General features: G+C 66.6%; 404 protein-coding genes, 2 tRNA genes, 3 rRNA genes, 4 pseudogenes and 2 riboswitches (2 of these 415 only partly in view). Of the genes and pseudogenes, 221 read left to right on the top strand and 192 right to left on the bottom strand.

The genetic code is table 11. The features are described 5' to 3' along the window. The 5 genes from AC3B6A_RS14220 to AC3B6A_RS14200 all read left to right on the top strand — a co-directional run. Positions 1-850, top strand: the 3' portion of a protein-coding gene (locus AC3B6A_RS14220; protein ID WP_488397856.1) for a beta-keto acid cleavage family enzyme. It extends 203 nt beyond the left edge of the window; 850 of the gene's 1,053 nt are visible here — the last part of the coding sequence; the start codon falls outside the window, past its left edge; the stop codon is at positions 848-850. A 90-nt stretch (positions 851-940) separates the two neighbouring features. Further along, positions 941-2,230, top strand: coding sequence for an MFS transporter (locus tag AC3B6A_RS14215; protein ID WP_488397855.1), 1,290 nt, complete (start codon positions 941-943; stop codon positions 2,228-2,230). After that, entirely contained in the window at positions 2,227-2,889 is a 663-nt protein-coding gene (locus AC3B6A_RS14210; RefSeq protein WP_488397854.1) for a DsbA family protein, read from the top strand. The genes AC3B6A_RS14215 and AC3B6A_RS14210 overlap by 4 nt, the downstream gene beginning before the upstream one ends. Continuing rightward, a complete protein-coding gene (locus tag AC3B6A_RS14205) occupies positions 2,886-3,221 on the top strand; it encodes a Rieske (2Fe-2S) protein (protein WP_488397853.1) in 336 nt (111 codons plus the stop codon). Before AC3B6A_RS14210 ends, AC3B6A_RS14205 begins: the two co-directional genes overlap by 4 nt. After that, positions 3,218-4,228, top strand: a complete 1,011-nt coding sequence (locus AC3B6A_RS14200; RefSeq protein WP_488397852.1) for a YeiH family protein — start codon at positions 3,218-3,220, stop codon at positions 4,226-4,228. The genes AC3B6A_RS14205 and AC3B6A_RS14200 overlap by 4 nt, the downstream gene beginning before the upstream one ends. A gap of 1,236 nt (positions 4,229-5,464) precedes the next feature. Here AC3B6A_RS14200 and AC3B6A_RS14195 read toward each other — a convergent pair. Beyond that, positions 5,465-6,469 carry an AraC family transcriptional regulator gene (locus tag AC3B6A_RS14195; protein WP_488403601.1) on the bottom strand — a complete coding sequence of 335 codons (1,005 nt, stop codon included), beginning with the start codon at positions 6,467-6,469 and terminating at the stop codon, positions 5,465-5,467. A gap of 359 nt (positions 6,470-6,828) precedes the next feature. Between AC3B6A_RS14195 and AC3B6A_RS14190 the strand changes: the two genes are divergently transcribed. From AC3B6A_RS14190 to AC3B6A_RS14170, 5 genes are all read left to right on the top strand, one after another. Continuing rightward, positions 6,829-7,392, top strand: coding sequence for an RBBP9/YdeN family alpha/beta hydrolase (locus AC3B6A_RS14190; RefSeq protein ID WP_488397851.1), 564 nt, complete (start codon positions 6,829-6,831; stop codon positions 7,390-7,392). A gap of 133 nt (positions 7,393-7,525) precedes the next feature. Further along, the gene (locus AC3B6A_RS14185) at positions 7,526-9,373 is read left to right on the top strand and encodes a DUF1302 domain-containing protein (RefSeq protein WP_488397850.1); all 1,848 of its coding nucleotides are present in this window, start codon (positions 7,526-7,528) and stop codon (positions 9,371-9,373) included. Positions 9,374-9,414: 41 nt separating this feature from the next. Beyond that, positions 9,415-10,773 carry a DUF1329 domain-containing protein gene (locus AC3B6A_RS14180; RefSeq protein ID WP_488397849.1) on the top strand — a complete coding sequence of 453 codons (1,359 nt, stop codon included), beginning with the start codon at positions 9,415-9,417 and terminating at the stop codon, positions 10,771-10,773. A gap of 72 nt (positions 10,774-10,845) precedes the next feature. Next, a complete protein-coding gene (locus AC3B6A_RS14175) occupies positions 10,846-11,898 on the top strand; it encodes a WD40/YVTN/BNR-like repeat-containing protein (RefSeq protein ID WP_488397848.1) in 1,053 nt (350 codons plus the stop codon). 47 nt (positions 11,899-11,945) lie between these two features. Next, a complete protein-coding gene (locus AC3B6A_RS14170; protein WP_488397847.1) occupies positions 11,946-14,381 on the top strand; it encodes an efflux RND transporter permease subunit in 2,436 nt (811 codons plus the stop codon). Positions 14,382-14,740: 359 nt separating this feature from the next. Here the strand turns inward: AC3B6A_RS14170 and AC3B6A_RS14165 are convergent, their stop codons facing one another. Continuing rightward, entirely contained in the window at positions 14,741-15,610 is an 870-nt protein-coding gene (locus AC3B6A_RS14165; protein WP_488397846.1) for a LysR substrate-binding domain-containing protein, read from the bottom strand. A gap of 155 nt (positions 15,611-15,765) precedes the next feature. On the opposite strand from AC3B6A_RS14165, the gene AC3B6A_RS14160 reads away from it, so the two are divergent. From AC3B6A_RS14160 to AC3B6A_RS14135, 6 genes are all read left to right on the top strand, one after another. Continuing rightward, positions 15,766-16,845: an ABC transporter ATP-binding protein gene (locus tag AC3B6A_RS14160; protein WP_488397845.1), complete on the top strand. Its 1,080-nt coding sequence runs from the start codon at positions 15,766-15,768 to the stop codon at positions 16,843-16,845. Between the two features lie 38 nt (positions 16,846-16,883). Next, the gene (locus AC3B6A_RS14155; RefSeq protein WP_488397844.1) at positions 16,884-18,002 is read left to right on the top strand and encodes an ABC transporter substrate-binding protein; all 1,119 of its coding nucleotides are present in this window, start codon (positions 16,884-16,886) and stop codon (positions 18,000-18,002) included. 1 nt (position 18,003) lies between these two features. Continuing rightward, complete coding sequence (locus AC3B6A_RS14150) at positions 18,004-18,855, top strand: ABC transporter permease (RefSeq protein WP_488397843.1); 852 nt, start codon at positions 18,004-18,006, stop codon at positions 18,853-18,855. Next, positions 18,852-19,691 (top strand): ABC transporter permease, encoded by an 840-nt coding sequence (locus tag AC3B6A_RS14145; RefSeq protein WP_488397842.1) that lies wholly within the window; start codon positions 18,852-18,854, stop codon positions 19,689-19,691. The genes AC3B6A_RS14150 and AC3B6A_RS14145 overlap by 4 nt, the downstream gene beginning before the upstream one ends. A 75-nt stretch (positions 19,692-19,766) precedes the next feature. Continuing rightward, positions 19,767-20,918 (top strand): M24 family metallopeptidase, encoded by a 1,152-nt coding sequence (locus AC3B6A_RS14140; RefSeq protein WP_488397841.1) that lies wholly within the window; start codon positions 19,767-19,769, stop codon positions 20,916-20,918. A gap of 26 nt (positions 20,919-20,944) precedes the next feature. Next, positions 20,945-22,039 carry an arginase family protein gene (locus tag AC3B6A_RS14135; protein ID WP_488397840.1) on the top strand — a complete coding sequence of 365 codons (1,095 nt, stop codon included), beginning with the start codon at positions 20,945-20,947 and terminating at the stop codon, positions 22,037-22,039. Positions 22,040-22,182: 143 nt separating this feature from the next. Here the strand turns inward: AC3B6A_RS14135 and AC3B6A_RS14130 are convergent, their stop codons facing one another. Beyond that, positions 22,183-22,971 (bottom strand): lytic transglycosylase domain-containing protein, encoded by a 789-nt coding sequence (locus AC3B6A_RS14130; RefSeq protein WP_488397839.1) that lies wholly within the window; start codon positions 22,969-22,971, stop codon positions 22,183-22,185. A 217-nt stretch (positions 22,972-23,188) separates the two neighbouring features. Between AC3B6A_RS14130 and AC3B6A_RS14125 the strand changes: the two genes are divergently transcribed. Continuing rightward, a complete protein-coding gene (locus tag AC3B6A_RS14125; protein WP_488397838.1) occupies positions 23,189-23,347 on the top strand; it encodes a hypothetical protein in 159 nt (52 codons plus the stop codon). 147 nt (positions 23,348-23,494) lie between these two features. Here AC3B6A_RS14125 and AC3B6A_RS14120 read toward each other — a convergent pair whose 3' ends face one another. The 5 genes from AC3B6A_RS14120 to AC3B6A_RS14100 form a co-directional block, all read right to left on the bottom strand. After that, the gene (locus tag AC3B6A_RS14120) at positions 23,495-24,397 is read right to left on the bottom strand and encodes a DMT family transporter (protein WP_488397837.1); all 903 of its coding nucleotides are present in this window, start codon (positions 24,395-24,397) and stop codon (positions 23,495-23,497) included. 232 nt (positions 24,398-24,629) lie between these two features. Then, entirely contained in the window at positions 24,630-25,304 is a 675-nt protein-coding gene (locus tag AC3B6A_RS14115) for a polysaccharide lyase family 7 protein (protein WP_488397836.1), read from the bottom strand. A 149-nt stretch (positions 25,305-25,453) separates the two neighbouring features. Further along, the gene (locus AC3B6A_RS14110; protein WP_207887598.1) at positions 25,454-25,633 is read right to left on the bottom strand and encodes a hypothetical protein; all 180 of its coding nucleotides are present in this window, start codon (positions 25,631-25,633) and stop codon (positions 25,454-25,456) included. Between the two features lie 162 nt (positions 25,634-25,795). Next, on the bottom strand, positions 25,796-26,209 hold the full coding sequence (locus AC3B6A_RS14105) for a hypothetical protein (protein ID WP_488397835.1): 414 nt from the start codon (positions 26,207-26,209) through the stop codon (positions 25,796-25,798). Between the two features lie 339 nt (positions 26,210-26,548). Then, the gene (locus AC3B6A_RS14100) at positions 26,549-28,342 is read right to left on the bottom strand and encodes an acyl-CoA dehydrogenase (RefSeq protein WP_488397834.1); all 1,794 of its coding nucleotides are present in this window, start codon (positions 28,340-28,342) and stop codon (positions 26,549-26,551) included. A gap of 237 nt (positions 28,343-28,579) precedes the next feature. On the opposite strand from AC3B6A_RS14100, the gene AC3B6A_RS14095 reads away from it, so the two are divergent. Beyond that, a complete protein-coding gene (locus AC3B6A_RS14095) occupies positions 28,580-29,353 on the top strand; it encodes an ABC transporter ATP-binding protein (protein ID WP_488397833.1) in 774 nt (257 codons plus the stop codon). A gap of 408 nt (positions 29,354-29,761) precedes the next feature. Continuing rightward, positions 29,762-30,592, top strand: coding sequence for an oxidoreductase (locus AC3B6A_RS14090; RefSeq protein ID WP_488397832.1), 831 nt, complete (start codon positions 29,762-29,764; stop codon positions 30,590-30,592). A gap of 31 nt (positions 30,593-30,623) precedes the next feature. Here AC3B6A_RS14090 and AC3B6A_RS14085 read toward each other — a convergent pair whose 3' ends face one another. From AC3B6A_RS14085 to AC3B6A_RS14015, 15 genes are all read right to left on the bottom strand, one after another. Then, a complete protein-coding gene (locus tag AC3B6A_RS14085; RefSeq protein ID WP_488397831.1) occupies positions 30,624-31,532 on the bottom strand; it encodes a LysR family transcriptional regulator in 909 nt (302 codons plus the stop codon). 64 nt (positions 31,533-31,596) lie between these two features. Beyond that, positions 31,597-33,222, bottom strand: coding sequence for an alpha/beta hydrolase family protein (locus AC3B6A_RS14080; protein ID WP_488397830.1), 1,626 nt, complete (start codon positions 33,220-33,222; stop codon positions 31,597-31,599). 108 nt (positions 33,223-33,330) lie between these two features. After that, positions 33,331-33,522: a hypothetical protein gene (locus tag AC3B6A_RS14075; RefSeq protein ID WP_488397829.1), complete on the bottom strand. Its 192-nt coding sequence runs from the start codon at positions 33,520-33,522 to the stop codon at positions 33,331-33,333. Next, a complete protein-coding gene (locus AC3B6A_RS14070) occupies positions 33,519-34,670 on the bottom strand; it encodes a PepSY-associated TM helix domain-containing protein (RefSeq protein ID WP_488397828.1) in 1,152 nt (383 codons plus the stop codon). The genes AC3B6A_RS14075 and AC3B6A_RS14070 overlap by 4 nt, the downstream gene beginning before the upstream one ends. Before the next feature lie 18 nt (positions 34,671-34,688). Next, complete coding sequence (locus tag AC3B6A_RS14065) at positions 34,689-37,091, bottom strand: TonB-dependent siderophore receptor (RefSeq protein ID WP_488397827.1); 2,403 nt, start codon at positions 37,089-37,091, stop codon at positions 34,689-34,691. Positions 37,092-37,205: 114 nt separating this feature from the next. Then, on the bottom strand, positions 37,206-38,144 hold the full coding sequence (locus AC3B6A_RS14060) for a FecR domain-containing protein (RefSeq protein WP_488397826.1): 939 nt from the start codon (positions 38,142-38,144) through the stop codon (positions 37,206-37,208). Then, complete coding sequence (locus AC3B6A_RS14055; protein WP_488397825.1) at positions 38,141-38,647, bottom strand: sigma-70 family RNA polymerase sigma factor; 507 nt, start codon at positions 38,645-38,647, stop codon at positions 38,141-38,143. Before AC3B6A_RS14055 ends, AC3B6A_RS14060 begins: the two co-directional genes overlap by 4 nt. Before the next feature lie 152 nt (positions 38,648-38,799). Continuing rightward, positions 38,800-40,416 (bottom strand): gamma-glutamyltransferase family protein, encoded by a 1,617-nt coding sequence (locus AC3B6A_RS14050; RefSeq protein ID WP_488397824.1) that lies wholly within the window; start codon positions 40,414-40,416, stop codon positions 38,800-38,802. A 17-nt stretch (positions 40,417-40,433) separates the two neighbouring features. Further along, positions 40,434-41,522: a polyamine ABC transporter substrate-binding protein gene (locus AC3B6A_RS14045; protein WP_488397823.1), complete on the bottom strand. Its 1,089-nt coding sequence runs from the start codon at positions 41,520-41,522 to the stop codon at positions 40,434-40,436. Positions 41,523-41,538: 16 nt separating this feature from the next. Then, positions 41,539-42,318, bottom strand: coding sequence for an amino acid ABC transporter ATP-binding protein (locus AC3B6A_RS14040; RefSeq protein WP_488397822.1), 780 nt, complete (start codon positions 42,316-42,318; stop codon positions 41,539-41,541). Position 42,319: 1 nt separating this feature from the next. Then, positions 42,320-43,087, bottom strand: a complete 768-nt coding sequence (locus AC3B6A_RS14035; protein ID WP_488397821.1) for an amino acid ABC transporter permease — start codon at positions 43,085-43,087, stop codon at positions 42,320-42,322. Beyond that, positions 43,084-43,926, bottom strand: a complete 843-nt coding sequence (locus AC3B6A_RS14030; RefSeq protein ID WP_488397820.1) for an ABC transporter substrate-binding protein — start codon at positions 43,924-43,926, stop codon at positions 43,084-43,086. Before AC3B6A_RS14030 ends, AC3B6A_RS14035 begins: the two co-directional genes overlap by 4 nt. 33 nt (positions 43,927-43,959) lie before the next feature. After that, positions 43,960-44,766 (bottom strand): ABC transporter substrate-binding protein, encoded by an 807-nt coding sequence (locus AC3B6A_RS14025; RefSeq protein ID WP_488397819.1) that lies wholly within the window; start codon positions 44,764-44,766, stop codon positions 43,960-43,962. Positions 44,767-44,849: 83 nt separating this feature from the next. Further along, entirely contained in the window at positions 44,850-45,515 is a 666-nt protein-coding gene (locus AC3B6A_RS14020; protein WP_488397818.1) for a GntR family transcriptional regulator, read from the bottom strand. Between the two features lie 697 nt (positions 45,516-46,212). Then, complete coding sequence (locus tag AC3B6A_RS14015; RefSeq protein WP_488397817.1) at positions 46,213-48,924, bottom strand: cation-transporting P-type ATPase; 2,712 nt, start codon at positions 48,922-48,924, stop codon at positions 46,213-46,215. 65 nt (positions 48,925-48,989) lie between these two features. Here AC3B6A_RS14015 and AC3B6A_RS14010 point away from each other — a divergent pair, with 65 nt between their 5' ends. Further along, positions 48,990-49,178, top strand: coding sequence for a hypothetical protein (locus AC3B6A_RS14010; RefSeq protein WP_488397816.1), 189 nt, complete (start codon positions 48,990-48,992; stop codon positions 49,176-49,178). A gap of 489 nt (positions 49,179-49,667) precedes the next feature. Then, the gene (gene katG / locus AC3B6A_RS14005) at positions 49,668-51,854 is read left to right on the top strand and encodes a catalase/peroxidase HPI (RefSeq protein ID WP_488397815.1); all 2,187 of its coding nucleotides are present in this window, start codon (positions 49,668-49,670) and stop codon (positions 51,852-51,854) included. Between the two features lie 76 nt (positions 51,855-51,930). On the opposite strand, the gene AC3B6A_RS14000 is transcribed toward katG, so the two are convergent. Both AC3B6A_RS14000 and pdxR read right to left on the bottom strand, forming a co-directional pair. Then, positions 51,931-52,416, bottom strand: coding sequence for a BRO-N domain-containing protein (locus tag AC3B6A_RS14000; protein ID WP_488397814.1), 486 nt, complete (start codon positions 52,414-52,416; stop codon positions 51,931-51,933). 358 nt (positions 52,417-52,774) lie between these two features. Further along, on the bottom strand, positions 52,775-54,274 hold the full coding sequence (pdxR, locus tag AC3B6A_RS13995; protein ID WP_488397813.1) for a MocR-like pyridoxine biosynthesis transcription factor PdxR: 1,500 nt from the start codon (positions 54,272-54,274) through the stop codon (positions 52,775-52,777). Positions 54,275-54,411: 137 nt separating this feature from the next. Here pdxR and AC3B6A_RS13990 point away from each other — a divergent pair, with 137 nt between their 5' ends. Next, a complete protein-coding gene (locus tag AC3B6A_RS13990; protein ID WP_488397812.1) occupies positions 54,412-55,614 on the top strand; it encodes an NAD(P)/FAD-dependent oxidoreductase in 1,203 nt (400 codons plus the stop codon). Between the two features lie 29 nt (positions 55,615-55,643). Here AC3B6A_RS13990 and AC3B6A_RS13985 read toward each other — a convergent pair whose 3' ends face one another. Next, positions 55,644-56,660 (bottom strand): DNA-binding protein, encoded by a 1,017-nt coding sequence (locus AC3B6A_RS13985; protein WP_488397811.1) that lies wholly within the window; start codon positions 56,658-56,660, stop codon positions 55,644-55,646. A 181-nt stretch (positions 56,661-56,841) separates the two neighbouring features. Between AC3B6A_RS13985 and AC3B6A_RS13980 the strand changes: the two genes are divergently transcribed. The 3 genes from AC3B6A_RS13980 (at position 56,842) to AC3B6A_RS13970 (ending at position 58,920) form a co-directional block, all read left to right on the top strand. Continuing rightward, entirely contained in the window at positions 56,842-57,768 is a 927-nt protein-coding gene (locus AC3B6A_RS13980) for a site-specific integrase (protein ID WP_488397810.1), read from the top strand. A 261-nt stretch (positions 57,769-58,029) separates the two neighbouring features. Next, positions 58,030-58,266 carry a hypothetical protein gene (locus AC3B6A_RS13975; protein ID WP_488397801.1) on the top strand — a complete coding sequence of 79 codons (237 nt, stop codon included), beginning with the start codon at positions 58,030-58,032 and terminating at the stop codon, positions 58,264-58,266. 321 nt (positions 58,267-58,587) lie between these two features. Next, the gene (locus AC3B6A_RS13970) at positions 58,588-58,920 is read left to right on the top strand and encodes a hypothetical protein (RefSeq protein ID WP_488397800.1); all 333 of its coding nucleotides are present in this window, start codon (positions 58,588-58,590) and stop codon (positions 58,918-58,920) included. Between the two features lie 524 nt (positions 58,921-59,444). Here the strand turns inward: AC3B6A_RS13970 and AC3B6A_RS13965 are convergent. Continuing rightward, positions 59,445-59,615 (bottom strand): hypothetical protein, encoded by a 171-nt coding sequence (locus AC3B6A_RS13965; RefSeq protein WP_488397809.1) that lies wholly within the window; start codon positions 59,613-59,615, stop codon positions 59,445-59,447. Positions 59,616-59,688: 73 nt separating this feature from the next. Further along, positions 59,689-59,868 carry a hypothetical protein gene (locus tag AC3B6A_RS13960; RefSeq protein WP_488397808.1) on the bottom strand — a complete coding sequence of 60 codons (180 nt, stop codon included), beginning with the start codon at positions 59,866-59,868 and terminating at the stop codon, positions 59,689-59,691. A 135-nt stretch (positions 59,869-60,003) separates the two neighbouring features. On the opposite strand from AC3B6A_RS13960, the gene AC3B6A_RS13955 reads away from it, so the two are divergent. The 11 genes from AC3B6A_RS13955 (at position 60,004) to AC3B6A_RS13905 (ending at position 66,613) form a co-directional block, all read left to right on the top strand. Continuing rightward, entirely contained in the window at positions 60,004-61,248 is a 1,245-nt protein-coding gene (locus AC3B6A_RS13955) for a phage/plasmid replication domain-containing protein (protein WP_488397798.1), read from the top strand. Between the two features lies 1 nt (position 61,249). Beyond that, positions 61,250-61,483 (top strand): hypothetical protein, encoded by a 234-nt coding sequence (locus AC3B6A_RS13950; protein ID WP_488397797.1) that lies wholly within the window; start codon positions 61,250-61,252, stop codon positions 61,481-61,483. After that, positions 61,483-61,722, top strand: a complete 240-nt coding sequence (locus AC3B6A_RS13945; RefSeq protein ID WP_488397796.1) for a hypothetical protein — start codon at positions 61,483-61,485, stop codon at positions 61,720-61,722. The genes AC3B6A_RS13950 and AC3B6A_RS13945 overlap by 1 nt, the downstream gene beginning before the upstream one ends. A 32-nt stretch (positions 61,723-61,754) precedes the next feature. Beyond that, positions 61,755-62,042, top strand: coding sequence for a single-stranded DNA-binding protein (locus AC3B6A_RS13940; protein WP_488397807.1), 288 nt, complete (start codon positions 61,755-61,757; stop codon positions 62,040-62,042). A gap of 133 nt (positions 62,043-62,175) precedes the next feature. Further along, positions 62,176-62,379 carry a hypothetical protein gene (locus AC3B6A_RS13935; RefSeq protein WP_488397806.1) on the top strand — a complete coding sequence of 68 codons (204 nt, stop codon included), beginning with the start codon at positions 62,176-62,178 and terminating at the stop codon, positions 62,377-62,379. 13 nt (positions 62,380-62,392) lie between these two features. Further along, a complete protein-coding gene (locus AC3B6A_RS13930) occupies positions 62,393-62,599 on the top strand; it encodes a major capsid protein (protein ID WP_488397805.1) in 207 nt (68 codons plus the stop codon). 137 nt (positions 62,600-62,736) lie between these two features. Then, positions 62,737-64,053: a virulence factor TspB C-terminal domain-related protein gene (locus tag AC3B6A_RS13925; RefSeq protein ID WP_488397804.1), complete on the top strand. Its 1,317-nt coding sequence runs from the start codon at positions 62,737-62,739 to the stop codon at positions 64,051-64,053. A 1-nt stretch (position 64,054) separates the two neighbouring features. Further along, a complete protein-coding gene (locus AC3B6A_RS13920) occupies positions 64,055-64,363 on the top strand; it encodes a DUF2523 domain-containing protein (RefSeq protein WP_488397803.1) in 309 nt (102 codons plus the stop codon). 2 nt (positions 64,364-64,365) lie between these two features. Continuing rightward, positions 64,366-65,562 (top strand): zonular occludens toxin domain-containing protein, encoded by a 1,197-nt coding sequence (locus AC3B6A_RS13915; protein WP_488397802.1) that lies wholly within the window; start codon positions 64,366-64,368, stop codon positions 65,560-65,562. Positions 65,563-65,722: 160 nt separating this feature from the next. Further along, positions 65,723-65,959, top strand: coding sequence for a hypothetical protein (locus AC3B6A_RS13910; protein WP_488397801.1), 237 nt, complete (start codon positions 65,723-65,725; stop codon positions 65,957-65,959). Between the two features lie 321 nt (positions 65,960-66,280). Beyond that, complete coding sequence (locus AC3B6A_RS13905) at positions 66,281-66,613, top strand: hypothetical protein (protein WP_488397800.1); 333 nt, start codon at positions 66,281-66,283, stop codon at positions 66,611-66,613. A 524-nt stretch (positions 66,614-67,137) separates the two neighbouring features. On the opposite strand, the gene AC3B6A_RS13900 is transcribed toward AC3B6A_RS13905, so the two are convergent. Beyond that, positions 67,138-67,560 carry a hypothetical protein gene (locus AC3B6A_RS13900; protein ID WP_488397799.1) on the bottom strand — a complete coding sequence of 141 codons (423 nt, stop codon included), beginning with the start codon at positions 67,558-67,560 and terminating at the stop codon, positions 67,138-67,140. A gap of 135 nt (positions 67,561-67,695) precedes the next feature. Between AC3B6A_RS13900 and AC3B6A_RS13895 the strand changes: the two genes are divergently transcribed. From AC3B6A_RS13895 to AC3B6A_RS13845, 11 genes are all read left to right on the top strand, one after another. Further along, positions 67,696-68,940, top strand: coding sequence for a phage/plasmid replication domain-containing protein (locus tag AC3B6A_RS13895; RefSeq protein WP_488397798.1), 1,245 nt, complete (start codon positions 67,696-67,698; stop codon positions 68,938-68,940). Between the two features lies 1 nt (position 68,941). Further along, on the top strand, positions 68,942-69,175 hold the full coding sequence (locus tag AC3B6A_RS13890) for a hypothetical protein (protein ID WP_488397797.1): 234 nt from the start codon (positions 68,942-68,944) through the stop codon (positions 69,173-69,175). Further along, a complete protein-coding gene (locus AC3B6A_RS13885) occupies positions 69,175-69,414 on the top strand; it encodes a hypothetical protein (protein ID WP_488397796.1) in 240 nt (79 codons plus the stop codon). Before AC3B6A_RS13890 ends, AC3B6A_RS13885 begins: the two co-directional genes overlap by 1 nt. Before the next feature lie 32 nt (positions 69,415-69,446). Beyond that, the gene (locus AC3B6A_RS13880) at positions 69,447-69,734 is read left to right on the top strand and encodes a single-stranded DNA-binding protein (protein WP_488397807.1); all 288 of its coding nucleotides are present in this window, start codon (positions 69,447-69,449) and stop codon (positions 69,732-69,734) included. A gap of 133 nt (positions 69,735-69,867) precedes the next feature. Continuing rightward, positions 69,868-70,071 carry a hypothetical protein gene (locus tag AC3B6A_RS13875; RefSeq protein ID WP_488397806.1) on the top strand — a complete coding sequence of 68 codons (204 nt, stop codon included), beginning with the start codon at positions 69,868-69,870 and terminating at the stop codon, positions 70,069-70,071. A gap of 13 nt (positions 70,072-70,084) precedes the next feature. Beyond that, on the top strand, positions 70,085-70,291 hold the full coding sequence (locus tag AC3B6A_RS13870; RefSeq protein ID WP_488397805.1) for a major capsid protein: 207 nt from the start codon (positions 70,085-70,087) through the stop codon (positions 70,289-70,291). 137 nt (positions 70,292-70,428) lie between these two features. Beyond that, positions 70,429-71,745, top strand: a complete 1,317-nt coding sequence (locus AC3B6A_RS13865) for a virulence factor TspB C-terminal domain-related protein (protein ID WP_488397804.1) — start codon at positions 70,429-70,431, stop codon at positions 71,743-71,745. 1 nt (position 71,746) lies between these two features. Next, on the top strand, positions 71,747-72,055 hold the full coding sequence (locus tag AC3B6A_RS13860; RefSeq protein WP_488397803.1) for a DUF2523 domain-containing protein: 309 nt from the start codon (positions 71,747-71,749) through the stop codon (positions 72,053-72,055). Between the two features lie 2 nt (positions 72,056-72,057). Then, positions 72,058-73,254, top strand: a complete 1,197-nt coding sequence (locus AC3B6A_RS13855; RefSeq protein WP_488397802.1) for a zonular occludens toxin domain-containing protein — start codon at positions 72,058-72,060, stop codon at positions 73,252-73,254. Between the two features lie 160 nt (positions 73,255-73,414). After that, positions 73,415-73,651, top strand: a complete 237-nt coding sequence (locus AC3B6A_RS13850) for a hypothetical protein (protein WP_488397801.1) — start codon at positions 73,415-73,417, stop codon at positions 73,649-73,651. Between the two features lie 321 nt (positions 73,652-73,972). Next, the gene (locus AC3B6A_RS13845) at positions 73,973-74,305 is read left to right on the top strand and encodes a hypothetical protein (protein WP_488397800.1); all 333 of its coding nucleotides are present in this window, start codon (positions 73,973-73,975) and stop codon (positions 74,303-74,305) included. A 524-nt stretch (positions 74,306-74,829) separates the two neighbouring features. Here AC3B6A_RS13845 and AC3B6A_RS13840 read toward each other — a convergent pair. Together AC3B6A_RS13840 and AC3B6A_RS13835 are read right to left on the bottom strand one after the other, a co-directional pair. Continuing rightward, the gene (locus AC3B6A_RS13840; protein WP_488397809.1) at positions 74,830-75,000 is read right to left on the bottom strand and encodes a hypothetical protein; all 171 of its coding nucleotides are present in this window, start codon (positions 74,998-75,000) and stop codon (positions 74,830-74,832) included. Positions 75,001-75,073: 73 nt separating this feature from the next. Further along, the gene (locus AC3B6A_RS13835; protein WP_488397808.1) at positions 75,074-75,253 is read right to left on the bottom strand and encodes a hypothetical protein; all 180 of its coding nucleotides are present in this window, start codon (positions 75,251-75,253) and stop codon (positions 75,074-75,076) included. A 135-nt stretch (positions 75,254-75,388) separates the two neighbouring features. Here AC3B6A_RS13835 and AC3B6A_RS13830 point away from each other — a divergent pair, with 135 nt between their 5' ends. The 11 genes from AC3B6A_RS13830 to AC3B6A_RS13780 all read left to right on the top strand — a co-directional run bounded on the left by AC3B6A_RS13830 (position 75,389) and on the right by AC3B6A_RS13780 (position 81,998). Continuing rightward, positions 75,389-76,633 carry a phage/plasmid replication domain-containing protein gene (locus AC3B6A_RS13830; RefSeq protein ID WP_488397798.1) on the top strand — a complete coding sequence of 415 codons (1,245 nt, stop codon included), beginning with the start codon at positions 75,389-75,391 and terminating at the stop codon, positions 76,631-76,633. 1 nt (position 76,634) lies between these two features. Further along, positions 76,635-76,868: a hypothetical protein gene (locus AC3B6A_RS13825; RefSeq protein ID WP_488397797.1), complete on the top strand. Its 234-nt coding sequence runs from the start codon at positions 76,635-76,637 to the stop codon at positions 76,866-76,868. After that, complete coding sequence (locus tag AC3B6A_RS13820; protein WP_488397796.1) at positions 76,868-77,107, top strand: hypothetical protein; 240 nt, start codon at positions 76,868-76,870, stop codon at positions 77,105-77,107. The genes AC3B6A_RS13825 and AC3B6A_RS13820 overlap by 1 nt, the downstream gene beginning before the upstream one ends. 32 nt (positions 77,108-77,139) lie before the next feature. After that, the gene (locus AC3B6A_RS13815) at positions 77,140-77,427 is read left to right on the top strand and encodes a single-stranded DNA-binding protein (RefSeq protein WP_488397807.1); all 288 of its coding nucleotides are present in this window, start codon (positions 77,140-77,142) and stop codon (positions 77,425-77,427) included. 133 nt (positions 77,428-77,560) lie between these two features. Further along, positions 77,561-77,764 (top strand): hypothetical protein, encoded by a 204-nt coding sequence (locus AC3B6A_RS13810; protein ID WP_488397806.1) that lies wholly within the window; start codon positions 77,561-77,563, stop codon positions 77,762-77,764. 13 nt (positions 77,765-77,777) lie between these two features. After that, positions 77,778-77,984 (top strand): major capsid protein, encoded by a 207-nt coding sequence (locus tag AC3B6A_RS13805; protein ID WP_488397805.1) that lies wholly within the window; start codon positions 77,778-77,780, stop codon positions 77,982-77,984. 137 nt (positions 77,985-78,121) lie between these two features. Next, entirely contained in the window at positions 78,122-79,438 is a 1,317-nt protein-coding gene (locus tag AC3B6A_RS13800) for a virulence factor TspB C-terminal domain-related protein (RefSeq protein ID WP_488397804.1), read from the top strand. 1 nt (position 79,439) lies between these two features. Beyond that, entirely contained in the window at positions 79,440-79,748 is a 309-nt protein-coding gene (locus AC3B6A_RS13795; RefSeq protein WP_488397803.1) for a DUF2523 domain-containing protein, read from the top strand. 2 nt (positions 79,749-79,750) lie between these two features. Further along, the gene (locus AC3B6A_RS13790) at positions 79,751-80,947 is read left to right on the top strand and encodes a zonular occludens toxin domain-containing protein (protein WP_488397802.1); all 1,197 of its coding nucleotides are present in this window, start codon (positions 79,751-79,753) and stop codon (positions 80,945-80,947) included. Positions 80,948-81,107: 160 nt separating this feature from the next. Continuing rightward, positions 81,108-81,344, top strand: a complete 237-nt coding sequence (locus AC3B6A_RS13785; RefSeq protein ID WP_488397801.1) for a hypothetical protein — start codon at positions 81,108-81,110, stop codon at positions 81,342-81,344. Between the two features lie 321 nt (positions 81,345-81,665). Next, positions 81,666-81,998, top strand: coding sequence for a hypothetical protein (locus AC3B6A_RS13780; RefSeq protein WP_488397800.1), 333 nt, complete (start codon positions 81,666-81,668; stop codon positions 81,996-81,998). Positions 81,999-82,522: 524 nt separating this feature from the next. On the opposite strand, the gene AC3B6A_RS13775 is transcribed toward AC3B6A_RS13780, so the two are convergent. Both AC3B6A_RS13775 and AC3B6A_RS13770 read right to left on the bottom strand, forming a co-directional pair. Beyond that, positions 82,523-82,693: a hypothetical protein gene (locus tag AC3B6A_RS13775; protein WP_488397809.1), complete on the bottom strand. Its 171-nt coding sequence runs from the start codon at positions 82,691-82,693 to the stop codon at positions 82,523-82,525. Between the two features lie 73 nt (positions 82,694-82,766). After that, a complete protein-coding gene (locus AC3B6A_RS13770) occupies positions 82,767-82,946 on the bottom strand; it encodes a hypothetical protein (RefSeq protein ID WP_488397808.1) in 180 nt (59 codons plus the stop codon). 135 nt (positions 82,947-83,081) lie between these two features. On the opposite strand from AC3B6A_RS13770, the gene AC3B6A_RS13765 reads away from it, so the two are divergent. The 9 genes from AC3B6A_RS13765 to AC3B6A_RS13725 all read left to right on the top strand — a co-directional run bounded on the left by AC3B6A_RS13765 (position 83,082) and on the right by AC3B6A_RS13725 (position 88,640). Beyond that, the gene (locus tag AC3B6A_RS13765) at positions 83,082-84,326 is read left to right on the top strand and encodes a phage/plasmid replication domain-containing protein (RefSeq protein WP_488397798.1); all 1,245 of its coding nucleotides are present in this window, start codon (positions 83,082-83,084) and stop codon (positions 84,324-84,326) included. A 1-nt stretch (position 84,327) separates the two neighbouring features. After that, entirely contained in the window at positions 84,328-84,561 is a 234-nt protein-coding gene (locus AC3B6A_RS13760) for a hypothetical protein (RefSeq protein ID WP_488397797.1), read from the top strand. Continuing rightward, positions 84,561-84,800 (top strand): hypothetical protein, encoded by a 240-nt coding sequence (locus AC3B6A_RS13755; RefSeq protein ID WP_488397796.1) that lies wholly within the window; start codon positions 84,561-84,563, stop codon positions 84,798-84,800. Before AC3B6A_RS13760 ends, AC3B6A_RS13755 begins: the two co-directional genes overlap by 1 nt. 32 nt (positions 84,801-84,832) lie before the next feature. Further along, positions 84,833-85,120: a single-stranded DNA-binding protein gene (locus tag AC3B6A_RS13750; protein WP_488397807.1), complete on the top strand. Its 288-nt coding sequence runs from the start codon at positions 84,833-84,835 to the stop codon at positions 85,118-85,120. Between the two features lie 133 nt (positions 85,121-85,253). Continuing rightward, complete coding sequence (locus tag AC3B6A_RS13745; protein WP_488397806.1) at positions 85,254-85,457, top strand: hypothetical protein; 204 nt, start codon at positions 85,254-85,256, stop codon at positions 85,455-85,457. A gap of 13 nt (positions 85,458-85,470) precedes the next feature. Beyond that, positions 85,471-85,677 (top strand): major capsid protein, encoded by a 207-nt coding sequence (locus tag AC3B6A_RS13740; protein WP_488397805.1) that lies wholly within the window; start codon positions 85,471-85,473, stop codon positions 85,675-85,677. A gap of 137 nt (positions 85,678-85,814) precedes the next feature. After that, the gene (locus AC3B6A_RS13735) at positions 85,815-87,131 is read left to right on the top strand and encodes a virulence factor TspB C-terminal domain-related protein (protein WP_488397804.1); all 1,317 of its coding nucleotides are present in this window, start codon (positions 85,815-85,817) and stop codon (positions 87,129-87,131) included. Between the two features lies 1 nt (position 87,132). Then, positions 87,133-87,441 carry a DUF2523 domain-containing protein gene (locus tag AC3B6A_RS13730; RefSeq protein ID WP_488397803.1) on the top strand — a complete coding sequence of 103 codons (309 nt, stop codon included), beginning with the start codon at positions 87,133-87,135 and terminating at the stop codon, positions 87,439-87,441. Positions 87,442-87,443: 2 nt separating this feature from the next. Further along, positions 87,444-88,640 (top strand): zonular occludens toxin domain-containing protein, encoded by a 1,197-nt coding sequence (locus tag AC3B6A_RS13725; RefSeq protein ID WP_488397802.1) that lies wholly within the window; start codon positions 87,444-87,446, stop codon positions 88,638-88,640. A 626-nt stretch (positions 88,641-89,266) separates the two neighbouring features. Here AC3B6A_RS13725 and AC3B6A_RS13720 read toward each other — a convergent pair. From AC3B6A_RS13720 to AC3B6A_RS13705, 4 genes are all read right to left on the bottom strand, one after another. Then, positions 89,267-90,721 (bottom strand): NAD-dependent succinate-semialdehyde dehydrogenase, encoded by a 1,455-nt coding sequence (locus tag AC3B6A_RS13720; RefSeq protein ID WP_488403476.1) that lies wholly within the window; start codon positions 90,719-90,721, stop codon positions 89,267-89,269. 45 nt (positions 90,722-90,766) lie between these two features. Next, positions 90,767-92,050 carry a 4-aminobutyrate--2-oxoglutarate transaminase gene (gabT, locus tag AC3B6A_RS13715; protein WP_488403474.1) on the bottom strand — a complete coding sequence of 428 codons (1,284 nt, stop codon included), beginning with the start codon at positions 92,048-92,050 and terminating at the stop codon, positions 90,767-90,769. Between the two features lie 162 nt (positions 92,051-92,212). Further along, the gene (locus AC3B6A_RS13710; RefSeq protein WP_488403473.1) at positions 92,213-93,781 is read right to left on the bottom strand and encodes a PucR family transcriptional regulator ligand-binding domain-containing protein; all 1,569 of its coding nucleotides are present in this window, start codon (positions 93,779-93,781) and stop codon (positions 92,213-92,215) included. A gap of 268 nt (positions 93,782-94,049) precedes the next feature. Beyond that, entirely contained in the window at positions 94,050-95,084 is a 1,035-nt protein-coding gene (locus tag AC3B6A_RS13705; RefSeq protein ID WP_488403471.1) for an ABC transporter substrate-binding protein, read from the bottom strand. Positions 95,085-95,525: 441 nt separating this feature from the next. Between AC3B6A_RS13705 and AC3B6A_RS13700 the strand changes: the two genes are divergently transcribed. From AC3B6A_RS13700 to AC3B6A_RS13680, 5 genes are all read left to right on the top strand, one after another. Beyond that, on the top strand, positions 95,526-96,854 hold the full coding sequence (locus AC3B6A_RS13700) for a purine-cytosine permease family protein (protein WP_488403470.1): 1,329 nt from the start codon (positions 95,526-95,528) through the stop codon (positions 96,852-96,854). Positions 96,855-96,918: 64 nt separating this feature from the next. Then, positions 96,919-98,094: a porin gene (locus AC3B6A_RS13695; RefSeq protein WP_488403469.1), complete on the top strand. Its 1,176-nt coding sequence runs from the start codon at positions 96,919-96,921 to the stop codon at positions 98,092-98,094. A gap of 219 nt (positions 98,095-98,313) precedes the next feature. Further along, the gene (capB, locus tag AC3B6A_RS13690) at positions 98,314-99,993 is read left to right on the top strand and encodes a caprolactamase subunit beta (RefSeq protein WP_488403599.1); all 1,680 of its coding nucleotides are present in this window, start codon (positions 98,314-98,316) and stop codon (positions 99,991-99,993) included. Positions 99,994-100,006: 13 nt separating this feature from the next. Next, on the top strand, positions 100,007-102,091 hold the full coding sequence (gene capA, locus AC3B6A_RS13685) for a caprolactamase subunit alpha (protein ID WP_488403467.1): 2,085 nt from the start codon (positions 100,007-100,009) through the stop codon (positions 102,089-102,091). A gap of 146 nt (positions 102,092-102,237) precedes the next feature. After that, positions 102,238-103,194, top strand: a complete 957-nt coding sequence (locus tag AC3B6A_RS13680) for an AraC-like ligand-binding domain-containing protein (RefSeq protein ID WP_488403465.1) — start codon at positions 102,238-102,240, stop codon at positions 103,192-103,194. Between the two features lie 143 nt (positions 103,195-103,337). On the opposite strand, the gene AC3B6A_RS13675 is transcribed toward AC3B6A_RS13680, so the two are convergent. Next, a complete protein-coding gene (locus AC3B6A_RS13675; RefSeq protein WP_488403463.1) occupies positions 103,338-104,222 on the bottom strand; it encodes a LysR family transcriptional regulator in 885 nt (294 codons plus the stop codon). Between the two features lie 143 nt (positions 104,223-104,365). Here AC3B6A_RS13675 and AC3B6A_RS13670 point away from each other — a divergent pair, with 143 nt between their 5' ends. Further along, positions 104,366-105,925, top strand: coding sequence for an MFS transporter (locus AC3B6A_RS13670; RefSeq protein WP_488403461.1), 1,560 nt, complete (start codon positions 104,366-104,368; stop codon positions 105,923-105,925). A 105-nt stretch (positions 105,926-106,030) separates the two neighbouring features. Here the strand turns inward: AC3B6A_RS13670 and AC3B6A_RS13665 are convergent, their stop codons facing one another. The 8 genes and pseudogenes from AC3B6A_RS13665 to AC3B6A_RS13630 all read right to left on the bottom strand — a co-directional run bounded on the left by AC3B6A_RS13665 (position 106,031) and on the right by AC3B6A_RS13630 (position 113,249). After that, the gene (locus AC3B6A_RS13665; RefSeq protein ID WP_488403459.1) at positions 106,031-107,014 is read right to left on the bottom strand and encodes a 2-hydroxyacid dehydrogenase; all 984 of its coding nucleotides are present in this window, start codon (positions 107,012-107,014) and stop codon (positions 106,031-106,033) included. An 11-nt stretch (positions 107,015-107,025) separates the two neighbouring features. Beyond that, positions 107,026-108,318 (bottom strand): MFS transporter, encoded by a 1,293-nt coding sequence (locus AC3B6A_RS13660; RefSeq protein WP_488403458.1) that lies wholly within the window; start codon positions 108,316-108,318, stop codon positions 107,026-107,028. 66 nt (positions 108,319-108,384) lie between these two features. Then, complete coding sequence (locus tag AC3B6A_RS13655; RefSeq protein ID WP_488403456.1) at positions 108,385-109,335, bottom strand: sugar kinase; 951 nt, start codon at positions 109,333-109,335, stop codon at positions 108,385-108,387. Further along, positions 109,328-110,107, bottom strand: coding sequence for a sugar phosphate isomerase/epimerase family protein (locus AC3B6A_RS13650; protein ID WP_488403454.1), 780 nt, complete (start codon positions 110,105-110,107; stop codon positions 109,328-109,330). The genes AC3B6A_RS13655 and AC3B6A_RS13650 overlap by 8 nt, the downstream gene beginning before the upstream one ends. 63 nt (positions 110,108-110,170) lie before the next feature. Beyond that, entirely contained in the window at positions 110,171-111,193 is a 1,023-nt protein-coding gene (locus AC3B6A_RS13645; RefSeq protein ID WP_488403453.1) for a LacI family DNA-binding transcriptional regulator, read from the bottom strand. Positions 111,194-111,337: 144 nt separating this feature from the next. Next, a pseudogene (locus AC3B6A_RS13640) lies at positions 111,338-111,568 on the bottom strand (outer membrane beta-barrel protein); the annotation flags it as partial. 106 nt (positions 111,569-111,674) lie between these two features. Next, positions 111,675-112,238, bottom strand: coding sequence for an antibiotic biosynthesis monooxygenase (locus tag AC3B6A_RS13635; RefSeq protein WP_488403452.1), 564 nt, complete (start codon positions 112,236-112,238; stop codon positions 111,675-111,677). Positions 112,239-112,358: 120 nt separating this feature from the next. Beyond that, positions 112,359-113,249 (bottom strand): AraC family transcriptional regulator, encoded by an 891-nt coding sequence (locus AC3B6A_RS13630; RefSeq protein ID WP_488403450.1) that lies wholly within the window; start codon positions 113,247-113,249, stop codon positions 112,359-112,361. A gap of 244 nt (positions 113,250-113,493) precedes the next feature. On the opposite strand from AC3B6A_RS13630, the gene AC3B6A_RS13625 reads away from it, so the two are divergent. The 9 genes from AC3B6A_RS13625 to AC3B6A_RS13585 all read left to right on the top strand — a co-directional run bounded on the left by AC3B6A_RS13625 (position 113,494) and on the right by AC3B6A_RS13585 (position 123,286). Then, positions 113,494-114,414, top strand: a complete 921-nt coding sequence (locus tag AC3B6A_RS13625; protein ID WP_488403448.1) for a LysR family transcriptional regulator — start codon at positions 113,494-113,496, stop codon at positions 114,412-114,414. Positions 114,415-114,535: 121 nt separating this feature from the next. After that, complete coding sequence (locus tag AC3B6A_RS13620) at positions 114,536-115,189, top strand: hydrolase (RefSeq protein WP_488403447.1); 654 nt, start codon at positions 114,536-114,538, stop codon at positions 115,187-115,189. 112 nt (positions 115,190-115,301) lie between these two features. After that, on the top strand, positions 115,302-115,862 hold the full coding sequence (locus AC3B6A_RS13615) for an antibiotic biosynthesis monooxygenase (RefSeq protein ID WP_488403445.1): 561 nt from the start codon (positions 115,302-115,304) through the stop codon (positions 115,860-115,862). Between the two features lie 155 nt (positions 115,863-116,017). Continuing rightward, entirely contained in the window at positions 116,018-117,856 is a 1,839-nt protein-coding gene (locus AC3B6A_RS13610) for an amidohydrolase (protein WP_488403444.1), read from the top strand. A 70-nt stretch (positions 117,857-117,926) separates the two neighbouring features. Beyond that, positions 117,927-119,195: an OprD family porin gene (locus AC3B6A_RS13605; RefSeq protein WP_488403597.1), complete on the top strand. Its 1,269-nt coding sequence runs from the start codon at positions 117,927-117,929 to the stop codon at positions 119,193-119,195. Positions 119,196-119,348: 153 nt separating this feature from the next. Then, positions 119,349-119,768, top strand: a complete 420-nt coding sequence (locus AC3B6A_RS13600) for a DoxX family protein (RefSeq protein WP_488403442.1) — start codon at positions 119,349-119,351, stop codon at positions 119,766-119,768. A 484-nt stretch (positions 119,769-120,252) separates the two neighbouring features. Further along, on the top strand, positions 120,253-121,566 hold the full coding sequence (locus tag AC3B6A_RS13595; RefSeq protein WP_488403441.1) for an MFS transporter: 1,314 nt from the start codon (positions 120,253-120,255) through the stop codon (positions 121,564-121,566). Positions 121,567-121,590: 24 nt separating this feature from the next. Continuing rightward, positions 121,591-122,343: a maleate cis-trans isomerase family protein gene (locus AC3B6A_RS13590; protein WP_488403439.1), complete on the top strand. Its 753-nt coding sequence runs from the start codon at positions 121,591-121,593 to the stop codon at positions 122,341-122,343. A 58-nt stretch (positions 122,344-122,401) separates the two neighbouring features. Next, positions 122,402-123,286, top strand: coding sequence for a LysR family transcriptional regulator (locus AC3B6A_RS13585; protein WP_488403437.1), 885 nt, complete (start codon positions 122,402-122,404; stop codon positions 123,284-123,286). On the opposite strand, the gene AC3B6A_RS13580 is transcribed toward AC3B6A_RS13585, so the two are convergent. From AC3B6A_RS13580 to AC3B6A_RS13550, 7 genes are all read right to left on the bottom strand, one after another. Further along, the gene (locus tag AC3B6A_RS13580; RefSeq protein ID WP_488403436.1) at positions 123,207-124,523 is read right to left on the bottom strand and encodes a GlxA family transcriptional regulator; all 1,317 of its coding nucleotides are present in this window, start codon (positions 124,521-124,523) and stop codon (positions 123,207-123,209) included. The genes AC3B6A_RS13585 and AC3B6A_RS13580 overlap by 80 nt on opposite strands. Positions 124,524-124,531: 8 nt before the next feature. Then, positions 124,532-125,878, bottom strand: a complete 1,347-nt coding sequence (locus AC3B6A_RS13575; RefSeq protein WP_488403435.1) for an MmgE/PrpD family protein — start codon at positions 125,876-125,878, stop codon at positions 124,532-124,534. 51 nt (positions 125,879-125,929) lie between these two features. Next, entirely contained in the window at positions 125,930-126,952 is a 1,023-nt protein-coding gene (gene proX, locus AC3B6A_RS13570; RefSeq protein WP_488403434.1) for a glycine betaine/L-proline ABC transporter substrate-binding protein ProX, read from the bottom strand. 60 nt (positions 126,953-127,012) lie between these two features. Continuing rightward, positions 127,013-127,960 carry a glycine betaine/L-proline ABC transporter permease ProW gene (gene proW, locus AC3B6A_RS13565; protein ID WP_488403432.1) on the bottom strand — a complete coding sequence of 316 codons (948 nt, stop codon included), beginning with the start codon at positions 127,958-127,960 and terminating at the stop codon, positions 127,013-127,015. A 71-nt stretch (positions 127,961-128,031) separates the two neighbouring features. Further along, positions 128,032-129,195 (bottom strand): quaternary amine ABC transporter ATP-binding protein, encoded by a 1,164-nt coding sequence (locus AC3B6A_RS13560; RefSeq protein ID WP_488403430.1) that lies wholly within the window; start codon positions 129,193-129,195, stop codon positions 128,032-128,034. A 247-nt stretch (positions 129,196-129,442) separates the two neighbouring features. After that, positions 129,443-130,369 carry a DMT family transporter gene (locus AC3B6A_RS13555; RefSeq protein ID WP_488403428.1) on the bottom strand — a complete coding sequence of 309 codons (927 nt, stop codon included), beginning with the start codon at positions 130,367-130,369 and terminating at the stop codon, positions 129,443-129,445. Between the two features lie 96 nt (positions 130,370-130,465). Beyond that, positions 130,466-131,677 (bottom strand): aromatic ring-hydroxylating oxygenase subunit alpha, encoded by a 1,212-nt coding sequence (locus AC3B6A_RS13550; protein WP_488403427.1) that lies wholly within the window; start codon positions 131,675-131,677, stop codon positions 130,466-130,468. 212 nt (positions 131,678-131,889) lie between these two features. On the opposite strand from AC3B6A_RS13550, the gene AC3B6A_RS13545 reads away from it, so the two are divergent. Then, a complete protein-coding gene (locus AC3B6A_RS13545; RefSeq protein ID WP_488403425.1) occupies positions 131,890-132,840 on the top strand; it encodes a LysR substrate-binding domain-containing protein in 951 nt (316 codons plus the stop codon). Positions 132,841-132,876: 36 nt separating this feature from the next. Here AC3B6A_RS13545 and souR read toward each other — a convergent pair whose 3' ends face one another. Then, positions 132,877-133,899 (bottom strand): transcriptional regulator SouR, encoded by a 1,023-nt coding sequence (gene souR, locus AC3B6A_RS13540; RefSeq protein WP_488403423.1) that lies wholly within the window; start codon positions 133,897-133,899, stop codon positions 132,877-132,879. 608 nt (positions 133,900-134,507) lie between these two features. Here souR and AC3B6A_RS13535 point away from each other — a divergent pair. The 3 genes from AC3B6A_RS13535 to AC3B6A_RS13525 all read left to right on the top strand — a co-directional run bounded on the left by AC3B6A_RS13535 (position 134,508) and on the right by AC3B6A_RS13525 (position 138,309). Continuing rightward, a complete protein-coding gene (locus AC3B6A_RS13535) occupies positions 134,508-135,827 on the top strand; it encodes an NAD(P)/FAD-dependent oxidoreductase (RefSeq protein WP_488403421.1) in 1,320 nt (439 codons plus the stop codon). Positions 135,828-135,900: 73 nt separating this feature from the next. Continuing rightward, positions 135,901-136,800 (top strand): dihydrodipicolinate synthase family protein, encoded by a 900-nt coding sequence (locus tag AC3B6A_RS13530; RefSeq protein ID WP_488403420.1) that lies wholly within the window; start codon positions 135,901-135,903, stop codon positions 136,798-136,800. Positions 136,801-136,818: 18 nt separating this feature from the next. Beyond that, positions 136,819-138,309, top strand: a complete 1,491-nt coding sequence (locus tag AC3B6A_RS13525) for an aldehyde dehydrogenase (protein WP_488403418.1) — start codon at positions 136,819-136,821, stop codon at positions 138,307-138,309. Between the two features lie 63 nt (positions 138,310-138,372). Here AC3B6A_RS13525 and AC3B6A_RS13520 read toward each other — a convergent pair whose 3' ends face one another. The 4 genes from AC3B6A_RS13520 to AC3B6A_RS13505 all read right to left on the bottom strand — a co-directional run bounded on the left by AC3B6A_RS13520 (position 138,373) and on the right by AC3B6A_RS13505 (position 144,014). Then, entirely contained in the window at positions 138,373-140,550 is a 2,178-nt protein-coding gene (locus AC3B6A_RS13520) for a xanthine dehydrogenase family protein molybdopterin-binding subunit (RefSeq protein WP_488403416.1), read from the bottom strand. Then, positions 140,547-141,032 (bottom strand): (2Fe-2S)-binding protein, encoded by a 486-nt coding sequence (locus AC3B6A_RS13515; protein WP_488403414.1) that lies wholly within the window; start codon positions 141,030-141,032, stop codon positions 140,547-140,549. The genes AC3B6A_RS13520 and AC3B6A_RS13515 overlap by 4 nt, the downstream gene beginning before the upstream one ends. Positions 141,033-141,312: 280 nt before the next feature. Beyond that, positions 141,313-142,884, bottom strand: a complete 1,572-nt coding sequence (locus AC3B6A_RS13510) for a GGDEF domain-containing protein (protein ID WP_488403412.1) — start codon at positions 142,882-142,884, stop codon at positions 141,313-141,315. A 353-nt stretch (positions 142,885-143,237) separates the two neighbouring features. Further along, positions 143,238-144,014, bottom strand: a complete 777-nt coding sequence (locus tag AC3B6A_RS13505) for an MBL fold metallo-hydrolase (RefSeq protein WP_488403595.1) — start codon at positions 144,012-144,014, stop codon at positions 143,238-143,240. Between the two features lie 91 nt (positions 144,015-144,105). Here AC3B6A_RS13505 and AC3B6A_RS13500 point away from each other — a divergent pair, with 91 nt between their 5' ends. Further along, the gene (locus AC3B6A_RS13500; RefSeq protein WP_488403410.1) at positions 144,106-145,074 is read left to right on the top strand and encodes a GlxA family transcriptional regulator; all 969 of its coding nucleotides are present in this window, start codon (positions 144,106-144,108) and stop codon (positions 145,072-145,074) included. 71 nt (positions 145,075-145,145) lie between these two features. Here AC3B6A_RS13500 and AC3B6A_RS13495 read toward each other — a convergent pair whose 3' ends face one another. From AC3B6A_RS13495 to AC3B6A_RS13470, 6 genes and pseudogenes are all read right to left on the bottom strand, one after another. Continuing rightward, positions 145,146-145,934: a methyl-accepting chemotaxis protein gene (locus tag AC3B6A_RS13495; RefSeq protein ID WP_488403593.1), complete on the bottom strand. Its 789-nt coding sequence runs from the start codon at positions 145,932-145,934 to the stop codon at positions 145,146-145,148. A 114-nt stretch (positions 145,935-146,048) separates the two neighbouring features. Then, positions 146,049-147,020: pseudogene (locus tag AC3B6A_RS13490) on the bottom strand (cache domain-containing protein); the annotation flags it as partial. Between the two features lie 179 nt (positions 147,021-147,199). Continuing rightward, positions 147,200-148,117 carry a 5-oxoprolinase subunit C family protein gene (locus AC3B6A_RS13485; RefSeq protein ID WP_488403408.1) on the bottom strand — a complete coding sequence of 306 codons (918 nt, stop codon included), beginning with the start codon at positions 148,115-148,117 and terminating at the stop codon, positions 147,200-147,202. Beyond that, complete coding sequence (locus AC3B6A_RS13480; RefSeq protein ID WP_488403407.1) at positions 148,114-148,827, bottom strand: 5-oxoprolinase subunit B family protein; 714 nt, start codon at positions 148,825-148,827, stop codon at positions 148,114-148,116. Before AC3B6A_RS13480 ends, AC3B6A_RS13485 begins: the two co-directional genes overlap by 4 nt. Continuing rightward, positions 148,824-149,567 (bottom strand): 5-oxoprolinase subunit PxpA, encoded by a 744-nt coding sequence (locus AC3B6A_RS13475; protein ID WP_488403406.1) that lies wholly within the window; start codon positions 149,565-149,567, stop codon positions 148,824-148,826. Before AC3B6A_RS13475 ends, AC3B6A_RS13480 begins: the two co-directional genes overlap by 4 nt. A gap of 25 nt (positions 149,568-149,592) precedes the next feature. Then, positions 149,593-150,834 (bottom strand): OprD family porin, encoded by a 1,242-nt coding sequence (locus AC3B6A_RS13470; RefSeq protein ID WP_488403405.1) that lies wholly within the window; start codon positions 150,832-150,834, stop codon positions 149,593-149,595. Positions 150,835-151,129: 295 nt separating this feature from the next. Between AC3B6A_RS13470 and AC3B6A_RS13465 the strand changes: the two genes are divergently transcribed. Continuing rightward, the gene (locus tag AC3B6A_RS13465; RefSeq protein ID WP_488403403.1) at positions 151,130-152,089 is read left to right on the top strand and encodes a LysR family transcriptional regulator; all 960 of its coding nucleotides are present in this window, start codon (positions 151,130-151,132) and stop codon (positions 152,087-152,089) included. Between the two features lie 55 nt (positions 152,090-152,144). On the opposite strand, the gene AC3B6A_RS13460 is transcribed toward AC3B6A_RS13465, so the two are convergent. Together AC3B6A_RS13460 and AC3B6A_RS13455 are read right to left on the bottom strand one after the other, a co-directional pair. Continuing rightward, positions 152,145-153,095 (bottom strand): DUF979 domain-containing protein, encoded by a 951-nt coding sequence (locus tag AC3B6A_RS13460; RefSeq protein WP_488403402.1) that lies wholly within the window; start codon positions 153,093-153,095, stop codon positions 152,145-152,147. Positions 153,096-153,099: 4 nt separating this feature from the next. Then, the gene (locus AC3B6A_RS13455; protein WP_488403401.1) at positions 153,100-153,837 is read right to left on the bottom strand and encodes a DUF969 domain-containing protein; all 738 of its coding nucleotides are present in this window, start codon (positions 153,835-153,837) and stop codon (positions 153,100-153,102) included. Between the two features lie 395 nt (positions 153,838-154,232). Here AC3B6A_RS13455 and AC3B6A_RS13450 point away from each other — a divergent pair, with 395 nt between their 5' ends. The 7 genes from AC3B6A_RS13450 to AC3B6A_RS13420 all read left to right on the top strand — a co-directional run bounded on the left by AC3B6A_RS13450 (position 154,233) and on the right by AC3B6A_RS13420 (position 162,048). After that, positions 154,233-155,189 carry an AraC family transcriptional regulator gene (locus tag AC3B6A_RS13450; RefSeq protein WP_488403400.1) on the top strand — a complete coding sequence of 319 codons (957 nt, stop codon included), beginning with the start codon at positions 154,233-154,235 and terminating at the stop codon, positions 155,187-155,189. Positions 155,190-155,342: 153 nt separating this feature from the next. Further along, on the top strand, positions 155,343-155,960 hold the full coding sequence (locus tag AC3B6A_RS13445) for a nitroreductase family protein (RefSeq protein ID WP_488403399.1): 618 nt from the start codon (positions 155,343-155,345) through the stop codon (positions 155,958-155,960). A gap of 176 nt (positions 155,961-156,136) precedes the next feature. Beyond that, the gene (locus tag AC3B6A_RS13440; RefSeq protein ID WP_488403398.1) at positions 156,137-156,682 is read left to right on the top strand and encodes a carboxymuconolactone decarboxylase family protein; all 546 of its coding nucleotides are present in this window, start codon (positions 156,137-156,139) and stop codon (positions 156,680-156,682) included. A 296-nt stretch (positions 156,683-156,978) separates the two neighbouring features. Next, positions 156,979-157,455 (top strand): 2,4'-dihydroxyacetophenone dioxygenase family protein, encoded by a 477-nt coding sequence (locus tag AC3B6A_RS13435; RefSeq protein WP_488403396.1) that lies wholly within the window; start codon positions 156,979-156,981, stop codon positions 157,453-157,455. Positions 157,456-157,697: 242 nt separating this feature from the next. After that, complete coding sequence (locus AC3B6A_RS13430; RefSeq protein WP_488403395.1) at positions 157,698-159,899, top strand: arylsulfatase; 2,202 nt, start codon at positions 157,698-157,700, stop codon at positions 159,897-159,899. Positions 159,900-159,945: 46 nt separating this feature from the next. Next, the gene (locus tag AC3B6A_RS13425; RefSeq protein WP_488403393.1) at positions 159,946-160,779 is read left to right on the top strand and encodes an SDR family NAD(P)-dependent oxidoreductase; all 834 of its coding nucleotides are present in this window, start codon (positions 159,946-159,948) and stop codon (positions 160,777-160,779) included. Positions 160,780-160,788: 9 nt separating this feature from the next. Next, positions 160,789-162,048: an anaerobic sulfatase maturase gene (locus AC3B6A_RS13420; RefSeq protein ID WP_488403391.1), complete on the top strand. Its 1,260-nt coding sequence runs from the start codon at positions 160,789-160,791 to the stop codon at positions 162,046-162,048. Positions 162,049-162,254: 206 nt separating this feature from the next. Here the strand turns inward: AC3B6A_RS13420 and AC3B6A_RS13415 are convergent, their stop codons facing one another. From AC3B6A_RS13415 to AC3B6A_RS13345, 15 genes are all read right to left on the bottom strand, one after another. Continuing rightward, on the bottom strand, positions 162,255-164,642 hold the full coding sequence (locus AC3B6A_RS13415) for an efflux RND transporter permease subunit (protein ID WP_488403390.1): 2,388 nt from the start codon (positions 164,640-164,642) through the stop codon (positions 162,255-162,257). A 24-nt stretch (positions 164,643-164,666) separates the two neighbouring features. After that, on the bottom strand, positions 164,667-165,743 hold the full coding sequence (locus AC3B6A_RS13410; RefSeq protein ID WP_488403389.1) for a WD40/YVTN/BNR-like repeat-containing protein: 1,077 nt from the start codon (positions 165,741-165,743) through the stop codon (positions 164,667-164,669). Between the two features lie 63 nt (positions 165,744-165,806). Next, on the bottom strand, positions 165,807-167,171 hold the full coding sequence (locus AC3B6A_RS13405; protein WP_488403387.1) for a DUF1329 domain-containing protein: 1,365 nt from the start codon (positions 167,169-167,171) through the stop codon (positions 165,807-165,809). A 23-nt stretch (positions 167,172-167,194) separates the two neighbouring features. Further along, positions 167,195-169,003, bottom strand: a complete 1,809-nt coding sequence (locus AC3B6A_RS13400; RefSeq protein ID WP_488403385.1) for a DUF1302 domain-containing protein — start codon at positions 169,001-169,003, stop codon at positions 167,195-167,197. Positions 169,004-169,045: 42 nt separating this feature from the next. Further along, complete coding sequence (locus tag AC3B6A_RS13395) at positions 169,046-170,122, bottom strand: thiolase C-terminal domain-containing protein (RefSeq protein WP_488403384.1); 1,077 nt, start codon at positions 170,120-170,122, stop codon at positions 169,046-169,048. A 248-nt stretch (positions 170,123-170,370) separates the two neighbouring features. Continuing rightward, positions 170,371-173,025 carry a helix-turn-helix transcriptional regulator gene (locus tag AC3B6A_RS13390; protein WP_488403382.1) on the bottom strand — a complete coding sequence of 885 codons (2,655 nt, stop codon included), beginning with the start codon at positions 173,023-173,025 and terminating at the stop codon, positions 170,371-170,373. 91 nt (positions 173,026-173,116) lie between these two features. Continuing rightward, positions 173,117-174,754, bottom strand: coding sequence for a 3-(methylthio)propionyl-CoA ligase (locus AC3B6A_RS13385; protein WP_488403381.1), 1,638 nt, complete (start codon positions 174,752-174,754; stop codon positions 173,117-173,119). Between the two features lie 245 nt (positions 174,755-174,999). Beyond that, complete coding sequence (locus AC3B6A_RS13380) at positions 175,000-176,409, bottom strand: DUF1254 domain-containing protein (RefSeq protein ID WP_488403380.1); 1,410 nt, start codon at positions 176,407-176,409, stop codon at positions 175,000-175,002. A 132-nt stretch (positions 176,410-176,541) separates the two neighbouring features. Continuing rightward, positions 176,542-177,204 (bottom strand): DUF3313 domain-containing protein, encoded by a 663-nt coding sequence (locus AC3B6A_RS13375; RefSeq protein WP_488403379.1) that lies wholly within the window; start codon positions 177,202-177,204, stop codon positions 176,542-176,544. Between the two features lie 53 nt (positions 177,205-177,257). Further along, a complete protein-coding gene (locus AC3B6A_RS13370; protein WP_488403378.1) occupies positions 177,258-178,514 on the bottom strand; it encodes an OmpP1/FadL family transporter in 1,257 nt (418 codons plus the stop codon). A gap of 258 nt (positions 178,515-178,772) precedes the next feature. Further along, positions 178,773-179,321 (bottom strand): PqiC family protein, encoded by a 549-nt coding sequence (locus AC3B6A_RS13365; RefSeq protein ID WP_488403376.1) that lies wholly within the window; start codon positions 179,319-179,321, stop codon positions 178,773-178,775. A 28-nt stretch (positions 179,322-179,349) separates the two neighbouring features. After that, positions 179,350-180,990 carry a PqiB family protein gene (locus tag AC3B6A_RS13360; protein WP_488403374.1) on the bottom strand — a complete coding sequence of 547 codons (1,641 nt, stop codon included), beginning with the start codon at positions 180,988-180,990 and terminating at the stop codon, positions 179,350-179,352. Beyond that, complete coding sequence (locus AC3B6A_RS13355) at positions 180,971-181,618, bottom strand: paraquat-inducible protein A (RefSeq protein WP_488403372.1); 648 nt, start codon at positions 181,616-181,618, stop codon at positions 180,971-180,973. Before AC3B6A_RS13355 ends, AC3B6A_RS13360 begins: the two co-directional genes overlap by 20 nt. Continuing rightward, on the bottom strand, positions 181,615-182,211 hold the full coding sequence (locus AC3B6A_RS13350) for a paraquat-inducible protein A (protein WP_488403371.1): 597 nt from the start codon (positions 182,209-182,211) through the stop codon (positions 181,615-181,617). Before AC3B6A_RS13350 ends, AC3B6A_RS13355 begins: the two co-directional genes overlap by 4 nt. Positions 182,212-182,409: 198 nt before the next feature. Then, positions 182,410-182,865, bottom strand: a complete 456-nt coding sequence (locus tag AC3B6A_RS13345; protein ID WP_488403369.1) for an outer membrane lipoprotein — start codon at positions 182,863-182,865, stop codon at positions 182,410-182,412. Positions 182,866-183,201: 336 nt separating this feature from the next. Between AC3B6A_RS13345 and AC3B6A_RS13340 the strand changes: the two genes are divergently transcribed. Continuing rightward, positions 183,202-184,257 (top strand): AraC family transcriptional regulator, encoded by a 1,056-nt coding sequence (locus AC3B6A_RS13340; protein WP_488403367.1) that lies wholly within the window; start codon positions 183,202-183,204, stop codon positions 184,255-184,257. Positions 184,258-184,350: 93 nt separating this feature from the next. Here AC3B6A_RS13340 and AC3B6A_RS13335 read toward each other — a convergent pair whose 3' ends face one another. Further along, entirely contained in the window at positions 184,351-184,812 is a 462-nt protein-coding gene (locus tag AC3B6A_RS13335; protein ID WP_488403366.1) for an RES family NAD+ phosphorylase, read from the bottom strand. After that, entirely contained in the window at positions 184,812-185,270 is a 459-nt protein-coding gene (locus AC3B6A_RS13330) for an Xre family toxin-antitoxin system antitoxin (RefSeq protein WP_488403364.1), read from the bottom strand. Before AC3B6A_RS13330 ends, AC3B6A_RS13335 begins: the two co-directional genes overlap by 1 nt. 403 nt (positions 185,271-185,673) lie before the next feature. Further along, positions 185,674-185,775: riboswitch (guanidine-I (ykkC/yxkD leader) on the top strand. Between the two features lie 44 nt (positions 185,776-185,819). Here AC3B6A_RS13330 and AC3B6A_RS13325 point away from each other — a divergent pair. The 17 genes from AC3B6A_RS13325 (at position 185,820) to atzF (ending at position 204,504) form a co-directional block, all read left to right on the top strand. Further along, positions 185,820-186,827: an ABC transporter substrate-binding protein gene (locus AC3B6A_RS13325; protein ID WP_488403362.1), complete on the top strand. Its 1,008-nt coding sequence runs from the start codon at positions 185,820-185,822 to the stop codon at positions 186,825-186,827. 54 nt (positions 186,828-186,881) lie between these two features. Further along, positions 186,882-187,898 (top strand): fatty acid desaturase family protein, encoded by a 1,017-nt coding sequence (locus AC3B6A_RS13320; protein WP_488403360.1) that lies wholly within the window; start codon positions 186,882-186,884, stop codon positions 187,896-187,898. 2 nt (positions 187,899-187,900) lie between these two features. Further along, complete coding sequence (locus AC3B6A_RS13315) at positions 187,901-188,674, top strand: SDR family NAD(P)-dependent oxidoreductase (protein ID WP_488403358.1); 774 nt, start codon at positions 187,901-187,903, stop codon at positions 188,672-188,674. Beyond that, positions 188,674-189,423 (top strand): SDR family NAD(P)-dependent oxidoreductase, encoded by a 750-nt coding sequence (locus tag AC3B6A_RS13310; protein ID WP_488403356.1) that lies wholly within the window; start codon positions 188,674-188,676, stop codon positions 189,421-189,423. The genes AC3B6A_RS13315 and AC3B6A_RS13310 overlap by 1 nt, the downstream gene beginning before the upstream one ends. Then, positions 189,423-190,298, top strand: coding sequence for a DMT family transporter (locus AC3B6A_RS13305; protein ID WP_488403355.1), 876 nt, complete (start codon positions 189,423-189,425; stop codon positions 190,296-190,298). Before AC3B6A_RS13310 ends, AC3B6A_RS13305 begins: the two co-directional genes overlap by 1 nt. Continuing rightward, positions 190,295-191,074, top strand: coding sequence for a creatininase (locus AC3B6A_RS13300; protein ID WP_488403353.1), 780 nt, complete (start codon positions 190,295-190,297; stop codon positions 191,072-191,074). Before AC3B6A_RS13305 ends, AC3B6A_RS13300 begins: the two co-directional genes overlap by 4 nt. Positions 191,075-191,097: 23 nt before the next feature. After that, the gene (locus tag AC3B6A_RS13295) at positions 191,098-191,709 is read left to right on the top strand and encodes a cysteine hydrolase family protein (protein ID WP_488403591.1); all 612 of its coding nucleotides are present in this window, start codon (positions 191,098-191,100) and stop codon (positions 191,707-191,709) included. Then, positions 191,697-192,461, top strand: a complete 765-nt coding sequence (locus tag AC3B6A_RS13290; protein ID WP_488403352.1) for a hypothetical protein — start codon at positions 191,697-191,699, stop codon at positions 192,459-192,461. The genes AC3B6A_RS13295 and AC3B6A_RS13290 overlap by 13 nt, the downstream gene beginning before the upstream one ends. Next, positions 192,458-193,288, top strand: coding sequence for an ABC transporter permease (locus tag AC3B6A_RS13285; RefSeq protein ID WP_488403351.1), 831 nt, complete (start codon positions 192,458-192,460; stop codon positions 193,286-193,288). Before AC3B6A_RS13290 ends, AC3B6A_RS13285 begins: the two co-directional genes overlap by 4 nt. Before the next feature lie 5 nt (positions 193,289-193,293). Then, entirely contained in the window at positions 193,294-194,139 is an 846-nt protein-coding gene (locus AC3B6A_RS13280) for an ABC transporter ATP-binding protein (RefSeq protein WP_488403349.1), read from the top strand. Between the two features lie 207 nt (positions 194,140-194,346). Continuing rightward, positions 194,347-194,445, top strand: a riboswitch (guanidine-I (ykkC/yxkD leader). A gap of 58 nt (positions 194,446-194,503) precedes the next feature. Next, positions 194,504-195,568 carry a putative urea ABC transporter substrate-binding protein gene (locus tag AC3B6A_RS13275; RefSeq protein ID WP_488403347.1) on the top strand — a complete coding sequence of 355 codons (1,065 nt, stop codon included), beginning with the start codon at positions 194,504-194,506 and terminating at the stop codon, positions 195,566-195,568. Positions 195,569-195,697: 129 nt separating this feature from the next. Next, entirely contained in the window at positions 195,698-196,513 is an 816-nt protein-coding gene (locus AC3B6A_RS13270) for an ABC transporter permease (protein ID WP_488403345.1), read from the top strand. Further along, complete coding sequence (locus tag AC3B6A_RS13265; protein WP_488403344.1) at positions 196,510-197,313, top strand: ABC transporter ATP-binding protein; 804 nt, start codon at positions 196,510-196,512, stop codon at positions 197,311-197,313. Before AC3B6A_RS13270 ends, AC3B6A_RS13265 begins: the two co-directional genes overlap by 4 nt. A 10-nt stretch (positions 197,314-197,323) precedes the next feature. Then, complete coding sequence (locus AC3B6A_RS13260; protein WP_488403342.1) at positions 197,324-198,043, top strand: urea amidolyase associated protein UAAP1; 720 nt, start codon at positions 197,324-197,326, stop codon at positions 198,041-198,043. A gap of 11 nt (positions 198,044-198,054) precedes the next feature. Further along, positions 198,055-198,690 (top strand): urea amidolyase associated protein UAAP2, encoded by a 636-nt coding sequence (locus tag AC3B6A_RS13255; protein WP_488403341.1) that lies wholly within the window; start codon positions 198,055-198,057, stop codon positions 198,688-198,690. Between the two features lie 261 nt (positions 198,691-198,951). Beyond that, on the top strand, positions 198,952-202,620 hold the full coding sequence (gene uca, locus AC3B6A_RS13250; RefSeq protein ID WP_488403340.1) for an urea carboxylase: 3,669 nt from the start codon (positions 198,952-198,954) through the stop codon (positions 202,618-202,620). A 75-nt stretch (positions 202,621-202,695) separates the two neighbouring features. Then, a complete protein-coding gene (gene atzF / locus AC3B6A_RS13245; RefSeq protein WP_488403339.1) occupies positions 202,696-204,504 on the top strand; it encodes an allophanate hydrolase in 1,809 nt (602 codons plus the stop codon). 213 nt (positions 204,505-204,717) lie between these two features. On the opposite strand, the gene AC3B6A_RS13240 is transcribed toward atzF, so the two are convergent. From AC3B6A_RS13240 to AC3B6A_RS13205, 8 genes are all read right to left on the bottom strand, one after another. After that, positions 204,718-205,980, bottom strand: a complete 1,263-nt coding sequence (locus AC3B6A_RS13240; protein ID WP_488403338.1) for an OprD family porin — start codon at positions 205,978-205,980, stop codon at positions 204,718-204,720. 462 nt (positions 205,981-206,442) lie between these two features. Next, positions 206,443-207,261, bottom strand: coding sequence for an HpcH/HpaI aldolase/citrate lyase family protein (locus AC3B6A_RS13235; protein ID WP_488403336.1), 819 nt, complete (start codon positions 207,259-207,261; stop codon positions 206,443-206,445). 10 nt (positions 207,262-207,271) lie between these two features. Beyond that, positions 207,272-208,099 (bottom strand): HTD2 family dehydratase, encoded by an 828-nt coding sequence (locus AC3B6A_RS13230; RefSeq protein ID WP_488403335.1) that lies wholly within the window; start codon positions 208,097-208,099, stop codon positions 207,272-207,274. A gap of 24 nt (positions 208,100-208,123) precedes the next feature. Beyond that, positions 208,124-209,068 carry an electron transfer flavoprotein subunit alpha/FixB family protein gene (locus AC3B6A_RS13225; RefSeq protein WP_488403334.1) on the bottom strand — a complete coding sequence of 315 codons (945 nt, stop codon included), beginning with the start codon at positions 209,066-209,068 and terminating at the stop codon, positions 208,124-208,126. Further along, positions 209,068-209,832, bottom strand: coding sequence for an electron transfer flavoprotein subunit beta/FixA family protein (locus tag AC3B6A_RS13220; protein WP_488403332.1), 765 nt, complete (start codon positions 209,830-209,832; stop codon positions 209,068-209,070). The genes AC3B6A_RS13225 and AC3B6A_RS13220 overlap by 1 nt, the downstream gene beginning before the upstream one ends. 42 nt (positions 209,833-209,874) lie before the next feature. Then, a complete protein-coding gene (locus AC3B6A_RS13215) occupies positions 209,875-211,077 on the bottom strand; it encodes a CaiB/BaiF CoA transferase family protein (RefSeq protein ID WP_488403331.1) in 1,203 nt (400 codons plus the stop codon). A 16-nt stretch (positions 211,078-211,093) separates the two neighbouring features. Beyond that, positions 211,094-212,257, bottom strand: coding sequence for an acyl-CoA dehydrogenase family protein (locus AC3B6A_RS13210; protein ID WP_488403329.1), 1,164 nt, complete (start codon positions 212,255-212,257; stop codon positions 211,094-211,096). 230 nt (positions 212,258-212,487) lie between these two features. Further along, a complete protein-coding gene (locus tag AC3B6A_RS13205) occupies positions 212,488-213,840 on the bottom strand; it encodes an MFS family transporter (RefSeq protein WP_488403589.1) in 1,353 nt (450 codons plus the stop codon). A 420-nt stretch (positions 213,841-214,260) separates the two neighbouring features. On the opposite strand from AC3B6A_RS13205, the gene AC3B6A_RS13200 reads away from it, so the two are divergent. Beyond that, positions 214,261-215,184, top strand: a complete 924-nt coding sequence (locus tag AC3B6A_RS13200) for a LysR family transcriptional regulator (RefSeq protein ID WP_488403328.1) — start codon at positions 214,261-214,263, stop codon at positions 215,182-215,184. A gap of 27 nt (positions 215,185-215,211) precedes the next feature. Here the strand turns inward: AC3B6A_RS13200 and AC3B6A_RS13195 are convergent, their stop codons facing one another. Both AC3B6A_RS13195 and AC3B6A_RS13190 read right to left on the bottom strand, forming a co-directional pair. Continuing rightward, a complete protein-coding gene (locus tag AC3B6A_RS13195; protein ID WP_488403327.1) occupies positions 215,212-216,438 on the bottom strand; it encodes a type II toxin-antitoxin system HipA family toxin in 1,227 nt (408 codons plus the stop codon). Beyond that, positions 216,438-216,761, bottom strand: coding sequence for a helix-turn-helix domain-containing protein (locus AC3B6A_RS13190; protein ID WP_488403325.1), 324 nt, complete (start codon positions 216,759-216,761; stop codon positions 216,438-216,440). The genes AC3B6A_RS13195 and AC3B6A_RS13190 overlap by 1 nt, the downstream gene beginning before the upstream one ends. Positions 216,762-217,157: 396 nt before the next feature. Here AC3B6A_RS13190 and AC3B6A_RS13185 point away from each other — a divergent pair, with 396 nt between their 5' ends. Further along, positions 217,158-217,319 (top strand): hypothetical protein, encoded by a 162-nt coding sequence (locus tag AC3B6A_RS13185; RefSeq protein WP_488403323.1) that lies wholly within the window; start codon positions 217,158-217,160, stop codon positions 217,317-217,319. Between the two features lie 101 nt (positions 217,320-217,420). Here AC3B6A_RS13185 and AC3B6A_RS13180 read toward each other — a convergent pair whose 3' ends face one another. From AC3B6A_RS13180 to AC3B6A_RS13170, 3 genes are all read right to left on the bottom strand, one after another. Then, positions 217,421-218,461 (bottom strand): cytochrome-c peroxidase, encoded by a 1,041-nt coding sequence (locus AC3B6A_RS13180; RefSeq protein ID WP_488403322.1) that lies wholly within the window; start codon positions 218,459-218,461, stop codon positions 217,421-217,423. Positions 218,462-218,826: 365 nt separating this feature from the next. Beyond that, positions 218,827-219,636 (bottom strand): diheme cytochrome c, encoded by an 810-nt coding sequence (locus AC3B6A_RS13175; RefSeq protein ID WP_488403320.1) that lies wholly within the window; start codon positions 219,634-219,636, stop codon positions 218,827-218,829. A 14-nt stretch (positions 219,637-219,650) separates the two neighbouring features. Further along, the gene (locus AC3B6A_RS13170) at positions 219,651-220,064 is read right to left on the bottom strand and encodes a DUF1924 domain-containing protein (RefSeq protein ID WP_488403319.1); all 414 of its coding nucleotides are present in this window, start codon (positions 220,062-220,064) and stop codon (positions 219,651-219,653) included. 138 nt (positions 220,065-220,202) lie between these two features. Between AC3B6A_RS13170 and AC3B6A_RS13165 the strand changes: the two genes are divergently transcribed. Beyond that, a complete protein-coding gene (locus tag AC3B6A_RS13165) occupies positions 220,203-221,708 on the top strand; it encodes a 2Fe-2S iron-sulfur cluster-binding protein (protein WP_488403317.1) in 1,506 nt (501 codons plus the stop codon). 113 nt (positions 221,709-221,821) lie between these two features. Here AC3B6A_RS13165 and AC3B6A_RS13160 read toward each other — a convergent pair whose 3' ends face one another. The 7 genes from AC3B6A_RS13160 to AC3B6A_RS13130 form a co-directional block, all read right to left on the bottom strand. Further along, entirely contained in the window at positions 221,822-223,021 is a 1,200-nt protein-coding gene (locus AC3B6A_RS13160; protein WP_488403315.1) for a porin, read from the bottom strand. Positions 223,022-223,318: 297 nt separating this feature from the next. Continuing rightward, positions 223,319-225,580, bottom strand: coding sequence for a pyrroloquinoline quinone biosynthesis protein PqqF (gene pqqF / locus AC3B6A_RS13155; RefSeq protein WP_488403313.1), 2,262 nt, complete (start codon positions 225,578-225,580; stop codon positions 223,319-223,321). Positions 225,581-225,689: 109 nt separating this feature from the next. Continuing rightward, complete coding sequence (locus tag AC3B6A_RS13150; protein WP_488403311.1) at positions 225,690-229,640, bottom strand: response regulator; 3,951 nt, start codon at positions 229,638-229,640, stop codon at positions 225,690-225,692. Between the two features lie 44 nt (positions 229,641-229,684). Further along, entirely contained in the window at positions 229,685-230,818 is a 1,134-nt protein-coding gene (locus tag AC3B6A_RS13145) for an HD-GYP domain-containing protein (RefSeq protein ID WP_488403310.1), read from the bottom strand. 167 nt (positions 230,819-230,985) lie between these two features. Further along, positions 230,986-231,402 carry an SRPBCC family protein gene (locus AC3B6A_RS13140; protein WP_488403308.1) on the bottom strand — a complete coding sequence of 139 codons (417 nt, stop codon included), beginning with the start codon at positions 231,400-231,402 and terminating at the stop codon, positions 230,986-230,988. Positions 231,403-231,485: 83 nt separating this feature from the next. Beyond that, entirely contained in the window at positions 231,486-232,496 is a 1,011-nt protein-coding gene (locus AC3B6A_RS13135; protein WP_488403306.1) for an aldo/keto reductase, read from the bottom strand. Between the two features lie 152 nt (positions 232,497-232,648). Beyond that, positions 232,649-233,545 carry a LysR family transcriptional regulator gene (locus AC3B6A_RS13130; protein WP_488403304.1) on the bottom strand — a complete coding sequence of 299 codons (897 nt, stop codon included), beginning with the start codon at positions 233,543-233,545 and terminating at the stop codon, positions 232,649-232,651. Positions 233,546-233,670: 125 nt separating this feature from the next. On the opposite strand from AC3B6A_RS13130, the gene AC3B6A_RS13125 reads away from it, so the two are divergent. Beyond that, positions 233,671-234,462 carry an SDR family NAD(P)-dependent oxidoreductase gene (locus AC3B6A_RS13125; RefSeq protein WP_488403303.1) on the top strand — a complete coding sequence of 264 codons (792 nt, stop codon included), beginning with the start codon at positions 233,671-233,673 and terminating at the stop codon, positions 234,460-234,462. A gap of 187 nt (positions 234,463-234,649) precedes the next feature. Here AC3B6A_RS13125 and AC3B6A_RS13120 read toward each other — a convergent pair whose 3' ends face one another. The 6 genes from AC3B6A_RS13120 to dkgB (AC3B6A_RS13095) are packed head-to-tail and all read right to left on the bottom strand — an operon-like array spanning position 234,650 to position 240,034. After that, a complete protein-coding gene (locus AC3B6A_RS13120) occupies positions 234,650-235,834 on the bottom strand; it encodes an MFS transporter (protein ID WP_488403301.1) in 1,185 nt (394 codons plus the stop codon). Beyond that, positions 235,831-236,196 carry a MoaF-related domain-containing protein gene (locus AC3B6A_RS13115; RefSeq protein ID WP_488403299.1) on the bottom strand — a complete coding sequence of 122 codons (366 nt, stop codon included), beginning with the start codon at positions 236,194-236,196 and terminating at the stop codon, positions 235,831-235,833. Before AC3B6A_RS13115 ends, AC3B6A_RS13120 begins: the two co-directional genes overlap by 4 nt. After that, positions 236,193-237,131, bottom strand: coding sequence for a cyclase family protein (locus AC3B6A_RS13110; protein ID WP_488403297.1), 939 nt, complete (start codon positions 237,129-237,131; stop codon positions 236,193-236,195). Before AC3B6A_RS13110 ends, AC3B6A_RS13115 begins: the two co-directional genes overlap by 4 nt. Before the next feature lie 20 nt (positions 237,132-237,151). Then, entirely contained in the window at positions 237,152-238,264 is a 1,113-nt protein-coding gene (locus tag AC3B6A_RS13105) for an alkene reductase (RefSeq protein ID WP_488403295.1), read from the bottom strand. Next, positions 238,257-239,225, bottom strand: a complete 969-nt coding sequence (locus tag AC3B6A_RS13100; protein ID WP_488403294.1) for a TIGR03571 family LLM class oxidoreductase — start codon at positions 239,223-239,225, stop codon at positions 238,257-238,259. The genes AC3B6A_RS13105 and AC3B6A_RS13100 overlap by 8 nt, the downstream gene beginning before the upstream one ends. Before the next feature lie 5 nt (positions 239,226-239,230). Further along, positions 239,231-240,034 carry a 2,5-didehydrogluconate reductase DkgB gene (gene dkgB, locus AC3B6A_RS13095; protein ID WP_488403292.1) on the bottom strand — a complete coding sequence of 268 codons (804 nt, stop codon included), beginning with the start codon at positions 240,032-240,034 and terminating at the stop codon, positions 239,231-239,233. Positions 240,035-240,357: 323 nt separating this feature from the next. Here dkgB (AC3B6A_RS13095) and AC3B6A_RS13090 point away from each other — a divergent pair, with 323 nt between their 5' ends. Continuing rightward, the gene (locus AC3B6A_RS13090) at positions 240,358-240,993 is read left to right on the top strand and encodes a hypothetical protein (protein WP_488403291.1); all 636 of its coding nucleotides are present in this window, start codon (positions 240,358-240,360) and stop codon (positions 240,991-240,993) included. A gap of 13 nt (positions 240,994-241,006) precedes the next feature. Beyond that, entirely contained in the window at positions 241,007-241,636 is a 630-nt protein-coding gene (locus AC3B6A_RS13085; protein WP_488403290.1) for a helix-turn-helix transcriptional regulator, read from the top strand. 5 nt (positions 241,637-241,641) lie between these two features. Here the strand turns inward: AC3B6A_RS13085 and AC3B6A_RS13080 are convergent, their stop codons facing one another. Both AC3B6A_RS13080 and AC3B6A_RS13075 read right to left on the bottom strand, forming a co-directional pair. Then, the gene (locus AC3B6A_RS13080; RefSeq protein ID WP_488403289.1) at positions 241,642-242,034 is read right to left on the bottom strand and encodes a GFA family protein; all 393 of its coding nucleotides are present in this window, start codon (positions 242,032-242,034) and stop codon (positions 241,642-241,644) included. 146 nt (positions 242,035-242,180) lie between these two features. Continuing rightward, entirely contained in the window at positions 242,181-242,975 is a 795-nt protein-coding gene (locus AC3B6A_RS13075; protein WP_488403287.1) for an SDR family NAD(P)-dependent oxidoreductase, read from the bottom strand. Positions 242,976-243,078: 103 nt separating this feature from the next. Here AC3B6A_RS13075 and AC3B6A_RS13070 point away from each other — a divergent pair, with 103 nt between their 5' ends. Next, a complete protein-coding gene (locus AC3B6A_RS13070; protein WP_488403285.1) occupies positions 243,079-244,029 on the top strand; it encodes a GlxA family transcriptional regulator in 951 nt (316 codons plus the stop codon). Positions 244,030-244,033: 4 nt separating this feature from the next. Here AC3B6A_RS13070 and AC3B6A_RS13065 read toward each other — a convergent pair whose 3' ends face one another. Next, positions 244,034-244,378, bottom strand: coding sequence for a cupin domain-containing protein (locus AC3B6A_RS13065; RefSeq protein ID WP_488403284.1), 345 nt, complete (start codon positions 244,376-244,378; stop codon positions 244,034-244,036). A 462-nt stretch (positions 244,379-244,840) separates the two neighbouring features. Between AC3B6A_RS13065 and AC3B6A_RS13060 the strand changes: the two genes are divergently transcribed. The 8 genes from AC3B6A_RS13060 to AC3B6A_RS13025 all read left to right on the top strand — a co-directional run bounded on the left by AC3B6A_RS13060 (position 244,841) and on the right by AC3B6A_RS13025 (position 253,584). After that, positions 244,841-245,644 carry an inositol monophosphatase family protein gene (locus AC3B6A_RS13060; protein ID WP_488403283.1) on the top strand — a complete coding sequence of 268 codons (804 nt, stop codon included), beginning with the start codon at positions 244,841-244,843 and terminating at the stop codon, positions 245,642-245,644. Beyond that, complete coding sequence (uhpC, locus tag AC3B6A_RS13055) at positions 245,625-247,019, top strand: MFS transporter family glucose-6-phosphate receptor UhpC (RefSeq protein WP_488403282.1); 1,395 nt, start codon at positions 245,625-245,627, stop codon at positions 247,017-247,019. The genes AC3B6A_RS13060 and uhpC overlap by 20 nt, the downstream gene beginning before the upstream one ends. Positions 247,020-247,488: 469 nt before the next feature. Next, entirely contained in the window at positions 247,489-248,133 is a 645-nt protein-coding gene (locus AC3B6A_RS13050; protein ID WP_488403280.1) for a DUF3313 domain-containing protein, read from the top strand. A gap of 93 nt (positions 248,134-248,226) precedes the next feature. Beyond that, complete coding sequence (locus tag AC3B6A_RS13045) at positions 248,227-248,751, top strand: hypothetical protein (RefSeq protein WP_488403279.1); 525 nt, start codon at positions 248,227-248,229, stop codon at positions 248,749-248,751. Between the two features lie 35 nt (positions 248,752-248,786). Next, the gene (locus tag AC3B6A_RS13040) at positions 248,787-249,890 is read left to right on the top strand and encodes an AI-2E family transporter (RefSeq protein WP_488403278.1); all 1,104 of its coding nucleotides are present in this window, start codon (positions 248,787-248,789) and stop codon (positions 249,888-249,890) included. A gap of 13 nt (positions 249,891-249,903) precedes the next feature. After that, positions 249,904-251,439 (top strand): efflux transporter outer membrane subunit, encoded by a 1,536-nt coding sequence (locus tag AC3B6A_RS13035; protein ID WP_488403276.1) that lies wholly within the window; start codon positions 249,904-249,906, stop codon positions 251,437-251,439. After that, positions 251,436-252,560: an HlyD family secretion protein gene (locus tag AC3B6A_RS13030; RefSeq protein WP_488403275.1), complete on the top strand. Its 1,125-nt coding sequence runs from the start codon at positions 251,436-251,438 to the stop codon at positions 252,558-252,560. The genes AC3B6A_RS13035 and AC3B6A_RS13030 overlap by 4 nt, the downstream gene beginning before the upstream one ends. A gap of 4 nt (positions 252,561-252,564) precedes the next feature. Then, entirely contained in the window at positions 252,565-253,584 is a 1,020-nt protein-coding gene (locus tag AC3B6A_RS13025) for a DUF2955 domain-containing protein (RefSeq protein WP_488403588.1), read from the top strand. Here AC3B6A_RS13025 and AC3B6A_RS13020 read toward each other — a convergent pair. Continuing rightward, entirely contained in the window at positions 253,568-255,313 is a 1,746-nt protein-coding gene (locus AC3B6A_RS13020; protein WP_488403274.1) for a SulP family inorganic anion transporter, read from the bottom strand. The two genes, AC3B6A_RS13025 and AC3B6A_RS13020, sit on opposite strands and share 17 nt — an antisense overlap. Before the next feature lie 327 nt (positions 255,314-255,640). Between AC3B6A_RS13020 and AC3B6A_RS13015 the strand changes: the two genes are divergently transcribed. Continuing rightward, positions 255,641-256,402: a hypothetical protein gene (locus tag AC3B6A_RS13015; RefSeq protein WP_488403272.1), complete on the top strand. Its 762-nt coding sequence runs from the start codon at positions 255,641-255,643 to the stop codon at positions 256,400-256,402. A 109-nt stretch (positions 256,403-256,511) separates the two neighbouring features. On the opposite strand, the gene AC3B6A_RS13010 is transcribed toward AC3B6A_RS13015, so the two are convergent. Next, on the bottom strand, positions 256,512-256,889 hold the full coding sequence (locus AC3B6A_RS13010) for a DUF167 domain-containing protein (RefSeq protein WP_488403271.1): 378 nt from the start codon (positions 256,887-256,889) through the stop codon (positions 256,512-256,514). Positions 256,890-257,502: 613 nt separating this feature from the next. On the opposite strand from AC3B6A_RS13010, the gene AC3B6A_RS13005 reads away from it, so the two are divergent. The 5 genes from AC3B6A_RS13005 (at position 257,503) to AC3B6A_RS12985 (ending at position 262,890) form a co-directional block, all read left to right on the top strand. Beyond that, on the top strand, positions 257,503-258,021 hold the full coding sequence (locus AC3B6A_RS13005) for an RNA polymerase sigma factor (RefSeq protein WP_488403269.1): 519 nt from the start codon (positions 257,503-257,505) through the stop codon (positions 258,019-258,021). Next, on the top strand, positions 258,018-258,977 hold the full coding sequence (locus AC3B6A_RS13000; protein ID WP_488403267.1) for a FecR domain-containing protein: 960 nt from the start codon (positions 258,018-258,020) through the stop codon (positions 258,975-258,977). Before AC3B6A_RS13005 ends, AC3B6A_RS13000 begins: the two co-directional genes overlap by 4 nt. A 173-nt stretch (positions 258,978-259,150) precedes the next feature. Then, a complete protein-coding gene (locus AC3B6A_RS12995) occupies positions 259,151-261,529 on the top strand; it encodes a TonB-dependent siderophore receptor (protein ID WP_488403266.1) in 2,379 nt (792 codons plus the stop codon). 60 nt (positions 261,530-261,589) lie between these two features. Then, complete coding sequence (locus AC3B6A_RS12990) at positions 261,590-262,720, top strand: PepSY-associated TM helix domain-containing protein (protein ID WP_488403264.1); 1,131 nt, start codon at positions 261,590-261,592, stop codon at positions 262,718-262,720. Further along, positions 262,717-262,890: a hypothetical protein gene (locus AC3B6A_RS12985; RefSeq protein WP_488403262.1), complete on the top strand. Its 174-nt coding sequence runs from the start codon at positions 262,717-262,719 to the stop codon at positions 262,888-262,890. The genes AC3B6A_RS12990 and AC3B6A_RS12985 overlap by 4 nt, the downstream gene beginning before the upstream one ends. A 141-nt stretch (positions 262,891-263,031) precedes the next feature. Here the strand turns inward: AC3B6A_RS12985 and AC3B6A_RS12980 are convergent, their stop codons facing one another. The 3 genes from AC3B6A_RS12980 to AC3B6A_RS12970 all read right to left on the bottom strand — a co-directional run bounded on the left by AC3B6A_RS12980 (position 263,032) and on the right by AC3B6A_RS12970 (position 265,460). Further along, positions 263,032-263,451 carry a group II truncated hemoglobin gene (locus AC3B6A_RS12980; protein WP_488403260.1) on the bottom strand — a complete coding sequence of 140 codons (420 nt, stop codon included), beginning with the start codon at positions 263,449-263,451 and terminating at the stop codon, positions 263,032-263,034. 299 nt (positions 263,452-263,750) lie between these two features. Further along, the gene (locus tag AC3B6A_RS12975) at positions 263,751-264,260 is read right to left on the bottom strand and encodes a ProQ/FinO family protein (RefSeq protein ID WP_488403258.1); all 510 of its coding nucleotides are present in this window, start codon (positions 264,258-264,260) and stop codon (positions 263,751-263,753) included. A 270-nt stretch (positions 264,261-264,530) separates the two neighbouring features. After that, entirely contained in the window at positions 264,531-265,460 is a 930-nt protein-coding gene (locus AC3B6A_RS12970) for a malate dehydrogenase (protein WP_488403257.1), read from the bottom strand. A 527-nt stretch (positions 265,461-265,987) separates the two neighbouring features. Between AC3B6A_RS12970 and AC3B6A_RS12965 the strand changes: the two genes are divergently transcribed. The 5 genes from AC3B6A_RS12965 (at position 265,988) to AC3B6A_RS12945 (ending at position 271,744) form a co-directional block, all read left to right on the top strand. Further along, positions 265,988-266,974 (top strand): alpha/beta hydrolase, encoded by a 987-nt coding sequence (locus AC3B6A_RS12965; protein ID WP_488403255.1) that lies wholly within the window; start codon positions 265,988-265,990, stop codon positions 266,972-266,974. Positions 266,975-267,160: 186 nt separating this feature from the next. Further along, positions 267,161-268,072, top strand: a complete 912-nt coding sequence (locus AC3B6A_RS12960; protein WP_488403253.1) for a LysR family transcriptional regulator — start codon at positions 267,161-267,163, stop codon at positions 268,070-268,072. A 122-nt stretch (positions 268,073-268,194) separates the two neighbouring features. Beyond that, a complete protein-coding gene (locus AC3B6A_RS12955) occupies positions 268,195-269,388 on the top strand; it encodes a CaiB/BaiF CoA transferase family protein (protein ID WP_488403252.1) in 1,194 nt (397 codons plus the stop codon). Then, positions 269,385-270,323, top strand: coding sequence for a hydroxymethylglutaryl-CoA lyase (locus AC3B6A_RS12950; protein WP_488403250.1), 939 nt, complete (start codon positions 269,385-269,387; stop codon positions 270,321-270,323). Before AC3B6A_RS12955 ends, AC3B6A_RS12950 begins: the two co-directional genes overlap by 4 nt. 89 nt (positions 270,324-270,412) lie before the next feature. Then, positions 270,413-271,744, top strand: coding sequence for an MFS transporter (locus tag AC3B6A_RS12945; RefSeq protein ID WP_488403248.1), 1,332 nt, complete (start codon positions 270,413-270,415; stop codon positions 271,742-271,744). A 73-nt stretch (positions 271,745-271,817) separates the two neighbouring features. Here AC3B6A_RS12945 and AC3B6A_RS12940 read toward each other — a convergent pair whose 3' ends face one another. From AC3B6A_RS12940 to AC3B6A_RS12905, 8 genes and pseudogenes are all read right to left on the bottom strand, one after another. Beyond that, positions 271,818-272,270: a DUF411 domain-containing protein gene (locus tag AC3B6A_RS12940; RefSeq protein ID WP_488403247.1), complete on the bottom strand. Its 453-nt coding sequence runs from the start codon at positions 272,268-272,270 to the stop codon at positions 271,818-271,820. A 14-nt stretch (positions 272,271-272,284) separates the two neighbouring features. Continuing rightward, positions 272,285-272,557: a heavy-metal-associated domain-containing protein gene (locus tag AC3B6A_RS12935; RefSeq protein WP_488403246.1), complete on the bottom strand. Its 273-nt coding sequence runs from the start codon at positions 272,555-272,557 to the stop codon at positions 272,285-272,287. A gap of 94 nt (positions 272,558-272,651) precedes the next feature. Then, positions 272,652-274,931 (bottom strand): heavy metal translocating P-type ATPase, encoded by a 2,280-nt coding sequence (locus AC3B6A_RS12930; protein ID WP_488403586.1) that lies wholly within the window; start codon positions 274,929-274,931, stop codon positions 272,652-272,654. Positions 274,932-275,012: 81 nt separating this feature from the next. Then, entirely contained in the window at positions 275,013-275,261 is a 249-nt protein-coding gene (locus AC3B6A_RS12925; protein WP_488403244.1) for a DUF2933 domain-containing protein, read from the bottom strand. A 78-nt stretch (positions 275,262-275,339) separates the two neighbouring features. Next, positions 275,340-275,786, bottom strand: coding sequence for a hypothetical protein (locus AC3B6A_RS12920; protein ID WP_488403243.1), 447 nt, complete (start codon positions 275,784-275,786; stop codon positions 275,340-275,342). 105 nt (positions 275,787-275,891) lie between these two features. Then, positions 275,892-276,284 (bottom strand): hypothetical protein, encoded by a 393-nt coding sequence (locus AC3B6A_RS12915; protein ID WP_488403241.1) that lies wholly within the window; start codon positions 276,282-276,284, stop codon positions 275,892-275,894. A 253-nt stretch (positions 276,285-276,537) separates the two neighbouring features. Further along, positions 276,538-276,870, bottom strand: a complete 333-nt coding sequence (locus AC3B6A_RS12910; RefSeq protein WP_488403585.1) for a CZB domain-containing protein — start codon at positions 276,868-276,870, stop codon at positions 276,538-276,540. 96 nt (positions 276,871-276,966) lie between these two features. Then, a pseudogene (locus AC3B6A_RS12905) lies at positions 276,967-277,632 on the bottom strand (methyl-accepting chemotaxis protein); the annotation flags it as partial. Positions 277,633-278,053: 421 nt separating this feature from the next. Between AC3B6A_RS12905 and AC3B6A_RS12900 the strand changes: the two are divergent. From AC3B6A_RS12900 to AC3B6A_RS12865, 8 genes are all read left to right on the top strand, one after another. Continuing rightward, positions 278,054-278,413: a c-type cytochrome gene (locus AC3B6A_RS12900; protein ID WP_488403239.1), complete on the top strand. Its 360-nt coding sequence runs from the start codon at positions 278,054-278,056 to the stop codon at positions 278,411-278,413. Positions 278,414-278,429: 16 nt separating this feature from the next. Then, positions 278,430-279,824 carry an FAD-linked oxidoreductase, L-gulonolactone oxidase family gene (locus AC3B6A_RS12895; protein WP_488403237.1) on the top strand — a complete coding sequence of 465 codons (1,395 nt, stop codon included), beginning with the start codon at positions 278,430-278,432 and terminating at the stop codon, positions 279,822-279,824. Between the two features lie 81 nt (positions 279,825-279,905). Then, positions 279,906-281,114 carry a DSD1 family PLP-dependent enzyme gene (locus tag AC3B6A_RS12890; RefSeq protein WP_488403583.1) on the top strand — a complete coding sequence of 403 codons (1,209 nt, stop codon included), beginning with the start codon at positions 279,906-279,908 and terminating at the stop codon, positions 281,112-281,114. A 238-nt stretch (positions 281,115-281,352) separates the two neighbouring features. Beyond that, complete coding sequence (locus tag AC3B6A_RS12885) at positions 281,353-282,396, top strand: AraC family transcriptional regulator (protein WP_488403235.1); 1,044 nt, start codon at positions 281,353-281,355, stop codon at positions 282,394-282,396. A 130-nt stretch (positions 282,397-282,526) separates the two neighbouring features. Continuing rightward, entirely contained in the window at positions 282,527-283,087 is a 561-nt protein-coding gene (locus AC3B6A_RS12880; protein WP_488403233.1) for an RNA polymerase sigma factor, read from the top strand. After that, positions 283,080-283,508 carry an anti-sigma factor family protein gene (locus tag AC3B6A_RS12875; RefSeq protein ID WP_488403231.1) on the top strand — a complete coding sequence of 143 codons (429 nt, stop codon included), beginning with the start codon at positions 283,080-283,082 and terminating at the stop codon, positions 283,506-283,508. Before AC3B6A_RS12880 ends, AC3B6A_RS12875 begins: the two co-directional genes overlap by 8 nt. Then, the gene (locus AC3B6A_RS12870; RefSeq protein WP_488403229.1) at positions 283,505-283,951 is read left to right on the top strand and encodes a periplasmic heavy metal sensor; all 447 of its coding nucleotides are present in this window, start codon (positions 283,505-283,507) and stop codon (positions 283,949-283,951) included. Before AC3B6A_RS12875 ends, AC3B6A_RS12870 begins: the two co-directional genes overlap by 4 nt. Positions 283,952-284,037: 86 nt before the next feature. Continuing rightward, positions 284,038-284,511, top strand: a complete 474-nt coding sequence (locus tag AC3B6A_RS12865; protein ID WP_488403228.1) for a hypothetical protein — start codon at positions 284,038-284,040, stop codon at positions 284,509-284,511. Between the two features lie 60 nt (positions 284,512-284,571). Here the strand turns inward: AC3B6A_RS12865 and AC3B6A_RS12860 are convergent, their stop codons facing one another. From AC3B6A_RS12860 to AC3B6A_RS12850, 3 genes are read right to left on the bottom strand one after another with little or no spacing between them, the layout of a single operon-like run. Continuing rightward, the gene (locus AC3B6A_RS12860) at positions 284,572-285,828 is read right to left on the bottom strand and encodes a flavin monoamine oxidase family protein (RefSeq protein WP_488403226.1); all 1,257 of its coding nucleotides are present in this window, start codon (positions 285,826-285,828) and stop codon (positions 284,572-284,574) included. A gap of 42 nt (positions 285,829-285,870) precedes the next feature. Continuing rightward, on the bottom strand, positions 285,871-286,629 hold the full coding sequence (locus AC3B6A_RS12855; RefSeq protein WP_488403224.1) for an SDR family NAD(P)-dependent oxidoreductase: 759 nt from the start codon (positions 286,627-286,629) through the stop codon (positions 285,871-285,873). A gap of 13 nt (positions 286,630-286,642) precedes the next feature. Further along, positions 286,643-287,422, bottom strand: a complete 780-nt coding sequence (locus tag AC3B6A_RS12850) for an SDR family NAD(P)-dependent oxidoreductase (protein ID WP_488403223.1) — start codon at positions 287,420-287,422, stop codon at positions 286,643-286,645. A 200-nt stretch (positions 287,423-287,622) separates the two neighbouring features. On the opposite strand from AC3B6A_RS12850, the gene AC3B6A_RS12845 reads away from it, so the two are divergent. Next, positions 287,623-288,528 carry a LysR family transcriptional regulator gene (locus AC3B6A_RS12845; RefSeq protein WP_488403221.1) on the top strand — a complete coding sequence of 302 codons (906 nt, stop codon included), beginning with the start codon at positions 287,623-287,625 and terminating at the stop codon, positions 288,526-288,528. A gap of 60 nt (positions 288,529-288,588) precedes the next feature. On the opposite strand, the gene AC3B6A_RS12840 is transcribed toward AC3B6A_RS12845, so the two are convergent. Both AC3B6A_RS12840 and potE read right to left on the bottom strand, forming a co-directional pair. Continuing rightward, positions 288,589-289,482: an amino acid ABC transporter substrate-binding protein gene (locus tag AC3B6A_RS12840; RefSeq protein WP_488403219.1), complete on the bottom strand. Its 894-nt coding sequence runs from the start codon at positions 289,480-289,482 to the stop codon at positions 288,589-288,591. Further along, positions 289,479-290,816, bottom strand: a complete 1,338-nt coding sequence (gene potE / locus AC3B6A_RS12835; protein ID WP_488403582.1) for a putrescine-ornithine antiporter — start codon at positions 290,814-290,816, stop codon at positions 289,479-289,481. The genes AC3B6A_RS12840 and potE overlap by 4 nt, the downstream gene beginning before the upstream one ends. Before the next feature lie 262 nt (positions 290,817-291,078). On the opposite strand from potE, the gene AC3B6A_RS12830 reads away from it, so the two are divergent. Further along, positions 291,079-291,252: a hypothetical protein gene (locus AC3B6A_RS12830; protein ID WP_488403217.1), complete on the top strand. Its 174-nt coding sequence runs from the start codon at positions 291,079-291,081 to the stop codon at positions 291,250-291,252. Between the two features lie 77 nt (positions 291,253-291,329). Here the strand turns inward: AC3B6A_RS12830 and AC3B6A_RS12825 are convergent, their stop codons facing one another. From AC3B6A_RS12825 to AC3B6A_RS12815, 3 genes are all read right to left on the bottom strand, one after another. Next, entirely contained in the window at positions 291,330-292,115 is a 786-nt protein-coding gene (locus AC3B6A_RS12825; RefSeq protein ID WP_488403215.1) for a CHAD domain-containing protein, read from the bottom strand. A gap of 151 nt (positions 292,116-292,266) precedes the next feature. Beyond that, the gene (locus AC3B6A_RS12820; RefSeq protein ID WP_488403213.1) at positions 292,267-292,617 is read right to left on the bottom strand and encodes a DUF3147 family protein; all 351 of its coding nucleotides are present in this window, start codon (positions 292,615-292,617) and stop codon (positions 292,267-292,269) included. Between the two features lie 108 nt (positions 292,618-292,725). Then, entirely contained in the window at positions 292,726-294,231 is a 1,506-nt protein-coding gene (locus AC3B6A_RS12815) for a hypothetical protein (protein WP_488403211.1), read from the bottom strand. Between the two features lie 293 nt (positions 294,232-294,524). On the opposite strand from AC3B6A_RS12815, the gene AC3B6A_RS12810 reads away from it, so the two are divergent. The 3 genes from AC3B6A_RS12810 (at position 294,525) to AC3B6A_RS12800 (ending at position 297,684) form a co-directional block, all read left to right on the top strand. Beyond that, on the top strand, positions 294,525-294,989 hold the full coding sequence (locus tag AC3B6A_RS12810) for a winged helix-turn-helix transcriptional regulator (RefSeq protein WP_488403209.1): 465 nt from the start codon (positions 294,525-294,527) through the stop codon (positions 294,987-294,989). An 11-nt stretch (positions 294,990-295,000) separates the two neighbouring features. Next, on the top strand, positions 295,001-296,125 hold the full coding sequence (locus AC3B6A_RS12805) for an HlyD family secretion protein (protein WP_488403208.1): 1,125 nt from the start codon (positions 295,001-295,003) through the stop codon (positions 296,123-296,125). A 71-nt stretch (positions 296,126-296,196) separates the two neighbouring features. Next, positions 296,197-297,684: a DHA2 family efflux MFS transporter permease subunit gene (locus AC3B6A_RS12800; protein ID WP_488403581.1), complete on the top strand. Its 1,488-nt coding sequence runs from the start codon at positions 296,197-296,199 to the stop codon at positions 297,682-297,684. A gap of 169 nt (positions 297,685-297,853) precedes the next feature. Here AC3B6A_RS12800 and AC3B6A_RS12795 read toward each other — a convergent pair whose 3' ends face one another. Both AC3B6A_RS12795 and AC3B6A_RS12790 read right to left on the bottom strand, forming a co-directional pair. Beyond that, positions 297,854-298,738 carry a Dyp-type peroxidase gene (locus AC3B6A_RS12795; RefSeq protein ID WP_488403206.1) on the bottom strand — a complete coding sequence of 295 codons (885 nt, stop codon included), beginning with the start codon at positions 298,736-298,738 and terminating at the stop codon, positions 297,854-297,856. 77 nt (positions 298,739-298,815) lie between these two features. Next, entirely contained in the window at positions 298,816-299,394 is a 579-nt protein-coding gene (locus AC3B6A_RS12790) for a DedA family protein (RefSeq protein ID WP_488403204.1), read from the bottom strand. 382 nt (positions 299,395-299,776) lie between these two features. Between AC3B6A_RS12790 and AC3B6A_RS12785 the strand changes: the two genes are divergently transcribed. From AC3B6A_RS12785 to AC3B6A_RS12760, 6 genes and pseudogenes are all read left to right on the top strand, one after another. Beyond that, complete coding sequence (locus tag AC3B6A_RS12785; protein ID WP_488403203.1) at positions 299,777-301,237, top strand: high affinity choline transporter 1; 1,461 nt, start codon at positions 299,777-299,779, stop codon at positions 301,235-301,237. Positions 301,238-301,551: 314 nt separating this feature from the next. Then, positions 301,552-301,884 carry a DUF1508 domain-containing protein gene (locus AC3B6A_RS12780; protein ID WP_488403201.1) on the top strand — a complete coding sequence of 111 codons (333 nt, stop codon included), beginning with the start codon at positions 301,552-301,554 and terminating at the stop codon, positions 301,882-301,884. A 287-nt stretch (positions 301,885-302,171) separates the two neighbouring features. After that, positions 302,172-303,304: pseudogene (locus AC3B6A_RS12775) on the top strand (IS3 family transposase). A 795-nt stretch (positions 303,305-304,099) separates the two neighbouring features. After that, on the top strand, positions 304,100-305,299 hold the full coding sequence (locus AC3B6A_RS12770; protein WP_488403199.1) for an MFS transporter: 1,200 nt from the start codon (positions 304,100-304,102) through the stop codon (positions 305,297-305,299). A 19-nt stretch (positions 305,300-305,318) separates the two neighbouring features. Further along, positions 305,319-306,122, top strand: coding sequence for a 2,5-didehydrogluconate reductase DkgB (gene dkgB, locus AC3B6A_RS12765; RefSeq protein WP_488403197.1), 804 nt, complete (start codon positions 305,319-305,321; stop codon positions 306,120-306,122). Between the two features lie 505 nt (positions 306,123-306,627). Then, positions 306,628-307,410, top strand: coding sequence for an SDR family oxidoreductase (locus tag AC3B6A_RS12760; RefSeq protein WP_488403195.1), 783 nt, complete (start codon positions 306,628-306,630; stop codon positions 307,408-307,410). Positions 307,411-307,666: 256 nt separating this feature from the next. On the opposite strand, the gene AC3B6A_RS12755 is transcribed toward AC3B6A_RS12760, so the two are convergent. After that, the gene (locus AC3B6A_RS12755; protein ID WP_488403194.1) at positions 307,667-307,861 is read right to left on the bottom strand and encodes a hypothetical protein; all 195 of its coding nucleotides are present in this window, start codon (positions 307,859-307,861) and stop codon (positions 307,667-307,669) included. Positions 307,862-307,941: 80 nt separating this feature from the next. Here AC3B6A_RS12755 and AC3B6A_RS12750 point away from each other — a divergent pair, with 80 nt between their 5' ends. The 7 genes from AC3B6A_RS12750 to AC3B6A_RS12720 all read left to right on the top strand — a co-directional run bounded on the left by AC3B6A_RS12750 (position 307,942) and on the right by AC3B6A_RS12720 (position 315,753). Further along, entirely contained in the window at positions 307,942-308,847 is a 906-nt protein-coding gene (locus tag AC3B6A_RS12750; RefSeq protein ID WP_488403192.1) for a LysR substrate-binding domain-containing protein, read from the top strand. A gap of 104 nt (positions 308,848-308,951) precedes the next feature. Next, a complete protein-coding gene (locus AC3B6A_RS12745; RefSeq protein WP_488403190.1) occupies positions 308,952-311,117 on the top strand; it encodes an FUSC family protein in 2,166 nt (721 codons plus the stop codon). Beyond that, complete coding sequence (locus tag AC3B6A_RS12740; RefSeq protein WP_488403189.1) at positions 311,107-311,313, top strand: DUF1656 domain-containing protein; 207 nt, start codon at positions 311,107-311,109, stop codon at positions 311,311-311,313. Before AC3B6A_RS12745 ends, AC3B6A_RS12740 begins: the two co-directional genes overlap by 11 nt. A gap of 1 nt (position 311,314) precedes the next feature. Beyond that, positions 311,315-312,280, top strand: a complete 966-nt coding sequence (locus AC3B6A_RS12735) for an HlyD family secretion protein (RefSeq protein ID WP_488403187.1) — start codon at positions 311,315-311,317, stop codon at positions 312,278-312,280. Between the two features lie 62 nt (positions 312,281-312,342). After that, positions 312,343-312,987: a lipopolysaccharide core heptose(II)-phosphate phosphatase PmrG gene (gene pmrG / locus AC3B6A_RS12730; RefSeq protein ID WP_488403185.1), complete on the top strand. Its 645-nt coding sequence runs from the start codon at positions 312,343-312,345 to the stop codon at positions 312,985-312,987. 61 nt (positions 312,988-313,048) lie between these two features. Beyond that, positions 313,049-314,509, top strand: a complete 1,461-nt coding sequence (locus AC3B6A_RS12725) for a mechanosensitive ion channel domain-containing protein (protein ID WP_488403183.1) — start codon at positions 313,049-313,051, stop codon at positions 314,507-314,509. Between the two features lie 494 nt (positions 314,510-315,003). Continuing rightward, positions 315,004-315,753, top strand: a complete 750-nt coding sequence (locus AC3B6A_RS12720) for a class I SAM-dependent methyltransferase (protein WP_488403182.1) — start codon at positions 315,004-315,006, stop codon at positions 315,751-315,753. 111 nt (positions 315,754-315,864) lie between these two features. Here AC3B6A_RS12720 and AC3B6A_RS12715 read toward each other — a convergent pair whose 3' ends face one another. Both AC3B6A_RS12715 and AC3B6A_RS12710 read right to left on the bottom strand, forming a co-directional pair. After that, positions 315,865-316,497 (bottom strand): response regulator transcription factor, encoded by a 633-nt coding sequence (locus AC3B6A_RS12715; RefSeq protein WP_488403180.1) that lies wholly within the window; start codon positions 316,495-316,497, stop codon positions 315,865-315,867. Between the two features lie 11 nt (positions 316,498-316,508). Further along, the gene (locus AC3B6A_RS12710) at positions 316,509-318,767 is read right to left on the bottom strand and encodes a PAS domain-containing sensor histidine kinase (protein ID WP_488403178.1); all 2,259 of its coding nucleotides are present in this window, start codon (positions 318,765-318,767) and stop codon (positions 316,509-316,511) included. Positions 318,768-318,971: 204 nt separating this feature from the next. On the opposite strand from AC3B6A_RS12710, the gene AC3B6A_RS12705 reads away from it, so the two are divergent. Further along, positions 318,972-320,594, top strand: coding sequence for an acyl-CoA synthetase (locus AC3B6A_RS12705; protein WP_488403177.1), 1,623 nt, complete (start codon positions 318,972-318,974; stop codon positions 320,592-320,594). 196 nt (positions 320,595-320,790) lie between these two features. After that, the gene (locus AC3B6A_RS12700; RefSeq protein ID WP_488403175.1) at positions 320,791-321,414 is read left to right on the top strand and encodes a class I SAM-dependent DNA methyltransferase; all 624 of its coding nucleotides are present in this window, start codon (positions 320,791-320,793) and stop codon (positions 321,412-321,414) included. 210 nt (positions 321,415-321,624) lie between these two features. On the opposite strand, the gene AC3B6A_RS12695 is transcribed toward AC3B6A_RS12700, so the two are convergent. The 4 genes from AC3B6A_RS12695 to AC3B6A_RS12680 all read right to left on the bottom strand — a co-directional run bounded on the left by AC3B6A_RS12695 (position 321,625) and on the right by AC3B6A_RS12680 (position 325,955). Beyond that, a complete protein-coding gene (locus AC3B6A_RS12695; RefSeq protein ID WP_488403174.1) occupies positions 321,625-323,064 on the bottom strand; it encodes a short-chain fatty acid transporter in 1,440 nt (479 codons plus the stop codon). 202 nt (positions 323,065-323,266) lie between these two features. Further along, the gene (locus tag AC3B6A_RS12690; protein WP_488403173.1) at positions 323,267-324,448 is read right to left on the bottom strand and encodes an acetyl-CoA C-acetyltransferase; all 1,182 of its coding nucleotides are present in this window, start codon (positions 324,446-324,448) and stop codon (positions 323,267-323,269) included. 125 nt (positions 324,449-324,573) lie between these two features. Beyond that, positions 324,574-325,230 carry a CoA transferase subunit B gene (locus AC3B6A_RS12685; protein WP_488403172.1) on the bottom strand — a complete coding sequence of 219 codons (657 nt, stop codon included), beginning with the start codon at positions 325,228-325,230 and terminating at the stop codon, positions 324,574-324,576. Positions 325,231-325,256: 26 nt separating this feature from the next. Then, positions 325,257-325,955: a CoA transferase subunit A gene (locus tag AC3B6A_RS12680; RefSeq protein ID WP_488403170.1), complete on the bottom strand. Its 699-nt coding sequence runs from the start codon at positions 325,953-325,955 to the stop codon at positions 325,257-325,259. 152 nt (positions 325,956-326,107) lie between these two features. Here AC3B6A_RS12680 and AC3B6A_RS12675 point away from each other — a divergent pair, with 152 nt between their 5' ends. Then, the gene (locus AC3B6A_RS12675) at positions 326,108-327,010 is read left to right on the top strand and encodes a LysR family transcriptional regulator (RefSeq protein WP_488403168.1); all 903 of its coding nucleotides are present in this window, start codon (positions 326,108-326,110) and stop codon (positions 327,008-327,010) included. Between the two features lie 138 nt (positions 327,011-327,148). Here the strand turns inward: AC3B6A_RS12675 and AC3B6A_RS12670 are convergent, their stop codons facing one another. Then, entirely contained in the window at positions 327,149-328,180 is a 1,032-nt protein-coding gene (locus tag AC3B6A_RS12670; RefSeq protein WP_488403167.1) for an ABC transporter substrate-binding protein, read from the bottom strand. 83 nt (positions 328,181-328,263) lie between these two features. Next, a complete protein-coding gene (locus AC3B6A_RS12665) occupies positions 328,264-329,037 on the bottom strand; it encodes a class II aldolase/adducin family protein (protein ID WP_488403166.1) in 774 nt (257 codons plus the stop codon). A 169-nt stretch (positions 329,038-329,206) separates the two neighbouring features. Here AC3B6A_RS12665 and AC3B6A_RS12660 point away from each other — a divergent pair, with 169 nt between their 5' ends. Next, positions 329,207-330,604 (top strand): aminotransferase-like domain-containing protein, encoded by a 1,398-nt coding sequence (locus AC3B6A_RS12660; protein WP_488403164.1) that lies wholly within the window; start codon positions 329,207-329,209, stop codon positions 330,602-330,604. A 389-nt stretch (positions 330,605-330,993) separates the two neighbouring features. On the opposite strand, the gene codA is transcribed toward AC3B6A_RS12660, so the two are convergent. After that, the gene (codA, locus tag AC3B6A_RS12655; RefSeq protein WP_488403162.1) at positions 330,994-332,235 is read right to left on the bottom strand and encodes a cytosine deaminase; all 1,242 of its coding nucleotides are present in this window, start codon (positions 332,233-332,235) and stop codon (positions 330,994-330,996) included. A gap of 206 nt (positions 332,236-332,441) precedes the next feature. Between codA and AC3B6A_RS12650 the strand changes: the two genes are divergently transcribed. Continuing rightward, the gene (locus AC3B6A_RS12650) at positions 332,442-333,413 is read left to right on the top strand and encodes a GlxA family transcriptional regulator (protein ID WP_488403161.1); all 972 of its coding nucleotides are present in this window, start codon (positions 332,442-332,444) and stop codon (positions 333,411-333,413) included. A 586-nt stretch (positions 333,414-333,999) separates the two neighbouring features. Here AC3B6A_RS12650 and AC3B6A_RS12645 read toward each other — a convergent pair. Continuing rightward, positions 334,000-334,461 (bottom strand): Lrp/AsnC family transcriptional regulator, encoded by a 462-nt coding sequence (locus tag AC3B6A_RS12645; RefSeq protein WP_488403160.1) that lies wholly within the window; start codon positions 334,459-334,461, stop codon positions 334,000-334,002. Positions 334,462-334,735: 274 nt separating this feature from the next. Here AC3B6A_RS12645 and AC3B6A_RS12640 point away from each other — a divergent pair, with 274 nt between their 5' ends. Genes AC3B6A_RS12640 through lpdA form a run of 4 tightly spaced genes read left to right on the top strand, consistent with a single transcriptional unit; the run spans position 334,736 to position 339,722 of the window. Further along, positions 334,736-335,968, top strand: a complete 1,233-nt coding sequence (locus AC3B6A_RS12640) for a 3-methyl-2-oxobutanoate dehydrogenase (2-methylpropanoyl-transferring) subunit alpha (protein WP_488403158.1) — start codon at positions 334,736-334,738, stop codon at positions 335,966-335,968. Continuing rightward, positions 335,965-337,017: an alpha-ketoacid dehydrogenase subunit beta gene (locus AC3B6A_RS12635; protein WP_488403156.1), complete on the top strand. Its 1,053-nt coding sequence runs from the start codon at positions 335,965-335,967 to the stop codon at positions 337,015-337,017. The genes AC3B6A_RS12640 and AC3B6A_RS12635 overlap by 4 nt, the downstream gene beginning before the upstream one ends. Further along, complete coding sequence (locus AC3B6A_RS12630) at positions 337,018-338,301, top strand: dihydrolipoamide acetyltransferase family protein (protein ID WP_488403155.1); 1,284 nt, start codon at positions 337,018-337,020, stop codon at positions 338,299-338,301. 14 nt (positions 338,302-338,315) lie between these two features. Further along, a complete protein-coding gene (lpdA, locus tag AC3B6A_RS12625) occupies positions 338,316-339,722 on the top strand; it encodes a dihydrolipoyl dehydrogenase (RefSeq protein ID WP_488403154.1) in 1,407 nt (468 codons plus the stop codon). 55 nt (positions 339,723-339,777) lie between these two features. Here lpdA and AC3B6A_RS12620 read toward each other — a convergent pair whose 3' ends face one another. Together AC3B6A_RS12620 and AC3B6A_RS12615 are read right to left on the bottom strand one after the other, a co-directional pair. Then, positions 339,778-340,197, bottom strand: coding sequence for a cupin domain-containing protein (locus AC3B6A_RS12620; protein WP_488403152.1), 420 nt, complete (start codon positions 340,195-340,197; stop codon positions 339,778-339,780). Between the two features lie 207 nt (positions 340,198-340,404). After that, entirely contained in the window at positions 340,405-341,625 is a 1,221-nt protein-coding gene (locus tag AC3B6A_RS12615; RefSeq protein WP_488403150.1) for a PilT/PilU family type 4a pilus ATPase, read from the bottom strand. Between the two features lie 189 nt (positions 341,626-341,814). Here AC3B6A_RS12615 and AC3B6A_RS12610 point away from each other — a divergent pair, with 189 nt between their 5' ends. The 4 genes from AC3B6A_RS12610 to AC3B6A_RS12595 all read left to right on the top strand — a co-directional run bounded on the left by AC3B6A_RS12610 (position 341,815) and on the right by AC3B6A_RS12595 (position 344,525). Further along, complete coding sequence (locus tag AC3B6A_RS12610; protein WP_488403149.1) at positions 341,815-342,093, top strand: peptidylprolyl isomerase; 279 nt, start codon at positions 341,815-341,817, stop codon at positions 342,091-342,093. Between the two features lie 7 nt (positions 342,094-342,100). Continuing rightward, positions 342,101-342,466 carry an MmcQ/YjbR family DNA-binding protein gene (locus tag AC3B6A_RS12605; RefSeq protein WP_488403147.1) on the top strand — a complete coding sequence of 122 codons (366 nt, stop codon included), beginning with the start codon at positions 342,101-342,103 and terminating at the stop codon, positions 342,464-342,466. Continuing rightward, entirely contained in the window at positions 342,463-343,017 is a 555-nt protein-coding gene (locus tag AC3B6A_RS12600) for a putative glycolipid-binding domain-containing protein (RefSeq protein WP_488403146.1), read from the top strand. The genes AC3B6A_RS12605 and AC3B6A_RS12600 overlap by 4 nt, the downstream gene beginning before the upstream one ends. A gap of 326 nt (positions 343,018-343,343) precedes the next feature. Continuing rightward, on the top strand, positions 343,344-344,525 hold the full coding sequence (locus AC3B6A_RS12595; protein ID WP_488403144.1) for an MFS transporter: 1,182 nt from the start codon (positions 343,344-343,346) through the stop codon (positions 344,523-344,525). On the opposite strand, the gene AC3B6A_RS12590 is transcribed toward AC3B6A_RS12595, so the two are convergent. Next, the gene (locus tag AC3B6A_RS12590; RefSeq protein ID WP_488403142.1) at positions 344,522-346,171 is read right to left on the bottom strand and encodes a phosphoethanolamine transferase; all 1,650 of its coding nucleotides are present in this window, start codon (positions 346,169-346,171) and stop codon (positions 344,522-344,524) included. The two genes, AC3B6A_RS12595 and AC3B6A_RS12590, sit on opposite strands and share 4 nt — an antisense overlap. 369 nt (positions 346,172-346,540) lie before the next feature. Between AC3B6A_RS12590 and AC3B6A_RS12585 the strand changes: the two genes are divergently transcribed. Further along, entirely contained in the window at positions 346,541-347,818 is a 1,278-nt protein-coding gene (locus AC3B6A_RS12585; protein ID WP_488403140.1) for an OprD family porin, read from the top strand. A 58-nt stretch (positions 347,819-347,876) separates the two neighbouring features. On the opposite strand, the gene AC3B6A_RS12580 is transcribed toward AC3B6A_RS12585, so the two are convergent. Both AC3B6A_RS12580 and AC3B6A_RS12575 read right to left on the bottom strand, forming a co-directional pair. After that, positions 347,877-348,161: a hypothetical protein gene (locus tag AC3B6A_RS12580; RefSeq protein WP_488403138.1), complete on the bottom strand. Its 285-nt coding sequence runs from the start codon at positions 348,159-348,161 to the stop codon at positions 347,877-347,879. Between the two features lie 155 nt (positions 348,162-348,316). Continuing rightward, positions 348,317-349,267, bottom strand: coding sequence for a phospholipase D family protein (locus AC3B6A_RS12575; RefSeq protein ID WP_488403136.1), 951 nt, complete (start codon positions 349,265-349,267; stop codon positions 348,317-348,319). 238 nt (positions 349,268-349,505) lie between these two features. Here AC3B6A_RS12575 and AC3B6A_RS12570 point away from each other — a divergent pair, with 238 nt between their 5' ends. After that, positions 349,506-351,095, top strand: coding sequence for an ABC-F family ATPase (locus tag AC3B6A_RS12570; protein ID WP_488403135.1), 1,590 nt, complete (start codon positions 349,506-349,508; stop codon positions 351,093-351,095). A 162-nt stretch (positions 351,096-351,257) separates the two neighbouring features. On the opposite strand, the gene AC3B6A_RS12565 is transcribed toward AC3B6A_RS12570, so the two are convergent. Beyond that, on the bottom strand, positions 351,258-352,271 hold the full coding sequence (locus AC3B6A_RS12565; RefSeq protein WP_488403133.1) for an alpha/beta hydrolase family protein: 1,014 nt from the start codon (positions 352,269-352,271) through the stop codon (positions 351,258-351,260). A gap of 197 nt (positions 352,272-352,468) precedes the next feature. After that, on the bottom strand, positions 352,469-353,077 hold the full coding sequence (locus AC3B6A_RS12560) for an FMN-dependent NADH-azoreductase (protein WP_488403131.1): 609 nt from the start codon (positions 353,075-353,077) through the stop codon (positions 352,469-352,471). A gap of 134 nt (positions 353,078-353,211) precedes the next feature. On the opposite strand from AC3B6A_RS12560, the gene AC3B6A_RS12555 reads away from it, so the two are divergent. After that, complete coding sequence (locus AC3B6A_RS12555) at positions 353,212-354,117, top strand: LysR substrate-binding domain-containing protein (RefSeq protein ID WP_488403130.1); 906 nt, start codon at positions 353,212-353,214, stop codon at positions 354,115-354,117. Here AC3B6A_RS12555 and AC3B6A_RS12550 read toward each other — a convergent pair. After that, positions 354,112-354,822 carry a DUF1294 domain-containing protein gene (locus AC3B6A_RS12550; protein ID WP_488403129.1) on the bottom strand — a complete coding sequence of 237 codons (711 nt, stop codon included), beginning with the start codon at positions 354,820-354,822 and terminating at the stop codon, positions 354,112-354,114. The two genes, AC3B6A_RS12555 and AC3B6A_RS12550, sit on opposite strands and share 6 nt — an antisense overlap. 12 nt (positions 354,823-354,834) lie before the next feature. Next, a complete protein-coding gene (locus AC3B6A_RS12545; protein ID WP_488403128.1) occupies positions 354,835-355,665 on the bottom strand; it encodes an undecaprenyl-diphosphate phosphatase in 831 nt (276 codons plus the stop codon). A gap of 630 nt (positions 355,666-356,295) precedes the next feature. Here AC3B6A_RS12545 and AC3B6A_RS12540 point away from each other — a divergent pair. Beyond that, a complete protein-coding gene (locus tag AC3B6A_RS12540) occupies positions 356,296-356,703 on the top strand; it encodes a hypothetical protein (protein ID WP_488403127.1) in 408 nt (135 codons plus the stop codon). Between the two features lie 173 nt (positions 356,704-356,876). Here the strand turns inward: AC3B6A_RS12540 and AC3B6A_RS12535 are convergent, their stop codons facing one another. Next, the gene (locus AC3B6A_RS12535; RefSeq protein WP_488403125.1) at positions 356,877-358,211 is read right to left on the bottom strand and encodes a sigma-54 dependent transcriptional regulator; all 1,335 of its coding nucleotides are present in this window, start codon (positions 358,209-358,211) and stop codon (positions 356,877-356,879) included. A gap of 131 nt (positions 358,212-358,342) precedes the next feature. After that, positions 358,343-359,833, bottom strand: a complete 1,491-nt coding sequence (locus AC3B6A_RS12530; protein WP_488403124.1) for a RimK family ATP-grasp domain-containing protein — start codon at positions 359,831-359,833, stop codon at positions 358,343-358,345. A gap of 151 nt (positions 359,834-359,984) precedes the next feature. Between AC3B6A_RS12530 and AC3B6A_RS12525 the strand changes: the two genes are divergently transcribed. Next, complete coding sequence (locus tag AC3B6A_RS12525; protein ID WP_488403122.1) at positions 359,985-361,079, top strand: GNAT family N-acetyltransferase/peptidase C39 family protein; 1,095 nt, start codon at positions 359,985-359,987, stop codon at positions 361,077-361,079. A gap of 506 nt (positions 361,080-361,585) precedes the next feature. Here AC3B6A_RS12525 and AC3B6A_RS12520 read toward each other — a convergent pair. Then, the gene (locus AC3B6A_RS12520) at positions 361,586-362,020 is read right to left on the bottom strand and encodes a carboxymuconolactone decarboxylase family protein (RefSeq protein ID WP_488403120.1); all 435 of its coding nucleotides are present in this window, start codon (positions 362,018-362,020) and stop codon (positions 361,586-361,588) included. A 267-nt stretch (positions 362,021-362,287) separates the two neighbouring features. After that, positions 362,288-362,716, bottom strand: coding sequence for an Lrp/AsnC family transcriptional regulator (locus tag AC3B6A_RS12515; protein ID WP_488403119.1), 429 nt, complete (start codon positions 362,714-362,716; stop codon positions 362,288-362,290). Between the two features lie 224 nt (positions 362,717-362,940). Between AC3B6A_RS12515 and AC3B6A_RS12510 the strand changes: the two genes are divergently transcribed. Together AC3B6A_RS12510 and AC3B6A_RS12505 are read left to right on the top strand one after the other, a co-directional pair. Next, complete coding sequence (locus tag AC3B6A_RS12510; protein WP_488403117.1) at positions 362,941-364,623, top strand: flavin monoamine oxidase family protein; 1,683 nt, start codon at positions 362,941-362,943, stop codon at positions 364,621-364,623. A gap of 173 nt (positions 364,624-364,796) precedes the next feature. Further along, positions 364,797-365,585 carry a carbon-nitrogen hydrolase family protein gene (locus tag AC3B6A_RS12505; protein WP_488403115.1) on the top strand — a complete coding sequence of 263 codons (789 nt, stop codon included), beginning with the start codon at positions 364,797-364,799 and terminating at the stop codon, positions 365,583-365,585. Positions 365,586-366,608: 1,023 nt separating this feature from the next. Here the strand turns inward: AC3B6A_RS12505 and fusA are convergent. Further along, entirely contained in the window at positions 366,609-368,717 is a 2,109-nt protein-coding gene (gene fusA / locus AC3B6A_RS12500) for an elongation factor G (RefSeq protein WP_488403113.1), read from the bottom strand. A gap of 669 nt (positions 368,718-369,386) precedes the next feature. Between fusA and AC3B6A_RS12495 the strand changes: the two genes are divergently transcribed. From AC3B6A_RS12495 to AC3B6A_RS12485, 3 genes are all read left to right on the top strand, one after another. Next, positions 369,387-370,046: a DsbA family oxidoreductase gene (locus tag AC3B6A_RS12495; protein WP_488403112.1), complete on the top strand. Its 660-nt coding sequence runs from the start codon at positions 369,387-369,389 to the stop codon at positions 370,044-370,046. Positions 370,047-370,247: 201 nt separating this feature from the next. After that, entirely contained in the window at positions 370,248-370,883 is a 636-nt protein-coding gene (locus AC3B6A_RS12490) for a DUF1326 domain-containing protein (protein ID WP_488403110.1), read from the top strand. A gap of 68 nt (positions 370,884-370,951) precedes the next feature. After that, positions 370,952-371,683, top strand: a complete 732-nt coding sequence (locus tag AC3B6A_RS12485; protein WP_488403108.1) for a DUF2182 domain-containing protein — start codon at positions 370,952-370,954, stop codon at positions 371,681-371,683. Between the two features lie 123 nt (positions 371,684-371,806). Here AC3B6A_RS12485 and AC3B6A_RS12480 read toward each other — a convergent pair whose 3' ends face one another. From AC3B6A_RS12480 to AC3B6A_RS12450, 7 genes are all read right to left on the bottom strand, one after another. Next, complete coding sequence (locus AC3B6A_RS12480) at positions 371,807-372,142, bottom strand: ribonuclease E inhibitor RraB (protein WP_152223940.1); 336 nt, start codon at positions 372,140-372,142, stop codon at positions 371,807-371,809. Between the two features lie 304 nt (positions 372,143-372,446). Next, positions 372,447-374,693 carry a xanthine dehydrogenase family protein molybdopterin-binding subunit gene (locus AC3B6A_RS12475; protein WP_488403106.1) on the bottom strand — a complete coding sequence of 749 codons (2,247 nt, stop codon included), beginning with the start codon at positions 374,691-374,693 and terminating at the stop codon, positions 372,447-372,449. Positions 374,694-374,704: 11 nt separating this feature from the next. Then, on the bottom strand, positions 374,705-375,163 hold the full coding sequence (locus tag AC3B6A_RS12470; protein WP_488403105.1) for a (2Fe-2S)-binding protein: 459 nt from the start codon (positions 375,161-375,163) through the stop codon (positions 374,705-374,707). A 171-nt stretch (positions 375,164-375,334) separates the two neighbouring features. Then, positions 375,335-378,118 carry a magnesium-translocating P-type ATPase gene (mgtA, locus tag AC3B6A_RS12465; RefSeq protein ID WP_488403103.1) on the bottom strand — a complete coding sequence of 928 codons (2,784 nt, stop codon included), beginning with the start codon at positions 378,116-378,118 and terminating at the stop codon, positions 375,335-375,337. A gap of 96 nt (positions 378,119-378,214) precedes the next feature. Next, positions 378,215-381,880: a translocation/assembly module TamB domain-containing protein gene (locus AC3B6A_RS12460; RefSeq protein ID WP_488403580.1), complete on the bottom strand. Its 3,666-nt coding sequence runs from the start codon at positions 381,878-381,880 to the stop codon at positions 378,215-378,217. Between the two features lie 14 nt (positions 381,881-381,894). Beyond that, positions 381,895-383,625: an autotransporter assembly complex protein TamA gene (locus AC3B6A_RS12455; RefSeq protein WP_488403102.1), complete on the bottom strand. Its 1,731-nt coding sequence runs from the start codon at positions 383,623-383,625 to the stop codon at positions 381,895-381,897. Positions 383,626-383,693: 68 nt separating this feature from the next. Further along, entirely contained in the window at positions 383,694-384,341 is a 648-nt protein-coding gene (locus tag AC3B6A_RS12450) for a GNAT family N-acetyltransferase (protein ID WP_488403100.1), read from the bottom strand. Positions 384,342-384,470: 129 nt separating this feature from the next. On the opposite strand from AC3B6A_RS12450, the gene xthA reads away from it, so the two are divergent. The 6 genes from xthA (at position 384,471) to AC3B6A_RS12420 (ending at position 390,889) form a co-directional block, all read left to right on the top strand. Beyond that, complete coding sequence (xthA, locus tag AC3B6A_RS12445) at positions 384,471-385,283, top strand: exodeoxyribonuclease III (RefSeq protein ID WP_488403099.1); 813 nt, start codon at positions 384,471-384,473, stop codon at positions 385,281-385,283. Between the two features lie 234 nt (positions 385,284-385,517). Further along, positions 385,518-386,900, top strand: a complete 1,383-nt coding sequence (locus tag AC3B6A_RS12440) for a substrate-binding domain-containing protein (protein WP_488403097.1) — start codon at positions 385,518-385,520, stop codon at positions 386,898-386,900. A 246-nt stretch (positions 386,901-387,146) separates the two neighbouring features. Then, positions 387,147-388,190, top strand: a complete 1,044-nt coding sequence (locus AC3B6A_RS12435) for a TerC family protein (RefSeq protein ID WP_488403095.1) — start codon at positions 387,147-387,149, stop codon at positions 388,188-388,190. Between the two features lie 316 nt (positions 388,191-388,506). Next, a complete protein-coding gene (locus AC3B6A_RS12430) occupies positions 388,507-389,355 on the top strand; it encodes a TauD/TfdA dioxygenase family protein (RefSeq protein ID WP_488403094.1) in 849 nt (282 codons plus the stop codon). Between the two features lie 51 nt (positions 389,356-389,406). After that, positions 389,407-390,462 (top strand): beta-keto acid cleavage family enzyme, encoded by a 1,056-nt coding sequence (locus tag AC3B6A_RS12425; protein WP_488403093.1) that lies wholly within the window; start codon positions 389,407-389,409, stop codon positions 390,460-390,462. A 238-nt stretch (positions 390,463-390,700) separates the two neighbouring features. Further along, positions 390,701-390,889, top strand: coding sequence for a hypothetical protein (locus AC3B6A_RS12420; protein WP_488403092.1), 189 nt, complete (start codon positions 390,701-390,703; stop codon positions 390,887-390,889). A gap of 144 nt (positions 390,890-391,033) precedes the next feature. Here AC3B6A_RS12420 and AC3B6A_RS12415 read toward each other — a convergent pair whose 3' ends face one another. After that, complete coding sequence (locus tag AC3B6A_RS12415; RefSeq protein ID WP_488403090.1) at positions 391,034-392,263, bottom strand: acyl-CoA dehydrogenase; 1,230 nt, start codon at positions 392,261-392,263, stop codon at positions 391,034-391,036. Between the two features lie 169 nt (positions 392,264-392,432). On the opposite strand from AC3B6A_RS12415, the gene AC3B6A_RS12410 reads away from it, so the two are divergent. The 7 genes from AC3B6A_RS12410 (at position 392,433) to AC3B6A_RS12380 (ending at position 400,069) form a co-directional block, all read left to right on the top strand. Further along, a complete protein-coding gene (locus AC3B6A_RS12410) occupies positions 392,433-393,365 on the top strand; it encodes a LysR family transcriptional regulator (protein WP_488403089.1) in 933 nt (310 codons plus the stop codon). Between the two features lie 418 nt (positions 393,366-393,783). Beyond that, entirely contained in the window at positions 393,784-394,266 is a 483-nt protein-coding gene (locus AC3B6A_RS12405; protein WP_488403087.1) for a formate dehydrogenase subunit gamma, read from the top strand. Beyond that, positions 394,260-395,819 carry a formate dehydrogenase beta subunit gene (locus AC3B6A_RS12400; RefSeq protein WP_488403086.1) on the top strand — a complete coding sequence of 520 codons (1,560 nt, stop codon included), beginning with the start codon at positions 394,260-394,262 and terminating at the stop codon, positions 395,817-395,819. Before AC3B6A_RS12405 ends, AC3B6A_RS12400 begins: the two co-directional genes overlap by 7 nt. Then, positions 395,816-398,728, top strand: a complete 2,913-nt coding sequence (gene fdhF, locus AC3B6A_RS12395; RefSeq protein ID WP_488403084.1) for a formate dehydrogenase subunit alpha — start codon at positions 395,816-395,818, stop codon at positions 398,726-398,728. Before AC3B6A_RS12400 ends, fdhF begins: the two co-directional genes overlap by 4 nt. Beyond that, positions 398,725-398,946: a formate dehydrogenase subunit delta gene (locus AC3B6A_RS12390; RefSeq protein ID WP_488403083.1), complete on the top strand. Its 222-nt coding sequence runs from the start codon at positions 398,725-398,727 to the stop codon at positions 398,944-398,946. The genes fdhF and AC3B6A_RS12390 overlap by 4 nt, the downstream gene beginning before the upstream one ends. A gap of 146 nt (positions 398,947-399,092) precedes the next feature. Beyond that, positions 399,093-399,317, top strand: coding sequence for a hypothetical protein (locus AC3B6A_RS12385; RefSeq protein WP_488403082.1), 225 nt, complete (start codon positions 399,093-399,095; stop codon positions 399,315-399,317). A gap of 50 nt (positions 399,318-399,367) precedes the next feature. Then, entirely contained in the window at positions 399,368-400,069 is a 702-nt protein-coding gene (locus AC3B6A_RS12380; protein ID WP_488403081.1) for a YoaK family protein, read from the top strand. 64 nt (positions 400,070-400,133) lie between these two features. On the opposite strand, the gene tssA is transcribed toward AC3B6A_RS12380, so the two are convergent. The 5 genes from tssA to AC3B6A_RS12355 are packed head-to-tail and all read right to left on the bottom strand — an operon-like array spanning position 400,134 to position 407,636. Further along, entirely contained in the window at positions 400,134-401,192 is a 1,059-nt protein-coding gene (gene tssA / locus AC3B6A_RS12375; RefSeq protein WP_488403079.1) for a type VI secretion system protein TssA, read from the bottom strand. After that, positions 401,189-405,013, bottom strand: coding sequence for a type VI secretion protein IcmF/TssM N-terminal domain-containing protein (locus AC3B6A_RS12370; RefSeq protein ID WP_488403078.1), 3,825 nt, complete (start codon positions 405,011-405,013; stop codon positions 401,189-401,191). Before AC3B6A_RS12370 ends, tssA begins: the two co-directional genes overlap by 4 nt. Then, a complete protein-coding gene (locus AC3B6A_RS12365; protein WP_488403076.1) occupies positions 405,010-405,780 on the bottom strand; it encodes a DotU family type IV/VI secretion system protein in 771 nt (256 codons plus the stop codon). The genes AC3B6A_RS12370 and AC3B6A_RS12365 overlap by 4 nt, the downstream gene beginning before the upstream one ends. 15 nt (positions 405,781-405,795) lie before the next feature. Beyond that, positions 405,796-407,124 (bottom strand): type VI secretion system baseplate subunit TssK, encoded by a 1,329-nt coding sequence (gene tssK / locus AC3B6A_RS12360; protein ID WP_488403074.1) that lies wholly within the window; start codon positions 407,122-407,124, stop codon positions 405,796-405,798. 56 nt (positions 407,125-407,180) lie between these two features. Beyond that, on the bottom strand, positions 407,181-407,636 hold the full coding sequence (locus AC3B6A_RS12355; protein ID WP_488403072.1) for a type VI secretion protein: 456 nt from the start codon (positions 407,634-407,636) through the stop codon (positions 407,181-407,183). 224 nt (positions 407,637-407,860) lie between these two features. Here AC3B6A_RS12355 and tssB point away from each other — a divergent pair, with 224 nt between their 5' ends. From tssB to AC3B6A_RS12300, 11 genes are all read left to right on the top strand, one after another. Continuing rightward, entirely contained in the window at positions 407,861-408,427 is a 567-nt protein-coding gene (tssB, locus tag AC3B6A_RS12350; RefSeq protein ID WP_488403071.1) for a type VI secretion system contractile sheath small subunit, read from the top strand. A gap of 25 nt (positions 408,428-408,452) precedes the next feature. Next, positions 408,453-409,940: a type VI secretion system contractile sheath large subunit gene (gene tssC, locus AC3B6A_RS12345; protein WP_488403069.1), complete on the top strand. Its 1,488-nt coding sequence runs from the start codon at positions 408,453-408,455 to the stop codon at positions 409,938-409,940. Between the two features lie 73 nt (positions 409,941-410,013). Then, the gene (locus tag AC3B6A_RS12340) at positions 410,014-410,511 is read left to right on the top strand and encodes an Hcp family type VI secretion system effector (RefSeq protein WP_488403068.1); all 498 of its coding nucleotides are present in this window, start codon (positions 410,014-410,016) and stop codon (positions 410,509-410,511) included. A gap of 12 nt (positions 410,512-410,523) precedes the next feature. Next, positions 410,524-410,952 carry a type VI secretion system baseplate subunit TssE gene (gene tssE / locus AC3B6A_RS12335; RefSeq protein ID WP_488403067.1) on the top strand — a complete coding sequence of 143 codons (429 nt, stop codon included), beginning with the start codon at positions 410,524-410,526 and terminating at the stop codon, positions 410,950-410,952. Beyond that, positions 410,936-412,762, top strand: a complete 1,827-nt coding sequence (tssF, locus tag AC3B6A_RS12330) for a type VI secretion system baseplate subunit TssF (protein ID WP_488403066.1) — start codon at positions 410,936-410,938, stop codon at positions 412,760-412,762. Before tssE ends, tssF begins: the two co-directional genes overlap by 17 nt. Beyond that, positions 412,726-413,739 (top strand): type VI secretion system baseplate subunit TssG, encoded by a 1,014-nt coding sequence (gene tssG, locus AC3B6A_RS12325; protein ID WP_488403064.1) that lies wholly within the window; start codon positions 412,726-412,728, stop codon positions 413,737-413,739. Before tssF ends, tssG begins: the two co-directional genes overlap by 37 nt. After that, the gene (gene tssH, locus AC3B6A_RS12320) at positions 413,739-416,288 is read left to right on the top strand and encodes a type VI secretion system ATPase TssH (protein WP_488403063.1); all 2,550 of its coding nucleotides are present in this window, start codon (positions 413,739-413,741) and stop codon (positions 416,286-416,288) included. Before tssG ends, tssH begins: the two co-directional genes overlap by 1 nt. A 26-nt stretch (positions 416,289-416,314) precedes the next feature. Beyond that, entirely contained in the window at positions 416,315-416,770 is a 456-nt protein-coding gene (locus AC3B6A_RS12315; protein ID WP_488403061.1) for a putative adhesin, read from the top strand. 29 nt (positions 416,771-416,799) lie between these two features. Next, positions 416,800-417,468, top strand: a complete 669-nt coding sequence (locus tag AC3B6A_RS12310) for an endonuclease/exonuclease/phosphatase family protein (RefSeq protein WP_488403060.1) — start codon at positions 416,800-416,802, stop codon at positions 417,466-417,468. 93 nt (positions 417,469-417,561) lie between these two features. Beyond that, complete coding sequence (locus AC3B6A_RS12305; RefSeq protein ID WP_488403058.1) at positions 417,562-419,568, top strand: type VI secretion system Vgr family protein; 2,007 nt, start codon at positions 417,562-417,564, stop codon at positions 419,566-419,568. Positions 419,569-419,578: 10 nt separating this feature from the next. Continuing rightward, positions 419,579-420,124 carry a toxin-antitoxin system YwqK family antitoxin gene (locus AC3B6A_RS12300; RefSeq protein ID WP_488403057.1) on the top strand — a complete coding sequence of 182 codons (546 nt, stop codon included), beginning with the start codon at positions 419,579-419,581 and terminating at the stop codon, positions 420,122-420,124. 6 nt (positions 420,125-420,130) lie between these two features. Here AC3B6A_RS12300 and AC3B6A_RS12295 read toward each other — a convergent pair whose 3' ends face one another. Next, complete coding sequence (locus AC3B6A_RS12295) at positions 420,131-420,526, bottom strand: DUF4280 domain-containing protein (RefSeq protein WP_488403055.1); 396 nt, start codon at positions 420,524-420,526, stop codon at positions 420,131-420,133. Positions 420,527-420,642: 116 nt separating this feature from the next. After that, on the bottom strand, positions 420,643-421,659 hold the full coding sequence (locus AC3B6A_RS12290) for an AraC family transcriptional regulator (protein WP_488403579.1): 1,017 nt from the start codon (positions 421,657-421,659) through the stop codon (positions 420,643-420,645). A gap of 135 nt (positions 421,660-421,794) precedes the next feature. Between AC3B6A_RS12290 and bktB the strand changes: the two genes are divergently transcribed. From bktB to AC3B6A_RS12260, 6 genes are all read left to right on the top strand, one after another. Next, the gene (gene bktB, locus AC3B6A_RS12285; protein WP_488403054.1) at positions 421,795-422,979 is read left to right on the top strand and encodes a beta-ketothiolase BktB; all 1,185 of its coding nucleotides are present in this window, start codon (positions 421,795-421,797) and stop codon (positions 422,977-422,979) included. A 91-nt stretch (positions 422,980-423,070) separates the two neighbouring features. Further along, the gene (locus AC3B6A_RS12280) at positions 423,071-423,676 is read left to right on the top strand and encodes a TetR/AcrR family transcriptional regulator (RefSeq protein WP_488403053.1); all 606 of its coding nucleotides are present in this window, start codon (positions 423,071-423,073) and stop codon (positions 423,674-423,676) included. Further along, positions 423,673-425,445 (top strand): acyl-CoA dehydrogenase C-terminal domain-containing protein, encoded by a 1,773-nt coding sequence (locus AC3B6A_RS12275; protein ID WP_488403051.1) that lies wholly within the window; start codon positions 423,673-423,675, stop codon positions 425,443-425,445. The genes AC3B6A_RS12280 and AC3B6A_RS12275 overlap by 4 nt, the downstream gene beginning before the upstream one ends. A gap of 358 nt (positions 425,446-425,803) precedes the next feature. Continuing rightward, complete coding sequence (locus AC3B6A_RS12270; RefSeq protein ID WP_488403049.1) at positions 425,804-426,475, top strand: DUF3313 domain-containing protein; 672 nt, start codon at positions 425,804-425,806, stop codon at positions 426,473-426,475. A gap of 117 nt (positions 426,476-426,592) precedes the next feature. Further along, the gene (locus AC3B6A_RS12265; RefSeq protein WP_488403047.1) at positions 426,593-427,003 is read left to right on the top strand and encodes a hypothetical protein; all 411 of its coding nucleotides are present in this window, start codon (positions 426,593-426,595) and stop codon (positions 427,001-427,003) included. A 61-nt stretch (positions 427,004-427,064) separates the two neighbouring features. Further along, positions 427,065-427,445: a YkvA family protein gene (locus tag AC3B6A_RS12260; protein WP_488403046.1), complete on the top strand. Its 381-nt coding sequence runs from the start codon at positions 427,065-427,067 to the stop codon at positions 427,443-427,445. 1 nt (position 427,446) lies between these two features. On the opposite strand, the gene rloA3 is transcribed toward AC3B6A_RS12260, so the two are convergent. After that, positions 427,447-427,953 (bottom strand): retropepsin-like aspartic peptidase RloA3, encoded by a 507-nt coding sequence (rloA3, locus tag AC3B6A_RS12255; RefSeq protein WP_488403045.1) that lies wholly within the window; start codon positions 427,951-427,953, stop codon positions 427,447-427,449. A 252-nt stretch (positions 427,954-428,205) separates the two neighbouring features. Here rloA3 and AC3B6A_RS12250 point away from each other — a divergent pair, with 252 nt between their 5' ends. The 3 genes from AC3B6A_RS12250 to AC3B6A_RS12240 are packed head-to-tail and all read left to right on the top strand — an operon-like array spanning position 428,206 to position 432,004. Next, positions 428,206-429,564, top strand: coding sequence for a glutamine synthetase family protein (locus AC3B6A_RS12250; protein ID WP_488403043.1), 1,359 nt, complete (start codon positions 428,206-428,208; stop codon positions 429,562-429,564). Between the two features lie 44 nt (positions 429,565-429,608). After that, positions 429,609-430,694, top strand: a complete 1,086-nt coding sequence (locus tag AC3B6A_RS12245) for a polyamine ABC transporter substrate-binding protein (RefSeq protein ID WP_488403041.1) — start codon at positions 429,609-429,611, stop codon at positions 430,692-430,694. A 14-nt stretch (positions 430,695-430,708) separates the two neighbouring features. After that, positions 430,709-432,004 (top strand): NAD(P)/FAD-dependent oxidoreductase, encoded by a 1,296-nt coding sequence (locus tag AC3B6A_RS12240; RefSeq protein WP_488403040.1) that lies wholly within the window; start codon positions 430,709-430,711, stop codon positions 432,002-432,004. Positions 432,005-432,051: 47 nt separating this feature from the next. Here the strand turns inward: AC3B6A_RS12240 and AC3B6A_RS12235 are convergent, their stop codons facing one another. The 16 genes from AC3B6A_RS12235 to AC3B6A_RS12160 all read right to left on the bottom strand — a co-directional run. Further along, entirely contained in the window at positions 432,052-432,954 is a 903-nt protein-coding gene (locus AC3B6A_RS12235) for a helix-turn-helix domain-containing protein (RefSeq protein ID WP_488403038.1), read from the bottom strand. Between the two features lie 315 nt (positions 432,955-433,269). Next, positions 433,270-434,745 (bottom strand): TolC family protein, encoded by a 1,476-nt coding sequence (locus AC3B6A_RS12230; RefSeq protein ID WP_488403037.1) that lies wholly within the window; start codon positions 434,743-434,745, stop codon positions 433,270-433,272. Positions 434,746-434,822: 77 nt separating this feature from the next. Beyond that, positions 434,823-443,063 (bottom strand): DUF4347 domain-containing protein, encoded by an 8,241-nt coding sequence (locus AC3B6A_RS12225; protein WP_488403036.1) that lies wholly within the window; start codon positions 443,061-443,063, stop codon positions 434,823-434,825. Positions 443,064-443,159: 96 nt separating this feature from the next. Further along, entirely contained in the window at positions 443,160-443,771 is a 612-nt protein-coding gene (locus AC3B6A_RS12220; protein WP_488403035.1) for a phage tail protein, read from the bottom strand. Positions 443,772-443,846: 75 nt separating this feature from the next. After that, entirely contained in the window at positions 443,847-444,158 is a 312-nt protein-coding gene (locus AC3B6A_RS12215) for a DUF6916 family protein (protein ID WP_488403034.1), read from the bottom strand. Next, positions 444,155-444,658 carry a GNAT family N-acetyltransferase gene (locus AC3B6A_RS12210; RefSeq protein WP_488403032.1) on the bottom strand — a complete coding sequence of 168 codons (504 nt, stop codon included), beginning with the start codon at positions 444,656-444,658 and terminating at the stop codon, positions 444,155-444,157. Before AC3B6A_RS12210 ends, AC3B6A_RS12215 begins: the two co-directional genes overlap by 4 nt. A 139-nt stretch (positions 444,659-444,797) precedes the next feature. Further along, positions 444,798-445,799, bottom strand: coding sequence for a sulfotransferase family protein (locus tag AC3B6A_RS12205; RefSeq protein ID WP_488403031.1), 1,002 nt, complete (start codon positions 445,797-445,799; stop codon positions 444,798-444,800). Beyond that, a complete protein-coding gene (locus AC3B6A_RS12200) occupies positions 445,787-446,587 on the bottom strand; it encodes an aspartyl/asparaginyl beta-hydroxylase domain-containing protein (RefSeq protein WP_488403030.1) in 801 nt (266 codons plus the stop codon). Before AC3B6A_RS12200 ends, AC3B6A_RS12205 begins: the two co-directional genes overlap by 13 nt. 26 nt (positions 446,588-446,613) lie before the next feature. Next, positions 446,614-448,710 (bottom strand): site-2 protease family protein, encoded by a 2,097-nt coding sequence (locus tag AC3B6A_RS12195; RefSeq protein WP_488403578.1) that lies wholly within the window; start codon positions 448,708-448,710, stop codon positions 446,614-446,616. Then, positions 448,710-450,029 carry an efflux RND transporter periplasmic adaptor subunit gene (locus AC3B6A_RS12190; RefSeq protein WP_488403029.1) on the bottom strand — a complete coding sequence of 440 codons (1,320 nt, stop codon included), beginning with the start codon at positions 450,027-450,029 and terminating at the stop codon, positions 448,710-448,712. The genes AC3B6A_RS12195 and AC3B6A_RS12190 overlap by 1 nt, the downstream gene beginning before the upstream one ends. Beyond that, positions 450,026-450,808, bottom strand: a complete 783-nt coding sequence (locus tag AC3B6A_RS12185; RefSeq protein WP_488403028.1) for an efflux RND transporter periplasmic adaptor subunit — start codon at positions 450,806-450,808, stop codon at positions 450,026-450,028. Before AC3B6A_RS12185 ends, AC3B6A_RS12190 begins: the two co-directional genes overlap by 4 nt. Before the next feature lie 256 nt (positions 450,809-451,064). Beyond that, positions 451,065-451,180: ribosomal RNA gene (rrf, locus tag AC3B6A_RS12180) — 5S ribosomal RNA — on the bottom strand. Positions 451,181-451,311: 131 nt separating this feature from the next. Next, a 23S ribosomal RNA gene (locus AC3B6A_RS12175) occupies positions 451,312-454,202 on the bottom strand. 234 nt (positions 454,203-454,436) lie between these two features. Beyond that, positions 454,437-454,512 (bottom strand) — tRNA-Ala (locus AC3B6A_RS12170). 27 nt (positions 454,513-454,539) lie between these two features. Then, positions 454,540-454,616: transfer RNA gene (locus AC3B6A_RS12165), tRNA-Ile, on the bottom strand. A 64-nt stretch (positions 454,617-454,680) separates the two neighbouring features. Continuing rightward, positions 454,681-454,692, bottom strand: a 16S ribosomal RNA gene (locus AC3B6A_RS12160); it runs 1,524 nt beyond the window's last position. The 16S, 23S and 5S rRNA genes sit together here with 2 tRNA genes alongside, the layout of an rRNA operon.

Genomic DNA, 454,692 nt, shown 5'->3' with positions numbered 1-454,692 from the left:
GGGCTCCAAGCGCCTGTCCAAGTTCAACGAGCTGATCGCCGGCGTGCGCGAAGCGGTGCCGGACATGATCATCCAGGTCGGCGGCTCGATCTCCTTCGCCCCGGAAAGCGATGGCGAAGCGGCCAAGTGGCTGTCCGACGACACCCGCCACATGCTCGCCGAGCTGACTCCGAAGCCGGACCAGGTGACGGTGGCGATCAACACCACCCAGATGAACATCATGGAGCTGCTCTATCCGGAATACCTGAAAGGTACTTCCCTGGAGAACCCGCTGTACCAGGCGGCCTACAGCGAGATGACCGTGCCGGCCGGTCCGGCCTGGGTCGAGGAGCACCTCAAGCGCCTGCAGGCGGCGAACATCCAGCCGCACTTCCAGCTCACCGGCATGCACGCCCTGGAAACCCTCGAACGCCTGGTGCGCAAGGGCGTCTACCGCGGCCCGCTGAACCTGACCTGGATCGGCATCGGCGGCGGCTTCGACGGCCCCAACCCGTTCAACTTCATGAACTTCGTGCACCGCGCGCCGGACGGCGCCACCGTCACCGCCGAGTCGCTGCTGAAGAACGTCCTGCCGTTCAACATGATGGCGATGGCCATGGGCCTGCACCCGCGCTGCGGCATCGAGGACACTATCATTGGCCAGGGCGGCCAGCGCATGACCTCGGTGGAGCAGATCCAGCAGTGCGTGCGCGTCGCCCACGAGCTGGGCCGCGAGGTCGCCAGCGGCAAGGAAGCGCGCGCCATCTACAAGATCGGCGTGCAGTACGACAGCGTCGAGGAAACCCTGCGCATGAACGGCATGGCGCCCAACCGCCAGCCGGGCCAGAAGTCCGTCCCGCTTCGCGCGTGACAGGCTCCAGTGCGGGTTCTGCCAGTAACCCGCACTGGCTTTTATCCCAGAACAACAAGAATCCAATGACCCGCCTGGAGATCTAGCGCCATGGCCATCCACTCCGTCGCCCTGGGCGACATTCCCGCCACCGAGCCCAGCGTGCCGCGCCGTTATGCCTGGGTGGTCTTCGCCCTGACCTTCGGCCTGCTGATTTCCGACTACATGTCGCGCCAGGTGCTCAACGCGGTGTTCCCGCTGCTCAAGGTCGAATGGGCCCTGAGCGACGCGCAGCTCGGCCTGCTCAGCGGCATCGTCGCGGTGATGGTCGGCCTGCTGACCTTCCCCCTGTCGCTGCTCGCCGACCGCTGGGGCCGGGTGCGCAGCCTGTCGCTGATGGCCATGCTGTGGAGCCTGGCGACCCTGGGCTGCGCCGTGGCGCAGAGCTTCCCGCAGATGTTCGCCGCGCGCTTCTTCGTCGGCGTCGGCGAGGCCGCCTACGGCAGCGTCGGCATTGCCGTGGTGATCTCGGTGTTCCCCGCGCACCTGCGTGCCACCCTGACCGGCGCCTTCATGGCCGGCGGCATGTTCGGCTCGGTGCTCGGCATGGGCCTGGGTGGCATGCTCGCGGCGCACCTGGGCTGGCGCTCGGCCTTCGCCGGCATGGCGCTGTTCGGCCTGGCGCTGGCGCTGCTCTACCCGCTGGTGGTGAGCGAGAAGCGCATCGCCCCGGTGGCCGCCGCGCAAGCACGGCGCGGGGCCGGCGGGCGCTCGCTGCGCAGCCTGTTCGGCAGCCGCTCGGTGATCGCCGCCTACCTGGGCAGCGGCCTGCAGCTGTTCGTCGCCGCCGCCGTGATGGTGTGGATTCCCAGCTACCTGAACCGCTACTACCACCTGGACACCGGCAAGGCCGGGCTGATCTCGGCGCTGATCGTGCTGGTCGGCGGCAGCGGCATGGTGCTCTGCGGCATCCTCTGCGACCGCCTGGGCCGCGCCAACCCGCCGCGCAAGATCGTCCTCGCCATCGGCTTCTGCCTGACCAGCTGCCTGCTGCTGTCGGTGGCCTTCCACCTGCCGCCGGGCACCGTGCAGCTGAGCCTGATCGCCCTCGGCATGCTGGTCGCCGCCGGCACCTCCGGGCCGTCCGGCGCCATGGTCGCCAACCTGACCGCGCCGGCCGTGCACGGCACCGCCTTCGCCACCCTGACCCTGGCCAACAACCTGCTCGGCCTGGCCCCCGGCCCGCTGCTCACCGGCGTGCTGGCCGACGCCCTGGGGCTGGACCGCGCCTTCCAGATCGTGCCGCTGCTGAGTATCCTCGCCGCGCTGGTCTTCCTCTACGCCCGCCGCCATTACCACAGCGACATCCGCCGGCTGAACGGCGAAGGGGAGGGCGCATGATGCCGACGCTGAACCTCGACATGACCTTCGACTTCATCTGCCCCTGGTGCCTGATCGGCAAGCGCAACCTCGACGTCGCGCTGCGCCTGCTGGCCCGGCAGCGTCCGGAGCTGAACGTGCGGGTCAACTGGCTGGGGCTGCAGCTGCTGCCCCAGGTGCCGCTGGAGGGCGAGCCCTTCGCCGAGTTCTACCAGCGCCGCCTGGGCGGCAAGCGCGCGGTGCGCGCGCGGCAGAAGGAAGTCCACGGCGCCGCGCTGCAGGCCGGGGTGCAGATCGATTTCGAGCGCATCCGCAGCATGCCCAACACCACCTACGCCCACCGCGTGTTCCAGCGCGCCGCCCAGCTGGGCACCCAGTCGCAGCTGGAGCGCCTGCTGGAGCTGCTGTTCCGCGCGCACTTCCAGCTCGGCGAGGACATCGGCCAGCGCGACACCCTGCGCCGCCTGCTGCGCGCCTGCGACTACCTGCCGGATGAGTTCGAGGAGGCGCTGGCCGACGGCGCGCGCGCCTTCATCGGCCGCCGCGTGGGCCTGGCGGACTCCAGCGTGCCGCTGTTCCTCGTCGACGGCCGCGCCTTCGCCCTCGGCGGACAGAGCCCGGAGCAGCTGCTCGCGGCGCTGTACCGGGTCCTCGACCGGCAGGAGGCGCTGTCGGCATGAGTCGCGCGTTGCACATCCCGAGCGAACGGCTGCCCGCCCGCGGCGGCCGCAGCCTGATCCACCACGAGCAGGGCATCGTCCTGCTGTTCGACGTCGAGGGCTGCCTGTACGCCATCGACGACCGCTGCCCGCACGCCGGGGCCTCGCTGTTCGGCGGCCGCCTGGACGGCCGCTGGCTGCAATGCCCGGCGCACGGGCTGAAATTCGACCTGGACACGGGTTGCCCGGCCGGCATCAAGGGCTTCGGCGTGCGCCGCTACCCCATCGAGTGGCGCGCCGACCAGTGCTTCCTGCTGCTCGACGAGCCGACCGCCGAAGGAGTTCCCGCATGAGCGCCGCCGCCATTTCCGCACTCGGCAGCCGCAGCCGCACCCTGCTGCCGGGGCTGCTGGTCAGTGCCATGGTCGCCGCCGCGGCGACCTTCCTCTCCGAACACTACGGCGCGCCGGTGATGCTGTTCGCCCTGCTGCTGGGGCTGGCGCTGAACTTCCTCGCCACCGACAGCGTGTGCAAGGCCGGCATCGAGTTCACCGCCCGCGAGGTGCTGCGCCTGGGCGTGGCGCTGCTGGGCATCCGCATCACCTTCGGGCAGATCGCCGAGCTCGGCTGGCAGCCGGTGGTGATGGTGGTGGTGCTGGTCAGCGTGACCATCCTGGTGTCCATCGCCGCCGCCCGCGCCATGGGCTTCAACTTCCTCTTCGGCCTGCTCACCGGCGGCGCCACGGCCATTTGCGGCGCCTCGGCGGCGCTGGCCCTGGCGGCGGCGCTGCCGGCGCACACGCAGAAGGAGAAGGCCACGCTGTTCACCGTGCTCGGCGTTTCGGCGCTGTCGACCCTGGCGATGATCCTCTACCCGATGATCGTCCACGCGCTGGGCCTGCCGCCGTTGCAGGCGGGCATCTTCCTCGGCGGCACGATCCACGACGTGGCGCAGGTGGTCGGCGCCGGCTACAGCATCTCGCCGGAGGTTGGCGACAGCGCCACGGTGGTCAAGCTGATGCGCGTGGCCATGCTGCTGCCGGTGATCCTCTGCGCGGCGATGATCACCCGCGCCCGCGGCGTCGAGCCGGGCGACAAGCGTCCGCCGCTGCTGCCGTGGTTCGCCGTGGGCTTCGTGCTGCTGGCGGCGGTGAACAGCACCGGCTTCCTCGCGCCGCTGGTGCAGCAGGGCGGCAGCAAGCTGTCGCAATGGTGCCTGGTGATCGCCATCGCCGCGCTGGGCATGAAGACCCAGCTGCGTGCGCTGGCCACGGTGGGGATCAAGCCGATCCTGCTGATGGTGGGGGAGACGGTGTTCCTGGCGGGGCTGGTGCTGGGGATGTTGCGGCTGGCGGGTTGATCGGGCCCGCTCCAGCGCGAGGCTTTTCGTAGGAGCGGACCTTGTCCGCGAAGCCCCGCCATCGCACCGATGCTGCCGGATGAACACCTGTAGGAGCGAGCTTGCTCGCGAACCCGCCTGACGCCGGCCTTGCCGGCGGATCTCCTACAGGGTGTACCGCTTTGCTTTCGTAGGAGCGGAGCTTCTCCGCGATGCTTTTGGCTTTTGTTTGGGCTGGGGTGTTTCTGCGCCGCTTCGGCGTGTGCTGGGACTTCTTGTTTCGCCCCCTCGGGCGACCTACTTTGGCAAACGACCCAAAGTAGGCAAAGGTCTGTGCCCCATCATCCGGCCCCGGCTTCGCCGGGGTTCCCTCGCTCCATCGGAGTTTCAGGGGCCCGCGTTGACGGGCCATCCCTGGCCCGACAACGCTCTCGCGGCATCCATGCCGCTCAACCCCTGAAACTCCGATTCCGCTCGGCCTCCTGAAGGGGCGCTCCGGCGCGCGCGGAGATTCCTCTGGAAGTCTTCAAAAGCCAAATCCCAAAGCACAGCGCGCCCGGGATTTGCTCGTGTAGGAGCGGACCTTGTCCGCGAAGCTCTTTAGCGGGGCTGATCGCGGACGAAGTCCGCTCCTACGGTGGGATCGGCTTTCGTAGGAGAGACGGGGGCGCCTAGCCTCCGTCCGCGATGCTCTTGCAGGGTGAATAACGCGCAGCGTTATCCACCTGATGGGTATCGCTTCGCTCCACGCCATCCTACGAAGAGCGATCCTTCAGCCGCAGCTCTGCCTGTCACACCGAAACATCCGGCACGCGCAGAGTCCCGTCAGGAGGCCGAGTGGAGGTATTGCGCAGAGGGGCGAGCGGCATGGATGCCGCGAGAGGCGTAAAGGGCCAGGGACGGCCCTTGTACGCCGACCCTCGGAGCAATACCGGAAGGAGGGCAGTCTGAGCGAAGCGAAGACCCGGATGCCGGGACGGGCCCTTTTGGTTCCTTTTGGGGCCCCAAAAGGGACTCGCCCGGGAGGGCGAAACAAGAAGTTCCAGTACACGCCGAAGCGGCGCGGAAACACCGATCATAAAGCCCTGTAGGGTGGACATCGCTTTTCATGTCCACCATCGGCGTCCAGCCTGGGCTCCATGGTGGATGTAAACAGCGACGTCCACCCTACGCACTGGCCCTTGTCCGCGATCCGCCGGCAGGGCCGGCGTCAGGCGGGTTCGCGAGCAAGCTCGCTCCTACAGGGGGCGTGCGTCGTCACTCGGTTTCCCGCCCGATATGCTCGCGCCGCCAGGCCGCCGGCGACATGCCGTACTGCATGGTGAACCAGCGGGTGAAGGAGCTGGGCATCCCGTAGCCGAGCAGGTCGGCGATGCGCCCGAGCGAGTAGCGCGGGTTCTCCATGTAGCGCAGCACCAGCTCGCGGCGCACTTCGTTGATCAGGTCGGAGAAGGTCACGCCGTTCTCCTCCAGGCGGCGCTGCAGGGTGCGCACGTTCAGGCCCAGCGACTGGGCGATCTGCTCGATGGTCGCGCGGCCCATCGGCAGCAGCAGGTAGATGGCCTTGCGCACCTCGTTCAGGGTGCTGCCTTCGGTGGCGCCGGGCAGCGACTCGACGAAGCTGCGCGCGTGGCGGGCCATGGCCGGGTCGGCCATGGGGTTGGCCGCGTCGAGGTCGGTCGCGGGGATCACGATGCCGTTGAACTCGCTGCCGAACTCGACCTTGCAGCCGAACAGGCGCCGGTGCACCTGCAGGTCCGCCGGCGCGTCGTGGCTGAAGTTGACGCTGATCGGCCGCCAGTGCGGGCCGAGGAGGGCGGCGCAGAGGCGGTAGAGGGTGCCGATGGCCAGCTCGATGCCCTGGCGCATGGGCATCGGCGGCACGGTGATGATTTCCTCGCGCAGGATCGCTGTCTTGCCTTCCTGGTCGATGTACAGGGCCAGCGACTCGTTGATCATGTGGCGGTACTGGACGATGGTGTCGATCGCCTCGCGCAGGGTCGCCTGGTGGCTGATCAGCAGGCTGATCACGCCGAAGTCGGCGAGCTGGCGGGATTCGGCCATGCGCAGGCCGAAGGTCTCGCAGCCGCTGGCGCGGGCCGATTCCTCCAGCAGGCTGATCACCGGGGTGATCGGCACGCGCTGCTCGGGGTGTTCCAGCATGGACAGGGTCAGGCCCGCCCGGCTGAACTGCTGCTGGGGGTTGAGGCCGAGGTGGCGGGCCACCTCCAGGTAGTTGGTCAGTGCCGCAATACGAACCATTGGGGTCATACCGGTCGCCTTCTTGTTCTTGTGTGGCTGCGTCGCGCCGGCGGGTGCCTGTCACGAAATGACAGGTTCAACACCCTTGCCAGCACGCGTTTGGCTTGGTCGATGACGACAGATTCTATCGGTGAGTTCAATAAAGCGTGTACGAACTTTCGTATATCGGCCAGCGCCGTTGGGCGTCATCGCGCCGCCCTGGCTCGCGCGCTGCGTGGGATATGGCCCGGGCGCGGGGTGGCGGATGGCGTCGCCCCTGTCATCAATTGCGAAGTGCCTGACGTTCTATGCAAAGCAGCGCCGCCGCCCTGCCTCTACTGTCTGCTCCAACGAGTTCGAAACAGTTGCAAGGTGACCCGGTGAAACACAACGAATCCACCACCGTCCTCATCGTTCCCGGTCTGCGCGACCACGTGGCCGAACACTGGCAGACCCATCTCCAGGCCCGTCTGCCGAAGGCGCGCAGCGTGCCGCCGCTGACCGGCGACAAGCTCGACCTCGATGCCCGCGTCGCCGCGATCCAGCACGAGCTGGCGCAGATCGACGGCCCGGTGATCCTGGTCGCCCACAGCGCCGGCGTGCTGATGGTGGCCCACTGGGCGGCCCGCCACGACCGGCCGATCAAGGGCGCGCTGCTGGTGACGCCGCCGGATGTCGAGGCGCAGTGGCCGGACAACTATCCGAGCGCGCAGAGCCTCGCCGAGCGCGGCTGGACGCCCCTGCCACGGCAGCCGCTGCCGTTCCCCTGCCTGGTGGCCTCCAGCGACAACGATCCGCTGGCCACCCCGCAGGCGGTGCAGCGCCTGGCCAACACCTGGGGCGCGAGCCTGGTGGAGCTGGGCCGCGTCGGCCACATGAACCCCGCTTCCGGATTCGGCGACTGGCCGGAGGCGGATGCCCTGATCCAGATGCTGGATCGCTGATCCCCGATGCAAGTTCGCACCTCGGCGCCTGGCGCCGGGGCAGGCACGCGCATGCCCTGAAAGCGGCGCGGGCGAAGGCCGCGGGACGGGCCTGGATGGCGTCCCGACCACAACAAGAAAACGGAGCACACGAATGCACTACCAGAGCACCCCACCGCGGCGCCTGCGCCGCTGCCTGCTGGCCACCGCGATTCTCGGCGCCTTCGGCGGTACCGCCGCCCAGGCGTTCGAGCTGGACACCGGCAACCCGGACATCTCGGTCCGCTTCGACAACACCGTCAAGCTCAGCTACGGGCAGCGGGTGGAAGCGGCCAACAGCAAGATCGCCGGTACCGCCAACACCAACGACGGTGATCGCAACTTCTCTTCCGGCAGCCCGGTGACCCAGCGCTTCGACCTGCTCAGCGAACTGGACTTCGTCTACCGCGACAGCATGGGCTTCCGCCTCAGCGCCGCCGGTTGGTACGACCACGCCTACGACGACGTCGGCGCCGCCAACCCGTTCCCCGGCCAGAAGGGCAACGCCGGCCACCTGGTCACCGCCAGCGGCGCCGTGCTCGCGCCGCCCGGCGCGCAGCCGCAGACCCACGGCCTGAGCAACTTCGCCGACCGCTACTACAACGGCCCGTCGGGCGAGCTGCTCGACGCCTTCGTCTTCGCCAGCCACCAGGTCGGCGACGACATGCAGCTCAGCGGCAAGCTCGGCCGCCACACCATCTACTGGGGCGAGACCCTGTTCAGCGCCGCCAACGGCATCAACTACGGCCAGTCGGCCCTGGACCTGGGCAAGCTGTACAACGTGCCCGGCACCGAGGCGAAAGAGCTGTTCATGCCGCGCAACCAGGTCTCCGCCTCGCTGACGGTGAACCCGGAGCTGACCCTGGCCGCGCAGTACTTCCTCGAATTCGAGAACTCGCGTTTCCCCGAAGGCGGCACCTACATGGGCCCCTACGACATGCTCAACGACGGCGGCAACGTGTTCTGGCTGCCGCTGCCGGCGCTCAACGCCTTCTACGGCGCGCCGCGCGGCCACGACCGCAAGCCGGACAACTCCGGCGACTACGGCGTGATGGCCAAGTGGAGCCCGGAATGGCTCGACGGCACCCTCGGCTTCTACTACCGCAACACCTCCGACACCCTGCCGGCGGTGCTGGTGGATGCGCCGAACATGCACAAGCCCGGCCTCGCCGGCCTGCAGGGGATGAACTACTTCACCGCCTACGCCGACGACATCGACATCTACGGCATCAGCCTGTCGAAGGAGATCGGCGGGGTGAGCGTCGGCATGGACCTGAACTACCGCGAGAACATGCCGCTGGCGAGCAACTTCACCACCGTTAACCCGACCCTCTACGCGGCGGCGCAGCACGGCCTGATCAACGGCGCCAACCTGATCGGCGAGCTGCCCAGCGACGGCGACACGGGCCTGGCCCGCGGCAAGACTTTCCACGTGGTGCTCAACGGCCTGGTGACCTTCGGCGCCACCCCGCTGTGGGACGCCTCGTCGCTGGCGCTGGAGGGCACCCTGACCCACCTGATCGACGTCACCGAGGGCGAGCAGACCTTCAAGGGCGACTCCAGCTACCACGGCGTGGACAAGGTCACCACCAATGCCTACGCCATGTCCGCCAACTTCACCCCGACCTGGTACCAGGCCTTCCCCGGCGTCGACCTGTCCATGCCGCTGGCCTACAACGTCGGCCTCAACGGCAACTCGGCGGTGCAGCTGGGCGGCAACGAGGATGCCGGCAGCTACTCGGTCGGCATGGCCGCGGACTTCCACCAGAAGTATCGCGTCGACCTGAAGTACGTCGACGCCTTCGGTCCCTTCGACACCTGCGGCAGCGGCCACGACAACAACACCCCCGGGGCCAACGGGCAGTACCAGTGCATCCCCGGGCAGATCACCTCGCAAGGCGGCCTCGCGCCCCTGCTGAAGGACCGCGGCATGGTGACCGCTTCCTTCAAGGCGACTTTCTGATTTCACCCCAGGCTCCCTACCCGGAGCAGGAGAAACACAGCATGAACTTCAAGCCTACCCTGATCGCCACGGCCCTCGGCCTGGCCCTGTGTGGCGCGGCCCAGGCCGCGGTTTCCCCGCAGGATGCCGCCCAGCTGGGCAGCACCCTGACCCTGGTCGGCGCCGAGAAGGCCGCCAGCAGCGACGGTTCTATTCCCGCCTACGCCGGTGGCCTGACCAGCGCCCCGGCCGGTTTCAAGGCCGGCGACAGCATGCGCCCGGACCCGTTCGCCAGCGACAAGCCGCTGCTGGTGATCGACGGCAAGAACGTCGAGCAGTACAAGAACCAGCTGAGCGCCACCACCATCGAGCTGGCCAAGCGTTATCCGACCTTCCGCGTCGACGTCTACCCGACCCACCGCAGCGCCGCGCTGCCGGAGACGGTGCTGGAGAACAGCCGGAAGAACGCCGTCACCGCCCAGTCCCTGGAAGGCGGCACCGCCATCGACAACGCGCTGCCGGGCGTGCCGTTCCCGATCCCGCAGAGCGGCGCCGAGGCCATGTGGAACTTCCTGCTGCGCTACCAGGGGGTGAACATCAAGGCCAAGTACGACTCCTGGAACGTCGACGCCTCGGGCAGCGCCAACCTCGCCACCACCGGCCAGGCCTTCATCAACTATCCGGTGTACGAAGACCTCACCCAGCCGGTGAAGGGCTCCGAGGTCTACTACCAGATGAAGCTGTACTACAGCGGCCCGGCGCGCCGCGCCGGCGAGGCGATGATGCTCAAGGACGCCGCCAACCCGCTGCAGCAGCCGCGCCGCGCCTGGCAGTACCTGCCCGGCCAGCGCCGCGTGAAGCTGGCGCCGAATCTGGCCTACGACACCCCGAACCCGGGCATGGCCGGCGCCGGCACCTACGACGACGTGTTCGTCTTCAACGGCGCGCTGGACCGCTACGACTGGAAGCTGGTGGGCAAGCAGGAACTGATCGTGCCCTACAACACCTACCGCCTGACCTACGCCAGCGACATCAAGCCGGTGGTCACGCCCAACCACCTGTCGCCTGACTACGTGCGCTGGGAGAAACACCGCGTGTGGGTGGTCGAGGGCACGCTCAAGCCCGGTGCGCGGCACATCTACGCCAAGCGCCGCTTCTACCTCGACGAGGACAGCTGGGTGGCCGTGGCCTCCGACCAGTACGACGCGCGCGGCCAGCTCTATCGCGGCTCCTTCGCCTTCCTCAGCCAGAGCTACGACAAGCAGATTCCGGACGCCACCCCGTTCATGATCTACGACCTGACCGCCGGCTCGTACAACATCAACGGCGTCGTCGGCCCGTACGGCGGCATCAGCTACATCGATCCGCTGGCCAAGACCCAGTGGTCCCCCGAGGCCCTGGCCGGCAGCGGCATCCGCTGACGGTGGGCGCTCGCGCCCTTTGATGAAAGCGGCGGCCCGGCCGGGCCGCCGCTGCCTTGCGAGGAAAGCTCCATGCAGATCCCCTTCAAGCGCCTGCTGCTGCTCGGCGCCTTGATGCTGGCGGGCAGCGTCGAGGCCGGCGAGTACGTCGACGTGCTCGACCTGCCGGCGGCCCACAGCGAAGTCCCCGGCCGCGCGCCGCTGCTGGCGATCACCCGAGCCGGTGAGCGCCTGGTCAGCGTCGGCGCGCGCGGCCACATCCTGTATTCCGAAGACGGCGGCACCAGCTGGCGCCAGGCCGAGGTGCCGGTCAGCTCCGACCTCACCGCCGTGCGCTTCCCCACGCCGCAGGACGGCTGGGCCGTGGGCCACGACGGCGTGGTCCTGCACAGCGCCGACGGCGGCCTGCACTGGCAGCGCCAGCTCGACGGCCGGCAGATCGGCCAGCTGATGCTCGACTACTACGCCGCGCACCCGCAGCCGGACAGCGACACCTGGCTGGACCAGGCCGAGCGGCTGAAGGAGGAGGGCGCCGACAAGCCCTTCCTCGACCTGTGGTTCCGCGACGCCCGGGAAGGCTTCGTCGTCGGCGCCTTCAACCTGATCCTGCACACCACCGATGGCGGGCGCAGCTGGGAGCCGTGGCTGCACCGCATCGACAATCCCCAGTCGCTGCACCTGACCGCCATCGCGGCGAGCGGCGACGACCTGTTCATCGTCGGCGAGCAGGGCCTGCTGCTGCGCCTGGACCGCCAGCGGGAGCGCTTCGTCGCGCTGCAATCGCCCTACGCCGGCAGCTTCTTCGGCGTGGTCGCGCGGCCCGGCCTGGTGTTCGCCTACGGCCTGCGCGGCCACGCGGTGCGCAGCGTCGACGGCGGCACGCAGTGGAGCGCGGTGGACACCCGCCTGCCGGTCAGCCTCACCGCCGCCAGCTTCGACGCCCAGGGCCGCCTGTACCTGTTCAGCCAGGCCGGACAGGGCCTGGTCAGCCGCGACGACGGCGCCAGCTTCACCCCGCTGGAGCTGGCCGAACGCCTGCCCGTCAGCGGCGCCGTGGCCGGCTCCGGCCGGCTGCTGCTGGTGGGTGCCCGCGGCGTGCGCGAGAACGCCATGCCGGCGCGCTGAGCGCGCCGGCTGACAGAACATAAGAACAAGAGAAAAGAGACAGCCTCATGGTCGACCTCAAGCAAGGCGAAATGCCCGTAGTCCGCGAACTGCGGGACTTCGACATCCACAGCGGCAATCTGCTGGAGCGCCTGGTATTCAACAACCGCGCGCTGTTCCTCGCCCTAATCGCGCTGGTCACCCTGGTGCTGGGCTACATGGCGGTGACCCGCCTGGAGATGCGCCCGGCGTTCGAGAAGATGATTCCCCACGGCGATCCCTACATCCGCAACTACCTGGACAACCGCGCCGCGCTGCGCGGCCTGGGCAACTCGGTGCGGGTGGTGGTGGAGAACCCCAGCGGCGACGTCTTCGACCCGGCCTACCTCGACAGCCTGCGGCAGATCAGCGACCAGCTGTTCCTCAGCCACGGCGTCGACCGCGCCTGGATGAAGTCGCTGTGGTCGCCGGCGGTGCGCTGGACCGAGGTCACCGAGGAAGGCTTCCAGGGCGGCCCGGTGATGCCCGACGGCTACGACGGCAAGCCCGAGGCCATCGGCCAGCTGCGGCAGAACATCGCCCGCGCCGGCATCGTCGGCAGCCTGGTGGGCAACGACTTCCGCTCCAGCATGCTGGTGGTGCCGCTGCTGGACCATGACTCGGCCACCGGCAAGGGCATCGACTACCGCGAATTCTCCCGCGCCCTCGACGAGCTGCGCCTGAAGTACGAATTCCTCGGCGACGAGCGCGCCTTCGCCGCCGGCGAGGTGGGCAAGGGCCCGGTGCGCCTGCACGTGATCGGCTTCGCCAAGCTGGTCGGCGACCTGGTCGACGGCCTGCTGCGGGTGATGCTGTTCTTCGGCCTGGCGGTGGCCACCGCCTTCGTCATCATCCTGTTCTACACCCACTGCCTGCGCAGCAGCCTGCTGGTGATCGGCTGCTCGCTGCTGGCGGTGGTCTGGCAGCTGGGCCTGGTGGCCTCGCTGGGCTATGCGCTGGACCCATACTCGATCCTGGTGCCGTTCCTGATCTTCGCCATCGGCGTGTCCCACGCCACCCAGAAGATGAACGGCATCATGCAGGACATCGGCCGCGGCACCCACAAGCAGGTGGCCGCGCGCAACACCTTCCGCCGCCTGTTCCTCGCCGGGGTCACCGCGCTGCTCTCCGACGCGGTGGGTTTCGCCGTGCTGATGCTGATCGACATCCCGGTGATCCAGGACCTGGCTATCGCCGCCAGCATCGGCGTGGCGGTACTGATCTTCACCTCGCTGCTGCTGATGCCGGTGGTGCTGTCCTACGTCGGCGTCAGCCCGCGCGCCGCCGCCCGCGCCCTGCGCGAAGAGCAGGAGGAAGCGCGCGAGCAGGGCCTGGGCCGGCTGTGGGCGCTGCTCGACCACTTCACCGAGCGGCGCTGGGCGAGCATCACCCTGATCGTCGCCGCGCTGCTCGGCGCCGGCGGCCTGCTGGTCAGCCAGCACCTGCAGATCGGCGACCTCGACGCCGGCGCCCCGGAGCTGCGCGCGGACTCGCGCTACAACCGCGACAACGCCTACATCACCGGGCATTACGCGCTGTCCAGCGACCTCTTCGCGGTGATGGTGAAGACGCCCGCCGAAGGCTGCCTGAACTACAAGACCCTGATCCTCGCCGACCGCCTGGGCTGGGCGCTGCAACAGCACGAAGGCGTGCAGGCCACCACCTCGCTGGTCAACGCGGTGCGCCAGATCACCGCCGGCACCTACGAGGGCAACCCCAAGTTCGCCAGCCTGCAGCGCAACCAGGACGTGCTCAACTACGCCGCCCAGCAGGCTTCGGTGAACACCCCGGAGCTGTTCAACACCGAATGCTCGCTGATGCCGGTGATCGCCTTCCTCAAGGACCACAAGGCGCAGACCCTGGACGAAGTGGCCGGCATCGCCGAAAACTTCGCCAAGGCCAACAGCACGCCGGACCGCCAGTTCCTGCTGGCCGCCGGCAGCGCCGGGATCGAGGCGGCGACCAACCGCGTGGTGCGCCAGGCCAACCACCTGATGCTGTTCTACGTCTACGCGGCGGTGGGCATCTTCTGCCTGATCACCTTCCGCAGCTGGCGCGCGACCCTGGTGGCGCTGCTGCCGCTGGTGCTCACCTCGATCCTCTGCGAGGCGCTGATGGTGCTGATGGGCATCGGCGTGAAGGTCGCCACGCTGCCGGTGATCGCCCTGGGCGTGGGCATCGGCGTGGACTACGCGCTGTACCTGCTCAGCGTGCAGCTGCAGCTGCAGCGCGCCGGCTTCCCGCTGGCGCTGGCCTACCGCCAGGCGGTGATCTTCACCGGCAAGGTGGTGGCGCTGGTCGGCGTGACCCTGGCCGCCGGGGTGGTCACCTGGGCCTGGTCGCCGATCAAGTTCCAGGCCGACATGGGCATCCTGCTGACCTTCATGTTCCTCTGGAACATGCTTGGCGCGCTGATCCTGATCCCGGCGCTGTCGCACTTCCTGCTGAACGGGCGCAAGGTCTGAGGCTGCAAGCGGTCTCGGGCTGGCGCGCTGCAGCTTTGTTCGCGAGCAAGCTCGCTCCTACAGGGCGAACCAGGGTGCTCCTCGTAGGAGCGAGCTTGCTCGCGAACCGCCAGGGTGCCGGTGTTGCCGGCGGATCGCGGAGAAGCTCCGCTCCTACGAAAGCCGCGCCGGCGCGACCCCGTAGGAGCGGACCTTGTCCGCGAATCCCCCGGAGCGCTTCGTTGTACCCGGCAAACCTCGTCCGTAGGATGGCGTGGAGCGCAGCGATACCCATCAATCGCGTGCACCGGCAGCATGGGTATCGCTGCGCTCCACCCATCCTACGGGTGCGCTTTCCTTAGCCATTTCCGCCTCTTCATTCAATCGAACGCCGGAATCGCCTCCAGCTCGCGCAGCAGCCAGTCGGCGAACTCCCGCGCCAGCGCCTGGTTGCCATGCGGCGGGATGATCAGGAAGTACGGATAGGGCGCCGGGAAGTCGATGTCGAACAGGCGCACCAGCCGCCCCTGGTGCAGCTCCTCGCCGGCCAGGATGTGGTCGCTGATGGTCACGCCGCCGCCGGCCACCGCCGCGCGGATGGTCAGGTACGCGTCGGGGAGGAACACGTTCTGCCGCGCCTGCAGGCCGGGCACGCCGGCGGCGAGGAAGTAGCGGCTCCAGTCGAAGCCGTCGTCCTCGTGCAGCAGCACCTGGCGCGCCAGGTCGCGGGGCTTGCGCAGGTGTTCCTGGGTGTTGAGCAGGCGTGGGCTGCACACCGGGAAGTAGCGGATGTCGCCCAGCGCCGCGAAGCGCTGGCCCTCGATGTGCGTCTCGCCGAAGGAAATCACCATGTCCGCCTCGCCCAGGTCGCTGCTCATCGGCAGCAGGTGCAGGGCGACTTCCTGATAGTTGCGCAGGAATTTCTCCAGCAGTGACGACACCCGCGCCAGCAGCGCCGGGGCACAGGCGATGCGCAGCTCGCCGGCCGGCTCCTCGTTGGGCAAGGCGCGGCGGATGTCGCGCAGCTGGTCGAAGGCGCTGCTGATCTGCTGGCTCAACTGGCGCCCGGCCGGAGTCAGCCTGACGCCCTTGCCCTGGCGCTTCACCAGGGCCATGCCCAGTTCTTCCTCCAGCTTCTTCACCTGGTGGCTGACCGCCCCGTGGGTGACGTGCAGCTCCAGCGCCGCACGGCTGATGCTGCCTTGCCGGACCAGCGCCTCGAAAGCGCGCAGGGCGATGAGGGAGGGCATGCGGAATGCACTGTTCGAACGCATGGAGAGGCCTTTTATGTGAATTTGACTAACGGTTCAGGCGGAAATCTTTTGAGTTGCCGTTAGTAAAATTTGCACAGAAGATGCTCCCACGCCAACACCGATCAACAAGAACAAACGGTTGGAGACCCGCCATGCAGCATTTCGTCGACTTGCTCGGCCTGGGCAAGCGCTACGGCAACCTGCAGGTCCTGAGCGACCTCAGCCTGAGCATCCGCCAGGGTGAATTCCTCACCCTGCTGGGGCCTTCCGGCTCGGGCAAAAGCACCACGCTGATGATGCTCGCCGGCTTCGTCGAGCCCAGCGCAGGGCGCATCGAACAGGGCGGCCGCGACATCACCCGCCTGCCGCCGGAGCAGCGCGAGTTCGGCGTGGTGTTCCAGGGCTACGCGCTGTTCCCGCACATGAGCGTGGCGCAGAACGTCGCCTACCCGCTGCGCATCCGCAAGGTGCCGGGCGCCGAGATCGCGCGCCGGGTCGCCGAGGTGTTGGGGCGCGTCGGCCTGGCCGGCATGGGCGAGCGCGGCATCGCCCAGCTTTCCGGCGGCCAGCAGCAGCGCGTGGCGCTGGCCCGCGCGCTGGTGTTCAAGCCGAAACTGCTCCTGCTCGACGAGCCGCTGTCCGCCCTTGATCGCCGCCTGCGCCAGGAGATGCAGGGCGAACTGGCGCGCATGCACAAGGACTTCGGCACCACCTTCGTCTTCGTCACCCACGACCAGGAAGAAGCCCTGGCGCTGTCCGACCGCATCGCCGTGTTCAACAAGGGCCGCCTGGAGCAGGTCGGCACTCCGCGCGAAGTGTACGAACGCCCGGCCAGCCGCTTCGTCGCCAACTTCCTCGGCGATACCAACCTCTTGGAGGTGGGCGTGGTCGCTCGCGAAGCCGAAGCCACGCTCTGCGATTTCCGTGGCCAGCATCTGCGCGTGGCGCACGCACCCAATACCGGGCAGGGCGGCAAGAGCTGGCTGGCGGTGCGCCCGGAGCACATCGACCTGCGCCCGTTGCAGGACGCCGGGCGCGACAACGGCCTCTGCGCCACCGCCGGCAGCGCCACCTACCAGGGCGCCCACGTCAATCTGGAACTGACCCTGGAGCAGGGCGAGCGTCTCGACCTGCGCCTGCCGGTGTCGCACCCGCTGCTGGGCGATCTGCACAGCGGCCAGCGCTACTGGTGCAGCTGGTCGCCGCAGCACTGTCATCTGTTGTCCGCCTGACTCACGCATAACGAAAACAACGTTTGGGGAGCAATCACATGAAAGAACGCCAAGGCTTCATCGAAGACGCACTGGACATCGCCGCCCGGCGTGGCGAGCGCGCCGGCATCAGCCGCCGCGATTTCAACCGCAGCCTGTTGCTGCTCGCCGCCGCCAGCGCCTTGCCGTTCGGCACTGGCGGCCGCGCCTTCGCCGCCGGCAACCTGGTCGTCGCCAACTGGGGCGGCGATGCGGTGCCGGCCTTCGAGAAGAGCTTCGGCGGCTTCAACGACGTTTCCGGGATGACCCTGAAGATCGACGGCAGCGGCCCCACCGAAGGCGCGCTGAAGACCCAGGTGAACAGCGGCGCGGTGCACTGGGACGTGTGCGACGGCGAGATGTATTCGTCCTACCGCCTGGGGCGGGACCAGTTCCTCGCGCCCATCGACTTCGGCATCGTCGACAAGTCGCTGATCGGCTACGGCGACGTGCATGACTTCGGCCTCGCCAACTACACCTACAGCTACGTGATCGGCTACGACCACGCGCAGTTCGGCAAGAACCCGCCCAGGTCCTGGGCCGATTTCTGGGACGTGAAGAAGTACCCGGGCAAGCGCACGCTCTACAAGTGGATGAGCGCCAACCTCGAATGCGCGCTGCTGGCCGACGGCGTGCCGCCGGAGCAGCTCTACCCGCTGGACGTGGACCGCGCGCTGCGCAAGATCGAGCAGCTGCTGCCGCACATCGCCACCCACTGGTCCACCGGCGCCGAGTCGCAGCAGCTGATCCGCGACGGCGAAGTGAGCATGGCGCAGATGTGGCACACCCGCGCCGAGCTGGTGAAGAACGACACCGCCGGCAAGATCGACTGGAGCTTCGACGGCGGCATCGTCTCGCCCTCGGTGTGGATGGTGCCGAAAAGCAACCCGGCCGGCACCAAGGCGGCCATGGACTTCATCGCCTTCGCGCTGCGCCCGGAGGTGCAGGCCAGGCTCATGGAGGTCTACAACATGGGCCCGGTGAACCTGAAGGCCAACGACCTGCTCAGCGCCCAGCTGCAGGCGATCAACCCCACCGCGCCGGACAACCTGAAGAAGCAGGTGTCGCTGAACAACAAGTGGCACGCCGAGCACTACGGCGAAACCCTGGAGCGCTACCTGGCGCTGATCGGTGGCTGAGATGCGGCGCTTCGCACCGGGCGTGCTGCCGGTCTACGGCCTGCTGATCCTGCCCCTGCCGCTGCTCGTGGTGGTCGGCTACCTGCTGCCGACCCTCGGCGTGCTGGGCTGGAGCTTCAGCCTGCCGGAATGGGGCACGCAGAACTACGCGGCCATCGCTGACAACGCCAACCTGCAGGCGGTGATCTGGCGCACCCTGCGCATCTGCCTGCTGACCACCGCGATCAGCGTCGCCATCGCCTACCTGATCGCCTATCGCTGGCGTTTCGCGACGCCGCGCGGGCGGCAGCTGATCGAGCTGTTCGTGCTGTTGCCGTTCTGGCTGTCGATGCTGATCCGCGCCTTCGCCTGGCTGGTTCTTTTGCGTAATGGAGGAATTGTGAGCCAGGGGCTGATGGCCACCGGCTGGTTCGACGCGCCACCGCCGCTGGTGCGCAACGAACTGGGCGCGCTGATCGGCATGGTGCACTTCATGGTGCCGTACGCGGTGCTGCCGCTGCTGTCGTCGCTCAAGCAGGTGGACGACAGCCTGCTGCGCGCCTCCAGCAGCCTGGGCGCCAGCCACTGGCAGACGCTGAAGGACATCTTCATCCCGCTGACCCTGCCAGGCGTGGTCGCCGCCTCGGCCATCGTCTTCGTGTTCAGCCTCGGCTGCTTCGTCACCCCGGCGCTGCTGGGCGGCGGCAAGGCGGCGATGCTCGCCGAGTACATCTACGTGCAGATGTTCCAGCTTTCCAACTGGGGCCTGGGCGCGGCGCTGAGCATCGTGCTGATGCTGCTGGTGGTGGGCTGCGCGCTGCTGTTCGGACAACTCATCGGCTTCCGCCGGCTGCTCGGGAGGACTGAGCTGTGACCCCGCAGGGAACCTTCGTCTCCGCCATGCCCAAGCCGGGCAAGCCGCAACTGCCGCGCCCGCCGCTGGGGCGCTGGCTGTCCTGGGCGGCGCTGGTGCTGTCCGCGCTGTTCCTGCTGCTGCCGATCCTGGTGATCGTGCCGCTGTCGTTCGGCAACCAGCGCTACCTGGCCTTCCCGGAGGGCGGCTGGTCGCTGCGCCACTACGCGACGCTGTTCGACGGTGCCTGGCTGCTGTCGATCCTGCAGAGCCTGGGCCTGGCGCTGCTGGTCGGCGCGCTGTCCACGGCGCTGGCGTTCCTGTTCGCCACCGGCATCTGGCTGCAACGGCGCTTCCGCACCATGCTGACGCTGATCGTGCTGCTGCCGATGATCGTGCCGCAGGTGGTCTCGGCCATGTCGATCTACTACCTGGGCGCGCGCCTGGGCATCCTCGACAGCCTGCCCGGCGTCGGCTTCGGTCATCTGCTGATGGCGCTGCCGTACTCGGTGATCGCCCTGCTGGTGGCTTACGCGCGGCTCGACCTGAGCCTGTACAAGGCGTCCCGCTCGCTGGGTGCCGGGCTCTGGCCGACGCTCTGGCACGTGCTGCTGCCCAATGTGCGCGGTGGCATCCTCGGCGGCTTCTTCATGGGCTTCGTGATGAGCTGGGAGGAAGTGGTGGTGACCCTGTTCACCAGCGGCCTGAACGTGGTGACGCTGCCCAAGCGCATCTGGGACGGCCTGCGCTACAACCTCGACCCGGCGATCGCCGCCGTGTCCACCCTGATGATCGTCCTCACCCTGGCGGTGATGCTGCTGCGCATGTACCTGGAGCGCCGCCGACCGCCTTCCTGATCCACCTCTGGCCACTGGATAGTGGCTGCACAAACTGCCTGTCGAACGCACCTTGTCCCTGAGGAGGGAATCCCCATGCTTACCGCTTTTCCCGCGCGCACCTACCGTCAACGCGTCGAAGCCGTCAAACGCCGCATGGCCGACCTTGGCCTGGACGCCCTGGTGGTCAACTACCCGGACAACATCAACTACCTGACCGGCTTCGACAGCCTGGGCTTCCTCTGGTACCAGGCGCTGGTCATCTCGCCCAAGCTGGCCGAGCCGGTGTTCCTCACCCGCACCAGCGAAGAGCCCTGCACCTGGGAGCTGTCCTGCGTGAACGAGGCGATCTTCTACGACATCGCCAGGCAGGACCCGCTGAAGATCGTCGCCGACGTGCTGGCCCAGGCCGGCCTGTCCCGGGCGCGCATCGGCCTGGAAATGACCGCCTCGACCTTCACTCCGGCGCAGTACAACGCGCTGCTGGGCTACCTGCCCGAAGCGCGCTTCGAGGACGCCGGCCCGCTGGTCGCCGAGAACCGCCTGATCAAGACCGCCGAGGAAATCGAATACCAGCGCAGCGCCGCGCGCATGGCCGACCAAGGCATGCTGGCCGCCTTCGAGGCGCTGCGTCCGGGCATCTCCGAGGTGGAAGTGGCCGGCATCGTCGCCAACGCCCTGGGCCGCGCCGGCAGCGAGTATTCGGCGATCAGCCCGATGTGCGCCACCGGCCGGCGCAGCACCATGACCCACGCCATGCCGCACCGCCAGACCATCAGTCACGGCGACGTGGTGATCCTCGAACACGCCGGCGTGTGCAACCGCTACCACGCGATCCTCATGCGCACCGCGGTGATCGGCAAACCCAGCCCGCGCGTGAAGGAAGTGGCGACCCTGCTCACCGAGGCCTTCAACGCCGCCATCGAGATCGCCAAGCCGGGCACCCCGGTGGGCGAGGCCAACCGCGTGTGCAACCAGATCCTCGACCGCATCGACCTCTCGCGCACCCGCGTGCACCGCATCGGCTACAGCCTCGGCCTTGCCTACCCGCCGACCTGGCTGGAGGCGATGATGGTGGACGAGGCCGACGACCACGTGTTCCAGCCGAACATGTCGTTCTCCATCGAGCCCAACCTGTCCCTGTACAGCGAAGGCTTCGGCATCAAGCTCGGCGACACCGTGCTGTGCGGCGAGAAGGGTTCGGCGAGCCTTTCGGAGCTGCCGCCGGAACTGACGGTGATCGACTGATCGGGGGACTTTTGATGAGTCAGGTGATGGACGTTTTCTGGCACGACGACGTGCTGCGCCACGACACCGCCGCCGGCATGTTCGAGGCGCCGCCCAGCGACCTGCTGGCCGAGCAGCTGCAGCACCCGGAGAGCAATCCGCGGCTGCTGAACATGCGCGCCGTCCTCCAGCGCGGGCCGGTTGCCGGCTCGCTGCGCTGGCATGCGGGCCGCCACGCCAGCGAAGCGGAACTGCTGCGCTTCCACGATGCCGGCTATCTGCGCGGCATCTTCGCGGCGGATGCCGAGGGCAAGCGCTTCAGCAGCACCACGCTGATGTCCGCCGGCAGCCTCGCCGGGCTGCTGGCCGCCGCCGGCACCAGCCTGGCGGCGCTGGAAAGCCTGCTGGCCCGCGGCAACCCGGCCATGGCCCTGGTGCGCCCGCCGGGCCACCACGCCGCGCCGGCCATGGCCGACGGCTACTGCTTCTTCAACAATGTCGGGATCGCCGCACGGACTGCCCAGGCGGCGGGGCTGGAGCGGGTCGCCATCGTCGACTGGGATGTGCACCACGGCAACGGCACGCAGGAGGGCTTCTACGACGATCCTTCGGTGCTCACCGTGTCGCTGCACATGGACCACGGCGCCTGGGGCCCGAGCCACCCGCAGACCGGCGCGGTGGACGAGCGCGGCGCTGGCGCGGGGCTGGGCAGCAACCTCAACCTGCCGCTGCCCATGGGCTCGGGCGACCGGCTCTACGAAATGGCCTTCGCCCGCTTCGTCGAGCCGGCGCTGCGGACGTTCAAGCCGGACCTGCTGATCATCGCCAACGGCCTGGACGCCTCGCAGTTCGACCCCAACGGCCGCCAACTGGTGACCATGCAGGGCTTCAACCGCCTGGCCCGCCGCGCCCGCGCGCTGGCCGACGAACTCTGCCAGGGGCGCCTGCTGGTGGTGCAGGAGGGCGGCTACAACCCGGCCTACAGCGCGTATTGCCTGCACGCGGCGACCGAGGGCTTCCTCGGGCAGCCATCCACGCTGCCCGATCCGCTGGCCTACATGCCCGAGCCGGCGGCGCGGGTGGAGGCCGATCTGGCTGCGCTGGATACGCGACTGGCTGCGGCGGGGTGGACGTTCGGTTGATCGACCCGAGCCCGGTGTGATTTTCCTGGTCGGGTCGTTTCAATGCGGCTCGCGAGCAAGCTCGCTCCTACAGGAAAGCGCGCCGGAGTTTGGCCGTGACTGTAGGGCGAGCTTGCTCGCGAACCATCGCCGAACCTGCCCCGTCAGCGCTGGTTGCGATAGCGCTCGGTCAGGGACTGCACGCGGGAGACGTAGTATTGCGTCTCGGCGTAGGGCGGCACCCCGTTGTACTCGTCCACGGACGCTTCGCCAGCGTTGTAACCGGCCAACGCCAGCGTCTGATTGCCGTTGAAGCGCTTGAGCAGCCAGGCCAGGTAGCGCACGCCGCCATGAATGTTCTGTCGCGCGTCGAACGGGTCGTCCACGTTGAAGCGCACGGCGGTGGCGGGCATCAGCTGCATCAGTCCCTGGGCGCCGGCTACGGAAATGGCGTTGGGCTGGAATGCCGATTCGGCGTGGATCACGGCGCGGACCAGCGCCCTGTCGACACCGTAACGACTCGAAGCAGCCTCGATCTCCCGCCGATAGGAGCGGGTGTCCAGGCGCAGTGAGGCGACCTTGAAATCCTTCGGCGCCCTGCACAGATAGCAGCCCTTGATGTAATTCACCTCGATGACATCGACCCGTGCGGAGATCCCGACGGGGCGTCGACTCACATATTGGCGAATACCCTTGTGGACGAAGGTGTACACACGGATCGGCACCGCGATCGGGTTGCCGTTTCGCACGAGACCTGGCCGGGCATTTTTCCTGGCGCCGCCACCCAGGCGGGTGCAGCGGGCGCTGGCGACGGCCTGGCTGGTGTAGCTGATGGTGCCGTCCCGGGCCTGGCACTTGAACATGGCGCTGGCGTAAAGCGGGGCGACCAGCAACGCCAGTCCGATGCATCCGGGAAGGCTCCTGCGAGCCCATCGCCATGCTCTGGAACCCATCACACCGCTCCGCGCCACAGGCGCCGGTCAGGCTTGGGAACACCTGACCCGGGCAAGTGAGAAACACCAACAGGGGCTGCCGTTGCCGGTAGCCCCAAGCCCTTGTTGCTGGCAGGCCGGCAGGTCTGCCAGGCGCTGCCTTTGGAGGGTATTTCCTGGGTGCCCCTGCCATGTGTTCAGGTAGTTATAGCCCTTGTAACCGACCTTGGAGCCTGCCTTGACGTACGGGCTGCCGGTGTTCCAAGGCGTGGCGCAGGCCCGGGTAGTCGATGGCAAGTACCGCTGCTTCCGCGAGGAGACGGGGGCCTGCCTGGAACAACGCGATTCCATTTTGCAGGATCGAGTCGAGCTTGCTCGCGGACAGACCTACCGGTGACTGGCGTTTCGTCTTTGTAGGATGGCGTGGAGCGAAGCGATACCCATCAATCGTCGGTGACCCTGGCGATGGGTATCGCAAGCTCCACCCATCCTACGAGGTGCCATGTGCGTGGGTATGTTGCGGAGCGATGCATCGCATCGCTGGCTATGCCCGCTCCTCTAGAGGCCGCTCCGCGCGCGCCCTGGTGCCGGGCACCAGCCCCAGGACCAGGGCGCAGCCGAGCAGGATGGTCAGCGCGCCGAGGCCCTGGATCAGCGACAGGTCCTCGCCCAGCACCAGCGCGCCGATGAGCACGGCGACCACGGTGACGACGAATTCCACGCTGATGGTCCTGGTGGCGCCGATGCGTGCCACCAGGTGGAAATAAACCACGTAGTTCACCGCGCTCAGCACGCAGCCGCACAGCAGCAGATAGAGGAAGTCGAGCGGCTGCGGCGTGCCCGGCACCGGCACCCAGATCAGCAGCGGCAGCGTCAGCAGGCCGCCGACCAGGAAGGCGCCGCAGGTCACCTCCCAGGGCCCGGCGGTGCGCAGGTGCAGGCTCGCGTAGTTGCTGCCGAAGGCCGCGCAGATGGCGCCGAACACCGAGGCGGCGCAGCCGAGGATGAAGGCGTGGGTCACCGGCACCGCCGGGAAGCCCACCAGCAGCACCATGCCGGACAGCCCCAGCATCAGCCCGCCGAGGCCGCTCCAGGTGATGCGCTCCAGGCCCCAGAGGCGCCCGATGATCATGGAGAACAGCGGAATGCCGGCGACGAAGATCGCCGCCATGGCGGTGCCGATGCGCGGGGTGGCGTAGGTCATGCCGATCAGCTGGCCGGCGACCGTGGTGGCGCCGACCACGCACAGCGGCTTCCACAGCCCGCGGAAATTCAGCACGCGCCCGGACAGCCGCGCCGCCACCAGCAGGGTGGCGCTGGCGATCAGCGCGCGGAAGCTGACCGCGCCGACCCAGCCGAAGCCGGCGATGGCCTTGAGCAGCACGAGGAAGGACAGCCCCCAGCCGATCGCAAGGAACAGGTAGGCGGCAAGGTCGCGCGGTTGCATGGAAACCCCGGGGCGCAAAGGCAGAAAGTGGGCCACCGAAGCGCGGTGGCGAGTCGGGCTATCTTGCCGGTTGTCCGGGACGCCTGGGAAGGCGGCGCACCGACCTTTTCCATCCTGGCAGCGCCGCTCCCGGCGAGGCTCTTGTTGTAGGAGCGGGCTTGCCCGCGAACCCTGCTTCACGCCGGAGCCATGCGGTGTAATGCGTTCGCGAGCAAGCTCTCTCCTACCGGGATCAGATGTGGTGGATCTGCAAGTCCTTGATCACGCACACCGAGGCATCGGTCGGCAGGGTCGCGTCGGTGTAGTCCACCTGGTTGTACACCCCGCCATGGAAGCTGAAGATGTGCGCCGCCCAGCTGGCGTCCAGCGGCATCGGCGGGATGGTCGAGGTGCGGCCGTTGCAGCTGGCCTGCACGCTGAGCATCAGGCTGGAGGTGGCCAGGATGAGGATGTCGAAGTCCGCGCCCAGGGGCACGTTGTCCAGCACCGTGCTGTTTTCCGGGGTGGTCTGGTTGAAGTTCTGGCGGAAGCCCATGGTCAGCCTGCCTTTCTGCCAGAACACCTTGAGCAGCGGGCCGTCGTCGTTCTTCACGTGCATCTGCGCCACCACCACCTTCTGCGCGGAATTCACCTGGGTGACCTTCATCAACTGGTGGTTCACGTGTTCGGTGGCGCTGCTCAGGCTCCAGTAGAGCGGTTCCTTCCATTCGCAACGGGTGCGGTGGGTGCTCTTGGTCGATGCGCCGCGGGTCGGCGCGGTGAGCTGCAGGCTGCCGTCCGGCAGCCGCAGGACCAGTTCGGGATACTGCTCCAGGGCGAGCGGGCCGGGGATTTCCAGGGCCACCGGGTCGCTTGGGGATTTCGCCACGGGCAGGGTGATGTTGAGGTTGTCGATGCTCACGTTCATGCCGGCACTCCTTCAACGGTGAGGGGGTGCAGCCTTTGACCGGCGATGGACGTGACGCTTCGAATTTTCGGCTGAACGGTCCCCGCGGCCGGAACGCACGGCGCCAGCCCCACCGGGGCGGTCCCGGCAGGCGCCGTGGTGCGAGGGGCTCAGCGGCCCGGCAGCATCGGCGTGAGGTGCAGGATGTTCAGCAGGTGCGGGACGCGCAACGGGTAGCAGGCCTGCAGGCGCACGCGTGCCTCGGACAGCGTCATGTGGCGGGAGAACGAACGCAGCACGGTCTTGCCCAGGCAGTGACCGTCCTGAAAATGCACGAGGAATTCATTCATGGCGAAGCGACAGCGGGAAACACGCACGAAGTGGCGCACTGGGCGCGAATGATAGCGGCTCCCGCTGCCCCGGCGTTGCCATGAATCAGTCTTTTCCGGGCAGCGCCGACGGAACGGCCGGTCTGCGCGAGCCGATCCGACGACCGGCCGGTCGGATGCCGGTCACCGCTCGGTCGCGTAGTCCAGGCGCATGCCGAAGGCATGCATGAAGAACGCCGCCAGCTGCAATTCCAGCATCCCCCCGTTGAGCGACGCCAGGTGCGAGGGCTGGCGCCGGGTGCGCTGGCTCACGGCGGTGAATTCTTCATGGATGATGCCCTGGGACTGGGGATCGGCGATGAGGCGGTAGCAACTGTCCGGCAGGTCGTCGCGCTGCCTGGCGAGCAGGCTGAGTTCGGGGTGGCCGTCGGCGTTGGTGATCAGTTCCACGCTGCAGTGCAGGCCCCGGTCGCGGGCGAAGCGCGAGGCTTCTTCGAAAGCGGGCAGGGCCTTCTGCAGGACCTGGATTTCGAAGGCGAGGAAGAACTGGTCGTTGAAATCGACTTCCGGGGTATTCCGGGCTGCCTGATCGTGCATCGCCGGCATCTCCTGTGTCGATGAATCCATGAAGTCCAGCGAGCGACCGTCGGGATCGCCTGGGCTTCGTCATCGCGGCATTGCAGCTGCTACAACGCATACACCCGTCAACCGGCAACACCATTTGCCTGAACGAAAGGCCATCAGACGTAAGCGCCGGCGGAGTGTCAACGGGCAATCCCGCATAAGGGAGCGGCCGCAAATAGCCAGGCGCTCTGCTCCCTGGTGCCGGAGCGGGCGAAGGGCAGGCACGGCGGATAGCCGGCGGCGTGTAAAGCTGGCGTTACGCCTGCTGGCCGTCCACCCGGACTTCGGACGGGCGGCCACCTGCCACGGCAGTCAGAACGCGAAGTCATCCATGGCCAGGGCGGCGTCGCTGCCGTCGACGATGCTCTGTGCCAGCCCCGGCGCGCGGGTCAGCACGTGCCCGGCGTAGAACTGCGCGGTGCGCAGCTTGGCGCGGTAGAAGGCGGTGTCCCCGCTGCCGGTGGCCAGGTGCTGCTGGGCGATCCGCGCGGCGCGAGCCAATTGCCAGCCGCCGGCGACGATGCCGAACAGCTCCAGCAGCGGCACGGAGCCGAGCGCCACCTGGCGGACCTGGCGGTCGTAATGGTTGACGACGTAGGCCACGGCGTCGTCCAGGGCATTGATCGCCAGGAACAGGTGGTGGCGGATGCCCGCCAGCTGCGTGTCCTCGTCCGGCAGGCCGCGCTGGGTGTCGCGCATCTGCGCGATCAGCGCGGCGGCCGCCTCGCCGCGGTCGCGGGCGATCTTGCGGCCGATCAGGTCGCTGGCCTGGATGCCGGTGGTGCCTTCATAGATCGGGGTGATCCGCGCATCGCGCAGGTGCTGGGCGGCGCCGGTCTCCTCGATGAAGCCCATGCCGCCGTGGACCTGCACGCCGAGGGAGGCGATGTCCACGGCGTTTTCCGTGCACCAGCCCTTGACCACCGGGATCATCAGGTCGACGAAGGCCTGTCGCTGGCGGCGCATGGCCGCGGCCGGGTGGCCCTGCGCCTGGTCCATGGCCAGCGCCACTTCGCAGGCCAGCGCGCGCATGGCCTCGATCCGCGAGCGCATCGACATCAGCATGCGGCGCACGTCGGGGTGGCGCAGGATGGGCACCCTGGCGCGGCTGGAGCTGCCGGTCTCGACGCCCTGGATGCGCTGGCGGGCGTAGGCCACCGCGCGCTGGTAGGCGCGTTCGGCCAGGCCGATGCCTTCGATGCCCACCGAGAAGCGCGCGGCGTTCATCATGATGAACATGTATTCCAGGCCGCGATTCTCCTCGCCCACCAGCCAGCCGGTGGCGCCGCCGTGGTCGCCGAAGGCCAGCACGGCGGTGGGGCTGCCGTGGATGCCGAGCTTGTGTTCGAGGGACAGGCAATGCACGTCGTTGCGCGGGCCCAGGCTGCCATCGTCGTTCAGCAGCACCTTGGGCACCACGAACAGCGAGATGCCTTTCACCCCCTCCGGCGCGCCGGGCACGCGGGCCAGCGCCAGGTGGACGATGTTGTCGGCGAGGTCGTGCTCGCCGTAGGTGATGAAGGTCTTCTGCCCGAACAGCCGGTAGGTCCCGTCGCCCCGGGGTTCGGCGCGGCTGTGCACGGCGGCGAGGTCGGAGCCGGCCTGGGGCTCGGTGAGGTTCATGGTGCCGGTCCATTCGCCGCTCACCAGCTTCGGCAGCCAGGTGCGCTTGAGCTCCTCGGAGCCGCGCAGTTCGATGGCCTCGATGGCGCCACGGGTGAGCATCGGGCAGAGGCCGAAGGCCAGGTTGGCGGCGTTCCACATTTCCTCCACCAGCGCCGAGACCAGCCGCGGCGCGCCCTGGCCGCCGAAGCCGGGCGGGCAGGAGAGGGCGTTCCAGCCGTTGGCGACGAACTGTTCGTAGGCGTCGCGCCAGCCGGGGGCGGTGCTCACCCGGCCGTCCTGCCAGCGCGCGCCCTGGCGGTCGCCGACGACGTTCAGCGGCGCCAGCACGCCCTGGGCGAAGCGGCCGGCCTCGCCGAGGATGGCCGACACCAGCCCGGCATTCATCTCCTCGTGCCCGGGCAGCTGGGTCAGGGCATCCAGCGGGTGCAGCTCGCGCAGGATGAACTGCATGTCGTGCAGCGGGGCTACGTATTCACTCATGGGGGAACTCCTTCAGGCGGCGCATGAATCCCCGGGCGGTCCCGCCGAGGCTGGTGCGGGGCGTTCTCGACCCGCCCTCAGGAGATCAGACCGGCCTTTGTGGCCGAAGGTGCCGCAACGGGCTGCCCGGCCCCGGCAAGGGGCGCGCCGCGGGCGGCGAAACCGCGAAGTTGCTGCTCCCGACGGGCGGGGCGTGGTAGAAGAGGGGCTCTCTGTCCGTCGAAAACTGATGCCCGCATGATCGAATTCAACAATGTCACCGCCTACCAGCAGCAGACCCGCGTGCTGGATGGTTTTTCCCTGCACATCGGCGAAGGCGAGAAAGTCGCCATCCTCGGCCCCAACGGCGCCGGCAAGAGCACGCTGCTCAAGCTGATCAGCCGCGAGCTCTACCCGGTGGATCGCGAAGGCAGCTCGCTGAGCCTGTTCGGCCTGCAGAACGTGACCATCTGGGACCTGCGCAGCCGCATCGGCTTCGTCTCCCAGGACCTGCAGGAGGACTACACGCCCTTCACCCAGGCGCTGGACGTGGTGATTTCCGGCTTCTTCGGCGCCATCGGCAGCCACGGCCACCTGCAGCCCACGCAGGCGCAGGTCGACAAGGCCCGGGAGCTGCTCGCCACGGTGGAAATGGACGGCCACGCGGAGCGCATGTTCCAGCGCCTGTCCACCGGCCAGAAACGCCGCCTGCTGCTGGCCCGCGCCTTGGTGCACGAGCCGCGCGCGCTGATCCTCGACGAGCCGGCCAACGGCCTGGACATGGGCGCCAGCCTGCAGATGCTCAAGCTGCTGCGGCGCTTCTGCGGCGCGGAGCACGCGATGATCATCACCACCCACCACATCGACGAGATCATCCCGGAGATCGAGCGCGTGGTGCTGATCGCCCAGGGCAAGGTGGTCGCCGACGGCGCCAAGGCCGACATCCTCACCAGCGAGCACCTGTCGGCGCTGTACCAGGTGCCGCTGAAGGTCACCGAGCAGGATGGCTGGTATCGCTGCTGGCATGCCTGATGGGTAGGAGCGGGCGCCTGGCTTTCGCCTATTCCTGATGCAGCGGATTCCGCCGCGATGGATTTCGCGGACAAGGTCCGCTCCTACGGTGGGCGCTCTGCTTTCGTAGGAGCGGATCTTATCCGCGATCCGGCCGGCAGGCCGGCTTGGCCATCGCCTGCAACTCCAGTCAGTAGGATGGGTGGAGCGGAGCGATACCCATGCTGTCGGAGCCGTGATCGATGGGTATCGCTTCGCTCCACACCATCCTACGGGAAGCAATACCGGGCTTTCCGAAATTACTGAATTACGCTCAGTAACCCATGCGATTTTATTGGGATTATCACAGCAGTCCTGCCGCCCTACAGTGAACCCAACCCAACACGAAGACCCGGCGCAGTGCCGGGCCAGGGGAGAGGAGATCTGCAAATGCGTACCTGGCTGATTACTGGAGCATCCCGTGGTTTCGGCGCCCTCATCGCGGAAAAGGCCCTGCAGGCCGGCGACGCGGTCATCGCCACCGCCCGCAAGCCCGCCGACGTCACCGCCCGCCTGGGCGAGCACGCCAACCTGCTGGCGGTGCGCCTGGACGTGACCCGCGAGGAAGAAGCCCACCAGGCCGTCGCCGAGGGCATCAAGCGCTTCGGCCGCATCGACGTGCTGGTCAACAACGCCGGCTTCGGCGTGCTGGGCGCGGTGGAAGAGACCAGCGCGGCGGAAACCGAGCGGCTGTTCGCCACCAACGTCTTCGGCGTGCTCAACGTCACCCGCGCCGTGCTGCCGCACATGCGCCAGCAACGCAGCGGGCACGTCATCAACATCTCGTCGATCGGCGGTTACCAGGCCTACATGGGCTGGGGCGTGTACGGCGCCACCAAATTCGCCGTGGAAGGCATCACCGAGGCGCTGCACCAGGAACTGGCGCCGCTGGGCATCCACGCCACGGTGGTCGAGCCGGGCTTCTTCCGCACCGACTTCCTCGACGAGCAGTCCCTGGTGAAGACCGCCCTGGAACTGCCGGACTACGACGAAACCGTCGGCAAGGTGCGCGGCATGGCCCACGACTACAACCACGCGCAACCGGGCAACCCGGCGAAGCTGGCCGATGCGCTGATGGCGCTGGTGCAGGCGGAGAACCCGCCGCAGCGCCTGCCGCTGGGCAGCGACACCGTGGCGCGCATCGAGGCGAAGAACCGCCTGGTGATCGAGGAACTGACCCAGTGGAAGGACGTGGCGCTGTCCACCGACTTCCGCGACTGAGCGGCACGCGGGCGGCGGCCCCGGGCCGCCGCTAGACCTCGCGCCGGTCGCGGGTGAACTCGACGAAGGCCTTGAGCGCCGCCGGCAGCTGGCGGCGGCTCGGGTAATACAGATACAGCCCCGGGTAATAGGGACACCAGTCTTCCAGCACGCGGCGCAGGCGGCCGTCTGCCAGCGCCGGGCGCACCAGGTCCTCGAACACGTAGGCCAGCCCGCAGCCATTGAGCGCGGCTTCGGCGATCAGGCCCATGTCGTCCAACGCCAGCGGGCCGTCCACTTCGGTTTCCAGCTTGATCCCGCCGCGCTCGAACTCCCAGCGGTAGTGGCTGCCGCTGGGGAAGCGCAGGCGGATGCATGGCAGGCCGCGCAGGTCCTGGGGATGCTGCGGCGCCGGGTGGGCGTCGAAGAATTCCGGGGTCGCCACCACCGCCGAACGTACATTCGGGCCGATGGGCACGGCGACCATGTCCGCCTCCAGCGTCTCGCCGAAGCGCACGCCGGCGTCGAAGCCGCTGGACACCACGTTCACCAGGGCGTTGTCGGCGACCACCTCGACGCGGATGTCCGGGTAGGCCGCGAGGAAGCGCCCGAGCAGCGGCAGCAGCACCATCTGCACCGCCGGACGCCCGGCGTTGATGCGCAGGGTGCCGGCCGGCTTGCCGCGAAAGCTGTTGAGGTCCTCCAGCGCGTCGTCGATGTCGCGGAACGCCGGCTGGATGCGTTCGCGCAGCCGCTCGCCGGCCTCGGTGAGCGCCACGCTACGGGTGGTGCGGTTGAACAGGCGCAGGTCGAGGCGCTCCTCCAGGCCGCGCAGGGAATGGCTGAGCGCCGAGGCGGAAAGCCCCAGCTGCACCGCCGCGCGGCTCATGCTCAGGTGTTCGGCGATGCAGAGGAACAGGCGCAGGTCGTCGCTGCTGATTTTCTTGCTGGAAGCCTTCATGCCGGCGCGTCGTGGGGGGGGATGGCTGCTGTGGTAGCCGACGGGTCGCACGCCCGTCAAGCCTTCACGGCGCGAGTGCCTGCCGCTGTGCGTGCAGGACCCGGAGGCGTGCCCGCCATTGCTCGAGTTCGGCCTGGGGCAGCCCGGACCACCATTGACTCACCGCGCGGTTGCTGTAGGGCGTCAGCCAGTCGGCGTAGGGCGCCATCTGTGCCTGCGGAAAGCCATTGTCGCGGCCGCGCAGGTAGTGGTCGAAGAAGCCCAGCACCAGCGCGGCCGGCGCTTCGATCAGCACGTCGGTGGGCGCGCTGCCGGTCAGCCCGTCGCGCAGCGGGCGGCGCATGTACAGCGCATTGTCGGTGAGGCCGGCATGCAGCGTGTCGCGCATGACCAGGCGGTGGATGCGCGGGTTCTGCCCGGCGTGCTCGATGCGCTCGTAGGAGAAGTCGTTGAAGCTGCGCGGCTGGGCCGGCGGGGTGAGACCGAGCATGCCGTAGAACAGCGACAGGTCCGAATGCAGCATCAGCAGCGGCACCGGCAGATCCTGGTCGAAGGGCGTGAAGTCGAAGTCGCCGCCGTCGAGGTTGACCGCCGCGGCGCAGCGCTTGTCGACCATGCATACCGCACCGGTGGTCGAGCCGCCGAAGGACATGCCCATCTCGCCGACATGGCTGAAGTCGCTGGCAGCCACCAGGTCGGCGACGTTCGGCGGCACTTCGCCGGCCTGCAGGCGGTCGTGGACGAACAGCCGGTCGGCCAGCCAGATCGGCGCGCTGAGGTGGATGGCGCGGTCCGCCGGCGGTTCGAGTTCGGTGGCCAGGCGCAGTTGGCCATCGAGGCGGCGGGCCAGGTCGTCCCCGCCGTAGCCTTGCAGCAGGATCGGGGAGAAGCCGTGTTCGAAGGCGTCGCGCAGGTGGTCGTGGAGCGCCGGGTCGGTGGGCGCCACTTCGCCGTTGGGGAACCGCGTGGGCGAGGCGTCGCCGGTGTGCTGCACCGAGTAGACGGCGTAACCGTGGCTGGCCAGTTCCTCCATGATCCGTCCGTTCATACCGGCGAAGGCACCGTAGCCGTGGCTGTAGAACACCACCGGCAGGCGGCCGAGGTCGGCCCGCAGCGGGGCGTTCTCATAGGCATTGGTGCGCAGGTGGCGCAGGTGCGTGAGCAATGCCGGGAAGCGCAACAGTTCCCCGAAACCCCGGGCGGTGCTGCGGCTTTCGGCTTCGCTGAAGTAGCCGCGCGGTTGCGCGTCCGCGGCAGGTCTGGCCGGATACCAGACACGCACCAGCAGGCGCCGCGCCGTGCCGGCTGGCGCGCCGAGCAGGCCGGTGCGGCTGGCATCGGCCAGCTCGAGGTCGCGCACGCCGACCTGGTAGGCCCCGCCGGGCGCGGGCAGCGGCGAGACCGGGAAGAAATACAGCGCGGCAACCGCGGCGCCAGTCAGCAGGGTGAAGAACAGCCCTGACCACACCGGCACCCGCGCCGGGCGCTTGCGCCGCGGCAGCAGGCCGAGGATCAGCAGCCCCGCGACGACGGCGCCGGCAGCAGCCTGCCAGCGGTCGTCCCACACGTCGTAAAGCGCCACGACCAGCGCGAGCAGGGATGCGCCCATCGCCAGGGGCCGACGGCGCAGCCACCAGCCCGCCAGCGCGACGGCGAGCAGGGCGAGCAGGGAGCCGTCGGCAATCGTCATGCCGCGGCGCGCTTGCGCGGCCGCACGACGAAGGACATCGCCGCCACCGTGCGGAGGAAGGTCTCGAACATCAGCGGAGGCAGGTCCGGGGGCGGCGGGGCGGTCATTTCAGCGTGGCTCCCCAGGGCGGCGGGGTATTCTCATCCCGACAAGGACGATCAGCAGCAGCGGAACCCCTAGGGAAAGCCACGACAGCACGTCGAAAACCCCATCGCCCAGCAGCGCCGAGAGCAGCCCGAAGGCGCTCAGCACGGCCAGCGCGAGGGGCCAGCGGAAGATCATCCAGAGCCCGCGTCTCATGCCTTGAGCTCCGTGCTCAGGCCGCCGGAGTCCAGCTCCGCCAGGCGTTTCTCGAGGGGCGTGCGGCGCCGGCCGAGCCACAGGTACAGGCCGCTGGCGAGGATGACGATGCTGACGATGTCCAGCAGCGCCCAGATGATCTTCAGCGGCATGCCACCGTAGTCGCCGAAGTGCAGTGGCTGGGACAGCAGCAGCGTCTTCACGTACAGCGGCATTTCGCGCATGTCGGTCAGCTCGCCGGTCTGCGCGTCCACCAGGGCCGGCTTGAGCAGGCGTCCGGTGAGCGGCGTGTTGCCGCGCATGAACACGGCGTAGTGGTGCTTGCTGCTGAACTGCGTGCCGGGGAAGCCGACGAAGCTGACTTCCATGTCCGGCGCGGCCTTGCGCGCGGTTTCGATGGCCTTGTGCACGGAGCCGAGCTGCTCCAGCGGCGGGGCGTCCCGGTAGGGCGCGGTCATTTCCGCCAGCTGGCCGCCCTGCCAGAGCATGAGGATCGGCAGCGCCAGGGTGTTGATCACCCCGGTGACACCGACCACCAGCACCCAGGCCAGGGTGACGATGCCCAGCACGTTGTGCAGGTCCAGCCACTTCAGCCGCGCGCTGCGCCGGGAACGCACGGTGGCGAAGTCCAGCTTGCGCATGAACGGCGTGTAGACCACCACGCCGGAGGCCAGCGACGCCACCAGCAACAGGCCCATGAAGCCGAGGAACAGGTAGCCCGGCAGGCCCATGAACAGGTCGGTGTGCAGCTTGAGCATGAGGTGCATGAAGCCGCCCGGCGGCGGCAGCGCGTCGAAGAATTCCCCGGTGCGCGCGTCGAAGGGCTGGATGTGGCCATTCTCCGGCGGCGGCACCAGGGTCGGAGCGGTGAGCACCGCGCCCAGCGGATCGTCCTTTTCCCAGAACACGAAGCGCACCACCTCGCCGGGCCGCGCGGCCAGGGCGCGGGCCACCACGTCGTCGTAATCGATCGTCGGCGACTGCGCGGTGAGCGGCTTGAGCTCGGGGTGCGGTTCGAAGTAGTGCTCGATCTCTTCGTGGAAGATCAGCGGCAGGCCCGTGAGGCAGAGCATCAGCAGGAATATCGTGGAGATCAGGCTGGTCCACTTGTGCACCAGGTACCAGGTGCGGAGGGCTTTGGCGGTCATCGTCAGGTTCTTTCTTCGTCAGAAGTCCACGCTCGCGGACAACTGCAGGGTGCGGCCCTCGCCCAGGTACAGGTACCCGGCGGTGGAGGTGCCCCAGTAATCCTTGTCGAACAGGTTATCCAGGTTGGCGCGCAGCACCACCGGCTTGCCGAGGGTCTCGAAGCGGTAGCGCGCGCCCAGGTCCAGGCGCCACCAGTCAGGGATGCTCAGGCTGTTGGCCTGGTTCACGTACTGTTCGCCGGTGTAGAGGGTGCGCGCGGTGACGGTCAGGCCCGGCACCTGGGCGATGTCGTACTCGCCGCCGAGGTTGAGCTGCTTGCGCGGCACGCCGATGCCGTTGTTGCCGTCGTACTGGCCGTCCTGGGTCCTGGTCAGCTTGGCCTGGGTGTAGGAGGCGCCGCCGAGCAGGCGCGCGCCTTTGGCCACTTCGCCGAACACGCTCAGTTCCAGGCCCCGGTTGCGCTGCTCGCCGCCACGGGTGAAGCGGCCGTTGTCGTTGACGCTGCTCGGGCGCTTGATCTCGAAGGCGGCCAGGGTGGCGCCGAAGCCGTCCCACTCGCCCTTGATGCCGATTTCCTTCTGCTTGGAGACGTAGGGCGAAAGCATCTCGCCGGCGTTGGCGGTGCCGATGGGCGCGGTTTCGCCCGGGCTCAGGCCCTCGATGTAGTTGGCGTAGAGCGAGATGTTCTCCCACGGCTTGACCACCAGGCCGGCCATGGGCGTGGTTTCTTCCTCGTCGTAGCCGGCGCCGGCCGGGGTGCCGACGTTCATCTCGTAGTTCTGCGACTCGACCCGCTGCTTGCGCGCGCCGAGGGTCAGCTCGACGCGGCCTTCGAGGATCGACAGGGTGTCGGCCAGCGCGTAGCTGGTGAGCGTGGCGGTGGTGTACTTCTGCACGTTCTTCGGATAGCCGTCGGTGCTCGGCGTGCCTTCGTAGACCGGGTTGTAGAGGTTCGAGGCGCGCGACGGGAAGGCGGTGTAGAGGAAGAAGATGTCCGAGTTCTGCACCACGCGGGTGGCGCCGACGTTCAGCTTGTGCTCCACCGGGCCGGTGTCGAAGGTGCTGCGCAGGCCGGCTTCGGCGGAGTGCGAGCCGACGTCGTAGACCTGCCAGGCCGGTGTCGACACGAAGTCGCCGTCGTTGCCCATGAGCACCGGGTTGCCGGCCAGGGCGTCCATTTCGCTGCGGCGATCGCCGTAGCCGGCGTAACCGGTCAGCCAGTCGCTGAGGTCGTATTCGCCGCGCACCACCAGGGTGCGGTCGGTCATTTCCGAATCGCCGAAGCCGGGGTAGTTCAGGTCGTTGTCCGGGGCGTGGGGGATGCTGGTCACGCCGGGGCCGACGGAGAACTGGCGGACGACGTGGGTGATGTCCTCGCGCTGGCGGATGTAGTCGGCGGACAGGCGCAGGCGCTCGCCGGTGTAGTCCAGGCCGAGGGAGCCGAGGCTGTCTTCGAGCGCCTGCTTGTCCACGGTGGTGTCGCCGTTGCGATACACGCCGTTGAAGCGCACACCGAACTCCTTGCCTTCGCCGAAGCGGCGGCCGAGGTCGACATGGGTGCCGAACACCGAGTCGGACAGGTAGCTCATGGTCACGCGGTTCAGCGGCTCGTCGCCGGCGCGCTTGGTCACCAGGTTCACCGCGCCGCCGACGTTGCCGCTGGGCGGCATGCCGTTGAGCATGGTGCTCGGGCCCTTGACCACTTCGACGCGCTCGGCCATTTCCACCGGCACGCGGAAGAATGGCGCCAGGCCGTACATGCCGTTGAGCGCGACGTCGGCGCTCACCACCGGGAAACCGCGCAGGGAGAAGTCTTCGTTGAGGTTGGTGCGGGCGCTGCCGATCTGCGCCGAGGGTTCGTTGTTGAGCACGTCGGCGACGCTGCGCGCCTGCTGGTCCTGGATGGTCTTCTCGGTGTAGCTGGTGATGCTGAAGGGCGCGTCCATCAGGTCGGTGTTGCCCAGCAGGCCGAGGCGTCCGCCACGGGCCACCTGGCCGCCGGCGTATTCGGCGGGCAGTTCCCCGGGGCCGGCGGCCTGGCCGGTGATCAGCGAGGGCTGCATCTGCAGCGCATCGGGGGTGGGCGAGCGGACCAGGGTGAAGGTGCCGTCGCCGCGTTGTTCCAGCTCCAGTCCGCTGCCGTGCAGCAGGCGCTCCAGGGCGCTGCGGGTCGAGTAGTCGCCGCTCAGGCCGGGGCTCTGCAGGCCGTCGGTGAGCGCCGGGTCGAAGGACAGGTGCACGCCGGTATCGGCGGCGAAGGAGGCGAGGGCGCGGCCGAGCGGGCCGGGGGCGATGCTGTAGCTGCGCACTTCGGCGGCGGCGGGCGCGGCGAGCGTCGGCGCAGCGACGGCGACGGCCAGGGAGAGCAGGGCGCTGCGGATGGCCAGGGAAAGCGGTGGGCTGGAGCGATGGCTGGACATGGACGGGGGTTCCTTCAGGCCTCTGCAGGCTTCGTGTCGGGAGATGTCCCCTCTCTGCCAGCCGAAGTGAGAAAAGGTCTCACTCTTTTCCGAAATTGCTTTTCGGTGTGCTCCCTACGCCGGTGCCAGGGTGATCCAGTAGTCGGTGACTTTGTGGATGCGCAGCGGATAGGTGGCCTGCAGCATCGACAGCGCGCGGGTGCTGTCCAGCAGCGGGAAGGCGCCGGAAACTGCCAGTTGCGTCAGCGCCGGGGCGCAGCGCAGCAGGCCGCGGCGATAGCGGCCCAGCTCGCCGAGCAGGGTCTGCAAGGGCATGCGGTCGGCCATCAGCATGCCGTGGGTCCAGGCCTCCGGGTTCAGCGCGGGCGGTACTGCGCTGATGGATTGCGCGGAAAGCTGCACCGACTCTCCGGCACCCAGCCACTGGCCGGCGCCTTGCAGCGCAAAGACCTGCACGCGCCCGCGCAGGACGGAAACGCGGGTTGCCCCCTCGACCTGGCGCACGTTGAAACGTGCCTCGGCGGTCTGCATGCGGCCTTCGCGGGTGGTGACCAGGAAGGGCCGGCCGTCCGCGCGGGTGTCGAGGAAGATTTCGCCGCGCAGCAACCGCACCAGGCGCCGGGCCGAGGTGAAGGCGATGTCCACGGCGGTGTCAGTGTTCAGCGTCAGCAGGCTGCCATCGGGCAGCGGCAGCTCGCGTTGCTCACCCACGGCGGTGTGCTGGTCGGCCAGCCAGTCCTGCCAGGGTTGGCTGCGCCAGGCGGCGAGGCCCACGGGCGCCGCCGCCAGCAGCACGGCCAGTTGCTTGAGGGCGCGGCGGCGGTCGAGCTGGCGTTCGCGGCCCAGGATCGGCATGGCCAGCGCCGGCGGCAGGTTGCCGAGGTGGTCCATCAGGCGTTCGGCGCGGTCCCAGGCGCGGGCGTGCTGCGGGCTCTGGCGCTGCCAGGCGGCGCAGGCACGGCGGGTTTCCTCGCTGGCGTCCTGGTGCAGGCGCACCAGCCAGTCCGCCGCTTCGTCGAGGATGCGCGGGGCGATGGGCTCGGCGGAACTCATTCCATCAGTTCCAGGCAGTGGCGGAAGGCCTGTTGCATGTAGCGCTTGACCGAGCCGAGGGACACGCCCAGGCGCTCGGCGATGGCTTCGTACTTCAGCCCCTCGATCTGCGCCAGCAGGAAGGCCTGGCGCACCGGGCCGGGCAGGCGCGCGAGGAGGGTATCGATCTCGTGCGGGGTTTCAAGCACCAGGTAGCGGTGTTCGGGCGAGGGCGCGAGTTCTTCGGGCAGGCCGGCGAGGGCTTCGAGGTAGGCGCGCTCCAGCGACTGGCGCTGGAACCAGTTGATCATCAGCCCCTTGGCCACCGTGGTGAGGTAGGCGCGCGGTTCGCGGGCCTCCAGCACACGGCGCGAGCCGAGCAGGCGGGTGAAAGTGTCCTGGGCAAGGTCTGCGGCCTGTTCATGGCAGCCCAGGCGGCGGCGCAGCCAGCCCTGCAGCCAGCCGTGATGGTGCTGGTAAAGCTCACTGACGGCGGCGTGGAGGGGAGCATCGACCGAGGGCATGGCAGAACTTTTATCATTTGAGAATGATTCGCATGATAGTGTCTGCCGAGTGGCGCTCACAAGCCCCGCGACGCGGATAAATGCCGGGAAGATCGCCCGATCACCGGTGGCCCGCCAGGCCTGGCGGGCCACCGATGCTGCCAGGAAACGCCTCAGCAGACCGCGATGTGCGAGTCGGCGCGCGGCTCGGTGCCGCCGCAGAGCACGCCGGTCTCCGGGTCGCGGATGATGATCTGGCCGCGCCCGTAGTCGGTCAGGTCGCAGACCACTTCCACCTCGTGTCCGCGCCGCGCCAGGGCGAAGGCCAGGTCGCGGTTGGCGTGCTGCTCGATGCCGACCTTCATGCCGCCCAGCCACTGCCAGCGCGGGGCATCCAGCGCTGCCTGCGGGTTGAGGCCGAAGTCGACCAGGTTCATCACCATCTGCACGTGGCCCTGGGGCTGCATGTAGCCGCCCATCACGCCGAACGGGCCGACGGCCACGCCATCCTTGCTGAGGAAGCCGGGGATGATGGTGTGGAAGGTCTTCTTGCCCGGTGCCAGGGCGTTGGCGTGGCTGGCGTCGAGGCTGAACTCCGAGCCGCGGTTCTGCAGGGCGATGCCGCTGTCGGGCAGCACCACGCCGGAGCCGAAGCCGTGGTAGGCGCTCTGGATGAAGGAGATCATGTTGCCTTCGCCGTCGGCGGCGGCGATGTACACCGTGCCGCTGGCGTGCGGGTCGCCATGGCGCGGCGCCTCGGCGCGCTCGCCGATTTCCGCGCGGCGGCTGGCGGCGTAGTCCTCGGCGAGCAGCGCGGCGGTGCTGGTGCGCATGTGCTCGGGGTCGGTGATGTAGTGCAGGCCGTCGGCGTAGGCCTTCTTCATCGCTTCGAGCTGGCGGTGCCAGGTGAGCTGGCTGTCGCGGTGGTCGAAGTCGAAGCCCTGGAGGATGTTCAGGGTCATCAGGGCGATCAGGCCCTGGCCGGCGGGTGGGATTTCCCAGACGTCGTAGCCGCGGTAGTTGACCTTGATCGGCTCGACCCAGCGCGGCCGGTAGCCGGCCAGGTCCGCCGCGCTCAGGTGCCCGCCGGTGGCAGCGGCGTGGGCCGCCAGGCGTTCGGCGAGGCCGCCGCGGTAGAAGCTCTCGCACCGGGTCTCGGCCAGCTCGGCGAGGGTCCGCGCCTGGGCCGGGTTGCGGAACAGCTGGCCGGCGCGCGGCGCCTGGCCGTCAATGGTGAAGGTGTCGAACCAGCTTTCCAGCACCGGTTCCTTTTCGCGGCTGGCCTGGTACTCCTGCTGCGAGACTTTCCACTGATGGGCGACCACCGGGGATACCGGGAAGCCGTCGCGGGCCAGGGTGATGGCCGGTTGCAGGAGGTCGGCGAAGGGCAGCTTGCCGAAGCGCGCGGACAGCTCGGCCCAGGCCGAGGGAATGCCCGGCACGGTGACCGGCAGCCAGCCGTGCACCGGCATCTTGTCATGGCCGGCGGCCTTGACCTTGTCGATCGACAGGGATGCCGGCGCGTGGCCGCTGGCATCCAGGCCGTGCAGCTTGTCCTTGACCCAGACCAGGGCGAAGGCGTCGCCGCCGATGGCGCAGCCGGTGGGCTCGACCACGGTCAGCGCGGCGGCGGTGGCGATGGCGGCGTCGATGGCGTTGCCGCCGGCGCGCAGCATGGCGATGCCGGCCTCGGCAGCCAGCGGCTGCGAGGCGGCGACCATGCCGTTGCGGGCGAACACGCTCTGGCGCTGGGAGGCATAGGGATATTCGTGGACGGAAAACTTAAGCATGGCGGGGCTCTTCGAGGTCATTGGCCGGTCTTGATACGGGTCCATTCGCGGGTGATCACGCGCTGGATGTTCGGCGGCAGGTCGGCGGAGACGTACAGCTTGTCGATCACCGCGTCGCTGGGGTAGATGCCGGGGTTGTCGCGCACCTTGGCGTCGAGCAGGGCGGTGGCGTCGGTGTTGGGGTTGGCGTAGCCGACGTAGTCGCTCACCGGGGCGATCACTTCCGGGCGCAGCAGGTAGTTCACCAGGGCGTGCGCGCCTTTCGGGTTCTGCGCGTCACGCGGGATGGCGAGCATGTCGAACCACAGGTTGGCGCCTTCCTTGGGGATCACGTAGCGGATGTCGATCTGCTTGCCGGCGTCCTTGGCGCGGCTCTGCGCCTGCATCACGTCGCCCGAGTAGCCCACGGCCACGCAGATGTCGCCGTTGGCGAGGTCGGTCGGGTAGCGCGAGGAGTGGAAGTAGGTGATCGACGGCGCGAGCTTCTGCAGCAGCGCCGAGGCCTTCTTGTAGTCGTCGGGGTTGTGGCTGTTGGGGTCCAGGCCGAGGTAGTGCAGCGCCTGCGGGATGATCTTCACCGGTGCGTCGAGGAAAGCCACGCCGCAGCCGTGCAGCTTGGCCAGGTTCTCCGGTTTGAAGATCAGGTCCCAGGAGTCCAGCGGGGCGTTGTCGCCCAGGGCGGCCTTGACCTTGTCGTAGTTGTAGCCGATGCCCACGGTGCCCCACATGTAGGGCACGGCGTATTCGTTGCCCGGGTCGGCGGCTTCCAGGCGCTGCATGAGGCGCGGGTCGAGGTGCTTCCAGTTGGGCAGCTCGGCGCGGTCCAGCTTCTGGTAGACGCCGGCCTTGATCTGCTTGGTGAGGAACTGGCTGGACGGCACCACCAGGTCATAGCCGGAGTGCCCGGAGAGCAGCTTGGCCTCGAGCATCTCGTTGGTGTCGAAGACGTCGTACTGGACCTTGACGCCGCTGTCCTGGGCGAAGTTCTTCAGGGTGTCCGGCCCCATGTAGTCCGACCAGTTGTAGAACCGCACCAGCTTGTCGTCGGCCTGGGCGGTGGCGTAGGCGAGGAGGGTGAGGCTGGCCAGCAGAACACTGTTGCGCATGTCCTTTTCCTTGTTTTTATAGAACGCGGCTGAGGAATTCCCGCGTGCGCGGGTGGTGGGGATTGCCGAAGACCTGGGCGGGCGGGCCTTCTTCGATGAGCTCGCCCTGGTGCAGCACCACCACGCGGTCGGCCACTTCGCGGGCGAAGCCCATCTCGTGGGTGACGACCACCATGGTCATGCCTTCCTCGGCCAGCTCCTTCATCACCTGCAGCACTTCGCCCACGGTTTCCGGGTCCAGCGCGCTGGTGGGTTCGTCGAACAGCATCGCCTGGGGTTTCATCGCCAGGGCGCGGGCGATGGCCACGCGCTGCTGCTGGCCGCCGGAGAGCTGGGCCGGGTAGTGCTCGGCCTTGTCCGACAGGCGTACCCGGGCGAGCAGGCGGCGCGCCTGTTCCAGCGCTTCGCCGCGCGGCACGCCGAGCACCTGGGTCGGCGCCTCGATGATGTTCTCCAGCACGGTCATGTGCGGGAACAGGTTGAAGCGCTGGAACACCATGCCGATGTCGCGGCGGCGCCGGGCGATGTTGCTTTCCGAGTCGCGCACCAGCTTGCCGCCGGCCTGCTCGCGGTAGCCCATCAGCTCGCCGTTGACGCGGATGCTGCCGCTCTGGATGTCTTCCAGGTGGTTCATGCAGCGGATGAAGGTGGTCTTGCCCGAGCCGGAGGCGCCGATCAGCACCACCACCTCGCCACGGCGCACCTCCAGGGACACGCCCTTGAGGATTTCCAGCTCGCCGAAGGACTTGTGCACGTCGCGGGCCTGGATCACTACGTCTTTCACGTCCGGGATCATCTCAACGCCCCCTCAGCAGTTTCATCGCCTGCCGGCCGAACATGCGGTTCGGTGCGGCGACGTGGCCATCGGACTTGCCGAAACGCTTCTCCAGCCAGCGCTGGAAGAAGCCCCACAGGGTGGTCAGGGCGAGGAAGTAGATCGCCACCACCAGGTACAGCTCGAACACGCGGAAGGTCGCCGAGGTGACCATCTGGGTGCTCAGCAGCAGTTCCTGCACGCCGATCACGCTGACCAGGGTGGTGTTCTTCAGCATCACGTTGAACTCGTTGCCCAGCGGCGGAACGATCACCCGGAAGGCCTGGGGCAGCACGATGCGCCGCATCAGTTTGGGGAAGGTCATGCCGAGGGATTTGCCGGCCTCGTACTGGCCCTTGTCCACCGCGCCGATGCCGGCGCGGATGATCTCGGCCATGTAGGCGCCTTCGTTGAGGCCCAGGGCGATGATCGCCGCCTGGATGTTGCCCGGCAGGATGAACAGCCCGAGGTTCAGGTCCTCGAAGCGGAACACCCCGCCGGCGGCCAGCGCCGTATAGAGGAAGACGATCTGCACCAGCAGCGGCGTGCCGCGCATCAGCCACACGTAGAAGCGCACCGGGTATTGCAGCAGCGGGTTGGACGACAGCCGCATCAGCGCCGCCAGCAGCCCGAGCACGCAGCCCAGGAGCATGGCGGCGACGGCGATCACGCAGGTCAGCCACAGGCCGTAGAGGTAGATGTCGCTCGGCCGCAGCAGGTATTGCCAGAACACGTCCCAGCTGAAGTTCATGCTCCGCCCTCCATCGTCAGGGGATTGCCTTCGCCGGGCCGCAGGGCGTCGCCCTCGATCTTCCACTTGCGGAACAGCGCGTCGTAGCTGCCGTCGGTGCGCATGTCCCGGAGGATCTGCTGGACCGCCAGGCCCAGCTCGCGGTCGTCCTTGCGCACGCCGATGCCGGTGAGGATCTTGGCGAAGGCCGGCACGGCGTCCTCGAACAGGTCCGGAGCCAGCGCCTGGTAATAGGCGGAGAACTCCACGGTGGTGCCGTAGGCGTCGACCTGGCCGATGCGCAGGGCCTGGAAGGCGTCGGTGTCGGTGTTGAACGGCATGATCGACATCGGCGCCTTGCCGGCCTTGGCCAACTGGTCGTTCTGCGCTTCGAGCAGGCTCTTGATGGTCGAGCCGTTGAGCACCGCGACCTTCTTGCCGGTGAGGTCGTCGAGGCTGTGGATGCCCTTGGGATTGCCCTTGTGCACCACCACGGTCTGGCTCGAATTCATGTAGTTGACCATGTCGATCACTTCGCGCCGCGCGGGCTTGTCGAACAGCTGCGACAGGCCGAGATCGCACTGCTTGGCGAGGATCGCCGGGATCAGCCCGGCGAAGGGCGTGACGCGCCATTCGACGCGCTTGCCCAGGCGCTTGGCGATTTCATTGCCGAGGTCGACGATCAGGCCGTCGGGTTGCTGCTGCGCGTTGAAGAAGGCCAGCGGCGCGCCGTCCAGGCCGCTGCAGTAGACCAGCTTGTCGGTGTCCTTCAGACGCTCCGGCACCGTCACGGCGGCCAGCACCGGGGGTGCGGCGCTGGCCAGGGCCAGCGCCAGGAGCAGGGTCTTTCCTGGGAACATTGGGTTTCTCCGGATGGCTGTGGGCGGGGCGGCTCAGTCGAGCTTGTCGCCTTCGATGTGCCACTTGGCGAGCAGCGCGGCGTAGCTGCCGTCGGCCTGCATGTCCTTGATGACCTGCGTCACCGCTTCGCTGAGCTGCTTGTCGTCCTTGCGGATGCCAAGGCCGGTGAGGATGCGGGCGAAGGCCGGCACGCCGATCTCGAACAGGTCCGGAGCCATGCTCTGGTAGTAGCCGGCGGTCTCCACGGTGGTGCCGTAGGCGTCGGTCTGGCGGATGCGCAGGGACTGGAAGGCATCGGTGTCGGTGTTGTAGACCACGACGTTCATCGGGGCCTTGCCGGCCTGCTTGAGCTTCTCGTTGTGGGCGTCGAGCAGGGTGCGGATGGTGGAGCCGTTGAGCACCGCCACCTTCTTGCCGGAGAGGTCGTCCAGGGTGTGGATGCCCTCGGGGTTGCCCTTGCCGACCACCACCGCCTGGCTGGAGTACATGTAGTTGACCATGTCGATCACTTCGCGCCGCTCGGGCTTGTCGAACAGCTGGTCCACCAGCATGTCGCACTGCTTCGCCAGCAGCGCCGGGATCAACCCGGAGAAGGGCGTGATGCGCCAGTCGATCTTCTTGTCGCCCAGACGCTTGGCGATGGCCTCGCCGAGGTCGACGGTAACGCCGGTGAGTTTCTGGTTGGTGTCGTAGAAGCCCATGGGCGGAGAGTCCATGCCACCGCAGAAGGTCACCTTGCTGGTGTTCTGCAAGCGGTCGGGAATCTTCACGTCGGCGTGCGCCAGCGGGGCGGCCAGGCAAAGGGCGAGAAGGCACTGCGGGATCCTGCGTTCGAACATGTTGAGCTCCGGGGTGAGGGGCAGTTCAGGGACACAGAAGTACGGGTCTAGGCGCCCGTTGCTTCAAAGGACTTGCGCTTCTTTCAGGTGGCTTGCGCCTCGAGAAACTTGGCCAGCGAGGGGATGGTTCCCTCGATGTGGTCGCGGATCACCCACTCGACCTGCTGGGCGTCGCCCGAGCGCAGGGCGTCGAGGACCACGGCGTGTTCCTCGCGGGCGCTCATGGGCTTGTCGATGTGCTGCAGCCACAGGCGCATGTGCGGCTCGATCACCGAATACAGCGCGGTGATCTGCCGTTGCAGGCGCGGGCGCCGGGCGAAGCTGCAGAGGTATTCGTGGAAATTGCGGTGGCGGCTGATCCACTCGGCGCTGTCGTCGCGGCAGTCGTCCATCTCGTCGAGCATGCGTTCCAGGCGGGTGATGTCGCGGTCGGTCAGGTTCGGCACGGCGAGGCGCACGGCCAGGCCCTCGAGGACACCGCGCATCTCGAAGATTTCGCGCATCTCGTCGATGTTCAGCCCGCTGACGATGGCCCCGCGATTGGGCCGCAGGGTCACCAGGCCCTCGGCATCCAGGCGCTTGAAGGCGCCGCGCACGGGCATGCGGCTCATGCCGATCTCGTTGGCGACGTCCTCGGCCACCAGGCGGTCGCCGGTCTTGTAGTGGCCGGTGCAGATGGCCTGGAGGAGGTAGTCGTAGGCCTCGTCTTCGGCACTCATCGGACGGCGGGGGGCGGGTACAAGGCGCATGGGATCGTTCCTCTGGATTTTTGGATCCAATTATCCATGTATGCAATAAAGCAGGTGTCGTGCCAATTCCGGTGAAGTTTCGGGAGATGGGCGGGCTAGAGCGGGGCGGGTTGTAAGCGGGTAGGGCGGGAGTGTGTGGGGTAGCGGATCGAACGGTAACGAAGCGGGCGTTCCGTGCCCCGTGGCGGTGCGTTTCGGTAACGCCGTGGGAGGTGATGGGGCGGGGTAACGCTGTAGGAGCGAGCTTGCTCGCGAACCCGCCTGTGGCGCCGGCCTTGCCGGCGGATCGCGGACGGAGTCCGCTCCTACGATGGTATGTACCGCTTTTGTAGGAGCGGAGCTTCTCCGCGATGCTCTTGCTCTTCGTAGGGTGAATAACGCGCAGCGTTATCCACCTGATGGGTATCGCTTCGCTCCACGCCATCCTACAAAAAGCCGCTCCCAGCACGGAGCAGCCAAGGTTTCAGCCCTGTAGGGTGGACATCGCTCTTCATGTCCACCATCGGTGCCCAGCTCAGGCGCCATGGTGGATGTAAAAAGCGACATCCACCCTACACACTAGCCCTTGCCCGCGATCCGCCAGCGGGACCGGGTTCGCGAGCAAGCTCGCTCCTACGAAGAGCACGCCGGTGCCCGCCCCGGACCACGCAAACAACAACCGGGGCCAAGGCCCCGGTTGTTGTTTCCACGCCCGGCCCTAACCGCGCGAGGCCTTCCAGCTCCGGATCACCAGCTTCTCCAGCTCCACCGCGAAGAACACCGCGATACCGATGCCCAGCGAGATCAGCCAGCCGCTGAAGGGCAGGGCGACGGTGTGGAAGGCGGTCTGCATGAAGGGCACGTAGATCACCAGGCACTGCAGCAGGATCAGCGCGAGGGTCACCGTCAGCAGCGCGCCGTTGCGCAGCAGCCCGGCGTTCAGCGCGAACTGGTCGTGCAGGCGGCAGTTGAACAGGTAGGCCCACTGCGCGGTGACCAGGGTGTGCAGGATCATGGTGCGGATGTGGTCGGTGTCCTGGCCGTTGCTCACCATCCAGGCTTCCAGCAGGAAGGCCGCGGCGCTCAGCAGGGCGCCCACGTAGAGCACCCGCCAGACGGCGAAGCCATTGAGGATCGACTCCCGCGCCTGGCGTGGCGGGCGCCGCATCATGCCCGGCTCGCCCGGTTCGTAGGCCAGCGCGAAGGACAGGGTGGTGGAGGTCGCCATGTTCATCCAGAGGATCTGCAGCGGCGCCAGCGGGATCACCGCGCCGGCGAGGATCGCCATGACGATCAACAGGCCCTGGGCCATGTTGGTCGGCAGGATGAACAACACCGTCTTCTTCAGGTTGTCGTAGACCCGCCGGCCCTCGCGCACGGCGTTGGCGATGGTGGAGAAGTTGTCGTCGGTGAGCACCATGTCGGCGGCTTCCTTGGTCACCTCGGTGCCCTTGATGCCCATGGCGATGCCGACGTCGGCCTGTTTCAGCGCCGGCGCGTCGTTCACCCCGTCGCCGGTCATGCCCACCACCTGCTGCCTGGACTGCAGCGCGCGGACCAGGCGCAGCTTGTGCTCCGGGCTGGTGCGGGCGAACACCGAATACTGCAGGGCCAGCGATCTCAGCTGCTCGTCGTCGGCCTCCTCCAGCTGCTGCCCGGTCATGGCCTGCAGGTCGTTGCCCATGCCGAGCATGCCGGCGATGGCCACCGCGGTGTCCGGGTGGTCGCCGGTGATCATCTTCACCTGGATGCCGGCGCGCTTGCACATCGCGATGGCCTCGATGGCCTCCGGGCGCGGCGGGTCCATCAGGCCGGCGACGCCGAGGAAGATCATGCCCTGCCGCAGGTCCTCGTGGTCGATCGCGCCGTCATCCCCGGCCACCGGCTTGTAGGCCGCCGCCAGCATGCGCAGGCCCTGCCCGGCGATGTGGCTCATCTCGCGTTCCCAGTAGTCGCGGTCCAGCGGCTGCGCGCCGTCGGCGCCGAGTTGCTGCTCACACATGCGCAGCAGCACATCCGGCGCGCCCTTGAGGTAGATCAGCCGCTGGCCGGCCACGTCGCAGCGCCGCGCCATGTACTTGTAGGCGGAGTCGAAGGGAATCTTGCCGAACTTGCGCACCTCCACGTCATCCAGCCCGGCCTTGCGCGCCAGCACCTTCAGCGCGCCCTCGGTGGGCCCGCCGAGCACGCTCCAGCGGCCTTCGTCGTTGAGCTGCAGGGTGCTGTCGTTGCAGATGTCCACCGCGTGGATGAAGGCCTCCAGCGGCGCGTGCTGCGACCAGTCCAGCTCGTCGCTGGTGCCGCCGAAGGTGATCCGCCCCCTGGGCTCGTAGCTCTGGCCCTCGACGCTGTAGATGCCCCCGGCGAGCAGCACGCTCTTCACGGTCATCTCGTTCATGGTCAGGGTGCCGGTCTTGTCCGAGCAGATCACGCTCATGGCGCCCAGGGTTTCCACGGTCGGCAGCTTGCGGATGATCGCCTTGTTCTGCGCCATGCGCTGCACGCCCAGCGACAGGATGATCGAGACGATGGCCGGCAGGCCCTCGGGCACCGAGGCCACGGCCAGGCTGATCAGCGACAGCAGCAGCTCGCCGAAGGGGTAGTCGTGCCAGAAGTAGCCGATGACGAACAGCGCCACCATCATGCCGACGATCAGCTGGAAGATGCGCTTGCCCAGCTCGGCGATCTGCCGCAGCAGCGGCGTCTGGGTTTCGTCGACGTTGGCGATCAGCTTGTTGATGCGCCCCAGCTCGCTGGCGGGGCCGGTCTCGATCACCACGCCGCGCGCGTTGCCGGCGCTGACGTTGGTGCCGGAGAAGCCGAGGTTGGTGCGGTCGGCCAGCAGCGCTTCCCGGTCCAGCGCCTCGGCGTGCTTGCTCACGCTGAGCGACTCGCCGGTGAGCATGGATTCCTCGACCTGCAGGTGGTGCACGTCGAACAGCCGCAGGTCGGCAGGAATCTTGTCGCCGGGGCGCAGGATCACGATGTCGCCGGGCACCAGTTCGCTGGCGTCCACCTCGACCTTCCTGCCGTTGCGCACCGCGTGAGCGGTGCTGCTGAGCATGCCGCGCAGGGCGGCGAGGGATTTCTCCGCCTTGTTCTCCTGGAAGAAGCCGATGCCGGCGTTGATCACCGCCACCAGCAGGATGACGATGGTGTCGGTCCAGTGCGCCATCAGCGCGGTGGCCACCGCGGCGGCGAGGAGGATATAGATGAGGACGTCGTTGAAGTGCCGGGCGAAGCGCAACCAGAGCGGATCGACCGGCTTGGCCGGCAGCGCGTTGGGGCCGACGCGCATCAGCCGCGCGCCGGCCTCGTCGGGGGAGAGGCCGTCCGCGCTGGTCTGCAGATCGGCCATGGTCTGTTCGACGGTCTTGCGGTACCACTGCGTCGCTTGCGGTTTGCCGTCGGTGGGTTGCAGTGAAGTCATGCTTCTACTCCCGGCTCCTGCCATGGGGAAAGTGGGGTAACTGCGGGCAAGCGTAGACGCCGGGCATGGCGCCGAACCTGTCATATCTCAAGGTTCGGCGGCTCCTGGCTGAACCCTGGCTGAACGGCTTGGCGATTCGCTTCGACATCGATCCGAAACAGGTGGTGAAGGCTCGGACGCCGAGGGCGCCGGCGGTCTACAGCCCTTACCAGCGCGCGGACAAGATGCCGACGGGCAGGGCACCGCTCCTGTAGGAGCGAGCTTGCTCGCGAACCGCCCCGCGCGGCGCCCTATCGCGGACGGAGTCCGCTCCCACAAGAGCCGCCCTTCGACGCGGGGGCACAGCTGTCGGAAAGCCCGAAGGCATGCTCTTCGTAGGATGGGTGGAGCGAAGCGATACCCATCGTTGGCCCGGCAGGCATGGCTGATGGGTATCGCTTCGCTCCACGCCATCCTACGTGGCGTGCTTTACAGCGGCGCCCCGCTGAACGCCCGCGATCACCGAGCGCACCCGCGCCGTCCGCCTCGCCCAGCGGCAGCGGCAATTCGCCCACCCCGAGGCCGGCGAGCAGGGCGCGCCTTCGGACACGCCTGCGACAAGGCCTTGCGCCATCACCGATCGATAGCTTTTTACCGCATGAGCCGATCAATAACTGCAATAGCAGGCCGCCCCATTTGATCTATCTTCTGATGGGTTATGCGTTTACACAGCGCCTGCGACGGGCGCAGACGAGGAGCCTGCAATGAGCGACGAAAAGAAAGCCAGCTGCCCGTTCAACCACACCGCTGGCGGCGGCACGACGAACCGTGACTGGTGGCCGAACCAGCTCAGGCTGGACCTGCTCCACCAGCATTCCTCCAAATCCAGCCCCATGGAGGAATCCTTCAACTACGCCGAGGCCTTCAAGAGCCTCGACCTGAACGCGGTGAAGCAGGACCTGACGGCCCTGATGACCGACTCCCAGGAATGGTGGCCGGCCGACTTCGGCCACTATGGTCCACTCTTCATCCGCATGGCCTGGCACGCCGCCGGCACCTACCGCATCGGCGACGGCCGGGGTGGCGCGGGGCGCGGGCAACAGCGCTTCGCCCCGCTCAACAGCTGGCCGGACAACGTCAGCCTGGACAAGGCCCGCCGCCTGCTCTGGCCGGTCAAGCAGAAGTACGGCAACAAGCTGTCCTGGGCCGACCTGATCATCCTCGCCGGCAACGTCGCCCTGGAATCCATGGGCTTCAAGACCTTCGGTTTCGCCGGCGGCCGCCCGGACGTCTGGGAACCGGACATGGACGTCTACTGGGGCGACGAGAAGACCTGGCTCGGTGACGAGCGCTACACCGGCGACCGCGACCTGGAAAACCCGCTGGCCGCCGTGCAGATGGGCCTGATCTACGTGAACCCGGAGGGCCCCAACGGCAACCCCGACCCGCTGGCCGCCGCCGTCGACATCCGCGAAACCTTCGCGCGCATGGCGATGAACGACGAGGAAACCGTGGCGCTGATCGTCGGCGGCCACACCTTCGGCAAGACCCACGGCGCGGGCCCGGCCGACAACGTCGGCGCCGCTCCGGAAGCCGCGCCCCTGGAAGAGCAGGGCCTGGGCTGGCGCAGCACCTACCAGAGCGGCGTGGCCGGCGATGCCATCACCAGCGGCCTGGAAGTGGTCTGGACCTCCACCCCGACCAAATGGAGCAACAACTTCCTGTGGAACCTGTTCGGCTACGAATGGGAACTGACCAAGAGCCCGGCCGGCGCCCACCAGTGGCAGCCCAAGCACGGCGCCGGGGCGGGCAGCATTCCCGACCCGTTCGACCCGAATAAGCGCCGCGCCCCGACCATGCTCACCACCGACATCTCGCTGCGCACCGACCCGATCTACGAAAAGATCTCCCGGCGCTTCTACGAGAACCCCGACCAGCTCGCCGACGCCTTCGCCCGCGCCTGGTTCAAGCTGACCCACCGCGACATGGGCCCGCGCGCCCGCTACCTGGGCCCGGAAGTCCCCGCCGAAGAACTGATCTGGCAGGACCCGATCCCCGCCGTCGACCACCCGCTGGTGGACGCCAACGACGTCGCCGCGCTCAAGGCCAAGGTGCTGGCCTCCGGGCTCGGCGTCTCCGAGCTGGTCGCCACTGCCTGGGCCTCGGCCTCCACCTTCCGCGGCTCCGACAAGCGCGGCGGCGCCAACGGCGCGCGCATCCGCCTGGCGCCGCAGAAGGACTGGCCGGCCAACCAGCCGCAACAACTGGCCAAGGTGCTCAAGGTGCTCGAAGGCATCCAGGGCGACTTCAACAAGGCCGCTTCCGGCGGCAAGAAGATCTCCCTGGCCGACCTGATCGTGCTGGCCGGCAGCGCTGCCGTCGAGAAGGCGGCGAAGGATGGCGGCCACAGCGTGACCGTGCCCTTCGCGCCGGGCCGCATGGACGCCAGCCAGGACCAGACCGACGTGGAATCGGTCGGCATGCTCGAACCGCGCGCCGATGGCTTCCGCAACTTCCTCAAGGCCCGCTACCCGGTCCTGCCGGAACACCTGCTGGTGGACAAGGCCCAACTGCTGACCCTGACCGCGCCGGAGATGACCGTGCTGGTCGGCGGCCTGCGCGTGCTGGGCGCCAATGTCGACCAGTCGCCGCACGGCGTGTTCACCAGCAAGCCGGGCACCCTGAGCAACGACTTCTTCGTCAACCTGCTGGACATGGGCACGGCCTGGAAACCGACCTCGTCCGCCAACGACCTCTACGAAGGCCGCGACCGCAAGAGCGGCGAGGTCAAGTGGAGCGCCACCCGCGTCGATCTGGTGTTCGGCTCCAACGCCCAGCTGCGTTCGCTGGCGGAGGTGTACGCCTGCAGCGACTCGAAGCAGAAGTTCGTCGATGACTTCGTCAGCGCCTGGACCAAGGTGATGAACCTGGATCGCTTCGATCTGCGCTGATCCTCGGCAAAAACGACGCCCCGCGAGCTGTCCGGCTCGCGGGGCGTTTTGTTTTCCGAGTGTCAGCTTGTGTGGGTTAGCGCCACCACAATCCGGGCCGGCCCTTCTTGCCCGCGGGTATGTCGATGAAGGTCGGCAACTGGCTCAGCGGCACCCAGAGCTCGTCCTGCCACTCCAGCACCATCACCCGTCGCGGGCTCCAGCTCAGGAACACGCGGCGCGGGCTTTCGGGATGGCTGGGGGACTGGTCGCGGAGGAGGGGGATGACGCTTTCGTTGAGCCAGCGCAGCAGGGTGCGGTTTTCCGGGTGGCTGTGGCGGATCAGGGCCTTGTAGAGGGCGGATTCATTGATGACTTCGGCGCACTCTTCGCTGCCGCTGTTGCCCAGCAGGCGGACCTGCCGGACTTCGTGGGCCTCCATGCGGCGGGCGAGGACGTTGGGGTGGTTCAGGCCGAGCAGGCGGGCGAGGTCGCTGGCGACGAACCAGGGGCGGTTGTCGAGCAGCAGGGCGCGCAGCGGGCGGTCGTGACGCAGGAAGGTTGTAGCGGTACAGACATCCATGAGTGGTCTCCGGTAGGGAAAGGAGCCGCCATCTCTGCCGCCAAGCAAAGGGAGGCGGACCGCGCGGGGTTGGCGAACCGGTACCGGAGCCGGCAGGCCCGAAGGCCTCCCCACGCGATCCGCCATAAGCGTGCAGAATTTTCTGCATTCGCGCGAGGGCCTACAGAAACCTTTCGCTGTTTCCGTACGCATCTTGGGCGCTATCGCGCCGGCAAAGGGGTCGCCAAACCCGGTCACGGGATTGACCGTGACGGCCGGCAGGTTATGAGGCGGTCGTGAAAGACGGCAAGGCAGGGGCGTGTGGGAAACGTCCGCAATTGCAGCGGGCATGTACGCCACCTGCACCATTTCCTGCGCTTCAGCCCCGCAAGGCGCGCCCCAGCGCTTCGGCGGCGGCGTGGATCGAGGCTTCGTCGTAGGGCGCGAAACCCATGACCAACCCGGGCGCGCGGGGCTTGGAGCAGTAGGGCGTCAGCGGCAGCAGGTCGATGCCCGCCGCCGCGATCCTGCCGAGGGCGGTGGCTTCGTCGTGCAGTTCCAGTTCGACGGCGATGTCCAGGCCGGCGCGGATTTCCGGCACCCGGACCAGCCCGCGCCAGTGACGCTCGGCGGCTTCGGCGAAGGCTTCCGCCCGTGCGGCGTAGAGCTTGCGCATGCGCCGTACGTGGCGGTCGAAATGCCCCTCGCGGATGAAGTCGGCGAGCACCGCCTGGCCCAGGCTGTTGGCGTGCCGGGAGGTGAGGGCGGCGGCGCGGGTGAAGCTCTCCACCAGCTGCGGCGGCAGCACCAGGTAGGCCAGGCGGATCGCCGGGAACAGCAGCTTGCTGAAGGTGCCGGCGAGGATCACCGACTGGCTCGCGCCCGGCATCGCGCGCAGCGCCGGAATGGGCTTGGCGATGAAGCGGTATTCGCTGTCGTAGTCGTCCTCGAACACATAGGCGTGCCTCTGGGACGCCCAGTGCAGCAGGTCGAGCCTGCGTGCCGGGGACATCTCGCCGCCCAGCGGCGCCTGCCGCGAGGGAGTGACGTAGGCCAGCCGGGCGTCGGCGGCGAGGCGGATGCCTTCGTCCACCCGCAGGCCGTCGCGGTCCACCGGCACGTCCACCCGCGCGATGCCGGAGACTTCCATCAACTGGCGGGCGCCGGGGTAGCCGGGGTCTTCCATCCAGACCTTCTCGCCGGGCGGCACCAGCAGCCGCAGGCACAGGTCCAGCCCTTGCTGCACGCTGCCGAGGATGAGGATGCAGTCGGCGGAAACCTGCACGCCACGGGCGATGGCCAGGTAGCCGGCGACCGCTTCGCGCAGGGCCGGCAGGCCGCCGGGGTCGGAGTCCAGCAGCGCCGGCAGGCGCGAGCTGCGCAACTGATGCAGGTGCAACTTGCGCCACAGGTCCACCGGGAAGGCGCCGACATCGCCGCGATGCGGGAAGAACGGCCGCAGCCCCGGGGTGACGCTGCGCCGGGCGAAGATCGGGGTGATCGCGCTGAGCCGCTCGATCCACGGCGTATCCGGCGGTGCGATGGGCGTTTCGACGCTGGGCGTGATCCGGCGGCGAACGTAGCCGCTGTTCAGCGTCGCGTCCGGCAGCACTTCGCTGACATGGGTGCCGCTGCCGGTGCGCGATTGCAGGTAACCCTCGGACAGCAGTTGCTGGTAGGCCGCCTGCACCGTGCCCCGCGCGACCGAATAGTGCTCCGCCAGCGCGCGGGTGCTGGGCAGTTTGCTGCCACCGGGCAGGCGCCCGCCGAGGATGGCCTCGCGCAGCGCCTCGTACAGCCAGCGCTGCAGGGTGACGCCGGGCTCCGGGGCGCGGAGGGGCAGGGAGACGATCAGGGGCGCGTTGTTGTTGGCGGGCATGGCCGGGCTCTCGAAGTGGATCAGTCATTTTGCCGGAAACTGGATCAATACGTTGGCCACCTTCGCCCGCACAATTCGTTCCGTAGTCCGGCATCAGGCCGGTGAGTTTCCCCCTCGACCTCTTTCTGGAGCATGTCATGAAACAACAGATTCTGATCATCGGCGCCGGATTCGGCGGCCTCTGGAGCGCCCTCAGCGCGGTGCGCCTGCTCGACCAGCAGCGCGCGGACGTGGCAGTCACGCTGCTCGCGCCGCAGGCCGAACTGCGCATCCGTCCGCGTTTCTACGAACACAACGTCGCCGGCACCACCGCGCCGCTGGGCGAACTGTTCGACGCGGTCGGCGTGAACTTCATCCAGGGCAGCGCCACCGGCATCGACAGCCAGGCCCGCCGTGTGCGGTACAACGGCGTCGATGGCCAGTCCCGCGAACTGCCGTACGACCGCCTGGTGCTGGCGACCGGCAGCGAAGTGGCGCGGCCCGCGGCCGCCGGCATCGACCGCCACACCTTCGACGTGGACAGCCTGGAGTCGGCACTGAAGCTGGAAGAGCACCTGCATGCGCTGGCCAAGCTGCCGGCCAGCACGGCGCGCAACACCGTGGTCGTGGTGGGCGGCGGCTTCACCGGCATCGAGACCGCCACCGAGATGCCCGGCCGGCTGCGCGCGATCCTCGGCGAGGGCGCTGCGGTGAACGTGATCATCGTCGATCCGGGCCAGCGCATCGGCGCCGCGATGGGCGATTCGATCGCCGAGATCATCGCCCACGCCAGCGAAACCCTCGGCGTGTCCTGGCGCCTCGGCGCGCCGGTGAGCACGGTGGACGAGAACGGCGTGACCCTGGCCAACGGCGAGCGCATCGAGACCCGCACCGTGATCTGGGCCGCCGGGGTGAAAGCCTCGCCGCTCACCGCGCAGATCGACGCGCCGCGCGATCCCCGTGGCCGCCTGCACGTCGACCGCAACCTCAAGGTGCTGGGCCAGGATCTGATCTACGCCACCGGCGATACCGCCTACGCGGCGACCGACGATCTGGGCAACTACGCGCTGATGACCTGCCAGCACGCCATTTCCCTGGGCCGCTCGGCCGGCAACAACGCCGCCGCCGATCTGCTGGGCGTCGAGCCGATTCCCTACAGCCAGCCCAAGTACGTGACCTGCCTGGACCTGGGCGGCTGGGGCGCGGTGTACACCGAGGGCTGGGACCGCCAGGTGAAGCTGACCGGGGAGGAGGGCAAGCAGCTCAAGACCCAGATCAACACCCAGTGGATCTACCCGCCGGCGGCCGACCGCGCCGTGGCGCTGGCTGCTGCCGATCCGCTGATTCCGGTGGTGGCGTAAGGCGCATCAGCCATCCCGAAAAGGCCGCATCAGCGGCCTTTTTTCATGGCTGTTTCCGGTGCGATGTCCTGATTGCCAACCGGAGCTGATTCTTCGGCTGGGGCCTGGACGGCTTGCTGCAGCTGTTCCTCCAGCGCGGCAAGGCGGATGGCCTGATCCTGTGCCAGCTGTTGCGACTGGCGAAGCTCATCGGCCAGTTCCTGGTTGCGTTCCTCGAGCGAGAGGCGTTGCCCGTCGAGCCGTGCCTTGTCCTGGCGGAGCACTTCGCTGGCCAGCGTTTCGCGCATGAGTTGCTGGTGCTTCGCCTCCTGTTCGTTGCGCAGCAGGCGCGCCTCGGTGAGCAGGCGCTCGTTGTCGCGGTTGAGCTGGGTCAGCTGGTCCTGGCGCACGATCAGCGATTGCTGCAGCTGCCGCAGCTCGACGCCGAGCTGCTGGACCTGGCCCTCATGCTGCCGCTGCTCCTGCTCGCGCTGTTCCCTGGCCGCCTGGCGGAAGTGATCCAGCGACAGGCGCGCGTGGTTGTGTTTCTCCTCCAGCGAGAGGATCTGCGCATCGCGCTCGCGCAGGCGGGTCTCCAGGTCGCTGCCCAGCTGGCGAAGGCGGGCGTTCGCCAGATCGGACTGGTGCTTCTGTTCCTGCGCCGCCTGGAGCTGGCTGCGAGCCTCCTGCAACTGCGCCTCCAGGGCTTGTGCGTTGCCTTTCAGCAGATCGATCTGCGCCTGCGCATTGCGTACCTGCTGCTGGTAGTCCAGACGCTCGCGGGACAGGGCTGCCCGCTCTTCAGCGACGGACTGGCGGGCTTCTTGCTGCAGCTGGCCGGCCAGCTGCGCGACCAGCTCGGTCAGGTTGTCGCTGAGCGCACGCGGCTGCCCGGCACGGGGCGCGTTCTCTGACTCGATTTCCTTCAGGTAGCGATGAATCGTGGATTTCGAGCCCGTGTTGCCCATCTCGACACGCAGGGCGTCGATGCTCGGGTTCTCTCCGCGGGCCAGTATGGCTGCGCGCGCTTTCTGTACCAGGGCTTTGGTGATTCCGCCGCGTGCCATGGGGTCTCCGACGATTTCGTAATGTGGTATGTAATACGTATATACGTAGCACTTTATCAGGAATCAGCAATATTTGTTCTCAGGATTCTGAGATTGGATAATCACGAATTATCACGTGTGATGGCCAAAACCGGGCGTGAGCACCGTGGCTGTTCGGTACAGGAAGAGGAGGAGGGCGACGATGCCCCGGGAACTGGAGCGATATATAGAAGCCGCCACGCGCAGCAATACGCGGCGCAGCTACCAGGCGGCCATCGAGCACTTCGAGGTCACCTGGGGCGGGTTCCTGCCAACCACCAGCGACACCATTGCCCGCTACCTGGCCGACCATGCCGGCGTGCTCAGTGCCAACACGCTCAAGACCCGGCTGGCGGCGATTGCCCAGTGGCACCTGAGCCAGGGCTTTCCCGATCCGACCAAGGCGCCGGTCGTGCGCAAGGTGCTCAAGGGCATCCGCGTCCTGCATCCGCGGCAGGAGAAACAGGCGCATCCCTTGCAGCTTCAAGAGCTGGAGCTGTGCGTCCGGCAGCTGGAACAGGCCGCCTTGTCAGCCGATCAGGCCGGTGATGCGGCCCAACGCCGGCGCTGCCTGCGCGACCGGGCGCTGATCCTCATGGGCTTCTGGCGCGCATTCCGCAGCGACGAGCTGTGCCGCCTGCGGATCGAGCACATCGAGGTTGCCGCTGGAAAAGGCATGACGATCTATCTGCCGTGGAGCAAGACCGACCGGGAAAACCTCGGCCAGACCCTGCATGCACCAGCGCTGGAGCGTTTGTGCCCGGTGCAGGCGTACCAGGAGTGGATCGCCGAGCTTGGCGAGCATCAGGGGCCGGTCTTTCGACGCATCGATCGCTGGGGACATGTCCAGGGCGAACCGCTGCATCCGAACAGCGTCATTCCGATCCTGCGCGCCGCACTGAGCGACTGCGGCATACCCGCCGAACGCTACAGCAGCCATTCGCTCCGGCGCGGCTTCGCAACCTGGGCGACCCGCAGCGGCTGGGACCAGAAAACGCTGATGGCCTATGTGGGATGGCGAGACCCCAAGTCGGCGTTGCGCTATGTCGATCCGGCGGGTTCGTTGCCTGGCCAGTTCGCGATAACCTGAGCCGGGCGAGCCGGAAGGATATTGCGATCTCGATTTGGGATGGTCTGAGGCGAGGTCGCAAAACTTCATCTGACGTGCGTGGCCAGTCGGTAGATCGCCAAGGGCAGCAGACAGGACGAAATCGACTCGGTGTCTGGTGCTTGTTGCAGGGGAAATCCTCCGGATCGTCTGATTCGTAAGTTCGCATAATGGTTACGTTACGTTTAATCGGCTCCGGACAATGCTGATAAGCTCCGGGGCCGATTTAATGTAACGTTGGTTATGCGAACGCCGATCCCTCTCGAAATTCCGCACCATCTGGTCGAACTGGCCACCCTCTACGCACCATCGCGTGACCCGCTGCAAGCGGTTTCCTACGTGCTCCAGGACTACCCGAACCTTGTCGCGGATCTCCGCAAGCTGAGGATCCAGGCCGCCGACTTCGTCCAGGAAGGCCAGCTCCTGGATGAGCGCCTGGAGAAGCTTCAGGAACTTTGCCGCCAGATACTCGACCTCTGACATTGACACCAAAACGGGCTGTCGGCGCCGCTGGTGTCAACGCTGATTGGTACCAGTCTCCGAACAGATCGGCGCAGGCCGGCTTCAGCCTGTAGGAGAAATTGGTACCAGTTTTCCGACCAGGTGATTTTCCTGCAGGCGATTTTCGGTACCTGGGTGCGCGCTTGGTTTCTCTCGATGGGTACCAAAATTGTCCGCCGGCGCGGATCCATGTCGCTATTATTGGTACCAAAACCGCTTGCGTGCTCTGGGTATTCTGGTACCTTTTATCTCGACCTAGTCGTGCTCGAGCGACCTATTTTGGTACTAAGGAGAGATGCCGTGTTGATCAAGATTCCGAATGCCGATGACAAGTTTGTTGAGGGCCTCAAGCGCGCCACTGGCGTTGCCACCGGATCCAAGGCCTATGAGAAGGCCGCTGCCGACTATGACTATCTGGTAAAAACCGTCGCCTGGCAGAAGGGCGAGATTGCTCGCCTTGAAGAGGTGATCCGCCGTCGCGATCAGATCATCGAAGGCGCTCGCTCGGCTGCCGCGCTTCTCCTGGAGAAGACCGGCCAGGGTGATCTGCTTGATTCTGGTGATCGCCCCATGACCGGTGCTGAGCGCTTGAACGAACTACGCCGCTCGACTGGTCTTCGCGTCAGGGATTGATAGGTACCATTCCGCGTTCCAGGGCCGCGGCGGATCCTGGGATTCTGGTACCACTTCACGCCTGGTGTTCGTTCGCGAGCGCCGGGCTTCTCGCCGATCCGGACTCACCTCGTGCCCTGATCACCCAATGGCGCGTACAGCGGCTTTCCACAGTGCACGTCGTCAGCGCGCACTAGGTGCTGGCAGATTTCCGAGGAATGCTCAGCCGTCTAGCCCAGCGATGGTTGCGCCAGGGTTACCGCCCGAACTGGATTTGGAGTTGATGCAGGGCGAACTGCGCTTCTAGGAATCCGGCGATTTGCGCTGTGACCATCAATGCGCATCCGCCCATGAATATGCCTATGGCGATTTCGTAGGCCAGCCTTAGCTCTTTGGGCTTGCGAGCCTTTCTGTAGTTGACGTCCTGGTCGTCTCGCTCTGCGCGCATTTCTGGTCCCTTGTTGGCTAGTTTTTATATGCACCTGGGCGGCGCGGCAGGGTGGGGGTGCTGTAACACCCCCAATTTGGTATGGAATCCCATACTTTTACGGCTTCTTTGGAGCTTCCGCTTTCTGCTGCTTCCAGCAGTCGAACACGACACCGTCTATGCGCCGGAGCTTTTCTGCGGCGGCCTGACATTCGGCCTCTGTTTTGAACGGCGTGACCATTATTGCCTGTTCCGTCCCCGGCAGGCCGTACCACAGCATCCATTCCATGCCTTGCTCCCCTATTTTCTCATCGTGACTCTTCGCAGGCTTCGGCACCGCTCTCGGCTGTGGCGCCGCACGGTCACTCTCTTTTTTTGTGGAATCGCTCCATGTCCTCCGGGGTCATTTCCTCCAGCCCCTTCGTGATCAGCCAGCGCAACACCTCGGTGTCTTTAACCGATGCCTGAAGGTGAATGACGGCCTTTACGGTCTCTTTTTCAACCTTTCGCCATGTTGCGTCGTCGATGTGCTTGGTCGGCATGTTTCCTTTGTCCGTCAAGTGTTTGGCGGCCTTTATCCTAGCCTGATTTTCTCAGGGGCTTGACATTGAGATTCTTAGAATCTAATTTCCGCAGCGAATCTAATTTCTTAGAAACTGAGTTCGCCAAGGATTGCGATGTCTGCATCGACCGAAACCGGCTCCCAAATGTTCATCGACTACCTGTCGGTGGAGCAGGTCTTCCCGTTCGATTTGCCCAAGATCGCTGACATCACCATTACCCGCCGCGATACCCGCACTGGCGAGATACTCAGCGAGACCCAGCCGGGTTGGAAGCATGAGGGTAGTCACACAACGTCGATCAAGCTGCGTGTTGACGGCCGAAAGCTGATCGTCGATGGCAACCCTAGTGCGATAGACCGGCTCGACAACCTCTTCGGCTACCAGACGATTGAGCAGTGTGTCGCCGTCTACAACCGCGTTCTTTCCGAGTACGGGCTGCCATCACTGACGCGCTGCACCCGCCTCGATTTCATGCAAGCCAAAGCCTCGAAGCAGGTCCGCAAGTGGGTCTCCCCGGGCAAGTCGCGCGAGGCCATTGAGGCTGAAAGGGAAGGGGATGAGGGCGCCTGGATTCGGACTCTCGTTGACACTCATAAACACACTCAGGTGGGCGATGGCATGCGGATCACCCGCATCGATCTGACCACAAATCGGGCAGTGGGGCAGGGGAACGACCTCCAGTACATCCGCGCCCTTGCGACCCAGCGTTACGGCTACAAGCCCGGCCATCTTTACGGCGACGGTCGCACTGTCGATTGGTCCGCCCGGGACAAATATGCCAAGGCCTATGAGAAGGCCTACGCCATTCAAAAGTACCTGCTGCCCAAGGCGATTACGGCGTACGGCGAAGGTTCCGAAGAGGTGCAGTACCTCCAGCGCGTGATTGCTCACTGTGCTCAACAGGGCGTTGTGCGGATGGAACTAGAGCTGAAGCGTGAGTACCTGTTGCGCGAGGGCTTGGCGTGGTGGGGGCTCTTCGATGAGTCCCGATTTACGGCCATTCATGATGATTTTTTGGCGATTGATAAGCGACTGACGGTGACGGCGATGGATCACGAGACAATTTGCGACCACCTGCTTTCCCAGGGCGTTTGCCCGAACATGAAAGCGGCGATGACTACGGCTAGCTACGCGCTGCTTTGGATGACCGGCAAGGCTAGTTTCGATTTCGCCAAGTCTTCGGTGAAGACCCATCGCGCCCGCCTTCGCAAGATCGGTATCGACATCGCCAATCCCTGCGACGTGACCAGTATTACGCCTGTGATCAGCACTGCTCGCGAGGTCATCTCGACCTGTGACGTGCTGGAAATGCCGTCCTGGTATCGCCGCCCGGTTGGCCATTTGCAGTTGGTGGCCTGACATGTTGAGCGCTGATTACGACAACCTCCTTCGCAAGCTATGGCTCGTCCGCCTAGGCCGTTCCCGCACTGACGTTTCTTTCGACGTTGGCATTGTCCTGGGCTACCTCGACTGCCTGTGGTGCCACGGAATGATTGATGTCGACGGCTACAAGCGCCTGAAAAACTTGCTTGGCAATGCCCAGGAACAGGCCATGTTCGTTGTCTTCGATCTCGAAGCTCAGGGGTGGGCGTGATGCGGACAGTGAGCCTCCAGGGCGTCCAGCTGAGTGCTACCCAGCGCCTGCGCGCCGACCAGCAGGCACGCCTCCGCGCGTCCATGAGCGGTGGCCTCGCGCAGCTTACCGAGGCTATCGACAGATCCCTGGAACAACACAAACGCACCGCCTCGGAGCCCTACAAGCCCGAGAAGCAGTGGTTCGTCGTATCGAACGAGCACGGCACCCCCTGGCTGGGCGACGTGTTCGGTTTCTAACGCCCAGCCGGGCAATCAGTGAGGTAGAGAGAATGGATATTCAGATTGAGATCGAAAGCAGTGAAGTCATCGTCAAGTCGGGTAACAGCGCCAAGACGGGCAAGCCCTATCAGATTCGCGAGCAGCGCGCCTATGTGACCCTGCCGGGCCAGAAGTACCCGCAGAACATCAAAGTCACCCTCGACGACAACGCCGCTCCCTACGCGCCCGGCCTCTACACGGTCGGGCCGGACAGCTTCTTCGTTGGCCGCTTCGAAGATCTTCAGATGCGTCCGCGCCTGGTTTCCCTCCAGAAGCCTGCGGTTCGCGCGGCCAGCTGACCGGGGAGGGCGCTCAGGTGATCAATATCGCGCTGTGTTCCGTCGCCCTGGTCTGTGCCGGCTTTCTCGCTGGCTGGGCCTATGAGCGTGCGCGCGCTGTGTCTGCGCGCCGTTCTCGTTCGGCGATCCGCTGATGAATTACATCGCCTGTTCCGGCACCTGGCAGATCAATGCCGAGGGTGCGCCGATCTGCACCGGCACGATGACGTCGGTTCCAGGCGATCAACTAATCCCGTCCGGGATGACAACTGAAGACGCTCAGGCACTCAGCTATCAGGCAATGGGGCTGTTTGCCATCGTCTTCGCCGCTCTCGCGCTGCGTAAAGCGCTCAAATGAAGGAGTTCTATCTATGTTCAAGTCCCGTGTTCTGCGTCGCTCCCTGGGTGCCGCTGCTGCTTTCGGTGTTCTGGCTGCTCAGCAGGCGTATGCCGAAGTTCCGGCGGAAGTTACTGCTGCGCTCAATGATGCCAAGGCTGACGGTGTGACTGTTGCTGGTGTCGTCCTGGTGGTGATCATCGCTATCGCCGCGTTCAAGTTCATCCGCAAGGCGCTGTAACTTCGCTTCAACTCAGAAGCCCCGTGTTTGCGGGGCTTCTTTTTTTCTGGAGGTAGATATGTCGCTCGATCCTAACTCTTACTTGCTGGCCGTGATTACTGTGGCTTTCTTGGCTTTGTTTTTCGGGCGGATTTGATATGTGTATTCGGCTTATTAAACTTTTTATTTTGCCAGTTGCCGTATTGTTATTTTCGAATTCTTCTTATGCAGAAGATTATTACTGGACTGGCAATGCTCCCGGCAAATTTTCTTCTGCCGTTGCTGCCTGTACGGCCTGGACCGAATCTCTCGGCCGTTTTCATGCCGGACTTAGATGGACATCTTCTGCGCAAATTGCGGCTAATTGCTTGGGAAAAGATGCCTCCGGCGTTAGTACCGGGGCTAATGGCTATGTTTCTCGCAAAGGTGATAGCTGTCCTCCAGATACCGTTTATGACGCAGATACCGGCGCCTGTAAGACCCCACCCCCTGAATGTAAAAAGGGTGAGCTTTTTCCTTCCAAGGGCACTGTTGGACCGGTTGTTACTTCCAATGGTCGCAACTATGTATTAAGTGATGCTACTACCGCCTGCTATAACCAATGTTCTTATGCGCCTCCGCCTGATGTTCGCCCTTCAAGATGTTATGGTGTTGTAGGTGGGGAAGGGTGGTGTAATTACATCCTTAAAGGCACTGGTGAAAATTGTTCTGCTGATTCTTATACGCTGGCTCAGTCCGGCCCTCAGTTGAACCCGGCTGACACCCCTGATGTTCCTGAAAGCACTCCTGATGATCCAGGCTGCCCATCTGATGCATATGGCGTTGATTCTTCGGGAACCTGTTTCCCGCTGCCCCCGAAAGCCTGTGATCCGTCTACTGGTGAGGTCTGCCCGCCTGATGGCGGCACTGGTGGCGGTGACGGTGGCGATGGTGGCAATACGGGTGGCGGCACTGGCGGCGGTACCGATGGTGATCCATCTTCCGGCGCCGGTGATGATCTCGATAAGGCCGAGGAGGGGAAGGACACTCAGCCAGAGGGTGAGGCTTGCAAACCTCGCGCGGACGGCTCCGGCTGTGATGGTCCGACTGTTCGTAATGAAGAATGCGAGAAGCCTATGGTTTGCACTGGTGATGCTATTCAGTGCGCCATGTTGCGCAAGCAAAAGGCTATGTATTGCGACTCGCAATATGACAAGTCATCGCGAAACTTCGTTGAAGAGCAGATTGGCAAGGATGATTACAAGTTAGTCGAATCCGAAGTTGATGGATCGTCGCTGTTTGCTGCTGGCTCTGGTGCTGCGCGCTGGCTTCCTGCGTCTTGCCCGGCACCTAAGTCGATCAGCATTAAGGGCGTTTCGACATCACTTTCTATGGAGCCTGCTTGTGAGTTTGCGAGCAAGTTAGGTCCGCTGTTTGTCGCCCTGGCGGCAATCTTCTTCGCTGTTTATGTTGGTCGCGCATTTGGAGGTGATTGATATGCCACTGTTCCCGATGATTTTTACCTTTCTCTCTACAGTTCTTGGCCCCCTGGTTAGCAAGGTTCTGGTTGGCCTTGGGATCGGCGCTATCAGCTACGTCGGCATCAATCTGATGCTCGACCAGGTGAAGGCGTATGTGGTTTCGAGTTTCGGCGGCGCGGGCGCTGATACTTTGATGCTTCTCGGCCTGGCGAAAGTTGATATTGCGATAAACATCGTTTTGTCTGCGGTCACTGCTCGCGCTGTTTACGCTGGCATGCAAGGTGGCGTGATTAAGAAGTTTGGCAGCGTAGGGAAGGGGGCTTAATCATGTTCGTTCTTCGTACCGGGCTCCAGGGCAATGGCAAGACTCTCAACACTATCAAGGAAGTTGATGAGAAGGCTCACGCGGAAAACCGTACGGTCTATTACTGTAACGTAACGGGATTTAATCCAGGGCATCCGGCGATCAAAGCCAACTGGGTGCCGTTTGATACGCCTGAGAAGTGGTTTGAGCTTCCGGCCAACGCGATCATCGTGATCGATGAGGCGCAAACATGGTTCCGCGTGCGCCCCCAGGGATCCAAGGTTCCTGATTTCGCCTCCCGACTGGAGATCATGCGAAAGGATGGCCATGAGCTGCACTGCATCACGCAAAGCCCCAAGCTGATCGACTCGCACATGCGCGAACTGTGCAACATGCATATCCACTATCACCGTGGAAATGGTGGTTCGGTCATCAAGCGCTGGGTGTTCCAGAAGCCGGAACTCACCGTCAACTCCAACAAGCTGACATTTGAGAATGGCGAGTCCTCGCGGATCACCATCGACAAGACCTACTTCGGTTGTTACGAGTCGGTGAAGGAGGGTACCGGGCACCATTTCAAGTTTCGGCCACCCAAGGCTCTCTGGCTCCTGCTGGCGTGCCTGGTGATTGGTGGCGGCCTGGGATACCGGTTCTACACCCACCGCATTGCACCGACGATTCCAGGGGCTGAAAAACCTGCCGTCCCGGATGAGGGGCCCAAGGTAATTTCGCAGCCGCAGAGCCTGGTCCAGGGCGCTGTCCCGCTGACGCCCGAGCAGTACGTTGCCCAGCGGGTCCCGCGAGTGCCTGACGTTCCCAGCTCAGCGCCACTCTATGATGCGTTGACGCAGCCTGTGAGCTATCCCAGGGCCATCTGCGTATCGACTCGTGATGAGGGCTTGTTGGAGCGCGTAGGCTCCAAGATGACGATGGGCTACCGTGATGGTCGCGTGTATGGTTGCCGCTGCAATACGCAGCAAGGGACGAAGCTGGAGATTTCGTTCGACGCCTGCATGGCCTACGTCGAGCACGGAGCGTTCGACCCTGCGATACCGGATCGCAGCAAAGCGTTCGCGACCGGGCCGGGCGAGGAACGAGCCGGTACGGTGGCGAACGCGCAGCCAGTTACGACTTCGCAGATCGAGCCGCCCACGGCGCTGACCGGGCCTAAGCTGACGGTCGTACCTGATACCGAATATCCTGCGAGGCCTTGGCGATGAGCCAGTTTTTGCTGCTATTTGGCATCACGATCGCTGTCTACATTCTGCTGGGCCTTGCCAAGCACGAATGATCTTAGGCTTCGCATAATGGTTACGTTACGTTTAATCGGCTCCGGACAATGCTGATAAGCTCCGGGGCCGATTTAATGTAACGTTGGTTATGCGAACGCCGATCCCTCTCGAAATTCCGCACCATCTGGTCGAACTGGCCACCCTCTACGCACCATCGCGTGACCCGCTGCAAGCGGTTTCCTACGTGCTCCAGGACTACCCGAACCTTGTCGCGGATCTCCGCAAGCTGAGGATCCAGGCCGCCGACTTCGTCCAGGAAGGCCAGCTCCTGGATGAGCGCCTGGAGAAGCTTCAGGAACTTTGCCGCCAGATACTCGACCTCTGACATTGACACCAAAACGGGCTGTCGGCGCCGCTGGTGTCAACGCTGATTGGTACCAGTCTCCGAACAGATCGGCGCAGGCCGGCTTCAGCCTGTAGGAGAAATTGGTACCAGTTTTCCGACCAGGTGATTTTCCTGCAGGCGATTTTCGGTACCTGGGTGCGCGCTTGGTTTCTCTCGATGGGTACCAAAATTGTCCGCCGGCGCGGATCCATGTCGCTATTATTGGTACCAAAACCGCTTGCGTGCTCTGGGTATTCTGGTACCTTTTATCTCGACCTAGTCGTGCTCGAGCGACCTATTTTGGTACTAAGGAGAGATGCCGTGTTGATCAAGATTCCGAATGCCGATGACAAGTTTGTTGAGGGCCTCAAGCGCGCCACTGGCGTTGCCACCGGATCCAAGGCCTATGAGAAGGCCGCTGCCGACTATGACTATCTGGTAAAAACCGTCGCCTGGCAGAAGGGCGAGATTGCTCGCCTTGAAGAGGTGATCCGCCGTCGCGATCAGATCATCGAAGGCGCTCGCTCGGCTGCCGCGCTTCTCCTGGAGAAGACCGGCCAGGGTGATCTGCTTGATTCTGGTGATCGCCCCATGACCGGTGCTGAGCGCTTGAACGAACTACGCCGCTCGACTGGTCTTCGCGTCAGGGATTGATAGGTACCATTCCGCGTTCCAGGGCCGCGGCGGATCCTGGGATTCTGGTACCACTTCACGCCTGGTGTTCGTTCGCGAGCGCCGGGCTTCTCGCCGATCCGGACTCACCTCGTGCCCTGATCACCCAATGGCGCGTACAGCGGCTTTCCACAGTGCACGTCGTCAGCGCGCACTAGGTGCTGGCAGATTTCCGAGGAATGCTCAGCCGTCTAGCCCAGCGATGGTTGCGCCAGGGTTACCGCCCGAACTGGATTTGGAGTTGATGCAGGGCGAACTGCGCTTCTAGGAATCCGGCGATTTGCGCTGTGACCATCAATGCGCATCCGCCCATGAATATGCCTATGGCGATTTCGTAGGCCAGCCTTAGCTCTTTGGGCTTGCGAGCCTTTCTGTAGTTGACGTCCTGGTCGTCTCGCTCTGCGCGCATTTCTGGTCCCTTGTTGGCTAGTTTTTATATGCACCTGGGCGGCGCGGCAGGGTGGGGGTGCTGTAACACCCCCAATTTGGTATGGAATCCCATACTTTTACGGCTTCTTTGGAGCTTCCGCTTTCTGCTGCTTCCAGCAGTCGAACACGACACCGTCTATGCGCCGGAGCTTTTCTGCGGCGGCCTGACATTCGGCCTCTGTTTTGAACGGCGTGACCATTATTGCCTGTTCCGTCCCCGGCAGGCCGTACCACAGCATCCATTCCATGCCTTGCTCCCCTATTTTCTCATCGTGACTCTTCGCAGGCTTCGGCACCGCTCTCGGCTGTGGCGCCGCACGGTCACTCTCTTTTTTGTGGAATCGCTCCATGTCCTCCGGGGTCATTTCCTCCAGCCCCTTCGTGATCAGCCAGCGCAACACCTCGGTGTCTTTAACCGATGCCTGAAGGTGAATGACGGCCTTTACGGTCTCTTTTTCAACCTTTCGCCATGTTGCGTCGTCGATGTGCTTGGTCGGCATGTTTCCTTTGTCCGTCAAGTGTTTGGCGGCCTTTATCCTAGCCTGATTTTCTCAGGGGCTTGACATTGAGATTCTTAGAATCTAATTTCCGCAGCGAATCTAATTTCTTAGAAACTGAGTTCGCCAAGGATTGCGATGTCTGCATCGACCGAAACCGGCTCCCAAATGTTCATCGACTACCTGTCGGTGGAGCAGGTCTTCCCGTTCGATTTGCCCAAGATCGCTGACATCACCATTACCCGCCGCGATACCCGCACTGGCGAGATACTCAGCGAGACCCAGCCGGGTTGGAAGCATGAGGGTAGTCACACAACGTCGATCAAGCTGCGTGTTGACGGCCGAAAGCTGATCGTCGATGGCAACCCTAGTGCGATAGACCGGCTCGACAACCTCTTCGGCTACCAGACGATTGAGCAGTGTGTCGCCGTCTACAACCGCGTTCTTTCCGAGTACGGGCTGCCATCACTGACGCGCTGCACCCGCCTCGATTTCATGCAAGCCAAAGCCTCGAAGCAGGTCCGCAAGTGGGTCTCCCCGGGCAAGTCGCGCGAGGCCATTGAGGCTGAAAGGGAAGGGGATGAGGGCGCCTGGATTCGGACTCTCGTTGACACTCATAAACACACTCAGGTGGGCGATGGCATGCGGATCACCCGCATCGATCTGACCACAAATCGGGCAGTGGGGCAGGGGAACGACCTCCAGTACATCCGCGCCCTTGCGACCCAGCGTTACGGCTACAAGCCCGGCCATCTTTACGGCGACGGTCGCACTGTCGATTGGTCCGCCCGGGACAAATATGCCAAGGCCTATGAGAAGGCCTACGCCATTCAAAAGTACCTGCTGCCCAAGGCGATTACGGCGTACGGCGAAGGTTCCGAAGAGGTGCAGTACCTCCAGCGCGTGATTGCTCACTGTGCTCAACAGGGCGTTGTGCGGATGGAACTAGAGCTGAAGCGTGAGTACCTGTTGCGCGAGGGCTTGGCGTGGTGGGGGCTCTTCGATGAGTCCCGATTTACGGCCATTCATGATGATTTTTTGGCGATTGATAAGCGACTGACGGTGACGGCGATGGATCACGAGACAATTTGCGACCACCTGCTTTCCCAGGGCGTTTGCCCGAACATGAAAGCGGCGATGACTACGGCTAGCTACGCGCTGCTTTGGATGACCGGCAAGGCTAGTTTCGATTTCGCCAAGTCTTCGGTGAAGACCCATCGCGCCCGCCTTCGCAAGATCGGTATCGACATCGCCAATCCCTGCGACGTGACCAGTATTACGCCTGTGATCAGCACTGCTCGCGAGGTCATCTCGACCTGTGACGTGCTGGAAATGCCGTCCTGGTATCGCCGCCCGGTTGGCCATTTGCAGTTGGTGGCCTGACATGTTGAGCGCTGATTACGACAACCTCCTTCGCAAGCTATGGCTCGTCCGCCTAGGCCGTTCCCGCACTGACGTTTCTTTCGACGTTGGCATTGTCCTGGGCTACCTCGACTGCCTGTGGTGCCACGGAATGATTGATGTCGACGGCTACAAGCGCCTGAAAAACTTGCTTGGCAATGCCCAGGAACAGGCCATGTTCGTTGTCTTCGATCTCGAAGCTCAGGGGTGGGCGTGATGCGGACAGTGAGCCTCCAGGGCGTCCAGCTGAGTGCTACCCAGCGCCTGCGCGCCGACCAGCAGGCACGCCTCCGCGCGTCCATGAGCGGTGGCCTCGCGCAGCTTACCGAGGCTATCGACAGATCCCTGGAACAACACAAACGCACCGCCTCGGAGCCCTACAAGCCCGAGAAGCAGTGGTTCGTCGTATCGAACGAGCACGGCACCCCCTGGCTGGGCGACGTGTTCGGTTTCTAACGCCCAGCCGGGCAATCAGTGAGGTAGAGAGAATGGATATTCAGATTGAGATCGAAAGCAGTGAAGTCATCGTCAAGTCGGGTAACAGCGCCAAGACGGGCAAGCCCTATCAGATTCGCGAGCAGCGCGCCTATGTGACCCTGCCGGGCCAGAAGTACCCGCAGAACATCAAAGTCACCCTCGACGACAACGCCGCTCCCTACGCGCCCGGCCTCTACACGGTCGGGCCGGACAGCTTCTTCGTTGGCCGCTTCGAAGATCTTCAGATGCGTCCGCGCCTGGTTTCCCTCCAGAAGCCTGCGGTTCGCGCGGCCAGCTGACCGGGGAGGGCGCTCAGGTGATCAATATCGCGCTGTGTTCCGTCGCCCTGGTCTGTGCCGGCTTTCTCGCTGGCTGGGCCTATGAGCGTGCGCGCGCTGTGTCTGCGCGCCGTTCTCGTTCGGCGATCCGCTGATGAATTACATCGCCTGTTCCGGCACCTGGCAGATCAATGCCGAGGGTGCGCCGATCTGCACCGGCACGATGACGTCGGTTCCAGGCGATCAACTAATCCCGTCCGGGATGACAACTGAAGACGCTCAGGCACTCAGCTATCAGGCAATGGGGCTGTTTGCCATCGTCTTCGCCGCTCTCGCGCTGCGTAAAGCGCTCAAATGAAGGAGTTCTATCTATGTTCAAGTCCCGTGTTCTGCGTCGCTCCCTGGGTGCCGCTGCTGCTTTCGGTGTTCTGGCTGCTCAGCAGGCGTATGCCGAAGTTCCGGCGGAAGTTACTGCTGCGCTCAATGATGCCAAGGCTGACGGTGTGACTGTTGCTGGTGTCGTCCTGGTGGTGATCATCGCTATCGCCGCGTTCAAGTTCATCCGCAAGGCGCTGTAACTTCGCTTCAACTCAGAAGCCCCGTGTTTGCGGGGCTTCTTTTTTTCTGGAGGTAGATATGTCGCTCGATCCTAACTCTTACTTGCTGGCCGTGATTACTGTGGCTTTCTTGGCTTTGTTTTTCGGGCGGATTTGATATGTGTATTCGGCTTATTAAACTTTTTATTTTGCCAGTTGCCGTATTGTTATTTTCGAATTCTTCTTATGCAGAAGATTATTACTGGACTGGCAATGCTCCCGGCAAATTTTCTTCTGCCGTTGCTGCCTGTACGGCCTGGACCGAATCTCTCGGCCGTTTTCATGCCGGACTTAGATGGACATCTTCTGCGCAAATTGCGGCTAATTGCTTGGGAAAAGATGCCTCCGGCGTTAGTACCGGGGCTAATGGCTATGTTTCTCGCAAAGGTGATAGCTGTCCTCCAGATACCGTTTATGACGCAGATACCGGCGCCTGTAAGACCCCACCCCCTGAATGTAAAAAGGGTGAGCTTTTTCCTTCCAAGGGCACTGTTGGACCGGTTGTTACTTCCAATGGTCGCAACTATGTATTAAGTGATGCTACTACCGCCTGCTATAACCAATGTTCTTATGCGCCTCCGCCTGATGTTCGCCCTTCAAGATGTTATGGTGTTGTAGGTGGGGAAGGGTGGTGTAATTACATCCTTAAAGGCACTGGTGAAAATTGTTCTGCTGATTCTTATACGCTGGCTCAGTCCGGCCCTCAGTTGAACCCGGCTGACACCCCTGATGTTCCTGAAAGCACTCCTGATGATCCAGGCTGCCCATCTGATGCATATGGCGTTGATTCTTCGGGAACCTGTTTCCCGCTGCCCCCGAAAGCCTGTGATCCGTCTACTGGTGAGGTCTGCCCGCCTGATGGCGGCACTGGTGGCGGTGACGGTGGCGATGGTGGCAATACGGGTGGCGGCACTGGCGGCGGTACCGATGGTGATCCATCTTCCGGCGCCGGTGATGATCTCGATAAGGCCGAGGAGGGGAAGGACACTCAGCCAGAGGGTGAGGCTTGCAAACCTCGCGCGGACGGCTCCGGCTGTGATGGTCCGACTGTTCGTAATGAAGAATGCGAGAAGCCTATGGTTTGCACTGGTGATGCTATTCAGTGCGCCATGTTGCGCAAGCAAAAGGCTATGTATTGCGACTCGCAATATGACAAGTCATCGCGAAACTTCGTTGAAGAGCAGATTGGCAAGGATGATTACAAGTTAGTCGAATCCGAAGTTGATGGATCGTCGCTGTTTGCTGCTGGCTCTGGTGCTGCGCGCTGGCTTCCTGCGTCTTGCCCGGCACCTAAGTCGATCAGCATTAAGGGCGTTTCGACATCACTTTCTATGGAGCCTGCTTGTGAGTTTGCGAGCAAGTTAGGTCCGCTGTTTGTCGCCCTGGCGGCAATCTTCTTCGCTGTTTATGTTGGTCGCGCATTTGGAGGTGATTGATATGCCACTGTTCCCGATGATTTTTACCTTTCTCTCTACAGTTCTTGGCCCCCTGGTTAGCAAGGTTCTGGTTGGCCTTGGGATCGGCGCTATCAGCTACGTCGGCATCAATCTGATGCTCGACCAGGTGAAGGCGTATGTGGTTTCGAGTTTCGGCGGCGCGGGCGCTGATACTTTGATGCTTCTCGGCCTGGCGAAAGTTGATATTGCGATAAACATCGTTTTGTCTGCGGTCACTGCTCGCGCTGTTTACGCTGGCATGCAAGGTGGCGTGATTAAGAAGTTTGGCAGCGTAGGGAAGGGGGCTTAATCATGTTCGTTCTTCGTACCGGGCTCCAGGGCAATGGCAAGACTCTCAACACTATCAAGGAAGTTGATGAGAAGGCTCACGCGGAAAACCGTACGGTCTATTACTGTAACGTAACGGGATTTAATCCAGGGCATCCGGCGATCAAAGCCAACTGGGTGCCGTTTGATACGCCTGAGAAGTGGTTTGAGCTTCCGGCCAACGCGATCATCGTGATCGATGAGGCGCAAACATGGTTCCGCGTGCGCCCCCAGGGATCCAAGGTTCCTGATTTCGCCTCCCGACTGGAGATCATGCGAAAGGATGGCCATGAGCTGCACTGCATCACGCAAAGCCCCAAGCTGATCGACTCGCACATGCGCGAACTGTGCAACATGCATATCCACTATCACCGTGGAAATGGTGGTTCGGTCATCAAGCGCTGGGTGTTCCAGAAGCCGGAACTCACCGTCAACTCCAACAAGCTGACATTTGAGAATGGCGAGTCCTCGCGGATCACCATCGACAAGACCTACTTCGGTTGTTACGAGTCGGTGAAGGAGGGTACCGGGCACCATTTCAAGTTTCGGCCACCCAAGGCTCTCTGGCTCCTGCTGGCGTGCCTGGTGATTGGTGGCGGCCTGGGATACCGGTTCTACACCCACCGCATTGCACCGACGATTCCAGGGGCTGAAAAACCTGCCGTCCCGGATGAGGGGCCCAAGGTAATTTCGCAGCCGCAGAGCCTGGTCCAGGGCGCTGTCCCGCTGACGCCCGAGCAGTACGTTGCCCAGCGGGTCCCGCGAGTGCCTGACGTTCCCAGCTCAGCGCCACTCTATGATGCGTTGACGCAGCCTGTGAGCTATCCCAGGGCCATCTGCGTATCGACTCGTGATGAGGGCTTGTTGGAGCGCGTAGGCTCCAAGATGACGATGGGCTACCGTGATGGTCGCGTGTATGGTTGCCGCTGCAATACGCAGCAAGGGACGAAGCTGGAGATTTCGTTCGACGCCTGCATGGCCTACGTCGAGCACGGAGCGTTCGACCCTGCGATACCGGATCGCAGCAAAGCGTTCGCGACCGGGCCGGGCGAGGAACGAGCCGGTACGGTGGCGAACGCGCAGCCAGTTACGACTTCGCAGATCGAGCCGCCCACGGCGCTGACCGGGCCTAAGCTGACGGTCGTACCTGATACCGAATATCCTGCGAGGCCTTGGCGATGAGCCAGTTTTTGCTGCTATTTGGCATCACGATCGCTGTCTACATTCTGCTGGGCCTTGCCAAGCACGAATGATCTTAGGCTTCGCATAATGGTTACGTTACGTTTAATCGGCTCCGGACAATGCTGATAAGCTCCGGGGCCGATTTAATGTAACGTTGGTTATGCGAACGCCGATCCCTCTCGAAATTCCGCACCATCTGGTCGAACTGGCCACCCTCTACGCACCATCGCGTGACCCGCTGCAAGCGGTTTCCTACGTGCTCCAGGACTACCCGAACCTTGTCGCGGATCTCCGCAAGCTGAGGATCCAGGCCGCCGACTTCGTCCAGGAAGGCCAGCTCCTGGATGAGCGCCTGGAGAAGCTTCAGGAACTTTGCCGCCAGATACTCGACCTCTGACATTGACACCAAAACGGGCTGTCGGCGCCGCTGGTGTCAACGCTGATTGGTACCAGTCTCCGAACAGATCGGCGCAGGCCGGCTTCAGCCTGTAGGAGAAATTGGTACCAGTTTTCCGACCAGGTGATTTTCCTGCAGGCGATTTTCGGTACCTGGGTGCGCGCTTGGTTTCTCTCGATGGGTACCAAAATTGTCCGCCGGCGCGGATCCATGTCGCTATTATTGGTACCAAAACCGCTTGCGTGCTCTGGGTATTCTGGTACCTTTTATCTCGACCTAGTCGTGCTCGAGCGACCTATTTTGGTACTAAGGAGAGATGCCGTGTTGATCAAGATTCCGAATGCCGATGACAAGTTTGTTGAGGGCCTCAAGCGCGCCACTGGCGTTGCCACCGGATCCAAGGCCTATGAGAAGGCCGCTGCCGACTATGACTATCTGGTAAAAACCGTCGCCTGGCAGAAGGGCGAGATTGCTCGCCTTGAAGAGGTGATCCGCCGTCGCGATCAGATCATCGAAGGCGCTCGCTCGGCTGCCGCGCTTCTCCTGGAGAAGACCGGCCAGGGTGATCTGCTTGATTCTGGTGATCGCCCCATGACCGGTGCTGAGCGCTTGAACGAACTACGCCGCTCGACTGGTCTTCGCGTCAGGGATTGATAGGTACCATTCCGCGTTCCAGGGCCGCGGCGGATCCTGGGATTCTGGTACCACTTCACGCCTGGTGTTCGTTCGCGAGCGCCGGGCTTCTCGCCGATCCGGACTCACCTCGTGCCCTGATCACCCAATGGCGCGTACAGCGGCTTTCCACAGTGCACGTCGTCAGCGCGCACTAGGTGCTGGCAGATTTCCGAGGAATGCTCAGCCGTCTAGCCCAGCGATGGTTGCGCCAGGGTTACCGCCCGAACTGGATTTGGAGTTGATGCAGGGCGAACTGCGCTTCTAGGAATCCGGCGATTTGCGCTGTGACCATCAATGCGCATCCGCCCATGAATATGCCTATGGCGATTTCGTAGGCCAGCCTTAGCTCTTTGGGCTTGCGAGCCTTTCTGTAGTTGACGTCCTGGTCGTCTCGCTCTGCGCGCATTTCTGGTCCCTTGTTGGCTAGTTTTTATATGCACCTGGGCGGCGCGGCAGGGTGGGGGTGCTGTAACACCCCCAATTTGGTATGGAATCCCATACTTTTACGGCTTCTTTGGAGCTTCCGCTTTCTGCTGCTTCCAGCAGTCGAACACGACACCGTCTATGCGCCGGAGCTTTTCTGCGGCGGCCTGACATTCGGCCTCTGTTTTGAACGGCGTGACCATTATTGCCTGTTCCGTCCCCGGCAGGCCGTACCACAGCATCCATTCCATGCCTTGCTCCCCTATTTTCTCATCGTGACTCTTCGCAGGCTTCGGCACCGCTCTCGGCTGTGGCGCCGCACGGTCACTCTCTTTTTTTGTGGAATCGCTCCATGTCCTCCGGGGTCATTTCCTCCAGCCCCTTCGTGATCAGCCAGCGCAACACCTCGGTGTCTTTAACCGATGCCTGAAGGTGAATGACGGCCTTTACGGTCTCTTTTTCAACCTTTCGCCATGTTGCGTCGTCGATGTGCTTGGTCGGCATGTTTCCTTTGTCCGTCAAGTGTTTGGCGGCCTTTATCCTAGCCTGATTTTCTCAGGGGCTTGACATTGAGATTCTTAGAATCTAATTTCCGCAGCGAATCTAATTTCTTAGAAACTGAGTTCGCCAAGGATTGCGATGTCTGCATCGACCGAAACCGGCTCCCAAATGTTCATCGACTACCTGTCGGTGGAGCAGGTCTTCCCGTTCGATTTGCCCAAGATCGCTGACATCACCATTACCCGCCGCGATACCCGCACTGGCGAGATACTCAGCGAGACCCAGCCGGGTTGGAAGCATGAGGGTAGTCACACAACGTCGATCAAGCTGCGTGTTGACGGCCGAAAGCTGATCGTCGATGGCAACCCTAGTGCGATAGACCGGCTCGACAACCTCTTCGGCTACCAGACGATTGAGCAGTGTGTCGCCGTCTACAACCGCGTTCTTTCCGAGTACGGGCTGCCATCACTGACGCGCTGCACCCGCCTCGATTTCATGCAAGCCAAAGCCTCGAAGCAGGTCCGCAAGTGGGTCTCCCCGGGCAAGTCGCGCGAGGCCATTGAGGCTGAAAGGGAAGGGGATGAGGGCGCCTGGATTCGGACTCTCGTTGACACTCATAAACACACTCAGGTGGGCGATGGCATGCGGATCACCCGCATCGATCTGACCACAAATCGGGCAGTGGGGCAGGGGAACGACCTCCAGTACATCCGCGCCCTTGCGACCCAGCGTTACGGCTACAAGCCCGGCCATCTTTACGGCGACGGTCGCACTGTCGATTGGTCCGCCCGGGACAAATATGCCAAGGCCTATGAGAAGGCCTACGCCATTCAAAAGTACCTGCTGCCCAAGGCGATTACGGCGTACGGCGAAGGTTCCGAAGAGGTGCAGTACCTCCAGCGCGTGATTGCTCACTGTGCTCAACAGGGCGTTGTGCGGATGGAACTAGAGCTGAAGCGTGAGTACCTGTTGCGCGAGGGCTTGGCGTGGTGGGGGCTCTTCGATGAGTCCCGATTTACGGCCATTCATGATGATTTTTTGGCGATTGATAAGCGACTGACGGTGACGGCGATGGATCACGAGACAATTTGCGACCACCTGCTTTCCCAGGGCGTTTGCCCGAACATGAAAGCGGCGATGACTACGGCTAGCTACGCGCTGCTTTGGATGACCGGCAAGGCTAGTTTCGATTTCGCCAAGTCTTCGGTGAAGACCCATCGCGCCCGCCTTCGCAAGATCGGTATCGACATCGCCAATCCCTGCGACGTGACCAGTATTACGCCTGTGATCAGCACTGCTCGCGAGGTCATCTCGACCTGTGACGTGCTGGAAATGCCGTCCTGGTATCGCCGCCCGGTTGGCCATTTGCAGTTGGTGGCCTGACATGTTGAGCGCTGATTACGACAACCTCCTTCGCAAGCTATGGCTCGTCCGCCTAGGCCGTTCCCGCACTGACGTTTCTTTCGACGTTGGCATTGTCCTGGGCTACCTCGACTGCCTGTGGTGCCACGGAATGATTGATGTCGACGGCTACAAGCGCCTGAAAAACTTGCTTGGCAATGCCCAGGAACAGGCCATGTTCGTTGTCTTCGATCTCGAAGCTCAGGGGTGGGCGTGATGCGGACAGTGAGCCTCCAGGGCGTCCAGCTGAGTGCTACCCAGCGCCTGCGCGCCGACCAGCAGGCACGCCTCCGCGCGTCCATGAGCGGTGGCCTCGCGCAGCTTACCGAGGCTATCGACAGATCCCTGGAACAACACAAACGCACCGCCTCGGAGCCCTACAAGCCCGAGAAGCAGTGGTTCGTCGTATCGAACGAGCACGGCACCCCCTGGCTGGGCGACGTGTTCGGTTTCTAACGCCCAGCCGGGCAATCAGTGAGGTAGAGAGAATGGATATTCAGATTGAGATCGAAAGCAGTGAAGTCATCGTCAAGTCGGGTAACAGCGCCAAGACGGGCAAGCCCTATCAGATTCGCGAGCAGCGCGCCTATGTGACCCTGCCGGGCCAGAAGTACCCGCAGAACATCAAAGTCACCCTCGACGACAACGCCGCTCCCTACGCGCCCGGCCTCTACACGGTCGGGCCGGACAGCTTCTTCGTTGGCCGCTTCGAAGATCTTCAGATGCGTCCGCGCCTGGTTTCCCTCCAGAAGCCTGCGGTTCGCGCGGCCAGCTGACCGGGGAGGGCGCTCAGGTGATCAATATCGCGCTGTGTTCCGTCGCCCTGGTCTGTGCCGGCTTTCTCGCTGGCTGGGCCTATGAGCGTGCGCGCGCTGTGTCTGCGCGCCGTTCTCGTTCGGCGATCCGCTGATGAATTACATCGCCTGTTCCGGCACCTGGCAGATCAATGCCGAGGGTGCGCCGATCTGCACCGGCACGATGACGTCGGTTCCAGGCGATCAACTAATCCCGTCCGGGATGACAACTGAAGACGCTCAGGCACTCAGCTATCAGGCAATGGGGCTGTTTGCCATCGTCTTCGCCGCTCTCGCGCTGCGTAAAGCGCTCAAATGAAGGAGTTCTATCTATGTTCAAGTCCCGTGTTCTGCGTCGCTCCCTGGGTGCCGCTGCTGCTTTCGGTGTTCTGGCTGCTCAGCAGGCGTATGCCGAAGTTCCGGCGGAAGTTACTGCTGCGCTCAATGATGCCAAGGCTGACGGTGTGACTGTTGCTGGTGTCGTCCTGGTGGTGATCATCGCTATCGCCGCGTTCAAGTTCATCCGCAAGGCGCTGTAACTTCGCTTCAACTCAGAAGCCCCGTGTTTGCGGGGCTTCTTTTTTTCTGGAGGTAGATATGTCGCTCGATCCTAACTCTTACTTGCTGGCCGTGATTACTGTGGCTTTCTTGGCTTTGTTTTTCGGGCGGATTTGATATGTGTATTCGGCTTATTAAACTTTTTATTTTGCCAGTTGCCGTATTGTTATTTTCGAATTCTTCTTATGCAGAAGATTATTACTGGACTGGCAATGCTCCCGGCAAATTTTCTTCTGCCGTTGCTGCCTGTACGGCCTGGACCGAATCTCTCGGCCGTTTTCATGCCGGACTTAGATGGACATCTTCTGCGCAAATTGCGGCTAATTGCTTGGGAAAAGATGCCTCCGGCGTTAGTACCGGGGCTAATGGCTATGTTTCTCGCAAAGGTGATAGCTGTCCTCCAGATACCGTTTATGACGCAGATACCGGCGCCTGTAAGACCCCACCCCCTGAATGTAAAAAGGGTGAGCTTTTTCCTTCCAAGGGCACTGTTGGACCGGTTGTTACTTCCAATGGTCGCAACTATGTATTAAGTGATGCTACTACCGCCTGCTATAACCAATGTTCTTATGCGCCTCCGCCTGATGTTCGCCCTTCAAGATGTTATGGTGTTGTAGGTGGGGAAGGGTGGTGTAATTACATCCTTAAAGGCACTGGTGAAAATTGTTCTGCTGATTCTTATACGCTGGCTCAGTCCGGCCCTCAGTTGAACCCGGCTGACACCCCTGATGTTCCTGAAAGCACTCCTGATGATCCAGGCTGCCCATCTGATGCATATGGCGTTGATTCTTCGGGAACCTGTTTCCCGCTGCCCCCGAAAGCCTGTGATCCGTCTACTGGTGAGGTCTGCCCGCCTGATGGCGGCACTGGTGGCGGTGACGGTGGCGATGGTGGCAATACGGGTGGCGGCACTGGCGGCGGTACCGATGGTGATCCATCTTCCGGCGCCGGTGATGATCTCGATAAGGCCGAGGAGGGGAAGGACACTCAGCCAGAGGGTGAGGCTTGCAAACCTCGCGCGGACGGCTCCGGCTGTGATGGTCCGACTGTTCGTAATGAAGAATGCGAGAAGCCTATGGTTTGCACTGGTGATGCTATTCAGTGCGCCATGTTGCGCAAGCAAAAGGCTATGTATTGCGACTCGCAATATGACAAGTCATCGCGAAACTTCGTTGAAGAGCAGATTGGCAAGGATGATTACAAGTTAGTCGAATCCGAAGTTGATGGATCGTCGCTGTTTGCTGCTGGCTCTGGTGCTGCGCGCTGGCTTCCTGCGTCTTGCCCGGCACCTAAGTCGATCAGCATTAAGGGCGTTTCGACATCACTTTCTATGGAGCCTGCTTGTGAGTTTGCGAGCAAGTTAGGTCCGCTGTTTGTCGCCCTGGCGGCAATCTTCTTCGCTGTTTATGTTGGTCGCGCATTTGGAGGTGATTGATATGCCACTGTTCCCGATGATTTTTACCTTTCTCTCTACAGTTCTTGGCCCCCTGGTTAGCAAGGTTCTGGTTGGCCTTGGGATCGGCGCTATCAGCTACGTCGGCATCAATCTGATGCTCGACCAGGTGAAGGCGTATGTGGTTTCGAGTTTCGGCGGCGCGGGCGCTGATACTTTGATGCTTCTCGGCCTGGCGAAAGTTGATATTGCGATAAACATCGTTTTGTCTGCGGTCACTGCTCGCGCTGTTTACGCTGGCATGCAAGGTGGCGTGATTAAGAAGTTTGGCAGCGTAGGGAAGGGGGCTTAATCATGTTCGTTCTTCGTACCGGGCTCCAGGGCAATGGCAAGACTCTCAACACTATCAAGGAAGTTGATGAGAAGGCTCACGCGGAAAACCGTACGGTCTATTACTGTAACGTAACGGGATTTAATCCAGGGCATCCGGCGATCAAAGCCAACTGGGTGCCGTTTGATACGCCTGAGAAGTGGTTTGAGCTTCCGGCCAACGCGATCATCGTGATCGATGAGGCGCAAACATGGTTCCGCGTGCGCCCCCAGGGATCCAAGGTTCCTGATTTCGCCTCCCGACTGGAGATCATGCGAAAGGATGGCCATGAGCTGCACTGCATCACGCAAAGCCCCAAGCTGATCGACTCGCACATGCGCGAACTGTGCAACATGCATATCCACTATCACCGTGGAAATGGTGGTTCGGTCATCAAGCGCTGGGTGTTCCAGAAGCCGGAACTCACCGTCAACTCCAACAAGCTGACATTTGAGAATGGCGAGTCCTCGCGGATCACCATCGACAAGACCTACTTCGGTTGTTACGAGTCGGTGAAGGAGGGTACCGGGCACCATTTCAAGTTTCGGCCACCCAAGGCTCTCTGGCTCCTGCTGGCGTGCCTGGTGATTGGTGGCGGCCTGGGATACCGGTTCTACACCCACCGCATTGCACCGACGATTCCAGGGGCTGAAAAACCTGCCGTCCCGGATGAGGGGCCCAAGGTAATTTCGCAGCCGCAGAGCCTGGTCCAGGGCGCTGTCCCGCTGACGCCCGAGCAGTACGTTGCCCAGCGGGTCCCGCGAGTGCCTGACGTTCCCAGCTCAGCGCCACTCTATGATGCGTTGACGCAGCCTGTGAGCTATCCCAGGGCCATCTGCGTATCGACTCGTGATGAGGGCTTGTTGGAGCGCGTAGGCTCCAAGATGACGATGGGCTACCGTGATGGTCGCGTGTATGGTTGCCGCTGCAATACGCAGCAAGGGACGAAGCTGGAGATTTCGTTCGACGCCTGCATGGCCTACGTCGAGCACGGAGCGTTCGACCCTGCGATACCGGATCGCAGCAAAGCGTTCGCGACCGGGCCGGGCGAGGAACGAGCCGGTACGGTGGCGAACGCGCAGCCAGTTACGACTTCGCAGATCGAGCCGCCCACGGCGCTGACCGGGCCTAAGCTGACGGTCGTACCTGATACCGAATATCCTGCGAGGCCTTGGCGATGAGCCAGTTTTTGCTGCTATTTGGCATCACGATCGCTGTCTACATTCTGCTGGGCCTTGCCAAGCACGAATGATCTTAGGCTTCGCATAATGGTTACGTTACGTTTAATCGGCTCCGGACAATGCTGATAAGCTCCGGGGCCGATTTAATGTAACGTTGGTTATGCGAACGCCGATCCCTCTCGAAATTCCGCACCATCTGGTCGAACTGGCCACCCTCTACGCACCATCGCGTGACCCGCTGCAAGCGGTTTCCTACGTGCTCCAGGACTACCCGAACCTTGTCGCGGATCTCCGCAAGCTGAGGATCCAGGCCGCCGACTTCGTCCAGGAAGGCCAGCTCCTGGATGAGCGCCTGGAGAAGCTTCAGGAACTTTGCCGCCAGATACTCGACCTCTGACATTGACACCAAAACGGGCTGTCGGCGCCGCTGGTGTCAACGCTGATTGGTACCAGTCTCCGAACAGATCGGCGCAGGCCGGCTTCAGCCTGTAGGAGAAATTGGTACCAGTTTTCCGACCAGGTGATTTTCCTGCAGGCGATTTTCGGTACCTGGGTGCGCGCTTGGTTTCTCTCGATGGGTACCAAAATTGTCCGCCGGCGCGGATCCATGTCGCTATTATTGGTACCAAAACCGCTTGCGTGCTCTGGGTATTCTGGTACCTTTTATCTCGACCTAGTCGTGCTCGAGCGACCTATTTTGGTACTAAGGAGAGATGCCGTGTTGATCAAGATTCCGAATGCCGATGACAAGTTTGTTGAGGGCCTCAAGCGCGCCACTGGCGTTGCCACCGGATCCAAGGCCTATGAGAAGGCCGCTGCCGACTATGACTATCTGGTAAAAACCGTCGCCTGGCAGAAGGGCGAGATTGCTCGCCTTGAAGAGGTGATCCGCCGTCGCGATCAGATCATCGAAGGCGCTCGCTCGGCTGCCGCGCTTCTCCTGGAGAAGACCGGCCAGGGTGATCTGCTTGATTCTGGTGATCGCCCCATGACCGGTGCTGAGCGCTTGAACGAACTACGCCGCTCGACTGGTCTTCGCGTCAGGGATTGATAGGTACCATTCCGCGTTCCAGGGCCGCGGCGGATCCTGGGATTCTGGTACCACTTCACGCCTGGTGTTCGTTCGCGAGCGCCGGGCTTCTCGCCGATCCGGACTCACCTCGTGCCCTGATCACCCAATGGCGCGTACAGCGGCTTTCCACAGTGCACGTCGTCAGCGCGCACTAGGTGCTGGCAGATTTCCGAGGAATGCTCAGCCGTCTAGCCCAGCGATGGTTGCGCCAGGGTTACCGCCCGAACTGGATTTGGAGTTGATGCAGGGCGAACTGCGCTTCTAGGAATCCGGCGATTTGCGCTGTGACCATCAATGCGCATCCGCCCATGAATATGCCTATGGCGATTTCGTAGGCCAGCCTTAGCTCTTTGGGCTTGCGAGCCTTTCTGTAGTTGACGTCCTGGTCGTCTCGCTCTGCGCGCATTTCTGGTCCCTTGTTGGCTAGTTTTTATATGCACCTGGGCGGCGCGGCAGGGTGGGGGTGCTGTAACACCCCCAATTTGGTATGGAATCCCATACTTTTACGGCTTCTTTGGAGCTTCCGCTTTCTGCTGCTTCCAGCAGTCGAACACGACACCGTCTATGCGCCGGAGCTTTTCTGCGGCGGCCTGACATTCGGCCTCTGTTTTGAACGGCGTGACCATTATTGCCTGTTCCGTCCCCGGCAGGCCGTACCACAGCATCCATTCCATGCCTTGCTCCCCTATTTTCTCATCGTGACTCTTCGCAGGCTTCGGCACCGCTCTCGGCTGTGGCGCCGCACGGTCACTCTCTTTTTTTGTGGAATCGCTCCATGTCCTCCGGGGTCATTTCCTCCAGCCCCTTCGTGATCAGCCAGCGCAACACCTCGGTGTCTTTAACCGATGCCTGAAGGTGAATGACGGCCTTTACGGTCTCTTTTTCAACCTTTCGCCATGTTGCGTCGTCGATGTGCTTGGTCGGCATGTTTCCTTTGTCCGTCAAGTGTTTGGCGGCCTTTATCCTAGCCTGATTTTCTCAGGGGCTTGACATTGAGATTCTTAGAATCTAATTTCCGCAGCGAATCTAATTTCTTAGAAACTGAGTTCGCCAAGGATTGCGATGTCTGCATCGACCGAAACCGGCTCCCAAATGTTCATCGACTACCTGTCGGTGGAGCAGGTCTTCCCGTTCGATTTGCCCAAGATCGCTGACATCACCATTACCCGCCGCGATACCCGCACTGGCGAGATACTCAGCGAGACCCAGCCGGGTTGGAAGCATGAGGGTAGTCACACAACGTCGATCAAGCTGCGTGTTGACGGCCGAAAGCTGATCGTCGATGGCAACCCTAGTGCGATAGACCGGCTCGACAACCTCTTCGGCTACCAGACGATTGAGCAGTGTGTCGCCGTCTACAACCGCGTTCTTTCCGAGTACGGGCTGCCATCACTGACGCGCTGCACCCGCCTCGATTTCATGCAAGCCAAAGCCTCGAAGCAGGTCCGCAAGTGGGTCTCCCCGGGCAAGTCGCGCGAGGCCATTGAGGCTGAAAGGGAAGGGGATGAGGGCGCCTGGATTCGGACTCTCGTTGACACTCATAAACACACTCAGGTGGGCGATGGCATGCGGATCACCCGCATCGATCTGACCACAAATCGGGCAGTGGGGCAGGGGAACGACCTCCAGTACATCCGCGCCCTTGCGACCCAGCGTTACGGCTACAAGCCCGGCCATCTTTACGGCGACGGTCGCACTGTCGATTGGTCCGCCCGGGACAAATATGCCAAGGCCTATGAGAAGGCCTACGCCATTCAAAAGTACCTGCTGCCCAAGGCGATTACGGCGTACGGCGAAGGTTCCGAAGAGGTGCAGTACCTCCAGCGCGTGATTGCTCACTGTGCTCAACAGGGCGTTGTGCGGATGGAACTAGAGCTGAAGCGTGAGTACCTGTTGCGCGAGGGCTTGGCGTGGTGGGGGCTCTTCGATGAGTCCCGATTTACGGCCATTCATGATGATTTTTTGGCGATTGATAAGCGACTGACGGTGACGGCGATGGATCACGAGACAATTTGCGACCACCTGCTTTCCCAGGGCGTTTGCCCGAACATGAAAGCGGCGATGACTACGGCTAGCTACGCGCTGCTTTGGATGACCGGCAAGGCTAGTTTCGATTTCGCCAAGTCTTCGGTGAAGACCCATCGCGCCCGCCTTCGCAAGATCGGTATCGACATCGCCAATCCCTGCGACGTGACCAGTATTACGCCTGTGATCAGCACTGCTCGCGAGGTCATCTCGACCTGTGACGTGCTGGAAATGCCGTCCTGGTATCGCCGCCCGGTTGGCCATTTGCAGTTGGTGGCCTGACATGTTGAGCGCTGATTACGACAACCTCCTTCGCAAGCTATGGCTCGTCCGCCTAGGCCGTTCCCGCACTGACGTTTCTTTCGACGTTGGCATTGTCCTGGGCTACCTCGACTGCCTGTGGTGCCACGGAATGATTGATGTCGACGGCTACAAGCGCCTGAAAAACTTGCTTGGCAATGCCCAGGAACAGGCCATGTTCGTTGTCTTCGATCTCGAAGCTCAGGGGTGGGCGTGATGCGGACAGTGAGCCTCCAGGGCGTCCAGCTGAGTGCTACCCAGCGCCTGCGCGCCGACCAGCAGGCACGCCTCCGCGCGTCCATGAGCGGTGGCCTCGCGCAGCTTACCGAGGCTATCGACAGATCCCTGGAACAACACAAACGCACCGCCTCGGAGCCCTACAAGCCCGAGAAGCAGTGGTTCGTCGTATCGAACGAGCACGGCACCCCCTGGCTGGGCGACGTGTTCGGTTTCTAACGCCCAGCCGGGCAATCAGTGAGGTAGAGAGAATGGATATTCAGATTGAGATCGAAAGCAGTGAAGTCATCGTCAAGTCGGGTAACAGCGCCAAGACGGGCAAGCCCTATCAGATTCGCGAGCAGCGCGCCTATGTGACCCTGCCGGGCCAGAAGTACCCGCAGAACATCAAAGTCACCCTCGACGACAACGCCGCTCCCTACGCGCCCGGCCTCTACACGGTCGGGCCGGACAGCTTCTTCGTTGGCCGCTTCGAAGATCTTCAGATGCGTCCGCGCCTGGTTTCCCTCCAGAAGCCTGCGGTTCGCGCGGCCAGCTGACCGGGGAGGGCGCTCAGGTGATCAATATCGCGCTGTGTTCCGTCGCCCTGGTCTGTGCCGGCTTTCTCGCTGGCTGGGCCTATGAGCGTGCGCGCGCTGTGTCTGCGCGCCGTTCTCGTTCGGCGATCCGCTGATGAATTACATCGCCTGTTCCGGCACCTGGCAGATCAATGCCGAGGGTGCGCCGATCTGCACCGGCACGATGACGTCGGTTCCAGGCGATCAACTAATCCCGTCCGGGATGACAACTGAAGACGCTCAGGCACTCAGCTATCAGGCAATGGGGCTGTTTGCCATCGTCTTCGCCGCTCTCGCGCTGCGTAAAGCGCTCAAATGAAGGAGTTCTATCTATGTTCAAGTCCCGTGTTCTGCGTCGCTCCCTGGGTGCCGCTGCTGCTTTCGGTGTTCTGGCTGCTCAGCAGGCGTATGCCGAAGTTCCGGCGGAAGTTACTGCTGCGCTCAATGATGCCAAGGCTGACGGTGTGACTGTTGCTGGTGTCGTCCTGGTGGTGATCATCGCTATCGCCGCGTTCAAGTTCATCCGCAAGGCGCTGTAACTTCGCTTCAACTCAGAAGCCCCGTGTTTGCGGGGCTTCTTTTTTTCTGGAGGTAGATATGTCGCTCGATCCTAACTCTTACTTGCTGGCCGTGATTACTGTGGCTTTCTTGGCTTTGTTTTTCGGGCGGATTTGATATGTGTATTCGGCTTATTAAACTTTTTATTTTGCCAGTTGCCGTATTGTTATTTTCGAATTCTTCTTATGCAGAAGATTATTACTGGACTGGCAATGCTCCCGGCAAATTTTCTTCTGCCGTTGCTGCCTGTACGGCCTGGACCGAATCTCTCGGCCGTTTTCATGCCGGACTTAGATGGACATCTTCTGCGCAAATTGCGGCTAATTGCTTGGGAAAAGATGCCTCCGGCGTTAGTACCGGGGCTAATGGCTATGTTTCTCGCAAAGGTGATAGCTGTCCTCCAGATACCGTTTATGACGCAGATACCGGCGCCTGTAAGACCCCACCCCCTGAATGTAAAAAGGGTGAGCTTTTTCCTTCCAAGGGCACTGTTGGACCGGTTGTTACTTCCAATGGTCGCAACTATGTATTAAGTGATGCTACTACCGCCTGCTATAACCAATGTTCTTATGCGCCTCCGCCTGATGTTCGCCCTTCAAGATGTTATGGTGTTGTAGGTGGGGAAGGGTGGTGTAATTACATCCTTAAAGGCACTGGTGAAAATTGTTCTGCTGATTCTTATACGCTGGCTCAGTCCGGCCCTCAGTTGAACCCGGCTGACACCCCTGATGTTCCTGAAAGCACTCCTGATGATCCAGGCTGCCCATCTGATGCATATGGCGTTGATTCTTCGGGAACCTGTTTCCCGCTGCCCCCGAAAGCCTGTGATCCGTCTACTGGTGAGGTCTGCCCGCCTGATGGCGGCACTGGTGGCGGTGACGGTGGCGATGGTGGCAATACGGGTGGCGGCACTGGCGGCGGTACCGATGGTGATCCATCTTCCGGCGCCGGTGATGATCTCGATAAGGCCGAGGAGGGGAAGGACACTCAGCCAGAGGGTGAGGCTTGCAAACCTCGCGCGGACGGCTCCGGCTGTGATGGTCCGACTGTTCGTAATGAAGAATGCGAGAAGCCTATGGTTTGCACTGGTGATGCTATTCAGTGCGCCATGTTGCGCAAGCAAAAGGCTATGTATTGCGACTCGCAATATGACAAGTCATCGCGAAACTTCGTTGAAGAGCAGATTGGCAAGGATGATTACAAGTTAGTCGAATCCGAAGTTGATGGATCGTCGCTGTTTGCTGCTGGCTCTGGTGCTGCGCGCTGGCTTCCTGCGTCTTGCCCGGCACCTAAGTCGATCAGCATTAAGGGCGTTTCGACATCACTTTCTATGGAGCCTGCTTGTGAGTTTGCGAGCAAGTTAGGTCCGCTGTTTGTCGCCCTGGCGGCAATCTTCTTCGCTGTTTATGTTGGTCGCGCATTTGGAGGTGATTGATATGCCACTGTTCCCGATGATTTTTACCTTTCTCTCTACAGTTCTTGGCCCCCTGGTTAGCAAGGTTCTGGTTGGCCTTGGGATCGGCGCTATCAGCTACGTCGGCATCAATCTGATGCTCGACCAGGTGAAGGCGTATGTGGTTTCGAGTTTCGGCGGCGCGGGCGCTGATACTTTGATGCTTCTCGGCCTGGCGAAAGTTGATATTGCGATAAACATCGTTTTGTCTGCGGTCACTGCTCGCGCTGTTTACGCTGGCATGCAAGGTGGCGTGATTAAGAAGTTTGGCAGCGTAGGGAAGGGGGCTTAATCATGTTCGTTCTTCGTACCGGGCTCCAGGGCAATGGCAAGACTCTCAACACTATCAAGGAAGTTGATGAGAAGGCTCACGCGGAAAACCGTACGGTCTATTACTGTAACGTAACGGGATTTAATCCAGGGCATCCGGCGATCAAAGCCAACTGGGTGCCGTTTGATACGCCTGAGAAGTGGTTTGAGCTTCCGGCCAACGCGATCATCGTGATCGATGAGGCGCAAACATGGTTCCGCGTGCGCCCCCAGGGATCCAAGGTTCCTGATTTCGCCTCCCGACTGGAGATCATGCGAAAGGATGGCCATGAGCTGCACTGCATCACGCAAAGCCCCAAGCTGATCGACTCGCACATGCGCGAACTGTGCAACATGCATATCCACTATCACCGTGGAAATGGTGGTTCGGTCATCAAGCGCTGGGTGTTCCAGAAGCCGGAACTCACCGTCAACTCCAACAAGCTGACATTTGAGAATGGCGAGTCCTCGCGGATCACCATCGACAAGACCTACTTCGGTTGTTACGAGTCGGTGAAGGAGGGTACCGGGCACCATTTCAAGTTTCGGCCACCCAAGGCTCTCTGGCTCCTGCTGGCGTGCCTGGTGATTGGTGGCGGCCTGGGATACCGGTTCTACACCCACCGCATTGCACCGACGATTCCAGGGGCTGAAAAACCTGCCGTCCCGGATGAGGGGCCCAAGGTAATTTCGCAGCCGCAGAGCCTGGTCCAGGGCGCTGTCCCGCTGACGCCCGAGCAGTACGTTGCCCAGCGGGTCCCGCGAGTGCCTGACGTTCCCAGCTCAGCGCCACTCTATGATGCGTTGACGCAGCCTGTGAGCTATCCCAGGGCCATCTGCGTATCGACTCGTGATGAGGGCTTGTTGGAGCGCGTAGGCTCCAAGATGACGATGGGCTACCGTGATGGTCGCGTGTATGGTTGCCGCTGCAATACGCAGCAAGGGACGAAGCTGGAGATTTCGTTCGACGCCTGCATGGCCTACGTCGAGCACGGAGCGTTCGACCCTGCGATACCGGATCGCAGCAAAGCGTTCGCGACCGGGCCGGGCGAGGAACGAGCCGGTACGGTGGCGAACGCGCAGCCAGTTACGACTTCGCAGATCGAGCCGCCCACGGCGCTGACCGGGCCTAAGCTGACGGTCGTACCTGATACCGAATATCCTGCGAGGCCTTGGCGATGAGCCAGTTTTTGCTGCTATTTGGCATCACGATCGCTGTCTACATTCTGCTGGGCCTTGCCAAGCACGAATGATCTTAGGCTTCGCATAATGTATATTATGTTAAATTGCGTATTGTTCCAGAATGCCTCATGGGCATTTCTTGCGACTGCGCCAATTTGAAACCAACTGCTCCATGCTCCAGTCAGGCGCGGATATTCGGTGAGCGGCACGCCTCGACCGGGCGAGAGAAATCCGCATGTAATACCCGACATGGCCGGACCCGGATTCGGCAATCCACGCACCGGCCTGACGTTCGGGGCCTGAGGGATGCGCGTACGCTCCAAGAACTGAGCTTGGGGTGACAGCCGCAGAACGATTCCAAACGCCCGAGCTCATCCAAAGCCTTCAGCAGCATCACTCTGTATCCGGCTCCTTTGTCAGCGATCAGCTTGCTGCGCGAGGCTGGGTCAAAATACGCGGTGCCCAGCCCGGCAGCGCCTTATGCCTCCCCTCCTCCTCGTACGCCGGCATATCGTCGGTGCCATAAAGCCGGAGCCAACGATATACCGGCCTGTAGCACACCAGCCGCGTCGACCACCTCTGCCGGCAAGGAGAACCGACGTCAGTGGCCTGTAGCGACTCCAGACTCAGAGCGGCTCGAGGCCGACAGAGATGAATTTGGTATCGAGGTATTCCTGGATGCCCCAGGCGCCACCTTCGCGACCGATGCCGCTCATCTTCACTCCACCAAACGGGGCTTGAGCCGTCGACGGCGCGCCGTCGTTGATGCCCACGATGCCGTAGTCCAGGCGTTCGGACACGCGGTGGGCGGTATCCAGGTCGCGCGTCCAGAGGTAGGCCGCCAGGCCGTACGGCGTGTCGTTGGCAGCGGCAACCACCTCATCGACCGTGTCGAATTCGATGATGGGAGCCACCGGGCCGAAGGTCTCTTCCTCAAGGATGCGCATGCCCGGGGCAACGTTGCGCAGGACGGTTGGCTGGTAGTAAAGGCCGCCCAGGGCACGACCCCCGACGACTACGCTGGCACCACGGCTGATGGCGTCTTCGACGTGCTCGCTGACCTTCCGCAGGCCTTGCTCGTCGACCAGCGGGCCGATCTGGGTGCTGCTGTCGGAAGGGGCTCCAACGCGCAGTTCCTGCACGCGCGCGGCCAAGGCATCGACGAGTTGCCCGCTGATCGACTTGTGGACGTAGATGCGGTTGGTGCACACGCACGTCTGGCCGGCGTTGCGGAATTTGCAGGCCATGATGTCGTCGACCGCGCGCTTGATGTCCGCATCGGCGAAGACGATGAAGGGTGCATGGCCGCCCAGCTCCAGGGACACGCGCTTCATGGTTTCTGCGGACTGGCGGTACAGCAGCACGCCAACTTCGGTGCTGCCGGTGAAGGTCAGCTTGCGAATGCGCCGGTCTTTGAAGAAGACAGCCGAGACGGCAGCGGCCTGGTTCGAGGTGATCACCTGGAAGGTGCCTTCCGGCCCACCGACCTCGCGCCAGTATTTCTCCAGCAGGATCGCGGTGATCGGCGACTGCTCGGCGGGCTTCACAATCACGGTGCAGCCAGCTGCCAGGGCCGGCGCGACCTTGCGGGTGATCATGGCCGCCGGGAAGTTCCACGGAGTTACCGCGAATACCGGACCGACCGGCTGACGGTTGGCATACAGGCGCTTGTTCTCGTGCTGGCTGGCGAAGGTCTCGCCGTAAAGGCGCTTGGCCTCTTCGGCATACCACTCGGCAAAGCCGGCAGCGTACATCACCTCGCCCAGCGCCTCTTTGATGGGCTTGCCCATTTCCTGGCTGATGGCCGAGGCAATTTCTTCCGCCCCGGAGACGATGCGATCGAACCACTTGCGCAGCAACTGGCTACGGTGGAAGGCGGTGGTCCGCTTCCAACCGTCGAAGGCGACTACGGAAGCCTCGACCATGAACTGCGCGTCTTCAGCACGGCAGTCCGGGACGCGCGCGAAGACACCTTGGGTTGCAGGATTCATGACCTCGTAGAAGCCACCTGCGGCGGCGCCGCCGGCAAGCGAAGGCAGCACCCAATCGGCACCAGAGGCTACGGTTACGTTGTTATTCACGAAATACACTCCAGCGAAATGTTGTTCAGCGAATGCGGACGCGGCTTACGCGTTCGCTGCGACCAGAGCGCGTTCGAACATGCGCAGCGCTTCGGCAACGTCCTGCTCGGAGGTAACCAGCGGGCAGATGAAGCGAACGACGTTGCGATAGATGCCGCACTTGATGACCAGCAGGCCCTCTTCACGGGCGGCGTCGATGATGCGCTGGGCCAGCGCGGCATCGGGTGCCTTCGAGTCACGGTCGGAGACGAACTCGACGGCTGCCATGGCGCCGGTGGCGCGGACGTGGCCGATGCTCCTGAAGCGGGATTCGAAAGACTTGAAGCCTTCCAGCAGCTGGGCGCCGATGGCCTGGCTGCGTTCCAGCAGGTTCTCGGTCTCGAAGATCTTGATGACTTCCAGGGCAGCGGCGCAGCCCAGCGGATTGCCGCCGTAGGTGCCGCCCAGGCCGCCCGGTTTTGGCGCGTCCATGATTTCAGCACGCCCCACGACGCCGGAGATCGGCAGACCACCGGCCAGGCTCTTGGCAACGGTCACCAGGTCAGGCTGGATGCCCGAATGCTGGAAGCCGAACAGCTTGCCGGTGCGGCCGAAACCGGTCTGGATTTCGTCGCAGATCAGCACGATGCCCAGCTCTTCGGTCTTCTTGCGCAAGGCGCGCATGAACTCGACGGGCGCGGCGACGAAGCCGCCGTCACCTTGCACCGGTTCGATGATGATGGCGGCGACACGGTCAGCGGCGATCTGGGTGTCGAACACTTCCTGCAGGGCTTCAAGCGCCTTCTCCGTGGTCACGCCACGGTATTCGTTCGGGTACGGCACGTGGTGGACGTCGGGAGCGAGCGGACCGAAGTTCTGGCGGTACGGCTGGCTCATGCCGGTCAGGGTCATGCCCATCAGGGTGCGGCCGTGGAAGCCGCCGCGAAAGGCAATCACACCCGGGCGGTTGGTGTGACCGCGAGCGATCTTGATCGCGTTCTCCACGGCTTCGGCGCCGGTGGTCAGGAATACCGACTTGTAGTGCTCGTTGCCGCCAACCAGCTTGTTCAGTTTGGCCGCCAGCTCGACGTACTGGTCGTACGCGGCGACCTGGAAGCAGATGTGCGAGAAGACATCCAGTTGCTTGCGGACGGCTTCAACGACCCGGGGGTGATTGTGCCCGACGTTCAGCACGCCGATGCCGCCGACGAAGTCCAGGTACTTCTTGCCCTGGTCGTCCCAGACGTAGGCACCGGCGGCGCGGTTGAGGGTGATCGGGTGCGCGACGGCCACACCGTTGGATACGTGTTGGTTGCGAGCTGCGATAGACGAAAACTGATTGGAGGACATGGGAATCACCTTTTGTGACGGTGAAGCCATGCTATCCACCCCTCAAAGCGCCAAATACCTATTCGGAGAAGCAGGCCGGCAAGAAAACCTGGCACAAAAATAGGAGATGGCGTCGGAGGCCGGAACTGCTGGCCGGCCTGCGCCTGGAGGCTCGGAGTCCGGTCAGCGGTCTTCCGAGAGCAACCGATACATCTGCGCGGCAACCTGCAGTTTGAAGCGGTCGTCGGGATTTTCGAAAGAGATGCCGAGGATCTCCTCCATGCGCGACACGCGATATCGCAGGGTGCTGATGTGAATGTCCAGGGCCCTGGCGGTATTGAGCAGTTGGAATCCCTCGGCCGCCAGGCACAGGGCGGTATCGATCAACGAGTTTCCGCGCTTGGGGTTTTCCAGGGGCACAATCAAACGTTCCAGCAGCATGCGCCGGGCATCCTCGTCCCCCATCAAGGCGCGGGGGAACAGCACTTCATCGAAGTCATGCAGCCTCCCCGGTCGCAGCAGCGGCACCAGCGCTGATACATCCTCCGCACCAAGGGCCATCCCCGAGGCTCCCTGGTGCACCCGGCTGACGGCGAGGGCTCCGCCATCGTCCCTGATCGATTTCCAGACCCCTTCAGGGGCTACCTCGGCAGGCAGCAGGAAGCTGATCTGGTTCAGTGAAACGCAGATCAGCGGAGGGACGCCCAGGCCCTGCATGACCTGCGAGATCCGCCCGGCGCTGCGCGTACGGCGATTGAATCCGTCCATGCTCAACGGGATGGGCTCATCGAGCAGGAGCAGGCACACACGGTAATCACGGTTCTCGCTCCAGCCCGAGGCCTTCGCGCGCTCGATGGCGCTCGGGGTGGCTGAAAACTTGCCTTCGAGCAGGCCGGCTACGAACGCATAGCCAAGGCGCGTCTCCTGATCGGACAGCTCCCGCTGATGGGTGAGATGCAGCGCCGCGATGACGGCGGCATGTTCCAGGGCGCGGGAGTCCAGCTCCTCGAACTCGCCCTCGGCGCAGTCCAGCCAGACGATGCCGATGACTTCATCGCGAGAGCGGATCGGGCAGCCCAGGCGCGCCCTGCGCAGTCCATGCGATTCATTGAAGAGCGTCGGGGCGTTGGAGTGGAACGCGTTGGACAGTGACTCGCGCAGGGTGAGCCTGTTGATGACCTCGCGTTCCTCGGCCTCACGGCAGTCGGTGCGCGAGGTCCCCAGCAGGGTACCGTTCGCCGAGACGATCGTGGCGGGCTTGTCCAGTGACTGCTTCAGGGCGATGGCCAGGCCTTCCAGGTTGTTGGCATCGATCGCCGCGGCCGTCAGCGCCCGGTGAATGAGATCCGAGCGTCGAATGATCTCCGCCTGCACGTTGATGATGCGGGCCAGCACATCATGGGTGATTTCACTGAACGGCACTTCCCACGGCAGCTCGAGCAGTGGCAAGTCGCACTGGTTCGCCTCGTCGATCGCCGCTGGGGTGAAATGCTCCCTGAAATACGGTACTGCCAGAACCACGCCGGCCAGGCCGATCCGGCTCAAGCCCCGGACCATCTCGCGGCACGTCTGGTCATCCTCGGGCCAGTTGTAGCCGGTGGTCAGCAGCAGTTCCCCCGGCTTCAACCAGTTGGTGATTTCCGGGTGATCGACGATGTGCACCCAGGTGATTTCACGATCCATCGCGCCGCCTCCGGCAACGACAGTGGCCTCTCGTAAAACCGTGTGCTCGATGGCAATGGCGAGTTTCATGGATACCCTTTCAGTCCGCTGGTCGCTCAATCATAGCGTCGTGCCGGGACCGGTTCCGACACTTTGCCGGCGCGGGATCGGCTCGGGGCCTTGGCCAGCCATTCCGCGGGATGCAGGCCGCCGACGTTCCGGGCCTGCGCCCGGCAACCGACAACCACGGACATATCAGAAGGGGCTTGTCGATCCGGGGCCTGGCGCCCTGCCCCTCCCTGCCCTGAGAGGAAGATCAGCCAGGGCATTGCGCTCCTGGCTGACGTGTCACTTCCTGCTATCGGCTTGCCCAGGACATGAAACGCTGCTCGAGCGCCTCGCCATTCTCGGTCCAGAACTCGACGTTCATCTGGACGGCGTTCTTCATGTTCTCGGGAGCGGTCGGCAACTCGCTGGCCAGTTTCTTGTCCAGCAATGCGGCGGCAGCCGTGTTGGAAGGACCATAGGCCATTTTTTCGGTGTACAGCTTCTGCTGTTCCGGCTGCATGGCGAACGAGATGAAGCGATAGGCCGCGTCCAGATTGGGCGTTCCCTTCGGGATGGCCCAGTCATCGAACTGGTAGAGATTTCCATCCCAGACAATCTTCAGGTTGGCGCCACTTTCCTGGGCTGCGTGAATTCGGCCGTTGTAGGACGAACTCATGACCACGTCACCCGACATGAGGTACTGCGGCGGTTGCGCGCCGGCTTCCCACCATTGGATGCTCGGCTTGATTTCATCGAGCTTCCTGAAGGCGCGGTCAACGCCGGCCGGAGTGGAAAGCACCTTGTAGACATCGGCGGGCGCTACGCCATCGGCCATGAGGGCAAATTCGAGCGCCCCGCGTGCCGATTTGCGCAGGCTGCGCTTGCCGGGATATTTCTTCAGGTCCCAGAAGTCCTTCCAGCCGGTGGGCGCTACCTTGAGCTTGTCAGCGTTGTAGGCAAGAACATTCGACCAGACAAAAATGCCGACACCACAGTCGGTTTGCGCGCCCTTGACCAAGGGCGCCTTGATGCCCAGCCGCTCATAATCGAGCTGCTCGAACAATCCGTCTTCACATCCCCGCACCAGGTCGGTGTCCTCGACATCCAGCACATCCCACGAGACGCTCTTGGTGTCGACCATGGCCTTGACCTTGGCCATTTCGCCGTTCCACTCGCCGGCGATCACCTGCTTGCCGGACTCCTTCTCGAAGGGTTTGTAGAACGCCCCTACCTGGGCTTCCTTGCTTGCGCCGCCGTACGAGATGACGGTTACGCTTTCCGCCATGGCTTGGCCTGCGATCGTCAGCCCGCCCAATGCCACTAGAGCCAGTGCTTTTACCTTCATTGTCGCGCTCCTATAAAGCTGCAAGTAATTGTTTGAATTAGAAAAAGGCAGAATTAGGAAGACAGACAGATCAGTTGTGGCGAGTAGACCCCCGTTGTGTTCGCGGCCAGTACGGCCGAGATCCGGGTGGTAATGCGGTCAGGAAAACCTGAATTGCGGGAACCTGGCTGTCCTGGTTGATCCTATGCAATCCCTCCCCTGCGCAACCACCTACCCCAAGCAGTAGAACCGAGGCGCAAATTGCTATGCGAAGTGGAAAGCCTCGACCCTGTCGCCCTCCCCGTGCAACCCCCTCGCAGGACGCAGTCTCCGGGCCAGAGCGCACGCCGCGCTGACGGTACGCTCAGACGCAAAAACACGTACGCCAAACGCCAATCTCGGCCGAGGGCTTTTCCTTACAGTTCTGCGGCGTCCTACTCCATTACAAGAAGGGTTACGGTCATGGCTGGTGCACTCTCCAACACGCAAACGACTCCCGAACAACCGATCCCCGAGGACCAGCGGCTTGGCCGCGGGTCCCTGACCATGGCCTGGTGGGGCATCTGCAGCGCGATGTTCTACCTGGTCGTCGCCGCCGCCCTGGCGATGGGCTACGGCACCCTCAACGCGCTGATCGGCCTGGTGCTGTCGGTACTCAGCTACGGCGCCATCAACGCTGTCATCGCCCGTCACGCCATTGCCAGCGGGCTTTCCGTCGCCCAGTTCTCCCAGGTGTTGTTCGGCCGCAGCGGCGCGGCGCTGGCCACGCTGATCTTCAGCGCCACGGCCATCTACTACAGCGTCTTCGAGGGTTCGGTGATGGCGGTCGCGCTGCACCACTATCTGCCAGGGCTGGAGCCGCATGCCGCCTTTCTCCTGGTGGTGGTCTACAGCGTGCTGCTGATCTTCGGCAACGCCATGCGCTGGCTCGACAAGCTCAACGGCGTGCTGCTGCCCTTCTACCTGCTGGGCCTGGTGGCGGCCGTGGCCATGGCTATCGGCGAATACGGCTACTCCTCCGCCTGGCTGAGCCTGGCGCCCAAGGGCGGGCCGGTGGCGCACGGCTGGTGGAACTGCTTCACCTACTTCATGGGCGTCTGGGTGCTGATGATGTACACCTGGGACTACGCCCGCTTCGGCAAGCCGGAAGACAGCCGCTACCACGCGCGGATCAACTTCGGCATGCCCTTCTACTCGGTGGCCTTCCTGCTCAATGGCCTGGTCGGCATCTTCCTCGCCGCCACCATACCCACCGAGGGCGGCCTGAGCGAGGTCTCGGTGGTGCTGGCGATCATCCAGCTCATGGGCCTGGGCGGCCTGCTCTTCGTGTGGATCAGCCAGACGCGCATCAACACCGGCAACTTCTTCCTCGCCGCCACCAACCTGCAGGCCTTCTGCGCCCACCTGGGCCTGCGGCGGGTCCCCTATGTGGCCTGGGCGCTCCTGACCGGCGCGCTGGTCTACCTGCTGATGCTGCTCGACGTGTTCAGCTACATCCTCCAGGCATTGGCCTACCAGAGCCTGTTCATCGTCGGCTGGGTCGCCATCACCCTGGCGCACCTGCTCTTCACCCGTGTCGCGCGCTATCGGCTCGAGCAGTTGCCGGCGTTCCGCGCCCGCGGCCTGCTGGCCTGGCTGCTGTCGGCGGCCTCCGGCATCGCCCTGCAACTTTCCGGCGACCCGGGCCTGGCCACCGCCGCGGCACCGGCCGCCTTCATCGTGGCCTTCCTCACCTACCTTGCGGCGCCCCTGCTGCTACGCCGGCCCCAGCCCCAGGGCAACCTCGGCTGACACCCGGCCGCCCGCCGGGGCGGCCTCCTCACCTGCCACCACAAGAACAACAACGGAGCGGTCCATGCACCTGCAACGCACTCGGCTTATCTCGATTTGCGCAACCCTCTTCGCCCTCGGCCTGGCCCAGAACGCCAGTGCCGTGGAGATCACCGACCACCTCGACCTCGGCGGCGCCGTGCGCGGACGACTGGACTACGACCCCGACCGGGACCTCTCGAAGTTCAGCTTCGACACCTTCTTCCTCACCGCCGACTACCACTCGGACACCTGGATCGCCGCCGCCAAATACCGCTTCTACGGCGATGCCTATCCCTACGAGTACACCGACCGGATCGGCGACATCGCCTTCGCCGAGTACGCCTGGATCGGCTATCGCTTCACCCCCGGGCAGCAGCTGCAGGTCGGCCAGACCGCCATTCCCTTCGGCCTGGCGCCCTACTTCGGCAGCACCTTCTTCGAGACCCTGGGCAACGTGATCGGCCTGGAAGATACCCAGAACATCGGTTTCAAGTACCTGGCCAGGCAGGGCGACTGGGATCTGCAGGCGGCCTACTACCCGATCCCGGCGGAACAGGGGCGCGGCACCAGCCGCGGCGGCCGGACCTACGGCACCAGCGTCGCCAGCGCCGACGCCTACGTGGTGGACGGCAGCGACAACCACGAGAAGGACATCCTGGTAGGCCGCGTCGCGCGCAGCTACCAGGCCGGTGGCTGGAATGGCGAGCTCGGTGCCTCGCTGCTCAGCTCCACGCTGGAGAACCAGGACACCGACCGCGACGGCCACCGCGTCGCCGCAGCCCTGCACGCCACCGCGCAGCACGGCGCCTGGGGCCTCCAGGGCCTGGCGGCGCGCCAGCAGATGACGCCACAGAACCCCGGCGACGACCGCCTGGTGAGCTTCGGCAGCTTCGACGGCACCTTCAATGTCGCGGCCAAGGGCAATCTCTACGTCGCCGACCTCAGCTACAGCCTGCCGGGCCAGTACGGCTGGTTCTCGGGGGTGAAGCTCTATGCCAACTACAGCCTGTTCGACAAGGACGAATCCGCCTTCAAGGACTCCCAGCGTTTCATCGCCGGCACCTCGTTCAGCCTCGGCCCGCTGTGGATCGCCCTGGAATGGCTGCACGGCCGCAACGACCCCTACATAGGCGGCGGCAGCTACACCCAGAGCCTGGGCTCCGGTGGCACCAGCCACTGGGAGAACCAGCTGTACAGCAACATCGGCTACTACTTCTGACCCCGGCGGGGGCGCGCTCCGCCAAGTGCGCCCAAACGCAACAAGGGGTACACCCAGCGACAAGCCAGCCACCCCGTCCAGGCCTTAGCGTATGCAGCAAGGGCCGCCCGAGGTGGCTCTCACCCGAAGCACAAGAACAAACGTTGGTGCCTTATGAAAACAGTTGATCCCATCACCCTTGCGGTTGTCCGTGGCGCGCTGGAAACAGCGCAGCGCGAAATGACCCTGACCCTGGAAAAGACCGGCCGCTCCAGTGTGTTCAACCTGGCCCATGACTATTCCAACTCCCTGTTCGACCATCTCCCGGAGATGATCCTGCAGGGCCAGGACATCCCGATCCACCTGGGCTCGCTGATCCCCGCGATGAAGTGCGTGGCCGAATTCTTCGGCGACGATATCGCCGAAGGCGACGTGATCTACCACAACGACCCGGCCTACAAGGGCAGCCACATTCTCGACTGCTGCATGTACAAGCCGGTGTTCCACAAGGGCGAGCTGGTGTTCTGGACCGTCTGCAAGGGCCACCTCACCGACGTCGGCGGCCCGGTGCCGGCGGGTTACAACCCCGACGCCAAGGAGATCTACGCCGAAGGCCTGCGCATCCCGCCGGTGAAGCTGTGGGCGAACGGCAAGCGCCGCGAGGACGTGATCAACCTGATGCTCACCAACATGCGCGCCCGCCCCTACCAGGAGGGTGACCTCAACGCCCAGTACGGTGCCTGCCTGGTCGGTGAGCGCCACCTGCTGGAGCTGCTGGACAAGTACGGCGTGGAGCAGGTCCGCGCCTGCATCGCGGAACTGAAGAACATGGCCGACCGCCACATGCGCGCCCTGCTGCGCGACGTGCCCGACGGCCACTACAGCGGCACCGCCGTGCTCGAGGACTCCGGCCACGGCCTGGGCGAACTGGCCATCACCGCCCATGTGGAAATCCGTGGCGAGGAGGCGCACATCCGTATCGAGAGCCCGCCCCAGGTGCCCTACTTCATCAACTCCTACGAGGGCAACTCGGTCTCCGGCGTCTACCTCGGCCTGATGATGTTCGCCCAGGTCGCCCCGCCCTATAACGAGGGCCTGTACCGCTGCGTGACCGTCGACGTGGGCCCCAGGGGCACCCTGTGCAACGCCGAGGAACCGGCGCCCCACGTGAACTGCACCACCACGCCGATGGAAACCCTGGCCGATGCCGTGCGCCTGGCCCTGGAGCAGGCCTCGCCGCAGCGGGTCACCGCCTCCTGGGGCCACGCCAGCGGCATCAATATCGCCGGCCACGACCCGCGCAACGCCAACAGCGAATACGTCACCATGGTCCTGGCCTCGATCATCGCCGGGGCGGGCGCCAACAAGGTGATGGACGGCTGGCACGCCTGCGGCCCGCTGTGCTGCTTCGGCGCGCTGATGAGCGGCGACATCGAGCTGCTGGAGCACGCCTACCCGGTGCTGATCCACCGCTACAGCCTGATGGCCGACAGCGGCGGCGCCGGTGAATTCCGCGGTGGCTCCGGCACCCGCCTGGAGATCGAGCCCCTGGACCACGCCATGACCGTGGTCGGCTTCGGCGAAGGCCGCCAGCTGCCCACCGCCGGCGCCGCCGGCGCACGCAACAGCCTGCTGGCGCCCAAGCTCGGCCGGCTGATCCACCGCATGGCCGACGGCGAAGAAGCCCATTACATCCAGAACCCCATGCTCACCATCCAGCCCGGTGAGCGGATCATCAACATCAATCCCGGTGGAGGTGGTTACGGCGACCCGCTGCGCCGCCCGGTGGCCGCGGTCCTGCAGGACATCCGCAACGGCCTGGTCTCGCCCCAGGGCGCGGCCCTGGAATACGGCGTGATCCTCGATGCCGACGGCCACCTCGACGAAACCGCCACCCGCGCCGCCCGCGGCCAGTTCTGACCGGAGATACGACATGCGTAACCAATATCGCCTGGGCATCGATGCCGGCGGCACCTTCACCGACTTCATCCTGGCCGACCGCGACGGCGGCGTGCAGCTGTTCAAGGCCCCGTCCACCCCGCAGGACGGCACCCTGGCCATCCGCGCGGGCCTCGCGCAGATCGCCGACGCCACCGGCCGCTCGCCGGCCGAGATCATCGCCAACTGCGACCTGTGCATCAACGGCACCACGGTCGCCCTCAACGCCCTGATCGAACGCACCGGGGTGAAGGTCGGCCTGCTCTGCACCGAGGGCCATGAAGACAGCCTGGAAATCCGCCTGGGCCACAAGGAAGAAGGCCACCGCTACGACGCCGACTACCCGCCGGCGCACATGCTGGTGCCGCGCCACCTGCGCCGCCCCATCGGCGGCCGCATCCTCGGCGACGGCCGCGAGCACAGCCCCCTGGACGAGCGCGCGGTGCGCAAGGCCATCGACTACTTCCGCGCCGAAGGCGTGGAGGCGGTGGCCATCTCCTTCGTCTGGTCGGTGCGCAACCCCAGCCACGAAAAGCGTGCCGCCGAGCTGGTGCGCGCCGCCCTGCCGGGGGTGTTCGTCTGCACCGGGGTCGACGTGTTCCCGCAGATCCGCGAGTACACCCGCACCTCCACCACCGTGGTCAACGCCTACCTGAGCCCGGTGATGGCCCGCTACGTGGAGCGCATCGATGCCCTGTTCGAGGAGCTCGGCGCCCAGCAGCCGGTGCGCTACTTCCAGTCCAACGGCGGCCTGGCGCCGGGCAACGTGATGCGCGACCGCGCGGTGAACGCCATCAACTCCGGCCCGGCCTCGGCGCCCCAGGCCGGCCTCTCGGTGGCGCGGCCCTTCGGCATCGACAACGTCATCACCGTCGACATGGGCGGCACCTCCTTCGACATCACCCTGACCAACGCCGGCCGCACCAACTTCAGCAAGGACGTGGACTTCCTCCGCCAGCGCATCGGCGTGCCCATGATCCAGGTGGAAACCCTCGGCGCCGGCGGCGGCTCGATCGCCCATCTGGACGAGTTCGGCATGCTCCAGGTCGGCCCCCGCAGCGCCGGCGCCAAGCCGGGCCCGGTGTGCTACGGCAAGGGCGGTACCGAACCCACCGTGACCGACGCCAACCTGGCGCTGGGCTACCTGCAGGATGGCGCCCTGCTGGGCGGCAGCATCCGCCTCAACCGCCAGGCGGCGCTGGACGCCATCCGCAGCCGGATCGCCGACCCGCTGGGCATCAGCGTCGAGCGCGCGGCCTTCGGCATCACCACCCTGGTGAACCTGAACATGGTCAACGGCATCCGCCGCGTCTCCATCGAGCGCGGCCACGACCCCCGCGACTTCGCCCTGATCGGCGCCGGTGGCGCGGCAGGCATGCACGTGGTGCGCCTGGCCGAGGAAATCGGCATCCACACCGTGCTGATCCCCAAGGTGGCCTCGGGCCTGTGCGCCTTCGGCCAGATCCTCTCGGACGTGCGCTACGACCAGCTCACCAGCCTGCCGATGCGCCTGGACCGGGACCACGTGGACCTGCCCCAGCTCAATCGCGCCCTCGCCGACCTGCGCAAGCAGGGCCAGGTGAACCTGCGCAACGACGGCTTCAGCGACGAGGCCAGCAGCTGCCACTACACCCTGGAGATGCGCTACCTCGGGCAGATCCACGAGTGCAGCGTGGAGCTTGCCCAGCACCAGCTGGATGACGCCGGGCTGCAGGCGCTGATCGAGTCCTTCCACGTCCGCCACCAGACGCTCTATTCCTACAGCGAGGCCGGTAGCCCGGTGGAACTGGTGAACCTCGAGTGCTCGGTGATCGGCCACCTGCCGCGCCCGCCGCAGCCGGAACTGCAAGGCCCGCAGGACCCGCCGCGCGTGGTGCCGGACAGCCTGCGGCCGATGCTCTTCAGCGCCGACGGCGACTGGCAGTCCACCGCCGTGTTCAACGGCAACCGCCTGCTGCCGGGACAGACCGTGCAAGGCCCCTGCGTGATCGAGGAAGACACCACCAACATCGTGGTGCCCCCGGGCTGGCAGGCGACCCTGGAGCCGTCCGCTACCTACCGGGTGACGCGCGGCGCTTGATGTTGCGTACCGCCACGTCGATCATCGGCGTGTTCCCTGCCCGGCAGCCCTGCGCTGCCGGGCAGTTTGACAATAACAAGAGCTGCTTGAGTAGCTTGCTTGCAGTTCCTTTTTCCAAGACTGCCCCGTTTGAAAAAGGACGAACCATGCCCCAAGAACTATCGACCCATAGCTGGGCGCAACCCGAGCGCCAGGCGCGCTGGGCCGAGGCCATCAGCGACACCTATTTCGCACTGAGCCTGGAATTCGCCGGCGACCGCCCGTTCGACGGCCAGTTGCAGCGCTGGAGCACCCCCAGCACCGCCCTGAGCCTGTCGCGCCTGCGTTCCAGCGAGCTGGGCTATTCGCGCAGCAAGGCGCAGATCGGCCAGGACCGCGACGCCTTCTACCTCGTCACGGTGCCATGCCGCGCCGACGTGCACTTCGAGCAGGACGGCCGCCAGCTGAGCTGCAGCCCCGGCGGATTCATCATCGAACGGGGCGACTCGCCCTACCGCTTCCACTACGGCGCGGATAACGACCTCTGGGTGCTCAAGCTCCCCGAGCGCGCGCTGAAGGGCCACCTGTACGGCCCCGAGCGCTACACCCGCCACTGCTTCAACGCCGCCCAGGGCCTGGGCCGGGTGTTCGTCGAGCAGCTCGATCTCTGCGCCCGGCACTTCGACAGCTGCCCGCCGGAGGCCCGTCACCTGCTGCTGGAGCAAACGCTGTCGACATTGCTGCTGGCCCTGCAGCAGGACGAGAGGGTGCTCGGCAGCGAGGGCTCCAACATCAGCACCCTGCACCTCACCCGCGTCGAGCAGTACGTGGCACGGAACCTCAGGGACCCGGACCTGTCACCGCAATCCATCGCCAGCGCCTGCGGCCTCTCCGTGCGCTACCTGCACAAGCTCTTCTCCAGCACGCCCTTCACCCTCGGTGAATGGGTGCGCCATCAACGCCTGGAGGCCGTGCACCGCCAGCTGCGCGACCCGCAATGCCACCTGTCGATCGGCGAACTGGCGTTCCGCTGGGGATTCGGCGACCAGGCCCAGTTCACCCGCGCCTTCCGCCAGCAGTTCGGCTGTACCGCCCGGGAAGTGCGCAGCTCCATCACCCACTGAGTCCTCGCCGGCGCACGCCCCCGGCCTGCTTCGGCCCTGACCCGTCGGATGCTGCGCAGGCGGCAGATTGTCGATCCGCTGTTGCCGGAGCGACAGCGCCGCCAGCCGGCCCGAACGACGGGTGGCCAGCGGCGAGCGCCGCCCTAGCGGCGCGCCTGGACCGAGGCCAGGCGCACCCGCTCGATGTAGCGCGCCACCGCCGGCGCCTTCTCGAAGCGCCGGTGCAACAGCGACAGCCAGGAGCTCGCCTGGCTGCCGGCGACGTGCCGGTAGTTCACCTGCGGCAGGCTGATGCGCCGCACCACCGACTCCGGCACCAGCGCCACGCCCTGGCCCAGCGAGACCAGGGCGATCACCGCCACCAGGCTGCCCGGCTGCGGCCCCAGGCGCGGCACGAAGCCGCCCTGGGCGGCCACCTCCAGGGTGCCGGAAATCTGCTCGGGGAGGATGAAGGTCTCGCCCGCCAGGCGCGTCGCGGGGATATCCGCCAGCTCGTTGAGCCGCGAAGCCTCCGGCAACGCCAGGACGAAGCCCTCGCTGTGCAGGCGGATGGCCTCCAGCTCCGCCGGCAGCTCCATGGGCGAGCGCACGTAGGCCAGGTCGAGCTGGCCGTCGCGCACCAGCGCCGGCAGTTCGGCCATGGGCGCCTCGCGGATGTTCAGTTGCACCGCCGGGTACTCGGCGGCGAAGCCGGTCACCTGGCGCTGCAGCACGCCGGAATAGGCCGCCGAAGCCACGTAACCCAGCTCGATGTGCCCGGCTTCGCCGCGCCCGGCGCGCTGCGCGCCCAGTTGCGCGGCGTCGAACTGGCGCACCGCCTGCTCGGCCTCGGCCAGCAGCGCCTCGCCGGCGGCGGTCAGGCGCACCTCGCGCTGGCTGCGCTGGAACAGGCGCACGCCCAGCTCCTTCTCCATGTCCTGGATCTGCCGGCTCAGGGTCGGCGGGGCGATGCCCAGCTGCTCGGCCGCGCGGGTGAAGTGGCCGTGGCGGGCGACGCTGATGAAGTAGCGGAAATGGCGGATTTCCATGGGGCCTCGTTAGCTGCGGGCTAATGATGCGAACCGCCGCGGCTAACAAGCCCGGCGCGCACTGGCGTTACCTTGGCGGCAACACTACAAGGCCGGCGCCGCGCGGCAAAGTCCGGCGCCCGGCCACGTTCCGGAGCCTTGCCATGTCCAGCCGCCCTTCCGCGCGCTTCACCCTGCTGACCGCTTCGGCGGTGTGCGCGCTGATCATCCTCGACACCAACATAGTCGCCGTCAGCCTGCCGAGCATCGCCCGCGACCTGTCCGGCTCCTTCGCCGATATCGAATGGGTGGTCAGCGCCTACCTGCTGGCCTTCGCCGCCTGCCTGCTGCCGGCCGGCAGCCTGGCCGACCGCTTCGGCCGCCGGCGCATGCTGCTGCTCGGCCTGGTGCTGTTCGGCGCCGCCTCGCTGGCCTGCGGCGCCGCGCCCAGCCTGCTGTTCCTCGACCTGGCGCGGGCGGCCAAGGGCCTCGGCGCGGCGCTACTGCTGACCTCCGCGCTGGCCGCCATCGGCCAGCGCTTCCACGAGCCACGCGAGCGCCTGCACGCCTGGGCCTTCTGGGGCGCCTGCATGGGCGCCACCATCACCTTCGCGCCGCTGCTCGGCGGGCTGATCGCCGGGAGCCTGGGCTGGCGCTGGATCTTCTACCTCAACCTGCCGCTGGTGGCGCTGCTGGGCGCCATGGCCCTGCGCAGCATCGAGGAATCCCGCGACAGCGCCGCCGCGCGCCTCGACCCGCTGGGCAGCCTGACCTTCGCCGGCGGCCTGGGCTTCCTGATCTGGGCGCTGATCGACGCCAACCGCGCCGGCTGGGACAGCGCGCCGACCCTGGCGCGGCTGCTGCTCGGCGGCTTCCTGCTCGGCCTGTTCGTGCTGGTGGAGCGCAGCCAGGCGCGGCCCATGGTCGACCTGCGCCTGCTGCGCAGCCCGCGCTTCATCGGCGCGCTGCTGGGCATGTTCGCCTACGCCGCCTGCGCCCAGGTGATGATGACGCTGCTGCCGCTGTACCTGCAGAACGGCCTGCAGATGACGGCCATCAAGGCGGGCGCCGGCATGCTGCCCTTCGCCCTGGCCATGCTGCTGGCCCCGCGTCTGGGCCTGCGCCTGGCCGCGCACCTGAGCCCGGCGCAGCTGTTCGCCCTGGGGCTGGCGCTGGTCGGCACCGGCAACCTGCTGTGCGCCGGGGCCGCGGCCCACGGCGGCTACCTCGCCTTCGCCCTGGCCAGCCTGGTGCTGGGCGCCGGCGCCGGGCTGCTCAACGGCGACACGCAGAAGAACATCATGGCCTGCGTGCCCCGCGAGCGTACCGGCATGGCCTCGGGCCTGAGCACCACCACGCGCTTCGGCGCCATCGTCCTGGCCATCGGCATCCTCGGCGGCGTGCTCGCCGCACGCAGCGCCCAGTTGCTGCGCGAGGCCCTCGCCAGCATGGCGCCGGCGCAGCTCGACCAGGCCGCGGACATGGCCACCCGGGTCGCCGCCGGCGACCTGCCGGCCGCCCTGGCGCTGGTCGACCCGGCCCTGCGCGAGGCCCTGGCGCCGCTGGCGCGGCAGGCCTTCATCGGTGGTTTCGAGACGTTGCTGCAGGTGGCCGGCGTGGCGGCTCTGGCGTTCGCCGTGCTGGTCGGTTGGCTGCTGGGCAAGCCGCTGCCCGCGTTGACGCCGGAGCCGGCCTCCTGGACCGTTGCGCGCAGCAGGCTTTAACCAAGCGGAGCCGCGAATATCTGCTCAAAGGCCCGTTCTGACCTGGCTCGTCATGCTGCCTGCGCATGAGGAGCGCGAGGGCGGATTGCTCCGCCCTCGCCTGCCTCACGCCCGGGCGGCCCAGGCGGCCTCGTTCACCAGGTTCGCCGGACGCTCGCCGGCCAGGGCGCTGAGCAGGTTCTCCACGGCGCAGCGCGCCATGGCCTCGCGGGTCTCATGGGTGGCCGAACCGATGTGCGGCGTGGCCACGACGTTGTCGAGCGTCAGCAGCGGCGAGTCCGCCGGCAGCGGTTCCCGGGCGAAGACATCCAGGCCTGCACCGCGGATTCGCCGCTGACGGAGCGCCTCGATCAGCGCGGCCTCATCCACCACCGGTCCACGGGCGATGTTGATGAGGATCGCCTCGGGCTTCATCAGGGCCAGTTCGCGCGCACCGATCAGTCCCTCGGTATCGACGGTCAGCGGCACGGTCAGGCAGACGAAGTCCGCCTCCGCCAGCAGTTCGTCCAGGCCGAGGTGGCGGGCACCGTAGCGCGCCTCCACCTCCGGCCGAGGCCGCCGGTTGTGGTACAGCACGCGCATGCCGAAGCCGGCGGCGGCGCGGCGCGCCAGGGCTTCGCCGATGCGCCCCATGCCGACGATGCCCAGGGTCTTGCCGTGCACGTCGCTGCCGAAATGCGCCGGTCCGAGGCTGGCCTGCCAGTGGCCGGCGCGTACCCAGTCCGCCAGTTCGACCACACGCCGCGCGGTCGCGAGGATCAGCGCAAAGCCGGTATCGGCCGTGGTTTCGGTGAGCACGTCGGGGGTGTTGGTCAGCAGCACGCCACGCCGGGTCAGCTCCGGGATGTCGTAGTTGTCCACCCCCACCGACACGCTGGACAGCACTTCCAGCCGGGGCGCCAGGTCGAGCAGCCCGGCGTCGATCCGCAGGCTGGCGCCGAGCAGGCCGTGGGCGCCTGGCAGCGCATCACGCAGACGCGCCAGGCCGCCGCCTTGCGGGCCATCCACCAGGATCACCTCGGCATGCCGTTCCAGGCGCGCCATCAGCTCGTCGGAAAGGCGCTTGTAGAGGACGATGCGTTTTTTCATTTCAGGGTTTCCTATTGGCTTGTCGCCAGGCGGGAGGATCGACTGTCGGCCTGGCCGGATTTCTGCGAGGGGTCGAGCACAGCGGTGAGCGCCACGGCCACCAGCAGTGCGCCGCACATGAACAGGTAGGAAGCGCCGGGGCCGCCGGTCGCGCCGTTGAGGTAGCCGACCAGCCAGGAGCCGGTGAAGGAGCCGAGCGCGCCCATGCTGTTGATCAGCGCCATGGCGCCGCCGGCGACGTTGCCTGGCAGCACCTCCGGTACGATCGCGAAGAACGGACCATAGGGCGCGTACATGCAGGCCCCGGCGATGACCAGCAGCGCATAGGACAGCCAGAAATGCTCGCTGCCCAGCGCGTAGGAGCCGTAGAAGGCCAGCGCCGCGATCAGCAGCGGCGGCCAGACGAACCGCTTGCGCTTCTGCAGGCGGTCCGAGGCCCAGGACACGCCAAGCATCGCGATCACCGCCGCCAGGTAGGGCAGCGACGACAGCCAGCCGGCCTGGACGATATCCAGGTTGGCCGCCTGCTTGAGGATCGACGGCAGCCAGAGCACGAAGCCGTACACGCCGATGCTCCAGCAGAAGTACTGCAGCGAGAGGATGATCACCCTGGGCGAGCGGAACGCCTCGCGGTAGTTCTTGACCGGCTTGATGCAATGCTGTTCGGCGGCCAGGGCTTCCTCCAGGCGAGCCTTCTCCTGCGCGCTGAGCCAGCCGGCCTGGGCCGGGCGGTCATCCACCAGGCGCCACCAGAAGAAGGCCCAGATCACTGCCGGCAGGCCTTCGATGATGAACATCCAGCGCCAGTCGAACTGCTGCACCAGATAGCCGGACGCCACCGACATCCAGAGGATGGTCACCGGGTTGCCCAGGATCAGGAAGGTGTTGGCGCGCGAACGCTCGGCGCGGGTGAACCAGTGGCAGAGGTAGATCAGCATTGCCGGCATCACCGCCGCCTCCACCACGCCGAGCAGGAAGCGGATCACCGCCAGCAGGTAGACGTCGCTGACCATGCCGGTCAGGGTCGCCAGGCCGCCCCAGAGGATCAGGCTGACGAAGATCAGTTTCTTCACGCTGCGTTTCTCGGCGTAGATGGCGCCGGGCACCTGGAAGAAGAAGTAACCGAGGAAGAACAGCGCGCCGAGCAGCGAGGACAGCGCCGGTGTGATGTGGAGGTCCTGGGCCATCCCGGAGGCGGCGGCGAACCCGTAATTGGCGCGGTCGAGGTACGCCAGGCTGTACGTGATGAACACGATCGGCATGATGTACCACCAGCGGCGCGAGGCGAGGCCAGTCGATTGCATTGTCTTGTCTCCTGAGCTTGTTGTTCTTGTTGCAGCAGGTGCCGGCTGCGCCGGCGTTCGAAAGGTTCAGGCGTTCCTGCGCCGGTCTTGCTCCTCCAGTTCGTGCCGCCGTGGCAGCCCTTCCATGTCGCCACGCGACTGCACGGCGCGACTCCCGCACCAGTTGCCACGGGCCACCGCCCGCGACAGCGGGAGGCCTTCCAGCAGCGCGCTGATCACACCGACGGCGAAGGCGTCGCCGGCGCCCACGGTGTCCACGACCCGGGGCACCGGCACCGCGGCCACCCGGCCTTCACCCCCGGCATGGCGGAAGTAGGCGCCCTCGCCTCCCAGCTTGATCACCACCAGTTCCACGCCCCGCTCCAGGTAGAAAGCGGCGATATCCGCAGGCGTTTCCCGGCCGGTGAGCAGACGGCCCTCCTCCAGGCCCGGCAGCACCCAGTTGGCTTTCAGCGCCAACGCATTGATCTCGCGGACCATGCTGGCGCGGTCGGGCCACAGCGAGGGACGCAGGTTGGGGTCGAAGGAAACGCTGCGGCCGGCGGCGCGCATGGCATCCAGCAGCGCGTGGGAGAGTGCCCGGCAGCTCGGCGACAGCGCCGGGGGAATGCCGGTGGCGTGCAGGTGACGCGCCCGCAGCAGCTGCGGACGGATCAGCGCCGGCGACATCCGGCTGGCAGCCGAATCACGGCGGAAGTACTCCACCGCCGGGTCGCTGCCGTCGTCGCAACGGGCTTTGAGCTGGAAACCGGTGGGATGCGCCGGGTCGACTTCCACGGCCGAGCAATCCAGGCCTTCGGCGCGCAGGCTGGCGAGCACGAAGCGGCCGAAGGAGTCGTCACCGACCCGACTCAGCCAGCGCACCCCGAAGCCGAGCCGCGCCAGGCCGATGGCGACGTTGCTGTCGGCGCCGGCGATGCGCTTGCCGAACTGCCCCACGTCCGCCAGGTCTCCGGCCTGCTCGGCGACGAACATGGCCATGGTTTCGCCGAAGCAGAGCACTTCCTGTTCAGGCATGGCCCACCTCCCGGGCGCGGCCGAGGCCCGCAAGGCTGGTGACATGCGCACGGGTCAGCGTCAGCAGGTCATCGCCTTCCAGGGGGAACTCCACGGCGCGAGTCACCCCCGGCATGAAGCAAGCGAGCAGCGCTCCCCATTCATCCAGGTCCGCCGCCTGGGGCGGTACCGCCACCAGGCGGCCATCCTCCCGGCGCCGCACGGCCTTGCAGTGCACGTAGCGCACCCAGCGTCCGAGCTGGCGGGCCGCCTGTTGCGGGGACTCGCCCTGCCAGTGCCAGTTGCCGATATCGAAGGTCATTCCCAGTGGCAGACCGATATCCTCGGCCCGCTGGAAGAACCCCAGCAGCGGTTCGAGGCGCCCGCCTTGCGGCGTCTGGTCGTTCTCCACCAGCAGCAAGGGCCCGCCCTGCTCCAGCAACGGGCGCAGGGCCGCGACGTCGCAGGCTGGGCGGTAATGGCCCAGGGAAATCTTCAGTGCCACCGCGCCGAGGGCGCGCGCCAGTTCCAGCCGGCCCGGCAGGCGCGGGTCCGGCTGGCCGTCCGCCGTCCACAGTTCCAGGGGCGAGGAATACAGGCATTCCAGGCGCAGCGCATCCATGGTGGCGGCCAGCGCTGCCGTGTCCGGTGCGGTATCGAAGAGTTCCTCGCGCAGCTCGGCGCGGCTTGCGCCGGCGCTGGCCAGCAGATCCAGGAAAGCCTCTTGCCCGCGCTGCCGGACCAGGTCGGCGCCGTAGCTGGAGAGGCTGATGGAAACAGGGTTCGGAAGCATTGTTGTTATCCTATGAAACCGGTTTCATTTTCGACCGAACACAAGGCAGGAGCGCTGCCCTGCTCAGTCGCGTGGGTGGGTGGAGCCTCGGATGATGAGTTCTGGCTTGAAATCGATGCGCCGCGCCGCCGCCCCGTCGCCGCGCAGGCGATCCAGCAGGCATTCGAAGGCCGTCACGCCGATGCGCTCGGTGGGCTGCGCGAGCGCGGTGATGCCGCTGCCGACCAGGGGGTACCAGTCCAGTTCGTCGAGGGCGATCAGGCCGACGTCCTCGAACAGCCGGTAGCCCTGCTCGCGCAAGGCGCGGGTGGCCGCCAGGGTGGCCACGCCGTTGAAGGTGAACAGCGCCTGCGGACCATGTCCGCCGGAGCCGAGGAAGGCGCGGACGCGGCCTTCGAGGTCGCCGGCGATTTCCAGCACCTGCCCGCGCATGCCCGGCCGACGGTTGATGGAGGCACCGAACGCCTGCACGCGCTCGACGCGGGAACTGGTGCCGTCCAGGGGCTCGCTGACCGCGAGGATGTCGCGGTAACCGCGCGCCTGCAGATGGTCCAGGGCCTGTTCGATGGCGTCGGCATTATCGAGGCCGACCAGGTCGACGTTCAGTTCGGGGATCTGGCGGTCCACCAGGACCATGGGCATGTCGCGCTGCAGGTTGAGCAGTTCGCCAGGATGGTGGCCGAGGGTGTTCACGATCAGCCCCTCGACGTTGTAGGACTGCAGCGCCATCAGGTGATGGCGTTCCTGGTCGTCGTCGCGATTGGTGTTGCACACCACCAGGCTGTAACCGTGCTGGCGGCAGGCGGTTTCCACGCCATGCATCACCGCCACCGAATAAGGGTTGAGGATGTCCGCCACCAGCATGCCGATCAGCCGCGTCTGCCCTCGCTTCAGGCCCCTGGCCATCTGATTCGGACGGTAGCCCAGGCGGGTGATGACCTCTTCGATGCGCTGCGCGGTGGCATCGGCCAGCAACTGGCGATCGCCACCGATGTAACGGGACACCGTGGCCTTGGACACGCCAGCGGCCCGCGCCACTTCGCTGATGGTGACCCGCTCCCGGGAGGAATGCGGCATGTCGTTCATCGAGGGTCCCTTTGTGATTATTGTCGGTGACGGTGGATGAAACCGGTTTCAATAAATCAGGGAAGCGCTCCGCTGTCAAATTGAAGAGCAACGCTGCGCTCCCCTGCCGCCATGGGCATGGAGGGAGTGAGCGTCGATTGTGGATCAGAAGTACACGAGGGCTTCGACCAGGCCGGTCAATTGGGTGCGGTCACGGCCGTTGCCGTAGACGCGGTCGTGTTCGATGGGATCGAACCAGTCGTAGCGCAGCTCGGGGCGGATGCTGATGTGGCGCATGGCATCCCAGCGAAAGCCCATCGTCAGGGCGTTGAAGTCACCGCGGTCGCGGAAGTGCTCGCCGCGAACGGAGAAGGTCAGGTCCTTGCGATAATGGAACCACCGCCGCCCTCAGGGGAAAGGTCGATGACGGGTGCACGGCACCAGTCATCCCAACGACGCGGCCCTCCTCCAGGTCCTTTTCGGAAGAAGGCGAGCGACTACATCAACGAGCATTCAGCCAGCTCGAGCACCATCTCGTGACCATTGGCATCAACCAATACACCACCAGCAGAACGATGGTCAGCGTGATCAGCACGTTGCTCTGTACATAGCCCCCCGTCCAGGGTGACCAGTTGAACAAGGGGCGCCACAACTGCGGCACGATCAGTGTCAGCGGCAGGATGACGAGAAAGGTAACGCACGCCTGCTTCCAGCGTGGAGGCTGGCGCTCGGCCTCGCCGGGGGTGAACCAGAACTCCCGCTCGGCGTTGGCCTCGGTACGATCCCCATCAATGAGCAGAGGCGCGACTTCCTCGATCAGCCTGCGCCGCTCGCTGGAGCTGAGCCAGCCCTGCAAATGTTCGGCGTCGGCAAAGCGCAGTACGGAGACAAAGCGATGCCGGTCACCATCACGCTGGCGCATCACATCGACGCCCAGATGGCCAGGAAAGCTCTTGGCGACGCCAACGGTAGTCCGCAACCAGCGCTCGTACTCGTCCGCTCTCTCGCCGCTGACGCAATGACGTACCAGCAGCGTCACCACTTCGCCGGAAACCTCGGTACTCATATCCTTCTCCCGTTGCGCGCTTCGCCCCCCACCACGGAGGGCTTCCGCACATGCTTACAGGCGCCTTGCAAACGCGTCTTGCAGCGATGTGCCACTTTGGTATCCCTGTGCGCTTCGCTGTCACAAGGAGCGCTGGAACCGGCGCCAGTTTCCTGGGGACATGCCTGCCAGGCGGAGGAATACCCGGGAGAAATGCGATTGATCGGCAAAGCCACAATCCAGCCCTATCTCCGACAGGCCCAGATGGGAGTCACGCATCAACTCCTTGGCCCTTTCCACGCGCATCCGCAGTAGCCAGTCATGCGGCGACATTCCCGTACTGAGCTTGAAAGCACGCGTGAAATAACAACGAGACAGAGAGCACTCCTGAGCCAGGCGGGCCACGGACACCCCCTCGCTCAGCTGGCTGGCAATCAGCTCCTTGGCACGTCGCAACTGCCAGTCGGACAGCCCTTTGGAAGACTCACGAGGAAGCGGCACCGCGCTGTAGTGAGCGTTAAGGTGCGTGCACAGTGCGAGCATCACCTGATCGATGAAGAGTTGATTCACCTGGCCCGGCATATTCATTGCCGGCAGCAGGGCCTGGGACAGGTGATAGACAACGGGATCGACACGCCCCGTGATTCTGTCGAACGCGGCGGGCGTGCTGACTCCCGACTCATAACGCAGCTCGTTCAGTACGGTGACGGGCAGAGTGAACCGGAGATTGTCGTACGCCGCGAGATGTTGGCAGCGAATTTCATCCCCCAGGTAGGCGATAGACATACTCTGTTGAACGTAGCCGCCCTGATACACCAGGCGACTGCCACGCCAAAGCCGGTGTGACGCGAAATCGCGGAGCTGAACGATGACTGAAAAAGCATCGTCGCAGGGGATCTTCAGCACCGCCCCTGAATCCGGACGTGCTTCGCTCTTGCGCAGGATTGAATAGTTCCCGATGTCGAGTGCCGCTGGCGTCCTTCCCTGCTCAACTCGGGCGTTTGCCTGCCTTGCTATCTTGGTCAAGTGCATGGCTTACCCCTTAAATCGAATCGTCTAACCAGGTTGCCGGAGAGGCTGCGCTGCACCTCAGACGGAGCATTGCAGGCCAATGCATCTGAAGCAGGGTATATAAGTTCACTATTTCAACGAGACGACATTCAGGAGCATAGACGCTGTGCCGTCGAGCTTCCCCGGCCCTCTCGAGGCCCATGATATTGAGAGCTCGCCCAGCAACAAATAGAATGAATGGAATTCCATCCATTCCGAATCTTGCATGAAGAATCTTCCGGACTTAGAGGCCTGGGCAATTTTTGCGCAAGTGGCGCATAGCGGCTCCTTCGCGGGCGCCGCAGAAGCGCTGGGTATCTCCCAGCCCTCGGTGTCGAAAGCGATCGCACGCCTGGAGCGCCGCCTGGGCACTCCCTTGTTCCACCGCACCTCGCGTCGGCTTTCCCTCACGACCAGCGGGATGCAGACCCTGGAACGCGCCTCGCGGATCCTTGACGAAGGGCGCGCCGCGGAGGCCGAAATCTCTGCCCAGGCAGCCACGGCATCCGGCCGCGTCCGCATGACGGCCCCGATGTCATTCGGCCTGAAGTATCTGGCTCCGCTGATTCCGGAATTTCTCCAGCGCTACCCGGAAATCGACCTTGATCTCCACTTGGACGACCAGGTGCTCGATGTGGTGGCCGGAGGCTTCGACATCGCCTTGCGTATCGCCGAATTGCCCGACTCAAGCCTCAGGTCCCGTCGACTGTGCGCAGTTCGCCGTCCCTTGGTGGCCACGCCGGAATACCTCGACCTTTACGGTCGACCGGACCACCCGCGAGACCTGCAGCATCACCGCTGCCTGCTCTATAGCAACCTGCCAACACCGGATGTATGGAAGTTCAATCATCCGACTCAAGGGCAATACCTGGTGCCGGTACGCGGCAGGCTCAGCAGCAACAATGCCGACATCATCAGTCCGGTGCTGCTCGCCGGCCAAGGCCTGGCGCTCCAGCCGGAATTCATCGTCTGGGACGCCCTGAACAGCGGCGAGCTGGAAGAGGTGCTGAGCGACTGGCAAATAGCCAATATCGACATCAACCTGGTCACTCCCCCGGGTTCCCTGCGCCCGGCCCGAGTCACCACCGTCCTGGAGTTCCTCTGCGAACACCTGGCAAGCGCCCCCTGGGCAATGCTCGACGACTGAAGCCTGTGCGAGCGGCACCGGCCTACCGCACAAACATTCCAAATCCGCGCATCGCTACAAGACCAACGAATGCCTGCAGATCCACAGTCTGTGCTCCACACCTAACTGGAGACTGTTTGTCATGGCAATCGCGAAAGCTGCTCCCGGCCGGACTCTGCTGAGCCCGACCGATCACACCCTGATCATGATCGATCACCAGTCGCAGATGTCCTTCGCCACCAAGTCCATTGACGCCGTCACCCTGCGCAACAACGCGGCGTTGGTGGCCAAGGCGGCCAAGGAATTCAAGGTATCGACCATCCTTACCACGGTTGCGGAGAAGAGCTTCTCCGGCCCGATCTTCGATGAAATCAGGTCGGTCTTCCCCGAGCACAACGTCATCGACCGCACCAGCATGAATACCTGGGAAGACCCGCGTATCGCGGTCGAGGTCAACAAGTTCGCCAAGGACAAGATCGTCCTCGCCGGCCTCTGGACCTCGGTGTGCATCGTCGGCCCGGCACTCTCCGCGCTGGACCAGGGCTTCGAGGTCTACGTGATCGCCGACGCCTGTGGCGATGTTTCCGACGAAGCCCACGAGCGCGCCATGGAGCGCATGATTCAGCTCGGTGCGCGGCCCATGACCGCTCTGCAATACCTGCTGGAACTGCAACGCGACTGGGCCCGCGGGGAAACCTACAACGAGACCGTGAAGACCTCCATCGAGCATGGTGGCGCCTACGGCCTGGGCCTGATCTACGCCAAGACCATGTTCAACGCTTCCGAAGGCCACTAAACGCCTCGCCGGCAGAAGGGCAATGCCCTTCTGCCGGAACCTGGCAGCTAGCTCAAACCGGCTGGACCACTCCCGTCTCGCTGACGGGGTCATGGTCCGATGAGGGCGGGTGATGACTACCGAGATGCCCGGGAACATCGCAACGCTCCTGGTCCGCCATTGCATCAAGCAGGGGCATGAACGGGAGTACCAGCGCTGGCTGCGGCAGATCAGTGCTGTCTGCAGGGGTTACCCCGGCCATCTTGGCATTGATGTGGTGCATGACCTGGAGCACGGCCGGCACCGTTTCACATGCGTATTGCGCTTTGCCAGTAGCAGCCAGTTGCAGACCTGGCTCGACTCGGACGAGCGCCGCCACATGCTTGAAAAGATCGCACCGTTGCTGGACGCCCAGGAGGCGCATGCCAGCCCCGATCAGGGTGCGCTCTGGCGTACGGCGCATGCCCCCATCCGTCCCGCTCTCTGGAAGCAAGCCTGCATAACCTTCTGCGCCCTGCTGCCGCCAGGTCTCGTCCTGCCGCTGCTCTGGCATCTGCTAGTCGTCAGGATGCCCTGGCTCGACGGTTATCTGCTCGGCTCGCTGTTCGTCACCCTCGGCAACGCCGTGCTACTGACCTACCTGTTCCTGCCTGCGGCCGAGCGCTGTTTCGCCGGCTGGCTGCGCATTCGCTGACCGAGGAGCACCCGATGAGCCAAGACCCGTCCAACCCCAGCCGACGCCACTTTCTCACCGCCAGCTCCGTGCTCGGAACCGCAGGGGTCCTGCTGTCCGTCCTGCCGCTGTCCGGCGCTGCTGGCTACAGCCAATCCGAATCCCGAGGGGGCTCTATGACCGCCGACCTGATTTTGCACAATGGCCGCATCCACACCGTGGACCGCGAAAAACCCAGCGCCAGCGCCGTCGCCATCAAGGACGGCAAGTTCCTCGCCGTGGGCACCGACGCCGAGGCGATGGCCCTGCGTGGCGACACCACCCGCGTCATCGACCTCAAGGGGCGCACGGTGATCCCCGGCCTCAACGACTCGCACCTGCACCTGATCCGCGGTGGCCTGAACTACAACCTGGAGCTGCGCTGGGAGGGCGTGCCGTCGCTGGCCGATGCCCTGCGCATGCTCAAGGAGCAGGCTGATCGCACCCCTTCGCCGCAATGGGTGCGGGTGGTGGGTGGCTGGACCGAGTTCCAGTTCGCTGAAAAGCGCATGCCGACGCTGGATGAACTGAACAAGGCGGCGCCGGACACCCCGGTGTTCGTCCTCCACCTGTATGACCGCGCGCTGCTCAACCGCGCCGCGCTGCGCGTCGTCGGCTATACCAAGGACACGCCGAACCCGCCCGGTGGCGAGATCGTCCGAGACAGCAAAGGCGAACCGACCGGCATGCTGATCGCCCGCCCCAACGCGATGATCCTCTACTCCACCCTGGCCAAGGGGCCGAAGCTGCCGCTGGAATACCAGGTCAACTCCACCCGCCAGTTCATGCGCGAACTCAACCGCCTCGGTGTCACCAGCGCCATCGACGCCGGCGGCGGCTTCCAGAACTATCCCGACGACTATCAGGTCATCCAGCAACTGGCCGATGCCGACCAGCTCAGCGTGCGCATCGCCTACAACCTGTTCACCCAGCGGCCCAAGGAAGAGCTGGCCGACTTCAAGAACTGGACCGGCAGCGTCAAGTACGGCCAGGGCAGCGACTTCCTCCGGCACAACGGCGCCGGCGAGATGCTGGTGTTCTCCGCCGCCGACTTCGAGGACTTCCTCGAACCTCGCCCGGACCTGGCGCCGAACATGGAAGCGGACCTGGAGCCGGTGGTGCGCCATCTGGTCGAGCAGCGCTGGCCGTTCCGCCTGCACGCCACCTACAACGAATCCATCTCGCGGATGCTCGACGTGTTCGAGAAGGTCAACCGCGACATTCCGTTCAACGGCCTGCCGTGGTTCTTCGACCACGCCGAGACCATCACCCCGCAGAACATCGAGCGGGTACGGGCCCTCGGCGGCGGCATCGCCATCCAGGACCGCATGGCCTTCCAGGGCGAATACTTCGTCGACCGCTACGGCAAGCAGGCCGCCGAGACCACCCCGCCGATCAAGCGCATGTTGTCCGAGGGCGTCCCGGTGGGCGCCGGCACCGATGCCACCCGCGTTTCCAGCTACAACCCCTGGACCTCGCTGTACTGGCTGGTCAGCGGCAAGACCGTCGGCGGCCTGGAGCTCTATCCCCAGGGGCTCGACCGGGAAACCGCGCTGCAGCTGTTCACCCATGGCAGCGCCTGGTTCTCCAACGAGCAGGGCAAGAAGGGCATGATCAAGGTCGGTCAGCTGGCCGACCTGACCGCGCTTACGGCGGACTACTTCAGCGTCGAGGAAGAGCACATCAAATGGCTTGAGTCCGTGCTGACCGTGGTCGGCGGCAAGATCGTCCATGCCACGGATGAGTTCGACAAGCTGGCGCCACCCGCGCTACCGGTGCTGCCGGACTGGTCGCCGGTGGCCAAGGTCGCCGGTCACTGGAAACCGACCGCGCCGCTCACCGCCCAGGTCCATCAGTGCGTTGGCGCCTGTGCCGTGCACGCCCACAGCCACGAACGGGCGCGCCAGTCGAGCGTGCCGGTGAGTGACTTCCAGGGCTTCTGGGGCGCCTTCGGCTGCTCCTGCTTCGCCTTCTGAAGACGCTGCGCGGGCCTCAGGGCCCGCGCTTTCTTTCTGCCAGGGTGGAGACACCGTCATGAGCCGCTGCATGCTTCGCTCGGTTTCCTTGCCGTTCCTGGCGCTGGCTGGTGCGGGAGTCTCCGCCGCGCCCCACGACGGCCTGCTGGAGAACGCCAACTGGTCGCTGCTCAGCCGCAACTACTTCCTGCAGACCGACTACCGCACCGATCCCTCGCCCAGCGGGCAGAGCTACCGCCAGGAATGGGCGCAGGGCTTCATCGCCAATATCGAGTCGGGTTTCACCCCGGGGACCATCGGCCTGGGCGTCGACGCCCACGCCTTCCTCGGCCTCAAGCTCGACGGCGGCCGTGGCCATGCCGGCACCGGCCTGCTGCCGCGTGACGCCGAGGGGCGCGCGGAGGACGACTACTCCTCCGCCGGTGGCGCGCTGAAACTCGACCTGTCGCAGACCACGCTGAAATTCGGCGAAATGACCGTGGAAACCCCGGTGTTCGACACCGCCGACAAACGCCTGCAGCCCGAATACGCCAGCGGCACCCTGGTCGACTCCCGCGAGCTGGACGGCGTGCGCTTCCAGGCCGGGCGCTTCACCGCCTTCAAGAACCAGGACCACAGCACCCGCCGTGGCGACTTCGACGGCTACGGCGCCACCACCCGCGATAGCGCGGTGAGCTTCGCCGGTGCGGATTTCACCCCGTCCGAGCGCTACGGCGGCTCGCTGTTCGCCGGCCAGCTCGACGACACCTGGCGCCAGTACTACCTGAACCTGCACTACCTCGACGGCGGCCTGTGGCTCGACGGCAACCTCTACCGCACTCGCGACGAGGGCCAGGCCCGCGCCGGCGCCATCGACACCCGCGCCTGGAGCCTGGCGGCGCGCTACCGTTTTGGTGCGCAGGGCGTGCTGCTCGGCTACCAGAAGATCGAGGGCGACACGCCGTTCGACTTCGTCGGCGGCGACTCCATCTACCTCGCCAACTCGATCAAGTACGCCGACTTCAACGGCCCCGGCGAGCACTCCTGGCAGGCGCGCTACGACCTCGACCTGGGCGTGTTCGGCGTGCCCGGCCTGAGCTTCATGACCCGCTACGTGCGCGGCAGCGGCATCGACGGCAGCCACGCGCCGGCCGCTGGCGCCTACGCCGGGCAGTACGGCTCCGACGGCCGTCACTGGGAGCGCGACAGCGAGCTGCGCTACGTGGTCCAGACCGGTCCGGCCAAGGACCTTTCGCTGCACTTCTCCCAGGTCAGCCACCGCGGTAACGACGAGCAGCCTGGCGCCGACATCGACCGGATCTACGTGATCATCGAGTACCCCATCAAGGGAGCTTTATGAGCGATGAGTCTTCCCCTGAGCCCGGAACAGGGCCTGCGGCCCTCGTCCCTGGTGATGGCATTGAGCTCTGCCGATCAGCACATGGATACAAGACTTCGAGGATGTGCATGACGCATCGTCATAGATTCCCACACTGCACTGGAAGGTGATGCCATGTCCCGTTCCTCAACCGACTGGGCGCTGCTGTACCTGCGCGTCTCCGGCAGCCTGCTCCTGCTCCTGCTCTGGGTGCATGGCCTGCCCAAACTGCTGAACTTCAGCCATGAACTGACCGTCATCGAGGACCCGTTCCACCTGGGTGCCGTGCCGACCCTGAGCCTGGCCATCTTCGCCGAAGTCCTCTGCCCCCTGCCGATCATCCTTGGCGTGCTGACGCGCCTGGCCTGCCTGCCCATCCTCAGCGTACTGCTGGTGGCGCTGGTCTTCGTGCATCCGGAGTGGAGCGTGGCCGAAGGGCAGTTCGCCTGGCTGCTGCTGATCATCTTCGTCACCGTGCTCATTGCCGGGCCGGGCAGCCTGTCACTGAGCGGCAGGCTGCCGGGAGGATGGGCAATGCCGGCGTGGCTGTCCTGAGGGCGCGGCGCGCTGCCCCTGGAGTCTCCACTACGCCAGGTCGCCTTCCGCCTGGGCGACCACGTGGTGTGGGTAGTCCCGCACCCTGGCTGCAACGACAGCGTCCACGGGCCATCTCTGCCGGCCAGGCGCTACCAGAACAACAGGGTGTCGGCGTACTGAAAAAGGAAGTCCTCGCACACATCCGCGAGACGCTGGGCATGGGTACCACCTGGCACTGCTGGAGCAACCCCATTGGCACGCCCCGAAGATCGCTCCTTCTTCCTCTGATCAACCCTCCCAGCGCCAGGATGACACCGAGAGAAGGCGATAGTACTGGCTCTCCCCCACTGCCATCGCCGTTCGCGATGGCAGGCTCGCAAATGCCTGATATACGACCCCCTTCCTCCTTTCTAACATCGCTCGCACATGACCATTCGCTCGCCGCTCTCGGTCGGCGCACGAGTTCCCAAAAACAATAAGTTGAGTCACATGAGGTTCAGCCATGAAAACTCTGACCGCGGCGGCCATTGCCCCCTCGATGGATGGAGGCAGCCAACTGACCACCAGCCAGCGCTACGCTACGTTGGCCGGTTCCTGGGCCGCCTGGCTGTTTGATGCTCTGGATGCGACGATCTTTGGCTTCGTTCTGCTTGTGATCGCGAAGACCTTCTCCGTTGGCCTGGGCGATGTTGTCTCCACCGTTGCCTGGTTTCTGCTGGCGACAGGCATTGGCGGCTACTTCCTCGGGAACCTTTCCGACAAGATCGGCCGCAAGAAAACCATGATGCTGTCGGTGTTCGTCTACGGTACCGGCACTTTGCTCTGTGCTTTTGCCGACAGCATTTGGCAACTCAGTGTGTTCCGCTTCTTCGTTGGCATCGCTGTGGGTGGATTGTGGTCCGCTGCTGCAGCGCTTGTTTCAGAGATCTGGCCATCAGCCAGTCGCGCCAAGGCATTTGCGGTCATGCAAACGGGATGGTCGGGTGGTGGTCTGCTGTCGGCGATTTTCGCCTGGAGTTTCCTGGACAGCAGTAACCCCGACTCCTGGCGGACGCTGTTCATCTACGCCTCTATTCCGGCCTATTTCACCCTTGCGTTCATCTGGCTGTTCGTCAAGGAGTCGCCGGTCTGGCTGGCAAACCGCGAATTCATGCGCCGTAACGCCGACAAGGGACGGCTGACGGAAATCTTCCGCCCGCAGTGCCTGAAATTGACCATGCTGGGTCTGAGCATTTCAGTACTGGGCATGTATGGCTACTGGATCATCACCACCTTCATGCCGGCTTACCTGCAGAACATATTGAACGTTCGCATTGACCAGGCACCGGTGTTCGTCATCTGGATCGGCATCGGCGCCACCCTTGGTTACCTGGCTTACGGCTACCTGGCGGAAAGTATCGGCCGTCGTTTGTCGTTCGCGATCTTCTTTGGCGGCATGGCAATCATGGTTCCGGTGTTCGCCTACTCGGCGACCCTGATGCCGTTGACGGACGGCAAGCTGCTGTTCACTACCCAGAACGTCATCACGCTCGGTTCGCTGGCAGCGTTGCTGGGTTTCTTCACTGGCTACTTCAGCGGCTTTGGCGCCTGGTACTCGGAGTTGTTCCCGACCAGCATCCGCTCCACGGCATCGGGTTTCTGCTTCAACTTCGGGCGGGTCGGCGCCATCGCCGGCATCAAGCTGGTGCCTGTCCTGATCCCACTGATCGGCTTCACCGCCACCATTTCTCTTGCCTCGGTTTCCTACGCCATCGCCGCCGTCCTGGTGTTCACGCTGCAGGAAACCAAAGGCGTTCAACTCACCAGCGGCAATTGATCTGCACTATCCAGAGAGCCCCCAATGAAGAACTTTCGAATCGGTCAAATCGTACCCAGCTCCAATACGACGATGGAAACCGAAATCCCGGCGATGCTGACATCGCGATATTCGCTGTTCCCGGATGAGCGCTTCACCTTTCATGCTTCTCGCATGCGCATGATGCATGTCAGCCCCGAAGAGCTGAAAAAGATGGATATCGACAGTGACCGCTGCGCGCTGGAACTGAGTGACGCACGGGTTGACGTCATGGCCTACGCCTGCCTGGTGGCGATCATGTGCCAAGGCGCCGGCTATCACAAAGTCTCACAAGAGCGTCTGGGCAAGGCCGTAGCCTCGAATAACTCGAGCGCCCCGGTTCTCAGTTCCGCCGGTGCGTTGATCGATAGTCTGAACATGCTCAACTACAAGAAGATCTCGATCATCACCCCGTACATGAAACCGCTGACCCAGCAGGTGATCGACTACATCGAGGCGGCCGGAATCGAAGTTGTCGACTCCATCAGCCTGGAGGTGTCTGACAATCTTGAGGTGGGCCGTCTTGATCCGATGAACCTGGTAGGCCACGCCGACAGGCTGAATATCGGACAGGCCGATGGCGTGGTGCTGTCCTGCTGTGTGCAGATGCCGTCGCTGCCCGCGATCCAGGTCGTCCAGGACCGCCTCGACAAGCCGGTGCTGTCAGCGTCGGTCGCTACCGTCTACCAGATGCTGAAGACCCTCGGCCTGAAGGCTGAAGTGCCGAACGCCGGTCATCTGTTGTCCGGCGCATTCTGAGCCGAGGCATGACGAGGTACTATCCTGGCCACTCCGACCAGCATATCCGGTGCCTCTCATGAAACTTGATCCGGTCTCGTTGCGACTCTTCGTCAGCGTCGTCGAAGAGGGCACCATTGCGGCCGCCGCCAAGCGCGAACACATCGCCGCGGCGGCGGTCAGCAAGCGGCTCAGCGAACTGGAAGAGTTGCTCGACTCCAAGTTGCTCAACCGCACCAACAAGGGTATTTCCCCGACCGATGCCGGCCTGTCGTTGCTGTACATGGCCCGAAGCGCGCTGAATAGCCTCAACGAAATCGTCGTGCAGATGCGCGAATATTCCTATGGCCACCGCGGTTCGGTACATGTCCTGGCCAACATCTCCGCCATCACTCAGTTCATGCCCGGCCTGATCAAGTCGTTCATGGAGCGGTACCCGCTGATCAATGTCAGTCTCGACGAAAAACCCAGTCTGGCGATTACCCAGGCGGTGGCCGAAAATCGCGCCGACATCGGTATTTTTACCCGTCTGCCGCATGGTGCAGACATCGAGGTCTTTCCGTTTCGCGTTGATCGACTGGTATTGCTGGTACCCAACGGTGATCCTCTGGCGGCTCACCAGACGGTCAAATTCAGCGACACGCTGGAGCACCAGTACATTGCCCTGCGTAGCGGCACGCACCTCAACTTTCAGTTGATCAAGGCAGCCAACGATCTGGGGCGCTCGCTGAAAATACGCATGGAAGTATCCAGCTACGACGCGCTGTGTCTGATGGTTCAGGCCGGTGTGGGCATCGGTATCTTGCCTGAGGGTAGTGCGGAGATTTACAAGATGGACGGCGCGAAGATTATCGAGCTGGATGAAGCTTGGGCGTCCCGCGAACTCAGCGTGTGTGTAAGGTCAAGAGAAGCGCTGTCGGCCGCGGCCGGACTATTCCTGGACCACCTGCTTGAGCAAGCGTAGCGTTCCTGTAATCGCTCACGTTACGCCCTCCTTCCGCCCTGAGCGAGCCCGCCACGAGCAGGCCCCGGACAAGGCCATTCTGACGTCCCACGACGTGATATCCGGTGGCACTTCGTAGGATGGCGTGGAGCGCAGCGATACCCATCGCCGATCCGCATGGGTATCGCTGCGCTCCACCCATCCTACGGTGCGCGAACCAGGGTTCTACGCAGGCACCGCCAACCCGCCCCGCGCACGGAACTGCCCCGGCGTGACGTTGAACAGCTCGCGGAAGCAGCGATGGAAATGCGGCAGGTTGCAGAAGCCGCTGGCCAGCGCCAGGGCGCTGGGTGTGCTGCAGCAGCTGGCGGGCGTGGGTCAGGCGCAGTTCCAGGTAGTAGCGCTCCGGCGTGGTGCCGATATGGCGGCGGAACAGGCGCTCCAGGTGACGGCGGGAAATACGCGCATAGCGAGCGACCTCATCGAAGCCCATCGGGTCCTCGATGTTGCTGCTCATCAGCTCCAGGGCCAGGCGTAGCGTGCGCGGCAGGCTCGGATCGGCTTCGGCGGCGGACACCGGCGCGCTGGCCGCGTCCTGCACCCTGTCGCAGTTGAGCACCTCTTCCACCGCGTTCAGCAACTCCTGGCCGCCCTCCTCTCGCACCACGTCCAGCATCATGCCCAGCGCACTGTTGGGGCCGGCGCAGGTCAGGCGGCCACGGTCAGCGACACGGGCGCGGGAAGTGACTTTCACGCACGGGAAGACTTCCGCCAGCACCGCGCGGCCGTCGGGATGGAAGGCGCATTCATGGCCGTCGAGCAGCCCGGCTTCGGCGAGGAAATAGGCGCCGTTCCACAGCCCGCCCAGCACCGCGCCGGCGGAAGCGGCCTGACGCAGACGAGTGCGCAGCGACGGATCGGGCGCCAGGCGCACGCGAAAGCCGCCGCAGACGATGAGGGTATCCTGCGGCGCGGCGTGCAGCTCGGCGAGGGTGATATCGGTGGCGACGGCCAGCCCCAGGTCACTGGTGACGCTGCGCTCGCTACCCGCCACCTGCACCCGGAACAACGGCGCGGCGGTCATGATGTTGGCGGTGAGCAGCGCATCCATGGCGGCGGTGAAGGCCAGCATGGAGAAGTGCTCGCGCAGCACGAAAACGACCCGCCGCGCCGGTTGTGGCGCGGCGGGTATGCGCTTGACCTGCTCCAGATGGGCCAGGTTGCGGCTGCGCAGCACGCTCTCGAAAGCGCTTCTCACGGAACCGCTCACGCGCCCCGCGGGGCGTTGAGGATCAGCCCGAACAGCCGCTCGCAGCTCGCACTGCCGGGCAGTTCGGCGATGGCGGCGTCGATCTCGTCGCGCAGCGCCGGGCTCAGTGAGATGCCGGCCAACAGGTCGAACTTGGCGCGGAACTCCTCGCGGCTCATGGCGGTTTCCGGGTCACCCTTGGCCTGGGTCACCAGGCTTGCGAAACGGCTGCCGTCCTTGAGCAAGACCGAGACGCGGGAAAGGATTTCCTCGGGGAAGCGCGCGGACAGCTCGTCGCTCTCGACGATTTCCACCCGCTCGCTGACGGCGAGGATATCGGCGGCATGCACCGCCTCGCCGGTGACCTCCAGCGGCCCCAGCTGCCCGCGCACCGCCAGCGCCGCCAGCGGGAAGGCCAGCGCGTACTGCGCCTCGTCGGCATTGGCCGGGCGATGGCCCTGCAGGCGCACCGACTCGTGGAAGGTCTCGACGCGAATCTGCTCGATGTTCTCGCCACGAATGGATGGATGCCCGGCCATCAGCGCGGTCAACGCGGTGAGCGCCGGCTGCGCCCAGCGGCACACCGGCCAGGGCTTGAAGTACTGCGCGTCGATTTCCCAGCGCGCGCCGAGGTCATGCCAGTGCTCGGCGACGCCCGGGAACTCGATGGTTTCCGCCGGCGCGCCGGTAACGCCGGCCTCGGCCAACAGCAAGGCGTTCAGGCCCGCATGGGCCCCGGCGCCGTGGGCGTCGCGCAGCATCGACGGGTGATCCACCAGGCGCATCATCGGGCAGCGCGGGCCGAAGTATTCGGCGATGCCCAGGGCGTGGCGCAACTGCTGTTCATCGAAGCCCAGCAGGCGCGCGCCGCCGCACACCACGCCGATGCCGGAGAACGCGCCGGAGGCATGGTATTCGTGGGCGCTGGCCATGAGCGCGGCGCCCGCGCGCAGGGCGGTTTCATAGCCGATGGTCAGCGCCGTCAGCAGTTCCGCCCCGCTGATGGCGCGGCCCCGCTGGCGGCAGGCATCGGCCAGGGCGAGCAGCGCCGGCACCACGGTGGCCCCGGCGTGGCCCTTGGAGGTGAAGTGGCCTTCGTGGGCGTCCAGGCTGTCGACGCAGAAGCCGCCGGCCCAGGCGGCGCCCAGCGGGTGCACCGGGCGGCCGTCGAACAGCAGGCGGCTGGACAGCACGCCGGCCGGATAGTGGTTCAGCGCGTAGCGTCTGAGCGCCTGGCTGGTGGCGTTGTCCCGCGCGCCGGCGGCGACGCCGAGGATGTCCAGCAGGCAGGTCTGCATCAGCTCGCGGGTGCGCGCCGGGGCCTGCTCGAAGCGAAACTCGCGGACGAACGAATACAGCGACATCGGGGTACTCCACAGGCGAAGAGGATTTGTTCGGCGGGAGAAACGAAGGCGTCACTGCCTGGCGGCGTCACGCGAGGCCTGCAGCCAGGCGTCCCACTGCTGGCGGTGGGCGGCGATCCACTCGTCCGCGTGACGGCGAACGTCGGCCGGCTTGTTCTCGCCGTTCTGCATCCGCAGGTTCTGCTGGCTCTCGTCGTCCGCCTTGATCTGCAGCTGCGAGAGGAACTTCAGCGCCACCGGGTTCTTCTGCGCGAACTCCTTGTTCAGCAGCGCCTCCACCTTGTCGATGGCGAAGCCCAGGTTCTTGCCCTGGTAGGTGGTGTTCACCTCGTTGTTGCCGTCGGGCAGGTCGGTCTTCGGCACTTCCAGCCAGACCACGTCGCGGCCTTCCACCAGCACGCCGGCGATCCACTGCGGCACCCAGGTGAAGTAGAGGATCGGCTGGCCCTGCTTGTAGCGGGTGATGGTGTCGGCCATCAGCGCGAAGTAGGAGCCCTGGTTGACGTTGACCGAGCCGTCCAGGTCGTACGCCTTCATGTGGTGGGAGATCACCAGCTCGCAGCCCCAGCCGGGGTTGCAGCCGGTCAGGTTGGCCTTGCCGTCGCCGTCGGTGTCGAACAGCTTGGCGAGCTCGGGCTTCTTCAGGTCGGTGATGTACTTGATGTGGTACTGGTCGGCGGTCTTCTTGTCGATCAGGTAGCCCTGCAGCACGCCGGGGATCACGTCGCCGGCCTTCACCAGGGTGTTGGGGCCGTCGACCTTCTGGTAGAAGGCGTCGTGCAGCTTGTCCCAGAAGTGCACGGTGAAGTCCGCGTCGCCGTAGGACAGCGCCACCATCATCGCCGCGTACTCGGTCTCCTTCGGCTCCTGCACGTCGTAGCCCAGCTCGCGCAGGCCGGCCATGGCCAATTCGCCACGGAAGCGCTCCTCGGCGATCGGCGGGAAGATCGGCGTAACCTTCACGCCCTCCCCCGGCTTCTCCGGCGAGGCGGCCAGCACGTACAGCGACAACAGGCTCAGGGACAGCACCGAAGCACAGCGCAGAACCTTGTTCTTGATCGTCTCGAATTGCATCGTTGCGTACCTCTTGTTCTTTTCTTTGTGGGGGCGGCAGGGTGAGGAAGAACAGCGGAATCAGAGCGCCTTGCGCGGCACCGGCTGGCTGCTGAACAGGCGCAGCACGAGGCCCACGGGGCCGCTGTGGTACCAGCGGCGGCTGGGGTCGGAGCGGGTGCGCTCGCCCATGGCCTGGGTCAGGCGGTCGAGGAAGATCGCCAGCAGCACCAGGCCGACGCCGCCGACGGTGGCCAGGCCCATGTCCAGCCGACCGATACCGCGCAGGACCATCTGGCCGAGGCCGCCGACGGAGATCATCGAGGCGATCACCACCATCGACAGCGAGAGCATCAGCGTCTGGTTGACCCCGGCCATGATGGTCGAGGTGGCCAGCGGCAGCTGCACGCGCATCAGCATCTGCCGCGGGGTACAGCCGAAGGCGCGGGCGGCTTCGATCTTGTCCTCGGGCACCTGGCGGATACCCAGGTTGGTCAGGCGCACCAGCGGCGGCACGGCGAAGACGATGGTGACCAGCACGCCGGGCACGTTGCCGATGCCGAACAGCATCACCACCGGCACCAGGTAGACGAACGCCGGCAGGGTCTGCATGGCGTCCAGCAGCGGGCGCACCACGCGCTCGACGCGGTCGCTGCGGGCACAGAGGATGCCCAGCGGGATGCCGATCAACGCGCAGAAGAACACCGAGGTGAGCACCAGCGACAGGGTGGTCATGGATTCCGACCACACGCCGATCAGCCCCAGCAGGGTCAGGGTGACGGCGCACATCAGGCCCATGCGCGGGCCGGCGAGCTGCCAGCCGAACAGCGCGGCAAGGACGATGGCGATGGTCGGCGGCACGCTCTGCAGGACGTGCTCGGAGCCGTTGAGCACCTGGTCGATGGGCCAGCGGATGGCATGGAAGACGTCGCGGAAATTGCGCACCAGGTAGTTCAGGCTGGTTTCGACCCACTCACCCAGCGGGATGATCGCGCTCTGGAAGGGATCGAGGAAACTGGACTCGGACATGCTTGCGTACCTTTTCAAGCGGGGGACGCCCAGGGGCGGACGTCGGGGACTGCGAAGACGGAGCGCGGCGCTCAGTGACGGCTCAGGGTCTGCAGCAACTGGTTCTTCGAGATGGTGCCCTTGAGCGCACCACTGCGATCCAGCACCGGCACCGGGTACGGCAGCTCGGCGACGATATCGAGCACGTCGTGCAGCGGCGTGTCGGTGTACACCGGATGTTCCTCGTGGCGGGTGCAGGGCCCGGCGGCTAGGTCGGCGAAGCCGGCGTCCGCCGACATCACGCCCATGAACTGGTCGCGCTCGTTGATCAGGTAGCTGAAAGGCACGCCGACCTTGGGCTGCGGCCCCTTGCCGTTGACCCGGCAGAGCACCTCCGCATCGAGCTTCGCCACATCGCCGGCCTTGAGCACGCGGGAGCTGTCGAAGCCACGGAAGAAGGTCTCGACGTATTCGTTGGCAGGGTTGTTGAGCAGCTCCTGCGGGGTGCCGATCTGCACCACCCGGCCGCCTTCCATGATCGCGATGCGGTGGCCGATGCGGATGGCTTCCTCGATGTCGTGGGAGATGAAGATGATGGTGCGCTGCTGCTCGGCCTGCAGGCGCATCAGTTCGCCCTGCATCTCGTGGCGGATCAGCGGGTCGAGGGCGGAGAAGGCTTCGTCCATCAGCAGGATGGTGGGGTCGTTGGCCAGGGCGCGGGCCAGGCCGACACGCTGCTGCATGCCGCCGGAGAGCTGGTGCGGGTAGCTGTGCTCGTGGCCCGCCAGGCCTACCTGGGCGAGCGCCTCGCCGGCGCGGCAGTGGCGTTCCTTCTCCCCTACCCCGGCAATCTCCAGGCCGAAGGCGACGTTCTCCAGCACGCTCATGTGCGGCATCAGGGCGAAGGACTGGAAGACCATGCCCATCTCCTTGCGGCGCACGTCGAGCAGGGCCTTGTCCGACAGCCCGGTGATCTCCCGGCCATTGAGGTGGATGCTGCCGGAGGTGGGCTCGATCAGCCGGTTGAACAGGCGGACCATGGTGGACTTGCCGGAGCCGGACAGGCCCATGATGACGAAGATTTCGCCGCGGCGGACCGAGAAGCTGGCGTCGAACACGCCGACCACGTGGCCGGTCTTGCGGAAGATCTCGTCTTTGTCAGCGCCCTTGCGCAGCATCTCCATCGCCTCGTCCGGGCGCGGCCCGAAGACCTTGAAGATGTTGCTCACCGAAAGGATATCGTCGGTCTGGCTCATACTTTCCTCACCTTGTGCTTATTCTTGTGTTCAAGGTCATGCTGCCGCCGGCCCCATGGCCTCGTAGCATTCGGTACGCCGGAAGAAGATCGCTGGCGCGCCTTGCGAACGTGCCGGCCTTCCGGTTTGCAGAAGCTCCTGCAAGGCTTTCCGGCGGCCCTCTTGGGTGGCTCGCCGTAGGTCAAAATTAGGGTTCCCGGGGTTGAGCGTCCAACGACATTTGCTCGCTCAAAACCATAACTGCATGTTATCGATCCAGGTCGGCGCCTTCTGCCACGGGGCTCGGCGGCGCCCCCTCGCGGGCCGGGCGCGCCAGGCAGACGGCGGCCAGCAACACCATCAGGCCGCCGCCGAGCATGCCGGGCGTCAGCCGCTCGCCCATCAGCCACACCGCGATCGCCACCGCCACCAGCGGCTCCACCGTGGACAGCGTGGCCGCCGTCGAAGGCCCCACCGCCGGTGAGCCGGCGAGGAACGCCGCCACCGGGATCAGCGTGGCGAACAGCGCCAACCCCAGCGTTGCCAGCCAGGCCTGGGCGGTCGCCGGGAAACGCGCGTCCTGGAACAGCGCCGCGACCGCGAAGGTCGCCGCGCAACCCAGCAGCACCACGGCCGCCGAGGCCAGCGGGTGTTCATGACGGATGCACCGGGTGCCGTAGATGATCGCCGAGCCATAGGCCATCGCCGCGAACAATGCCCACAGCGCGCCCACCGACAGGCCCGCCAGGCTCAGGCCGGTCGCCAGCGTCACGCCGCCCAGCGCCAGTAGCAGCGCGATCAGTTTCAAGGCGCCGGCGCGCTCGCCCAGCCAGGTGATCGACACCAGGGTGACGAGCGCCGGGAAGCTGTACACGAGGATCACCGCCAGGCTCACCGAGGTGGCCCGGCAGGCGCTGTAGTAGCCCAGCGCGGCGAGGCCGTAGCCCACGCCGAGGATCAGGTTCTGCTTGACCAGCCGCGCGCTGGGCCAGCCGATGCGCCGCCGATTGAGGAACATCAGCAGCAGCGCGGCGGCGATGGCGAAACGGGCCAGCAGCAGGCCCACCGGATTGGCGCCGCCGGCATAGGCGAAACTGGCGAACAGCGGTTGCAGGCCGTAGCAGAACGCGGCCAGCAGGACGAGGAAGAAGCCTTGGGAATGGGGGTTGGCAAGGCGAAAACGGCTGAGGCGCATGACCGGCTCCGGGCAGTGGAAGGGGTTTCGAGCAGCCACAAAAAACCCGCTTCACCAGGAGGGTGAAGCGGGGTCGTCTACCGCGGCAGGACCGGCTCAGTCGCCGAGGCGGCGGGCCATGCGCTCGCAGTACCAGTCGACGAACTGGCAGACGCCGTTCTCGGCGATGGAGGAATACGGACCCGGTTCGTAGGCCGGTGAGTTCACGCCCATCTGCGCCCCTTCCACCAGGCGGCGGTCCTGGTCGTTGGTGGCGATCCACACGCGGGTCAGGCGCTCCAGGTCGTAGTCGATGCCTTCCTGGGCATCCTTGGGCACCAGCCACCGGGTGGTCACCAGGGTCTCGTTGGGGCCCTGCGGCAGCACGCGGAAGCTCAGGGCGTGGTCGCCGAGGAAGTGGTTCCAGGTGGACGGATAGTTGAAGTACAGCAGCGCGCCGATGTTCGGCTCGCCGCTGCGGTCCAGCCGGCGCGACACCGCCGGCTTGCCGTCCATGGTGTAGCTCACGGCGTTGGCCGACAGCGGGATGCGCGTCATGCGGTACTGGCCGTCCTCGTCCATCACCAGGCGGCTGGGCAGGCCGGCGGCCTCGCAGCGGTCCCAGTGGGCGGTCAGCTCCGGATCGTCCTCGCCACCCACGCCGGCCACCGAGAGGTTCTCGACGAAGGAGTTGAGCAGCTCCGGGTGGGTGCCGTCGCAGTGGTAGCACTCGCGGTTGTTCTCGAACACCAGTTTCCAGTTGCCGCGCTCGATGAGGTTGGACTCGAAGGCGACCTTGCAGTCTTCCAGGTTGTGCGGGCCGATGAAGGGCGACACGGCATCGCGGAAGCGCGTGAAGTCCGGCGCGGTCTCGGCCACGCAGACGTAGATGTAGGTGTTCACCACCTCGCAATGGGCGAGCTTCAAGCCGTACTCGGCGGGGTTGAATTCCGGGCCCATGTTGCCGGCGAAGAGCAGCTTGCCGTCGAGGTCGAACACCCATTTGTGGTACGGGCAGACCAGCTTGGCGACCTTGCCGCTGTTCTCGGTGCAGACCTTGGAGCCCCGGTGCCGGCAGGCGTTGTGGAAGGCGCGGACCTGGCCGTCGGCGCCACGCACGATGGCGATCGGATAGTCGCCGATCTGCAGGGTCAGGTACTGGCCGGGCTTCTCCAGCTCGAAGGTGTGGCCGGCGAAGATCCACTCCTTGTGCCACAGCTGTTCCAGGTCCTGGCGGTACACCTCGGGGTCGCTGTAGACGGCGCGGGGCAGCGCGTGGCGCGCCTTGCGTTGGCGAATCAGGTCGAGCACTGCAGCTTTCTTATCCATTGTCATGGGCACTCCGGAACAGGCACGGGACGGAACGATGAGTGCGGGATTCGACGAGGTGGCGGAGGCTTTCTGTGGAAGAGCGCTTGGGCTACTCTCACCCGGAACGAGGCGCCGCCCGGCCCGTCGTGATCACGGCATGCGGGCAGTCTAGGACGGGGTCAGGCGCGGAAGAACCGACATTTTATCCAAGGTCTTGATTACCTGAAGTTATGGTCAAACACACCGAACCGGATCAGACGCTGATCAAGATGCCCTCGCTGCGCGCCGTGAAATCCTTCGTCGCCGCCGCCAAGTACCAGAACTTCACCCGCGCCGCCGAGGCGCTGTGCGTCACCCAGGCGGCGATCAGCCGGCAGATCCGCGAGCTGGAAACCTACCTGGGCGCCGACCTGTTCAAGCGCGTGGGCCGCGCGGTGGAACTCACCCCCGCCGGCTCGATCTTCTTCGACGCGGTGCAGTTGTCGTTCGTCAACATCTCCCAGGCCGCCGAGCGCATCCGCAACAACAAGGTGTCCAAGCGCATCGTCACCCTGTGCTGCTCGCCGGCGTTCTCCGCGCTATGGCTGTCGCACCGCCTGCCGAGCTTCTTCGATGCCAACCCGGATGTCGAATTGAACCTGGTCACCACGCAGAACTTCCTGTCCATGGAACCGGGCGTGCGGCCGGACATCTTCATCACCAAGATGAGCAAGGTCCGCGAGGGCTACCACAGCCATCCTTTGATGCACGACGTCATCTACCCGGTGTGCACGCCGCAGTACCTCGCGCAGCACCCGGAGATCGCCAGCCTGGACGGCCTGCGCGAAGCCACGCTGCTCAACCTCAGCCCCTACGGGCGCTCACAGGTGGCCGAGCACGTGGACTGGAGCGTGTGGATGGCCTTCCACGACATCGACATCGACAGCGGCTCCGGCAAGCGCCCGCACTTCTTCAACGCCAACGACTACAACCTGCTGGTGCAGATGGTCCTGAGCCACCAGGGCGTGGCGCTGGGCTGGAACCATCTGGTGAACCACCTGGTGACCAACGGTTCGCTGGTGCGTCCGGTCGAGCAGGAGCTGGTGCTGCACGACACCCACCACTACCTGGCCTTCAACGAGGACAAGGAAGACGACGACGCCTGCTGCCGCCTGCGCGACTGGATCAAGGCGCAGTTCTGATCCGGCGCGGGCCCGTCAGCGGCCCGCGCCCTCCCCTCACTTGACCGAGCGCACGCAGCCGTAGCGCACTTCCTTGGACGGCGCATGGCCGAAGAACGAGGTGTAGCAGCGGCTGAAATGGCTGGGTGAAACGAAGCCGCAGGCCACGGCCACCTCGACCTGGGAAAGGTCCGAGTGCTGCAGCAGGCGCCGGCTCTCGGTGATGCGCAGCTCCAGGTAGTAGCGGATCGGCGAGGTGCCCAGCTGCTCCTGGAACAGCCGCTCCAGCTGGCGCTTGGAGCGACCGACGCACTGCGACAGCTGCTCGGTGCTCAGCGGTTCCTCGATGTTCGCGCTCATCAGGGTGAGCACGTCGCGCAGCGGCTGGGTCATCTTCTCGTGCAGCGCGGGGCGGGTCCGCCGGTAGCGCGACTCCTCGAACGCCAGGATGTCGACGATGGCGTCCATCAGCTCGCGGCCGTGCAACTGGTGAATCCACTCCAGCACCAGGTTGAAGGCGCCGCTGGGACTGCCGGCGGTGAGGCGGTTGCGGTCGAGGATATAGCTCTCGGCGGTGACCACGCTGTCCCGGGCAACCTCCGCCAGGGCGGCGCGGTTCTCCGGATGCACCGCGCACTTGTGGCCATCCAGCAGCCCCGCCTTGCCAAGGAACCAGGCGCCGTTCCACAGGCCCGCCAGGGCGATGCCGCGCTCGTCGGCCTGATGCAGCAGGCGGCTGAGCGCGGGCAGGTCCTTGAGCGGCGTACGCAGGCCGCCGCAGACCACCAGCAGGTCCATGTCCAGGTGCTTGCTTTCCAGGGCGGCGGCCGGGCAGATCACCAGCCCGAGGTCGCTGGTGACCGACTCGCCATCGAGGCTGAAGGTGCGGGTCGAGAAGGTCCCTTCGCGGATCAGGTTCGCGGTGACCAGGGTGTCCAGCGCCTGGGTGAAGGCCGGCAGGGAGAAGTGTTCCAGGAGCACGAAACCCACTTTCCGCTGGCGCTGCGGATCGGCCTTGCGGTCACCGACGAAGCGCAGATTCCTGCCCTGCATGGATTCGCTGAACTGTCTTCTTTCCACCGTGTTCCACCTCTTCGATTTCTTGTTGGCAGATGTCGCTGCGCGGCCCCGCCGCCCGTGCCATCACGTAGCCCGGAGCCGCGCCCGCCTCTTGTCGCAGCAAATTATACGAGCGCGGCGAAGCTCGGCTACCGGCCGCGCCGCGCGAGCGAGCGCGCATTGGGCGCGCGCAATGGAAAACGGCCCAGCAGCCTCGGCGAAGGACGCCGATGGCGCATCGCGTCATTGCCGCGGCAAACAGCGAAGCGGGCAGTGGAATCGCCTCAGGCTTGCGGCGCCATCCAGTGAATTCAATGCCTGCGACGGCATTTTCGCAGAGCCGGGCGGCCGGGCCCGCGGGCGCCTTCCACGGCCCGAAGCCCCCCGTAAGCGTATGAATTGATCCCAGAAAATGTAATTAGACGGTCCGTCGGAGCCGCTCCTATAGTCGTCACACCAACGGCGGCAACACCGCCACCCCTGAAACCTGCGTTCCAGACGGCCCGGCCGTATCGACAGTCTCCGCTGACCGCAAGTGTCGGCAGCCCAAAACAAGAGTTCTCGCGTGAGGTTTCGACCTCGCGCAAGGGATAGCTATTGGCCGAAAAAAGTAACAACAGGTCCCTGCGATGATGAAGATCACTTATCTGCCCGCCGACGATACGAGTTGCGGCTGGTACCACCTGAGCCCGGCAAGACAAGCCAGGCCACGGCACTCCGGCCACGCCGCCGCGCGCTGGGTCATCGTCGGCGCCGGCTTCACCGGCCTTGCCGCCGCGCGGCAACTGGCGCTGCACTATCCCGATGAAGAGATCATCCTGGTCGAAGCGCAGGAAGTCGGTTTCGGAACCTCCGGACGCAACGCCGGCTTCGCCATCGACCTGCCCCACGACATCGGCGCCGACGACTATATCGGCGACATCGACACCGCCAGGACCAGCCTGAAACTCAACCTGATGGGCCAGGACCTGCTCAAGGAGCAGGTGCGCCAGCATGGCATCGACTGCCAGATGAAGGCCTGCGGCAAGTACCAGGCCGCCGTCGAGAACCGCGGCATCGCCGTGCTCGACGCCTACCGGCGCGGCCTCGACAAGCTCGGCCAGGACTACCGTATGATCGAGGAGCAGGACCTGCCCTCGCACATCGGCACCCACTTCTACCGCAAGGCGCTGTTCACCCCGGGCACCGTGCTGATCCAGCCGGCGGCACTGGTGAAGGGCCTGGCCGACGCGCTGCCGGCCAACGTCACGCTGTATGAGAACACCCCGATCACCGAGGTCGACTACGGCGCGCAGGTCGTGCTGCGGCACGCCCGGGGCAGCATCAGCGCACAGCGGCTGATCCTCACCAACAACGCCTTCGGCATGAGCTTCGGTTTCCTCAAGGGGCGCATGCTGCCGGTGTTCACCTACGCCAGCCTGACACGAGCGCTGAACGAGGAAGAACAGGCGCGCCTGGGCGGCAAACCCTACTGGGGCGTGATCCCGGCCGACCCCTTCGGCACCACGGTGCGGCGCACGCCGGACAACCGCCTGCTGATCCGCAACAGCTTCAGCTTCAACCCCGACGGCCGCAGCAACCCGCGCTACCTGAGCCGCATCGCCGGCCGCCACCGCGAGTCCTTCGCCAGCCGCTTCCCGATGCTTCCCGGCGTGGATTTCGAGTTCACCTGGGGCGGATCGCTCGCGCTGTCGCGCAACCACCTGGGCTACTTCGGCCAGCTGGCGCCGAACGTCTTCGGCGCGCTGTGCTGCAACGGCCTGGGCGTCACCCGCGGCACGGTCACCGGAAAGCTGCTGGCGGACTGGCTGGCCGGGCAGAAGAGCGAGCTGATCGACTACCTGCTCGCCTCCCCCGGCCCCAACGCCAACCCGCCCGAACCCTTCCTCTCGGCGGGCGTGAACATGAACCTGAGCTGGGGCCAGTACCGCGCCGGCCGGGAAAGCTGAAAACCGATTCGAACGCTCGCGTCGCGGGCGGGGCACGCCCACGGCAACCATTCCCACCCATGGAGAAATCACAGTGAAGTTTGAAGGTATCTACACCCCGGCCATCACCCCCCTGAAGGATGACGGCGCGATCGACACCCAGGCCTTCGCCGACGTACTGGAAGGCCTCATCGAGGCCAAGGTCCACGGCATCATCATCGGCGGCTCCACCGGCGAGTACTACGCCCACACCGCCCAGGAGCGCCTGGACCTGGCCGCCAGGGCGAAGGCGGTGATCAATGGCCGCCTGCCGCTGATCGTCGGCACCGGCGCCATCCGCACCGAGGACTCGCTGGCCTACGCCCGCGCCGCCAGGGAGATCAAGGCCGACGCCCTGCTGGTCGGCTCGCCGCCCTACGCCCTGCCGACCCAGCAGGAGATCGCCGAGCACGTCATGGCGGTGGACGATGCCGCCGGCCTGCCGATCATGCTCTACAACTATCCCGGCCGCATGGGCGTGGAAATGGGCGAGGAATTCTTCGCCGCCATCGCCGCGCGCAAGAACATCTGCGCCATCAAGGAAAGCTCCGGCAACACCGGCCAGTTGCACCGCCTGGCCTGCCGCCACCCGAACATCCAGCTGTCCTGCGGCTGGGACGACCAGGCCCTGGAGTTCTTCGCCTGGGGCGCGCGCAGCTGGGTCTGCGCCGGCTCCAACTTCATCCCCCGCGAACACATCGCGCTCTATGAAGCGTGCGTGGTCGAGGGCGACTTCGCCAAGGGCCGCAGGATCATGGCCGCGATGATGCCGCTGATGGACTTCCTCGAAAGCGGCAAGTTCGTCCAGTCCATCAAGTACGGCTGCGAGCTGAACGGCTTGCGCAGCGGCGGCGTGCGCGCCCCGCTCAAGGGCATGACCGAGGCGGAAAAGGCCGAGCTGAAGGAAGTCGTCGCCGTGCTCAAGCGCAGCGTCGCCCAGATCACCCAGGCATAAGAGAAAGGGGTAAGAAAAATGGCAGACCTGCTTACCAGGGCCGAGTACGCGGCCATCGCCGCCGCGCTGCAGTTCCCCACCCGCGCCTTCATCAACGGGCGCTTCCAGGACGCAGTCTCGGGCAAGACCTTCGCCACCACCAACCCGGCCACCGGCGCGCTGCTGGCGAACATCGCCGCATGCGCCGCCGAGGACGTCGACCTGGCCGTGGCCAGTGCCCGCGAAGCCTTCGACCAGGGCGTGTGGAGCAAGCGCTCGCCCGCCGAGCGCAAGTCGGTGCTGCTGCGCTTTGCGCAGTTGCTGGAAGACCACGCCCACGAACTGGCCGTGATGGAGAGCCTCGACAGCGGCAAGCCGGTGCGCGAGTGCCAGACCATCGACGTGCCCGAGACCGTCAACACCCTGCGCTGGCACGCCGAGCTGATCGACAAGATCTACGACGCCACCGCCCCGGTGGGCAACGCTGCGGTGACCATGGTGGTGCGCGAACCCATCGGCGTGGTCGGCCTGGTGCTGCCGTGGAACTTCCCGCTGCTGATGCTGGCCTGGAAGATCGGTCCGTCGCTGGCCGCCGGCTGTTCCATCGTGGTCAAGCCGGCCAAGGAAACCACCCTCACCGCCCTGCGCGTCGCCGAACTTGCGCACCAGGCCGGCGTGCCGGCGGGCGTGTTCAACGTGGTGCCCGGCGGCGGCAAGGACGCCGGCGAGCCCATCGGCCGCCACCCGGACGTGGCCATGGTCAGCTTCACCGGCTCCACCGAAACCGGCCGGCTGTTCCTCAAGTACGCCGCCGAGTCCAACCTCAAGCGCGTGGTGCTGGAGTGCGGCGGCAAGAACCCGGCCGTGGTGATGAACGACATCGAGGACCTCGACCAGGTCGCCCGGCACGTGGTCAACGGCGCGTTCTGGAACATGGGCGAGAACTGCTCGGCGTCCTCGCGGCTGATCGTCCACGCGGACATCCGCGACGCCCTGCTCGAACGCATCGGCGTGCACCTGCGCGACTGGAAACTGGGCGACCCGATGGACCCGGAAAACCGTCTCGGCGCCATGGTCAGCAAGGTGCATTTCGAGAAAGTGCGCGCCTACCTGGAGCACGCCCAGGGCGAGAAGCTCTCCTTCGTCTACGGCGGCGAGACCGACCAGGGCGTGTTCATCCGCCCCACCGTGGTCAACGACGTTTCCCCGCAGAGCAGGCTGTTCCGCGAGGAAATCTTCGGCCCGGTGCTGTCGGTCACGCCCTTCACCGGGATCGACGAAGCCATCCGCCTGGCCAACGACACCGTCTACGGCCTCGCCGCCTCGGCCTACACCGGCAGCCTGCGCAACGCCCTGCGCCTGTCGCGGGAAATCCGCGCCGGCATCGTCACGGTGAACTGCTTCGGCGAAGGCGACGCCTCAACCCCGTTCGGCGGCTACAACGAGTCGGGCTTCGGCGGTCGCGACAAGTCCGCCTGGGCGCACGACCAGTACACGGAACTCAAGACCATCTGGATCGACGCGTCGTAACCGGCAATCCCTCCCTTCGTTCACCTGCCGCATCGCAGGTGAACGAAGGTCGGTTGGTGCAGGTCAGGCCTGGCGCAACTGGCCGGGGTCGATCGGCAGGCTGCGGATGCGCTTGCCGGTCGCGGCGAATATCGCGTTGGTGACCGCCGGGGCTATCAGCACTGTCGAAACCTCGCCGAGCCCGCCCGGAGACTCGTCGCTCTTCATGACGTGTACATCGAACTGCGGCACTTCATTGATGCGCAGTATCCGATAGGTGTCGAAATTGCCCTGTTCGACCCGCCCATCCTTGAAGGTGATGTTCCCGAACAGCGCCGCGGTGAGCCCGAACAGGCTGCCGCCCTGCATCTGCGCCACGACGGTGTCCGGGTTCACGGCAATGCCGCAATCCACCACGCTGGTGACCCGCTTCACCTTGACCTCTCCGGAAGGCTGGACGCTGACCTCGGCCACCTGGGCGGCATAGGTGCCGAAGCAGAACGTCAGCGCCAACCCTCGCCCTTCACCTTTCTCCAGCGGCTTGTCCCAGCCGGACCTTTCGCGGAGCGTCTCCAGGAGCTTGAGCGCGCGGGGATGTTTCTGCAGCAGCGGGTAGCGATAGTCGAAGGGATCGGCCTTGGCGATATGGGCCAGTTCGTCGAGGAAACTCTCGACCATGAAACCGTTCTGCGTATGCCCCACGCCGCGCCAGAACGCGGGATAGATGCCTTCCGGCGGCTCATGGCGAACGTAATAGGCGCTGATGTTCGGGAAGGCGTAAGGCCCCGATGGATCACGGACCGCGTCGGGATCGATGCCATCCTTGAAGACCGCCGGCAGCCAGCGCGCAAGGATCGAACCGCCGGTGACCTTGTGCGTCCAGGCGACGGGATTGCCCTTCTCGTCGAGCCCGGCACTCAGGTGGTTGTAGTGATACGGGCGCAAGGTGCTGTGCCGGGTATCCTCCTCCCGGGACCAGATGACCTTGAGCGGGTAGTCGACCTGCTTCGCGACCTTCACCGCATGGGCAACGAAGTCGACTTCCAGACGCCGGCCAAAACCGCCGCCGAGCAGCAGGTTGTGCACCTGAACCCGGTCCTCGGACAGGCCGGTGATCTGCGCCGCGACGGTCTTCGCCCGCGCCGGCACCTGGCTGCCCAGCCACAGTTCGCAGCCGTCCTTGCGCACGTGCACCGTGCAGTTCACCGGCTCCATGCAGGCATGGGCCAGGAACGGGACCTGATAGACCGCCTCGACCTTCCTGGTCGCCTTCTGCATCGCAGCTTCCGCATCGCCTTCCTTGCGCGACTGCTGGCCGGGTTGCATCGACGCTTTCCTGATCTCATCGAGCATCTGCTCGCTCGATACGGTCGCGTTCCTGCCGCCGTTCCACTTGATCTGCAACGCGGCCAGCCCTTTGCGTGCGGCGCCCATGTGGTCCGCGATCACGGCCACCGAGTTGTCGGTTTTCACAACGTGCCGAACGTTCTTGACCGCCATGGCAGGCGCCGGATCGACGCTGTCCAGGGTCCCCCCGACCACCGGACACAGCATGATCGCGGCAACCTTGACGCCTTCCGGGCGCACATCGATGCCGAAAGTCGCCTTTCCGCTGACCTTGTCATGGGAGTCCGTCCGCCTGGCGGGCGTGCCGATCAGCTTGAATTCGCTTGAGGGCTTCAGCGGCAAGGCGTCCGGCAACGGCAGTTTCGCCGCGGCTGCCGCGAGCTCGCCGTAATCCAGCTTCCGGCCGCTGGCCGCGTGGACGACCGTGCCGTTATCCGCCTTGCAGCTCTCCGCCGGCACGTCCCACTGCTTGGCCGCGGCGCTGACCAGCAGGATGCGCGCCGCTGCGCCGGCCTCCCGCAGTGGCTTCCAGTTGGCCGGCACGGAGGTCGAGCCGCCAGTCACCTGGAAGCCGAGCATCGGGTTGGCGTAGCGCTTGTCGTCCGCCGGGGCATGCTCGACGGTAATCCGGTCGAGCCCGACTTCCAGCTCCTCGGCAATGAGGGCGGGCATCGAGGTGTAGGTCCCCTGCCCCATTTCCACCGGCTGGATGACGAATACGATCTTGCCGCTCGGCTCGATCCGGATGTAGGCATTCGGCGTGAATGCCGAACCCTGCGCTTGCGCCGGATTCATCAAACCCGGCAGCGAGAAACTGATCAGCAGCCCGCCACTCAGCGTGGCGCCGGCCTTGAGGAAGCTGCGGCGGCTGACGCCTTCGGATGGGAGGGAGGTCATCGGATCACGGGCACTCATGACTTGACCTCCGCGCCGGCACTTTGAGCGTTACCCGCCGCCGTCTTTATGGCTTCACGAATGCGCACGTAGGTTCCGCAGCGGCAGATATTGCCGGCCATGGCCGAGTCGATATCCGCATCGCTGGGATTCTTGTTGCTCGCTAGCAGCGACGTGGCGGACATGATCTGGCCCGACTGGCAATAGCCACACTGGACCACCTCATGGTCGAGCCAGGCCTGCTGCACGCGCCGCCCCACGTCCGTGTCGCCGACCGCCTCGATCGTGGTGATATTCGCGCCGGCCAGGCTGGCAACCGGTGTAACGCAGGACCTGATGGCGACACCGTTCATGTGTACCGTGCAGGCTCCGCAAAGCGCCATGCCGCAACCGAACTTGGTCCCGGTCATGCCGAGCACATCCCGCAGCACCCACAACAACGGGGTGTCGTCGTCCACATCGACCTGATGTTCAATTCCGTTGATCTTCAGCACCTGGGTCATCGAACCGCCCTCATCCTGTTTCGTTGCACGCCGCACTCAAGGCCGAACCACGTTCATCTTTGATTGCCGCAGCAGGGCCATGAAGGTTCTTGTTTTCCTGACAGGACCCGGAATCCGTCCCTCAGCTGGGGAAACTGCTCACGCACTTCACGCAGGGTCCCCTGGAAAATGCCAACACACAGCCTAGGCCGTGATTCCGGTTATAGAAGCGATGAACCTTGAAGAAAGACTTCATAGCCCTTATGCAGAACCGAGCTAAAGGCCTGTCGAGCGGCCAGCCTCAGGCCGCTGCGTCGCCGCTGCAATCCGGGCCGGCGACGACGCGGTTCCGTCCCTCCTGCTTGGCCTGGTAGAGGCGCTCGTCGGCCTCCCGCAGCAGCGCGGCGGGCTCCGTCTGCGTGGCGTCGCAGCAGGAAACGCCGAGGGAAACCGTGATCCGTCCGGCCGGGGGAATGTCGGCAGCCTCCAGCGAGCGGCGGATGCGTTCGGCGACGTCGGCCGCGGCGGTCAGGCTGGTGTGTGGCAGCAGCAGGATGAACTCTTCGCCGCCGACCCTGCAGGGGATGTCGCCTTCGCGGCAGTTCTGCCTGAGGAGTTCGGAAAAGGCCGCCAGCACCTTGTCTCCGATGTCGTGGCCGAACTCGTCATTGACCCGCTTGAAGTGATCGATATCCATGCTGATCACCGCGTAATGCTTCCCCAGCAGCGTCCAGTCGCGCAGGGTTCCTTCCAGCATCCGGCGGTTCGCCAGGCCGGTCAGCGGGTCGCTCAGCACCTGGTGGTTGAGTTTCCCGATCCGATCCTCGGTCAGCAGCACGCCGATGACCAAGGCGCGGCGGATGCGCCAGGCTTCCACATACCAGGCGCTCACCCTGCGGATCCCCTCGCTGTTGGCCATCGACTCGGCGTAGTCCGCCAGTTGGCTCAGCGGCTGGCTTATCCGCGAGGCCGCCCACCAGAGCAGCAGCAGGCCGATCAGGCTCAGCGGCACTATCTGCAGCACCACCTGCAGCATCAGCGAGCGCAGCATGCCCAGCGGCACGCTCATGGGCTGCTGGGAGACCACGCCCCAGCCGCCATAGGGAACGGCGGCGTAACCGGCGAGCATTTCCTCGCCCTCGCTGTTCACCACTGGCGCGGCGCCGCTTTCGCCTCGCAGCACCGCGTCCACCACGCTGTTGGAAGCCACTTCCTGGCCGATCCGGTCCGGGTTCGGGTGGAACAGCAGATGCCGGTTGCCATCCACCAGGTACAGGTAGGAAGCGTCCATCTGGAATTGCTGGCTGACGATCTCGTTCAGGGCGTTGGGTTTGCGCAGGTAGATCGTTCCGCCCACGAGCCCCAGGTATTCGCCGTTGGGGCCCCATATCGGCTGCGAAACGAAGACGATGAGATTGCCGACCAGCGAGCTGAACGCCGGGCTGATCATGGCTCGCCGGGCGGCGAGTGGCTGTGTCGAGCGGAGGGTCTGGCCGTTGACACTGAGCTCCCTGGGATGGGAGCCGACGATGCGGCCCTGTGCGTCGGCAATGATGACGGTATTGAAGCTGTCGTCCTGCTCGGCCAGACGCTGCGCCTCGTCGGCGAGCACATCGGCGCGCGAGAAGCCCTGGCCGATGACCCGGGCGCTGTAGCCGAGGCGGTCAAGGCTGGCGTGCAGGCTCTGGCCAATGGTGAGCGCCACCTTGGCGGCGTAGGCGCGATTGGCTTCCAGGGCATTGTGTACCAGGGTTTCGCGCTGAATGCGGTAGGTGGCATAGAGGTCGTTCAGCAGCGTCGCCAGGATTGCCAGCAGGGAAAACAGCAGAATCAGCGTGCGCAGATTGATTTTTGGAAGCGGCCCGGACGGCATGGTGGAAGTTGTTCCAGAAGAGCTTGGTCGATGGGGACAGGACACTGCGCTTCCGACGCGCTCGCTGGGCTCCTTGCCTGGGTTGGCGAAACTTGCCCCCGCATCGCCCTATTTTATGTAAGGAGAATGAAGGCGGATAGCCATTATCCGGCCAACGGATCGAATCTGAGGCGGATAATCCGCCGCGCACTGGGTCGGGGATCAGGAAGACCGGGTGAGACTTTGGGGACAGATGCCGGGGGACGAGGGTGTCTGGCGTATGGATCGCGCTCACCATGAGGAGCACGCGGCCTGCGCCGGGCCCTCGCCATGCCTTTAGGCCGGCGATGGCGAGGGGCGCAGCGTTCGCAGGTCTACGCCAATGCCAGGACCTGCCCATCGGCGGGAATCAGCAGGCGATCCTGTACGCCGGCATGGATCGCTGCCTGCCTCAACTCCTGGCGGGTGACAGGACAATGGTTGATGGCTTCCAGGTGATTGGCCACCACGGTCCCCGTGCTCAGCGCCACGAACTCGATGACGTCGGCCTGCCCCATGATGATGTCGTCGCCGACATCGAAGCGGGCACCGCCAGCCGGTATGACATTCACCTGCGGCTGGTGCTGGTGCACGAAATCACGGATCTCCGGAGTCAGCACCGTGTCGCCCGCCAGATACAGGCTGGGCTCGCCGGGAATTTCGATCAGATAACCGACACCGTGCTCCATCAGGCGACCGACCAGCCCCCGGCCATGGGTGCAGCGAACGGTACGGATCGTGCCGTCGAGAAACGCGACAGGCTCCCCATGCCCCTCCGGCAGCGGCTGGACATTCAGCCTCCGCTGGGCCAGATAGGCCGCATCGTGCGGCGTGCAGATGACCGGGATTTGCCATGCCCGCAACCAACTGACGGCCGCCCGATCCAGGTGATCGAAGTGCCCCTTCTGGCAGTGCGTGATCAGGCAGTGAGTCACCGAACTGAGCGCCGCCTCCGTGGACTCCGGCAAATCGACGGTAGGGTTGCGCTGCCGTGCGGAAAACAGCCTCAGTGGCGGCAGTGTGCCTTTGCCCGCCAGCATCGGGTCGACCAGGATGCGATAGGGGCCCAGTTCGAGAATGATGGTGGCGTTGCGGATCTGCTGAATCTTCATCATGAAACCCTCGTCAATGGTGGCTTCATGGTGCCAATCCGGAAGACCGTCCATAATGGCAGGATCAGACATAATCGGTTCATTTCCTGCCATGCCCGATACACTGCGAATCGGCCTTGTCCTCTATCCAGGCTGCATGCCGGCGGGGCTTCTCGCCTTCGCCGACATGCTCCACGCCGCCAATCGGCGAACCGGCCGGCTGCTTTTCGAGGCCCGCTACGTCGGCGTGCAGAGCGGCACCGTCGTGTGCGCCCACGGTCTGGCGCTCAGCGCAACTCACGGCATTGCCGAGATCGCCCCGGACGCGCTGCTCATACCCGGCTTCTGGGCCGAATCCGCGCAGCAGGTCGAAGCGGCCCTGGCCGCCAACGGGCCATTGCTGAAGGCCCTGGCACGGCTCGACAAGCGCTGCGCAGTCTGGAGCTATTGCACGGGCGTAAGCCTCGCCGCCGCGTCCGGCCGCCTCGACGGCGAGGCTGCGACGGTGACCTGGTGGCTGGCGGATACCCTTCTCAAGCGCTATCCCGGGATTCGCTGGCAGAGCGAGAAGAACTGCATCTTCACCGAACGAAACGCCACCGCCAGCGGCGTCAATGGTTACCTGCCCATCGCCCAGACACTGATCGAACAGCACGTCAGTCCAAGCGCCTTCCATGACCTGATCCGGCTGATGGTGCTGCCCCGCCCCGCCCAGGCACAGGACGTCTTCCAGTCCCTGAGCCTCATCGAGCAGCCCAGCGAGTTGCTGCGGCGGGTGCATGGCGTCGTGCAGAGGCTGCCGGCGGACCAGCTCACCGTGCACAGGCTCGCGGACGAACTGGGCATGTCCGGACGCACGCTCGCGCGCAAGGTGAGTGGAGAAACCGGAGCGCCGGTGGCCACCTACGCGCGGCGCATCAAGCTGAACCAGATCAGCGAGCGGCTGACCCTCACCTCCACGCCCATCAAGTCGATCAGCGACGACCTCGGTTTCAGCAGCGACTCCAACATGCGGCGCATGTTCAAGGAGGTCACCGGCTTGACCCCGACGGAATACCGGGAGCGGTTCGCCCGGTTCTGACCGGCGGATTCCGGCAGCTCGAACCACGGCGGCGCCCCCGGGATCGCGAGCGGCCGGGCACGGCCACTGCCTCAGATGCGGAAGCTGCTCACCAGCTCGCGCAGACGCTGCGCCTGGGCCTCCAGGTCGGAACAGGCCCGCAGGGTGGCCTGCAGGTTCTCCACGCCTTCCTGGTTGAGCATATTGATCTCGATGACCTCGCGATTGACCGTGTCCACCACCGAGGTCTGCTCTTCGGTGGCGGCGGCGACCGACTGGTTCATTCCATCGATTTCGCCGATCCGTCCGGTCACGGCCAGCAGCCGCTCGCCCGCCTGGTTGGCGATCCGCACGCTCTCGACACTGCGTTGCCGGCTTTCGGCCATGGTGTCGACCGCCGCGCGCGAGCCGACCTGCAGCTCCTCGATCATCCTGTGGATTTCCTGCGCGGAGGACTGGGTGCGATGCGCCAGGTTACGCACCTCGTCGGCGACCACGGCGAACCCGCGCCCTGCCTCCCCTGCCCTCGCCGCCTCGATGGCGGCATTGAGCGCCAACAGGTTGGTCTGCTCGGAAATGCCCTTGATGACGTCGAGGATCTGCCCGATGTTGGCTGTCTTGCCATTGAGCGTTTCGATATGCCCGCGCGAACCCTCGATGCTCGCCGACAGCTCGTTCATCGCGGCAATGGTGCGTTCCACCACCTGGCGCGCCTCATCCGACTGCACCCGGGCATCCGAGGCCCCGGACGAGGCATCCGCGGCGTTATGGGCGATTTCCTGGGCCGCGGCGCCCAGTTCCTCGATGGCGGCCGCAACGCTGGTGGTGCGGGCCGCCTGGCTGTCGGACTTGGTCAGCGACGAGTTGGAAGCCTCCAGCACTTGCCGGGCGACCTCGCCGAGGCTGGAGGTGGTGGTGGCAACCTCGCGGATCGAGGCATGAATCCGCTCGACGAAACGGTTGAAAGCGCCGGCCAGCCGGCCGAACTCGTCGTTGCTGCGGACCGACAGGCGCCGGGTCAGGTCGCCCTCGCCATCGGCGATGTCCTGCATCGCGCTGTCCATGGCGCGCAGCGGCTTCATCAGCAGGCGAATCCACATGCCCAGCAGCGCCAGGGTGATGAGCACGGCAACCAGCGTGGCGATGATCGCGGAAACACGGAAGTCGGTCAGCGCGGCATAGGCCTTGGTCTTGTCCAGCGAGAGCCCGACGTACCACTTCACCGACGGCAACCCCTGCACCGGGACGAAACCGACCAGGCGGGTGGCGCCATTCTCCGTCACTTCGCTGAAACGGTCGTCGAGGGATGGCGAACCCGCCGGGAAGAGTTCGGCGAGGCTTTTGCTCACCCACTGCTTGTCCGGGTGGACGAGGATCTTGCCGTCGGCGCTGACCAGGAAGGCATAGCCCATGCCATCGAAGTCCTGCGCGTTGATCATCTGCGCCATCCTGTCCAGGTTCAGGTTGACGCCCAGCACACCGAGCGTCCGCTCGCCGGAGCGGATCGGCGCGGCCTGGGTGATCACCAGATAATCCGTGCCAGCGCCTATATAGGGCGGAGTAAGCGTCGGACCGCCCTTCAGCGCGTCCTGATACCAGGATCGCTGGCGGGCATCGTAGCCATCGGGCATGGTCCGGGCGGGATGGATGACGAACTCGCCGCTCTCCCGGCCGACGTAGCTCGCCACGAAGGTGTCGGTCAGCGCCGGGGACTTCAGCAGGGCCAGCACGCGCTCCGGCGAGTCGTCCGCCGCCATTGCCTGGGCCATCCCTTCCGTCAGCAGCAGCCGGCCGGACAACCAGCTCTGGATGTTCAGCGCGAGCACCTGGCCGATGTTGCGCAGGCTGTGTTCGACCTCGTAGCGGATCTCGTTGCGCTGGCGGTAATCGTTGTAGCCGGTGAACACGACGAAAACCAGGATGATCACCGCGGAGGCGGCCAGCAGGATCTTCTGGCTGAACTTCATCGACAGGGTCATGGCGTATCGATTCCTCATGAGAAACGCTGGGTGACAGGCGAGGCAGATCCCGGCCGGAAAGCCCGGGCACCAACGCTTCGGGCCTTTTGTTGGATGACCTCGGTAATATCATGTTGATATTACCGAATCAGCATTGCACCGCGAGTCGACACGGCATCCGCCAGCCGTCAACCCCAGCAGTCGGCGAGCATCCTCCGTTGCTCCCGATGAGCCGCGTCCTGCACCGTCGGCACCAACTGCACGCCGGCACCCGGCTGGCATTGCGCAAGGCGCGCCACTGCCGCCGGCGTCAGCGCGCCGAGGCGCGGATACCCGCCGATGGTCTGACGGTCATTGAGCAGGGCGATGGGCTGGCCATCCGGCGGAACCTGCACGGAGCCCAGGGCAATGCCTTCGGAAATCATCGACTGTCGACGGCAGGTGAGCTGCGGACCGAGCAGACGCACGCCCATGCGGTCGGCACGGGTATCCACCGTCCATGGACAGTTGAAGGCATCGAAGAGGCTGCTGGCGGAAAAGTCGCCGACCTGCGCGCCGAGGATCAGCTCCAGCCGAGCCGCTCCGGTGAAGTCGGGAATTCGCGCACGCGGCATCTCGCGCAACCGTTCCCCCTCCCCTTGCCAGTCGAGCACGTCGCCTGCGGACAGGGCCTTGCCGTCGGCATTCAGGCCGCCGAGCCGCTCGCGCGACACTGTCGCCAGGCTGCCCAGTTGACGCGGCGCGCGGAAGCCGCCGGGCGCCGCCAGGTAGGCGCGCACACCCTGGCGCGGATGGCTGAAGTCCAGACGCTGACCCCGGCGGACGCGGAACGCGCCCCAGGCCGGCAGCGGCTGACCGTCGAGCCTGGCCCCCAGGTCGGCCCCGGCGATGGCCAGGGCGCCATCCTGCCGGCAGGTCAGGCTGAACGCTCCAAGACCGATCTCCACCACGGCGACGTCCAGCGCGTTGCCCAGCAGCCAGTTGGCCCAGCCCATGGAAATCCAGTCCAGCGCGCCGCCCTGGGTCACCCCCAGGTGACGGCAGCCGAACCGGCCCCGGTCCTGCAGATGGATGAAAGCGGTGCTGCTCTCGATCAGAAGACTCACGGCATATCCTCCAGCGGCGTGTCATCGCCGCCCAGGCGAACGAATTCGGCGTGCCCGACAGGTTCGAAGCGCACCCGGTCGCCGGCCTGGAGCAGGCTGTAGCCTTCGAGGCCGAGGTCGAACAGACATACCGGCGTGCGCCCCAGCAGGTTCCAGCCGCCCGGACTGGCCACCGGGTACACGGCGGTCTGACGCTCGGCGATGCCCACGCTGCCAGGGACGATGCGTTTGCGCGGCGTGGCCAGGCGTGGCGTGGCCAGGGCCTCCTCGACCAGGCCCATGAAGGCGAAGCCGGGCGTGAAGCCCAGGGCGAATACCTGATACTCGCGCTGGCTATGGCGGCGGATCAGTTCCGCCACGCTCATGTGCTTGTGTTGCGCGAGCATCTCCAGGTCAGGTCCGACGCTCGGCGCGTACCAGGTGGGGATGACGTGGCTACGCCCCCCGGCATGGGTTTCCGGCTGCAGGTCGCTCAGGGCATCGGCGGCCAGTTCTCGTGCCTCGCCCGGGGCCAGGTGCTGCGAGTCGAAATGCAGCAGCAACGTCGTGTAGGACGGCACCAGGTCGACCAGCCAGGAACCGAAGCGCTCGCGCAGGCGTTGGCCCGCGGCGAGCATCCAGGGCATGTTGCTCTCATCGATGCTGTCGAACAGGCGCAGGATGAAGCTGTCCATGGCTGCCACTTCGATGCGGACGCGGGGCGTGCTCATAGGATCTCCAGCGCCTGGCGGATGCGCCTGACCGCGGCGACCGAGCCGGGGTTGTCGCCATGCACGCAGAGCGTCCTGGCCTCCAGCCGCAGCTCGCTGCCGTCGCTGGCTACAAGCGCTTCGCCACGGGCCAGGGCGGTGGCCTGGGCGACCACCTGCTCCGCGTCCCGGTGTACCGCGCCAGGTTGGCTGCGCGACAGCAGATAGCCCTCGCCGTCGTAGGCACGATCGGCGAATGCCTCGAACCACAGGGTCACGCCGTGTTCGTCGCCGACCGCCTGGGCGGCGCTGTTGTCCCGCGTGCTCAGCAGCATCAGCGGCAGTTGCGCATCGTAGGCCGCCAGCGCGCGCATCACGGCTGCGAGGAGGTCCGGATCGCGCATCATGTCCTGGTAGAGCGCGCCATGCGGCTTCACATAGCTCACCCGGGCGCCCTGGGCCCGGCAAAGGCCATCCAGGGCGCCGAGCTGATAGAGCAGCAGGTCTTCCACCTCCGCCGGCGAGCAGGCCAGCGAACGTCGGCCGAACCCCTGCAGGTCGGGGTATCCGGGGTGAGCACCGATGCTCACCCGGTGCTGCACCGCCAGCGCGATGGTGCGCCTCATCACGCCAGGATCGCCGGCATGGAAGCCGCAGGCGATGTTGGCACAGTCGATCAGGGGCATCACTTCGGCATCCAGGCCCATCGTCCAGGCGCCGAAGCTTTCGCCGATGTCGCAGTTGAGCAGCAGTCTGTTCATGTCCGTTCTCCGGGCAGGGCCCGCCCTACCACAGGGCCAGGCTGTAGCTGAGGATCAGGCGGTTCTCATCCAGGTCGTTACCGAAGTTCGAACGCACCGTGGCGTTGCGCCACTTGAGGCCGACGTTGCGCAACGGGCCGCTCTGGATGACGTAGCCGATATCCATGTCGCGCTCCCATTCCTTGCCCGAGTTGCTGTTGCCGACCCGCGCGTTGTCACCGGCGATATAGCGCGTCATGAAGGTCAGCCCCGGGACGCCGAGGGAGGTGAAGTCGTAGTCGTAGCGCGCCTGCCAGGAGCGCTCCTGGGTGTTGGCGAAATCGTTGATCTGCACGAAGTTGACCAGGTACGGGTCGCTGTTGGCGATGTACGGGAAGGGGTCGTCGCCGTCCATGCGCTGGTAGGCGGCGCCGAAGGCATGGCCACCCAGGGCGTAGGTCGCCATGGCGCCCAGGGCCTTGTTGTCCAGGTCGCGGAAGTTGCCATCCTCGGTGCTGCGGGCGTAGCGCAGGTCGAGCTTGAGCGAACGCTTGCCGGCCATTGGCAGCAGGTACTGCAGGCCGCCGTAATACTGCTTGTAGATGTCCTCGAGGTTGCCGTAGTGCAGGCTGGCGGTGAGTTGCCGGGTCAGCCGGTAGTCGCCGCCGGCGAACACGAACGAATCGCTGCTGCCGCCGATGCGGTTGGCGGACATGTCGACGTAGTCGGTGGAGCTGTTGAACTTGATCTGGTCGATCTTGCCGCCCTGCAGGGTCAGGTTGTCGACGTCCTGGGAGGTGACCATGGCCCCGCGGAAGGTGCCGGGCAGCAGGCGCGTGTCGTTGTTCGACACCACCGGGCTGCGGAATGCCAGCGAGCCGACACGCGCGACCGACTTGCCGACCCTGGCCTTGGCGGTCAGGCCGAGCTTGGAATACTCATCCTGCGAGCCGCGCCCATTGGCCGAACCGAGATCGGCCGGGAGCAGGCCCGTCCCGCCGGTACCGTCGCCCCCGTCGAGCTTCACGCCGAGCATCCCCAGTGCGTCGAGGCCGACACCGATGGTGCCCGGGGTGTAGCCCGACTCGAAGCGGAACATGAACCCCTGCGCCCACTCTTCGGCCTTGTCGCGCTCGCTGGTTGGCGGGCCGTTACGGAAGTCGCGGTTGAAGTAGAAATTGCGTAGATCCAGGCTGGCCTTGCTGTCGGCGAAGAAGTCGGCGTGGGCGATGCCCGGCAAGGCACTGCCTGCGATGAACATTCCGGCGAGGCGCTTCAAGGGAGTCATGCGGTGTGGTCTCCTGGCTCCGGGACACGCGGCAGGAGGCATTTGCCTGCCTGGCGGCGCGCATTCCCGGATACGGTTGTTGTGGTTGTTTTTCGCTTGCTGGTTTCCCGGCCGCCGGGCGATTCTTAGGAGGTGGCCTTTTGCTGTCCAACGAGAAAATCCGGCCGCACGCCATAAGAATTTTCCGTTGTCCCGGCAGTCGCCGGATGCGTGAGGCTGGCGCACCACCTGAATTCCACGCCAAGGCGTTTTTTCCTGGAGCGACATTGCGGCCAGGCACCGGAGGACTTTTCCCGTGAACATGCGTTTTCTCGAAACCTTCGTCTGGGTCGCCCGGCTGAAGAGTTTCCGTCTCACCGCGGAGAAGCTGTTCAGCACCCAGGCCTCGATCTCCAGCCGTATCGCCGCGCTGGAAGACGAGCTCGGCACCCGCCTGTTCCTGAGGGATTCCAAGGGCGTCACCCTGACGCCCGAAGGGCAGCGGATACTCGAGTACGCCGAGCAGATGATGGACACGCTGCAGGCGCTGAAGCAGTCGATCAGCGATGTCGGCAACCTGAAGGGGCTGGTGCGGCTGGGCGCGATGGACTCGGTGATCCACACCTGGCTGAGCCTGTTCGTGACGCAGTTGATGGAGCGCTATCCGGGCGTGGAGATCGAGCTGACCGCCGACACCGCGCGCAACCTCAACGAACAGCTGCACAAGGGCTACCTCGACGTGGTGTTCCAGACCGACGTGGTGCGTGGCGATAGCCTGCGCAACCAGGCGCTGGCCCACTATCCGGTGGAGTGGATCGTCTCCACCAATTCGCTCTACCACCGTGCCTACGGCTCACTGGAGGAGCTCACCCGGGAGCGCGTGGTGACCTTCTCGAAGAACTCGCGGCCGCATCAGGACATCCTCAACCTGCTGCACAGCGGCAACATCGCCAATCCACGCATCAGCTGCGTGAACTCGGTGGCAGCCATGACACGGCTGATCCGCGACGGCTTCGGCATCGGCGCCCTGCCCGCTTCGCTGGTCGCCGAGGAACTGGATAACGGCAGGATGACGGTGCTGGAGAACGTGCCCAAGCCGCCGGCGCTGGACATCATCGCCACCTGGCGCAGCGGCGTCGGGCTGGGGCTGGTGGAACAGGTCGTGCGCCTGGCCCAGGAGGTCGTCCAGCAGTACGCCGAGCAACTGGGCCCGCACCGCGTGACACTCGCCCACCAGGGCGAGGCAGCGGATCTGGAGCGCGCCCCGGCCCCGTAATAATGAGGAAGCCCCGCAGGCGCAGGGCTTCCTCGTTCATGCCAGCGGCAATGCGCTACATCAGCACGTACAGCAGCACCACGTTGCAGGCGAGCACCATCAGGGCGGTAGGCACCTGGGCCTTGATCACCGCGTTGCGGTCCGGCAGGTTCAGCAGCGCCGCCGGTATGATGTTGTAGTTCGCGGCCATGGGCGTCATCAGCGTACCGCAGTAGCCGGAGAACATGCCGATGGCCGCGACTACCGCCGGGTTGCCGTTGAAGTGGCCGATCAGTACCGGCACGCCGACGCCGCCGGCCATCACCGGGAAGGCCGCGAAACCGTTCCCCATGACCACGGTGAACAGCGCCATGCCGAGCACGTACACCAGCACCGCGGCCAGCCTGAAGTCCATGTCGATATAGGCGGTGGCGACATGGGCAACGGCCTTGCCGACGCCGGCGTCGTTGAACAGCAGGCCGAGCATCGCCAGCAGTTGCGGCAACACCAGGGCCCAGCCCAGCGCCTCGGTCAGGCGCCGCGACTCGCGCAGCCCCTGCAGCGGACCTTCCCGGACCATCCAGCACGCCATGCAGAAGGCGACCAGGCTGCCGATCCCCAGGGAAACGAAGGTGATGTTCTTCGGGTCCAGCAAGGGCACGCCGGCAATCGAGAAATCCTTGACGACCAGGGTGCCGAACACGGTGACGACCGGAATGGCCAGCGCCGGGACAAACAGCCGGCTGCCCAGCCGCCGCGCGCTGGCCTGGCGTTTCTCCGCAGCCAGCTCGCCATAGCGCCCCAGGCCGACGCCACCGAATCCGGCGATCAGCGCCATGAGCAGCACGCCTCCCCCCACCAGCACCGGCGGCAACTGGTCGCCAACCAGGAAGGCCAGGGCAAACAGACTCCAGAACAGGCCGGTGCTCCAGCGCTTGCCATGCTGCTTGTCGGCAAAGGTCATTGCCGCGGTGATGGCCAGAACGACGCCCGCCAGCCAGTACAGGTATTGAATCGAAAGGATCATGGCATCACTCCTGGATCGCGGCGAACGACTGCGGTTGTGGCTGTTCGGGGGAGCGCGACTGCAACTGGCGCTCCAGGCGGGCACTGAATCGGCGTATGCGCGCGGCATGGATGAGGAAGGCGCAGATGGCCGTGGGGATGCCCCAGACCGCGATGTGAATCGGCTCCACATCGATGCCGTTGCCCATCAGGAAGGTATGCATCAGGGCGATGGCGCCAAAGGCGACGAAGATGTCTTCGCCGAAGAACAGCCCCACGTTGTCGGTCGAAGCGCAGAAGGCATAGAGCTTGTGGCGGAGCTCGTCGGGCAGCTTGCCGTAGCGGTTCTCCACCGCGCCCTCGGCCATCGGCGCCAGTAATGGACGCACCATCTGGGGATGCCCGCCCAGGCTGGTGAGCCCCACCGCCGCGGTCATTTCCCGGACGAACAGATAGAAGACCAGCAGGCGTCCGGCGGTGGCGGTCTGGATACGCGATATCCAGTTCTGCGCGTGCTCGCGCAAGCCATGCCGCTCAAGCATGCCGATGACCGCCAGGGGCAGGAGGATGATCAGGGGAAGCGTGCGGGTCTTGATGAAGCCGTTGCCGATGGACGCCAGGATCGCCTCGACGGGCATGGCGGCGGCAAGGCCGGTCACCACGGCTGAAAGAGCGACTACCAGCATCGGGTTGAAACGCAGGACGAAGCCGATGACGATCACAAGGACGCCAAGCAGCGGCCAGAGACTGACTGCGGTTTGCATAGGGAACTCCCGTGCGCCACGCAGGCCAGGGCAGAATGGCCGCGCGGCAGGTGGGAAGCGTCGAAGCTTCCCTTTCTTGTTTAGGTGGACGCCGAAGGGCGCTTGTTCTTGTTTTCCTGACTCGACGCCCATGTCGGCACGGGGGTGCTGGACAGGGCAACCGGCCCACCGTACAGGATCACGGTTGACCGATTGACGTACTTAACGAAAGACACGCCCAACTCGTCCAACAAATAAAAATGTTCACCCGCGATATGGAACCCTGAGATGGCGGGTTCACCCGGATCAAGGGATGCCAAGCCGGCAACGGCCCCTCGATGACCGGGCAAGCGCGGCGCACAACCGGCGTGCAACCGCGATAAGATCGCTCGATCGTTTCAAGTTCCCGAGGGCCTATGTCCCAAGTCGACTGGCTGAGCCATCTCCTGAAAATGATCACCATCAGCGGCCAGCTGGAGGTCCGCTGCGCCTACGGTGCGCCCTGGCGTGTGGCCTGGGAGCGGTCCGCGCCGCACGGGATTCCCTACCACATCGTGCTCAAGGGCCGGGCCGTCATCGAGGACCCGGAGACGGGAACGGCCAGGGAGCTGCTGGGCGGCGATATCGTGCTGTTGCCCCACGGGGCGGCGCACGTGCTGCACGATGGCAGCGGGCATGCGCCGGGGCTTACCTACAATCGCCAGGGTTCGGCGGGATGGCTGCTCAGCGAGAATGACGGCCAGGGCGAGCATCTGGACATGTTGTGCGGGCACTTTTTCATCAGCCCGCCCCATGACCGGCTGATCCGCAACTACCTGCCCACGAACCTGGTGGTACGGGCTACGGACGGCTCCGCTGACGAAGGCATCGGCGCCGCGTCGAACCACCTGGCCAGCCTCGTGGGGCTGATGCGCACGGAGTCCAGCAGCGACAAGCTGGGCGGAAACGCCATGCTCAACGCCCTTTCCGCGGCGCTGTTCGCGCTGGTGCTGCGCGCGGCAAGCGAGTCCGAGCAGGCTCCGGCCGGCTTGCTGGCGCTGGCCGGCCATCCACGACTGGCTCCGGCCATTTCAGCCATGTTCGCCGACCCGGCGCGCCCCTGGAGCCTGCCTGAGCTGGCCGACCTGTGCAGCATGTCGCGCGCCACCTTCATGCGCCACTTCCAGGACAAGCTGGGACGCTCGGCCATCGAACTGCTGGCCGATATCCGGATGAGCCTGGCCGCCAACGCGTTGAAGAAACCGGCGATGACCACCGAGGCCGTGGCCGAGTCGGTGGGCTATCAATCCGTGTCGGCATTCCGCCGTGTATTCACCGACAGGATGGGGATGACGCCGGGGCAATGGCGGCGCCTGGCGCGAGAGGCCCAGTAACGGCGGCACATCATTGCTGCATGGATGGCGGATCGGCTGCCTACACCAGCTTGATCCTTTCAAGCATCTTTTTGAGAAAATCCGATCTCGAAATAAGCACCTTGCGAACCTAAAGTGACGGCTCCTGATCACCGGATGAAGGAGTCACACCAGATGACCAACGCCATCATCGAATCCATCGCAAGCCGCCACACCACCAAGTATTACGACCCTGCCGCCGCCTTGAGCGACGACCAGATCCGCGAACTGGTGCGGATCGCCACCACCGCGCCGACCTCCTTCCACATGCAGAACTGGCGCTTCATCGCCGTGCGTTCGCCTGAAGCCAAGGCCCGGCTGCGCCCGATCGCCTGGGATCAGCCCATGGTCACCGAGGCCGCCGTCACCTTCATCGTCTGCGGTCAGCTGGCCGATTCCAGCGTGATACCCGAGCGCCTGGCCCCCGTGGTGGACGCGGGAATCATGCCGGCAAAGCTGGTGCCGGACTGGGAAGACCCCGCGCGCGGCCTGTATTTCGAGAACCCGCAGCTCCAGCGCGACGAGGCGGTGCGCACCGCCGCCATCGGCGCGACGGCGATGATCTACGCGGCCCGCGCGCTGGGCCTGGGTTCGACGCCGATGATCGGCTTCGATGCCGAAGCGGTACACCGCGAGTTCGGCCTGGCCGGGAACGAAGTGCCGGTCATGCTCCTGTCCGTCGGCGCGGAGCGTCCGGGGAACTGGTCGCAGAAGCCGCGCCGCCCGGTGACCGAGGTACTGGATTTCGTCTAGGCGCGTCGCTCGCGCCGAACGACCGGACGGCTGCCAGGTGGGTGCAACCCCAGGATATCTCCCGCTTGAAGGCCCGATCAGCTTCGCCCCGCGACCCGGGTGCGAGGCAAACCGAGGGACGGTCCGCACACGGACCTGCCCCAATCAGTGAAACCCGTAACTTTATGGAGACTACGATGCCAAGAGCAGCAGTTCTCAAGCCGGAACAGGTTCCGGCCGATTCCAAACCGACCCTCGACATGTTCACCAAGAACATCGGGTTCACCCCGAACATGATGGCGACCTTCGCGCAGAGCCCGATCGCGTTCAACGCTTGGGCCACCCTGCTCGGCTCCTTGAGCAAGGCGCTCGACGTGAAGACCCGTGACAGCATCGGCCTCGCCGTGTCCGAGGCGAATGGCTGCAACTACTGCCTGGCGGTTCACAGCTTCACCGCCGAGCACATGGCCAGGCTGCCGGCCGATGAAATCATTCTCGCCCGGTCGGGCCGTGCCAGCGACCCGAAGCGCGATGCCGCGGTCCAGTTCGCACGCAAGGTCATCGAGACCCGCGGCCAGGTTGGCGACGCCGACGTGCAAGCCGTCCGCGATGCCGGCTACACGGATGCGAACGTCATGGAGATCGTCGCGCTGGTGGCCATGTACTCCCTGACGAACTTCTTCAATAACGTGTTCGATCCCGAGAAGGACTTCCCCGCCGTTACGCCGGCCGGCTCGATCTGAACGGCAACCGCTCGCATCGCCCCTCTCCGGGTGCCCCGGGGAGGATTCATGTGATGCGAGCCCCCTCGCCCAGACGCACCCGGGAAGGATTCCCGGGAGGCGCCTGGGCTTTTCGCGTTTGCCGGGAGGGTTATCCCCCCGACGAGCGCGCCGGGAAGCCCGGTCTGGCGGCCGTGCAGCCTTGTTGCTCCTGTCCACGCAGTCAGATGCCCCCAGACAAGAGGGGGGTGAGGTCCCGGGCGGCCTATCAGAATCGAAAAACCATTCCCGCCATGCGTGAGCCAAGGAGCGTTCCCATGCTGTACGAATCGATCGATACCGCCGCCATCAACGACGAAGACCTGCCGTGGATTCCCTTCACCCCCTACAGCAATGACGTATTCCTCAAGTACATCAAGTGCGATCCGGTGCGTGGCGAAACCATCACCCTGCTCAAGGTGCCGGCGGGTGCCTCGCTGCCCAAGCACCATCACTCCGGCACGGTGATCGTCTACACCATCAAGGGTGCCTGGAAGTACATCGAGCATGACTGGATCTCCAAGCAAGGCGGCGTGGTCTTCGAAACGGCCGGGACCAGCCACACCCCGATCGCCCTGACCGGCCACGGCGACGAGATCATCACCCTGAACATCACCCAGGGCGACCTGCTGTACTTCGACGAGAACGACAACCTCTGCGCCATCGAGAACTGGAAGTCCGGCGTCGAGCGCTACCTGGCCTTCTGCGAGGCCAACGGCATCCAGGCCAAGGACATCACCAGCTTCGCGGCCTGACCCGGGCCTTCCCCCTGCCCCGCCATCCGCCATTGGGCGGATGGCGGGCGTATTCATGGAACAACAACAAGTGGGTACCCATGTCTAGAAAACTCTCCCCCGCCAGAGATGTAGCCGTGACACTCGGCGCGCTGCTCGGCAGCTCGCTCGTCACAGCCCAGGATAGCCTGCCGTTCCCCCCGACCCCATCCGCCAGCGATGCCAGGCCCACCCTGCAGGAGTCCAGGCACCAGAAGCGCCAAGTGGCGTCCCATCTGCCGAAGGATGCGCCCAATATCCTGGTGATCATGCTCGACGACGCCGGCTTCGCGCAGGCGGACACGGTGGGCGGCGGCATCCACACGCCGACCCTCACCCGCGTCGCCGACAGCGGCGTCCGCTACAACGCCTTCCACACCACCGCCATCAGCTCAGCGACCCGCGCCGCGCTGCTCACCGGGCGCAATCATCATCGCGTCGGCAATGGCGTGATCACTGAGTTGGCCACCGACTGGGACGGCTACACCGGCGAAATCCCCAAGAGCTCGGCAACCATGGCCGAGGTGCTCAAGCAGTACGGCTACAGCACCGCGGCCTTCGGCAAATGGCACAACACCCCGACCCAGAACACCACCGCGGCGGGGCCGTTCGACACCTGGCCCACCGGCTACGGGTTCGAATACTTCTACGGCTTCCTGGCGGGGGAAACCTCGCAGTACGAGCCGCGCCTGTACCGCAACACCACGCCCATCGAGCCGCCCCGCGATCCGCGCTACCACCTCAGCGAGGACTTGGCCGGGCAGGCCGTGAACTGGCTGCAGGACCAGCAGACCTACGCCCCGGACAAGCCGTTCTTCCTTTACTGGACACCCGGCGCGGTCCATGGCCCGCACCAGGTCAACGCGCAATGGGCAGACAAGTACAAGGGCAAGTTCGACGCCGGCTGGGACCGCTACCGCGAAGAAACCTTCGCCCGCCAGAAAGCGCTTGGTTTCATTCCCCGGAATGCCCAGCTGACGCCCCGCCCGGCGGAACTCCCCGCCTGGGACAGCCTCAGCCCCGAGCAGAAGCGTTACCAGGCCCGCCTGATGGAGGTCTATGCCGGCTTCATGGAGCACGCCGACACCCAGGCCGGCAAGCTGCTCGACGAACTCGAACGCCAGGGGAAACGCGACAACACCCTGGTCTTCTACGTGTTCGGCGACAACGGCGCCTCCGCCGAAGGCATGGAGGGCACCATCAACGAACTGCTTACCCACAACGGCATTCCAGTGCCCAAGGAGCAGCAGTTGAAGGTGCTCGACGCCACGTACGGCGGCTTGCCGACACTGGGCAGCGCCAAGCTGGAAAGCATGTACAACGCCGCCTGGGCCTGGGCCGGCTCAGGGCCATTCCCGGGCACCAAACTGGTGGCCGGCTACTTCGGCGGCACCCGTACCCCCCTCGCCATTTCCTGGCCGACACGGATCAAGGCCGACTCGCAGGTGCGCAGCCAGTTCCACCACGTCAACGATATTGCGCCGACCGTCTACGACATCCTTGGCATCACTGCGCCGAAGACGGTCAACGGCGTCGCCCAGGACCCGTTGGACGGCGTCAGCATGCGCTACACCTTTGCCGATGCCGGGGCCGCCTCACGCAAACCGGCGCAGTACTTCGAGGTGCTCGGCAGCCGCGGCGTGTACAAGGACGGCTGGATGGCCTCGGTATTCGGCCCGCGCAAGCCCTGGGTTCAGGGGTTCTCCCAGTTCATGGGCTGGAATCCGCAGAATGACCACTGGGCGCTCTACGACTTGAGCAGCGACTACTCCCAGGCCGTCGACCTCGCCGACAAGTACCCCGACAAGCTCGCCGAGCTGAAAGCGGAGTTCGATGTGCAGGCCAGGGCCAACCACGTCTATCCCATAGGCGCGGGCCTTTACCCCTTCCTCGATCCCTCGGTGCTCGCGCGCAATGGCCGTAGCGAGTGGCACTTCAACAGCCGCACGAAGCGCCTGCCGGAGTTCGCCGCCCCCAACCTGCGCAACCGCAGCAGTGTTGTGCACGCCAGGGTCCAGGTACCCGAGAACGCCAACGGGGTCATCTACGCGCTCGGTGGCACAGGTGGCGGCGTGACGCTCTATCTCGACCAGGGCCATGTGGTCTACGAGTACAACGCGCTGGCCATCGCCCGCGTCAAGTTGCGCTCCGAACGTCCTCTGGCCGCCGGCCCGGCGGACATCGAGGTGCGGACTCGGCAGACAGCCGCCAAGCCCGGTTCCCCCGTCACGCTGAGCCTGTGGGTCGACGGCAAGGAGGTGGCCAGCGGCGTCACGCCCTTCACTCCGCCGCTGACCTTCACCGCCAGCGAGACGTTCGACGTCGCGGAGGACCTCGGCTCGCCGGTGGCGCTGGACTACTTCGACCGCGCGCCCTTCGCCTTCAACGGCACGGTGCAGGACCTGCACATCAGCTACGCCCCCTGACCCATCACCTGCCGGGCCGTGACGATCACGGCCCATGGAGACGAGCATGTCCATCACCGACCTGAAGAACAGCAAAGTCCTGATCACCGGAGCGGCCTCCGGCATCGGCCGTGCGACGGCCCTGGCCTTTGCGCGCCGAGGCGCCACGCTGTTGCTGTGCGACATCGACGCGGCAGGACTCGAATCGCTGCAGCGGCAGATCCAGGACAGCGGCGCCGAAAGCTCCATCCACGTGGTGGACGTTACCGACGCCAACGCCATGGCCGCGCTGGCCGCGCACGTGCATTTCACCCACGGCCCGCTCGATGTGCTGGTGAACAACGCCGGCATCGGCTACCTGGGGCGGTTCCTCGACAGCAGCCTGGATCACTGGGAGCGCGTGATGGACATCAACCTGATGGGCGTCGTGCATGGCTGCTACTACTTCATCCCGCGCATGGTGGAAGCCCGCGGCCCGCGCCAGGTGATCAACGTGGCCTCGGCCGCGGCCCTCTACCCATCGCCGAGCATGGCCGCCTATGCCGCCTCCAAGCATGCGGTCTACGGCCTGAGCGAAGTCCTCAAGATGGAGCTGAGCGATACCGAGGTGCAGGTCACCACCGTATGCCCCGGGGTGATCAACACGCCGATCGTGGCCAACCACAGGAACATTTCCCCGTCCGTCGACAAGGAACAGATCAACCGGCTGCAGCAGTACTACCGGAGCAAGGGCTGCAGCCCCGACCTGGTGGCCGAAGGCATCGTTGGCGCGGTATTGAACAGGCGCGACCTGATCCTGGTCGGCCCGTTCGCCCGGCTGATCTTCCAGCTCCGGCGCATTTCGGTCGGCATGCTGCGGCGCATCGTGCTCAACGACGCGCGCAAGATCGGTTACCTCTGAAGGTGCGCCATGGGTGATCTCCAGCCGCAAGGCATGCACCTGATGGCCAAGCCGGTCGGGCCGATCTGCAACCTCGATTGCGACTACTGCTTCTACCTGGAAAAGGAACGATTCCAGCCGCGCCACAGCCGCTTCCGCATGTCCGACGAGGTGCTGCGCGCCTACGTGCAGCGCTACATCGCGGCCCAGGACAGCCCGGAAGTGGAGTTCACCTGGCAGGGTGGCGAACCCACCCTGCTGGGGCTGGAGTTCTTCCAGCGCGCCCTCGCCTGCCAGCGCGAATTCGCCGCGGGCAAGACGATCCGCAACACCCTGCAGACCAACGGAACCTTGCTCGACGATGACTGGTGCGCCTTTCTCGCCAAGGAAGGTTTCACCGTCGGCATCAGCCTCGACGGGCCGCGCGAGCTGCATGACCTGCATCGCCCGGACAAGCGCGGCCGCTCCAGTTTCGACAAGGTCATCCGCGGCCTGAGGCTGCTGCAGAAACACGCGGTCCCCTACAACGTGCTGGTGACCGTGGCCCGCGAGACCGCGTTGCAGCCGCTGGCGGTCTATCGCTTCCTCAAGGAGGCCGGCGTCCGCCATATCCAGTTCAACCCGGTGGTCGAGCGCGTGCCGACGGCACCTGACGCGGCGCGCGGCCAGGACTTCGCCACGCCGCCCGAGCTGCGCCTGCGCGACCTGCAGGCGCCCGGCGCGCAGGTGACGACGCAGAGCGTGGAAGCGCAGGCCTACGGGGAATTCCTCGTCGCCATCTTCGACGAATGGGTGCGCCATGACGTCGGCACCGTCTACGTCATGAACTTCGAGTGGGCGCTCGCCGCCTGGTGCCAGCTGCCGGCCAGCGTCTGCCTGTTCGCGCCGCGCTGTGGCAAGGCGGCGATAGTCGAGCACGACGGCAGCCTGTATTCCTGCGACCACTACATGTACCCGGAATACCGGCTGGGCAACATCCAGGAGCAGGACCCTGCCGTGCTGCTCGCCTCTCCCGCCCAGCAGGCCTTCGGAGCGGCCAAGGAGGAGTCGCTACCGGGCTACTGCCTGAGTTGCGATTACCTGTTCGCCTGCCACGGCGAGTGCCCGAAGAACCGCTTCATCGAGGCGCCGGACGGCGAGCCCGGGCTCAACTACCTGTGCGCGGGCTACAAGCGCTATTTCCGCCACATGACGCCCTACCTCAACGCCATGGCCAAGCTCGTCGCCCATGGCCAGCCCGCCGACCTGATCATGCAGGCCTTCCACGGTCCATTGCTGGTCAAGCTGTAACGCAGTCCGCGCCTTCCTCCGGGTGCCTCGGCGCATCCATATCGCCGCCGCGTGGCGGGAGGGAGCGGGCGCGGCCCGTCGGTTGCGCAAGAAAAAGGGGCGGACAAGCCCGATCGCTCATGCTGACGCAATCGGCTCTCCGCCCCCGGTTCATCCGCTGCCCGGCAGCCTGTTCCGGCACGCCGGACAGGCCGCCAGCCGCCTTATCAGCGCACCTTGCGCAGCAGGAAATGCGACAGCGCCGGGATCAGCACCAGCGCGCCGACCATGTTCCAGATGAACATGAAGGTCAGCAGGATGCCCATGTCGGCCTGGAACTTGATCGGCGACCAGGCCCAGGTCACCACGCCGGCGGCCAGGGTGACGCCGACCAGGGCGACCACCTTGCCGGTGAAGGCCACGGCATTGCGGTAGGCCTGGGCGAGCGGCACGCCGGCGCGCTGCTGGGCGAGCTGCACGCTGAGCAGGTAGAGGGCGTAGTCGACGCCGATGCCGACCCCCAGGGCGATCACCGGCAGCGTGGCCACCTTCACCCCCATCCCCAGCCAGACCATCAGCGCCTCGCAGAGGATCGAGGTGAGCATCAGCGGCAACACCGCGACCAGCACCGCCCGCCAGCTGCGGAAGGTCACGAAGCACAGCAGGATCACCGCGGCATACACATACAGCAGCATGATCCGGTTGGCCTCGCGCACGACGATATTGGTCGCGGCCTCGATCCCGGCGCTGCCGGCCACCAGCATGAACTGCCGCTCAGCGCTGCTGTGCTCGCGCACGAAGCCTTCGGCGACCTTGACCATGTGATCGAGGGTCTCGGCCTTGTGATCGGTCAGGTAGGCCACCACCGGCATCATCGAGCAGTCCGTGTTGAACAGCTCCGGGTTGTTCACCGAGGCCTGCTGGGCGCCGTAGTTCAGCACGTTCTGGTTGCGCGCGATGGTCAGCCATTTCGGGTTGCCCTCGTAGGAGCCCGCGGTGATCTGGCGCACCGCGTTGACCAGCGAGACCGTGGTCTGCACCCCCGGCTGCTGCTGCAGCAGCCAGCCCAGGCGGTCCGCCTCGACCAGGCTTTCGTACTTCAGGCAGCCTTCCTTGGGGGTCTTCAGCATCACGGCGAACAGGTCGCTGGACAGCGAGTAGTTGGCGGTGATGTAGGCGTTGTCGAGGTTGTAGCGCGAATCCGCCCTGAGTTCAGGCGCGCCGGGGTCCAGGTCGCCGATCTTCAGCTGCAGGCTGACCGCGAAGCCGGCCACCGCCAGCGCCGCGGCGACGAGAACCGCGGCGCTCGCCCAGCGGCGCTCGGTGAAGCGCCCCAGGCCGTCCCAGAGCGAGCCCCCCGCCGCCTCGCGCTCATGCCGCAGGCTGCGCGCCGCGGCACGCTCGCTGACGCCCAGGTAGGACAGCAGCACGGGCAGCAGCAGCAGGTTGGTGAAGATGAGCACGGCCACGCCGAGGCTGGCGGTGATCGCCAGGTTCTGGATCACCGGGATGTCGATCAGCATCAGCACGGCGAAGCCCACCGCGTCGGCCAGCAACGCGGTCAGCCCGGCGAGGAACAGGCGGCGGAAGGTGTAGCGCGCGGCCACCAGCTGGTGGGTGCCGCGCCCCACGTCCTGCATGATGCCGTTCATCTTCTGCGCGCCATGCGACACGCCGATGGCGAACACCAGGAACGGCACCAGGATGGAGAACGGGTCCAGCGAAAAGCCGAACAGGGCGACCAGCCCCAGTTGCCAGACCACGGCGATCAGCGAGCAGCAGATCACCAGCGTGGTGCTGCGCACGCAGCGGGTGTAGGCGTAGATGATCAGCGCGGCGATCACCGCCGCGATGGCGAAGTACGCCATGACCTGCAGCAGCCCGTCGAGCAGGTCGCCGATCAGCTTGGCGAAGCCGATCACCCGTATCTGGATCTTCCCGTCGTCCCGGGCGTCGTACCGGGCCCGCAGCTTTTCCAGCGACTTGGAGAAGGCGTCGTAATCGATGGCCTGGCCGGTCACCGGGTCTTTGTCCAGCAACGGCACGAAGATCATGCTGGAGTGGAAGTTGTTGCCCACCAGGCTGCCGACGATGCCGGAGCGGGCGATGTTCAGGCGCAGCTGCTCGACGCTCGCCGGCGAGCCGTCGTAGGCGTCGGGCATCACCGGCCCGCCCTGGAAGCCTTCCTCGGTCACTTCCGTCCAGCGCACCGCCGGCGTCCACAGCGACTTCATCCAGGCACGGTCGACGCCGGGCGTCACGAACAGCTCGTCGTTGATCTCCCGGAGGGCCTGCAGGTAGGCCGGGTCGAAGATGTCGCCAGCGGGGTTCTCCACCACCACCCGCACGGCATTGCCCAGGCTGCGCAGCGATGCGCGGTTGTCCAGGTAGTTTTTGATGAACGGCTGGCTCTGCGGCAGCATCTTCTCGAAGCTGGCGGTCAGCGTCAGGCGGGTCGCCGCCACATAGCCGAGCGCCAGGGTCAGCAGCGCGCAAAGCATCACCATCATCAGGCGGTTGTTGAAGACGATGCGTTCCAGCAGGTTGCCGGTGCGCGGATCGAAGCCCCGCAGCTCCCGCACCACCGGCATGCCGTCGTGCTCGTAGTTACCCATTTCGGTTTCTCTCTGATGTCGAGGTCATTGGACGAGCAGCTGGCGCGCGCCACGGGTGCCGACCGCTACCAGGCCCTTGGGGCCTGCGACCTGGGCGGCGGCGACCGGCGCCATGACGGCCTGCGGTTGCAGCTGGAAGCTGGCGCCGTCGTCGCGGCTGACGAGCAGGTGACCGGCCTGGCTGAGCAACGCAAGTCGACCATCGGCAAGCTCGGTGCCTGCGGTGATGCTCACCGGCAGGCCGGTCTCGACCCGGCTCCAGTTCGCGCCGCCATCCAGGCTGCGGAAGACATTCCCGCGCAGGCCGAACGCCAGGGCCACCCCGGGCTTGCCGAGGATGCCGAAGAAGCTGCCGGCGTAGGGCGTCGGCCGGGAGGCGAAACGCCCCGTGGCGCGATCGAGCTTGAGCAGCAGCCCCTGCTCGCCGGCGATGTAGAGGTCCTCGCCCACCGGCCGGATGGCGTAGAGATTGAGTGAGCTCGGGTTGTCGGTGCGCTCCATCCAGGGCGTCCAGCGCTGGCCGCCATCCTCGGTGCGGAAGATCAGGTTGAACGCGCCGACGATGTACCCGACCCGCTCGCTCTCGAACCACACATCGAGGAAGGGCTTGTCCGCCCCCTCCTCCGTCATGCGCTCGGCCTCACGCACCAGCGCGGCCAGCCGCTCGTCGTCCGGGGCGCGCTGCGCCAGGGCCTGGTAGTGCCTGAGCATGAGCGGGCCGACCTGGCGCCCGTCGAACTGGCGCGTCCAGCTCTGGCCGCCGTCGGCGCTGTGCAGGACCACGCCGTCATGGCCCACCGCCCAGCCCTGGCGGGCCGTGGGGAAATGCACCGCCACCAGGTCGGAGCTGACCGGCACACGCGCCTGATGCCAGCTCGCGCCGGCATCGTCGGAGGTGAGGATGTGGCCGCGCTGACCGACCGCCACCAGGCGCTCGCCCGCACGGGCCAGGCCGACCAGCAGGCCGGACTGGGCGAACTGGCTCGGCTGCGCCGGGGTATCCAGCACGTCGACGAATTCCTGCGCGACCACCGGACGGCAGAATGGCGCACACAGCGCCGCCACGAGGGCGAGCAGTGTGGCCCACTTGAAAATGCTCATGGATTGATCTCGCGAATCGCCATCGGAGCGCCGCCAGGACGCTCCGATGGCAGGGCACTGATGTCAGCGGATACCGGCGCCGGCCAGGGCGTCGGGCGCCCACTGGGCCTTCGACAGCGGCTGGATGTATTTCACCCCGCCGTGCGGGCCGTAGATGCCGGTGATGTTGTAGCTGCCGGACACGAAGTCGTAGAACATGTGGTTGTCCGAGTTCGGCGCCTGCGCGTCGTAGCTGTAGGCCATGTGCGCGAAGGCGCCGCGGTAGAGCTGGCCACGGGCGTCGTATTCGTCGGAGGCCAGGGCGATCCAGCTGTCCTCGTCGAGGTACAGGGTGCGCTTGCTGTAGATGTGCCGCTTGCCGGGCTTGAGCGTGGCCTCGACCACCCAGACGCGGTGCAGCTCCCAGCGCACCAGGTCGGGATTGACGTGGTTGGGCGTGGTGATGTCGGCGGCCTTCTCGTGGTAGTTCAGCTTGTAGGTGTTGTACGGCACGTACATTTCCTTCTTGCCGACCAGCTTGAAGTCGAAGCGGTCCATCGCGCCGTTGAACACCCAGGCGTCATCGTAGGTCGAGCTGCCGGCCGAGCCCGGGTTCGGCGTGTCATAGGCGATATCGGGGGCGAGCTTCACCCGGCGCTGGCCCGGCAGGTATTGCCAGGCGCGGCGGGGTTTTTCCAGCGGGTCCACCGAGTCGATCAGCAGGATCGCCTCGCCGGCGCGGCGCGCCGGGCCCTGGTAGTAGAGCTTGGTCTTGAAGTACAGGTCTTCGGGCTTGGCCGGTACGTCGTTGCGCGCCGGGTCGAACAGCGGATATTCCAGGTAGGCGTCCCCGGTGGTCGCCAACGAGGCATTGCCCGCCGCGTCGACGTTCCAGGAGTCGTACTTGGAGTTGATCGCCAGCCCCTGGTAGCGCAGCAGGTGGTTCCACATGGCCTCGTAGCCATCGTTGGGGATCGGGAACGGCACGCCGGGCAGCGCGTTCTCCAGCGCCAGTCCGTTGCCGGTCGTGCGCGCCGCCGTGGCGTTCTTGCGGGTGTTGTCCAGCAGGCGTTGCGGCAACGCCACGGTACGGTGGGTGGGATAGACGTCCATGCGGAAGGACGGGAAGCGCTTGAGCAATTCCCGCGAGGCCGCGGTGAGCTTGTCCGCGTATTCGCCAGCATTTTTTCCATCGATCACCAGCCGCGGTTTCTCGCTGGCGAAGGGGTCCAGGCGCATCGAACTGCCGGCCTGGTAGCCGCTCGGCGGCGTGGTCAGGCCGCCGGCATAGGCCGGGATGCTGCCGTCGGCATTGGCGGCCTGCTCGGCGCCCACCGGGGTGAGCGCCTGGCCCAGCTGGGCGGCCTTTTCCGGCGAAACAGCCGCCTCGGCGGACGCGATCATGGCAAGCGACAGCGCGCTGACCATCAGGGATTTTGCATAGGTCATTTCCGATCTCCTGGGGGTGTTGGTCAGAAGGTTGTCTTGAAGGTGAAGGTGACCATGCCGCGGTCCTTGAGCTGGGCCGGCGTGCCCGCGAAGGCGGTGGTCTGGCCCGGCACGCAGCTGTAGGGCGTGGCCGGGTTGCCCGGCGCGGCGCCGTCCGTCGGCGACCCGCAGGTGTCGAAGGGGCCGAAGTTGTCCACGTACTTCAGGTCGAAGCGGTACTGGTTGTACACGTCCATGCCGACGCCCACCGAGTAGCTGCCGGAATCCTCGTTGCCGCCCAGCTGCACGGCCGACTGGCCATCGAGGCCGACGTTGTAGGTCAGCGGCATGCTGAAATCGATGCCCGGGAACACCTGGTACCAGGTCGGCGTGAAGTTCATCCCGAGCACGTAGTTGTCCCGCGTGACCTTGTCGACGCCGCGGTACCAGTCCTCGCCCTTGAACAGCTGCTTGTTCTCCGTCACGTCCAGCCAGCGGCTGTAGGCCAGTTCCACCAGCAGCGAGGCGCTGTCCCAGGCCGGGGTGTCGGCGAAGGTGGTCAGGCCGTTGACCACCGCGTGGACGGTCTTGCCGCGCGCCACGGCGTTGTCGCCGTCGAAGCTGGCGATGAAGCCCGGCGCGCCGGCGGCCGCTGCCGCCGGGTTGACCTGCCCCGGCACGCTGGCCAGCGGCATGTTCTCGCGGTAGTTCACATCCACCCCGACGCTGACGCCGGCGATGCTCTTGGACAGGCTGATGCCGTAGACGTCGATGTCGTCGACGTAGAACTGGTTGTAGCTGCCGACGACGCCGGACAGCAGCTGCGGCATGCCGACCGCTCCCGGCTGCAAGGCGATGTTCGGCAGGACGTCGGAGGTCTTGCGGTAGTACAGGCCGAGGGTGCCGTCGAGCCACTCCGGGCTCCACTTGGCCATCAGGCCGAAATCGCCATGCTTGTCCGGCGTGAAGGTATGCCCGCCGGTCAGGCGCAGAAACTGCGGCGCGCCGGGCACCAGCCCGTAGACCGGGTTGGGCTGGGCGATCAGCGACAGGTCGTCGCTGCCATGCTGGATCGCATCGTTGAAGCCCAGGTAGGTCCCCGACTCCGGCAGGCGCGAGGGGTCCCAGTCCAGGAAGTACTGCGCGCCGAACGACAGCTCGGGATTCAGGGTGAAGTTCATCGAGATCTGGTTGCGCGGGATGAACAGCTCCTTGGCCTCGGTGCCCGGCACCGCCAGGGCCTTGGAGATATCCAGGCCGGACTGGCCATAGCTGTTGCCGTGGGCGAAGGCCAGGATACTCTCGCCCCAGTACTGGGTGTGGCTGCCCGCCTTGACGCTGAGCATGGACTCCTCGCCGAGCTCCACGCTGCCGAACACGAAGGCGTCGAGGAACTCCGAGGACGGGCCGTTGAAGTAGCGCTCCGCATAACCGCTCAGCTGCCGCGAATCGGGCTCGCCATTCTGGAACTGGTTGGTCGACGGGTTGCTGCTGCCGACCTTGTCGTAGGCATGGTCGTACCAGCTGTTGCCGCTGACGCGGAAGCCGTACTGCTTGCGGTAGACCACGTCCAGCTCATGCAGGATATCGATGCGCTGCGACACGGCGCTGCCCGCCGAGAAGTTGCGGTCGCCGTCGTTGTTGTTCCAGGAATTGGCCAGCTTGGAGTTGGCGCTCTCCACGCGCTGCGCGTAGTTGAGCTTGACCGTGTTGTCGAAGCGCACCTGAAGATCGTCGTTGCCGGTATCGAACTCGAAGGCGTACACGGGAAGGCTGCCCAGGCCGATCAGCACCGCCGACGCCAGCAGGCTCGGTGGCAGGTGATGGCAGGTTTTATTGTTCTTGTTCTGCATCGTGATACTCACTGTGTTGTTGTAAACGCGGGTGTTGCGATCTCAGAGGCGCTGGAGGATCGAGACGGTGACCGAGCGCCCTACGGCAGCGCTGTGATGAAGGCCGGTGCGGGCTCCGCGCACCTGCCGTGTTCCCGCTTCGCCGCGGAGCTGGCGGACCAGCTCCACCAGTTGCGCCAGGGCGCTGGCGCCGGGCACCAGGCCGCATCCCAGCAGCCCGCCCGAGGGGCAGACGGCGGGTCTTTCCCCGCTGCGCCGGGTGAAGGCATCCAGGGCGTCCTCGTCGCACAGGCCGAGCGCGGCGCTGAACACCAGGAAGTCGCCGACGCTCTGGTCGTGCAGCTCGACGACATCGAGGTCCTCGACGCCGATTCCGGCCTGCGCGTATGCCTGGGCGGCGGCGCGGCGCGTCGCCGCGCGCCCGAGTACGTCGAGCGGGTTGCCGGAGGCCAGCTCGGAAAGGTTCTCGCCGGCCCGCGCACTGCCGAGAATGGCCACGCCGCTGCGCAGGCCGTAACGGCCGGCGAAGGCTTCCGAACACAGCAGCAGCGCCACGGCGCCACGGGCCGGCGGGCACAGGTATGGAGGCAACCATCCGCCCTGCTCGGCGGCGCCGGCCAGCGCCAGGGGGTTCATGCCGGCCTGTGCCCGCGCCCGCCCCAGGACCCGCTCGAAGCACCGCTCCGTGAGCCCCAGGCGAGCCTGCAGCCAACGCATCTGCTCCGCATACAAGGCCGCCGGATGGTCCCGCCGGGCGATCATGCCCAGCGGATCGCCGGGACGGGCCGGGTCGTTGTCGTCGCCGGGGCAGTCGTCCAGGCCGACGAACATCCGCTTGTAGCCATCGACCTGGGTGTCTTCGAAGCCAAGGACCAGGATCGCCTCGGCCTCGCCGGCCAGGATGCTGTTGCGCGCCAGATGTACCGCGGTGCTGGAGGCGCCTTCGCCGTCACCCAGGCAGAACAGCGGGGGGCCGGAAATGCCGATCCGCACCAGCAACTGCTCGATGGCGCCGATGCCACTGCTGGCGCTGGAGACAAAGACCTGGTCGACCAGGTCGTAGTCGATGCGCGCATCGTCGAGCGCCATCCGCACCGCCTGCCCCACGAGTTCGGGCAAGGGGGGGCGCACGGTCAACGGGGTAAAGGGCGTCCCCCCGACTCCTGCGATCAGCACTCGTTCCGGCATGTTCACTCCACGACGTCGGCCATCGACCGGGAGGCTCCCGGTCGTCATTGATCCATGGTGCGAAGGTACGCCAGGCACGCAGACATACCCCCCCAGCGTCTGGGGGGTGGGAGGCGATGCGGGGAGGCGATGTGGACAGCGGGTGGAGAGCGGGAGTTACCCCCGGGCCGGCGCAGCGATCAGCGCTCCGCCTCCAGGATGCCGAGCATGTAGGCGCGATCCACGACATGCCGGCGCGTACCCGCCTGGAACTTTCCGAAGAGGTTCTTCAGGTGCCACTTGACCGTCTCTTCCCCGACGTTGAGGGCAAGGGCGATCTGCTTGTTGGACAGGTTGCGGGCCAGCAGCTGCAGTATCTCCTGCTCCTTGGGGGTCAGCAGCCGGCTGGGCGCCACCTTCGCAACCTGCACGCGGGCGGCGGGCTCCGCGGCCGAGTTCCGTGGCGTGGCGGGCGCGGGGCCGGTCTCGTCCAGACTCCAACGGACCAGGAATGGATGGGTGTCCGCCAGGACACGCCGCATGCCGTACTCCCCTGCCAGGCTGCGCGCCTCCTGCAGGGTCGCCTGGCCATCGCCGCCCCGCTCGAAGAGCGCCAGCGCCTTGAACAGCAGGGCCTGGACCAGCTCGCGGCCACGCCGCATCCGGCTGGCGAGCTCATGCAGTTCGGCGGCGCTGGCGAGCAGCTCGGACCAGCCTTGTTGCGCCAGCAGCACATAGGCGCGCGCGACGCCGGCCTGCAGGCGCAGCTCCGGCGCCAGCAGGCTTTCGGGATCATGGAAAGACGGGGGAATCGCCTCCTCGAACCGCCGCCAGAGCATCTGGCAGCTGTCCGCCCTGCCCTGCAGCGCGTGCAGGCGGATCTGCTCGCCCAGTGAAACCAGGTGAAACCTCGGCACGCCCCTCTCGTCACCGAGCACATGCAGGGCCTCCAGCAGGTCATGGCTACGATGCGCCTGGCCCTGCAGGCCGGCCAGCCGTGACGCCGTGACGAAGCCGGAGACGATGGCATCGGGACTGGCCAGCCGCTCGACCACATCCAGCCGGTTCGCCAGCACGGTGGTCGCCTCGCCCGCCTCGCCCCGCTCCAGCAGCACCTCCGCCAGGGAGCAGGCGAGCAGGGTCGCCACCGAACTGCGCCGGCCAATGTCCTGCTCCGCGCGTTGCAGGCTCCTGCGCAGCGACTCCGCCGCCGGCTCCATCCGCCCTTCCCAGAGGTAGGTGATGCCGATGACCCACTCGGAGAAGCCGCGAATGGCATCCAGCCCCTCGACCCAGCTGAACTGCGGCGCCTTGCGACAGATACGTCGCGCAGCCTCCGGCTGGCCACGGAACAACGCCAGGCGCGCCTGCTGATTGGCCACTATGGCCTGCACCTTGACCGCGCCCCTGGGTGGCGACTCGACCCAGCGGCCGATGATGGCCTGGGACTCGTCGGGGCGATCGGCGAAGTAGGCCGCCGCCGAAGCGATGGCCGCCGCCTCGCAACTCGTCGCCTCGTCGATCGAGGGATCGGACTGGAGCCTGGCGACCAGATGCCGGGCTTCCCCCGAACGATCGCTCATGGCCAGGGCCCAGGCCGCCGCCAGGCACATGCGCGGGTGTGACTCCACCACTTCGACGGGAAGCTCGCCGATCCATTCGATGACCCGGTTGAACTGGCCGCGCAGCATGATCTCGTAGAGGCATTGCTCGATCATGTTGTAGGCCTGCGCCGGCAGGTCGGCGCTCAGGTAATGACGCGCGGCCTCCTCGAAGAAGCCGCGCATCTCCAGCCATGCGGCGGCCCGCTGGTGGAGCATGCCGAGCCGGGGGCCCGGCAGCAGCGCGACACGCTGCTGCAGGAACTCGCGGGCCAGCGGATGGATTCGTACCCAGTCGCTGTCCACGCCCTCGGCGAAGATCGGCGTGCTGGCGCACAGCTCGGCCATCAGCTCGCCCGCCCCGGGGTCGCCGGTGAGCGCGACGCACAGCTCCGGGTGCAGGGTTTCCGGCAGGGCGATGCAAGTCAGGAAATCGATCTGCCCGGGCGGCAAGCGCTCCACCAGGCTGTCGACGAAATAGCGCTGGATGTCGCCGGTGCAGGCCTTGAGTTCATGGATGGCGCGCTCGGGCTCGGAACTTCGCTCGATGGCCGCCACGGCCAGTTGCAGCCCCAGCGGCCAACCCTCGGTGAGCTCGTGCAGGACCACCCGGAGATCGATGTCGAGACTCTCGCCGAAGCGTCCGGCGAGCACCGCGACCGTTTCATCGACCCGAAAGCGCAGGGCCTCCACGCCCAGCCCGAGAAAGAAGCCGCGGGCCTGCAATTCGGCGGCCTGCAGGTTGAGCCGGCGGCGCGACGCCATCAACACCCGCAGATTCGCCGGCGCGTTGTGCAGCAGATAGGTCAGGGCCACGCGAATGGTGGCGTCCGGCAGGGCATCGACCTCGTCGAGCATGAGCGCCACCTCGCCCCCGAGATCGGCCACTTCCGCCAACCATTCCGTCAGGTCCCCCAGGGCATCGCGGTGGCTCATGGCCCGATTGGCGGAGCTGGCGAACGCCTGCCGGCCGCTGGCCACCAGCATGGCCGCCGCCAGGCCCTGGACGAAACCGACGCCGTCGTCGCGGCCGTCCAGCGTCAGCCAGGCCACCACCGCGCCGCGGGAGAGGAGCTCCCGCCGCCACTGGGCCAGCAGCCAGGTCTTGCCGAACCCGGCGGGCGCGTGGACGGAGATGGCCGTGCGCGACGCCAGCTCGTCCACGTCCAGGCTCAGGCGCTCGCGGCGAAACGCGCTTTTCTGGCTCCTCGGCGGCGTGGTCTTGAGCACCAGCTCAGGCTCGATTCTTTCCAATGTGCGGCGCCTCGGGCAGGGATGAACTTCGGTGCCACCAGTATTGTTCCAAGCACTGGCGATTCGCCAACCGGAAAACGCCTCCTGCGCCTCAGTCCCTACCAAGGACGTGGTTCCGGAACTGCTCGCGCAGCTTCATCTTCTGCAGCTTGCCGGTTGCGGTGTGCGGCAGCTCGTCGACGAAGGCCACGTCGTCCGGCAGCCACCATTTCGCGACCCGCTCCGCGAGGAAGTCCCTCAGTTCGGCCTTGCTCACCGCCCTGCCCGGCTTGGTTACCACCACCAGCAGCGGGCGCTCCTGCCACTTCTCATGGGGGATGCCGATGACGGCCGCCTCGGCGACGGCCGGATGCCCCATTGCCGCGTTCTCCAGGTCGATGGAGGAAATCCACTCGCCGCCCGACTTGATCACGTCCTTGGCACGGTCGGTGATCTGCATGTAGCCATCCGCGTCGATAGTGGCGACATCGCCGGTGTCGAACCAGCCCTCGGCGTCGAGGATCGATTCGTCTCCCTGGCGGTAGTACTGGCTCGCGATCCACGGCCCCTTCACCAGCAGACGGCCCGCCGAGCACCCGTCGCGGGGCAGTTCCATGCCGTCCTCGTCGACCACCTTCATCACCACGCCGTACAAGGCCCGGCCCTGCTTGGCCTGCAGCTCCAGGCGCGTCTCCAGCCCAGCCCCGGCGTGCTTGGGCAGGGGGTTGCAGACGGTGCCCAGCGGCGACATCTCGGTCATGCCCCAGGCGTGTACCGCGCGGGCGCCGAAGTCCTTCTCGAAGCGTTCGACCTGGCTGCGGGGAGCGGCCGCGCCGCCGATCACCACCCGATCCAGGCACAGCTCCGCGGCGGCATCGAGGCCGCCGGCCTCGACATGCTGCTGCAGCATCATCCAGACCGTGGGCACGCCCAGCGCCAGCGTCACCCGCTCCTCGCGCATCAGCTCGTAGATGCTCGCGCCATCCAGGGCCGGGCCCGGCAGCACCAGGCTCGCCCCGCTCATGGCGCAGGCGTAGGGCATTCCCCAGGCATTGACGTGGAACATGGGCACCACCAGCAGGGCGGAGTCCGCCGAGGACAGGCCGAAGCCGTCCCCCGTACACAGCGCCAGCGAGTGCAGCAGCGAAGAACGATGGGAGTACAGCACGCCCTTGGGGTTGCCCGTGGTGCCGGAGGTGTAGCACAGGGACGATGCCCTGCGCTCGTCGAAGGACGGCCAGGCGAACGTCTCGCTTTCGTCGGCGATCAGTTCCTCGAAGCACAGCAGGTTGGGGACCCGGATGTCGGGCATGCAGCGTCGCCCGGTCATGGCGACGAAGGCCTTGACCCCCGGCAGGTGCGGCGCCAGTTGCTCGACCAGCGCACTGAAGGTCAGGTCGAAGAACAGCACACGGTCTTCGGCATGCTTGACGATGAACTCGATCTGTTCGGGAAACAGCCTGGGGTTGATGGTGTGCAGCACCGCGCCCATGCCGGACACGGCGAAGTACAGCTCCAGGTGCCGATAGCCGTTCCACGCCAGGGTGCCGACGCGCTCGCCCGGTTCGATGCCGAGCCGCGCCAGCGCGTTGGCCATCTGCCTGGCGCGGCGCCCCACGTCGGCATAGGTGCAGCGGTGCAGCGGTCCTTCGACGGTCCTCGAGACTATCCGCCCTTCCGGATGGGACCTGAGGGCATGTTCGAGCACTGACGAAATGAGTAGAGGGTGGTCCTGCATCAAACCCAGCACGGTTCGGCTCCATCTAGTAGTTGTTCTTGTTCGGACGGCGGTTGTCGCCAGCGCGAAGGCGTGGCACGTCGCTCGCCGCGACTGCGTCTTGCAGAACATAGAGAGAGAACGGACCGGCTCCCCCCCCAATGACGAGGGGGAAACCACCCTGGGCCCCGGGGCGCGCCCGGCGAGGGGCATCCCGGTCCGCAGGAAGACGAAGGCCCCCGCTGCCGGGCTGGCATCGGGGGCCTCTCAGTGGAGCGTCAGTTGACGCGGACGATCTGCGGCGGCGTCCAGCTGCCATCCAGGATCGAGGGCGCGGCCTCGTTCGGCCAGTACATCCGCAGCATCGGCAGGAACTCGCCTTTGGGGGCCGGCAGCCAGTTGGCTTCCTTCTCCTTGCCGGGCGATTCGTGCTGGAAGTATAGGGTCAGCGAGCCGTCGGCGTTGTACTGCAGATCGTTGCGCGGGCTGACGGTGAACTTGTTCAGCGGGTTCGGCACGAACCACCAGCCCTTGTCGATCTCGTACATGGTGATGGACCAGAAGCCGGTCGCCGGCGGGGTCTGCCCTTTGGGGAAGGTCAGGGTGTACCGGTTGGCGCCATCGAGTTTCTGCTCACCGCTGTCGATCGTGGTGTAGGGGTAGACCGCATCCTGCTCCAGGTTCGCGGGCCAGCCGAAGGCCGCGACCACGGCGCGCTTGGTGTAGTCAGTGCCATACACGCCAAGCCCCTTGGTATAGGTCCAGCCGTTGACCTTGCGCCCCAGGGACGACTGGCCGGCGCCAATCTCCTTCAGGGCGACCTGGGGCAGGTCGCTAAGCTTTGCCTGCAGCGCCGGGTCGAGCTTGTCGAGCTTGAACGGCTTGCACGGCTCGAGGCCCAGCTTGGCCATGCGCGCCAGGATGGCGGCATCCCCGGCAGCCGGCGGCGCGTCTTCGCACATCAGGCTGGCGAGCTTGTTGAAGTAGGCCTCGGTGCTCATGCCGAGAATCACGTCCTGCGGCTTGGCCGTCATGCTGAAGCCCGGGTTCGGATCGACCTTGGGGGCCTTGGGCGCATAGGGCTTGCCCCAGGCCGACAGCGGAGTGAGCTTGAGCTGCGCCTGCAGGGCGTTGACCTCCGCGTAATCCTTGTCGGTTCCATTGGCGTAGGTGCGCCCGAGAATCAGCATCTTGCGGGTGGCGGACTTGATCTGCTGCATGCCCTCGGGCACCTTGCCCTGCCAGCCCGGCCCGGTCAGCAGGTAGTTGGCCGCGGCGCCGCCGGTGGTGCGTGCGCCCGGCGAGTGGAAGATGGTCATCCACAGGTCGTACATCGGCATCAGGTAGAAGCGCTTGCCCATGTCAGGGTGGCTGAACACCTGCGGCTCGCTCAGATCCGCCCAGGCGATGGAATAGAGCGTATCGGCATTGGGCGCCGACACACCGCGGTACTCCGCCGGCGGGTAGCGCTTGACGTTGATGAACTGCCCCATGGGCGCATGTTCATTGCTCACCTTGTCCACGTTGGTCATCTGCACGCGGGTGACCTCGGTGGTCATCAGCGAATAGCCGTAGACGTAGGCGTCCTTGGCGATCTGCAGGAGCTCGTCCTGCTCGGCGGCCGACGCATGGCCGGCCAGGCCCAGGCTGATAGCGGAAGCCAGTATGGTCGTTGGGGCAATTCTCATCTGCATTCTCCTTGGCTATGAGATTGGCGTGTGTGCCGGGACGCTACGCGAGGTAAGTTCCGTTTTCCCCCCCGTGAACGAGGGGGGTGGTCGCGGACCGGCAGCTCGCTGGAATCAACTGCTCGTACAGACCTAGCGGAAGTTCACAACATCCGTGGTGAGTTCATCGATCACCGGCTTGAGGTCGGCGAACCCCACGGCTTGCCGGTCGTTGCTCAGCGTCTTTCCAAAGCCCTTGCGCACCACCCGCAGCACGGGCTTGCCGGTGCTGGTGTCGATCAGTTCACCCTCCAGGTACAGCTCGGTGTCCTGGTCGCGCTCGCCGGTGGCGGCCATGGCGCCGGCCACCACCAGGGCAACGGGGATCACTTCATAGGGCTTGAGTCCCTTGGTGTTGGCGCTCACGCCGGTAATGGCGCCGCGAAACTCCAGGGTGCGGGGACCGTTGGAAAAACCCACGAGCTGGAAGCGGCTCGACAGCGCCTCGCTCAGACGCCCGTTGGCGTATTTCAACAGCTCATCGTAGGTCTGTTGCCCGATGCGATCCGTCGGTTGCGGGGCCGGGTAGAAGCGAACCGGCTGGAAGACCAGCTTGTCGTAGCTGGCGACGTCGAACGCCGGGTCCACCCAGCGCAGCGCCTTCTGACCGCTGGCGGTCTCGACGGACTTCAGCCCGTCGTAGCTGGGGAGGAATCCTGAATACTGCTCCTGGCTCACCGTCTTGCTGGTGCAGCCAGCCAGCAGCAGCGCGGCCGCGAGTGCGCTGCCGGCTATCAGGGTTTGGGCCTTCATCATGATGGTGCGGTCTCCTTGTTGAATACGCTGCCGGACGGGCGCGCCGCGCATGCTCAAAATCGCCAGGTGGCACTGGCGGCGAGCGCCTGGATCCAGGCGTTGTCGAATTCGCCGGAGACCCGCTGGGGATCGTCGAGCGGAAGGGATTTTTCCTGGGTGACCGGCATGTCCCCGATCCAGACCATCTCATAGCTCAGGTTCAGCTCGGTCCGGGCGTCCAGCGCGTAGGTCAGGCCCGTGCCCAGGCGCCAGTTCTCCGCCATCGGCACGGTCAGCGTGCGGTCGTCGTCATCCACCGGCGAGCTGTCGTAGCCCACGCCGACGCTCCACATCCAGCGCGGATCGAAACGGAACTGGGTGCCCACGGAGAGGTGCCAGGTGTCCCGGTAGTTCGCCTCCAGCGTCGCCGAGCGGGGGCGGTTGCTGTCCAGGTCGACGCCGACCTCGCCGAACCGGGACCAGTCCTGCCAATTGGCGCTGGCCAGGAGGGCCCAGCGTTCGTCGAGCTGCTGGTACAGGCTGAAGGTCAGCGTCTGCGGCACGTGCATGTCGATTTGGGTCGCCGCGCCGAGCACCCCGCGATCACGCAGCAGCTGGGTGGTCACCGGTCCGACGCCCTGAAGGTCCAGGCCATCCTCGAACTCGACGTCGATCTCGCTGGTATAGCTCAGGCCCAGCCGCGTCCCCGGATAGGGCGCATAGATGACCCCCAGGTTGGCGCCGTAGCCCCAGTCGTGGTCTGCGTACTTCATCTGGCCGTCCGGGCGCTGGAGCACCCCGAACGGATCGTTGTCGACCGCCAGCTGACTGTCCAGCTTGGCGTAGAAGGCCCGCAGGCCGACCCCGAACGCCCACTGCTCGTTCAGGCGATAGGCCAGCGCCGGCATCAGCGACATGCCGAGCAGCTCGCCGTTCTGCAGGAAGTAGCGCCCGCTCCAGTCATTGTCGTAGTTGAGGCTGAGGCCGAAGTCGCCGTAGCTGGCAAAGCCCACCGACCAGCCCTCGCCGAGCTCGCGGGTCACGAACAGGCTGCCGCCGGGGGCCCACTCCATCGCGCTGCCGCTGTCGCCGCCGTCGATGTTGGTCTGCCCATCCCGGTCGAATTCCAGGTTGCCGTGCAGCACCTGGGCGCCGGCGCTGATCTGCGTGCCGGACAACCACGCCATGCCCGCCACGTTGCTGGCGAGGGTCGAGGGCCCCTGGGCCCGGGCCGCCGCGCCCGCGTTGGCCAGCCCCACATTGTCCGTACCGACCTCGTAGAGCATCAGCCCGCCTGCCAGCAACTGGGCAGGCGAAACCAGGAGAGCCATCGATAGCGCAATGGAAAGACGTGGGTTCATCTCGCGATCCCTGACAAGATTGATGCTTTCGAGCGGCGTCACAGCCGTCTATTCACAAGTGCCCACGTACTGGCGGAAGCGTGATGCAGGCTTGCTGAAACATGACCGAACAATAGCTCTGTTAATGCGTAATGCCAGCGCCACTCTACAGAGCTCATCGAAAACGCATCTTGCATTTTCGGACACCCCCGGCACTCCCACGCTGGGGCAGGTGCCGGGCATGGCGCGCTAGCCCGCCGGGGTCGGGCACGCGCCTGGCCTGGCCGCAGCCCGCGCGATGGTCCCGGCGAGCCTTCTCAGGTTGGCCTGATGCGCGCCCACCAGGCTCTCCACGCTGCTGTCCGCAGGCGTCTGCACGGCGGTGCGACAGGTCAGCTCGCCCTGACCGCCGGCTCGCCTGAGGCGCCAGGTGGCATCCAGCAACGCATAGCGGCCGGGGACCGAGTCGAAGCGCTGCACGTCCAGCCGCAATAAAGTCGGCGCGGCGCCACCGGCGGGTCCGCCGAGCTGGTCCTGCAGGGCACTGTGGATTTCATCCGCCAGGTTGGCGCCCCACCATTCGGTCTCCAGGATGGCCATGCCGCTGCCGCCCTGGCGCACCACGATCTGCGAACGGTCCACCTGGGGCGGCAGGCTGACCCGCTCGACACGAATGTTCGTGCCCGCCCCCTGCCCCGGCTGCGCCGGCACCAGCGTGTGGTAGTGAATGGGTGCGCTGCTGCATCCCCACAGCAACGGCAGCAATCCGGCGATCAGCCGCTTGGGCTGCTTCGGCATACGAGTTCACTCCTTCGGCTATGCGCCATCAGGGCTGCAGGTTGTTCGCCTCCGCGGACTTCGAGCGTCCACGGATCAACGATTCGGGGTGCCGGCTGAGGTAGTCGGACAGATCGCGCAGCGAGCGCGACGTGCGGTCCAGCTCATCCAGCGTGTCGCTGAGCTTCTCGCGCTGCGGCGAGTCCGCCGCCAGCGCCGAATTGGCGGACTGCAACGTCTGCCGCACCTCGGCCAGCGTGCTGGTCACGCCGGGCAGGGTCTGGCTGTTGAACTGCTTCAGGCTGCCCTGCAATTCGCGCAGGTTGCCGTCCAGGTTATTGGCGATACGCTCCAGCGGCAGCTTGCTGATTCGCTCCACCACCTGCTGCAACTGCTCCTGCAACTTGTCCAGGCTGCTGGGGACGGTTGGGATGGAAAGCGGCTCGACGGAAGCGTCGAACGCAACCGGCCGGGCGTCGGGGTGGAAGTCCAGGGAGATGTACATCTGCCCGGTGATCAGGTTGCCGTTGCGGGCCTGGGCGCGCAGGCCCCGCTCGATGAAGGCGCCGATCAGGCGCCGGGTACCCGCCGTGTCCTCGGGCGAATGGCTGAAGATCTGCAGCATCTTCTGGTGCACCGGCCCCAGGCGCTGCGGGTAGACCACCACCTCGACCATGAGCGGGAAGCTGCGCTTCGCCTTGTCGTAGTCCAGCGCCACCGAGGTGACCTTGCCGAACGCCACGCCCATGAACTCCACCGGCGCGCCAACGGACAGGCCGCGCATCGCCGGGTCGAAGCGCAGGCTCAGGTAGAGCGGCTTGCCGGCGGGCGGCGCGAGTGCCGTGTCGCGGTCGGCGAACAGCTCGAACACCTGCTGGTCCGCCGCCGGCGCGGCGTCGGCGGCATGCTCCGGCGTGCCGAAGGCCAGGCCGCCGACCAGGACGGAGGACAGGGACTCGGTATTGACCGTCAGGCCGTTGGCATCCACCACCACATCCACGCCGCTGGCGTTCCAGAAGCGCGTGTCGCGGGTGACGAACGCATCATAGGGGGCATTGACGAAAACGCCGATGTCCACGCCCTTGCCGTCCGGCCTCAGGGCGTAGGACACCACCTGTCCCACCGGAATCCGCCGGTAATAGATCGACGAGCCGATATCCAGCGAGCCCAGGTCGGCGGCGGTCAGCGTGAAGCGCTTGCCCTTCTCGCCATAGGTGATCGGCGGCGGCGACTCCAGGCCGGTGAACTGCCGCTCGGGCACCGTCGAATCGCCGGAGTCGGCGCCGATGAAGTTGCCCGACAGCAGCGTATCGACGCCGGAAACACCGCCGACGCCGATGCGCGGCCGCACGACCCAGAACTGCGCGCCGCGCCTGGCGAAGGACTCGGCTTCCCTGGAAAGCTGCACCCTGGCGATCACGCTCTTCCGGTCAGGCGCCAGCTCCACCGAAGTCACCTCGCCGATCACCACGCTGCGGTATTTCACCTGGGTCTTGTGCGCCACCAGGCCTTCGCCGGTGTGGAAGGAGATCGAGATCAGCGGCCCTTCCTGCATCCAGCTGCGGACGACCAGGGAGGCGCCGACCAGCAGCGCAACGATCGGCACGATCCAGACCAGCGACACGTTCCAGCGCCGGGTGCGCACTTCGGCATGACCGGGCTGCACCGGCTTATCGGTGTCCTGCTGCATCGACTCTGTCCCCCTTCTGCGGATCGCTGTCCCAGATCAAACGTGGATCGAAACTCATGGCCGAAAGCATGGTGAACACCACCACCAAGCCAAAAAACAGGATGCCGGGGCGAGGCTCGATGGTGCCCAGCCCGTGCATCTGCACGAGGGCGGCGACCAGCGCCACCACCATCACGTCGAGCATCGACCAGTAACCGATCAGTTCGACCAGGCGGTACAGCTGCGAGCGCTGCCGGCGCGCCCAGGCGCTGCGGCGCTGCGCGGTGAACAGCAGCAACCCCAGGGAGAAGAATTTGATCGCCGGCACGCCGATGCTGGCGATGAAGATGATCAGCGCGATGTCCCAGGCGCCCTCCTCCCAGAACTCCAGGACGCCGCCGCCGATGGTGCTGTCGATGCCCCGCCCGAGCATCTCGGTGCGCATGACCGGCAGCAGGTTCGCCGGCACGTAGAACACCAGCGCCGCCAGCAGGTAAGCCCAGCCGCGGGCGATGGCGTCGGTCTTGCGCAGGTGCAGCGCCGCCCCGCAACGCGGGCAACGGTGCGCAGCGTGACCGAGGTCGCAGGCGTGGCCGCAGCCGTGGCACAGGCAGAGATTGAGCTCCGCGGCCAGCGGCGGCAGGCTCACAGCTGCCACCACAGATCGCGGATATCGCGTCCGGCCACATGGAGCAGCAGCACGCTCAAGGCCGCCAGGGCGACCAGGCCAATGCCCGGAGTCACCGCCAGCAGGCCCGCCAGCTTGATCACCGCCACCAGGGCGCCGAGCAGGCAGACCTCCAGCATGCTCCACGGCCGCACGCCCTCCAGGGCGCGCATGCACAGGGCGAATCCCGGCGCGCGGCGGCGGCGCAGGGCAAAGCCCAACAGCCAGATCAGCAGCGCCACTTGCAGCACCGGCGCGAGGATGATGGCCAGGGCCAGCACCAGGGCGATGAAGGTGATGTTGCCGGTGCTGAGGATCAGCACCGCGTCCCAGAGCGTCGCCGAATTGCTCAGCCCCTGCAGGCTGATGCTCATCACCGGGTAGAGATTGGCGAAAGCCAGCAGGACCGCGCCCGTCAGGCTCAACGCCAGGCGCTGCTGCAGCGTCAGTGCGACGTGCCTCTGCAACACGCCGCCGCAGCACACGCACAGCGCGCGCTGATGGCGTTGCAACGGCGCGCGCTGGTACACGGCATCGCAGTATTCGCAGATGATCAGGTCATTGGCCTGGGACATGCGGGCTTCCATGCGGTGGTTTCGGCGGTCGACGTCGTATCAGTCCCGCCGCGCGATCGATGCGGGAGAATCCGCACGCAAGCTTAGTTGATGATCCCGCAGTCACGGATCGGGCAAAGCCTGCCCGCAGGGAGCGGCATGGCGCCCCCATGCGTGGCGTGCTGGTGCCATGTTGTACCGGGCAAGCCCCGGCGAGGCTCAGCCCTGCGGCACCACACGCGCTTCGCTGCCGGAGCCCTCGATGAATACCTGCATGCCCTGGCTCAGGCCGGGGTTGACGGGCTGGGTGACAGACACCAGCACGCCGCTCTTCATGCGGACGATGACCTGCTGCGCCGGCCTGGGCTGGTCGTAGCGCTTCTTCTCCAGATAGTTGCCACCCAGGGCCCCTCCCAGTACGCCGGCCACCATCGCCACGTCGCGGCCGGTCCCCTGGCCGATCAGACTGCCGAGGGCAGCGCCCCCCACGGCACCCAGCACCGCGCCGACCCCGCTGTCGTGGTTGGTCTGCATCTGCGTCATGGTGATCTGTTCGATGCGGCCCGTTCGAATTTCCATCTCGCCCGGCCCGCCATTGCCCGGACCGACCGCCGCGCAGGCGCCCAGGAAAGCGGCAAGCAGGAAAACGGCCATCCACGATGCGACATGTTTCATCAACGAGCTCCTCCATAAGGGGTGTTACATCCGCGGCGGCCTTTCGCACGCGCACGGCATGCCGGGTGCCCGGTTCGCCTTGATCCGGATATCGGGCAACCATCCCGCCCCAGGGCAGTCAAGCACACCCATAGCCAGGCAGTGGCGCGCAGGATGACCGGGTTTCATCCCTAGCCTATAGTCTCGACTGAAAAGGCATCTTGCATTTTCGGACACCCGATCACCGCCCTTGGTGAAGGGGCCGCCAAGCCCACCAGACCGAGCCTCCCTGTGCCTCCCCGAACGACGACCTCCCATTCAACGACTTTGCACGAACTCCCCACACTGGCGGGCGACATGAACAGGGTCGCTTGCCCGAGCGACGCGCTTCCGGCGCTGGTGCTCAGCAACCCCGGCGAAGTACGTGCCGGCCTGATCAGCAGCCTTCCGCACGTCATTACCGCCCTGGGTTGCAGCCCAGGGCGCGTATTCGGGGCTGCCGACATCGACCTGGACAGATTCCTCGAGGATCGGGAGCAGCGGCTCGATTACAGCCAGACCGCACACCTGTTCTCCGCCGCGATTCGACAGACCCGATGCGCCCATCTCGGGATACTGGTGGGCCGGCGCTTCAACCTCGACGAAATGGGGCCGGTCGGCCAACTGATGCGCTCGGCCGGCACGGCGGAAGAGGCGCTGCACGACCTGGTCACGCACGCGAAACTCCATGACCGGGGTTCGTCCTTATTGCTGTTCCCCTGGACGGACCAGCTCAGCCTGCTCGGATATGTAGTTCATCGCCACGACCTGGTGGACAGCAGACCGCTCATGGATACGGCGGTCATGATCGGCTTCCAGATCCTGCGGGAGCTCCTCGGCCCCGGCTGGGCGCCCGTGCGGGCCCAACTGGCGTACCGCAGGCCGGAAAACTCCGCCGCCTACGCCAGAGCCTTCAATTGCCCCGTGCAGTTCGATGCCAACGTCTCCGGCCTGGTAATCATCAACCAGCAATTGCGCCAGAAACTGAAAACCGCCGACCCGCACCTGCACCAGCGCATCCAGGACGCCATCGCGACGACCACCGCCAGCCTGACAACGGCGGAACTCCTCAAGCATCAGCTCCATGCCCTTCTGCTGACGGGCGAGTCCAGGGCCGAACACGTCGCCGGCCGGCTCGGCCTGCACATCAGGACCCTGCACCGGCGCCTGGATGCCGAGGGCACCCATCTGCAACGCCTGGTCACCGAGTCCCGGCAGAGCCTGGCCCTTCAGCTGCTGGCGAACACCAACCTGCCGGTTTCGGCTATCGCCCAGTCTCTGCAATACCAGGATCCAAACGCATTTTCCCGTGCCTTCAGGCAATGGACGGGATGCTCTCCGCAGCAATGGAGAAACGTTCAAGGATTGAACTGATCGCCCCGCCGAAGGAGGCGATGCGAGGGTTTGGCGTGCGTCCGGGTGCGTCGTCCGACGCTGCAGGCCCAGCGTCCAGCCAGGCCTGCTTCGCTAGCTCTTGAACATCCGCTCGTCATACGAGAAGTCGAAGACCTGCATCACCCGCACCCGGGCCATGGCCGGGTGCGCGGGATTCAGGACCAGGTTCCGCTCCAGCGGCAAGACCACCGAGGGGACGATCAGGCCCAGGTGGGTGCCCGCCAAAAGCCACTGGGTCCCGAAGTCCATGCTGCGCCGATCGGCGGGGAGCGCGCTCCATCCCGCCGGCAAATGCCGGGGGTCCGGCTCCCAGTAAAGCGCTGGATCGTCCGGCAGCTCGATCCGGGCGATCTTCAGCGGCGGCTGGATCCTGGTGGTGGTGTGGACGAACGTCTCCAGGCTGCAGATCGCCGGCGACAGTCCCAGATAGACCGCCGGGACCTCGACGTCATTCCAGCGGCCGCCCGCGATCGCGGCACCCTTTCCGGAAAGGTCGTTGATCCGCTGCGCCTTCGCGACCCGCCAGCCCAGCATCAGGCCACGCCGCCCCACTCGATGGCGTGAAGGATTCTGCGCACCTGGTTGGCGCCCAATTCCGTATCGCACAGGCTCAACGGCGAGCGCCCACCCAGCGCCTGGTTCGGCTCGGCCATCCACGCCGTGGCCATCTGCTTGTCCTCGAAGACCTCCTCGGCCTGCAGCGCGACGGACGCCAGGCGATCCAGACGCTCGGAAGCGATCTGGTCCAGAGGCTGGTTGCCCTTCTTCCTGCGTTCGAGCGTCGACGCGGAAATGTTGGCGAACAGCGTGATGAAGTCCGCCTTCACATCGAACGTCACTTTCAGGCTTTCAAGCCAGTCCGTGCTCAGGCCAACCCGGATATCGGACAGCCGCTCCTTCTCGGTCAGCTTGGCCCGGGCATGGGCCAGGGTCCAGAAGGCGACGGGGCTTGCCGGCCTCCGCCGTTCCTCACGCTGCCTCAAGGCGCTCATGACGACCTCCAAATGAAGAAAAAATAACGTCAAATGAATGGTACAGGGATTCCTGCCGCGGGAGAAGCGGGCAACAGCCCGACGGTTTCGGACCTCATCCGTCCGAGGGCCAGGAGGTGAATTTCGAACCATTCGCTGGAATTTGAGGCTTCCAGCCGGCGACGAACCCGGTGCCTCAATTGAAGGCAAGTCCGCCTCGACTTGGTGCCGGCCAGACTCCGGCCGGCAGCCGATCTCCACCAGGTACTTCCCCTGACACCAGCTAAGCGCTTGAAAGTCCTCGTACTTTTTGCCGGCCAGGAAAACTGGCATTTCAATTGCTCTACCCTCCTCAACGGGATGCATCACCCACGGCAAGGCAGCCACCGGGTGGGCGATCGCTGCAAGGCACACTGGAGTTGCACCACAGGCGAACTAGGGTTCCGGTCCCCGCAGGGGATGTCTGGTCCGAGAGTTTTCCGGCCCTAGGGACAGGGCTACACGGCGGGAGAAAAGCCCGGGAGACGTGATGTCATCCCGTGCCGATTTCCAACCGTTAGGAGCAATGCCATGACCATGCCGCTTTCCCTGCGTTCCCTGCGCAAGACCCTGTTCGGTGCCTGTCTGCTTGCTGCCGCCGGGGTCGTGCCGCTGACGCTCCAGGCCGCCGAGAAACTCAAGATCGGCACCGTCGTCTGGGCCGGTTACGCGCCCTTCTACGTCGCCGACAAGCTCGACCTCTACAAGCCCCACGGCCTGAAGGTGGAGCTGCAGTTCTTCAACGACCCTGCGCTGATCCCCACCGCCATGACCGGCGGCGCCCTCGACGGCGGCATGCTCACCTACGACCAGGTGGTCGGCGGCGTCGCCAAGGGCCAGCCCTACCGCGTGGTCATGCCCATCGACTTCTCCAACGGCGGCGACGCCATCGTCGCCGAAAAGTCGATCAAGTCGGTCGCCGACTTCAAGGGCCGGAAGATCGGCTTCAACCCGCTGTCGCCGTCGGACTTCCTGCTCGCCTACGCGCTCAAGAGCCACGGCCTGAGCGACAAGGACATCAGCCCGGTGAACATGACGCCCGAAGGCATCCCCGGCGCCATGGCCTCCGGCAGCCTGCCGGTGGGCGTCACCTACGAGCCCAACGTCTCGCAGATCCTCGGCATGCCCGGCGACAAGTTCCACGTCGTCTACTCGTCGAAGGACGCCCCGGGGCTGATCACCGACGTGCTGGTGTTCAACCAGGACACGATCGGCAAGCGGCAGAAGGCGATCACCGCGATGATCCAGGGTTACGCCGACGGCCTGGCCTACATGAAGGCGCACCCGGACGAATCCGCCGAGATCATCGGCAAGGTGCTGGGCGTCAGCGCCACCGAGGCCAAGGCGCAGATGGCCGGGGTCTACAACATCCCGCTGGCGGAAATGGGCAGGAACTTCGAGAAGTCCGACGCCACCAGCTCGTTCTTCGGCAGCGGCGCGGTGATCGCCCAGCTGCTCAAGGAGAACCAGCAGATCCCGGCAATCCCCGACTTCGCCCAGACCTTCGACGCGCAGTTCGTCCAGGCCCTCGCCCAGTAAGGCACCCACCCACCGCTCCCGCCGGGAGGGCGGGAACGCCCACGGAGGTTCTTCATGTCCCTGTACCGCTACGCCGATGGCCGGCTGCCCAACAGCCTGGCCCTGGCCTACGCCTTCGGCGGCTACGCCGCCGGCTTCGCCCTGCTGTTCGCCGATAGCTGGCTGCTCAATGCCGCCGGCACCCTGCTGCTGGGCCACGCGATGATCGTCGCGGCCTACCTGATCCACGAATTCGCCCACGGCACCATCTTCGCCAAACCGGTGCACAACACCTGGGCCGGCGAAGCCTGCAGCTGGCTCTGCGGTAGCTGCTACGCCGGGTTCCAGGACCTGCGCCGCAAGCACATGCGCCACCACGTCGACCGCGCCGACGTGATCACCTTCGACACCAAGGCCTTCCTCGCCCGCAGCCCGCGCTGGTTGCGCGGCCTGGTGCTGGCCGCCGAATGGGCCTACGTGCCGGCGGTGGAGCTGATCATGCATTACTACGTGATCCTCCTGCCCTTCATCGCCGACAACCCGCGCCACCGCGCCAACCGCCGCCGCGTGGCGCTGACCCTGCTGGTGCGCGGCGCGCTGTTCGCCCTGGTCGCCGCGGTGTCGCTCAAGGCGCTGCTGCTCTACTTCGTCGCCTGGACGCTGATGATCGTGGTGCTGCGCTTCACCGACGCCTACCAGCACACCTACGACGCCTTCGCAGTGCTGGAGGACGGCGGCAGGATTCCCGACGACAAGTCCCGCGACCGCGCCTACGAGCAGATGAACACCTACACCAACGTGGTCTCGGTACGCTGGCCGGTGCTCGACCTGCTGCTGCTCAACTTCGCCTACCACAACGCCCACCACGAGAAACCGGTGGCGCCCTGGTACCGCCTGCGCAAGCTGCACCACGAGCTGTACGGCGAGGGTTACGCCCAGGTGCTGCCGATGCACCTGCTGTTCAGGAGCTTCCACCAGCACCGCCTGCGCCGCGTGCTGGACGACAACTACGGCGAGGTCGCGCCCGCGGGCCAGGACCGCGCCGACGGCTTCTACGGCGCCGTGGGCGTCTCCTTCCTGACGGCGGTCTGAACATGATCGACTACCGGGGCAAGCGCGTGCTCATCAGCGGTGCCGCCAGCGGCATCGGCGAGGGCCTGGCGCGGGCGTTCGCCGAACAGGGCGCGGCGCTGGAACTGCTCGACCGCAACGCCGGGGCGCTGCAACGCGTGGCGGACGAACTGGCGCCGCTGTGCGACCTGCGCAGCGCCGCCCTCGACCTGGGCGACAGCGCCGCCATCGCGGCCTACGTCGACAGCCGCCAGGGCGCCGCGCTGGACGTGCTGGTCAACAACGCCGGCGTCGAGTACGCCACGCCGCTGGACGGCGGCGGCGCCGTGAGCGACCAGCGCTGGCAGGCGCTGCTGGACAACAACGTCGCCTCGATGCTGCGCCTGACCCACGCCCTGCTGCCGCACCTGCGGGCCGGCGGCAGCGTGATCAACCAGGCCTCGATCTGGGGCCTGAAAGGCGTGCCGGGCTTCTCCGCCTATGTCGCCAGCAAGCATGCGGTGATCGGCCTGACCCGCTCGCTGGCCTGGGAGCTGGGGCCTCGGCGCATCCGCGTCAACGCCGTGTGCCCGGGCTGGATCGCCACCGAGGCGGCGATGCGCTCGCTGCGGGTGATGGCCGACGCCAACGGCCGCAGCGAGGACGACGAACTGGCGCAGATCCTCGCCGCCCAGGCGGTGCCGGAACTGCTCACGCCGGCCGATCTCGCCGGCACCTTCCTGTTTCTCGGCAGCCCGCTGGCCACGGCCATCACCGGCCAGGCGCTGTCGGTCAGCCACGGCGAGGTGATGCACTGATGAAACCGCTCGCAGGACAGACCGCGCTGGTCACCGGCGCCACCCAGGGCATCGGCCGGGCCATCGCCCTGGCGCTGGCCGAAGCCGGCGCGCAGGTGTGGATCAACCACCTCGACCAGCCGCAGGCCGCCACCGCGCTGGTGGCGCGCATCGCCGCCGCCGGCGGTCGCGCTCATGCGGTGCAGGCCGACGTCGCCGAGCCGGAACAGGTCGCCGAGATGTTCGCCCGGATACTCGCCGAGGGCGACCTGGACATCCTGGTGAACAACGCCGGGATCATCCTCGAAAAACCCTTCCTCGACACCAGCGAGGACGACTGGGCGACCCTGCTCGGCGTCGACCTCCACGCCGTGTACCGCTGCTGCCGCCACGCGCTGACGCACATGCAGGCGCGCGGCAGCGGCAGCATCGTCAACATCGCTTCGGAGCTGGGCCAGCTCGGCCGCGAACGCTACGCCGCATACTGCGCGGCCAAGGCCGGCGTGATCGGGCTGACCAAGGCGCTGGCGCGGGAGTTCGCCCCGCACATCCGCATCAACGGCGTGGCGCCGGGGCCGGTGGACACGCCGATGGTCTCGGTGGAACACATGAGCGCGGCGATGATCGCCCGCGAAACCGCGATCCCCGCCGGCCGCCTGGGCCAGCCCGAGGAGATCGCCGCGGCGGTGCTGTTCCTCGTCTCGCCCGGCGCGGGCTTCTTCCACGGGCAGACACTCGGCGCCAACGGCGGCGCCTGGATGGGTGCCTGATGCGCGCGGAAATCGTCCTGCTGCTCGGTGCCAGCATCTGGGGCCTGGGCTGGATGCCCCTGGCGCACTTCGCCGGCCAGGGGCTTGCCGGCATGCCGGTGGTGCTCTGCACCTACGGCCTGCTCAGCGTGCTGGCCATTCCGCTGGTCGCCAGCCAGCGCCGGCGCTGGTGGCCGCAGCGCGGCGCGCTGCTGGCCATCGGCGCATTCGGCGGCTGGGCCACCGCCGGGCTGGTGGCGGCGCTGTCCGAAGGCGACGTGGTACGCGCGATGCTGCTGTTCTACCTGGCGCCGGTCTGGGGCCTGATCGGCGGCCGGGTGCTGTTCGGCGAGCGCCTCACGCCCGCGCGGCTGGGCGCCCTGGCGCTGGCCATGCTCGGCATCGCGCTGACCCTCGGCGTCAGCCGCGAGACCTTCCGTCCGCTGGGCCCGAGCGACTGGCTGGCGCTCTCCGCCGGCTTCGCCTTCGCCCTCAACAACCTGGCCACCCGCGCCGCTGAGCAGGTGCCGCTGGCCAGCAAGGCGGTGGTCGGCTTCATCGGCAGCGCCGCGCTGGGCGGCCTGTTCTGCCTGCTGCAAGGCACGCCCCTGCCCGTCGTCGACGCTCACCAATGGCTGCAACTGGCGGGCTTCGGGCTGTTCTGGCTGACGGCCATGGGCACCGCGCAGTACGGCTTCAGCCATGTCGAGGCCGGCCGCGCCGCGGTGCTGGTGGTGATCGAACTGCTGGTCGCGGTGCTCACCGCCGCCTGGTTCGGCGACCGCGAACCGGGCCTGCGCGAATGGCTCGGCGGTTCCCTGGTTCTGGCCGCGGCGCTGATCGCCGCGCGCCCCTCTTCCGACCTTTCCCCCACTCTCTGCGAGGCCGAATCATGACTGTCCGCATGGACCAGCTCAGCTGGGTCGAATACGCGCGCCGGGTGCGCGAGCACTCTCCGGTGGTCTTCCTGCCCTGCGGCGCCACCGAGCAACATGGCCCGCACCTGCCGCTGGGCACCGACGCCCTGCTGGCCAGCGCGCTGTGCGAGGACGTCGCCCGCCAGGTCGACGGCCTGGTGGCGCCCGCCCTCTCCTACGGCTACAAGTCGCAGCCCAAGTGCGGCGGCGGCCAGCATTTCTGCGGCACCACCAGCCTCGACGGGCAGACCCTGGTCGCCCTGGTGCGCGACGCCGTGCGCGAGTTCGCCCGCCACGGCGTCACCCGCCTGGTGCTGGTGGACGGGCATTACGAGAACCAGTGGTTCGTCACCGAGGGCATCCAGCTCGCCCTGCGCGAACTCTCTTTGCACGGACGGGGCCCCGCCAGCGCGCTGCAAGTGATGCGCCTGGAGCACTGGGACTTCTGCAGCGAAGCCACGCTGAACGACGTGTTCCCCGACGGCTTCCCCGGCTTCGCCCTGGAGCACGCGGCGGTGATCGAGACCTCGCTGATGCTGCATTACCTGCCGGGTCTGGTGCGCCTGGAGCTGATCCCCGACGACGGCCCGGCCGACTTCCCGCCCTACGACATGTACCCCAGCCGCACCGAGTGGGTGCCGCCGTCGGGCGTGCTGTCCTCGGCGCGCGGCTCCAGCGCCGACAAGGGCCGGCGCATGGCCGCCGACATCGTCGAAGGCATCGCCGGCGCGGTGCGCAAGGAGTTCGGCCTGTGAGCACCGCGCTGATCGTCATCGACATGCAGCGCGACTTCTGCGCGCCCGGCGGCTATGCCGACCAGGCGGGGCTGGAGATCGGCCGCCTGCGCGCGCCGATCCCGGCGATTTCCCGGCTGCTGGACAGCGCCCGCGCCCTGGGCCTGCTGGTGCTGCACACCCGCGAAGGGCACCGCCCCGACCTTTCCGACCTGCACGAGAGCAAGCGCCGCCGCGCCGAACACGCCGGCGCGCCCATCGGCGCACGCGGCCCGCTGGGGCGCCTGCTGGTGCGCGGCGAGCACGGCCACGAGCTGATCGACGAACTGCGCCCGCTGCCCGGCGAGCCGGTGATCGACAAGCCCGGCTACAGCGCCTTCGCCTACACCGACCTGGACCTGCTGCTGCGCCGCCGGGGCATCGGCCAGCTGGTGCTGTGCGGCGTGACCACCGAAGTGTGCGTTTCCTCCACCCTGCGCGCGGCGGTGGAGCTGGGCTACGCCTGTACCCTGGTGAGCGATGCCTGCGGCTCGCCGAGCGCCGAGCTGCACGCCGCCGCCCTGGCCATGGTCGAGGTGGAAGGCGGGCTGTTCGGCCGGGTGCTGGACAGCCGTTCCGTGCTCGTCGAATGGGAGGAAAACGCATGCCTGGCCTGAACATTTCCGCTGTGCCGCCCGCCTACCTGGGCGTCTGGCAGCGCACGCTGCTGACCACCACGGCCGGCGTCCACGACACCGGCACCCGCGTCTACTGGCTGCAGACCGAGCGTCTGTTCGCCGACCTGCGCATTCCGCTGCCGGCGCCCGACACCCCGGAAGCCCTGGCCACCCAGGCCGGTTTCGCCGGCATCACCGAGATCACCGGCGATATCTGCCAGTGGCACCGCGCGATCGACTTCCAGCCGCCGAACGGCGGCGAGGACATCGGCCGCATGCGCTTCGTGAACACCGAGCGGGTGCTGGAAGACGGCCTCGACGGCAGCTACCACGAAGTCTGGGAACGCCTGCCCGAGTCCCTCGGGCGCAACCGTGGCACCTGGCTGCTCGGCGCCGATGGCCGCCAGGGCTGCCTGCTGCTGGCCGGCGACTGCTTCCTGTTCGCCGCCGGGCGCCACCTGCCGCTGCCGCACGCGCAGTCCCTCGCCGCGCTGCTCGACAGCGACACCCCCGGGCTGCTGGATTTCGAGCTCAGCTTCGGCCGCCACCACGGCGGCGAGACGCCCTGGCGCATCGAACTGAGCACCCTGCCCGCGCGCACCGGCTGCGCGCTGCTGCCGGCCGACGCCGACCCCGACCACCCCGAGCTGCTGCGCGACACCGGCTGGCTGAACCGCCTGGGCGCCACGCCGCCGGCCGGTGGCTGGCAACCCTGCGAGCGGCCCCTGTTCCCCGAGGAGGTGACGCCATGACCGCCCACCAACCCCTGCCCCGCGCCGTCGCGCGCCCGGCCCGCCAGCGCTGGTGGGTGATCCGTGGCGAGCTGCCGCGTAGCGCCATCTGGACCCTGGCCGCCGCCGGCCTGCTGCTGCCGCTGCTGCTCTGGTGGGCCTACAGCGCCGCCGGGCTGGCCAACCCGATGTTCTTCCCCGGCCCGGACGCCGTGCTCGCGCGCATCGGCCACTGGTGGAGCGACGAGGGCCTGCTCGGCGACATCGCCATCAGCGTCTACCGGGTCATGGCCGGCTTCCTCGCCTCGGCGCTGATCGCCCTGCCGCTGGGCCTGTACATCGGCACCTACCGCCCGGTGCAGGCCTTCCTCGAACCGCTCACCGACTTCATCCGCTACATGCCGGCGGTGGCCTTCATCCCGCTGGTGATGCTCTGGGTCGGCATCGACGAAGGCTCCAAGGTGCTGATCATCTTCATCGGCACCTTCTTCCAGATGGTGCTGATGGTCGCCGAGGACGTGCGCCGCGTGCCCATGGCGCAGATCGAGGCGGCGCAGACCATGGGCGCCAACCGCGCCGAGATCATCCGCCTGGTGGTGCTGCCGTCGGCCCGCCCGGCGCTGCTGGACACCCTGCGCATCACCTGCGGCTGGGCCTGGACCTACCTGGTGGTGGCCGAACTGGTGGCCGCCAACTCCGGCCTGGGCTACGCCATCCTGCGCGCCCAGCGCTACATGCAGACCGACAAGATCTTCGCCGGCATCCTGCTGATCGGCGTCATCGGCCTGCTCACCGACCAGGCGTTCCGCTGGCTCGGCCGGATAGCCTTCCCCTGGATGAAGAGGTAAGCCAGATGCACCAGAACAAGATCGCCATTCGCCACGTCGACAAGCTGTTCAGCAGCCAGAGCCGGCAGGTGCAGGCGCTGCAGGACGTGAACCTGGAAATCCGCGCCAACGAATTCGTCACCTTCGTCGGCGCCTCGGGCTGCGGCAAATCCACCCTGCTGCGCAGCATCGGCGGCCTGGAGCGCCACAGCGGCGGCGAAATCCTCGTCGACGGCCGCGCGGTGGACGGCCCCGGCATCGACCGCGCGATGGTCTTCCAGCACTACAGCCTGTACCCCTGGCTGCGGGTGATGGAGAACATCCGCTTCTGCCGCCGGCTCAAGGTGGTGTCCGACACCGTGCGCGGCGACGCCGACGTGGAAGTCGCCAGCGGCCGCGCCGACGCGCTGCTCAACCTGATGGGCCTGTCGGCCTTCGCCCAGGCCTATCCCAGCCAGCTCTCCGGCGGCATGCAGCAGCGGGTGGCGATCGCCCGCGCGCTGATGCCCAAGCCGCAGATCCTGCTGATGGACGAACCCTTCGGCGCCCTCGACGCGCAGACCCGCGAGGTGATGCACGACCTGATCCGCCACGTGCACCGCCTGGAGAACAGCACCATCCTGTTCGTCACCCACGACGTCGACGAGGCCATCTACCTGGGCGGCCGCGTGGTGCTGATGGCGCCGCGCCCCGGCCGCATCGACAGCATCTACGAGGTGCCGCTGCCGGCCGAGCGCAACCAGGACATGAAGATGTCGGCGGAATTCATCGCCCTGAAGAAGGACATCCTCGCGCGCATCCGCGAGACCTCCGGCATGAGCACCGACCTGGAATTGCTGGAGCAGCTGACCCGCACGGCGGCGCCGGCCTGACCCGGCGGAATGAGGTGCGGCGGCACGCACCAGAACGCAGCGCCTCGCCTCTTTTGGGGGCGTAAACGCACGGAAAACGATGTTCGGAGGCCGCGAGGCAGCGTTGCGGCCCTGCTGAGACGGCCGCATCCGTGGTTGGCATGACATTCGCATTTACCGCTCTGTGCAGGAGCCACCCGGATCACCGGAGAGCGGCACCACAATCTGACAATGGATGACTAGGGTTCCGGCTCGCGCGGCGAGTGACTGGTCCGAGAGTCATCGACCTCCAGCGAGGTTACACGGCGGGACAAAAGCCCGGGAGACGAGAGCGACACCTGCCGCCCGACTCCTGCCCGCCCGACAACCGACCTGGAGATTGTCCATGCGCAAGCCCCTTCTGACCGCCCTGTTCGCCGCCGGCCTCGCCGCCTTCAGCCTCTCGACCTCCGCCGCCGCGAAGAACAGCTTCAACCTCTGCTGGACCATTTACGCAGGCTGGATGCCCTGGGAATACGCCGCCAGCCACGGCATCGTCGACAAGTGGGCGAAGAAGTACGGCATCCAGATCAAGGTCACCCAGCTCAACGACTACATCGAGTCGATCAACCAGTACACCGCGGGCCAGTTCGACGGCTGCACCATGACCAACATGGACGCGCTGACCATCCCCGCCGCCGGCGGCGTGGACTCCACCGCGCTGATCGTCAGCGACTTCTCCAACGGCAACGACGGCATCGTCATCAAGGGCGACGGCAAGACCCTGGTCGACCTCAAGGGCATGAACGTCAACCTGGTGGAGCTCTCCGTCTCCCACTACCTGCTCGCCCGCGCCCTGGAAAACGCCCGCCTCAGCGAGAAGGACGTAACCACGGTGAACACCTCCGACGCCGACATCGCCGCCGCCTTCAACACCGACGACGTGCAGGCCGTGACCACCTGGAACCCGATGCTCGCCGAGGCCCGCGCCAAGCCGGGCACCACCGAGGTGTTCGACTCCAGCCGGATTCCCGGCGAGATCATGGACATGATGGTGGTCAACAGCGCGGTGCTCAAAGACAACCCCGCCCTGGGCAAGGCCCTGACCGGCGCCTGGTTCGAGACCGTGGCGCTGATGCAGGGCGACAGCGCCGAGACCCGCGCCGCGCTGGAGCACATGGCCAAGGCCTCGGGCACCGACCTCGCCGGCTACCGGAGCCAGCTCGCCACCACCCGGCTGTTTGCCACGCCCAAGGAAGCCCTGGCCTTCGCCACTAGCCCGAAGCTGCCGGCGACCATGGACAAGGTCGCGGCCTTCTCCTTCGCCCACGGCCTGCTCGGCGAGGGCGCGAAAAGCGCCGAAGCCGTCGGCATGAGCTTCGCCGGCGGCGTCGCCACCGGTGACGCGCAGAACCTCAAGCTGCGTTTCGACCCGACCTACGTGCAGATGGCGGCCGACGGCAAGCTCTGAGGCTCTTTGGCTTTTCGTAGGGGCGAGCTTGCTCGCGAACCGCATGACGCCTGGGCGCCAAGCTGAACACCGTTCGCGAGCAAGCTCGCTCCTGCAGACAGCACCCTTCCCAATAGACAGGTACGCCCCATGCGCCTGATCAACCGAACCCCCGACCGCAGCGGCCGCCTGTTCCTGGTGCTGCTGCCCTTCGCCCTGCTGCTGTTCGCCTACTTCGCAGGCTCCACGTCGCGGCTGGCGGAGAACCCCAACGACAAGCTGCTGCCCAGCGCCGCGCAGATGGCCGACGCGGTCAACCGCCTGGCCTTCAGCGAAGACAAGCGCAGCGGCGACGTGTTGTTCTGGAAGGACACCGGCGCCAGCCTGCAACGCCTGGGCGTGGGCCTGTCCATCGCCGCCCTGCTCGGCCTGGTGCTGGGCATCGCCGCCGGCAGCGTGCCACTGTTCGGCGCGCCGCTGTCGCCGCTGCTCACCGTGCTGTCGATGATCCCGCCGCTGGCGATCCTGCCGGTGCTGTTCATCGTCTTCGGCCTCGGCGAGCTGTCCAAGGTGGTGCTGATCGTCATCGGCGTCGCCCCCTGCATCGCCCGCGACATCGAACAGCGCGCGCGGGAAATCCCCCGCGAACTGCTGATCAAGGCGCAGACCCTGGGCGCCAGCACCTGGACGCTGATCCTGCGCGTGGTGCTGCCGCAGCTGATGCCGCGCCTCCTGATCTCCCTGCGCCTGATGCTCGGCTCGGCCTGGCTGTTCCTCATCGCCGCCGAAGCCATCGCCTCCACCGACGGCCTGGGCTACCGCATCTTCCTCGTGCGCCGCTACCTGGCGATGGACGTGATCCTGCCCTACGTGGTGTGGATCACCGCGCTGGCCTGGCTGATGGACTGGGCACTGCGCGCGCTCACCCGGCGCGCCTTCCCCTGGTACGAAGGAGCCAAGGCATGAGCTTCATTTCCGTGCGCAATGTCTGGCAGGAATACGCCGGCAACGTGGTGCTGGAACGCCTCAACCTGGACGTGCAGGAAGGCGAGTTCTGCACCCTGGTCGGCGCCTCCGGCTGCGGCAAGTCGACCTTCCTGCGCCTGCTGCTCGGCCAGGAGCGCCCCAGCCTCGGCGAACTGCTGCTCGAAGGCCAGCCGCTGGTGGGCGAGCCCGACCCGAGCCGTGGCGTGGTGTTCCAGCGCTACTCGGTGTTCCCGCACCTCTCCGTGCTCGACAACGTCGCCCTCGGCCTGGAACTGCCGCGCTCGCCGCTGCTCGGCCGGCTGTTCGGCGCGGCCAAGCGCGAAGCCCGCGAGCAGGCCGCCGAACTGCTCGAGCGCGTCGGCCTCGGCCATGCGCTCAAGCAGTACCCCACAGCCCTCTCCGGCGGCATGCAGCAGCGCCTGGCGATCGCCCAGGCGCTGGTGATGAAGCCGCGCGTGCTGCTGCTCGACGAACCCTTCGGCGCCCTCGATCCGGGCATCCGCAAGGACATGCACGCCCTGCTGCTGGAGCTGTGGCAGGAGACCCGGCTCACCGTGTTCATGGTCACCCACGACCTCGCCGAGGGCTTCAGCCTGGGCACCCGCCTGCTGGTCTTCGACAAGGTCCGCCACGACCCGCAGGCGCCCACCGCCTACGGCGCCCGCATCACCTACGACATCCCGCTCAACACCGACCGCCGGGCCGCACGCGCCGCCCTGCCTGAAACGCTCGCCGCGCGCCTGGAAACGGCCGCACCGCTGCTCACGCCGGCCTACTGAGGAATCCGACATGAATGACCTGCGCACCACGCTCTACGAAGAAACCGTCCCCGGCGGCGGCCACACCTCCTTCGTCCTCAAGCGCGGCCAGTTGCTGCGCCTGGCCGACCTCCAAGGCGGCGGCAACGTCAGCGTGCTGCTGTTCAACGCCGCCGAGAAAAGCGAGCGGCTGAACCTGCCCGACAGCCTCAAGTGCCAGCACACCGCGCGCCTCACCGCCGGCCACTGCCTGTACTCGGACATGGGCCGCGTGCTGGCGGCGATCACCGCCGACAGCTGCGGCTGGCACGACAGCTTCGGCGGCGTGCTGAACGCCGCCGAGGTGCAGGAAAAGTACGGCGCGGGCCGCTACCAGGAACTGCGCAACAGCTTCCACCGCAACGGCGTGGACAACCTGCTGGTGGAAATGGGCAAGTGGGACATGCGCCTGCAGGACCTCCTGATGTGCCTGAACCTGTTCAGCCGCGTGGACGTCGACGCCGACGGCTGCTTCCACTTCGCGCCGGACAACTCCAAAGCCGGCGACTACGTCGAGCTCTACGCGCCGATGGACTGCCTCGTGGTGCTCACCGCCCTGCAGCACCCGCTGGACCCGAACCCGGACTACGCGCCCCGGCCCATCGGCCTGACCTGGCAGCAGGTCGCCGCCGACGGCATCAGCGTGCTCTGCCGCACCTCGCGGCCGGAGAACGGCCGCGGCTTCCACAACACCGAACGCCTGTTCATCTGAGGAGCGCGAACATGCCCATCGTCCCCAGCGACAAACACCCCGAAGCCTGCGTCTCGCGCACCCTGATCCCGGCCGGCGAACCCAGCCTCACCCAGCTGAAAGCCGGGCAGACCCTGCGCATCCTCGACCTGGAAGGCAACCAGGCGGTGGACACCCTGTTCTTCAGCGCCGCCAACCCGCGCGAGCGCTACGACGTGCAGCGCACCCTGCGCAAGCAGGGGCAGGTCTACCTCAGCGCCGGCAGCGTGCTCTGGTCCAACCTCGGCAACCCGATGCTGAGCATCGTCGCCGACACCTGCGGCCGCCACGACACCCTCGGCGGCGCCTGCGCGCAGGAAAGCAACACCGTGCGCTACGCCCTGGACAAGCGCTACATGCACAGCTGCCGCGACAACTTCCTGCGCGCCAGCCTGCACGACGGCCGCCTGAGCAAGGCCGACATCAGCCACAACATCAACTTCTTCATGAACGTGCCGGTCACCGCCGAGGGCGGGCTGACCTTCGAGGACGGCATCTCCGGCGCCGGCAAGTACGTCGAGCTGCTCGCGCACATGGATGTCATCGTCCTGATCTCCAACTGCCCGCAGCTGAACAACCCCTGCAACGGCTGGAACCCGACCCCGGCGGAGCTGCTGGTATGGGAGTGAAGCAGCCACAAGCGGCAAGCGGAAAGCTGCAAGCGTTGCGGCGCTGGCTCTTCCTCCTCAGCCAGAGCCGCAGCGCCCAATGCAGCCCGACGCTGAGAACCTGTAGGAGCGAGCTTGCTCGCGAACAGATCTCGTCCGAGCACCGGAGCTAGGCCGGGTTCGCGAGCAAGCTCGCTCCTACGAAAAGCTCCAGCGCCACGGACGACCGTGGCGCGCACCGAATGACGGCGGGACGGCCCGCCACCCCATGGGGACGCCCTCATGTTCGACAAGCTCCTGATCGCCAACCGCGGCGCCATCGCCTGCCGCATCCTGCGCACGCTTCGTGACCTGCGGGTGGACGGCGTGGCTGTCTACTCCGAAGCCGACGCCGCCAGCCTGCACATCCAGCAGGCCGCCCAGGCCATCAGCCTCGGCGAGGGCCCGGCGTCGAGCACCTACCTGGTGGTCGAGAAGATTCTTCAAGCCGCCCGCGACAGCGGCGCCCGGGCCATCCACCCCGGCTACGGCTTCCTCTCCGAGAACGCCGCCTTCGCCGAAGCCTGCGAAGCCGCCGGCATCGCCTTCGTCGGCCCGACGCCGGAGCAGCTGCGCCTGTTCGGCCTCAAGCACACCGCCCGCGCCCTGGCCCGCGAACAGGGCGTGCCGATGCTCGAAGGCACCGACCTGCTGGAAGACCTCGACGCCGCCCTGCGTGCCGGCGAACAGGTCGGCTACCCGGTGATGCTGAAGAGCACCGCCGGCGGCGGCGGCATCGGCATGCGCGTGTGCCGCTCGGCGGACGAACTGCGCGACGCCTTCGACGCGGTGAAACGCCTGGGGCAGAACAACTTCAGCGACTCCGGCGTGTTCATCGAGAAATACATCCAGCGCGCCCGCCACCTGGAAGTGCAGGTGTTCGGCGACGGTAAGGGCGAGGTGATCGCCCTCGGCGTGCGCGACTGCTCGGTGCAACGGCGCAACCAGAAGGTGCTGGAGGAAACCCCTGCGCCCAACCTCCCCGCCGGCATGGCCGAAGCGCTCTGCGCGGCGGCGATCCAGCTGGCCAAGGCGGTCCGTTACCGCAGCGCCGGCACCGTGGAGTTCGTCTACGACAGCGAGGCGCAGCGCTTCTACTTCCTCGAAGTGAACACCCGCCTGCAGGTGGAGCACGGCGTCACCGAGCAGGTCTGGGGCGTCGACCTGGTGCGCTGGATGATCGAACTGGCTGCCGGCGACCTGCCGCCACTGGCCGAACTGGCCGCCGCGCTGGAGCCCGGCGGCCACGCCATCCAGGCGCGGCTGTATGCGGAAGACCCGGGCCGCGACTTCCAGCCCTGCCCCGGGCTGCTCACCGCCGTACAGTTCCCGCCGGCGGACGGCAAGGCGCTGCGCATCGACACCTGGGTCGAGGCCGGCTGCGAGATTCCGCCCTGGTTCGACCCGATGATCGCCAAGCTCATCGCCTGGGCGCCGACCCGCGAGCTGGCCAGCGCCGGCCTCGACCGCGCGCTCGAAGGCAGCCTGCTCTACGGCGTGGAATGCAACCGCGACTACCTGCGGCAGATTCTGGCGGATGCGCCCTTCGCCAGCGGCTCGCCCTGGACCCGCTGCCTGGAGGGCCTGCGCTACCGCGCGCAGACCGTCGAAGTGCTCGGCGCCGGCACCCAGACCAGCGTGCAGGACTACCCCGGCCGCCTCGGCTACTGGGCCGTGGGCGTGCCGCCGTCCGGGCCGATGGACGACCGCGCGTTGCGCCTGGGTAACGTCCTGCTGGGCAACCCCGAAGGCGCCGCCGCGCTGGAAATCACCATGAGCGGCCCGAGCCTGCGCTTCAACACCGACGCGGTGGTCGCCATCACCGGCGCGGCGCTGCCGATCAGCCTGGATGGCGTCGAGCAGCCGATGGATACCGCGCTGTTCATCGCCGCCGGCGCCACGCTCAGCCTCGGCACCGTCGGCGGCGCCGGCGCGCGCAGCTACCTGTGCCTGCGCGGCGGCCTGCAGGTGCCGGACTACCTGGGCAGCAAGAGCACCTTCACCCTCGGCCAGTTCGGCGGCCACGGCGGCCGCGCGCTGCGCGCCGGCGACGTGCTGCACCTGGCGGAGCTGACGGACACCGGCCACGGCGCCAGCCTGCCGCCGCAGCTGCGCACCGAGCTGCCGGCCGTGCGCCAGATCCGCGTGATCTACGGCCCCCACGGCGCGCCGGAATACTTCACCCCGGCCTATATCGAGACCTTCTTCGCCACCGACTGGGAAGTGCACTTCAACTCCAGCCGCACCGGCGTGCGCCTGATCGGCCCGAAGCCGGAATGGGTGCGCGAGAGCGGCGGCGAGGCCGGGCTGCACCCGTCGAACATCCACGACAACCCCTACGCCATTGGCGCGGTGGACTTCACCGGCGACATGCCGGTGATCCTCGGCCCGGACGGCCCGAGCCTGGGCGGCTTCGTCTGCCCGGTGACGGTGATCGAGGCCGACCTCTGGCAGCTCGGCCAGCTCAAGGCCGGGGACAAGGTGCGCTTCCTGCCGGTGGACATCGCCACCGCCCGCGAGCTTGCTGCTTTTCGTAGGACCGAGGGGGGCGCCTCAGCCCTTGCTCGCGAACCTGCACAACTTCGGGATCACCAGCAAAAAGCGTTCGCGAGCAAGCTCGCTCCTACAGGCACACCATCCAACTTCGGCGCCGCCGATTTCACCTCCCCCATCGTCCTCGACCTCGGCCAAGACGACACCCGCCTGGTCGCCCGCCTTTCCGGCGACACCCACCTGCTGCTGGAGATCGGCCAGCCCGAGCTGGACCTGGTGCTGCGCTTCCGCGCCCACGCCCTGATGCAGGCGCTGGAGGCGAAGCACCTCGACGGCGTGATCGACCTCACCCCCGGCATCCGCTCGCTGCAGGTGCACTACCAGCCGGAAATCCTGCCGCTGGAAAGCCTGCTGGAAACCGTCGCCGGCCTGTGGGACGCGGTCTGCGCCGCGCGGGACCTCAAGGTGCCCTCGCGCATCGTGCACCTGCCGCTGTCCTGGGACGACCCGGCCTGCCAGCTGGCCATCGAGAAATACATGACCACCGTGCGCAAGGACGCGCCCTGGTGCCCGAGCAACCTGGAGTTCATCCGCCGCATCAACGAGCTGCCGGACCTGGAGGCGGTGTACCGCACGGTGTTCGAGGCCAGCTACCTGGTGATGGGCCTGGGCGACGTCTACCTCGGCGCGCCGGTGGCCACGCCGCTGGACCCGCGCCACCGCCTGGTGACCACCAAGTACAACCCGGCGCGCACCTGGACGGCGGAAAACTCCGTGGGCATCGGCGGCGCCTACATGTGCGTCTACGGCATGGAGGGCCCCGGCGGCTACCAGTTCGTCGGCCGCACCCTGCAGATGTGGAACCGCTACCGCGAGGTCGCGGCATTCGACGGCAAGCCCTGGCTGCTGCGCTTCTTCGACCAGGTGCGGTTCTACCCGGTGTCCGCCGGGGAACTGCTGCGCATCCGCCGCGACTTCCCGCTCGGTCGCTACCCGCTGCGCATCGAGCACAGCGAACTGCACCTGGCCGACTACCAGCGGTTCCTCGCCGGGGAAGCCGAGAGCATCGACGCCTTCCGCCGCCACCAGCGCGCCGCCTTCGCCGCCGAGCGCGAACGCTGGATCGCCTCCGGCCAGGCGCACTTCGAGAGCGAGGAAGCCGCCGTCGACAGCGGCGAGGACGCCCCGCTGGGCGCCGGCCAGCACGCCGTCGAAAGCCACATCGCCGGCAACCTCTGGCAGGTGCAGGTGGAAGCCGGCGCCAGCGTGAAGGCCGGCGACGTCCTGGTGATCCTCGAATCCATGAAGATGGAAATCCCCCTCACCGCCCCGCGCGACGGCGTGGTGCGCGAAGTCCGCGTGCAGCCCGGCTCGCCGGTGCGCGCCGGGCAGCGGGTGGTGGTGATGGAAGAAGCCTGAGCGAACGCTGGAAAGCGCCCTCTCGATGAGAGGGCGCCCGCGCACTGAACTGATCGGCCCCAAGGAAACACGACCATGCCCAACACCTTCGACCTCCGCCTCGCCACCCTGCGCACCGCCTACCGCGAAGGCCGCGCCACGCCGCGCCAGCTGATCGCCGAACTGCGCGACAAGGCCGCCGCGCTGAACCCGGACTACCACCTGTTCATCCACCTGCTGAGCCCGGAAGAACTGGAGCCCTACCTCGCCGCGCTGGACGGCAAGTCGCCGGAAAGCCTGCCGCTCTACGGCATCCCCTTCGCCATCAAGGACAACATCGACCTCGCCGGCATCCCCACCACCGCCGCCTGCCCGGCCTTCGCCTACACGCCGGAGTCTTCCGCGACGCTGGTGCAGCAACTGATCGACCTGGGCGCCATCCCGCTGGGCAAGACCAACCTCGACCAGTTCGCCACCGGCCTCAACGGCACCCGCTCGCCCTACGGCGAATGCCGCAACAGCGTGCTGCCGGAGTACCCGTCGGGCGGCTCCAGTGCCGGTTCCTCGCTGGCCGTGGCGCTGGGCGTGGCGAGCTTCGCCCTGGGCACCGACACCGCCGGCTCCGGCCGCGTGCCGGCGGCGCTCAACGGCCTGCTGGGGCTCAAGCCGAGCAAGGGCCTGCTGTCCAACCACGGCCTGGTGCCGGCCTGCCGCACGCTGGACTGCATCACCTACTTCACCGCCAGCGCCAGCGAGGCCAGCGAGCTGCTCGCCCTCAGCGCCCGCCTCGACCCGCTGGACGGCTACAGCCGCGCCAACCCCGCGTGGAACGACGCCAGCGCCTTCGGCGCGCCCAGGCCGTTCCGCTTCGGCGTACCCCGTGCCGATCAGCTGGAATTCTTCGGCTGCCCGGAAGGCCCGGCGCTGTTCGCCGACGCCCAGGGCCAGCTCAAGGCCCTGGGCGGCGAGGCGCGGGAAATCGACTTCGCGCCCTTCCTCGAAGCCGCGCGCCTGCTCTACGAAGGCCCCTGGGTGGCCGAGCGCTACAGCGTGGCGGGCGAGCTGATCGAGCGCGATCCGCAGGCGGTGCTGCCGGTGATCCGCGACGTGCTGGCGAAAGCGCCCGGCGCGACCGCCGTGCAGGCGTTCCGCGCGCAGTACCGGCTGCAGGAGCTCAAGGCGCAGTGCGATGCGATCCTCGCCGACCTCGACTGCGTGCTGACGCCCACCATCGGCCGCCCGGTGACGCTGGACGAACTGCACGCCGAGCCGGTGCGGCGCAATTCCGAGCTGGGCTACTACACCAACTTCATGAACCTGCTGGACTACGCCGCCGTCGCCGTGCCCAGCGCGATCATGGACAACGGCCTGCCGTGGGGCGTGACCCTGTTCGGCCGCGCCTTCACCGACCAGTACCTGCTCGGCATGGCCGACGCCCTGCAGCGCCGGCACAAGCTGCCGCTCGCCGGCGGCAATGCCATCGCCCCGGCCTCCGCCACCAGCGCCGCGCGCAACGACCGCGCGCGCCTGGTGGTGTGCGGCGCGCACCTGGACGGCCTGGCGCTGAACGGGCAACTGCGCCAGCGCGGCGGCCGACTCCTGCGCGCCACCCGCAGCGCGCCGGCGTACAAGCTCTACGCCCTGGCCGGCGGCCCGCCGCTGCGCCCGGGCATGCTGCGCGTGGCCGAGGGCGGCGTGGCCATCAAGGTGGAAGTCTGGGAGTTGCCCAGCGCCGAGCTGGGCTCCTTCCTCACCGGCATCCCGGCGCCGCTGGGGCTGGGCAAGGTGCAGCTGGAGGACGGCAGCTGGGAAACCGGCTTCATCTGCGACGCCTGGGGACTCGATGGCGCCGAGGACATCAGCCGCTTCGGTGGCTGGCGGGCGTGGTTGACGAGCCGCGGGTAACACCACGGATGAGTGTGCATCGGCACCTGGAACAGCAGCGGGTTAAACGCAGTTAAAAAAGGGCCCAAGCGGGCCCTTTTCCTTTTCCATTCATCTATTCCGAAACCCTTTCAACAAAGTTGCCCCTGCTATCGAGGTCGGCACTGATTCCGCTGGCAACTACCGCATTGAATGAGTGGGTTCCGTGATGCAACTTTCCTTATCGCTGTTTCATTACCAGAGCGGCAATGTGTAGGTAATGATCAGGCGGTTCTCATCGATATCGCTACCGAAGTTTGTCGAACGAACCGTCGCATTTCGCCATTTGACGCCAAGGTTCTTCAGCGGCCCCTTCTGCACCACGTAAGCGATGTCGGTGTCGCGCTCCCATTCCTTGCCATCCTCGCGGCCGGCGCCCAGTTCCACGCCATCACCGGAAAGGTAGCGGGTCATGAAGGTCAGGCCCGGAACCCCCAGCGTGGCGAAGTTGTAGTCGTAGCGGGCTTGCCAGGAGCGTTCTTCACGGTTGGCGAAGTCGCCGATCTGCACGAAGTTCACCAGGTAGGGGTCGCTGCCGTTGACGTAGGCGAAGCCGGTATCTCCGCTCATGCGCTGGTAGCCCAGGCCCAGGGCGTGGCCGCCGATCCCGTAGGTGAACATCGCGCCGAAGGCCTTGTTGTCGACGTTGCTGCCACCTTCGTCGGTGGAGCGGGCGAAGCGCAGGTCGCTTTTCAGCGTCTGGCCGGCCCCCAGCGGCAGCAGGTGGTTCAGCGTCAGCATGTGCTGGCGATAGAAGTCGTCCAGGCGACCGAAGCCATAGCCGGTGGTGAGGCGGTCGGTCCACTTGTAGCTGAGGGTGGCGAAGTCGAAGCCATCGCTGGTGGCCTGGCGCGCGCGGATGTTCTTCACCCCGGCGGTGGTGATGCCCATGTCTTCGTAATCGGAGGAGTCACGCTGGTTCACTTGGCGTAGCCGGCCGGCGTCGAAGGTCAGGCCATCGATCTCCAGGGAATTGAGCTGGCCGCCCTCGAAGGTCTGCGGCAGGAGGCGGGAGTCGTTGGCCAGCAGTACCGGCAGCTTGGGCATCAGGGTGCCCAGCTTGAGGGCGCTCTTGGAGGCCCGCAGCTTGGCGGTCAGCCCCAGCTCGCCATATTCGTCCTGGGCACGCCGGGGCGCTTCACGGTCCCGCTTGAGCAGGCCGGTGCCGCTGCGATCGGGGCTGGAATCCAGTTTCACGCCAAGCAGTCCGATGGCATCCAGGCCCACGCCGACGGTGCCTTCGGTGTAGCCGGATTCGTAGCGCAACAGGAAGCCCTGGGCCCACTCCTCCGCCTTGTTCTGGGCGGCGCCCTCCTGGCGGAAATCACGATTGAAATAGAAGTTGCGCATTTCCAGGCTCGCCTTCGAGTCCTTGATCAACTCCGCGCTGGCGAGCGGGATGAAGAAGAGACTGCAACTACCCAACAGCAAGCTGGAAGCGGTGACATTACGATGCATGATTTGTTCTCTTGTTGTTATTAAAGCGGTGAGGTAATGCAAGGGCGTGCAAACTTCCCGCGGGGAGTCAGTGACGATCCCGCTATATGTTTCCCTGGTATGAACGTGCGTGGCGATCGGCCCCTGGCCCGTGTAACGAGCCAAGGGCCGCGCCCTGTCGAAGAACATCCAAAGGTCGTGGCTCTGGATATTTCCACCCCATCCGTGACGGTGAACTTCCGGCAATCGGGTGGACTGCCGGTATCCCCGCTTCCCTGCTACCCAGTACGGGTGGATTCGCTTGAAACTCCGGGCGTTTGCAGAACAGCCATCCGCTCATCGAACGCTGCCCGCTTGGAAACCAGGACTGGCGCCACGATGATTCGCCGCCCCGGATAACGCCCGGCAGGTTCTCGGAACACGTCGTGCAGATAAGCGCCGCTGTCGTACTTCACACGGCTGTGGCGACGGCACCGCACGAACTCACTCCCCTGCCCGCTCCAGCAGGCTGCGGGCGCGGCCGATCACCGGGGCGTCGACCATGGCGCCGTCCAGTACGAACACGCCCTCTCCCGTGGCCGCTGCCGCAATCACCCGGCGGGCCCAGTCGATTTCGGCATCGCTCGGCCGCAAGGCCTGGTGAATCACCGCCACCTGGCTGGGGTGGATACAGAGCAGGCCGGCGAAGCCCATGTCGCGGGCGAAACCCGCGGTACGGGCCAGGCCTTCGTGATCCTTGATGTCGGGGTAGACGCCGTCCAGGGGCGGAGCGAGGCCCGCCAGCCGGGAATGCAGCAGCACGGCATAGCGGGCATGCCCCATGACCTGCTCGGCGGCTTCGCTGCCGCTGGTCAGGTTGAGGTCCAGGCCCAGGTCGAGGCTTCCGAAGGACAGGCGTTCCACGCCCTCCGCACCCGCCACCTCCGCCACGGCCCAGAGACCTCGGGCGCTTTCGATGATGGGCCACACCGGCTTGCCGGTCGCCGCCGCCCGCCTGACCTGCTCGGCGGACTCGGCCTTGGGCAGCATCACGCCCACCACGCCCGGGTGGCGTTGGCAGAGCGCGAGGTCTGCTTCGTGTTGCGGATGGCCGGGTGCGTTGACCCGCACCAGGACCTGCGCCTCGGGATGCTCCGCGAGGAAGGCGTCGAGATTGTTCCGCGCCTGGGGCTTGAGGCTTTCCTCCACCGCGTCCTCCAGATCGACGATCACCCGGCTGGCGCCGCTGGCCAGCGCCTTGGGAATACGTTCGGGGCGGGTGGCCGGAACGAACAGCGCGGATCGGATGGCAGTCTTGTTCATGCTTTCGTCCTCACTCGAATTCCACTTCGCCGACCTGGGCAAGCCCGGCTTCGTTGCCGGCCCAGACCTGCGCCTTGCCTTCCCCGAGCAACTCGCCGCCCACCTCGAAGCGTTCGGGGCAGATCAGCGGACGCAAACCCCGGAATGCGAAGCGGCGCAAACGCGCTTGCGGATTGGCCCGGCAGAACGCGCGCAGGTTGAGCGTGGCGATGAGCGGCCCATGCACCACCAGCCCCGGATAGCCCTCCGCTTCGGTGACGTAAGGCCAGTCGTAGTGGATGCGGTGGCCGTTGAAGGTAACCGCGGAATAGCGGAACAGCAGGGTCGGGCTGGGTTCGACGGCTTCCCGCCAGGCGCCGCTCTTCAGCGGGTCCGAGCCTGACAGCCTGGGTGGCGTGGGCTCCCGGTACACGATGTCCTGCTCGTCGCGCTGGGCAAGGCGGCCATCCTGGAAATGATCGTGGCGCACGGTGACGAACAGCAGCGACCCGGTCCGGCCATGCTTCTCCTGCACATCGAGGAGGGTGGAAATCCGCGTCACCTCGGCGCCGACCTTCAGCGGCTCGATGAACTCGATCCGACTGCCGGCCCACATGCGATTGCGGTTATCCGCCGGCGGCAGGAAACCACCGCGGGCCGGATGGCCATCCTCGCCAAGCGCGGATTCGAACACCGGGTCCTGGAAGAAGGCCCAGTGCCACAGCGCGGGCAAGGCTTCACCCTCGACCGGGGCGGGTTCTCCCAGGGTGGCGGCGATGCGCCTGACCAGATTGCGGCTGATCTGGTCACGGGTTTCCTCGGTACGGCCGATCCACGCGGAGAGATCGATTTCACTCATGTCGGAATACTCCTGGGACGGGATTCAAACGGCGTTGGACAGCTGGGGCACGGCGTCGAACAGGTCGGCGACCAGGCCGTAGTCGGCAACCTGGAAGATCGGCGCCTCTTCGTCCTTGTTGATCGCGACGATGACCTTGGAGTCCTTCATGCCCGCCAGGTGCTGGATGGCACCGGAGATGCCCACCGCGATGTACAGCTGCGGCGCGACGATCTTGCCGGTCTGGCCGACCTGCATGTCGTTCGGCACGAAGCCGGCGTCGACCGCGGCGCGGGAAGCGCCAACGGCGGCGCCCAGCTTGTCGGCCAGGGCGTAGAGGATCTTGAAGTTGTCGCCGTTGCCCATGCCGCGGCCGCCGGAAACGACGATCTTGGCAGCGGTCAGTTCCGGACGGTCGGACTTGGCCAGCTCTTCGCCGACGAAGACGGACTTGCCGGCATCGGCCGGGCCGGAAACCGCTTCAACCGCGGCGGAACCACCTTCGGCAGCCGCGGCGTCGAAGCCGGTGCCACGCACGGTGATGACCTTGATCGCGGCCGAGGACTGCACGGTGGCGATGGCGTTGCCGGCGTAGATCGGGCGCTTGAAGGTGTCGGCGCTGACCACGTCGATGATCTCGGAGATCTGGTCGACGTCCAGCAGGGCGGCGACGCGCGGCAGGAAGTTCTTGCCGTTGGTGGTGGCGGCGGCCAGCACGTGGCTGTAGCCCTTGCCCCCACTCTCTTTCACAACAGCAGCGATCAGCGGAGCGACGTTCTCCGGCAGCTGGTGAGCGTAGGCGGCGTTGTCGGCGACCAGCACCTTGGCAACGCCTGCGATCCTGGCGGCGGCTTCGGCCACGCCAGCGACGTTCTGGCCAGCGACCAGCACGCTGATCTCGCCACCGATCTTCTGCGCGGCGCTGAGCGTGTTCAGCGTCGCTGCGGCCAGCGCGCCATTCGAATGTTCTGCAACAACCAAAACAGCCATCAGATCACCTTCGCTTCGTTCTTCAGTTTCTCGACCAGTTCGGCCACCGACGTCACCTTGATGCCGGCACTGCGGGCTGCGGGTGCTTCCACCTTGAGCGTCTTCAGGGTCGAGACCGTGGAAACGCCCAGCGCGTCGGGCGTGAGGACTTCCAGCGGCTTCTTCTTCGCCTTCATGATGTTCGGTAGCGATGCGTAGCGCGGCTCGTTCAGGCGCAGGTCGGTGGTGACGATCGCCGGCAGATTCAGGGCGACGGTCTGCAGGCCGCCGTCGATTTCACGGGTGACGTTGACCTTGTCGCCAGCGACTTCGACCTTGGAGGCGAAGGTGCCCTGGGCGTAGCCGGAGAGCGCCGCCAGCATCTGGCCGGTCTGGTTGTTGTCGCTGTCGATGGCCTGCTTGCCGAGGATGACCAGCTGCGGCTGCTCCATGTCGACGATGGCTTTCAGGGCCTTGGCGACGGCCAGGGAATTCAGCTCATCGTTGCCCTCTCCCTTGACGGCTTCAACGAGAATGGCGCGATCGGCACCCAGCGCCAGCGCGGTGCGCAGTTGCTCCTGGGCGGCGCCCGGGCCGACGGAGACCGCGACGATCTCGGTGGCGACGCCCTGCTCTTTCAGGCGCACGGCTTCTTCCACGGCGATTTCGCAGAAGGGGTTCATGGACATCTTGACGTTGGCGAGATCGACGCCGGAGTTGTCCGCCTTGACGCGGACCTTGACGTTGTAATCGACCACGCGTTTGACGCTGACCAGTACTTTCATGGGACTCTCGAAATCCGTGTTGGATGGCAATCGGGGCGGCGCTCAGCGCTTGCCGGCCCGGCGTATCTGTTCCACCTGCCCGGCTGGCAGGCCGATTTCCGCCAGCAGCGCCTCGGTGTGTTCGCCGAGGGCCGGCACCGGGTCCATGCGCGGGGTGAAGGCGTTGCTGCTGGCCGGCGGCAGCAGGCCGGGCACTTCGCCGTTGGGCGTGCCCACCGGGCACCAGCGCTGGCGGGCCTGCAATTGCGGGTGCGCCCAGACGCCGGCCATGTCGTTGACCCGCGCGTTGGCGATCTGCGCGCGTTCGAGCCGTGCGATCACCTCGTCGAAATCCAGCCCGGCGAACACCTCGACGATGATCGCGCGCAGCGCGTCGCGGTTGGCCACGCGCTTGAAGTTGGCGGCGAAGCGTTCCTCCTCGGCCAGCTCCGGACGCAGCAGCACCTGATTGCAGAACAGCGTCCACTCGCGCTCGTTCTGCAGGCCGAGCATCACGCTGCTGCCATCGCCCACCGGGAACGGCCCGTAGGGATAGATCGTCGCATGGGCCGCGCCGGCCCGCGGTGGCGGCGGCGCGCCGTCGAAGGCGTAGTACATCGGGTAGCCCATCCACTCCACCAGGCTTTCCAGCATCGACACATCGACATGGCTGCCCTCGCCGGTGCGCCCGCGCAACAGCAGCGCGGAAAGCACGCCGGTGTAGGCGTACATGCCGGCGGCGATGTCGGCGATGGAGCAGCCGGCCTTGGCCATCTCGTCCTCGCCCGGCCCGCCGGTGACCGAGAGGAAACCGGCCTCGCTCTGGATCAGCAGGTCGTAGGCCTTTTTCTGCTCGTAGGGGCCGCCCGCGCCGTAGCCGGAGATGTCGCAGACGATCAGGCGCGGGAAGCGCTCATGCAGTGCCTCGAAGGACAGGCCCATGCGCGCCGCCGCGCCGGGCGCGAGGTTCTGCACCAGCACGTCGGCCTTCGCCAGCAGGCTGTCCATCACCGCGCCGGCCTCGGGCTGCTTGAGGTCCAGCGCCAGGCTTTCCTTGGAGCGGTTGGTCCAGACGAAGTGCGAGGCCAGGCCGTTGACGCGCTCGTCATAGCCACGGGCGAAGTCGCCCACGCCGGGGCGCTCGACCTTGATCACCCGGGCGCCGAGGTCGGCCAGCTGGCGGGTGCAGAACGGCGCGGCGATGGCGTGTTCCAGGCTGACCACGGTGATGCCGTCGAGGGGACGGCCAGCGGCGTTGAGGCTCATGCGCATTCCTCCGGGGTCAGAACGAGCGCGGCAGCTCGAGCAGGTGCTCGGCCACGTAGGAGAGGATCAGGTTGGTGGAAATCGGCGCCACCTGGTACAGGCGGGTCTCGCGGAACTTGCGCTCGACGTCGTATTCGTTGGCGAAGCCGAAGCCGCCGTGGGTCTGCAGGCAGGCGTTGGCCGCCTCCCAGCTGGCCTTGGCCGCCAGGTACTTGGCCATGTTCGCCGCCGCGCCGGCATTGCGCCCGGCGTCGTACTCCTCGCAGGCGCGCCAGCGCATCAGGTCGGCCGCTTCCACTTCGATGTGCGCCTCGGCGATGGGGAACTGCACGCCCTGGTTCTTCCCGATCGGGCGGCCGAACACCTCGCGGTCGCGGGCGTACTGGCTGGCCTTCTCGATGAACCAGCGGCCGTCGCCGATGCACTCGGCGGCGATCAGCGTGCGCTCGGCGTTGAGCCCGTCGAGGATGTAGCGGAAGCCCTTGCCTTCCTCGCCGATCAGGCTGCTCGCGGGGATTTCCAGGTTGTCGAAGAACAGTTCGTTGGTCTCGTGGTTGACCATGTTGGCGATCGGTTGCACGGTCAGGCCGTTGCCGATCGCCTCGCGCAGGTCGACGAGGAAGATCGACATGCCGTCGACCTTCTTCGTCACTTCCGCCAGCGGCGTGGTGCGCGCCAGCAGGATCATCAGGTCGGAGTGCTGGATGCGCGAGATCCACACCTTCTGGCCGTTGACCACGTACTTGTCGCCACGGCGCACGGCGGTGGTCTTGATCCTGGTGGTGTCGGTGCCGGTGGTCGGCTCGGTGACGCCCATCGACTGCAGGCGCAGCTCGCCGCTGGCGAGCTTGGGCAGGTAGTAGCGCTTCTGTTCCTCGCTGCCGTTCCGCAGCAGGGTGAACATGTTGTACATCTGCCCGTGGATGGTGCCGGAGTTGCCGCCGCAGCGGTTCACTTCCTCCAGGATCACCGAGGCTTCGGCCAGGCCCAGGCCCGAGCCGCCGTATTCCTCCGGGATCATCGCGCTCAGCCAGCCGGCTTCGGTCATGGCGCTGACGAAGGCTTCGGGGAAGCCCTTCTCCTCGTCGACCTTGCGCCAGTATTCGGCGGGGAATTCCGCGCAGAGGGCGCGCACGCCGTCGCGGATGGCATTGAGTTCTTCGGTGTCGTAACGGCTCATCGTTCTGTCTCCTCGACCGGCTTGCGCCGGGTTCGGCAACCCCTGTGGTGGTTGCGTTGTTCGTCTTTTCGATTCTGCGCAGGCCCGCGGCCCGCGGCGACTACCCTTTTGGCCTTTTAGATATGCCCATCGGGCATGGGCGCCCATCGACAAAGGGCGTCAGGGCGCCCGCGAAGGGGCCGGGCGATGCCGTCCGGGCATCGGCGTCACTGCCGGGAAGGACTCCGGGCCTAGCTGGCCAGCGGAGTGCACCGGCGGCGCCAGCCGGTGTGCGCCTCGACATTGCCGTCACCGCTGATGTAACCGTGGCGCGACAGGTTGGGCATCAGCACGGAGGCGATGAAGGTCACCGCGACCACGGCGGCGACGTAGAAATAGAAGTGGCTCTCCGAGCCCTGGGCGCGGAAGCTCAGCGCCACGTATTCCGCCGTGCCGCCGAACAGCGCATTGCCAACCGCATAGGGGAAGCCGACGCCGAGGGCGCGCACGCTGGCGGGGAACAGCTCGGCCTTGAGGATGCCGGCGATCGGCGTGTAGATCGCCGAGATGCACAGTCCCGCGAGGATCAGGGCGAAGGCGACGAAGGCGTTGTGGCTGGCCTGGATCGCGTAGAGCAGCGGCACCACCAGCAGCATCGCCAGGCCGGAGAACATCAGCATGTGGGTCCTGATCCCGAGGCGGTCGGCGAGCAGGCCGAACAGCGGCTGGGCGAGCATGTAGCAGACCAGCGCCGAGGTCATGATGAAGCTCACCGTCTCCGGGGCGAAGCCGGCGGAGATCACCAGGAACTTCTGCATGTAGGTGGTGAAGGTATAGAAGTACAGCGAACCGCCGATGGTGAAGGCCACCACCAGCAGCACCGCGCGCTTGTGCTGCAGCAGGCCCTTGAGCGAGCCGGCCTCCTTCTTGTGCATGTCCTGGCGCGAGGCGGTCTCGTGCATGGAGCGGCGCAGGTAGACCACCACCACCGAGGCGCAGGCGCCGATGAAGAACGGAATCCGCCAGCCCCACTCGCTCAGCTGCGCCTTGCTCAGGCACTGTTGCAGCAGCACCACGGTCATCAGCGCCAGGAGCTGGCCGAAGATGATGGTGAAGTACTGGAACGAGCCGTAGAAGCAGCGCCGGCCGGGGGTGGCGATCTCGCTGATGTAGGTCGCCCCGGTGCCGTATTCGGCGCCCACCGAGAGCCCCTGGACCAGCCGTGCGAGCAGCAGCATCACCGGCGCGGCGACACCGACGGTCTCGTAGGTCGGCATCACCGCGATCAGCAGCGAGCCGGCGCACATCATGAATACCGAGATGATCATCGAGACCCTGCGGCCCCGGGTATCGGCGAGCCAGCCGAAGATCCAGCCGCCCAGCGGGCGCATGAAGAAGCCCACGGCGAACACCGCGGCGGTGGCCAGCAGCTGGCTGGTCTGGTCGCCCTGGGGGAAGAAGCGGCTGGCGAAGTAGATCGAGGTGTAGGCGTAGATGAAGAAGTCATACCACTCGACCAGGTTGCCGGAGCAGGCGCCGAGGATGGCGCGGGCGCGGCTTTTCGGCTGGTCGGGCGCGGTAGCGTGCGATGTAGTCATGGTTATTACCCCTTCTCGGGCGAGCACTGGCCGTGACCGCATGCGGGTGCGGGTGCGGCCTGGCGGATTTGCGGGAGGTGATCAGCGACGGCGAAGCGGCGCGGCGGACTGACGCCACGTGTCGCGAGAAGGAGATTCGGCGGGGTCGAACGGCAAGGTGGCGATCATGGGGGCGGACCTCTGGAGTCTTGTTGTTGTCTTGCCGCACAAAGGCGGTGTGTGGCGAAACTACTCCTGCCCCCGGCCCTCCATAAGGTGGGCCAGCCATCTATCAGCTATGCTCGGATTCTATAGCTGGGGCGCCAGGCCAGCCGCGACAAGGCCCGCAGCGCCACGCCGGCGCGAAGGCCCCGGTCGCAGGCGATGCCGCGCCCCGCCGAGAGCGTTTAGACTCGCCCCTCTCACCCGCTCCGGTCATATCGCCCCATGGATGTCGTCCAGCTCAAGACCCTGATCCACGTTGCCGAACTGGGCAGCCTCAGCAAGGCCGCGGATCGCCTGCACATCGCCCAGCCCGCGCTCAGCCGGCAGATCCGCCAGCTGGAGCGCGAGCTGGGCGGCTACCTGTTCGACCGCCACGGACGCGGCATGGAGATCACCGAACTGGGGCGCGAGGTGCTGGAACACGCCACGCGCATCATGGACGAGCTGGAAGCCATCCGTGGCGCGGTGGCCGGCGGGAACAGCGTCTACCGCGGCAGCGTGGTCATCGGCACCACGCCGACGGTGGCGGAAATCATCACCGTGCCCCTGGTCAGCCGCATCAAGGCCGCGCACCCGAACCTGGGCATCCGCTTCGCCTCGGCCTTCAGCGGCTACCTGCTGGACTGGCTGCAACGCGGCGACCTGGAGATGGCGATCTCCTACGACCCGCAGCCGCTGCACACGCTGCGCATCGTCCCGGTGATGATGGAGAACCTCATGCTGGTGGCGCCCCGGGGTGCCGGCCTGAGCCTGGAACAACCGGTCGCCTTCGCCGACCTCGCCGGGCACGAGCTGGTCCTGCCCAGCCCGCGCCACGGCCTGCGCAAGATACTCGACGAGTGCGCGCGACAGATCGGCATCAAGCTGCGCACCTCGGTGGAAGCCGACTCCTTCGGCGCCATGATCGACCTGATCACCCATGGCTTCGGCTGGACCATACTGCCGCTCGCCTCGATCTACAGCCGCATCCAGGACGGCAGCCTGTGCGCCGCGCCACTGGTGGAACCGACACCGATGCGCAAACTGGTGATCGCCTACCCGGCGGACCGCAAGATCAGCCCGGCCACGCGCTACGTCGCCGAGGTCTTCACCGGGATCGCCGCCGAACTGGTCGAGCGCAAGATCTGGGCCGGCCACCTGCTGTGAAGCGCGCCCGGCACGCAGGGCATCCGCTCAGGCCAGCAACCTGGCGCCACTGGTGGCGTTGACGGCGGCATCCAGTTCCGCGCCGCGGAGGAACTGCGCATAGTGGGCCTTCAGTTCCGCCTCCCAGGAAGCCACCTCGTCCAGGATGCTTTCCGCCTCGCCCCTCGTCAGCGCGAAATGGAGGTGGTGGCTCAGGAGATTGGCCCGGTCGAGAATCCGCCCGTCGATGCCAACCGCCATGGACAAGGCTTTCGCCGGCCCCTCGTTGAGGATCGGCAGCACGTCGTACATCGGTGACAAGCGCCAGGTATCGCCGCGCCAGATCACCGCATGGTTGCGCGGGTGATCGTCGCTGTTGCCCACCAGGGCGTTGTAGGCCATCCGCCGATACAGCTCGCGCCTGTCCGCGTCCGGCGCGCCCCGGCGGAACAGCTCGTCCGCCAGCGCGGCATAGATCCAGTCCTGGTAGCCCTGGCTCTTCCACTCCGCATCCAGCAGCGTCAGGCCACTGAGCATCGGCACCCTGCGAAAGCGCTTCTCGCCCGGGTGGTAAATCCGGTCGAAGCGCTCGACCAGCAAGGTATTGGCCTTCTCGCCGTAATGGATGGACGTGTTGGCGACGCCGAAACCCTTGGCCCGGGCGAACGACAGGCAGGCGTGCTCGATGGAGGGCAGGTCGTAGTCGTCGAACTTGTCGCGCGGCTTGGCCAGGATCAGCTTCGAATCGCTTCTGAAGGTCCGCTTGGGCCGTGCGCCGCCAATGGCCGAGCGCTGGTCGCGGATCTTCAGGGCAGCCAGCTGCTCGTCGCTGAGCTGGCTGTCGTAAACCGCATCGCAGACCGCGATGAACTGGTCCAGCCCCCTGGCCTCCAGCATCTTCTGCGGCTTTTCGCCCAGGCCCTCGCGCGGGGTCCTGTGGTCGCCGGCCATGATGTTGCCGGCGCGGTCCTCGTTGGGCGACTTGAGCAGAAGCTGGATCGGGTCCAGATCACCCTTGAAGGCCCGGCGCAGCAGACGCTCGCCCCAGCCATCCGGCATGGCATCGTCGATGAAGCCCGGCACGCCGCCGTTCTTGCGCACGGTGAAGGGCCTCGGCGACAGCGGATAGCGAATCGGGTCTGGAACCCACATCCGCCCCTCGACCACCGCCGGGGCATACACGAAGGTGCCCTGCCCCGGCGCCAGGCTCAGCTTCCCCAGGGTGACCAGCTCGCCGCTATCCGGATGCTCCATGTAGATATAGGCGCTGGACATCAGAAGTCCTCCTGGCTCGCCTTGCGCAAGCGGACCCGCTTGTCGCTGGTGGCGGCCTGTATCTGCGCCGTGGACGGATCGCCCTCGAGCGGAGCCGGGAAGACCCGCTCCGAAAGCCCCAGGATGAACAGCACGATCATGAAGTCCCGCAGGGATACCCCTTCCACATTTCCCGCCTCGATCCGGCGCACCGTGCGCAACGTCGCCCCAGCCTGCTCCGCCAGGTCGACCTGGCGAAGGTCCTGGTCCAGCCTGGCCTGTTTGACCATCAGGCCGATGCGAACCAGGGAGTTCGCGCTCTGCACGGGAAAGTAGTGCTTCATAATGGATGACCTTGAGCGACCTTATGATACATAGAGTATCACAAGGAGTCATACAAAGATCAGAAAACCCTATTTATGGGTGCTCGAAATGACACCTAATAAATCATAACGAATCATTTCGTTGCCCATAAGCCCGTTCATGAGCGAGTGAAAAGGCTCTTCCACGGCACCCGATCACGAACCTGTCCGAGCCTGTCTTGTCGAGACCGGGCCCCGGCACGACGAGCGCGTCCCGGCGTGTGCCAGGTATCGAAAACCTGTTTACGAAAAGCCGCTCCAATGCAGCTTTTTCAAGCTGGCAGAACAGTTGAGGACTTCAACTTCCACCGATTAAGGGTAGTTTCAGAAAGTATTCGTAAGTTAATCCTCACTGACCTGTCATTGAGGACTGATTCCATGACCATGCAACCCCGTTATCTTCCCCTTCTCGCTATCCTCGCCATTTTCTTCACCCTGATGGCTTTCGTATCCACGATGTCTCATTCCAACAATCAGGACGCAACAGTGGTAGAAGTCCATGCAGTAATTCCGGAGGCAGTGAATAACAGCACGGTTTGAGCCATCGCATGACGACTCAACCAGCGGCGGGCGAAGGCGCTTATTCTTTCGGTAACAGGAAATAAAAACGGGACTCTATCGAGCCCCGTTTTTTATGCCGATCAACCCTCGGGGTGGGGTGTTTTGTCAGTGCTTGGCGGCAACGACGGATAATTGATGCTCGGCTGCTTGCCGGTCAGCGTCTTGAGGAAGGCGACAATGGCGGTGGTTTCCTCGGTATTCAACTCTTTGCCGAGCTGGGAGGACGCCATGACGGAGACTGCTTCGTTCAGGTCCCGGACCTGACCGCTATGGAAGTAAGGCGCGGTAAGCGCGACGTTGCGCAATGGCGCTGCGCGGAATACATATTCATCGCTCTTGAGATGGGTGACGGCGAAGCGACCCTTATCGCCGGGCGGCAGGATGCGGTCTTCCGGCTTTTTCACCAGGCCGAACTGGAAGTAGCCCTGGCCGCCGAGGTTCACCCCATTGTGGCAAGTGGTGCAGCCCGCGGAGATGAAGGTCTGCAATCCCTTCTTCTCGTTGGAATCCAAGGCACCGTCGTTGCCCTTCAGGTATTGGTCGAAGCGCGAGTCCGGTGTGTTCAGGGTCGCTTCGAAGGCCTGGAGGGCGCGGGCCATGTTGTCGAAGCTGACCGGCTGCTTCTCACCCGGGAAGGCTTTCTGGAATGCGCTGACGTATTCCGGAATGCTGTTCAGGGTGGCCTCCACGTTTTTCGGCGTGTTGTGCATTTCCACGGGGTTCTGTACGGGCCCCTTGCCCTGTTCCGCCAGGTCCCTGGCGCGCCCGTCCCAGAACTGCGAAGCATTGAATACCGAATTGAATACGCTCGGGGAGTTGCGCCCGCCCTTCTGCCAGGCATGGCCGAAGGAGACCGGCAGGTTATCGGCGCCGGCGGTGCCGACGTTGTGGCAGGTATTGCAACTGAGCACCTGGCTCGCGGAAAGGCGCGGTTCGAAGAACAACTGCCTTCCAAGGGAAATCTGTCTTGCCGTGAGCGGCTTTCCTTGTAACTCGGTTACTTCCGGGGGAATGGGTTTGAAGATGCCGCTGGCCTGGGTGCGTAATTCATCGGCATGGGCAGTGGCCATGCCCATGATCAATATCGCATTACTGACGGCAAACAATTTAACCGGTTGCATGGTTTTCTCCCTGTCAGGAAACAATGGGTGTGACAATTCCCAAAAAACACATGAAGAGAAACCGCCCACACGCGCCAGACAGGCACATACGGCCAGTCATGGAGAAGTGAGCAGTCCTGTGGTGCAAAGTTTTGAAGCTGTAGCGATTGATATTCGACGCCGAGAGCAAACACATCAGCGCCACCTGTTTTTCAGCCATGTATCGGCCGATCCGCATGGCGCCTTTCAAGCAGGCGCCGTCCTCCCAGACAACTCGGATACCTGGGAAATAATCGGTGGAAGTGCGAATAACTCGTGAACAGTGCCGCCGGAACAGATTGGAAAGAGTGGATTCACGTTATGCCGGGGTAGAAACCGAATACTCCCTATCGGGACTCCTGGAAGGTGCAGTTTTTCGGAGCAAGCCCGGTGTTGCTGGCTCCGCTGACCGTACAGGTCCAGGTTCCATCGGATGCCTGCGTCCAGACGATCACCGCCTTCGGCTTCTGGCTTGCGTCCGTTGCAGTGTCGCAGTCGATGCTGGAGGTGATGGTCGTCACCTTGCAGCTGTTGTTCACCCGCGGGCTTTTGACTTCGGCGGGAATGGACGGAACAAATCCCATGTACGGATCCTGCCCCCGCGGCGTCCCGGCCAGACTCGCTTCGGCTTGCCTGTCCCGCTTTGGAATCCTCACCCTGTCCTCGTCGAAGTCGCCCGCCTCCGCGTCACGGTGACAGGCCGCGCAATTGGCAGCGCTGCCGATGCTCGGACGCTTGAAGGTGGAAGCCCTGATTTCATGGTGCTTCCGCGCAAACCAGCGGGTTTCCGTGATGCGCGGTGGTTCGCCGGGCTTGCCGCCTTCCACCGGCAGGCGGTTGTTCGCTGACGCCTTCAGCAGGAACTCCAGGATGATTTTCTCTTCCTCGGGATCGAGGCTGGCATTGCTGCCGTAGTGGTTACCCAGGTCTTCCATCTGCTTGCGCCAGGCATCCGCCGGCAGCAGCCCCGGCGGGTAGGCGATATGGCAAGCGGAACATTCGTCGCGCCAGGCTTGCGGAGCGTCGGCGGACACCGACAGGTCCCTGGGCCGTTTGTAGTTCCCGTTCCTGCTCCCGCCGTGATCGTCGGCGTGGCAGCCGGATACGGTCAGCATCGGTGCCAGCACCAGCGGCAGCAGCAGTCCTTTTCTGTTCATGAGCTGCTCTCCGGCTATTTCAGGCTGGTGATCCAGGAGATGAAGTCGCCCTTCTCCTGGGCGCTGCATTCACGGCCCAGGACATCATTGCAGTTGCGCCGGAACCACTTTTCCACCTTTTTCGCATCGGTGAAGCGCGCTGGCGTGGCGCTCGGCGCCAGGGGCTCGATCTTGCGGAACGTCAGCGTCTTTCCCGGCTTCATCGGGTCATCGCCATGGCAGGTGGTGCAGCTCATGTTCTTGCCGTCGCGGGTCTCTTCGCGGAAGTACAGGGTCTTGCCGCGCTCGGGGGAAAAACCGCTGAAATCCGGCGCCTGCTGGCGCGCCTGCGCCGCATAGTCTTCGAGCAGCGCGGCCGGGTCGGCGGCCAGGGTCAGGCTGGAGAACAACGAACACAGGATGGCGGTAACGACTGTGGATTGGCGCATGGGGTCTCTCCCTGTAAAGGCCATACAAAACCTATGGCCTTTCCCTTAATCCAAGCTGAAATCCGTGCCAGAGCGGTTCAGGGACAATTAAGGGAGCGCGCCTAGAACCCCTTTCATGGTTTGAAAGGGAAGACGGGCATGAGCGCGTTCAATCGGTTCCGACTCTATCACTGGTCGCTGGCGGTGCTTTTCGTCGGCGCCTATCTCAGTGGCGACAGCGCTGAAACACTGCACGTGTGGCTGGGCTACGGGCTCGTGGCCCTGCTCGGCGTGCGTCTGCTGGCCTGGCTGGGCAAGGCCAGGGGATTCCCCCGCCTGCTCGCCCCCAGGGGCGGAACAGGGAAGGCCCGGCTCGGGAAGGGACTGACGGCGGCCTTGCCAGTCTGCCTGGCGGCATGCTCCGTGCTGGGCTGGTTGATGATCGACAACGTGGAATTCCTCAATTCGATGTTGCCCCTGGGCCTGTCGGACGCCTGGAAACTGAGCGGGATGGACGGCGAAAACCTGCCCGGCGATCCCGCCGACATCCATGAGTTCCTGGCCAACCTGGCGCTGTGGCTGGTATTCGCCCACCTCGGCTTCCTCCTGCTGTTCGCCCGCAAGCCGGCCTGGACGATGCTGACGGCGCGCGGCAGAACCCGGGCGGACGATGGCCAGCTCAGGCTGCGGGTCCGGGCTGTGCATGACGAAACCGCGGACAGCCGCTCCTTCGAACTGGTTCCCGCCACGGCCGGCGGGCCCCTGCCCAGCTATCGCGCGGGGCAGTTCCTCGGCATCCAGGTGCCGTGCGCCGATCCGCCGCTGTGGCGCTGCTACTCGCTATCCAGCACGCCGGGCCTGGACGATTGCCTGCGGATCACCGTCAAGCGGGTCGAAGGCGGTCGAGCGTCGAACTGGCTCCTGGACCATCTGGCGGTGGGCATGACCTTGCCGGCGAGGGCTCCGGCGGGTGCGTTCGTCCACCCCGACAGAGCCGCCGACGTCCTGCTGCTGGCCGCCGGCAGCGGCATCACGCCGGTGTATTCGATCCTGCGCGACCTGCTGGAAAACGGCAGCGGCAACGCCCGGCTGATCTACCTGAACCAGTCGCGGGCCTCCGCCATCTTCGCCGCCCCGCTGATTGCCCTGCGGCAACGCCACGCGCAGCGCTTCGTCCTGCAGGATCGCTTCAACGACGAACGAGGCCGGGTCGAACGAGAGGACCTGTTGCGGCTATTGCATCACTGGTCGGGAGAGGAAGTGTTCATCTGCGGGCCGGCGGGCTTCATGGACCTGGCCGAGAGTTGCCTGCGGGAACTGGGTGCGCCGGCCGGGCGCATCCATACCGAGCGCTTCGCCGGCCCGGGGCCGGCCGCCGCGCCTGCGGGCAAGGCGACGCATGGCATCCAGGTCGAACTGGCGGGACATTCCATCCATGTCGACGGCTATGCCGGTGAACTGCTGCTGGACACTCTGGAACGCGCCGGGCTGCAGCCGCCCAACGGATGCCGCAGCGGCAGTTGCGGGTTATGCCGCTGCAAGGTGCAGGATGGCGACATACGCCTGCGCAACAACGAAGCGCTCAGCCACGACGAGATCGCGAGAGGCTGGACCCTGGCCTGCCAGACGGAAATCCGTGGAGAGTTCGCCCACGTGCGCTTCTGATCGCCCCCGCTCCTGGCCACGATAACGCGCAGCTGACGGGTTTTTCCGGGCGAAAAAAAAGCGGGCGACCTCAAGGTCGACCCGCCGAAATGGAGCCAAAGGAGTCGGGAGTATTACCAGTTGAGCACGGCGCCGAGGGCCAGGGTGTCGGTGTCTTCGCTGATGGCGGAGCCCTGGCGGCCGTCGATCTCGTACTGGTTGTACTCGGCCACCAGCTTCAGGTTGTCATTGATGGTGCGGAAGTAGGCGATGCCCTGGGTGGAATAGTCGGCGGCGGTGCCCAGGCCGTTGCCGTCGTCCTCGGTCTTGCCGAAGGACAGCGCCACGCGGTTCTTGCCCCAGGTGTAGGAGCCCTGCAGCAGCATGCCGCGGCTGTCCACCTCACGCAGCGCGGCTTCGCCGGCGTTGTTGGTGAAGAACGGGTTGATGCCCTTGGCGGTGAAGCCCGAGCCGGTCAGCGAGACGCCGCCCATCTTCGCCTGGATGCCGTAGCCCAGGCCCTTGGAGGTGACGTCGTCGACCGTGTCGTTGGTGTTCTTCGAGGTCTGGTAGGCACCGTTGACCCAGCTGTAGATCTGCGCGCCGGCCAGGTCGAACTGGTAGCTGACCTCGCTCTCGTAGCGCGGATTGTCCTGGTAGGCCTTGTCGTCGAGGCCGTCGCTGGCGTCCTTGTCGATCTGGTTGGTGTCGATCGGGTCCATGATGCCGACCGCCACGCGCAGGCCGTCCGCCAGGTTGTTGTTGCGGTAGGTGATCTGCGAGGTCGGGAACGGGTACGGGTAGCCGGTGCCGATGTTGCCGAAGGACACGCCCTTGCCGTCCACCAGGCCGAGGGTGTCGCTGGCGTTGCCGAAGCCGGCGAGCAGTTCGTCGAGGAAGATGTTGGAGCGCGAGAACAGGCCGAAGTCCTTGCCGATCAGCACCTCGCCCCAGTCGCCGGCGACGTTGCCGTAGAACTGGCGGACGTCGATGGCGGTGTCGGTGCCGTCCTGCTCGCCGTCGTTGATGGTGACCCAGAACGAGGAGCGCCCGGTGAGCGTCAGGTCGTCGATCTTCTTGCCGAAGTTGAAGCCGATGTAGTTGGGCAGGAAGCCCATCTTCACCCGCGACTGGCGGCGGTCGAAGGTGTCGCCATTACGGTCCACGTCGCTGTTGACGAAGAAGGCGTTGAAGTAGCCGTCGGTGGAGAAGGTGGTGTCGTCCTTGTCGTACAGCTTGATGTCGGCAACGGCCGCCTGCAGGAAACCCAGGGTCCCGAGGGAAACCAGGGACAGGGGCAGGAAACGGCGAATGGCGGTGTTGTTCTTGTTCATGACGCTCTCCGCGGGGAATTGACGACTGCGGTTCAGTCGTGGCGGAGGCGATTATCGAAACGCGGAAACCGCGGCCATACGCTGCCTTGGGCGCGATTCGCTGCTGCCTTGGCGGGGGTGCGGGGCTTGCTGCGCAAGGCCATGACACACCCCCGACGGCGGACCGGCGACCTTGGTCGGGCAGGTAGCGGCACCTTGGTAGCAGTCCTTGCGGAGGCGGAAAAAAGTCGCAGCGAAGCCTCCGGGCGACGGGGCCCGGTGCGCTCGAAGGGAGCCGGATCGCTCGAAGGAAGTGAGTCAGGCGCGGTTGGCGAGCAGCCACCAGCCGCCGCTGGCGCTCAGCAGCTCGGCGTGGGCGGCCTCGAGGTCGGCGCGGGTCAGGTGGCGGGCGGCATCGATCAGGCGTTGCTGGTGATCGTCGGCGACACCGGCCAGGTGGTCCTGCCAGGCGTCGTCGGGGCCGGCCAGGGTGGCGGCCAGGGCGTGCAGCGGCTGTTCGGCGATGGCGGCCGGCGCGGCGTGGTCGAGGAAGTCCTGCAGATGTTGCAGCAGTTCGTCCGGGGCGGCGTGCGGCGACTGCACGGCGAACAGCAGGCCGCGCCAGCCGGCGACCTGGCGGAAGCCGCAGTACAGCGCATAGCCCAGGTTGAGTTCGCCGCGCAGGCGCTGGTGGAAGCCGGGCTCCAGCACTCGGGCGAGCAGGCGCCAGCGGGCTTCGCCGGCGGCGTCCCGACTGGACAGAGGACAGAACAGCAGCAGCGCCGCCTCCCCCTCGCCCGCCCAGCGCTGCCAATGGCGTCCGCCGGGCAACCGTGGCGGCGGCAGAGGCGCATCGGCTCGCACGCCGGGCACCCGGGCATCCGCCGCCAGCGCGGCGTGGCACGCCAGCAGGTCCCAGCGGGCCGAGGGCCAGTCGGGAGCCGCCGTAGCGCTTCCGGCCAGGGCCGACGGCAAGGCGGCGAGCAACTGGCGGATCGGCAATTCCGCCAGTTGGCGTTCGTGGTCGCGGCGCAGCAGCCGTTCGCGCTGCGCGAGCACGGCGGGCGGCGGCTGTTGCAGCACCTCCAGCGCCCCGGCCAGGGACTCGTCCAGGCGGTCGCCCGGCCCGCTGACCGACAGGGCCCAGTCGGCGCCCTCCTCCTCCAGCGTCAAGGTCACGCCACGCAACCGCGCCTGGCCGGCGAGCGGACGCAAGGCCAGGCGCAGGGCGAGGAAATGGCTGCGGCACGGGCGCTCAGGGAAGCGCCAGCGCAGGTGCAGCGCACCCGCCCGCGCCGTGCTGGCCGGCAACGGCGCGGCAAAGCGCCAGGGCTGCGGTTCCAGGGCGACGGTTTGCGGCGCCGCACGGTCGAGCCGCAGCGGGAAGCCGGCCACCTCGACCGGCCGGCCCCGGACTTCCGGCGCCACCAGCAGGCGGATCATGGGCTGCCCATCGAGCCTTTCCAGCCAGCCGGGAGCCGGCGCGGCCGGCAAGCCACGCACGCGCAGGCGCAGTTGCTCCAGCGCCGGCTGGCGCTGGAAATCATCGTCGGGGCTGAGCGATGGCGCCTCGCGCAAGGCCCGCAGCCAGTCGAGAAAAGCGGCCTCCACCACGGCGGCGGCACTGGCCTGCGCCAACTCGAAGGTCAGCGCCAGCAGCGCCTGCCCCGGGGCGCGATAGACGACCCGCAGGCTGGCCTCGTCCGTCAGCCCGCGCTCACCCAGCCAGGCCAGCAGGCCGCCGGGAGATTCGTCGCGGAGGCGCTGGTGCAGGTTTTCCAGGGCCTGTTCGGCGGCGGCGTCCAGCCCGTCCAGCACGAAGGCCAGCACCAGGCGCGGGGCGCCGGGGAGTTGCAGGGCGAGCGCATCCCCGCTCAGCGGCAGCAACGGCGGCGCGGCATCCCGCGCCGTCGGCGGTTGTGCCGGCCAGTCCGCGCAATACCGCTCGGCCAGGGCCTGCAGCTCATCCAGCGGCTGCGGGCCCTGAAGCCAGAGTTGCAGGTTGCCGGGGCGATAGTGCCCGCGATGGAAACCGGCCAGGGCAAGCTGGAACGCCTCGCTCTCCACCGGCAGGCTGGCGCGCCGGCCTGCCACGAAGCGGCGCAGCGGATGGCCCTCGGCCACGGCGGCGGCCAGGGCCGCGTCGATCAGCGTACCGGCATCCGCCGAGCGGGCGATGTACTCGGCCTCCAGCACTTCGCGCTCGCTCAGTTGCGCGGCAGGGTCGAGCAGCGGCCTGGCCAGCATGTCGACGAGGCGCGCCAGGCCGTCGCCGAGATCGGCGGGCGCCACTTCGAAGAAATAGTCGGTGGTCCGCGCCTGGGTGCTGGCGTTCAAGCGCCCGCCACGCCCCTGCACCCAGGGCATCAGCCGCTGCTGCGCGCGGTGCCCGGCGCTGTCGAGAAACAGCAGGTGTTCGAGGAAGTGCGCAAGCCCCGGGAAATCCGCCGGCTCGTCGTGGCTCCCCGCGGCGACCCGCACCAGCGCGGCGGCCCGTGGCGAATCCGGCGCATGGACGAGCGCGACGCGCAGGCCGTTGGGCAGGTGCAGCTCTCGACTCGGGGCGGAAGGCGTGGCCATTTCGCGGACGGGTTCCAGTGACGGCGGGATTGCCGCCACCTTAGCGGCATCGCCGGGTAAGCAAAATACTTCCTTGGGCAGGTACGGCCCGCCGGGATCGCGGAGCGGGCTATTGGCTCGCCAGCGGAATCCGCCCGAGCCGCTCCAGCGCCAGGTCGTAGTCGAAGTCCTCGATCGCCGTGGCCAGTTCCCGCAGGACGGCCACTTCCGCCTCGCCCCGGTAGAGGCCGCGAAGCTGGCCGACCACCTCCTCGGCGCGGGTGTCGCTGCGCATCAGCAGTTCCCGCAGCTGGCGTACCAGGGCCGGCGCCTGGCCCGCTCCGGCGCCAGCGGCGGTCGGTTCCGGCGCGGCGCTGGCGAGGAAGCCGGCAAGCCCGTCCTGCACGAGGTCCAGTTCCGCCCGCAGTGGCTCCAGCAGCGCGGCGATGCGCTCGGCCGGCGCCTCGCTGCGGCAGCCCTCCTCCAGCGCCGCCGCGGCCTCCGCCAGCGCACGGGCGCCGATGTTGGCGGCGGCGCCGCGCAGGGAGTGGGCGGCGCGGCGTTCCGCCGCCGGGTCGGCCTGCCGGTCGATGGCGCGGAACTGCGCGATGAAGTCGCGGTAGCTGGCGTGGAATCGGCGCAGCAGCCGCTCGTGGAGCGCCTGCTTGCCGCCGCAGGTGGCCAGCCCGGCCTGCACGTCGATGCCGGGCAGGTTGAGTTCGCGCGGCGCTTCCGCCTTCGCGGCCTCCGCCACCACGGGCGCCCGGGACTTGCGATAGGGCGACAGCCAGCGCGACAGGGTGAGGAACATCGCGGGCGGGTCGATCGGCTTGGCGATGTGGTCGTTCATCCCCGCCTGCAGCGCCGCTTCGCGGTCGCCGGCCATGTTGTTGGCGGTCATGGCGATGATCGGCAGCTGGCTCAGCTCCGGACGCTGGCGCAGCGCGCGGGTCGCCGCATAGCCGTCGAGCACCGGCATCTGGCAATCCATCAGCACGCAGTCGAAGTCGCGGTCGGCCGCCAGGCGGTCGAGCGCCTCCTGGCCATTGTTGGCCAGCACCACCTCGATGCCGGCCTCGCCCAGCAGCTCCAGCGCCAGTTCCTGGTTCAGTTCGTTGTCTTCCACCAGCAGCACCCGGCTGCCGGCGACGCCGGCCAGGGCCTCGGCCGTGGCGCTCTGCCGTTCGCGGCTGCGCGGCTCGGCGGTGCTTTCCTTGCCCAGGGCGATGTTGATCGCTTCCAGCAGGGTCGAGGGCGTGACCGGCTTGGTCAGCACGGAGCCCAGCTCCACGCCGCGCGCCTGCGCGGCGTCCATCGCCTCCTCGCGGCCGAAGGCGGTGACCATGATCACCGCCGGAACACTCTCGCAGAATCCCGCCCGCAACCGCGCGACGACCTCGATGCCGTCCATGCCCGGCATCTGCCAGTCGACCAGCACCAGCTGGTAGGGCAGCCGCCGCTGCTCGGCCTCGCCGATCCACTCCAGCGCCTCGGCGCCGTTGCGCGCGATGTCCACTTCCAGCCCGTAGCTCAGCGCCATGCTGGAGAGGATCTCGCGGGCCGAGGCGTTGTCGTCGACCACCAGCGCCCGCACGCCGAGCAGTTCGTCCGCGCACAACATGCGCCGTGGCGCGACGGCGGCCGGGAGGCCGAAGCGCGCATGGAAATGGAACACCGAGCCCTTGCCCGGTTCGCTGTCGACCCAGATCCGCCCGCCCATCAGCTCGACCAGGCGCTTGGAGATCGACAGCCCCAGCCCGGTGCCGCCGTAGCGGCGGGAGGTCGAGGAATCGGCCTGGATGAAGGACTGGAACATGCGCCCGCACTGCTCGGCGGTCATGCCGATGCCGGTGTCGCGCACCCAGAAATGCAGCTCCGCCTCGCCCGCGCCGAGTTCGGCCGGCTCGATGCCGAGGACGATTTCCCCGCGCTCGGTGAACTTCACCGCGTTGTTGCCCAGGTTGAGCAGGACCTGCCCCAGGCGCAGCGGGTCGCCGACCAGCGAGGTCGGCAGGTCGCGGCTGAGCTGGAACAGCAGCTCCAGCGACTTTTCCTCGGCCTTGAAGCCGACCATGCCGGAGAACTGGTCGAGCACGTCCTCCAGGCGGAACTCGACCTTTTCCACCGTCATCATCCCGGCCTCGATCTTCGAGAAGTCAAGGATGTCGTTGATGATGCCGAGCAGCCCCTCGGCGGAGCGGTGGACCTTCTGCACATAGTTGTGCTGACGGGCGTCCAGCCCGCTCTTCAGCGCCAGGCTGCTCATGCCGATGATCACGTTCATCGGCGTGCGGATTTCATGGCTCATGTTGGCCAGGAATTCGCTCTTGGCCCGCGTCGCCTCCTCGGCCAGCTCCTTGGCCTGGCGCATCTGCTGCTCGGCCTGCTTGAGCTCGGTGATGTCGTACAGCCAGCCCAGCACGGCGATCTCGCCCTGGTGGCGGATCGGCAGGTAGGTCGCCAGGACGTCCCGCTCGCCGCCATGGCGGTCACGCATGCCGATTTCCCGCTCGACGATCTTCGCGCCCGCCAGCAGCTCGTCCCAGATCGCCTTGCGCTCGGCCGGCTCGACATAGAGCCCGGTGGTCGCATCGCCGACCTTCAGGCCGAACTTCTCGATGAATTTCGGGTTGGCCAGGTGGATGTCCTCCTGGCTGGCGATGATCACGCTGACCGGGCTGCGGTCGAGGATGAACTGCAGGCGCTGTTCGCTCTCCTGCAGGTCGGCCGCCTGGCGCTCCATCAGTTCGGCCTGGGTGAGGGTTTCCGCCAGCAACTGCTCGGTCCGCGAGGTGCGTTCGAGGATTTCCAGGTTCATGGCGAGCAGCGGGAGGAACTCCTCGAGCAGCGTGCGCCGGCTGTCACCCAGCGTCTGCAGGCCCTCCAGCGCGAGGACGCCGACCAGGCGCTCGCCGTGGATCAGCGGCAGCACTTCGAGGAACAACGGCGGCGCGTACTCCTCGTCCACGGCGCTCCCGGGGTGCTGCAGGTGGATCGGCTGCCGCTGCTTCGCGCACTGCCCGATCAGCCCCTGGCCCACCGGCAGGCGCCGGGGCAGGTTGACCGACGCCGCGTAGCTGCCCAGCAGGACCAGCTCGCCGCGCGCCTCGTCGTGGACGTGCACCGAGGCGCGCCGCAACGCCAGGCACGGCGCCAGCGCCGCCAGGACGCGGTCGCCCAGCTCGTTGGAGCCGGCGACGGACTGCATTTCGCTGCTGAGGGTCGCCACCTGGGTCTTCACCCAGCGCTGGTTGGCCATCTGCCGGGCCTCGGATTGCAGGGCGGTGATCGCCCGCGCCATCTCGCCGATCTCGTTGGGGTAGCCCTGGAACGGCACTTCCACTCCCAGCTGGCCCTTGCCGAGGGCGTCCACCGAGCGGCGCAGCAGGTCGGTGGGGCGGCGGATCGACAGGCTGATCAGGGTGCAGAACAGCACCCCGCTGCCCAGGCCCAGGCCCAGCAGCCAGAAGGTCAGGTTGACGCTGCGGCGGAAGCGTTCCGAGGCGAGGTTGACCTCAAGGTCGGCGCCCGCGCGCTTGATCTGGGCCACCTCGGCCAGCGCCTGGTTGGCCACCTCGGCGGGGCGTTGCAGCGCCGTGGACGACAACAGGGTGAGGGTCGCCGGGTCGGTGGACCTCTCCGCGCTCGGCGGCTGGTCGTTCAGCACCAGGACCCGCTGGATCTGGTCCTGGTACTCCTCGTAGGCGGCCTCGAAGCGGACCATCGCCTGCAGGGCCCGCGAGCGGTAGATGAGCGGGCGCGCCTGCTCGATCTCCTCGCGCAGGGTCATCTTGCCTTCGTTGAATTCGCCGAACGCCTGCGCCCGCCCGCTCTCGTCGGCGGCGAGGACGATCTGCCGGACGTTGCGGCCCATGCCCGCCAGCGCGACACGGGCGGACTCGATATGCGAGAGGCCGAGCATTTCCTTCTCGTAGATCTGGTTGATCTGCAGGTTCTGCTGGCGCTGCACGCTCAGGCCGTAGAGGCCGAGGACCAGCGCCAGCAGCAGGATTCCGCCGAAGCCGAGGAACAGGCGGGTGCGCAGCCCGAGGCGCTGAAGAAAAACGAGCGGTGTCACCATCGGGCTGCCTCCTGGCAGGGTTGGCGGGTTTCGCTGAAGGTGGCTTACGGCCGCCCGTGCGGATGCGCCGGATCGTCGTCATCGTCGCGGAAGCGCGCGGCGATGCCGCGGAACTCGCCCTGCAGGGCATCGAAGGCATCGACGACATCCGGGTCGAAGTGCAGGCCGCGCTGGGCCAGGATGTATTCCGTGGCGGCCTCGTGGGGCATCGCGGCCTTGTAGATGCGCCGGCTGATCAGCGCGTCGTAGACATCGGCGACCGCCATCAGCCGCGCCGCCAGCGGAATCGCCGCGCCGGCCAGGCCCTGGGGGTAGCCCGAGCCGTCCCATTTCTCGTGATGACCGTAGGCGATCTGCTTGGCCAGCCGCAGGAAGGAAACATCCGTGCCCAGGCGCTTCTCGGCCTTCTCCAGGGCATCGAGCCCCTGCGTGGTGTGCGTCTTCATCAGCTCGAACTCGTCGGCGGTGAGCCGCCCGGGCTTGAGCAGGATGTGGTCGGGGATGCCGACCTTGCCGATGTCGTGCAGCGGCGCCGACTTGTACAGCAGGTGCAGGGTTTCGTCGTCCAGCTCGGCGGCGAAGCGCGGGTGCCCCTGCAAGTGCTCGGCCAGCGCGCGGACGTAATACTGGGTGCGGCGGATGTGGTTGCCGGTCTCGTTGTCGCGGGTCTCGGCGAGGGAGGCCATGGCCAGGATGGTGACGTCCTGGATGGCCGCCACTTCGCGGGTCCGCCGCTGCACTTCGCGTTCGAGGAATTCGTTCTGGTCGCGGAGGAAATCGGCGGCGGCCTTGATCCGCAGCTGGTTGTCCACGCGCATCAGCACGGTCGGCGGGTTGATCGGCTTGGTCAGGTAGTCCACCGCGCCGAGCTCCAGGCCGCGCAGCTCGTCGTCGGTGGCGCCCCGGGAGGTGACGAAGATCACCGGGATGTGCCGCGTCTGTGGATTCTCGCGCAGGTGCCGGCAGACCTCGAAGCCGCTCATGCCCGGCATCATCACGTCCAGCAGGATGAGGTCCGGCGGCTCGTCGGAGGTGGCGATCTGCAGCGCCTTCTCGCCGCTCCTGGCGGCCTTTACCCGGTAAGGCAGCCTGAGCAGTTCGGTCAGTAGCGTCAGGTTTTCGGGTCTATCGTCGACGATCAGGATCGTCGGTCTGACAACGGGACCAGGTTCATTCATTGACCATTCTCCGCCGGAGTGAAGGCGCCCGCGGCAGATCCGGCCAGGGCGCAGGCGAGAGTATAGACAGCCTCCTGGCCGATAACGGCTGTGCGCCGCGCCCCCGGAAAAACGCAAAAGCCCCTTGCCCGGCGACGGCCGGGCAAAGGGCTTTTTTGGGGGGGCGATCAGCCTTCGATCTTCTGCTTCAGCGCCGCCAGGCCATCGACATAGATGCCGGTGAACAGCGCGCTGGCCTCGGCGTCGCTGATGCCGGCCGGGGTGAAGGAGCCGAACCATTCCACGCGAACGCCTTCGCCCTCGCTGCCGGGCAGCACGCGCAGGGTCGACTGGTAGTCGCGCACCGGCGCCGGGCCCTGGAGGATGGTGTAGCTGTAGCTGCGCTCGGCTTCGTTGAAGTCCAGCAGGCGCTCGATGATGGTGTCGCCCTCGACGCTCTTCAGGGTGCGCACGCGGCCGCCCTCGCTGAGCGCGCTCTGCGGAATGAACGGCAGCCAGTCGGGCAGCGCGTCGAAGCCGCCGATCAGTTGCCAGACCTGGTCGATGTCGGCGTTGAGGTCGATGAATGCAGTGGCCTTGGCCATGATGGTTCTCCCGGGGCGCATGCCCCAAATGATTCGGTGATTGGCTGTGATGCGCCGGGCCACGGGGCCCGGCGGCTGGAGGTTCAAACGGCCGGGACGGGCGCCACGGCGCTGATCAGGCCCTGCTCGCGCAGGTCGTTCCAGAACGCGGCGGGGATGACGGCGCTGAGCGCGGCGTGGTCCTCGTTGGCGTGCAGCGGACGGGTCGAGCCGGGGATCGCCGCCACCACGGCCGGATGGGCCAGGGCGAACTGCAGGGCGGCGGCCTTGACGTCAACGCCGTGGGCGCGGGCCACCGAGCGGATGCGTTCGAGCTTGGCCAGCACGGCCGGGCTGGCCTTCTGGTACTCGAAGTGCGCGCCGCCGGCGGTCACGCCGGAGCTGTACGGACCGCCGACGACGATGCCGACGCCCTGCTCCACCGCCTGCGGCATCACGCGCTGCAGGGCCCGCTCATGGTCCAGCAGCGAGTAGCGGCCGGCGAGCAGGAAGCCGTCGGGGCGCGGCTCGTCCAGGTCGAGGGTCAGTTCGATCGGCTCGACGCGGTTCACGCCCAGGCCCCAGGCCTTGATCACGCCTTCTTCGCGCAGGCGGGTGAGGACGCGGAAGGCGCCGGTGCGGGCGATCTCGAACTGGGTCAGCCACTCGTCACCGTAGAAGTCCTGGGCGATGTCGTGGATCCAGACGATGTCCAGGCGGTCGGTGCCCAGGCGCTTGAGGCTGTCCTCGATGGAACGCAGGGTGGCGTCGGCGCTGTAGTCGTTGACGATGCGGTTGCGGTTGCCGTGCTCGAACAGCCCGCTCTTCTCGCCCAGTTCGCGGGCGGCCGGGTCTTCCAGCTCGTCGAGGATGATGCGGCCGACCTTGGTGCTCAGCACGTATTCGTCACGCGGGCGGCTGGCCAGGGCGGCGCCCAGGCGGGTTTCGGAGAGGCCGGCGCCGTAGAACGGCGCGGTGTCGAAGTAGCGCACGCCGTTGTTCCAGGCGGCATCGACGGTGGCCTGCACTTCCTCGGCGGGCACGGCGCGGAACATGTTGCCCAGCGGCGCGGTGCCGAAACCGAGGCGGGTGGGGATCAGGGACTTGAGACTCATGACGGGGTTCTCCGGGTTGGGGGGAGTCGCTTGTGAACTCCAGTGACGGCAATCCTATGCCCGGCCAACCGAGACCGTCCAAGTCATAATTCGACAGACTTGAGACCTGTAACGTCATCCCCCTTTGCCCAGCCGCTTTCCGTCCGGCCCCTTCAAACCTCCGACGCGGCCAGCACCATCTCGCGGAACTCACCGACGATCGGCCGCAGGTCGACGCGGTGCCAGGCGGCCCACAGGCCGGTGCTCTGCCCCAGCCAGGGCAGCTCGCGCAGCACCACGTTGGGGTTGTGCTCGCCGCCGATGCTGCGCTGGATCAGCGCCAGGCCCAGGCCGGCGGACACCAGCCCGAGCGCGCTCAGCGGCTCGGCGGCCTCCAGGCGGATCTCCGGGGTGAAGCCGGCTTCCACGCAGCTGGCGAGGAAGCGTTCGCGGCGGTTCATCTGCATCTGGCCCTCGACCATGATCCAGTCCTGCTCGTGCAGGTCGGCCGGGAGTATTTCCGCCCGTTCCGCCAGCGGGTGGCCGACCGGCAGCGCGAGGTGCAGCGGGTCGTCGAACACCGGGGCGGCGAGCAGGTCCGGGTCGTCGGCCGCCGGCGGCTCGCAGACCAGGGCGATGTCCAGGCTGCGCTGGCGCAGGCCCTCGAACTGCTCCTGGGCCGAGAGGTTGTAGAGGACGATATGGATGCCCGGTCGCTCCTCGCGCACCCGGCGCAAGGCATCGGGCAGCACGCCGGCATGGATGGCGTGGCTGACGTAGCCGATGCACAGCCCGCCCGTCTCGCCCCGGCCCAGCCGGCGGCCCAGGGATTCCAGGCGTTCGGCGTGCTTGAGCAGGGCCTTGGTCTCGTGCAGGAAGGTACGTCCGTCGGAAGTCAGGCGCAGGCGCTGCTGGCTGCGCTCGAATAGTTGCAGGCCGAGGCGCTCCTCCAGCTGGGCGATCTGCCGGCTCAGCGGCGACTGGGAAATGTGCAATTGCTCGGCCGCCTTGCCGACGTGCTCGACTTCGGCCACGGCGACGAAATAACGGAGTTGTCTGAGATCGAGCATAGACCCTCAAGGACTCAAGTATGTCGAATTAAGTTATGTACGATCTTACAAGCCGCTACTAGGATGCCGCCATACCCAAACGATCACCGGCACGCAGCCCGTGCCCCTTGAAGAGGAATCCAACCATGCAGATCGATCTGGGCGGCAAGACCGCCATCATCAGTGGCTCCACCGGCGGCATCGGCCTGGGCATCGCCCGCCAGCTGGCCGCCTCCGGCGCCGACGTGGTCATCGTCGGCCGCAACGCGGCTTCCGTGGACCAGGCCGTGGCCGGCATCCATGAAGCCGGCGGCAAGGCCCGCGGCGTGGTCGCCGACCTGGGCAACGCGGCCGGCGCCGAGACGCTGTTCGCCGCCGAGCCCCACGCCGACATCCTGGTGAACAACCTGGGCATCTATAACGATGTCGATTTCTACGACACCGACGACCGGCAGTGGCTGGACTTCTACGAGATCAACGTGCTCTCCGGCGTGCGCCTGTCCCGCCACTACACCCCGGGCATGGTCGAGCGCGGCTGGGGCCGGGTGATCTTCCTGTCCTCCGAATCGGGCGTGGCCATCCCCGCGCAGATGATCAACTACGGCGTCACCAAGGCCGCCAACCTCGCCGTCTCCCACGGCCTGGCCAAGCGCCTGGCGGGCACCGGCGTGACGGTCAACGCCATCCTCCCCGGCCCGACCTTCACCGAAGGCGTGGCCAACCTGGTGGCCGACGCCGTGCGCCAGTCCGGCCGCAGCGCCCGCGAGGAAGCCGACGCCTTCGTGCGCCGCGAGCGTCCCAGCTCGATCATCCAGCGCGTCGCCGAAGTGGACGAAGTGGCGGCCCTGGTGACCTACGTCGCCTCGCCCTACTCCTCCGCCACCACCGGCGCGGCCCTGCGCGTGGACGGCGGCGTGGTGGACAGCCTGGCGATCTGAGTCTGCGACGCGACAAACCGAGCCCCGGCCTTCTGGCCGGGGCTTTTTTATGTGCGGGTGTCATGCACGCGCCTTCAGATAAAGAAGCGGAACTTGAAGGCCCCGGACGCGCTGCATCCCGGGGACGCAATCCCCCACAAACGAAAAGGCCGTCTCACAAGGAGACGGCCTACTCGGGGAGCGTGCTTCAAGCCCCGTCGCGGGACGGGCTGTCCGCCGTTTCCAGGGTGACCTTCTGCACCCGCCCCAGCCATACCAGCAGCAACCCCGCGCCGGCCAGCAGGCCGCCGGCGACGGGCACCGCGGCGTAACCGAGGTTCAGGCTGATCACCCCGCCACCCAGCGCCGCGCCCACGGCATTGCCGAGGTTGAAGGCGCCGACGTTGACCGACGAGGCCAGCCCCGGCGCTTCGGCGGCGGCGTGCATCACCCGCATCTGCAGCGGCGGCACCACCGCGAAGGTGGCCACGCCCCAGAGCAGCAGGCCCACGGCGGCGCCCACGTGGCTGGTCAGGGCCAGCGGCAACAGCAGCATGATCACCGCCAGCGCGGCGAGGAAGATCCGTGCCGCGCCGTCCAGCGACCAGTCGGCGAGACGCCCGCCCAGGCTGTTGCCGAGGGTGAAGCCGACGCCGATCAGCACCAGCGCCAGGGTGACGAAGGCGTTCGAGGCGCCGGTGAGATCGGCCAGCACCGGGGCGACGTAGGTGTAGAGGGTGAACATCGCGCCCGCCCCCAGCACCGTGGTCGCCATCGCCAGCAGCACGCTGGGCCGGGCGATCACCGCCAGCTCGCGGCGGACATGGGGCACCGTGCCGCGCTCGCCCCTGGGCAGGGCGAACCACAGCGCGGCCATGGCGAGCACGCCGAGCCCCGCCGTGCCGGCGAAGGCCAGCCGCCAGCCGACCTGCTGGCCGACCCAGGTGGCCGCCGGCACCCCGCCGATGTTGGCGATGGTCAGGCCCATGAACATGGTCGCCACCGCGCTGGCGCGCTTGTCCCTGGGCACCACGCTGGCCGCGACCACCGCGCCGAGGCCGAAGAAGGCGCCGTGGTTGAGGCTGGTGACCAGCCGCGAGGCGAGCAGCGTGTAGTAGTCCGGCGACATCGCCGAAAGCAGGTTGCCGACGGTGAAGATGGCCATCAGCGCCATCAGCGCGGCGCGCTTGCCGAAGCGGCTGAACAGCAGGGTCATCACCGGCGCGCCGACCATCACGCCGACCGCGTAGGCGGTGACCAGCATCCCCGCGGTGGGGATGCTGACCTGCACGCCATCGGCGATCACCGGCAGCAGCCCCATCGGGGTGAACTCGGTGGTGCCGATGCCGAAGGCGCCGATCGCCAGGGCGAACAGGACCCGCCCGGATTTCATTTATCGTCGTCCTGGACGCCGTATTCGGCGGCATCGATTTCCGTCAGCGGGCCCTGCATGCGGTAGTAGCTCAGGTCCACGGCGGTGAAGAAGGCCCTCGAATGGCCCTTGGCGAAGTCGTCGACATGCACCACGGTGGCGCCGTCGGCCTCCTGCCAGGAGATCACGTAGACCCCCTCGGCGATCTCCTGCCACTGGCACTCCGCCTCGCCGCTGGCGCCGGCGTAGGGGCCGGAGACGATGGCGTAGCGGATGCTGTTGCCGTCGGCGGAATAGACGTTGTGCGCGGACAGGCCGTCGTAGTCGACGCGGAAGGCGCGGCCGGCGAAGACCGGGAGGGAGGATTGCTCGGGTTTGCTCATTTGATGGCCACCGGGTTGATGTTGACTTGGGTCGAGCCGACGTACAGCGGCTGGCCGAGGACGAAGAGGAACTCCCAGGCCTGGTCGCGCACCAGGGCGCGGCTGTCGATCAGTTCGAGGTTGTAGATGCCACGCTTGGCGAGCAGGTACTGGTTGACCGGGAACTCGTCCTTGCCGTGGGGATTGGGGTAGACCTCCGAGGCCCAGGTATCGCCGCCGAAGGCGACGATGCCCTGGTCGGCCAGCCACTTCGCGGCCTCCATGCCGATGCCCGGCTCGACCTCGAGGAACTGCTTGTTGTCCTTGCCGATCAGTTCCAGCCAGCCGGTGTTGAACAGCACCACGTCGCCCTTGCGCAGGGTGATGCCCTCCTTCTTCAGCACCGCCTGGATGTCGGCGACGCTGAACTCGGTGCCGCCGGGGACGATGGCCTTGCCGTAGTGCGCGGTCATGTCCAGCACCACCCCGCGGGTCGCGAACGGCGGGACCTTCTCGATGCCGAGCTTCTTCACCCCTTCGACGGTGACGAAATCGGCGGCCCGGTTGCCGTTGTAGTAAAGGTTGTCGATGCCGATGTGGCCAATGCCGTTGAGCTGGGTGCCGACGCCGGTCCAGGCGTTCACCAGCTCGTCGTTGAAGGTGAACTTGTTCGGGCCGAGGGACTGGCCGCCCTGCTCGCCCGGCTGGATGTTGTAGAGGCGGAAGCTGCGGTGGCGGAAGGCCGGCAGGTTCTTGTCCACCGGCACGGCCAGCGGGTAGGTCTTGCCGGTCCTGACCAGTTGCACCGCCTGTTTGGTGACCTCGGGGGTCAGCAGGTTGGCGGCGCCGATCTCGTCGCCCGCGCCATAGGCGGACGGGTACCAGTCCGCGGCGGAAGCGGTCTGCACGGCCAGCGGCAGCAAGGTCGCCAGGGTAAATGTCGCAAGGGCTTTCATCTGTGAATTCCTGGGTTTGCTCAGGCGGTTGCCAGGCTGGGGTAATCGGTAAGGCCGTGGGCGCCGCCGCCGAACAGGGTTTCGCGCTGGTGCGGGTTGAGCGGCGCGCCCTGGCGCAGGCGTTCGGGCAGGTCGGGGTTGGCGACGAAGGGCCGGCCGAAGGCGATCAGGTCCGCCCAGCCTTCGCGCAGCGCGGCGTTGGCGCGTTCGGCGGTGTACTTGCCGGCGTAGATCAGGGTGCCGGGGAACACTTCGCGCAGGCGCTGCTTGAATTCCAGCGGCATGTGCGGGGCATCGTCCCAGTCGGCTTCGGCGATGTGGATGTAGCCCACGCCGATCTCGCCCAACAGGCGCGCGGCGGCCAGATAAGTCGTTTCCGGATCGGCGTCGACGCAGCCGTTGAGGGTGGTCAGCGGCGCCAGGCGGATGCCGACGCGGCGCTTGTCGCCGGTGCCTTCGACCAGCGCCTGGGCGACTTCGCCGAGGAAGCGCAGGCGGTTCTCCAGCGAGCCGCCGTACGGGTCGGTGCGGTCGTTGGCGTTGGAGTCGATGAACTGGTTGACCAGGTAGCCGTTGGCGGCGTGCAGCTCGACGCCGTCGAAGCCGGCGGCCATGGCGTTGCGCGCGGCCTGGCGGTACTCGTCGACGATGCCCTGGATTTCCTCGGTCTTCAGCGCGCGCGGCTTCGAGGCCTGGACGAAGCCGGGAGTGCCGTCGGTCTCGGCGACGAAGACGTTGACGCCCTCGGCCTGCATCGCCGAGGAAGACACCGGCGCCTGGCCGTCGAGCAGGCTGATGTGGCTCAGCCGGCCGACGTGCCAGAGCTGGGCGAAGATGCGCCCGCCGGCGGCGTGCACCGCCTGGGTGACTTTGCGCCAGCCGGCGACCTGGGCCGGCGAGTGGATGCCCGGGGTCCAGGCGTAGCCCTTGCCCAGCGGGGATATCCAGGTGCCTTCGCTGACGATCAGGCCGGCGCTGGCGCGCTGGGCGTAGTACTCGGCCATCAGCGCGTTGGGCACGTCGCCCGGCTGGCTGGCGCGGGAACGGGTCATCGGCGGCATGACGATGCGGTTGGGCAGTTCGAGGCCGCCCAGGGAGTAGCTGTGGAACAGCGGGGATGCATTCTCAGACATTGCAAGTCTCCTCCAGCGGCGCGGCCGCCGTGGTCGATCGGGCATGGAATTCGGGCAGCACGTACTCGGCGATCTCGTGCAGGGTCTCGTCGAGCGGCCGCAGGTTGCGGCGCAGCTGCAGGCCGACGTGGTCGACGCCGGCGGCACGCAGCGCGCGCAGTTCGGCGGCCAGCGCATCGCGGCCGCCACGGAAGCCGAAGCGCCAGCGCCGCATGGGCTCGTCGGCGCGCTCGGCCAGGTCCAGGTGGATGAAGCTCGAATAGGGCTTGGCCCCGGCTACCGCGCGCCAGTTGGCGACGCGGCGCTGGTGGTCCTCCGGCGTGCCGGGATAGGCCAGGCAGCCGTCGAGGTTGGCGCCGATCCAGGCCGGGCTCTGCTGCGCCAGGCCCGCCACCAGCAACGGCAGCGGCGAAGTCGGCGCCGGCAGCACGGCCATGCCTTCGGGCAGGCTCGACCGCGCGGCGTCCCGCAGCAGCGCGACCTGCTCGCGGAAGTTGCCGCCGCGGCCTTCGAAATCGCGGCCGAACAGCGGGTATTCCACCGGCCGGTCGCCGCTGGCCACGCCGAGCAGCAGGCGGTCGCCGCTCAGGCGTTGCACGCTGGCTGCCGACTTGAGGGTCAGCAGCGGTTCGCGGATCGGCAGCACCACGGCGGCGGTGCCGAGCAGGATGTCGCGGGTGACGCCGGCCAGGTAGCCGAGGTAGGAAAACACCTCGAAGACCTGCGCGGCGTCGCCGAACGACGGGTCGTAGAGCGGTACGTCACGCACCCACAGGGCGCGGAACCCGAGGCGGTCGGCAAGCCGTGCCAGCTGGGCGTGGCGCGCCAGGTCCGGCTCGCCGTGGCGGCGTCCGGCCTGCTGCCGCGCCTGCTCGCCGGCGGGCGTCCAGTCGTTGTCCAGCGGGGCTTCGAGGCCGACGCTGAAGCCGCCGGCGGTCAGGCGATGCAGGGGGGCGGACATGGCGGTCAGTCCCAGATCGGAGCCAGGCCTTCCGGGCTGACTTCACGGCCGTTGCGTTCCAGCGTGGCGATCTTCGCCATGTCGTCGGCGTCCAGGCGCAGTTCCCGGGCCAGCAGGTTGCTGGCGAGGTTCTCGCGGCGGGTCGAGGACGGGATCACCGCGTAGCCCAGCTGCATCGCCCAGGCCAGCGCGACCTGCGCGACGGTGGCGTCGTGCTTGGCGGCGATCTCCGCCAGCAGCGGGTCCTTCAGCACCTTGCCGTAGGCCAGGGTCATGTAGGAGGTGACCGGTATGCCCTGCTCCTTCAGGAAGGCGGTCAGCGCCGGGTTCTGCAGGTAGGGGCTGAGTTCGATCTGGTTGGTGGCGATCTCGCCCTTGCCCACGGCGGCGATAGCCTGGCGAGTCAGGTCGATGTTGAAGTTGGAGATGCCGATCCGGCGGGTCAGGCCGAGTTTCTTGGCCTCGGCCAGCGCGGCCATGTATTCGGCAAGCTCGACGCCATTGCCCGGCGCCGGCCAGTGGATCAGGGTCAGGTCGACGTGGTCGGTGCGCAGCTTGGCGAGGCTGTCGCGCAGGCTGGGGATCAGTTTGTCGGCGGCGTAGTTCTCCACCCAGATCTTGGTGGTGAGAAACAGCTCGGAGCGCGACACGCCGCTCTCGGCGATGGCCTGGCCGATGTCGGCCTCGTTGCCGTAGATCTGCGCGGTGTCGATGGTGCGGTAGCCCAGTTCCAGCGCGGTGCGTACCGAATCGATGACGGCCTGGCCGGTGAGGCGGAAGGTGCCGAGGCCGAAGGAAGGAATGCTCATGTCGTGGGGCTCCAGGGAGGTTGATCGTTCCAATGGAGCGCAGTGTGCCGGCTCGGCTTGCGGCGATTAAGACGCCGGCACGGCAAAGTCATTTGACTTGAAGTCACGAGTGGAAGGTTTGAGTGTGAGCCGGACGCAAAGCTGATCCGTCGACGCAGCTGGGCGTTTCATGCGTTTCTCGGGCGATTTTGCAGCTCAAGCTCGCGGGTGTGAGGGCAGCCAGCTTCGCCCCGGCCAGGGCCTTTTGTCGGATAAATCAATTACGGCATTTTTATATGCCTAAATAGATTTTGCAGTGTCACCGACCACCAGAGGCTACCGCCATGAAAATCGCATCATCGCTACTCCTCGTGCTCGTCACCACGCTCTGCGTCCCGGCATTCGCCGCCACCTCCCCGTCCGCCGGCGCCTCGCCGGCTTCCGCCGCGGCCCTGGACAACCGCCTGGCCCTGCGCGACCTGTGGCAGGAACACATCTTCTGGATCCGCGACTACGTGCAGGCCAACCAGGCCGGCGACAAGGCCCGGGCCAAGGCCGCCGCCGAGCAGGTGGTGGGCAACGCCACCAGCATCGCCAACGGCATCGCGCCGCTCTACGGCCAGCCGGCCGCCGACCAGTTGCTCAAGCTGCTGGCCGGCCACTGGGGCGCCGTGAAGCACTACAGCGACGCCAGCGTCGCGAAGGACGCCGCCGGGCGCAAAGCCGCCGTTGGCGAGCTGACCAGCAATGCCGGCGCCATTGCCAGGTTCCTCGCCTCGGCCAACCCCAACTTGCCCGAGAAGGACCTGGTGGCCATGCTCAGTACCCACGGCGCCCAGCACATCGCGCAGATCGACCAGCTCGGCGCGCATGACTACGCCGGCGAGGCCAAGACCTGGCAGGCCATGCGCCAGCACATCCTGATGCTGGCCGACGCCCTGAGCGCCGCGCTGGTCAAGCAGTTCCCGGACAAGTTCTGAGCGAGGCAAGCGAATGCTTCAAGGAATGGGCCGTACCCAGCAAGACCTGCTCGCCGCCCTGCTCTACCGGGCGGGCGGCATGAGCATCGAGGAGCTGGCCGAGCAACTGGCGGTCACCCGCACCGCCGTGCGCCAGCATCTGGCGGCGCTGGAGCGCGACGCGCTGGTCGAGCGCGGCCCGACCCGCCCGACCGGGCGCCGCCCGGAACAGCTGTACCTGCTGACGCCCAAGGGTCGCGAGCTGTTCCCCCGGCAGTACCAGCTGCTCGGCGACCTGCTGATCGGCGAGATCGCGCAGCTCCTCGGGCACGACGCCCTGCTGGAAATGATGCGCAGGCTCGGCACGCGCCTGGCGAGCGAACTGGAGACCGCGCCGGTGGCGGAGCCGCGCATCGCCGAGCACCTGAACGCCAACGGCTACGAGGCGCAGATCATCGCCCGCAGCTCCGGCGAGGCGGAAATCGTCGCGCACAACTGCGTGTTCCATCACCTGGCCGACCTCTACCCGGAAGTCTGCGAGCTCGACCTGGCGCTGATCGGCACCCTCGGCGGGCACCCCGTCGAACACCTCGAATGCATGCACCGTGGCGGGCAGGTCTGCCGCTTCCACCTGCGGAAAAAGGCGGAAGACGATTCCGCCTGATACGACTAATCCTCGAAACGCCCGGTGCCTTCCCGGTCGCGCGGGTAGCGCCGCTGGAGCGGGAACCGCGGCAGCCAGGCCTCGCGGCGGATGGTCCAGAGTTCGTAGGTGGGCCTGAACTGGTCGGGGGCATCCAGGGAGCCGAGGTTCACTTCGACTTCGTCGCCGCTGCGCGAGAACACCGACGAGCCGCAGCGCGGGCAGAAATACCGCCCGGCGTAGTCGCCGGTCTCGCCCTCGATGGTCACCGCGTCCTCGGGGAACACCGCCGAGGCGTGGAACAGCGCCCCGTGGTGCTTGCGGCAATCCAGGCAGTGGCAAAGGCCGACCCGGTAGGGACGCCCCGTCGCCACCAGGCGGACATTGCCGCACAGGCAGCCGCCGGTGAATCGTTCCACGTTGCACCTCCTGGCCAGGGCGTAGGCAACCCCTGGTCAAGGCAAGGTTAGCCGGAGCAACCGCATCCCCGGCGCCCCGCCCGACCGGCGTCGGCGCACGGGGCGCCACCCGGAGGTGGGCCCCGCGCTTCCCGCGATGGCGCAACTCAGGCGCGATAGCGCGCGGCCGGCTGGCTCAGCGACAGGTTCGGCATCAGCTTCTGCCGCGCCGCCTCGTAGGCGTCCAGGTCGGCGCCTTCCGGCAGGGATGGAATGGTGGCGAACTCGCCCTGGTCGAACCCGGCCAGCGCCGCGTCGACCATGTCCTCCGCCTTCATCACGATGGCGCTCGGCAGGTACTCCAGCGGGGTGCCGGCCACGCCCCAGAAGTCGGTCGCCGTGGCGCCGGGCAGCACCACCTGGACCCGCACGTTCTTGTCCGCCAGCTCATGGCGCAGCGACTGGCTGAACGCCAGGACGAAGGCCTTGGAACCGCCGTACACGCCGTTGAGGACTTCCGGGGCAATGGCGACGATCGAGGCGATGTTGATCAGCGTGCCGCCGCCGCGCGCGACAAAGCCCGGAACGGCCGCATAGGTCAGGCGCGTCAGCACGTTCACGTTGAGCGTGAGCATCTCTTCCAGCTTGTCGACGTTCGACTCCAGCAGCGGGCGGGTCGCGCCGAGGCCGGCGTTGTTGACCAGCAGGGTGATGCTGGCGTCGCTGCGCAGCAGGTCTTCGACCCGCGCCAGGTCCGCCCTGTCGGCGAGGTCGGCGACCACCACCTCGACGGAACGGCCGGTTTCGTCGCTCAGGCGCTTGGCCAGGGCATTCAGGCGGCTCTGGTTGCGGGCCACCAGGATCAGGTCATAGCCGCGGCGGGCCAGGCGTTCGGCGTAGATGGCGCCGATACCGGACGAGGCGCCGGTGATCAGGGCGGTACCGCGATGGGACTGAGTCATGTCGATTCTCCAGGTTGGGGGAAACTGGAGAACAGGATGCGGCGATTTTGCGATATCTTAAATGACGTATATGGTACTGATTCAGGACATACGAGGAACCACCATGCACCGCATCGGCTACCTGCTCACGGACGGATTCCAGGTGCTCTCCCTGGCCACCCAGACGGTGTTCGAGTACGCCAACTTCGTCACCGGGGAGCCCTTCTACAGCATCGAGAACTTCTCGCTGGCGGGCGGCCCGGTGCGCTCTTCCCTCGGGCTCACCCTGGAAACCCGGCCCGTCGAGGCGCCGGGGCTGGCGGACACCTGGATCGTCGTCGGGGTCAACGATCCGCTGACGCACGAGGTTTCCGCCTCCGTCCTCGACTTCGTGCGCCAGGCCGGCGGCCAGGCGCGGCGCACCGTGGGCATCTGCACCGGCGGCTTCGTCCTCGCCGAGGCGGGACTGCTGGCCGGGCGCCGCGCCACGACCCACTGGGGGTTCGCCCAGGCCATGCAGAAGCGCTACCCGGAGATCAGCGTCGAGGACGACCGCATCTATATCATCGACGGCCCCTTCTGGACCTCGGCGGGCATGACCGCCGGGCTCGACCTCGCCCTCGGCATGGTGGAAAAGGACCTCGGCGCGGAGGTGGCGCGCTCGGTGGCGCACAAGCTGGTGATGCACCAGCACCGCTCCGGCGGACAGTCGCAGCACTCGGAGATGCTCGATCTGGCGCCCAAGTCGGACCGCATCCAGAGCGCCCTGAACTACGCGCGCAGCCACCTGAACCGGCCGATCAGCGTCGAGGAACTGGCGGAAATCGCCCACCTGAGCCCGCGCCAGTTCACCCGGGTGTTCACCGCCGAGACCGGGCAATCCCCGGCCAAGGCCATCGAGGGCCTGCGCCTGGAGGCGGCGCGGCTGATGATCGAACAGAGCCGCCACTCCCTGGACGAGGTGGCCCGTGAGGCCGGCTTCCGCGACCGCCGGCACATGCGCGAAGCCTTCATCCGCGGCTTCGGCGTGCCCCCGCAGGCGGTGCGCCGGGACGCCCGGCGGGTGGCGGGCTGAGCGCTCAGCCCTGGCGGACGATGTCGACCGATATCTCCACCGCCGCCACCGCGCCGCGGTTCTCCAGCCAGTGCGTGGTGTTCCGGTCCTCCGGCCAGCCCGGGCCCGGCCCGTAGTCCGTGGCGACGCCGTTGCGGTGGTCGGTGATGATGCCCTGCAGGATGTAGACGGTGCCGGGCCGGTCCTTGTGGTCGTGAAGCGGCCCGAAGACACCTCCCGGTTGGATGGTCACCTTGCGCATCCTGAGCTGACGCCCGGCCATGCCCTCGATCTCGGGGCCGAGGTCGATGCTTGCCAGCAATTCCACCGTTACGCCGTGGCTCTCGGGTGCCGCCCGTTCGTTGCTCATCGTGGTCTCCTCGCAATGCCTGCCGAGGCCCGAAGGGCCTCTCTTCCAGTGAAGCGCTGTTTTACCGATCAGGGCGGTGCCGGGCCGATGACAGGGGCTTGGGGCGACAAAAAGCAGCGTGAAGCTGCATAGGGCACGGAATAAATCAATTGCCTCTTCCCTCGCCTCGTTTACCGAACGGGGAGTTAGTCATTCCGTTTTCCTACAAAGCCAGAAGAACTTTCATATAGTTACTGAAGAAATATTCACTGATATACGCCCCTGTCAACTATGCCTATTTCGTCGTCATATTTTAATAAATCAAACAAGCCATCCAATTAGCGAAGCGCTAGCCTCCAGAAACGATGCGCAAATCCCCTCTGCATCGAACCCAACGACCGGCAAGTTCAAAATCTGAAACTGCATTCAGATGCATCACCTGACGAAGCCAAAGGCGCCACAAGCATAAAAAGGAAGCAGGTCATGAATCACGAACTCAAGCATTTCATTGAAATTTCCGAAAACATTGCCGACGAAACCAGAAAGCAGCTGAAAATCGAGCGACAACGCCATCTTTACGCTGGACGGGATTTCATCTCGAAAGATGACAGCAGTCCGGTGACGGATATCGATCGACAAATAGAAGTCCTCATTCGCCAGCGCCTAAAGGAACATTTCCCACACCATGGCATCCTGGGCGAGGAATATGGAGCCGAAGCTTCTACGGAAGAATATGTCTGGGTCGTGGACCCTATCGACGGGACGAAGCAATTCATTGCCGGGATTCCGGTCTACGGCACTTTGATCGCTCTTTGTCACCATGGCCGGCCGATACTTGGCATTATCGACATCCCTTCCCTGGATGAGCGCTGGGTTGGAGCCGAGGGCCAACAGACCACCCTGAATGGCATTGTCGTCAGCACCCGCCCGTGCCGCCATCTCTCGGCGGCGCTGATGTCCGTCAGCAGCGCGGAGTTTGTTCTTCCGGAATATCAGCAAGGCTTCAATTACTTGCAGAAGAATACGAAATGGCGGGTTTACGGAGCAGCCTGCTACGCCTACGGCTGTCTCGCATCGGGGCGCATCGACCTGAGTATCGACCTGGGTGGTTTGCGGGAAGTGGACTATTGCGCACTGGTTCCGGTCATTGAAGGCGCCGGTGGCGTTATCACCGACTGGCAGGGCCGCCCCCTGACCATGTATTCCGGCCCTACGGTGGTGGCGGCGGGAGACCCTGAATTGCACGCCAGGGCCCTGGCGGCTCTGCATGAGCGTCATCAAGCCTGAAAAACAAGAACAATCCGCCACTTTCGACAAGGAAACTCACATGTTCCAGTGGATGAAGGCAATGCCCGCCCGGCCGGTCAGTCACCCGGCAAATGAAGTGAATGCATTATATAAATACTGGCGTATTCAAATACTGATTGGCATGTACGCCGGCTATGCGGCGTTTTACTTTACACGCAAAAGCTTCAACTATGTCATGCCGCAGATGATCATCGACCTGGGGATCAGCGTCACGGACATCGGCCTGCTGGGCACCCTGTTCTATTTCGTCTATGGGGCATCACGTTTCATATCCGGCATGTTGAGCGACCAGGCCAATCCACGTTATTTCATGGGAATTGGCCTGATTGCCACCGGGATATTGAACATTCTTTTCGGCCTCAGCTCTTCCTTGCTGTTGTTTTCCGTCCTGTGGATCGCCAATGCCTTTTTCCAGGGCTGGGGATGGCCGCCCTGTTCCAAGTTGCTGACTTCTTGGTATTCGCGTAATGAGCGCGGCACCTGGTGGGCTATCTGCAATACTTCGCACAACGTCGGGGGCGCGATGATTCCCCTGTTGGCCGGCGTATTGACCATGCATTACGGCTGGCGTTATGGAATGGCCATTCCCGGGGTCATCGCCATCGTGACCGGCATATTCCTTTGCTATCGGCTACGTGATCGTCCCGTGAGCATGGGATTGCCCAGCGTAGGAACCTGGCGCAACGACCAACTGGAGCTGGAGCAGGAGCGCGCGAGTCTTGAGCTATCCCGTTGGCAGGTCCTCCAGCAGTATATCCTGCGCAACAAATATATATGGCTGCTGGCAATATCCTATGTATTCGTCTATGTCGTGCGCATTGGTATCAATGACTGGGGGAATCTGTATCTGATACAGCACTACAATTATTCGCTCGTAGAGGCGAACTCGGTGCTTTCATTCCTTGAGGTTGGCGGCTTCATCGGCACGCTGGTGGCTGGCTGGGGGTCAGATGCGTTCTTTGCCGGCAATCGCATCCCGATGAATATCATTTTCATGCTCGGCATATTGGCATCCGTCTTTTCATTGTGGTTCGCCGGCTTCGACAATTACCTGATTAACGCCGGATGCTTCTTTTGCATCGGGTTCTTTATCTTCGGCCCGCAGATGTTGATTGGAATGGCCGCGGCGGAATCGGCGCACAAGGAATCCGCGGGTACCGCGACCGGGTTTGTCGGCATCTTCGGTTATTTCGGTGCCGCTCTTTCCGGTTATCCCCTGGCGAAGGTGCTTGAAACATGGCACTGGAGCGGCTTTTTCGTGGTGCTGTCTGCCGCGGCCATCCTGTCGGTGCTGTTGCTGTTGCCAATGGTCATGCCACGACAGCGGTCAGCGAGGCTCGACATGCAATCCTGATAAGCCCCGTTCCAGACCCCGGCATCGCCATCGAAGAAAGCCGGCCCGGCGTCCCCGCCGCCCAAGTGCAATGAACTTCCTGCTCCGGCAGCGCCCTGTCCCGGTCACCGGGCTGGCGCTGCACGGCCAACCTCTCCGCCAGTCGCCCATCCTGTAGCCGAAGCCATGTCACTGCCGCCCCGCGCGGCTGCCTCGTAGTTCTTCGAATCCCCTGCCGCCGCGTTGCCACCGGCCGATACCCGCTCTAGATTGCCGTGCGGCAAATTGCCGCGGATCGCCCATACTCATTCCCAGCAGTGATTCGTGGCGCATTCCAGCGACCTGCGCCGCGCGCCAGAGCAGCATCGGCCACTCCCGTCGCGGGCCCTCCCCCGACCCATTTGTGGAACCGACCAGGCCGGCAGAACTGAACCCCTTTTCGATCCCACCGCCAACGTTGTGCTGTACCCATTGTCAGGAGACGAAAACAATGAAGAAACATACAGTTCTGCTGCCCATGCTGGTCCTTCCGCTGCTGGTCGGCTGTTCGAGCAACAACGTGTCGAGCGAGGACTACTCCGGTTTCCTCGGCGACTACTCCCACCTGAGCGAGCGCTGGAGCCCCTACGGCACCAAGGTGATGTCTTGGACCGATCCCGACCTGCAGCTCAGCCGCTATTCCAGCGTCTACATCGAGCCGACGCAGTACTTCCCCAAACCCACCCCCAGCGACAAGGTCTCGCAGCAGACGCTTGACCAGATTTCCAGCTACTACACTCAGGTGCTCAAGAGCGAGTTCAGCCAGGTGCTGCCCGTCGTCGATCACCCCGTCAAGGACTCGCTGGTGGTGCGCGCGGCGATCACTGGCGTGAGCAGCCATGCGCAATCCGTGCATGCCGACGAAGTGATCCCGGTCGCGCTGGCCGCCGGCGGCCAGGACACGGTGATCGCCACCGAGGCTTACTTCCTCGACGGCCGCACCGGCAAGGTGGTCGCCCAGGTGATGCGCAAGGGCACCGGGGAGCCGCTGGAGAGCTCCAGCCAGGCCATGGCCGCCAAGGATGTGAAGGGTGTGCTGGATGGCTGGGGCGAGGATATGCGCCGGTCCTACAACAAGCTGGTCGCACAGCGGTAAAACACCCGGCCGGAGGCTGATCCGGCCGGGGCAATCGAACTCGCCGCGAGGGGGCGGCGAGTTCTCCAGGCATCGCAGGAAGGGGACGAGCGAATGCCGCATGACAGGAGTCTGCTGCTGTTCCAGGGCATCGCCGCCATTCCGCTGATCGCCTGGGCGGACGGCTCGCGGCTGCCCGAGCGCTGCACCACCGCCCCCGGAAACCCTCCACGCCGCCAAGGCCGGCAGACCGGGCTGGAGATAGCCGCCAACGACACCCCGCCGCTCTACCCGAACACCCTCGACACCCTCACCCGCCTCTGTCCGCAACCCCGGGTGATCGCCCGGACGCGCACCCGCCGGCAGGTCCCGCAACTGTCATTCAGGGGCGCCGACCCGGTGCGCGAAACCCTCCCTTCCAGCCTGGTGACGGGACCGTTCATCGAGCAGGGTATTGACGAGGAACAGGCCGCGGCCTGGATCCGCCGCTATAAACAGCAGGAAGAGCAAGAGCTTCTGGAACTGCACCGGCAGGGGCGCGCCGATGAGCCGGGCGGCCCGATCGACAAGAACGGCGGGACCATTACCAACCCCGCCGGCACAGGATTAACCAATGGAGAGCGCCACGCGGCGCAATGATCATCCGGCCCACGCGGTCGGTACGGAGAAAAACCATGCAACCAGGCTTCAAGCTCGATAGCGCCGTGTCACAGGGCCTGCTCGACGTGCTCATCAAGGCGGGGCTGGTCGCCACCCTGGTGATCTTCGCCTTCCAGGTGTTCCAGCCGTTCATGGAGCTGATGCTCTGGTCGGTGATCCTCGCCGTCACCCTCTATCCCCTGCTGCGCTGGATCAAGCGGCACTCCGGGCTGAAGGACGGCCGCGCGGCGACGCTGATCGTGCTGTTCGTCCTGCTGGTGCTGCTGGCGCCGATCTACCTGCTGGCGGTGTCCATCGGCGAATCGCTGGACAGCGCGGTGGCGGTGATCAAGAGCGGCACCTGGAGCGTGCCGGCACCGCCGGATTCGGTGGCGGGCTGGCCGCTGATCGGGGAGCGCCTGCACGAGCTGTGGCTGTCGGCCTCCGTCAGCCTGAGCGGCGTGCTGCACGGCCTGCTGCCCAACCTCAAGGACACCGGGCGCATGCTGCTCGGCGCCGCGGCCAGCGCCGGCGGCGCCTTCCTGCTGTTCATCGGCGCGGTGATCATCTCCGGCATCATCATGGCCTTTGGCGAAAACGGCCGGATCGCGTCGCAACGCATCGCCATCCGGGTGTCCGGCGAGGCGCGCGGCAAGCACATCGCCGAGCTGTGCACGGCCACCATCCGCGCGGTCGCCCAGGGGGTGATCGGTATCGCCTTCATCCAGATGCTGCTGATCGGCCTGGGCTTCGTGGTCAAGGGCGTGCCCGGCGCGGGGATACTGGCGGTGGTCATCCTGCTGCTGGGCATCGTCCAGGCGCCGGCGACCCTGGTCACCCTGCCGGTGATCGTCTACGTGCTCAGCACCGAAGGCTTCACCGCTACGACCATCGCCTTCGCCGTCTACGTCTTCGTCGCCGGCCTCGCCGACAACGTGCTCAAGCCGCTGCTGCTGGGGCGCGGCGTCGACGTGCCGATGCCGGTGGTGCTGATCGGCGCGCTCGGCGGCATGGTGGTCAAGGGCATCATCGGCCTGTTCATCGGCCCGGTGATCCTCGCAGTGACCTACAACCTGTTCTGGCAATGGGTCGACCAGCAGGTGCCTCTGGCGGACAGCCCCTCCGAGCCATCCGCCTGAGCCAGGGACTGTCATGCCCAAACGCGTCACACGCTGCACACCGATCCTCCTTGCCCTATTGGCCGGCTGCACCCAGGTCGGCCCGGACTTCCAGCCGCCGCAGGCCCCCTGGCTGGGCGGCTGGGACACCCCGCTGCTGGAGCAGGCGGGGCGCACTGCGGCCACCCCGGACCTGCGCCAGTGGTGGACGGTCTTCGCCGACCCGACCCTGGATGCGCTGATCGCCGAGGCCGACGCCCACAACACCAGCCTGCGGGTGGCCGGCCTGCGCATCGCCGAGGCGCGCGCGCAGCTGGCCATCGCCCGGACCGGGCGCTATCCGCAGCTGCAGCAGATCCGCGCGGAAAGCCTCTACCTCAAGCAGGACCAGTCCGGCGCCCCAAGCGCCCGCGACTCGGTGTTCTGGCAGTCCAGCACCGGCTTCGACATCGGCTGGGAAATCGACTTCTGGGGCCGCTTCAGCCGCGCCATCGAATCCGCCGACGCCGCCTACTTCGCCTCCGAGGCCAACTACGCCGACGCCATGGTGCTGCTGCGCGCGCAGGTCGCCGACAGCTACTTCGGCCTGCGCACCGCCGAGGCGCGCCTGGACATCGCCCGGGACAACGCCAGGCGCCAGGAGCGCAGCCTGGAGATCACCGAGCGGCTGTTCCGCCACGGCGAGAACGACGAGCTCGACTGGCAGCAGGCGCGCACCCAGTACCTGGCGACCCAGGCGACCATCCCCGAGTTCGAGAACCAGGTGAACGCCCTGCGCAACGTGCTCTGCGCGCTGCTCGGACGGCCGCCTGGAGCGATGCCGGAGCTGGCCGCGCGCCACGGCCAGCTGCCGCTGCCGGACCGCGCGATCCTCCAGGACGTGCCGGCCAGCCTGCTGCAGCGCCGCCCGGACATCCGCGCCGCCGAACAGGCGGTGGCGGCACAGTCGGCGCAGGTCGGGGTCGCCGAGGCCGACCTGTATCCGTCGATCAGCCTGCTCGGCAGCATCGGCTGGAGCTTCGTCTCGGCCAACAACCTGCCCGACAGCTTCGACCTCGCCGCCGGGCCGAGCCTGATCTGGAACCCCTTCGACTACGGCAAGCGCAAGAACGCCGTGCGCGTGCAGGACGCGCGCCTGCAGCAGCTGATCGAGCTCTATCAGCAGGACGTGCGCGAAGCCGCCCGCGAAGCCGACGACGCCGCCAGCGGCCTGGTGCGCTCGCTGCAGAGCGCGGGCATCCGCGACCAGGCCTCGCAGGCGGCGCAGCGCTCGCTGAGCCTGGCCAGCTCGCAATACCGCGAGGGCTTCGCCGACTTCCAGCGTGTGCTCGATGCCCAGCAGCTGCTTTTGCAGCAGCAGGACGGCTACCTGGTCAGCCGGGGCAACGCGGTCAGCAGCCTGGTGGCGCTGTACAAGGCGCTCGGCGGCGGCTGGGACAGCCAGCGCGCGCCCATCGACGCGGCGACCCGCCAGCAGATGCAACAACGAACCGACTGGGGCGACCTGCTCGACGAGCCCGCCCCGGCAACCCAGGACACCCGCACCTCCGGACAAGGAACACAGCAATGAGCGACGCCGCCGGCACGCCGCCCGCGCAACCGAAATCCCCTGCCCCGGCCAAGTCCGCCCCCGACCGCGGCATGCGTTCGGTGCTGCTGCTGATCGCCGTCAGCCTGGTCTGGTACCTGCTCGCCGACCGCTTCACGCCCTACACCCAGCAGGCGCGCCTCCAGGCCTACGTGGTCCCGGTGAGCGCCGAGGTGGCCGGCCAGGTGAAGCGCGTGGCGGTGGGCAACAACCAGGAAGTGCGCAAGGGCGACGTGCTCTTCGAACTGGACCAGGAGCAGTACCAGATCGCCCTGCAGCGCGCCGAGGCCGACCTCGACGCGGTGCGCCGGCAGATCGGCGCCAGCACCGCCGGCATCGACTCGGCCCGGGCGGCGCTGGCCGCGGCGCAGGCCAACGAGCGCAAGGCGCGGCAGGACGCCGAGCGCCTGCAGCGGCTCTATCAGGAAGACCCGGGCACGGTCTCCGTGCGCCGCCTGGAAGGCGCCCAGGCCACCCGCGAACAGGCGGCCAGCCAGGTCGCGGCGGCCCGCGCCGAGGTCGAGCGGGCCCGCGAGCAGCAAGGCGGCCACGATGAAGACAACGCCCAGCTGCGCAGCGCCACGGCGAACGTGGCGAAGGCGCGCCTCGATCTCGCCCGCGCCACGGTGCGCGCCGACTCGGACGGGCTGATCACCGACCTGCGCACCGACGTCGGCCACTACGTCGGCGCCGGCAGCCCGGTGATGACCCTGATAGCCATCCACGACCTGTGGATCAGCGCCGACATGACCGAGAACAACCTCGGCCACCTGAGCACCGGCGCGCCGGTGCTGGTGGTGCTCGACGCCCTGCCCGGCGAGTTGCTGCACGGGCGCATCCGCAGCATCGGCCACGGCGTCAGCGTCGGCCAGAGCGCGCCGCCCGGCACGCTGCCGACGGTGCAGAACAGCCGCGAGTGGCTGCGCTCGGCGCAGCGCTTCCCGGTGATCGTCGAGCTGGACCGCGACCAGCAGGTCGACCCCGCCGGCCTGCGCGTGGGCGGCCAGGCCGAGGTCATGGCGCTGCCCACCGAGGGCAATCCGCTGAACCCGCTCGGCCGCCTGTTCATGTGGCTGATGAGCTGGCTGTCGTATGCCTATTGAGCCCATGTTCCTGGAGCTGCGCCGCCGGCGCGCCCTGCGCCTGGCCTGGGGCACCGCGCTGTGCCTGGCCGTCAGCTTCGGCCTGGACCTGCCGGTGCCGATCCTGGCACCGGTGTTCGCCGTGCTCCTGCTGGCCATGCGCGCCCAGCCGCTGCCGTTGCGCGCGGCGCCGCTGCTGGCGCTGCTGGTGCTGCTCAGTTGCGGCAGCGGACTGCTGCTGATCCCGGTGCTGCGCCACGCCCCGGCCAGCGGCGTGCTGCTGGTCGGCGTGGGGCTGTACTGCGTGTTCCGCTACGCCCTGCGCGGCGGCAACGGCCTGGTGGCGAACCTGCTGGTGGTCGGCCTGAGCATGATCGCCGCGGCGGGCGCCAGCGACTTCACCCTGGCCCTGTCGGTGGTCGAGGCCATGGCCAAGGGCATGTTGCTGGCGACCCTCGGCAGCGCCGTGGCCCATGCGCTGTTCCCCGAGCCGGCCAATGCGCCGGTGCCCCCTGTCCCGCCGCTGCCGAGCGACGAGGACATCGGCTGGATCGCCCTGCGCGCCACCCTCATCGTGATGCCGGCGTTCCTCCTCGCGTTGATCGCGCCGGACCGCTTCATGCCGCTGATCATGAAGTCGGTGAGCCTCGGCCAGCAGGCCGGCGAAACCCGCGCGCGCCACGCCAGCCGCGAGCTGATCGGCTCCACCCTGCTCGCCGGGCTGCTGGCGATCCTGCTGTGGAGCGCCCTCAGCCTGTTCGTCCACCTCTGGATGTTCTTCCTCTGGGTGCTGCTGTTCACCCTCTGGCAGGGGCGCCGGCTCTACGCGGCGGTGGCCAGCCGGCGGAGCCCGGCGTTCTGGGTCAGTTGCCTGAGCACCATGCTCATCCTGCTCGGCCAGTCAGTGCAGGACAGCGCGGCCGGCCAGGACGTCTACCGCGCCTTCGCCGTGCGCATGGCGCTGTTCCTCGCGGTGTCGATCTACGCCAGCGCCATGCTGGTGTGGATCGACAGCCGCCGCGCGCGGCCTAGGGCTGCCAGTTGATCCCGGATTCCTCGAGGTAGACGTCGACCGCCGCGCCGACCGTGGGGTGGAAGGCGCTTTCGCCCATGCGCTCGAAGAGTTCGAAGCGCTTCATCTTGTCCTTCACCGGGTCCTTCATTTCCGCGAACTGCAGCTCCACGCCGCGCGCCTCCAGGGCCTTGTCCAGCTCGGCGAGCATGTCGGCGGAGGTGATGTCGATGCTGGTCACCGGCTCGGCGGCGATCACCAGGCGCTGCACCGGCGTGGGCGAGTCGTCGACGGCTTTCAGCACCTGGTTCTGGAACTCCTCGGCGTTGGCGAAGAACAGCGGCGCGTCCCAGCGGAACAGCACCAGCCCGGGGATGAGCCGGGCCTGCGGGTAGCGCTCCACGTCGTGGTAGCCACGGGTGCCCTCGACCCGGCCGAGCACCGCGAAGTGCGGGCGCCAGCCGTCCCAGAGGAATTCGATCACCGAGATCACCACGGCGATGCAGATGCCCGGAATGGCGCCGAACACCGCGACGCCGACGAAGCAGGTGAAGGACAGCCAGAACTCCCATTGCTGCATGCGGAAGATGCGCTTGAGGTCGGCGAACTCGAACAGGCCCAGCGCCGCCGCGATCACCACCGCGGCCAGCGCGCTGCTGGGCAGGTGCTGCAGCAGATTGGGCGCCACCAGCAGCAACAGGGTCACCGCCAGCGCACCGACGATGCCGGTGAGCTGGGTCTTCGAGCCGGCCGCCTCGGCCACCGGCGTGCGCGAGGCGCTGCTGCTGATCGGGATCCCCTGGAACAGCCCGGAAGCGAGGTTGGCCACGCCCAGGCCGAACATCTCCTGGTTCGGGTTCACCGGCGTATTCATCCGCGCGGCGTAGGTGCGCGACAGCACGCTGGTGTCGGCGAAGGACACCAGCGCCACCGCGACGCCACCGAGCACCACGCTCACCAGGTCGATGTCCGTCACCCAGGGGAAGGAGAAGGAAGGCAGCCCGCGGGGCAGCTCGCCAAGCACCTTGACGCCCAGGCTGCCGAGGTCGAACAGGCTCACCGAGAGGGTCGCCAGGATCACCGCGATGAGGATGCCCGGCAGGCGCTGGTAGGGCTTGAGCAGCAGGATCAGCACCAGGCTGCCGGCCCCCACCGCGAAGCTCGGCCAGTTGGCGCGGCCTTCGAGCAGCACCTGTCCCAGGTTCCAGATGTCGCGCAGCGGGCCGTGGCTGTCGATGGACAGGCCGAACAGCTTGGGCAACTGGCTGATCAGCACCGTCAGGGCGATGCCGTTCATGTAGCCGTAGCGGATCGGCTTGGACAGCAGTTCGGTGACGAAGCCCAGGCGCAGCAGCCCGGCGACCATGCAGACCACCCCGGAGACCAGCGCCATCAGGCTGGCGATGGCGATGGCCCGCTGCGGGTCGCTCGCCGCGTACTGCACCACCACCGCGAGGATCGGCGCGGCCAGCGCCGAGTCCGGGCCGAGCACCAGAATCCGGCTGGGGCCGAACAGCGCGTAGGCCAGCAGCGGCACGATGGTTGCGTACAGGCCGTAGATCCCCGGCACGCCGGACGCCGCGGCGTAGGCGATGCCCACCGGCACCAGCATGGTGGTCAGCACCAGCCCGGCGGCCAGGTCCTTCGCCAGCCAGGCCGGCTGGTAGTGCCGCAGGGTGACGAGCCCGGGCAACCAGCGTTGCCAGTCGAAGCCTGATCGTTGTTGCGTTGCAGAGGGTGCCGAGTGGGGCGTGTCGGACATGTAGGGGGGAACTCCTGAGGATGGGGACTGCGCTCTGTCATGGCTGCCCGTGCTGCGGGCGAATCCGTCATTCAGCGTAGATCAGCATCCGCTCCAGCCGCCTGCCCAGACCGCCGCGCCAGGCAAATATTGCCTCGGCGCGGGCGCCGGAATTGAGCACTCACCATCATCGCAAGAGATCACCGTCGCCGGGCTGCATTATTCGTTGCCCGGACGATACCCGGCCGAGCCGGGCCGACCTATGCTTGCGTTCCGGAAGGTCGGCTGCAACGCGGCGCAATGCCCGATGTCGCCTGCCAGCGCCCATGGTCTACAAGGAGAGACTTAGTGATTCGGACCCGGTCGATTATCGCAGCTTGCTTATCCGCGACACCCCTCCTGAGCTTTGCGCAAACCCCGGACGAATTCCTGCAAGGCCGCATTTACGAACTTCGCCGCGAGACATCCGCGCCGTCGTGCCACGAATGGGCTTCAGGCCTGCCGAACGGCGTCTGGGGCAATGCCGGCGACTATGGCCAGAAGACCGCGACGCTGACGGACAACGGCAAGGTCCTGATCGCTTCGGCGATCTACACGCCCACTGGCGAGAAGGTTTCCCATCGCTTCTACAAGAGCAGGGCGTCCTGCATGGCAGAGCTCTCAGGAAGACCTGCCGCCCCGCCGGCCGGAAAGACCATGCCAGCCTCTGCAACGACCGGGTCCGATATGGGAACGCCCAGCTATGTCGACAGGCTGCAGCGGGACTTCGGCAAGAGGATTCACTACGACTCGCCCAAGGCCGCGGAGCTGGTCAGGAAGATCAACATAGACTGCGGCGCCAGGGACGGACGCTATCTACCGCTGCACAACGCCTTGCTCGCGCGGCTCAATGAAGCCAGCGAGCCGGACGCCTGGATGGAAACGCGCGTGGCCGACATGGGGAACGGCATCAGGGTGTACGACAGCGTTCATCTGAAAGATGGAAAGGAACTCACAGCTCGCTTGACCATGGAGATCAACGAATGGGGCGGCGTGAAGACCTATGGAGTCCGCCCCAAGGCTCTCTCGGATGCCTGTTTTGGTTCCTATGGGCCGATCTGGAAGTTGTGACTTCTTCTCTCGCCGGGCAAGCACCTGCATTGACGGCATCGGAGGCAAGGGGTCGTCTGTCGGAAGACGGACCCGCTTGAGCGAAAAGTCAGGCCATTGGCATGGCGCCTCAAGGCAGGGGCGATGGACGCTCATTCTGTTCTGACAGTTCCTTGGAAATTACTGCCGGAAGCCTCTTCGGTGACTTGATACGCAACTGCTTATTGACGTTGAACCGGCCGAACACCACGACAATATCGTTAACTGATACTTCAAACTCTTCCGCAAGAAACCTGACCATGTGATCGGTCGCCCTGCCGGCGACCGGCGCAGCTGTGACGCTGATATTGAGTTGCTTTCCTGTGGCCTTGCCAATCGCATCCCGGTTGGCGCTGGGCTTGCCAAGGACGTTAAGAACGAGTGTTTCTCCATCCCAGCCACAAAAGGACGAAATTTCCAGTCCCTTTCGGGGGGTGTTTTTCCGGGGCTTCGATTCTGATTTTTTCACTTTCGACTCTGACGAGGGATCTGCGGCTGTGACTGGCCAGTAGATCGCTGCTTTGGACTATTGATACTCGCGTGTGTGCCACTGGCGGAGGAGGAAGATGGTCTTGCCCTGGACCTCGTAGCGAATTTCGTACCGGGCACCCAGGACGCGGGGAACATCCCGGGGCGCGAACGCTTCCAGCCGTTCACCCAGTCGGGGGGTGGTGAGCAGTCGGCCCGATGCGTTCGTGATCTGCTGGACGGTCAATCGGGAGCGAAAGCTATTCGCTCCTATGGTAGGCGATTTGAAATGATTAATAGTGAATCGATGTTTGTCGCTTCACCCCGTCACTTTGGGGTATGGCCATCACGCGGTCGATGACAGCTGAGCGTACCTGGCCGTTCTCTGCCCATCATGTTTACAACGCGTAATCGAACTGTTCCTGCGCCTTGACGAACGCCGCTTCCACGCCAAGCGGAACGACGAGGCGGCGCCCTGTCGCCCTGACACTCCCTCCTCCCGACTACCACCCATAGCCTCACGCCGATATTCGATTGCGGCCTATGGTCAGCCCCTGACATAATTGCGAATAATTCTTAATGACTCCTTTAAATTCTTCTCAACGAGGTCAGTCGTGTCGGCCGGGAATTCCACGAACCAGCAGCTGGTGAGCCTGCTCTATCGCGATCATCGCGACTGGCTGTTTGGCTGGCTGCGAAAGACGGTGCATTGCCCTCACCGGGCCGAGGACTTCAGCCAAGACACCTTCCTGCGCCTGCTCGCCCGCCCGAACTTGCAGCCGCCAAAGGAGCCCCGCGCCCTGCTGGCCACCATCGCAAGGGGGCTGCTGGTGGACCAGTTCCGCCGAAATGACCTGGAACGCGCCTACCTGGAAGAGCTGGCCCACGCGCCCGAATCGCTGCACCCCGGCCCCGAGGAACAGACATTGATCCTGGAGAGCCTGCGGGAGATCGACCGCCTTCTCGGCCAGTTGTCCAGCAAGGCTCGCGCAGCCTTCCTCTACAACCGCCTCGACGGCCTCGGCCACGCCGAGATCGCCCAGCGCCTGGGCGTCTCCACGTCCCGGGTTCGCCAGTATCTGGCCCAGGGCCTGCGCCAGTGCTACATCGCCCTTTATGGAGAACCGCTATGAGCCGCGTCTGCACACGCGTCTTGGACGAGGCCATCGCCTGGCAACTGTGCCTGGGCTCCGGCGAGACCACCGAGCAGGAACGCCATGACTTCCAGCGCTGGCTGGCCGCCCATCCGGACCACGCGCAGGTCTGGCAACAACTCGCCGGCATCGACCATCAGCTGTCCGCCGCCGCCCCGACGCCAGCCCGGCGCGCGCTGCTGCGCAGTGGCGGCGTGAGGCGGCGAAACTTGCATCGGATTGGCACAGGCACCCTGTGCATGGTGCTGGTGGCGGGGCTCGGCCTGGCCCTGCTGGCTCAACAGCGCCCGCTGGGGGACTACCTGGCTGACGAGATGACCGCCAGCGGCCAACATCGGGAACTTCTCCTCGCGGACCACACTTCGGTGCAACTCAATAGCCGCACCGCCCTGGACATCGACCTCGACGGCTCGCAGCGCCGGCTCTACCTGCGCAGCGGGGAAATCCTGGTGCAGACCGGCCACGGTGACTCGCGCCCCTTCATCGTGGAAACCGAGCAAGGACGCCTGCGACCGCTGGGCACCCGCTTCCTGGTCCGCCATGACGGGGAAACGACCCAACTGATCGTGCTCGAATCCGCGGTGGCCGCCCAACCAAAGAGCGGCTCCGGGGAACGGCTAATCCGCGCCGGCGAGCAGGTCAGCATGACCCGGCAGCATCTGAGCCAGACCAGTGCAGCGCCGGTGGGCGCAGAGGCCTGGAGTCGTGGACTGCTGGTGGCGGAAGACATGCCACTGGCCCGGTTGATCGCCAGCCTGGGCGAGTACCGCAGCGGGTACCTCAGTGTCGATCCGGCGGTCGCTGACCTGAAGATCAGTGGAGTCTTCCCACTGAACGACAGCGACAAGGCCCTGGCCGCCCTGCCCCCCAGCCTGCCGGTGCGTATCGAGCGTTTCAGTGACTGGTGGGTACGCGTGGTACCGGCGAAGGACTGACACTCCTCGGCCATACCCGGCGTTCATGACCGTGCAGTGGGCGGAAACTCACCGCCCACTGCATAAAAAGTCCCAGGGACGGGATCGGAAAATTTTCACCGTCCCCTGTCACTTTTCGAATCTGCTTCGGCAATTGGGCATTGAGACGATTTCTCGGTTAGGAGATATTCGCAATGCACCACATCGCCATCCCATTCCGCCACACGCTTCTGGCCATGGCCATCAGCCTTGGCAGCCTGTCCACCCAGGCCCTGGCTGAAATCTACCAATTGCCACCGGCTCCCCTGGCCAACACGCTCAACCGCATTGCGGTCCAGTCTGGAATCGTCCTCAGCATCGATCCCGCCTTGACCGCGGGCAAGACAGCGCCTGCCATCGAGGGCGATTTCAATCCGATCCAGGCCCTGTCCCAGGCCCTTCAGGGCAGCAGCCTGCGTCTGGTGCAAAACGGCGCCGACAGCTACAGCCTGGCCCCCGTTACCGACGAGGTCATGAACCTGCCCGAGATGGACATCAACGGCAGCCGCAACGCTGAAACCGCCTGGGGCCCGACCCCAGGCATGGTCGCCACCCGCACCGCCGCTGGCACCAAGACCGACACCGCAATCAACGAGATTCCCCGTTCCATTTCGGTGATCACCCGCGAACAGCTCGACTCTCGCCCCACCCTCAACCTCAACGATTCGCTTCGTTACACCGCGGGCGTGATGAGCAGCGGCTACGGCGCCGACTCCCGCGCCGACTGGCTGAGGGTGCGCGGCTTCGTGCCCACTCAGTTCCTCGACGGCCTGCCGCTGCCGGTGGGCTCCTTCGCCAACCCGAAGATCGAGCCCTGGAACCTCGAGCGCATCGCCGTACTGCGCGGCCCGGCCTCCTCCGTCTATGGCCAGACCCCGCCCGGCGGCCTGCTGGACATGGTCAGTCGCCGTCCCCAGGACGAGCAGGCCAACGAGGTGAAACTGCAGGCCGGCAGCAACGAACACAAACAGATCTACTTCGACAGCACCGGTCGCATCGACAACGAAGGCCAGTTTCTCTACCGCGTCAGCGGCACCGCGCGCGACAGCAACTCGCCCATCGATCACATCCCGGACAAGCGCTACAACATCGCACCGAGCCTGACCTGGAACATCAACGAAGACACCCGCTGGACCTTCCTCTCGCAGTACACCCGCGACGACACGGGCATCACCGGCCAGTTCCTGCCGCTGCTGGGCACCAGGATCGACTCGCCGTTTGGCGATATCTCCCACCACAAGAACCTCGGCGAGCCGGACTGGGACTTCTACGACCGCACCTACTACGCCCTCGGCTATTCCTTTGAACATCGCTTCAACGATGTCTGGCAGTTCCGGCAGAACCTGCGCTACACCAAGAGCGATCTGGAATTCCAGGCCGTGAACGTGGCGACCTTCAACACCATCGACGCCGATGGCAACGTCAACCGCGAATCCGGCATCGTCGACGAAGACATCAGCCAGTTCGCCGTGGACAACAACTTCCAGGCCAACTTCAGCACCGGTGAGCTGGGCCACACCGTCCTGCTCGGTCTCGACCATCAGCGTGCCAACACCAACTACCGCTGGCTCTACGGCATGGGCGTACCACCGATCAACATCAACCACCCGATCTACGGAGCCGACCTGTCCGACGTCAGCTACTTCGCCATGCAGGACTTCAACCAGAAGACCTATCAGACCGGCCTGTACCTCCAGGACCAGATCGCCCTGGACAACTGGCGCCTGACCCTCGGCGGCCGCGAGGACTGGATCCATACCGGTACCCGGTTCTTCAACCAGAACGACGCAACCAACACCCAGCGCGACGCGGCCTTCAGCGGCAACGTGGGCCTGAGCTACCTCTTCGACAACGGCATCACTCCGTACATCTCCTACGCCGAATCCTTCCAACCCACCATGGGGGCTACCGTCAGCAGCACCGAGTCGTTCAAGCCTACGCAAGGCAAACAGTACGAAGTCGGAGTGAAATACCAACCGCCCGGCACCGACGCCCTGCTGACCGCCGCCGTCTACGACCTGACCCAGACAAATGTCAGTGTCACCGAGGGCAGCGTGACCCGGCAGATCGGCGAACTGGATGTACGCGGCCTGGAACTGGAAGCCACCGCTGACGTCACCGAAAGCCTGAAGCTGGTGGCGTCCTACAGCTACACCGACAGCGAGATCAAGAAAGGGCCGGACAAGGGCAACCGCATGGCCCAGATTCCGCGCAACCAGGCCACCGCCTGGGCGGACTACACCTGGCACAGTGGCCCGCTGGACGGTTTCGGCGTGGCTGCCGGAGTGCGCTACGTCGGCGATACCTATGGCAATACCGCCAACACCTGGCTGGGCCACGTAGGCTCCTACACCGTCTACGACGCCTCGGTGCACTACGATCTGGGTCGCCTGAGCAGCGCTATGCATGGCGTCTCCGTGGCGGTGGACGCGAAGAACGTGTTCAACAAGGAATACCTGTCCACCTGCGACGGCTACTGGTGCTACTACGGCGACGAGCGCAGCGTCGTCGGCAGCCTGAACGTCAAGTTCTAAGCCTCCGTGCACGACGGAAGCAGGGCCGCCTTCCGGCGGCCCTCTCAACAGGGAACCGCCATGCAAAGCCGCACCATCCGGCGCTGGTCCAAGGTCCACACCTGGAGCAGCCTGATCTGCACCCTCTTCCTGCTGATGCTTGCCCTTACCGGCCTGCCGCTGATCTTCCACCACGAACTGGAGCACCTGCTAGGCGAGGCGCCCGAGCTGCGGGAGATGGCTCCGGACACACCGCACCTGGGCCTTCAGCAACTGGTGGAAGCCGCCCAGCGCCACCGTCCCGGCGAAGTGGTGCAGTACCTGGGCTTTGATAAGATCGCCCCCAACGAGGTGATCGCCATTACCGCCGCAACTGCCAGCACCGATCCAAACTCGTCCCACACCTTCATGCTCGACGCCCGCACCGGCGAATCGGTAGCCATGCCGGCTGCCAACGGCGGCGTGCTGATGTTCATACTGCGGCTGCACGTGGACATGTTCGCCGGGCTACCGGGCAAACTGCTACTGGCCTTCATGGGCCTGCTCTTCGTGGTCGCCATCGTCTCGGGCACGGTGCTCTATGCACCGTTCATGCGCCGCCTGAAGTTCGCCGAAGTACGCCAACAGCGCTCCACTCGCACGCGCTGGCTGGATCTGCATAACCTGATCGGCATCGTCACCCTGACCTGGGCCCTGGTGGTGGGCGTGACCGGCGTCGTCAGCGCCTGCGCCGATTTACTCATCGATGCGTGGCGCCAGGACGCGCTCGCCGCCCTGGTACAGCCCTACCATGACGCCCCGCCGTTGCGCGAGTACGCCCCGGTTGATCGAGCGTTGGATATTGCTGGTGCGGCCCTGCCCGGTATGCAGGCGGACTTCATCGCCTTCCCCGGCACGCGCTTCTCCAGCGCCCATCACTACACGGTCTTCATGGTGGGCAGCAGCCATCTCACGGCGCACCTGTGGACGCCGGTACTGATCGATGCGAGGACCCTCGAGGTGACAGCCATCGCCCAGCGCCCCTGGTACATGGATGCCCTGGCGATGTCGCAGCCGCTGCACTTCGGCGACTATGGCGGCCGCCCGATGCAGCTGCTCTGGGCCGTGCTGGACATTCTCTCCATCATCGTCCTCGGCAGCGGACTGTATTTGTGGTGGGTACGGCAACGGCGCGGAGCCGAGGCTCGCAAAGCCATGGAGCTCCCGGCATGAACTGGCGGCACTCCACCTTCGGCCTTCCGCTCGCCATCGGCGGACTCTCGGCCATCGGCCTGTTCAGCGCACTGCTGGGAGATGGCTGGTGGGATGCCATGGCCTGGCTCGGTCTGGGCATTCCCGCCGTGCTGAGCGCCTGGCCGCTACTGCAACGCCCACGTAAATAGACGCCCATCAGGGGATGATTTATCTATTTCCCGAAAGCGGATCAAACCCATTGCCAAGTGAGATGAAGCGGGGCGAGACGGGCAGATATTGGCCGGAAGGAAGCTCGGGTGGGCAACGGCCGGGCAGGCGGCGGAGGTAGCTCAGCCGTGCCGCGCCCGGCTCGCCTGCACCACCCGGTGCGCCGGCACGCGCAGTTGCGTCAGCAGGTATTCGGCGAATTCCGGCGAGAAGGGCTGCAGGGCAATGGCGCGCTCCATGCAGCCCAGCCAGGCGGCGCTGCGGGCTTCGTCGATCGGCCATTGGGCGTGGAAGGACGGGATGGAGATGGAACCGTATTTTTCACTGAACAGCCTTGGACCGCCCAGCCAGCCGCTGAGGAAGCAGGTCAGTTTGTCGCGGGACTGTTCCAGGTTTTCCGGGTGCATGCGGCGCAGGTCGGCCGCCTCCGGCAGTTCGTCCATCAGTCGGTAGAAGTCGTCGACCAGGCGGCGCAGGCCGTCGATGCCGCCAGCGGCCTGGTAGGAGGCATCGCCTGTGCCGAAGGGAAGAATGCTGCTCACGGACGGGGCTCGCTGACGTTCGGGAGCCGCATCATACTCGGCGCGCCAGCGGGTGATCAGTTGGCATTTCGTTGCGTTCCTTGAGGAAACTGGTGGGCGCCGTGCCGTTGGCGCTCACCCGATATTGATCATCCAGGGCCAGGATCATCCACGCGCGGCTATCCGGAGATGGGCGGCGATGGCTGGTGCTATCAGGTGGCCTCAACTATCTGACTACTTCTGGCCCGGACTGTATGGAAACTACGGCTGCGCTCTGCCGCTGGTCCGAAGCACGGACACGGTGCGGAGCGCGACCGAGTTCAGTCCGTGGTCTGTTCCACTGCGTTATCGGCGGCGGGGGCCGGGGTACGCGTCTTTGACTTCGCGCGATTTCGTCGGTCCTGGCCGCGTTGCCGCGAAGCCTGCTGCTTCGCATACAGCGCCTGGGCGGCCGTCACAGTGCCAACTGCTTGACCGCTCAAGTCCAGTCGCGGCGCATTCTCCACCATGCTTGCCCAGTATCGAGTTCCCCGGCACCAGGTAGAGATGCCCAGCTTGAGCTGTTCGCTGGTTAGCCCGAGCAGCTCCAGGTGTTGCTCGGCATCCTTGAGAATGCCCTCCTTGAGCGGAACCTTGGGAGCCGGGTTGACTGGGAAGGCCAATGGAAAGTGCTTCTGCAATCGCCAGATCGCTTCCACCGCCGGATCCTGGTCACGAGGCTTTGCCTGCGGGGAGGACTTCCGCTTGAGGTGTATCGCGCTATCGGCCTTTGCCTGCGCTTTTTCAGCCCGCAGGCGGTCACGTAGATCAGCTAGTTGTTCAAAACCCATCGTTCAATTCACAGCTTCGAGGTTGATTGCATGGTGCAAGATTATTCCATACAGCCCTTGGGAGCATCTGAATCTGGAAAAAGCGCCTCTGGTTTCGTGGAAACTCGCTGACCGCTTCTGGCCGGTTTCTGCCCATCACGACCGGCAGAAACCGGCCAGGCCCAGAGGCGATACGCAAGCGATGCGCAGCGAACCTCCGGGCGCTTCGGCCGGCTTCAGTTACACCACTCCCGGGGACACGATCCCCTCGAGCCCCTCAGATACCCCCACTCACAACGCTTTCATTTCAGCAATGTCACGCGCCACCTGATCGGCAGAGTGGTCGAACATCGCCTGCTCCTGCGCATCCAGAGGCAGCTCGATCACCCGCACAAGCCCCTGCTCTGCCAGCACACAGGGGACACCCATGGCAATATCCGTTCGCCCGTACTCGCCCTCGAGAATCGCGACTGTCGGCAGAATGCTGTTTCGCCCGTTGGCGATGGCATCCACCATCTGTGCAATTGCCACGCCCGGCGCATCGCAGGCGCTCCCGAGCTTCTTCAAACCCAGAATCTCACCGCCCCCCTTGCGTGTGCGCTCTACAATCCGCTCTATCCGCTCGCTGGACAGGAAGAGAGACAGCGGCACCGAACCGACCGCACAGTAGCGCATCAGCGGCACCATGCTATCGCCATGCCCGCCCAGCACCAGCGCCGTGATATCCCGAGCGGACAATCCCGTCTCCTCGGCAATGAAACACTTCATGCGCGCCGTATCCAACACCCCCGCCTGCCCGAACACCCTGTCGCGGCCCAGCGCACTGAGACTCCAGGCCCGATAGGTCAGCACATCGACCGGGTTCGACACCACCAGCACCGTCGCCGCTGGAGCATGACGATTAATATCCCGCATGATGCCGTCGAGAATTGGCAGGTTGATACTCAGTACATCCTGACGCGACTGACCTGGCTTGCGGGGCACGCCCGCCGTAATCACCACCAGCTCGGAGTCCTGCAGCATTTCGGCATTGGAGCCGCCGTGAACCCTGGTATCAGAACCCGACTCAACTGCCGCCTGCCAGACATCCAGCGCCTTGCCCTGTGCCAACTCACCCTGCACATCGATCAACATCAATTCACGACAGAACTCTTCCCGGGCGATGATCTGAGCCGCCGCCTCGCCCACCATACCCGCACCCACAATCGATAGTTTGTTCACCTCACACCTCCCAGCGGCGCGCGCCACCAGGAACACGCCTGATACAGAGAAGTATTACCCGCTAAAGCTAAAAGGCCACCCGAAGGTGGCCGAAGCTGGCGTAAAGCCGGTCGAAAGGCGAGGGATCTATTTTTCAGACTCTAACGCCCACTTTTGGCCGATCTCTGCCCGTCGCATCGCTGCACCACGCCATCGTGCGAAGAACAGGCGCGAGCAGAGTCCCGGCGGGTAGCAGGGCGGAAGCCGCTTTTGACTTCCGACATCGCCTCGTGTGGAGGTCCGAGGTGGATCGGTGAAGCGTGATCCACCCTGCCTGCCGGGCTGGCGAAGGCCACACGCTCCGCTAATGTTCGATGAGCAGAGCCTGGACTTAGGGATGGCTCCACTGGTCTGCTCGTTTCCCCGAATCCCCGTCCACTCCCCCGGATTGGAAAGGCCTGTCCTCGGCCCAACCCCGGGGCGGTTCTGTGATCGCTCGCCACGGCCGGTGGCGAGCACTCATCCAGACAGACTGAAAGGACGTCGAGATGCTTTTCATCACCAACCGTTTCCCCAAGGGATCGATCAAGACAGAGCTGGGGAGGCTGTTCGAGTTCGATCTCTCGAACAACGCCCCGAGCAACTCGGTATTCTTCTGCGAGAAGAAAGGGAAGAAAAAGATCATCGAAGTCGGTTCCATGGCCTTCATGACGCAGCTCCGCGAGTCGAACTACCGGCAGCTCCTGCTTTACATCCACGGGTTTTCCAACTTGCCCGACGACGTGTTCGCAGCCGCCGAGGAGTTCCAGGGGTTGTGCGATGGCACCTCTGCAAAAGACACGCTGGTCGTCCCGGTCATCTGGCCCTGCGACGACGACGTGGGCATCGTCCAGGACTACTGGGACGATCAGAAGTCCGCCGACTACAGCGCCGGCTCACTGGCAAGGGCACTGAGTAAGTTCCTCGAATGGCGCGAGTCTCCCCTGAACGCTCCGGACACCGCGCCCTGCCTGAAGCGCATCAACGTCCTGGCCCACTCCATGGGCAACCGGGTGCTTCGGGAAACCCTTGCCGAATGGGATCGCTACGACCTGCCCAGTGGCGTGCCCCTGATCTTCCGCAATACCTTCCTGGTCGCAGCGGACATCGAGAACGAATCAGTCCATCGCGGGAAGCCGGGAGAGCTCATCTGCGATGCCTCCCGCAATGTCGTGGTCTATTACGCCTCGGATGACCTGGCCCTGAGGGCGAGCAAGGCCGCGAACCTGAAGAACAAGATTGCCTCCAGGCGACTTGGCCACACCGGACCGGAGAACATGGAACTGACGCCCAGGAATGTCAGCGTCGTGGACTGCGACGACGTCAATACCCTCTACGACAAACTGAAGGGCCACTCCTACTTCAGGAGCGGGCTTAAACCCAACCAGCCCGGGGTCGTGTTCAAACATATCTTCGAGTGCCTGCAGACCGGCAGGCCGGTGATACAGAACCCCGACAGTCGCTCATCGGTCCTCCGGGACAACACGGAACAGTAACCGTACCGCGCTACCCAGCCGCGGCCATCCGCCCACACTGGATGGCCGCGGCCCGGGGCCCCGCGCAGTGCCCGGCAGAGCCACCGCGCTACGCCAGCAACGCGCCGCCCCCCGGCGCAAATCCCAACTCCGGCGCGTTGCGCTCTAACATATCGGGTAAGCCAAACCCCTCACGGCACCCTTCCCATGCAACTGAGCAACCTGATCCGCCGCCTCGACCTGGTCACCCTGCAGCTCTTCGTGGCCGTCCACGAGGAAGGCAGCCTGACCCGCGCCGCCGCCCGCGAGGCCATCGCCATGTCCGCGGCGAGCAAGCGCCTGAGCGAGCTGGAAGGCGCCCTCGGCACCCCGCTGTTCGCCCGCCAGGCGCGCGGCATGAGCCTCACCCCGGCCGGCGAGACGCTGCTGCACCACGCCCGGCGCATGCTCTTCGACCTGGAGAAGATCAGCCTGGAGCTGGGCGAGCACCGCCAGGGCGTGCGCGGCTACGTGCGCATGCTGGCCAACCTCTCGGCGATCATCCAGTTCCTGCCCGAGGACCTCGCCGCCTTCGCCGCGCGCCACGAGCGGATCAAGGTCGACCTGGAGGAGCGCCCGAGCAACGGGGTGGTCCAGGGCGTGCTCGACGGCGTGGCCGACCTGGGCATCTGCTCGTCCGACAGCGACACCCGCGAGCTGCTGACCCTGCCCTACCGGCGCGACCGCCTGGTGCTGGTGCTGCGCGCCGGGCACCCGCTGGCCGGGCTGGACGAGGTGGCCTTCGCCGACACCCTGGACAACGACTTCGTCGGCCTGCATTCGGCCAGCTCGATCAACATGCGCACCCATGAGGCTGCGCGGCGCGCCGGCAAAGTGCTGCGCCTGCGCATCCACGTGCCGAGCTTCGACGCGGTGTGCCGCATGGTGCAGGCCGACATGGGCGTGGGCATCCTGCCGCGCCAGGCCTTCGAGCTGTTCGGCGGCGCGCTGGGCCTGTGCGCGGTGCCGCTGAGCGACGACTGGGCCGAGCGCGAGCTGCTGCTGGTGGCGCGCGAGCTGGACGCGCTGTCGCCGGTCAGCCGCCTGCTGTTCGAGCACCTGCAGGGCACGACGGCCTGAGCCGGCGCCTCTCGGCGAGCCTTCGCGTTTGGCGAAGGGTTGTTGCCGACACAGGGTTGGTGCGCGCCGCCCGCGCTACTTAGTCTCGGCGCAAAGTCCAAGAACAACGAGGTACCGCGCACATGACTACCCCGCTCGAAGGCGTCCGGGTGCTGGAGATCGGCACGCTGATCGCCGCGCCCTTCGCCGCCCGCCTGCTCGGCGAATTCGGCGCCGAAGTGATCAAGATCGAAGCCCTGGGCCAGGGCGACCCCCTTCGCAAGTGGCGCAAGCTGCACCAGGGCACCTCGCTGTGGTGGTACCTGCAGTCGCGCAACAAGAAGTCCCTCGCGCTGGACCTCAAGGCCAGCGAAGGCCTGGGCATCGTCAAGCGCCTGCTGCGCGACACCGACATGCTGATCGAGAACCTGCGCCCCGGCGCCCTGGAAAAGCTCGGCCTGGGCTGGGACGTGCTCCACGCGCTCAACCCGAAGCTGACCCTGGTGCGCATCTCCGGCTACGGCCAGAGCGGCCCGTACCGCGACCGCCCGGGCTTCGGCGCCATCGGCGAGGCCATGGGCGGCATCCGCTACACCACCGGCGAGCCGGGCTCGGCGCCGGCGCGCGCCGGCATCAGCCTGGGCGACTCGCTGGCGTCGATGCACGCGGTGATGGGCGCCCTGCTCAGCCTGTTCAACGTCCGCGCCAACGGCGGCGAGGGCCAGATCGTCGACGTTTCCCTGGTGGAAAGCGTGTTCAACCTGATGGAAAGCCTGGTCCCCGAATACGACCTGCTCGGCCATGTGCGCGAACGCAGCGGCGGCTCGCTGCCCGGCATCGCCCCGTCGAACACCTACCGCACCGCCGACGGCGCCTTCGTGGTCATCGCCGGCAACAGCGACCCGATCTTCCGCCGCCTGATGCAGACCATCGGCCGCGCGGACCTGGGCGAGGCCCCGGAGTTCGCCCACAACGACGGCCGCGCCGCCCAGGCCGCGCTGCTCGACGACGCCATCGAAGGCTGGACCCGCCGCCACGCCATCGACCAGGTGCTGGCCGCGCTGGAAGCCGCCGAAGTGCCCGCCGGGCGCATCTACTCGGTGGCCGACATCGTCGCCGACCCGCACTACCAGGCGCGCGGCATGCTGCTCGACAGCCAGCTGCCGGACGGCACCCCGGTGCGCATGCCCGGCATCGTGCCCAAGCTTTCCGCCACCCCCGGCCGGGTCAACTGGCAGGGCCCGAGGCTGGGCGAGCACACCGACACGCTGCTCGCCGGCCTGGGACTGAACAGCGGCGAGATCGCCCGCCTGCGCGAGAAGGGGGTGGTGCAATGATTCCGGACAATCCCGATTTCCTGGTCGTGCAGGAAGTAGCACCGCGAGACGGCCTGCAGATCGAGCCGACCTGGGTCCCCACGCAGGACAAGATCGACCTGGTCGACGGCCTCTCGCGCCTTGGCTTCAGCCGCATCGAGGCGGGCTCCTTCGTCTCGCCCAAGGCCATCCCCGCGCTGCGCGATGGCGACGAGGTGTTCCGTGGCATCCGTCGCCAGGCGGGCGTCGTCTACGTCGCGCTGGTGCCCAACCTCAAGGGCGCCGAGCGTGCCGTGGCCGCCGGCGCCGACGAGCTGAATCTGGTCCTCTCGGCCAGCCAGTCGCACAATCTGGCGAACATGCGCATGCGCCGCGAGCAATCGCTGGCGGGCTTCGGCGACATCGAGCTGGCGGTGCGCGGCCGCGCGGTGAGCCTCAACGCCACCGTGGCCACCGCCTTCGGCTGCCCCTTCGAGGGCCAGGTGGACGAGGACCTGGTGCTGCGCCTGCTGGACGCCTACCTGGAACTCGGCGTGCAGGGCGTGACCCTGGCCGACACCACCGGCATGGCCAACCCGCGCCAGGTGGCGCGCCTGGTGAAACGCAGCCTGGAGCGCCTGCCGGCTGAGAGGCTCACCCTGCATTTCCACAACACCCGCGGCCTGGGGCTGTGCAACGTGCTCGCCGCCTACGAGGCCGGCGCCCGGCGCTTCGACGCGGCGCTCGGCGGGCTCGGCGGCTGCCCCTTCGCGCCCGGCGCCTCGGGCAACATCTGCACGGAAGACCTGGTCAACCTCTGCGAAGAAACCGGCATCGCCACCGGCATCGACCTGCCCGGCCTGCTGGCCCTGTCGCGGCGCCTGCCGGCGCTGCTCGGCCATGAAGTGCCGGGACAACTGGCCAAGGCCGGCCGCAACTGCGACCTGCACCCGCTACCGGCCGACCTTCCTGCCTGAGTCGCCGTGAAATACCGGGGCGGCAACGCCCCAACCAGACTACAAGAACAACAGAACCGCCCATGCGGCGGCTCGACTGGAGAAACGATATGAGTCTCGATGCTCTGCACCTGGGCGCCGCCGACGGCGCCGACAGCGAAAAGGCCCTGGTCCGCAAGGTCGCCTGGCGGCTGATGCCGCTGATCATGATCTGCTACCTGTTCGCCTTCTTCGACCGCATCAACATCAGCTTCGCCAAGTTCCAGCTGCAGGCCGACCTGGGCTTCAGCGACACCGCCTACGGCCTGGGCGCCAGCCTGTTCGTGGTCGGCTACGTGCTCTTCGAGGTGCCCAGCAACCTGATGCTGTACAAGGTCGGCGCGCGCCGCTGGATCGCCCGCATCATGATCTCCTGGGGCCTGGCCACGGCGGCCATGGTGTTCGTCAGCAACGAATGGCAGTTCTACGGCCTGCGCTTCATCATCGGCGCCATGGAGGCCGGCTTCGCCCCGGGCGTCCTGTATTACCTGACCCTGTGGTTCCCGCGGCATTTCCGTGGCCGCATCACCTCGCTGCTGTTCCTCGCCTCGGCCTTCTCCGGGCTGTTCGGCGCGCCGCTCTCCGGGCTGGTGCTCGGCCACCTCGACGGCGTGCTGGACATCCGCGGCTGGCACTGGCTGTTCCTGCTCGGCGGCCTGCCCTGCATCGGCCTCGGCCTGCTGGTGCTGACCCTGCTAAAGGACCGCGTGGAGGACGCGCACTGGCTGAACGCCGAGGAGAAGCGCCTGCTGCTGTCGCGCATCGACCCGCCCCAGGCCGCCCACGGCCAGGGCTCGCTGCTGCACGCGATCCGCATCCCCGGCTTCCTCACCCTCGGGCTGATCTACTTCCTCATCCAGGTGGCGTCCTACGGCCTGAACTTCTGGGCGCCGCAGCTGATCCGCAGCGCCGGCACCGAGAGCCCCTCGGTGATCGGCCTGCTGACCGCCGTGCCCTACATCTGCGGCGCCATCACCATGATCATCTGCGGCCGCCTGTCCGACGCCACCGGCGAGCGCCGCTGGTTCACCGCCGGGCTCATCGCCCTGGGCGCCCTCGGCTTCCTCTGCGCCGGCCTGTTCGACGACAGCACGCCGCTGCTGGTGCTCTCCCTCGGCCTGCTCGGCGCCGGGGTGGTGGCCGCGATCCCGAGCTTCTGGGCACTGCCGCCGAAGCTGCTGGCCGGCGCCGGCGCGGGCGCCGCGGGCGGCATCGCGCTGATCAACACCCTGGGCCAGTTCGGCGGCATCGTCAGCCCGGTGTTGGTCGGGCGCATCCGCGACGTCACCGGCAGCACCACCCCGGCGCTGTACCTGATCGCCGCCACCTGCCTGGTCACCGCCGCGCTGCTGCTGTTCGCCCTGCCGCAGAAGCTGCGCACCCGCGACCTGCCCAGCGCCTGATCGGGGTCACAAAAAAGGCCGCGCACCCTCCCGGGTGCGCGGCCTTTCTTCGACTACCGGAACGCGCCCGGCCTTATTCGGCGGAAGTCGCCGGATAGCTGGCCAGCACGCTGTCCTTGCCGTCGCGGGTCAGGCCGATGACCTGGTAGGCCTGCCCCACCCCGCCCATCTCCATGCCCGGCGAGCCGGCGGACATGCCCGGCACGGCGACGCCGAGCAGCTCCGGATGCTTCTCCAGTTCGCGGATCTGCGCCACCGGGACATGCCCTTCGATGAACCGGCCGTCGATCACCGCCGTGTGGCAGGAGGACAGGCGCGGCGCCACGCCAAGGCGCTGCTTGACCGCGCTCATGTTCGGCTCGACGTGATCGTTCACGCTGAAGCCGTTGGCCTCCAGGTACTTGATCCAGTTCTTGCAGCAACCGCAGTTGGGGTCGCGGTAGACGTCGATGGTGGTGGCCGCCTGGGCGATGGACGCCACCAGCAGGCCCGCCAGGGCGGTCAGTTTCAGTGCCTTGTGCTTCATGGCGCGTCTCCCGCTCACTGGCAGCGGCAGGTGCCACCGCCGCCGCAGCCGCCGGACCTGGCGCCGGCCACCGCCGGCTCCGGAAGCTCGACCTTGGCCGGGTAGCCGGCATCCTGCAGGGCCGCGATCAGCGCCCGGGCATCGGCGTCGCCGCTGACGCGCACGCGGCCGGCCGCGAGGTCGACAGCCACCTCGGCACCCCCGGTGAGCGGGGCCAGGGCGGCCTTCACGTGGTTGACGCAGGACTCGCAGGTCATGCCTTCGACACGCAGATCAACATTCTTCATCGTGCTAACTCCTTGGTAGGAAAATCTGTTCTGCCCGGGACGCCGCCTGGGCTCCGGGCCTGAAACCATGTTCGACCTTGCCATGGTGGCAAGGTCAAGCATTCTGAACCTCGCCATCGAGCGCCGCCTTGCGCAAACGCAAGGCATTGAAAACAACCGACGCCGAACTCACGCTCATGGCCAGCGCCGCCACCATCGGCGACAGCAGGTGCCCGGTGAGCGGATAGAGCAGACCGGCCGCCAGCGGGATGCCCATGGCGTTGTAGGCGAAGGCGAACGTGAGGTTCTGGTGCATGTTGCGCACCGTCGCCATGGACAGGCTGCGGGCGCGCAGAATGCCCAGCAGATCGCCCTTGACCAGGGTGACCTGCGCGCTGTTCATCGCCACGTCGGTGCCGGTGCCCATGGCGATGCCGACGTCGGCGCGCGCCAGGGCCGGCGCATCGTTGATGCCGTCGCCGGCCATCGCCACGCGCCGCCCGGCCTGCTGCAGACCGGCCACCAGCCGCTCCTTGTCCTGCGGCCGGACCTCGCCGTGCACCTCCTCGATGCCCAGCTGGCGGGCTACCGCGCGCGCCGTGGTCGGCCCGTCGCCGGTGGCCATGATGACCCGCACGCCGACGGCGCGCAGGCGTTCCACGGCCTGCCGGGAAGTCGGCTTGATCGGGTCGGCCACCGCCAGCAGGCCGGCGGCGACGCCGTCCACCGCCAGGTACATGATGCTCGCACCCTCGCCGCGCAGCTGTTCGGCCCGCGCCTGCAACGCCTCGCAGGAGACGCCGGCCTCCGCCAGCAAGGCGGTGTTGCCCAGCAGCAGGCGCCGGCCCTCGACCCGGCCGCGCACGCCGATCCCCGAGGCGCTCTCGAATTCCTCCGCCGCGCTCAATGCCAGCCCCTGCGCCCGGGCCTGCTCGACGATGGCGTGGGCCAGCGGGTGCTCGCTGCCCTGGTCCAGGCTGGCGGCCAGGCGCAGCACCTCGTCGGCGCTGAAGCCGGGCGCCGCTTCGAGGCCCTGGAAGGCCGGCCGGCCTTCGGTGAGGGTGCCGGTCTTGTCGACGATCAGGGTGTCGATCTTGCGCAGGTTCTCGATGGCCGCCGCATCGCGGAACAGCACGCCGCTGCCGGCGGCCTTGCCGCTGGCGACCATCACCGACATGGGCGTGGCCAGGCCCAGCGCGCAGGGGCAGGCGATGATCAGCACCGCCACCGCGTTGATCAGGCCGAACACCCAGCCGGGCTGCGGGCCCCAGAACCCCCAGCCGAACAGGGTGAGGAGCGCGATGGCGATGACGACCATCACGAAGTAGCCGGCGATCAGGTCGGCCAGGCGCTGCATCGGCGCCTTCGAGCGCTGCGCCTGGACCACCATCTGCACGATCTGCGCGAGCACGGTCGCCGAGCCGACCTTCTGCGCCTGCATCACCAGGCTGCCGTGGGTGTTCAGGGTGGCACCGATCAGCGCGTCGCCGGCGCGCTTGAGCACCGGGATCGGTTCGCCGGTCAGCATCGACTCGTCGACGGCGCTTTCGCCCTGCTCCACCAGGCCGTCGACCGGGACCTTCTCGCCGGGGCGCACGCGCAGGCGGTCCCCGGGGTGCACGTGGCTCAGCGGGATGTCCTCCTCGCTGTCGTCGGCATTGATCCGCCGCGCCGTCTTCGGCGCCAGGCCCAGCAGCGACTTGATCGCCGCGGAAGTCTGCGAGCGCGCCCGGAGTTCGAGCATCTGCCCCAGCAGGGTGAGCGAGATGATCACCGCCGCGGCCTCGAAGTAGACGCCGATGCGCCCGTCCATCATGAAGGCCGCCGGAAAGGCCCCCGGCGCCAGGGTCGCCGCGACGCTGTAGAGGTAGGCGGCGGCGGTGCCCAGGCCGATCAGCGTCCACATGTTCGGGCTGCGCTGGCTCACCGAGCGCACCGCGCGCAGGTAGAACGGCCAGCCCGCCCAGAGCACCACCGGGCTGGCGAGCAGCAGCTCGATCCAGTTCTGCGCGGCGCCGTGGAACAGGTTCAGGGCATGGCCGGTCATGGCCAGCAGGGTGACGACGACGGTCAGCGGCAGGGTCCACCAGAAGCGCCGGGAAAAGTCCTTGAGCTCGGGGTTCTCCTCCTCTTCCAGTTCCGGCAGCACCGGCTCCAGCGTCATGCCGCACTTCGGGCAATTGCCGGGCCCCGGCTGGCGCACCTCGGGGTGCATCGGGCAGGTGTACCAGGTGTCGGCCGCCGCTGCCGGCGGCGGGCTCTCCACGGCTTTCGGCGCGGTGGCGCCGTAGCGCCCCGGTTCCGCCTGGAACTTCGCCAGGCAGTTCTGGCTGCAGAAGCGGTAGACCTGGCCGGCGTAGTGCAGCTGGTGGGGGCTGTCGGGCTGGACGGTCATGCCGCAGACCGGGTCTTTCGTCCCGGCGGGTGCGGCATCGGTGTGCGGCATGGGCTGCGCGTGTGGGTGGTGGTGCATGGATCAGCCTCGTTCGTCGTCCTTGGGGGCGCTGCCCGTGCCGCCATGATGCGCGTGGCCGCCGTGGTGGTGGCCGAACAGGTGCATCAGGGGGCACAGCAGCAGGATTGCATAGGGCAATAGCAGGGAAATGTGGCCGTAGTGCTCGCGGGCCAGGTAGAACAGCGCGATGACCAGCAACATGCCCAGGGCGATGCCGGTCCTGCCGCGCCAGAAGGACGGCGGCAGGTTGGTCGGATGCGAAGCGTTCATGGCGATTCTCCCGCAGGCGGCTGGGATGCCCCGGCGCGGCCCAGCGGCGCTTCCCGCCGCCGGGCCCGCTCCAGGCGGTTACTGGGCCGGCTGCTGCATGGGCATGCCCTGCTGACCCATCATGCCCTTCTGCCCCATCATCCCCGGCCGGCCCATCATGCCGGCCTGCTGGTCCATCATCTGCATCATCATTTCCATCATCTTCGAGTCCATCATCCTCATGTGCTGGCCCATGCCCCCGCCGGGGCAGCCGCCCTGCATCATGCCCAGGCCGTCCTTCATCGCCAGCATGCCGTCGTGCATGGCGGCCTGGCGTTCCTCGGGCGTCTTGGCGGCGGCGATGCGGTCGTGGATGGCCTGCATCTTCTTCATCTGCTCGGTCATGGCCTGCTCCTGCTGGGCCGGCGTGGGCGCGCTCGCGGCGTTCGCCGGAGCCTGGTCGGGGTGGTGTTCATCGACGGCCACGGCGAGCAGCGGGCTGCCGATCAACAGGGCGGCGACAAGCGTTTTAACGGTCGTGTGCATGGCGAATCTCCGGGTGTGCAAATGGTGGAATGAAGCGGGGCCGCGCCCGGTCATGCAGGCGCAGCGAGACGGTGCGACCGGAAGCCCGGGCGCACGGAAGGCGGGTCAATCGTTGAAGCGGACGAAACTCAGGCGTGCCGGCGGCCGTGGCGGCGCGGGCAGGTGCAGGGCGCGCGCGCTGAAGCGCGGCGGGATGGAGCCGGGCAGGAGGAACAGCGGAAGGAGCAGCAGCAAGGCCCAGGACACCGGGTCGAGCGCAACCTGCCCCGGAGCGGCGTTCAGCGTCGACGCGCTGTCCTCGCAGAATTGCAGGCAGCCGCTGGCATGCAGCTGGTGCGCTCGCTCATGGGAAGCGAGCGACGCCTGCGCGTGACTGGCCGTGGAGTCATGCGCCGGATAGGAAAGGCAGCCCTGGCTCGCGGCGATCCCGAACGCCAGCACCCACAGCGCCAGCGCCGTGCGTAGCAACCTGCGTTGATGGATGCGGAACCAGGACATCTGCTCAGTCCGTCGAGGAAGTGAACTCAACACTAGCGCCGGCGACCCGGCGGCGTTTGACCCACATCAAGTAAAGCCACCGGCCTGGGGACAGTCCAGCGAGCGGGCCTGGAGGTTCGCGGGCGCCCCGCTCGAGCACCGGCCGCCATCCGCTCTCGGCCAGATGAACGAGGCGATCCTGGCGTTCGTCGGGCGGCCCGAGAGGCCAGCTCCGTGCGCTGAACCGACGCGCCCGAGCGCCGGGGCCGCCGCGTCAGCGCCCGATCTCGCCCATCCGGTGCCTGAGCAGCACCTTGACGATGCCCATGACGGTGATGTTCGCCTCCTCCATGCTCGCCACGTGCCGCAGCGTCTGCTTGAGGTCCCCGGCCGCATGGGCGTCGATCGCCGACTGGCCGCTGCTGTGCACCAGCTTGTGCGGCACCTCCAGGCGGCGCAGCTCGGTGCTGCGCATCTCGCTGTTACCCATTTCCTCGTAGTACCACTGGCCGAACTGGCACTCGGTCTCATCGGGCAGGACCACCGGCGTCGCCCCGGGGTTGAGCAGTTGCTCGTAGACGCCGACCTTCAGGGTGAGCTCCTGCATGTTGGCCAGCTCGACCCTCGACAGCAGGTGCGAGCGGTCGATCTCCTGCTGCATGGTCTGCGCCTGGTCGTACATGCCGGTCATGGTCCGCGCCGCGTGCTCGATGACCTCGCTGAGCACCCGCGAGGCCTCGCTCTGTCCGCAGATGGTCTGCTTGGCCGTGGCCACCGACTGCTGGATGGCGGAGGTCTCGGCGACGATTTCCTCGGTCGCCTGGGCGGTCTTGGCGGCGAGGTTCCTGACCTCGGCGGCGACCACCGCGAAGCCCCGTCCGGACTCCCCGGCCCGGGCCGCCTCGATGGCGGCGTTGAGCGCCAGCAGGTTGGTCTGCCGGGCCACGTCGCGGATCAGGTCGACGATGCGGTCGATCTCCGCCGCGCGCCCGACCAGATGGTCGATGACCGCCTGCAACGCAGCCACGCCCTCCTCGACGACCTCGGACTGGCGCTGCAGGCTGGTGATGCGCTCGCGGCTTTCCACGGCCGCCTCGGCGACCTGCTCGGCGCGGCGGTGGTTGAGGTTCAGCTGATGGTTCAGGGTGGTGAAGGACTCGCTGACCAGCGACAGCGAATTGCCGCAGGTGAGCAGGCTGTCGGCCAGGCCCCGGTAGAAATCGCGCTGGTCGCCGGCTTCGCGCAGTTCGGCCTGCTGCGCACGCTTCTGCGCGGCGAGGGCCTCGACGATGGCGGAGGTGTCGGCCCGCGGGAGCTCCCGGGGCGGTTCGGATGGAGCGGTGGTGGGCTTACGCCAGAAGAGGCTCATTCGGGGTGCCTTGCAAAGGGTCGAGCGGGCGGGCGGAGCGTGGGCCGCCGGGTTGCGGAGGGCCGCCCCGGTGCAGGGCAGGCAATCTCTTCGGGTATGCCGGTGCAAGCGATATGCCATCTCCGGAACGCCCGGATTGCGCGGCTCCGGGGTTGAAGAGGTCAAAGTGTCCCGAGTCAAACCGACTGCATTTGTTGTCGATTTGACTCCATATCAGGTGAAGTCCACCCAGTCTCTCCCGCCTCGGCTGGCCTGATAAGCCCCCTTGTTGGCCGCCAATGCCCTCGGGCCCGGGCCGCGCCTGACTTAGTGTTTCCCCTGTGCCCATCACAACAGGAATCCGTGTCCGCACGACGGCACGGCACAGGAGAGGAGCGCCATGGGGAAACCTCGGATATCGCTGCTGCCAGGGGACGGCCGGATGCCCCAGCGACGGTGGCCCGCCGCCCTGCTGGTCCTCGGCGGCCTGCTCGGCGGCTGTGGCGAGGAGCCGCCGCCCGCCGCGCCGCGCACCGCCGCCGCACTGGCGCCTGCCGACCCGGAGCTGGCGCAGATCTACGACAGCAGCTGCAAGCTCTGCCACACCAACCCCGCCTCCGGGGCGCCGCTGGCCGGCGATGCCCAGGCCTGGAGCCCGCGCATCGCCCAGGGCACGGACAGCCTGCTGGACCACAGCATCAACGGCTACAACGGCATGCCGCCGATGGGCATGTGCATGCAGTGCTCGGAGGAACAGTTCCTCGCGCTGATCGCCTTCATGTCCGGCCAACCACTCGAATAAGCCCCGGGGAAACCAGATGGCCATACAGCTCACCAGACGGCAGCTGCTGCAGCAGGCCGGCGTCGCCGGCGCGTTCGCGGCGCTTTCCAGCAACCCGGCGCTGGCCCAGCTGGCCCGCGCCCCGCGCCTGATTCCCTGGCGCAACTGGTCCGGCGCGCAGAGCTGCCAGCCGCAGGCGCGGCTGGCACCGAAGAACCTCGACGAACTGGTCCAGGCCATCCGCCAGGCCGAAGGCAAGGTCCGCCCGGTGGGCTCGGCGCACTCCTTCAGCGCCCTGGTGCCCACCGACGGCACCCTGCTCTCCCTCGCCTACTTCAGCGGCCTGCTCGGCCACGACGCCGCGACGCTGCAGGCCGAGTTCGGCGCCGGCACGCCCATGTCGCGCATGGGCCCGGCGCTGAAGGAGATCGGCCAGGCGCTGCCCAACATGGCCGATATCGACTACCAGACCCTGGCCGGGGCGATCTCCACCTCGACCCACGGCACCGGCGTCGGCTTCGGCTCCTACTCCTCCCAGGTCGCGGGCCTGCAACTGGTGACCGCCAGCGGCGAGGTGCTGGACTGCGACCGCCAGCGCAACCCCGAGGTATTCGACGCCGCGCGGGTCTCCCTCGGCGCCCTCGGCGTGTTCACCCGCGTGCGCCTGCAGAACCGCCCGGCCTACCGCCTGCGCGAGCGGCAATGGGTCGCCCGGACCGAGGAACTGCTCGAAGACATCGAGAAGAACACCCGCGAGAACCAGCACTGGGAGATGCAGGTGGTGACGCACTCGGACTACGCCCTGTCCGTCGCCCTCAACGAAACCAGCGAACCGAACACCGCCCCGCGGGACCCGGCCGAGGAAGGCGGCAACGGCTTCGTCGGCTTCATCGAGCAGCTCGACAAGTACGGCAGCGACTTCCCCGCCGCCCGCCGCGCGCTGCTCAACGGCATGCGCCATGTGGCCAGCTTCGACGACCGGATCGCCGACTCCTACGAGGTCTACGCCAACGTGCGCAACGTGCGCTTCAACGAGATGGAATACTCGGTCCCCGCCGAACACGGCCCGGCCTGCCTGCGCGAAATCCTCAAGCTGATCGACGGCAAGAACCTGCGCACCTGGTTCCCCATCGAGTACCGCTACGTGAAGGCGGACGACATTCCCCTGAGCATGTTCGAGGGGCGCGACAGCTGCGCGATTTCCGTGCACCAGTACTACGCCATGGACCATCACAACTTCTTCGCCGCCATCGAGCCGATCTTCTGGAAATACGCCGGCCGCCCGCACTGGGGCAAGGTGCACAGCCTCAACGCGCGCACCCTGCAGCCGCTCTATCCGCGCTGGAAGGAGTTCACCGAGCTGCGCCGGGAGCTGGACCCGCAAGGCAGGTTCCTCAATGCCCATCTGTCATCGATCCTCGGCGTGGCCTGAGGGAGGGAAGCCATGAATCGTCGCAAGTTCATCGTCGGAACCGCCGGGGTCGGCGCGCTGCTGGTCGGCGCCGGTGCCTGGCTGCGGCCGACCGACCACGGCGCGCCGTACAACGAATATTTCGCTCGGCTGAACCGCGAGCTCAAGGCCCACGGGCCGATGCGCCCGGTGCTGCTGATCGACCTCGACCGCCTGGACCACAACATCGACGTGGTGGCGCAGTCGGTGCGCCGCGGCGGCAAGCAACTGCGCCTGGTGGAGAAGTCGCTGCCCTCGCCGCAGCTGCTCGACTACATCGCCCGCCGCGCCGGCACCCGGCGGATGATGTCGTTCCACCAGCCGTTCCTCAATCACGATGCCGAGCGCTTCCCCGACTCCGACCTGCTGCTCGGCAAGCCGCTGCCGGTGCGCTCGGCGCAGCTGTTCTACGCCAGCCACCGGGGCCGCTTCGACCCGGCCACCCAGCTGCAATGGCTGCTCGACACCCCTGAGCGCCTGCAGGAATACCTGCAACTGGCCCGGGGCCTGGGCACCCGGATGCGCGTCAACATCGAGCTGGATGTCGGGCTGCACCGCGGCGGCGTGCAGGATGACGCGGCGCTGGGGCGGATGCTCGGCCTGATCGCGGCCAACCCGCAGCACCTGGAGTTCGCCGGCTTCATGGGCTACGACCCCTTCGTCGGCATGGGCGTGCCCGGCATCCTCGGCTCGCCGGAGGAACTCTTCGCCAAGGTCATGGCGCGCTACACCGGCTTCGTCGACTACGCGCGCCAGCAACATGCCGCGCTCTGGCGTCCGGGCCTGACGCTGAACACCGCCGGCAGCCCGAGCTACCGCATGCACGAGCGCGAACAGCTGAGCAGCGAGGTCTCGGTGGGCACGGCGATGCTCAAGCCCACGCACTACGACCTGCCCTCCCTGGTCGAGCACCAGCCGGCGGTCTACATCGCCAGTCCGGTGCTGAAGAGCACCGGCGCGGTGGAGCTGCCGGCGCTGGACGGCAAGTCGGCGCTGTTCTCCTGGTGGGACCAGAACCTGCGCGAAACCTTCTTCATCTATGGCGGCAACTGGATGGCCGAGCTGGAATCGCCCGCCGGGTTGCAGCAGAACGACCTCTATGGCCGCAGCTCCAACCAGGAGATCGTCAACGGCTCCAGCGCCGTCGGCCTGGGCGTGGAGGACCAGGTGTTCCTGCGGCCGACCCAGACCGAATCGGTGCTGCTGCAGTTCGGCGACCTGCTGGCGGTGCGCGAGGGGCGGATCGTCGAGAGCTGGCCGGTGTACGGCTGAGCGTTAGCGTCCAGCGCTTTCCTTGGCAAACCTCAGGCTCCGGCCTGAGGTTTTTTGCTTTCAGGCCGGCCGGCACGAGGCATCGCCCAGCCTATCGGGGAACATTCGCGGGCTGAAACTCCCGGTTACATCTACCCTTGGGCTGTCCGCGAACGCGCTATGATGCCCCCGCCGCCGATGCCCGGCGGCCCCGGTGAATAACAAGAAACCAAGGCGCCCCGCTCGGGAGCAGCTGTCCATGCCCATGAAAACCATCGATCCCCCCTTCGAACTGGCCCTGGCTTCGCCCTTCCTGCTGCAGACCCTCGCCGACGTCGCCGGCGACAAGGGCGTCAGCGTCGAGCGCCTGTGCCAGGGGCTGGGCTTCACCCCGGCAGAATTGCAGGACCCGGCCCAGCGCGTGTCCTCCCGGCAGGCGGTGGGCATGATCCGCCGCGCGCTCGCGGCGCTGCCCGAGCGTGGGCTCGGCCTCTGGGTCGGGCACCGCAACGTGCTCGGCACCCTCGGCCTGCTCGGCCATGTGCTGTCGCTGTGCCGGACCCTGCGCGACGCCATCGAGGTCGGCATGCGCTTCCAGCACACCGCCGGCAGCGTGGCGGTGTGCAGCCTGCACGAAGGCGCCGGGGAGAGCTTCGTCGAGGTGGAATGCCGGCTGCCCTACCCCGACGTCCAGGTGTTCGCCGTGGAAGAGTTCTTCGCCAGCCTGATGGTCTACAACCGCGCGCTGATCGGCAGCGAATTCCAGCCGCTGCGCTTCGAGTTCACCCACGCCGCGCCGGCCTACGCGGACGAATACCGGCGCCTGCTGGGGCCGAACCTGCAATTCGGCTGCCTGCACAACCGCCTGGTGCTCGCCAGCCACTGGCTGGACACCCCGCTGCCCGGCCACCAGCCCGTCGCCCTGCGCCAGGCGCTCAACCTGCTGGAGCTGGAACACGCCCAGGTGCAGCAGAAGGTGGACCTGCTGCAGACGGTGGAGCGCGCCATCGCCCGCGACCTGCCGCAGGGCAGCCATATCGAGAAGGTCGCCGGCGACCTCAACATGAGCAGCCGCACCCTGCGCCGGCGCCTGGGCGAGCACGCGGTGACCTTCGACGCCCTGCTGGAGCGGGTGCGCCAGGCGCGGGCGATGAGCCTGCTGGGCAACCCGGAAATGCCCATCGAGCGGATCGCCGAGGAGCTCGGCTACAGCGACGTGCGCGGCTTCCGACGGGCCTTCAAGCGCTGGACCGGGCTCAGCCCCTCCGCCTGCCGCGACGGGGGCATGGCCCCGGCCCGCTGACCCGCCCGGAAGACATTGCCGCCGTAAAGATTCCGCCCTGCGGCAAAAAAACAGGGAACATTCCGCGCGCCGCCACGTTATATCTCCACGGCACTTTCAGCGGGGGTGGCAGGACCTTGGCAAGCGGTCAATGAACGACAGCGAAGACGATCTGATCCGGCGCGCGGCGCTGGGCAACCGCCCGGCCTTCGCCGAGCTGGTGCGCGGCCACCAGACGCGGGTCTTCCACTTCATCCGGCGCCTGCTCGGCGGCGCCGACGAGGCCGCCGACCTCACCCAGGAAACCTTCATCCGCGCCTACCAGGCGCTGCCCAGGTGGCGGCCCGAGGCGCGTTTCCAGACCTGGCTGCTGCAGATCGCCCGCAACGCCGCCCTGGACCGGCTGCGCTGGCGCTCCCGGCAGGCCGAGGAGCCGCTGGACGAACATGCCGACCTGCCCGACGCCGCGCCGTCGCCGCTGCAGCAACTGGAGAGCAGCCGCCGGCTGATGCTGCTGGAGCGGTTGCTGGCCGGGCTGCCCCGTGAGCAGCGGGAAATCCTCCTGCTGCGCGAAGTGGAGGGGCTGTCCTACGACGAGCTGGCCGCCACGTTGGGCATCAACGCCGGCACCGTCAAGTCGCGCCTGGCCAGGGCCCGCGAGGCGCTGCTGTATGCTTACCGCCAGGCCAATGGAGGCAACATCGATGACTGAGCACCTGGACATGCAGACCCTGTCCGCCTATCTCGATGACGCGCTCGCGCCCGCCGAGCAGGCCCGCGCCGCCGGTCACCTGACCGGCTGCGAACGCTGCCGCGCGACCCTGGCCGAGCTGCGCATGCTGAGCCGTGGCCTGCAGGCCCTGCCCTGCGCAGCGCTGCCGGCCGAACTGCAGGCGAAGCTGGAAAGCCGCTTCGCCCCACCGCCCGCGGCCGGCTTGTGGCGCCGCCGCTGGAAGCCGATCGCCAGCGCCGCCGCCTCGATCCTGCTCGGCCTGCTGATCGGCAGCGCCCTGCAGGCGCCGCCGCGCGCCCTGCCCGGCGCCTATCCCCTGCTCGCGGCGCTGGGCGGCACCCCGCCCGGCTCGCTCTGCGTGCATCCGCAATCCTGCTACCTGAAGGCCGACCCCAAGTGACCCCGACGACCCTGCGCAATGCCCTGATCCTGTCCCTGCTGGTCAACGTCGGCGTGCTGGCCGCGGTGGCCTGGCAGCGGTTGCAGCCCGAGCCGGCCCCGTTCGACCTGGTGCGCCACCTGCAACTCGATGCCGACCAGGCGCGGCACTGGAGCGACGCCGAAGCGCCGTTCCTGGCCTACCTGCGCACCGCCAACGCCGCCATCGGCGAACACCGCAACCGGCTGATCGAGGCGATCTTCGCCGAACCCGCGGACCGCCCGACCATCGCCGCCGAGCAGGCGAAGATCGCCGAACTGCAGGGCGAGCAGCAGCGCCTGCTGATCGACCAGCTGCTGCGCGAGCGCGACATCCTCGCACCGCAGCAGCGGGCGAAACTGGCGCGTTTGCTGATGCAGCAGCCGGTCAGCGCCGACAGCATCGAGCACCTGCACGGCCAGTAAGCCGGCCGATGGAACAAATTCCGCACGCGCGACGTTCCAGCATGACGGGCCGCCATCCGGCGGCGCCGACCGACAGGAGCCATACCGTGTTCAGAACATCCGCAGCACTCGCCATCACCCTCCTCCTTGGCCTGCCGGCCTATGCCGGCGCCACCACCAGCGGCCACGACCACGGCCATGCCGAAGGCGCGCAGAAGCTGCAGCTCGACAAGGGCCAGCGCTGGGCCACCGACGCGCCGTTGCGCAAGGCGATGGGGACGATCAACGAGAGCCTGCGCGGCGCGCTGCCGGCGATCCACGAGGGCCGGATGGACGACGCGCACTATGCCCGGCTGGCCGAGGGAATCCGCACCCAGGTCGCCTACATGGTCGAGAACTGCAAGCTCAATCCCGAAGCCGACGCCCAGCTGCATTTGGTCATCGCCCGGCTGCTGGCCGGCGCCGACGCGATGACCGGCGCCGCGGCCGGACGCCGCGATGGCGCGGTGAATACGCTGGGCGCGCTGGGGGACTACGCGCGGTATTTCGCCGACGACGACTTCGTCCCGATCGTGCATTGAGGGAAGCGGCGGCGCCGCTTCAGCCCGCGACCGCCCCGTGGCGGTCGCGGGCCGCACCGGTCAGCGAGTCGCCTCCACCGCGCAGGCCCAGGCGTGCAGGGCATCGCGCGCGGCCAGGGCGATTTCCTCGTCGCTGCGCCCGCCGAACTGACGCTCCACCGCATCCGCGGCGATCAGCCCGGCCACCGTCGGCGTGCCGACCGCATCGGTCAGGTCCAGCCATTCGATCCAGCTCGCCGGCGTGTCGTACCAGCGCAGGTAGCCGCTCGGCGAACGCGGCCACCAGCGCCGCTCGAACTGCAGCACGACCTTTTCCAGCGTCCCCATGCCCAGGCGGGCCAGCGCGTCCTGCTGCGGCTGCGGCAACGCGGGGAGGAACGCCAGGGTCTTGAGCACGGCCAGCGGCACGCTGCAGATGCAGAAGTCGCCGCGCTCGTCGTTGACGCGGACTTCGCCGCCGCGCCAGTCGATCCGCTCGACCGGCTGCCCCAGGCGGATGTCGAGCCCGGCCGCGAGGTGCTCGATCACCTGGCGGTAGCCGCCGGGCAGGAAGTGGTCGTCGTTGCCGACGCCTTCCTCGTCGAGGGCGTCCACCGACAGCTCGGCGAGCGGCAGGCAGGCCTCGGCGATCAGGTGGCCGTCGATGGCATACCGCGTCGCCCGCGCCTCGGCCGGTGCCAGCCCGGCCAGGTAGCGCTCCACGCCCTCGGCCAGCGGCAGGCGCCGGTCGATCCCCTGGCGCAGCGCCTCCCAGGCGGCATCGATGCCGTCGACCGGGCCGTCGCTGGCGGCGGCCAGCGGCTGGTTGAAGTCGGTCGCCACCAGCCGCACCCCGAGGCGTTCCGCCTCGCGGGCCAGGGCGTTGTCGGCGAACTGCTGCAGCCAGGCGGCGCCAACGTCCACGGTCACCGGGCCCAGCTGCACGCTGTGGGTGCGGCCGCCGATGCGCTCCCTGGCTTCGAGCACCACGCAGTCGATGCCCTGCGCGCGCAGGTAGCGGGCGGCGCTCAGGCCCGCGCAGCCGGCGCCGATCACGATGACCCGCCTGGCGCCGCTGCTGACCGCCAGCTTCGCCGCGCGGACGCCGTCGTCCCAGGCGCCGTGCGCCATGGCCGGCGCGACGGGGTTGCAGGCCTCGCCGGCGATGACCAGGCGTCCGCCCAGGCACTCGCCCAGCGCCGCCCGGTGTTCCGGCCCGCCGCCGGGCAGCAGGGTGCTGTAGGCGCCCCGGCAATAGCGGTCGTGGCTCCAGTGGGTGACGTGCCAGGCGGTGGGACGCTGCACGGGTGATTCCTTCTTTTGCTGCTGATCGCTCATGGACGAAGACTTCCTTGTGGTGTGAATTATGGAGCCGGAACCTCAGTTGCCCGCCGACACGCCGCGGTCGATCGCCAGGTCCGCCCCGGTGATCGAGCGCGCGGCGGGCTGGCAGAGGAAGTGCACCAGTTCGGCGACTTCGGAGGGCTGGATGAACGCCGCCCGCTCGCCCTGCGGGTACTTGGCGAGCAGCTCGCGGTAGTAGCCCTGGGGATCGCCGGCGCCGTAACGCTCGGCCTGGAAGCGCAGCATCGGCGTATCGATGTCGCCCGGCGACACCGTGTTGCAGCGCACGCCGAAGGGCGCCAGGTCCAGCGCCAGGGTCTTGCTCAGCAGGGTCACGCCGCCCTTGCTCGCGCAGTAGGCGGCGGCGTTGCGGTTGCCCTGGCGGCCGGCGTCGCTGGAGATGTTGACGATCGCCCCTTCGCTGACCTTGAGGTGCGGAATCGCCGCCGAGCACATGAAGAAGGTGCCCTTCAGGTTGACGTCCAGCACGAGGTCGAAGTCCTCTTCGCTGCACGCCTCCACCGGCCCCTCGCGCCATACCCCGGCGGCGTTGACCAGCGCATCGAGGCGCCCGGCCGCCTGCATCGCCTCGGCCACGACCCGCCGGCACTCGCCGGGCCGGCGCACGTCGCCGGCGCTGTAGCCCGCCAGCTGCGCCGAGTCCGCCAGGCGCCGTAGCGCCTCGCCGTCCAGGTCGGTCGCGAAGACCCGCCAGCCCGACGCGCCGAAGCGCTGCACCAACGCCTGTCCCACCCCGCCACAGGCGCCGGTGATCAGAACCACTGGATTGTTCATCGATCTCTTTCCTTCAAGGCGCCTTGTTTTCGATCAGGCAGTTGCCGCCATCGACGACCAGCAACTCGCCGGTCACGTAGCTCGCTTCCGGCGAGGCCAGGAAGGCCACCGCGGCGGCCACTTCCTCGGGGCGTCCGGCCCGGCCGACCGGGGTATAGCGGGCGGCGATGCGCTCCTCCTCGGTGGAGGAACCGGTGGCGATCCAGCCGGGGGCCACGCTGTTCACGGTGATGCCGTCGCGGGCGACTTCCAGCGCCAGCGCCATGTTCATCCCCACCATCCCGGCCTTGGCCGCGCTGTAGGCCGCCTCGCCGGGGTTGCTGCCGCGGGTGCCGGTGGTGGAGCTGATCTGCACCACCCGCCCGTAGCCGCGGGCGCGCATGCCCGGCAGCACGCCGCGGGTGAGCAGGAACGCCGTGGTCAGGTTCCTCGACAGCCCCAGGTTCCACGCCGCCAGGTCGGTATCGACCACCTCGGCGAAGGGCTCCGGGCTGCCCTGCATGGCCATGCCGGCGTTGTTGACCAGGATGTCGATCCGCCCCCAGAGCGATTCGGCCCACGTCACCAGGGCGCGCACCTGCGCCTCGTCGGTGAGGTCCGCGACCTGCCCTTCGACCTCGAAACCCTCGGCGCGCAGTTCCGCCACGCGGCCGAACAGACGCGGGCTGCTGGCGGTGACGATCAGCTTCACCCCGTGCCGGCCGATCCGCCGCGCGATCGCCATCCCGATCCCCTGTTCACTGCCGGCGCCGCTGATCAGCGCGACCTGGTCCTGCCACTGTGCATTGGGCATTTCAGCCTCCTTTCGTTCCAGTCGTTCATGCCAATACCGTTGCCGGCCAAATTAGGCTCGCGCGGAAAATCGGAAAAGACGATTATCATCAGCCGTCCTGACAATCAGCCGGGCCATTACCGGGATTTCAGCGCTTTCGGCACACAACCAGCCCGATTCTGCTGAATCAGCGAAGACAATCATCAGGATTCCTGAAAGCAATGGCATTCTCCAGCGACTCCCTTGCGATCTTCCTCGCCGTGCTGGATGGCGGCTCCTTCTCCGCCGCTGCGCGCAAGCTCGGCCGCGTGCCGTCCGCGGTCAGCATGGCGATCGCCCAGCTGGAAGCCGAGCTGGACCTCAGCCTGTTCGACCGCAGCACCCGCAAGGCCCTGCCCACCGCCGCCGCGCTGGCCCTGGAACCGCAGGCCCGGCAGGTGATCTGCCAGCTGAACCTGCTGGACGCCCAGGCGCTGCAGTTGCACAAGGGCCTCGAACAGCGGCTGAGCATCGCCATCGCCCCGGAACTGCAGACCGGCCGCTGGAGCCAGCCGCTGGCGACACTGGCCGAGGAATTTCCCGGCCTGGAGATCGAGGTCCGTTCGGCCTCGCAGGCCGAGGCGGTGCGCATGCTCCATGAGGGTACGGTGCAACTGGCGCTGGTATTCGAGCGCCCCGGCATCGACGAGCGCGAGTCCTTCCTCGAAGCGGGCAGCCAGTTGCTGGTGGCGGTCGCCTCGCCCCGGCACCCCGTCGCCCGGCAGAGCGACCTGCCGCTGGGCGAGGAACTGCTCGCCGAGCAACGGCAGATCATCGTCGCCTCGGGCAAGCCCACCGGCTCCGACCCGCGCATGGTGCTGTCGCGGCGGATCTGGCTGACCGACAGCTACCTGGCGACCCTGGAATTCATCCAGTCCGGCCTCGGCTGGGCCTACCTGCCGCAACCGCTGGTGCAGCCCCTGATCGCCTCGGGCGCGGTCACCGAAGTGCGCTTCGACAACATGGCCAGCCGGCTACGGCTCTGGGTCGACGTCATCTGGATGAAGTCCCGCCCGCTGGGCCTGGGCGCCCGGCGCTACCTGGAGGTCATGCGCCAGGTGTTCGAGGACGAGCCGCCGAGGTCCTGAGGCCGCCGGAGGGTTTTCACCCGGCCGGCACGTTGCGCGCCGGCCGGGTGAAAGCTGCGGCTAGGGGCGCGAGTAGACCTTGAACAGGGTCCGGTCAGTCTCGCTGGGGGTGCCGAAGTATTTGCCGTAGAGCGGTTCGATGGCGCCGGAGCGGTAGACCTGGCTGAGCGCGGTATCCACCTGCAGGCGGAAATCCGCATCGCCCCGGGCCATGGCCAGCGCCACCGGCGCGAACTCGAAGCGGCGCTCGAGCACCATCAGTTGCTCGCCGCCGGCGTTCTGCGCCGCCAGGCTGCGCAGGGTCATCTGGTCGGCGAAGAAGGCATCGACCTTGCCGGCCGCGACCTGCCCGACGCCGTCCGCCGGACTGTCCACGGTGCGCAGGGTGACCAGCACCTTGAGCAGGCGCAGGCGCTCGCGCACCCAGCTTTCCACCGGCGTGCCGCCCTGCACCGCGAAGCTGTAGGCGGACAGGCCCTGGTTGAGCGTGGCGCGCCAGGTAGGCCCGCTGCGGTCGACCTCGCCGTTGAGCGCCTTGACCAGGAACGTCGAGGCGTCCTTGCGCACCACCACGCCCAGGCCGGCGGTGTACACCGGCAGGGAGAAGTCGAGGCTCTCGCGCAGTTTCAGGGTTTCCACCATCGGGCTGCAGAGCAGGTCGACGCCGCCGTCGCGCACCGTTTCCACGGCCTTGTCGGCGGTCAGCGGGACGAAACGTACCTGCATGCGCTCCAGCCCCGGCTGGGTCCGGAGCTGTTCCGCCACCTTCTGGCAGAGGTCGATGGCGTAGCCGGAGGCGCCCTCGCCGGCGCCGGTCGAGAACGGCGGCAGGTCCGGCAGGTAGCCCAGGATCAGGGTGTTGCCGGTGCGGATGCGTTCGAGGGTCTGGGCCGGGGCCAGCAGCGGCAGCATGGCGGCCAGCAGGACGGCGACGCGGGGGAACAGGCGCTTCATGCCCGGCCCTCCGCGTTGAGGGTCGATTGCCCCTTGAGGAAGCGGTCGGCGATGTAGCCGAACATCAGGTAGCCCACCGCCGTTACCAGCATTCCGCCGAACACCGCCTCCATTCCCGAGGCGTAGAGCGCATAGAGGCTGTAGGTCATGGCGATCAACAGGGCGACGGCGTTGCGGTAGCGCGGGTAACCGGTCACGCCGGCCTTCTGCATGATCACCAGCAGCGCCGAGAGCGCGGTGATGTACGGAATGATGTTGGTCACCGCGGCGAGGCTGACCAGCTTGCCGAACTGCTCGGAGGCATTGGGCGAGATGGTCGACACCGCCATGGCGCTCTGCAGCCCGGCGTTCACCACCAGCCCGGCGATGGGCGCGCCGAGCAGGGTCACGCGGCTGAACAACCGCGGGAACATGTGCTGGTCGGCGGTGACCTTGGCTGTCTGCGCCAGGGTGAACTGCCAGCCCAGCAGCGAGCCGACGCACGCCATCACCGCCAGCCCCATGATGATCTTGCCGACCACGGGGTTGAACATCTGCGCGTAGACGTAGGCGAAGGGCGCGCTGGAGTTGGCCAGCTCGGCGTTCGGCACGATGCCCATGATCACCGAGGTGGACAGCACGTAGACCACCGCCGCGCCCAGGGTGCCCAGCAGGCAGGCCAGCGGCACGTTGCGCTTGGGGTTCTCCACGGCGTCGGAGTTCTGCGCCGCCGATTCCATGCCGAGGAAGGCCCAGAGGGTCAGCGGGATGCTCTGGGTGATGGCCGAGCTGGTGGCGATGCCGTTGGGGTTCCAGGCGTCGGCGAACACCTTGCCGTCGAACCAGAACCAGCCGATCAGCGACAGCCCCGCCACCGGGATGATCACGCCCCAGACGGTGAGGGAGCCGATCTGCCCGGTCACCTTGGGGCCGCCGAAGTTGGCCAGCGTGGTCAGCCAGATCAGCCCGACCGTGCCGGCGAACAGCGGCAGCGCGCCGGTGCCCAGCCAGGGGAAGAACGGCGTCAGGTAACCCACCGCGGAGATGGCGATGGCCACGTTGCCGATGGCCAGTGACAGGAAATAAAGGTAGGAGCAGAGGAAGAAGGCCGACTTGCCGTGGGCCTCTTCCGTGTAGGCCGACATCCCGCCCGAGCGCGAGCAGTAGATGCCGCATTGCGCGAAGCAGTAGGCGATGGCCATCGACCCCACCGCGGTGATTACCCATGACAGCAGCGAAATCGCCCCCAGCTGCGCCATGCTCGTGGGCAACATGATGATGCCCGAGCCCATCATGTTCACAGCGACCAGGGTCGTGAGCCCGGTCAACGTCATCTTCTTGCCGGAAACTTCCATGTGGAGCCCTTTCATCGATAGAGGTCCACAGAAGATAGGAGCAGTCCGCTGTTGCTGCCGTGACCGGCCGCATTAAATTTTTCGCCGTCAACTTTCTGAAGGATTGCCGATCGATGATCGTGTGAACGAAGGGAGCCGAAAGGGGCGCTTCGACGTTCGTCCGGCCATTGCGGCTGAATCCGGGAAACCTTGCTCCAGGGCAGGGTTCGACGGCTCCAGGGGTGCAGAATCTCCAGCGTTGGGGGTCAGCGAGGTTTTCGAAATGATGATGCAACTCGAGCAGAACCTGGACGGACGCTGGGCCGTTCAACTGGGCTTCTGCAAAGTCCTTTTCTCTTACAGGAACGACGCGGAGAACTACCTGGCAACGCTCCGCTCGCGCGTGCAGGCACCACACGTCCTGCCTGAACTCGTCACACCGATGACGAAAAAGTGAAACCGTAGCGTCACGAAACAAGCGCAAGCTGCACTCAGCTATTCCGATGGTGCGTCACATCTCAATGCTGCCTGTCCTCAGGCAGCATTTTTTTTGCCCAGGAATTCCGCCAGCCGACCGCCCAGCGCGGCGATGACCTCCTCCGCCGCCTGCAGGGCGCCCTGCTCCGCCGCCGACCACTCCGCCACCAGCGGGCGCAGGTCCGCCTCATGCTCGGCCTTCAGGCACCACTGGTGCCGGTCGTGCCAATCCCCCAGCGCCCCCTGCAGTTGCTTGAGCCCGGACATCAACCCGGGCGTTACCGGGAACAACGTGGGAAAGGATTCCTGCGAATAGCGGGCGCGTTTCACCAGCAGGCGGATTTCATGGCGATCGTGCCCCGGATCGTTCAGCGCATCGCTCAGGCGGCACAGCTGCTTCCTGATGCGCTTGGCGGCGTGCGCCTTCGGGTGCTCGCGGGGCGCGTCCTTCAGTGCGGAACGGAAGATGTCCGGCCACTCGCCCAGCGCCTCGAACAGTTGGTCGACGACCGGGTGCGCATCCAGCCCGCGATAGGCCTTCGAGACCGCCTGGCAGCGCGTCCGCGCGGCGAGCAGCAGGCCGTGCGCCTGCAGCTCGGCGGCCATCACCTCCATGTCGCGGATGGGCGTGGTGAGCCGGCCCGCCTCCCCGGCGGCGGCATTCAGCGGCGCGCAGGCTTCCTTCATGCCCAGGGGGTTGAGCAGGCTTCGCAGGCGCCGTAGCGCGATGCGGAAGTCGTGCAGCGCCTCGCTGTCGGTTTCGCAGATGATCCGGGCGTAGGCCTGATACAGGTCGACCTCGATCCCCAGCACCCTCGCAACGACCTTGTCGGTGAATTTCACTCTCGGGCTCCATAAGAATGACCACTGTAATGTAGCTGTAATCCCGAATTCTTATTGGCAGCCGGGCGCAGGATAACGGGGCGTGATGTCGCATGAATGAACGAGGCTTAGGGCGAGGATGAACCGGCGTTGCCGAAGAGCGCCGCGTCGCTCAGAGCAGCTCGATCCCCAGCCGCCGCACCGCCAGGGCGAACAGCCCGAAGCACGCCATGGTGATGACGATGCAGGCGATCAGCGTCGGCCAGAACCCCAGCCGCGGCAGCAGCAGCGGGAACGCCAGGAACATCGGCAGCGTGGGCACCACGTACCAGAAGGTGTACCAGGCGTGGTTGGCGATCTTCTCCTGGCTCTGCTGCTCGACGTACAGCCAGATCAGCGTCAGCACCGTCACCAGCGGCAGCGCGGCGACCAGGCCGCCGAGCTTGTCGCTGCGCTTGGCCAGCTCGGAGACCAGCACGACGATTCCGGCGGTCAGCAGGTATTTGGTGATGATCCAGGCCATGGCTGCTCCGGGGCGCGCACCGGGTGGCGGCGCGTTTCAGTTTGGCTGGCATCCTATCCAGTCCCGGCGCCGGACAGAAGCCGTCTCGCCAGGAAAGCTCCAGCGCAGTCAGCTCGCCGGCGGCTGTCGCTTGTAGGTCAGTTGAAAGACATCCAGCTCGAGGTCGTAGTACCAGATTCTCTCGACCATGCCGCCCTGCAGCTGGACAAGGGCGAGCTGGTTGCCGCGGGGAACCAGTCGCGGACTGCTGGAAAGCGGACTGCCTCCCGCGTACTGGCGGTGAAAGTCCGTCATGCGACTGAGCAGCGACTTGGTATGCAGGGGCGTGCCATTGGAGGCGATGAACAGCAGTCTGCCATCGGTGGTCCAGGCGACGTAGCGGTCGGCCACTTCGTCATAGGCCAACGAGTTGATGTCGATATTGTCCAGGGAGCGGAAGTCCAGCCAGCGTCCTGCGTTGGTGTCGTAGCGATAGAGGAACCCTTCGCCGCCCAGCGAGACGAGAGTGACATAGTGGCGCTTGCTGTCGTAGGCAACCGCCGTCGGCCAGGAAAGGCTCGGGAAGTTGTCCGGCATCCGCAGCTCCACCTGCGCCGAGCTGGCCGGATCGAGTGCGGTGAAGCTGTGGCTGACGATCCGGTAGATGCGTTTGTCCTGCCCTGACTTGACGGACTTGTCGGGAGACAGGATGACCTGCGCGGTGCCATCCACCGGCCCCTCCAGCGACCATCGGACCTTGTCGAAATCACCGTTGGTGAGATCGAAGCGCATGCTCCTGACAGGCGCCTGGGGTTGCTCGCCCTGCACGGTGAGGCTGGCCTGCGGAGGGTCGAGCCTGTCGATGGTGATGATGTTGGGCAGCGAATACTCTCCACGGAAGACATCCACCTTCTGGATGCCGAACAGCCTGTTCACGCCATTGAGCAGCGAGGCGAAGTCCGCGCTGTCCTTCCTGTAGCTGTAGGGCAGGCCGGTGCGATAGACCGGCACCGGGGGATTGCTGCGCACGCTGGAGGGCTCATAGCTCGAGATCAGGATGCCCTTGATGAGCGTGCCTTCGCCGGCATTCACCTTCCAGGCGATCTTTTCATAGCTGGTCAACACCAGCAGGACGGACTTGCCGGGGCGATTGATGAATACATTCACCACCGTGCCATTGACTGCCTTGTCCTTGGCCTCGTATCCGGAGATGACCATCACTTCGGCATTTTCGGCCAGAGTCGCGGGCGGCTGTGCCCCGGCCTGCGGCAGTGCATCGTCGCTCAGCCGGAGCGCAGCGGCGGGCACGGATGCCGCCGGGTTGCCGATCGGCCTCGCCGGGGGGCTCGTACGCTGGCTTATCAGCACGCGGTTCAGCCGGTGCTCCTGGTAATAGAAGTAGGCAAGCGCGGCGGTGGTCAGGGTCAGCACAATGCACGTGGCGGAGAGCACCCAGACCAGGACATATTGCGTGCGCGCAGGCTGGGCGCTGGCCGCGGCGGCCCGCTTCCGCGCCTGGGCGGCGAGTGCCTGCTCGACCTTCGCGTAGATGGCCCCGCAGTTGGGGCAGGCATTGCTGGTCTGGGCATCGGCGAACCGATGCACGTATCCGCATTTCAGGCAGGTCTTGTCCATCAGCACATCCTTGTGAGGTTGACTGAAGAATATTGGAGTCCGCCGATTTCACAAGGAAGAGCATGGCAAGCCGCCGTACGGGTTTCGCGCGCGCCCCCGAGGCGCGATGACAGGGACTTCGCGTGCCCTCTCCGCCGCTCATCTCCTGCTTTGAGAGTCCCTTGCGCGAAGCAAGTCACTGCATTAGATTACACACATAATATTTAGCCGAGACGCTTTCCCTCCCCTGTACGGAGGCCGTTACAGAGCGCTCCGATTAGATGATGACTTTAATTCAAACGAGGTCGACCGCCATGCGCAGAAGCCGCTCCGAGCACCTTCCCTGCCCCGTCGCCCAGGCCCTGGACCTGGTCGGCGACAGCTGGACCGTGCTGATCCTGCGCGAAGCCTTCTATGGCTGCAGCCGCTTCGAGCAGTTCAGCGAGCGCCTCGGCATCGCCAGCAACGTGCTGACCCGCCGGCTGCGCGCCCTGGTCGACAACGGCCTGCTGCAGCGCCGCCGCTACAACGATCACCCGCCGCGCCACGAGTACCTGCTCACCGACGCCGGCCGCGACCTGCGCCCGGTGCTGCTGACCCTGCTGCAGTGGGGCAAGCGCCACGCCGCCGGCGGGACGGAGGCCGTGCAGCTGATCGATACGCGCACGGGCCGGCCGGTGCAGATCGCCCTGGTCGACGCCGGCAGCGGCGAGCCCATCGGGCCGCAGCACCAGATTCGCCGTCGCGACGGCGCCCTGCTTTCTCCCACCCACGCCTGACGGTAGCCGCCATGAACCAGCCCGCTTCGATTGTCGTCACCCCGGCCGCCGACACGGCCAGACCCAAGTCCCGCAAGGCGCTCAAGCTGGCCATCGCCGGCGCGGCGCTGCTCGGCGTCGCCGCCTATGCCGGGCACTGGTGGCTGAACGCGCGCTTCCTGGAAGAGACCGACGATGCCTATGTCGGCGGCGACGTCACCGTCATCAGCCCCCGCGTGGCCGGCTACATCACCGAGCTGGCGGTGGGCGACAACCAGTTCGTCCATGCCGGCGACCTGCTGGCGCGCATCGACGACCGCGACTACCGCGCGGCGCTGGCCAAGGCCGAGGGCGCGGTGCACGCCGAGCAGGCGCTGCTGGTCAACGTCGACGCGCAGGCGGCGCTGCAGGACGCGCTGATCCGCCAGAGCCAGGCGGAGATCGACGCGGCCAGCGCCGAGGAAACCCGCACCCGCGACGACCAGCGCCGCTACGCCACCCTGGTGCGCACCAACGCCGTCTCGGTGGAGGCCGCGCAGCGCGCCGACGCCAGCTGGAAGACCGCCCGCGCCAACAGCGACAAGGCCCGCGCCGCTCAGCTCGCCGCGCGCCGCCAGCTGGACGTGATCCAGAGCCAGCGGCAGCAGGCCCAGGCCGCCCTGGAGCAGGCCGTCGCCGAACGCGACCGGGCCCAGTTGGACGTCGGCTACACCGAGCTGCGCGCGCCGGTGGACGGCTATATCGGCAACCGTCGCGGACGGGTCGGCGGCTACGTCGCCGCCGGCACCCAGTTGCTCGCGGTGGTGCCCGCGCAGGGGCTGTGGGTGGACGCCAATTTCAAGGAGGACCAGCTGGCCCACATGCGGGCCGGCCAGGCGGTGACCATCGAGGCCGACATCCTGCCGGGCAAGGTCTTCCACGGCCACCTGGACAGCCTGGCCCCCGCCACCGGCGCGCAGTTCAGCATCCTGCCGCCGGAGAACGCCACCGGCAATTTCACCAAGATCGTCCAGCGCGTGCCGGTGCGCGTGCGCCTCGACGCGGCGGACGGCCGGCTGGGCGACCTGCGCCCGGGCCTCTCGGTGGTGGTCGAGGTCGACACCCGCGCGCATCGCCACGCGGCCGACCCGCGCGTGGCCCAGGAGCAGCGGCCGTGAACTTCTGGTCGGACGCGGTGGTGCCGGTGGAGAGCCTCTCCACCCGGCAGAAGGTCACCGCCTTCGCCTGCATGTGCGTGGGCATGTTCATCGCCCTGCTCGACATCCAGATCGTCTCCGCCTCCCTGCGCGACATCGGCGGCGGCCTGTCGGCGGGCGCGGACGATCTCGCCTGGGTGCAGACCAGCTACCTGATCGCCGAGATCATCGTCATTCCGTTGTCCGGCTGGCTGTCCAAGGTGATGTCCACCCGCTGGCTGTTCGCCGCCTCGGCGCTGGGCTTCACCCTCAGCAGCCTGCTCTGCGCCCTGGCCTGGAACATCCAGAGCATGATCGCCTTCCGTGCGCTGCAAGGCTTTCTCGGCGGCTCGATGATCCCCATGGTGTTCACCACCGGCTTCCTCTATTTCGACGGCAGGCAGCGCGTGGTGGTGGCCGCCACCATCGGCGCCATCGCCTCGCTGGCGCCCACGCTCGGCCCGGTGGTCGGCGGCTGGATCACCGACATCTCGTCCTGGCCCTGGCTGTTCTACATCAACCTGCTGCCCGGCCTGTTCGTCGCCATCGTGGTGCCGATCATGGTGCGCATCGACAAGCCGGACTGGTCGCTGGTCCGCGGCGCCGACTACCCGGCCATGCTGCTGATGGCGGTGTTCCTCGGCTGCCTGCAATACACCCTGGAGGAAGGCCCGCGCTGGAACTGGTTCAGCGACGACACCATCCTCGCCACCACCTGGATCTCCGCCATCGCCGGGGTGGCCTTCATCAGCCGCAGCCTGACCTCGAAGAACCCCATCGTCGACCTGCGCGCGCTGCGGGAACGCAACTTCGCCCTCGGCTGCCTGTTCTCCTTCGTCACCGGCATCGGCATCTTCGCCACCATCTACCTGACCCCGCTGTTCCTCGGCCGGGTGCGCGGCTACAGCGCCCTGGACATCGGCCTGGCGGTGTTTTCCACGGGCATCTTCCAGGTCATGAGCATCCCGTTCTACGCGGCCCTGGCGCGGCGCTTCGACCTGCGCTGGATACTGGCGCTGGGCATGGCGATGTTCACCCTGTCGATGTGGGAGTTCACCCCGATCACCCACGACTGGGGCGCCGCCCAGCTGATGCTGCCGCAGGCGCTGCGCGGCATGGCCCAGCAGTTCTGCGTGGCGCCCACGGTGACCCTGGCGCTCGGCTCGCTGCCGCCGGCGCGGCTGAAGCTGGCCTCCGGGCTGTTCAACCTGATGCGCAACCTCGGCGGCGCCATCGGCATCGCCGCCTGCGCCACGGTGCTCAACGACCGCACCAACCTGCACTTCCTGCGCCTGGCCGAACACCTCAACGCCAGCAACGAAGCGCTCGGCGACTGGCTTGCGCCGCAGCGCGACAGCGTCGGGGAAGTCGGCCAGCAAGCCTTGCGGCAGCTGTGGAACCTCACCTACCGCGAGGCGCAGACCATGACCTTCTCCGACGCCTTCCTGATCATCGGCGTGTGCTTCGCGGCCACGCTGCTGCTGGTCCCGCTGATGCGCAGGATCGCCCCGCCGCCGCAGCCGGCGCCCGACGCGCACTGAGCCCGGCTTTTCGTAGGAGCGAGCTTGCTCGCGAACCGCCTGACGTCGCCGCCTCCGGCGAATCTGTTCGCGAGCAAGCTCGCTCCTACAAGGGCGGGTGCAACCGGGCCGGGCCCGCGCCCAACAAAAAGCCCCGCACAGGGGCGGGGCTTTTCGCGAGCGCGCCGGGTCAGCCGAGCAGCGCGCGCAGGTCCAGCTGGCCGTCCTTGCACGGCGGGCACCAGTAGTAGCCGCCGGTCAGCGGGCGGCTGAAGCGGTACAGGGCGTCGGCGATGCCGTCTTCCAGGCCGCTCATGCGGCGCAGTTGCACCTCGAAGGCGTCGAGGGTGCAACCGAACGCGAGGAACATCAGGCCGGCGTCCTCGTCCTGGGTCCAGGGCATGGAGCGGCGCACGATGAAGGCCTCGGGGTCGAAGCTCTCCTGGGCGGTGCGCTTGACGTGGGCGGACTCCGGCGCGTCGTCCAGTTCCTCGTTGTCGCTCAGGCGGCGGCCGATGATGTCGTCGCGCTCGGCCGGGGGCAGCGCGGCGAAGTCCTGCAGCTGGTGGCGCCACTGCTGGATGGCGGCGAAGCTGCCGCCGGCCAGGCCGGCCACGCCGTTGTCGACGATGGCGGCGGCGATGGCGGCGGCGTCCTGCGGGTTCTCGGTGCCGTCCTCGTAGCCGGTCAGGTCGTGGCCGTCGCGGTGGCGGAAGGCTTCGGTCAGCGCGACCAGCTCCAGCGCCGGCGCCAGCAGCGCCTGCAATTCCTGGGTGCGCAGCAGCAGCTCGCCGCGCTCCGCGCCACGCAGCCAGACCCACAGGGCATGCGGGGTGGACGGATTGTCCACGCCCACCCCGGCGAGCGCCGGGAACTCGCGCAGCCCGTCGATGCCACGGCCCAGCACGCGCACCAGCGACTCGCCGAAACCAACGACGGCCGCCTCGCCATCGGCGAACCGCGCCAGGCGATCCAGGGCAGCCGGCAGCGCCTGCAGCGACGTCAGGTCGAAGAACAGGTGGCGGGCGTGGGCGGGAACCGGGGTGGCGAGAATGCCGGGCTGGTAGAGGCTCATGACAGCGTCCTTGAACGAAAGAGCCCCAATTCTAATCGCCACGCCGGCGAATCCAAACCGTCGGCCTCAAGGGCGGCTCATGGCCGCGGGGTGCGGCGCGCACGGTGGCGGCGCCAGAGCGCGAAGCCGCCGGCCAGCAGCAAGGCCCCGAGCAGGATCGGCAGGCGGTAGGGCTTGAGGTCGCCGAGCCAGTTCTCCAGCACCTGCCCGGCCCAGTAGCCGGCGCTGGCGAACAGCAGCGCCCAGCACAACGCGCCGAGCAGGTTGATCAGCAGGAAGCGCAACGGCCCGATCCGGCTGGCGCCGATCAGCAGCGGCCCGGCCAGGCGCATGCCGTAGAGGAAGCGCACGGCGAAGACCGCCAGCAGCGGATGGCGCTCGATCAATCCGGTGCCCCGCTCCACCGCCAGGCCGCGCCGGCGCAGCCAGGGCAGCGCCCGCACCCCGCCGCGCCGTCCCGCCCAGAACAGCAGCTGGTCGCCGCAAGCGCCTCCGATACAGGCCCAGAACACCACCGCCGCGAACCCCATCAGCCCCTGGTGCGCCGCGAAGCCGGCCAGGATGAGCATGGTTTCGCCCTCCAGCACGCAGGCGACGAACAGCGCCAGATAGCCGTAGCTGGAAAGCAGTTGGGCGAGGTCGAGGTGGTCGGACATGGGTGCCCCTGGAAACTCCCTGAACCAAGAGCCTAGCGCCCTGGCGGATGTTTTTCTTATCAAACAGGCGCCGTAAAAAATAAACGACTGCCAGCCCCTCCTCGACAATTAGCATTCAATCAAATCAATCTTTTAGGAGTGCCACCCATCCGAACATGTAATTTTTTTTACTCATGAGCGCTTTAAGTGTTTGACATATTTGACGCATTTGGCAGACTGCGGCCCGTTGACGCAACCGGTTACGTTTCTCCGGCTCCGCCTGCCTGATGCACCGGATAACCGCTGCCGCACAACACAACAAAAACAACTTGTCAGTCGCGGCACCCCTGCCCGAGCTTCGTCTCGGCGGCGAAGGTTCCCGGCGAGCCAACGGAATGAAGAAATGCTGATCTGGTTTGTAGCGGGTTACCTGCTGATCACGGTAGGTGTCGGTTTCTACGCGTCCACTCGCGTGAAAAACTCCAAGGACTTCGCGGCTGGCGGCCGCAGCATGTCCTTCCCCTTGGTCGCAGCGATGGTATTCGCCACCTGGTTCGGCTCCGAAGCCGTGCTGGGCATTCCCGCGACCTTCATCGAAGAAGGTTTCGCCGGGATCATCGAAGACCCGTTCGGCTCCTTCGGCTGCCTGATGCTGGTGGGCCTGATCTTTGCCCGCCCGCTGTACCGCATGAACCTGCTCACCATCGGTGACTTCTTCAGGAAACGCTTCGGCCCCAACGTCGAAATGATCACCAGCCTGGTGATCATCGCCTCCTACCTGGGCTGGATCGCCGCCCAGCTCACCGCGCTGGGCGTGGTGTTCAACGTGCTGTCCGACGGCTCGATCAGCACCACCCAGGGCATGCTGATCGGCACCGTGATCGTGCTGCTGTACACCCTGTTCGGCGGCATGTGGTCGGTTGCGCTGACCGACTTCATGCAGATGCTGATCATCGTCGCAGGCCTGGTCTACCTGACCTGGCTGGTCGGCGACATGGCCGGCGGCCCGGCCAACGTGATCAGCCACGCGGCCAGCGAAGGCAAGTTCAGCTTCATGCACAGCTTCGAAACCAAGGACATCGTCGCCTTCATCGGCGCCGCGGTGACCATGATGTTCGGCTCCATCCCGCAGCAGGACGTCTACGCCCGCGTGATGTCGGCCAAGACCGAGAACATCGCCGCCCGCGCCTCCATGGCCGGCGCCTGCTTCTACCTGAGCTTCTGCATGCTGCCGATCTTCCTGACCTACGCCGCGCAGATGATCGACCCGGAGATGGTCAAGCACTGGCTGGCCGAAGACTCGCAGATGATCCTGCCGCACCTGATCCTCGAACGCACCCCGCTGTTCGCCCAGATCATGTTCTTCGGCGCCCTGCTCTCGGCGATCATGTCCACCGCCTCCGGCACCCTGCTGGCGCCGTCGGTCACCTTCACCGAGAACATCCTCAAGCACTTCCTGCCGGACATGAGCGACAAGCAGTTCCTGCTGGCCATGCGCCTGACCGTGGTCGCCTGCGCCATCGCCACCTGCCTGTTCGCGCTGCTGTCCAACGCCAGCATCTACGAGATGGTCGGCAACGCCTACAAGGTGACCCTGGTCGCCGCCGTGGTGCCGCTGTTCTTCGGCCTGTTCTGGAAGCGCGCCACCACCCAGGGCGCCATGGCCGCCATCGCCCTCGGCCTGGGCTCCTGGCTGTACCTGGAATACAGCTACACCGACGAGGCCTTCTGGCCGCCGCAGCTCGCCGGCCTGCTGATCAGCGCACTGGGCATGATCCTCGGCTCGCTGCTCCCGCAGTTGCTGGAAGTCCACGGCCACAGCCGCGACAAGCTGACCCGCGACGCCCTGGCAAGCGCTGCCTGAGCCCGCGCCTGACCGGACAAGCCCCGCCCAGCGCGGGGCTTTTTCTTGTCCGCGATTTTCCGGGTGCGGGCCGGCATGAACACCGCCCACGCGCTGCTGTACGGCTAGCGCATGGCGACGCCCATGCCGTCACGGTGCGTCATTGATCCCGGTGCCAGAGGTGCCGGTGAAACCACTTCCAGAGACAAATTGATACAGTAACCCCCTGATTCGTAGGACTTTTCCATACAAACAGGGCAAGCGTGCGCCTAGACTGGCCTGTCACCCTGCGGGAATGCCCGCAGGTCGTTGACACCGGTTATATGGAGCAACACATGCCCGGTTGGTATGAAATCAAGGAACTCAGCAGCGGCAACCGCCGTTTTCTTCTCAAGAACACCGCCCACGGCACCCTGCTGGAAAGTCTCGCCTATCCGACACAGGAGGCAGCCGAGCAGGCCATCGACAGCCTCCGCAGCTCCTGTGCCGCCATCGAGCGCTACAAGCGCCAGATGGCACCGGGTGGCAAGAACTTCTTCGTGATCCGCGATAACACCGGTGCAGAACTGCTGAAAAGCAAGCTGTACGATTCCGAGGCCGCACGCGACCAGGCGATCGCAACGATCGCCCAGGCCGGCCTGAGCACCGAGCTGCGTCCGCACGCTTGAGTGACGAGTGAATGAAAGAGCCCCGCGCAATGCGGGGCTTTTTTGTGGGCGGCTGGTTTTCGCTGGAGCGCCGTCCCTGGCATCAGCGGGGCATGCCTGCGGCCCGTACGACACAGAACCAATCGCGGACGGAGTCCGCTCCTACGGTGGGATCGGCTTTTGTAGGAGCGGACCTTGTCCGCGAAGCTCTTGAGCGGGGCTGATCGCGGACAAGGTTGTAGTGGTCCGGAAATTCTGGACACCGAGATAGGAGCGAGTTAACTAACGCGACTATTGAGGTGATTTACATGGGTCATAGAAAACTATCGGACGCGCTCAAGCGCGAAGCAGTGCAACTGGTGGTAGCGCAGGGCTACTCGGTGCCGCAGGCAGCACAGGCCATGGGGGTGGGACCGACGGCGTTGCGGCGTTGGGTCTCGCAATGGCGGGCTGAGCAACCGGGTTCGGTCATCGATGATGCCCAGCGCATCCGTGCACTGGAGAGCCAGTTGGCGCAGGTGCAGCGCGCACTGGCAGAGGCGCAGGAAGAGCGTGACACGCTAAAAAAATCCACGGCCTTCTTCGTTCGGGAAATGCTGCGAGCTGGCAAATGATCGACCGAGTGAAGGGGGCCATGAGCGTCACGCGCTGCTGTCGCCTGCTTGGACTGGCGCGCAGCAGTTACTACGCGGCGCGTCATAAGCGCCCGAAACCACCCAGCCCGCTACTCTCGGCCGTCACGGACCTGCATGAAAGCAGCCGGCACACCTATGGCTCACGCCGGATGTCGGCGGCCTTGCGTCAGCAGGGGCATGCGGTGGGTCGGCAACGGGCTCGCCGCCTAATGCGTCAGGCTGGCCTGGCGGTGGCTCGACGGCGCAATCAGCACTATCGGCGGCACACCAAGCCGGCAGCGGCGGCCCCCAACCACCTCAATCGCCAATTCCAGCCGGCAGCCCCGAATCAGGTCTGGGCCGGCGACATCACCTATCTGCGTACGGCGCGTGGCTGGCTGTACCTGGCTATCGTGGTCGATCTGTATGCCCGGCGAATCGTGGGCTGGGCATTCTCGTCCGTGGCTGATACGGATTTGGTGATCCAGGCCCTGGAGCTCGCCGTGTCGATGCGACACCCGGACAACGGCCTGATGTTCCACTCCGATCAGGGGTGCCAGTACAGCAGCGAGCGCTTTGTGGACATGCTGCGACGTTTGCAGATCGTGCAGAGCATGAGTCGGCGCGGCAATTGCTGGGACAATGCAGTGGTGGAGCGAGTCTTTGCCAGCTTGAAGCGTGAGTGGATAGGCGAGCGGCGCTATCGAGACCAGCACGAAGCCAAAGCCGATGTGACACGATTCGTCGCCACCTACTACAACCATCAGCGTCTTCATTCGACAACGAAGCAGTTGCCGCCAGCCGTGTTCGAGGCGCGGGCGGCTTGATGCTCCTATAGCGGTGTCTAGAAAAACCGGACCACTACAGGTCCGCTCCTACACGAGCAAATCCCGGGCGCGCTGTGCTTTGGGCTTTGGCTTTTGAAGACTTCCAGAGAAACATCCGCGCGCACCGGAGCGCCCCTTCAGGAGGCCGAGCGGAATCGGAGTTTCAGGGGTCGAGCGGCATGGATGCCGCGAGAGCGTTGTCGGGCCAGGGATGGCCCGTCAACGCGGGCCCCTGAAACTCCGATGGAGCGAGGGAACCCCGGCGAAGCCGGGGCCGGATGCAGGGGCACAGACCTTTGCCTACTTTGCGTGGGGCGGCCATCCGTCGTTTGGCAAAGTAGGTCGCCCGAGGGGGCGAAACAAAAAGTCCCAGCACACACCGAAGCGGCGCAGAAATACCGAACAGGACGGCGGACAACGCCAGATCGTAGCTTTTTACTTCCACCATCGGCCCCCGCACGGAGGCCAATGGTGGATCGGTGAAGCATGATCCACCCTACGAAGAGCAAGAGCATCGCGGACGGAGTCCGCTCCTACAAAAGCCGCCCCCACCGCAGGAGAGACGGAGCGCTTGGCCCTTGTCCGCGATCCGCCGGTTAGGCCGGCGTCAAGCGGGTTCGCGAGCAAGCTCGCTCCTACAGGGCTCGTTCGCCGATCAAGCGCGTGATCAGCCACGCGAACGACACACCATTCGTGATTCCAGATCAACTATCCTTTTCCGTTCACCGCGTTTTTCTCAACGGCCGGAGCCGGGACAATGCCGCCATCGCATTCCATTACCCAGAGTCCCACCTCATGCCCCTCGCACTCCTGGCGCTGACCCTGAGCGCCTTCGCCATCGGCACGACGGAGTTCGTCATCGTCGGCCTGATCCCCACCATCGCCAGCGACCTGGGCGTCACCCTGCCCTCCGCCGGCCTGCTGGTCAGCCTCTACGCCCTCAGCGTGGCCATCGGCGCGCCGCTGCTCACCGCCCTCACCGGCCGCGTACCGCGCAAGGCGCTGCTGGTCGGGCTGATGGCGCTGTTCACCGCCGGCAACCTGGTGGCCTGGCAGGCGCCCAGCTACGAATCGCTGATCGTCGCGCGCATCCTCACGGGCCTGGCCCACGGCGTGTTCTTCTCGGTCGGCTCGATCATCGCCACCAACCTGGTGAGCAAGGACAAGGCCGCCAGCGCCATCGCCACCATGTTCAGCGGCATGACCGTGGCCTTCGTCACCGGCATCCCGCTGGGCACCTTCATCGGCCAGCACCTGGGCTGGCGCGTGACCTTCCTGGTGGTGGCCGCCTTCGGCGTGGTCGCGCTGATCGGCAGCCTGCTGTTCGTGCCGAAGAACATCCAGCACACCCCGCCGGCGCCGCTGCTGCGCCAGGCCCGCGTGCTGATGCAGCCGCGCCTGCTGCTGGTCTACGCGATGACGGCGGTGGGCTACGGCGGTTCGCTGATCGCCTTCACCTTCCTCGCGCCGATCCTCCAGGACCTCGCCGGCTTCAGCCCGAACATGGTCGGCGCCGTACTCCTGGCCTACGGTGTCTCGGTGGCCATCGGCAATATCTGGGGCGGCCGCCTGGCCGACAAGCGCGGCCCGGTCAGCGCGCTGAAGATCATCTTCGGCCTGCTGGCATCGGTGCTGCTGGTGCTGACCTTCACCGCCGGCAACCCGTGGCTGGTGGTGCTCACCGTGCTGGCCTGGGGCGCCGTGGCCTTCGGCAACGTGCCCGGCCTGCAGGTGTACGTGGTGCAGCAGGCCGAGCGCGTGGCGCCGGAGGCGGTGGACGTGGCCGCGGGCTTCAACATCGCCGCGTTCAACCTCGGCGTGGCCGGCGGCTCCTGGGCCGGCGGCCTGGTGGTGAGCCACCTGGGCCTCGGCCATACGCCCTGGATCGCCGCCGTGGTGACCCTTGCCGCCTTCGGCCTGACCGCCCTGAGCGGTCGCCTGGACCGGCGCAATTCCATGGAACCGGCCGTCGCTGGCGCGGTTCCCACCCACTGATCGCCCCAAGGAGATTCCCATGAGCGTACCCGCCTTCGGCCTCGGCACCTTCCGCCTCAAGGGCCAGACCGTCATCGACTCGATCCGCACCGCGCTGGACCTGGGCTACCGCGCCATCGACACCGCGCAGATCTACGGCAACGAAGCCGACGTCGGCGAAGCCATCGCCGGCGCGAAAGTGAAGCGCGACGAGCTGTACCTGACCACCAAGATCTGGACCGAGAACTACGCCGCCGACAAGCTGATCCCCAGCCTCAAGGACAGCCTGCACAAGCTGCGCACCGACCGCGTCGAGCTGACCCTGATCCACTGGCCCTCGCCCAAGGGCGCGGTGCCGGTCGCCGAGTTCATGGGCGCGCTGGCCGAAGCCAGGGCGCAGGGGCTGACCCGCGAGATCGGCGTGTCCAACTTCACCATCGCGCTGATGCGCGAAGCCATCGCCGCGGTCGGCGCCGGGCAGATCGCCACCAACCAGGTGGAACTGCACCCCTACCTGCAGAACCGCAAGGTGGCCGACTTCGCCAAAAGCCAGGGCATCCACATCACCTCCTACATGACCCTGGGCTACGGCAAGGTGCTGAGCGACCCGGTGATCGGCGAGATCGCCCGCCGCCACGCCGCCACCCCGGCGCAGGTCGCGCTGGCCTGGGCCATGCAGCTGGGCTACTCGGTGATCCCCTCGTCCACCCGCCGCGAGAACCTGGAAGGCAACCTGCGCGCCACCGACCTGAGCCTGAGCGACGCCGACATGGCCGCCATCGCCGCGCTGGACCGCAACGAGCGCCTCACCAGCCCGGAAAGCCTGGCCCCGGCCTGGGATTGATCCACCCGGCCGCCCCTTGTGGGCGGCTTTGCCGTTTACGGGAAAACTTCAGGGTTGCCGGACACCCGGCGCCCGCCCCGTAGGATGGCGTGGAGCGAAGCGATACCCATCGAATCACCCTGCGAACTTCGCCGATGGGTATCGCAAGCTCCACCCATCCTACGGGACTGACCAGCACGCCCCGGCGCCGGCGGTCAGCACCTGAAGTGATTTGTAGGATGGCGTGGAGCGAGGCGATACCCATCGAATCACCCGCGAACTTCGCCGATGGGTATCGCAAGCTCCACCCATCCTACGGAGCTGACCAGCACGCCCCGGCGCCGGCGGTCAGCACCTGAAGTGATTTGTAGGATGGCGTGGAGCGAAGCGATACCCATCAAGCCACCCTGCGGACTTCGCCGATGGGTATCGCAAGCTCCACCCATCCCACGGGACTACGGAACACGGACTTTTTCGCGAGCAAGCTCGCTCCTACAAGGTTGAACGACCTACCGAGGTGAACATCATGGATCTTGGCATCAAGGGCCGCTGGGCCGTGGTCTGCGCGGCCAGCAAGGGCCTGGGCAGGGGCTGCGCGCTGGCGCTGGCCCGCGAGGGCGTGAACCTGGCGATCAACGCCCGCGACGTCGACACCCTCGCCGCCACCGCCGCCGAACTGCGCCAGCTGGGCGTGGACGTGCGCGAGGTGGCCGGCGACATCAGCGAACCCGCTGTGCGCGCCGCGCTGCTGGCCGCCTGCCCGCAGGTGGACATCCTGGTCAACAACGCCGGCGGCCCGCCGCCCGGCGACTTCCGCGACTGGCAGCGCGAGGACTGGCTGCGCGCCCTGGACCTGAACATGCTCACCCCCATCGAGCTGATCAAGGCCACCATCGACGGCATGGCCGAGCGCGGCTTCGGGCGCATCGTCAACATCACCTCCGGCGCGGTGAAGGCGCCGATCGACGTGCTCGGCCTGTCCAACGGCGCACGCAGCGGCCTGACCGGCTTCGTCGCCGGCATCGCCCGCCAGCCGCGGGTGGCCGGCAGCAACGTGACGATCAACGGCCTGCTGCCCGGTTCCTTCGACACCGAGCGCCTGCGCAACGGCTTCCACCGCGCGGCGGGGCTGAGCGGCCAGGATGAAGGCGAGCTGGCCGACGCCCGCCGCCGCGAGATTCCCGCCGGGCGCTTCGGTACCGCCGAGGAGTTCGGGGCGTTCTGCGCCTTCCTCTGCAGCGTGCATGCGGGCTATCTGACCGGGCAGAACCTGTTGCTCGATGGCGGGGCGTATCCGGGGACGTTCTGACCCGCTCGCGGGATGCGCAATGCCCCTGTAGGAGCGGACCTTGTCCGCGAACCCGGCCGACAGGCCGGTCATCACGAAACGGCACCGCTATCGCGGTGATCGCGGACAAGGTCCGCTCCTACGAAAGCGACGCTCTCCCATCCACGTTATCCTGCTGCCAGACAGCCCCCTCTCCTCCTGGGAGAGGGCAATCCCGAGCACAAATCTTTCCCGTAGGAGCGGACCTTGTCCGCGAACCCGGCCGACAGGCCGGTCATCACGAAACGGCACCGCTACCGCGCTGATCGCGGACAAGGTCCGTTCCTACGAAAGCGACGCTCTTCTTGGGAGATGGCTGGATGAGGGCAATCCCGAGCGCAATGGCGAAGACGCGGAACAGCTCTTCGTAGGAGCGAGCTTGCTCGCGAATCGATCCCGCCAGCAGCTCCAGGGCTGGGCCGTTCGCGAGCAAGCTCGCTCCTACAGAAAAGCAGTCGCTCCCGTCAGCCAACCCTCTACAATCCACCCCGCCGCTCCCACACAGGCCCGCCGATGAAAGCCCACTCCGACGAACTCAAGACCTTCGCCACGGTGATCGACTGCGGCTCCATCACCGCCGCCGCCGAGCAACTGGGGCTGACGCCCTCGGCGGTCAGCCGCTCGCTGTCGAAGCTGGAGGAAAAGCTCGGCACCACCCTGCTCAACCGCACCACGCGACGGATGAAGCTGACCGAGGAAGGCGAGTTCTTCCTCGAACACGCGCGGCACATCCTCGAGCAGATGGACGCCCTGGAAGAACGCCTCGCCCTGCGCCAGCAATCCCCCGCCGGGCGCCTGCGGATCAACGCCGCCTCGCCCTTCATGCTGCACGCCGTGGTGCCGCACATCGGCGCCTTCCGCGAGCGCTACCCGGACATCGAGCTGCAGCTCAACACCAACGACCTGAACATCGACCTGCTGGAGCAGAGCACCGACATCGCCATCCGCATCGGCCAGCTCGCCGACTCCAGCCTGCACGCCCGCCCCCTGGGCAGCAGCCGGCTGAACCTGCTGGCGGCGCCGCAGTACCTGGAACGCCACGGCATGCCGGCCGACCTGGAAGAACTGCTGGGCCACTCGCTGCTCGGCTTCACCCAGCCCGAGGCGCTGAACATCTGGCCGCTGCGCCACCCCGGCGGCGACACCCTGGCGATCACCCCGCGGCTGTTCGCCTCCAGCGGCGAGACCCTGCGCCAGCTGGCCCTGAGCGGCCAGGGCATCGCTTGCCTGGCGAGCTTCATGACCGCCGCCGACATCCAGGCCGGGCGCCTGGTGCGGGTGCTGCCGGAGCTGACCAGCGTGCGCCGCCAGCCGATCCACGCGGTGTACTACCGTAACTCGCAGCTGGCCCTGCGCATCCAGTGCTTCCTCGACTTCATCCAGGAACGCCTGGCGCAATCGCTGGACAGCGCCGGCTGAGGCGCGAAGAAATCCCGCAACCCCGGCAATCCTCGACCACACTGTCCTGACCAGCCCCGGCCCTTGCGCCGGGAGCTTCGTCACGTCGACACGAGGGGGCCGGCATGCCATCGCTGCTGCTGTATCTGCGCGCTGTCATCCATCCGGGCAGGGACACCCTGCTGTTCGCCCTGCGCACCGTGCTGGCCGGGCTGCTGACCCTGTACCTGGCGTTCCTGCTGGACCTTGAGCAGCCCAAGTGGGCGACCATGACGGTGGTCATCATCAGCACCCCGCTGGCCGGCATGACCCTGCAGAAAAGCTTCTCCCAGGTGGTCGGCACCACCGTCGGCGCCATCGTCGCGGTGGCGATCATGGCGCTGTTCCCGCAGGCGCCGCTGCCCTTCATCGTCACCCTGGCGGTGTGGCTGGCGATCTGCACCGCCGGCGGCACCCTGACGCGCTTCACCCACTCCCACGCCTTCGTGCTCAGCGGCTTCACCGCGGTGATCGTCGCCCTGCTGGCCCAGCCCGACCCCGACTCCACCTACACCCTGGCCATCACCCGGGTCACCGAGACCCTGCTCGGGGTGGCCTGCGTGACCCTGGTCAGCCTGTTCTTCGCCCGCCCGCAGAGCGTGGCGCGGGGCTATTTCGCCAAGGTCGACCAGTTGATCCGGCTGATCGCCGTGCACGCCGCGGCGGTGATCCGCGGCGAGGAAGCCGAGGAGGACTTCCAGCGCCGGCAGATGCAGCTGCTGGGCGAAATCTCCGCGCTGGAGATGCTGCGCCGCCACCTGTACTTCGACGCGCCGCGCCTGCGCGGCGCCGACGAACTGGTGCAACTGCTGGCCAACCAGCTGGTGCTGATGACCTCGCGTCTGGCCATCCTGCGCCGCCAGCGCAAGCTGATCGAGGCGCGCCTGAGCGGCCCGCTGCCGGAATCCGTGCAGCGCCTGCGCGAGGACGAGTTGGCCTGCCTGGAGCAACTGGCCGAATACGGCCGCAGCCTGCCGGGCCCGGCGCGCAAGCGCATCACCCGCCTGCGCCAGCGCTTCGACGCCGCCGCGCGCCAGGCCGAGGACCTCGCCGACGGCCTGCCCACCTCGCTGCGCTCCCTGGCCTGGGCCCTGCGTTTCGAGCAGGCACGGCTGATGCAGCAGCTGGACGAGATGATCGAGCTGAGCGACGCCATCCAGGACGGCCGGCCGGGCAGCTGCACCGCCCACCGCAGCCAGGCCCACGGGCTGCACCTGGACTTCCACCTGGCGGCGATGAACGCCACCCGCGCCTTCCTCGCCCTGTCCTGCGCCGGCTGGATCTGGGTGCAGACCGCCTGGGACGGCGCCCGCGCCGGGATGATCCTGGTCGGCATCCTCTGCTCCATGCTGGCGACCTTCCCGCGCCCGCTGCTGGCCAGCCAGGCCTACCTGCGCGGGCTGGCCCTGGCGCTGGTGGCGGCGGCGCTGCTGCAGTTCCTGCTGCTGCCGGGGGTGACCGACTTCGAGATGCTCGCGCTGTACCTCACGCCGCTGCTCTACGTCATCGCTGTCGGGCTTTCCAACCCGCAGACCGCCGGCATCGGCATCGGCCTGGGGCTGACCACTTTCCTGCTGGTCGGCCCGCAGAACCAGGGCGCCTGGATCAACACCTCGCTGCAGTGGTTCGAATTCGCCGGCGGCTATGTCAGCGCCGGCGTGCTGGCCATGCTGGTCTACGCCTGGGTGTTCCCCTTCGATGCCGACGCGCGCCTGCGCCGCCAGTCGCGCCGGACCCGCGCCGAGGTGCGCGCGGTGCTGCTGTCCAAGCCCAGCGAGGCGCGCCGCTTCCTGTTCGAGAGCCGCATGGTCGACCGCCTGGCGATCATGCTCGGGCTGCTCCCCGCGGCCCGCGACGGCCAGTCCGCCGAGCGCTTCCAGTGCAGCCTGGCGAGCATGACCCTGGGCGTGGTGCTGCATCATCTGCGCCGCGAAAGCCTCAACGCCGAGGGCCTGCCCGATGCGCTGCGCGAACGCCTGTCGCTGGTGCTCGACGAACTCGCCGCTTGCCTCGACCAGCCGCCGGCCGCGCGCCTGGAGCGCGTGCTGTCGGCGATGCGCGAGCTGGGCGTGGAGCTGGACGACCTGCAGGGGCACGGCGCCCACACCGGCGGCGAGTCGATGCGCCCGGTGTTCGTCAGCGGCGTGGCGCTGCTGGTCGCCGCCGACCTGCTGGAACGCTTCCGCGAGCTGTTCAGCGAACCGCGCCAGCTCGACGACAGCCCGCGAGGCCAGGCACTCCATGCCCGTTGATCTCGAACTGGGCGGGGTCTACCTGCCGCCGCTGGCCCAGGCCCTGCTGCTGGCCCTGCCGATCTTCCTCGCGCTGCTCTGGGGGCTGCGCCAGCTGGGCGTGCTGCGCCTGGTCTGGCACGAGGCGCTGTTCGAGGGCGCGCTCTACGCCATCATCAGCGCCGGGCTGATCCTGCTCATGGGAGCGCTGCACTGACATGTTCGACCTTCGCAAGGCGCTCCCGCCGCTGATCACCCTCGCCGTGGTGGCGCTGGCCCTGGTGCTGGGCAGCTACGCCTGGCTCTACTACACCCGCGCGCCGTGGACCCGCGACGCCCGCGTGCGGGCCGACGTGGTGTCGCTGTCGGCGGACGTCACCGGGCGCATCGTCGAGCTGCGCGTGCAGGACAACCAACGCGTCAGCAAGGGCGACCTGCTGCTGCGGATCGACCCCGCCCGCTACGAGCTGGCGGTGCAGCACGGCGAGCGCGCGGTGGAAGTGGCGCGGGCGGCGCTGGGCCAGTCGCAGGCGGCGATCGTCGCCAACCAGGCGCTGCTGCGCCAGCGCCAGAGCGAGGAAGGCCGCCGCCGCGAGTTGAAGGCGCGCTCGGCGATCTCCAACGAGGAATGGGAGAAAGCCAGCACCGACGTGGCCGTGGCCGAGGCCCAACTGCTGCGCGAACAGGCCAACCTGGGCCTGGCGCAGGCCAACGTCAGCCTCGCCGAGGCGGCGCTGCGCCAGGCGTGCCTGGACCTGGAGCGCACCCGCGTGCTGGCGCCGGTGAACGGCTACGTGACCAACCTGCTGACCCGCGCCGGCGACTACGCCACCGCCGGCAACGCGCTGGTCGCGGTGGTGGACAGCGACTCCTTCCATGTCAGCGGCTACTTCGAGGAAACCAAGCTGCCGCGCATCCACGAAGGCGACCGGGTCCACGTCGAGCTGATGAGCGGGGAACGCTTCGACGGCATCGTGCAGAGCATCGCCTTCGCCATCAGCGACCGCGAGAACCTGCCCGGCAGCCGCCTGCTGGCCAACATCAACCCGACCTACACCTGGGTCAAGCTGGCCCAGCGCATCCCGGTGCGCATCGCCATCGACCCCGGCTACGCCGGGCGCGGCCAGTTGCGCGCCGGGACCACGGCCACGGTCAGCGTGGTGGAGTCCGACAGCGCTCCGTAGCACGTTTGTCATCCCTGCCGGTCAACATGTGCCCATTCGCACCTCGTTACCCAGGGATCGCTGTGAACCCCAAGCACGCCGTACGATCCATCGCCAGAAACCCGTACCTGGCCCTCCTGCTGCTGGCCGCCGGCGTCCTGACGCTGTGCGCCTGGCGTTCGATCCTCCCGCAGTCGCTGGACAATCCCGACGGCGGCGCCTTCCAGCAACGCTGGATGCAGGGCCGGGTGATCCTGCTGATCCGCCACATGGAGCGCTGCGACCGCTCCAGCGCCCCCTGCCTGGGCGCGGCCGACGGCATCACCGCCCGCGCCGCCGAACTGGCCCGGGGGATGGGCCAGGCCATCGCCCACTACGGCCTGGCGGCCACCGACATCTACAGCAGCCCGATGACCCGCACCGCGCAGACGGCCGACCTGATGTTCGACCACCGCGTGACGCGCCAGGACTGGCTCTTCGCCTGCAAGACCGGCGACCTGCTCAGCCACATCCGCGAGCACAAGGCCACCCGCCGCAACCTGGTGCTGGTGACCCACAGCGAGTGCTTCGACCGCCTGATGCACAACCTCGACGAGCCCGAAGGCGAAACGCCCGAGTACGGCGAAACCCTGGTGCTGTTCGACAACGACAGCCTCTCGCCGCGGATCGCCGGCGAGATCGAGGTGCCCGACTGGGCGGAGCTCGCGCGCCAGCCGAACGCCGGCTGAGGCGGCTGCCAGAACCCGGTTTCTGTGCCATCTTGTGCGCATCGTCCCACGGAGAGGCGCGATGCCCGCCCTGCTCACCCAACACCCGCTGTTCGGCGCCCCGGCGCTGCTGCTGCTCGACCTGCTGCTCTGGCGCCTGGTCGGCGCGGCCCATCCGCACTGGCGCCTGGCGCTGCGCGTGCTCTGCTTCCTGCTGTTCAGCCTGCTGCTGTTCAACGCCGGGATGAACCCGCTGCGCGCCGCGCCCTGGGCCGATGACCTGCCCAGCCACATGGTCGCCACCGGCCTGCAGATCATCTGGTGGCTGTTCGCCGCGCGCTGCCTGACCGAGGTGATCGGCTTCCTCCTGGTGCAGCGCGTCGGCCACGCCGGGCGGCTGCTGCAGGATGTGGTCGGCGCGCTGGTCTTCCTCATCGCCAGCATCGCCGCCGCCGGCTACGTGCTGGAGCTGCCGGTGAAGGGCCTGCTGGCCACCTCCGGGGTGGTCGCCATCGTCCTCGGCCTGGCGCTGCAGAGCACGCTGAGCGACGTGTTCTCCGGCATCGTGCTCAACACCACCAAGCCGTACCAGCTGGACGACTGGATTTCCATCGACGGCATCGAAGGCAAGGTGGTGGAGATCGACTGGCGCTCCACCTACCTGCAGACCGCCCAGGGCACCCTGGCGGTGGTGCCCAACTCCCTGGCGGCCAAGGCCAAGGTGCTCAACCTCAGCCGCCCGACCAACCTCTACGGCCTGAGCCTGAGCCTGACCCTCAGCCCGCGGGTGCGCCCGCGCAAGGCCATCGACGCGCTGGAGCGCGCCCTGCGCGGCTGCCGCACGCTGCTGGCCAACCCGGCGCCGACGGTGAGCGTGCGTAGTTCCTCGCCCGCTGGCGTGGAGTACGAGCTCAACGGCTTCGTCGCCGCCATGGGCGAGAAGCGCGAGGCGCGCAACCAGCTCTACGACCTGGCCTTCCGCCACCTGCAGGCGGCCGGCATCGAGCTGCTCAGCGAGACCGACCTGCCCTCCCGCGAGCAGGCCTCCCGCGCCCGCGCGCTGCTGGTGCGCTCCGGCCTGTTCGACGCGCTGACCGACGCCGAACGCGACGAGCTGGCGGCGACCATGCAGCGGCGCTCGTTCAAGTCCGGCGAGGTGCTGCTGGCCACCGGCGATGTCAGCGACCAGTTGCTGATCATCGACACCGGCGTGGTCAGCGTGACCCTGCCGCGCGACGGACAGACCCTCGAAGCCGGCCGCATGGGCCCCGGCGAGGTGATCGGCGAAGCCGGCGTGCTCAGCGGCGCCGCCTGGCAGGCGCAGTTCACCGCGATCAGCGACGGTGCCGTGTACCGCATCGACAAGGCCGTGCTCGGCCCCTGCCTGGAAGCCCGCCAGGAGATCGCCGAAGCCATGACCCGGCTGCTCGACTTCCGCCAGAAGGCCAGCGCCGCGCTGCTGGTGGAACAGCCGGCGGCACCTCAGCAGCGCGGCGTGATGGCCTGGCTGCGGCAGCACGCCAGCCGCCGCTACAAGACCTGACGCCGCGCAGACCGGGCGATGCCCGGCCTGTGCAGGGCGCCGCTGATGGGTATCGCTTCGCTCCACCCATCCTGCGAACTCGCAGGCGGATACAGCGCCACAGGAGGGGAGCCAGGGTCGTAGGGTGGAAGTCGCCTTTTACTTCCACCATCGGCCCCGCGCGGAGGCCGATGGTGGATCGGTGAAGCGTGATCCACCCTGCGAAGGGCAAGAGCATCGCGGAGAAGCTCCGCTCCTACGAAAGCCCTGTAGGGTGGACATCGCTCTTCATGTCCACCATCGGCGTCCAGCTCAAGCCCCATGGTGGATGTGAACAGCGACATCCACCCTACGCATGAGACCGGGCGATGCCCGGCATGCACGGCGCTTTGCGTAGGATGGGTGGAGCGAAGCGATACCCATCCTACGAACTCGCAGGCGGATACAGCGCGGCGGTACCCATCCTCCGGCGGCTGCGGCAAGATGGGGCCCCTCCCGCCGCGACGAGGCCGGTCATGACCGATACCCGCACCCTGTTCAGCGCCCAGTCCGACGCCTACCGCGCCGGCCGTCCGACCTACGACCCGGCGTTCTTCGCCTGGCTCGCCCAGGCCGCGCCGGGCACGCAGCTGGCCTGGGATTGCGGTTGCGGCTCCGGGCAGGCCAGCGTCGATCTCGCCCGGCACTTCCGCCAGGTGGTCGCCACCGACATCAACGCCAACCAGCTGGCCCAGGCACCGCGCGAGCCGAACATCGACTACCGCTGCGAACCGGCGGAAAGCACCTCGCTGGCCGCCGCCAGCGTCGACCTCACCCTGGTCGCCCAGGCGCTGCACTGGTTCGACGTCGAACGCTTCTACGTCGAGGTCCGGCGCGCCTCGCGGCCCGGCGCGCTGCTGGCGGTGGTGTCGTACAACCTGCTGAACATCACCCCCGAGCTGGACAGCCTGGTCCGCCGGCTCTACCACGACATCGTCGGCCCCTACTGGGCGCCGGAGCGCAAGCATGTCGAGACCGGCTACGGCACCCTGCCATTCCCCTTCGAGCAGGTGCAGGCCCCGCCCTTCGCCCTGGAAGCGCAGTGGGACTTCCAGCGACTGCTGGACTACCTGTACAGCTGGTCGGCGGTGGCGAGCTACCGCCAGGCCACCGAACAGGACCCGGTGCAGGCGCTGCACGCGGAACTCCAGGCGGCCTGGGGCGAGGTGGAGGCGCTCAAGGTGAGCTGGCCGCTGACCATCAAGCTGGGCAAGGTCGGCGACTAAGCCCTTCGCCTCCCTGTAGGAGCGAGCTTGCTCGCGAACTGCTTGACGCCAGCGCCACCGGGAAGAGCTTCACGAGCAAGGACCCGGCGCCCCCTCCCTCCTGCAAGCGCCCTACTCCGGGCGCAGCTGCAGCGGATCGACCAGTCCGGCGGCAATCGCCATGCCCACCAGGTCGGCCAGCGTCCCGGCCTGCATGCGCTTCATCACCCGCGCGCGGTACAGGTCCACGGTCTTCACGCTGATGTCCAGCTGCTCGGCCACTTCGCGGCTGGTGTAGCCGCGCACCAGCGGCAGGAACACGTCGCGCTCGCGCGGGGTCAGCGCCGCCAGGCGCTCCTCCAGCTCGCCGAGCCCGGAGCGCGAGGCGTGCTGGCGTTCGCGGGAGCTGAGCGCCTGCTGCACGCTGTCGAGCAGCAACTGCTCGTTGTAGGGCTTCTCGATGAAGTCCACCGCGCCGGCCTTGAAGGCGCGGATCACGATGGGCACGTCGGCGTGGCCGCTGACGAAGATGACCGGCAGCTCGATGCCGCGCCGGCGCATCTCCTCCTGCACCGCCAGGCCGCCCAGCCCCGGCATGCGCACGTCGAGCAGCACGCAGGCGTGGGCCTCGGCCGGGCAGGCGTCGAGGAATTCGCGGCCGCCGGTGAACGGCAGCGCCTTCAGGCCGACCGATTCCAGCAGCCAGACCGTCGAGTCGAGCATCCGCTGGTCGTCGTCCACCACATACACCACCGCCGTTTCCATCGCAGTCTCCGTCATTGTTGTTCTGCCCTTCCCGCCGGCAGCCGGCACTCCAGGCGCAGGCCGCCGGTGGCCGCCGCGCGGGCGTCCAGCGTGCCGCCGAAGCCTTCGACGATGCCGCGGCTCATCGACAGCCCCAGGCCCAGCCCTTCCGGCTTGCTGGTGAAGAACGGCGTGAACATCTGGTCCAGCGCCTCGCCGCTGGCGCCGGGGCCTTCGTCTTCCACCCAGACGCACAGCCGGCCGTCGTCCTCGCGGCAGCTGCCGATGCGGATGCCCGAAGGCTCGCCGGCATGGCGCTCGCGGTTGGCGTCGATGGCGTTGCGCAACAGGTTGAGGAACACCTGCTCCAGCAGCACCCGGTCGGCGTAGACGGGCGGCAGATTCTCCGTCAACGCTTCGATGATCGCCACCTCCGCGCTGGCCGCTTCCCAGGCGCAGAGGCCCAGCGATGCGCGCGCCAGTTCGTTGAGGTCCAGCGCCTGCATGCGCCGCTGGCCCTTGCGCAGGAAGGCGCGCAGGCGGCGGATCACCTCCGAGGCGTGGGCGGTGTGCTCGACGATCTGCGCCAGCCCCTGGGCCACGCGCTGCGCGGCTTCCGGCTGGCTGTCGAGGGTCTTCAGGTAGCGCTGGCTGGCGCTGGCGTAGTTCATCACCGCGGCCAGCGGCTGGTTCATCTCGTGGGCGATGCCCGAGGCCAGCTCGCCCAGGGTCACCAGGCGTGCGGTGTGGGCCAGTTCGTCCTGGTGCCGGCGCTGCTGGTTCTCGCGCAACTCGTGCTCGGTCATGTCGCGGCCGACCAGCGAGTAGTAGCGCTCGCCACCGGCGGTGGAGTGCGCCAGCAGCACCAGCGACAACGGCACCGCATGCCGGCCGGCGCCCGCGCGCAGGCGGCCTTCGGCGCTCCACACGCCGTCGCGCCGGGCGCTGTCCCAGCCTTCGCGTTCGAGCGCCGCCAGCAGGCCGTCGTCGAGCACCGCGGCGACGGACTCCGGCAGCACCTCGCCGTCCAGCCCCAGCGCGCGCCGCGCCGAGGGGTTGAGGTAGGTGATGCGCCCGCCCGGATCGACGAACAGCACCAGGTCGGTGTTGGCCTCCACCACTTCGGCCAGCCGCCGCAGGTTCTCCTCGGCCAGCACCCGCGCGGTGATGTCGCGGGACACGCTGACCACTTCCATCACGTTGCCGGTGTAGGTCTCGCGGATGGCGCGGCTGGCGGTCTCGAACCACAGGTAGTGGCCGTCGCGATGGCGCAGGCGGTAGGTCAGGGTCGCGTAGCCCTCCGCCAGCAGCGCGTCGCGGGTCCGTTCGGCGACCCGCTGGCGGTCCTGCTCGTGGAGCAGCGGCGCCATCGCCTGACCTCGCAGCTGTTCCGGCCAGTAGCCGAGCAGCGTCCAGGACGCCGGCGAGACGTCGAGCAGGCGGCCGTCGAGGGTGCGGCGGGAAATCAGGTCGGTGGTGTTCTCGATGATCTGCCGGTACAGCCGGCTGGCCCTGGCCGCTTCGCGCTGCTCGCGCAGTTGCGCGGTGACTTCGCGGCCGTGGACCAGGACCTGGCGCTCGGCGGGGTCGGGCACGAAGCTCCAGAGGAACTGCCGGCCTTCGCGCTCGCCGACCACCTCGTGCACCGCCCGCCCCTGTTCCAGGCAGGTGCGCAGCAACTGCGCGTGGTTGCTCGGCAGCAGGTCGCGCGGCTCGGCGCCGGCGAACCCCGCGAGCAACTGGCGCAGGGCCTGGTTGCAGTCGACCAGCGCGGCGGCTTCGTCCAGCACCAGCGCGGGCTGCGGGTCGGCGCTGAGCAGCGGCGCGGTGCGCTTCGCCTGACGGGCCAGGGCGAGGATTTCGCCGAGCAGCTCGCCGATCCACTCCAGCCAGGCCGCCGCCTGTTCGCACGGGCTTTGCACCAGCAGCAGCCCGGAACGCCCGGGCTGCAGCGGCAGCACCAGCGCCAGCCCCGTCCCCCAGCCGGCGCGGCGCAGGCGGCCGGCGAGCCAGCAGGGCACGCCCATCAGATCGTCCAGCGCCAGGCGCTGCCGGCCTTCCAGCCGTTCGGCCAGTGCCAGGTCGTTGGCCTGCTGCGGGTCGCCGCTGCCCGGCGGCAGGCGCGAGGCGCCCGCGATGGCTTCGAAACTTTGGCTGCGCGGCTGCCATTCGACGTACAGCGCGCGCTCCACGCCTTCGCGTTCGCGGCACAGGCGCTGCAACACGTCGGCCTGCACGGCGGCGGGCGCCTGCTCGCGCGCCAGGCGCACCAGGGTGTTCAGGTGAGACATGGTAGAGACTCGAAGGGACTTTCGATGAATATAGTATTTATACCATACACCTTAGGTTTAACTTCCATATCCAATACGACATTGCTATAAAACGCCCCAACGACCGGGCGGCAACCCGCCGCACCGGTCACGACCCGGCTACTGCCAAGTGCTCCACGGGTCAGTACAGAACAATGAGCTAACAATCAGCCACAGGGTGTTCCCATGCCGATCTTCGAACAGGGTCTGTCGCGCGCGGCCGTCAACCATAACGCGTTGTCGCCGCTGAGCTTCATCGAACGCACCGCCCAGGTCTATCCCGAGCGCACCGCCATCATCCACGGCAGCCTGCGCCGCACCTGGAAGGAAACCTACCAGCGCTGCCGCCGCCTGGCCTCCGCCCTCGCCGCCCGCGGCATCGGCCGTGGCGACACGGTGGCGGTGATGCTGCCCAACACGCCGCACATGGTCGAGGCGCACTTCGGCGTGCCGATGATCGGCGCGGTGCTCAATACCCTCAACGTGCGCCTGGATGCCGAGGCCATCGCCTTCATGCTGCAGCACGGCGAGGCCAAGGTGCTGATCACCGACCGCGAGTTCTACGACGTGATCCACGCCGCCCTGGGCATGCTCGCCCATCCGCCGCTGGTGATCGACGTCGACGATCCCGAATTCGGCGAAGGCCAGGCGGTCAGCCCGCTGGACTACGAGGCGCTGCTCGCCGAGGGCGACCCGGAGTTCGCCTGGCAGTGGCCGCAGGACGAGTGGGACGCCATCTCCCTCAACTACACCTCCGGCACCACCGGCAACCCCAAGGGCGTGGTCTATCACCACCGCGGCGCCTACCTGAGCTCGCTGGGCAACCAGATGATCTGGTCCATGGGCCAGCATCCGGTGTACCTGTGGACCCTGCCGATGTTCCACTGCAACGGCTGGTGCTTCCCGTGGACCGTCACCGCGCTGGCCGGCACCCACGTCTGCCTGCGCCGGGTCGACCCGCAGAAGATCCTCACGCTGATCCGCGAGCACCAGGTCACCCACCTGTGCGGCGCGCCGATCGTGCTCAACGCGCTGATCAACATGCCCGACTCGGCCAAGGCCGCCATCGACCACCCGGTGCACGCCATGGTCGCCGGCGCCGCGCCGCCGGCCAAGGTGATCGGCGCCGTGGAGGAAATGGGCATCCACGTCACCCACGTCTACGGCCTGACCGAAACCTACGGCCCGGTGACCGTCTGCGCGTGGCACGAGCAGTGGGACGAGCTGCCGCTGGACGAGCGGGCGCGCATCAAGTCCCGCCAGGGCGTGCGCTACCCGACCCTGGAGGGGGTGATGGTGGCCGATCCGAAGACCCTGGAGCCGGTGCCGCGCGACGGCCTGACCATCGGCGAGATCTTCATGCGCGGCAACACCGTGATGAAGGGCTACCTGAAGAACCCCACCGCCACCGAGGAATCCTTCGCCGGCGGCTGGTTCCACACCGGCGACCTGGCGGTCTGGCACCCGGACGGCTACGTGGACATCCGCGACCGCCTGAAGGACATCATCATCTCCGGCGGCGAGAACATCTCCACCATCGAGGTCGAAGGCGTGCTCTACCGCCACCCGGCCGTGCTGGAGGCCTCCGTGGTGGCGCGCGCCGACGAGCGCTGGGGCGAAACCCCCTGCGCCTTCATCACCCTCAAGAGCGAGCACGCCGACATCACCGCGCAGGACATCATGGCCTTCTGCCGCGAACACCTGGCCGGCTTCAAGGTGCCGCGCACCGTGGTGTTCACCGACCTGCCCAAGACCTCCACCGGGAAGATCCAGAAGTTCATCCTGCGCGACCGGGCCAACGCCCTCTGATCACCTCCGCGCGCTCCCGGCGCCATCCCGCCGGGAGCGCGCCGGGCCGGCGCGGCCCGTTCCGAATTCCGATTGAGCGTGATTGCGCGGCCAGCCCCCCCCTTGGGTTGCGCCGCGCTTTTTTTCGCCCGGATGCAGGGCGCATGACGCCTGGCGCGGCATAGAATGTCCTTTTCCATCGACCCGCCACGCCGCCATGCTCGACGACCAGACCCTGCGCGACATTTCCCGCCTGACCCTGCAGCACTACCAGGACAGCGCCACCGCCTTCCGCGAAGGCACCTGGGAGCACGACGTCAGCCAGAACATCGCCGCCCTGCTGCACCATATCCAGGCCCAGCCGCCCTTCGCCCTGCTCGACTTCGGCTGCGGCCCCGGGCGCGACCTGTGCGTGTTCCGCTCGATGGGCCACCAGCCGGTCGGGCTGGACGGCTGCCCGAACTTCGTCGCCATGGCCCGCGAGGCCAGCGGCTGCGAGGTGTGGCAGCAGGACTTCCTCGCCCTCGACCTGCCCGCCGGGCGCTTCGACGGCATCTACGCCAACGCCAGCCTGTTCCACGTGCCGCGCCAGGAACTGCCGCGCGTGCTCGGCCAGCTGCGCGCCGCGCTGAAGCCGGGCGGCGTGCTGTTCGCCTCCAACCCGCGCGGCGACAACGCCGAAGGCTGGAACGGCCCGCGCTACGGCGCCTATCACGACTGGGAACACTGGAAGCAGCTGCTGGAAGCCGCCGGCTTCACCGAGCTGGAGCACTACTACCGCCCGGCCGGACTGCCGCGGGAGCAGCAGCCGTGGCTGGCCAGCGTGTGGCGGAAGGTGTGAGCAAGGCTGATTGAAGGCACGGCTCCGCCCGACAAAGCCCCTCCCCGCAAAAACATCCCCCGAACGAAGCGACGTCAGCTCCGGTGCCGTAACCCGGTCGATGGGTATCGCTTCGCTCCACGCCATCCTACGGTCCGCGGAACAGGCGCAATAAAAAGCCCGGATGTCTCGCGACATCCGGGCTTGCTGTCACCAGAGCCGAGTGCGTGGCTACGGCTGGACCGGCGGCAGGTATTGCAGGGTCGTGCCCAGCGCCCAGAGCAGGAACAGCACCAGGGGCACGTGGGCCAGCAGCTGGACGAAGGAGAAGCCGATCAGGTCGCGCGCCTTCAGGCCCAGCACGCCCAGCAGCGGCAGCATGTAGAAGGGGTTGATCAGGTTCGGCAGCGCCTCGGCGGCGTTGTAGATCTGCACCGCCCAGCCCAGGTGGAACTGCAGGTCGTTGGCCACCTGCATCACGTAGGGCGCCTCGATGATCCACTTGCCGCCGCCGGAGGGGATGAAGAAGCCCAGCACGGCGGAGTACACGCCCATCAGCAGCGCATAGGTGTCGTGGGAGGCGATCTGCACGAAGAAGGTGGAGATGTGGTGCGCCAGGGTCGCGCCGTCGCCGCCCTTCACCGTGGTGAGGATCGCCGCGATGGAGCCGTACAGCGGGAACTGGATCATCACCCCGGTGGTGGTCGGCACCGCGCGGGCCACGGCGTCGAGGAAGCTGCGCGGGCGCCAGTGCAGCAGCGCGCCGAGCATGATGAACAGCAGGTTGTAGGTGTTCAGGCCGGAGATCGCCAGGATCGCCGGCTTGCTGCTGAACTCGCTGACCAGCCAGCCGGCGGACAGCGCCACCAACAGCAGGATCAGCAGCGGGCTGTGCTCCAGCCACTCGCCCGGGCGGCTCGGCTTGAGCGCGGCCGGCGCGCTGAAGCTGACGTCCACGCCGCAGGCCTTGGCGTCACGGGCGCTGCCGGCGGCGGGCGCGGTCATGTAGGCGATGACCAGCGACACCAGCACCAGGGCCGCCAGCATCAGGCCGGACTGCCAGAGGAAGATGGTCTGGGTGAAGGGGATCACGCCGGTGATCGCCAGCAGCGAGGGCGGCAGGCTGGCCGGGTTGGCCTGCAACTGCGCGGCGGACGACGACAGGCCCAGCGCCCACACGGCGCCCAGGCCCAGGTAGGCGGCGGCGCCGGCGGCGCGGTAGTCCATCTTCAGCTCTTCGCGGCGCGCCAGGGCGCGCACCAGCAGGCCGCCGAACACCAGGGACAGGCCCCAGTTGAGCAGCGAGGCGAGCATCGAGATCAGGGCGACCCAGGCCACCGCCGAGCGGCCGTTCTTCGGCACGCGGGCGAACAGGTCGATGAGTCGGGACGCGGGGCCGGAACTGGCCACCACGTAACCGCCGATGACCACGAAGGCCATCTGCATGGTGAACGGAATCAGGCTCCAGAAGCCGTCGCCGAAGGCCTTGGCGGTGGAACTGACGGGGGCGCCCATGGCCAGGGTGGCGACGCTGACGATCAGCACCGCGAGGGCGGCGAACACCCAGGAGTCGGGGAACCAGCGTTCGGCCCAGTTGGAACAGGCCATGGCGAAGCGCGCGGAGCGGCTGTCCTGCAAGGCCGTGCGGGTGGGTTGCACGTGCGAATTCATAATGGTCTACCTCGTTGTTCTTGTATTGACTCATCGTTCGATGAGAAGCCGCCCGGCCTGCATTGGGTCGGGGGTGACGCAAAAGGCCTGGCGAATGCCGGGGAGCATCGCCGGGCCGGTTCGGCAGTGGTGCCTTCCGTGGGAGACCGGGCCGCGGGTGGGCGCGGCCCGGTAGTCGTCGATCGAGCGTCGCTAGCGGCCGTCAGTCACGCGCCAGCGCCAGGGCGACACCCTGGCCGCCGCCGATGCAGAGGGTCGCCAGACCTTTCTTGGCATCGCGGCGCAGCATTTCGTGGAGCAGCGACACCAGCACGCGGCAGCCCGAGGCGCCGATGGGATGGCCGAGGGCGATGGCGCCGCCGTTGACGTTGACCTTCCCGGCGTCCCAGCCCAGCTCCTTGCCGACCGCCAGGGACTGGGCGGCGAAGGCTTCGTTGGCCTCGATCAGGTCGAGCTGGTCCACCGACCAGCCGGCCTTCTCCAGGCAACGGCGGGTGGCCGAGACCGGGCCGATGCCCATGATCGCCGGGTCGACGCCGCTGCTGGCGTAGGCCTGGATGCGCGCCAGCACCGGCAGGCCGAGTTCGCGGGCCTTGTCGGCGCTCATCAGCAGCACGGCGGCGGCGCCGTCGTTGAGGGAGGAGGAGTTGCCGGCGGTGACGCTGCCGTCCTTCTTGAACGCCGGCTTGAGCTTGCCCAGGGACTCGGCGGTGGTGCCGGCGCGCGGCTGCTCATCGGTGTCGAAGGCCAGCGGCTCGCCCTTGCGCTGCGGAATCAGCACCGGGGTGATCTCGTCCTTGAGGCGCCCGGCTTCGATGGCCGCGGCGGCCTTCGCCTGGGATTGCGCGGCGAAGGCGTCCTGCGCCTCGCGGCTGATGCCGAACTTCTCCGCCAGGTTCTCGGCGGTGATGCCCATGTGATAGTCGTTGAAGGCATCCCACAGGCCGTCGACGATCATGCTGTCCTGCAGCTGGGCATGGCCCATGCGCAGGCCGGTGCGGGCCTTGGGCAGCACGTAGGGCGACAGGCTCATGCTCTCCTGGCCACCGGCGATGACGATGTCGGCATCGCCGCAGCGGATCGCCTGGGCGCCGAGGAACAGCGCCTTCAGGCCCGAGCCGCAGACCTTGTTGACGGTCATGGCCGGCACGCCATGCGGCAGGCCGGCGGCGATGGCGGCCTGGCGCGCGGGGTTCTGCCCGGCGCCGGCGGTGAGCACGTGGCCGAGGATCACTTCGTCGACCTGCTCGGCCGCGACACCGCTGCGCTCGAGCAGCGAGCGGATGATCAGCGCGCCCAGCTCGTGGGCCGGGATGTTCGCCAGGCTGCCCTGGAAGGCGCCGATGGCGGTACGGGTGGCGGCGACAATAACGACGTCTTGCATCTTTCGATCTCCTGAATCGGGTATCGCGCGTGCGCACGATGGCTGGAGCGAGGCGAAACCCTGCAAACAGAAGGGTTTCGCTGCACTGCGCGCTATCCTACGCGGCGCAGGGCGGTTTCGGGCGGCTAGAACGTCATTTCCACCACGTCGTCCGGAACGATCAGACGGCCGCCGGTCTTCTCGGCGATCTCGGCGATGCTCACCCCCGGCGCGGTCTCGCGCAGGATGAAGGCGCCGTTCTCGATCTCCAGGTAGGCCAGGTCGGTGAGCACCTTGCGGATGCAGCCGGCGCCGGTCAGCGGCAGCGTGCAGCGGTCCAGCAGCTTGGACTCGCCGTCCTTGGAGGCGTGGGTCATGGTGACGATGATGTTGTCCGCGCCGGCCACCAGGTCCATGGCGCCGCCCATGCCCTTCACCAGCTTGCCGGGGATCATCCAGGAGGCGATGTTGCCCTGCACGTCCACCTCGAAGGCGCCGAGCACGGTGAGGTCGACGTGGCCGCCGCGGATCATCGCGAAGGATTCGGCGGAGGAGAAGATCGAGGCGCCTTTCACGGCGGTGACGGTCTGCTTGCCGGCGTTGATCATGTCGGCGTCGACTTCGTCTTCGGTGGGGAACGCGCCCATGCCGAGCAGGCCGTTCTCCGACTGCAGCATCACTTCCATGCCCTCGGGCACGTAGTTGGCCACCAGGGTCGGGATGCCGATGCCCAGGTTCACGTAGAAACCATCCTGCAGCTCGCGCGCCACGCGCTGAGCCATCTGTTCGCGGGTAAGTGCCATGTGCTTGTCTCTCTTGTCCGGTGGGCTCAGAAACGAACGGTGCGCTTCTCGATGCGCTTCTCGAAGGTGCCTTGGATGATGCGGTCGACGTAGATGCCGGGCGTGTGGATCTGGGTGGGGTCCAGTTCGCCCGGCTCGACGATCTCCTCCACCTCGACCACGGTGATGCGGCCCGCGGTGGCGACCACCGGATTGAAGTTCTGCGCGGTGTGGCGATAGATGACGTTGCCGTAGTGGTCGGCCTTCCAGCCCTTGACGATGGCGAAGTCGCCAGTGATGGCGCGTTCCATCACATAGTGGCGGCCGTCGAACTCGCGCACTTCCTTGCCCTCGGCGACCGGGGTGCCGTAGCCGGTGGCGGTGAAGAAGGCCGGGATGCCGGCGCCGCCGGCGCGGAGTTTTTCCGCCAGGGTGCCCTGCGGGGTCAGTTCGACCTCCAGTTCACCGGACAGCAGCTGCTGCTCGAACAGGGCGTTCTCGCCAACGTAGGAAGCGATCATCTTGCGGATCTGCCGGTCCTCCAGCAGCACGCCGAGGCCGAAGCCGTCGATGCCGCAGTTGTTGGAGACCACGGTCAGGCCCTTCACGCCCATCCTGCGGATCTGCGCGATGAGGTTTTCCGGGATGCCGCAGATGCCGAAGCCGCCGGCCACCACCGTCATGTCGTCGGTGAGCCCGGCGAGGGCTTCCTCGTAACTGCCTACACGCTTGTCGAGTCCTGCCATGTTGCTGCCTCTCTTGTAATTGGAGTGCCCGACCCATCGGTCAGAGCGAGCCGGCAGCTTCTCCGCTCGGGACTGATTTGTTAAGTTTGTTTTTCCAATCGATTATTCCGTTTCCCTTATTAATAAGAGCGGATCAACAAGAGCCCATCTCCATGACCGTCAAGCAACTGCGCGCCTTCCTCGCCGTGGCCCAGACCCTGAGCTTCGCCCAGGCCTGCGAGCGCCTGCACCTGTCGCAGCCGGCCCTGAGCCTGGCGATCAAGAGCCTGGAGGAATCCCTCGGCGGCCAGCTGCTGGTGCGCACCACCCGCAGCGTGGCGCTGACCCCCGAGGGCGAGACGCTGCTGCCGCTGGCCCGCCGCCTGCTGGCGGACTGGGACAACGCCGAGGAGCTGATGCGCCAGCACTTCACCCTGCAGATGGGCAAGGTCTCCATCGCCGCCATGCCCTCCTTCGCCGGCAACCTGCTGCCCGCCGCGCTGCTCACCTTCCGCACCCGCCACCCGCGGGTGAACGTAGCGGTGCACGACGTGATCAACGAGCAGGTGCTGGAAATGGTGCGCAACCGGCGGGTGGAACTGGGCATCGCCTTCGAGCCGGAAAGCCTCGACGGCCTGGTGTTCACGCCCTTCTACACCGACCGCTTCGTCGCCGTGCTGCCGGCCGACTCGCCGCTGGCGCAGCGCGCCCAGGTCACCTGGGCGGACCTGCTGACGCAGAACTTCATCACCCTGCAGCGCCCGTCCGCCGTGCGCCTGCTGCTGGAAGACCGCCTCGCCGCGCGGCACGGCCGCCTGCCGGTGGCGTTCGAGAGCCACCAGCTGGTGACGGTCGGGCGGATGGTCGCCGAGGGACTGGGCGTCAGCGCCGTGCCCCGGCTGTGCCGGGCGCAGATGGAAGCACTCGGCGCGCGCTGCGTGGCCCTGCACGAACCGCGCATCGAACGGCGCGTCGGGCTGTTCTGCCTGGCCGAGCACAAACTCTCCAGCGCCGCGCAGGCGCTGAGCGACGTGCTGGTGCAGGGCACCGACTGGGCGGGGATGGAGCGGGAGTGAGCAGCGGGCCCAAGCCCCTGTAGGAGCGAGCTTGCTCGCGAACGGTGGCTCCGGAGCCGGGTGGTTCGCGAGCAAGCTCGCTCCTACAAAAGCGCATCCTGCGCGGAGTCCCCGGGCGATGGAGCGGCGCCCGGCCTCTTACGGCGCCTTCGCCGCCCAGGTGTTGAAGCGCAGCTCCAGGTCCTCGCCGTGGTCGACCCAGAAGGCGAAGTTCACCGGCACCGCCTGCTCCAGGTTGGCCGGCGCGGTGTTCAGGCGTTCCACCAGGGCCGGATCGAGCAGCGCGGTGGTGCCCAGGTTGACCGAGCCGTAGCCCAGCTTCACGGTGTGGATCTTCTGCTGCTCGGGCTTGAGCGAGAGGGCGATGAAGTCCTCGGCGGCCTGCTTGTTCGGGCTGCCCTTGGGGATCGCCCAGGAGTCGATGGCGTACAGGCTGCCATTCCACACCACCTTCATCGGCGCGCCCTCTTCCTGCGCGGCGAACACGCGGCCGTTGTAGGCGGTGCTCATCACCACGTCGCCACTGGCCAGGAACTGCATGGGCTGCGCGCCGGATTCCCACCACTGGATCGACGGCTTGATCTCGTCGAGCTTGCGGAAGGCACGGTCCACGCCCTCCTTCGTCGACAGCACCTTGTACAGGTCTTCCTTCTTCACGCCGTCGGCCAGCAGGGCGATTTCCAGGGTGTACTTGGCGCCCTTGCGCAGCGAGCGCTTGCCGGGGAATTTCTGCGTATCCCAGAAATCCGCCCAGCCGGTCGGCCCGTTGGGGAAGCGCTTGGCGTCGTAGGCCATGGCCATCGACCAGACCAGCAGGCCGGCGCCGCAGTCGGAGACGGTGCCCGGCACGTAGTCCGCGGTGCTGCCCAGCTTCGCCGGGTCGAGCTGTTCGAACAGCCCTTCGTCGCAGCCGCGCAGCAGCTCCGGGCCCTCGACCTGCACCACGTCCCAGTTGACGCTGCCGGTGTCGACCATGGCCTTGATCTTGCCCATCTCGCCGTTGTACTCGCCGGCGATCACCTTCGTCCCCGTGGCTTTCTCGAAGGGTTTGTAGAAGGCTTCGGTCTGCACGTCCTTGCTGGTGCCGCCGAAGGAGATCACGGTCAGGTCGGCAGCCATGGCGCCGGACATCACGCCCATGAGCAGGGCTCCCAGAATCGGGTTCTTCATTTCCACCTCTTGGCTTTGTTGTTGGCAGATTGTTCAAGCACGCAGGCGCCCGGCCTCTGCGGGCCGGGGCACGGTAGCAGCGATCAGCTGCGGTATTGCGCCTCGCTGTCGGCGATCAGGCGCAGCGCCGACTCCCACGCCAGTAGGTGCAGTCCACCGGCCAGCGCCTCCTCTTCCTGCACGGCGACGCGCTCGCACACGGCCTCCGGCGGGTAGCGCAGCTGGCGGCCGCCGGCGAGGGCCTGGACCTGCGCCTGGCAGGCGCGTTCGAGGAAGTAGATCTGGTTGAAGGCCTCGGCGATGCAGCGCCCGGTGGCCAGCAGGCCGTGGTTGCGCAGGATCATCACCATGTGGCTGCCCAGGTCGCGCACCAGGCGCGAGCGCTCGTCCGGGTCCAGGGCGATGCCTTCGTAGTCGTGGTAGCCCAGGCGGTTGTGGAACTTCAGCGCGTGCTGGCTGATCGGCAGCAGGCCGTCTTCCTGGGCGGATACGGCGATGCCGGCGGCGGTGTGGGTGTGGATTACGCAGGCCACGTCCTCGCGGGCGGCGTGCACCGCGGAATGGATGTTGAAGCCGGCACGATTGACGCTTTTCGGGCCGAAACGCGGGTCGATGACATCGCCGGCGTGGTCGACCTTGACCAGGTCGGAGGCGCGCATCTCGTGGAACAGCACGCCGTAACGGTTGATCAGGTAGTGCCCCGGCTCGCCCGGCACCCGCGCGGAGATGTGGGTGTCGATATGGTCGGTCCAGCGGAAGTGCGCGATCAGCCGGTACAGCGCGGCGAGGTCGCAACGCGCCTGCCACTCTTCGGCGGAAATGCTCGACGGATCGATGTTGTAAGCTGTGTCACGCATGGCGGGCGGTCCTTGTTCTTGTCAGGCGCGTGCGGCGGATTGCCGCTCCACGCCGCCGAGTGTGCCGGGCACGCCGGGGGCACGCCATGCACAGGGACAAGCCACTGCCTGCAGTGCTGTTATGGTCGAACGACCTGTACAGATTTCTTCTTATTGAACGGACCTCCGGATGCTGTTGCTCGACCCCACCTCGGACATTCCCCTGGTCACCCAGATCGTCGACGGCATCGCCCAGGCCATCGACGAGCAGCGCCTGCGTCCCGGCGCCAAGCTGCCCTCGATCCGCAAGTTCGCCCAGTCCAGCGGCGTCAGCCACTTCACCGTGGTCGAGGCCTACGACCGGCTGGTGGCGCGCGGTTGCCTGAACGCGGTGCCCAACGCCGGCTTCTACGTGCGTGGCCCGGCGGTCGAGGACAGTGCCGGCAGCGCGGCGCCGCCGGAGTTCGACTTCGACGCCCACCTGCTGCTGCACAAGGTGTTCCAGCCGCTGGGCATGGAGCTGCGCCCCGGCGTCGGCCTGCTGCCCGAGCACTGGCTGGACGGCGAAGGCCTGCAGCGCGGACTGCGCAGCCTGGCGCGGGAAGAACCCATACAGTTCGGCAACTACGGCCACAGCAAGGGCAACCCGAAGCTGCGCGGCAAGCTCGCCGACCGCCTGGCCGACGGCGGCGTGGCCGCCAGCCCGGAACAGATTCTCCTCACCGCCGGCGCCAGCCAGGCGCTGGACCTGGCGGTGCGCTACCTGGTGCAGCGCGGCGACCCGGTGCTGGTGGACGAGCCGGGCTACCACAACCTGTTCCTCAACCTGCGCCTGCAGGGCGCGCAACTGCTCGGCGTGCCGCGCAGCGCCGACGGCCTGGACCTGGACCGCCTGGAGCAACTGGCCCGCGAGCACCGGCCCAAGGTCTACTTCACCCAGGCGCGGCTGCAGAGCCCCACCGGCGGCAGCCTGTCCCTGGCCGCCAGCCACCGCCTGCTGCAACTGGCCGAGAAGTACGATTTCCTCATCGTCGAGAACGACATCTACGCCGACCTCGACCCCGCCGGCCAGCTGCTGCTGGCCAACCTAGACCAGCTGGCGCGGGTGATCTACATCGGCAGTCTGTCCAAGGTCATCGCCCCGGCGTTGCGCACCGGCTTCATCGCCGCCCACCCGGAACTGATCGAGGAACTGGTGCCGCTGAAGATGGTCAGCGGCCTGACCAGTTCGGAACTCACCGAGACCCTGGCGCTGGACATCCTCCTGCAGGGCCGCCACCGCAAGCACGTGCGCCAGCTGCGCGACCAGCTGAGCGAGGCCCACGACGGCGTGGCGCGGCGCCTGGAGGCCGCCGGGCTGGAAATCTTCCACGAGCCCCGCGCCGGGCTGTTCCTCTGGGCGCGCCACCGCGCGCAGGCCGACGCCACCCTCCTCGCCGACCGGGCCAAGGAGGCGAAGATCCTGCTGTTCCCCGGCCAGTTGTTCATGCCCGACGGCCGCAGCGTGCCGTGGATGCGCTTCAACGTGGCGCATTCGCTGGATGAGCGGCTGTACGACTTTCTCTCCCGTCAGGGCGACGCCCTGTAGGAGCGAGCTTGCTCGCGAACCCGCTTGACGCCGGCCCTGCCGGCGGATCGCGGACAAGGGCTAGGCGCCCCCGTCTCTCTCCCACAGGGGCGCTACTTTCGTAGGAGCGGACTCCGTCCGCGATGCTGTTGCAGCGTTATCCACCTGATGGGTATCGCTTCGCTCCACGCCATCCTACGAACGCAGTTCTTCTTCACCGAAGTCGCAGGCGCGCGCAGGGTCCCGTCAGGGTCGTAGGGTGGAAGTCGCTTTTTACTTCCACCATCGGCCCCCGCGCGGACGCCGATGGTGGATCGGTGAAGCGTGATCCACCCTACGAGAAGCAAGAGCATCGCGGAGAAGCTCCGCTCCTCCGGAAGCGGCGCATTTGTAGCGAACTCCGTCCGCCATCACCCCTCGATCAGCTCCACCTGCTCCGGCGCGCGCTTCATCAGTACGCGGCCATGGCGGATCGAATACAGCGCCTTGGTCTGCTGGCGCACCGCCTCGTAATCGCTGTCCACCCCCAGCACCAGCAGGTTCGCCGGGCGGCCGGCGGCGATGCCGTAGCGGTCACCCAGGTTCAGCGCGCGGGCGCTGTTGTCGGTGACCAGGTCGAGGCTGCGCTGCAAATCCTCGAAGCCCATCATGTGGCAGATGTGCAGGCCGGCATCCAGCACGCGCAGGAGGTTGCCGTTGCCCAGCGGGTACCAGGGGTCCTTGATCGAGTCCTGGCCGAAGCAGACGTTCATCCCGGCGCGGTCGAGCTCGGCCACGCGGGTCACGCCGCGGCGTTTCGGGAAGCTGTCGAAGCGGCCCTGCAGGTGGATGCTCTCGGTCGGGCAGGAGACGAAGTGGATGCCCGAGCGCTTGAGCAGGCGGAACAGCTTGGAGCAGTAGGCGTTGTCGTAGGAGCCCATGGCCGTGGTGTGGCTGGCGGTGACGCGCGCGCCCATGCCGCGCACGCGGGCTTCCTCGGCGAGCACTTCGAGGAAGCGCGAGTTGGGGTCGTCGGTCTCGTCGCAGTGCACATCCACCAGGCAGCCTGTGCGCTCGGCCAGGTCCATGAGGAATCGGATCGAACTGACGCCCTGCTCGCGGGTGTTCTCGAAGTGCGGGATGCCGCCGACCACGTCGGCGCCCAGGCGGATCGCCTCTTCCATCAGCGCGCGGCCGCCCGCGTAGGACTCGATGCCCTCCTGCGGGAAGGCGACGATCTGCAGGTCCGCCAGGTGCCTGGCCTCTTCCTTCACTTCCAGCATGGCCTTGAGCGCGGCCAGGCTCGGGTCGGTGACGTCGACGTGGGTGCGCACATGCTGGATGCCGTGGGCGGCGAGCATGCGCAGGGTGGTATGGGCGCGGGACTTGGTGTCCTCATGGGTGATGCTTTCCTTGCGCTGCGCCCAGCGTTCGATGCCCTCGAACAGGGTGCCGCTCATGTTCCACTCCGGCTCGCCGGCGGTGAGCGTGGCGTCGAGGTGGATGTGCGGCTCCACCAGCGGGGCGATGACCAGTTGGCCGCGGGCATCGAGATCGGCGCCGCTGGCGGCGACGGTGCCGCTTTGCGGCAGGACTTCGGCGATGGTCTCGTCCTGGCAACGAATGGTGAACAGGCCGGTTTGCCTGCGCAGCGTAGCGTTGATGATCTTCATGGCCATTCATTCCTGTCGTGGTGTGTTGGGCGCGACGGTCGTGGCCCACCGCAGACAATCTAGCCGAACCGCCGGCCACGATGACGATGTCGCCCCGGATGCGCCGCCACTCGAAGGCCGACTGGCACGATTCGCATCTTTCGATCGATTGCGGCCAGGCTGCGGAGCCGCAAGAATGACCGCCATCGATCGGATCGGGAGGCGCCATGAAGCGCGTGGCCATGCTGCTGTTTCCCGGCGTGCAGGCGCTGGACGTCTGCGGGCCGCTGGATGTGTTCGCCGAAGCCAACGCCTTCGTGCCGGCCGGCGAGGGGTACGAGGTGCTCACCCTCGCCGCGCCGCCCCTGCCCTTGCGCGCCTCCAACGGACAGTTGCTCGGCGCCGACCTCGACCTCGGTCAGGCCCCCGCCACCGATATCCTGCTGGTGCCCGGCGGCCCCGCCCTGCCCGGCGAGACGCCCGGCGCCGCGCTGCTCGACTGGCTGCGCGCGGCCTGCGCCCGGGCGCCGCGCTACGGTTCGATCTGCACCGGCGCCTTTCTCCTTGGCCACGCCGGGCTGCTCGACGGCAAGCGCGTCACCACCCACTGGAGCGACGCGCGGCGGCTGGCGGAGCTGTTCCCTGGGGCGCGGGTGGAGCCGGACCGCATCCATGTGCGCGACGGCGCGCTGTGGACCTCGGCGGGCGTCACCGCCGGCATCGACCTGGCCCTGGCGCTGGTGGCCGAGGATCACGGCGCGGCGGTGGCGCTGTCGGTGGCCAAGCGCCTGCTGGTGGTGGCGCAGCGCCAGGGCGGGCAGTCGCAGTTCAGCCCCTTCCTGCAGGCGCCGGCGGATGAAGCCTCGCCGGTGGCGCGCATCCAGCGTCATGTGCAGGAACACCTCGACCAGCCGCTGGGCGTGCCGCAACTGGCCGCCGAGGTGGCGATGAGCCCGCGCAGCTTCGCCCGCGCCTTCGTCCGCAAGGCGGGGGTGACGCCAGCCGAGTTCGTCCAGCGCGCCCGCATCGACGCGGCGCGCGGATTGCTGGAGGGCAGCGAACTGGCGCTGAAAATGATCGCCTGGCGCTGCGGCTTCGGCAGCGCGGCGCGGATGCGGCTGGTGTTCGTGCAGCGGCTGGGGGTGACGCCGACGCAGTATCGCGAGCGGTTCAGGCGCGAAGGCGAAGAACGACCGTAGGATGGCGTGGAGCGAAGCGATACCCATCACTCCATGTAACGACCGCATGGGTATCGCGCGGGCTCCAGCCATCCCAAGGAACCGCGGGGTTGAGGACATCGCGGACGGAGTCCGCTCCTACGGCCGAGATCGGCGGCCGCTCTTGTAGGAGCGGATTTATCCGCGATGGGGTTGGTGCCGGGGCCGGTCGCGGGTTCGCGAGCAAGCTCGCTCCTACAGTCAGCCGGGTGGCCCGCAGCGGGCCGGTTGGATTCGCGGACAAGGTCCGCTCCTACGGTCTGGATCGGCGGCCGCTCTTGTAGGAACGGATTCATCCGCGATGGGGTTGGTGCCGGGGCCGGTCGCGGGTTCGCGAGCAAGCTCGCTCCTACAGTCAGCCGGGTGGCCCGCAGCGGGCCGGTTGGATTCGCGGACAAGGTCCGCTCCTACGGTCTGGATCGGCGGCCGCTCTTGTAGGAACGGATTCATCCGCGATGGGGTTGGCGCCGGGGTCGGCCGCGGGTTCGCGAGCAAGCTCGCTCCTACAGTCAGCCGGGTGGCCCGCGATGGGCCGGATGGATTCGGCGCCGCGCCAATCCCTTCCGGGTCAGATCGGCGGCGCCGAGCGCAGCATCACCGACTTCAACGCGAAGGCCGACTTGATCCCCGCCACGCCCGGAATCTGCGTCAGCGTGTTGGTCAGGAACAGCTGGTACGCCGACAGGTCCTTCACCACCACCCGCAGCATGTAGTCGGCGTCGCCGGTCATCTGGAAGCAGCTCATCACCTGGGGCGCCTGGACGATGCGTTCCTCGAACCGTGCGAGGTAGTCGCCGGTCTGTTTTTCCAGGGATACCGAGACGAACACGCTCATGCCGCCGGACAGGCGTTCCTCGTCAAGGTGGGCGAAATAGCCCTGGATGTACTGCTCTTCCTCCAGGCGGCGGACCCGGCGCAGGGTCGGGGTCAGCGACAGGCCGATCTTCTGCGCGAGGTCGCGCCAGGACAGGCGGCCGTCGTCGGCCAGGGCGCGGAGGATTTTCAGGTCGGTGCGGTCTAGGTCAGCCATTTTATCCAGGTACTACAAGTGGTTGTTTTTATGGTTCAAACACACTAATCCGTAACTTCGGAGCTAGTCAATTTGGAGCAAAAAACCAATCGGTCACACCTATACTGAAACCACAACTACAACAACCGAGGACCTCACCATGAGTGATGTCGCCACCCGCCGCGCGACCCCGCGCGACACCCGCACCGTAGCCCGACCGGGCCGGGTGCAGCCGCCAGGCATGGCGTCTCCCGTCCGCTGATCCACACCCGAAGATCATCCCTGGAGACCCGCCATGACCGACTACGCACCACTGCGCCTGCACGTCCCGGAACCCACCGGACGCCCCGGCTGCAAGACCGATTTCTCCTACCTGCACCTGTCGCCCGCCGGCGAGGTGCGCATGCCCCCCGTCGACGTCGAACCCGCCAGGACCACCGACCTGGCCTTCAGCCTGGTGCGCGTGCTCGACGATCAAGGCAACGCCGTCGGCCCCTGGGCCCCGGAGCTGAGCCACGAGCAGCTGCTGCGCGGCATGCGGGTGATGCTCAAGACGCGCATCTTCGACGCGCGCATGCTCACCGCCCAGCGCCAGAAGAAGATGTCCTTCTACATGCAGTGCCTGGGCGAGGAAGCCATCGCCACCGCCCACACCATGGCCCTGCAGGACGGCGACATGTGTTTCCCGACCTATCGCCAGCAGGGCATCCTGATCACCCGCGACTATCCGCTCAAGGACATGATCTGCCAGCTGCTCTCCAACGAGCAGGACCCTCTCAAGGGCCGCCAGCTGCCGATCATGTACTCCAGCCGCGAGAAGGGTTTCTTCTCGATTTCCGGCAACCTCGCCACCCAGTTCATCCAGGCGGTCGGCTGGGGCATGGCCTCGGCGATCAAGGGCGATACCAAGATCGCCTCGGCCTGGATCGGCGACGGCGCCACCGCAGAATCCGACTTCCACACCGCCCTCACCTTCGCCCACGTCTACCGCGCGCCGGTGATCCTCAACGTGGTCAACAACCAGTGGGCGATCTCCACCTTCCAGGCCATCGCCGGCGGTGAAGGCACCACCTTCGCCAACCGTGGCGTGGGCTGCGGGATCGCCTCGCTGCGGGTCGACGGCAACGACTTCCTCGCCGTCTACGCCGCCTCCCGCTGGGCCGCCGAGCGTGCCCGCCGTGGCCATGGCCCGAGCCTGATCGAGTGGGTCACCTACCGCGCCGGTCCGCACTCGACCTCGGACGACCCGTCCAAGTACCGCCCGGCCGACGACTGGACCAACTTCCCCCTGGGCGACCCGATCGCCCGCCTGAAGCAGCACCTGATCGGCCTCGGCATCTGGTCCGACGAGCAGCAGGACGCGCTGCAGAAGGAGCTGGAAGCCGAAGTGATCGCCGCGCAGAAACAGGCCGAACGCCACGGCTCGCTGGTGGACGGCCACGTCTTCAGCGCCGCCAGCCTGTTCGACGACGTCTACAAGGACCTGCCGGAACACCTGCGCCGGCAGCGCCAGGAGCTCGGGGTATGAATGCCATGAACCAGCAACAGGAGAACGCCCAGGCGGTCACCAGCATGACCATGATCCAGGCGCTGCGCTCGGCCATGGACGTGATGCTCGACCGCGACGACAACGTCGTGGTGTTCGGCCAGGACGTGGGCTACTTCGGCGGCGTGTTCCGCTGCACCGAGGGCCTGCAGAAGAAATACGGCACCTCGCGGGTGTTCGACGCGCCGATCTCCGAGAGCGGCATCGTCGGCGCCGCTGTCGGCATGTGCGCCTACGGCCTGCGCCCGGTGGTGGAAATCCAGTTCGCCGACTACGTCTATCCGGCCACCGACCAGCTGGTGTCCGAGGCTGCGCGCATCCGCTACCGCTCGGTGGGCGACTTCGTCGTGCCGATGGTGGTGCGCATGCCCTGCGGCGGCGGTATCTACGGCGGGCAGACGCACAGCCAGAGCCCGGAGGCGATGTTCACCCAGGTCTGCGGCCTGCGCACCGTCATGCCGTCCAACCCCTACGACGCCAAGGGCCTGCTGATCGCCTGCATCGAGAACGACGACCCGGTGATCTTCCTCGAACCCAAGCGCCTGTATAACGGCCCGTTCGACGGCCACCACGACCGCCCGGTGACGCCCTGGTCCAAGCACCCGGCCAGCCAGGTGCCGGAGGGTTACTACAGCGTGCCGCTGGACAAGGCGGCCATCGCCCGCCCCGGTTCCGAGCTGACCGTGATCACCTACGGCACCACCGTCTACGTGGCCCAGACCGCCGCCGAGGAGACCGGCATCGACGCCGAGATCATCGACCTGCGCAGCCTCTGGCCGCTGGACCTGGACACCATCGTCGAGTCGGTGAAGAAGACCGGCCGCTGCGTCATCGTCCACGAGGCCACCCGCACCTGCGGCTACGGCGCCGAGCTGATGTCGCTGGTGCAGGAACACTGCTTCCACCACCTCGAAGCCCCCATCGCGCGCGTGACCGGCTGGGACACCCCCTACCCGCACGCCCAGGAATGGGACTACTTCCCCGGCCCGACCCGCGTCGGCGCTGCCTTCAAACGCGCCATGGAGGTCTGAATGGGCACTCACATCATCAAGATGCCGGACATCGGCGAAGGTATCGCCGAAGTCGAGCTGGTGGAGTGGCACGTACAGGTCGGCGACGAGGTCCATGAGGACCAGCTGCTGGCCGAAGTGATGACCGACAAGGCGACGGTGGAGATTCCCTCGCCGGTGGCCGGCAAGATCCTCGCCCTGGGCGGCGTGCCCGGCCAGGTGATGGCCGTGGGCGGCGAACTGATCCGCCTGGAAGTGGAAGGCACCGGCAACCTCAGGGAAACCGCGCAACCCAAGGCCCATGAAGAGGCGCCGGCCAAGCCGGAAGCCAAGCCCGCCCCGGTGGCCGAAGCGCCCAAGCCGGCGCCCCGTGTCGAGAGCAAGCCGGTCGCCCCGGCCGCCCGCCCCGCCCCGACGCCGGCCCCGCGCCGCGCGCCGGGCGAGAAGCCGCTGGCCTCGCCGTCGGTGCGCCAGCGCGCCCGCGACCTGGGCGTGGAACTGCAGTTCGTGCAGGGCAGCGGCCCGGCCGGGCGCATCCTCCACGACGACCTGGAGCACTACCTGGAACATGGCGGCGCGACCATCGCCTCCGGCTACACCGCGCGCCACGACGAACACCAGATCCCGGTGATCGGCCTGCGCCGCAAGATCGCGCAGAAGATGGCCGAGGCCAAGCGGCGCATCCCGCACTTCAGCTACGTCGAGGAAATCGACGTCACCGACCTGGAAGCCCTGCGCCAGCACCTCAACGCCCGGCACGGCGCGGCACGCGGCAAGCTCACCCTGCTGCCCTTCATCGCCCGCGCCATGGTCGTCGCCCTGCGCGACTTCCCGCAGCTCAACGCGCGCTATGACGACGAGGCCGACGTGATCACCCGCTACGGCGCGGTGCACCTGGGCGTCGCCACCCAGAGCGACAACGGCCTGATGGTGCCGGTGCTGCGCAACGCCGAGTCCCGCGACCTGTGGGGCAACGCCGCGGAAGTGGCGCGCCTGGCCGAGGCCGCGCGCCACGGCAAGGCCAGCCGCGAGGAGCTGTCCGGCTCGACCATCACCCTGAGCAGCCTCGGGGCCCTGGGCGGCATCGTCAGCACGCCGGTGATCAACCTGCCGGAAGTCGCCATCGTCGGCGTCAACCGCATGGTCGAGCGGCCGATGGTGGTCAACGGGCAGATCGTCGTGCGCAAGATGATGAACCTGTCCTCGTCCTTCGATCACCGGGTGGTCGACGGCATGGACGCGGCGGCCTTCATCCAGGCCGTGCGCGCCCTGCTCGAACATCCCGCCACCCTGTTCATCGACTGAGGGAGAGCCGACTCGTGAAACAGAACCAGACTCTCGAAACCACCCTGCTGGTGATCGGCGGCGGCCCCGGCGGCTACGTCGCGGCGATCCGCGCCGGCCAGCTGGGCATCCGCACCGTGCTGGTGGAAGGCGCCGCCCTGGGCGGCACTTGCCTGAACATCGGCTGCATCCCCTCCAAGGCGCTGATCCATGCCGCCGAGGAATACCTCAAGGCCCGCGAATTCGCCGGCACCTCGCCGCTGGGCATCAGCGTGCAGGCGCCGAGCATCGACATCCGCCGCACCGTGGAATGGAAGGACGGCATCGTCGACCGCCTGACCACCGGCGTCGCCGCGCTGCTGAAGAAGCACGGCGTCACCGTGGTGCACGGCTGGGCCAGGATCGTCGACGGCAAGACCGTGGAAGTCGACCTCGCCGAGGGCGGCAGCCAGCACATCCACACCGAGCACCTGCTGCTGGCGGCCGGTTCGAAGTCGGTGGAACTGCCTTTCCTGCCGGTCGGCGGCAACGTCATTTCCTCCACCGAGGCCCTGGCGCCCAAGGCGCTGCCCAAGCGCCTGGCGGTGGTCGGCGGCGGCTACATCGGCCTGGAACTGGGCACCGCGTACCGCAAGCTGGGCGTCGAAGTCACGGTGGTGGAAGCGCAGCCGCGCATCCTGCCGACCTATGACGAGGAGCTGACCAAGCCGGTGGCCGCCGCGCTGCGCAAGCTGGGCGTCGAGCTGTACCTGGGGCACAGCGTCATGGGCCTGGAGCCGGACGGCAAGGGCCTGCGCGTGCAGGATGGCGCCGGCTCGCAACGAGTGATCGAGACCGACCAGGTGCTGGTCGCCGTCGGCCGCCACCCCAACACCGCCGGCTGGAACCTGGAGGGCCTGCACCTGGACATGATCGGCCGCGCCGTGAAGGTCGACGAGCAGTGCCACACCTCGATGCGCAATGTCTGGGCCATCGGCGACATCGCCGGCGAGCCCATGCTGGCCCACCGCGCCATGGCCCAGGGCGAGATGGTCGCCGAGATCGTCGCCGGCAAGCGCCGCGCCTTCACCCCCACGGCGATCCCGGCGGTGTGCTTCACCGATCCGGAGGTGGTGGTGGTCGGTCTCTCGCCGGAACAGGCGAAAGCCGCGGGGCATGACGTGCTGACGGCGAACTTCCCGTTCGCCGCCAACGGCCGCGCCATGACCCTGGAGTCCAACGAGGGCTTCGTCCGCGTGGTGGCGCGCAAGGACAACCACCTGATCCTCGGCTGGCAGGCCGTGGGCAAGGCGGTTTCCGAGCTGTCCACGGCCTTCGTGCAGTCGCTGGAAATGGGCGCCTGCCTGGAGGACATCGCCGGCACCATCCACGCCCACCCGACCCTCGGCGAAGCGGTGCAGGAAGCCGCGCTGCGCGCCCTCGGCCACGCCCTGCACATCTGAATCGGTTCACCCTCCCCCTGACCCGCCGTCCCGGCGGGTTTTTTTTACCCGTGCGTCACTGCGCCAGCGGACGCAGCACCGGCGCCTTCTCGTCCAGCAGCAGCCACACCAGCAGCTTGGCCGGCCGCTTGTCGCTGGCATTGCGCGACACCCGGTGCGGAATGTTGGCCGGCTCGTACCAGGACTGCCCGGCCTGGTAGGTCACCGGCGGCTGGTCGCCCAGCTGCGAGACCACCGCGCCCTCCAGCACATAGGCGAACACCGAGCCGTCATGCACGTGGGGCCCGGACTGCTGCCCGGGCTGGTAGGACACCGTGACCATCAGCCCGCGCTTGCCGGGCGCATCGCCCAGCACATGTTCCTGCAGGGCCTCGACCTTCTCTTCGCCGACCCCGTCGCCGTGGGCCAGGACCGGCAGGGACAGCGCCAGCCCCAGGCCGGCGAACAGGAGTTTCAGGGAAGTCTTTCCGCGCATGGCGTGTTCCTCGGTGCGGTGGGAGATGGCTCCACGCTACGCCCGGCGCGGGGCGGGTCCAATCGCCAATTCCTGGGAAGATCGGGTGACCATTGCGGTAGATGGCGGTCTGCACGGGTTCGCGAGCAAGCTCGCTCCTGCAGGAGCAGGCGGGCGCAATAAAAAAGCCCCGGCATGCCGGGGCTTCCTGCCGATGGCGCGCGGGCCTCAGCCGGCCGGCTTGGCTTCCGCGTCCTCGGCCTCGATTTCTTCCAGCGCCAGTTCCAGGCCCCAGCTGGAAGCCTCGGCCACCGGCGCGGCGGGCGCGGCCGCGGCGGCAGGCACCGGCGCGGGGCTGGCGGCGGCGGAGTTGGCCACCATCGCCGGGTTGTCCTTGTAGAGCTTGAGCTTCAGGCGCAGGTTGTTCGCCGAGTCGGCGTTCTTCACCGCTTCCTCTTCGCTGATCGCCCCTTCCACCGCCAGGTCGAACAGCGCCTGGTCGAAGGTCTGCATGCCCAGGGCGCGGGACTTGTCCATGATTTCCTTGATCGAGCTGAAGTCGCCGCGCTTGATGATGTCGCTGATGGTCGCCGTGCCCAGCAGCACTTCCACCGCCGCGCGGCGCTTGCCGTCCTGGGTGCGCACCAGGCGCTGGGAGACGAAGGCCTTGAGGTTGTTGCCCAGGTCGTTGAGCAACTGCGGCCGGCGCTCCTCGGGGAAGAAGTTGATGATGCGGTCCAGCGCCTGGTTGGCGTTGTTGGCGTGCAGGGTGGAGATCGCCAGGTGGCCGGTGTCGGCGAAGGCCAGGGCGTGCTCCATGGTCTCGCGGTCGCGGATCTCGCCGATCAGGATCACGTCCGGCGCCTGGCGCAGGGTGTTCTTCAGCGCGGCGTGGAAGCTGCGGGTGTCCACCCCCACCTCGCGCTGGTTGATGATCGACTTGCGGTGCCGGTGCACGTATTCGATCGGGTCCTCGATGGTGATGATGTGCCCGCCGCTGTTGCGGTTGCGGTGGTCGATCAGCGCCGCCAGGGAGGTCGACTTGCCCGAGCCGGTGCCGCCGACGAAGAGCACCAGGCCGCGCTTTTCCATCACCACCTTGAGCAGCACTTCCGGCAGCTTCAGGTCCGCGAACAGCGGGATGTCCAGCTTGATGTTGCGCGCCACGATGGACACTTCGTTGCGCTGCTTGAACAGGTTGACGCGGAAGCGGCCCACGCCCTGGATCGAAATGGCCAGGTTCATCTCCAGCTCGCGCTCGAAATCGGCACGCTGTTCCTCGTCCATCAGGCTGTAGCCGATGCGCGCCACGTCGCCGCTCTTGAGCGGCTCGTTGGTCAGCGGCTTGAGGACGCCGTTGAACTTGGCGCAGGGCGGTGCGCCGGTGGACAGGTAAAGGTCGGAACCATCCTGGGTGGCCAGGATCTTCAGCATCGACTGGATATCCATTTAGAACTGCATCCGTTCGCAAGGAAGAGGTGGCGGACGCCGCCGGCACGGCGACGCCCTATATGTAGGAAATTTCCGACGACTCTAGGGAGCGGCCAGATCAGGCACAACGCCACCCACCGGAAAATGCGACGTACGTCACCGCTCCCGTACAATGCCCATCCCGCGTGACTTTCCGAGGTAATACCGATGCCCGTCGCCATGGCCCGCCACATCCTGGTCAAGACCGCCGCCGAAGCCGAGCAGATCAAGCAGCGCCTGGCCCGTGGCGAGGATTTCGCCGCGCTGGCGCGCAAGCATTCCACCTGCGCCTCCGGCAAGCGCGGCGGCGACCTGGGGGAAGTCCGCCCGGGACAGATGGTGCGCAGCATCGACCAGGTGATCTTCCGGAAACCCGTCGGCGTGGTGCACGGCCCGGTGAAGAGCCAGTTCGGCTACCATCTGGTCGAAGTCTATTTCCGCGACTGAGCCCGGTATGACCCCACAACAGATCGCCCGTTTCTGCCTGCAACTGCCCGGCGCCCGCGAAGACATCAAATGGGGCAGCAACCGCGTGTTCTCGGTGGCCGGCAACAAGATGTTCGCCATCCTCGACTTTCTCGACGAAGGCGCCGGCGGCCTGGCCTTCAAGGTCGGCCCGGAGCTGTTCCTGGGCTACGTCGACCGCCCCGGCATCCGTCCGGCGCCCTATCTGGCGCGGGCCTTCTGGATCGCCATGCAGCGCCCCTACCCCATGGGCGAGGCCGAACTGCGCGAGGCGCTGACCCGCTCGCACCAGCTGGTGGTGGCCCGCCTGCCCAAGCGCCAGCGCCTGGGCCTGCTGCTGGACGAGGCCCCGTGAAGACGCTGGTCTGGGAAGGCATCTGGCAGGCGCCGTCGGCCAGCTGGGAGTCGCTGCAACTGGGCGATGGCCGCGCGCAAAGCCAGCTGCGCGCCATCGGCGAGGGCGGCGGTCCGCCCTACCAGCTGGAATACCAACTGGACTGGGACGACGACTGGCGCCTGCGCGAGGCGCGCCTGAGCGTCGAGAGCAGCCTTGGCACGCGCCAGCTGCACCTGCTGACCGACGGCGCAGGCCACTGGCGCACCGCCGCGGGCGAGACGCTGGGCGCGCTGGACGGCTGCCTGGATATCGACATCTGGCCCACGCCCTTCACCAACACCTTCCCGATCCGCCGCCTGCGGCTCGCCGACGGTGAGCGCGCGGAGCTGGCCGTGGTCTACCTGGAAGCCCCGGCGCTGAAGCCGGTGCGCATGCGCCAGGGCTACACGCGGGTGGACGCGCGGCACTACCGCTATGAAAACCTCGAAGGCACGAATTTCCAGGCGCTGCTGACGCTGGACGGCGATGGGCTGGTGCTCGATTACCCGACGCTGTTCCGGCGGGTCTGAGTGGGATGCCGGGGGTGCGGGAATCCCGTAGGAGCGGACCTTGTCCGCGATAGCCGGGGCATCAGCGCATTTCGCGGATAAGATCCGCTCCTACAAGAGCCTTTAGCACCGTCTTGCACGGTGTATCCGGGCGCATCCCCTGTAGGAGCGAGCTTGCTCGCGAACCTGTCTCCGCCGCGGCGCATCGTTCGCGAGCAAGCTCGCTCCTACAAAAGCAGCCACCCGGGAAACACCGGCACTCCGAGGTAGTTCGTTAGCTTGCTTTCCTACAGGCCCGGTCGAGGCCATCATGTGCGGCCCACCCTCCGCTCCGACCCATCCCGCCCATGTCCGCCGAATCCCGCTCCAGCGCCAGAACCACCCTGCAGGTGGTTTCCGTCGTCCTCCTCACCTTCATCGCCTACCTGACCATCGGCATTCCGCTGGCAGTGCTGCCCGGCTACGTGCACACCGACCTGGGCTTCGGCTCGGTGCTGGCGGGCCTGGTGATCAGCATCCAGTACCTGGCCACCCTGCTCACCCGGCCCTATGCCGGGCGGGTGATCGACACCCTCGGGCCGAAGCGCGCGGTGCTCTACGGCATGGCCGGCTGCGCCGGCAGCGGCGCGCTGATGCTCGCCTCCTGGGCGACCCAGGACGCGCCCTGGCTCAGCCTGGCGACGCTGCTGGTGGCGCGGCTGGTGCTGGGCACCTCGGAAAGCCTGGTGGGCAGCGCCTCCATCAGTTGGGGCATCGACCGGGTCGGCGCGAAGAATACCGCCAAGGTGATTTCCTGGAACGGCATCGCCAGCTACGGCGCGCTGGCCATCGGCGCGCCGCTCGGGGTGCTGATGGTGCGGCAGCTGGGCCTGGCCAGCATGGGCGTGAGCATCATCCTGCTGGCGGCGCTGGGCTTCGCGCTGGCCTGGCCGAGGCGCCCGGCGGCGCTGGTGCATGGCGAGCGGATGCCCTTCCACCATGTGCTCGGCCGGGTGCTTCCCCACGGCATGGGGCTGGCGCTGGGCGGCATCGGCTTCGGCACCATCGCCACCTTCATCACCCTGTATTACGGCAGCCTCGGCTGGAACGGCGCGGTGTACTGCCTGACGGCCTTCGGCGCCTGCTTCATCGGCGCGCGCCTGCTGTTCGCCAACGCGATCAACCGCCACGGCGGCTTCCCCGTGGCCATCGCCTGCCTGTCGGTGGAGAGTCTCGGGCTGATGCTGCTGTGGCTGGCGCCCTCGCCCTGGCTGGCCCTGGCGGGCGCGGCGCTGAGCGGTTTCGGCTTCTCCCTGGTGTTCCCGGCCCTGGGCGTGGAAGCGGTCGGCCTGGTGCCCGCCTCCAACCGCGGCGCCGCACTGGGTGCCTACTCGCTGTTCATCGATGTGTCGCTGGGCATCACCGGTCCGCTGGTGGGCGCCATCGCGGGGGCCTTCGGCTTCGGCTCGATCTTCCTCTTCGCCGCGCTGGCGGCACTCGGCGGGCTGGCGCTCAGCCTGGTGCTGTACCAGCGCTCCTTCGGCGCTTAATCGAACGCCAGGCCCTGGCGCACCGAGGGCCCGCGGCAGCCGGCGAACATGTCCAGGCCGGCGTTGTAGGTGCGGGTGCGCACTTCCAGCAGGCCGAGCATGGAGTGGAACAGGTTGTCCTGCGACAGCGGCTGGGCGCTGTGCTGGCGCAGGCAGGCGCCGTCCAGCGCGAAGGACTGCTGGTAGCCCTCGGAGAACCAGGCCAGCATGCCGACGTGCTTCTGCTGGTCGGGCGCGAGCATGTAGGGCGTGCCGTGCAGGAAGAGGTTGTACTCGCCCAGCGATTCGCCGTGGTCGGCCATGTAGATCATCGCCGTGTCCAGCTTCGACTGGTTGCTGCGCAGCAGGTCGATCAGGCTGGCCAGCACGTGGTCGGTGTACAGCACGGTGTTGTCGTAGCCGTTGACGATGCTGTCCCGCGAGCAGGCGCTGAGGTCGTTGCTCTGGCACACCGGGGTGAACTTCTCGAAGTCCTTCGGATAGCGCTTGTAGTAGGCCGGGCCATGGCTGCCCATCTGGTGCAGGACCAGCACGGTGTCGCGGTCGAGCCCGTCGATGTAGGCCTGCAGGTCCTTGAGCAGGATGTCGTCATGGCATTCGCCGTCGCCGCACAGGGCCGGGTCCTTCGAGTGGCTCAGGTCCTGGAAGGTCACGCGGTCGCAGGTGCCCTTGCAGCCGGACTGGTTGTCCCGCCACAGCACCTGGAAGCCGGCGCGCTGGAGCACGTCGAGCAGCCCTTCCTGGCTCTTGGCCACGGAGTCGCTGTAATGCTGGCGGGTCAGGTCGGAGAACATGCAGGGCACCGACACGGCGGTTTCGGTGCCGCAGGAATGCACGTCGCTGAAGTTGATCACGCCCTGCTCGGCGCTCAGCCGCGGGTTGGTGTCGCGGCCGTAGCCGTTGAGGGAGAAGTTCTCGGCCCGCGCGCTCTCACCCACCACCAGCACCGTCAGCGACTTGCGCGAATGCGCCTGCCAGTTGGCCGAACGCTCGGCATCCGTGGCGACCGGCCGCAGCGGTGCATGGCTCTGGACCGCCTTGCCCTTGGCCAGGGTGAACAGCGCGCCCACGGCATTGCTCGGCGTGACCTGCATGCGCAGCTCGTGGTGATTGCGCAGCAGCGACGCCAGGCCCTGGTAGTTGCCCAGGGCGATGCCGCCGATCATCAGCATCGACACGACGCCCACGCAGGCCTTGCTCAGCAGCTCGCGGGGCCACGGCCGGTAGGCGATCGGCAGGCGCCAGAGCAGCACCAGCGGCAGCACGCCGAGCAGCAGCAGGTAGGCGACGAGCTTGAGCGAGAGCAGATCGCGGACTTCCGCCGGGTCGGTTTCCAGCACGTTGCGCAGCATCTCGACATCGATGAGCACGCCGTACTGGTTCATGAAATAGGCCACCCCGGCACTGAGCAGCAGCAAGGCGCCGAGCACCGGCTTGAGCACGCCGCGGAAGGCCAGCAGGCTCAGGATCAGGTTGAAGCAGACGATCAGCAGCAGCGCGAACGCCCCCGCCAGCAGACGTCCGGGCCAGCCGGCCGGGGTGATTTCCAGCACATGGCGCCAGAGCGGCAGGTTGTAGCCGACAAGCAGCAGGACACTGGCGAGCAACGTGACCCATTCGGGGCGGAGCGGACGAAGCTTGAACATCGGGGGAAGGGTTCCGGAACTGCGGGAATTGCGCATGAACCGTGGCTTTCAGCACCTCGATCCAGCGAGGAAATGCTAGGAACGCCCCCGTCAATCTTTCGTGAAGAAAACCTGCAAAAAAGGTGGCAACCACCGAATGCGCCGGGAAAGGCGCCCATCGCCGGTGATCCCCCTGCGCCGCCAACAATGTGAGCATCCCGCCCGAAAAGTTTCGATCCTCTGCTATCATCGCGCCGCTGCGGCCCAGCAGAGGCCCACTACAACCAAAAAAACCAGCCAGCACATACGCCATTTCCCTGATGGCACACATCGGGGCGGGACGCTTTTTTCGTTTTGTTGGCGCTGCACCATCAGCACAAGGAAAACAACATGCTGCACCACCGGATCAGCCTGCTCGCACTGGGCATTCTCGCGTCCACCGCCGCCCTGGCCGAGGACCAGTCCACCGCCAAGGGCTTCGTCGAGGACAGCCACCTCGACCTGTTCTTCCGCAACGCCTACATGAACCGCGACTACAAGCACGGCAAGGACGACAAGGCCGAGTGGGGCCAGGCCGCCACCGCGACCTTCACCTCCGGTTTCACCCAGGGCACCGTGGGCTTCGGCGTTGACACGTTCGGCATGTACGCCCTGCGCCTGGACGGCGGCCAGGGCAAGAGCGGCGCCGCCGGCATCGACTTCTTCAAGCAGGGCGACAGCGGCGAAGCCGCCAGCGACCTGGCCCGCGCCGGTGGCGCGGTGAAGGCCCGCTTCTCCAACACCGTGATCAAGTACGGCGACCAGATGCCGGCCCTGCCGGTCCTGAGCTACGACAACTCCCGCCTGCTGCCGGAAAGCTTCACCGGCACCCTGATCACCTCCAAGGAGATCGACGGCCTGGAACTGAACGTCGGCCGCTTCACCTCGGAAACCCGCAAGAGCGCCGAAGGGCGTGACAGCGGCGGCCTCAAGCGCATCGACGTGTTCGGCGGCAGCTACAAGTTCACCGACAACTTCAGCGGCTCGCTGTACGGCTACGAGAGCGAAGACGTCGCCCGCAAGCAGTACATGAACCTGAACTACGTCATCCCGATGGCCGACAAGCAGTCCCTGACCCTGGACTTCAACGGCTACCGCACCCGCGTGAACGAAGACTTCGCCGCCGACCACGGCATCGACGGCACCAAGAACACCATCTGGAGCCTGTCGGCCGCGTACAACATCGGCGTCCACACCTTCATGGTCGCGCACCAGCGCAACAACGGCGACTCCGGCTACCAGTACGGCTGGTACCAGAACGAAGGCGGCCTGGGCGACGGCGGCACCACCATCTGGCTGGCCAACTCCTACTGGTCCGACTTCAACGCCGAGGACGAGCGCTCCTGGCAGGGCAGCTACAGCCTGGACTTCTCCGAGTACGGCGTTCCGGGCCTGAGCTACACCGTGGCCTATGTCTACGGCGACAACATCAAGACCGCCGATACCAGCGACGGCAAGGAACGCGAAATCTTCAACCAGCTCAAGTACGTGGTACCGAGCGGCCCGGCGAAGGACCTGTCGGTCAAGCTGCGGGGTTCCTGGCTGCGCGTGTCCAACGACGCCCGCGCCTACAACGACGACGGCAACGAAGTCCGCGTCTTCGTCGAGTACCCGGTCAACATCTTCTGATGAACTGATCGACCCTCGATGCGAAACGCCCCGTGGCAGCGATGCCACGGGGCGTTTTTCATTCCAGGCCGCGGCGGCCGCGCGGGCGTAGCGGACCCGGCGGCAGCGCCATGCGCAGGATATGCAGGCACAGCAGCAGGATCAGCACGCCGGCCACGAAAAACCCCAGGCGCGGGCCCGGCCCCAGCGTTTCGTTCAGGGTATTGAGAAGCAGCATCGCGCTGCCCCCGAGCATGCAGGCCAGCAGGAAGAACGAGAGGACGTAGACCTTCAGCGTCTGCACGCGCCAGTGCCAGCGCATGCGCCGGCGTGGAGGGATTTCATCGGTGAACGGCTTGGGCATGCTCCGTTGCCTCCTGTCATTTTTCCGGCGAAATTCATGAATACCACTGAAAACGCCAATATATCGACAAAAGACTAGCTACCCGGGAAGAAAACACCAAGGCGCGAGCTGCGGGACAGAAGCCCGCAGCGGCGCCGGCCGATGAACGGCGTGGCTCAGCGCACCACGCTGTTGATGTCGTGGCGGTTGAGCGAGGTGCGCATTTCCTCGTACCACTCCGGAATCGCCTCCTTCAGGCGCTCCCGGGCGTCTTCCAGCTTGAACGGCTGGGTATAGCGCTTCTTGCGGTACGAGTAGATGTAGTAGGTGCCATTGCGGTAGAGGATGCGGTCGAAGGTGTAGAAGGCGATGTGCGTGCCGTTGCAGCGCGCGGTCAGCACCATGTCGCCCTCTTCGTAGGGCAGCACGCCCTCGGCGCAGTCGTAGGTGAAGAACTCACGCACGTCGTCCCAGGCCACGCCGTCGCTGCTGGCGTGGAGGAAGGCCTCGGCCTGCTCCTCCGACTTGTCGGAGTGGTCGCTGTACCAGATGAACAGCGGAATGCTCTGGTTGGTCTCGTCGCCCAGCCAGCTCTCGCCATCCAGGTACTGCGCGCTGCGCGCCAGACTCGCCTGCATGCGGCGATGGCTCTGGCGGTACTCCTCCAGTTGCTCGTCGAACGCCGGCACGTCAGCGCCCAGCACCACGCCCTGCATGCCCTTGATCTCGCTGACGCGCACCAGGTAATCGGCGTAGAGCGCCGCATCCTGGATCACCGTGCAGGTATCGCGGGTCAGGCTCAGGCCGATCTCGGTGAAATTGGCGCTGCCGAGGATCACCACGTCCGGCTCGATCAGGATCAGCTTCCAGTGCACGCTGTTCTGCGCGCGGAAATCGACGTGCAGCGAGACGTTCGCACCGGCATCGCGCACGCAGTAGTCGATGAAGTCCGGCGAGGTGAAGGAATTGATGGTGCCGACCAGCAGGTCCAGGCGATTGCCCTTCTCCACCAGGGTTCCGATCAGTGACTCGGTTTCACTGGCGGAGGCCGAGACGATAGTGATCAGTTTGTCGCTGACCTGCTCCAGGTACCGCTTGAGCGAGTGTTGCGCGTTAAGAATTTTCATACAGCCCCCACCAGAATTCTGAACACCGATTCTGATGCAGGACAATGGCGGCTTTCAACTGCCTCGTATTACCCCCTGCCCCCGCAGAACGGGGGCTTCAGGCGGGCGGCATGCAAGGAGGCGGCTTGCTGTGGCATAATTGCCGGCTTTGCCAGGCGCGCCTCGACCCGCTCGACCACCGCGCCCTCCCCGCACGCCCGCGCCCGGCGCGCACCATGTCCAGCCAAGGGTTACCCAGTTGATTTCCACCGCCAACATCACCATGCAGTTCGGCGCCAAGCCGCTGTTCGAAAACGTTTCCGTCAAGTTCGGCAACGGCAACCGCTACGGCCTGATCGGCGCCAACGGTTGCGGCAAGTCGACCTTCATGAAGATCCTCGGCAGCGAGCTGGAGCCCTCCAGCGGCCAGGTGATGGTGGAAAACGGCGCGCGCCTGGGCAAGCTGCGCCAGGACCAGTTCGCCTACGAGGACTTCACGGTGATCGACACCGTGATCATGGGCCACGAGGAACTGTGGAAGGTCAAGGCCGAGCGCGACCGCATCTACTCCCTGCCGGAGATGAGCGAGGAAGACGGCATGGCCGTGGCCGAACTGGAAGTGCAGTTCGCCGAGTTCGACGGCTACACCGCCGAAGCCCGCGCCGGCGAGCTGCTGCTGGGCCTGGGCATTCCGCTGGAACAGCACTTCGGCCCGATGAGCGCGGTGGCCCCGGGCTGGAAGCTGCGCGTGCTGCTGGCCCAGGCGCTGTTCTCCGATCCGGACGTGCTGCTGCTGGACGAACCGACCAACCACCTGGACATCAACACCATCCGCTGGCTGGAAAACGTCATCACGGCGCGTAACAGCACCATGATCATCATTTCCCACGACCGCCACTTCCTGAACAGCGTCTGCACCCACATGGCGGACCTGGACTACGGCGAGCTGCGCCTGTTCCCGGGCAACTACGACGAGTACATGATGGCCGCCGAACAGGCCCGCGAGCGCCTGCTGTCGGACAACGCCAAGAAGAAGGCGCAGATCGCCGAACTTCAGCAGTTCGTCAGCCGTTTCTCGGCCAACGCCTCCAAGGCCAAGCAGGCCACCAGCCGCGCCCGCCAGATCGACAAGATCCAGCTGGAAGAGGTCAAGCCGTCCAGCCGCGTCAGCCCGTTCATCCGCTTCGAGCAGTACAAGAAGCTGCACCGCCAGGCGGTGACTCTGGAGAAGGTCAGCCAGGGCTTCGACGGCACCCCGCTGTTCAAGAACCTGAGCATGCAGGTGGAAGCCGGCGAGCGCATCGCCATCATCGGCCCGAACGGCATCGGCAAGACCACCCTGCTGCGTACCCTGGTCGGCGAGATGGCGGCGCAGGCCGGCGAAGTGAAGTGGACCGACAGCGCCGACGTGGGCTACTTCGCCCAGGACCACGCCGAGGACTTCGAGGACGACGTCAACCTGTTCGAGTGGATGGCCCAGTGGACCCAGGGCGGCGAGCAGCTGGTGCGCGGCACCCTCGGCCGCATGCTGTTCTCCAACGACGAGATCAAGAAGTCGGTGAAGGTCATCTCCGGTGGCGAGCAGGGCCGCATGCTGTTCGGCAAGCTGATCCTGAAGAAGCCCAACGTGCTGGTGATGGACGAACCGACCAACCACCTGGACATGGAATCCATCGAGGCGCTGAACCTGGCGCTGGAGAACTATCCGGGCACGCTGATCTTCGTCAGCCACGACCGCGAGTTCGTCTCCTCCCTGGCCACCCGCATCATCGAGATGAGCGAGAACGGCGTGACCGACTTCAGCGGCAGCTACGACGACTACCTGCGCAGCCAGGGCGTGATCATCTGACGCTCCACCGCGCATGAAAAAGCCCCGTCGATGCGGGGCTTTTTCATGCGCGCTTTTCGTAGGAGCGGAGCTTCTCCGCGATGCTCTTCCGCGAGGCGAAGCCTTTCGCGGACAACGGCTAGGGCCCCCGCCTCTCCTACAAGAGCGGGACCGCAGCGCCATTCAGCGCCCCGAGGTCTGCATCGACGCCCCGCCCAGGCTGGCGTCGAAGAACTCCGCCGCCGACGCCGCGAGGTCGCGGTGGATGGCCTGGCGGTCCAGGCCCTGGGTGTCTGTGCACAGGTCCGGCGTGGCGTCCTTCTCCTCCTCGGAACAGGGCGCCATGAACACGAAGTGCCCGGCGCCGTCGAGCACCCGCAGGTCCGGCTGTTGCGGCAGCCTGCGCGCCAGGGCGCCGGCGTTCCTCTTCCAGTCGAGGATCTGGTCGTTGTTGCCGGTGTAGAGCAGCACCGGCACCTGCACGTCTTCCAGCTCGCGCGCGCCGTACATCAGGCTCAGCGGTGCCAGCAGGAGCAAGGCGCCGACCCGCGGATCGGCCATCGGCACCAGGTCGTTGCGGTCGGCGCGCACCTCGCCCTTCTCGCTGCAGGCGTCGCGGTCGTCCGGGTGCTTCTGGCAATACTTGATCAGGCGGTCGAGGCGCGGCTGCGCGCCGGCGAGGATCAGCGCCGTCTCGCCACCGGCGGAATAGCCGATCACACCGACCTTGCGCGGGTCGACGATGCCCGCCATCTCCGGGTCGAGCAGCGCCGCGCTGATGGTTTCCGAGACCTGCAGCGGGCGGCCGTAGAGATTGCTCAGGGCGCCCAGGCGGCTGTGGTCGTGCAGGTTGTCGCCGGGGTGCAGCAGCGTCACCACGACGAAGCCCTGGCGCACCAGCGCCTCGATCAGGTCGCGGTGCGCCAGCGGCGTGCCGTAGTTGCCGTGGGACATCACCAGCAGCGGGAAGCGGCCGTTGGCGGTCTTGCCCTCGTAGGCGACGTCGAGGATGAAATTGCCCAGGTGCAACGGCTGCTCCGGGGCCCGCGTCGGGTAGAAGGCGATGGCCTTCATTGGCGCCTGGTCCAGCGGATCGCTCACCTGCAGGCGATGGAAACCCACGTTCCAGCCCGGCGCCGCCCAGGCTCCGCTACTGAAGGTAACGAGCAACAGCATCCACAACAGACGCCTCGCCATGGTGCACTCCACCCCGATGCGCATCCCGCTCAGGCGCCACGTGCCCCGCCGGGCGATCCTCGGGGCCCTGGGCGCCGCCCGGGAGATTCCCTGCATACTACGCGCCAGTCCGCAGCCGCCGGTAGCGGCGGATGAGCGGCCGGCCGCGCAAACGAAAAAGCCCCGCGATGCGGGGCTTGTTCTCGATCAGAGATCGATCAGGCAGCGGCGAACTGGCTGGCGATGCTCGCCTGGGCGCCGGCGATGGCGTTGCGGCGCGGCTCGTCACCGTAGGCCAGGCCTTCGGCGCGCACCACTTCGATGTCGGTGATGCCGAGGAAATTCAGCACCAGTTGCAGGTAGCTCTCGTGCGCCTGGCCGGAGGGCTGGCCGGCATGGATGCCGCCGGCGGTGGAAACGATGATCACCTTCTTGCCGCCCGCCAGGCCTTCCGGGCCGCTTTCGGTGTAGCGGAAGGTCTTGCCGGCGACGGCGATGCGGTCGATCCAGGCCTTCAGCTGGCTGGGGATGGAGAAGTTGTACATCGGCGCGCCGATGACGATGGCGTCGGCGCCGAGGAATTCCTCGATGCTGGTTTCGCCCAGGGCGGCTTCGTGCTTCTGCGCGGCGTCGCGCAGTTCGGCCGGGGTGCCGGCGGCGACCAGGCTGGCGGAGGACAGGTGGCTGATGGCGTCGGCGGCCAGGTCACGGTAGGTCACTTGAACGCCCGGCTCGGCGGCGGTCCAGGCAGCGACCAGCTCGGCGCTGAGCTGACGGGAAGCGGAGTTGTCGCCGAGGATGCTGGAATCGATGTGCAGCAGTTTCATGTTCAGGTTCTCCAAGCGAGTGGGCCAAGTGGGTTGGCGGAGTGATTCGTCGTTGGAGCGCAGACTACGCATGTGGCCAATCATCGATAAGTCGGCAAAAATGTGATGATTCGTCTCACCAGCAGGACAATCCCATGCAGGACCTCAATGACCTCTTCTATTTCGCCAAGGTGGTGGAAGCCGGCGGATTCGCCGCCGCCAGCCGCCTGCTGGGGCTGCCCAAATCGCGTCTGTCGCGGCGCGTGGCGGAGCTGGAGGCGCGCCTGAACGTCCGTCTGCTGCAGCGCACCACGCGCAAGCTGGCGCTCACCGACCTGGGCGAGCGCTACTACCGGCACTGCCAGGCGATGCTGGTGGAGGCGGAAATGGCCGATGAAGTGGCCGCCCAGCTCAGCGCCGAGCCGCGCGGGCGGGTCAAGCTGTCCTGCCCCGTCGCCCTGGCGGAAACCTCGCTGAACCAGATGCTGCCCGGCTTCCTGGCCGCCTATCCGCAGGTGAACCTGGAGCTGCTGCTGACCAACCGCCGCGTCGACCTGCTCAACGAAGGCGTGGACGTGGCCCTGCGCGTGCGCGCGCCGGGCGATGAGGACCTGTCGCTGATTTCCCGCCGCCTGCGCCCGGCGATGGCTGCCCTGGTGGCGGCGCCCGCGCTGCTGGCCGGAAGGGTGCTGAACGGCCCGGAAGACCTGGCCAGCCTGCCCGTCCTCGGCGCCATCGGCAGCGACCGCAAGGTACACATGAAGCTGCTCGGGCCGCAGGGGCAGACCCGCGAACTGGCGCTGGAGGCCCGTCTGGCGGCGGAGGATTTCAACCTGCGCAAGAGCGTCGCCCTCGCCGGGCTGGGCGTGACCTCGCTGCCGCACTATTACTGCATCGAGGAACTGGCGGACGGACGCCTGGTGCGGGTGCTGCCCGAATGGCGCGAGCCCGAAGCCCATCTGCAGGCCGTCTACCCGCACCGGCGCGGCATTCTGCCGGCGGTGCGGGCATTGCTGGATTACCTGGAGGAAGGTTTCTCCAGGGACGACTCGCCGTTATGAACCGCCCTGCCCCAGCCCCATCAGCACGCCGACCCAGCCCAGCAGGCGCCCGCCGCTGAGCCAGTCGATCCAGAACAGCTGGTGCGCCGCGACGATCGCCCAGAACACCAGCTGGAACGACAGCTTGCGGGTCTTGTGGCGGAACAGTTGCTGGGCCAGCAGCGCGCCCGGCCAGCCGCCCAGCAGCTCCAGCAGGTGCAGGCTCTGCTCGGGGGTGCGCCACTGGTCCCGCTCGGCGCTGCGCTTGTCCCGCCAGTAGGCGAAGAACGCCAGCACGCTGAACAGCGGATAGAGCAGCAGGAACCAGGCGAAATAGCCGTCCCTCAACCACACCAGCGCGCCGCCGACCGGCAGCGCCAGCAGCACCGCGAGCAGCAGCAGGACGCGGCCGATGGAGCGCCGGGGCGGCGTCGGGAAGGCCACTTCCCGCCCGCTGCGGGCGCGCTCGCGGGTTGCCGGCGCGCCCGGCTTGCGGCGGATGTCGGGCAGGTCGATGGCCAGGCCGGCCAGGCGCGCATGTTCCGCGCGCGGCCTGCCCTGCTTGTCGCTTCCCGGGACGTAGCGCACCTGATCGCCACTCTGCGGCCGACGATCGCCACGAAATGCCGAAATGTGCAGGAAGAGCTCTTCGCCCCCGGATTGCGGACGGATGAAGCCGAAGCCCTTGTCATCGTCCCAGCGGCTGATGGTGCCGTTCTTTTCCATCGCTCATTCGCCTCAGGGCTTGGCGCTGCTCCAGTCGATCAGGCCGAACTGCCAGGTCACCAGGATCAGCAGGCCGAAGGCGATACGGTACCAGGCGAACGCCGCGTAGCTGTGGTTGGCGATGAACTTCAGCAGGCTGCGCACGGCGATCATGGCGAAGATGAAGGAGGTCACGAAGCCCACGGCGAACACCGGCAGGTCATCGGGCTGGAACAGGTGGCGATACTTGTACCCCGAGTAGACCGCCGCGCCGACCATGGTCGGCATCGCCAGGAAGAAGGAGAACTCGGTGGCGGCCTTGCGCGACAGCCCGAACAGCAGGCCGCCGATGATGGTGGCGCCGGACCGCGAGGTGCCGGGCACCAGCGCCAGGCACTGGGCGCAGCCGACCTTGAGGGCGTCCTGCCAGGACATGTCGTCCACGGTTTCGGCGCGGATGCGGTGCTCGCGGCCCTCGGCCCAGAGCATCACCACGCCGCCGACGACCAGCGCCACGGCGACGGTGATGGGGTTGAACAGGTAATGGTGGATCAGGTCGGCGAAGGCCACGCCCAGCACCACGGCGGGCGCGAAAGCGATCAGCAGGTTGGCGGTGAAACGCTGGGCCCGCGCCTGGGTGGGCAGGCCGACGACGACTTCGAGGATCTTGCGGCGGAACTCCCAGACCACCGCCAGGATGGCCGCCAGCTGAATGATGATGTTGAAGGCCTGGGCGCGTTCGCCGCCGAAGCCGATGACGTCCGCCACGATGATCTGGTGGCCGGTGCTGGAGATCGGCAGGAACTCCGTCAGCCCTTCGACCACCCCGAGAACGAATGCCTGGAAGGCACTCCATAGATCCATACTGCTTCCCCCGCGCGGCTCGATGGCTCGCCTTTTCTAATGATCTGTTCCGGCCGGGCCGGCCCGACCAGGTTGGGACACAAGGCCTCCGGAACCCCGACAAGGCGTCGGCATGCTAATGCATCGGCCGCGACCCACCACGGATTTAACGAAAAATTCTCATACGGCCGGCGGCGGCATCGATTGCTCCACCGCCGACCGGCTGCCGTTCGCGTGTAGCAGACCACCCGGGGCGGATTGCGTTCGCCGGCCCGGAAAAAATGGCCGGGCCATCGAAATCCAGTGACGCACCCGCGCCGGAAGGCCGATGGCCAGGGCCGGTTGTCACGCCGGTGAAACAGCCCGGTCCGCCGCAAACCCACGAACCGGGAAATACCGGCCCCGGCGCGCCAACGTGTTTCAGCCACGATACAGAGGCTGACTCACCCATGATCCAGGCCCGGTTCCAGGGCCCTCGCCGGGATTTTCCGCTCCGGGCCGCTGTAACGCGCGCGAAACAGCGGCCCTGCGAGAACGCCGGGTGCATTCTCCAAGTGATTGATTTTGAAATGCAACCCAATTCCGGCACGGCAACTGCCTCACGCCTGTATCGCTGACAGGGTTTCAGCGCATCACGAAGGAATCACCGTCATGCCGGGGAGCATCACGCGCACGGTCGCAGCCAGCCCGCCCCGGGCGGCGGGCCTGCATGAACCACAACAAAAACACAGGGCGGCCGCCGTTCCCGACGGCCGGCACGCCCACGCCGCCGGCAGCGCAACGCAGGCCGGCATTCGCAACATCACCGTCGACAACGCCATCACCAAGACCGGGCCAGCCGGCATGACTTTCGCTGTCGACGGCGACTCCTCGGGTATCTCCGCCCCGCATGGCGATGCCTGTCTCGATACCTGGAACGCCCTGTTCCACCCCTGGGGCAGCACCACCGGCTACAGGGATTTGGACAGCCGGCCCCACGGCAATCAGGAACGCCCGGACAACGGCGGCGCCATTCGCCCGGCCCGCGAATCCGCCCGCACCTTGTCCTGCCGAGAGTGACTACGGGGCCCCCGGCCGCACGCCGGGGGCCCTCCCTTCCCAACCGGCCCCTGCCCTGCGACTTCCTGTTGCCCCGGGAGGCCCACGCCTGCGGCGCTGGCCCAGGCGCAAACCGCGCTCACGAGACACGCCGAGGATTCATCGAAAGCGGATACGCCCGGGCCGTCCCCGCCCTAGCGCAGCTGATGCTTGTGCAGCAGCCGATAGAAGGTCGGCCGGGAAATCCCCAGCATCCGCGCCGCCACGCTGAGGTTGTCGCCGTGCCGCGCCAGCGCATCGCACATGGCCTGGCGTTCGGCGCCGAGCTTGTACTCTTCCAGGGTCACCAGCGGCTGGTGCGTGGGCTTGCCCTTCTGCCGTTCCAGGCCCAGGTCGCGGGCCTCGATCTGCCGGCCCTCGGCCAGCACCAGGCCACGCCGCACCCGGTTGGCCAGCTCGCGCACGTTGCCCGGCCAGCTGTGTTCGGCCATCGCCGCCAGCGCGTCGTCGGAAAAGCGTCGCGGGCGGCGGCCGGTCTCGACGCTGTAGAGGTGGGCGAAGTGATTGGCCAGCAGCGCCAGGTCGCCGTTGCGGTCGCGCAGCGGCGAGGTCGAGACCTGCAGGACGTTGAGGCGGTAGTACAGGTCCTCGCGAAAGGTTCCGGCGCGGATCGCCGCCTCCAGGTCGATATGGGTCGCCGCCAGCACCCGCACGTCGACGTCGATCGGCTGGCTGCCGCCGACCCGCTCGAACTGCTTCTCCTGCAGGACCCGCAGCAGGTTGGCCTGCAGCTCCAGCGGCAGGTCGCCCACCTCGTCGAGGAACAGCGTGCCGCCGTTGGCCTGCTCGAAGCGGCCGATCTTGCGCTGGTGCGCGCCGGTGAAGGCGCCTTTCTCGTGGCCGAACAGCTCCGACTGGATCAGGTTTTCCGGAATCGAGCCGCAATTGATCGCCACGAACGGCCGCACCGCGCGCCGCGACAGCCGGTGCAGGGTACGCGCCACCAGCTCCTTGCCGGTGCCGCTCTCGCCACGGATCAGCACCGGCGACTCGGTCGGCGCGAACTTCGCCAGCAGCTTGCGCAGTTCGCGCACCTCGCGGCTTTCGCCGAGCAGCTCGTGCTGCCGCTCGTCGCCATGCATGCTGCCGCGCCCGCGCAGGCGCGCCATGCCGAAGGCGCGGCCCAGGGTGACCTGTACCCGCGCCACGTCGAAGGGCAAAGTATGGAAGTCGAAGAACCACTCGCTGACGAAATCGCCGACCTCGTGGATCGGCAGGATGTCGGGACTGAGCACCGCGATCCATTCGGTGCCGCTGCGGCTGATGAGCTCCTTGACCATTTCCGGGCGGTCCAGGTGCTCGGGCTGCAGGCGCAGCAGGCCGACGTCGCAGCTGTGCTCGCCGGCCTCGGCCAGCTCGCAGCTGTCCACCTCCCAGCCCGCCGCACGGAGCCCGGGTAATAGCCGCCGGCAGTCATCGCAAGGATCGACCACCAGCAGGCGTCGAAGATTCGATGCCGCCTCGAGCATGCTCCCTTCCTTGGCGCCATTTTTTTGAAAAACTTTTAAAAACAGTCGCTTGGCGCTCCAATTTGTAACGCTAGCAATAATTTGACGCTGCCCATCGACCGTTTTCCTATAAGGTCAATGCCGAAACGGTCTCACCAGCCGCGCCCGCGCCGCTTGGCCTCCAGGCGGCGGATGAACTCCTCCAGCACCAGCTTGTAGAGGTCGTCGCCCAGGTACACATCCTCCACGCCACAATCGATGTTCGGGTTGTCGTTCACCTCGATCACCACCACGCGGTCGCCGGACTGCTTCAGGTCCACCCCGTACAGGCCGTCGCCGATCAGGTTGGCGGTCTTCACCGCCAGTTCCACCACCTTGCGCGGCGCCTCGTGGACCGCCATGGTGCGGAAGTCGCCGCTGAGCTCCTGGGCATCGGGGCTGTGGTCGTAGATCTGCCAGTGGCCCTTGGACATGAAGTACTGGCAGGCGAAGATCGGCTTCTGGTTGAGCACGCCGATGCGCCAGTCGTATTCGGTATAGAAGAACTCCTGGGCCAGCAGCAGCACCGAGCGCTCGAACAGCTCGGCGCTGGCCTTGAGCAGTTCCTCCTGGTCGGACACCTTGATCACCCCGCGGGAGAAGCTGCCGTCGGGAATCTTCAGCACCAGCGGGAAGCCCAGCCGCCCGCCGACCTTCTCCAGTTCCTGCGGGTTGTCCTTGTAGAGGATCTCGGTGGCCGGCATGCCCAGCTTGTGGCTGCGCAGCAGGTCCGCCAGGTAGACCTTGTTGGTGCAGCGCAGGATCGACACCGGGTCGTCCATCACCACCATGCCCTCGCTCTCGGCCTTCTTGGCGAAGCGGTAGGTGTGGTCGCTGACGCTGGTGGTCTCGCGGATCAGCAGCGCGTCGTATTCGGCCAGCCGCGCGTAGTCCTTGCGCTCGATCAGCTCGACGTCGATGCCGAGGCTGCGGCCGACGCGGATGAAGTTCTTCAGCGCCTTGGCGTCCGACGGCGGGAACGCTTCCTGCGGATCGTGGAGGATCGCCAGGTCGTAGCGGTACTGCCGGCGCGAGCGCGGCTTGCGCCAGATCTGCCGGCTGAAGCTGTCCAGCGCGCTGGCGAAGAGGTCTTCCTGGTCCTCGCGCAGCTTGTGGATGTTGCCCGGCTTCACCCCTTCGATGTGCCAGCCGCGGGTCTTGCGGAACTCCACCAGCAGCAGCGGACAGGGAAAGGCCTCGAACAGCTGGCGCGCCAGGTCCTGCAGCGGCTCCATGTCGGTGCGGCCGAAATACAGGGTCAGGGTGAAGCCGTCGGTGTTGCCGTAGGGATGGTCGGCCAGCGCCTTGTCGAGGGTCTTTTCCAGGTCTTCCAGGGCCAGGCTGTAGAGCGACTTCCTGGCCAGCTCGCTGATGCTGCGCACCGACGGGATCACCTTGTGCCCGCGCGCCTCGGCCAGCAGCGAGCAGTAATAGCCGTGGCCCAGGTACCTGTAGTTGCGGCACAGGTTGATCACCTGCACGCGCTTGCCGGGGTCGTCATCGATGGGCATCTCCAGGTACTCCTGGGCGCTGACCACATCTTCACTGGGGTAGTAGGACGCCCAGTCTTCCTTGCGTTCGACGATGATGAACAGCTTGCTCACGACACCTCCAGGGGTTCGGGATAGCGCTTGCCGCGCGTTGAGCCAGGGACAATACTCCGCTGAATGCTGCTTCGACCCCATGGCCGGGCACTGCGTTCGCGCCCCTGGCGGAACCAACGTGCTCCATTCAGGTTAACGAATCCTTACCGGTATGAACCTGCAACTCCGCACCGCCACCGCCGACGACCTGAGCGCCCTGGTCGAGCTGGAAAACCGCTGCTTCGAGTACGACCGCCTGTCGCGGCGCAACTTCCAGTGGATGATCAGCCGCGCCCACGCCTCGCTGATCGTCGCCGAAGCCGACCGCAGCCTGCTGGGCTACGTCCTGGTGCTGTTCCACCAGGGCACCTCGCTGGCCCGCCTGTATTCCATCGCCCTCGATGAGCGTGCCCGCGGCATCGGCCTGGGCCAGAAGCTGCTGGACCGCGCCGAGGCCGAGGCGATCGACAACGACTGCGCCTACATGCGCCTGGAAGTCCGCCCGGACAATCGCGGCGCGATCATCCTCTACCAGCGCAACGGCTACCGCCCCTTCGCCACGGTGCGCGACTACTACGAGGACCACAGCGAGGCGCTGCGCTTCGAGAAGCGCATCCGCCAGGTCAGCGACCGCGCGCCACGGCACGTGCCCTTCTATCGCCAGACCACCGAATTCACCTGCGGCCCGTCCTGCCTGCTGATGGCCATCGGCGCGCTGGACGCCGAGCGGGTGCTGGAGCGCCGCGAGGAGCTGCGCATCTGGCGCGAAGCCACCACCATCTACATGACCGCCGGCCACGGAGGCTGCAGCCCCCAGGGGCTGGCCCTGGCCGCCTGGCGCCGGGGTTTCCGCGTGCAGCTGCAACTGTCGGAGGACGGCCCGCTGTTCCTCGACGGCGTGCGCAGCGAGGAAAAACGCGAGGTGATGCGCCTGGTGCACGAGGACTTCACCCGCGAACTGGCGCAGAGCGACGTGGAGCAGCTGCTGGTCAGCCAGCTCGACATCGATAGCGCACTGGTGGCCGGCGGCCAGCCGATGGTGCTGATCAGCAGCTACCGCCTGACCCGCTCGAAGGCGCCGCACTGGGTGGTGGTCACCGATTGCGACGAGGATTTCGTCTACCTGCACGACCCCGACGTCGACCACAGCAAGCACCGCCAGCCGCTGGACTGCCAGCACATCCCGGTGAGCCACGCGGAGTTCGAGCAGATGAGCCGCTTCGGCCGCAGCAAGTTGCGCGCGGCGGTGGTGATCTACAGGCGCTGAACGAGGCGATCGCGGATAAATCCGCTCCTACACCTGCGAGTGCACCGCTTTCGTAGGAGCGGATCTTATCCGCGATGCTTTTGCTCTTCGTACGGTGTTCATGCGCCGCTTCGGCGTGTGCTGAAAGATTTGGTTTCGCCCTCCCGGGCGAGTCCCTTTTGGGGCCCCAAAAGGAACCAAAAGGGCCCGTCCCGACATCCGGGTCTTCGCTTCGCTCAGACTGATTCGCTTCGCTCACCCTTCGGGCCAGCCTTCGGCTGTTACTACGCTTCGCTCCGTTTCCCTCGCTCCGGTATTGCGCCGAGGGTCGGCTTGCAAGGGCCATCCATGGCCCTTCAAGCCTCTCGCGGCATCCATGCCGCTCGCCCCTCTGCGCAATACCTCCACTCGGCCTCCTGACGGGCCTCTGCGCGCGTCTGTTATTCCTCTGCTTTCTGTCCGCGAATTGCCCAAAAAGAAAAAGGGCGCCCGCAGGCGCCCTCTTCCACGCTGCCTACTCAGGGCACTCAGGGCACCATCGCCATGCCCACGCCGAAACGGTTCCAGGCGTTGATGGTGGCGATCGCCAGGGTCAGGTTGACGATCTCCGCCTCGCTGAAATGCTCACGCAGGGCGTCGAACTGGTCCTGCGGCGCATGTTTCTCGGCCAGCAGGGTCAGGCTTTCCACCCAGGCCAGCGCGGCGCGCTCGCGGTCGGTGAAGAAGCGGGTTTCGTGCCAGGCGCCCAGGGTCTGCAGGCGCGCCTCGGTCTCGCCGGCCTTGCGCGCGTCGTTGGCGTGCATGTTCATGCAATAGGCGCAACCGTTGATCTGCGAGGCGCGCAGACGCACCAGTTCCAGCAGCGAATTCTCCAGCCCGGACTGGGCCAGAACCTGTTCCAGGCCAAGCATGGCCTTGTAGGCGTCAGGGGCGGTCTTGGCCCATTCGATACGTGCGCTCATGGCGATCTCCAGTGAGGCCCGCTGGATTGCGGGAATGGCGCTACGTTAGCGCCATCACCCGCCGGTTCGAATAGCCAATTCACAGCAATCGCGGCAGACCAATGGGGCCAATCCTGCTGAAGGTGATGGCCATGGCTTTCGTAGGAGCGGACTCTGTCCGCGATCAAACCCCGTGCCGTGCGGTTCGCGAGCAAGCTCGCTCCTACAGGGAGGGGTACGCCGGGCCTATCGCGGACAAGGTCCGCTCCTACGGGAGCAACCCGCTCCTCAACGGTCGATCCGCGTCGACAGGATGATCGACGACATGGTCCGCTCCACCCCGTCCAGCGCGCCGATACGGTCCAGCACCGCGTCCAGGTCGCGGATCGACAGCGCCTCGACGATCACGATCATGTCGAAGTTGCCGCTCACCGAATGCAGGGTCTTCACCTCGGCGATCTTCTCCAGCGCCTGCACCACCTGGTGCGACAGCTTGGGCAGCGCGGTGACCAGCACATGGGCGCGCACCAGCGACTGCGCGTAGCTGTCCGACACCTTGATCGAATAGCCGCTGATGATGCCCCGCTGCTCCAGCCGCTCGATCCGGCTCTGCACCGTGGAACGCGACACGCCGAGCTTGCGCGCCAGCTCCGAAATCGACTCGCGGGCGTTGGCGCGCAGCAGGTTCAACAAGGCCGCATCAGCGTTTTTCGTCATATTGCTCATCGTATTAGTCAATCCGCCTGAAAGCTCTCGCCAATCTTGCAGATTGTCAGATTCATTTCAACGACGGCCTTTGCAATAGTGGGCGCCACGGCGAGCCCCCACGGCTCGCCATTTCTTTGCCCGCGCGCCACCCATCGACTGGCCTCGGCGGGCCGTGCGAAGCCTTGCCAAGCTGGTTGGTACAAACCGGCGTGCCGAACAATCGGGAGACTCCAATGAACAACAACCGCCATCCCCACACCCCCGGCAAGAAGCCGGTGACCATCTTCGGCCCGGACTTCCCCTTCGCCTTCGACGACTGGATCGAACACCCCGCCGGCCTGGGCAGCATCCCCGCCGGGAAGCGCGGCCAGGAAGTGGCCATCGTCGGCGCCGGCATCTCCGGCCTGGTGGCGGCCTACGAGCTGATGAAGCTGGGCCTCAAGCCCGTGGTCTACGAAGCGGCGAAGATGGGCGGACGCCTGCGCTCCGAATCCTTCGAGGGCGCCGACGGCATCATCGCCGAGCTGGGCGGCATGCGCTTCCCGGTGTCCAGCACCGCCTTCTACCACTACGTCGACAAGCTCGGCCTGCAGACCAAGCCCTTCCCCAACCCGCTGACCCCGGCCTCCGGCAGCACGGTGGTGGACCTCGAAGGCACCAGCCACTACGCCGAGAAGATGGCCGACCTGCCGGACATCTTCCGCGAAGTCGCCCAGGCCTGGGCCGACGCCCTGGAAGACGGCGCGCGCTTCTCCGAGATCCAGGACGCCATCCGAGAACGCGACACCGCCAAGCTCAAGGCCCTGTGGGACGAGCTGGTGCCGAAATGGGACGACCGCACCTTCTACGACTTCGTCGCCACCTCCAAGGCCTTCTCCCGCCTGTCCTACCGCCACCGCGAAATCTTCGGCCAGGTCGGCTTCGGCACCGGCGGCTGGGACTCCGACTTCCCCAACTCCATGCTGGAAATCTTCCGCGTGGTGATGACCAACTGCGACGACCACCAGCACCTCGTGGTCGGCGGCGTCGAGCAGGTGCCGCGCGGCATCTGGAGCCACGTGCCGGAACAGTGCGCGCACTGGCCGGCCGGCACCTCCCTGGCCAGCCTGCACAACGGCGCACCGCGTCCGGGCGTGAAGAAGATCGCCCGCGCCGCCAGCGGCAACCTCGCGGTCACCGACTACTGGGGCGACACCCGCGAATACGCCGCGGTGCTGACCACCTGCCAGAGCTGGCTGCTGACCACCCAGATCGAATGCGAGGAAGCGCTGTTCTCGCAGAAGATGTGGATGGCCCTGGACCGCACCCGCTACATGCAGTCGTCGAAGACCTTCGTGATGGTCGACCGGCCGTTCTGGAAGGACAAGGACCCGCAGACCGGCCGCGACGTGATGAGCATGACCCTCACCGACCGCCTCACCCGTGGCACCTACCTGTTCGACAACGGCGACGACAAGCCGGGGGTGATCTGCCTGTCCTACTCCTGGATGAGCGACGCCATGAAGATGCTCCCGCACCCGGTGGAGAAGCGCGTGCAGTTGGCCCTGGACGCGCTGAAGAAGGTCTACCCGACGGTCGACATCACCAGCCACATCATCGGCAACCCCATCACCGTGTCCTGGGAAGCCGACCCGCACTTCCTCGGCGCCTTCAAGGGCGCGCTGCCGGGCCACTACCGCTACAACCAGCGGATGTACGCGCACTTCATGCAGGACGACATGCCCGCCGAGCAGCGCGGCATCTTCATCGCCGGTGACGACGTGTCCTGGACCCCGGCCTGGGTGGAAGGCGCGGTGCAGACCTCGCTCAACGCCGTGTGGGGCATCATGAAGCACTTCGGCGGCGCCACCCATCCGGAAAATCCCGGCCCGGGCGACCGCTTCGCCGAACTCGGTCCGATCCAGCTGCCGGAGTGAGCCGAGGCAAGCGAAACCTCGCTCGCGCGGGATCGGAAGTAGGCGCACACTTTTCCGATCCCGCTCGCGCTTGGCGAGGAGACCAGAGCTGTAAATGAGCATCCGGGCCTGTTCCGAAGCGGTTGCGCCGACGCGCAGCAGATTCGGAACGGGCTCTTGCCGAGGAGACCACCATGTACCTCTCCCTTTACCAGTGCCCACCCGGCCCCGGCGACGTCGCCGGCAACCTGCTACGCCTCGAACAGGCCGCCCGGCAGGCGGTGCAGAACGGCGCGGATCTGCTGGTCCTGCCGGAAATGTTCCTCAGCGGCTACAACATCGGTGCCCAACGGGTCACCGAACTGGCCGAAGCCAGCGACGGCCCCTCGGCGGCGCGTATCGCCGAAATCGCCTGCCAGCACAACCTCGGCATTCTCTACGGCTACCCGGAGCGCGACGCCGGCGGCGCCATCTTCAACAGCGTGCAACTGATCGACCGCGCGGGCGAGCGCCGCGCCAACTACCGCAAGACCCACCTCTACGGCGACCTCGACCGCAGCCAGTTCAGCGCCTCCGACGAGCCGCCGGCGATCTTCGAGCTGGACGGCTGGAAGATCGGCCTGCTGATCTGCTTCGACGTGGAATTCCCCGAGGCCGTACGCAGCCTGGCGCTGGCCGGTGCCGACCTGGTACTGGTGCCCACCGCCAACATGCGCCCCTACGAGTTCGTCGCCCAGGTGCTGGTGCCGACCCGCGCCTACGAAAACCAGGTGTTCCTCGCCTACGCCAACTACGTCGGCCACGAGGGCAAGCTGCAGTACTGCGGCCTGAGCTGCATCGTCGCGCCGGATGGGCAGGTGATATCCCAGGCCAGGCACGACGAGGAACTGCTGGTGGCCGAACTGGACCCGCAACGCATCGCCCTGGCGCGCGAGGGGTACAGCTACGTGCACCTGCGGCGGCCGGTGCTGTATCGGTCGTAGGTGTTGCCCGCCCCGGACGCGGTCTGCTTGTGCGGTGAGCCCACGCTCCTGTAGGAGCGGAGCTTCTCCGCGATGCTTTTTGTCTTTCGGGGTTGGGTGTTTCTGCGCCGCTTCGGCGTGTGCTGAGCGATTTGGTTTCGCCCTCCCGGGCGAGTCCCTTTTGGGGCCCCAAAAGGAACCAAAAGGGCCCGTCCCGACATCCGGGTCTTCGCTTCGCTCAGACTGCCCTCGCTCCGGTATTGCTCCGAGGGTCGGCTTGCAAGGGCCATCCATGGCCCTTCAAGCCTCTCGCGGCATCCATGCCGCTCGCCCCTCTACGCAATACCTCTACTCGGCCTCCTGACGGGACTCTGCGCGCGCCTGAAACCTTGGCTGCTCCATGCTGGAAGCGGCTCTTCGTAGGATGGCGTGGAGCGAAGCGATACCCATCAGGTGGATAACGCTGCGCAAAGCAAGAGCATCGCGGACAGAGTCCGCTCCTACGGTGGGATTGGCTTTTGTAGGAGCGGACTCTGTCCGCGATCAGCCCGGCTCAAGAGCTTCGCGGACAAGGTCCGCTCCTACACGAGCAAATCCCGGGCACGCTGTGCTTTGGGATTTGGCTTTTGAAGACTTCCAGAGGAATCTCCGCACGCACCGGAGCGCCCCTTCAGGAGGCCGAGTGGAATCGGAGTTTCAGGGGTCGAGCGGCATGGATGCCGCGAGAGCGTTGTCGGGCCAGGGATGGCCCGTCAACGCGGGCCCCTGAAACTCCGATGGAGCGAGGGAACCCCGGCGAAGCCGGGGCCGGATGCAGGGGCACAGACCTTTGCCTACTTTGGGGCGTTTGCCAAAGTAGGTCGCCCGAGGGGGCGAAACAAGAAGTCTCCGCACACGCCGAAGCGGCGCATACACACCAAACAAGACGCTGGATGACGCTGCGCGTTATCCAGCCTACGAAGAGCGAGGGCATCGCGGACAAAGTCCGCTCCTACGAAAAACGACAACGGCGCCCGCGGGCGCCGTTGTCAGCTCAGGGGACCGTCAGCCATTGGCCTTCTTGATGATCGCCTCGGCAATATTCACCGGCGCCTCGGCGTACTTGGTGAACTCCATCGAGTAGCTCGCCCGCCCCTGGGACATCGACCGCACGTCAGTGGCATAGCCGAACATCTCGCCCAGCGGCACCTCGGCGCGGATCACCTTGCCCGCCGGGGTGTCTTCCATGCCCTGGATCAGGCCGCGCCGGCGGTTGAGGTCGCCCATCACGTCGCCCATGTAATCCTCCGGCGTCACCACCTCGACCTTCATCACCGGCTCCAGCAGCACCGCGCCGCCCTTCTGCGAGAGCTGCTTGGTGGCCATGGAGGCAGCGATCTTGAAGGCCATCTCGCTGGAGTCGACGTCGTGGTAGGAGCCGTCGAACACCGAGGCCTTCAGGCCGATCAGCGGGTAGCCGGCGAGCACGCCGTTCTGCATCTGTTCCTCGATGCCCTTCTGGATCGCCGGGATGAACTCGCGGGGGATCACGCCGCCGACGACTTCGTTAACGAACTCCAGACCCTCCTTGCCGGCCTCGCCCGGCTCGAAGCGGATCCAGCAGTGGCCGAACTGGCCGCGGCCGCCGGACTGGCGGACGAACTTGCCCTCGATCTCGCACTTCTTGCGGATCGCCTCGCGGTAGGCCACCTGCGGCTTGCCGATGTTGGCCTCGACGTTGAACTCGCGGCGCATGCGGTCGACGATGATGTCCAGGTGCAGCTCGCCCATGCCGGAAATGATGGTCTGCCCGGTCTCCTCGTCGGTCTTGACGCGGAACGAGGGGTCTTCCTGCGCCAGTTTGGACAGGGCGATGCCCATCTTCTCCTGGTCGGCCTTGGTCTTGGGTTCCACGGCCACGGAGATCACCGGATCGGGGAAGTCCATGCGTTCGAGGATGATCGGCTTGTCGATGGCGCACAGGGTGTCGCCGGTGGTGACGTCCTTCATGCCGATCAGCGCGGCGATGTCGCCGGCGCGGCACTCCTTGATCTCCTCGCGCTGGTTGGCATGCATCTGCACCATGCGCCCGACGCGCTCCTTCTTGCCCTTCACCGAGTTGAGCACGGCGTCGCCACTGGAGAGCACGCCGGAATAGACGCGGGTGAAGGTCAGGGTGCCGACGAAGGGGTCGGTGGCGATCTTGAAGGCCAGCGCGGAGAACGGCTCCTCGTCGTCGGCGTGGCGCTCGTCGTGCTTCTCTTCGTCGTCCGGGTGGGTGCCCTTGATCGCCGGGATTTCCGAGGGCGCCGGCAGGTAGTCGATCACCGCGTCGAGCACCAGCGGCACGCCCTTGTTCTTGAACGAGGAGCCCAGCACCGCCGGGACGATCTCGTTGGCCAGGGTGCGCTGGCGCAGGCCGGCCTTGATTTCCTCGATGCTCAGTTCCTCGCCTTCGAGGTACTTGTTCATCAGTTCCTCGTTGGCCTCGGCGGCGGCCTCGATCATGTGCGCGCGCCACTCTTCGGCCAGGGCCTGGAGCTCGGCGGGAATCGGCTCCTCGGTGTAGCTGGTGCCCTGGTCGGCGTCGTTCCAGACGATGGCCTTCATCTTCACCAGGTCGATCTGCCCGGCGAAGTTCTCCTCCTGGCCGATGGCCAGCTGGATCGGCACCGGGTTGTGCCCCAGACGCTGCTTGATCTGCTTGACCACGCGCAGGAAGTCGGCGCCCTGGCGGTCCATCTTGTTCACGTAGGCCAGGCGCGGCACGTGGTACTTGTTGGCCTGGCGCCAGACCGTCTCGGACTGCGGCTCGACGCCGTCGGCGCCGCTGAACACCACCACCGCGCCGTCGAGCACGCGCAGGGAGCGCTCCACCTCGATGGTGAAGTCGACGTGGCCGGGGGTGTCGATGATGTTGAAGCGGAACTTGTGGCCGTACTGCTTGGTGGAACCCTGCCAGAAGGCGGTGGTGGCCGCCGAGGTGATGGTGATGCCGCGTTCCTGCTCCTGCACCATCCAGTCCATGGTCGCCGCGCCGTCGTGCACCTCGCCCATCTTGTGGTTCACCCCGGTATAGAAAAGGATGCGCTCGGTCGTGGTGGTCTTGCCGGCGTCGACGTGGGCGACGATGCCGATATTGCGGTAAAGCTCGATGGGCGTGGTGCGAGCCATGGCGTGCTCCGTATCTGCTGGTTGACTGCCGGGCCTGCAGCTGCGGTTCCGTGTGCCTGCGCGGGGACGGCGGGAAGCGGTGCGCATCGAAAATTCATGCGCACAACAGGCTCAAGGTAGCGCGTCTGCGTGGCAATTCCAGTGTCATTGCATCGCAGGTGGCACCGTCCGACCGGCTGCGTCGGCACGATGGCCGGCGAACGCCGCCGGGAGCCTCGGCAGCTCTTCCGGACAGGCACTCGGGCCTCATCGAGGGCACCTCGCCAGCCGGCTCCACAGCGGGAACCATGGCCCCGGGGACGCCTTGCGCCGCGGGGAATCATCGATGGATGCGGATCTCTGGCATCCGAGCCGCCAATCAAGCTATAAATTCCTTATAAATCATTTATTTATACAATTTGCTTAACAAATAACATCATGAAACGACGCATTCCCAGACCATCAGCGCAGCGCCAGAAGGCCCGAATCCAAAGGGTTTCGCCGTCTCCTGGGGCCCAGCCTGGTTAATGTCATTTCTCAAGTATTTCAATTTCTATAAAATCAATTACTTAGGAATAATTTAGAGAAATGACTCAAAGTCAGACTCTGCCCCCGGCAACCCTGCTACTGGATCGGAACGCCCTTCCGGGTCCATCCTTGAACGACGCCCATTTGCCGGAGATCGCCAGCATGCGCGATAGCATCACCATAGATTTCGTCTCCGACGTGGTCTGCCCCTGGTGCGCCATTGGCCTGAACGGTCTGCTGGGAGCCATCCGCCGCGTGGAAGGCGAATTGACCATCGACCTGCACATCAAGCCCTTCGAGCTCAACGCGGACATGCCCGCCGAGGGCGAGGACCTGGTGGAGCACCTGCAGCGCAAGTACGGCAGCAGCGCCGAGGAAATCGCCCGCAACCAGGAACACCTGCGCGCGATGGGCGAGGAAGTCGGCGTGCACTTCGACCTGAAGAAGCGCGACCGCATCTACAACACCTTCGATGCCCATCGCCTGCTGCACTGGGCGGCGGAGTCGCACCGCGACATCGCCCTCAAGCAGGCCCTGCTGCACGCCTACTTCGGCGAGGGGCGCGACCCGAGCGATGCCGAAGTGCTGCTGGACGTGGCCGTCAGCGTCGGCCTGGACGCGGTGCGGGCCCGGGAGATCCTCGACAGCGACGCCTACGCCGACGAGGTGGTGGCCGAGGAGGACTTCTACACCAGCCGGGGCATCCACGCGGTACCGGCGGTGATCCTCAATGGCCGCCAGCTGATCTCCGGCGCGCAGAGCGTGGACTACTACGAGCAGGCGCTGCGCCAGGTGGCGCGCAATGCGCCGTTGCCGGAGTGACGGGCGGACCCGCAATACGATGGAACGGGCCGTAGCGCGCCATCGCCGACGGGCATCTGCATGACCGGCAAGGCCATCCCGTAGACGCCGGTTTCGCCCCGTACACCCCCGGTCGGCTAGCGCTTCGCCGCGCGTTGCGTCTGCTAGCGTTATTAATCAGGGCAGTTACCGCTTCAGATCAACGTGATGGGGAGGTGAGCCATGGCCATGGCTGACTGGCGCCTTGAGGGCGTCGAGTTTGTGTCCTGCAACTGCAACTGGGGTTGCCCGTGCCAATTCAGCTCGCCTCCGACCCACGGCAAGTGCGAAGCGGTGGTGAGCATGCGGATCGACAAGGGCCATTTCGAGGGGCAGGTGCTCGATGGGCTCTGCTGGGTCGGCACCTTTGCCTGGCCTGGCGCTATCCACGAAGGCAACGGCCGCTGTCAGGTCTTCATCGAGGAGCGCGCCAGCCCGGAGCAACGCGCGGCCCTGCTGACCATCCTGTCGGGTGCGGAAACCGTGCCGGGCGCTACGGTGTTCCAGGTATTCAGCACCACCCTGTCCGAAGTCCTCGAGCCGCGCTTCGTCCCGATCGAACTCACGATCGACATCGATGAGCGCACCGCGCACACCCATGTCCCCGGCGTGCTCGAGGTCACCGGTGAGCCGATTCGCAATCCCGTGACCGGGCAGCCGCAACGGGCCCGCCTGACGTTGCCGGATGGCTTCGAGTTCACCGAGGCGGAAATGGGCAGCGGCAGCTTCGACGCCCAGGGCGGCATCGATATCAGCTCGCAAGGCGGACACGCGCACTTCGCCCGCCTGCGCTTCACGGGACAGGGCGTGGTGCGCTGAAGGTGTCGGAGCCCGGCTCCGGCGCCCGTGCGGCACCCAGCTGGTTGAGCCGGCAAGCGGTATTGCTGGTGCTGCTGTTGTCCGCCCTTTCCGCGGTCGCGTGGCTTTTCCTGCTGGACCTCGCGCGGCGCATGGCCGCTCCCGGGGGCATGCTGGAGATGGCCATGGAAGGCATGCCGATGCCGTGGACGCTCCGCGACGCCCTGCTGATGTTCGCCATGTGGAGCATCATGATGGTCGGCATGATGCTCCCCAGCGCCACGCCGATGTTCCTCCTCTATCAGCACAGCCTTCGCCAGCGGCTCCCCGCCGACCAGCGAAGCCTGGCGCTGCTGCTCTTCTGCGGCGCCTATCTGCTGGTCTGGGGCGGATTCAGCCTGGTCGCCACGCTGCTGCAATGGCTGCTGGACCAGCGGGCCCTGCTCAGCACGGAGATGCGCAGCCAGAACCAGTGGCTGGGAACGGCACTCCTGATGGGCGCCGGCTTCTATCAGTTCCTGCCCGCCAAACGTGCCTGCCTGCGCCGCTGCCAGTCCCCCCTGCAATTCCTGCTGGCTTACTGGCGGCCCGGCCCGTCCGGCGCGTGGCACATGGGGCTGGCCCACGGGCTGTATTGCCTGGGCTGCTGCTGGGCGCTGATGGGGGTGCTGTTCGTCGTGGGACTGATGAACCTGCTTTGGGTCGCCCTGATTGGCGCCTATGTGCTGCTGGAGAAGTACCTGCCCGGCGGCGCCTGGCTCAGCCGCGCGTCGGGGCTGTTGCTGGTGCTGTGGGGGCTCCTGCTGCTGCACGGCGGCTAGCCACGGGCTTTCCATGCCCCGGAAACACCAACGCCCCGAACCTGTCGGGGCGTTGGCTTGGCCTGCAGTCAGTGCGTTTTCACACGCTCTGCGCAGGCAGCGCTTTCATCAAGCATCGGCCGCTCAGAGCGCCGACCAGCCGTCCAGCTGGCCGCCCAGGTCGGCGGAGTGCTCGGACAGCAGCGCGGCGTAGCCGCTGATGTGCTCGTGGCTGAGCTCCATCACCGGGTAGGCCAGGACCTGCCAGGGCAGTTGGTCGTTGCCGTCGTATTCCGAATAGGCCACTTTCTGCCCGTTCTGCAGCAGCATGATGGCGAAGTCCAGGGCGGATTGTTCGTCCGGGAAGATCACCGCGAACTCCACCTCGTGCTCGACGGAGAGGTCCTCACCGTCCTCCTGCAGGGCCCACAGGGCGTCGCCGATTTCGTCGTCGGGGAAAAGCTGCTTGTCGCGGCTCATGTCACTGCTCCAGTTGTAAGTCAGCGTGGCCGTCTGGACACGCCCGTGCAGGATACCTGTCCTGCGTGACACATGCCGGAAAATCTCGCCGGCACCCTCGTCGACCGCGACCTTCAAGGTCACGGCGGCTCACTTCCACCCTAGCCCACCCGGCGCGAACCTGCCGGCTCCAGGCTGTCCCGTAGGAGCGGAGCTTCTCCGCGAAACCGGCCGGCAGGCCGGCGGCTGGACGAGGCACCGCTGTCGCGGTGATCGCGGAGAAGCTCCGCTCCTACAGAAACCAGAAGCGCCGCCGGCGCCCGGATCAGCCCTGCAGCTGATTGCCGATCGGCAGGCTGCGGATGCGCTTGCCGCTGGCGGCGAACAGCGCGTTGGCCAGCGCCGGCGCCAGCGGCGGCACGCCGGGTTCGCCGACGCCGGTCGGCGGCACCGCCGAGGGCACGATATGCACCTCCACCACCGGCATCTCGTTGATGCGCAGGACCTGGTAGTCGTTGAAGTTGGACTGGTCCACCTTGCCGTCCGTCAGGGTGATGGCGCTGTGCAGGGCCGCCGACAGGGCGAAGCCGATGCCGCCCTCCATCTGCGCCCTGATCACGTCCGGATTGATCGCCAGGCCGCAGTCCACCGCGCAGACCACGCGGTCCACCTTGAAGCTGTGGTCCGCCTTGACCGTCACCTCCACCACCTGGGCGACGAAGCTGCCGAACGACTCATGCACGGCGATGCCCCGGCCGCGCTGCTCGCCCTGGCCGCCCTTCGGCAGCGGCGCCTGCCAGTTGGCGCGCTGCGCCGCCAGCTCCAGCACGCCGCGGTGGCGCGGATGATCCTTGAGCAGCGCGCGGCGGAACTCGTACGGGTCCTTGCCGGCGGCGATGGCCGCCTCGTCCACCAGCGTCTCGGTGGAGAACGCCGTGTGGGTGTGCCCCACCGAGCGCCACCACTGGGTCGGCACCGTGACGTTGTCGGCCAGGGCCTGCTCGACGCGCAGGTTGGGCACGGCGTATGGCAGGTCGTTCGCGCCCTCCACGGCGATCCTGTCGATGCCGTCCTTGACCATGACCTTCTCGAACGGCGTGCCGAGGATGAAGGACTGCCCGACCAGCCGCTGTTCCCAGCCCACCAGGTTGCCCGCGGCATCCACCGCCAGCCGCGCGCGGTGCAGGAACGCCGGACGGTAGTAGCCGCCACGGGTGTCGTCCTCGCGGGTCCAGACCATCTTCACCGGTGCCTTGATGCCCTGCTCGCGGGCAGCCCTGGCGATCGCCGTGGCCTCCAGCACGTAGTCCGAATGCGGGTTGGCGCGGCGGCCGAAGCTGCCGCCGGCGTACAGCTGGGTGATCGACACCTGCTCCGGCTGGATGCCCAGCAGCTGCGCCACCGCCATCTGGTCGCCGGTCTGCCACTGCTCGCCGTTCCAGATCTGGCAGCCGCCGTCGTCCTTGAGCTGGACCACGCAATTCAGCGGCTCCATCGCCGCATGGGCGAGGAACGGGAACTCGTACTCCGCCTCGATCAGCTTGGCCGGCGACTTCAGCGCCTTGTCGACGTCGCCCTCGTTGCGCGCCACCAGCCCGGGCTTGCCGGCCATCTCGCGGTACTGGGCGAAGATTTCCTTGCTGCCCATCCTGAACGCCTTGCTCTCGTCCCACTCGACCTGCAGGACATCGCGGCCCTGGCGCGCGGCCCAGGTGTTCTTCGCCAGCACCGCGACACCGGCGAAACGCCGCTCGCTGCCGGGGAATTCCACCACCGCCACCACACCCGGCACGGCCTTGGCCTTGCTCGCGTCGACCTTGGCCGGCACGCCGCCGAAACGCGGCGGGTGGGCGACCACGGCCACCAGCATGCCCGGCAGCTGGATGTCCTGGGTGAACTGCGCCGAACCGTCGGTCTTGCCGTCGCTGTCGGTGCGCGGCAGCTTCGCCTGGCCGATCAGGCGGAAGTCCTGCGGGTCCTTCAGCTTCACCTCGGCGGGCACCGGCTGTTTGGCCGCCGCTTCCGCCAGCTCGCCGAAGCCGGCCTTGCGCCCGGAGGCGGCGTGGGTCAGCACACCGTCATGCACCTCGATCTGCGCGGCGGGCACCTGCCACTGCTCGGCGGCGGCGCCCACCAGCATGGCGCGGGCGCTGGCGCCGGCCTTGCGCATCTGCTCGAAGGAGTTGGCCATGGCGGTGCTGCCGCCGGTGCCCTGCAGGTTGCCGAAGGCCAGGTTGGCGAAGCGCTTGGCATCCGCCGGGGCGCCTTCCACGCGCACATGGGCCCAGTCGGCGTCCAGCTCCTCGGCCATCAGCGTGGCCAGCCCGGTGTAGCTGCCCTGGCCCATTTCCAGGTGCTTGGCGATCACCGTGACGCTGCCGTCGGGGGCGATGCGCACGAAGGCATTGGGTTCGAACTCGCCGGCCGCCTCGGCCTCGCCGAGGCGCCCCAGCAGCGGCGCGAAGTAGATGCCCAGGGCCAGGCCGCCGGCGCCACGGAGGAAATGCCGGCGGCTGAAGTTGAGGATGCCGCGCGCCTGCGCCTGTTCCTGATCGATGCGGGTATCGAGCATGTCGGACCTCCTCAGGCCAGGGTCTTGGCGGCGTCGTGGATGGCCGCGCGAATCCGCGCGTAGGTGGCGCAGCGGCAGATGTTGCCGCTCATCGCGGTGTCGATGTCGGCGTCGCTGGGCGCCTTGTTGCCGGCCAGCAGCGCGGTGGCGGACATGATCTGCCCGGACTGGCAGTAACCGCACTGCACCACGTCCAGCCGCCGCCAGGCCTCCTGCACGGCCTTGCCGGCGGGCTGCTCACTCACCGCCTCGATGGTCGTGACCTTCTTGCCCGCCACCGCCGACAGCGGCGTGACGCAGGAGCGCGTCGCCTGGCCGTCGATGTGCACCGTGCAGGCGCCGCACAGCGCCATGCCGCAGCCGTACTTGGTGCCGGTCAGCCCGGCGACATCGCGCAGGGCCCAGAGCAGCGGCATCTCGCCGGGCGCGTCGAATTCATGGTCCTTGCCGTTCAGATTCAGGGTAATCATCTGCGAGTTCACCTCTTCCGCGGGTGATGGAGTGGCCGCAACCCGCAGGTTCCGGCACGAATGGATTCAGCCTAGGCGCAACCCCGGGCACGCGTTGCGACGATACGCGAAGAAGGCGCCGAGCGGTTTGCCTGGTCCTGCGCAGGCTTGCCTGATACTGCCGCGCCCGGATCAGCCCGTGCTGGAATCCGCCTGCCCGCCCAGCGCCAGCGGCGCCCGCTGGCGCGGAGGCTCGCTGCGGTCCCAGCCGTAGCGCCGCGCGAACCAGCCTTTCACTGCCTGGGTCAGCACCATGTAGCCCAGCAGGATGCCCGCCAGCCACGGCCAGTACGCCAGCGGCAGCGCCTGCATGCGGAACGAATGGGCCAGCGGCCCCATGGGCAGGAACACCGCCACGGCGACGATCGCCAGGGTCATGCCCAGCAGCGGCCAGGACGCTCGGCTGTGCAGGAAGGGAATGCGCCGGGTGCGGATCATGTGCACCACCAGCAACTGCGAGATCAGCCCCTCGACGAACCAGCCGGACTGGAACAGCGTCTGCCGCTCCGGCGCATCGGCGCCCAGGGCGAACCACAGGACCAGAAAGGTGGCGATGTCGAACAGCGAGCTGACCGGCCCGAAGAACACCATGAAGCGCCCCAGCCCGTCCGGGTTCCACTGCTGCGGCCGGCGCAGCTGCTCGCCATCGACGTGGTCGAAGGGAATGGCGATCTGCGACAGGTCGTACAGCAGGTTCTGCACCAGCAGCTGCAGCGGCAGCATCGGCAGGAAGGGAATGAAGGCGCTGGCCACCAGCACGCTGAACACGTTGCCGAAGTTGGAGCTGGCGGTCATGCGGATGTACTTGAGCAGGTTGGCGAAGGTCCGCCGGCCCTCGATCACGCCCTCCTCCAGCACCATCAGGCTCTTTTCCAGCAGGATCAGGTCGGCGGCCTCCTTGGCGATGTCCACCGCCGAGTCCACCGAGATGCCGATGTCCGCGCTGCGCAGCGCCGGGGCGTCGTTGATGCCGTCGCCGAGGAAACCCACCACGTGCCCGCGCTCGCGCAGCACGCGCACCAGGCGTTCCTTGTGCCCCGGGGTGAGCTTGGCGAACAGCGTGGCGCGCTCGGCCAGCTCGCCCAGCGCCGCGTCGTCCAGATCGTCCAGCTGCGGGCCGAGGAGCACGTCCCGGACCGCCAGGCCGACGTCGCGGCAGACCTTCAGGCTGACCCGCTCGTTGTCGCCGGTCAGCACCTTCACCGCCACGCCGATGTCCGCCAGCGCGCGCAGCGCCGGCGCGGTGGTTTCCTTGGGCGGGTCGAGGAAGGCGATGTAGCCGGCCAGGCACAGCCCCGCCTCGTCGGCCACGCCGTAGCCCTCGCGCTCCGCCGGCAACTCGCGGGTCGCCACCGCCACCACCCGCAGGCCCTCCTGGTTGAGCGCCCCGGCCACCGCGCGGATGCCCGCCAGGCGCTCGCCGTCCAGCGCCACCACGGCATCGCCGTCCGCCACCGCGACGCAGACGTCCAGCACCTCCTCCAGCGCGCCCTTGCAGATCAGCAGGTGATGGCCGTCGGGCTCGCCGACCACCACCGACATGCGCCGGCGGGCGAAGTCGAAGGGAATCTCGTCGACCTTGCGGTAGCGGCTGTCCACCCGCAGCGCGTGGCGCAGCTCGACATGCTCCAGCACGGCCACGTCCAGCAGGTTCTTCAGCCCGGTCTGGTGGTGGCTGTTGAGGAAGGCCAGTTGCAGCACGCGGTCCTGCGCCCGGCCGAAGGCGTCGGTGTGGCGCTCCAGCACGATGCGGTCCTGGGTCAGGGTGCCGGTCTTGTCGGTGCAGAGGATGTCCATCGCGCCGAAGTTCTGGATGGCGTCCAGGCGCTTGACGATGACCTTGCGCCGGCTCAGCGCCACCGCGCCCTTGGCCAGGGTCGAGGTAACGATCATCGGGAGCATTTCCGGGGTCAGGCCGACGGCGATGGACAGCGCGAACAGCGCCGCCTCCGGCCAGTCGCCCTTGGTCAGGCCGTTGAGCAGCAGCACCAGCGGCGCCATCACTAGCATGAAGCGGATCAGCAGCCAGCTGACCTTGTTCACCCCGGCCTGGAAGGCGGTGGGCGTCGGGTCCGCGGCGATCACCCGTTCGGCCAGCGAGCCGAAGTAGGTCCGCGCGCCGGTGCCGACCACCACCGCCTGCGCCGAGCCGCTGATCACGTTGGTGCCCATGAAGCAGAGGTTGTCGCGCTCCAGCGGGTTGCCCTGGCGGGCGTCGCGCAGCTGGGCGAACTTCTCCACCGGCAGCGATTCGCCGGTCAGCGCCGCCTGGCCGACGAACAGGTCCTTGGCGCTGAGCAGGCGCACGTCCGCCGGCACCATGTCGCCGGCCGACAGCCACAGCACGTCGCCGGGCACCAGCTGGCGGATCGGCAGCTCCAGCCGGCGCGGCGGGCCGTCGTCGTCCGGGCTGCGGAACACCGTGGCGGTGTTGCCGACCATCGCCTTGAGGCGCTCGGCGGCGCGGTTCGAGCGCTTCTCCTGGACGAAGCGCAGCAGCGTGGAAATCCCCACCATGCTGCCGATCACCACCGCGGCCTCGGCGTCCTCGGTGAGCCAGGAAATCGCCGCCAGCAGGCTCAGCAGCAGGTTGAAGGGGTTGCAGTAGCAGTACCAGAGGTGCAGCCAGGCGCCGATCGGGCGGTCCTGCTCCACCTCGTTGGGCCCCTCGCGCAGGCGCCGTTCCGCGGCCTCGCTCTCGCTCAGCCCTTCGCGGCGGCTGCCCAGGCGTTCCAGCGCGGCCTGGGGCTCCAGAACCGACCATTCCAGCAGCGCCCCGGTCAGCGGCGCGGGCGCCTGCCGCCCCGCCGCCGCGCCGCGCAACAGGTCGCGCGCGGCCAGGCGGCGCAACTGGCGGGCCGGGAAGCCCTTGTTGATGAATTCGAGCAGGTGGGTCCTGAAGTGATCCAGGCGCATGATGGCTCCCCTTCTCCGCCGGGCAGTCGGCGGCGAGGGGAAGTCTGTGAGCCCTTTCTTAAGACGCCATGAAGGCTACGGGCGTGGCGCCGCGGGTCAGAAGTCGCGCTTGTAGAAGATGTCCAGCGAGCTGGCCAGTCCGCTGGCCGCCTCCAGGTAGACCCGCCGGCCCAGCGAGTAGCGCAGGGCGATGGTGTTCGCCGGCTCGAACACGCCCACGCCGTAGCGCAGGCTGAGCCGGTCGGAGAGCTGGCCGCTGGCGACCACGCTGGTCTGGTTGCCGGTGCCCTCGGTATCCAGCTGGAAGTCCTTGATCCCCAGGCGCTTCGCCACCTCGCCGGTGATCGGCGCGCTGCCGGCCAAGCCCAGCGCCAGCGCGGCCTCGCCGAGCATGTTGCTGTCCTCGCCGGTGCTCATCGGCCGGCCCAGCACCAGGTAGGACAGCGCCTGCTGCTGGCTCATCGCCGGCTCCGAGAACACCTCGCTGCGCGGCTGCTCGGCGCTGCCGGTCAGGCGCAGGCCGGCGATCACGTCGTCGACCTTGCGGATCGCCTCGATGTCCAGGTACGGCTGGTCGATGGGGCCGGCGAACAGCAGCCGGGCGCGGCGGATGGTCAGCTTCTGCCCGTAGGCGCGGTAGCGGCCGTTGTTCAGGCGCAGCTCGCCGCGGGTGTCGAGGTTGTCGCCGACGCGCACCCGGCCGGCCAGCTCGGCGTTGAGGCCGAAGCCGGAGAAGCTCAGCTTGTCCTCGCCGACGATCACGTCGACGTCCATGTGCAGTTCGGTGGCGGCCTTCTGCTCCTGCCGCTGGCCGACGATCACGGTGTCGTCCGACACCCGCACCGTCGACGGCGGCAACTGGCGGACGGTGATGGCGCCACGGGGCACCCGCACCGTGCCGGAGACGGCCAGCCCCGCGCCGGCCATGCGAATCGCCAGGTCCGGCTCGACCTCCAGCTCCGCGTAGGGGTCGACCGTCACCGGCAGGCGGTTGCCGCGCACGTTCAGGTCGACGTTCAGCGCCTCGCCCCAGGCGATCCGCCCGGACAGGTTGCCGTTGCCATGCTCGCCGGCCGTCCAGTGGCCGCTCAGGTCGACCTGCTCGCCGGCGATCCGCGCCTGCACCTGCAGCTGCTCCAGGCGGGTCGGCAGGTCGCCGCCGGAGACCTCGCCGTCGACCAGGCGCAGTTCGCCGTCCACCCGCGGCGCCAGCAGCCCGCCGGAAATCCGCCCGTTGCCATGCAGCCGCCCGGTGAGGGTTTCCACGCTGGGGACGAAGGGCCGCGCGAGGGACAGGTCAAGCCCGTCGAGGCTGAAGCTGCCGTTCAGCGGCCGGGACTTCGCCCGGGGATCGAGCTGCACCTGGGCGTCCAGCGTGCCCAGCCGCTCGCCGTGGAACTGCAGGCGGGTGTCGACGCGCCGGGGCGTCAGGCGGCTCTCCAGTTGCAGGCTCTGGTAGGGGAAATCGACCCAGTCGTCCTGCTCCTTCAGGCGCAGCGTGCCGCTGCCGGCGTCGAGCCGGACGGTGCCGTTCGGGCCGGCGGCCGGCAGGTCCAGCTGCACGTCGCCGTCCAGCTGGCCGCGCCAGGCGAAGTCCTCGGGCAGCCAGCGCGCCAGGCTGTCCAGCGGGAACTGGCGCAAACGCAGGCGTAGGCGCGGCTCGGGCATCAGGCGCTGGTCCTCCGCGCACAGGCTGGCCGGGCCCGAGGCCCAGCAGTGCGCGCCGAGGGTCAGGCGGCCGTCGGCCAGCCGCTCCAGGCTCGCCGGCTGGCGCAGGCGCCAGTCCTGCCCGCCGCTCTGGATCTCGCCGCGGGCGAGGCGGCCGCGCCAGTCGCGGCCGTTCCAGTTGCCGTCCAGGCCCAGCGCGAGGACCAGCGGCCGGCCTTGCAGGTTCAGCGAAAGCTGCTGGCGCTGGCGGTCGCCGCTGCCTTCCAGGTTGAGCGTGCCCAGGCGCGTGTCGCCGCTGCGCAGGCCCTGCACCTGCAGGTTCAGGCGGCCGCGCTGGGCGGCGTCCAGCCGCGCATCCAGCACCAGGCTGCGCAGGCTCTGGCTGGCGTAGGCGACACGCTGGCCGTTGAGCGCCAGTTGGCCCTGCGGCGCCTGCAGGGTGCCGGCGAGGTCGAGCCGGCCATTCATCTGGCCGGCCAACTGCGGCCACAGCTGGCCGAGGCGGTTCAGGGCGAGGTCCAGCCGCCCGGAAAGCCGCTGGTCCAGCGCCATCTGGCCGGTGATGCGGTTGTCGCCCAGTTGCAGGCTCAGCTCGTCAGCCTTCCAGGCCTGCCCGGCGCCCTCGGCGCGGGCCTTGAGCAGCGCCGGCTGGCCGCGCAGGCGGCCTTGCAGGTCGAGGCTGGCGGACAGGTTCAGGCGGCCGCCCTTGAGCGTGCCCTGGCTGCGCAGCGGTCCGCCCAGGCGCCCCGGCATCTGCTCCAGCCAGTAGGCGGGATCGAGGTCGCGCAGGTCGAGGGCGGCGTCCCAACTGAGGGTGTCGGCGAAACCGACCTTCACATGGCCCTCGGCCTTGCCCTGCCCCGCCACCAGTTGCAGCGACGGCAGGAAGACTTCCGCAAGGTTGCCGGACACCGGGCTGGCCAGGGTGAAGGCGCCCGCCGGGCCGTTCAGCGCGGCGTCGAAGTTGCCCAGGTAGGCGCCGTCGCGGTACTGCACCTCGGCCTTGAGGCCGTGCAGGCTCACCGGCGGCTCGTCGATGGCCGGGTACAGCCGCCGCCAGGGGAAGTCCAGCCAGTCGAGCGTGGCGTCGGCGGCGAAGCCCTCCGTCCAGTCGAGCCGCCCCTGCACGCCCAGCCGCTGCGCCGGGGCGGCGCTCAGGTCGAGGGCGGCGATGTCCGCGCCCCGGGCGTCGACGCGGCCGCGCAGGGTCAGCACCACCGGGCTGTCCTCGGCCGGCAGCAGGGCCGCGCCGGCGATCTGGTAGCCGCTCTTGAGGTCGCCGCTGGCGTTCAGGCGGAGCTGGTTCAGGGTCAGGGTGTCGGGCAGCGAGGCGTCCGCCTTGAAGCCGTCGGCCAGCACCAGGGCCTGGGCCGGCAGGTTCTCCGCCAGCGGCTGCAGGTCGCCCTGCAACTGGCCGTCCAGGTAGCCGCTGCTCTGCGCCTGCAACGTCAGGTGGCCTTGCAGTTCACCCTCGACCTGCACTTGCAGCGACCAGGGCTTGCCGCCCACCGCCGGCAGGTCGAGGCTGCCCTGCGCCTGCAACGGCCAGCCCCGGGTGGGCTGGAGCAGGCCGGACAGCGACAGGCGCAGCTCGCCACGGGCGAGCTTCACCGATTCGATGCGCAGGCCCTCGCGGTCCCAGTGCGCCACCAGGCTGGCATCGCGCAGCTGCTCCTGGTCATCGAGCAGGAAGCGGCCGATGCGCACGTCGCCCAGTTCCACCGACAGCGGCAGGTCGAGGGCCGGCAGCTGCACCGGGCCGGACGGCTCGGTCGACTCGCTGGGCGGCAGGGTCAGGCGGATTTCCCTGGCGGCCACGCGGTTCAGGCACAGCGCCGTGCGCAGCAGGCAGCCCGGCGACCAGTCGATGTCCGGCTCGTCGAGCAGCAGGCGGGTGGCGCCGTCGCTCCACTCCAGGCGCTTGGCGCTGAAGGCGCCTGCCAGCCGGCCGCTGAACGCCTCCACCGTCAGCCCCGGCACCCGTTGCAGCGCCATCCGGCTGCCGGCTTCGGTCCCCAGCAGGACGGCCAGGCCCGCCGCCACCAGCAGGATCAGGCCGAGCAGCCCGCCCAGCAGCCAGCGCAGCGCGCGCATCCAGCCGGCGCGGCTCACAGCTCAGGCCCCATGGAGAAGTGGATGCGGATGCCGCCGTCCTCGTCCAGGCCATTGGCGAGGTCCAGGCGCAGCGGGCCGACCGGGGAAACCCAGCGGATGCCGATGCCCACGCCGGTCTTGAGCGAGGGGAAGTCCAGCGAATTGAAGGCGTTGCCCTGGTCGACGAAGGCCGCCAGGCGCCAGCGTTCGGCGATCGGGTACTGGTATTCGACGCTGCCGGCGACCATGTAGCGCCCGCCGATGCGGTCGCCGTCGGAGTTCTTCGGCGACAGCGTCTGGTAGTCGTAGCCGCGCACGCTCTGGTCGCCGCCGGCGAAGAAGCGCAGCGACGGCGGGATCGAGGAATAGTCGTTGGTGGCGATGCCGCCAAGCTGGATGCGCCCCAGCAGGCGCTGGCCGCCCCAGAAGCGGGTCACGCCCCGGGCCAGGGCGTTGACGTGGACGACGTCGGCGTCGGCCATCAGGCCCTGCTTGGCGCCCTTGACGTCGAACTGCAGGCGGTAGCCGCGGCTCGGGTCGATCTTGTTGTCCGCTTCGAGGATCGAGTAACCGAGCCCCGGCATGAGGAAGCTGCCCAGGCCCGAATCGTCGCCCAGCTCGTACTCCTCGCGCTGCCAGTTCAGCGAGACCACCCGCTGCCAGCCGCTGTCGAGCCGGTGGTGCCATTCGCCGCCGACGGTGAGCAGCTTGCTCTTGGTGTCCACCAGGTCTTCGTTCTGGTAGCCGCTGGTGAAGCGCAGCTTGTCGGTCAGCGGCGGGTCCAGCGGCACTTCGTACCAGGCGCCGACGTTCTGCCGGGGCGCGGAGACTTCCGCTTCCCAGCCCAGGCTGTGCCCCTGGGGGTTGACCCAGTGGCGCGTCCAGGTCGCCCGGGCGCGCGGCCCGACGTCGGTCGAGAAGCCCAGGCCGAGCCCCATGGTGCGCGGCTTGCGCACCTGCAGGTGGACGTTCACCGGAATCGCGTCGGAGGCGGACTTGGCCTGCGGCGCGGCGTCCACCCGCACGCCATCGAAGTAGCCGGAGGATTGCAGCGCCTGGTTGAGGTCGGCGATCAGCTCGGAGTCGTAGGGCGTGCCCTCCTCGAAGGGCACCATGCGCCGCAGGAGTTCGTCGTCGAAGGGAAAGTCGCCGCTGAAGGCGACCTTGCCGAGGGTCGCACGCGGGCCGCTGACGTAGACCAGCTCGATGTCCGCCACGCCGGCGGCCGGGTCGACCCGCAGCTGCTGCTGGCTGAACTGCCCGCGGAAGAAGCCGAAGCGCGATGCCTGGTTCTGGATCGCCCGCTTGGCGTCCTCGTAGGCGCCGTGGTTGAGCTGCGCGCCGGGCTTGAGATCGTCGCCGCCGGGCACGCGGAAGCTCTTGAGGTCGGCCGCCGGGCCTTCCACCCGGATGCTGACGTTGCGCAGGCGCACCGGCTCGCCCGGCGTCACCTCCAGGCGCAGGGTCGGCGGCTGGCCGTCGCGGACCCGGCCGCGAATCTGCGCCTGGTAATAGCCCAGCGCCTGCGCGGCGGTCCGCGCCTGCTCCACGGTGGCGCGCCGCATGCGCCGCAACGCCGCCTTGTCACGCTCGCCAAGGCTGCCGACGAAGGCCTCGATATTGGCCTTCAGGGCAGGGTTGGCGGGGGTGATGCGAACGTCGAGATGGGCTTCGGCCGCCAGCGCTCCGTGCAGGCAGAGCGCCATCAACAGCAGCAGCCCAAGCAATCCTTGGACAACTCTCATGGCGCCGAATGCTAGCACGGGACTTTTGCGTTCTGCCTTTCCAGCGCGAACGCGCGCTGCGAAGGCGCCTACCCGGAGTGCGCCAGGCGGCTTTCCGGCACCGGGTTGGGGTGGAACAGCACATGCTCCCGGATCGGCCCCAGGGCCACCTCCCCCAGCTCTTCGTAGCCGTGGCGCCGGTAGAAATCCAGGTAGCGCGCGTTCCCGGTGTCGAGCACCAGCCCTTGGGAGCTGCCCTCTTCCGCGCACCAGGCATGCAGCGCATCGAGCAGTTGCTCGCCCAGGTGTTTGCCCTGGAACTCCGGGTGGATGCCGATCAGCGGCAGGATGTGGTACGGCCCCGGCGGCAGGCAGGCGAGCACGGCGGCGTGATAGTCGAGGTAGCGGCGGGTGCAGCGAAAGCCCGTGGTGAGCAGCATGCGCATGCGCCAGGCCCAGCTCTCGGTGATGTCCAGGCGGCGCTGCGGCGGCGCGATCAGCGCCACGCCCACCAGGCGGTCGTCGATCAGCAGGCCGATGGCCGGCTGGTCTTCGAGGAAATGCTGGTTGACCAGTTCGCGCACGGTGGCGCGCACGCGCTGGTCGAAGGCGGGACGGTCGGCCTCGAACAGGTAGCCAAAGGTGGGTTCGTGACGGTAGGCGTGGTAGAGCAGCGAGCGGACTTCGCGGATGTAGCCGCTGTCGAGCAGGTGCACTTCGGCAATCGAATCAGGCATGTGGGACGCCTCTTCTGGTGGTCTCTTCTTATGGTTATGGCCCAGCTTCGAAACACTAGCAGCGCCTCGCCAGGGTCGCCAGGATCGGCCAGCCTGGGCTAGCATCATGCTTTTGCCAGGACGTCCAGGATGAAAATCGTCTCCTTCAATATCAACGGCTTGCGCGCACGTCCCCATCAACTGCAAGCCATCATCGAGCGCCATCAGCCGGATGTGATCGGCCTGCAGGAAACCAAGGTCGCCGATGACCAGTTCCCCCGCGCGGAGGTCGAGGCCCTCGGCTACCACGTGCACTACCACGGGCAGAAGGGCCACTACGGCGTCGCCCTGCTCTCCCGCCAGGAGCCGCTGGAACTGCAGCGCGGCTTCCCCGGCGACGGCGAGGACGCGCAGCGCCGCTTCATCTGGGGCACCTTCCAGGACTCCCTGGGCCAGCCGGTCACGGTGATGAACGGCTACTTCCCGCAGGGCGAGAACCGCGAGCATCCGGTGAAATTCCCCGCCAAGCAGCGCTTCTACGCCGACCTGCAGGAGTTGCTGGAAACCCGCTTCCAGCCCAGCCAGCCGCTGGTGGTGATGGGCGACATCAACATCTCGCCGGAGGACTGCGACATCGGCATCGGCGAGGAGAACCGCAAGCGCTGGCTGAAGACCGGCAAGTGCAGCTTCCTGCCGGAAGAGCGCGAGTGGCTGGCGCGCCTGAAGGGCTGGGGGCTGGTGGACAGTTTCCGCCTGCAGAACCCGCAGGTGAGCGACCGCTTCAGCTGGTTCGACTACCGCAGCCGCGGTTTCGAGGACGAGCCCAAGCGCGGCCTGCGCATCGACGTCATCCTCGCCTCCGAAGCCCTGCGCGGGCGCATCACCGACACCGGCGTGGACTATGACATCCGCGGCATGGAGAAGCCCTCGGACCACGCGCCGATCTGGCTGCAACTGGCCTGACCCGCCCACACCAGGAAGCCCGGCCATGCCGGGCTTCCTGGTCTTTCACGGCACGCTTCTCCGCGACCGCGGCCACTTCGCTGAAGTCCTGCCCGCCGGAAGCGGAACCCGGCAATCCCCGCGCAATCCAGCCGCCATCCCCGAGCCTCTCTGCAACGCAGCAAAGCGTCATATCGATGCAATGATTCCGACTTATTCTGCCGCGCCATCGATGTCTCGAATGGAACTTGTCAAATGCCGCACAAGCCGTGTGCAAGCGATGCCCAGGCCTGGCCCGTCACCATCGCCTGGCTCATCATCGGATTCATCTGCTACGCATTCCCCTGGCAGGCCTACGCCGCCCTGCCCTCATCCCACGGCGGCGAACCTGTGCTGCGCATCCAGGGCTCCAACACCATCGGCGCGCACCTGCTGCCGGAGCTGGTCAAGGGCCTGATGGTCAGCGAGGGCTACGCCAACGTCAGCGTCCAGCCGGGCAAGGTGGAGAACGAGCAACGCCTGATCGGCCGCAGCGCCGACGGCAAGGAAGCCATCGTCGACCTGGCCGCCCACGGCTCCAGCACCGGCTTCGTCGCCCTGAAGGACAACACCGCCGAGCTGGCGGCCTCCTCGCGGCCGATCAAGGACGCCGAAGTGGCGGGTCTGTCGGCGTCGGGGAACCTGCGCAACGCCAAGGCCGAACAGGTGATCGGCATCGACGGCCTGGCGATCATCGTCAACCCGGCGAACACGCTCGACGAACTGACCAGCGACACCCTGGCGCGCATCTTCTCCGGCGAAGTGAAGACCTGGGAAGAAGTCGGCGGCCGGGGCGGCGCGATCCGCCTGTACGCCCGCGACGACAACTCCGGCACCTTCGACACCTTCAAGGAACTGGTGCTGGCCAGCCACGGCAAGGCGCTGGCCAACGGCACGCCGCGCTTCGAGTCCAGCGACCAGCTGTCCGCCGAGGTGAGCAAGGACCCGCAGGGCATCGGCTTTGTCGGCCTGTCGTCGATCCAGAAGGCCAAGGCGCTGCGCATCGCCGACGGCGACTCGCTGGCGATGCCGCCGTCGACCACGCTGATCGCCACCGAGGACTATCCGCTGTCGCGCCGCCTGTTCATCTACATGAAGCCCGAGGAGCCCAACCGCTGGGCCCGCGCGCTGCTGCAGTTCGCCCAGGGCGACCAGGGCCAGGCGCTGGTCAGCGCCAGCGGCTTCGTCGGCCAGCGCGTGCAGGCGGTCAGGATGGCGCCCCGCGCCGGCATGCCCGAGGCCTACCAGGCCCTGGCCCGCGATGCCCAGCGGCTGTCGGTGAACTTCCGTTTCCGCGAAGGCAGCGCCACCCTCGACAACAAGGCGCAGCGCGATCTCGACCGCCTGCTGGCGTACCTGCAGCAGAACGGCAAGATGAACAAGCAGGCGGTGCTGGTCGGTTTCGGCGATCCGAAGCAGGACCCGGCGCGCGCCGAACTGCTCTCCAAGCTGCGCGCCATGGCGGTGCGCCGCGAGCTGGCTAAGGACGGCGTGATGTTCCGCGAGATCGCCGGCATGGGCGATGCCCTGCCGGTGGCGGCCAACAGCGACGACGACGGACGGATCAAGAACCGCCGCGTCGAGGTCTGGGTCTACTGAGCTGCCCGACGATGAGAGCATGGGCTTTACTCCATGCGCTCATCGTCGGGGGGATCAGCGTCTAGACTTTCCAACGGACGCTGATCGCCCTACGTCGTCGAACGATGTAGGAACTTGTTACGTTCCTTCGCTTGTCTGCGCCGGGCGCTCTGCTATTTTCCGCCTGTGACGCCGGGCCCCTCTGACGGTCTGCAAGACCGCCATGTCGGAGTCACCTTTCGACAACGACACTCAGGGAGGGGCCACATGACAGCTCTGCACGCCTTTTTGACCGCACCATTGCTCGGAACCGCCCTCTGGTTCTGGCTGGCCTTCCTGGCCATCGTGATTCTCCTGCTGGTACTCGACCTCGGCGTCCTGCAACGCGATCACCACGAGATCGGCGTGCGCGAGAGCCTGCTGCTCTCCGCCGGCTACTTCGCCTGCGGCCTGGCCTTCGGCGGCTGGGTCTGGTTCGAGTTCGGCGCCACCAGCGCGGTGGAGTACTACACCGGCTTCCTCATCGAACAGTCGCTGTCGATGGACAACGTGTTCGTCATGGCGATGATCTTCGGCTTCTTCGGCATCCCCCGCCGCTACCAGCACCAGGTGCTGTTCTGGGGCATCCTCGGCGCCATCGTCATGCGCGCGCTGATGATCGGCCTGGGCGCCGCGCTGGTGAAGGAATTCGAGTGGATCATGTACGTGTTCGGCGCCTTCCTGCTGTTCAGCGGCGTGAAGATGCTGTTCGCCAGACACGACGACGAGCCGGACCTGGCGCACAACCCGGTGCTGAAGTTCCTGCGCCGGCACATCCGCATGGCGGACAAGCTCCACGCGCATCACTTCTTCGTGAAGCTGCCGGACGCCGCCGGCAAGCGGGTGCGCCATGCCACCCCGCTGTTCCTGGCGCTGGTCCTGATCGAGGTGGCCGACCTGGTGTTCGCGGTGGACAGCGTGCCGGCGATCTTCGCCATCACCCAGGACCCGTTCATCGTCTACACCTCGAACATCTTCGCCATCCTCGGCCTGCGCGCCCTGTACTTCTCGCTGGCGGCGATGATCCACCGCTTCGTCTACCTGAAATACGCCCTGGCGCTGGTGCTGGTGTTCATCGGCACGAAGATCTTCCTGCACGGCTTCATCGGCAAGGTGCCCGCCGCCCTGTCGCTGGGCGTGACCTTCGGCCTGCTCGCCGGCGGCATCGTGCTGTCGCTGATCAAGACCCGCCGCAGCGGCGAGGAACCGCTGGAAATCGTCAGCCAGGAGAAGATCTCGGCGAATGCCGGGAACCAGCACCGCGGCCATTGAGCATCGCCACCCGGCGGCGAGGTGATTGCGCTTGCCCGTCTGCTCGGTGAACGGAGAGGCCCGCGAACGCGGGCCTTTCTCGTTTCCGGCCGCCGCGACGCTTCGCCGGCCGCCCCGCAAAACTGATCCAGATCAATGCCACCCGCAATCAGCCCCGGCGAGGGCGCGGCCTTGTCATGAAGTGCGAGCGCTTTGTCGCCAAATGAATGGTCGGTCCACCCCGGCACCTCCCTAAATTTCCTCTCGCGGCAATCCGCAACGCCCCACCCGGCGCCCCGCACGGCCAAACGACTATTCGCCAGAGGAAAACAACAAGATGCGCGTAGAACGACTCACCTGCAGTATCGGCGCCGAGCTTGTCGGCGTGAATCTCGCCCATGCCGTCCATGACGACGGGCTGTTCGAGGAGATCAAGGGACTCCTGCTCCAGCACAAGGTGCTGTTCCTGCGCGACCAGGACATCGCGCGGCCGGACCACGTCGCCTTCGCCCGGCGCTTCGGCGAGCTGGAAGACCACCCGATGGCGCCGACGCACCCGGAAGCGCCGGGCCTGGTGCAGATCTACAAGCGCCCCGACCAGCCCATCGACCGCTACGAGAATGCCTGGCACACCGACGGCACCTGGCGCGCCACGCCGGCGATGGGTTGCGTGCTGCGCTGCGTGGAGTGCCCGCCGGTGGGCGGCGACACGATGTGGGCGAACATGGCGCTGGCCTACGAGAACCTGCCGGAGCACATCAAGCGGGAAATCGCCGAGCTTCGCGCCAACCACAGCTTCGAGTCGTCCTTCGCGGCCGCCATGCCGCCGGAAAAGCGCCTGGCGATGAAGGCCCAGTACCCTGATGCCGAGCATCCGGTGGTGCGCATCCACCCGGAAACCGGCGAGAAGATCCTGTTCGTCAACGCCTTCACCACCCATTTCACCAACTACCACACCAGGGACCGCGTGCGCGTCGGCCAGGACGCCAACCCCGGCGCCAGCGACCTGCTGCGCTATCTGGTGAGCCAGGCGTTCGTGCCGGAATACCAGGTCCGCTGGCGCTGGAAGCCCGACAGCATCGCCATCTGGGACAACCGCAGCACCCAGCACTACGCGGTCATGGATTACCCGGCCTGCCATCGCAGGATGGAGCGCGCGGCGATCATCGGCGACAAGCCGTTCTGACCATCCCGAGCAGCACAACAAATCCAACATCGCTACCCCGAGGAGCACGCCATGAACTTCATCGATGGTTCCCTGTTTGTCGAAAACATGCAGAAACTGGTCATCACCGCCGCCCCCTATGGCCCGGAATGGCTGCCGTCCGACTTCCCGGAAGACATTCCGGTGAGCATGGACGCGCAGATCCAGAAGGCGGTCGACTGCTACAACGCCGGCGCCACCGTGCTGCACGTCCATGTCCGCGAGGAGGACGGCAAGGGCTCCAAGCGCCTGTCCAAGTTCAATGAACTGCTGGCCGGCATCCGCGAGGCCTGCCCGGGGATGATCCTCCAGGTCGGCGGCTCGATCTCCTTCGCCCCCGAGAACGACGGCGACGTGGCCAAATGGCTGTCCGACGATACCCGCCACCTGCTGGCCGAGCTGACCCCGACGCCGGACCAGGTGACCATCGCCATCAACACCAACCAGATGAACGTCTGCGAGCAGATGACCGCCGCCGACATCCTCGGCACCTCGCTGGCCGACCCGGCGATGCTCAAGGCCTACCAGGAAATGACCATCCCGGCCGGCCCGGCGTGGGTCGAGGAGCACATCCGCCGCCTGTCCGCCAGGGGCATCCAGACTCACTTCCAGCTGGCCAACATCACCCAGCTCAACACCGTCGAGCGCATGATGCGCCGCGGCGCCTGCAACGTGCCGCTGATCCTCACCTGGGTGGCCATCGGCGGCGGTTTCGACTCGCCGAACCCCTACGACCTGGCCAACTTCGTGCGGGCCTGCCCGGACGGTTCGGTGCTGACCCTGGAGACCAGCATGCGCCACGTGCTGCCGCTGAACATGATGGCCATCGCCCTCGGCCTGCACGTGCGCTGCGGCATCGAGGACAACATCTGGAACCAGCGCCAGACCGCCAAGACGACCACCGTCGAGCAGATCGAACAACTGGTGCGCATCGCCCGCGAGTTCGGCCGCGACGTCGCCAACGGCCAGGAAGCCCGCGAGATCTACAAGATCGGCAGCTTCTACGAGAACGCCGACGAGACCCTGGCCAGGAACGGCTTCGCGCCGAACCGCAAACCGGGGCAGCTGGGCTTCACCCAGCACGCCTGAGTCAGCCCGGCCAACGGAAAAAGGCGCCGCTTGCGGCGCCTTTTTCCGTACCGGCGCCATCGATTGCCCTGCATCAAGCCGGCACCACGATTTTTCCGCCCGAACGCACGGCCAGGTTCCCGCCACCCGTCGCCTGGCGTAACCTTCCGCCTGCTCGCCAGTGGCATCCTGCCATCGCCGATCAAGACCCGTCGCACCAGCGCCGAAGCGCTGGAAACCGTCAGCCAGGAGACCCTGCATGCGCGCACCCGAGGTGAAGATCGAAGCCGTTGAGTTTCGCGGCCGGATCTATTGGCAAGTCCGCCTCGGCCGCCGCTCGCTGCGCTTCTCCCAGGAAATCGCCGCGCGCACCTTCGCCGCCCAGTTGCACACGCGCCAGCAGTGGTGGCTGGCGCAGGCGGACGCGGACACGTCCCTGGAGCAGTGAGGCGCCCGGCCTCGTCTCTTTGTAGGAGCGAGCTTGCTCGCGAACGAGGTGGGGGTTCGCGAGCAAGCTCGCTCCTACACCGAAGGCAGGCGCAGCACCGTGCATGAAAAAGGCCCGCAGATGCGGGCCTTTTTCGTTTGCCGGTCAGCGGCTGCTGCGCAGCATGTCCCTGGGCACGTACTTGCCGATCTCGTACTTGCCGATGGCCGCGCGGTGCACTTCGTCCGGGCCGTCGGCCAGGCGCAGGGTGCGCTGCATGGCGTAGAAGTACGCCAGCGGCGTGTCGTTGGAGACACCGGCGCCGCCGTGAATCTGGATGGCGCGGTCGATCACCTGCAGGGCGACGTTGGGCGCCACCACCTTGATCTGGGCGATCTCGCTCTGGGCGATCTTGTTGCCGGCGGTGTCCATCATGTACGCGGCGTTGAGGGTCAGCAGGCGGGCCTGGTTGATCTCGATGCGCGAGTTGGCGATGAGGTCGATGTTGCCGCCCAGGCGCGCCAGCGGCTTGCCGAAGGCGGTGCGGGCGACGGAACGCTTGCACATCAGTTCCAGCGCGCGCTCGGCCATGCCGATGGAGCGCATGCAGTGGTGGATACGGCCCGGGCCGAGGCGGCCCTGGGCGATCTCGAAGCCGCGGCCTTCGCCGAGCAGCACGTTCTCGTAGGGGACGCGGACGTTCTCGAAGAGCACTTCGGCGTGGCCGTGCGGGGCGTCGTCGTAGCCGAACACCGGCAGCGGACGGAGGATCGTCACGCCGGGGGCGTCGGTGGGCACCAGGATCATCGAGTGCTGCTGGTGGCGCGGCGCGTCGGGGTTGGTCAGGCCCATGAAGATCATCACCTTGCAGCGCGGGTCGCAGGCGCCGGAGGTCCACCACTTGCGGCCGTTGATGACCCACTCGTCACCGTCGCGCACGGCGTTGGCCTGCATGTTGGTGGCGTCGGAGGATGCCACGCCCGGCTCGGTCATGGCGAAGGCGGAGCGGATCTCGCCGCGCAGCAGCGGCTCCAGCCAGGTGCGCTTGTGCTCCTCGCTGCCGTAGCGCACCAGCACTTCCATGTTGCCGGTGTCCGGCGCGGAGCAGTTGAACGGCTCGGAACCGATCAGCGAGCGGCCCATGATCTCGGCCAGCGGCGCGTATTCCATGTTGGTCAGGCCGGCGCCCAGCTCGGACTCGGGCAGGAACAGGTTCCACAGCCCCTCGGCCTTGGCCTTGGCCTTGAGCTCTTCCATGATCGCCGTGGGCTGCCAGCGGTCGCCCTGGGCCACTTGCTCATCGAACACCTTCTCGGCGGGATAGACGTAGGCTTCCATGAACGCGGTGACGCGCTCACGCAACTCCTGAACCTTGGCGGAATAAGCGAAATCCATGGGTAGCTACCTTCTGGCGGCGGGTTGTTTGTCGTGGTGATGATGCTAGAACAGCGAGGAGGATTTACCCAGCCTATTATCCGAATCGATGAACATTCATAACCCGTATGGACCTGGGCGTCGGTTCGGGTATGATCGAGCGCACAACAACTACAAGCGGAGCCCTGGAATGAACCTCAGCAAGGTCGATCTGAACCTGTTCATCGTCTTCGACGCGATCTACACCGAAGCCAACCTGACCCGCGCCGGACAGATCGTCGGCATCACCCAGCCCGCCGTCTCCAACGCCCTCGCCCGCCTGCGCGAAACCTTCAACGACCCGCTGTTCGTGCGCACAGCGCAAGGCATGGTGCCCACGCCCATGGCGCAGAACATCATCGGCCCGGTGCGCAACGCCCTGCAGCTGCTGCGCGTGTCGGTGCAGGAAAGCCGCACCTTCACCCCCACCCAGGCGAACAAGACCTACCGCATCAGCATGACCGACCTCACCGAGGCCATCGTCCTGCCGCCGCTGTTCCAGCGCCTGCGCCGCCTGGCGCCGAACGTGCACATCGAGAGCTTCCTCTCCAAGCGCCGCGAGACCACCAAGGAACTGGCCGCCGGCCGCCTGGACTTCGCCGTCGACGCGCCGCTGAACACCGACCCGCAGGTGCGCCACGTCAAGCTGATGGAAGACCGCTACGTCTGCGCCATGCGCCAGGGCCACCCGCTGGCCAAGGACAAGGTGAGCCTGGAGGAATACCTGTCGGTGGCGCACATCCAGATTTCCAGCCGCCGCAGCGGCCTGGGCTACGTCGACCTGTCGCTGGGCAAGATGGGCCTGCAGCGCAAGATCGCCCTGCGCTCGCAGCACTACCTGATGGCCTCCACCGTGGTGCAGCAGACCGACATGGTGGTCACCGTCCCCGAGCGCTTCGCCCGCCACCACGGGCTGCACTTCGTCGACCTGCCGGTGAACGACGTGCCCAAGCTGGAAACCCACCTCTACTGGCACGAAAGCACCGACCAGGACCCGGCCAACCGCTGGATGCGCGAGCAGATCATCGAACTGTGCCAGCAGGTCACCGCGCGCGAGGCACGGGAAGCCGCGCAGCCGGCCTGACGGCTTTTCGCTTTTCGCAGGACCGAGGGGGACGCCCGGTCCCTGCTCGCGAACCGCCCGATGATGCATCGCGGATAACTGTAGACAGGCCGGCGCCGATGGCCCGGGCACCGCTACGAAGTGCAGCGAACCCAGCCCGGGAAAGGCTGCCCACAGTCCGGTGGAGATCCGCCAGCCCGCCCCGGCGCGCCCCTGTCGGTTTCAGGACGCGCGGAGTCGCTGGAGCGCAATCCCGAAGCAGAGGGAGTGGCAAGCTTCCATACTGTTCAGGACCAGGCGCGCCAGATGCCTGGCCGGATGACCAGAATGGCGCTGTGCAGGACCACGCTCCCGTGACGTGGCCGGTACGTCGCAGCCGAAGAGTTCCGAACCGCCGCCGGGGGACGGCAGGCGCGTTCGCGATGCCGAGGTTCGCCGAATGTCTGATGACTCGCTTCACCTGCCCCTGATTCACGACGTGCTGGAACGCCTGAAGGCCACCCCCGGTGCCCTGCTGCCGATCCTCCACGCCATCCAGGACGGCGTCGGGTACATCCCCGATGCCGCCGTTGCCGAGATCGCCCACGCCCTCAACCTCAGCGTCGCCGAGGTGCGCGGGGTGATCAGCTTCTACCACGACTTCCGCACCACGCCGCCCGCGCGCCACACCCTGCGCCTGTGCCGCGCCGAGTCGTGCCAGAGCATGGGCGCCGAAGCCCTCGCCGCGCAGCTGCGCGAGCAGCTCGGGCTGGACGACCACGGCACCAGCGCCGACGGCGGCATCGCCCTGCGCCCGGTCTATTGCCTGGGCGCCTGCGCCTGCTCGCCGGCCCTGGAGCTGGACGGCCGCGTGCATGCGCGCCTCACCCCCGAACGCCTGCGCGAGCTGGTGAACGGCTGCCGGGAGGACGGAACATGCTGAAGCTGTTCGTTTCCTGCGACTCGGTCGCCCGCGCGGTGGGCGCCGATGAGGTCGCCGACGTGCTGATTGCCGAAGCCGGACGCCGCCAGTTGCCGCTCGAGGTGCAGCGCACCAGCTCCCGCGGCCTCTACTGGCTGGAACCGCTGGTGGAGCTGGAAAGCGCCAGCGGCCGCCTGGGCTTCGGCCCGCTCACGGCGGACGGCGTCCCCGCCCTGCTAGACGCCCTGGCCGGCGACCCGGCCAGCCATCCGCTGGCCCTCGGCCCGGTGGAAGAGATTCCCTACCTGAAGTCCCAGCAGCGCCTGCTGTTCGCCCGTGCCGGCATCACCCGGCCGCTGTCGCTGGACGACTACCGCGCCCACGGCGGCTTCGAGGGCCTGGCCCGCGCCATCGGCATGGACGGCGCCGACGTCGTCGCCGCGGTACTCGACTCTGGTCTGCGCGGCCGGGGCGGCGCGGCCTTCCCCGCCGGCATCAAGTGGCGCACCGTGCGCGACGCCGGCGCCGGGCAAAAATACGTGGTGTGCAACGCCGACGAAGGCGACTCCGGCACCTTCGCCGACCGCATGCTGATGGAGGGCGACCCCTTCCTGCTGATCGAGGGCATGGCCATCGCCGGCCTCGCCGTCGGCGCGAGCATGGGCTACCTCTATGTGCGTTCGGAGTACCCGGACTCCATCGCCGTCCTCAACCAAGCGCTGAAGCTGGCCCGCGAAGCCGGCTATCTCGGTGAAGACGTCCGCGGCAGCGGCCGCGCCTTCGACCTGGAAGTGCGGGTCGGCGCCGGCGCCTACATCTGCGGCGAGGAAACCGCGCTGCTGGATTCGCTGGAAGGCAAGCGCGGCGTGGTCCGCGCCAAGCCGCCGCTGCCGGCGCTGCAGGGCCTGTTCGGCCTGCCGACGCTGGTGCACAACGTGCTCACCCTGGCCTCGGTGCCGATCATCCTGGCCCGTGGCGCGCAGTTCTACCGCGACTTCGGCATGGGCCGCTCGCTGGGCACCATGCCCTTCCAGCTGGCCGGCAACATCCGCCACGGCGGGCTGGTCGAGCGCGCCTTCGGCCTGACCCTGCGCGAGCTGGTGGAAGGCTACGGCGGCGGCACCGCCAGCGGCCGGCCGCTGAAGGCCGCGCAGGTCGGCGGCCCGCTCGGCGCCTGGGTGCCGCCCGCGCAATTCGATACGCCGCTGGACTACGAGGCCTTCGCCGCCATGGGCGCGATGCTCGGCCACGGCGGCGTGGTGGTGGCCGACGACAGCCTCGACATGGCGCGCATGGCGCGCTTCGCCCTGCAATTCTGCGCCGAGGAATCCTGCGGCAAGTGCACGCCCTGCCGGATCGGCTCGACCCGCGGCGTGGAAGTCGTCGATCGCCTGCTGGCGGCGACCGACGCCAGGGCACGGGACGAGCAGGTGATCCTGCTCAAGGACCTCTGCGACACCCTGACCTACGGCTCGCTCTGCGCCCTCGGCGGGATGACCGCCTTCCCCGTGGCCAGCGCCCTCAAGCACTTCCCCGCCGATTTCGGTCTGGCGCCCCAGGAGGCCGACCAATGATCAACATCTTCGACCCCGCCGCCTCTAATTTCAGCAGCAGCGGCGACATCGACCTCGGCACCCCGGCCCGCGAAAGCGACGTGCAGGTCAGCCTGAGCATCGACGGCCGCGAGATCAGCGTGCCCGCCGGCACCTCGGTGATGCGCGCCGCGGCGCTGCTGGGTACCACGATTCCCAAGCTCTGCGCCACCGACAGCCTGGAAGCCTTCGGCTCCTGCCGCATGTGCCTGGTGGAGATCGACGGCATGCGCGGCTACCCGGCCTCCTGCACCACGCCGGTCAGCGAAGGCATGGTGGTGCGCACGCAAACGCCGAAGCTGGCGAGCCTGCGGCGCAACGTCATGGAGCTGTACATCTCCGACCACCCGCTGGACTGCCTGACCTGCTCGGCCAACGGCAACTGCGAGCTGCAGACGGTGGCCGGGCAGGTCGGCCTGCGCGAGGTGCGCTACGGCTTTGAGGGCGCCAACCACCTGAGCGATGCCAAGGACGTCTCCAACCCCTACTTCGACTACGACCCGAGCAAGTGCATCGTCTGCAACCGCTGCGTGCGCGCCTGCGAGGAAATCCAGGGCACCTTCGCCCTGACCATCGCCGGACGCGGCTTCGACTCCCGCGTGGCGGCGGCCGGCGGCGATAACTTCCTCGACTCCGAATGCGTCTCCTGCGGCGCCTGCGTGCAGGCCTGCCCGACCGCCACGCTGATGGAAAAGAGCGTGGTCGAGAGCGGCCAGCCGGAACGCGCCGTCATCACCACCTGCGCCTACTGCGGCGTGGGCTGCTCGTTCCGCGCCGAAATGAAGGGCGAGCAGCTGGTGCGCATGGTCCCGGACAGGAACGGCCAGGCCAACCACGGCCACTCCTGCGTCAAGGGCCGCTTCGCCTGGGGCTACGCGACCCACCCCGACCGCATCACCAAGCCGATGATCCGCAAGCACATCGACGACCCCTGGCAGGAAGTCAGCTGGGACGAGGCCGTCACCTACGCCGCCAGCGAATTCCGCCGCATCCAGCTCAAATACGGGCGCGACTCCATCGGCGGCATCACCTCCAGCCGCTGCACCAACGAAGAGACCTACCTGGTGCAGAAACTGGTGCGCGCAGCGTTCGGCAACAACAACGTCGACACCTGCGCCCGCGTCTGCCACTCGCCGACCGGCTACGGCCTGAAGCAGACCCTCGGCGAATCCGCCGGCACCCAGAGCTTCGACTCGGTGATGCAGGCCGACGTGGTGCTGGTGATGGGCGCCAACCCCACCGACGCCCACCCGGTGTTCGGCTCGCAGCTCAAGCGCCGCCTGCGTGAAGGCGCGCAACTGATCGTCATCGACCCGCGGCGCATCGACCTGGTGGATTCGCCCCACGCCCGCGCCGAGCTGCACCTGCAGCTGCGCCCGGGCACCAACGTGGCCATGCTCAATGCCCTGGCCCACGTCATCGTCACCGAGGGGCTGGTCAACCAGCGCTTCGTCGACGAGCGCTGCGAGGCGGCGGACTTCGCCCGCTGGCGGGACTTCGTCGGCCTGCCGGAGAACGCCCCGGAAGTGCTCGGCCCGGTGTGCGGCGTGCCCGCCGAGGAAATCCGCGCCGCCGCGCGCCTCTACGCCACCGGCGGCAACGCGGCGATCTACTACGGCCTCGGCGTCACCGAGCACAGCCAGGGCAGCACCGCGGTGATGGGCATCGCCAACCTCGCCATGGCCACCGGCAACGTCGGCCGCGAGGGCGTCGGGGTCAACCCGCTGCGCGGGCAGAACAACGTGCAGGGCTCCTGCGACATGGGTTCCTTCCCCCACGAGTTGCCCGGCTACCGGCACATCTCCAACGAAACGGTGCGCAGCCAGTTCGAGCAGGCCTGGGGCGTGACCCTGCAGGCCGATCCGGGCCTGCGCATCCCCAACATGTTCGAGGCGGCCCTGGGCGGCACCTTCAAGGCGCTGTACTGCCAGGGCGAGGACATCGCCCAGAGCGACCCCAACACCCAGCACGTCACCGCCGCGCTGTCGGCCATGGAGTGCGTGGTGGTGCAGGACATCTTCCTCAACGAGACGGCCAAGTTCGCCCACGTGTTCCTGCCGGGCAGCTCCTTCCTCGAAAAGGACGGCACCTTCACCAACGCCGAGCGGCGCATCTCGCGCGTGCGCAAGGTGATGGAACCCCTCGGCGGCAAGGCCGACTGGGAAGGCACCGTGGCCCTGGCCAACGCCCTGGGCTACCCCATGGACTACACCCATCCGTCGCAGATCATGGACGAGATCGCCCGCCTGACGCCGACCTTCACCCGCGTCAGCTACGCCGAACTGGAGCGCCACGGCAGCCTGCAGTGGCCGTGCAACAACGAAGCCCCGGACGGCACCCCAACCATGCACATCGACGAGTTCGTGCGCGGCAAGGGGCGCTTCATGCTCACCGGCTACGTGCCCACCGAGGAGAAGGTCAACGCCCGCTACCCGCTGCTGCTGACCACCGGGCGCATCCTCAGCCAATACAACGTCGGCGCGCAGACCCGGCGCACCGACAACGTCGCCTGGCACGAGGAAGATCGTCTGGAAATCCACCCCAGCGACGCCGAGAGCCGTGGCATCGCGGACGGCGACTGGGTCGGCGTGGGCAGCCGCGCCGGGCAGACGGTGCTGCGCGCCAAGGTCAGCGAGCGGGTGGCGCCGGGGGTGGTCTACACCACCTTCCACTTCCCCGAATCGGGCGCCAACGTGATCACCACCGACAACTCCGACTGGGCCACCAACTGCCCGGAATACAAGGTCACGGCGGTGGAGGTCATGCGCGTCTACGAGCCGTCCGAGTGGCAGAAGCGCTACCAGGCGTTCAGCGACGAACAGCGGCGCCTGCTGAAGGAACGCCGCCACGCCCAGGCCGTGCAAACCGGGAAAGCCGAGGCCCGTCGATGAGCATCGAGAACCTGATCAAGATGGCCAACCAGATCGGCCAGTACTTCGCCAGCGAGCCGGACCGCGAGCTGGCGGTGCGCGGCGTGCAGCAGCACCTGCTGAACTTCTGGACCCCGGCCATGCGCCGCGACCTGAAGACCTGGCAGGAGCAGCACCCGGGCGCCGACCTGCACCCGCTGGTGCAGGCGGCGCTGACCGGGGCGACGGAGAAGGCGTAGCGCTCCCGGCTGGCCACCGCGCACAGGCCCGGGCCGGCTTCGGGGCGGGCCCGGAGCCATGCGCCGCCGATGGCAAACTTCCGTCGTATTGCTCATTGCCCGCCGGAGGCCGACAATGCCGCCCTCCGAGCAAGAGATGAGCGGCCATGGTTCTGCGCGGTATGGCACAGATGCACATCGACGACCTGCCCTGCAGGTTCCAGACGCTGGTCCGGGACCTCGCCGGTCCGCAGCCGCTGGATTTCGTCTGGGCGGTCTTCTACCAGGGGCGCATGTTCGGCGCCTATCCCAGCGCCGACCTGGCCTTGCGCAAGGTGACCGAAATCGAGCATTGCATCAGCGAGGGCGCGGTGCCCACCGCGCAAGCCTGAAGTCCCGGCGCTCATCGCCACGTCCTGACCCACCCCAAGCGGTACCCCGAATGCTTCCCCATGCTCCACGGCTTCGCAGCGCCAAAAGATTGCGGTTGCACGTCCTGCGCGGGCGTGTCGGATTGGGACTGGTCGCCGGCTTGTCCGTGCTGGCGGGCATGACCGATGCGATAGGCTTCATGGCGACCGGCGACTTCGTGTCCTTCATGAGCGGCAACACCACCCGCCTCGCCGTCGCCGTCAGCGAGCACGACCTGGTCACGCTGGGGCGGCTTTCGCTCGCGGTGATCAGCTTCGTCGCCGGCAACGCCCTGGGCATTGTCCTGGCCCGTGTCTTCAAACGGCAGGCCGCCCCGCTGCTGATCGTCGTGGCAATGCTGCTCGGCTTCGCCGCCATCTGTCCGCCGGGCCTGAGCCTCGCTGCCTTCGTTGCGGCCATCGTCTCGATGGGCATGCTCAACGCGGTGGTGGAACAGGTGAACGGCCTGGCCATCGGCCTCACCTATGTAACCGGCGCGCTGTCCCGCTTCGGCCGGGGCCTGGGGCGCTGGCTGCTGGGCGAGCGGCGCAATGGCTGGCGGGTCCAGCTCGTGCCCTGGAGCGGCATGCTGCTGGGAGGCGCGGCGGGCGCCTTCCTGGAGCACCACCTGGGCCTGGCGGCCATGGCCGTCAGCTGCGCATTGGCCTGCGTACTGGCCGTGGTCGGCTACTTCGTCCCGCGCTCCTGGCAACTGGGCTACATGCCCCGCTGATCCCGCCTCGCCCACGCATGGCAAAAGCGCCCTGGCGGAGGCCTGCCGCCAGGCGCGATCGAGCTCAGCGCAACACCCCCAGCATGACCCAGACCCTGCGGGCCTCCGGGTCCGCATGGACCAGTTCGTCCATCAGCGCGCTCAGGGGCATGCCGCCCCACTCCACGGCGCGGCGGATGATGTAGGGCACCGGGCTGTGCGGTTCGGTGCGCGCCAGGTATTCCGCAATGGCGGTGAGCTGCCGGTAGGCTTCTTCACGGCTCTGCGGGGCTCCGCCGGTCGGCAGAGCGACCGGTACGGCCGTCGCGATGGGCTCCTGCTCGGCGAGGTTGTCCGACGCTGCAGCTGGTACGAATTCCTGTGGTGCCATGGCCTTGCATCCCTGGATGACGTTGACGAAGGCGTCGATGGACGCGGCGAGGGGGGACAGGCTCGGCGCGGCATCGCCGAGCTGGCTGTCGCACCAGGCGTCCAGCCGCTGCAGATGCCCGGCCGCGATCCCCAGCGCGGCCAGGGCGGCCGACCAGCCGTTCGCGGCGCCGTTGCGGATCGCTTCGTCCAGCCGCTTCTGCTCCTGCCGCGCGTTTTCCGCGGCCGCCTTGTCGGCCTTGTTGTCGCTGGCCTGGACCTGCCGGCGCTGCAATTCCTGCCAGGCATGCAGGGTGGTCTGCGGCCAGCCGGCGCAGAGCGGCACGCGGGTGAGCAGCAGTTCGGCATAGCGCCGGGCCAGCCAGGCGACCGGCGCGGCGCGCCACTCCTGGTCACCGTCGGTGGCCTGCGGGTGCAGTTGCTCCGGGTAGGTATCGCAGAGGTCGGCCAGCAGGCCGAGCGCGGCGGCGAGTCCGGCCGTGCCCCGGGTGACGATCCAGGCCTCGCCCAGGTAGGCGGCGACGGTCAGGTCCTTGCTGCGCTGTGTCAGCAGTTCCTCGGCCAGCGCCGCCAGCGCCGCCCAGTCGGCACGCTTGGGCTCGGCCTGCCAGACACCGGTCGGCAGTTGCGTATCCTCCTCGCGGCGCAGCTCCCGCAGCCGGTCCATCAGCGGGTCGTAGCGCAGCGATTCGCCGCACGGCGCATCGCCCGGCAGCGGCTGCAACAACGCTTGCGGTGTCTCGTCCGGACTCATGGCAACTCCTGGGCGCCGGCGAAGCTGGCCACGCCGACGCCGCTGAAGGGTGTGCGCGGCGCGCGCACCGGAAGCGGCTGGATCGACAGCGGCTGCTTGGCGTCCTGGGTCATCAGGGACACGCGCAGGAACATCCGCGCGGCGGGCTCGTGACCGTTCGGCGCACGGATCGGCACCTGCAGCGCCAGCGGGAAATCGGTGTAGTCGGCGCTGGGCTGGCGCTGCAGGATCAGGTGCGAGCGCAGCATGCGCAGCAGGGCCCAGGGACCGCCGTACTCCCAGCCCACTTCCAGGTCGGCCACCGCCATGCTCGCCTGCTGCGGGTCGATGTCCGGCCGTTGCGGGCTGTCCTTGGCCCAGCGCAGCAGGACCTTCACCGGCTCGCCGACGTTCCAGTGCAAACGCTGGCCATCGCCACCGGGGAAACTCAGCGGCCGGTCAGCGGCGTAGAGGGTCCAGGCGATGACCTGATCGGCGCCGTGCTCAGCTTCCCGGTCGGTGCGCCAGCGCACGTCGAGGTCGACTCCCTGCGCGCCGCCCTTGTCGCGCAGGAACAATGGCCCCAGCCAGGCCTTCGCCAGTTGCAGGCGCTGGAGGAAGTCCGCCGCGGCCGCGCGATCCACCGACTGGCTGAGCTTCAGGCCGTCCTGGGCGCGCGCCAGGTTCTGTTCGAGCAACTCGACCAGGCGCTGCACCCGCGCGGGGTCGGCGTCCTCCGCCTGCAGGCTGTAGGCGAAGGGGAAGCGGTTGGCCAGGTACCGGTTGAAGTAATCGGCGATCGCTGACCAGGCGGCGGCGGCGTCCTTCTGCTGCAGCTCCAGGCAGCGTTGCTGGGCCTGGCTGTGCAGCCCGCGGGTGAAGCGCGCCACGTCCCCCTGCCCGGCCACCAGCGCCGAGGTCTGCAGGATGCCCGCGCAGCTGCCGGCATCCATTTCCACGAAGTCGCGGGTGACCAGCTGGTCCAGCAGCATCGGCGAACTCGTCGGGTTCTGCGCCTTGTACTTGAGCAGCTCATCGCTGAGGTCGGAGAAGCGCCGCACCTTGTCCTGGTCGGCATAGCCGAGGTTTCCGCGATCGCGGAGCCAGGCCAGCGCGGGAGCGTGGGTTTCGCTCAGGGCCAGCATGGTCTCGAACTGCTGCGCCAGGTTGCGCTTGAGGTCCTGCAGATCGCTGGAGCGGTAGAGCTGCAGGCCGAAGTTGCGCGAGCCGTCCCAGGCGGACACTTCGGAACGGACACGGAACAGCGGCAGCGCATCGACCGAGCCCAGGGCCGCGCCGACGTCCGCCAGCGCGCCACGGGTCAGGTGCGCATCGAGGGCGCCGGCCAGGTCGTTGCGCTGCAGGGCCTTGAGTGCCTCGCGCACCTGTTCCGCCGGCTCCAGGGGGACGTCGAAGGTGTTCGGGGCCATGCTGGCGTTCGCCGGCACGGACTGGCCCAGGCTGCTCCAGATGGCGCTGGCCGCGGCGGCGGCGGCGCTCTCGGCGAGGGCGTCGCGGTACTCGGCGGGAATCCTCGCCTGCTCCTGTTCGCTGTATTTGCGGTAGCTGTCGTAGTAGGCCAGCGCGGTGTTCAGCGCGTGGGCGTCGAGGTTGCCCAGCTGGCGCGGGTCGGCCTGCTGCGCCTGCTGGTGCAGTGCGGTACCGGCGAAGTCCTGGCGCAGCATCGAGTCGATCGCGGTGCCCAGCGCCACCACATGCTCCTGCAGCGCCAGGGTGCCGCCGGGCTGCAGTTGCAGCAGGTTGTCCCGCGAGCCGGCGGCGGCGATCCACTGGTCATGGAAGGCGCGCTGCAGCTTGTTCGCCTGGCTGGTCACCGCCGCTTCCGCCGGGGGGCCGAGCAGGTGGGTCTGGCGCACGTCGTCGAGCAGCGCGCGGTAGCCGGGCACTATCTCCTGGGCGTTGCCGTGGCTCCAGGCGGCGTTGGTCAGTTCCACCATGTTGCGCAGCGCGTCGATGAGCGCGCCGGTTTCCTCCAGCGCTTCCAGGCTGTTGCCCTGGCGGGCCTTGAGCTGGTTCAGGTGCAGACGCAGGAAGCCGGCCGGGCGCACGAAGTTGTCGGACAGGAAGAACTGGTCGAGCCAGAGGTTCATCAGGTCGTCGAAATTGCGCGCCAGCGGGCCGTCCCGAGGGCCGGGGTCGACCGCCGCGGGTGCCTCGGGAATGCCCTGCCCCAGCACCGCCTGCAGGTAGGCGGCGTTGCGCAGGGTGCCCGTTTCCAGGCTCAGGCCATAGGCCTGGTTGCCCAGTCTGGCGAGGCTTTCCAGGGCATTCTTGGCCGTGCCGGCGCGCAGTTCGTCGTACCAGCGGTTGCGTTGCTCGAAGGCCAGCACGCCCCCGGCGAGCTCGCGCGCGGCGACGAAGTTGGGCCATTGTTCCGGGCTGCCGCTCTGCACGTCGGCGCGCCGCTCGCCGCTGCGGAGGGTGCGCAGGCGAGCCAGGTCGGCGACCTGGGCCTGCTGCAGGGGAAGCAGCACCTCGCGGCGCGTCAGGTCCCTCAGCAGCGCGTCCATCTCGCCGTCGAAACCGGAAAACCACGAACTGGGGTAGACCAGCGAGCTGTAGTGCCAGCGTGGCGAGCCCTGCAGCAGCGACCAGTAGGCCTGCAGGCGGCGCCGGGCGGACTCGCCCGCCGGCTCGGCGCTGGCCCCGCCGTCGCCGTGCTCGCGCTGCATGGCCTGGACGCGCTGCGCGAAGGCCTGCGCCTCCCGCGAGTCCACATGCCAGATCCACAGCATCGCCAGCAGCCAGCAGACGCCGACGACCCCGGCCACCGCGCCCAGCACCCGCTGCGAGCGCTGCCGCAGACGCAGGATGCGCGGCACCGCCAGGGCGAGCCCGCGCTCCGCCAGCAGCCGCGTCTGCCACAGGCGCTGGGTGAACAGCGGCTGCGCGGGCGCCTCCTCGCGGGTGGACAGCGTCCAGTCATCGCCATTGCCGGCCGCCCGGAAGGCGCCGCTGAAGTACAGGCCCCGCAGGCGCGGCGCCTCGCCCAGCGCGTTGCCCTGGAAGACCGGTTCGAGGCGCTGGCGCAGCCCCTCGCGCAGGCTCTCCAGCGCCTGGGGAAAACGGTACAGCTCGTCGCTCAGCTGTCCCTTGAGCACGCCCGCTTCGAGGATCGCCGCCTGCAGCGCCTGCAGCACCTGGTCGAAACCGCGCTCCAGGTTCTCGCCCTGCCACGCCGCGTCGGCCTGCAAGGGCGAGGACCAGCCCAGCGGTCGCTCGCGCGCCTCCGCCGGCAGCGCCGCGCGCAGCTCGGCGAAACCATCGAGCGCCTCCAGCCCGGTGACGAGCACATAGACCGGCAGGCTCAGTCCCAGCTTCTGCAGCAGGTCGTTGAAGCGGCGCCGCAGCAGGACGCTTTCCTGGGCCAGGCTCGCCGAATCGAGCAGACGTTCCACCGGCAGCGCCCAGATCACCCCGTCCAACGGCCGGCGCGGGCGCAGCCGCAGCAGCAGGGCCAACAGCCGGCGCCAGGGTTGCAGCGAAGACGGCGCGCCTTCCTCGGGCAGGAACAGCGCCTGCGGCACCGCCAGCAGCGCCCCGTCCTGGTCGGCCCACCAGCGGCCGAACCAGGACGGGCGGCCGACCGGCACCAGGTTCCAGTCGGCGCCGAAGCGTTCGCCCAGCAACGGATCGCCCAGCAGCAGGAACCAGGGCACATCGTGGCGATCGGCGACGCCCTGGTCCTGCTGCATCTGCCGCACCGCCAGGTAGAAGGCGCGCACCGCCTCGCCGCCGCTGCTGCGCAGCCAGAAGTAGATTCCCAGCCCCGCCAGCAGTACCAGCAGCAGGAGCAGCGCCAGCAGCAGCCAGCCGCTCACCCGCGGAGCTCCGCCGTGCCGAGCGCGTAGGCGAGGTCCAGCAGCGGCGTCAGTTCGGCACGGATGTCGCTCCACAGCCAGTGCCCGACGACGATCAGCACCAGCGCCCCCGCCGCCACGCACAGCGCCAGGCGCAGGCCATCGGGCAGCGCGCGGCGCAGCGGCAGGTGCAGGGGAGCGGCACTGGCCGGACGCGCCAGGGTCTCCAGCAGCGCCTGGGGCTCGGCGTCGCGCTGCCAGGCGTGGGCGAACAGCGCCTGCCGCCACTTCTCGTGCAAGGCTTCGCCCTTCGGACCGCGCAGGCGCCCGTGAAAGCCGAGCAACAGGCATTGCAGGTAGACATTGGCGAGATCGCGCGAACCCGGCGCGCGCGTTTCCAGCAGCCGGTGAATGGCCTGCGGCACGCGCTCGCCGGCATTGCGGGTGCCGTACAAACGGGCTTCCAGGGGCCGTTCCTGCCACGCCGTCTGGCCACTCCACGGATCGAACAGGAGACTTTCGTCGAGCAACGCGACGAAGGCGTAGACCATGCCCTTGACCTGATCCCCGGCCGCCTCGCCGACGCTGGCGAAGGCGCTGCGCCAGAGGCGGCGGGCCACCGCCTGGGCGTCCTCGGCGACCCGCTCGATGACCGCGGCCTCCTCGCCGGTCGATTCCCGCAGTGCGTCCCAGCGCTGCCGCCAGTCCAGCCAGGCGGCCTGGAACGCCTGGCTCAGGGGGGCCTCGCCGAACGACGGGGGGTAGATCGCCTGATTCCCTTCGGGCATTTTCGCGTTCCTGCCTCAGGCGCCGCCGGCGCCGTCCACGATGAACAGCACGACCTGCCAGGGCCCGCTGCCGATGCCCTGCGCCGGCGCCCGCAGGCACAGGCGCTGCGCCGGGTCGAACCAGTCGCCCTCGGCCTGCACCACGAACAGGTGGGTGTCTTCGCCGACGCTGTAGGCGATCTGCTCGGCGCGGCTCATGGGCAACTGTTCGAGGCCGGACATGCGCTGCCGCCCCAGGATCGCCAGGCTGGCTTCGGAGGCGACGATGCAACGCGCCAGCCATTCGTGGGCCTGTTCCTCGCCGCAGCCCGGCGGCATGCGCAGGCCGATGACCAGGCGCTGGACGGTCGAGCGCAGGTCCGGCAGGGCCAGGCTGAAGTCATGGCCCTGGCGTTCGAAGGCCAGGCTGCGATAACCGGCGCGTACCCGCCCGAGGGTGGTTTCCAGCCACTCGATCAGCGGATTGAAGGTGCGCAGCAGTTCGTTGAAATCGAAGGTGGGGAACGCCGGCACACCGCCCAGCGGGTCGAGCGCGCTCCAGCTGCCCGCCATGCCGCAGAGCAAGGCATGCAGCTGCGCCGGGCTCGCCGCGCCGCTGTACAGCGCCGCCTCCAGCTCCGGCAGGCGCGCCCAGAGCGCCGCCAGCTGACGGCGGATTTCCTGGCTGTCCTCGCTGTTGTCCGCCTGCTGCGCCTGGCGCAGGCGGCCGGCGAGGAACACGCATTTCTCCCGGGCGCGGGCGCACAGGGCGACCAGCGCCTGGCCCAGCGGCGATGCCGGCGCAATGCGTGGCGTCGGCGCCACATAGGGCAGGCAGACGAAGCCGCCGGCGTCCTTGCCGATGCGCAGCAGCGGCAGGCACACCGAGTCGGCGCGTTGCGCCTCGGTGACCAGGCGCAGCGCCGGGCGCCAGACCACGATGGGTTCGGGATTCTCGCCGCTGGCCAGGTCCGGCACCGCCGGCCCGCTGGAAGACTGCAGGCGCCCCTTGAGCGGCAATACCTGGCCGCCACGGGCCAGCGGGCTCAGGGCCAGGTACAGGGTGACGCTGGCGTCGGCGGAAGCGGCGATCGCCGCGGCGGCATCGAAGACCAGCGTGTCGCCCTGGCCGAGGCCGACCGGCAGGCCGTCCGGCAGGATCGCCTCCAGCGCGAGGATGCGCACCACGCCGGTGCTCAGGGCGGATGGGTCCAGTTCCAGGTGATCGAGCCCCCAGAACCAGGGATTGGCCGCATGGACCAGGCGCGCGGACAGGACTTCGGCACGCAGCCCCTGGAGCTGGAAATGCTGGGGAAGCAGCTGCATTCCCTCGTGCCAGCAAACCGCGTCAGGCAGAACTCTCACACCACTCCCCCTTCGACATCCTGGATTGTCACGGGCCGCCCCACAGGGGCGGTGGCTCAGTGCTCGTCGGCACTCAGCAGGCGCATCTCCCTGCTGTCGAAGCGCAGCCAGACGTTCGGCTGCTGCTCCAGGCGCATGCGATGGGCGCCGGGAGTGTTATAGCCAGCAAAGACCAAAAGTCCAGCGGCCGGCTTGCCCGCCAGGGGAAATTCCCTGGCCTCCATGAACTGCCCCGGCACCAGCTCCAGGCTCCACACGCTGAGCTGTTTCTGGTAGTCGCGGCGGTATTGTTCGCGGTCGCTGAACCACTGTTTGGCGCTCATCGCCGAGAGCAGCTTGAGCAGGTCGGGGTCCTGCACCGCGACGAAGTCCACGGCGATCGGTGAATCGCCGTTGGCCTTGCTCGCGACGTCCAGGGTCAGACGATCGACATCGACCTTCGGGCCGAACACTGAACAACCACCGAGAACTGCCAGGAGCACAGCACAGAGGCAGGCTTTCGTCGACTTCATGGAACGTCCTTGTGAAATGGCTGCCAGAGATTATTTTCGCATTTGCGTTTTTATCAACCTGATCTAGCGTGCTTGGTTAGTTCGTCGACAGACGAGCGCCAGATGGGATCGCCAAGGACAGGCCCGACTCGCCCCCCCTCCTGTCGCGTGATCCAGCCAAGGAGCGCGACGACAGCGACCCCCGCTGCGGCGTGCCCGCCTCCTACGCAGCGGAGTTCGCCAGCATGGCAGAAAGCACACAGCACAAGCTGGACCGGGTGCGCCCTCCCCGGGTCCAGATCACCTACGACGTCGAGATCGGCAACGCCATCGAGAAGAAGGAGCTGCCACTGGTGGTCGGCATCCTCGCCGACCTCTCGGGCAAGCCCGCCACCCCGCTGCCCAAGCTCGGCGAACGCCGCTTCACCGAGATCGACCGTGACAACTTCAACGCCGTGCTGTCCTCCATCGGTCCGCGCGTGGCGCTGCAGGTCGACAACACCCTGGCCAACGACGGCAGCAAGCTCAACGTCGAACTGAACTTCAAGCACATCGACGACTTCGACCCGGTGAGCATCGTCAACCAGGTGGTGCCGCTGCGCCGCCTGTTCGAAGCCCGCCAGCGCCTGCGCGACCTGCTCACCAAGCTCGACGGCAACGATGAGCTGGACCAGCTGCTGCAGGACGTGGTGAGCAATACCAAGGGCCTGCAGGAAATCCGCGCGACCCATCCGGTAGCCGCCGACGCCGCCAGCGACACCGCCCAGCCCGGCGCCGACGACAGCGAAGCGCCCGCCGAACCGCAAGCCTGATCCCGCCGCAAAGGAGAGCAATGCCATGGCCAACACCCGCTCCGCCGCGGCGCAAGGCGCCGAAGGCAGCACCCAGACCCTCGACCTGCTCGACCGCATCATCGCCGACGGCCGCATGGCCCACGACGACAGCCAGCAGGAGTACGCCCGCGACATGCTCGCGGAATTCGCCACCCAGGTCCTCGACGAAAGCATGACCGTCAGCAAGGACACCGTGGCGATGATCAACGAACGCATCGGCCGCATCGACGAGCTGATCAGCGCCCAGCTCAACCAGATCCTGCACCACCCCGAGGTGCAGCAGCTGGAGTCGTCCTGGCGCGGCCTGCACCAGTTGGTGCAGAACAGCGAGACCGGCGCCCGGCTCAAGCTGCGGCTGCTCAACGTCGGCCAGCAGGAGCTGCAGAACGACCTGGAAAAAGCCGTCGAGTTCGACCAGAGCGCGCTGTTCAAGAAGATCTACGAAGAGGAATACGGCACCTTCGGCGGCCACCCCTTCAGCCTGCTGGTGGGCGACTACGCCTTCGGCCGCCATCCCCAGGACGTCGCCCTGCTGGAGAAGCTCTCCAACGTCGCCGCCGCCGCCCACGCGCCCTTCATCGCCGCCGCCAGCCCGCGGCTGTTCGACATGGGCAGCTTCACCGAACTGGCGGTCCCGCGTGACCTGGGCAAGGTCTTCGAGAGCCTGGAACTGATCAAGTGGCGTTCCTTCCGCGAAAGCGAGGATTCGCGCTACGTCTCCCTGGCCCTGCCGCGCTTCCTCGTGCGCCTGCCCTACGGTCCGGAAACCCTGCCGGTGGAAGGCATGAACTTCATCGAGGACGTGGACGGCGCCGACCACGCCAAGTACCTCTGGGGCAATGCCGCCTGGGTCCTGGCGCAACGCATCACCGACGCCTTCGCCAAGTACGGCTGGTGCGCGGCGATCCGCGGCAGCGAGGGCGGCGGCGCCGTCGAAGGGCTGCCGGCGCACACCTTCCGCACCCACGCCGGCGACCTGTCGCTCAAGTGCCCGACCGAAGTGGCGATCACCGACCGCCGCGAGAAGGAGCTCAACGACCTGGGCTTCATCGCCCTCTGCCACAAGAAGAACACCGACCTCGCGGTGTTCTTCGGCGGCCAGACCACCAACAAGCCCCGCCAGTACAACACCAACGAGGCCAACGCCAACGCGCGGCTTTCGGCGATGCTGCCCTACGTGCTGGCGTCGTCGCGCTTCGCCCACTACCTGAAGGTGATCATGCGCGACAAGGTCGGCAGCTTCATGACCCGCGACAACGTGCAGACCTACCTCAACAACTGGATCGCCGACTACGTGCTGATCAACGACAACGCGCCCCAGGAGATCAAGGCGCAGTACCCGCTGCGCGAGGCGCGGGTGGACGTCAGCGAGGTCGCCGGCAAGCCCGGCGTGTACCGCGCCACGGTGTTCCTGCGGCCGCACTTCCAGCTGGAGGAACTGACCGCGTCGATCCGCCTGGTGGCCAACCTGCCGCCGCCGGTCGCCGCCTGAGCCGGGGGGCCGCCCGCGCGGGCGGCCCCAGCGCCCTCCACACCCCTTACTTCATGCAGCGGAGTTCTCCACCATGGATGCGATACTTCTCGACCTCGGCGACGACATCAAGGGCGACAGCCTGCTGGCCGGCTTCGAAGACAAGATCGAAATCATGTCCTACAGCCACAACGTCGCCATGCAGGTGACCAACGATGTCAGCAACTCGGAGCGCACCTCCGGCAAGCCGCACATCGGCGAGTTCACCCTGACCAAGTTCGTCGACACCTCGACCCCGACGCTCAACGAATACTGCTGCTCCGGCAAGGCCATCCCCACCGCCACCGTCACCATCGGCCGCAACGCCGCCGAGGGCGACGGCAAGATCATGCCCTTCATCGTCTACACCCTGAACAACGTCGTGCTGTCCAACGTCAGCGTCAGTGGCGGCGCGGGCGGCAAGCCGGTGGAAACCCTGTCGCTGAACTTCACCAAGATCAAGTGGGAGCTCACCGCGCAGAAGGACGACGGCAGCAAGGAAGGCACCGCCGCCTCGACCTGGGACATGGCCGCCAACAAGCTGGCCAGCTAAGGGCGACCGGCCTTGCCAGGCATCGGCCGCGCACCGCTGCTGGACCGTCTCGCCGAAAGCGGCGAGGCGGACCGGGCCTTCGACGCCCGGGCGCTGGCCGCCTCGGTGTCGCGGGAGCTGTCGCGCCTGTTCAACAGCCGCAGCCCCGCCGGCAATGGCGTCGGCATCCTCGCCTACGGCATCGCCGACTGGACCGCCCTGCAGGCACGCCGCGAGACCGACCGCCAGCACCTGGCGCGGGAAATCCGCCGCGCGGTGGCGCGTTTCGAGCCGCGCCTGAACCTGGCCGAGGTCGCGGTCGACACCGACCCGGCGAACCCGCAACGCCTGCGCGTCCGCCTGCTCGGCACGCTGCGCCAGGACGCCACCCGCGCGCCGCTGCTGTTCGAACTCATCCCCGTTGGCGGAACACTGGAAGTACGCCATGAGCGACTCGATTGATGCCGAACTGCTGGATTACTACCAGCGCGAACTGACCTGGCTGCGCCATGCCGGCGCCGGCTTCGCCGCGCGCTATCCGAAGGTCGCGCGGCGCCTGGAGCTGGGCCCCGGCGAATGCGGCGACCCCCACGTCGAGCGTCTGCTGGAAGGCTTCGCGCTGATCGCCGCACGCCTGCAACGGCGCCTCGACGACGATTACGCGCAGTTCAGCGACGCCCTGCTGGAACAGCTCTACCCCCTGGCCCTGCGCCCCCTGCCCTCCTGCGCGGTGCTGCACTTCGAGCCGGACCCGACCAAGGGCAACCTCAGCGCCGGCTACCGCCTGCCGCGCGGCACGCCGCTGTTCGTCAGCGTGCCGGGCCAGGAGCGCATCGAACTGCCCGAAGAACTGCGCGGCCAGACCCTGCACTGGCGCACCACCGACGAAGTCACCCTGTGGCCGCTACGCATCGCCGAAGCCGTGCTGCTGGGTGCCGAGGAGGCCCAGGCCGTCACCGGCGAGGCCGGCATCCGCGCCGCCCTGCGCCTGGACCTGCGCTGCCTGGACAAGGACGGCTGGGCCGCCCTGACGATCGACCGCCTGCGCGTCCACCTGGCCGCCAACGCGGTGGCCAACGCCGCGCTCTTCGACCTGCTCGGCGCCCACGCCTGCGGCCTGATGGCCGGGGCCGCGGGCGAAGCGCCACGGCGCCTCGACGGACTGCCGCAGCCGGTGGGCTTCGCTGCCGAACAAGCGCTGCTGCCCGAGGACGACCGCATCCACCCCGGCTTGCGCCTGCTGGCGGAGTACTTCGCCTTCCCGGAAAAATTCGCCTTCTTCGACCTGCCGCTGGGCGGCCTGCGCGCCAGCGGCGAACAGCTCTACCTGTACGTCCTCTTCGACCGCCCCGCCCCCGCCCGCCTGACCCTGCAAGCCAGCGACCTGGCGCTGGGCTGCGTGCCGGCGATCAACCTGTTCCCGCGCACCTCCGAGCCGCTGCGCCCGGACGGCACGCGCAGCGAGTACCGGCTGGTCGCCGACGCCCACCGCGAGAACGCGGTGGAGATCCACAGCATCCGCTCGCTGCGCGCCAGCACCCCGCAGGGCGTGGTCGAGGTCGCGGCGTACCACGGTCCGCAGCATCGCCCCGGCGCCCGGAGCCTGTACTGGCAGGCGCGGCGGGTGGAAGGCATGACGCCCAGCCGACGCGGCAGCGACCTGCTGCTGACCCTGGTCGACGCCGGGCTGCAGCCGCTGGAGCAGGCGCCGGACTACAGCCTCAGCGCCGAACTGCTGTGCACCAACCGCGGCCTCGCCGAGTACCTGCCGGCCGGCACCGCGCTGTCCTTCGAGCGCCCCGGCCCGATCGCCCGCGCCACGCTGCTGCGCGCCCCCAGCCGGCAATGCCAGCCGCGTCTGGACGGCCCCTCGCGCTGGCAGCTGGTATCGCAACTGACGCTCAACCACCTGTCCCTGGTGGAAGGCCTGCAGGCGCTGGACGCCCTGCGGGAAATCCTCGCGCTGCACGATTTCAGCGAGGAACAGCTCGCCGCCCGCCAGGTGGAAGGACTGGTGGCGCTGGACTGCCGGCGCGTGGTCGAGCATGTCGGCAGCGACGCCTGGCGTGGCTGGCGCAACGGCCTGGAAGTGCGCGTGCACCTTGAGCGCCAGGCCTTCGTCGGCGCCAGCGCGGTGCTGTTCAGCGCCGTGCTCGCCCAGTTCTTCTCGCTGTACGCCAACGCCAACCGCTTCGTGCGCACGGTGCTGGTGCAATCGGACCAGGAGATCTGCCGATGGCAACCCCAGGCCGGCCAGCCGATCACTCTCTGAGCCGGCGCCTGCGCGCCGACCCGCATGCCTTCGAGTGGCTGCAGGCGCTGCTCCTGCTGGAGCGCGAGCAGCCCGGGGCGACGCCGCTCGGCCACGGCAGCCGGCCGGACGCCGAGGCGGTGCGGCTGCGCGGGCCGCTGATGCCGGTCTTCGCCCCCAGCCAGATCGATGCCCTGGAAGACGACGGCGACCGGCCGCTGCTGAGCACCTCGATCTTCGGCCTCGGCGGTGCCGACGGCGCCCTGCCCTATGCCTACCAGGAATGGCTGCAACAGCGCGCGCGCCAGAAGGACCACGCCCCCGGCGAATTCCTCGACCTGTTCCAGCACCGCCTGCTCAGCCTGCTCTACCGGGTGCTGCGCAAGCACCGCCTGGCCCTGGGCTTCCAGGCGCCAGCGGCGGCGCCGCTGCAGCGTCCCTTGCGCGCCCTGGCCGGCCTGCTGCCCCCGGCCCTGCACGAGCGCGGCCCACTGCCCGACGCCAGCGTCCTGGCCCGCAGCGCTCACTTCTGCGGCAGCCGGCGCTCGCTGACCGGCTTCGCCCTCATGCTCCGCGAGCAGTTCGGCATCCCCGTCCGCTGCGAAGCCTATGCCGGCGCCTGGCGCGAGATTCCTCCGGCCCGGCGCAGCGTGCTGCGCCGCGGCGGCGCCAACCTCGGCCTGGGCCGCGATGCCATCGCCGGCAGCCGCGTCTGGGACGAACACGCCGGCTTCCACCTGACACTCGGGCCGCTGGACGAACCCACGGCCCGACACTTCCTCCCCGATGGCGCCGCCCACCCGCAGCTGGCCCACCTCTGCGCGCTGTATTTCGGCCCCGACCTCGACTGCCAGCTGCACCTGCTGGTGCGCACCAGCGGTCCGCTGGCCCTCGGTCACGGCAACGCCCCGCGGCTGAACTGGAACACCGGACTGCGCCGCGGCGCGGGCGCCGTGCAATCCATCGACCTGAAGCTGCGCCACGCGGAGATGACCTGATGGACCTCGCCAGCCTGATCGGCCGCCTCAACCCGGAATCCCGCCGCGCCCTGGAGCGCGCCGCGCAGCGCTGCCTGCAGCGCACCCACCACTACGTCGAGATCGAGCACCTGCTGCTGGAGCTGCTGGACATCGACGGCGGCGACCTGGCGCAACTGCTGCCGCGCTTCGGCCTGGAGCGCGACCAGCTGGTCGGCGAGGTCAACACCGCGCTGGAGCTGTTCCGCATCGGCAGCACCCGCACCCCGGCGCTCTCCAACCAGACCATCGGCCTGCTGGAGGACGCGGTGGTCCAGGCCAGCGTGCTCGGCCAGCCGGCGATCCGCTCGGGCCTGCTGCTGCTCGCCCTGCTCGACCGCGAGGAGCGCCGCGCCCTGCTGCTCAACAGCGCCTCGTCGCTGCTGCGCATTCCCCACGAAACGCTGCGCGACAAGCTGCTGGAATGGACCGAAGGCTCCCGCGAGCAGCCCGCCGGCGCCCGCGCCCCGGCCAGGGCCAAGCCGGCTAGCGCGGCGCCCCAGGACAGCGTGCTCGACCAGTACACCCAGGACCTCACCGCCGACGCCCATGCCGGGCGCATCGATCCCATCGTCGGGCGCGACGGCGAAATCCGCCAGTGCGTGGACATCCTCCTGCGCCGCCGGCAGAACAACCCGATCCTGGTCGGCGCCCCCGGCGTCGGCAAGACCGCGGTGGTCGAGGGCCTGGCCCTGCGCATCGCCGCCGGGGAAGTACCGCCGTCCCTGCAAGGGGTGATCCTGCGCGTGCTCGACCTCGGACTGCTGCAGGCCGGCGCGGGGGTCAAGGGCGAGTTCGAACAGCGCCTGAAGGGCGTGATCGATGCGGTGCGCGGCAGCGAACAGCCGATCATCCTGTTCATCGACGAAGCCCACACCCTGATCGGCGCCGGCGGCGCCGAGGGCGGCAGCGACGCGGCCAACCTGCTCAAACCGGCGCTGGCCCGTGGCGAACTGCGCACCCTGGCCGCCACCACCTGGCTGGAATACAAGAAGTACTTCGAGAAGGACCCGGCGCTGGCGCGGCGCTTCCAGCTGGTGCAGGTGGAAGAGCCCGACGAGGCCACCGCCGTGGACATGCTGCGCGGCGTGGCCGCCAAGCTGGAACAGCACCACGGCGTGCAGGTGCTGGACGTGGCCATCCAGGATGCGGTGAAGCTCTCGCACCGCTACATCTCCGGCCGCCAGTTGCCGGACAAGGCCATCAGCGTGCTCGACACCGCCTGCGCCCGCGTCGCCCTGGCCCAGCACGACGTGCCGCCGGCACTGGAGAACCTGCGCCACCGCGAGCTGGCCGTCGAGGAAGAACTGCAGCGCCTGCGCCGCGAACAGGCCACCGGCCTGGACCACAGTGCGCGCATCACCGCCCTGGAGCAGGAATCCACCGGCAACCTCGGCGCCATCCGCACCCTGGAAAAGCGCTGGGCCGACGAACGCGAAGCGGTGCGCGAACTGCTGCAGACCCGCCGCGAACTGCTGGCCCTGAGCGAAAGCGCCGACGCCGCCAAGGCCGACGAGGAACTCGACGGCCGCATCGATCACCTGGCCGCCGAACTCACCCGCCTGGAAGCCGGCCTCGACGCCATCCGCGAGGATGACCCGCTGGTGCCCGAACAGGTGGATTCGAAGACCGTCGCCGCGGTGATCGCCGGCTGGACCGGCATCCCGGTGGGCAAGATGCTCGCCGACGAAGCCCACGCCATCCGCACCCTGGCCCAGCGCATGGGCCAGCGGGTGATGGGTCAGGAGGCCGCGCTGGGGACCATCGCCCAACGCATCCAGGCCTACCGCGCCGGCCTCACCGACCCGGCCAAGCCGGTCGGCGTATTCCTCCTGCTCGGCCCCACCGGGGTGGGCAAGACCGAAACCGCCTACGCCCTGGCCGACGCGCTCTACGGCGGCGAGCGCAACCTGATCAGCATCAACCTCTCCGAGTATCAGGAAGCCCACACCGTCAGCCAGCTCAAGGGGGCCCCGCCCGGCTACGTCGGCTACGGCAGCGGCGGCGTGCTAACCGAAGCCGTGCGCCGCCGCCCCTACTCGGTGGTGCTGCTGGACGAAATCGAAAAGGCCCACCCGGACGTGCTGGAGGCCTTCTACAACGTCTTCGACAAGGGCGTGATGGAAGACGGCACCGGCCTGGTGGTGGACTTCAAGAACACCGTGATCCTCGCCACCAGCAACGTCGGCGCCGAACTGCTGCTGGACACCCCGCCCGAACAGATCGCCACCCCCGCTTTCGACGAACGCCTGCGCAAGGTGCTCCTGCAAGCCTTCCGCGCCGCCTTCCTCGCGCGCATGACGGTGGTGCCCTACCGGCCGCTGGAGGAGGCAACGCTGGAAGGGATCGTTGTCGCCAAGCTGGAGAAACTGCGCGAACGCTACAAGGCTGCGACCGGCAAGCAGTTCGATTTCGATCCGGTAATTGTGAAGGCGGTGCTCGCCAAGTGCAGTTCGGCGGGGGCGCGGGATATCGAGAATGTGTTGATGGCGGAAGTGACGGGGAAGTTGGCGGAGTGGGTGTTGGAGTGACCACCGTTAATCACAAGGAGAACTGAATGTTTGGACGCCCTTACAAGCACCACCTGTGGATCGCCAGTCCCCAAAAAGATTGGTCGCTCGGCCTGATGGTGTTCGTCTTCGGCCACTCCGTCTGGGGAGTGAACGATGGCTTCGTCGACCTGCCCAAAGGCTCCCAGGTTGGTTTCTACAACGACGCTGGCGAAAGCATGAATGCGCAAAGAGCCAAGAACATGATCTGGGACATCAACGATATGGAACTACCGGGCCACATCGTCACCGAGTACAGGCAGGTCCAGAACCTCAGTCTCCTCCCGGCACCGGAACATCTCGGGAGCGTGCGAGCCGCATTCGAATCCGCAAACATAAAAGGCAATGCAATTCCGGTCATAACCTCCGACACCAGACATGGCGTTACGCTCAATACGATCGTTCAGGACTTTCCAAACAAATACATAATCTGGCTCGGGTGTCGAGGAATGCAGATCATCTAGATGCGTTCACGAACTGAAAGGGAAAAACCATGAGAGTCGCGAGTTTCAACATAGAAAAGAATGGAAAATCCTCGACGGACATAAAGCAGAGTCAGGTGAGCACATTCCTCGACAATTGTTGTTCAAATAAGTACTGGGACGTTGATCTCGTATTCATATGCGAAATGCACTACGCCCAACTGGAAAATTACACCCTTAATCTGAGTTCGATGTACTCGAACTACAAGGTATCGAGCTTCAAAGGAGGCCATTCGAACGGATACATCGTCATGGCCAAGGACGACCAGAACATTTCCATTGACAGTCAAGGCCACCTTTTCACCCTGAACAGAGATCTCATAGCGGTCGAAGTGAAAGGTTCCAACGGATACACGGGATACGTGATCCTGGCCCATTTCAAATCCGGCCAAAACAACATCACGAAATCCCAGATCCAGAACTGTACAGGCATGGGTGGAAACTGGGTCGTCACTGGAGATATCAATTACGACTACAACAATTTCAACCAACTCGGCGTTGCCGGAACGGCATATGAGTGCTGGAACGGTCTGCCTACCCAGGCGAAAGGAGGCATTCTGGACTGGGTTCTGGCCTCACCAAGCGTGAAGGTCAAATCCGTCGACATAACGGAATTGCAGAACATGTTCGACATGACCGGCCCCGACCATCGGCCAATCGTTTTCGATATCACATCCTGAACGAGCAAAAGAACAATACGCGCTCGAGTCATGAGTCTGAACTAATTATCTCCACTCTTGAGACAGTACCCGGTTTCGCGTTAGAGGCATTTGATGACTCGACCTGTTGACTCCACTACGAGCCTGTCCTTGGCGGCATCGAACCTGGCAGACCTCTATCCGGATTACCTCACCGGCCGGGAAGTGCTCAATGGACTCGACGCCCCGAGCCTCCATGGCCACAGCGCCACCGCCTTCAGCCTGACCAGCGCCATTGCCACCCACGTCACCACCACCCTCCACAACGACGCCAACCAACGCCCCCTCGACGCCCTGGTCGCCGAAATCCACCAGCTCCCCGCCGACGCCACCGCCGACCGCTATCAACTGGTTCTGCGCCCCTGGCTCTGGTGGCTGACCCTGGCCAGCAACAACCGGGTGTTCCAGAACCTCGCCACCAGCGACATCGTCACGACCATCTTCAAGGCCCATGGCTTCACCGACTTCAAGCTCTCGCTCTCCGGCAGCTACGAGCCGCGCGAGTACTGCGTGCAGTACGCCGAAAGCGATTTCGCCTTCGTCTCGCGGCTGCTGGAGGAGGACGGCATCTTCTGGTTCTTCATCCACGAAGAGGGCAAGCACACCCTGGTGCTGGCGGACAGCAACGATGCCTTCCTGCCCATCCCCAACGGGCCGAAGGTGCCGTACCTGGGCCAGGAGCTCGGCGTGCGCGAGCTGCACGGCATCCGCTCGGCACAGTACTGCCTGCAGGCGGTGGCCGGAACCTACAGCGCCACCGACTACGAGTTCACCACGCCCACCACTTCGCTCTATTCCCAGGCGCAGGCCGAAGCCGGGCCGCGCGCGCAGTACGAACACCCCGGCGGCTACACCGCCAAGGCCCGCGGCGATGCGCTGACCAAGCAGCGCGTGGACGGCCTGCGCAGCCAGGAGAAGCGCCTGATCGGCGAGAGCGACTGCCGCTGGCTGGTGCCGGGCCACTGGTTCACCCTGACCGGGCATGACGACGCCTCGCTGAATATCGACTGGGTGCTGACCTCGGTGACCCATGAGGCCGACCACGATCACTACCGCAACCGCTTCGAGGCCATCCCCAAGGCCACCGCCTACCGCCCGCCCCGCGTCACGCCCAAGCCGCGCATGCACACCCAGACCGCCAAGGTGGTGGGCAAGGCCGGCGAGGAAATCTGGACCGACCAGTACGGCCGCATCAAGATCCAGTTCCCCTGGGACCTGCAAGGCAAGAACGACGAGGCCTCGTCCTGCTGGGTGCGCGTGGTGCTGCCCTGGAGCGGCAAGGGCTTCGGCATGCAGTTCATCCCGCGCATCGGCCAGGAGGTGATCGTCACCTTCATCGATGGCGACCCGGACCGTCCGCTGGTCACCGGCTGCGTCTACAACGGCGACAATGCCCTGCCCTATGCGCTGCCGGACAACCAGACGCAGTCCGGCATCAAGACCAATTCCTCCAAAGGTGGCGGCGGCTTCAACGAGCTGCGCTTCGAGGACAAGAAGGATGCCGAGGAAGTCTTCCTGCAGGCGCAGAAGGACATGAAGGTCAACGTGCTCAACGACAGCACCGCCACCATCGGTCACGACGAGACCCTCACGGTGCAGAACGCCCGCACCCGCACGGTGAAGGAAGGCGACGAGACCGTCACCCTGGAAAAGGGCAAGCGCAGCGTCACCATCCAGACCGGCAGCGACACGCTGGACGTGAAGGACACGCGCACCGTGAAGGTCGGCGCCGACCAGACCCACAGCACCGGCGGCAACTACAGCCACCAGGTCAGCGGCAACTTCGAGCTCACCGTGGACGGCAACCTGACCATCAAGGTCAGCGGCACCCTGACCCTGCAGAGCGGCGGCAGCCTGACGCTCAAGACCGACGCCGACCTCGCCGCCCAGGCCGGCACCTCGCTGACCAGCAAGGCGGGCACGTCACTCACCAACCAGGCGGGTACCTCGCTCACCAACAAGGCCGGTACCACCCTGACCAACGACGCCGGCGTCAGCCTCACCAACAAGGCCGGCGCCGAGCAGACCGTGGACGGCGGCGGCATGCTGACCCTCAAGGGCGGCCTGGTGAAGGTCAACTGAGGACAGCGACATGGCCAATAGCGGAACCCTCGACCTCAAGCGCGGCGACAGCACCCTCCAGGGCCGCCTGCAGGACGGCGAGCTGGAAGGCCCGCTGCGCATCAGCGAACGCGGCCGTCCCCAGGCCAGCCTGGACTACCGCGAAGGCGAGCTGCACGGCACCAGCACGCTCTACCACCCCAACGGCCGCATCAGCGCGCAATTGCCCTACGTGCGCGGGCGCCTGCACGGCGAAGCGCGCTTCTTCGTCGCCGAGGGCTGGCTGCAGCGCAAGGTGAGCTACCGCGACGGGCTGATGCATGGCGAGGCCTGCAGCTACCTCGCCGACGGCACCCTCGCCGAGCAGGCGTTCTACCGTGAAGGCGTGCAGGAAGGCCCCTTCCGCCGCTTCCACGGCAACGGTCAGCTGGCCCAGGAAACCCGCTACCTCAAGGGCGCTCCGCTGGAGCAGCCACGCGCCTACGCCGAGGATGGCCGCCCACTGGACGAGAACGGCAAGCCGGTGTCACGGCTGCGCTGGTGGCTGGGCAGTCGCGGTGAGCCCGACGAGGCCTGAGCGGCCTCAGGGAATCAGCATCTGCACTTGGCCCGGCACCAGCACCTTGATCGCCCCGCCCCAGGTGCACATCAGCGTGCCGTTCGAGTCCAGCGCGGGCATCCCGCCCAGCAGCACCGTGGGCGCGCCGCCGGGTATCCAGGGCGCCGCCGTGGCCGGCACGCACGGCATCGGCGTCAGCACGCCGAGCGCCGCCGCGGTGGCCGCCGCCACCGTCGGGTTGGCCGGGCTGCTGCACAGGCCGAAGGGCAGGATATTCACCAGGGGGATGTGGTCCTGCAGGTTGGCTGCCGGCATGCCGCTGGACAGCGTGCGGTTGACCGGCAGGACGTTGAGCATCGACGGCGCCGCGCCGAAGCTGCACTGCAAGGTCGCACCGCTGCAGACCTGGGGACATCCCATGGAATCACCTCACTCAGCGAAAACCCGACACCCGTGGCTGGAGGCGCCGGGAATCGGCCGGCTCGCCAGGGTGGCCGCCTGAACCCTAGCACACGCCACCGGCCCGGCCCGCCAGCCTACCCCCGGGGCGCAATGCGCGCCGCGCGGTAGCGCCCCGGGCTCATGCCGGTCCACTGGCGGAACGCGCGGTGGAACGCGCTGGGCTCCTGGAAGCCGCAGCGGACGGCGATCTCGCTGATGCTGAGGCGGTCGTCGTTGAGGTAGTCGAAGGCCAGCGCCTTGCGCACCTCGTGCTTGATGACCTGGTAGGAGAACCCCTCGCGCTCCAGCTGGCGGCGAAACGCCGATTCGCTGAGCGCCAGCTGCGCGGCCATTTGCGCCTGCGACGGCCAGTCCAGCTCGGGGCTGGTGCGCAGGCGGCGGTAGACCTTCGCCGACAGGCCGGAGCGATTGCGGAAGCGCACCACCACCCCTTCCGGGGCCTGGCGCAGGAACTGCTTGAGGCTGGCGAAGTTGCGCACCACCGGCAGGCTCAGCTGGGCGGCGCCGAACTCGACTTCGGTGTGGTCCGCGTCGAACTGGATCCACGAGCCCCAGAGCAGCGGCTCGGCGCCGTGGGGCGGTTGCGGGTGGCCGAACTGGGTGCGCTCGATGTTCAGCCGCCGGCCCACCAGCCAGCAGACCACGCCGATCACCATGCTCAGGTAGATCTCTTCCGCGACGCCGCGCAGCGCCGGGTCGTCGATGCGCGTCTGCAACACGATGGCCGCGCGGCTGCCGCGCAGCTCCAGGCCGGCGCGGATGTCGCCGAGGAACAGGTTGAAGCCGGCCAGGCACTGGCGCAGGGCGCGCCCGAGGTCCGGCTCGTGCAGGGCGCTGCGGCAGATGATGGCGAAGGCGCCGGGCGGCATGCCCCGCGAGTCGAAGGCGAAGAATTCATCGCCCAGCTCCGTGGTCAGCGCCAGCCACAGCTGGGTCACCGCCTCGGCGGGCACGCGATGCAGCGGGTCCTCCAGCAGTGCCGGATCGATGCCCGCCTCGCTCAGAATCTCGCTCGCCCGCTGAGGCCGGTCGGCCAGGCGATGGAGCGCGGCCTTGACGAAATAGGCGGCCACCGAGTCGCTCTTGCGCAGCTGGCTGGCCTCTGCGTTACCCAACATGATTCATCCGATATGTCCAAATTGATCGACGGAGCCTGCGCAATTCCGGCATAGGTGATCGGCCTGCGGGTCCCTAGACTGCCGACCATCGAACCCGGAGTCCCTCCCATGCACAAACCTGAAGTCTATGTCGTCAGCGCGGCCCGTACCGCCATCGGTACCTTCGGCGGAACGCTGAAGGATACGCCGCCTGCCCAACTGGCGGCACTGGTCAGCGCGGCGGCATTGTCGCGCGCCGGCTGCGATCCGCAGCAGGTCGGCCACGTGGTGTTCGGCCATGTCGTTCCCACCACCCCCAAGGACGCCTACATCAGCCGCGTGGCGGCGCTGCAGGCCGGGATTCCCAAGGAGACGCCGGCCTTCAACGTCAACCGCCTGTGCGGCTCCGGGCTGCAGGCCATCGTCAGCGCCACCCAGGGGCTGCTGCTGGGCGACTCGCGCATCGCCCTGGCCGGCGGTGCCGAGTGCATGAGCATGGGCGGCTACCTGGTGCCCTCGGCACGCTGGGGCGCGCGCATGGGCGACGTGAAGATGCTCGACTACATGCTCGGCGTCCTGCAGGACCCCATGCAGGGCATGCACATGGGCGTTACTGCGGAGAACATCGCCAAACTGCACGGCATCTCCCGCGAGGAGCAGGATGCGCTGGCGCTGCAAAGCCAGCAGCGCGCCGCCCGCGCCATCGCCGAGGGCCGATTCAAGGAGCAGATCGTCCCGGTGGAGATCCGTACCCGCAAGGGCGTGACCCTCTTCGACACCGACGAGCACGTGCGCGCCGAAGCGACCCTGGAACAACTGGCGGGCATGAAGCCGGCCTTCATCGACAACGGCACGGTCACCGCGGGCAACGCCTCGGGCCTGAACGATGGCGCCGGCGCCCTGCTGCTGGCGACCGGCGAGGCCGTGGCGGCGGAGAACCTGCGCCCCATCGCCCGGGTGGTCGCCTACGCCCATGCCGGCGTCGAACCCACCCTCATGGGCCTCGGGCCGATTCCGGCGACCCGCCTGGCGCTGCAGCGCGCCGGGCTGACGGTGGACGACCTCGACGTGATCGAGTCCAACGAAGCCTTCGCCGCCCAGGCCTGCGCCGTCGCCCGCGAGCTCGGCTTCGATCCGGACAAGGTCAACCCCAATGGCTCGGGCATTTCCCTGGGCCACCCGATCGGGGCTTCCGGCGCCGTCATCGCCACCAAGGCGCTCCACGAGCTGCAGCGCATCCAGGGCCGCTACGCGCTGGCCACCATGTGCATCGGCGGCGGCCAGGGCATCGCCGTGATCTTCGAACGGGTGTGACGCAGTGGCCGGGCGAGCCATGCCCGGCCAGCTCCGATGACGCGTCCCGAGGCGAATGCGGGAGCGTTCCCCACTGACAGTGGTTCGCAGCATGAATACAGCAAAATGCCTGACGCCCGGGGCGTCGGTGGTCAACGCCGGCTCGCGGTTCGAACGCAACCGGCCCAGGGTCCTGGAGCTCTTCGCCACCCGCGGCTACGCCCAGGTGAGCCTGCGCGAACTGGCCCGGCACCTGGAGCTGACCGTGGGCTCGGTCTACAACCATTGCGCCGGGAAAGAGGAACTCCTGCTGGAGTTCATCGAAGAGCACTACATGGCGCTGCTGGCCCTGTTCGACCGCCGCCGTCGCCGGGAAACGCCCGCCGCCACCCTCGACGCCGTGATCCAGGGCCTGGTGGCCCTGCACGCCGCGCAGCCGCTGCATTTCCAGCTGGCGATCCGCGACATCGACTTCCTCGCCGCCGAGCAGCGGCAATACCTGTCGCGGCTGCGCGAACAGCTGCGGGCCAAGCTGCAGGCCGTCCTCCTGGCCGCGGGCCATGCCAGCCCGGCCCCGGCCGGCTGCCCGACGCTGGAGCTCTTCGAACACCTTCCGCACTGGCTGGCGAGCTATCCGCTGGACGACCGCCAGAAGTGCGCCGCCATCCTGCAGTCGCTGACTGCTTCCCTTCTGCCCCTCCGAGAGGCCGGACGATGACCCACTACACAGCCCCGCTACGCGATATCGATTTCCTGCTCAACGACGTCTTCGGCGCCGAAGCCGCCTGGGCGGCGCTGCCCGGCCTGGAAAACGCCCCCGACGCGGGAACCGCCAGCGCCATCCTGGAAGAGGCCGGCAAGCTCGCCGGCGAAGTCCTCGCCCCGCTCAACCGCAGCGGCGACGAGGAAGGCGTGCACTGGCGCGACGGCGGCGTGACCACCCCGGCAGGCTTCCGCGAGGCCTACGCGACCTACGCGGCCGGCGGCTGGGTCGGTTTCTCCGGCAACCCGGCGTTCGGCGGCATGGGCATGCCCAAGATGCTCGCCGTGCACATCGAGGAAATGCTCTACGCGGCCAACTCCAGCTTCGCCCTCTACTCGGTCCTGAGCAGCGGCGCCTGCCTGGCGATCGACACCCACGCCAGCGCCGAGCTGAAGGAAACCTACCTGCCGCCGATGTACGAAGGCCGCTGGGCCGGCGCCATGTGCCTGACCGAAGCGCACTCGGGCACCGACCTCGGGCTGATCCGCACCCGCGCCGAACCCCGGGCCGACGGCGGCTTCTCGATCACCGGCAGCAAGATCTTCATCACCGGCGGCGAGCAGGACCTCACCGAGAACATCATCCACCTGGTGCTGGCCAAGCTGCCCGACGCCCCGGCCGGCCCCAAGGGGATTTCGCTGTTCCTGGTGCCCAAGGTGCTGGTCAACGCCGACGGCACGCTCGGGGAGCGCAACACGCTGTCCTGCGGCTCGGTCGAGCACAAGATGGGCATTAAGGCGTCGGCCACCTGCGTGATGAATTTCGACGGCGCCACCGGCTGGCTGGTCGGCGAGCCGAACAAGGGGCTGGCGGCGATGTTCACCATGATGAACTACGAGCGCCTGTCCATCGGCATCCAGGGCCTGGGCTGCGCGGAAGCGTCGTACCAGGCCGCGGCCAGCTACGCCCGCGACCGCCTGCAGGGCCGCGCGGCGTCCGGCCCGGCGGCGCCGGCCAGCCCGGCGGACCCGATCATCCACCACCCCGACGTGCGGCGCATGCTGCTGACCATCCGGGCGATGACCGAGGGCGGTCGCGCGCTGTCCACCTACGTCGCGCAGCAGCTCGACCTGGCCAAGTACGCCGACGACGGCGAGCAGCGCGCGGCGGCGCAGGCCCGGGTGGCGCTGCTGACGCCGGTGGCCAAGGCGTTCTTCACCGATACCGGGCTGGACAGCTGCGTGCTCGGCCAGCAGGTTTTCGGCGGCCACGGCTACATTCGCGAATGGGGGCAGGAGCAGCTGGTGCGTGACGTGCGCATCGCGCAGATCTACGAAGGCACCAACGGCATCCAGGCGCTGGACCTGCTCGGCCGCAAGGTGCTGGGCGACGGCGGCAAGGCCCTGCAGGCGTTCCTCGGGGAAATCCGCAGCCATGCCGACCACCCGCAGGCCGAATACCGCGAGGCGCTGCTCGCCGCCGTGGACCGCCTGGAGGAAACCAGCCTGTGGCTGCGCGACCAGGCCCTGGCGGACCCGCGCCAGGTCGGCGCGGCCTCGGTGGAGTACCTGCACCTCTTCGGCTACGTCACCTACGCCTACCTGTGGTCGCGCATGGCGGGCGCCGCCCGGGCCCGGCAGGCGGCGGACGCGGAATTCCACACGGCGAAGCTGGCCACCGCGCGCTTCTTCTTCAGCCGTCTGCTGCCGCGCATCGAAGGCCTGATCCCCTGCCTGCGCGGCGGCGCGGACTGCCTCTACGGGATGGACGCCGAGCAGTTCTGAGCCTGCCTGGGGGCGGCGCGAGGTTTGCGCCGCCCCTTCGGGCGCTGCCGGCGGGGCATTCGCCACCCTTCCGCTCTCTCCGGCCACGCCGCAAGGCGCGTCGGAATCCCCCGTTGCAGGCCGCCCGGATTGACGCGCGTCACTGATTGAACGCGCGCAGGAAAAAAGCCGTAGGCAAAGGGGCTCGGGCGTTTGCACATCCGGCGCCGGCATCTAGGCTCAATGCGACATGGCGCAAACTTGGGTGGGGATGGCGGTGACGACCGGGGAGCATTTCGGCCTGCCAGCCTCCAGGAACGCGCGATGCGACAAGAAAAGGCCTATCACTGCCCGCCGAAATACCATTAAGGAGCATCCCATGAAGTCCAGCTTTCTGCTGAGCGCCCTGTGCTGCGCGTCCCTCGCGCTGGCCGGTTGTGCGAGCAAATACGTCGAGCCCCAACAGTATTCGGGTTTCCTCAAGGACTACAGCGTACTCAAGGAAGACAAGTCCCCCACCGGCGCGCCGGTCATGCGCTGGATCCAGCCTGACGTCAACGTGAACCGATTCTCCAGCGTCTACATCGAGCGCAGCCAGTTCTACCCGCAGCCGCAGCCCACCGAGAAGATCCCGGCGAGCACCCTGCAAGGCATCACCCAGTATTACGACCAGGCCCTGCAGAGCCGCTTCTCCCAGGTCCTGCCGCTGGCCACCAGCCCCGGCCCGGGCGTACTGGTGGTGCGCCCGGCCATCACCGGCGTGAGCGCCTCGACCAAGGGCCTGCAACCCTACGAGGTCATCCCGATCGCCCTGATCGCGGCGGGTGTCAGCACTGCCGCCGGCATTCGCGACGAGGACACCAGCATCGCCACCGAGGCGGCGTTCATCGACGGCGGCACCGGCGTGGTCGTGGCCGAGGCGGTCCGCAAGGGCACTGGCGCGGAGCTGGAAAACTCCTCCCAGGTCATGCAGGCCAAGGATGTCCGCGCCGTGGTCGACGCCTGGGCGTCCGACGTGGTGAAGACCTTCCAGTCGCTCAAGAACAAGTGATCCAGCGGGCCCGGAGCGCAGCCACGCCCGGGCCCCATTCGCTGCACGGACGCGCCCGCCGTGCTCCACGCCGCGAGCGTATAATGCCGCCACTTCGTGGTTCAGGTGGTTGGCGATATGCAGTGCAGTCCGGGATTGCGCAATCCCTCGTTTCTTTCCATCGCGCTGCTGCTCGGGGGCCTGGCGGGCTGGTACGCCGGGCGGCTGATCGGCCTGTACGGCGACCAGTGGTTCTCGGAACCCGACTACGTCTTCGAAGCCCTCGCCGCCCTTTGCGGGATTCTGTGCGGGGCCTTGTTCTCCTACACCCGGGGTAAAGGCGTCGTGCCGCGAATGGCCGGTCTGTTCATGGGCGGGGGGTTCGTTCTGGCGATGATCGGCTATGCCCGGTATTCCGTGGACATGCCGCCGTACGGCATCGAGCTGACCACCTATCTGCGGGAGATCTTCCTGCAGACCCTGGGGGTGTGGCTTTCACCCGTCATCGGCGCAGTGCTGGTGTCGCTGTTTCGCGCCGTCCTCCATTAGCCGACAGGTTTTTCACGGCCAGGGCGCTAGCGTGGTGGCTCCCGTTCACTGGTGAAATTCGATGTACGCGAAACTCAAGCAGTGGGCCCGCTCGATCAAGCGGCAGACGATGATCCTGTGGTTCTGCTGGAAAAACCCGGAAACGCCCCTGCCAGTGAAGCTGCTGTGCCTCCTGGTCGTGTCCTACGCCCTGAGCCCCATCGACCTGATACCCGACTTCATCCCCGTGCTGGGGCTGCTGGATGACCTGGTGATCCTGCCGGCATCCATCTGGCTGATCGTCCGCCTCATCCCCGCGCAGGTGTATGCCGCGAGCAAGGACCAGGCGGAGGACTTCGAGCGCAGCGCCGCGCAACGCCCCAGCAGCACGCCGGCCGCCATCGCCATCGTCGCGCTGTGGCTGCTGCTCGCCGTGCTGTGCTACCGGTGGCTGTGGCGCTAGGTCAGACTTTGCAATCCGGCTCCTGGGTGAAGGTGCGCCGCACATCCACGGGGCCGAGGTGCTCGAGAGCCTTCCGACCGATCAGCACCGGATAGATCATCTTCTTGCGGTCCCTGAGCGAGAACTCCTCGTCGAGCAGCTGGTGGCCGATGCAGACCTTCATCGACACCACCGGCCGGTGATCCGCGCCGCCTGCGCCGCGGACCTTCACCTTCCTCAATACGACGCGCTCGAACGCCTGGACCGTCTCATTCCCGGTGTCGCTGTTCTTCGCCACGACCTTGAAGCGCACCCACTTCTTCGAGTCCTTCTCGAAGTACTCGATATCCTTCGCGTCCATCGACGAGGTCAGCGCGCCGGTATCCAGCTTGGCCTTGACCGGAACGGCCTCGGGATAAATTTTCGCTTCCTCGATCCAGCCCCTGGTGGGCAATTCCTCCGCGTGTGCATGCAGCGGCGCCGTGAATGCCAGCAGAAGCATGGCGGCTGAGAGGGCGTTGATTTCCATGGCAATGACTCATCGGTGAACTGTCCGGCGATGATCGAGCCGGCCATGTCAAAGGCGAGTCAAATACCGGTCAAGAATTCGGATGCCCCGCCCCGCGCCACGCGCTCAGCGCCTGCAAAAGCCGTCCTCAGACCGAATCTGCGGAAAGTGGATAGAACGCCGGCCCGGCTCTGCCCAACACTAGCCGGGCGTCGACGCACTACGTCGTCGACTTCCTTCCTGTGCGTTCCATCTACCCAATTAGAGGCTTGCATGAGCACCCCCGCCGATCAGCTGAGCTCCTGGCTGAAGCAACACCAGATCACCGAAGTCGAGTGCGTCATCAGTGACATGACCGGTATCGCCCGCGGCAAGATTTCCCCGACCAACAAGTTCCTCGGCGAGGGAGGCATGCGTCTCCCGGAAAGTGTTCTGTTGCAGACCGTCACCGGAGACTTCGTCGAGGACGATATCTACTACGACCTGCTCGACGAAGCGGACATCGACATGGTCTGCCGTCCCGATCCGGACGCGGTGTTCCTGGTGCCCTGGGCGATCGAACCGACCGCGATGGTCTTCCACGACACCTGCGACAAGTACGGCAACCCCGTCGAGCTGTCGCCGCGCAACGTCCTCAAGCGCGTGCTGGAGCTGTACGCGGACAAGGGCTGGAAACCGATCGTCGCGCCGGAAATGGAGTTCTACCTGACCAAGCGCAGCAGCGACCCGGACTTCCCGCTGGAAGCGCCCGTGGGCCGTTCGGGCCGTCCGGAGAGCGGCCGGCAGAGCTTCTCCATCGATGCGGCCAACGAGTTCGACCCGCTGTTCGAGGACGTCTACGACTGGTGCGAAGCCCAGGGCCTGGACCTGGACACCCTGATCCACGAGGACGGCCCCGCGCAGATGGAGATCAACTTCCGCCACGGTGACGCACTGAGCCTGGCGGACCAGATCACCGTGTTCAAGCGCACCATGCGCGAGGCCGCGCTCAAGCACGACGTGGCGGCGACCTTCATGGCCAAGCCGATCACCGACGAACCGGGCAGCGCCATGCACATCCACCAGAGCGTGGTGGACGCGAAGACCGGCAAGAGCATCTTCGCCAATGCCGACGGCTCGATGAGCGAGCTGTTCCTGCATTACATCGGCGGCCTGCAGAAGTACATCCCGAAGGTGCTGCCGATGTTCGCGCCGAACGTGAATTCCTTCCGCCGCTTCCTGCCGGACACCTCCGCGCCGGTCAACGTCGAGTGGGGCGTGGAAAACCGCACCGTCGGCCTGCGCGTACCCGCAGCCTCCCCCGAGGCCATGCGCGTGGAGAACCGCCTGCCCGGCGCCGACGCCAACCCCTATCTGGCGCTGGCCGCCAGCCTGCTCTGCGGCTACCTGGGGATGATCGAGCAGAGCAACCCCAGCGCGCCTGTCGAGGGCCGCGGCTACGAGCGCCGCAACCTGCGCCTGCCGATCACCATCGAGGACGCGCTGGCCCACATGGAGGAGTGCCCGGTGCTGGAACAGTACCTGGGACGCAAGTTCGTGCAGGGCTACGTCGCGGTGAAGCGTACCGAGCACGAGAACTTCAAACGCGTGATCAGCTCCTGGGAACGGGAGTTCCTGCTGCTGAGCGTCTGACGCACCCGATCCAGCCAATCACAAGAATACGGATAGGAGTCGACATGAAACTACTGAAGCCCCTTGCCGCCGTCGCCTTTGCGGCGATGGCCCAGAGCGCCCTCGCGCAACCGACCGTCAGTGTCTACAACTGGACCGACTACATCGCCCCCGACACGCTCGCCGGGTTCCAGAAGACCACCGGGATCAAACCGACCTACGACGTCTTCGATTCCAACGAAACCCTGGAGGGCAAGCTGCTGGCGGGCCGCACGGGCTACGACGTGGTGGTGCCCTCCAACCACTTCCTGACCCGCCAGGTGCAGGCCGGCGTGTTCCTCGAACTCGACCGCAGCAAGCTGCCGAACTGGAAGCACCTGGACCCGGCGCTGCTCAAGCTGCTGGAGCAGAACGACCCGGGCAACCGCCATTCGGTGCCCTACCTGTGGGGCACCAACGGCATCGGCTACAACGTCGCGAAGGTCAAGCAGGTGCTGGGCGTCGACAGGATCGACTCCTGGTCGGTGCTGTTCGAGCCGGAGAACCTGAAGAAGCTCCATGAATGCGGCGTCGCCTTCATGGACTCCGCCGACGAGCTGATTCCCTCGGTGCTCAACTACCTGGGCCTGGACCCCAACAGCACCAACCCGGCGGACTACGCGAAGGCCGAGGCCAAGCTGATCGCGCTGCGCCCCTACGTCACCTACTTCCACTCCTCGAAGTACATCTCCGACCTCGCCAACGGCGACATCTGCGTGGCCTTCGGCTATTCCGGCGATGTCTTCCAGGCGGCCGCGCGGGCCAAGGAAGCCAACAACGGCATCCAGATCGCCTACAGCATCCCCAAGGAAGGCGCCAACCTCTGGTTCGACCTGATGGCCATCCCGGCCGACGCGAAGAACCCGGACCAGGCCATGGCGTTCATCAACTACCTGCTGGAGCCCAAGGTGATCGCCGGCGTCAGCGAGTACGTCGGCTATCCCAACGCCAACACCGACGCCAAGGCCTTCCTCGACCCGGAAATCCTCAATAACCCCGAGGTCTACCCGAGCCAGGCCGTGCTCGACAAGCTGTACATCAACAAGGCGCCACCGCCCCAGATCATGCGCCTGATGACCCGCAGCTGGAGCAAGATCAAGTTCAACCAATGACTCGAGAACCTCCCATGACTCAAGCCGGCGAACACGCCGCGTCCTACTACGCCGCCACCGCGCGCGACAAGCAGCCCTACCCTGCCCTCGTGGGCGAGGTCCAGGCCGAGGTCTGCGTCATCGGCGGCGGCCTCACCGGCGTCAACACGGCACTGGAGCTGGCCCTGCGGGGCCACTCCGTGGTGCTGCTGGAAGCCCGCCGTATCGGCTGGGGAGCCAGCGGCCGCAACGGCGGCCAGCTGATCCGCGGCATCGGCCACGACGTCAGCGGCTTCGCCAGATACGTCGGCGAGGACGGCGTGCGCTACCTGAACCAGGCAGGCCTCGACTCGGTGACGCTGGTGGCGGAGCGCATCCGCAAGTTCGACATCGCCTGCGACCTGCGCTGGGGCTTCTGCGAGCTGGCCAACACCCCCGCGCAGTTCGCCGCCATGGCGGACGAGCAGCGCCAGTTGCAAGCAATGGGCTACCCGCATCAGACCCGGCTGGTTGGCGCTGGCCAGATTCACGACGTGGTGGCCAGCGACTGCTATGCCGGCGGGCTGATCGACATGGGCTCCGGCCACCTGCATCCGCTGGACCTGGTGACGGGCGAAGCGCGGGCGGCCAGTGGGCTCGGCGTGCAGGTCTTCGAGCAGAGCCCGGTACTGCGCATCGAGCATGGCAGCTCGGTCACGGTCCACTGCGCCCATGGCCGGGTCCGCGCGGACAAGCTGGTGCTCGGCTGCAACGCCCACCTGGACGAACTGGAACCGCGCCTGACGGGCAAGGTCCTGCCGGCGGGCAGCTACGTCATCGTCACCGAACCGCTCCCCGAGCAGGTGGCGGCGCAGCTGATCCCGCAGAACATGGCGCTGTGCGACCAGAAGGTGGGACTGGACTACTACCGGCTGACCGCCGACCGGCGCCTGCTGTTCGGCGGGGCGTGCCACTACTCCGGGTTCGATCCGAAGGACATCGGCGCCTACATGCGGCCGAAGATGCTGAAGGTCTTCCCGCAGCTGGCCGACGTCCGCATCGATTACCAGTGGGGCGGCATGATCGGCATCACCGCCAATCGCTTCCCGCAGGTGGGCCGCCTGGCCCAGCACCCGAACGTGTTCTTTGCCCAGGGATATTCGGGGCACGGCCTCAACGTCACCCACTGGAGCGCCAAGCTCCTGGCGGAAGCGATCTCCGTGGGCCAGAGCAAGGGGCTGGATATCTTCAGCGCGGTTCCACACCTGACCTTCCCCGGCGGCAAGCTGCTGCGCTCGCCCCTGCTGGCGCTGGGCATGTTCTGGTACCGGATCCGCGAAGCGCTCGGCTGACCCGGCCGGACGGAGCGTCCCGAAGCCTCGCGACGCTCCGCTTCCTTCTAGCCCCGCAGCATGCTCACGGCGCAGCGCTCGGCGCCACGCTTGATCGTCGCCTTCGGGTACTCGCCGAAGAGCGCCTGGTAGGACTGAGAGAAGCGGCCCAGATGCCAGAACGACCAGCGCATCGCGACCTCGGCCACGTTGACCCCCGCGGCACCGGCGGCCAGCAGGTCACGCCGGGCGGCATTCAGCCGGCGATTGCGCAGCCAGACGGTGGGCGGCATGCCGGCATACTGGACGAACGACTGCTGCAACTGCCGGACCGAAACACCGGCGATCTGCGCCAGCTCCAGGACGCCGAAGCTCTCCTGGGGGCAGTCGTTGACCACCTCCTTCACCCGCTCGACGACCCGCTTGGCATGACGCTCGGAGCGGCGGCGCTGCCCCACCTCGACGGCCTCCTCCAGCAGCGCGAAGCAGCCATCGGCGACCTGCTGGGCGAACCCCGGGGCGTCCACGTTGACGTGCCCCTCGACCGCCCCGGCCAGCAGGACGCTCAAGGACGCCGCAAAAGCGCTGCAGTTCGCCGAGCGCAGCGGCTGGAGCAGCAGGTCTTCGAAGTCCGCGGCGGACTTCCCCCAGGCTGACGCGCCCTTCAGGACCACCGCGACTTCGCGGTAGTTCTCCGGGGTGACCCAGGCGTTGTGCGTGTGCCCGTCGAGCAGGTAGAGGGCGCTGTCACTCATGTCGAAGCTGAACACCAGGGTATCGGCCGGCGCATGGAACTCCTGCTCGACCCGCAGGTTCATGCTCTCCTCGTAGAGCTGGACCGCCCCCGTCTCCGCATGCACGAGCCGACCGTAAAAGCGACCGGCTGACATCTGCGTGCACTGCTCCTCCCAACCCGGCAGCACCACACGCGGCTCGTCAACCTCGCGAGCCTCCATCACCTTGATCGCCATCCTGGTACCCGGACATTCATTGAAATTATCGAGGACTCGGCCCGCAATGGACGCCATCTGCACGCAAGACGGATGGCCGCTCACACCCTTGAAAGCCTGGATTCCTGCCGCCGCCCGACCGGACAAGCCGCGGCAGAAAGACGCTCATGAGAGGCGGTCCACTGCCGGCACCCGGCGACGCAGGGCACGGCGAGAGTATGACCAATTCGGTGGCGTAGAGCACGCCTTGGCTGATGCCCGCAGGGAGTTGGCGTACCGGCTGGAGCACCGGGAGGCACGGCGCAGCCAGCCCGCGCCGTGCCTCCCTTGCGACAGCTATTGCAGCTGCCCGCCGTCGAGCTGGCGCTCCTTCTCGGCCAGCCCGCTGGCCAGGGTGGAGAGGTGGGTGTCGGGCAGGCCGCTCGGCAGCGGATCGATGCCCGCGGAGGCGAAGATCTGGCCGTAGCTGTTGCGCAGCTCGGCGTAGGCCAGGTCGCGGCGCAGGTCGGCCTGCAGGGCATTGAGTTCGCCCTGGATCAGGTCTAGCTCACCGATGCCCTGGGCCTGCTGGCGATTACGCAGCTGGCCGACGATCTGGTTGTCCAGGCTGGCCAGCTCCTGGGTGGTGAGGAACTGCCGGCGCGCCTCGTTGTAGTTGGCGTTGGCCACGTAGAGCTGCGCCAGCACCGCCATGGACATGGCCTGGCGGCGCGCGGCGGTGACGTCCTCGCCTGCCTTGGCGACGTCGATGGCGGCCGGCGCGGAGAGTACGTTGAACAGGTTCCAGGTGACCTTCACGCCGTAGTCCGCCCAGCTCTGGTTCACCAGGAAGGAGTTGCTGTCGTAGTGCCCGCCGGCGGAGAACTCCAGGCCCGGCAGCAGACGCAGCATGGCTTTCTTGGTCTCGGCGGCGCTGATGCGCGCCTGGTAGTCCTGCTCGCGCAGTTCCGGACGGCTGGCCAGGGCCTGCTGTTCGAGCAGGTTGAGATCGGTCTTGAGCTCGGGGACGTCGTAGCCCTCGGGTACGGCCAGGTTCAGCTCGGTACCCAGCGGCAGGTTGATCAGGGTCGCCAGCTCGGTCTTGGCCAGGGACAGCGCGCGGCGCTGCTCCTCCAGCTGGCGGCTGGCCTCGATCAGTGCGCGCTGGTAGCCCAGCGCCTGCACCGGGTCGCCGATGCGCTGCTGGCTCATCTGCTGGCTGTCCTTGCGGGCGCTGTCGACCCGCGCCATCAGGCTGTCGATCTGGCCCAGCAGGCGCTGCGCGGCGATGGCGCGCCAGTAGGCCGAGCGCACATCCTGGATGATGGTCTGCACCACCTTGCGCCGGCGCTCCTGCACGATCAGCCGCTGGTCCGCCTGCTGCTTGGCGCTGACGTAGCTGACGCCGAAGTCGAGGACGTTCCAGACCATGGTCAGGTCGGCAACATCACGGTCGCGATCCTGCGAGGTCGACGGTTCCAGGGACTGGGTGTTGGTCAATACGCTCTGGCTGCTCGAAGCGCTGACGTTGTTGCGGCCGACGTAGCCGGCCTCCAGCGCCATGCGCGGCAGCATGTCGAAGGTGGCGAGGTCGAGCTGGCGACGCGAGAGCGCTTCCTCCATGACCTTCAGGCGCGACTCCAGGTTGTACTTCACCGCGCGGGCCATGGCCTCGTGCAGGGTCAGCGGCCCGCTGAGGGGTTCCTGGTCCTTGAACATCGCCTTCAGGTCGTCGCGGGCGCGTTGCTCGCTGACGCTGCGGTCGATCGGCTGCGTGGTCACGGCGCAACCGCTGACGGCGAGCGCCAGCAGGCTGACGCTCAGTAAGGTCATCTGTTTCTTCATCCCTGGCCGTCCCCCTGGTTGCGGCTTTGTTGTTCTTTCTGCGACTTCTTGCTGTGCAATGGTTATCAGGATGCGTCGCGGTCCTGGGCAATCTGCCCCAGCGCCCAGGCCAGTTCACGCAATGGCTGTTGTTCCGCTTCACGGATTCCATGGAGTTGCTGGGTCAGGCTCGGCGTGCCGAACACACCGCGAATCCCCTGCTCGATACCGCCGTTTCGGCGCTCGAAGACCTTCAGCGGCGTGGACTCGTCGACGCTGTCACGATCGAAGATGCCCGACAGGGTGCTGCTGCCGAACACCCCGGCATCACCCCCGCCGAAGCCGAGGAAACCCTTGCCGCTGCCATCGCCGAAGCCGCTGTCGCCGAACACCTGGGCGATGGGGCTCTGCGACGGCGCGCCGTGCTGGGCGAAGATATTGCCCAGCGGCGGTAGACCACCCAGGCTCGGCGGCTCGAACAGCGACGGCGGCGCCAACGGCGAACTGGTGGGCGGCGCAACGACCACGGGAACCGCCGGCTGCAGCGGCGTCACGGATGGCAGCGCAGGCGTAAGCGGTGTGGTGACGCGGAACTCCGGGTCGCCGTCGGACAGCGAGCCGATGACGTAGCTGTCGCCACTGAGCGGCTGGGTCAGCACGTTGCCGGCGGCGTCGTTGATCGCACCGCCCTTGACCGCCAATCCCAGGCTGCCCTGGCCGCTGACGTCGCCCACGGTGACGCGGTAGATGCGCGCGTCGACCCGGGTCACCGAGACCAGGCTGCCACTGGCGGAGTTGCTGGTGACGAGGGTGAAGTCGCCGGCATCGACGCCGCTGACGTCCTCGTCGAAGGTCACCAGGAAATTCACCGAACTCGCCCCGGTGGGCGATGGGTCCAGGCGCACCACGCCAGTGGCGGTGGGCGCGCGGGTGTCCACCAGCACGCCATGGCTGTCGCCGACGCCGTTCAGGCCCGGGTTCAGCGCATTGCCGGTGGCGTCCCGCAGGCTGCCGCCATTCTCGGACAAGCCCACTACGCGGATGCCGTCGCCGTCGTTGTCGCCCTGCTGCACGCGGTACTGGAACGTCAGGCGGGTGCCACCGGAGCCGCCGGCATAATCGGCATAGACGGTACGGCCGCCCATGTCGATGGCCAGGCGCGGCGTACCGCTGACCAGTACCGCCTCGCTGACGTCCACCTCGAACGTCAGGGTGTCCCCCGCAACATGCAGGCCGGCTGGCGGCACGCTTACGCCGGTGATGGCCGGCGCGTCGCGGTCGACGCCGTAGACGGCGCCGGTCAGGCCGCCGACGATGGCATTGCCGGCGCGGTCGACGATGCCGGTGCCGGCCCCCTTGAGGTCCAGCCCCAGGGTGCCGGTGCCGCTGAGGCCGCTGACGGTGATCTGGTAGGTGTGCGCATCGAGCTGCACCAATCCGCTCAGGCTGCCGGCGGCGCTGCCGGTGCTCACCAGGGTGAAGTCGGACAGGTCCACGCCGCTGACGTCTTCGCTGAAGGTCACGGTGTAGCGCACGCTGCCGGCGTTGGTCGGCGACGGGTCGACGGCGACGATGCCGCTGGGCGCGGGCGCCGCGGTATCGACGATGACGCCGCTGGTATCGCCCACGTTGTTCAGCGTCAGGCTCAGGTCGTTGCCGGCGCCATCGCGCAGGGTGCCGCCATTGGCGGACAGCCCGCTCACGCTGATGCCGTCGGCATCGTTGTCGCCCGGCTGGATGCCATACTGGAACACCAGGGTCGTGGTGCCGGAGCCGGCTACATAGTCGGCGTAGACCGTGTGCCCACCGATATCCAGGGCCAGGCGCGGCACGCCGCTGACGACCACCGCCTCGCTGGCATTGACCACGAAGGTCAAGGTATCGCCGGCGTTATAGGGGACGCCCACCGGCACGGAAACACTCCCCACCACCGGCACCACCGCATCCACTCGCACCCCGGCGGTATTGCCGATGCTGTTCAGGGTGGTGTTGGCGTCGTTGCCCACGGCATCGCGCAGGGTGCCGCCATTGGCCTGGATGCTGCTGCCGACGCTGATGCCGTTGGTGTCGAGCTGCCCGCTGGCGACGGTCAGGCGAAACACCAGGGCGGTGGTGCCGGAGCCGCTGAGGTAGTTGGCGAAGACCGTGCCGCCACCGTCCAGGGTGATGGCGATGCGCGGAGTGCCGCCGGTGGCGTCAACCGTCACCGTCTCGCTGAGGTTGACGGTGAAGTCGAGGTTCTGCCCGGCCGTATAAGTGCCGTTGGCGGGTACGCCTACGCTGGTGACGGCGGGCACGTCGCGGTCGATGCTGTACACCGCACCACTCAGGCCACCGGTGATGGCGTTGCCAGCCTGATCGACGATGCCGGTGCCAGTCCCATTGAGGTCCAGCCCCAGGGTGCCGGTGCCGCTGAGGCCGCTGACGGTGACCTGGTAGGTGTGCGCATCGAGCTGCACCAATCCGCTCAGGCTGCCGTTGGCGCTGCCGGTGCTCACCAGGGTGAAGTCGGACAGGTCCACGCCGCTGACGTCTTCGCTGAAGGTCACGGTGTAGCGCACGCTGCCGGCGTTGGTCGGCGACGGGTCGACGGCGACGATGCCGCTGGGCGTCGGCGCTGCGGTGTCGACGATGACGCCGCTGGTATCGCCCACGTTGTTCAGCGTCAGGCTCAGGTCGTTGCCGGCCGCATCGCGCAGGGTGCCGCCGTTGGCGGACAGCCCGCTCACGCTGATGCCGTCGGCATCGTTGTCGCCCGGCTGGATGCTGTACTGGAACACCAGGGTCGCGGTGCCGGAACCTGACACATAGTCGGCGTAGACCGTGCTGCCGCCGATATCCAGGGCCAGGCGCGGCGTACCGCTGACGGTGACCGCCTCGCTGGCATTGACCACGAAGGTCAAGGGGTCGCCGGCGTTATAGGAACTACCCGCCGGCACGGAAATGCTCTCCACCACCGGCGCCGTCGCATCCACCAGTACACCGGCAGTGCTGGCGACGCTGTTCAGGTTGAGGTTGGCGTCGTTGCCCACGGTATCGCGCAGGGCACCGCCATTGGCCTGGATGCTGCTGCCGACGCTGATGCCGTTGGCGTCGAGCTGTCCGTTGGCGACCACCATGCGGAACACCAGGGCGGTGGTGCCGGAGCCGCTGAGGTAGTTCGCGAAGACCGTGCCGCCACCGTCCAGGGTGATGGCGATGCGCGGAGTGCCGCCGGTGGCGTCGACCGTCACCGCCTCGCTGAAGTTGACGGTGAAGTCGAGGTTGTCTCCCGCCACATAGGTGCCGTTCGCCGGCACGCTCACGCTGCCGACGATGGGCGCCACGCCGTCGATCAGCAGATCGGCATTGCCGCCCAGGCTCTGCGGGTCGGCGGGATCGGGCAGCGTCGCGAACGCCAGGCTACCTGTACTGACGCTGGTGATGCTGGCGCCATTGAACTGCAGCGCGCCGATGCCGCTGTAGTTGAGGTCGGCGCTCTGGTCACCGGCCTGCACCACGTAGGCGAACGTGAGGGTCGTGCTGCCGCTGCCGCTCTGGTACACCGCCGTGCGGTCGACGAGCCCGGTTTCCAGGAGCAGCGTCGGCGTACCACTGCCGCCCACCGTCACGGCCTGGTCATAGGTGATGCTGATCAGCACGGTGTCCCCGACCTTGTAGCCGCCGTCAGGGCTGGAGGTGTCGACGCTGACGACCGATGGGTTGGGCAAGGCGACGTTGATCGCGATGGTGTCGGTATCGGTCTGGTTGCCGCCAGCGCCGGACAGCCCGAGATCGTTGGTCGTGATCTGCAGCGACGCAGGGCCGGTGTAGCCGGAGGTCGGGGAGAAGGTCAGGCCAGCCAGCGCGTTATTGATGTCGGCCACGCTGCCATCGAAGGTCATGGTGCCGTCGCCGGTACCGCTGCCCGTGGAAAACACCAGGCCCGAAATGCTGCCCAGGGTGATCAGGCCATTGCTGGCCGTCAGGGTGACCCGCACCGTGCCAGCGCCAGCGTCCACGTCGGAAATGGACACCGCGTTGCCATTGCCGGCGTTGAAAATCAGGTTGCCATCCTGCAGTACATTCTGCGGGCCCGGCACGGTATTGACCGGCGCGTCGTTCTGGGCGCTGACCACCAGGGTAACCGTGGTGCTGTCGGTCAGATTGCCGCCAGTGCCGGTGTGCCCGCCATCGTCGATGCCCACGGAGAGCACCACGTTGCTGGTGGCGTTGCTGGCGGTGGTGAAGCTGACCGCGCCGCCGACGATGAAGGCATTGATGTCGGTGAGGGTTCCGCTGAGGCTGAGCGTGCCACTGCCCGATCCCAGCACCGTCACCCCGGCGGCGCTGCCGGCGGTGAGCGAGCCACTGCCGGGGGCAACGCTGAATAGCACGCTGACCGTTCCAGAACCGGCATCGATATCGCTGAAGCTGATGCCGGTGAGGGCCTGCGGCACATCCTCGGCGACGCTGATGGACACCGGCGCAAGGATGATGGGCGCATCGTTCACGGCGGTCACCGTGAGCACCACGGTTTCGCTGTCGCTCCTGGACGCCCCGCCCGACAGGCCGTTGTCGCTGATGCTGGCCGTGAGGGTGACGCTGGCGGTGCTGTCAAGCGCCGTCAGGAACACGACGTTGCCGCCGGCGATGAAGCCGTTGATGTTGCTGATCGAGCCGGCCAGCGTCAGCGCGCTGGCGCTGCCGCCGACGGTGACGCCGCCACCGGAAACCGCGGACAGCGTGCCGCTGGGAATGCTCAGCGTGACCGTGACGCTGCCGGCGCCGGCGTCCGTGTCCGAGAAGCTGATGCCGGTGATGGCGATGGCGATGTCCTCGCTCACCGTGATACCACTCGGCACGCTGACGATCGGCGTGTCGTTGGTGGCGGCCACCGTCACCGTGCGGGTGGCGGGGGTGCTGTCGGCGGCGCCGTCGTCGATGACGAAGCTGACGGTGCGGTTGGCAGCGCTCGGGTTTTCCGAGCTGTTGCCGTAGGTGACGCTGCGCAGGGCCACCTGCCATTGCGCGGCGCTGGCGCCAGCCGCGGAGGTCAGCGTCAGCACGCCGCTGCTGCTGTCATAGCTGCCGGTGATGTCGCCCATGGTCGCCGGATTGCTGGTGAAGCCCAGCACATCCTCTGCGCTCATGAAGTTGCCGGAGATCTGTACCCTGGCGCTGTAGAGCAATGGCGAGTCGCTGTCCGACACCGTGAGGCCGCCATCGACCACCACCGGCGTCGAGGCGACGTTGTCGCCCTCGATGAACGCCGTGGCGCCACCGCTGCTGGTGACCAGCGGCGCATCATTGATCGCGGTTACCGTCACGCTCGCGGTATCGGTCGCGCTCGAGAACGGCGAGGATCCACCGGTGACGGAAACATCGACCTTGCTGCCCTGCTGGTTGCTGGTGGCGCCGCTCTGGTCCCAGGCACGGTAAGTGATATCGGCGCTGGTGCCGTTGATGCCGTCCGGCACGAAGCGGACCCGGTCGCTGCTGCGCAGCAGCAAGGCCGAACTACCGGAGACCGCCCCCACATCCTGCCAGCTGGCGCCGCCATCCAGGCTGTACTGCCAGGTGCCGTTGCCGGCATTCAGCCCGGTGATGGCGATGCCTCGCACTGCGCCGCTGTCGACGTCGCTGACGCTGCCGATGAAGCTGGAAACAGCCTGGCCGACATTGTTGATGTCGGTATCGGTCAACGCATTGAGCGTGGGAGTCGATGGAGTCAGCACCGGCGCGTCGTTGACGCTGCTCACGGTGAGCGTGGCTTGCGCGGTACCGGTGGAATAGGCGGAGCTACCGCCGTTGGTGGTGGTATCCGCCAGGTTGCGCACGCTGTTGGTGGAAGCGGTACCGGCGCTCTGGTCCCAGGCACGGTAGGTCAGCGTCGGGGTTTCGCCGTTCAGGCTATTGGGTACGTAACGTAGTTGGGTAGCCGCCGACAGCAGCAGCGCGCTGCTGTTGCTGACGCTGCCAACCAAATTCCAGGTGAGGCCGTCGGTGGAATACTCCCAGCCGCCATTGCCGATGCTGCCGGTGATGGCGATGCCGCTGGCGGGGCCGTCCGCGTCGGCGTGGGTGGTGCTGGCCAGCAGTGTGGACACGGCGACCGCGCTTGAGGTGGTGTCTTCGTTGGTGCCAGCCCAGGTATAGGGCCCGCCGGACAGGGTCGGCGCATCGTTCACCGCTGTGACGGCCACTTGCGCGGTGACCGCGCTGGAGGTGGCGCCGCTGCCATCGGTCACGGTGAAGTTGATCTGCCGGGTTCCGTCGGTGCCACCGAAGGTCGGATCGCCCGAGGTGGAGGAGTAGGTGATCGAGCGCAACGCGGCCTGCAGGTCGGCCATGCTGCCGTTGCCGCTCAGGGTCAGCACGCCGGTGGCGGTGTTGTAGCTGGAGATAAAGCCGGCCGGCATGCTGCCGACGCTCAATACGTCTCCGGCGCGCAAGTCGGAGATGGCGACCGTGGCGCCCTGGAAGGAGGTGGAGCTGTCCGGGTCGACGATCGACAGGCCCGAGTTGAGTATCACGCCCGCGCCATTCTCGGTGTAGCCGACGTTGGTGTTGACGGGCGTCAGCACTGGTGCATCGTTGACCGCAGTGAGGTTGACGGTGACTTGGCTGTTGGTAACGGAGGCGCTGTCGCCGTCGCTCACACCGATGCTGATCGTGCGCGCCATGACACTGGGGTTGGCGCTGCTGTTGTTGTAGGTGAGGTTTTGCAGCAGTGCCGCAACTGCCGCCGGACTGGACGCCGCATTGAGTGTAATCGTCAGGTCGGTGGTGCCGGTGCCACCACTGAAGGCACCGATGACGGTGCCACCATAGGTGACGTTGCCACCGCTGACGCCGATCTGTCCGACAGCAGTCCCCTGGTTGCGGATCGACAGCAGGTCTTCACCGGCCACACGGTTACCGCTGATCGACACGACCACCGTGCCGCCGTTGAAGTCGGGCGAGTCCGCATCGATCACCTGCGCGTTGCCTCCAGCATCGAGCAGTACCGCTGAGCCCTTCTCGACGAAGGAGACCGAATCGCCGTTCAGGTTGCTCACCGTGGGCGCCACGTTGGGTGGAACGGCAACGCCGACGACGATGTCATCGACGTAGACGGACACATCCGCCGCCCCATCCTGCCGAACGATGCGCACCTCATCGATGAACTGCCAGGCACTGCCCGACACGCTCACCAGCGTACCGCCGGATCCATAGGCAGCAGCCTGGAAATCCTGTGTGGCGCCGGATACCGCCACGCCATCGCGATAGCCAACTAGTCGGTACTGGTTGGAATCGGACAGATACCACTCCACGCGCAGGGAAACCAGGGCGAACTCCTCGCCCGTGGTGGCCTTGAACACCGCAGCGGCCTGGCTGTTGGTCGTCTGGGGCTCATAGTTGCCGTTCATCAGGGCAGCATGATCCGTGCCGTTGGCGAGGCTCGATTCGCTGCTGAGGTTGGTGATGTCGACGTAGCCGTTGGTGTCCTGGCCTCCTTGGGGATTGAGCAGGGTGAAGGTCCAATTGTTGACGATGCGCGGCATGCCTACGAGGCCATAGTTATGTCCGGAGCCATCCACCACCACGCCATCGAAGTTCTCGCTGGAGGGAGCGGCCAGCAGCGCATCGTAGCCGGTCAGTGCGAGGGCGGAGGTCTCGATGAGGCCGGTATGCTGCTCCAGTGTCCAATCGCCACCCCGGCTGGCGGCACCGGTCATGTCGTCGGAGGCGGCAACATCGGCGCCAGTGGCGCTGGCCAGGGACTGGATGAAATCGCGGCCGGCACCCTCGGCGCCAATGCTGCAACCGTAGAGAAGGATGTCGCCGTGTTCGCCCAGAGCCTGCCCAATACGGTTCAACACCTCACTGTGGGAGGACAGCGAGGTGGCGTCGAGCCACTGGCCGCCCAGTTCGACCTTGCCCACGTCACCATGGCTGATGATTTGAATCGCATTGATGCCGCTGCGACCGTCCAGGTAGTCGGCGATCTGCTGCAGGCCGTCCTTGTTCGCATCCAGCACCACGACTTCGGTGCCGGGCTTCAGGCCGCTGACGAGCTGCTGGTAGTTCCGGACGTTGCTGTCGACGAACACCACTTCCTGGCGGTTATCCGCCGTACCGGCCGGGGCTGCGGCCAGGTTGTCGGACGCGCTGTCATGCTGCGCCGAGTCCGCCGGGCTGCCCTGTGCATCCGGCGCATCGGCGGGCTTCGCGGTGTCTGCCGCTTCCACCGTGGTAGCAGCGACTGCGCCGTCGAACATCATTCGGGCTTCGAGCGCCATCGCCAGCGCCGGGCGAGATGGCTGATCGGCCACTGGCTCGCGAACAGTCTTCTTCCACCACATGGAACACCTCCTACTGCCATTCAACGAGGGGAAGGCGAATCCCGCCCTCCCCTCTGTGCCGTTACGACTCCGATGACCGCCCGGGGGCGGTCCGGATCAGTTGCGCGACGGGTAGATGCCCTCGAGCGCAATCACGAAGTTGGTGCCCAGGAAGGGGTTGCGAATGCCGACAGGCTGGCTGCCGCCGGTTACGCCGACCGTGATGCCCGGCATGTCGCCCAGGACGCTGACATTGAACGGCGCCAGGTTGGTGTCGGGGGTGCCGGTGGCGTACAGGGTGCCGGGGCGACCGCCAGCCACGATCGGGCCCAGGACGGTGGTCGGTCCCGGATTGGCCTGGGTGGTGCCGGTGGTTGCGGCAGGGATGGAAGCCTGTCCGGACGCGCTGATGGAGTTGCTGGCGGGTGTCGCGGTATGGGTGTGGGCGGGCATCTGGTTGGAAAGGATGGTCACGTTCTCCACACCGCTCACTTCACCGACGGTGATCGGGCTCAGCCCCGGCCCCTGCCCCTGCCCCACCGGGCTGCGGCCACGGAAGTCCGGCAGCCCGAAGGTAGTCTGGCCATTGCCGCCGTACATGGTACCGAGCAGCGAGAACAGCGCAGTATTCTGCGTGATGGCCATCAGTTGGCCCTGGCATAAGGCCCAGCCACGGGGGGCGAAGTTGAAGCCGACCATGCGGATTTCGCCGAGGAAGGGATCGCTCATTGCTGTTGCTCCTTGTTGATGCCGTCTCTGCGGCAGGGTGCGCATCGATGCGCGGGACAACCTTTGAGGCCCGACCTATTGGGCCTTGCGGCAATGGAAGACTGCCTGCAACAGATGGTTCTCACCGTCCTCGTCCGGCCCGATAGGGCTCAGCATCACCGTCCACTCGGCGTTGCCGGGGCTGCGCAACCGGTAGCTGTGCTGGGGCAGGCGAACCCCGGCGGGCTGCGCGAAAACGGCGCTGTAGCATTCATGGCGCGCATTCATCGGCGTGCCTTCGCTGACCTCCACCAGGGTGACGGCGATGCCTTCGCCGTTGTCCCAACTCAACCACCATGGCTGATGGAGTTGCTGCTCGAAGTCCTGCCGGCTGGGCATCTGGCTCATGGGGATACGTCCTGTGCGAGGGGAGTCCTGGCGCCGCGCTGCATCTGCAGGTAGACACGGTTGTCGCCGATGACGACGAAGCCGAGGCGGTCATAGAGGCGCCGGGCCGGATTGGTTGGCTCGACGAACAGGCGGATCGCCTTGCCGGCTTCGTCCGCCTCGCGGGTCAACGCCTCCAGATAGCGCGTACCGATGCCGTTCCCTTGCCAGTCGGGCAGCAAGGCAATATCGATCAGGTTGTAGGTGCTCAGCCCGCGAAACACATAGAGCCGGCCAATGGCCTGGCCCCGATGGCAGATCAGCGAGAACTGCGCATCGTGGTAGTGCTCCTGGTAATACCGGTGCTGGGCGTCGAACTGCTGGGCAAGGAAGGCGTCGACGGCTGACTGGTTCCAGCCGGTGGTGACCATTTCAGCGGCGCGGGTGGTCGCGTAAAGCAGCCGCAGGAAGCACAGGTCGGCTTCCGTGACAGGGCGGAGGTTCAACTCGAGCGTTGACATGTGTGGTGCGTCCTTGCTGAAGGCAGCTTCGGGAGCCGCCAACGCCTTATTGTTTTGCTTTCACACGACTGAACGGTCGGAGAGTAACCGAATGTAAAGGCCATTAGCCACTGTTTACATTACAGCAATAGAACTATTCCTAAACACTTGTATGAATTGTCTCCCCTGAGCATCGTAGTTGCTCCAATCCTTCGTAGGGCACGCGTGCCCAGCGCTCCACCGCCGCACGCACCTCTTCACCGGCCTCGTCACGCTTTTTCTGGCTGTCGGCACTGAACCACATGGCCGGCTGCTTGGCGTCGAAGGCGGCGATATCACGCAATGCCGGCGCGTCGGCCTCTACCAGGCCAAAGATCGGCGCCAGACGGCCCCAGAGCGCGCCCGGCAGTTCGTTGTAGTTCACCGGCACGCAATCCCGGTCCCGGCAGAGTGCCAGCCCCTGTTCGAAGATGCGGCCGATCATGCGGCAGGTGTACTCCAGCGGCATCATCGCCAGGGCGTCCTGCCCGGCGAAATCCAGGCCCGACGGCCCCAGCAGGCCCGGTACCCGGTGCATGCCGGGCTGGCGCAGTTGCGAAACGACGATTTCCAGCGGATCGCGGTAAAGGAAGATGCGTGGCGTACCCGGGTACAGCCCACGCAGCAGCGGCGCCTCGAAGACATTCCAGGCATCCAGCTTGATGAAGAGCCGCTCTTCGCTGCCATGCCGGCGCTGGCCATAGGCGCCCAGCAGGGCCCGAACCCAGTGCGGCTGGCGTTCCCGCACGGCGGGGTCGAGGTAGTGGGCACGCAACAGGCTGTCCAGCGCTGGCGGCTCGGAGAGCACGATGTGTCGCGCAAGACCCGCCAGCATCTGCGCGAGCAAGGTGGAGCCGCAGCGGGATGCGTGATAAATGAAGGCGCCGGGCACGACGCCCGGACTCTCGGCCTGCCGTTCCAGCAGGACATCCAGCGAGGTTTCCCGGCGAAAGGCCTGGTTGAAGGGCAGGCGCAGGGCCAGTTCCACATCATCGCGGAAGAATGGCCGGGTCAGCCGCTGCTCGCCGAACCAGCACCAGTCCAGACGCCATTCGCCATCGCGCCGCCAGGCCCGGATGGGCAGCCAGCCATGGAAGTTGTCCTCGACCATCATGCTTTCCATTGTTCACTCCATGCCTGCCTGCCCCGGCGCATGGCAGAGCGGACTTCCGCCTCGGAAAACCGCAGTCCACGCTCCGCGCCCAGGGCCACCGCTTCCCGCAGGAAGTCATGCACATCGACCAGCGACTGCAGCCGCCGCGCCAACGCCAGGTCCTGTGCCACCAAGCGGCAAAAGTGCGCGAAGGCCTGCCCCGCCCTGCCCGGCTGCAACACCGGCGTGGTCGGCAGGCCCTGCGCGATGGCGTCGAGCAGCCACGCGCTGCGCTGGCAATCCAGCACCAGATGGACGCGCTCGCGGGTGGACGGGTTGTCCACCCGGTGCGGCCGCGCCAGGTCGATGAACCAGCACTCGCCGGGCAGCATCGGCACCTGCAGGTCCTCGACTAGGAACTCGACCTCCGGAGGGCTGAGGAGCGGCACATGCAGGCGCAGGTCGCTGTCCGGCATGCCGAGGTCCGGATCGCAGTGTTCATGAATCCGTGCTCCAGGCCCGAGACGCAACAGGCGAGCGCTGCGCACCGTCGTGTGGAAGGCATCCAGCAGGGCACCCCAGGCCGCTTCCCGCTGCCACCAGCCGCTGCGCACCGGTTCCCCCCGGCCGGGAGCCAGCGGCAGCGGCGCATCCAGCGAGGCGATCAGGGCGACGCCGCTCCAGTCGCCCTCGTAGTAGCCCGTGTTGAAGTGGTGCTGCCACGCGGCCGGGTCGACCCGCCCCAGGGCCTCCAGCAGGGGCGCCAGTTCGAACCGCAGGGGCAGGCGCGAGCAGATCGGTAGTGACGAAGCCGGCATCGAATCATCCTTGTTCGCTGTGTTCCTCAAAAACCGCTTTCCCTGACGCCGAGAGCCGCCAGCCGCCGCCAGGCACTGCCCAGCAGCGACTGCCCCGCCCCGTCCAGCACCACCACACCGCGCAGGGGCTGCGCCGGGTGGAAGGCGGCGGCGTCCAGCAGACTCAGCCGTACGCCGTACTGGGCCTGCACCGGCTCGGCACGCTGCTGCTCGTCGCGGCGCACGGCGATGGGACCATGGTGGTCGGAAACCAGCGCTTCCAGCTCCAGGTAGGCGACGCCGGTGGCGTCCACTTCATCCAGACGCACCGCCAGCGCCGGACGTGCCGGGTCGTCGGCGATGAAGCGTCCCTCGATGCCCGGCTGCACGCGCCAGAGATTCTCTTCGGCGAGATAGCCGCGCAGACGCTGGCCCGGCTCGACAACCCGCGCCAGGACTTCGCCGGGACTGAGCCAGCGTCCCGCCGCCAGGTCCGGCAGCAAATCGCGTACTACGCCGGCCTGCGGTGCCCGGATCTGCAAGCGCTCGCGCTGGGCCGCCAGCCCGCGGTACTCGGCCACGGCCTCGGCCAGTTGCTGTTCGAGAATTCCGGTATCGCCAACGGTTTCGCTGCGCGCCGCCTGCCGGCGCAGTTGCAGTTGGAGGATCTCAATCTCGCGGCGGGCAATGGCCTGCTTCGCTTCCAGGTCCGGGGATTCCAGCTCCAGCAGCAGGGCACCCTGCTCCACCGCCTGGCCATCCTCGACGTGCAGGGCCTTCATCCGCGCCGCCACCGGCGCATGCAGGGCCTGGGTACGGGAAGCCTCCAGCAGCGCCGGAACCTCCACCGAAGCGCGCCAGGGCACGACCAGCACCGTCAGCAACGCCAGCAGGCCGAAGCCGACGAAGAACACCTTGCGCGGCTCGACCTGGTCACGCCGCCGCCACCACTCGCGCAGTTCGCGCCAGACGGGCAGGCCGATGAACCAGACCAGCTCCACCAGCATCAGGAAGATGCCCAGCAACTTGAAGAACAGGTGGTAGACCGTCAGCGCGATACCGAAGAACAGCACCGCGCGCCAGATCCACGAACCGAAGCCCCAGATCAGCAGGCGCCGCGCCAGGGCCGGCGGCCAGGGTTCCGGTGCCGGCTCGCCGTAGCCGAACAAGGTCTCGCGCAGCCGCCAACGGCACAGGGCAAACGCGCGGGCCTGCAGGTTTTCCACCCCGAGCAGGTCGCTGACCAGGAAGTAGCCGTCGAAACGCATCAAGGGGTTGAGGTTGATGAGCACCGTGGTGATCCAGGTGGCGCTGGCCAGCATGAAGGCCGAGGTTCGCGCCGGACCGTCCGGCAGCAGCGACCACGCCAGCAGCGCCAATACCGCCAGCAGCAGTTCGGCCATCACGCCGCCGGCGCCGATCAGCAGCCGCGAGCGCCGGTCGCTCACCCGCCAGGCGTCACTGACGTCGGTGTAGAACATCGGCAGCATCACCATGAACGCCACGCCCATGCTCTGCACGCGGCAGCCGGCGCGCTTGGCCATGAAGGCATGGCCGAACTCGTGGCACAGCTTGGCGAAGGTCAGGGAGACGCCGAATGCCAGCGCGCCGCCCAGGCTGAACAGGTGCGGAAAGGTGGCGATGAAGCGCTGCCAGTCCCGCGCCACCAGGAACAACCCCAGGGCGAACACCAGCGGCAACCCCCAGCGCAGCAGCCAGGGCCCGTTGCGCCGCAGGACCGGCCATGCGCGATTGAGGAAGGCATCGGGGCGCCACAGCGGGATGCGGAAGAACAGATACTGGTGCAGCGCCTTCTGCCACAGGCTCTGCCGCATCGCCGCGGACTTCATCGCATAGCTGGCGCGCTGCTCCGCATCGAGGGCGGCGATCAGGTCATGGCCGCGCAGGAAGCGCAGCATCTCCTCCACCTCCGCCGCACCCAGTGGCTGGCCGGGTTCGGCGTTGGCCGCCTGCAGCACGCGCTGCGGATCGCCCAGCGCCCAGTGGCGCAGCAGGCGCACGGCGGCGGCGCCGAGCTTGAAGTAGCGCCCGCGCAAGGGGTCGGCCAAGGTCCACTGTGGCGCACCGTCCAGCCCGGGAGCAGCCGGCGAAAGCTGCAGGTCGGGGCGCAGGGCGGGCAGCATCACAGGCCCAGGCTCTGGCGCAGCGCGGCGAGGGGCCGGCGCAGCAGGTAAAGGGCCAGCGGCGCCCGATCGCCGAAGAGCTTCGCGGTGCCCCTGAGGCCGATCCGCGGCGGCGCGTTGACGAACGCCGCATCCAACCGGTAGGCGAGCTGTCCGGCGGCAGTCGCCTGCGCCTCGTAGGCGGCGCGTTCCAGCCGGGCGTCATGGCGGTTCAGCGGATCACTGTCGAGGAACAGCGCGACCTCGGCCCCTGGCTCCAGGGCGATGGCATCGCCCACCGGCAGTTCGATACGCAGTTCGGCCTGGGCCGGATCGGCGATCTGCATCAGCCGCTCGCCGGTCTGCACCGGCTTACCGGTGAGGCGTTCGGCGTCGGCGAACACCGCGATGCCCGCACGCTCGGCGCGCACTTCGCTGCGCGCCAGCAGTTGCCGGGCGTAATCGCGCTCGGCGCGTTTCTGTTCCACCCGCGCGGCCAGCAGGTCGACCCGGGCGCTCGACTCGGCATCGGCGAAGGCCCGCTGGGAACTGGTCTTGAGCTCGGCCTCGGCAACGCCCAGCGCACGATCGGCGACGTCCGCCTGGGCCTTGAGGCTGGTGGCATCGAAGCGCACCAGGAGGTCCCCGGCGGCCACGCTCTGATTGGGTTTGACGAGGAACTCGGCGATCACGCCATCCAGCGGTGCCGCCACCACCCGTCCGCCCAGGGGCACGACTTCGGCCGGCGCCAGTACCGACTGGCGCACCGGCAGGAGCAGCAGCAGGCAAAGACCGCCGGCGATCATCAGCAACTTTTTCTTCGGCCAGCGCAGGCGCCAGGGCTTGCGTGGCTGAAGTGCCAGCCAGGCGTGGGCATAGGTATTGCCCAACTGCGTCAGGAGCGACTGTTCCGCGTCGTTCCAGGGTTGTTCGCGGGCGAGCCAGAGACCGCCGAACAACGCACCCTGGCGGTCCAGCAAGGGTAGCCAGAACACCTCTCCCGCGGACAGCGCCTGCCAGTCCGCCTGCTGCTGGGCGCCCAGCGCCTGGAAGTCCACGGTCCGGGCAGTGTCCAACACGCCCTGCGCCTGCAACTGCGCACAGGCCTGTTCGACGAAGGAGACAAAAGGCGCATTCGGCTCCACTACGCTGATACCGGTGAGCGCTTTGACCTTGCCGGCGATCAGCAGCGCCGCGTGGCGATAGCCGAACAGTGCCTGGGAGTCGTTGACCATGTGGTAGGCCAGTTGCTCCACCGTACCGGCGGCCCGCGCCTGTCGCTCCAGTGTCAGGAACTGCGCGAAGACGCGCTCCAGCATGCCGATCTGCGGCGCGTTCATGGCATATCCGCGAAGCGCGCGGTGCCGCTCATGCCCGCCAGCAGGCCCTTCGCATCGGCCGGCAGCGCGGCGATCAACGGCAGCATCTGGCTGCCCTCGTCGATCCGCGCGCCCAGGCGTTTAACCTCCACCTGCAGCGGCTGGCCGGTCTCATCGGGAACGAAAGTGAAGGATTGTCCCACCTTCAGGCGGGACACCCAATGCGAGGGCACCAGCAGGCGGATTTCCAGGCTGCGGTTATCGACGATCTCCAGCAGCGGCGCGCCGCCGGACACGCTCTCGAACGGCTGTGCCTTGCGCTGCACCACCTGGCCATCGAACGGCGCGACCACGGCGCAGCGGCCGACCTGAACCTTGTAGACCTGCGCCTGGGCCTGCGCTTCGGCGAGCTTTGCCTCGGCCAGCGCCACCTCGAAGCGTCCCACGGAATTCAACGCCGCCAACTGGCGGTTATGCGTCAGTTGCTCGCCGGCCGCCTTGGCACCGGCCTGCGCGGCGCTCAACTGGGCCTGGTAGGCCGAGCAATCGAAGCGCACCAGCACATCGCCCTTGTGGAAGGTCTGCCCCTCAGCGAAGGGCATCTCCAGGATGCGGCCGGACAGTTCGCTGGAAAGCATCGCCTGGTCCCGGGCCCGCAGCACGCCACGCACATCCCCGGATCCAGCGGTGGACGATTGGGGCACCTGCAGCAACGGATCATCCGAAGACTGCTCCACTCCCTGAGCAGCACACGCCCCAAACAACGACAATCCTAATCCCAGCCACGCACATCCACGCATCGCTCGCCCTCCCCGGCAGGTCGGCGGAGTTTACGGTAGTCCCGGGCCATCGGAAATTAGCTGCGAAAACTTTCCTTCAATCCGCCCCTGCAGGAGCGAGCGTGCTCGCGACCCCGGCCAGGCCGCTGACGACGAGCTCGAACGACGCAGGGCGGAGGTTATCCGCACCCTGGCTAGCCCAGAACCCGCCAACTTTCCCGCGCGCAAAAGCAAAGCCCCCGACCAGCGTTGGCTGATCAGGGGCTTTGGGATAGGAGCTTGACGATGACCTACTCTCACATGGGGAAACCCCACACTACCATCGGCGATGCGTCGTTTCACTGCTGAGTTCGGGATGGGATCAGGTGGTTCCAACGCTCTATGGTCGTCAAGCAATTCTTTAGGACGCTCGTGGCTTGCGCGCACGCTCATCCGGATTCGGGTATGTGACAGGTATTTGCGGTTCTCGCGAACTTTCGGTTCGTCGACTTCACCGTCTAACACACAAATTGTTTGGGTGTTATATGGTCAAGCCTCACGGGCAATTAGTATCGGTTAGCTCAACGCCTCACAGCGCTTACACACCCGACCTATCAACGTCGTAGTCTTCGACGGCCCTTCAGGGGAATCAAGTTCCCAGTGAGATCTCATCTTGAGGCAAGTTTCCCGCTTAGATGCTTTCAGCGGTTATCTTTTCCGAACATAGCTACCCGGCAATGCCACTGGCGTGACAACCGGAACACCAGAGGTTCGTCCACTCCGGTCCTCTCGTACTAGGAGCAGCCCCTCTCAAATCTCAAACGTCCACGGCAGATAGGGACCGAACTGTCTCACGACGTTCTAAACCCAGCTCGCGTACCACTTTAAATGGCGAACAGCCATACCCTTGGGACCGGCTTCAGCCCCAGGATGTGATGAGCCGACATCGAGGTGCCAAACACCGCCGTCGATATGAACTCTTGGGCGGTATCAGCCTGTTATCCCCGGAGTACCTTTTATCCGTTGAGCGATGGCCCTTCCATACAGAACCACCGGATCACTAAGACCTACTTTCGTACCTGCTCGACGTGTCTGTCTCGCAGTCAAGCGCGCTTTTGCCTTTATACTCTGCGACCGATTTCCGACCGGTCTGAGCGCACCTTCGTACTCCTCCGTTACTCTTTAGGAGGAGACCGCCCCAGTCAAACTGCCCACCATACACTGTCCTCGATCCGGATTACGGACCAGAGTTAGAACCTCAAGCATGCCAGGGTGGTATTTCAAGGTTGGCTCCACGCGAACTGGCGTCCACGCTTCAAAGCCTCCCACCTATCCTACACAAGCAGGCTCAAAGTCCAGTGCAAAGCTACAGTAAAGGTTCACGGGGTCTTTCCGTCTAGCCGCGGATACACTGCATCTTCACAGCGATTTCAATTTCACTGAGTCTCGGGTGGAGACAGCGCCGCCATCGTTACGCCATTCGTGCAGGTCGGAACTTACCCGACAAGGAATTTCGCTACCTTAGGACCGTTATAGTTACGGCCGCCGTTTACCGGGGCTTCGATCAAGAGCTTCGCTTTCGCTAACCCCATCAATTAACCTTCCGGCACCGGGCAGGCGTCACACCCTATACGTCCACTTTCGTGTTTGCAGAGTGCTGTGTTTTTAATAAACAGTCGCAGCGGCCTGGTATCTTCGACCGGCATGGGCTTACCGAGTAAATCGTTCACCCTCGCCGGCGCACCTTCTCCCGAAGTTACGGTGCCATTTTGCCTAGTTCCTTCACCCGAGTTCTCTCAAGCGCCTTGGTATTCTCTACCCGACCACCTGTGTCGGTTTGGGGTACGGTTCCTAGTTACCTGAAGCTTAGAAGCTTTTCCTGGAAGCATGGCATCAACCACTTCGCTCTCTAAAAGAAAGCTCGTCATCAGCTCTCGGCCTTGAACACCCGGATTTGCCTAAGTGTTCGGCCTACCACCTTAAACTTGGACAACCAACGCCAAGCTGGCCTAGCCTTCTCCGTCCCTCCATCGCAGTAACTAGAAGTACAGGAATATTAACCTGTTTCCCATCGACTACGCTCTTCAGCCTCGCCTTAGGGACCGACTAACCCTGCGTCGATTAACGTTGCGCAGGAACCCTTGGTCTTTCGGCGTGGATGTTTTTCACACCCATTGTCGTTACTCATGTCAGCATTCGCACTTCTGATACCTCCAGCAAGCTTCTCAACTCACCTTCACAGGCTTACAGAACGCTCCTCTACCGCTCGTCTTACGACGAACCCGTAGCTTCGGTGTGTGGTTTGAGCCCCGTTACATCTTCCGCGCAGGCCGACTCGACTAGTGAGCTATTACGCTTTCTTTAAAGGGTGGCTGCTTCTAAGCCAACCTCCTAGCTGTCTAAGCCTTCCCACATCGTTTACCACTTAACCACAACTTTGGGACCTTAGCTGACGGTCTGGGTTGTTTCCCTTTTCACGACGGACGTTAGCACCCGCCGTGTGTCTCCCACGCTGACACTTCCAGGTATTCGGAGTTTGCATCGGTTTGGTAAGTCGGGATGACCCCCTAGCCGAAACAGTGCTCTACCCCCTGGAGTGATACGTGAGGCGCTACCTAAATAGCTTTCGAGGAGAACCAGCTATCTCCGAGCTTGATTAGCCTTTCACTCCGATCCACAAGTCATCCCCTACCTTTTCAACGGGAGTGGGTTCGGTCCTCCAGTCAGTGTTACCTAACCTTCAACCTGCTCATGGATAGATCGCCCGGTTTCGGGTCTATACCCAGCGACTAAATCGCCCTATTAAGACTCGCTTTCGCTACGCCTTCCCTATTCGGTTAAGCTCGCCACTGAATATAAGTCGCTGACCCATTATACAAAAGGTACGCAGTCACCTAACAAGTAGGCTCCCACTGCTTGTACGCATACGGTTTCAGGTTCTATTTCACTCCCCTCTCCGGGGTTCTTTTCGCCTTTCCCTCACGGTACTGGTTCACTATCGGTCAGTCAGTAGTATTTAGCCTTGGAGGATGGTCCCCCCATGTTCAGACAAAGTTTCTCGTGCTCCGTCCTACTCGATTTCACTTCCAAGAACCTTTCACATACGGGGCTATCACCCACTATGGCCGCACTTTCCAGAGCGTTCTGCTAGATTCAAAGAAGCTTAAGGGCTAGTCCCCGTTCGCTCGCCACTACTAAGGGAATCTCGGTTGATTTCTTTTCCTCAGGGTACTTAGATGTTTCAGTTCCCCTGGTTCGCCTCACACACCTATGTATTCAGTGTGTGATAACCAGCTTATGCTGGCTGGGTTCCCCCATTCAGAGATCTCCGGATCACAGTCTGTTTGCCGACTCCCCGAAGCTTTTCGCAGGCTACCACGTCTTTCATCGCCTCTGACTGCCAAGGCATCCACCGTATGCGCTTCTTCACTTGACCATATAACCCCAAGCAATCTGGTCATACGTCTCGAACGTGAAGACGACATTCGCCGAAAATTCGCGCTTGAACTCGCAAATTTTACCTTGACTTGAATAATCACCAGTGAAAGAGATTATTCAGTCTACTTCTATCACATACCCAAATTTTTAAAGAACGGTTCCGGTACAAAGACCAGACATCAATGTTCGCTCAACCTGAACATTCATGTCTGAGCTTTCGACGATTTGAAGATGGTGGAGCCAAGGAGGATCGAACTCCTGACCTCCTGCGTGCAAAGCAGGCGCTCTCCCAGCTGAGCTATGGCCCCATCGGATCAGCAGCACACCACAACAATTGGTGGGTCTGGGCAGATTCGAACTGCCGACCTCACCCTTATCAGGGGTGCGCTCTAACCAACTGAGCTACAGACCCAATCGTCTAACCAGTGAATCAAGCAATTCGTGTGGGAGCTTATGAAGAAGCTGGGATCTTCGATTAAGGAGGTGAT

This window comes from Pseudomonas sp. B12(2026) (assembly GCF_057767015.1).
Note: the sequence above shows the minus strand (reverse complement) of the source record. Positions and strands in the feature narration are given on the sequence as shown.

Bases quoted from the DNA above. Each gene is read 5' to 3' on its own strand.
- gabT (WP_488403474.1), bottom strand. From the start codon at position 92,050: ATGTCCTCCAATCAGTTTTCGTCTATCGCAGCTCGCAACCAACACGTA.
- AC3B6A_RS12760 (WP_488403195.1), top strand. From the start codon at position 306,628: ATGGATCTTGGCATCAAGGGCCGCTGGGCCGTGGTCTGCGCGGCCAGC.
- AC3B6A_RS12910 (WP_488403585.1), bottom strand. From the start codon at position 276,870: ATGCAGGAGCTCACCCTGAAGGTCGGCGTCTACGAGCAACTGCTCAAC.
- AC3B6A_RS13745 (WP_488397806.1), top strand. From the start codon at position 85,254: ATGAATTACATCGCCTGTTCCGGCACCTGGCAGATCAATGCCGAGGGT.
- AC3B6A_RS13105 (WP_488403295.1), bottom strand. From the start codon at position 238,264: ATGTCTGAGAATGCATCCCCGCTGTTCCACAGCTACTCCCTGGGCGGC.
- AC3B6A_RS13020 (WP_488403274.1), bottom strand. From the start codon at position 255,313: ATGTCCGACACGCCCCACTCGGCACCCTCTGCAACGCAACAACGATCA.
- AC3B6A_RS12740 (WP_488403189.1), top strand. From the start codon at position 311,107: ATGCCCGTTGATCTCGAACTGGGCGGGGTCTACCTGCCGCCGCTGGCC.
- AC3B6A_RS14185 (WP_488397850.1), top strand. From the start codon at position 7,526: ATGCACTACCAGAGCACCCCACCGCGGCGCCTGCGCCGCTGCCTGCTG.
- AC3B6A_RS12745 (WP_488403190.1), top strand. From the start codon at position 308,952: ATGCCATCGCTGCTGCTGTATCTGCGCGCTGTCATCCATCCGGGCAGG.
- AC3B6A_RS13435 (WP_488403396.1), top strand. From the start codon at position 156,979: ATGCTGTACGAATCGATCGATACCGCCGCCATCAACGACGAAGACCTG.
- AC3B6A_RS13335 (WP_488403366.1), bottom strand. From the start codon at position 184,812: ATGCTGGGCTGGCGGGTCGCGAAGGCGCAGCGGATCAACGACCTTTCC.
- AC3B6A_RS12790 (WP_488403204.1), bottom strand. From the start codon at position 299,394: ATGTCCGACCACCTCGACCTCGCCCAACTGCTTTCCAGCTACGGCTAT.
- AC3B6A_RS12735 (WP_488403187.1), top strand. From the start codon at position 311,315: ATGTTCGACCTTCGCAAGGCGCTCCCGCCGCTGATCACCCTCGCCGTG.
- AC3B6A_RS12700 (WP_488403175.1), top strand. From the start codon at position 320,791: ATGCTCGACGACCAGACCCTGCGCGACATTTCCCGCCTGACCCTGCAG.
- potE (WP_488403582.1), bottom strand. From the start codon at position 290,816: ATGGAAGTTTCCGGCAAGAAGATGACGTTGACCGGGCTCACGACCCTG.
- AC3B6A_RS13075 (WP_488403287.1), bottom strand. From the start codon at position 242,975: ATGACTCAGTCCCATCGCGGTACCGCCCTGATCACCGGCGCCTCGTCC.
- AC3B6A_RS14075 (WP_488397829.1), bottom strand. From the start codon at position 33,522: ATGAGACGCGGGCTCTGGATGATCTTCCGCTGGCCCCTCGCGCTGGCC.
- AC3B6A_RS13975 (WP_488397801.1), top strand. From the start codon at position 58,030: ATGCGAACGCCGATCCCTCTCGAAATTCCGCACCATCTGGTCGAACTG.
- AC3B6A_RS13730 (WP_488397803.1), top strand. From the start codon at position 87,133: ATGCCACTGTTCCCGATGATTTTTACCTTTCTCTCTACAGTTCTTGGC.
- AC3B6A_RS12660 (WP_488403164.1), top strand. From the start codon at position 329,207: ATGCTGTTGCTCGACCCCACCTCGGACATTCCCCTGGTCACCCAGATC.
- AC3B6A_RS13665 (WP_488403459.1), bottom strand. From the start codon at position 107,014: ATGAAAAAACGCATCGTCCTCTACAAGCGCCTTTCCGACGAGCTGATG.
- AC3B6A_RS13030 (WP_488403275.1), top strand. From the start codon at position 251,436: ATGAGCGACGCCGCCGGCACGCCGCCCGCGCAACCGAAATCCCCTGCC.
- AC3B6A_RS12645 (WP_488403160.1), bottom strand. From the start codon at position 334,461: ATGGCTGACCTAGACCGCACCGACCTGAAAATCCTCCGCGCCCTGGCC.
- AC3B6A_RS12405 (WP_488403087.1), top strand. From the start codon at position 393,784: ATGTCTGATGACTCGCTTCACCTGCCCCTGATTCACGACGTGCTGGAA.
- AC3B6A_RS13295 (WP_488403591.1), top strand. From the start codon at position 191,098: ATGCAGCGCGACTTCTGCGCGCCCGGCGGCTATGCCGACCAGGCGGGG.
- AC3B6A_RS13260 (WP_488403342.1), top strand. From the start codon at position 197,324: ATGAATGACCTGCGCACCACGCTCTACGAAGAAACCGTCCCCGGCGGC.
- AC3B6A_RS12620 (WP_488403152.1), bottom strand. From the start codon at position 340,197: ATGCGCGGAAAGACTTCCCTGAAACTCCTGTTCGCCGGCCTGGGGCTG.
- AC3B6A_RS12880 (WP_488403233.1), top strand. From the start codon at position 282,527: ATGAACGACAGCGAAGACGATCTGATCCGGCGCGCGGCGCTGGGCAAC.
- AC3B6A_RS12520 (WP_488403120.1), bottom strand. From the start codon at position 362,020: ATGAGCGCACGTATCGAATGGGCCAAGACCGCCCCTGACGCCTACAAG.
- AC3B6A_RS13480 (WP_488403407.1), bottom strand. From the start codon at position 148,827: ATGAGCACGCCCCGCGTCCGCATCGAAGTGGCAGCCATGGACAGCTTC.
- AC3B6A_RS13815 (WP_488397807.1), top strand. From the start codon at position 77,140: ATGGATATTCAGATTGAGATCGAAAGCAGTGAAGTCATCGTCAAGTCG.
- AC3B6A_RS13940 (WP_488397807.1), top strand. From the start codon at position 61,755: ATGGATATTCAGATTGAGATCGAAAGCAGTGAAGTCATCGTCAAGTCG.
- AC3B6A_RS13725 (WP_488397802.1), top strand. From the start codon at position 87,444: ATGTTCGTTCTTCGTACCGGGCTCCAGGGCAATGGCAAGACTCTCAAC.
- AC3B6A_RS13625 (WP_488403448.1), top strand. From the start codon at position 113,494: ATGAAGAATCTTCCGGACTTAGAGGCCTGGGCAATTTTTGCGCAAGTG.
- AC3B6A_RS12230 (WP_488403037.1), bottom strand. From the start codon at position 434,745: ATGACCTTACTGAGCGTCAGCCTGCTGGCGCTCGCCGTCAGCGGTTGC.
- AC3B6A_RS12550 (WP_488403129.1), bottom strand. From the start codon at position 354,822: ATGGAAAAGAACGGCACCATCAGCCGCTGGGACGATGACAAGGGCTTC.
- AC3B6A_RS13210 (WP_488403329.1), bottom strand. From the start codon at position 212,257: ATGAGCCGTTACGACACCGAAGAACTCAATGCCATCCGCGACGGCGTG.
- AC3B6A_RS12265 (WP_488403047.1), top strand. From the start codon at position 426,593: ATGCAGTGCAGTCCGGGATTGCGCAATCCCTCGTTTCTTTCCATCGCG.
- AC3B6A_RS13365 (WP_488403376.1), bottom strand. From the start codon at position 179,321: ATGCCGAAGCAGCCCAAGCGGCTGATCGCCGGATTGCTGCCGTTGCTG.
- AC3B6A_RS13605 (WP_488403597.1), top strand. From the start codon at position 117,927: ATGCTTCGCTCGGTTTCCTTGCCGTTCCTGGCGCTGGCTGGTGCGGGA.
- AC3B6A_RS13290 (WP_488403352.1), top strand. From the start codon at position 191,697: ATGCCTGGCCTGAACATTTCCGCTGTGCCGCCCGCCTACCTGGGCGTC.
- AC3B6A_RS12190 (WP_488403029.1), bottom strand. From the start codon at position 450,029: ATGAACGCGCCGCAGATCGGCATGCTGGAGCGCGTCTTCGCGCAGTTC.
- AC3B6A_RS12785 (WP_488403203.1), top strand. From the start codon at position 299,777: ATGCTGATCTGGTTTGTAGCGGGTTACCTGCTGATCACGGTAGGTGTC.
- AC3B6A_RS12415 (WP_488403090.1), bottom strand. From the start codon at position 392,263: ATGGATTTCGCTTATTCCGCCAAGGTTCAGGAGTTGCGTGAGCGCGTC.
- AC3B6A_RS13710 (WP_488403473.1), bottom strand. From the start codon at position 93,781: ATGAAACTCGCCATTGCCATCGAGCACACGGTTTTACGAGAGGCCACT.
- AC3B6A_RS14105 (WP_488397835.1), bottom strand. From the start codon at position 26,209: ATGCACGATCAGGCAGCCCGGAATACCCCGGAAGTCGATTTCAACGAC.
- AC3B6A_RS12340 (WP_488403068.1), top strand. From the start codon at position 410,014: ATGGATGCGATACTTCTCGACCTCGGCGACGACATCAAGGGCGACAGC.
- AC3B6A_RS13520 (WP_488403416.1), bottom strand. From the start codon at position 140,550: ATGAGTGCCCGTGATCCGATGACCTCCCTCCCATCCGAAGGCGTCAGC.
- AC3B6A_RS13635 (WP_488403452.1), bottom strand. From the start codon at position 112,238: ATGAGTACCGAGGTTTCCGGCGAAGTGGTGACGCTGCTGGTACGTCAT.
- AC3B6A_RS12595 (WP_488403144.1), top strand. From the start codon at position 343,344: ATGTCCGCCGAATCCCGCTCCAGCGCCAGAACCACCCTGCAGGTGGTT.
- AC3B6A_RS13950 (WP_488397797.1), top strand. From the start codon at position 61,250: ATGTTGAGCGCTGATTACGACAACCTCCTTCGCAAGCTATGGCTCGTC.
- AC3B6A_RS12685 (WP_488403172.1), bottom strand. From the start codon at position 325,230: ATGGCACTTACCCGCGAACAGATGGCTCAGCGCGTGGCGCGCGAGCTG.
- AC3B6A_RS12985 (WP_488403262.1), top strand. From the start codon at position 262,717: ATGAACTGGCGGCACTCCACCTTCGGCCTTCCGCTCGCCATCGGCGGA.
- dkgB (WP_488403197.1), top strand. From the start codon at position 305,319: ATGAGCGTACCCGCCTTCGGCCTCGGCACCTTCCGCCTCAAGGGCCAG.
- AC3B6A_RS13045 (WP_488403279.1), top strand. From the start codon at position 248,227: ATGCCGCATGACAGGAGTCTGCTGCTGTTCCAGGGCATCGCCGCCATT.
- AC3B6A_RS13345 (WP_488403369.1), bottom strand. From the start codon at position 182,865: ATGAAACATGTCGCATCGTGGATGGCCGTTTTCCTGCTTGCCGCTTTC.
- AC3B6A_RS14100 (WP_488397834.1), bottom strand. From the start codon at position 28,342: ATGAGTGAATACGTAGCCCCGCTGCACGACATGCAGTTCATCCTGCGC.
- AC3B6A_RS13655 (WP_488403456.1), bottom strand. From the start codon at position 109,335: ATGCCTGAACAGGAAGTGCTCTGCTTCGGCGAAACCATGGCCATGTTC.
- AC3B6A_RS12490 (WP_488403110.1), top strand. From the start codon at position 370,248: ATGGCCATGGCTGACTGGCGCCTTGAGGGCGTCGAGTTTGTGTCCTGC.
- AC3B6A_RS13585 (WP_488403437.1), top strand. From the start codon at position 122,402: ATGAAACTTGATCCGGTCTCGTTGCGACTCTTCGTCAGCGTCGTCGAA.
- AC3B6A_RS13560 (WP_488403430.1), bottom strand. From the start codon at position 129,195: ATGAGCCAGACCGACGATATCCTTTCGGTGAGCAACATCTTCAAGGTC.
- AC3B6A_RS13925 (WP_488397804.1), top strand. From the start codon at position 62,737: ATGTGTATTCGGCTTATTAAACTTTTTATTTTGCCAGTTGCCGTATTG.
- AC3B6A_RS12725 (WP_488403183.1), top strand. From the start codon at position 313,049: ATGCCCGCCCTGCTCACCCAACACCCGCTGTTCGGCGCCCCGGCGCTG.
- AC3B6A_RS14060 (WP_488397826.1), bottom strand. From the start codon at position 38,144: ATGAGTTCCGCCGAGCCCATCGCCCCGCGCATCCTCGACGAAGCGGCG.
- AC3B6A_RS12270 (WP_488403049.1), top strand. From the start codon at position 425,804: ATGAAGTCCAGCTTTCTGCTGAGCGCCCTGTGCTGCGCGTCCCTCGCG.
- AC3B6A_RS13895 (WP_488397798.1), top strand. From the start codon at position 67,696: ATGTCTGCATCGACCGAAACCGGCTCCCAAATGTTCATCGACTACCTG.
- AC3B6A_RS12240 (WP_488403040.1), top strand. From the start codon at position 430,709: ATGACTCAAGCCGGCGAACACGCCGCGTCCTACTACGCCGCCACCGCG.
- AC3B6A_RS12510 (WP_488403117.1), top strand. From the start codon at position 362,941: ATGAACAACAACCGCCATCCCCACACCCCCGGCAAGAAGCCGGTGACC.
- AC3B6A_RS12940 (WP_488403247.1), bottom strand. From the start codon at position 272,270: ATGAAGCACAAGGCACTGAAACTGACCGCCCTGGCGGGCCTGCTGGTG.
- AC3B6A_RS12565 (WP_488403133.1), bottom strand. From the start codon at position 352,271: ATGGCGAGGCGTCTGTTGTGGATGCTGTTGCTCGTTACCTTCAGTAGC.
- AC3B6A_RS13375 (WP_488403379.1), bottom strand. From the start codon at position 177,204: ATGATGAAGGCCCAAACCCTGATAGCCGGCAGCGCACTCGCGGCCGCG.
- AC3B6A_RS12710 (WP_488403178.1), bottom strand. From the start codon at position 318,767: ATGTCTCACCTGAACACCCTGGTGCGCCTGGCGCGCGAGCAGGCGCCC.
- AC3B6A_RS13990 (WP_488397812.1), top strand. From the start codon at position 54,412: ATGAAACAACAGATTCTGATCATCGGCGCCGGATTCGGCGGCCTCTGG.
- AC3B6A_RS13320 (WP_488403360.1), top strand. From the start codon at position 186,882: ATGTCCCTGTACCGCTACGCCGATGGCCGGCTGCCCAACAGCCTGGCC.
- AC3B6A_RS12535 (WP_488403125.1), bottom strand. From the start codon at position 358,211: ATGCTCGAGGCGGCATCGAATCTTCGACGCCTGCTGGTGGTCGATCCT.
- tssC (WP_488403069.1), top strand. From the start codon at position 408,453: ATGGCCAACACCCGCTCCGCCGCGGCGCAAGGCGCCGAAGGCAGCACC.
- AC3B6A_RS14065 (WP_488397827.1), bottom strand. From the start codon at position 37,091: ATGTCCAGCCATCGCTCCAGCCCACCGCTTTCCCTGGCCATCCGCAGC.
- AC3B6A_RS13960 (WP_488397808.1), bottom strand. From the start codon at position 59,868: ATGCCGACCAAGCACATCGACGACGCAACATGGCGAAAGGTTGAAAAA.
- AC3B6A_RS14055 (WP_488397825.1), bottom strand. From the start codon at position 38,647: ATGCCCTCGGTCGATGCTCCCCTCCACGCCGCCGTCAGTGAGCTTTAC.
- AC3B6A_RS12300 (WP_488403057.1), top strand. From the start codon at position 419,579: ATGGCCAATAGCGGAACCCTCGACCTCAAGCGCGGCGACAGCACCCTC.
- AC3B6A_RS12495 (WP_488403112.1), top strand. From the start codon at position 369,387: ATGCGCGATAGCATCACCATAGATTTCGTCTCCGACGTGGTCTGCCCC.
- AC3B6A_RS13695 (WP_488403469.1), top strand. From the start codon at position 96,919: ATGCACCTGCAACGCACTCGGCTTATCTCGATTTGCGCAACCCTCTTC.
- AC3B6A_RS14010 (WP_488397816.1), top strand. From the start codon at position 48,990: ATGGCGCCGAACCTGTCATATCTCAAGGTTCGGCGGCTCCTGGCTGAA.
- AC3B6A_RS12410 (WP_488403089.1), top strand. From the start codon at position 392,433: ATGAACCTCAGCAAGGTCGATCTGAACCTGTTCATCGTCTTCGACGCG.
- AC3B6A_RS14020 (WP_488397818.1), bottom strand. From the start codon at position 45,515: ATGCGCCTTGTACCCGCCCCCCGCCGTCCGATGAGTGCCGAAGACGAG.
- AC3B6A_RS12220 (WP_488403035.1), bottom strand. From the start codon at position 443,771: ATGAGCGATCCCTTCCTCGGCGAAATCCGCATGGTCGGCTTCAACTTC.
- AC3B6A_RS13795 (WP_488397803.1), top strand. From the start codon at position 79,440: ATGCCACTGTTCCCGATGATTTTTACCTTTCTCTCTACAGTTCTTGGC.
- AC3B6A_RS14135 (WP_488397840.1), top strand. From the start codon at position 20,945: ATGGACGTTTTCTGGCACGACGACGTGCTGCGCCACGACACCGCCGCC.
- proW (WP_488403432.1), bottom strand. From the start codon at position 127,960: ATGTCCGAGTCCAGTTTCCTCGATCCCTTCCAGAGCGCGATCATCCCG.
- AC3B6A_RS12425 (WP_488403093.1), top strand. From the start codon at position 389,407: ATGAACTTCATCGATGGTTCCCTGTTTGTCGAAAACATGCAGAAACTG.
- capB (WP_488403599.1), top strand. From the start codon at position 98,314: ATGACCCTGACCCTGGAAAAGACCGGCCGCTCCAGTGTGTTCAACCTG.
- AC3B6A_RS13980 (WP_488397810.1), top strand. From the start codon at position 56,842: ATGCCCCGGGAACTGGAGCGATATATAGAAGCCGCCACGCGCAGCAAT.
- tssF (WP_488403066.1), top strand. From the start codon at position 410,936: ATGAGCGACTCGATTGATGCCGAACTGCTGGATTACTACCAGCGCGAA.
- AC3B6A_RS12245 (WP_488403041.1), top strand. From the start codon at position 429,609: ATGAAACTACTGAAGCCCCTTGCCGCCGTCGCCTTTGCGGCGATGGCC.
- AC3B6A_RS13220 (WP_488403332.1), bottom strand. From the start codon at position 209,832: ATGAAAGTACTGGTCAGCGTCAAACGCGTGGTCGATTACAACGTCAAG.
- AC3B6A_RS13050 (WP_488403280.1), top strand. From the start codon at position 247,489: ATGAAGAAACATACAGTTCTGCTGCCCATGCTGGTCCTTCCGCTGCTG.
- AC3B6A_RS14110 (WP_207887598.1), bottom strand. From the start codon at position 25,633: ATGAATGAATTCCTCGTGCATTTTCAGGACGGTCACTGCCTGGGCAAG.
- AC3B6A_RS14210 (WP_488397854.1), top strand. From the start codon at position 2,227: ATGATGCCGACGCTGAACCTCGACATGACCTTCGACTTCATCTGCCCC.
- uca (WP_488403340.1), top strand. From the start codon at position 198,952: ATGTTCGACAAGCTCCTGATCGCCAACCGCGGCGCCATCGCCTGCCGC.
- AC3B6A_RS13350 (WP_488403371.1), bottom strand. From the start codon at position 182,211: ATGTCCCAGGCCAATGACCTGATCATCTGCGAATACTGCGATGCCGTG.
- AC3B6A_RS13550 (WP_488403427.1), bottom strand. From the start codon at position 131,677: ATGGATAAGAAAGCTGCAGTGCTCGACCTGATTCGCCAACGCAAGGCG.
- AC3B6A_RS13445 (WP_488403399.1), top strand. From the start codon at position 155,343: ATGACCAACGCCATCATCGAATCCATCGCAAGCCGCCACACCACCAAG.
- AC3B6A_RS13630 (WP_488403450.1), bottom strand. From the start codon at position 113,249: ATGCACTTGACCAAGATAGCAAGGCAGGCAAACGCCCGAGTTGAGCAG.
- AC3B6A_RS13370 (WP_488403378.1), bottom strand. From the start codon at position 178,514: ATGGCTCTCCTGGTTTCGCCTGCCCAGTTGCTGGCAGGCGGGCTGATG.
- AC3B6A_RS13615 (WP_488403445.1), top strand. From the start codon at position 115,302: ATGACTACCGAGATGCCCGGGAACATCGCAACGCTCCTGGTCCGCCAT.
- fdhF (WP_488403084.1), top strand. From the start codon at position 395,816: ATGATCAACATCTTCGACCCCGCCGCCTCTAATTTCAGCAGCAGCGGC.
- AC3B6A_RS13680 (WP_488403465.1), top strand. From the start codon at position 102,238: ATGCCCCAAGAACTATCGACCCATAGCTGGGCGCAACCCGAGCGCCAG.
- AC3B6A_RS13285 (WP_488403351.1), top strand. From the start codon at position 192,458: ATGACCGCCCACCAACCCCTGCCCCGCGCCGTCGCGCGCCCGGCCCGC.
- proX (WP_488403434.1), bottom strand. From the start codon at position 126,952: ATGCAATTCGAGACGATCAAGAACAAGGTTCTGCGCTGTGCTTCGGTG.
- AC3B6A_RS13135 (WP_488403306.1), bottom strand. From the start codon at position 232,496: ATGAGTCTCAAGTCCCTGATCCCCACCCGCCTCGGTTTCGGCACCGCG.
- AC3B6A_RS12920 (WP_488403243.1), bottom strand. From the start codon at position 275,786: ATGCACACGACCGTTAAAACGCTTGTCGCCGCCCTGTTGATCGGCAGC.
- AC3B6A_RS14170 (WP_488397847.1), top strand. From the start codon at position 11,946: ATGGTCGACCTCAAGCAAGGCGAAATGCCCGTAGTCCGCGAACTGCGG.
- AC3B6A_RS14160 (WP_488397845.1), top strand. From the start codon at position 15,766: ATGCAGCATTTCGTCGACTTGCTCGGCCTGGGCAAGCGCTACGGCAAC.
- AC3B6A_RS12390 (WP_488403083.1), top strand. From the start codon at position 398,725: ATGAGCATCGAGAACCTGATCAAGATGGCCAACCAGATCGGCCAGTAC.
- AC3B6A_RS13175 (WP_488403320.1), bottom strand. From the start codon at position 219,636: ATGAACAGAAAAGGACTGCTGCTGCCGCTGGTGCTGGCACCGATGCTG.
- AC3B6A_RS14030 (WP_488397820.1), bottom strand. From the start codon at position 43,926: ATGTTCCCAGGAAAGACCCTGCTCCTGGCGCTGGCCCTGGCCAGCGCC.
- AC3B6A_RS12975 (WP_488403258.1), bottom strand. From the start codon at position 264,260: ATGGGTTTTGAACAACTAGCTGATCTACGTGACCGCCTGCGGGCTGAA.
- AC3B6A_RS13600 (WP_488403442.1), top strand. From the start codon at position 119,349: ATGTCCCGTTCCTCAACCGACTGGGCGCTGCTGTACCTGCGCGTCTCC.
- AC3B6A_RS12450 (WP_488403100.1), bottom strand. From the start codon at position 384,341: ATGCCTGATTCGATTGCCGAAGTGCACCTGCTCGACAGCGGCTACATC.
- AC3B6A_RS12475 (WP_488403106.1), bottom strand. From the start codon at position 374,693: ATGCTCGATACCCGCATCGATCAGGAACAGGCGCAGGCGCGCGGCATC.
- AC3B6A_RS13165 (WP_488403317.1), top strand. From the start codon at position 220,203: ATGAGCGCGTTCAATCGGTTCCGACTCTATCACTGGTCGCTGGCGGTG.
- AC3B6A_RS14215 (WP_488397855.1), top strand. From the start codon at position 941: ATGGCCATCCACTCCGTCGCCCTGGGCGACATTCCCGCCACCGAGCCC.
- AC3B6A_RS12435 (WP_488403095.1), top strand. From the start codon at position 387,147: ATGACAGCTCTGCACGCCTTTTTGACCGCACCATTGCTCGGAACCGCC.
- AC3B6A_RS12385 (WP_488403082.1), top strand. From the start codon at position 399,093: ATGGTTCTGCGCGGTATGGCACAGATGCACATCGACGACCTGCCCTGC.
- AC3B6A_RS12505 (WP_488403115.1), top strand. From the start codon at position 364,797: ATGTACCTCTCCCTTTACCAGTGCCCACCCGGCCCCGGCGACGTCGCC.
- AC3B6A_RS12635 (WP_488403156.1), top strand. From the start codon at position 335,965: ATGAATGCCATGAACCAGCAACAGGAGAACGCCCAGGCGGTCACCAGC.
- AC3B6A_RS13450 (WP_488403400.1), top strand. From the start codon at position 154,233: ATGTCCCAAGTCGACTGGCTGAGCCATCTCCTGAAAATGATCACCATC.
- AC3B6A_RS12720 (WP_488403182.1), top strand. From the start codon at position 315,004: ATGACCGATACCCGCACCCTGTTCAGCGCCCAGTCCGACGCCTACCGC.
- fusA (WP_488403113.1), bottom strand. From the start codon at position 368,717: ATGGCTCGCACCACGCCCATCGAGCTTTACCGCAATATCGGCATCGTC.
- AC3B6A_RS13475 (WP_488403406.1), bottom strand. From the start codon at position 149,567: ATGAACAGACTGCTGCTCAACTGCGACATCGGCGAAAGCTTCGGCGCC.
- AC3B6A_RS12955 (WP_488403252.1), top strand. From the start codon at position 268,195: ATGACTACCCCGCTCGAAGGCGTCCGGGTGCTGGAGATCGGCACGCTG.
- AC3B6A_RS13420 (WP_488403391.1), top strand. From the start codon at position 160,789: ATGGGTGATCTCCAGCCGCAAGGCATGCACCTGATGGCCAAGCCGGTC.
- AC3B6A_RS13945 (WP_488397796.1), top strand. From the start codon at position 61,483: ATGCGGACAGTGAGCCTCCAGGGCGTCCAGCTGAGTGCTACCCAGCGC.
- AC3B6A_RS12695 (WP_488403174.1), bottom strand. From the start codon at position 323,064: ATGAATTCGCACGTGCAACCCACCCGCACGGCCTTGCAGGACAGCCGC.
- AC3B6A_RS13200 (WP_488403328.1), top strand. From the start codon at position 214,261: ATGGATGTCGTCCAGCTCAAGACCCTGATCCACGTTGCCGAACTGGGC.
- AC3B6A_RS13880 (WP_488397807.1), top strand. From the start codon at position 69,447: ATGGATATTCAGATTGAGATCGAAAGCAGTGAAGTCATCGTCAAGTCG.
- AC3B6A_RS13515 (WP_488403414.1), bottom strand. From the start codon at position 141,032: ATGACCCAGGTGCTGAAGATCAACGGAATTGAACATCAGGTCGATGTG.
- AC3B6A_RS13930 (WP_488397805.1), top strand. From the start codon at position 62,393: ATGTTCAAGTCCCGTGTTCTGCGTCGCTCCCTGGGTGCCGCTGCTGCT.
- katG (WP_488397815.1), top strand. From the start codon at position 49,668: ATGAGCGACGAAAAGAAAGCCAGCTGCCCGTTCAACCACACCGCTGGC.
- AC3B6A_RS13700 (WP_488403470.1), top strand. From the start codon at position 95,526: ATGGCTGGTGCACTCTCCAACACGCAAACGACTCCCGAACAACCGATC.
- AC3B6A_RS13085 (WP_488403290.1), top strand. From the start codon at position 241,007: ATGCTTCAAGGAATGGGCCGTACCCAGCAAGACCTGCTCGCCGCCCTG.
- AC3B6A_RS12355 (WP_488403072.1), bottom strand. From the start codon at position 407,636: ATGAAGTCGACGAAAGCCTGCCTCTGTGCTGTGCTCCTGGCAGTTCTC.
- AC3B6A_RS14070 (WP_488397828.1), bottom strand. From the start codon at position 34,670: ATGACCGCCAAAGCCCTCCGCACCTGGTACCTGGTGCACAAGTGGACC.
- AC3B6A_RS12815 (WP_488403211.1), bottom strand. From the start codon at position 294,231: ATGGACAAGACCTGCCTGAAATGCGGATACGTGCATCGGTTCGCCGAT.
- AC3B6A_RS13040 (WP_488403278.1), top strand. From the start codon at position 248,787: ATGCAACCAGGCTTCAAGCTCGATAGCGCCGTGTCACAGGGCCTGCTC.
- AC3B6A_RS12580 (WP_488403138.1), bottom strand. From the start codon at position 348,161: ATGCCCAAGCCGTTCACCGATGAAATCCCTCCACGCCGGCGCATGCGC.
- tssB (WP_488403071.1), top strand. From the start codon at position 407,861: ATGGCAGAAAGCACACAGCACAAGCTGGACCGGGTGCGCCCTCCCCGG.
- AC3B6A_RS12280 (WP_488403053.1), top strand. From the start codon at position 423,071: ATGAATACAGCAAAATGCCTGACGCCCGGGGCGTCGGTGGTCAACGCC.
- codA (WP_488403162.1), bottom strand. From the start codon at position 332,235: ATGAAGATCATCAACGCTACGCTGCGCAGGCAAACCGGCCTGTTCACC.
- AC3B6A_RS13805 (WP_488397805.1), top strand. From the start codon at position 77,778: ATGTTCAAGTCCCGTGTTCTGCGTCGCTCCCTGGGTGCCGCTGCTGCT.
- AC3B6A_RS13325 (WP_488403362.1), top strand. From the start codon at position 185,820: ATGACCATGCCGCTTTCCCTGCGTTCCCTGCGCAAGACCCTGTTCGGT.
- mgtA (WP_488403103.1), bottom strand. From the start codon at position 378,118: ATGCGCCTGGATCACTTCAGGACCCACCTGCTCGAATTCATCAACAAG.
- AC3B6A_RS12770 (WP_488403199.1), top strand. From the start codon at position 304,100: ATGCCCCTCGCACTCCTGGCGCTGACCCTGAGCGCCTTCGCCATCGGC.
- AC3B6A_RS12605 (WP_488403147.1), top strand. From the start codon at position 342,101: ATGACCCCACAACAGATCGCCCGTTTCTGCCTGCAACTGCCCGGCGCC.
- AC3B6A_RS12480 (WP_152223940.1), bottom strand. From the start codon at position 372,142: ATGAGCCGCGACAAGCAGCTTTTCCCCGACGACGAAATCGGCGACGCC.
- AC3B6A_RS14150 (WP_488397843.1), top strand. From the start codon at position 18,004: ATGCGGCGCTTCGCACCGGGCGTGCTGCCGGTCTACGGCCTGCTGATC.
- dkgB (WP_488403292.1), bottom strand. From the start codon at position 240,034: ATGAGCATTCCTTCCTTCGGCCTCGGCACCTTCCGCCTCACCGGCCAG.
- AC3B6A_RS13000 (WP_488403267.1), top strand. From the start codon at position 258,018: ATGAGCCGCGTCTGCACACGCGTCTTGGACGAGGCCATCGCCTGGCAA.
- AC3B6A_RS13835 (WP_488397808.1), bottom strand. From the start codon at position 75,253: ATGCCGACCAAGCACATCGACGACGCAACATGGCGAAAGGTTGAAAAA.
- AC3B6A_RS13545 (WP_488403425.1), top strand. From the start codon at position 131,890: ATGGTCAAACACACCGAACCGGATCAGACGCTGATCAAGATGCCCTCG.
- AC3B6A_RS13230 (WP_488403335.1), bottom strand. From the start codon at position 208,099: ATGAGTGAAATCGATCTCTCCGCGTGGATCGGCCGTACCGAGGAAACC.
- AC3B6A_RS13660 (WP_488403458.1), bottom strand. From the start codon at position 108,318: ATGCAATCGACTGGCCTCGCCTCGCGCCGCTGGTGGTACATCATGCCG.
- AC3B6A_RS12575 (WP_488403136.1), bottom strand. From the start codon at position 349,267: ATGAAAATTCTTAACGCGCAACACTCGCTCAAGCGGTACCTGGAGCAG.
- AC3B6A_RS12205 (WP_488403031.1), bottom strand. From the start codon at position 445,799: ATGGAAAGCATGATGGTCGAGGACAACTTCCATGGCTGGCTGCCCATC.
- AC3B6A_RS13865 (WP_488397804.1), top strand. From the start codon at position 70,429: ATGTGTATTCGGCTTATTAAACTTTTTATTTTGCCAGTTGCCGTATTG.
- AC3B6A_RS12250 (WP_488403043.1), top strand. From the start codon at position 428,206: ATGAGCACCCCCGCCGATCAGCTGAGCTCCTGGCTGAAGCAACACCAG.
- AC3B6A_RS13765 (WP_488397798.1), top strand. From the start codon at position 83,082: ATGTCTGCATCGACCGAAACCGGCTCCCAAATGTTCATCGACTACCTG.
- AC3B6A_RS14200 (WP_488397852.1), top strand. From the start codon at position 3,218: ATGAGCGCCGCCGCCATTTCCGCACTCGGCAGCCGCAGCCGCACCCTG.
- AC3B6A_RS14025 (WP_488397819.1), bottom strand. From the start codon at position 44,766: ATGTTCGAACGCAGGATCCCGCAGTGCCTTCTCGCCCTTTGCCTGGCC.
- AC3B6A_RS12305 (WP_488403058.1), top strand. From the start codon at position 417,562: ATGACTCGACCTGTTGACTCCACTACGAGCCTGTCCTTGGCGGCATCG.
- AC3B6A_RS13025 (WP_488403588.1), top strand. From the start codon at position 252,565: ATGTTCCTGGAGCTGCGCCGCCGGCGCGCCCTGCGCCTGGCCTGGGGC.
- AC3B6A_RS12990 (WP_488403264.1), top strand. From the start codon at position 261,590: ATGCAAAGCCGCACCATCCGGCGCTGGTCCAAGGTCCACACCTGGAGC.
- AC3B6A_RS13255 (WP_488403341.1), top strand. From the start codon at position 198,055: ATGCCCATCGTCCCCAGCGACAAACACCCCGAAGCCTGCGTCTCGCGC.
- AC3B6A_RS12455 (WP_488403102.1), bottom strand. From the start codon at position 383,625: ATGAGAGTTGTCCAAGGATTGCTTGGGCTGCTGCTGTTGATGGCGCTC.
- AC3B6A_RS13985 (WP_488397811.1), bottom strand. From the start codon at position 56,660: ATGGCACGCGGCGGAATCACCAAAGCCCTGGTACAGAAAGCGCGCGCA.
- tssG (WP_488403064.1), top strand. From the start codon at position 412,726: ATGGCAACCCCAGGCCGGCCAGCCGATCACTCTCTGAGCCGGCGCCTG.
- AC3B6A_RS12925 (WP_488403244.1), bottom strand. From the start codon at position 275,261: ATGAACGCTTCGCATCCGACCAACCTGCCGCCGTCCTTCTGGCGCGGC.
- AC3B6A_RS12515 (WP_488403119.1), bottom strand. From the start codon at position 362,716: ATGACGAAAAACGCTGATGCGGCCTTGTTGAACCTGCTGCGCGCCAAC.
- AC3B6A_RS13935 (WP_488397806.1), top strand. From the start codon at position 62,176: ATGAATTACATCGCCTGTTCCGGCACCTGGCAGATCAATGCCGAGGGT.
- AC3B6A_RS13130 (WP_488403304.1), bottom strand. From the start codon at position 233,545: ATGCTCGATCTCAGACAACTCCGTTATTTCGTCGCCGTGGCCGAAGTC.
- AC3B6A_RS13380 (WP_488403380.1), bottom strand. From the start codon at position 176,409: ATGAGAATTGCCCCAACGACCATACTGGCTTCCGCTATCAGCCTGGGC.
- AC3B6A_RS13620 (WP_488403447.1), top strand. From the start codon at position 114,536: ATGGCAATCGCGAAAGCTGCTCCCGGCCGGACTCTGCTGAGCCCGACC.
- AC3B6A_RS13330 (WP_488403364.1), bottom strand. From the start codon at position 185,270: ATGAGCGCCTTGAGGCAGCGTGAGGAACGGCGGAGGCCGGCAAGCCCC.
- AC3B6A_RS14040 (WP_488397822.1), bottom strand. From the start codon at position 42,318: ATGATCCCGGACGTGAAAGACGTAGTGATCCAGGCCCGCGACGTGCAC.
- AC3B6A_RS13145 (WP_488403310.1), bottom strand. From the start codon at position 230,818: ATGAATGAACCTGGTCCCGTTGTCAGACCGACGATCCTGATCGTCGAC.
- AC3B6A_RS14195 (WP_488403601.1), bottom strand. From the start codon at position 6,469: ATGGTTCGTATTGCGGCACTGACCAACTACCTGGAGGTGGCCCGCCAC.
- AC3B6A_RS12195 (WP_488403578.1), bottom strand. From the start codon at position 448,710: ATGCTGCCCGCCCTGCGCCCCGACCTGCAGCTTTCGCCGGCTGCTCCC.
- AC3B6A_RS13160 (WP_488403315.1), bottom strand. From the start codon at position 223,021: ATGAACAAGAACAACACCGCCATTCGCCGTTTCCTGCCCCTGTCCCTG.
- AC3B6A_RS12675 (WP_488403168.1), top strand. From the start codon at position 326,108: ATGACCGTCAAGCAACTGCGCGCCTTCCTCGCCGTGGCCCAGACCCTG.
- AC3B6A_RS12365 (WP_488403076.1), bottom strand. From the start codon at position 405,780: ATGCCCGAAGGGAATCAGGCGATCTACCCCCCGTCGTTCGGCGAGGCC.
- AC3B6A_RS13875 (WP_488397806.1), top strand. From the start codon at position 69,868: ATGAATTACATCGCCTGTTCCGGCACCTGGCAGATCAATGCCGAGGGT.
- AC3B6A_RS13650 (WP_488403454.1), bottom strand. From the start codon at position 110,107: ATGCTTCCGAACCCTGTTTCCATCAGCCTCTCCAGCTACGGCGCCGAC.
- AC3B6A_RS13090 (WP_488403291.1), top strand. From the start codon at position 240,358: ATGAAAATCGCATCATCGCTACTCCTCGTGCTCGTCACCACGCTCTGC.
- AC3B6A_RS13505 (WP_488403595.1), bottom strand. From the start codon at position 144,014: ATGAAGATTCAGCAGATCCGCAACGCCACCATCATTCTCGAACTGGGC.
- AC3B6A_RS13340 (WP_488403367.1), top strand. From the start codon at position 183,202: ATGAACAGGGTCGCTTGCCCGAGCGACGCGCTTCCGGCGCTGGTGCTC.
- AC3B6A_RS13315 (WP_488403358.1), top strand. From the start codon at position 187,901: ATGATCGACTACCGGGGCAAGCGCGTGCTCATCAGCGGTGCCGCCAGC.
- AC3B6A_RS13460 (WP_488403402.1), bottom strand. From the start codon at position 153,095: ATGATCCTTTCGATTCAATACCTGTACTGGCTGGCGGGCGTCGTTCTG.
- AC3B6A_RS14015 (WP_488397817.1), bottom strand. From the start codon at position 48,924: ATGACTTCACTGCAACCCACCGACGGCAAACCGCAAGCGACGCAGTGG.
- pqqF (WP_488403313.1), bottom strand. From the start codon at position 225,580: ATGGCCACGCCTTCCGCCCCGAGTCGAGAGCTGCACCTGCCCAACGGC.
- AC3B6A_RS13120 (WP_488403301.1), bottom strand. From the start codon at position 235,834: ATGAAATCCGGGCGGGTCCTGTTCGCCCTGGCGATCGGCGCCTTCGGC.
- AC3B6A_RS14175 (WP_488397848.1), top strand. From the start codon at position 10,846: ATGCAGATCCCCTTCAAGCGCCTGCTGCTGCTCGGCGCCTTGATGCTG.
- AC3B6A_RS13810 (WP_488397806.1), top strand. From the start codon at position 77,561: ATGAATTACATCGCCTGTTCCGGCACCTGGCAGATCAATGCCGAGGGT.
- AC3B6A_RS14000 (WP_488397814.1), bottom strand. From the start codon at position 52,416: ATGGATGTCTGTACCGCTACAACCTTCCTGCGTCACGACCGCCCGCTG.
- AC3B6A_RS13425 (WP_488403393.1), top strand. From the start codon at position 159,946: ATGTCCATCACCGACCTGAAGAACAGCAAAGTCCTGATCACCGGAGCG.
- pdxR (WP_488397813.1), bottom strand. From the start codon at position 54,274: ATGCCCGCCAACAACAACGCGCCCCTGATCGTCTCCCTGCCCCTCCGC.
- AC3B6A_RS13840 (WP_488397809.1), bottom strand. From the start codon at position 75,000: ATGGAATGGATGCTGTGGTACGGCCTGCCGGGGACGGAACAGGCAATA.
- AC3B6A_RS13760 (WP_488397797.1), top strand. From the start codon at position 84,328: ATGTTGAGCGCTGATTACGACAACCTCCTTCGCAAGCTATGGCTCGTC.
- AC3B6A_RS13575 (WP_488403435.1), bottom strand. From the start codon at position 125,878: ATGTCGCTGTATTCGTTCGTCCGCGAGTTTCGCTTCGAGCAGGCCCCG.
- AC3B6A_RS13850 (WP_488397801.1), top strand. From the start codon at position 73,415: ATGCGAACGCCGATCCCTCTCGAAATTCCGCACCATCTGGTCGAACTG.
- AC3B6A_RS13610 (WP_488403444.1), top strand. From the start codon at position 116,018: ATGACCGCCGACCTGATTTTGCACAATGGCCGCATCCACACCGTGGAC.
- AC3B6A_RS13170 (WP_488403319.1), bottom strand. From the start codon at position 220,064: ATGCGCCAATCCACAGTCGTTACCGCCATCCTGTGTTCGTTGTTCTCC.
- AC3B6A_RS13860 (WP_488397803.1), top strand. From the start codon at position 71,747: ATGCCACTGTTCCCGATGATTTTTACCTTTCTCTCTACAGTTCTTGGC.
- AC3B6A_RS13900 (WP_488397799.1), bottom strand. From the start codon at position 67,560: ATGCCGACCAAGCACATCGACGACGCAACATGGCGAAAGGTTGAAAAA.
- AC3B6A_RS13235 (WP_488403336.1), bottom strand. From the start codon at position 207,261: ATGAACAAGACTGCCATCCGATCCGCGCTGTTCGTTCCGGCCACCCGC.
- AC3B6A_RS13410 (WP_488403389.1), bottom strand. From the start codon at position 165,743: ATGAGCATTTTCAAGTGGGCCACACTGCTCGCCCTCGTGGCGGCGCTG.
- AC3B6A_RS13060 (WP_488403283.1), top strand. From the start codon at position 244,841: ATGAATCACGAACTCAAGCATTTCATTGAAATTTCCGAAAACATTGCC.
- AC3B6A_RS13870 (WP_488397805.1), top strand. From the start codon at position 70,085: ATGTTCAAGTCCCGTGTTCTGCGTCGCTCCCTGGGTGCCGCTGCTGCT.
- AC3B6A_RS12995 (WP_488403266.1), top strand. From the start codon at position 259,151: ATGCACCACATCGCCATCCCATTCCGCCACACGCTTCTGGCCATGGCC.
- AC3B6A_RS13400 (WP_488403385.1), bottom strand. From the start codon at position 169,003: ATGCAGAACAAGAACAATAAAACCTGCCATCACCTGCCACCGAGCCTG.
- AC3B6A_RS13855 (WP_488397802.1), top strand. From the start codon at position 72,058: ATGTTCGTTCTTCGTACCGGGCTCCAGGGCAATGGCAAGACTCTCAAC.
- AC3B6A_RS13455 (WP_488403401.1), bottom strand. From the start codon at position 153,837: ATGCAAACCGCAGTCAGTCTCTGGCCGCTGCTTGGCGTCCTTGTGATC.
- AC3B6A_RS12615 (WP_488403150.1), bottom strand. From the start codon at position 341,625: ATGGATATCCAGTCGATGCTGAAGATCCTGGCCACCCAGGATGGTTCC.
- AC3B6A_RS12560 (WP_488403131.1), bottom strand. From the start codon at position 353,077: ATGAAACTGCTGCACATCGATTCCAGCATCCTCGGCGACAACTCCGCT.
- AC3B6A_RS12315 (WP_488403061.1), top strand. From the start codon at position 416,315: ATGTTTGGACGCCCTTACAAGCACCACCTGTGGATCGCCAGTCCCCAA.
- AC3B6A_RS12670 (WP_488403167.1), bottom strand. From the start codon at position 328,180: ATGAAGAACCCGATTCTGGGAGCCCTGCTCATGGGCGTGATGTCCGGC.
- AC3B6A_RS12900 (WP_488403239.1), top strand. From the start codon at position 278,054: ATGCCCCAGCGACGGTGGCCCGCCGCCCTGCTGGTCCTCGGCGGCCTG.
- AC3B6A_RS13885 (WP_488397796.1), top strand. From the start codon at position 69,175: ATGCGGACAGTGAGCCTCCAGGGCGTCCAGCTGAGTGCTACCCAGCGC.
- AC3B6A_RS12965 (WP_488403255.1), top strand. From the start codon at position 265,988: ATGCTTTTCATCACCAACCGTTTCCCCAAGGGATCGATCAAGACAGAG.
- AC3B6A_RS13500 (WP_488403410.1), top strand. From the start codon at position 144,106: ATGCCCGATACACTGCGAATCGGCCTTGTCCTCTATCCAGGCTGCATG.
- AC3B6A_RS14045 (WP_488397823.1), bottom strand. From the start codon at position 41,522: ATGCGCAACAGTGTTCTGCTGGCCAGCCTCACCCTCCTCGCCTACGCC.
- AC3B6A_RS14095 (WP_488397833.1), top strand. From the start codon at position 28,580: ATGATCGAATTCAACAATGTCACCGCCTACCAGCAGCAGACCCGCGTG.
- AC3B6A_RS12400 (WP_488403086.1), top strand. From the start codon at position 394,260: ATGCTGAAGCTGTTCGTTTCCTGCGACTCGGTCGCCCGCGCGGTGGGC.
- AC3B6A_RS12860 (WP_488403226.1), bottom strand. From the start codon at position 285,828: ATGAGCGATCAGCAGCAAAAGAAGGAATCACCCGTGCAGCGTCCCACC.
- AC3B6A_RS13790 (WP_488397802.1), top strand. From the start codon at position 79,751: ATGTTCGTTCTTCGTACCGGGCTCCAGGGCAATGGCAAGACTCTCAAC.
- AC3B6A_RS12960 (WP_488403253.1), top strand. From the start codon at position 267,161: ATGCAACTGAGCAACCTGATCCGCCGCCTCGACCTGGTCACCCTGCAG.
- AC3B6A_RS12210 (WP_488403032.1), bottom strand. From the start codon at position 444,658: ATGTCAACGCTCGAGTTGAACCTCCGCCCTGTCACGGAAGCCGACCTG.
- AC3B6A_RS13065 (WP_488403284.1), bottom strand. From the start codon at position 244,378: ATGAGCAACGAACGGGCGGCACCCGAGAGCCACGGCGTAACGGTGGAA.
- AC3B6A_RS12185 (WP_488403028.1), bottom strand. From the start codon at position 450,808: ATGCGTGGATGTGCGTGGCTGGGATTAGGATTGTCGTTGTTTGGGGCG.
- AC3B6A_RS12225 (WP_488403036.1), bottom strand. From the start codon at position 443,063: ATGTGGTGGAAGAAGACTGTTCGCGAGCCAGTGGCCGATCAGCCATCT.
- AC3B6A_RS13280 (WP_488403349.1), top strand. From the start codon at position 193,294: ATGCACCAGAACAAGATCGCCATTCGCCACGTCGACAAGCTGTTCAGC.
- AC3B6A_RS12780 (WP_488403201.1), top strand. From the start codon at position 301,552: ATGCCCGGTTGGTATGAAATCAAGGAACTCAGCAGCGGCAACCGCCGT.
- AC3B6A_RS12420 (WP_488403092.1), top strand. From the start codon at position 390,701: ATGCGCGCACCCGAGGTGAAGATCGAAGCCGTTGAGTTTCGCGGCCGG.
- AC3B6A_RS12830 (WP_488403217.1), top strand. From the start codon at position 291,079: ATGATGATGCAACTCGAGCAGAACCTGGACGGACGCTGGGCCGTTCAA.
- AC3B6A_RS13215 (WP_488403331.1), bottom strand. From the start codon at position 211,077: ATGAGCCTCAACGCCGCTGGCCGTCCCCTCGACGGCATCACCGTGGTC.
- AC3B6A_RS14165 (WP_488397846.1), bottom strand. From the start codon at position 15,610: ATGCCCTCCCTCATCGCCCTGCGCGCTTTCGAGGCGCTGGTCCGGCAA.
- AC3B6A_RS14035 (WP_488397821.1), bottom strand. From the start codon at position 43,087: ATGAACTTCAGCTGGGACGTGTTCTGGCAATACCTGCTGCGGCCGAGC.
- atzF (WP_488403339.1), top strand. From the start codon at position 202,696: ATGCCCAACACCTTCGACCTCCGCCTCGCCACCCTGCGCACCGCCTAC.
- AC3B6A_RS12630 (WP_488403155.1), top strand. From the start codon at position 337,018: ATGGGCACTCACATCATCAAGATGCCGGACATCGGCGAAGGTATCGCC.
- AC3B6A_RS13360 (WP_488403374.1), bottom strand. From the start codon at position 180,990: ATGCAGCAGGACACCGATAAGCCGGTGCAGCCCGGTCATGCCGAAGTG.
- AC3B6A_RS12215 (WP_488403034.1), bottom strand. From the start codon at position 444,158: ATGAGCCAGATGCCCAGCCGGCAGGACTTCGAGCAGCAACTCCATCAG.
- AC3B6A_RS14085 (WP_488397831.1), bottom strand. From the start codon at position 31,532: ATGAAGGCTTCCAGCAAGAAAATCAGCAGCGACGACCTGCGCCTGTTC.
- AC3B6A_RS12200 (WP_488403030.1), bottom strand. From the start codon at position 446,587: ATGCCGGCTTCGTCACTACCGATCTGCTCGCGCCTGCCCCTGCGGTTC.
- AC3B6A_RS12680 (WP_488403170.1), bottom strand. From the start codon at position 325,955: ATGGCAGGACTCGACAAGCGTGTAGGCAGTTACGAGGAAGCCCTCGCC.
- AC3B6A_RS13735 (WP_488397804.1), top strand. From the start codon at position 85,815: ATGTGTATTCGGCTTATTAAACTTTTTATTTTGCCAGTTGCCGTATTG.
- AC3B6A_RS13185 (WP_488403323.1), top strand. From the start codon at position 217,158: ATGACCATGCAACCCCGTTATCTTCCCCTTCTCGCTATCCTCGCCATT.
- AC3B6A_RS12705 (WP_488403177.1), top strand. From the start codon at position 318,972: ATGCCGATCTTCGAACAGGGTCTGTCGCGCGCGGCCGTCAACCATAAC.
- AC3B6A_RS14080 (WP_488397830.1), bottom strand. From the start codon at position 33,222: ATGACGATTGCCGACGGCTCCCTGCTCGCCCTGCTCGCCGTCGCGCTG.
- capA (WP_488403467.1), top strand. From the start codon at position 100,007: ATGCGTAACCAATATCGCCTGGGCATCGATGCCGGCGGCACCTTCACC.
- AC3B6A_RS13310 (WP_488403356.1), top strand. From the start codon at position 188,674: ATGAAACCGCTCGCAGGACAGACCGCGCTGGTCACCGGCGCCACCCAG.
- AC3B6A_RS13070 (WP_488403285.1), top strand. From the start codon at position 243,079: ATGCACCGCATCGGCTACCTGCTCACGGACGGATTCCAGGTGCTCTCC.
- AC3B6A_RS12275 (WP_488403051.1), top strand. From the start codon at position 423,673: ATGACCCACTACACAGCCCCGCTACGCGATATCGATTTCCTGCTCAAC.
- AC3B6A_RS12430 (WP_488403094.1), top strand. From the start codon at position 388,507: ATGCGCGTAGAACGACTCACCTGCAGTATCGGCGCCGAGCTTGTCGGC.
- AC3B6A_RS12845 (WP_488403221.1), top strand. From the start codon at position 287,623: ATGGCATTCTCCAGCGACTCCCTTGCGATCTTCCTCGCCGTGCTGGAT.
- AC3B6A_RS13675 (WP_488403463.1), bottom strand. From the start codon at position 104,222: ATGGAAATCCGCCATTTCCGCTACTTCATCAGCGTCGCCCGCCACGGC.
- AC3B6A_RS14180 (WP_488397849.1), top strand. From the start codon at position 9,415: ATGAACTTCAAGCCTACCCTGATCGCCACGGCCCTCGGCCTGGCCCTG.
- AC3B6A_RS12945 (WP_488403248.1), top strand. From the start codon at position 270,413: ATGAGTCTCGATGCTCTGCACCTGGGCGCCGCCGACGGCGCCGACAGC.
- AC3B6A_RS12800 (WP_488403581.1), top strand. From the start codon at position 296,197: ATGTGCGTGGGCATGTTCATCGCCCTGCTCGACATCCAGATCGTCTCC.
- AC3B6A_RS13125 (WP_488403303.1), top strand. From the start codon at position 233,671: ATGCAGATCGATCTGGGCGGCAAGACCGCCATCATCAGTGGCTCCACC.
- AC3B6A_RS12585 (WP_488403140.1), top strand. From the start codon at position 346,541: ATGCTGCACCACCGGATCAGCCTGCTCGCACTGGGCATTCTCGCGTCC.
- AC3B6A_RS13785 (WP_488397801.1), top strand. From the start codon at position 81,108: ATGCGAACGCCGATCCCTCTCGAAATTCCGCACCATCTGGTCGAACTG.
- AC3B6A_RS13775 (WP_488397809.1), bottom strand. From the start codon at position 82,693: ATGGAATGGATGCTGTGGTACGGCCTGCCGGGGACGGAACAGGCAATA.
- AC3B6A_RS13180 (WP_488403322.1), bottom strand. From the start codon at position 218,461: ATGCAACCGGTTAAATTGTTTGCCGTCAGTAATGCGATATTGATCATG.
- AC3B6A_RS14115 (WP_488397836.1), bottom strand. From the start codon at position 25,304: ATGAACGTGAGCATCGACAACCTCAACATCACCCTGCCCGTGGCGAAA.
- AC3B6A_RS12690 (WP_488403173.1), bottom strand. From the start codon at position 324,448: ATGCAAGACGTCGTTATTGTCGCCGCCACCCGTACCGCCATCGGCGCC.
- AC3B6A_RS13915 (WP_488397802.1), top strand. From the start codon at position 64,366: ATGTTCGTTCTTCGTACCGGGCTCCAGGGCAATGGCAAGACTCTCAAC.
- AC3B6A_RS13225 (WP_488403334.1), bottom strand. From the start codon at position 209,068: ATGGCTGTTTTGGTTGTTGCAGAACATTCGAATGGCGCGCTGGCCGCA.
- AC3B6A_RS13910 (WP_488397801.1), top strand. From the start codon at position 65,723: ATGCGAACGCCGATCCCTCTCGAAATTCCGCACCATCTGGTCGAACTG.
- AC3B6A_RS14090 (WP_488397832.1), top strand. From the start codon at position 29,762: ATGCGTACCTGGCTGATTACTGGAGCATCCCGTGGTTTCGGCGCCCTC.
- AC3B6A_RS12795 (WP_488403206.1), bottom strand. From the start codon at position 298,738: ATGAGCCTCTACCAGCCCGGCATTCTCGCCACCCCGGTTCCCGCCCAC.
- AC3B6A_RS13955 (WP_488397798.1), top strand. From the start codon at position 60,004: ATGTCTGCATCGACCGAAACCGGCTCCCAAATGTTCATCGACTACCTG.
- AC3B6A_RS13555 (WP_488403428.1), bottom strand. From the start codon at position 130,369: ATGCGCCTCAGCCGTTTTCGCCTTGCCAACCCCCATTCCCAAGGCTTC.
- AC3B6A_RS13305 (WP_488403355.1), top strand. From the start codon at position 189,423: ATGCGCGCGGAAATCGTCCTGCTGCTCGGTGCCAGCATCTGGGGCCTG.
- AC3B6A_RS13270 (WP_488403345.1), top strand. From the start codon at position 195,698: ATGCGCCTGATCAACCGAACCCCCGACCGCAGCGGCCGCCTGTTCCTG.
- AC3B6A_RS13525 (WP_488403418.1), top strand. From the start codon at position 136,819: ATGGCAGACCTGCTTACCAGGGCCGAGTACGCGGCCATCGCCGCCGCG.
- AC3B6A_RS13110 (WP_488403297.1), bottom strand. From the start codon at position 237,131: ATGAAAGCCCTTGCGACATTTACCCTGGCGACCTTGCTGCCGCTGGCC.
- AC3B6A_RS13590 (WP_488403439.1), top strand. From the start codon at position 121,591: ATGAAGAACTTTCGAATCGGTCAAATCGTACCCAGCTCCAATACGACG.
- AC3B6A_RS12380 (WP_488403081.1), top strand. From the start codon at position 399,368: ATGCTTCCCCATGCTCCACGGCTTCGCAGCGCCAAAAGATTGCGGTTG.
- AC3B6A_RS12715 (WP_488403180.1), bottom strand. From the start codon at position 316,497: ATGGAAACGGCGGTGGTGTATGTGGTGGACGACGACCAGCGGATGCTC.
- bktB (WP_488403054.1), top strand. From the start codon at position 421,795: ATGCACAAACCTGAAGTCTATGTCGTCAGCGCGGCCCGTACCGCCATC.
- AC3B6A_RS13265 (WP_488403344.1), top strand. From the start codon at position 196,510: ATGAGCTTCATTTCCGTGCGCAATGTCTGGCAGGAATACGCCGGCAAC.
- AC3B6A_RS14120 (WP_488397837.1), bottom strand. From the start codon at position 24,397: ATGCAACCGCGCGACCTTGCCGCCTACCTGTTCCTTGCGATCGGCTGG.
- AC3B6A_RS14130 (WP_488397839.1), bottom strand. From the start codon at position 22,971: ATGGGTTCCAGAGCATGGCGATGGGCTCGCAGGAGCCTTCCCGGATGC.
- AC3B6A_RS14140 (WP_488397841.1), top strand. From the start codon at position 19,767: ATGCTTACCGCTTTTCCCGCGCGCACCTACCGTCAACGCGTCGAAGCC.
- AC3B6A_RS12590 (WP_488403142.1), bottom strand. From the start codon at position 346,171: ATGTTCAAGCTTCGTCCGCTCCGCCCCGAATGGGTCACGTTGCTCGCC.
- AC3B6A_RS12440 (WP_488403097.1), top strand. From the start codon at position 385,518: ATGCCGCACAAGCCGTGTGCAAGCGATGCCCAGGCCTGGCCCGTCACC.
- AC3B6A_RS12850 (WP_488403223.1), bottom strand. From the start codon at position 287,422: ATGCCCAATGCACAGTGGCAGGACCAGGTCGCGCTGATCAGCGGCGCC.
- AC3B6A_RS12840 (WP_488403219.1), bottom strand. From the start codon at position 289,482: ATGAAGCGCCTGTTCCCCCGCGTCGCCGTCCTGCTGGCCGCCATGCTG.
- AC3B6A_RS13670 (WP_488403461.1), top strand. From the start codon at position 104,366: ATGTCCAGCCGCCCTTCCGCGCGCTTCACCCTGCTGACCGCTTCGGCG.
- AC3B6A_RS12460 (WP_488403580.1), bottom strand. From the start codon at position 381,880: ATGCGCGCGCTGCGCTGGCTGCTGGGCGGGCTGCTCGGCCTGATCCTG.
- AC3B6A_RS13535 (WP_488403421.1), top strand. From the start codon at position 134,508: ATGATGAAGATCACTTATCTGCCCGCCGACGATACGAGTTGCGGCTGG.
- AC3B6A_RS13740 (WP_488397805.1), top strand. From the start codon at position 85,471: ATGTTCAAGTCCCGTGTTCTGCGTCGCTCCCTGGGTGCCGCTGCTGCT.
- AC3B6A_RS14050 (WP_488397824.1), bottom strand. From the start codon at position 40,416: ATGCTTAAGTTTTCCGTCCACGAATATCCCTATGCCTCCCAGCGCCAG.
- xthA (WP_488403099.1), top strand. From the start codon at position 384,471: ATGAAAATCGTCTCCTTCAATATCAACGGCTTGCGCGCACGTCCCCAT.
- AC3B6A_RS12310 (WP_488403060.1), top strand. From the start codon at position 416,800: ATGAGAGTCGCGAGTTTCAACATAGAAAAGAATGGAAAATCCTCGACG.
- AC3B6A_RS12930 (WP_488403586.1), bottom strand. From the start codon at position 274,931: ATGACCGTCCAGCCCGACAGCCCCCACCAGCTGCACTACGCCGGCCAG.
- AC3B6A_RS13035 (WP_488403276.1), top strand. From the start codon at position 249,904: ATGCCCAAACGCGTCACACGCTGCACACCGATCCTCCTTGCCCTATTG.
- AC3B6A_RS13770 (WP_488397808.1), bottom strand. From the start codon at position 82,946: ATGCCGACCAAGCACATCGACGACGCAACATGGCGAAAGGTTGAAAAA.
- AC3B6A_RS13100 (WP_488403294.1), bottom strand. From the start codon at position 239,225: ATGTCCGCCCCCCTGCATCGCCTGACCGCCGGCGGCTTCAGCGTCGGC.
- AC3B6A_RS12470 (WP_488403105.1), bottom strand. From the start codon at position 375,163: ATGATTACCCTGAATCTGAACGGCAAGGACCATGAATTCGACGCGCCC.
- AC3B6A_RS13595 (WP_488403441.1), top strand. From the start codon at position 120,253: ATGAAAACTCTGACCGCGGCGGCCATTGCCCCCTCGATGGATGGAGGC.
- AC3B6A_RS12855 (WP_488403224.1), bottom strand. From the start codon at position 286,629: ATGAACAATCCAGTGGTTCTGATCACCGGCGCCTGTGGCGGGGTGGGA.
- AC3B6A_RS12610 (WP_488403149.1), top strand. From the start codon at position 341,815: ATGCCCGTCGCCATGGCCCGCCACATCCTGGTCAAGACCGCCGCCGAA.
- tssH (WP_488403063.1), top strand. From the start codon at position 413,739: ATGGACCTCGCCAGCCTGATCGGCCGCCTCAACCCGGAATCCCGCCGC.
- AC3B6A_RS13115 (WP_488403299.1), bottom strand. From the start codon at position 236,196: ATGAGCAAACCCGAGCAATCCTCCCTCCCGGTCTTCGCCGGCCGCGCC.
- AC3B6A_RS13890 (WP_488397797.1), top strand. From the start codon at position 68,942: ATGTTGAGCGCTGATTACGACAACCTCCTTCGCAAGCTATGGCTCGTC.
- AC3B6A_RS13705 (WP_488403471.1), bottom strand. From the start codon at position 95,084: ATGAAGGTAAAAGCACTGGCTCTAGTGGCATTGGGCGGGCTGACGATC.
- tssA (WP_488403079.1), bottom strand. From the start codon at position 401,192: ATGAGTCCGGACGAGACACCGCAAGCGTTGTTGCAGCCGCTGCCGGGC.
- AC3B6A_RS13150 (WP_488403311.1), bottom strand. From the start codon at position 229,640: ATGGTGACACCGCTCGTTTTTCTTCAGCGCCTCGGGCTGCGCACCCGC.
- AC3B6A_RS13755 (WP_488397796.1), top strand. From the start codon at position 84,561: ATGCGGACAGTGAGCCTCCAGGGCGTCCAGCTGAGTGCTACCCAGCGC.
- AC3B6A_RS13190 (WP_488403325.1), bottom strand. From the start codon at position 216,761: ATGAAGCACTACTTTCCCGTGCAGAGCGCGAACTCCCTGGTTCGCATC.
- AC3B6A_RS13275 (WP_488403347.1), top strand. From the start codon at position 194,504: ATGCGCAAGCCCCTTCTGACCGCCCTGTTCGCCGCCGGCCTCGCCGCC.
- AC3B6A_RS12875 (WP_488403231.1), top strand. From the start codon at position 283,080: ATGACTGAGCACCTGGACATGCAGACCCTGTCCGCCTATCTCGATGAC.
- AC3B6A_RS12895 (WP_488403237.1), top strand. From the start codon at position 278,430: ATGGCCATACAGCTCACCAGACGGCAGCTGCTGCAGCAGGCCGGCGTC.
- AC3B6A_RS12540 (WP_488403127.1), top strand. From the start codon at position 356,296: ATGCCGGGGAGCATCACGCGCACGGTCGCAGCCAGCCCGCCCCGGGCG.
- AC3B6A_RS13820 (WP_488397796.1), top strand. From the start codon at position 76,868: ATGCGGACAGTGAGCCTCCAGGGCGTCCAGCTGAGTGCTACCCAGCGC.
- AC3B6A_RS12805 (WP_488403208.1), top strand. From the start codon at position 295,001: ATGAACCAGCCCGCTTCGATTGTCGTCACCCCGGCCGCCGACACGGCC.
- AC3B6A_RS13470 (WP_488403405.1), bottom strand. From the start codon at position 150,834: ATGACTCCCTTGAAGCGCCTCGCCGGAATGTTCATCGCAGGCAGTGCC.
- AC3B6A_RS12260 (WP_488403046.1), top strand. From the start codon at position 427,065: ATGTACGCGAAACTCAAGCAGTGGGCCCGCTCGATCAAGCGGCAGACG.
- AC3B6A_RS13195 (WP_488403327.1), bottom strand. From the start codon at position 216,438: ATGTCCAGCGCCTATATCTACATGGAGCATCCGGATAGCGGCGAGCTG.
- AC3B6A_RS12545 (WP_488403128.1), bottom strand. From the start codon at position 355,665: ATGGATCTATGGAGTGCCTTCCAGGCATTCGTTCTCGGGGTGGTCGAA.
- AC3B6A_RS13920 (WP_488397803.1), top strand. From the start codon at position 64,055: ATGCCACTGTTCCCGATGATTTTTACCTTTCTCTCTACAGTTCTTGGC.
- AC3B6A_RS13240 (WP_488403338.1), bottom strand. From the start codon at position 205,980: ATGCATCGTAATGTCACCGCTTCCAGCTTGCTGTTGGGTAGTTGCAGT.
- AC3B6A_RS14205 (WP_488397853.1), top strand. From the start codon at position 2,886: ATGAGTCGCGCGTTGCACATCCCGAGCGAACGGCTGCCCGCCCGCGGC.
- AC3B6A_RS13965 (WP_488397809.1), bottom strand. From the start codon at position 59,615: ATGGAATGGATGCTGTGGTACGGCCTGCCGGGGACGGAACAGGCAATA.
- AC3B6A_RS12555 (WP_488403130.1), top strand. From the start codon at position 353,212: ATGCAGGACCTCAATGACCTCTTCTATTTCGCCAAGGTGGTGGAAGCC.
- AC3B6A_RS12885 (WP_488403235.1), top strand. From the start codon at position 281,353: ATGCCCATGAAAACCATCGATCCCCCCTTCGAACTGGCCCTGGCTTCG.
- AC3B6A_RS13825 (WP_488397797.1), top strand. From the start codon at position 76,635: ATGTTGAGCGCTGATTACGACAACCTCCTTCGCAAGCTATGGCTCGTC.
- AC3B6A_RS13800 (WP_488397804.1), top strand. From the start codon at position 78,122: ATGTGTATTCGGCTTATTAAACTTTTTATTTTGCCAGTTGCCGTATTG.
- AC3B6A_RS12950 (WP_488403250.1), top strand. From the start codon at position 269,385: ATGATTCCGGACAATCCCGATTTCCTGGTCGTGCAGGAAGTAGCACCG.
- AC3B6A_RS13440 (WP_488403398.1), top strand. From the start codon at position 156,137: ATGCCAAGAGCAGCAGTTCTCAAGCCGGAACAGGTTCCGGCCGATTCC.
- AC3B6A_RS13750 (WP_488397807.1), top strand. From the start codon at position 84,833: ATGGATATTCAGATTGAGATCGAAAGCAGTGAAGTCATCGTCAAGTCG.
- AC3B6A_RS13415 (WP_488403390.1), bottom strand. From the start codon at position 164,642: ATGGGTAACTACGAGCACGACGGCATGCCGGTGGTGCGGGAGCTGCGG.
- AC3B6A_RS14155 (WP_488397844.1), top strand. From the start codon at position 16,884: ATGAAAGAACGCCAAGGCTTCATCGAAGACGCACTGGACATCGCCGCC.
- AC3B6A_RS12820 (WP_488403213.1), bottom strand. From the start codon at position 292,617: ATGGCCTGGATCATCACCAAATACCTGCTGACCGCCGGAATCGTCGTG.
- AC3B6A_RS13830 (WP_488397798.1), top strand. From the start codon at position 75,389: ATGTCTGCATCGACCGAAACCGGCTCCCAAATGTTCATCGACTACCTG.
- AC3B6A_RS13645 (WP_488403453.1), bottom strand. From the start codon at position 111,193: ATGAACGACATGCCGCATTCCTCCCGGGAGCGGGTCACCATCAGCGAA.
- AC3B6A_RS13140 (WP_488403308.1), bottom strand. From the start codon at position 231,402: ATGGCCAAGGCCACTGCATTCATCGACCTCAACGCCGACATCGACCAG.
- AC3B6A_RS13300 (WP_488403353.1), top strand. From the start codon at position 190,295: ATGACTGTCCGCATGGACCAGCTCAGCTGGGTCGAATACGCGCGCCGG.
- AC3B6A_RS12810 (WP_488403209.1), top strand. From the start codon at position 294,525: ATGCGCAGAAGCCGCTCCGAGCACCTTCCCTGCCCCGTCGCCCAGGCC.
- AC3B6A_RS12295 (WP_488403055.1), bottom strand. From the start codon at position 420,526: ATGGGATGTCCCCAGGTCTGCAGCGGTGCGACCTTGCAGTGCAGCTTC.
- AC3B6A_RS12915 (WP_488403241.1), bottom strand. From the start codon at position 276,284: ATGTCCTGGTTCCGCATCCATCAACGCAGGTTGCTACGCACGGCGCTG.
- rloA3 (WP_488403045.1), bottom strand. From the start codon at position 427,953: ATGGAAATCAACGCCCTCTCAGCCGCCATGCTTCTGCTGGCATTCACG.
- AC3B6A_RS12640 (WP_488403158.1), top strand. From the start codon at position 334,736: ATGACCGACTACGCACCACTGCGCCTGCACGTCCCGGAACCCACCGGA.
- AC3B6A_RS12525 (WP_488403122.1), top strand. From the start codon at position 359,985: ATGAACCTGCAACTCCGCACCGCCACCGCCGACGACCTGAGCGCCCTG.
- AC3B6A_RS12650 (WP_488403161.1), top strand. From the start codon at position 332,442: ATGAAGCGCGTGGCCATGCTGCTGTTTCCCGGCGTGCAGGCGCTGGAC.
- AC3B6A_RS12750 (WP_488403192.1), top strand. From the start codon at position 307,942: ATGAAAGCCCACTCCGACGAACTCAAGACCTTCGCCACGGTGATCGAC.
- AC3B6A_RS12235 (WP_488403038.1), bottom strand. From the start codon at position 432,954: ATGGCGATCAAGGTGATGGAGGCTCGCGAGGTTGACGAGCCGCGTGTG.
- uhpC (WP_488403282.1), top strand. From the start codon at position 245,625: ATGAGCGTCATCAAGCCTGAAAAACAAGAACAATCCGCCACTTTCGAC.
- AC3B6A_RS13510 (WP_488403412.1), bottom strand. From the start codon at position 142,884: ATGCCGTCCGGGCCGCTTCCAAAAATCAATCTGCGCACGCTGATTCTG.
- AC3B6A_RS13405 (WP_488403387.1), bottom strand. From the start codon at position 167,171: ATGACCTATGCAAAATCCCTGATGGTCAGCGCGCTGTCGCTTGCCATG.
- AC3B6A_RS12935 (WP_488403246.1), bottom strand. From the start codon at position 272,557: ATGAAGAATGTTGATCTGCGTGTCGAAGGCATGACCTGCGAGTCCTGC.
- AC3B6A_RS12665 (WP_488403166.1), bottom strand. From the start codon at position 329,037: ATGCGTGACACAGCTTACAACATCGATCCGTCGAGCATTTCCGCCGAA.